The following is a 453624-nucleotide window of genomic DNA, read 5'->3' on the forward strand; positions in this document are numbered from 1 at the left end:
CTTCTGGGCGACGACTTCGTACGTGACGGGGGTGGCCCCCTCCTCGACCTTGCCGGTGGCGCTCTTGCCGGTGCCCAGGACACCGCCTGCGCCCGGCTTCTGCCCGGCGGGCTTCCCCTCGTTCGAATGCTCCTGCGAGTCCGCCGTCGGCGCCTCGCTCGTGGATTTGCCGTTCGACTCCTTCGAACCGTCGTCGTCCCCTCCGCACGCGGTGAGCACGAGGGCGAGGACGGCTGCGGGCACGCCGAAGCGCAGGACGTTCTTTCGGTAGAGCAAAGGTGGCTCCTGGTAAGGAAACCGAGTGAGCGGCAAGAGCAGGAGCAAGCCACACGGGAAGTCCAGGCGCCCCCTGCCGACGAGACCGTGCTCTCACTTGCCTTGCGCAAACACCGACAGAGAAGGCGAGTTCAGGCAGGAGGGCGGGAAGTAACCACCTTTCCCTTTCACCTGACGAACCATTCGCCAGGACCAATCGGCAACGATGCCCAATCCTCCCCGTCCGACGCTCCGAACGTAGGGAGTCATGGCCCGACCCCGGGCCCGCTGGCCTTCCGGGGCTCTCCCGGTCCCCGGAAGCGGTCGGCGCCCCCACCGCCTCCCCGCGAGGGGGGCGCCGACCGGCTCCCCGGAACCTCGGATTCCCACCCCTTGATGCCCCGAGTTGACACTGAAAGCGCCTCATGAACTCACGTTCCCCACAAGCGGGGAAGGGCCGAACTCCGGAAGAGATCCATGTCGCGGTGGCGATGCAGCCTGTCCTGACGACGACGTCGGCGATGACCACCGAGGGGCACGAAGGGCACGAAGGGCACGAAGGGCAGGTCACGAGCGTGCACCGGGTGGCGGAGCGACCGGAGTTGCCGTTCGACCCCCGCGTGCGCCTGCGTTCCCTCATCGAGCTGCGCGAGGACGCCGCCGAGGACGACCCGGACCAGGCCTGCGTTCACCTCGCCGTCGACGGTGGCTTCGGGGTCGGCCACGGCCATGTCACGAATGCCGTCACCGTCGAAGTCCGGCAGCGTGCCAGGCGACGGGCAGGATTCGTCCATTTTCCGTCGGACAGACGGAACAAGCGGGACCTCGTGTCGCGCACCGCAGGCAAGAGATGTCGCCAAGTAGCCGCGGAGGTGAGGGCAGGACGGGCTGTCCCGCCCCCTTCACGCCGTGGCCGTCTGCCTCACCCCGTTGCCGGGTGCCTGACCCTGGGCCGGGCTCGCCTTCTGGTTCTCCTCGTCCACCACCGAAGCCAGGCGCTGCACGTCCCGTGCCGTCCCCGTCACCCCCGACAGGAACCCCTGGGCGCGGGGCGAGGCCGAGTCCGTGAGCCAGGTCGGGTCGATGTCCATGACGGCGACCTTGACCTCGGTGCCCGCGAGGGCGAGGGGGAGGGTGTGGACGACGGTGGAGGGGAAGCTGAGGATGGTGCGGCCGATGGGTCCCCTGCGGGCGATGAGTTCGAGGGGGAGCTCGGGGCGGACGATCTGGAGGCCGGTGTCGACGGCCAGGCGGTGGAGTTTCTCCGCGCTCTCGCGGCGGTGCGCGAAGTAGCGGGCCGCGCCGTGCGTGCGGGCCAGCGCCCGCACCGCCTCGACGTAGCGGTCCAGGTCCACCACGCCCGTCTCCACCAGGGACGTGCCGACCAGGTCCGCCCCCTTCGTGATGCGCGGCGGGCCGAAGCGCGCCCGCGTCCAGGCGAAGGCGTTGGCCGTGACGGTCACCCCGTCCGGCGCCGACTCGATCGGCATCGACGAGAAGACCTCGACCTTGCGGTCGCCGCTCGGCGTGAGTCTGCGGCGCGCCTTGGACGACACCGGCATGAACACCATGTCCCGCGCGCCCGGGCGGCCCCCTCTGCGGTGCCAGCGCACCAGGCGTTCACCGCGCGCCAGTTGGGAGACGAACTCCATCGTCGCCGTGCCGTCGTCCACGACCACCAGGTCGCGTGCGCGCGTGATGGACAGGAGCAGTTGTACGTAGCGCGAGAACGGGTCGCCGATCACTATCCGCCGGGCCCTGCGCAGCGGACCCGCCAGGCCGCCGATCGTGTGGAAGGGCGCCGTCGTACCGCCCCGCGCCTCCTCCCAGCGCACGTGGAAGCCCTCCCCGCGCGCCAGTTCGCACATGCGGCGCAGCTGGCCCCGGGTCATGGGGTCGGTGGGCGAGAGGACGACCAGGGTCAGCTCCTCGGGCGCCTCGGGCGACTCGGGAGCCTCGGGCGGCTCCAGCGGGGGGTTCGTCGGGCGGTTCGTCGAGGGGCTCCCCGAGGGGCTCGCCCACTCGCTCACCGACTCGCTCACCGGCCGGTGCTCCTGCGGGGATTCGGCCCGCATCGCCGTATGCGCCCACTCCAGCACATTCAGCAGCTGCACCGGCGACTCCACGAACGCCAGCGTGCCCCCGTCGGTCGTCGTGGTGGCGGTGCGCCGAGCGCTTCGTACTGACATGGGTCCTCCCGTGCACTGCGGTGCGGCGGTCCCCCGTGGAGCCGCCGAAGCTCCGGCCACCGGGGCCGGAGCCGACGAAGCCGCGGTCTCCGGGAGCGGAGACCGCGGGGCGCGCCGCCCGGGACTGCGGGGCGCGGAAGCCGGCGCCCCGGTGGTCCGGGGGCGCCGGCGTACGGCTGGACGGAATCGGGTGTCCGCGGCCGTGTCCGACGCGGAGGTCAGACCGCGACCGGCTCGCGGTCGCCCGCCTCGGCGACGACGCCCGCGACGCGGCGGAGCTTCTTCATCGGGCCGAGCTCGGACTCGTACACCTTCTTGACGCCGTCGCCGAGCGAGGCCTCGATGGTGCGGATGTCGCGGACGAGGCGGGACAGGCCCTGCGGCTCGACGGACGCGGCCTGGTCGGAGCCCCACATCGCGCGGTCCAGGGTGATGTGGCGCTCGACGAAGGTGGCGCCGAGGGCGACCGCGGCGAGGGTGGTCTGCAGGCCCGTCTCGTGGCCGGAGTAGCCGATCGGGACGTTCGGGTACTCGGCCTGGAGGGTGTTGATGACGCGGAGGTTCAGCTCCTCGGCCTTCGCCGGGTACGTCGACGTGGCGTGGCAGAGCAGGATGTTGTCCGAGCCGAGGACCTCCACGGCGTGGCGGATCTGCTTCGGCGTGGACATGCCCGTGGAGAGGATGACCGTGCGGCCCGTCGCGCGCAGGGCGCGGAGGAGCTCGTCGTCCGTGAGGGAGGCGGAGGCGACCTTGTGGGCCGGGACGTCGAACTTCTCCAGGAAGGCGACGGCCTCGGTGTCCCACGGGGACGCGAACCAGTCGATGCCGCGCTTGGCGCAGTGCTCGCTGATGGCCTGGTACTCGGACTCGCCGAACTCCACGCGGTGGCGGTAGTCGATGTACGTCATCCGGCCCCAGGGGGTGTCGCGCTCGATGTCCCACTGGTCGCGCGGGGTGCAGATCTCCGGGGTGCGCTTCTGGAACTTCACCGCGTCGCAGCCGGCGTCGGCGGCCACGTCGATGAGCGCGAAGGCGTTCTCCAGGTCGCCGTTGTGGTTGATGCCGATCTCACCCGTGATGTAGACGGGGTGGCCGGGCCCTGCGGTCTTCGAACCGAACGTGCGCAGGCGGTCGTTGGAGGCCGTGTTGCTCATGGGGGGACTTTCCTTAACTGTTGAGGGAGGGGCCGAGGATCCAGGCGGCGATCTCTCGGATCGCGCCGTCACCACCGGGGACGGAGGTGACCGCGCGTGCGGCGCCGCGTACGACGTCGTGGGCGCTCGCGACCGCCACGGGCCAGCCGACGAGGCCGAAGCACGGGAGGTCATTGACGTCGTTGCCGACGTAGAGCACGCGCTCGGGAGCGATGCCCTGCTCCTCGCACCACTGCTTCAGTGCGAGGTCTTTGCGGTCGATGCCGTGCAGGACGGGGATCTTGAGCTTGCGTCCGCGGGCGGCGACGACCGGGTTCTGTTCCGTGGACAGGATCAGCATCGTCAGGCCCGACCTGCGCAGGGCGGCGATGCCGAGGCCGTCACCGCGGTGCACGGTGACGAACTCCCGTCCGTCGGAGTCGATCAGCACCCTGTCGTCGGTCTGGGTGCCGTCGAAGTCGAGTACGACCGCGTCGATGTCGTCGCGGGTCGGCAGCGCCCCGTCGCGGTCCGCGTCGAAGAGCGGGGCGAGGGCGCGGGCGCGGGCGAGGTCGTGCGGGTCGTCGATCTCCAGGACCCGCGCGGGGTCGGTGCGGACGAGTTCCGTGTGCCCGAAGAAGCGGTGCTTGTGGGTACGGAAGCCGGTGGCGGCCATGCCGTAGACCGCGCCGGTCTCCAGGAGGTCCTGGGGGCGGTCCTGGCGGCGCGGCCGGAAGGACTTGTCGTGGTTGACGCCGTAGCCGCCGGAGGTGGTGGTGTCGGTGACGACCGTGGTCGTACCGCCCTCGGCCGCGGTGCGCTCGCCCTCGATGGCGGGCGGCTCGTCGCTGGCGTCGCGCCACACGAAGCCGTGGAAGGGCGCGACGGTGTGCGCGGTGTCGGCGCCGCCGCGGACGATCGCGCCGACCACGCCGTCGACGTCCTCGCGGACGATGAAGGGGCTGGTGCACTGCACGAGCAGGACCACGTCGACCGTGACGCCGTGCCGTTCCTCGTAGCCGTCCATGGCGTGCAGGACCGCGGCCTCGCTGGTCGCGGTGTCCCCGGCGATGGCGGCGGGGCGCAGCACGACCTCGGCTCCCGCGGACCGGGCGGTCTCGGCGATCACCGTGTCGTCGGTGGAGACGACGACGTCGGTGACCAGCGGCGAGGCCACGCAGGCGCGGATCGCGCGGGCCACCAGGGGGACGCCGCCGACCGGCGCGAGGTTCTTGGCGGGCACGCCCTTGGAGCCGCCGCGCGCGGGGATGACGGCGAGGACGCGGCGCGCCGGTTCGCCCTCCGGGTGGGACGGGCCCGCTGGGTGGGGCTTGGACATGGAGGCTCCTTCAGGGATGCCTGGTGGGGGGCTGGTCGGGGCGGCGGGCCCGGTGCGGGGGATGGATTCCGGGGTGGTCCTGGCGGGGGCGGTCGGCGCGGCCCTGCCGGGTCCCTGCGGGGGGATCGCGGCGGCCCGCGGCGGGTGCGACGGGAGCACGGCGCCCCCGGTCGGGTCCGACGAAGCCACAGAGCCCTCGGCGCTCACCGCCTCCGGCCCCCTCACAGCTCCCCCATCCGCCGGATCACCGGCGCGACCCGCTGCACGCCGTGCCGGTACGCCCCGCGCGCGGCGCTGCGGACGGCCTGGCGGACCGGGCCGGGGTCGCGGTCGGTGGCGGGGGCGCCGGGCAGCGGGGTGGCGTCCGGGCCCAGGTGGTGGCGGGCCAGGATGCCGGGGAGGTAGCCCGGGGCGGTGACCTGGGTGTAGTACGGCCGGATCGGCGGGAGCGAGCCCTCGCGGGCGCGGCCGGTCAGCTTCGCCACCCGCTCGCGGGCCGCGTCGAACGCCGTCTCGTACGCCCCGTCGGCGGCGACACCCTGGCGCGCGACCCAGTCGGGGTCGGGCTCGGGGCTCCGTCCGGCGTCGAGCTGGTCCCAGGAGGCGAGGCAGCCGGAGCCGATGAAGGCGTGGTTGCCGAGGGCCTCGCGGACGCCGAGGTCGGTGAGGACGGCCGTGGGGATGCGGCGGTGCAGCGCTTCGAGGGCGGCCGTGGAGCTGACGGTGACGAGCAGGTCGGTGCGGTCGAGGACCTCGCCCATGTGCCCGTAGACGAGGCGGAAGTTGGCGGGCTGCTCCGCGCCGCGCACCAGCTTCTGGTAGGGCAGCTCCTCGATGTGCGTGGTGTGCTCGCCGGGCTTGCTGCGCAGCTTGAGCAGGACCTCGCGCTCGGGGTGGCGGCGGGCGTGCTGGATGAGGCGGGACAGCAAGTAGGCCCGGTCGGCCCGCTTCTCCGGCACGGAGGGCTGGGCGGCGAAGACGACGGTGTACGGGTCGCGGGGGGCGTACGGCTCGCCGCCGAGGAACGGCAGCGCGGCCTCCACGACGCCGGACGCGTCGGCGCCCACGCCCTCGTACACGGCGCGGAACCGCTCCGCGTCCTGGCGGGAGTTGGCGAGGACGACGTCCGCGCCGTGCCGCAGGAGCAGTCCGTCGGCCAGCTTCTCGTAGACGACGCCGACGTAGCCGGTGACGACGACGGGGCGCCGGGCCGCGCCGGCGAAGGCGCGGGCGAGGCCGTGCAGGACGGCCTGCACGGCGCCGCCGACGAGGGCGAGGACGATGATGTCGGGGACGTCGGGGACGTCGGGCGCGTCCTCGTCACGGCCGGACCCCACGGCGTTCAGGAACTCGATGGCGGTGACCTCGCGCATGCTGTCCGCGCGCACCCCGACCTCTTCGAGCTGGCGGGGGGTGGGGGTGGCCCGGCCGCGGAGCAGATAACCGTCGAGGCGGAGGCCCGGTGCGGCCCCGTCGCCCTCGGCGGCTCCCGTGAGGCGCTTCGCGGTGAGCGAGCCCCATTTCCACCGGGTGTCGGAGTCGGCGAGCACGGCGACTCGCGTCGTCTTGTTGCTTACTGGCACAGCGAAGACGCTAGGAAGGCATTCCGATTGATGGCCCAACTCAGGTGCAACAAACGGTTAACAGCATGCCGACGAATGGCGAAGGGGCCTGGCAAACGTGTGACGGGGTGCCCGGTTAACCGTTCCGCCACGCTTCGTTCACCTGACATCCCACTGCGGGACAAGACGAATGCCGGGCCGACACCTAACGTCTCGCACGTGGTTAAGCTCTCCGTCATCGTGCCGTTCTACAACGTGCAGCAATACGCGCCCGACACCTTGAAGTCCCTGCACGCGAACGTGCGTGGAGACTTCGAATTCATTTTCGTCGACGACTGTTCGACGGACGAAACCCCGGACGTGCTCGAACGTGCCGCGCGCGAGCTCCCCGGCGCCGTGCACCTCAGACATGAGCAGAACGGGGGCCTGGCCACGGCACGCAACACGGGTCTGGACGCGGCCCGCGGCGAGTACATCACCTTCCTCGACGGCGACGACTGGCTCGCGCCCGGATACTACGAGCAACTGCTCGGCGCGATCGAGGAGTTGGGCTGCGACTTCGTACGCACGGACCATGTGCAGTGCACCGCGCGGGCCCGCAGCGTGCACCGGGTGCCGCACGGTCTGCGCAACGTGGTCATGTCCCCGCGCGACGTGATCCTGCCCGCCGACCGCTCCACATCCGTGGACTACGCCTTCGCCTGGGCCGGGATGTACCACCGCCGCCTGCTCGACCAAGGCCTGCTGCACTTCACCCACGGGCTGCGCACGGCCGAGGACCGGCCGTGGATCTGGCGGCTGCACCGGGAGGCGAAGTCGTTCGCCGCGGTGGGGCTGCTCGGTGTCTTCTACCGGCGCGGGGTCGCGTCGTCGCTCACGCAGATCGGCGACGTCCGCCAGCTCGACTTCATCAAGGCGTTCGACCAGGTGGTGCGGGAGACGGCGGAGGACCGTGACGCGGACGTGCTGCTCCCGAAGGCCGTGCGCACGTATTGCGCGATCATCTCCCACCATCTGGGATCCATCGAAAGGTTCGAGCCGGCCGTGGCCCGGAAACTGAAGTCGCTGAGCGCCGCCGCGCTCAAGCGCATGCCGCAGGGCGTCCTCGACGAGGCCCTGGACTCCATGGACGTCCAGCGCGCGACGCGGCTGCGCCGACTGCGCCGCCGTGCCGTCGGCGCCGGGGAGGTGGCCGCGTGATCCCCGCAGGTCAGGCCGTGCGCGACCCGCACGCCGCCGCCCTCGCCGCCGCGCGCCCCGACGCCCGCCGCCGCACCACGCAGATCTTCTTCGCGTCCACGCTGTACGGCGTCGCCACCCTGGCCGCCGCCCTGGACGCCGACCGCTTCGGCCCGGCCGACCGGCGCGTCCTGCTGATCGCCAACAACGCGGCGACGCCGGAGACCACGCCGTCCGTCGACACGATGCCCGGCTTCGAGCGGCTGCGCGGCCGCTTCGACGACGTCCTGTCCTGGAACGAGGCCATCTCGCCGTTCCACCCGGGCAGTTGGTCCCCCCGCGGCGACGACCTGCCGCTGTGGCAGCGCTATCTGCGGCTCGCCTGGGACCTCGGCGACGACAACGTCGAGCTGGCCGTGGAGTCCATCCAGGTCAACCCGGCGCTCGCGCTCGCGCAGATCTTCACGGGCGCGCCCGTCGACGTCTACGCCGACGGCCTGATGAGCTACGGCCCCACCCGCAACAAGATCGACCCGCTGGTCGGCACCCGGGTGCGGCGGCTGCTCCACCTCGACCTGGTGCCCGGCCTGAAGCCGCTGCTCCTCACCGAGTTCGGCGTCGAGCCCGAGCTCGTGCCGACCGACACCTTCCTGAAGGTCCTCGGTGAACTCGCCGACAGCGAGGCCGATTCGGGCTCCCTGGACGCGCTGTCGCGGATCGCGGAGCCCGCGCTGCTGCTCGGCCAGTACCTCTCCGCCCTCACCATCCTCACCGCCGACGAGGAGGAGGAACTGCACGCGCGGATGCTGCGCGGCGCGGCGGCGCTCGGGCACAAGAAGGTGGTGTTCAAGCCCCACCCGACGGCCCCCGCGCGCTGGTCGCGGCAGTTGGAGCAGGAGGCCGAGCGGCTCGGCGTGGAGCTGACCGTCCTGGACACGCCGGTGCTCGCCGAGGTGCTGTACCAGCGGCTGCGGCCCGCCCTCGTCGTCGGCTGCTTCTCCACGGCGCTGCTGACCGCCTCCGCGTTCTACGACCTGCCGGTGGCGCGCATCGGCACGGAGACGCTCCTGGAGCGCCTGAAGCCGTACGAGAACAGCAACCGCGTCCCGGTCACCCTGGTCGACGCGCTGCTGCCCGACCTCGGCGACCGCGAGGCCGTCTCCGGGCGGCGCGCGGAGCCGGACACGGCGGCGCTGAGCGGTCTGGTGCGCGCCGTGGGCTTCGCCATGCAGCCCAAGATCTACCCGAGCCTGCGCCCCGCCACGGAGCGCTATCTCGCCGCGCACCTGAACGAGCGCACCTGGCGGTACTTCAAGAAGCGCAGGCTGACCGCGCTCGCGCTGCCGGGCGGCATCCCGGTGCAGCTCGCGTTCATCCCGCGCAACGCGGCGGTGCGCAAGGTCGCGCGGCGGGCCCGGTCGATCAAGCGGGCGGCGCTGGGCTGAGCGGGGAGCGCCCCGTGCCGGAGATGTCGAGCCTGCGCACCTTGATGCTTGAGGTGTCGTGCTCCCAGGCTACGTAGAACCGTCCGGGCGCGTACTCGTCAGCCATGGCATAGGTGTCCCAGCCCGCCCCCGTTCCGTCGGTGACCGGGGGCCCGTCGGCGAAGAGCCGTCCGGGCCCCCAGGACCCGCCGGGGCGTTTGACCTTGTAGTGGAGGATCTGCCGGTCTTTGGCGGTGTTGTAGATGGCCAGGTACCGGCCGCCGCTGTCCTTGGTGAAGTAGCCCTTGGTGTCATGGTTCGGCACGTTGGGGTCGAGAGCGAAGGGGGTCCAGGTCCTGCCGCTGTCGGTGCTCGTGGCCGTCGCTGCGTAGGCCTGACTCGACGGCGTGCGGGAACTGCGGGCCTTCATGACCAGGGTCCGCGAGTCGTCCTGCTCGACGGCGATCTGCGGTTCGGCGCCCTGATAGCCACTTGGGTCCGGAACGAAGCCGCCGGCCGTCCAGTTCTTGAGGTTGGTGGAGCGCAGCAGTCCGTTCCGCCTGCCCGACGACCAGAATGGAATGACGTGCGTGCCGTCGGCCAGCCGGAGCGGGCGCCCGGCCATGATGAGGTTGCGGATGTCCGTCGGCATGCTGACGTGATAGTCCTGCCAAGTGTGCCCCTCGTCGGTGCTGCGCTTGACGACGACCGCGTCGATCGGCAGGCCGTTGCTGCTCGTGGCCGACGTCCTGCCGAGGTAGGCGAAGACTTCCCCGCCCGCCTGATAGAGGACGACGTAGTGCCAGGCGTACTGGCTGGTCTCCTGGGCCAGCACCTTGGGGCGGCTCCAACTCGCGCCGCCGTCAGTGGTGTACCCGTACCGGATGTATCCCTGGTCGACCTTGCCGGGAACGGTGCCCTCCCGCCAGGCCACGACGGCTCTGTCCGCGCCCGTGCTGACGATGTCGGGGGTACGGGTGCCGTCGCCCTCGGTCGCCGTGTTGGTGTGGACCGTCGACTCGCCGGAAAACCGCTCGGCCGACGCGGAGCCGGGAGCGAGGAAACCACCCAGCAGGGCGGCGACGAGGGCCAGGATCAAGGCCGACGAGCGCCCGGAGCTGCGAGCGGCCCGCTCTCCCCTCACCAGAGCCACTGCTGATCCGTGTTCCGCGAGCAGGTCCACTGGATGGCCTCGGTGCCGTTCGCCGTGGTGCCTGCGGGGATGGCCAGACACCGGGCGCTGTTCAGGTTCTTCAGCCGGTCGAGGCCGTCCCGTACCCAGACCTGCTCGTCGCCACCGCCGCATGTCCATTAGATGGCCGTGGCACCGTTGGCGGTGCTGCCGCTGCCGATGGCGAGGCACTTGCCGCTCGCGAGGTTGCGTACGCGGTGGCCGCGCGACACGGGTTCGAGCGACCAGTACTGGCTTCCGCTCGTGGTACAGGGCCACTGGATCAACGCGACACCGTTGCTCGTACTGGAGCGAGGGACAGCCAGACACTTCCCGGTCTTCTGGTTGTAGAGCCTGGCGTGGACGGGATCCCTGGCAGCCGTCGGTGCCGCGTCGGCAGGGGAGGAACCCGTGAGTACGGCCGCGCCCGCGAGGGTCACGGCCGCCATCACGGCACTGCGTCTGTGCATGCTGGCGTCCTTGGAAGTCGGCATTTGGCGGCCGTCCAGCCCCGAAACGCCAGGGCAAACGGCCTTGTTGGCCCTTGACGCTTGGCCCTTGTGCCCGCCGGGGCGACCCCGTGATGGGGCGACCCGGCGGGCGGCAGCTGTGTGCGACCGGATCGGCCGCACGGTCTGCGCGCTACCAGAGCCACCTCTGGTCGAGGCTCGTCGCGCACGTCCACTGAATGGCCTTGGTCCCGTTGGCCGCACTGGCGTTGGGGATCGCCAGGCACCTGTCACTGGCCAGGTTCCGCAGCCGGTTCCTGCTGTCGTGGATCCATATCTGCGAGCTGCCGCCGTTGCAGGTCCACTGGATGGCCTGGGTGCCGTTGACCGAGGTGCCTCCGGGGATGGCGAGGCACTTGCTGCTGTTGCGGTTCCGTACGAGGTAGCGGTCGCCGTTGCCGCCCGCGACGTGTTCCAGTTGCCATCTCTGCTCAGCGTCGGCCTCACCCTTGCACTCCCACTGGACCAGGCCGACCCCATTGGCCTCGCTGGCGTGGGGGACGGCGAGGCACTTGCCGGTGCCTTGGTTGAGCAGAGTCAGGTAGGCATTCGCCTGCGCGTGGGCCGGGGTGGAGAAGGCCAGAGCGCAGGCGGCCGTCGCGGCGACGGCGGAAAGCCGCTTGAGTGTCTTCACGGTTCTGGACATGACGAGGCGAGCCCCTTTCGGGTGCGTCGTGTTCATGGATTCCGGGCTGACGGCCCGGCGGCGACCTGATGTTTACAGGGCCCGGCGGCCCACTCAATGGCCGAACCTTCGGGATGAGGCCTCCCGGCCATTCTCTCCGTGAACCTCCAGTGAATGACGCCCCTCACCTCAATGAACTCGCACTGTATGACCGTCCAGCCGCGCGCCGCCTTCTATGAAATGGCAGATGGGTTCATTCGGATCTCGGAACTGAACGGTCCGATTTTCGCGATCCACGCGAGTGAATTTGGCCGCCCGGAGGTGCTTGACACGAACGCCCGGTCATGCGGGCGCGAACGCGCGAACAGTTCCTCCCCCGCACACACTTCTCCCCGCGAACGCTCCGGCGGCCATGCGGCAAGTACGAGATGAGACCGCCGACCGGCGGTCCTGAGACGGAGGCCCCGTGAGCAAGGACCCGGACGACCTGGAACGGCCGATCCGCACGGCGCGGGATCCGGTCGCCTTCGCGCCGCTGGTGGAGCGCCACTCGACCGACCTGCACGGCTACTTCGCCCGCCGGGCGCCCCAGGCGGCCGACGACCTCCTCGCCGAGCTGTGGCTGCGGGCGTACGAGGCGCGCCGCGGCTTCGACCCCGCGCGCGGTTCCGTACGGGCGTGGCTGTTCGGCGTGGCCCGGAACGTGCTGTCCGCCCACTGGCGGCGGCTCGCGGCACACCGGCCCGGCATCCCCCGGCACATCGGCGCTGACGACCCGTGGGAGGCGGTGGACGACCGGCTCGTGGCGGCGGCACTGGCGCCCCGGCTGCGGGGGATGCTGGCGGGACTGCCGCCTGGCGAACGGGAGTTACTGCTCCTCGTCGCCTGGGAGCAGTTGACGCCCACCGAGGCCGCAGCCGTGGTCGGCATACCCGCCGCGACGGCGCGCACCCGGCTGCACCGCGCCCGCACCCGCATGCGCGAGGGCGCCGCGCGCGACATGACTGGAGACCCGACATGAGCGAACGCACCGAGCGTGACGAGATTCTCGACTTTCCCGGCGCCGATGAACTGGTCGCGGCCGGCGCCGTGGCACCGCCATCGGCACGTACGATCGCCGCCGCGCGCGCGAGGCTGAGGCCCTTGGCGGAACGGGAGGACAGGTTACTGGCCGCCCCAGCGGCCGTTCTGTCGGACGAACCGCTGGTCGTCCTCGGACGCGGGGCGCCGTCACGAGCCGTGCGGCCCACCCGCCGTCGGGTGCTGGTGGCCGGTGCGGCGGTGGCGGTGCTCGCAGCGGGCGCGGTTGCCTGTCCCGCGGTGGACGTGGGGAGCGAGTCCACATCCGCGGCCTCGACGGCCACGCGGTTCCTGAATGACATGGCGGAGGTATCGGCCAAGGCACCGGCATCCCGCGGAAAGTACTGGATGTTCCATTACGAAGCGAAGGACGGCCCTCCCGGCAGGGCCCCGGTGTTGCTGACCGTGTACAGCGACCGGTCGGGCAACGCCTGGCTCCGGAAGGCGAAGGGCAAGCTGACCCCGACGGGCCACAACTGGCTTGTGGGCGAACGGTCGCTGTCCTGGAAGGAGTTCGACCGGCTCCCCACCGAACCGGAAGAACTGAAGACCCACTTTCCCAAGAACGCCGCGGATCGGTACTTCCAGATCATGTCGCTGCTGGCGGACTCTCCCGCAAGCCCTGAGCTGCGCTCCGCTATGTTCCGGATCGCCGCAGAGACCCCGGGGGTGACCATGACGCCGAACGTCAAGGACAGCCGGGGTCGTCCGGGCACAGTGATCAACCTCCGCCGCAAGGTGGAGGTTCCGAAGGAGAAGCTCAAACTCAAGCCCTCTGGGGCTTCCCACACCTACGTGGACGGCCCCTACTACTTCATCACCCCGAAGACCAGTCGCGTCCTGGAGAACGCCAGCGATCTCGGGGCCAATCCCCGGGTCCGCACCACCTATCTGAAGGTCGGCTGGACCAACCACGTCCGCTGATCGACAAAGGCCACCCAAGCCTCCGCCGAAACGACTATGACCGCGCCTCCCGGGCGCTTGCTGTCCCGCACGGGCAGCACGCCCGGAAGGCCGTCAGCGACCTCGACACAATCGCCGCCCCTACTTCCGCGCCCGATCCGGAATCGCCTCCCGCTGCACGTGCTCCCACGGCTCGCTCAGATCGCCGTCGGCGCCCAGCAGTCGGTCCAAGGCGTCCGAGACGTCCCTGGGTGGCGTCTCCTTGCCCAGTTCGTACTGGGCCATGCGGCTGTGACCAATGGGCACCCGGTCGCCCAGTTGACGTTGGGTCCACCCGGACCGGTGGCGGAGTTTGCGCAACTTCGTGCCGTAGAGCGCTGCCAAGGACGTCGTCGGGTCAAGTTCCTTCTGTGCGGGAGTCGTTGCCCTCGCTTTCCGCGCCGATCCACGAAAGCCGTAACTCTTGGTGAGGGTAGCCCCACGTTGGGACGCTCGTCAGGTAGACGCCGATACACGGGGTGACGAGGGAACTTCAAGGTGACGACCGACGACGAGGAAGTGATTCTGCGCCGGCCACGGCATCCACGCTCCGCGAGCAGAGCGTGGCAGGCGCTGCGGAAGAGCCTGGCCGGCTGGGGCGCGTCGGGCATCGAGGACGCGGCGCCCGTCGTGCTCTCCGAGCTACTGACCAACGACCTGCGTCACGCCCACGGCACGCGTGGCCGGGACGTCGAGACCCGCTTCGCCCGCCTCGGAAGCGGTGCCGCGCAGATCGGAGTACACGATGCCGCAAGCGAGTTGCCGGTCATGCGGCCGTACGACCCTTGCGCGGAGAGCGGCCGAGGGCTGCCGCTGGTCGCCGCCCTCGCCGAGGAGTGGGGCACGACCGCGCGGAACGGCCCCGGCAAGCGGGGCTGGGCCGAGCTACGCACGCCCTCGCCACCCCCGTGAGCCAGCGACTCACCCGTTCCGCAGCGTCACCCCGACCCCGGCCACCACCGCCGCGAGCCCCGCCTCGAAGCCCTCCTCGTACCGCCGGAACATCTCCTCGCCGGCGGCCGCCGCCAGCGGATAGTCCTTCAGGCGCTCGGCGCGCGCGACCAGGTCGTACCCCTCGCTGCCCTGGCCGCCCTCGCCGCCCGTGCCGCCCGCTCCCTCCGCGCCCGGGCGCGGCCCCGTGGCCTGCTCCTCGATGACGTAACCGATGGTGTAGCTCGTCAGGGTCAGCAGGGCGCGGGCCGCCGCGGCCGGGGTGAAGCCCGCCTCCGTGAGGCGGCGCAGCTGGGCCTCCACGGGGGCCGCGTACGAGGTGTCCGTGAAGTACGTGCCGCTGTAGACCTTCGCGCCGTCGCGGTAGCGCAGCAGCATGCGGCGCAAGGCGCGCATCGCCGTCGTGACAGTGGTCCGCCAGTCGGCGTCCGGCGTGCCCGCGAGGTCGGCCGCGGCGCCGCGCACCATCTCCGTCGCCATCTCGTCGAGCAGCGCCTGCTTGTCCTTGAAGTGCCAGTACAGGGCCGGGGCCTTGACGTCCAGTTCCTTGGCGATGGCGCGCAGGGTCAGGCCGTCGAGGCCGGTCTCGTTCAGGAGGCCGAGCGCGACGCGCGCCACCCGCCGCCGGTCCAGTCGTGTCGTAGCCACCTTGACAATTTAACACCGTTAAGCGCACCCTCGGGGCATGGCACTTAACAGCGTTAAGGCAACGGGTGGAAACCCTCAGGAATCACCTACAGCGGAGTCGCCGGTGACGCCGACGACCGAGGTCCTGGTCGTCGGCGCCGGCCCCACCGGCCTGACCCTCGCCTGCGACCTGGCGCGCCGGGGCGTGCGCGCTCTCGTGGTGGAGCGGGCGGCGGGCCTCTTCCCCGGTTCGCGCGGCAAGGGCGTGCAGCCGCGCACGCTGGAGGTCTTCGACGACCTCGGGGTGGCGGGGGCGATCCTGGCGGCGGGCGGGGCGCCGCCGGTCGGCATGGTGTGGCAGGGCGGCGAACAGCAGGGCGAGTACCGCATGTTCGACGAGCCGGAGCCGACGGACTCGGCGCCGTACGCGGGTCCGGTGCTCGTGCCGCAGTGGCGCACGCAGGAGATCCTGTACGCCCGCCTGACCGAGCTCGGCGGATCGGTCGCCTTCGGCACGGAGGTCACCGGGATCACGCAGGACGCGGACGGGGTCACGGCGCGCCTGGCGGGCGGCGGCACGGTCCGCGCGGCGTACGTGGTCGCCGCCGACGGCGGCCGCTCCGCCGTGCGGCGCGCGCTCGGCATCGGCATGACCGGGGAGACCGTGGACCCGCAGCCCATGCTCGTCGCCGACATCCGCATCGCCGACGGCGCGCTCGACCGGAACAACTGGCACGTGTTCCCGCCGCCCGGCACCCACCCGTCCGAAGGTGCCGCGAGCGGCGGCGACTTCGCGGCGATCTGCCCGTTGCCGGGGATCGCGGACTTCCAGCTGGTCGCCCGGTTCACCGGCGGCGCCGAGCCCGACCTGTCCCCCGACGGCGTGCGCGAGGCGGTGGCCGCGCGCACGCATCTGGCCGCCGCCGACGTCACCGAGGTCCGCTGGGCCTCCGACTTCCGGCCGCGCGCCGCCCTCGCGGACACCTTCCGCGCGGGCCGCGTCCTGCTCGCGGGCGACGCGGCGCACGTGCACTCCCCCGCGGGCGGCCAGGGCCTGAACACCAGCGTGCAGGACGCCTACAACCTGGGCTGGAAGCTGGGCGCGGTGCTGCGGCACGGGGCGGACGCGGGGCTGCTCGACACGTACGAGGAGGAGCGGCGGGCGGTCGCAGCACGGATGCTGGAGCTGTCCACGCGCATCCACCACGGCACCGACCGGCGCGGCGCGGCCACCCGCCAACTCGGCCTGGGCTACCGGGACTCGTCGCTCTCCCTCGACACCTCCCTCGACACGTCGACGGCCACCTCGGACACCGCACCACGGGCGGGTGACCGCGCCCCCGACGCCCCGCTCGGCGCCGGACGCCTCTTCGACGCCCTCCGCGGCCCGCACTTCACGCTGCTCGCGGTGGCCACGGACGCCGAACTCCCGCCGCTGAACGGCGAGATGGCACGCGTACGGCGCACAGCCGACTGCGCCCCCTACGGACCCGGTCTTCACCTGATCCGCCCGGACGGATACATCGCCTGGACCGGACAGGACGAAGAAGGCCTCAGGAAGTATTTGACCTCAACCAAACTTGAGGTCCTAGGTTCAAGGGCATGACGAACACGAATGCGAACACGATCGCCGTCGCCACCGCGACCACCGCCACGACCACCGCCCGGACGAAGCCCCCCTTCGCCCCGTCCCACAGTGACGCCGACCTGGTCCACCAGCCCATCGGCTACTGGAGTTCCGCGGCGGCCAAGGCCGTCGTCCACCACATCCGCACCATGCTCGCCGAGAACGGGCTGACCCAGCCCCAGTGGTGGGTCCTGAACCAGCTCGTCGGCCACGAGAACGGCCGCGACCGCAAGGATGTCGTCCAAGTCCTGCGCGGCTACCTGGAGTTCGGCGAGGGGCCGCTGGAGCACGACATCGACTCCCTGATCCGTCGCGGCCTGCTCACCCAGGCCCCGGACGTCCCGGATGCCCCGCTGCGCCTCACGGACGCGGGCGAGGAGCTGCGGAACCGGGTCGCGGCGCTGCAGGAGCGCACCCGTGCGGAGATCCATGAGGGCATCGACGACGCCGATTACATACAAGCCCTGAAGGTCCTCCAGCGCATGATCCACAACGTGGACGGGCAGGCCTGGCACCACTGACGCAGGCTTCACAAGCATTCGCTGATGGGAAACACTTCGGGGTGTGCTGTCCAGTGGAGCGGTGTGGGGGATGCGATGAGCAGGGACGCGATAGCCAGGGGACGGGCGGCGGCGGGAGCCGTGGCCGTCGTGGCCCTGGCCTGCGGGTGCACGGCACAGGCCGTGGAGACGGCGGGCGAGGGCGAGAAGTCGCCAACCACCCGTGCGGCTTCGGACAACTCCGCCAACTCCTCGCCCACACCGAGCGAATCACCCCTGAAGAAGATGAAGTCCCCGGTGTCACGGGCCGAGTTGCCGCAGTCGAAGGCCCCGGACCTGCCGTCCACACCGCCGCCACGGCCGCGCACGAGCACCCCGCCGCCACCGGCCCCGCCGGAGCCGGGCCCGGTGGTCCTCGCGCGCGGTCAGGACGGCGAGAAGGTGCGCGAACTCCAGGCGCGGCTGCGGCAGATCGGCTGGTTCGGGCAGAACCCGACGGGGACGTACGGGCCGGTCACGGCGACCGCCGTCGAGGGCTTCCAGGGCAAGCGCGGGCTGCTGCGCACCGGCGCGACCGACACCCGCACCTGGGACCGGCTGCTCGCCATGACGCGCGAGCCCACGCGCGACGAGCTCTACCCCGACGGCGGCATGCCGCCCGCCGAGCCGGACCGGCGCTGTCTGACCGGCCGGGTCCTGTGCATCAGCAAGGAGAGCCGCACGCTGACCTGGATGATCGACGGCAGGGCCGTGACGACGGTCGACGTGCGCTTCGGCTCGGAGTACACCCCGACGCGCGAGGGCGCCTTCCAGGTGTTCTGGAAGAACCGCGACCACGTCTCGACGCTGTACGACACCCCGATGCCGTACGCCATGTTCTTCAGCGGCGGCCAGGCCGTGCACTACTCGTCCGACTTCGCGGCCAGGGGCTACAACGGCACGTCCCACGGCTGCGTGAACGTACGCGACAAGAAGGGCATCGCGAAGCTCTTCAAGCAGGTCAGGACGGGCGACAAGGTAGTCGTCTACAAGTAGGCCAGGACGAGCCGCAGCGACCGATCGAGCAACCACAGCGGCGAGCGATTCGGTCCGCGAGAGCGGCGCCGGCTCAGGCGCAAAAACTGCGGCGCGGGCGGGATCGGGGGAACGTATCCCGCCCGCGCCAGTGGCACTGAGCCGTAGGTACGGGGGGAACCCCGGCTCGTGCGCAGCCGATGACCAGTCGGCTCACTTCTTACTGCGCCGCCGATCCGGAAAACGTCACACCTTGGCGGTGAGGTCTGGGTCACACCTTCGTGGCGGATGCACGGACCGGGGTCAGCGGACCGGCAGGGCGCTGTACGAGGCCGAGGGGCGGGGCAGCGGGGCGGGCAGCACGACGGGCGGGGCGTGGCCGCCGGGGCCGCTGTGGCCGTTGCCGGGGCCGTGGTCCCCGCCGCCGCTGTGGCCGTCGTCGCCGTCTCCGTCGCCCCTGCCACCGTCGTCGCCGTGGCCCTTGCCGCCCTTGCCGCCGCCCTTGCCGTCGAGGACGCGCTCGCAGAACCGCTGCACGCGCTCGGCGCCGCGCGCGGCCTCCTCCAGGCGGCGGCGCTTGTCGCCCTGGAGCGCGCCGCTGCGGTAGTCGCGGCAGGCGGAGATCACGCGCTTGCGCCACTTCCTGGCGTCGCCGCGCTGCTCGCCCTCGCCGGTGCCGGGGCCCGGGCCCTTGTCCGGCTTGTCGGCGGCGTCCTTGTCGCCGTCGGCGCCCTCGGAGCCGCCCGGGGCCTTGGTGTCGTCCTCGCCCTCGGGCGGCGTGCTGCCCTGCGAGGGCTTGGACGGGTCGTCCTCGGGGGCGGAGCTGACGTCGTCGGGGACGTCGTCGGGCGGGTCGACGGCATCGTCCGACGGCGTGCTGAGCGGCTGCTCCGGCGTCGCCACCGGGGACGCGCTGGTCGCGGGCCCCTGCTCGTTCCGCGTGAACGGCGAGGGGATCACCCCGGCCCCGGCAGCGACCGCGACCCCGCCGGCCATGCAGGCGGCGAGCGCGGCGGCCACCCCGAGGCGGACGGGGCGCGCCCAGCGGGCGGAGCGGGGGGTGGTGCGGCCGATGCGGACGGTCTGGTCGGCCTGATCGGGACGGTCGGGCCGGTCGGGCCGGTCGGGCCGGTCGGGAGGCGTCGCCAGGGCGGTGGGCGCGCCGGGTACGCCGGGGGCGCGGGTGTCGCCGAACGTGCCGGGGTTGGCGGGGGCCGCGGGGCTGATGTTGGTCGGGGCGCCACCGGGCGCGCCGGAGGCGCCGGAGGCACCAGGTGCGCCTGGTGCGCCGGAAACTCCCGGGGCCCCAGGCCTTCCGGAGACCCCAGGCGCTCCGGAGCCCCCAGGTGCTCCAGACACTCCTGAGACCCCAGGCTCTCCAGGCACCTCAGGTGCTCCGGAAACCCCAGGTGCCCCAGCAACCCCACCAGCCCCCCGCGCCGCGCGAAACGCCGCAAGCGCCCCGGCCTCACCAGGCAGTTCGGTCTGCGCGGCGGGGGCGGGGCCGGCGGGCTTCGCGGGGGTCTGCGCGCGGAGGGCGATCAGGGCCTCGGTGAGGCGTTCGGCCTGTTCGCGCTCGTGATCGCCGATGCCGTCGAGCCGCTCGCCGCGGAGCAACCGCTCCGCCGCATCGCGGTCCAGCCACTTGTACTGCTCGTCGGCCATCACATGTCCTTCTGCGTCCGCGTACGCGAATGCGTCACACACGGGGACGGTGGCACCGCACGTCCGTGCGGGTCAGGCTGCGGGGGTACGGCGCCGAGTCCGCGCCCCTGTGCGGGGTCGTCGGCGCTCATCAGCTCGGCGAGGCGCTTGAGGCCGCGGTGGGCCGCGGTACGGACCGCGCCGGGGCGTTTGCCCAGCGTCTCGGCGGCGCTCTTGGCGTCGAGGCCGACCACGACCCGCAGCACGACGGCCTCCGCCTGGTCCTGCGGGAGCTGGGCTATGAGGGCGAGCGCGGCGTCGGTGGAGAGGGACTCGATCGCCTCGCCCGCGGTGTCGGCCTCGCCGGGCTTGCCGGTCAGCTCCGTCTCGTCGCCGCCGATCGCGGGGCGGCGGCCGCGCATCCGGATGTGGTCGAGGGCGCGGTTGCGGGCGATGCGTGCGGCCCAGCCGCGGAAGCGGTCCGCGTCGCCGTTGAAGCGGTCGAGGTCGCGGGCGATCTGGAGCCACGCCTCGGACGCGACGTCCTCCGCGTCGAGGTCGCCGACGAGCGTACGTACGTAGCCGAGCAGCCGCGGGTGCACGGAGCGGTACACAGTCCGGAACGCGGTCTCGTCCCCGTCCTGTGCCGCATGCACGGCGGCGGTCAGCTCAGCGTCGTCCTCCCCCTGCACTGCGTGCCCCTCTGCGCCTGGTCAGGCGCCGCTCTCACGGGTCTGTCTTCTCGCGGTCGTGCGCCGCTGCACCGCTCGCGGTGGTCCGGCCGGCGGTCGCGTAGGTGGCTCTCAACGCGGCGCGAACCTGCACGCTACGGCGTGAAACCGGTGCGCGTCCATGTTTGTACAACATGCAACTAGCGGGTGACACATCGCGGTGTGACAGAAAACGCACCCGGGACGCAGAAGGGAGTACGGACCGCCACGCGGTTCGTACCGTGTGACGGTCGGGGCCTCTCCTGTGGGGGGTGGCGGCCCCGGCCGTTGCATCAACGCAGCCCGGCTGATCCGCCGCGACATCCGAGGTCCGGGCCCCACGCGAGGGGCAGCAGCCGTTCGGCGCGCGGCGTCGACGAGATGCCCCAGGAGCTGGTCCCGCCCCGGCCGCGTGCTCCTTGACTGCCTAGCCCTTTGGGCCGGTCCGTCCGACGCCCCCGCGGCCCCGGGGCCGGGCGGCCCCTGCGCGCGGCCGACCGGCTCTCGCACCCCCTCAGGGTGAGGCGCGACGCTTGGCGTAGAGCAAGAAGCCAGGCAACGGGCGAAGGAGGACGACATGACCAACATGATCGAGCGGCTGCCCGGCTGGACGCCGCTGCCCGACCTCTTCAGCTGGGTCGAGGGCTTCACGGGGTTGCCCGGCCTGCACGCGGTTCCGGGGCTGCACGGCATCCGCATCGAGGAGAGTCTCACCGAGGGGACATACGTCCTGCGGGCCGAACTCCCCGGCGTGGACCCGGACAAGGACGTCGAGATCAGCGTCACCGACGGCGTTCTCACGCTGCGTGCCGAGCGCGCCGAGGAGGCCGGGAGCAGGCACCACACTGAATTCCGTTATGGCACGTTCGCCCGCTCGGTCCGCCTGCCGGCCGGGGCCCGCGGCGACGACGCGACGGCGGCGTACAAGGACGGGGTGCTGACCATCACCGTTCCGGTCCCCGACACGAAGACGGGGACGAGGACCATCCACGTGCGTCACGGCTGAGGCCCGCGGCGGCGCACCGCTCGTGTCCGCGCCGCCGGGCGCTCACGGCGGCGCGGACACCTCACCCGAGGGCCTCGCCCTCGAAGGAGGCGACATGCGCGTACTGGTCGGCTACGCGAGCGAGCACGGCGCCACCCGTGGCATCGCCGAACGGATCGGCCTGCGGCTCGGCGAGTACGGCCACCAGGTCGACGTCCGTCGGCTGAAGGGGAGGCGGCGGTGCGCCGGGTACGACGCCTTCGTGCTCGGCAGCGCCGTCCACAGCGGTGCCTGGATGCCCGAGGCGGGCGGATTCCTCCGTGCCTGCGGGGCCGAGCTCGGTGAGCATCCGATCTGGTTGTTCAGCGTGAGCATGGCGCCCGCGGTCGGTGGCTGGTTCGAGCGGCACGCGAAGGAGCCGAAGCCGCTCCCCCAGGTGACGCGTGCGCTTCCCGCTCGCGGGCACCGGATGTTCGCCGGGGCCCTCCTGCCCTGGCATCTGCCCGCCTTCGGCAGGCTCGTCTTCCGCCTCATGGGCGGGCGATACGGCGACTTCCGGGACTGGAAGGACATCGATTCCTGGGCGCTGGACATCGCGCTCGACCTCTCAGAATCCCCGGAGGTTCGGGCCAACCGGCCCTGAGTGAGGGACGTTCAGGAGCCTGCGTCCGCGCGGCCGCGGTCCGAGGGTTGAAGCGGAAGCCAGCGACAAGGAGGGGCCGTACCGATTTCCCGCCGCTTCGCCGACCCTGACCAAGGGCCATCGCCGCCGAAGGCGGGGGTACCGGCACTGGTGCCGAAGGCGCCCTCCCGACGACGCGCACCCGCTTCCGTTTCCGTTTCCGTCCGAGAGGAGCGAAACCGTGCTCATCACCACCATCAAGGCCAGCGTCTGGACCGCGGACACCAGCGGTGCCGACACCGACGGCAACATCGCCCTGGGCATCTGCGGCCGGGAGTTCGTCCTGGACACCGGTACGAACGACTTCCAGCGCGGCCAGTCCCAGACGTTCACCTTCGGCGCGGGGTCCAACGTCCTGAACACGCCGGGCAACGACCCGCGCAAGCCGCAACTGGACACCGACGAACTGGCGCACTATCCGGTGTACCTGCACTTCACCCCGCGCGACTCCAAGGACAACTGGTGCGTGGAGGGGGTCACCGTGACCGTCAACCCCGGCGCCAAGGAGATCACGTACGGCAACACCCCGATGCTCGGCGGCGGCGACAAGGAACTGTGGATGGCGGCCGACTGCGGCCGCAGCCTGTACCTCAAGCGCCAGTGAGCGCCAGGACGCGTACGTGCAGCCACCCGACTCCAGGGAGCCGGACGCGCCCCACGGTCTGAGTCGACCGAGGGCAGCCGGGCCCGTTCTTCGCCGGCGGTGCGGCTCAGACCTCGAAGAGGTCGGCCCCCGCCGGTCCCCCGAACTCGCTCGCGTCGACGACCTCGGCCGCGGACGGCGTCCGCACCTCGAACGGCTCGTTGTAGTCGGACAGCCTCAGGACCCGGCGCTCGCCGTCCTCCTCGGCCTCGTAGGACGTGATGCGGTGCTCGCCCTCGGCCGCGACGTACATGACGTTCGTGTCGCCGCGCTCCACGTCGACGACCGGGATGACGTGCCGCCCGTGCCGGTACGTGGGCCGCTCGGCCCGGACGGTGCCCTCGAAGTCCTCGTCCCCGAGCCCGTCGAGCGCCTGGGACAGACGGCTGAGGTCGCACATCCCCTTGGAGAAGGCGACGTTGTCCTGCGGCATCCGCAGGTACTTGCCGCGGACCAGCGCGACCCGCTGCCTGATGGCCGCGGCGGCCGCCGGGTCCTCCGCCTCGGCCTGGGCGAGCAGGCCGTCGAGGGAGGCCTCGGTGAAGCGGATGTGGGTGGCGCCGCCCTCGACCACGAGCAGCTCGCCGCGCTGGCCCTGGCCGCCGTCGAACGTGCCCGTGCAGTTGGCGTGCCGGTCGACGCGCAGGGACACCTCGATGCGCTGGGCCGTCCCGGCGGTCGCCGAGCCCTTGCTGATCGCGGCGTTCAGGCGCAGCGACCGCGCCGACTTCAGCAGCCGCATGCCCTCCGTCGCGAGCTGGGTGCCGCGCGCCTGGTCCGGCGGCAGCTGCTGCTCGAAGGTCCCGCTCAGCCGCACCGGCTCGTCGTCGGCGCCGCAGGCCGTCAGCGTGGCCGCCGTCGCGGCGGCCACGAGGACGGCGGCCACGCCCCGGCTCCGACGCCGGCCGCCCCGCGTCCCGTGCCCCGCTCTGTGCCCCACAGTGCCCACTCGTCCCGCCGACCTTCCCGTTCCCGACCACGCGCTCAGGCGCCCACGGCTCGCGTCCGCGTTCTCAGTTCTCACGCTTTTCTCACGCGACCCGTCCCATGAACCCTGCGTGGCCGTCCACCCCGTTGTCACACCGGTGCGGTGAGGGAAAGCTCACGCGACATTCCGCACCTCCCCGTACAACCCTTCCGTTCTCCGGGTAGTCGTACGAACTCGCTGATTCACCAGGAGCTCACCAGAGGGGTTGAGGCATGTGAGCCTGCGAAAGGCGCACCGCGGGGCGTGGCTGGCCATCGGGGCGGTCGTCCTCGGCGGCACCGGAGTCACGGCGGGCACGACGGCGTACGCGGCCGACGCCGCGCCCGCCGCCCCCACGGCCGACTTCGACCGCGACGGCACCGTCGACCTCGTCGCGGCCACGCCGCGCGCGTCCGGGTCGAGGGGGTCGGTGACCATCGTGCCGGGGGGCGCGGGCGGCCCGGCGGCGGGGAAGAAGAAGACGCTCACGCAGTCGAGCACGGGCGTGCCCGGTGTGAGCGAGCCGGGCGACGAGTGGGGCGCGGCCACCGCCTGGGGCGACATCGACGGGGACGGCAACACGGACCTCGTGATCGGCGCGCCCGGCGAGGACGACACCTCGGGCCACAAGGACCGCGGCGCCGTGACGATGCTGTACGGCCCGAAGTTCACGTCCGGCACGGACATGCAGCTGTCCGAGGACTTCGCCTACAGCGGCGCGCGGTTCGGCTCGGCGGTCGCCGTCGGCGACTTCGACGCCGACGGCAAGGCGGACGTGTTCGCCGCGGCCACGGGCACGGGCGGCAGCTGGTCGGCGCGGTTCGCGGCGGGCCGCGAGACGGCGGGCACCGTGACGTCCGGGGACCGGGCCATCGCGTACGCGGACGCCGCGTCCGGCGACTTCAACGGCGACAAGTACGCCGACGTGGCCCTCACCTACCGCGACGCGGCCGGGAAGGGGAAGGTCGTCTGGTTCAAGGGCACCCGCTCCGGGCTCAGCCGGGTGAGCACGCTGACGGTCAAGGGCGGCCGCTCGGTCGCGGCGGGCGACGTGACCGGCGACGGCCGCGACGACCTCGTCATCGGCCAGCCCTACACCTCGGAGTCGGGCGCCCACGCGGGCGGCCAGGTGACGGTGGTGCCCGGCACGTCCTCGGGTCTCTCCTCCGCCGGCGCGTCCACGGTCCACCAGGCGAGCCCCGGTGTGGTGGGCGCGGCCGAGGCGGGCGACGCGCTCGGCTGGTCGGTGGCGGTGGGCGACGTCGACAAGGACGGGCACGCGGACGTCCTCGCGGGCGCGCCGGGCGAGGACATCACGCGCGCGGGCAAGTCCCGTACGGACGCCGGAACGTCACTGCTCTTCAAGGGCACCGCGTCCGGCCTGACGGGCGCGGGCTCCCTCGCCGTCAGCCAGGACGAGCCGGACGTACCCGGCTCCACCGAGTCCGGCGACCGGCTCGGCTCGGCCGTCACCCTCGCCGACTTCGACGGCGACGGCCGCGCGGACCTGGCGATCGGCGCGGACGGCGAGGACGAGGGCACGGGCACGGTCCTGCAGGTGGACACCGACGCCTCGGGGGCGCCGGTGCTCAAGAGCGGCGTCTACTACGGGCGTACGCAGCTCGGTACGCCCGCGAAGGCGCACTTGGGCGAGGCTCTGACGCCCTGACGCCTGAGGGCCTGGCCTAAAAGGCCTGGCACCTGAGGGCCTGACAGGGCCCAGGAGCGGGCGCGATCACGGAGCGGGCGGTGCCGGTCCCGGCCTGGGAGGGCCGGGGCCCGGCACCGCCCGCTCCAGCGCGTCGAAGGCGCGGTGCGCCAACTCACGGTGCCCGACGGCGGCTTCGTCGGCGCCGTTGCGAGTCCTGGTCCGTCCCTGCCCCCGCCGTCCCCGCCGTCCCCGCCCCCGACCGCCGCGACCGCGACACCACCGCGCGCAGGACCCGCCGTCCCTCGGTCGACACGTCGAGCACCTGGCGCAGACCGCCGCCGGTGCCCGCGCGGCCGCCGAGCAGTTCGAGGACCCGCACCTGGCGCCGGAGTTCGGCGGAGACGAGCGGTGACACGCCGTCGTTCCCGGCGTCGAGGAGCCGGTGGATCTGGAGGGCGGCGGCCGAGCAGCCGTCGGCCCAGGCGCGCAGGGAGTCGGCCGAGCGGGCGGCGGGGGCGGCGTCGAGCATGCGCCGGGCGAGGGCGACGGCGTCGGCGTCCGCACCGGAGGCGCCGAAAGCACTACTGGACGCACCGGAGGCGCCGGAGGCACCAGAAGCACCAGCCGTACCGGAAGCACCGGGCGCACCGGACGCAGCAGACGCAGCAGCCCCGCCGGGTTCACCAGACGCACCAGCCCCGCCGGACTCACCCGCCTCCCCGGCCCCGAGCACCCCCCGCACCTCCCCCAACGCCCCTTCCCACGCCCCTTCCCACGCCGTCCCGTCGGCGAGGCTCACCCACAGCGGGCGCAGGACCTGGTCGTCGTCGCCGAGCAGCGGCAGGCAGCGGTCGAGGCAGCCGAGGCCGCTGGCGGCCAGGGCGGTCTCGTCGGCCAGGGCGATGAGGCCGACCAGGCTCGGCTGGCCGGTATCCGACGTTCCGGTGGCACGGAGCGCGCTATCCGGCCAGACGTCGCCCGCCCACGCCTGCGGGTCGGAACTGGGCAAAGGGCTCGTACTCATGACGTACGCCGTCTCCTGTCGCGGACTGGGCACCTCCGCATGCCCCACTTGCCCTTACTGCGTGCGGAGGCTCAGTAACGTCACAGCGGCTGGAATTCGACGCTGCGCGCGACAGGCTACTGCGGGAACACTCCGAGCCGGTCGAGAAACCTGAAGAACAGTTCCTCCGCGGACGGTTCGGGAGCCGCGGTGAGGACGTCGAGGAGCGCGGCGGGCCGCGCCGTGCGGCCCGACTCCGCCGCCCAGGCGACGGCGCGCTCGGCGGCGTCGCGCGGCTCCAGGAAGTAGTCCTCCACGGTCAGTTCGTCATCGCCGAGGTACCCGGCCATCGCCTCACGGGCCAGACACGTCGTCCACGCGCCGCTCTCCGGCGCCGCCGCCTCGACGACCACGCAGTCGCTGTCCAGGACGTACCCGAAGAGCGCGGGTGCCTCCGTCTCCCGGGCCAGCGCGTTCATGTTGCCGACGTCCACCGAACCGTCGCCCGGGCACTCCCAGACCTGCCAGCCGTCGGCCCGCTCCTCAAGGAGCGTGAGCCGGTCGCGTACGCCCGCCACCGCGTCGAACTCCCCGAGCGGCCGCGCGCTCCTGCCCACGACGTAGTACCCCCAGTAGCCCATCTCCGTGCCCCCGCTGTGCTCGAACCGTTGTTTCCGGCTTCTGGCCGAATACACCACAGGGCGCGTGCCCGCGCCACCAAAAGCACGGATCGGACACAGCACGCGCGGATGATCCACGCGTTCGGCCACGGATGATCCACGTGACCGGCCGCGTCAGAAGGGCCGCCCCGGCCCCGAGCGTGCCAGCGCGTCCTGCATCGCGGTGAGGCGGCGCACGAAGAGCATCGCGACGACGGCGGCGGCGATGTTGATGAGGTCGGAGGCCATCAGGGAGACGACGGCCTGCTGGATCTTCTCGGGCTCCTCGGCGGCCCTGTACTGGCGCGAGGCGATCTGCCCGAAGATGCCGGTCGTCAGCCACAGCGTCCACCAGGCGTTGAGGAGGGTGCGCCGCTCGTTCTCCCGGCCCGTGCCCGGCAGCCGGCGATCGCCGGAGCTGGCGTCCCAGATGTCGACGGCGATCCGGCGCGGGAACCACAGGTTCGCGATCGGCACGAACCAGCCGCCGATCGCCCAGCCCCGCGACTTGCTGTGCGCGTCCGGCGCGAACACCTCGGCGTTCACCCGCACCCGGTGGAACCAGCACAGGAAGAGGACGACGGTGCCGAGCATCACCGCGCCCTGGAGGATCCCGGAGACGCCGTAGAGCGTGTCCGCCCGGTCGAGGCGGTCCTCGGTGACGGCGCCGTAGCCCCCGTCCAGCACATCGCTCACGACGCCGTAGACCCCGCCACCCGCCACCAGCGAGAACAGGTCGACGGCGATGCCCGCCCCGAGCAGCGCCACCGTGGCGTTCGCGAGACCCACGGGCGACTTCAGCCAGGCACCGGGGGCGGGGGCGGGGGCGGGGGCGGACGGCGGCGGCGGTGCCGAGGGCATGAGCGGTGGCGTGTACGACATGACGGAGCGGTCCCCCACGGGTCGAGATCGAATGAGCGCTGCGAGAGCGAGGCCGGCGCCGCCCATGCCCCTCCCCGGGCGTCGGCGCGGCACGACCGGCGCAATGTACGCGTCAACCGCAGAGGTGTCCACCCGTGGACCATTCAGGACACCGTGGATCATTCAGGACCGAAGGAGCACCGGCGGGGCCGAAGGAGCACCGGGAACCTCAGCGCGCGGGCCGTTCCACCTCTCCCGCGAGCCGCACGAACGCCGGCCACGGCCGCGTCGGCCCCCGCTCGTCCCACAGCTTCTGGGCCGTCGCCCGCAGCGGCATCCGGATCCCGCGCGCCACCTGCTCCTGCGTCTGCGCCCCGGCGAGGTCGCACCACACGGCGAAGGTGCCGCCGAGGATCCGGCGGTCGTAGGAGGCGGGGACGGGGCGGGTGCCGCGCAGGACCAGCGGGGTCCACTGTTCGTAGATGCGCTGACCCGTGGGGTAGCGGAAGTCGTTGGGCTGGCCGAGGACGTAGTAGAGGTACTCGTCGTTGTAGTTGAGGACGTCGCGCCCTTCGCGCAGGTACTCGACGGGCTCGCGGGCGCCGATCTCCTTGCCGGTCCAGTACGCGACCTCGATCCGGTCGTCGACCCGGGTGACGCCGCCGCGGAAGAACCCGTCGTTCCAGGCCCGCACGTCCCGCCCCGGGCCCACCGCCTTCGCGCGGTCGTTCAACCACGCCGTCGCCAGGTCCTGGACGCGGGCGTCCGGGCCGATGCGGTCGCGCGCGGCGGCGGCGAGCTGCGGGTAGGAGGCCTCGGGGTCGCTCCGCGTCAGGGCCTGGTACTCGTCGGCGCCCAGGTGCCAGCGGGCGCCGGGGAACAGCTCGTCGTACTCGCGCAGCAGGTCGTCGACGATCTCGGCGGCCTTCGGCTTCGCTATGTCGATCGCGCCGCGCGTGGCCACGCCGCGGCTGTCGCGCAGTTGCAGGTCGGGGTGGGCGGCGATGACCGCGCCGAGGTGTCCGGGCGAGTCGATCTCCGGTACGACCGTGATGTGCCGCTCGGCCGCGAGGTCGACGATGCGGCGGACCTGCGCCTTGGTGAGGTGGTCGGCGGAGACGACCTCGGGGTGCGAGTCGGAGGCGATGCGGAAGGCCTGGTCGTCGGAGAAGTGCAGGCCGAGCTCGTTGTACTTGAGGTCGCCGAGCTCGCGGATCCGGTCCTCGATCCACCCGGCGGAGAAGTGCTTGCGGGCGATGTCGACCATGAAGCCGCGGCGCGGCTTGGCGGGCCGGTCCCGTACGACACCCTCCGGGGCGCTCCGGCCGCCCGCGACCTCCTGCTTGAGGGTGCGGGTGCCGTGGAAGACCCCGGCCTCGGCGGGCGCGGCTATCCGCACGGTGCGGTCCTTGACGGTCAGGGTGTACGACTCCGGGCCACCGCCGCCCCGCCCCCGGTCCCCGGACAGTTCGAGGCGCACGTCGCCCGCGCGCGGCTCCGCCTCGCCCGCGTACCGCAGCCGCAGCTCCCCGGCGAGCAGCCGGGCCTCGTCGGCGAGCACCCGGTCCCCGACGACGACCCGGCCGCCGTCGCCCGGCCGCCAGCCGGGGCCCCGGGCGGGGGTGTGCTCGCGGACGGCCGGGACGGTGGCGGGCGCCTCGGAGAGCGGGTACGACTTCGTGGGCGCGGGCGAGCGTGGAGCGGGCTCGGACGCCGTCCCCGCCGTGCGGCCCCCGTCACCGGAGCCGCCGCCTCCGCCCCCGGACCCGTCCGGCCAGAACCCGACCGCGAGCGCCACCGCCCCCGCCGCGACGATCCCCGTACCCACGGCGAGCCGCCCCCGGATCACGACCCGTCACCCGCCGACACGCCCGCGGCCCGGGAGCCCGCGGGCCCCGTCGCCACGGCGGCCACGGAACTCGCCGCACGAGAGGCGGCCACGGAACTCGCCGCACGGGAGGCCGCCCGGCCCACGGCCCCGGAGATCACCCCCGAGCCCGCCACGGCCGACGCGCCCGCCGCCCCGGAGATCACCCCCGGGCCCGCCACGGCCGACCCGCCCGCCGCCCCCGGAGTCACCGTCGGGCGAGCCGCGCCGACAGCCGCCGCCGGACCGGCAGCCGAGCCCTCCGCACCAGAAGTCAGAGCCTCCATGCCCCCCACGCTAAGCCCGCCCCGGCGCCGCCCGCTCGTCCACCCCGGAAGGGCCCTCGCGTCCACCGAAGAACCCCAAACTCTCCCATTCGGATGAAATCCGGGTGCCTCACGGACACCTCTCTCCCCACCCCGCTAGCGTTGCCACAGACCCCGCGCCGGGATCCCACCCCGCGCCGGGACCACCCGTCGCCCGCCGCTCTGCGCCGAGGAGCTCCCCTGCCGCCGCACCGCGCCATACCGGACGCCCTGAACGCCGCACAGCCGAAGGACGCCGAGCGCACCCTGCTGACCTGCTGCGGAAGCCGTCACTGGGCCCACCGCGTCGCCGCCCACCGGCCCTACCCCGACCTGGACGCGCTGCTCGCCGCCGCCGACGAGGCGGCCTACGACCTGGCGCCCGACGACCTCGCCGAGGCCCTGGCCGCCGAGCCCCTGGAGCCCTCCCTCCCGCCGGGCCCCGGCTACGAGGCCGCGGCCACCGCCCTGCGCGCCGCCACCGCCGCGTACGAGAGCCGCTTCGGCCACACCTTCGTCGTCTGCCTCGACGCCGTCGCCCCCGGCGAGGCCCTCGACCACCTGCTCGCCTCCATCCGCGCCCGCCTCGGCAACGACCCGGAGGAGGAGCGCGCCGTGGCCGCCGAGGAGCTGCGCCGCCTGGCCCGCGGCCGCCTCACCCGGCTGGTCCACACGCAGGCCGCGCTGACCGCCGGGAACCACTCCGTCGCGCCCCCGGCGCGCCGCGGCGAACCCCACCGCGATAGCCCGTACGTACCAGTTTGATTGCCTGTTTGATCACACCCGAGGACCCGGGGCGGGGGAGCCGACAACTCGTCGATACGATGACGAGCGGCCGGTGGACCGTACCCGGCCGGGCTCGTCCGACACCGAAGCCGGCCGGCCCCAATCCCCGCTCCCGGAGGGTTCTTCCGTGCCGGCTGGAACGCTGTACCGCGGCCGGGAAGGCATGTGGTCATGGGTGGCTCATCGAGTCACCGGTGTCCTCATCTTCTTCTTCCTGTTCGTGCATGTCCTCGACACCGCTCTCGTCCGCGTCTCCCCGGAGGCGTACGACGAAGTCGTGGCTACCTACAAGACACCCCTCGTCGCGCTCCTGGAGTACGGCCTCGTCGCCGCGATCCTCTTCCACGCGCTCAACGGTCTGCGTGTCATCGCCGTCGACTTCTGGTCGAAGGGCCCCCGCTACCAGAAGCAGATGCTCTGGACCGTCGTGGGCATCTGGGTCGTGCTGATGGTCGGCGCGCTCTACCCGGTCCTCGGCCACGCCGTCCGTGAAGTATTCGGGAGCTGAGGCCAGACATGTCCACTGACACGACCGCAGAGAAGTCCGGCGGCTCCGGCGTCGGCCCCGTCGAAGACGTCTCGCTGTACGACGTCGACCACCCGGCCCCGCTCATCGAGGCCCCCCGCAAGCGCACCTCGAAGACCCCGCGCGCCACGCGCGGCAACTTCGAGATGGCCGCGTGGCTGTTCATGCGCCTGTCCGGCGTCGTCCTCGTCGTCCTGGTCATCACGCACCTGCTGATCCAGCTGGTCCTCGACGGCGGCGTGAGCAAGATCGGCTTCGCGTTCGTCGCGGGCCGCTGGGCCTCGCCGTTCTGGCAGGTCTGGGACCTGCTGATGCTGTGGCTCGCGATGCTGCACGGCGCGAACGGTCTGCGCACGGTCATCAACGACTACGCCGAGCGCCCGAACACGCGCCTGTGGCTGAAGGGCCTGCTGTACACCGCCACGGTGTTCACCATCCTGCTGGGCACGCTGGTGATCTTCACCTTCGACCCGAACATCCGCTAGGCACGGGGCTGAGGTAACCACCCATGAAGATCCACAAGTACGACACCGTCATCGTCGGCGCGGGCGGCGCCGGCATGCGCGCCGCCATCGAGGCGACGAAGCGCAGCCGCACCGCCGTGCTCACCAAGCTCTACCCCACGCGTTCCCACACGGGCGCGGCGCAGGGCGGCATGGCCGCCGCGCTCGCCAACGTGGAGGAGGACAACTGGGAGTGGCACACCTTCGACACGATCAAGGGCGGCGACTACCTGGTCGACCAGGACGCCGCCGAGATCCTGGCGAAGGAGGCCATCGACGCGGTCCTCGACCTCGAGAAGATGGGCCTGCCGTTCAACCGCACCCCGGACGGCACCATCGACCAGCGCCGCTTCGGCGGCCACTCCCGCAACCACGGCGAGGCCCCGGTGCGCCGGTCCTGCTACGCCGCGGACCGCACGGGCCACATGATCCTCCAGACCCTCTACCAGAACTGCGTCAAGGAGGGTGTGGAGTTCTTCAACGAGTTCTACGTCCTCGACCAGCTCATCGTGGAGGAGGACGGCGTCAAGAAGTCGGCGGGCGTCGTCGCCTACGAGCTGGCCACCGGCGAGATCCACGTCTTCCAGGCGAAGGCCGTCGTGTACGCCTCCGGCGGCACCGGCAAGTTCTTCAAGGTGACGTCGAACGCGCACACCCTGACCGGTGACGGGCAGGCGGCCTGCTACCGCCGGGGGCTGCCGCTGGAGGACATGGAGTTCTTCCAGTTCCACCCGACCGGCATCTGGCGCATGGGCATCCTGCTCACGGAGGGCGCCCGCGGTGAGGGCGGCATCCTGCGCAACAAGGACGGCGAGCGCTTCATGGAGAAGTACGCGCCGGTCATGAAGGACCTCGCGTCCCGTGACGTCGTGTCCCGCTCCATCTACACGGAGATCCGTGAGGGCCGCGGCTGCGGTCCCGAGGGCGACCACGTCTACCTCGACCTCACGCACCTGCCGCCGGAGCAGCTGGACGCCAAGCTCCCGGACATCACGGAGTTCGCGCGCACCTACCTCGGCATCGAGCCCTACACGGACCCGATCCCGATCCAGCCGACCGCGCACTACGCCATGGGCGGCATCCCGACGAACGTCGAGGGCGAGGTCCTCGCGGACAACACCACCGTCGTCCCGGGTCTGTACGCCGCCGGTGAGGTCGCCTGCGTGTCCGTGCACGGCGCCAACCGCCTGGGCACGAACTCGCTCCTGGACATCAACGTCTTCGGCCGCCGCGCGGGCATCGCCGCCGCGGAGTACGCGGAGAAGGCCGACCACGTCGAGCTTCCCGAGAACCCGGCGGAGTTCGTGGTCTCCCTGGTGGAGCAGCTGCGCGACTCCACCGGCACGGAGCGCGTCGCGGACATCCGCAAGGAGCTCCAGGAGACGATGGACGCCAACGTGATGGTGTTCCGTACGGAGCAGACCATCAAGACGGCCGTCGAGAAGATCGCCGAGCTGCGCGAGCGCTACAAGAACGTCTCGGTCCAGGACAAGGGCAAGCGCTTCAACACCGACCTCCTGGAGGCCATCGAGCTGGGCAACCTGCTCGACCTCGCCGAGGTCATGGCGGTCTCGGCCCTCGCCCGCAAGGAGTCCCGCGGCGGCCACTACCGCGAGGACTACCCCAACCGCGACGACGTCAACTTCATGCGCCACACCATGGCGTACCGCGAGGTCACCGGCGAGGGCGATTCGGCAACTGACTCGATCCGCCTCGACTACAAGCCGGTCGTCCAGACCCGCTACCAGCCGATGGAGCGTAAGTACTGATGGCAACTCCGACGATGGACAAGGTCGAGGCGGAAGCCGCGGCCTCGTCCCACCTCATCACCGTCACCTTCCGGATCCGCCGCTTCAACCCGGAGATCTCGGCGGACGCGGTCTGGGAAGACTTCCAGCTGGAGATCGACCCCAAGGAGCGCGTCCTCGACGGCCTCCACAAGATCAAGTGGGACCTGGACGGCACCCTGACGTTCCGCCGCTCCTGCGCGCACGGCATCTGCGGCTCGGACGCCATGCGCATCAACGGCAAGAACCGCCTTGCCTGCAAGACCCTGATCAAGGACATCAACCCGGCCAAGCCGATCACGGTCGAGCCCATCAAGGGCCTGACGGTCCTGAAGGACCTCGTCGTCGACATGGACCCGTTCTTCCAGGCCTACCGCGACGTGATGCCCTTCCTGGTCACCACGGGCAACGAGCCGACCCGGGAGCGCCTGCAGTCCGCCGAGGACCGCGAGCGCTTCGACGACACCACCAAGTGCATCCTGTGCGCCGCGTGCACGTCGTCCTGCCCGGTCTTCTGGAACGACGGCCAGTACTTCGGCCCGGCCGCGATCGTCAACGCGCACCGCTTCATCTTCGACTCGCGTGACGAGGCGGGCGAGCAGCGCCTGGAGATCCTGAACGACAAGGACGGCGTGTGGCGCTGCCGCACGACGTTCAACTGCACCGACGCGTGCCCGCGTGGCATCGAGGTCACCAAGGCGATCCAGGAAGTGAAGCGGGCGCTGATCACGCGCCGCTTCTGAGTCCCCGGCTCGGCTTGCAGGAGGGTCCCGCACCCGGTTTCGCACCGGGAGCGGGACCCTCACTCGTTCTGGTGAACGAATCAGCCCCGGACACCCGAGCCTGGTTCGTCCTACGATGAGGCTCTCGACACCAGCCCACAGGAGGCACGCGATGTCCGCAGCATCCGTCGAGCAGCCGCACGACGACCGACCGCTGATCGCAGAGGCCAACAGGCTCAGGGACCGCAATCCGGGCTACCGCGTCGAGATCATCGGAGGCCAGATCCTCGTGAGTCCGTCCGCAGATGGCCCCCACGGCGACGTCCTGACAGACCTCATGCTGCCATTCCTCGCGGCGGGACTGCACAGCGCAGACACCAGAGTCATCCAGGCATTCGGCCTCTGGCTGCCGACCGGTGCGGAGGACCATGCGATCCCTGACCTGGCCGTCGTGGACGCCGACTATCGGGATCACTACATCGAGAACGGGTGCCACGACCCCGCAGTCTTCCGCCTGGTCCTAGAGGTCACCTCCAGCAACTACCAGACGGATCTGCGCACCAAGGTCTCCGCGTACGCCGAGGCCAAGATCCCCGTATACGTCATCGTCGACCGCAAGCACCAGCGGCTCCACGTCCTCACCGAACCGGCGACCGATGGCTACGCCAACCACCAGGTCCACGCGCCCGGCCAGACGGTCACGCTCCCCGACTCGATCGGCGCGAAGGTGTCGCTGGACGTGGCGGCCATCCTTGACGCGGGCAAGCCCAAGACCGACTGACGCCTACGAGTCCACCTTCTCCCACCCCCGCCGCGTCCGCCTGCGGTAGAGGAGCAGGGCGACCCCGGCGACCGCGAGGAGCCCGGCCGCCGTCCCGCCGAACAGGGACAGCAGGTGGTACGCGTGCTCCTTCAGGCCGACCGCGTCCGTCCAGGACTCCGGGACGAACAGGCCCATGAGGTGGCCGGCGAGGACGAAGAGGATGCCGTAGTGGAAGGCGGGGGACGCGATGTTCAGGAGCTTCGACTCGTACACCTGTGAGGAACGCGTCGTCCAGCCGAACTTGTCGTAGCGGTAGCGCCAGACCGTGCCCGCGATCAGCAGGGTCAGACAGACGTAGGGCAGGACCGCCCAGAGGAGGGTGTGCATCAGTCGACTCCGACCGTCTCGGTGGGCGGGCCCGAGCGGGCCAGGGCGCGGGCCTCGGCGCGGTCCTTGGGCGAGGGCCCCGGCAGGGTGCGGCAGACGGCGTCGAGGACCGAGGCGTAGGGGGTGCCGTTCTCGGTGAGGGCGATGCGGAGGAGTTCGAGGCCCGCTCGGTGGGCCAGGAGCAGGTCCGGGGAGCCGGTCGCCGCCGTGAATTCCAGGACCGTGGGGAGGTGGTCGGGGAGTTCCTCGCCGGTCGGCTCCCAGCCGTGGGCCCGGTAGGTCTCCTTGAAGGCGACGAGGGACGCGCCCCTGCGGCGGGTGTCGCCGTCCAGCCACCAGCTCAGGTAGAGGCTGTGGCGGTTCTTGAAGTCGAAGGTGCGGACGTAGGCCTCGGCGAGGGCGGTCGGGGCCGAGGCCTCGGCGTGGTCCAGGAAGGCGGTCAGCTGCGGGACGGCCGCGCGGATCAGCGGGAAGTGGGAGCGGGTCCGCTCGTCGGGGTAGCAGAGGCAGTGTGCGGCGCCCTGGTACAGCGCGGCGTGCGCGGTCATCGGTCCTCCTCCCCCGGCTCCGGGGTGTCCGCGGTCTGGCGGCCCCGGGACGCGTGGAAGTTCTCGATGGTGACCAGCGGCAAGCCGTTGTGGGTGCCCGAGTCGTCGCCGAAGGGCCCTGGCCCGCCCATCCCCGGTCCGCCCATCCCCGGTCCGCCCGCCGCGTCCAGGGAGCAGCCGTCGGGCACCGCCGACTCCTCCAGGCGCCGCGCGTCCGCCACGGCCGCCGTCGGGATGACGTACCGCTCGTCGTACTTCGCGATCGCCAGGAGCCGGTGCATGTCCTCGATCCCGGCGCCCGTCATGCCGACCGCCTCGGCGGCCGAAGTGTCCGGCGGATCGCCCAGGTTGACGCTCCGCATGTACGACCGCATCGCCGCGAGCCGTTCCAGGGTGGCCCGCACCGGCCCGACGTCCCCGGCGGTGAAGAGTTCCGCGAGGTATTCGAGGGGGATCCGCAGGGTGTCGATGGCGCCGAAGAGGTTGCCCGCGTCCTCCCCGTCGTGCCCGGTCCCGGCCAGGGCCTCCACGACCGGGGACAGCGGCGGGACGTACCAGACCATGGGCAGGGTGCGGTACTCCGGGTGCAGCGGGAGCGCCACGCGGTAGGTGCTGATGAGGGCGTGCACGGGCGAGCGCCGGGCCGCCTCGATCCAGTCGTGCGGGACGCCGTCGCGCTCGGCGGCGCGCCGCACCTCCGGGTCGCCGGGGTCGAGGAAGACGCCCAACTGGGCCTCGTACAGGTCCTGTTCGGAAGGGGTGGAGGCGGCCTCGGTGACCTTGTCCGCGTCGTAGAGGACCACGCCGAGATAGCGCAGGCGGCCCACGCACGTCTCGGAGCAGACCGTCGGCAGGCCCACTTCGAGGCGCGGGTAGCAGAGCGTGCACTTCTCCGCCTTGCCGGTGCGGTGGTTGAAGTAGACCTTCTTGTACGGGCAGCCCGTGACGCACTTGCGCCAGCCCCGGCAGCCGTCCTGGTCGACGAGGACGATGCCGTCCTCCGTCCACTTGTACATCGCGCCGGACGGGCAGGACGCCACGCACGCCGGGTTCAGGCAGTGCTCGCAGACGCGCGGCAGGTAGAACATGAAGGTCTCTTCGAAGGTGGCGCGGATCTGCCGGGAGACCCGCTCCGTGGTCTCCCTGGCCTGGTCGCGGGCCCCCTGGACCAGCGGGTCGGCGTCGAGGCCGGGCGCGCCGCCGCCGAGGTCGTCGTCCCAGTTGTAGCTCCACCTCGCCCCGGCCGCACTGGGGACAGGGCCTGCCCGGCGGGGTGTTCCTGGTGTGCGTGGCGACGCAGGGCCTCGCCGTCCTCGCGGCCACGCTGTGTGTCGCGGGCGAGGGCGACTGGCTGGGCGAGGCGGCCCTCGCGTGCTTCGCCCTGGGGCTGCTCCTGTACGCCTACGCGCTGCTGCGCTTCGACTTCCGGCAGACCGTGACGGGCGCCGGGGACCACTGGGTGGCGGGCGGCGCCCTCGCCATCTCCGCGCTGGCCGCCTCCAAGCTGACGGCGTCGCCGCTGTGGACGGGCACGGGCCACGACGTGCTGCGCACCCTCACCTTCGTGCTGCTCGGCCTCGCGCTCGCCTGGTACGCGGTCCTGCTCGCCGCGGAGGTGGCCCGGCCGCGGTTCCACTACGACGCGCGGCGGTGGGCCACCGTGTTCCCGCTCGGCATGACGGCGGTGGCCGCGCTGACCACCGGCGTGGTGGCGGACGTGCCCTGGCTGCGGACCCTTGGGCGGGTGCTGCTGTGGGTGGGTGTGGCGGTGTGGGGGTTGGTGTGGGTGGGGTTCGCCTGGGCGCGGGCCGGGGGGGCCTGGCGGTGCGCCCCGGTCCCGTCCCTCCTCCGATCCTGGGGCTCCGCCCCGGACCCCGCTCCTCAAACGCCGGAGGGGCTGAGACTCACCGGCCGTGCGGGGCCGAAAGCCACCGGCACCTTCGCCGCCCGCCCGGGACACGCGCCGTGCGCCCGGGACACGCGCCGTGCGGCAGGGACACGCGCCGTGCGGCAGGGACGCGGCCCCCGGGTCGAACCGACCCGTATTCTGACGACATGTCAGACAATAGCCAGCCGTCGACGGCCTCCGACCTGCTCGGATTCGACAACGCGCTGTTCCCCGTGGGCGACCTCGACGAGGCGGTCGGCTTCTACGAGCGGGCCGGGTTCCCGCTCACGTACCGCCTGGACGAGGCCGGGCTCGCCATCCTGAAGGTGGGCGCCGAGACGCCCGGGGTGCTGCTCCGGGTGGAGGAGGGCGTCGACCGCCGCCCACCGCCGTGGCCCGCGCCGCGCCTCTGGCTGGAGGTGCGGGACGCCCGCGCGAAGGCTCGCGAACTCGACGAGGCCGGCGTCACGGCGCTCGCCGAACCGGCCTCGGTGGCGACGGGCTGGACCGTGGAGATCGCCGACCCGTGGGGGAACGTGGTCGGCTTCACGGACTACACGAAGCGGCCGGGGCTCGGCCGCGCCTAGCACAGCACCCCGATGGCGAAGGCCCCACAGGCCACGAGCAGCACCACCACCCCGGTCAACACCACCCGCCGGTCCGAAACTTCCCCCACGAGCCCTTCCCTCTCCTCCTGGCTCAGCTCCACCACCTCCTCCTCACCCGCCTCCCCCACGCCTCCCGAAACTCCGGGAATCTCCACGCCCTTCGCCCCCTCCCCACTCGCCCCGACGGGCCCTCACCCGGCGGGCCCGGCGGTTGTACAACACGGCGTCGCCCCGTCACCACACCATGCCGAAAACGGACATTCCGCGGCGCCTCGCGGACTGTCGATCAGCCGCAAAGGTTGTACGCACAGGGCGAGTTGGGCGTGTGAGAAGGGACACCGGCGGTACCCGTGACGCCTGGGATCCTGGTTGCGCTTGTTAAGCGGAGAGTGCGTTCGGTGCTCTCGCACATACGGGGGCGGAGCCAAAGGGGTGGGAAAGAGTGGCCGGTGAGGGGAAGAGACCGCCGCAGGCGGACGAGATGCGGAGGTACACGCGCAGGTTCGTCGCGCATGTGACGGAGCGCAATCGATTGCCTTTGGACTTCTCCGTACGGAGCCTGCGCGTCGTGGACTTCGTCCTCGACGGACTGCGCAAGGACGGGCGCGAGCGGGCGGAGGTCGCGGGGGCGCTGTTCGGGTTCGGGGCGTACGTGGGCGAGGTCCTCGTGCGCCGGGCCGGGGCCACGTGGATCGACCTCGACGACAGCCAGCGGGAGTTCTTCGGTCAGACCGTGGGCGTACGGATGCCGGACGGGCGGGTGTGGAGCCCGCTGGGGAAGGTCGTCAACCGGTACGAGGCGGGGGCCGCGGAGTCCCTCCAGACCTTCTACCTGACGCTGCCGGGGCGACGGACCACCCCCGTGCCCGAGGCCGAGCCGGAACCCGCTCGGCGGTAGCGCGTGGGCGGGGGCGGGGACCAGCAGCGTGAGAACCAGCGGGGCGGGGGCACAAGGTCCGGCGGGCGTGCGCGGATCGGTGACGCGGAGCTGACGCGTGCCCTCGCCGCCGCCAGGGAGGGGGACGAGACCGCGTTCGCGGCGGTGTACCAATGGGTGCACCCGGGCCTGCTCGGATACGTGCGCGGCATCGTCGGGGACGAGGCGGAGGACGTGGCCTCGGAGGCATGGCTGCAGATCGCCCGTGACCTGGGACGGTTCACCGGCGACGGCGGCGACTTCCGGCGCTGGGCGGCCGTCATCGCCCGCAACCGCGCCCGCGACCACGTCCGCCGCCGCCTCAGCCGCCCGCGCCTGAGCCTCACCGACGGCGACGCGCTCGACGTACCGGCCGCCCGTGACACCGCGGACGAGGTCCTGGAGTCGCTGTCGACCGACGACGCCCTCGGCCTGGTCGCCGGGCTGCCGCCGGACCAGGGCAGGGCCGTCTACCTCGGCGTGCTGATGGGCCTTGACGGGCCGAGCGCGGCCCGGGTCCTCGGCAAGCGTCCCGGCGCCGTCCGGATGGCGCTGCACCGCGGACTGCGGCGGCTGCGCGCGCAGTTGACGGGCGAGGCGCGGCAGGGGCGGCGGGGTGGCTCCGGGCGGGGTTCGTCGGGCGGTGGTCCCGATCCAGGACGGGGCCACCGTCTTCGCGGGGCGCACGACATGAGGAGCGGTGGCCGCCCCCACGGGTGGGCGGCCACCGCCGTGCCGGTCCTCCCGGTCACCGTCCCGTGGGCTCGGGTCGTCGGCGAGCGGGTGTCCCGGCGGTGAGGCCGGTGGGCGGGTGCAGCTCCGCCCACCGGCCGGGTCCAGGTCGGGTCCGGTCCGGGTCGGCCGGGAACCAGGTCAGGTCCGGTCAGGTCCGGTCCGGGTCGGCCGGGGTCAGGTCACGGCGTTCACGCCGCCGCCCACCGCCTCCACCAGTTCGAGGTCGTACGTCAACGGCCCGTCGCCGAGCATGATGTGACGGGTCTTCGAGGCGTATCCCGGGGCCGTCGCCGCGAGCAGGTACACGCCGGGGGCGGGCGCGGCGAGGATGTAGGAGCCGTCGGCCAGGGACGACACCCGGTCCAGTCGGCCGCCGCCCTTGGACAGCAGCGTGAGCGTCACGCTGTGGATGGGGTCGCCGTCCGGCGTGATGATGAACCCGTGCACGACGGGGCCGACGGGCCCGCCACGGCCGACCGGCCCGTACGCGCGTGGGGTGCCGCCTTCCCTGGGTGTCTCGCCTGCCATGGGCGCGTCGTCCTTCCTGGGTGCGCCGTGTCCGCCGGCCGCGCCGCGGCGCCCGGGGCTTCCGGGTGCGCGCGGGCCGGGGACGCCGGGTTTCCGGGCGCCGGGGGCAGTCCGGCGCCCGGGGTGGTAGGGGCCGTACGGGGTCGCCGACCCCTGGCCGTCGAACGGGGGCAGCGACTTGGCGCCGTCCCCCGTGGTGTCGCGGGTGCCGTCCTTCGCCCCGTAGGCGTGCGCGGCCCCGTACGGGTTCACGCCGTGTGATCCACCCGCGCCCGCCGGGCCCCGCGGGCCGGGGGTGGCCGGGGAGACCGGCGGGCGCGGGGTGCCGAGGGCCGCCGCCACCAGGACCTCCAGGTCCTCGGGGGCGGGCGGCTCCGCTTCCTCGGGCTCGACCGCCAGGTGCGGCAGGCGGCGGTCGAGCCGGGCCGGGAGCCACCAGTTGGCGCGGCCGATGAGGTGCATCGCGGCGGGCACGAGGGCCGTCCGCAGGATGAAGGCGTCGAGGGCGACGGTCGCGGCGAGGCCGATGCCCGCCATCGCGCCCACCGTATCGCCGCTGAGCACGAACGCGGCGAACACGCAGATCATGACGAGCGCCGCGCAGGTGATGACGCGGCCGGTCTCGGCGAGGCCGACGCGGACCGCGCGGGCGTTGTCGTGGGTGTGCGTCCACTCCTCGCGCACGCGGCTCACCAGGAGCACCTGGTGAGCCATGGACAGGCCGAAGAGCAACGACAGCATGATGACGGGCAGGAAGGCCGCGATGGGCCCCTCCCCGCCGAGGCCGAGCAACTGCCCGCCCCAGCCCCACTGGAACACCGCCACGAGCACCCCGAACGAGGCGGCCGCCGCGATCAGGTTCATCAGGGCCGCCGTCAGGGGCACCACGAGGGAGCGGAAGGCGAGCAGGAGCAGCAGGAAGCCGAGGGCGACGACGGCGCCCACGAAGTACGGAAGCCGCTCGGACGTGACCGCGGCGAAGTCCTTGAACACGGCGGTCACACCGCCCACATGGGCGTCCGCGCCGGCCTCGGGCAGGACGTCGCCGCGCAGCCGGTCGATGAGCCGGCCGGTCTCCTGGGACTGGGGCGAGCTGGTCGGCACGACCTCGATGACGGTGGTGTCGGCCGCGGTGGCGGGCGGGTCCGCGTGCACGCGGGCGACGCCCTCGGTGTCGCGGATGCGCTCGACGAGCCCGGCGGCGGTGTCGGGTCCCGGCTTGTCCACGACGACTCGGAGGGGCCCGTTGAAGCCGGGGCCGAAGCCCTCCGCGAGCAGGTCGTAGGCCTGCCGGGTCGTCGTGGACTCCTGGTGGTTGCCCTGGTCGGTGGCGCCGAGGCGCAGCGAGAGGAGCGGGACGGCGAGGGCCGCCATGACGGCGACGGCGAGGACGCCGACCAGGCGCGGGCGGCGCTGCACGAAGGCGGACCAGCGCGCGGTGAGGCCGCCGGGCTCCTCGGGCTCGGGCCCGGACGTGGCGAGGACGCGGCGCTGGCGGCGGCTGAGCACCCGGGCGCCGAGGACGCCGAGGAGCGCGGGGAGCAGGGTGATCGCGGCGAGGACGCCGAGGCCCACCGTGAGGGACGCCGCGATCACGACACCGTCCAGGAAGCGCAGGTTCATCACGAGCATCCCGGCGAGCGCGACGCACACCGTGCCGCCCGCGAGGAGAACCGCGCGGCCCGAGGTGTCGAGGGCCCGCACCGCCGACTCCTGCGGTTCCAGGCCGCGCAGGATGCCCCCGCGGTGCCGGGTGACGATGAGGAGGGCGTAGTCGATGCCGACGCCGAGGCCGATCAACGAGCCGAGCAGCGGCGCCGCTTCGGGTATGTCCGTGACGTGGCTGAGCAGCATCGTGGCGAGCACGCCGGTGCCGACGGCGAACACCGCGGTGACGATCGGCAGGAGCATCGCGAAGAGCGAGCCGAGGGCGAGCAGGAGCACGACGGCGGCGGCAGCGACGCCGACGGCCGCCGCGACGCCGACGGCCCCGGAGGTGCCCGCGGGCGGCTCCAGGGTGCGGGCGACGGCCTGGCCGCCCAGCTCGACCTGGAGTCCTTCGCGGGCGGCGGCGTGGGCGGTGTCGACGACCCGCTCGATCAGTTCCTCGGGGATCTCGTCGGCCTGGCGGGCGAACGTGACCTGCGCGTAGGCGATCCGTCCGTCGTCGCTGACCCGCGCGGCGGCGCGCGCCCCTGCGGCGTAGGGCCCGGCGACCTCGCCGACGCCGTCGAGGGCGGCGATCCGGCTCAGCGCGGGCTCGATCCGGTCGCGTACGTCGGCGTCACGGACCGAGGAGCCCGCTTCCGTCTTCCACACCACCGTGTCGGTGTCGCCGCCGCGCTCCGGGAACGCCTTCGCCATCAGGTCGTGGGCGCGCTCGGAGTCCGTGCCGGGCAGGGAGAAGGCGTTGGTGTAGTCGGTGCCCGCGGAGGTGCCCGCGGCGCCGAGGCCGAGGAGGGCGGCGAGCCACAGCACGACGACCACGAGGCGGTGCCGGTGACACCACCGTGCCCATGCCGTCACGACGCACTCACCTCCGTTCCTGGTCGGCCCGCGTGGATCCCGTCGTCGTCCGTGGGCTCCGCGCCCAGCATCAGGGGTCCGGCCGGCCAACGGCGCGTGACGGCCGTGATTCTCAAGGAACTCCAAAGGGCGGGCCCGCCCTTCGTGCGACGGGCGTGCGGATACTGGGGGCATGAGCCACGCCGAAGGTCACCGGGGAACAGATGTCGCAGCGGCGTCGGCCGCCGGGTCCGCCGACGCGCGGGGCCGCGCCACGGTCCTCGTCGTCGAGGACGAGCCGTCCATCGCCGACGTCCTCGCCATCGCCCTGCGCTACCACCGCTTCGACGTGATGACCGCGGGCACGGTCCGCGAGGCCCTGGCCGCCGCCGACCGCACCCGCCCCGACTGCGCGCTGCTCGACGTGATGCTGCCGGACGGCGACGGGCGGGCCCTCGGCCGCGAACTGCGGGCGCGACAGCCGGAGCTGGCGCTGGTCTTCCTCACCGCGCGGGACGCGCCCGCGGAGGTCGTGGGCGCCCTCGGCTTCGGCGACGACTACATCACCAAGCCGTTCAACATCGACGAGGTCGTGGCCCGCATCGGCGCGGTCCTGCGCCGGGTGCGCCCCCACGACGTACTGCCGCAGCGACCACCGCTGCGCTACGGCGACCTGGAGCTGGACGAGACGACGTACGTGGTGCGGCGCGAGGGCGGCTCGGTGCAGCTGACCCCGACGGAGTACGCGCTCCTTCGCTTCCTGGTCCGCAACGGCGGCCGGGTCGTGCCCAAGGAGCAGTTGCTGCGCCATGTGTGGAACATCGAGCACTCGGCGGAGTCGACCGTCGTCGAGACCTACATCAGCTATCTGCGGCGCAAACTCGACCAGGTGGGGCCGCCGCTCATCACGACGCGGCGCGGCGTCGGGTACGGACTGGCATGAGGCTCCGCGCCCCCGGCCCGCGCCCCGCCCCGCGTCCGCGCCCCGCCTTCCGCCCGCGCGCCCTCCTGCGCCCACGCGCCGCCACGCCCGCCCGCACCACGCCGGGCCGCGCCCCGCGCCGGGGCTCGAACCGGCGGTTCGGCATGGGCTCGCTGCGCGCCAAGCTCACGCTCGTGAACGTGGCGCTGCTGGCCCTCGGTATCGTGGCGGCGACCGCCGTGAGCCTGATGGGCATGCGGCACTACCTGCTCGCCAACGTGGACACCGAACTGACCGCGTCGCGCTCGGCGTTGCGCGACAGCGACATCACCCTCGCGCAGATCCGGGACGCCACCGCGTTCAGCGCCCTGGAGCAGCTGTCGAGGGGTTCCGGCAAGTCCGACGGCCTGCCGCTCGCGGAGTCGGCGTTCCTCGCGGTGGACGCCGCGGGCAAGCCGGTCGACATCGGCTCGCTGCCGCCGACCGCGCGCCAGTACGAGCTGGCGCGTGCCGTCGGCGACCCGCACGAGTTCGCGCGGCACAGCACGCCGCAGAACGTGACGCTCGGCGGCGACTCCTACCGCGCGATCGGCGTGCGCCTCACGGACGACTCGGTGCTGCTGATGGCGTCGTCGACGGAGAACGTGCAGTCGGGCGTAGCCAAGGCGCTCAAGCTGGACCTCGCCTTCGGCGCCGTTCTGCTCGGGCTGCTCGCGGTCCTCACGATGGTCTCCGCGCACCAGCGGCTGCGCCCGCTGGAGGACATGGTGGAGACGGCGTCCGCGATCGCCGACGGCGACCTGAAACGGCGCGTGCCCTCCAGCCGCGCCGCGGTGATGGAGACCGAGCAGCTGCGGCTCGCGCTCAACTCCATGCTCCAGCAGGTCGAGACGGCGTTCGCGACCCGCGAGCGCAGCGAGTCCCAGCTCCGCCAGTTCGTCGCGGACGCCTCGCACGAGCTGCGCACCCCGCTGGCCGCGATCCGCGGCTACCTCCAGCTGTACGACCAGGGGATGCTGAGCACCCCCGAGGACCGCAGCCGCGCCTGGGACCGTGTCAACGCCGAGACCGACCGCATGAACCACCTCGTGGAGGAGCTGCTCACCCTGGCCCGCCTGGACCAGCAGCCCGAACTGCGCTTCCGCACGGTCGACCTGAGCCGCCTGGTGCGGGACGCGGCGGACGACCTGCGGGCGCAGGAGCCGGACCGGCCCCTCACGGTGTCCGCCGACGGCGCGATCCTCGTCCAGGCCGACGAGCAGGGCCTGCGGAAGGTCCTCGCGAACCTGCTGGCCAACGTCCGTACGCACACGCCTCCCGACACCCCCGTGCGGCTCGCCCTCGACCGGCGCGGGGGCGTGGTCCGGCTGACGGTGGCCGACCGGGGGCCGGGGCTCTCGGCGGTGGACGCGGCCCGGGTGTTCGACCGCTTCTTCCGGGCGGGCCGGGGCGCGGGCAGCGGCCTCGGCATGGCCATCGTGCAGGGGGTGGTGAGCGCCCACGGCGGCGAGGTGTCGGTGCGCACGGCGCCCGGCGACGGCCTGTCCGTCCTGGTCACCCTGAACCGCACGCCCACCCCGCCCCGTCCGGCGGCACCGCCACGGCCCGTGGGACCGCCGCGGCCCACCGGGGGCTTCGACCCGGGCCCGCTCACGCCCGCGGCGACGCCAGTTCCACGACAGTGATGTCGGACGGGGCGCCCACCCGCACGGGCGGGCCCCAGGCTCCGGCGCCGCGCGTCACGTACAGCTGGGTGTCGCCGTAGCGCCCCAGGCCCGCGAGCGTCGGGTTGACGAGGTCGGCGATGAAGTTGTTGGGCCACAGCTGACCGCCGTGGGTGTGGCCGGACAGCTGGAGGTCCACGCCGTGCTCGACGGCGTCGTGGATGACGACGGGCTGGTGGGCCATGAGGACGGAGGTGCGGGAGCGGTCGCGGTCGCCGAGCGCCTTGCCGAAGTCGGGGCCCTCGCCCTCGCCCTCGCCCTGGATGTCGTTGACGCCCGCGAGGTCGAAGTACGGAAGCTCGGTGCGGGCGTTCTCCAGGGGGCGCAGGCCGAGTTCCCGGACGTGCTCGACCCACTGCTCGGCGCCGGAGAAGTACTCGTGGTTGCCGGTGACGAAGAACGCGCCGTGGCGGGCCCGCAGGTCGGCGAGGGGGCGGGCCGCGCTCGCCAGGTCCGCCACGTCGCCGTCCACCAGGTCGCCGACGACGGCGATCAGGTCCGGCTGCGTGGAGTTGACCGTGTCGACCACCTTGCGCGCGAAGCCCTCGCCGAGGACGGGGCCCAGGTGGATGTCGCTCACCACCGCGATGCGGAAGCCGTGGGCGGCGCGGGGCAGCTTGGCCAGCGGGACGGTCACGCGCTTGATCCGCGGGCCTCGGAGGACGTTGTACGTGCCGTAGCCCACCGTCGCCGCCGCGATGGCCGCTGCGGTTCCTGTGACTGTGCGGGACACGAAGAGGCGCCGGGTCAGGTCCCCGGCGGGCTCGCCCCTTCGGGGGTCCGTCCGTGCCTTCTGCTGTGCCCCTTCGGGCTGATGGGGCTGCGCCCCTGTCCCCGCTTCATCGGCCCTTCGGGCCTCGTCCTCAAGCGCCGGACGGGCTGAATCGGCCTCCGGCTCCGGCACCGAAGGTGACCGTCTCTCCAGCCAGCGGTTCAGAAGCGGACGCACCGCCTCACCGACCACCAGCGCAAGCAGCAGATACAGCGCGAACGCCATCCACAGGAAGCCCGGCCAGGCCAGGAGCTGCTGGAGGAGGAAGGGGGCGCCGCCGCGCTCGGCCGCGAGGGCGGCGAACATCAGGACCGGGCCCGTGAAGAAGAGGACCGTGCCCGCTCGGCGCCAGGCCGTGCGGGGGCGCGTCGTGTCGCGCACGACGCGGCGCCACACGTACCAGAGGAGGCCGCCGAAAGCGGCCATCACTCCTGCCCCGACGAGCACGCCCAGGAGGACGCCCACGGCTATGACGTTCGGCGCAGTGCGCGCACGCCACGGAACCCGATGGCCCCTACCACCGTCCCCAAGGCAAAGGAGACAACGGCGAGCGTCAGGTGCACCCAGAAGTACCCCGTCGGCTTGTCCGCGTCGTCGAAGGCGAGCCCGCTGCCGTCCTTCCACAGGTTCTTGACGAAAGTGATCCAGATGAACCAGCTCCACACGCCGAAGGCGAGCAGGAACCAGGAGACGGGGCGGCTGAGCTTCATACGCTCAGTATCACGATCCGGCCTGACGCGTGGCCTTCGGGGTGGGGCGTCCGGAGCAGGCGGCCCGGCGGCGGGGGCCGGGCCGACCTCGGCGGCGGCGGCCGCAGAGCGGCCCCGTACGCTTCCGTCCGTGCCTGTCTCGAAAAAGACCGCCGTGCTGCTCGCCACGGCGACGCTGCTGTCCCTGTCGACCGCCACCACCGCGTTCGCCGACGACAAGCCGGGCGGTGGAGCCGATGAGACGGGCAAGCCGAAGCCGCCCGCGTCGATGTCGACGGTCGGCGGCGCGCGCCTCGGCAAGCCGGGGACTCAGGTGGACCTGAAGGGCGGCGCCCCGGTGCTGCCGAAGAAGCTGTCGGCCCGGTCCTGGATGGTGTCGGACGCCGAGTCCGGCGAGGTCCTCGCCGCGCACAACGCGCACTGGCGGCTCGCCCCCGCCTCCACCCTGAAGATGCTGTTCGCGGACACGGTCCTGCCGAAGTTCCCGAAGAACCAGAAGCACAAGGTCACGCTGAAGGACCTGGAGGGCATCGGCGCGGGCAGCAGCCTGGTCGGCGTCAAGGAGAACGAGTCGTACTCCGTCCACGACCTGTGGCTCGGGGTGTTCCTGCGCTCCGGCAACGACGCGGTGCACGTCCTCTCGGCGATGAACGGCGGCGTCGCCCAGACCGTCAAGGACATGCAGGCGCACGCCGAGGATCTGCAGGCCCTCGACACGCACGTCGTCACGCCCGACGGCTACGACGAGAAGGGCCAGGTGTCGTCCGCGTACGACCTGACCCTGTTCGCCCGCTCCGGTCTGCAGAAGAAGGACTTCCGCGAGTACTGCTCGACGGCCACCGCGAAGTTCCCCGGCGCGACGGAGAAGATCAAGAAGGGCAAGGACAAGGGCAAGACGAAGCGCGAGCCCTTCGAGATCCAGAACACCAACCGGCTCCTGACCGGTGACCTGGACGTCGAGCCGTACAAGGGCATCGCGGGCGTCAAGAACGGCTCCACGACCAACGCGGGCAACACGTTCACGGGCGTCGCCGAGCGCAACGGCAAGGTGCTGCTCGTCACCGTCATGAACCCCGACTCCGGCGAGAGCCACGCCGTCTACAAGGAGACCGCCCGCCTGCTCGACTGGGGCTTCGCCGCCAGCGGCAAGGTCGCGCCGGTCGGCGAGCTGGTCGCCCCCAAGGGCGCGAGCACCGGCTCGGGCAAGGGCGCCCCGGGTGAGGCGGGCGGCGCCGACGGCGCCGAGAACGCCGCCGCGGAGTCGGACGGCGGGTCCGGCGGCATGGGCGTGGCGCTCGGTGTCACCGCCGGTGTGCTCGCGCTGATCGCGGGCGGTCTGTTCCTGCTCAACCGCCGCTGGCCGCTGCCCGACCTGGTGCGTCGCCGCCGCTCGTGACGGGCTTCCCGGGCTCCGCCGCCGAGGCGGGGCCCGCGTCCTGTCCGCCGTCCCCGGCCTGCCCGGACCGGTCCCCGCCCCTGCGCGTCGCCGTCCACGCGGCGCAGAAGAGCAGCAGCTTCGCGGTGAAGTTGATCCACAGGAGCAGGGCGACGGGCACGCCGAACGCGCCGTACATGCTCTTCGCGGCGACGCCCTTCATATAGCTGCCGAGCAGCACCTTCAAAAGCTCGAACCCGGCCGCGCCGATCAGCGCGGCGACGACGAGCGCGCGCCGGGGCGGCTCCACGCCGGGCAGCAGCGTCAGGACGTACAGCAGGAGCAGGAAGTCCGCGAGGACGGCGATGGCGAACGCGCAGACCTGAAGCAGTACGCCACCGGCGCCGTCCCGGTCGACGCCGAACAGGTCGGCCGTCCGGCCGACCGCCGTCGAGGCGACGGTGGAGGCGAGCAGCGAGGCGAGGCCCGCGCCGCCGAGCCCGGCGAGCACGCCCAGGTCCTTGAGCTTGCGCAACACCGGGTTCTCCTCGATGTCCTCAAGCTCCCAGACCGCGCGCAGGCACTCCCGCATCGAGCCGATCCAGCCCACGCCGGTGAACAGGAGCAGGGTGCCCGCGACGAGTCCGACGGTGCCCGCGTTGGCGATCAGGGCGTCCAGGTCGAGCTGGTCGGAGATGCCGGGGACCTGCTCGGAGATCTTGTCCTCGATGCGCTTCACCTGGCTCTCGCTGAGCGTGGTGGCGGCGATCGCGGCGGCCACGGTGATCAGCGGGAAGAGCGCGATGAAGCTGATGAACGTCATCGCGGCCGCGAGCCTGCTCCAGTGGACGCGGTCGAGGCGTTCGTAGGAGTGCCACGCGTGCGTGCGCATGAGCCGCTCGACGAGCGGTCCGATGCCGGGGAGCTTCTTCAGCCAGTCCATGTCGTCTGCGTCACCTGTCTCGCCTGCCTCACCTGTGCGGTTGTCGCGCCCCGGTAACGGAACACCAAGGTCCGGGTACCCCAGAATCGCAGGACTGTGGCCAGCGCCATCCCGATTCCCGCCCCGGACACCGTGTCGGCGCGCCGCGAGGTGAGGCCGAGGCCGTAGTGGGAGACGGTGAGGCACAGGAGCTGGACGAGGGCGCCCGCGACGTTGACGGCGCAGAAGATCCCGTACTGCCGCAGCCGCGAGCCGCCGTCCCCCGCCCCGCCGTCGGCGGGTCTTCGGCGGTAGGTGCCGAGGGCGTTGCCGGTGTACGCGACCGTGCACCCGGCCACGAAGGAGAGGGCCTTGGCGGTGAGCGGGTCGAGGCCGACGGGGCCGCGCAGCCAGAGGAAGAGCCCGAGGTCGGCGGCGTAGGCGCACAGGCCGACGGCGGCGAAGGCGGCCAGCTCGGGCCCGGCGGCGCGCAGCCGCCGGACCACGGAACGCGGCCTTCCGCCCGGGGCCGCCGTACCCACCGCCCTCACCAGTCCGCGACCGCGAACCCGTACATGGCGAGCCACGCCAGCCCGATCAGGGCGAGCGCGCGGTCGCGCAGGACGACGTCCTCCGGCTCACCGGCCGTGCCCCGGTCGGCGAAGACGGCGTACCGCAGGATCGCGAGGATGAAGGCGACCATCGACAGCTGCCGCCACGGCAGCAGTCCGTTGCCCTCGACGCCGCCGCTCTCCATGGCCCACAGGCAGTACGCGAGGACGGCGACCCCGGCCGCGAGCTGCCACACGAACCGCAGATAGCCGGTCGTGTACGAGGTGAGCAGCGCGCGCGTCGCGCCGACCCGTTGGACGCGCCCGGCGGCCGCGGCCGCCTCGGCGGCCCGCTCCATCTGCACGGCCTCCGAATAGCGCTTGGCGGACACCATGAACAGCGCCCCGAAGCCGGTGGTGATCAGGAACCAGCGCGAGAGCGGGATGCCGAGGGCGACGCCGCCGATCATCGCCCGCATCAGGAATCCGGTGGTGACGACGGCCAGGTCGACGACGAGGACGTGCTTGAGGCTCACGCAGTACGCGAGTTGCATCACGACGTACGCGGCCAGGAGCACCGCCGTGAGCGGGGTGCACAGGACGGCAGCGGCGGCGGGCGCGAGGGCGGCGAGCAGCCCGCCGACGGCGTACGCCACGGGCACCGGGACCTGTCCCGCGGCCACGGGGCGGCGGCACTTGGTGGGGTGGGCGCGGTCGGCGTCGGCGTCGCGGGCGTCGTTGATGAGGTAGACGGCGGCCGCGGCGGCCGTGAACAGGCCGAAGACGAGGGCGACTTGGGTCAGGGCGTGCCGGGAGAACAGCTCGCCCGCGGCCGCGGGGGCGGCGATGACCAGGACGTTCTTGACCCATTGGCGGGGCCGGGCGGTCTTCAGGAGGCCCAGCGGGAGCGCGCCGGGCCCCGGCTCGGGACGGTCGGGGCCGGCAGCGGGCTCGCGGTCGAGGACGGCGGCGTGTTCAGACATCGGTGCGGGCTCCCCTCCGGGTCGTGGCGGCCTTCGCGGCGAACGCGCCGAGGGCCGCGCCCGCCGCGACGTCCGACGGGTAGTGCACGCCGACGACCATGCGGGAGACGCACATCGCGGCGGCGAGCGGTGCGGTGAGGCGGGCTCCGGCCGGGCGCAGCGCGCCGTAGGCGATGGTGGCGGCGACGGCCGACGTGGCGTGCGAGCTGGGGAAGGAGTGGCGTCCGGCGGTGCGCACCAGGGGCTCGACATGGCCGGGGCGCGGCCGTCGCACGAGGCGCTTCACGCCCATGCTGGCCAGGTGCGCCGCCGCGGTGAGCGCGACGGCGCGCAGCCAGTCGGCGCGCCGCTCGCGGTCGACCGCCGCGCCCGCGAGACCCGCGGCGAGCCAGAGCGCGCCGTGCTCGCCGCTCCACGACAGGGCCCGGGCGGCGGCGGCCACGCGTGGGTCGCGTCCGCAGTCGCGCAGTACGGCAAGGAGCCGCAGATCGACGGCGCGCAGCACCCCGCCCCCTTCCTCCTCCACAATCCGCTCACTAATCACATATCAACTCTTCTCTCACAAACCCTCATTAACTACGGCAATCTTTAATGACACTCCCTCAATCACCCATTTCGGTGAGGAGATCAATGGAGGTCAGCAAAGCCGCCTTTATCGGGCGATACGGTCACTGGCATGCCTGCCACCCAGCCCTCAGCCCCCGCGTCCGCCCCGGCGCGCGTCCCCGTCCCCCTCACCGGCTGGGGCAGGACCGCCCCCTCCGCCGCCCACGTGGTGCGGCCCCGCACCCACGAGGAGGCCGTGGCCGCGCTGCGCGCCTGCGCCGAGCGCGGCGGGATCGCGCGCGGGCTCGGGCGCGCGTACGGGGACGCCGCGCAGAACGCGGGCGGCGCGGTCCTCGACATGACGGGCCTCGACCGCGTGCACGTCATCGACGCGGACGCGGGCACGGTCGTGTGCGACGCGGGCGTCTCGCTGCACCGCCTGATGGAAGTGCTGCTGCCGCTCGGCTGGTTCGTGCCGGTGACCCCCGGCACCCGGTACGTCACCGTGGGCGGCGCGATCGGCGCCGACATCCACGGCAAGAACCACCACGTCTCGGGCTCCTTCGCCCGGCACGTCCGCTCCCTCGACCTGCTCACGGCCGACGGCACGGTGCGCACCGTCGAGCCGGGCAGCCCGCTCTTCGAGGCGACGGCCGGCGGCATGGGCCTGACCGGCGTCATCCTCTCCGCGACCCTCCGGCTCCACCCCGTCGAGACGTCCCTGATGGCCGTTGACACCGAACGCGCCGCCGACCTCGACGACTTGATGGCCCGCCTCACCGCCACGGACCACCGCTACCGCTACTCCGTCGCCTGGATCGACCTGCTCGCCCGCGGCGCCGCGACCGGCCGCGCGGTCCTCACCCGCGGCGACCACGCCCCCCTCGACGCGCTGCCCGCCCGCGCCCGCACCGCTCCCCTGGCCTTCCGCCCCCGGCAGCTCCCGGCCGCGCCCCGCTTCGTCCCCGAAGGGCTCCTCGGGCGACGCTCAGTGGGCCTCTTCAACGAGCTCTGGTACCGCAAGGCGCCCCGCGCCCGCACCGGGCAGCTCCAGAAGATCTCCGCCTTCTTCCACCCCCTGGACGGCGTCCCGCACTGGAACCGGGTCTACGGCCCCACCGGCTTCGTCCAATACCAATTCGTGGTCGGCTACGGCGCCGAAGAGACCCTCCGCCGCGTCGTGCGGCGCATCTCCGACCACCGCTGCCCGTCCTTCCTCGCCGTCCTCAAGCGCTTCGGCGACGCCGATCCCGGCTGGCTCTCCTTCCCCGTGCCCGGGTGGACCCTCGCCCTGGACATCCCCGCGAACCTGCCCGGCCTCGCGGCCCTCCTGGACGAGCTCGACACCGAGGTGGCCACGGCGGGCGGCCGCGTCTACCTCGCCAAGGACTCCCGCCTGCGCCCCGACACCCTCACCGCGATGTACCCCCGCATCCCCGACTTCCGCGCCCTCCGCCAGTCCCTCGACCCCACGTCCCTCTTCCGCTCGGACCTCTCCCGCCGCCTGAACTTGTGACCCCCTGGGGGCTCCGCCCCCAGACCCCCGTTTCCCACCCACCCGCCCAAACTGGACCGACAACAGCCAGTCGGCACTCCGGCCCACACCCCGCCCTGCGCAGGCGTCTTCAGCCCGTCCGGCGCTTGAGGACGAGGCGCGAAGCGCCGATCCGAGGGCGGACCGTCCCACCCGAGGGGACCACCCACCCCCGGGGGCCCAGGGGCGGAGCCCCGGTTTCGGGAAGGGGCGGGATTGGGGAACGCCCCGCAGGGCCCACCGACCCGCACCCATCCACCCACCCCTCCCCCCCCAAGGACCCCCCGTGAAAGACGCCTTCGGCACCCCCCAGTCCCTCCTGATCCTCGGCGGCACGTCCGAAATCGCCCTGGCCACGGCCCACCGCCTGGCAGCCCGCAGAACCCGCAGGATCTGGCTGGCAGGCCGCCCCTCCCCCGCCTTGGAGAAGGCGGCACAACAACTCCGTGACCAGGGCGCGGACACCAGCACGATCCCGTTCGACGCCCTGGACGCGGAGTCCCACGCCGACACCCTCGGCACCCTCTTCGCGGAGAACGACATCGACATGGTCCTGCTGGCGTTCGGCATCCTGGGCGACCAGGCGAAGGACGAGGACAACCCCTTGGCTGCGGTGCGGGTGGCCCAGACCAACTACACGGGCGCGGTCTCGGCGGGCCTGGTCTGCGCCCGCGCCCTGCAGGCGCAGGGCCACGGCTCCCTGGTGGTCCTCTCCTCCGTGGCGGGCGAACGAGCCCGCAGGGCCAACTTCATCTACGGCTCCAGCAAGGCGGGCCTCGACGCCTTCGCCCAGGGCCTGGGCGACGCCCTGCACGGCACGGGTGTGCACGTCATGGTCGTACGCCCCGGCTTCGTACGGTCGAAGATGACGGCGGGCCTGGAGGAGGCACCGATGGCGACGACGCCGCAGGCGGTGGCGGAGGCCATCGAGACGGGCCTGCGCCGCCGCTCGGAGACGGTGTGGGTACCGGGAGCACTGCGCGTGGTGATGTCGGCGCTGCGCCACGTCCCACGCCCGGTCTTCCGCCGCCTGCCGGTCTGACCCCGCCGGTCCTCGGGCCGCAAGCCCTGCCGACCCGCCCGCCCCGAGCCGCGAACCCTCCCGACCGGACCACCCCCGGGCCGCAAGCCGCGCCGACCCGGCCACCGCAACGCCCGCCTCAGGGCTCGTACACCGCCACCACAGGCAGCACCAGCGGGTTCCCGCTCTGCGTCACGTACACCTTCCCGCCCCCCACGAACCGCTTCGTCCCGGGCACCCGCCCCACCCCCTCGAACCACAGCTGCTGCCTGCCGCCCGAGGTGACCGCGCCGGTGGCGGGCAGCCGCTGCCAGGGGATCCTGCGGCAGCTGCCGTCGGCGGTGCGGAACCGGTGGCGTTCGAAGAGGAGGCCGCCCGCGCCGTCGTGCGCGACCGGCGGCCGGGACAGGCAGGGGTCGGTGTCGGCGCCGGGCTGCTGCCGCCAGCGCGCGCCGTCCCAGCGGAGCAGGACGCGCTCGGTGGCCGGCCCGGTCGGTGTCTCGCCGTGGTCGAAGGAGTGGACGCCGTAGGCCCACACCTCGTCGCGGGACACGGCGAGCACTCCGTCGAGGGAGGCGCCGGGCTCCGGCGGGACGGGGGCGGGAAAGCGGTAGGCGGGCGTGGGCGTGAGCTTCCAGGCACGGGCGCGGGCGTCCCAGCGCATCGCGGCGGGCTGGGTCTTCTCGCCTCCGGCGCCGCCCACTCCGGGCCCGCTGGCGCGGTACCCGACGGCCCACACGTGGTCCCCGGAGCTCCCGTCGAGCCTGTTGGCGACGGCGGGCAGCGGGGTGGCGGTCCAGCGGGCGCCGTCCCAGTGCGCGGCCCGACCGCCGACGAGCGCCCAGACGTCGTCGGGCGCGAAGGCCCTGAGGTCGCCGACGGCGCCCCGGACGGGCGGCCGCGGGACGGTGTGCCAGCGGGTGCCGTCCCAGCGGGCGATGCGGGAGCCGTGTCCGGCCGCCACGCCGTGGAGCCACACGTTGTCGGGCCCGGACGCGTGCAGCCGGGGCTGGGAGACGCGCCCGCCCAGCGCGGCGGGCAGCGGGGTGCGCCGCCACTTCGTGCCGTCGTAGCGCAGCAGGTAGGAGTCGGGCCGGGCCACGCCCTGGTCGGTGCCCACGGCCCAGATGTCGTCGGCGGCGGCCGCGACGGCCGTCACCGTGCCCCGGGCCCGCTTGTCGATGTGCACGATCTTCCAGGAGCCGGGCTCGGCGGCCACCGCCCCGCCCGGCGCGCGCGACCCGCCCGCGTCGTCCGCGGACCCGCCGCCGTCCCCGCCGCACCCGGCCAGGAACAGCACTCCGGCGATCACGCTCGCCACGGCTCCGGACGCCCTCACTGAAGCCCCCCGTCCGGCATCCCCGGGTCCTCCCCGGGCCCCGCCCGGTCAGCGGGCGGGCAGCGTACCCCGCGCGGCGGGGGCGGACGCCTGCGGGGGCACCGTGGAACCGCCGAAGAAGAACTCGCGCAGCTTGCGCCAGACGCCGTCGGCGCCCTGTTCGTACAGCGCGAAGCCGGTGCAGGGCCACTCGGCCTCGTACTCCGCGAGCTCCTCGTAGGCCCGGTCCATGGCTTCTTCGGGGATGCCGTGGGCGACGGTGACGTGCGGGTGGTAAGGGAACTGCAGTTCTCGTACGAGCGGGCCCGAGGTGTCGCGGATCCGCTCCTGGAGCCAGGAGCAGGCCGAGCCGCCCTCGACGACCTGCACGAACACAACGGGCGACAGGGGCCGGAAAGTGCCCGTCCCGGAGAGCCGCATCGGGAACGGCCGTCCCGCTGCGGCGACCGCCGTGAGGTGTTCCTCGATGGCGGGCAGCGCCCCGGACTCCACCTCGGTGGGCGGCACCAGCGTGACGTGCGTGGGGATGCCGTGGGCGGCGGGGTCCCCGAAGCCGGCGCGCAGCTCCTGGAGCAGGCTGCCGTGTGGCTCCGGGACCGCGATCGACACACCGATCGTTACGGTCCCCACGTCGTACTCCTGTCGTCGTGTTGGTGGGCAGGGGTCGCCGCCGTGCCGGACGGCGGGTGGTGCTCGGTCGGGTCGCTCCGGATGGAGCTCAGTGCTTGGCGGGCAGGAAGCCCACCCTGTCGTACGCCTGGGCCAGGGTCTCCGCCGCGACGGCACGAGCCTTCTCCGCGCCCTTGGCCAGGATCGAGTCGAGCGTCTCGGGGTCGTCCAGGTACGCCTGGGTGCGGTCCCGGAACGGGGTCACGAACTCGACCATGACCTCGGCGAGGTCGGTCTTCAGCGCACCGTAGCCCTTACCGGTGTACTTCTGCTCAAGTTCCGCGATACCGGTGCCCGTGAGCGTGGAGTAAATGGTCAGGAGGTTGCTGACGCCCGGCTTGTCCACGGGGTCGTACTTGATCACCGTGTCGGTGTCGGTGACCGCGCTCTTGACCTTCTTCGCGGTGGCCTTGGGCTCGTCGAGCAGGTTGACGAGGCCCTTCGGCGTGGACGCCGACTTGCTCATCTTGATCGCCGGGTCCTGCAGGTCGTAGATCTTCGCCGTCTCCTTGAGGATGTACGGCGAGGGGACCGTGAACGTCTGCCCGAAGCGGCCGTTGAAGCGCTCGGCGAGGTCCCGGGTCAGCTCGATGTGCTGGCGCTGGTCCTCGCCGACCGGCACCTCGTTGGCCTGGTAGAGCAGGATGTCCGCGACCTGGAGGACCGGGTACGTGAACAGGCCCACCGAGGCGCGGTCGGCGCCCTGCTTGGCCGACTTGTCCTTGAACTGCGTCATGCGGCTGGCCTCGCCGAAGCCGGTGAGGCAGTTCATGACCCAGGCGAGCTGGGCGTGCTCGGGGACGTGGCTCTGGACGAACAGCGTGCAGCGCTCGGGGTCGAGCCCGGCGGCGAGGAGCTGGGCGGCGGCGAGGCGGGTGTTCGCGCGCAGCTCGGCCGGGTCCTGCGGGACCGTGATCGCGTGCAGGTCCACGACCATGTAGAAGGCGTCGTGTGACTCCTGGAGGGCCACCCACTGGCGGACGGCGCCCAGGTAGTTGCCGAGGTGGAACGAGCCTGCGGTGGGCTGGATTCCGGAGAGCACACGGGGACGTTCGCCGGAGGTCGAGCGGGGACGTTCAGAGGCCATGCTCAGCATTCTCTCAGGTGTCGCCCGTTGGTCGGGAACTGGTGCGTGACGGGTGGGAACCGATTCGGTCCGGGCGGTGTACCAAGAGTGTGAGTGCACGGGGGAAGGCTCTTCGGGGGGCTCCGGGGAGCGCGGAGGGGCGGGCGCTGGAGGGGGACGGCATCGGCGTCGACGAGGCGGCGGTCATCGCACGGGTGCGCGCCGGCGAGCCGGAGGCGTACGCCGAGCTGGTGCGCGCCTTCACCGGCGTGGCGTTGAGAGCGGCGGCGGCGCTCGGCGCGGGCTCGGACGCCGAGGACGTGGTGCAGCAGTCCTTCTTCAAGGCGTACTGCGCGCTGGGGCGCTTCCGGGACGGCTCGGCGTTCAAGCCGTGGCTGCTCTCGATCGTCGCCAATGAGACGAGGAACACAGTGCGTTCGGCGGCGCGGCAGCGCTCGGTCGTGGGCCGCGAGGCCGCGCTGACCGAGCCCGAGCCGCTGATAGCGGAGTCGGCGGACCCGGCCGTGGCGACCCTGGAGCGGGAGCGCCGGGCCGCGCTCCTGGCCGCCCTGGACCGCCTGGGCGAGGACCACCGCCTGGTCGTGACGTACCGCTATCTCCTGGAGATGGACGAGACGGAGACCGCCCAGGCCCTGGGCTGGCCGAGGGGCACGGTGAAGTCCCGTTTGAACCGGGCCCTGCGCAAGCTGGAGCGACTGCTTCCGGAAGGGGGTGAGGGGAGGTGAGGGACATGGATGACTCAGGCAGGCCCGACGACCTTGGCGACTCGGACACTTCCGGCAATACGGGCGGCTCGGACGACGCGCGGGGCACCGGGGGCGCGGGGCTTCCCGCGGAGTTGCGGGCGCTCGGGCGTTCGCTGGACCGGCATCCGGGCGAGGAGACGATGGTCGAGCGGGTGCTCGCGCGGATACTGGCCGAGGGCGCCGGGGTCCCCGCGCCCGAGCCGCCCGGCCGGGGCGAGCGGATCCGGGACGGCCTGCGGCGCCTGCGGCAGGGGCTGCGGGTGCGGTGGCGGGCGGTCGTCGCGTCCGTGTGCGGCCTGCTGACCGTCCTCGCGCTGACGCCCCCGGTGCGGGCGGCCGTCTTCGACTGGTTCGACTTCGGCGGCGTCGAGGTGCGGTACGACCCGTCGCCGCCGCCGTCCGGCGCCCGCACGCCGGAGTGCGGGGCGCCGTCGGTGTCGCTTGCGCGGGCCGAGCGGGAGGTCGGGTTCCGGCCGGTCGTGCCGGGGGCGCTCGGGGAGCCGGACGCGGTGGTGGTGACGCGGGAGCCCGCGGGGCGTTCCCTGATCACGCTGTGCTGGCGCGAGGACGGCCGGACGGTCCGGCTCGACGAGTTCCCGGCCCCGCTCGACCCGGGCTTCACGAAGCTGGTGCCCGGCATGCCCGAGTGGATCGACCTCGGCCGGGGCACGGCCCTGTGGTTCGCCCGCCCGCACCGCCTCGAACTGTGGCTCCTCGACCCGGACGGCGGGCGCTGGAAGCGGGCGGTGCGGCCGGCGGGCCCGACGCTGCTGTGGACGGACCAGCGGCGGCTGACGCTGCGCCTTGAGGGCGTGGGGTCGAAGGCACGGGCGACGGAGATCGCGAAGTCGGTGCCGGAGCGGGGTGCGGGGACGGGTTCCGGGGAGAGCGGAGGCTCCGAGGAGGGGGCGGGCTCCGGGAACTAGTGCGGATCGGGTGGCCGCGGAGTGGAACCGGTCGGGCTCGGGCGGTGTACCAGAAGTGGGAGTGAGGCGGCGCGGAGGGACCGTGCCGGGGAGCCGCGGGGGGTCGGACATGCGAACGGCAAGGGGAATGGCGGGGGGAGCGGCAAGGGGACTGACCGTGCTGGCCGTGGCGCTGGCCGTGGTGCTGTCGGGAGCGCCGTGGGCGGCGGCGGGCGGACCGACGAGCGTGCTGCTCACCTCGCCGGAGAGCGCCGAGACGGCGTCCCTCCACAGAGAGGGGAAGAGGTATGCCGAGCTGGAGACCCTGCTCGGCCCCACGGCTGAGGGGAAGCGCGAGCAGCCGCCGGGGCTGAGCCTGGGGGCCACCCGCCAGATCAATGTGACCTGGCTGGTGCACGACGTGCGGCCGTGGCGCGTGGACCGGGTGTATCCGGAGCCGTCGGCGGCGAAGGACGCGGCGATATGGATCCACACGTCGACGGACCCGGAGACGATGACGGGGTACTGGCACCGGTCCCCGGACCCGTCCGCCCTGCGTTCCCTCCTGAAGGACCTGGGCCTGATGGGCAGGCCCTCGGAGCGGAACCACCCGGGGATCCGCCCGAGCGAGGCGGCGACTCCGGTCCCGGAGACCCCGGCACCGGCCCGGGCGGCGGCCCCGGACGCGGACGGCGCGGAGGGCGGGGTCGGTGGGGCCGGTGGAGGAGGCGGCTCCGGCGGCTCCGGCGGCTCCGGCGCCGGGGACGACTCGGCCTGGCTCTGGGCGATACCGAGCGCGGCGGCGGGGGCGGCGGCGGGAGCCGCGCTGATGTACCGCCTCCGCCGCCGTGGCCCCGGGGACGAGCCCCCGCGCCAGGAGCTGCTCGACGCCTGAGCGGCCCCGTGCCGGAAGGGTCAGGCCGTGGGCAGGCCCGGGGCCGGGAAGGCCGCCATCAGCTCGGCGACCTCGCCGCGGATCTTCAGGAGCGCGTCCTCGTCGCCGGACCCGGCGGCGCGGACCCCGCGGTCGATCCAGTCGGCGACGGCGGCCATGTGCTCGGTGCCGAGGCCGCGCGAGGTCAGGGAGGGGGTGCCGATGCGGACGCCGGAGGGGTCGAACGGCTTCCTCGGGTCGTAGGGGACGGTGTTGTAGTTGACGACGATCCCGGCGCGGTCGAGGGCCTTCGCGGCGACCTTGCCGGGGACGTCCTTGGGGGTGAGGTCCATCAGGACGAGGTGGTTGTCGGTGCCGCCGGAGACGAGGTCGAAGCCGCGGGCGAGGAGGGCGTCGGCGAGAGCCTTGGCGTTGGCGACGACGGCGTGGGCGTAGCTGCGGAAGGAGGGTTGGGCGGCTTCGTGCAGGGCGACGGCGATGGCGGCGGTGGTCTGGTTGTGGGGGCCGCCCTGGAGGCCGGGGAAGACGGCCTTGTCGATGGCCTTGGCGTGTTCCTCGCGGGCCAGGAGCATGGCGCCGCGGGGGCCGCGCAGGGTCTTGTGGGTGGTCGTGGAGATCACGTCGGCGTGCGGCACGGGTGAGGGGTGGGCGCCGCCGGCGATGAGTCCGGCGATGTGGGCGATGTCGGCGACGAGGACGGCGCCGGACTCGCGGGCGATCTCGGCGAAGGCGGCGAAGTCGATGGTGCGGGGCAGGGCGGTGCCGCCGCAGAAGATCAGCTTGGGCCGTTCCTTCAGGGCGAGTTCGCGGACGGCGTCGAAGTCGACGAGGCCGGTGTCCTGCCGCACGGCGTACTGCACGCCGCGGAACCACTTGCCCGTGGCGGAGACGCCCCATCCGTGGGTGAGGTGGCCGCCCATCGGCAGGGCCATGCCCATGACGGTGTCGCCGGGCTCGGCGAAGGCGAGGTAGGCGGCGAGGTTGGCCGGGGAGCCGGAGTAGGGCTGGACGTTGGCGTGGTCGGTGCCGAAGAGGGCCTTGGCGCGGGCGACGGCGAGGCGCTCGACCGGGTCGATGTTCTGCTGGCCCTCGTAGTAGCGGCGGCCGGGGTAGCCCTCGCTGTACTTGTTCTGCAGGACGGTGCCGGAGGCTTCGAGGACGGCGGTGGAGACGTAGTTCTCGCTGGGGATCAGGCGGAGGGTGTCGGCCTGGAGACGTTCCTCGGCGGTGACGAGGGCGGCGAGTTCGGGGTCGGTGGCGGCGAGGGCGGGGTGCTGGTGGGCAGCGGTCTCTTGGGCAGGGGGCTGCGTCATGGCGTCCTCCGGGGCGAGCGGTGAGATGTCCGGTCGTGGTCCCGGGGTGCCGATGGGGTCTCCCCTGCTCGAGCGGAGCCGAGAGCTTGGGGAAGGGCGGCACCTCGAAGGGGGTTGCCTCGCACGGCTTCCTCAGGGTCGTTTCCCCGTGCGCCAGTCGCCGTGCTGTGAAAAACCAGCCTATCGGGCACTCCACTGTGTCGTGGTCCTTCGGCCATGCCCTTCGTTGAGGATGCGAGCGACGATAGGACAGGACACGTACCTGTCCTGTCAGGTCCTGTCCGGTCCCGGAAGAACGCGCACCGCGCCGTGAACAGCCGGAAGAAAGCGCACAACGACGTGCGCACGAGAGAAACGGAGCCCCCGTGACCGCTACGGAAGACCTCATCTCCTCGGCCGAAGCGCACAGCGCGCACAACTACCACCCGCTGCCTCTCGTGGTCGCCTCGGCGGAGGGCGCGTGGATGACGGACGTGGAGGGACGCCGCTATCTGGACATGCTCGCCGGGTACTCGGCGCTGAACTTCGGGCACGGCAACCGTCGTCTGATCGAGGCGGCCAAGGAGCAGTTGGAGCGGGTGACGCTGACGTCGCGGGCGTTCCACCACGACCGGTTCGCGGAGTTCTGCACGCGTCTGGCCGAGCTGTGCGGCAAGGACATGGTGCTGCCGATGAACACGGGCGCGGAGGCCGTGGAGACGGCGGTGAAGACGGCCCGGAAGTGGGGGTACCGAATCAAGGGGGTGCCGGACGGCCGGGCCAGGATCGTGGTGGCGAGCGACAACTTCCACGGCCGTACGACGACGATCGTCAGCTTCTCCACGGACCCGGAGGCACGCGCGGACTACGGCCCGTACACGCCGGGTTTCGACATCGTGCCGTACGGCGACCTGGACGCGCTGCGCGCGGCGGTCACCGACGACACGGTGGCGGTGCTCATCGAACCGATCCAGGGCGAGGCGGGGGTCCTGGTGCCGCCGCCCGGCTATCTCCCCGGAGTCAGGGAGCTGACCAGCGACTACAACATCCTGTTCATCGCGGACGAGATCCAGTCGGGGCTCGGCAGGACGGGCCGGACGTTCGCGTGCGACCACGAGGGCGTGGTGCCGGACGTGTACGTGCTCGGCAAGGCGCTCGGCGGCGGCGTGGTGCCGGTGTCGGCGGTGGTGGCGGACGCGGACGTGCTCGGGGTGTTCCGGCCGGGTGAGCACGGGTCGACGTTCGGCGGGAATCCGCTGGCGTGCGCGGTGGCCCTGGAAGTCGTCGCGATGTTGAACACCGGCGAGTTCCAGCAGCGGGCCACGGAGCTCGGCGAGCATCTGCACGCCGAACTGCGGCTCCTGGTGGGCTCCGGCAAGGTCACGCAGGTGCGCGGGCGCGGACTGTGGGCGGGCGTCGACATCGACCCGGCGCACGGCACCGGCCGGGAGATCTCGGAGAAGCTGATGGACCGCGGGGTCCTGGTGAAGGACACCCACGGTTCGACGATCCGGATCGCGCCGCCGCTGGTGATCAGCAAGGAGGACCTGGACTGGGGGCTCGACCAGCTGCGGGCGGTGCTCGGGTAGCGCCGGCGCGGGCAGAGTCCAGGTGATCGGCGGTGCAGGGCCTCGGCTCGGGGGGCGCCGCCGACGAGGAGCCGGCGGAAGCGAGGGGCGGCGGGCAGGGAGGGCCGTCTGCGCGCGTGCGCGCGGTCGGCCCTCCCTGTTGTCGTGCGGGTCCCCGCGCCCGCGGCGGCTACGAAGTCACCAGGATGGAGCGGAGCTTGAGGCGTTCGGACCCGTACCCGGTGTGGGGCCGCAGGGTGAACGAGTCGCCGGTGCAGTCCGGCTCCGTGAAGACCAAGACGTACGCGTCCGTCCTGTTGCGCGGCGAGTGGGCGGGCGAGCTCGAGCCCGGGTCCGCCACCTCCGGCAGGGTGTGGCACCCGGCCTCCGGGTCGTGCAGGACGGCCGTCAGGGGGCTGCCGTCGAGGCCGCTGAACGTGTACGCGAAGGCCCCCTCGGCGGCGGCGGCCGAGGTCGGCAGGGTGACGATCAGGGCGAGGGCGCCGGAGGCAGCGGCCAGGGCGGTGCGCAAACGCATGCGCGCGGTCCTTTCGTACGTGCTGGTGGTGAGGGCAGCGGCCCTCTGCCTCCCCGCTCCCGCATCCGCACATGCCAGGCCTCACCCGCATGAGGGAACGCTGGGGACCACGAAAGATCGTCCCGCGCGCAGAGGGGGCGTGCGAGGCGCGAACCCGGCGGCACACGCCCCCGCACTCCCTGTCGCCACCCGCCCCCGTCAGGAACCGTTGACGTTCATGACGACCCCACGCACCGCGAAAACCGCCCGCGCGACCCTCGCCCTCGGCGCCGCCCTCGCCCTCTTCGCCGCCCTGCCGACCAGCACGGCGCACGCGGCCACCGGCACGTTCCACTACCACTCGGTCCAGGCGGGCGACCTGGAGATGGAGAACCCGGCCAACGGCGAGTGCCGTCTGCTCGTCCAGGGTGGCGCGACCTCGGCCAGGAACGCCACGAACGCCAGGGCCACGGTGTACAACGACCATGGCTGCGAGGAGGTCAGGACCGTCCTGAACCCCGGGCAGGCGACGACCTTCAGCGGGGCGCTCCCGCACAGCGTGCAGTTCGGCTAGAGGGCCGAGCGGGCCGACCCGGCCGAGCAGGCTCCAGGCCCAGGAGGCCCCGGCCCGGAGAGCTCCAGGCCCAGGAGGCCCCCGGCCCGGAGGAGAGGGCTACTGCCCCACCCTCCCGTCCACGCGCTCCCGCAGCAGGTCCGCGTGCCCGCAGTGACGGGCGTACTCCTCGATCCGGTGCACCATCAGCTCCCGGATCGAGGAGCCGTTCTTCAGGCGCTCCCCCAGGTCCGGGCGCGCGGCAAGGGCGGCGTCCGTCGCGGCCTGTTCGCGCTCCAGGTCGGCGTACGCGGCGTCGACCATGGCCTGGTCGGCGACGGCGCCCTCGAAGTCGGCGTCCTTCTTGCCGTACAGCTTCGGAATCGACTCGCCCTCGATCCAGCCGCGCCAGTCGCGCTCGACCTCGGCGAGGTGCCGGATCAGGCCGAGGAGGGACATCGTGGAGGGCGGGACAGAGCGCCGGGCCAGCTGCTCGGGGTCCAGGCCCTCGCACTTCATGCGCAGGGTGATGCGGTAGCCCGACAGGAAGTCGAGGAGCGTCGGCAGCTCCCCGTCCGGGCTGGGGCCGTCGCTTTCACGCGGGTCGTTGTCCGGGTCCGTCCACATGTCGGGGTAGACGGTCGCCTCGGTCCATCGCGCGGGTTGGTCGCTCATGCGGCCCATGGTCGTGCGCGGGGCGCGGGCACGCCACCGCTTTACGGCTGGCGTCTCACGGCTGACGTCTCAGGGCTGGCGGCCGGCGTCCTGCCGGGAACCGCCCCCCGTGGCCGACCAGGCCCTCTTGATCAACTCCGGCCGGAGCGCCCACGCTTGCGAAGCCGCCACCACGGCGGCCCGGCGAGCGACGAGGGGGCAGCGCACATGACGGAAAAGCAGACCGAGAACCCCACCCTGACCAGCAACGAGACCGCCACCCGCACCTACTACGAATCCACCGACGTCGACCGCTTCTACGACATCGTCTGGGGCGGCGAGGACATCCACACCGGCATCTACGACCACGCCACGGAGCCCGTGGCCGACGCGTCCCGCCGTACCGTCGAGCGACTCGCCGACCACCTCGCGGACCACCTCTCCCCCGGCCGGACCGTCCTCGACCTGGGTTCCGGATACGGCGGCACCGCCCGCTACCTGGCCGACCGCTTCGGCTGCGACGTCGTCGCGCTCAACCTCAGCGAGGCGCAGAACGAACGCCACCGCGCGGCCAACGCCGAGCGGGGCCCGGACGGGCTGATCGAGGTGGTGACGGGGTCGTTCCACGAAGTGCCGTACGGAGACGGGCACTTCGACGCCGTGTGCTCCCTGGAGGCGTTCTGCCACAGCGGGGACCGGGCCCGCGTACTCGGCGAAGCCGCGCGCGTACTCAAGCCCGGCGGCGCCCTCGCCTTCACCGACATCATGGCCGCCGAGGAGACCCCCGCCGAGGACCTGCGCCCGGTCGTCGCGCGCCTGGGCGTGGACGCACTCGCCACGCCCGCCTTCTACCTGGACCAGCTCGCCGAGCTCGGCTTCGACCCGGTCGGCTTCGACGACCACACGCCCCAGCTCGCCCGGCACTACGTCCGCCTGACCGCCGACGCCCGCGCCCGCGAGGCCGACCTGCGCGCCGCGATCAGTCCCGCGTACGTCGACGGCCTGCTCGCCAACCTGCCCCTGTGGGTCGACGCCGCCCGCGCCGACCGACTGCGCTGGGGCGTCTTCCACGGCCGCCGGGCCTGAGCAACCCAAGAGACCCGGCGTCACGCCACGGCGGTCCCCTCCAGCTCCACCAGCAGGGTGGGGATCGCCAGTCGCGTCACGCCGAGCATCGTCGTGGTCGGCGCCACCCGGGCCGCGCCGAGGCGTGCCGCAAGAACGCCGTAGTGCTGGAAGAGCAGGTCGACGTCCGTCGTGTGGACGTTGAGCCGGACGAGGTTCGCGAGGGACATGTCCGCCTCGGCGAGGACGGCCTCCAGGTTGTCGAGGCTCAGCGCCAACTGTGCCGCCATGTCCCCGTCGTGCTGGGGCTTGCCGTCGTCGCTCATCGCGGTCTGTCCCGAGATGTACAGGGTGCGGGTGTGCCCGGAGACGACTTCTCCTTGGTTGAACCCCATGTCCACCGACCAGGTCACCGGGTTGACCGGGGTGCGCTCCATAGCCGTAGCCATCGCCTCATCAGCTCCATTCGTTGCGTTCGACGTCCTGCTGATGAGGCTGCCAGCCATTGACGACACCCTTGGTCATGTATTCCCGCACGTGTCCGTTAGGGTCCCCGCATGCGCGCTGACCGGCTGGTTTCCCTGGTCCTGCTGCTCCGCCAGCGCGGTCGCCTCTCCGCCGCGACGCTGGCCCGCGAGCTGGAGGTGTCCACGCGCACCGTCCTGCGCGACGTCGAGGCGCTGTCGGCGGCGGGCGTCCCCGTCTACGCCGAGCGCGGCCGCCACGGCGGCTTCGCCCTCCTGCCGGGCTTCCAGACGGAGCTGACCGGCCTGAACCACGACGAGGCCCTGGCCCTCCTCGTCGCCGGATCCCGGCGCGGAGCGCAGGTCTTCGGCCTCGGCTCGGCCCTCGCCGCCGCCATGCTCAAGGTCGTCGACGCGCTGCCCGCGAGCCATCGGGGCACCGCCGCCGACGTCGCCGAGCGACTGCTCATCGACCCGGAGACCGACCTCCTCTCGCGCCGCGTGACCGCCGACGAGATCCCCGACGCCGTCCTGGCCCCGATCCGCCGCGCGGTGCTCTCCGGGCACAAGCTGCGCATCCGTTACGCGGCCACGGACCAGCCGCCCCGCCTGCGCACCGTGGACCCGATCGGCCTGGTCACCGTCCGCGACCAGGGCTACCTGCTGGCCACGAGGTCCGGCGAGGACCGCACGTACCGGCTGTCGCGGGTGCGGGCCGCCGAGGAGCTTCCCGGCGAACCCGCCGAGCGGGCCGACCACGTGGACCTGGAGCGGGCGTGGCGTGAGCGCGGCGCACGGTTCCGGTCCGGGGGCGACGACCAGGTCACCGTCCTCGTCCGGATGGACCCGGCGCGCCGGGAGGACCTGGTCGGCACCGCGCTCGCCGTTCACTCCGAAGAGGCCGACGCGGACGGCCGACTGCGGCTCGAAGTGACCTTCCAGGACGCCCGGCACGCGGTGTGGGCGCTGTGGCAGCTCGGCATCGCGGCAAAGGCGCTGGCTCCGGCGTGGTTGCGCGCCTCCCTGCGCGAGCGTGCCGCAGCTGTCGCCGCCCGCTACGGGACCGACGACGAGTACGGCATCAGCCCTCCGTGACCCGCGCGTTCACGTGGTGCGACCTTCAGTGACCCCTTTGCTCACCCCACCGTCGGGCCCGCCGAGCCGGACGAGGAGGGCTCCGACGCCACCGCCCCCGCCCCGGCCTGCTGCTCCTCTTGAGCGGCAGCGGACCACCGCTCTGCCACACGCGCGTGGGGTACTTTGACCCTCGATCAGGTGCGGCAGACAACGGGGGACGACGTGAAGGCACTTGGCCATGGCGATCCAGCGCGCATAGGGGCGTATCGACTCCTGGGGCTGCTCGGCGAGGGCGGCATGGGTCGCGTGTACATGGGCCGTTCAGAGGGCGGGCGCACGGTCGCGCTCAAGGTCGTACGGAGCGAGATCGCCCAAGTCCCCGACTTCCGGCGGCGGTTCGCGCGCGAAGTGGATGCCGCGCGGCGCGTGGCCGGGCCGTGGACCGCGGCGGTTCTCGACGCCGACGTGGAAGCGGCCGTCCCTTGGGTTGCCACTCAGTACATTCCGGGCCCGGATCTGCATACCGCGGTCGCCCAGGACTTCGCCCCGCTCCCCGAGCGTTCCGTACGGTTCCTCGCCAACCGCCTCGCCCTCGCGCTCCAAGCCGTACACGGCGGCGGCTTGATCCACCGTGATCTCAAACCGTCGAACATCCTGGTCACGGTCGACGGGCCGCGCGTCATCGACTTCGGGATCGCGCGGGCCCTGGACGGCCTGGACACGATGGCCGCGGAATCGGCGTTGACCCGCACCGGCCTGGTCATCGGCTCACCCGGGTTCATGTCCCCCGAGCAGGCCCGCGGACGCGAACTCACTCCGGCCAGCGATGTGTTCTGCCTCGGCTCCGTCCTCGTGTACGCGGCCACGGGGCGTCAGCCGTTCGGCGCGGGCGGGAACGGCGGGCTCGCCGCCCAGCTGTTCAGTGTGGCGGAGGACGAGCCGGACCTGAGCGGAGTGCCGTCTTCGCTGGTGGATCTGGTGCGGGACTGTCTGACCAAGGACCCCCAGCAGCGCCCCACACCCGGTCAGATCGCCGAGCGCACCGAAGACGGGTCGACCGAACCCTGGCTGCCCGGCGAGGTGCTCGTTCAACTGGCCCGCCGCACTGCCGAATTGCTGGACTACGACCCGGCTCCGGCTCCCTCCTCCGCCGCCTCCGCCTCCGTCTCCGCCTCATCGCAAGACCACCCGGCCACGGTTCGCACCCCCGAGTTGCCGTCGCCCCCATTCCCGACCATGCCCGCACGGCCCCCCGCGGTCCCGCTTCCGTCAGCCCCTGCACGGCGCCGCCGTACGGCCGTCGTGGCAGGGGCAGCAGCCGTGGCGATCGCCGTCGTCGGTGGGCTGGTTGCGCTTGCCCCGTGGGAGGACGACAGCAGCGGCAGTGGCGGAAAAGCCGGAAAGGGGAATTCAGCCGGTGGCACCATGGCCACCGTCCCGCGCAAGTTCACGGGGACATGGGAGGGTCAGCTCGCCAAGAAGGGCTCGATGAAGAGCGATCGCGTCGTACGGGTCGAGATCCTGCCCGGCGGCGACAAGATCTCTGTGCAGACCGTCGACTCCGAGCGGTTCTGCATGGTGGAATCCGCCCCTGTCAAGGTGAAGAAGGATTTCTACGAACGGCTGGTACTCAGCACACCGAAGCTCCGGACTGGCGCACCCGCATCGGAGAAGGCCGCGTGCGCGGGGCAGCGGGTCGGCAGCCTCGTCGCGGTCAGCGCGGACAGCAGCGAGACGACCACACTCAAGTGGGAGTTCGGCGACCATGCGGTCACGCTGTTCAAGAAGCCGAAGATCGCCGTCCAGCAGCAGGTGCCGACAAAATTCACGGGCCACTGGAAAATCAGAAGGGACGACAGCGGCTTCTCGCGAGACCGGCAGCTCCAGCTCCAGACGGTCACCATCGATCCGGGAAACGTGCTCCTCACCAGCAAGGTCGCAGTCTCCGTCAAGGCCGGCAAGCCCGGTGAGGCCACATGGTGCTACTACCAAGGCAGCGTGTTCTCGATCTCAGGCGAGAAAAAGGACTTCCTCTTCACCACGAACCTGGAGTCGGGTTCACCCTCGAACGACTCCGCGGACACCGGCTGTCCCGCTTCCCTGCCTGCCCAGATGTACTCGACGGGGAATGACGAGAAGCACCTGAACGTGACCACCATGGGTTCCGAAGGATTCGCCGCCTCCGGTTCCTTCGGCCTTCAGCGCGCCAACCCCTGACCCCGACCGCGAGACGTCCGCACCAGGACCAGGGGATCTCCGCAGGCGGCCCCGATGGCCGCACGAGTACGGCGCCTCCTCCCACACCTCCCGTCAGCACTCCATTCCGTCCCGGGTGGCGGCCGATCTCAGACGTCCAGCTCCGCCCACACCGTCTTCAGCGGCTCAGGACCGAGCTCCACGCCCCACCGGTCCGCCAGCGCGTCCACGATCAGCAGACCCCGGCCCGACTCGTCGTCCGCGTCCGGCTCCCGTACGACCGGCAGCCGGTCACCGCGCGTGTCCGCCACCTCGATCCGCAGCACGCCCTCGGCCGCCGTCAGCTCGATCCTGAAGTCCCGCGCGGGCACGCGCCCGTACACCGCCGCGTTCGTCGCCAGCTCGGCGAGGATGTGTGCCGCAGCCTCGAACGGGAGTCCCCATGCTTGCAGTTGCTCTGCCCCGAGCAGTCTTGCCCTGCGGGCGCCGCGCCACGTGGCGGGCAGCTGAGCGCGGAAGCGGTGCACTGGCTGTGCGGCGGAACGCACGGTTCGGGTGATTTCTGAGTTCACGTGACTCAGCGTGGCGGCTGACACCTAGCCTGAACAGTGACGATTCCTGTACGTCCGGTGGCTGTACGAGGGTGTCCCCACCCGTACCGAACGTACCCGTGACCCCACCGGGAGGCGGCTTTGGACGGCAACGAGGGCATGGATGAGGTCGGTTGGGAGGTCGACTCCGACGACGAGTCGAGCGCGGTCGCCGAGCTCATCGGGCGCCAGGTGAAGTTCTGGCGGGAGGCGGCAGGGCTGCGGGTGGTGCAGTTCGGGGAGTTGATGGGGTACGGGGAGAACCTGATCCACAAGGTGGAGCGCGGGGCGCGGATTCCCAGGCCGGAGTTCTTGGATCGGGCTGATGAGGTCTTGAACGCGGGCGGTCATCTGAGAGGGCTGAAGCCCGACGCGGAGAAGGTCCGGTACCCGAAGAAGGTGCGGGACCTGGCCAAGCTTGAGGCCCAGGCGCTGGAGCTGTGCACATACAACAACTCGGTGATCCATGGGCTGTTGCAGACGGAGGAGTACGCACAGGCCGAGGTCCGGAATCGGCAACCTCCCTTCCCGGAGGAGGAAGTAGAACGGCGCGTGGCCGGTCGCATGTCGCGGCAGGGCATCGTCGATGATGCGTCAGGACTGCCTGTTTTCAGCTTCGTGCAGTGCGAGTCGACATTGCGCCGCGCCAACGGGGGCAGACTGGTGATGCGCAGGCAGCTCGAACACCTGTTGGAGGTTGGGCAGTTGCGGAACGTGACTATTCAGGTCTTGCCGCTGGACCGCGAGGAGAACGCCGGGCTAGGCGGGTCGCTGTCCCTGTTCAAGCTCAAGAGCGGAACCACCATCGGGCACCTAGCCGTTCAGCTCATCAGCCGAGTGATCACTAACCCACGCGAGCTCCAGATCCTCGACATGCGCTATGGCATGATCCGGGCGCAGGCCCTCACGCCTCAGGAATCGCGGGACTTCATCGAAGAAGTGCGGGGAAAGACATGACACTGGAGTGGGTCAAGAGCAGCTACAGCACCGCCGACGGGCCCGACTGCGTCGAAGTTGCCTGGCGCAAGAGCAGCCACAGCACCGCCGATGAGCCCGAGTGCGTCGAAGTGGCCGCCACCCTGGAAGCCATCCTCATCCGCGACTCCAAGAACCCCGACGGCCCCCGCCTCACCCTCACGCCCGGCGCCTGGGCGGAGTTCATAGACGGCGCCGCGAAGTGAGACCCGAGCTTCTTCACCTGACGGTTCTGGGCAGCGCGACGCCCCATCCGAGCGTGGACAATCCGTGCTCGGGCTATCTGGTGTCGAGCGAGGACACCCGTATCTGGGTGGATGCGGGCAGCGGGACGCTCGGCCCGCTCCAGCGTCATGTGCGGCTGGATGAGCTCGATGCGATCTGGATCTCGCATCTGCACGCCGATCACAGCGCGGACCTGCTCACCGCGTACTACGGCGCGCTGTACGCGGACATCCGCCTCGCAGCGCCGATCCCTCTCTACGGTCCGCCTGGAATCGCCGACCGGCTGGCCGGTTTCCTCACCAACACTCCGGCTCGCAGCCCGATCGAATCTGCCTTCACAGTTACCGAGTTGCACGACGGGCATCGGGCGGCCGTTGGTTCGCTCCAACTGACCAGCCGGGCGGTGTCACACGGGATTCCGGCCTTCGCCGTGCGCATCGAGGCGGCAGGCAAGTCGCTGGTGTACTCCGGAGACACGGCACCGTGCCCGAGTCTCACGGAGCTGGCCGAGGGATGCGACGTGCTGCTGTGCGAAGCCGATAGCACAGAGGCACCAGCCGAGGGCGAACCGGTGCACCACACTCCCGAGGACGCCGGCGACACAGCCGGCTCGGCCGGGGCGGGCCGACTGATCGTCACACACGTCGGCCGCTCTCTCACGCCGCAGCAAGCGGTGGCGCGTGCCTCGGCGCGGTTCGATGGTCCCGTCGACTACGCCGCCCCCAGTGCCACCTTCTCCATCGGCTAGGTCGCCCGGTTGCGGCGGCACAGGAAGTGCACGAAGCGGCCAGCGGCGGTGATCGCTCCGGGGCCGAAGAGGACGGCGCGCCCGGGCTCGAACGCTTCGAGATCACCGTCACCCCCGAGGGACAAGCCGTCGCCTGGCCTGGCGGCCAGGGCCACCAGGACCCGGCCACGGCTCCAAGAACCCTCAGCAGGGTTCGGCCAGAAGCGCGGCGACTGCGGCGGCGAACTGCTGCGGTGCGTCGTCCGGATGCCGGGCGAAGTGACGTTCCGTACACGCAAGTTGATGTACCGTAACCACAACTAAACGGCCCCCGTGCTGGTTGCCGCCAGCGGCGAGGGCCTTCATTTCCAGTGCCTGCATCGGAGCACCGAAAATGCATCGCCATGTTATCGCCCCTGCGCGTTTCTTCTCCCAGGTGCCGAACGAGATCCTCCGCCACCCCCGGCTCAGCTCGGACGCGGTCCGGCTCCTGACCTGGCAGCTCTCCCTCCCCGACGGGGCGTACGAAACCCTCTCCGCCACCGCGCGCAGCGCAGGCATCGGGCGGACCGGGTTCAACCGGGCCAAGGCGCAGCTCAAGGCCGAGGGCTACCTCCACGAATGGCGCGAGCAGCGCGAACGGGGCCGGTGGGCGACCCGCCAGCTCATCTCGAACGTACCGCTCGACGCGGAGCAGGCCGCCGCCTTACGGGGCCCCGCTCCGAGTGCCGAACTTCCGACGGTCGGCCAGCCGACGGGTCGGGCCGTCGGTCGTCATCCAGACGCAACACCCCCGGAGAACACCCCCCAACCTCCCCCGCCCGCGGTCGACTTGCCGCAGGCTGACCAGACCGTCGCGGACCGGATCATCCAGGGCCTGCCGGACCTGGACCCACGCCTGCGCGTGCCGCGCGGCATGCTGGCGCAGCTCGCCGCGCTGGCAGTGCAGTGGCTTGCGCTGGGGCACAGCCCCGACGACGTACGGGACGAGATCCGGCGGGGCCTGCCCGGCAGGCATCAGGTGATCCACAGGCCGGGCGGGCTGGTCCGCTCCCTGCTCAGGGACCCCGCGCCGCCGCGCCGGGAGCAGCAGCCGCAGGTCGCCGCGTTGCGGGAGTGCGCGGGCCCCCACGGGAGCCCGACTCTGTTCCGGCCCGTCGCCGGGGAGGACCGGTGCGGGGAGTGCCGCAGGGAACGGGCCGAGGCGGGTCGGGCGGACGCCGGGGGCGGGTGGGCCGGGGCGGGCGCGGCGGCCCGGGGCGCACCGGGCGTGCGGGCGGCACTGCGGGCGGGACGCTCGGCGGTCACCCCATGACGTAACACCCCCAGCTCACCCAATCAGGGTGTTTGTCGGCCAAAGCCGCAAGCGGGGCCCGGGTGCGGCCGATTCTGATCTCTGGGCGCGGGCCCTCCTGCCCGCGCTCACGGATCCGAACCGCCACGCACACCCTGGGGAAACCATGAAGTCATCGACGTACCGCGCCGTCCCGCTGGCCGCAGGCCTCGCTCTCGCCGCGTTCGCCGTCGCCGCTGTACCGGCCACCGCGCAGACCGAGGCGCGGGCGGCGGCCGGAAGGGCCGTCCTCACGAACGCGGACGACGGCCGGACCGTGACCGTCGCCCTCGGGGACACCGTCGAGGTCAGGCTCGCCTCCATCCGCGAGGGCCATGTCCGGTGGACGTGGAGCATCCCGGAGACCGACAACCCCGACGTGCTCCACAAGACCGGGGGCAGCACCACGCCGGACGGCGGCGCCCGCGCCGACCTGAGCGCGGACGGCGTCGGCACCGCCACGGTCAACGCGGGAGGCAGCTGCGTCCCCGACCCCGGCTACGCCTGCCCGGCCGTGATCCGGTCGTGGAAGGTCACCGTGGAAGTGAAGTGAGGGGCACACACGCGGGTGTGGAAGGAGAGCGGAAGGAGAGCGGCCGCGATCGTTTGACCCTCACATCAGTGTGAACGTTTGAGGATGTCTGTCGTGGGCGGGCCCCCGCCCACGACAGACAGCGGACAGCAGTCCGCAGCGAGCGTTCCGAGGTGAGCGAGATGGACAACAAGCTCTACGACTACAGCCCCATCGTCGAGCGCGAGCCGATCCAGTGGCCGGGCGGCGCCAAGGTCGCCTTCTATGTGGGGCTCAACATCGAGCACTACGAGGTCGACAAGCCGTCGACGTCGACGTTCCCCGGCACCGCGCACCTCACCCCGGACCCGCTGAACTACGGCTGGCGGGACTACGGGCCGCGCGTGGGCTTCTGGCGGACGCTGGAGAGCCTCGACCGGCACCGGGTGCGGGCCAGCGTGCTGCTCAACTCCGACGTGGGCGACCGCTATCCGCAGATCGTCCGGGCGGGGCGCGAGCGCGACTGGGCCTGGCTCGCGCACGGCAAGAACAACTCGATCTTCCAGGCCGACATGACGGAGGACGAGGAGCGGACGTACCTGACGGACGTCGTGGAGACCATCGAGCGGACCACCGGGACGCGGCCGCGCGGCTGGATGGGGCCCGCCCTGACGGAGACCTTCCGGACCCCGCGGCTGATCAAGGAACTCGGCCTCGACTACGTCCTGGACTGGACGAACGACGACCAGCCCTTCGACCTGAACGTCCCCGGCATGTTCGGCGTCCCGTACTCCGTCGAACTCAACGACATCAACCTCTTCGTCGGCCACAGCATGACCGGCCCCGACTTCGTCCAGATCGTGAAGGACCAGCTCGACCAGCTGCACGCCGACGCGGACGCGGCCGACAGCGGGCGCGTGATGGCGCTGGCCCTGCATCCCTTCGTCATCGGCCAGGCATTCCGCGCCAAGTACCTCGACCAGGCCCTGGAGTACGTGGTGAACCACCCGGGGGTGTGGGTGACCACGTCGGACGAGATCGCCGAGCACCATCGGGGCACGCGGGGCGCTCGGGACTAGCCATGCGGGGCGCGGGCGGCCGGGCGGGGGGCGCGCGCTGCGGTGAATCACTCCCACGGACGGGCAGGTGCGGGTCGCGCCTTCTTGTCGGGCCCGCCTCGGTTCGGAACGGTTATGTTCATGATGAAGCGAACCAAGAGGACGGCCGCCCTGGCGATGGCGGGCGCCGCTCTGCTCATGGCCCCGTTCACCACCGGGCACGCCGCCGCAGCCACGCCCACCGCCCCGGCCGCCGTCGACCGGGCCCTCGCCGCCTGTGAGCACGGCGGCCCCCACACCGACTTCAAGGGCACCAGCATCCACATGCGCAACAAGCCCGGCGGCAGCCACGTCGGCTGGGCCAACCAGGGCGACTGCGCGTACTGGTACCAGGCCGACTCGGGCCCGCGCGTCCAGTGCCCCGACGGCAGCCACACCGTCGCCTGGCAGCTCGTCCAGAACAAGCGCACCGGCGTCGTCGGCTACGTGTCGGCCTGCTTCCTGGGCTGACGCCCGGAGCCGACCCTCATCTCGCCCACGTCGGCCGCCATGTGTCCGTGCCGTCGTGGGCGAGCCCGGCGGCGGCGAGATGGTCGCGGAGCACCGCGAGGCCGGGGTGCGGATTGGTGTCGTACCAGAGCAGCGAGTGGGCGTAGACCGGCGTCGGGTCGCGCAGCGGGATCAGGCGCAGGTCGTGCCCGGCGGGCCAGACCAGCGGTGTCCGCTCGCTGAGGAACGTCGCGAGCGTCTTCGAATCCGCGATGGTGTCCAGCAGGAACTCGATGCCGAAGTTCGGGCGGCCCAGCGTCTCGATCACACAGCCGAACGTCGCCGCGAGCGCGTCGTAGTACGCCGCCCACTCCGTGCCCGCCTCGTTGCCCGGCATCCAGATCCGCTGCCCCGCCAGGCGCTCCGGGGCGATCACGCTCTCGGCGGCGAACTCGTGCGCGGGCCCCGTGAACAGGTGCATCGGCTCGTCGAGGACCGGCATCGCCGCGATACCGTCCGGGAGCCGCCGCCCCGGCATGGTCACCGCCCGGAACGTCGCGTCGATCTCACCCGACTCCAGCGCCGCCACCGCCGCGTCCACTCCGTACAACGTCACGATGTCCAGCTCGATCTCCGGGTGCGCCCGGTGGAAGTCCCGCACCAGACCCGCCGTCGCGACCCGGCGCCCCACCACGTCCACGCGCAGCGGCCGCTTCCCGGGCCGCACCGACGCCGCAGCCCGCTCCTCGGCGAGGGCGAGCGCCCGCGCGTGCGGCAGGAACGCCTGCCCGTCGATCGTGAGCCGGGCACCCCTGGGCGTCCGGTCGAAGAGCCGCGCCCCCAGCTCCTTCTCCAGCGCGGCCACCCGCTTGGACACCGCCTGCTGCGTGATCCCGAGATCGACGGCGGCCTCCTGGAACTGCCCGGACTCGGCGGCGGCGAGGAACGTGCGTACGGCGTTGAGATCCACGCCGACACCCTAAGGACACAACCGGGGGTTGTGCGGCGGGGGCGGGCGGTTGTTTGCCCCGGGGTGGGAGGCCTCGTTTTGATGCCGGTCGGCGGAGTGGTCGGGACGGCGGTGAGCAGTCGGGACAGCGGTGAGCGGTCGGGACGGCGGTGAGCGGTCGGGACGGCGGAGTGGTCGGGACGACGGTGAGCGGTCGGGACAGCTGTGAAGGGGGGCTCGGGTGGTGGTCGGGGCGGTGCGCGAGCGGGTCTCGCTGGGGCGCGGGTTCCGCTGGCTGTGGGCCGCGTACGCGATCAGCTCCTTCGGCACCCGGTTCGCCTTCGACGCGTTCGCGCTCATCGCGGTGCTCGTGCTGCACGCCGGGACGGGGCAGGTGGCGCTGCTCTCCGCCGCCGGGCTCGCCGTGGGCGCGGCGGTGGCGGTGCCGCTCGGGCCGTGGGCGGAGCACCGGCGCAAACGGCCCGTGATGATCGCGGCGGACCTCGTCCGGTGCGCGGCCCTGCTGACCGTGCCCGCCGCCCACGCCCTCGGTCGCCTCACCTTCGCCCACCTCCTGGTCGTCGCGGTGGTCGTGGCCGCCGCCGACATCGCCTTCAGCGCCGCCGCCGGCGCCTGCCTGAAGGCGCTCGTGCCCCCGGCCGAGCTGCTCAGGGCCAACGGCCGCCTGGAGTCCACGTCCTGGACCGCGACCGCGCTCGGGCCACCGCTCGGCGGGGCGGCGGTGGGGGCGTTCGGGCCGGTCGTGACGGTGGCGGCGGACGCGGTGAGCTATCTGCTCTCGGCGGCGGGGATCCGGGCGATCGGCGGGGGTGAGGCACGGCCTGCGGCCACGGCAGGGCGTACGGCCACGCCATCGCGGACGGCAGCGGCCTCGCGTACGAGCGCGGACGGGGCCGTAGCCACAGAGAGCGGGCCACCTCGGATCCGCCCCCGCGATCTCGCCGACGGCTGGCGTTTCCTCCTCGCCGACCCGGCCCTGCGCCCCCTGTTCCTCAACACCGTCCTGGTCAGCGGGCTCATCATGGCCACCGCCCCGCCGCTGGCCGTCCTCATGCTCGGCCCGCTCGGCTTCGCGCCCTGGCAATACGGCCTGGCGTTCGCGCTGCCCTGCCTCGGCGGGCTCGTCGGCGCGCGCCTGTCCCCCGCCGTGGTCCGGCGCCACGGCGAGCGGGCCGTCCTGCGCACCGTCGGGACGCTGCGCGCCTGCTGGTCCGTGGGCCTGGCCTTCGTGCACCCGGGGCCGACCGGGCTCGCCCTCGTCATGGCCGTCGAGTTCGGCCTGATCACCTGCATGGGCGTCTTCAACCCGGTGTGCGCCACGTACCGCCTGGAACGGACCCCGCCCGACCGGATCGCCCGCACGCTGTCGGCGTGGTCCGTCACCAGCAAGGCGACGGTCGCCGCGCTGACCGCGCTCTGGGGGCTGCTCGCCACGGTCGCGGGCCCGCGCACGGCCGTCGCCGCGGCGGGCCTGCTCCTGCTCGTGACCCCGCTGCTCCTGCGCGGAGCCACCGCGCGGCCCAGCGCGGCCGCTCAGCCCTGAGCTATCGCACGGCCCACTTGATGGGCTCCTTGTAGAAGCCCTGCGAGTACGTCACGTTCTTGACCTTCGCGGTCACCGGAATCAGGTACGGCTCGCACACGGTGCGCTCCTCGCCCTTCTTCCAGATGTCGTCGCTGCCCAGCTCCTTCGCGCCGTTGAACTGGTTGCAGTCCTTCGGCGCGCTCTCCAGCGAGCCGATGACGATGAACCGGGTCGCGGGCGCGCCCGCGTCGGTCTCGGCGCCGACGTCGCTCATCGGCTTGGCCTCCTTGATGTCGGGGCCGCCGACGTGCTTGGCCTTCACATAGATCCAGGCGATCTTCTTGTCCTTGTACTTCTTCGGGTCGTCCAGCTCCTTGAGGTCCTCGGGCTCGCCCAGCGACACCTTCGTCGGCGTGATCGAGAACTTGCCGGTCTTCTTGTAGCTGGTGATCTCCTGCACCGGGCCCGCCTGGCCGAGCTTCAGGTTCTTCGGCGCCTCGTCGGCGGCCTTCGACGCGCCGGGCTTCCCGCCCTTGTCCGAGTCGTCGGACGGGCCGCAGGCGGTCACCGCGAGGGCGGTGGCCAGGCCGACGGCCGCCAGACCGAAGGACCGGTACTTCCGCAGACCGTTGCCGTTGCCGCTACCGCTACCGCGCAGAGTGCTCATGTGTTTCCCCGTGGTTCCACGCCGTGTCCGCCACGGCGCTCTGATCATTGCGACCGCCCATGGTGCCCTGTGGGCCGGCGCCCCGCCGCCCCGGCCCCCTCGTCGACGTACGCTCACGGTGTCACGCAGGCACGTTCCGGCACGTCCCGGTGGGAGGAGAACCCCGTGAGCTTCCGGCAGATCGAGGGCGGCGCCGACGCGGCGGAGGTGGCGCGCACCGACGCGCTCGCCCGCGAGGTCTTCATCGGCCTCGCCAACAAGTGGGCCATCCTCATCGTCAGCTCCCTCGGCGAGGGCACCCTGCGCTTCACCGAACTGCGCTCCGCCGTCGACGGCATCAGCCACAAGATGCTCACCCAGACCCTGCGCGGCCTCGAACGCGACGGCGTGGTCCACCGCACCGTCCACCCCACCGTGCCGCCCCGCGTCGAGTACCGCCTCACCGAGGCGGGCACCGCGCTGCTCCGCGCCATCGACGGCATGTGCGACTGGACGCACCGGTACATGGCGGAGATCGAGACGGCCCGCAGCCGGTTCGACGCGGGGCAGAGGGAGTCCGCCGGGTAACGGGAAGCCGCTGGGAGCGGGAAGCCGCCGCTTAGCACGGCGGCGGGCTTCTCGCCATCCCTCAACTCGGTGCGCACAGGGGTGAATTCACGTCCTGGGCCTGGGCAGCCCCCACGACCGGTGCCATCCTTCCGTCACGCACTGTGAGGACATTCCGGTGTGAGGGGGAACGATGCGCATACGCCAGAAGAGCGTGGCCGGGGGCGGCGGAGCCGTTTCCGCGGCCGTCATGGTGGTGGTCCTGGGCCTCGGAGCCGCCGCGTGCGGCCGCTCCGACGGCCCCGGAGGGAAGGTGCCGGGGCGGCAGGGCGGGTCTTCGGCCCCCGCCGCGGTCTCCACACAGGCGGGGCCCAGCGGGTCCACCGCCTCCCCTGGCGCACCCGGCGCGCCGCCCGGCGCCCAGGACAGCGGCGGGTCCCAGGGCGGCGACCCCGGGGTGCCGCCGGTCAAGCCGCCGCCGACGGACACGGGTCCGGCCGGGGCGCCCGGGCCGGGAGTCACCGGGTCGACGCCCGCGGCGCCGCCCGGGTGCAGTCCGGGCACGACTCCGGAGCCCGGCACCGACCGGTGCTCGCGCACGCCGGACACGCCCGATCCGGTGCCCCCGCCGCCGGGGACGAGCCCGGCGGGATCGCCCGTCGCGCCGGGCGGCGGCAGCGCCTCGACCGGGGGGACCTGACCGTGGGCGCCGCACCACCGCCGGGCGGCGGCGCGGGCCGACCCGCCGCCCCTGGCGCCGCCGGGGTGCCCGCGCCGCGCGCACCGCGCCTGGTGCGGACGCCCCGCGCACCGCGTCCGCCCGGCGCGCGGCGGGCCACCCGCCCCCGCCCCCCGGCCGCCCCGCCGGAGCCCTCCGCCCCCACCGGCGGCCCCGCCGAACTCGTCAACTCCGTCGTCGGCGCGGCCTCGTTCGCCGGTGCCCTGATGCTGTACGCGGGCTACATCTACACCAACGCCTACTTCGGCCACTTCCACCTCGACACGTTCGCCGTCGGCTTCGACACCTTCGAACTGGTCGTCCGCAGCCTGGGCCTCGCCGCCCTGCCCGCCCTGGAAGTCCTCGTCCTGACCCTCCTCATCCCCTACCTGCCCCGGATCCTCACCGCGCTGCGCGTCCCCGCACACCAGGTGCGCCGGCTGCGCGAGGCCGGGCGGGCGGTGGCGCGGGCCCACGCCGTCCTCATCGCCGCCGGAGCGGCCCTGCTGCTGCTGTGGCGGTGGATCCAGCCGTACGCCTGGGCGGCCCCGCTGCTCGTGGCGGTCGGCCTCCTGCTCGGCCACACCCGGGCCGCCACGACCGCGGGCGCCGCGCCTCCACCGCCCTGGCGGCGCACCGCATCCCTCCTGGCCGCGGGCCTCTTCCTCATCTGGGTCGTGGCCCTGGTCGCCGGGGAGCGCGGCCGCCACGACGCCCGCCACGACGCCGACCACCTCGTACGCCGGGTCGCCGTGGTCGTCCTCAGCACCGACCGCCTGAGCTTCGCCCCACCGGGCCCGGCGGTGGAGGACCTGGGCCGCGGCACCCACTACCGCTACCGCTACAGCGGCCTGCGCCTGCTCATAGAGCGCGACCAGCGCTACTACCTGCTGCCGCTCGACTGGCAGAAGACCACCGACCCGACGTACGTCATCAAGGACGACGACGACATCCGCATCGAGCTCCGCCCCGGCACCCAGCCCCGCCTCGGCTGACGCGCCCGCCGCGCCTCACAGGATCACGTGCGGCAGGAACCGCGCGTACTCGTCCGTGACGAGCCCCGCCGACTCCCGGATCCCGAGCCCCGCGGCCTCGCCCGCGACCACCCACGCGCCGAGGACGACGCGGTTGCCGCCGAAGTCGGGCAGCGGAGCCAACTCCTGTTAGCAGCAGGCCTCTTGGGGATACGGCTTGAAGCAGGAGCGGATGAAGCCGAGGCGCTTGTCGACGAAGCGGCGTGAGAGCCCGCGGCTGACGTCGGCGTCGCAGTACCAGTCGCCGTCGCCCTTGCTGCACTCCCCCGTTGCGCAACTCGTCGCGCATACCGTTGCGTGTACGAAACGTACCGACGACGCAGGGTAGATGACGACGCGGCGCGCCCCGCCGACGAGGCGCGGGAAGCCCCCTGATCTACTGTCCTTTCGTGTCTCTTGGGATGATTTGCGCGCTCGGTTCAGCGGTCTGCTTCGGTACGGCGTCGGTGCTCCAGGCGGTCGCCGCGCGCGCGACCGCGCCCGGTACGGGCTCCGGCGTCGATCCGGCGCTCCTGCTGCGCGCCGTGCGGCAGTGGCGGTACGTCGCCGGGCTCGCCCTCGACGGCCTCGGCTTCCTCCTCCAGATCGTCGCCCTGCGCTCCCTGCCCATCTACGCGGTCGGCGCCGCCCTCGCCGCGTCGCTCGCCGTGACGGCGGTGGTCGCGGCGCGGCTGCTGCGGGTGCGGCTCAGCGGGACGGAGTGGGGTGCGGTGGGGGTGGTCTCGGCGGGCCTGGCCATGCTCGGGCTCGCCTCCGGCGCGGAAGGGGACGAGACCGGCTCCACGGCGCTCCGGTGGGTGATGCTCGCCGTCGCCGTCGCCGTCCTCCTCCTCGGCGCCGCCGCCGGGCGCCTCCCCGACCGGGGCCGGGCGCTGGCACTCGGCCTCGGCGCGGGCTGCGGCTTCGGCGTCGTGGAGGTCACGGTCCGCCTCATCGACGACGTGTCACCGGGGGCGCTCGCCACCAACCCGGCCGCCTACGCCCTCCTGGTCGGCGGCGGCGCCGCCTTCCTCCTCCTCACCTCCGCCCTCCAGCGCGGCTCGGTCACCGCCGCGACGGCGGGCATGGTCATCGGCGAGACGATCGGCCCCGCCCTGGTGGGCGTCGTCTGGCTCGGCGACCGCACCCGCGAGGGTTTGGGGTGGCTGGCGGTCCTCGGGTTCGCGGTGGCCGTGGCGGGGGCGCTGGCGCTGGCACGGTTCGGGGAGGCGCCGGAGGGGGTTCCCGTGGGGGCGGGGCGCTAGCCCCCGCCGAGCGCCGCTGTCGGCCGGTCAGGCGCCCATCGCCCGTGCGTCTCTGCGCACGAAACGGACCCCCGGAAAGGCCGGGTGGTCAGAAGGGACCCCGGCGGGAAGCACAGGCGCCAGAGCCCCGAAAACACCCTCCATCACGGGATCCGTATACCCGGCCATCGTTCCCGACGCCTGCAGCACCGCGCCCCCCGCGGAAAGAGGAATCACGCGATGGAACGCCCCGCTCGATTCAAGGGCCCGCAGCCCGCCCAGACGACCGAGCAATCCCTCCGGGCAGACCGTCACCCACGCGTATCCGCGCAGCACGTCGCGTGCTTCGGTCAGAAACACCCGCTTCTTGCGCCGAAGCGCGATGTCGAGGTTGGACCGGTCGGAGAACTCGCGGTACTCGATACGGCCGAACGTCGGATCGGCTTCGTCCGCCGCCGCCACCACGGTCTCCACGAGGCGCTCGCAGAAGCGGGTGTCGGCCCACGACCGGCCTCCGCAGTCCACAGCTGTGGAAAGCGCGGTGAAATCCCCGGCCGGATAGGCCGCGGAACTGCGCACCCTGCCGTCATCACCCGTGTCGCCGAATTGCAGCTGCGCCCAGTAATGAGGCCGAGCGAGCTCGTCGAGGAACTCGTGCTGCCGCCCCGCTCCTTCGAAGATCTCGGGCGGGTCGTCCTCATGCCGCACCAAGGAGGCGGACCAAGCAGTGTTCGCAGACGAGCAGTCCGGGAACAGTCGGTCCCCGCACGTGACGAACCACTGCTTCGCCCGCGCGGCCCGGACTGCCGCAGGGCCGTCGAGCCACACCTCCATGTGCACGTCCATCCCAACACCTCCCGGGGCCGGCCGACCGCGACCGACACGTCATGTCGGCCGCGACCAGCCGGTGATCACAAGCCGATTCAGCACATACCTACCGCACACTGCGGAGTGTTGGCGATGCCCCACAGGGTCCACAGAGTGATCGCGGTCAGCGTCGCGCCCGCCCCTGTTCCCTCCGGGACTCCGCCGCGTGCGCCCGGCGAGGACGGTCCGTACGTCCCCGTGGCCGAGGGCGCCGGTTCAGGAGTGGGTGTGGCTCTGGGCTTGGAGAGGTTCTTCGGGTCAGGACGCGGGTTGGGAGTGGGACTGGGCGAGCTCCGCTTCTTGTCCGTCCCGTAGTACCTCATCCCTGGATCGTCACTCGCGGACCAGACACGTCCCGTCCCCTGCCGCGAGCTGAACGTCTTCGTGGCGATCACAGGGCCGGGCAGTACCTCTCGGTCGTCGCCGACGGCTTCGAAGTGGCGCTCCAGACTGTCCACGTAGCGGGCCAGGTCCTTCGGTCCCTCCTGCTTTCCGTACGCGTTGCCGGGCTTCACCTCCCAGATGTACACCTCGTCCTTCCCCCAGAAGATCAGGTCCGCGCGTCCGGTGTTGCCCGCCTTGTTTCCACTCGCCCCAGGAAGCAGGTTGCCCATCGCTCCCTTGTTGAGGTCGATGGTCACGTAGCCGGCGACCTTGTTGCTCTTGGCCCACTCGTTCGCGGCCTTCGCGCTCTGGCAGACGGACGCGTCGTGCGCGCTCAGCGACTTCATGGCCGCGGCACTGCAGCGAGAGCCGACGTTGGACTTCCCTCCGTTGTCCGGAGCTTTGTTCTTCTTGGCCGCGGGCGCCAGCACACCCGTCGAAGCGGCTCCGGCGCCCCCCGCACACACTTCTCTGATGCCCTCGCGGCACGGCAGATGGCCGTCGATCTCCACGAAGCTCGTGGGGTTGCCGCCACCGAACGCGTACCGATTCCCCGTCAGCGGGTCGGACCCCAGGTCCATGTCCGCGAGCGCGCCGGTGTACATGTCCCGGGTCGTGAACCGGTTCGACCCGGGGCTGTAGTCCCGGAACCCCATGTCGTAGGTGCCGGAGGCACTGTCCCAGCGCTTGGAGTTGAAGCGGAAGGAGTTGTAGGCCTCCTTCGTCGGATCCGTCGCCGTCGGCTTGTCGATGCCGGTGAAGTCGGCGGGGTCGGCGCTGCCATAGGCCGTGTAGCCGTACGTGGCCTTCGTGTTGCCGTCCTTGTCCGTGAGGGTCTCGACGTCGGTGTGACTGTTGTAGCCGTAGTAGGTGTCCTCGGTCTTGTTGTCCGCCGTGCGCTTGACCTGGGAGAGCCGCTGGCCCCAGGGGCTGTACTGGTAGGACTTGGCGAGCTTGCCCGCGACGTCCTCGCTCAGGACCTCGCCCGACATGCCCAGGTAGTTGTAGTCCGTCTTCTTGCCGTCGGCGTCGGTGCGGCTGGCGGTGCGGTCCAACGGGTCGTACGCGTACTTCGTGGCCTTGAGGGCCCCGGACCCGGTGTCCGCCTTCTCGTGCTGCTTGACGCGGTCGAAGCCGTCGTAAGCGGTGCGCTCCACGACCTTGCCGCCCGCCGTCGTCGACTCCTGGCGGCCGAAGGGGTCGTATTGGTACCAGACCTCGGCCCCGCCCTGCGTGGCTTTCAGGAGGCGGTTCCGGTCGTACCCGTAGGTGGTCGTCTTCCCCTTCACCGTCTGCGAGATGACGTTCGCGTTGTCGTCGTGGACGTAGGTCTCCGTGCCCGCGCCGTCACCGGTGCGGGTCGACTTCGACAGGCGGTCCGCCGGGTCGTAGGCGTACTCCGTGGTGGACGACAGGTACTTCGACGTGTCGTCGGCGTTCATCTTCTTCGCCTCGTCCCGCGCCTTGTTGCCGTTGGGGTCGTAGGCGTAGGTGTGCGAGGAGACGAGGGTGCCGTTCGGCTTCTTCTCCGTCTGGGACTTGAGGGTGCCGTCCAGGTGGTAGGCGTAGTCGACGGTGTTCTTGTTGGCCTTCGTCTCCTGTTTCTTCTCGCCGCGCCAGGTGTAGTCGTACGACGTGACCTTCGGGGAGGTGTCGGACGCGGACTTGCCGACCGAGGCGGTCTTGACGAGTTCGCGCAGGTCGTAGGTGTACTTGGCGAACTGGTCGGGGTGGGTCAGGGTCTCGGGCCGGCCGTTCGCGTCGTACGTGTACGACGTGGTCTTCTTCTCCTGGCCCGCCAGGGCCTCCACGACCTTCTCGACCTGGTTCAGGCCCGTGTAGGAGATCGTGTACGCGTCGACCTTCGTGCCCGTCGACTTGTCGTCGATCGAGGTGAGGTTGCCGTTGACGTCGTAGGCGTACGCGAAGCGCTTGTTCTCCGTGTCCGCTTCCGCCGAGGCGTCACGGACGAGTTTGACCTTGGAGGCGCCCGCGGCGGTGAGCGTCGTGATCTCGTTCTTCTTGTAGGACTTCGTGGACAGCTTCACCCAGCCCTTGCCGTCACCCGTGCGGTCCGCGTACGCCGTGTACGTCCCCGACTTCGGGATCGGCAGCTTCCACCCGGCGCTCCCGCGCTTCTGGGCCGCCTCCCCCAGGACCTCGTTGCGGCCCACCGGAATCCCGTCGTCGTCGAGGGACTTGAGCTTGCCGTCCGGGTAGTGGCCCCAGCGCATGGTGCGGCTGGACGATCCCGCCGCGGAGGTGAGCTGGCGGGCGCTCTGCTGACCGAGCTTGTTGTAGTCGTAGGTCGTGGTGATGTTCCAGGCGTCCTTGGACGACTTCACCCAGCCGTTGTCGTAGTACCGGTAGTCCGTGTCGTTGCGGGTCTGCTCGCCCTCGGACGGCGGCATCGAGACCTTCGCGACCCGGCCCACCGCGTCGTACGTCGTCTCCGTCCAGACCTTCCGGTTGTAGCGCGGGTCCTTCGGGTCGTACGGCTGGATCTGCCGCTTGGGACGGTTGAGTTCGTCGTAGGTGGTCTCGGCGACGAAGGCGTCGGGACGGTCGGCGGCCACGCTGCGCGGCGTGAACACCTTGATCCGGTTGCCGACCTCGTCGTAGCCGAACTTCGTCGTGCGGAGCGTCTTGTCCGTGTGCGGGACCTCGGTCACGGCGAGCTTGCCGCGCTCGTCGTAGTGGTTCTTGGTGGTGTTGTTCTCCTGGTCGGTCGTCGAGACGACCAGGGAGTCCTTGTCGTAGGCCTGCTTGGTCGTGCGCCCGGCCGCGTCCGTGACCGCGACGACCCGGTGGTTCATGTCGTAGTCGGTCTTGGTGGTGTAGTCGTCGGGGTCGGAGGTGGCGTTCTTCTTCGGGTCGATGACGCGGACCGAGTTGCCCACGCCGTCGTAGAGGTAACTGACCTTTTCCTTCTTGGCGTTGACGACCGAGGTGAGCTGGTAGATCTCGTCGTAGGAGTGGGTCGTGACGTAGTCGTCGGGGGTCGACGGGGTCGCCACGCCCTTCGGCTCCGTGGTCGTGCGCAGGTTGCCGACCTTGTCGTACGTGTAGACCGTCTTCCGCTCGCCGGAGGAGTCCGTGTCCTTGGGCGCGGTGGCGGACGTGACCTGGTCGGCCTTGTCGTAGACGGCCGTCGACACCGCGCCGTTCGGGGCGGTGGACTTCTCGACGTTGTCGTTCGGGTCGTACACGGGCGCCGGGGTCGTGATGTACTCGCCCGCCGCCTGGTCCTTCGGGACCTTCGAGACCAGCGGGCGGCCGTAGGTGTCGTAGGTCTGGGTGGTCTTCTTGCCCAGCGCGTCGACAACGGCGGTGACCTGGCCGCGCTCGTCGTACTCGGTCTGCGTGACCTTGCTGAGCGCGTCCGTGGTGGTGCGCGGGTAGCCGGAGGGCGCGAAGTCCGAGTAGAGCGTGGGGTTGCCGTTGGCGTCGGTGGACTTGGTCAGCTGGCCGTACGCGTCGTAGTCGTAGGTCGTCGTGTAGTCGCCGTCCGCGGGGGTCGCCACGCCCTTCGGGTCGGTGACCTTCTTCAGGTTGCCCTTGCCGTCGTAGCCGAACTCCCAGGTCCGGTTCTCCGCCGAGGTCTTCTTCCGCAGGTCGGCGACGTATCCGTCCTCGCGAGTGTCGTACGCGTAGCGCACCGAGTGGGCCGGGTACTTGCCCGGGGCGCAGTCCGCCGCGGGCGGCACGCCGTCCTTGTTCTCCTCCGCCGACCGCTCCCACAGCGGGTAGCCGGTCTTCTCGTCGTAGCAGTAGGCCGTCTTCGCGCCGTTGTTCTCCTCAAGCAGCGTGACGTTGTTGTCGCCGTCCCAGCTCATCTTCGTGTACTCGGACTTGGCGTTGACGACCTTGACCGGCCGGTCGCCGTCGTCGGTCTCATAGGTGGAGGAGTGCCGCTCGGCGTCGGTGACCCTGGTCTCGTCGCCGCCGCCCTGCCGCTTCTTGTACGTGAAGTCCGTCGTGCCGTCGAGGCGGTCGGTGACCGTCTTCGTGGACCAGCGGTAGTCGGTCTCGGCGGTGACCGAGTAGTCGAGGCCGGTGCTGTGGCCGCGCGGGTCGGTGACCTTCGTCAGCTTCGGGTTCTTGGCGCCCTGCGTCGCGTCGTACGTGAACTTGAAGACCTTGGGCTGCGCCGATCCGTCGCCGTCGGTGAGGCGGCCGAGATGGCCCTTCTGCGTGTAGTGGAAGGCGACCTTGCGCCCCGACACGTCCGTGACCGACTTCAGGTGGTCGTAGATCCTCGGGTTCCAGAGGTCCTTGCCGGAGGCCTTCTCGCCCTTGTCGTCGATGTACTCGTACGTGGCGTCGCCCGGCCGGTAGTAGTCGAGCCGCAGCGTGGTGCGCGCCGACGGGTCCTTGATCGCGGTCAGGAACTTCACGCGCCGGTTGCCGGAGTCGCGCAGCTCGTACTCGTACGTCTGTGTGTTGCCGTTCTTGTCGACGACCGAGGTCAGATAGCCGTCACAGCCGATCAGGAAGCGGGTGCCGTCCGGCCGTGTCAGCGTCCAGGCGTCCGGCACCTCGGGGTCGACGCCCGGCAGGCACGAGGTGCGCGCGCCGTCCTTGGCCTTCAGGCGGTAGTGGTACCCGGGCGAGGGCTTCCACTCCCCGCCCCCGTCCTTGCGGAAGATCTGCTGGGTGCCGTCGCCGTCGACGACGTACGCCTCGCCCGGATTCACGTCCGGGTGGAAGTCGAGCACGGCGCCGAGCCGCAGCGGCCCCGACGCCTGCGCCGACCAGCCGTGGCCCAGCTGCCCGTCGGAGGTGTCCTGGGCGTTGTACGTGAAGCGCGCGAAGGTGTTGATGCCGCGGCCCGGGTTGCTGAACGCGTCGTAGGACCAGACGGCGTTGCCCGAACCGACGTTGGACATCAGGGTCGAGCCCGCGCCGGTGTTCTTGCCCGTGTACGCGTGGTACTTCTCCAGGCCGAGCCGGTCCGCCGTCGGGTCCTCGACGGCCGTCGCCTGGGCGAGGCCGCCGATGCCGGGCTTCTGCGACAGCCAGGTGTCGTCGGCCTTGTTGTAGACGTCCCAGGTCAGGGTGAATCCCGCGCGGCGGTTGCCGTCGACGGGCGGGGCCTTGACCTCGGCCCGCACGGTCGCGGACGCGCCCGCCGCGAGGGCCGGGACGTCCGTCCGCAGCTGGTTGTCGCCGGACGTGGCGTCCGAGCCGTCCGGGAACGCCCACCGGTAGCTGAGCTGCCGCTCGCCCGCGGGCCAGGCCGAGGTCGTCGTGTTGGTGACCGTGACCGTCACCGGGTAGGTGTTGCGGGCGGTCATGCGGGTGGGGGTGCCCGGGGCGTAGTAGGTGTCCCAGGGGGTGGGGGTCGCGTAGACGACACTGAGGCGGGCGCGGCCCGGGTCGGCCGCCTCCGCCTTCACCGGCAGGCCCTTGCCGGCCTTCGGGTCCTTGAGCCAGCGGCGGGCGAGGGCCGTGGCGTCCCGGGAGAGGTCCTTGCCGTTCCCGGCCCGCAGGTGGACCCGAGCGTCGAGGACACGGGCCCTCTCCGGGATCCCCGCCATCGAGAACTCCAGCGCGTCCCGGGCCTTCCCCGCGCCCTTGTCCGCCGCCGTGACGCGGAGGGTGTGGCCCGCCTTCGGTACGCCCACGCGCCGCACCGGCGAACCCAGCAGCCGGCCGTCCTTGGTCTTCACCAGGACCCGGTACGCGTAGCGGCGCCCGGTCTCGGTGCGGCTCGACTGCGGGGTCGGTGCGGTGGTGGTGTCCCGGTGGCGCGTGGCCCCCTTGCCGAGGTCGGCCACGAGGGTCGAGGTCGTCGGGCGGAAGTCGGCCTTCGGGGAGCGGTGCAGCTGATAGCCGACGACGTCGTGCCCCTTGGCCTTGGGCCAGGAGAGTTCGGGGCCGGTGGCGTGGACGACCGAGGGGGCCTTGATGGCGGTGGCACCGGCCGCGCCGTAGGTGACCTTCAGGAGCGGCGAGTTGCGGGGATAGGTCCGCTTGGGTGAGTCCTTGGGCGGGTCGGCCCGGGGTTCCGGGGCGTCTTCCTGCCCCTGTCTCTGCGGCTGTTCCGGTACGGCGTCGGGCTCCGACGCGAAGGCGAATTGCGGCAGCGCCGTGGCGACCACCGCCGAGATGACGAGGGCGGCTAACGGCCCGCGATGACCAGTTCTCACTGTGCCGACTACCTCTCTGCGCTTCCGAATGCGGGCAGCACGGAGTGCCGCCCCGTGGAATTCCAGGAGCAGTGAACGGAAAACTGGGAGGAGTTCTAGACAGGTGCGCGAGCTCGGGTCAACTGCCAGCAGAAGTCGGGCAGTTGACCTCTCGTCACGACAAGAGCGGAGATCTCGGCCGCACCGGGACCCGCTCGACTTGAGGCCGAGGCGGGGAATTTCAGCCCGCCCGGCGTTTGAGGGCGAGGCGTGGAGCTCCGATCAGGGGGAAAGGGGCGCAGCCCCGGCCGAGGTCAGGGCAAGGCGCGGCACAACGCGGCGAGCGCCGCCACCCACGCGTGGTCCGGCGGCGTCCCGTACCCCACGACCAGCGCATCCTCCGAAGGAGCAGTGGCCAGGGGATGCCGGAACCGCGACACCCCCTGAAGCGCGAGCCGCTGCCAGTGCGCGGCCTGGACCACAGCCTGCTCCGACCCCGGCGGGAGCCGCACCACCGCGTGGAGCCCCGCCGCGATCCCGGTGACCCGCACCTCCGGCGCCCGGTCGGCGAGCGCGGCCACCAACTGGTCCCGCCGCCGCCGATAGCGCAGCCGGGCGGCCCGGACATGCCGGTCGTACGCTCCGGACGTCAGGAACTCCGCCAGCGTCACCTGGTCCAGGGAGCTGCAGGCGGCCCCCGCCGAGTACTTCAACTCGGCGACCTCCAGGGCGATTTCGGCGGGCAGCACCATCCACGCCAGCCGAAGGCCGGGGGCCAGCGACTTGCTGGCCGTGCCGAGGTAGACCACGCGGTCGGGGTCGAGCCCCTGAAGCGCGCCGACCGGCTGCCGGTCGTAGCGGAACTCCCCGTCGTAGTCGTCCTCCAGGATCAGCCCGTCCGCGCGCCGCGCCCAGTCGACGGCCGCCGCCCGCCGGTCGGGGTGCAGCGGCACGCCCATCGGGAACTGGTGGGCGGGGGTCATCAGGACGGCCCGGTGGTCCGCCAACCCCTCCGTGCGGGTGCCGAGTTCGTCGAAGCCGAGCGGGACGGTGCGAAGGCCGCTGCGCACGAGCCGCTCCCAGTGGAGGTCGAGTCCGTACGACTCCACGGCGACGGTCCGGAGCCCGCGCGCGTGCAACAGCTCGCCGAGCAGGGTCAGGCCGTGGGCGAAGCCGGGCACGACGACGATCCGGTCCGGGTCCGCGTGCACGCCACGGGCGCGGGCGAGGTAGGAGGCGAGGGCGGTGCGCAGTTCGACGCGGCCGCGCGGGTCCTCGTAGCCGAGTACGTCGTCGGGGGCGGCGGCGAGCGCGCGGCGGGCCGCCTTCAGCCACCCCGCGCGCGGGAACGAGGCCAGGTCCGGTGTGCCCGCCATCAGGTTGTACAGCGGGGCGCCGCCCGTCCTCGGCGTGCGCGCGGGCGCCACCGGGCGCGGCACCTCGCGCTCGGCGACCCGGGTGCCCGAGCCCTGCCGGGCCGTGAGCCAGCCCTCGGCGACCAGGTCCGCGTACGCGTCGGCGACCGTGTTGCGGGCGACGCCCAGGTCCACGGCGAGCGTGCGGGAGGAGGGGAGACGGGTCCCGGGGGCGAGGCGGCCGCCCCGCACCGCCTCGCGCAAGGCGTCCGTGAGGCTCTTGCGGACCCCCGAGCGGGCTCCCGTGCCCGCCGTGTCCAGATGGAGGTCGACGCTCCAGCCGCCGTTGCCGGAACCGCTCTCGTCACCCCGATTGGCCCAGGAATCATCCATAGGAATGGACCATACCTGTGGGCTAATCGCGGCGTAGGTTCGACGGCATGACGACGACCAGTGCGACGAACTCGACTCCCCACGCCCACACCGACCGCCTCCCCGAGCACACCCCCCGCCTCAACATGGCCGAGCTGGCCCCCGACGCGTACCGGGCCATGATCCGGCTCGCCGCCGCGGCCAAGAAGGGCGTCGACCCGGTCGTCTTCGAACTCGTCCAGATCCGCGCCTCCCAGATCAACCACTGCGCGTTCTGCGTCGACATGCACACCAAGGACGCGCTCGCCGCGGGCGAGACCGTGGAGCGGATCGTCCAGCTCAGCGCCTGGGAGGAGTCCAAGCACTTCTACACCGCGCGGGAGATCGCGGCGATCGAGCTCACCGAGGCCGTCACCGTCCTCACCGACGGCTTCGTGCCGGACGCGGTGTACGAGCGCGCGGCCCGGCACTTCGACGACACCGAACTCGCCCACCTGATCGCGGCGATCACCCTCATCAACGGCTGGAACCGCTTCGCGGTGACCACCCGCATGGTGCCGGGCCACTACACGCCGGGTTCCACCGCGCACCGGCCCGCCGCCGAGGCCGGTGCGGCCAAGTGACCGCCGGCGCCGAGGCGTTCGGGGCGCTGCACCACGGGCGGGCGCCCGGTGATCCGCTCGTCCTGCCCGGACCGTGGGACGCGGCCAGCGCCCGTGTCTTCGAGGAGGCCGGGTTCCCCGCCCTCGCCACGCCCAGCGCGGGCGTCGCCGCGTCCCTCGGGTACGCCGACGGGGCCGTGCCGCCGCTGGAGATGTTCGAGGCCGTCGCGCGGATCGCCCGCGCCGTGTCCGTGCCGGTCAGCGCGGACGTCGAGGACGGGTACGGGCTGCCCGCCCGCAAGCTCGTCGGGCGGCTGCTCGACGCCGGGGTCGTCGGGTGCAACCTGGAGGACTCCCGGGGCGGCGGGGACGCTGCCGCCGGGGCCCTCAAGGACCCGCACGAGCAGGCCGACTACCTCGCCGCCGTGCGGGACGTCGCCGGGGGCGAGCTGTTCGTCAACGCCCGCGTGGACACGTACATCCGTGGGGTCGCGGATCTGGACGAGACGCTGCGGCGGGCCCGGCTCTACGTCGAGGCCGGGGCCGACTGCGTCTACGTCATCAAGGCACCGGTCGACGTGCTCCCCGCCCTGCGGGACGGGATCGAGGGGCCCCTCAACGTCGTCTTCCTGCCGGGCGGGCCCTCGCCCAAGGAACTGGGTTCGCTCGGGGCCACGCGGGTCACCTTCGGGCCGGGTCTGCTGTTCCGGGCGATGGAGGCGCTGCGGGGGATCGTGGCGGAGCTGGGGTAGGCCCTGCGGGGGCATTCCCCGACCCCGCCCCTTCCCGAACCTGGGGGCTCCGCCCCCAGACCCCCGCTCCTCAAACGCCGGAGGGGCTGAAGATCTCGCCGGTGCGGCACCGTTCCAGCCCGCCCCGGCAAATTTCCAGCCCGTCCGGCGTTTGAGGACGAGGCACGGAGCGCCGACAGCGGGGGTCCGGGGGGCGGCAGCCCCCGGTTTCGGAGAAGGGGTGGGACTGGGGCGCCCCGCGAAGGCTACTTCGGGAGCCACCCCCGCCACTTCGACTCGTTCGCGTCGATCCACTTCTTCGCCGCGTCCTCGGGGGACATCTTCTTGTCGGCGATCAGGAGGGACACCTCGTTCTGATCGGCCTCGGACCACTTGAAGTTCTTCAGGAACTCCGCCGCCTTGCCGCCGTTCTCGGCGAAGTCGGCGTTGAAGAACTTCTGGAGCGGCGTATGCGGATAGGCGCACTTGATCTTGGCGGGGTCGGCGTCGCAGCCCTCCTTGTAGGCGGGGAGCTTCACCTCCGTCATGGGGACCTTCTTGAAGAGCCACTGGGGCTTGTACCAGTAGGTCAGGAAGGGCTTCTGCTGCTTGGCGAACTGCTCGATCTGGGTGATCTGAGCCGCCTCGGAGCCCGCGAAGACGACCTTGTAGTCGAGGTCGAGGTTCTCCACGAGGGCCTTGTCGTTGGTGACGTAGGACGGGGAGCCGTCCATGAGCTGGCCCTTGCCGCCGCTCTCCGGCGTCCGGAAGTCCTTCGCGTACTTGTTGAGGTTCTTCCAGTCCGTGACGTCGGGGTGCTTCTTGGCGAAGTACGTGGGGACGTACCAGCCGATGTGCCCGGTGACGCCGACGCCGCCGCCGGGGACGATCGTCTTCTTGTCCTTGATGTAGCGCTGCTCCTGGTCCGGGTGGCCCCAGTCCTCCATGATCGCGTCGACGCGGCCCTGGCTGAGGGCGTCCCAGGCGGGGATCTCGTCGATCTGGACCTTGTCGACGCGGTAGCCCAGCTCCTCCTTGAGCAGGTACTCGGCCACGGCGACATTGGCCTGCGCGCCCACCCAGGACTGCACGGACAGCGTGACGGTCTTGGCGCCCGCCGCGTTCGCGTACGGCGAGGACTGCTTGGACATGTCGGCCTTGCCGCAGCCGGAGAGAGCGACGAGGGCGCCGACTCCGGCCAGCGCGGCGGTCATGCGCGTACGGACTCGCATGGTCACGCTCCCTTCTTCGCGCGGCGTTCCGTCGGCTGCGTCACGCGGTCCAGCATCAGACCGAGGCACACGATGGCGATGCCGCCCACCAGACCGGTCGCGAGGTCACCGCGGGCGAGACCGGCGAGCACGTCGTAGCCGAGGCCGCCACCGCCGACCAGACCGCCGATGACGACGACGGCGAGGACGAGGACGACGCCCTGGTTGAGGGCGAGCATCAGCGCGGGGCGGGCCAGCGGGAGCTGGACCTGGCGCAGCTGCTGCCAGCTGGTGGCGCCGAGGGACTGCGCGGACTCCATCGCGGCGGGGCTGACCTGCCGCAGGCCCTGCGTGGTGATGCGGATGACGGCGGGCAGGGCGTACACGACGGCGGCGGCGACGGCGGGGGCACGGCCCACGCCGAACAGGGCGACCACCGGGATCAGGTACACGAACTGCGGCATCGTCTGGAAGACGTCGAGGACGGGGCGCAGCAGCGCTTCGAGGCGGCGGCTGCGGGATGCGGCGATGCCGATGGCGAAGCCGAGGACGACGGTGACCGCGACGCCCGCGAGGACCTGGGAGAGCGTGTCGAGGGAGGCGTTCCAGACGTCGAGGACACCGATCGCCGCCATCGCGAGGACAGCCGTCAGGGCGGTCTGCCAGGTGCCGATCACCCAGGCGAGGGCCGCCACGATCAGGAGCACCGACCACCAGGGCAGGCCCTGGAGGCCGTCGCGGAGCGGGTCGAGGACGTACTTCGTGAAGTGCGCGGCCCAGTCCGCCGTGCCGCCGACGACGGGCACGCCCGTGTAGAGGTGGTCGACCATCCAGTCCTTGGCGGTGTTCACGGGCTCGGCGATCTGCACGACCCAGCTCGTCGGCCACTCCAGGCGGTCCGCGAACCTGGCCGCGAGGGCGCAGGCCAGGGTCACGGCGGCGGCGATGGACCAGCCGCGCCAGCCGCGCAGCGGCGAGTTGTCCTCGGTGTGCGCGCCGAGGCGTTCGCCGGCCGCGCCGGTGACGCGGTCCAGGACGACGGCGAGCAGCACGATGGGGATGCCGGCGGCGAGGGCCTGGCCGACGTCGACCGAGGAGAGCGCCTGGTAGACGCGGTCACCGAGGCCGCCCGCGCCGATCACGGACGCGATGACGGCCATGGAGAGCGCCATCATGATCGTCTGGTTGAGGCCGAGGAGAAGCTCCTTGCGGGCCAGCGGCAGGCGCGCGGACAGCAGGCGCTGACGGGCGGTCGCGCCGAGGGACGCCACCGCCTCCATCACGCCGCCGTCGGCGCCGCGCAGACCGAGGGCCGTCAGGCGGGCCATCGGCGGGGCCGAGTAGACGACCGTCGCGAGGACGGCCGCGGGCACGCCGATGCCGAAGACGAGGACGACGGGCAGCAGGTAGGCGAAGGCCGGGAGCACCTGCATGGTGTCGAGGACCGGGCGCATCATGCGGAAGATCCGGTCGTTGAGCCCGGCGGCGAGGCCGAGCAGCATGCCGACGATCACCGAGGCGAGCACGGCGACGACCATCAGCGCGAGCGTCTGCATCGTCGGCACCCACATGCCGAGCAGGCCGCAGACGGCGAACGCGGCGGTGGCCAGGGCGGCGAGCCTGAGCCCCGCCACACGCCAGGCGATGGCGCCCGCGGCGACGGTGACGCCCGCCCAGCCCGCGGCGAGCAGCACCAGGTAGACGCCGCGCACGGACAGCACGATGGCGTTGGAGATGTGCCCGAAGAAGTACGTGAACAGCCAGTGGCTGTCGCGGTTGTCGATGATCCAGTCGCTGGCCTTGGTGAGCGGCTCGGTCAGGTCGACGGTGAGCGCTTCGGGCCAGGCGCCGGAGGCCCACTTGGCGTTGAGGATCGGCACGGCGACGGCCGCGACGACGGCGAGCAGCAGGAGCTTGACGACGGCGCGGCGCCGCAGCAGGGCGCCGATCCCCGTATCTCGTACCGGGGTCGAAGCGGTGGCGGTGGCCATCAGGAAGCCACCTCGCCGGTCTTGCGCATCGAGGTGTCCGCCTGCGCGGGCGGGCCGCCGCGCCCCGCGGCGCCCTTGGGGGTGACGCCCGCGACGACGCCGAGCAGCTGCTCGTGGTCCACGACGCCCAGGCACCGGCCGCCGTCCATCACGCGCGCCGGGAAGCCGGAGCGCGCCACGGCCTCGATGGCCTCGGCCACCGTCGCGTCCGGCGCGATGGCCGGGCCCTTGACGTCCTCGTCCGTGTCGGAGTCGGCGGGCCGCATCGCGCTGCGGCAGGTCATGACCTGCTCGCGCGGCACGTCCCGGACGAAGTCGCGGACGTAGTCGTCGGCGGGCGAGCCGACGATCTCCTCGGGGGTGCCGAGCTGGACGACGCGGCCGTCGCGCATCAGGGCGATGCGGTCGCCGAGCTTGAGGGCCTCGCTGAGGTCGTGGGTGATGAAGACCATCGTGCGGCCCTCCTCACGGTGCAGGCGGACGACCTCTTCCTGCATGTCGCGGCGGATCAGCGGGTCCAGGGCGCTGAACGGCTCGTCGAAGAGCAGGACCTCGGGGTCGGCGGCGAGGGCGCGGGCGAGGCCGACGCGCTGCTGCTGGCCGCCGGAGAGCTGGCCGGGCTTGCGCTGCTCCAGGCCTTCCAGGCCGACCTTCTCGATGACCTTCATGGCCTTCTCGCGGCGCTCGGCGCGCGCCACGCCCTGGATCTCCAGGCCGTAGGCGACGTTGTCGAGGACCGTGCGGTGCGGGAGCAGGCCGAAGTGCTGGAAGACCATGGACGCGCGGTGGCGGCGCAGTTCGCGCAGCCGGTTCTTGTCCATGGCGAGGACGTCCTCGCCGTCTATCTCGACCGATCCCGACGTCGGCTCGATGAGCCGGGTCAGACAGCGCACGAGCGTGGACTTGCCGGAGCCCGACAGGCCCATGACGACGAAGACCTCGCCCTTCTTCACCTCGAAGGACACATCGCGCACGGCGGCGGTGCAGCCGGTGCGCTCGCGCAGCTCCGCGGGGTCCAGGCCGGTCAGCTCGTCGTTGCCCGGGACGGTGTCGGCCTTGGGGCCGAAGACCTTCCAGAGGTTGCGCACGGCGAAGACGGCGTCCGTGGCCGCGTCGGCGGCGGGGGTGACGGTCGCGGTGTCGCTCATCGGCCGTCACCTCCCAGGATCTCGGCACATTTCTCCCCGACCATGAGCACTCCGATCATCGGGTTCACGGCGGGCATCGTCGGGAAGACGGATGCGTCCGCGATACGGATTCCTTCGAGGCCCCGGATCTTCAACTCCGGGTCGACCACGGCGAGTTCATCACCGGAAGCACCCATTCGGCAGGTCCCTGCCGGGTGGTAGACGGTGTGCGCGGCCTTGCGCACCAGCTCGCTGATCTCCGCGTCGTCGGTGACCTCGGGGCCGGGGAACACCTCGCGCTTGAGCCACTTCTTGAACGGCTCGGCCTGCGCGACCTTCCGCGCCAGCTTGATGCCGTCGACCAGGGTCTGCCCGTCGTAGTCCCCCTCGTCCTCGAAGTACTTGAAGTCCAGGGCGGGCTTCACCTCGGGGTCCGCGGACGTCAGGTAAAGCCGGCCGCGGGCACGGGACTTGGGGATGTTCGGCGTCATCGACACGCCGTGCTCGGGGCGTTCGTAGCCGAGCCGCTCCGGGTTGTCCGTGAACGGGATCTGGTAGAAGTGGAACATCAGGTCCGGGCCCTTGTGGTCCGGGTCCCGCTTCACGAACAGACCGGCGTCGGAGTCCATCGCGGAGTTGCCCGGGATCGGCCCGTTGGTCTCCCAGACGATGACCGACTCCGGGTGGTCGATGAGGTTCTCGCCGACGCCCGGCAGGTCGTGCACGACCGGGATGCCGAGGGCCTCGAGGTCCTTCTTCGGCCCGATGCCCGAGAGCATGAGCAGGCGGGGCGTGTCGACGGCACCGGCGCAGACCAGCACCTCGCGACGGGCGGTGAGCAGCTTCTCGGCGCCGTCCTTGGTACGGATGTGGACGCCGCGCGCGGTCTTGCCGTCGAGCTCCAGCTTGGTGGCCCAGGTCTCCAGGAAGAGGTGGAGGTTCGGGCGGTCACCGGCCTCCATGTGGGGGTGGAGGTAGGCGACGGACGCGGAGGAGCGCTTGTTGTTCTCCGGGTGGTACGCCAGGTCGAAGAAGCCGACGCCCTCGTCGAAGGGCTTGTCGTTGAAGCCGACGACCTCGGGCACGCCGAGCGCGGTCCTCGCCGCCTCGACCCAGTCGGTGGCGATCTGGTTCTGGTCCTTCTTGGCGACGCGTACGACGTTGTTGCGCAGCTTGCCGTAGTACGGGTCCATCGCCTCGGCGTTCCAGCCGGTGGCCCCGGCCTCCTCCCACTCGTCCCAGTCGGACGGCAGCGGCTTGAAGGAGATCAGGGTGTTGTGCGAGGAGCAGCCGCCGAGGACCTTGGCGCGGCTGTGCAGGATGTGCGAGTTGCCGCGCGGCTGCTCGGTGGTGGTGTAGCCGTAGTCGAGCTCGCCGCCGAGGAGGCCGAGCCAGCGGCGCAGCGTCAGGACGTCGTCCCGGTCGATGTCGCTGGGGCCGCCCTCGATGACGGCGACGGTGACGTCCGGGTTCTCGGTGAGCCGCGAGGCGATCACGGACCCGGCGGTGCCGCCGCCGACGATGACGTAGTCGTACTCGTTCGTTTCAGCCATGGGGGAACTGCTCCTCTTCCTGCGAGGTCGTGCGAAGGTGCTTGCGCGTGAGGGGGGACGGGCGGCTCAGCCCGCGAACCACCGCACCGGCTTCGGCGCGAGGTTCTCGTAGACGTGCTTGGCCTCGCGGTACTCGGCGAGTCCGGCCGGGCCCAGCTCGCGGCCGACGCCGCTCTTGCCGAATCCGCCCCACTCGGCCTGCGGCAGGTAGGGGTGGAAGTCGTTGATCCAGATGGTGCCGTGGCGCATCCGGCGGGCCATGCGGCGGGCGCGCCCGGAGTCGGTGGTCCACACGGCGCCCGCGAGGCCGTACTCGGTGTCGTTGGCGAGGGCGACGGCCTCGTCCTCGGTACGGAAGGTCTCGACGGTCAGGACCGGGCCGAAGACCTCCTCGCGGACGACCTTCATCTCGCGGTGGCACTGGTCGAGCACCGTCGGCTCGTAGAAGTAGCCGGTCGCGGGCCGGGCGTCGGTGGGCTCGGGCCGCTTGCCGCCGCAGCGCAGGACGGCGCCCTCTTCGAGCGCCGAGGCGACATAGCCCTCGGTCTTCTCGCGCTGCTCCTTGGAGACCAGCGGGCCGCACTCGACGCCGTCCTCGGTGCCCCGGCCCAGCTTGATCTTCTCGGCGCGGCGGGCCAGCTCGGCGACGAAGCGCTCGCGCACCGACTCCTCGATGATGAGGCGGCCGCCGGCGGAGCAGACCTGCCCGCTGTGGATGAAGGCGGCGTTGAGCGCCTGGTCGACGGCCGTGTCGAAGCCCTCGTCGGTCGCGCAGGCGTCGGCGAAGACGACGTTGGGGTTCTTGCCGCCGAGCTCCAGGGCGACCTTCTTCACGCCGAGGGCGGCGGCCTGGGCGACCTTGGTGCCGGAGACGAGGCCGCCGGTGAAGGAGACCAGGTCGACGTCGGGGTGGTCGGCGAGGCGGGCGCCGACGGTGTGGCCGGGGCCTGTGACGATGTTGGCGACGCCCTCGGGGAGACCTGCCTCGACGAGCAGCTCGATGAGCGCGACCGTCGTGAGGGGCGTGATCTCGCTGGGCTTGATGACGAAGGTGTTGCCGGCCGCGAGGGCGGGCGCGATCTTCCAGCTGGCCTGGAGCAGCGGATAGTTCCAGGGCGTGATCATGGAGCAGACGCCGATGGGCTCGTGCACGACGACGCTGTGGATGTCGTCGGACCCGGCGTCGACGACACGGCCCGCGCCCTCGCCGATCACCAGGTCGGCGAAGTAGCGGAAGGCGTCGGCGACGCAGTCGACGTCGACGCGGCCCTCTTCGAGGGTCTTGCCCGCGTCCCGGCTCTCCAGGAGGCCGATCTTCTCGCGGTCGCGCACGAGCAGGTCGGCGACGCGGCGCAGCAGCGCGGCCCGCTCGGCGACCGGCGTGCCCGGCCAGGGGCCCTCGTCGAAGGCCGCGCGCGCGGCGGCGATGGCCGCGTCGGCGTCCTCGGCACCGCCCTCGGCGATGGTCGCGAACGGCTTGGCATCCGCGGGGTCGATGATCTCGCGGGTCGCGCCGGAGGCGGCGCCACGCCACTCTCCCGCGACGTGGATGGTCTGTTGTGCGGACACGTCCCTTTTGCCTTCCGTTCCTGGCAGTTTCTGCCGTTTGCCCCACCTGATCACTCGTGGTAGCCGGGAGCACCTGCCCGGACCCGGGAAAAGCATGCGCATTCGATGGCCGAAAGTGCGCTGTGTCACTGCGCGTGCGGGTACGCGGGGCGAAACGTACGCTCGAAGCACTTTCTGTCACCGGAGGTGACGCTATGAGCAAATTGTCTCGTACGCGACCGCGGGCGGCAGGCGCGGCCTGCACCGCCGCCGTCCTCGCCCTGCTCGTCCCCGCGTGCTCCGACGACGGCGGCAGCGGCGGCGACAAGGGCGACAGCACGGCGGACCTGAGCGCCCAGGAGATCTCCGACAGGGCGAAACAGGAGCTGCTCGACGCCGAGTCCGTCCACCTCACCCTGACGGACAAGGGCCGGGACGTCGACAAGGACGACCCGGCCGAGATGGACCTCAGGCTCGACCGCGACGGCAACTGCACGGGCACCCTGAGCTTCGGCGCGAACGGCGGCACCGCGGAGCTGGTGAAGCAGGGCGACAAGGTGTGGATGAAGCCCGACGAGGCGTTCTGGAAGAGCCAGGTGCCACGCGGGCAGGGCGCGGCGGCCGCCGAGCTGTTCAAGGACCGCTACGTCCACGGCACGACGAAGAACCCCATGCTCAAGGGCTTGTCGGAGGTCTGCGACCTCAAGGAGCTCCAGGACGACGTGAGCGACGACGCGGGGTCCGACGACGACGCGAAGGACCTGCGCAAGGGCGCGGTCACGACGGTCGACGGCACCCGCGTCATCCCGCTGACCGGCAAGGACGACGACGGCAAGGACACCACGCTGTACGTCGCGGCCGAGGGCAAGCCGTATCTGGTCCGCGCCACGGAGAAGGGCGACGGCACGGACCGGACGACGACCCTCACGGACTACGACAAGCCGGTGCCGACGAAGACGCCGTCGGCGAAGGACTCGGTGGACGTGTCGAAGCTGGAGGAGCAGCTGCGGGAGGTGTGAGGGGCGGCCCGCGTGGGGCGGGCGGCCGGGGAGCGGCTGGGCGGACGGCCGGGGTGGCGGCCGGGGCGGGTCCCGGCCGTATCGCTCAGGCGAACTCGTCCGCGTCGAGCTCGTCGAGCCCCGGCTCGTCCCGCGCCGCGAGCCCCGCCACCCACAGCGGAAGCAACCAGTGCAGTACGAGGGCGCAGACCGCCACCTGGAACACCAGCGCCTTCGCGGTCAGGCCGGCGAAACCGGCGACGCCCGTCACCACGACGGCCCCGAGCAGCACCCAGGCCATGATCCGGTGCGCCGTGGCCCGCACCCGGTCCCGCTCGGCCCGCTGCCGCTCGTCCAGGACCCGGGGACGCAGTTCGAGGAGCCCACGGGTGGCGGCGTTGAGGATGCCGGTGGCCACGCACCACGGCAGCAGCAGGGCCAGCATCACCCACCCCGTCCAGGCCAGCTCGCCGACGACCGTGCCGAGCCAGGCCGCGACGAACGCCGCCGTCAGGGCGGCATGGGCGGCGACGACGGCGCGGCGGCGCGCGGCCGTGCGGTGCAGTGCCGCGCCCTCGCTCCGGTTCATCAGGTCGTACATCGACTGGTCGTACGCGCTCAACTGCTGCTTCTGCGCCATGACTTAGCGGTCCCTCCCGTGCCCGTACACCTGATCCGTGAGCGGCTGGAACGGCTCCAGCGAGAACAGCGCCTCGACGGGAAGGCCGAAGTACCGGGCCACCTTCAGCGCCAGGTCGAGGCTCGGGTTGTACTGCCCCCGCTCGATGTAGCCGATGGTCTGGTAGTGCACGCCCACGGCTTCGGCGAGGCTCTGCCGGGACACCTTCCGCTCGGCGCGCACCATCGCCAGCCTGTTGTGCACTTGCTCGCTCATGTATAAGAAGTACTACATTCCAGAGTGGTTCAGCAACAGTCGATCAAGCAGCAGCCGCTCACCCCGACGCCCCTCCCGGCGCCGCGACCAGCTCCCGGACGCACCCCCGCAGCCACGCGTGCGCCGGGTCCGCGTCGTGCCGGGGGTGCCACGCCATGCCGATGTTCAGCGGCGGCAGTTCGAGCGGGACGGGGAAGGTGACCAGGCCGAGGGGGTCCATCAGCGGGCGGGCCCAGGACATGCTCAGGCCGACCAGGTCGGTCCGCAGCAGGATGTAGAGGGCGGAGGGGTACGTGCCCACGTTGCCCACGACCCGGCGGCGCAGGCCGACCTCGGCCAGGGCGGTGTCGACCGGACCGGCCATCCGGCCCTTCCGCGAGACGGTCAGATGGTCGGCGGCGGCGAACCGCCGCGCCGTCAACTCACCCCGCAACAAAGGGTGTCCGGGGCGTACGACCCCGACCATCACATCGTCGAAGAGGGCTTCGACCCGCACCTCGGGCGCGACCGTGTCGATCACGCCGACCTCCAGATCGGCGACGCCCTCGCGCAGCAGCGGCACGTCCAGATGGCTCTCGGACAGGAAGCGCAGCCGTACCCCCGGCGCCTCCCGGGCCGCGCGGGCGAACAGGGCGGGCGCGTACGCGGCGGCGAGCGCGTCGTTGCCGACGAGGGTGAGCGTGCGCGACACGGCCCGCAGGTCCTGGGCGCCGGGCCCGGCGAACACCGCCCGCGCCCGCTCCAGGACCGCGCCGACCTCGGCCTGCACCGACAGGGCGTAGGGCGTCGGCACCATCTGGCGGCCCGCCCGCACCAGGACCGGATCGCCGAGCGCCTTGCGGACCCGGCCGAGCGTGCGGCTCATCGCGGGCTCCGACAGGTGCAGCCGGCGGGCGGCGCCGCCCACGCTGCGCTCGTCGAGCAGCACGTCGAGGGCGAGCAGCAGGTTCAGGTCGAGCCCAGCGGCGTCGGCGGGGCGTTCCACTTGCGTCACACGCAATCATCCCTTGCAGAACTTGCACTGGAAAGCAGGTACTGGGCGAGCCTACGGTGGCCGTACATCCCACGCCACGACGCTCCCGAGGAGGAGCCATGCCCTCCCCTGCCCAGGTGCCGGTCCCGGCACCGCGGCCCGCGACCGAACCGTCCGCAAGCGGCCCGTCCACGCCCGACCAGCCCACGTCGGACCAGCCCACGCCCGCCCCGTCGGCGGCCCCCGCGCCCCCCACCGCCCTCAAGCGGTCGACCCTGCTCGTCCTGTGCGCCTGCGTGACGGTCGCGCAGAGCATGGTCGCCGCCATCAACCTGCTGATCCCGCAGATCGGTTCGTCGGGGCTGCACCCGTCCGCGAGCGAGATCCTGTGGACCGTCGACGCGTACGTCATCGTGTTCGCGGGCCTGCTCATCCCGGCGGGCGCGCTCGGCGACAGGTACGGCCGCAAGGGCGCCCTGCTCGCCGGACTCGGACTGTTCGCGGCGGGCGCCACCGTCAGCGCGCTCTCCGTCTCCCCCGCCGTGCTCGTCGCCGGACGCGGCGTCTCCGGCGCGGGCGCGGCCCTGATCATGCCCGCGACCATGTCGATCCTGATGCGCGTCGCACCGCCCGAGCAGCGGCCCCGCGCGCTGGCCTCCTGGACCCTCGCGATGGGCCTCGGCGGCTTCGCCGGGAACGCGTGCGGCGGCCTCATCGGCGAATACCTGTCCTGGCGCGCCCTGTTCTGGGTGATGGTGCCGCTCGGCGCGCTCCTCGCCCTCGCCGTGGCCCGCACCACCCCCCGCACCGACCACTCCCACGGCACCGCCGCAGCGCCCTCCCTGGATCCCCTCGGCACCCTCGTCCTGACCGCGGGCCTGGTCGCCGTTCTCTTCGGCGTCATCGAAAGCCCCCTGTACGGGTGGGGCGCGCCCCGCATCCTGTGCGCCTTCGCCGTCGGGGCGCTCCTGCTCACGGCGTTCACCGCGCACGCCCTGCGCTCCCGCGCCCCGCTGTTCGACCCGCGTGTCTTCCGCTCCGCCCGGCTGAGCGCGGCGACCCTCGGCTCGGCGCTCGCCTTCTTCGGCCTGTTCGCCCTCTTCTACGTCAACTCCCAGTACCTGCAGTACGTGAAGGGGTACGGGGCCGCGCGCGCCGGTTTCGCCATCGTGCCGCTGACCGTCGGCATGGCCCTGGTGCCCCGGCTCGCGGCACGCTGGGCCGCCTCGCCCCGTCCGGTGGTCGGCACCGGGCTCCTCCTGATCGGCGCGGGCCTGCTCGGCGTCTCCACGGCGAACGCGGGCACGCCCTACGCGGCGTACGCCTGCTGGCTGCTCCTCATCTCGGGCGGCACCGGCCTGTGCATGCCCGCCCTGACCATCGGCGTCGTCACCTCGCTCCCGCCGCACCAGGCGGGCCTCGGCTCCGGACTCGGCACCTCCGCCCGCGAGGTCGGCGCGGCCCTCGGCGTGGCCGTCTCCGGCACGCTCCTCGCCGCCCACACCGGCACCGGACACCCGGGCGGCGCCGCGGACTTCACCTCCGGGATGGCGGCGGCGCTGCGCGTCGTCGGCACCGTGGTGATCGTCGGGGCGGCCGTGGTGGCGGCGGGCCTCGGCCCGCGGCGGGCGTCCGAGCGGTGACGTGGCGCGGCCCGCGCCGGGCCGCGGGCCATGGCGCCGCTCAGTGCGTGTCGGGGTCCGCGCAGTAGGCGAGCGGCGGGCAGAACCACGCCAACGCCGTTGCCAGGAGCTCCCGTTCGTCCTTCCTGCCGTCCGCGTCGGCGCCGTACGCCGTGAGGGCGTACAGCTTGCCGTCGCTCGCCTCGAAGCGGTGGTCGACCACGTGCCAGGTGCCGATGTCCGGCTCGTCGGAGATCCGGTCGATGACGTAGCTGAGGCGGGCGGCGGGGCCGGTGGCGTTCGTCGGGCGGGTCAGGGAGAGCTGTGTGAAGCCGCTGGACTTCGACACCTTCGTGTCGTCGAGGAAGGCCCGCAGCGAGGCGTACGGCGTCGGCTCGCTCACCTCGTACAGCTGGAGCCGCCGGGTGCTGTCGGGGCTGCGGTAGTTGAGGATCGCGACGCCGTTCAGGCCCTCGGTGCGGGCGCGGATCCAGCCGCGCGGTACGGCGAGGCGGTAGCCGTCCTGCGGGTCGACGACCTTCTCGTAGGAGGGCGGCGGGCCGCCCGTCGGGGGCGGTGGCGCGGTGTCCCCCTCGCCCGCGCCCTCGCCCGCGCCCGTCCCCGCCTCGGCGCCGGGGCCCTGCGCGGGCTGCTGGTCCGTCAGGTGCACCGTCGGCTCCGGCTCGTCCTTCCAGCCCAGCGCCCAGGTGCCGAAGGCGAGCCCGCACGCCGCGAGCACCGCGACCACGCCGCGCAGGGCGCCCCGTTGCCGCGCCACGTCCCGCTCGTGGAGCGCCGCGATCTCCCGCTCCCGCTCCCGGCCGACCCACTCCTGCCGGTCCCTGTCGTAGCTCCGCACCACCGGCCGCCGCTCCTTCCCCGCGCGTTCGCGGTCAGCCGAGGACCGGGACGAGGGCCTGGAGGACGGCCGTCACCGCGGCGGCCGTAGCCGTGGCGGGCGCGTAGTCGGCGAGGCAGTCGCGCAGCCGGGCCAGGGGCCCGCTCGCGCCGCGTCCGTTCCTTGCGATCTCGCCCTCGACCTCGGTCAGCGCGGCCACGACCTCCTCGTCCTCGGGCGACTGCGTGCCGTCGCCCAGCTCGCGGCGCAGCTCGCGGACGGTGGTGAGGAGGCGGCTGTGGGCCTGGTCGGCGACCACCGTCGTGTAGTTGGTGGAATCGGCCTTGCCGTGGGAGCCGAAGGCCTGGGAGCCGCCGTTGATCGCGTGGATGGTGACGTGCGCTCCGCCGCCGCTCTGGGACTGTTCGTCGCTCATGGGTGGTCCTTTCATGGGTGGTCCGCGCTCACGCGGTGGTCTTCTCCGTGTGCGTGGCCTGGCCGTGCGTGCCGGTGGCGAGGGCGCCGCCGGACATCTCCTTGATGTAGACCCCGCTGTTGTTGATCTGCGTGATGTGCTGCTCCAGGCGGTCCGTGCGGTAGCCGCCGACGCGCAGTGCGTCGCGCACGCCCTCGCCGATGCGGTCCTGGAGGGTGCGGGTGTAGCGGGCGACGTCCATCTCCTGGAACAGCGAGAGGCTGTCGGTGGCGGCGAGTTGGCGCAGGGAGACGGCGGGGGCGTCGGGGGCGCGGCCGGTGTCCGGCCCGAGGAGGCGGGACGCGGTGGCGCGCAGGAGCCGGGTGAGGCGCAGGACGAACGGGGCGTGCCGCTGCCCCTTGCCGCAGGCGTCCCCCCGCCCCTTGCCGTACGCGCTCCGCGCCCCCTCCGGCTCGTCGCCCGCCCCGTCGCCCGGCTCGTCGCTCACGGGCATGGTCAGCCACAGCCGCACGGCCGTGCCGAGCGACGGGAGCCAGCGCAGGGCCGTGATGCCGAGGCCGACGGACAGCGCGGGCGCGGCCACGCAGGCGCGCAGGGCGTCGCGCACCGGGCCGTCCGGTTCGCTCGCCACCAGCGCGTCGACGCGGCGGAACTCGGGCGCGACGGGACCGAGGACGTGCGGCACGACCTCAAGGACGAGCATGCCGCCCTGGGTGTGCACCCGGACCAGGAGCGAGACGACGACCTGCTCGTTCCAGGCGCCGACGCGGATGCGCAGGAAGTGCCGCCGGGCCTCGCCGCCCTCGCCCGCCGCCTCGGCGATGTGGCGCTCGACCTGCTCGTCGTCGTACACGACGGCCGTCTTCGTACCGTCGCCCGTGTACAGCTCCTCGTCCCGCCCGGGGCCCGCGGGCAGGTACACGAACTCCTCGATCTCCAGCTGCCGCAGCCGGTCCCTGCTGGTGTCGGCGGCCGACCTGCGCAGGGACCGCAACCGGGGCCCGATCATCGCGATGACGTCCTGCGCGGTGAGCGCGCCGGGGGCGCCCTGCCGGGGCACGGCGCCGTTCGGGACCGCGCCGTTCGGGACCGCGCCGTTCGGGCCGGCGGCGGAGTCGGCCGCCCGGGTGTCGTCGGGCTTGAGCTCCAGGACGACCGACCAGGGCTTGCGGGGCGTTCCGGCGCCGACGAAGGGGCGGTTGACGTCGTAGAGGGTGAGGGAGGCGTCCTGCTCGCGGCGGACGCACGCCTCGATGCGGCCGTACCAGGCGGGCAGGCGCGGCTGCGGGGTCTCGGCGAAGGTCTGCCGGGCGAGCTGTCCGCGCAGCGTCCGGGTGCGCAGGAACTGGTGGCGCCAGACCACGGCCGCGATGAGCAGCGGGAAGATCACGGGGTACGGCGATTCGGTGATCCGGGCGCACGCGGCGATGCCGTACGCCAGCCCGCACGACCAGGCCGTGAACGTCACCAGCCACCCGAAGCGGCGGCGCAGCCAGACCAGCGGCGCGGGCAGCGGCACCGGCCGCAGCGGCTCCCCCACCCCCGTGTCGCGGCCCGCGACGACGCGCCCGCACCACAGCAGCAGGACGACGACGGCGTACGCGAGGGCCCAGCCGCCCGGCACCATGCCGCCGAGGGCGGCGCCGCCCGGCTCCGACTCGGCGGCGCCCGCCGCGTCCGTGCCGAACGGCAGCCAGGCGATGTCGCCCGCGGAGAGCCCGGAGTCGCCGCCCGAGCGGTCCGACGCCGCGTCCCAGAGCATGACGGCGTCCGTGGCCAGGAACGCGACCCAGACCCCGAGCAGCAGCAGCGCGGTGCGCAGATCGTCGCGCCTGGCCCGCACGGCGTGCGCGAGCACCGGCAGCACGTCCGCGCCGAGCGGCGGCGCGACCGGGCGCTCGGCGTGCCCGACCAGCTCCTCGACGACGCGTCTGCGGAACGCGGCGTTGACGTGGGCGCCCGCGCAGAGCAGCCGGGTGGCCTCGGTGTGCGCGTAGGAGCGGCGGGGCCTGCGGTGGGAGTGGCGCGGCGGGCGGTGGGCGGGGTCCGGCCGGGGCCCCGGCTCGGGCGTCTGCTCGGGCCCCTGTCGGGGCGGCTCGGCTCGCATGCCGCGCAAAGGTAATGGAGCCGGTGGCAGGCGTCCGGCGAATGGACAGATGTCCCCCGAAAGAAGACACGATGGCCGAAAAGCCCCCGGTGGCCGCGGGTGCGCGGCTGCCGGGGGCTTTCGGTCAGGCGTGGTGTCAGATGACGCCGAGGGGCCGGATGACGCCGTGGTGCCAGTTGAGGCCCGAGGGTCAGATGAGGCCCAGGGGTCAGATGAGGCCGAGGCTGCGGACCGCCTCGCGCTCCTCCTCGAGCTCCTTGACGGAGGCGTCGATGCGGGCGCGGGAGAAGTCGTTGATCTCCAGGCCCTGGACGATCTCGTACTTGCCGTCCTTGGCGGTGACGGGGAAGGAGGAGATGAGCCCCTCCGGCACGCCGTACGAACCGTCGGACGGGATGCCCATGGAGGTCCAGTCACCGGCGGCCGTGCCGTTGACCCACGTGTGCACGTGGTCGATGGCGGCGTTGGCGGCCGAGGCGGCCGAGGACGCGCCGCGGGCCTCGATGATCGCGGCGCCGCGCTTGGCGACGGTCGGGATGAAGGTGTCGGCGAGCCAGGCCTCGTCGTTGACGACCTCGGCGGCGTTCTTGCCCGCGATCTCCGCGTGGAAGACGTCCGGGTACTGGGTCGCCGAGTGGTTGCCCCAGATGGTGAGGCGCTTGATGTCGGAGACCGGGGCGCCGGTCTTCTTCGACAACTGCGACAGGGCGCGGTTGTGGTCGAGGCGCGTCATCGCGGTGAAGCGCTCCGCCGGTACGTCCGGGGCGGCGGCCTGGGCGATGAGGGCGTTGGTGTTGGCCGGGTTGCCGACGACGAGGACCTTGATGTCGTCCGCGGCGTGGTCGTTGATGGCCTTGCCCTGCGGCTTGAAGATGCCGCCGTTGGCCTCCAGGAGGTCACCGCGCTCCATGCCCTTCGTGCGCGGGCGGGCGCCGACGAGGAGGGCGACGTTCGCACCGGCGAAGGCGACGTTCGGGTCGTCGCTGATCTCGATGCCGTTGAGCAGCGGGAAGGCGCAGTCGTCGAGCTCCATCGCGGTGCCCTCGGCGGCCTTCAGCGCCGGCGTGATCTCCAGGAGGCGCAGGTTGACCGGCACGTCCGGGCCGAGCAGGTGACCGGAGGCGATGCGGAACAGCAGCGCGTAGCCGATCTGGCCGGCAGCGCCGGTGACGGTGACATTCACGGGAGTGCGGGTCATGGCGATCTCCGTAAGACAGCTGGCGGTGGGGGTCCCTGCCCCTTGTGCTGGATTCCCTGCCGACGCCCTCGTCGATCGCCTCTCGATGATCGATCTCTTGGCATCAAGAGAGATCCGGCGTCAGGTTATCGCGCCCTTGCCGTCCTGGTACGCCGGGTGGGTGTGGCCCGGCCCACAAGGCCGCGCGGGGCGGCCGCCACCCCGGAGAGGAGACGTGGCGGCCGCCGTGGGGGGTGTGACCACTCCCGTGGGGGTACGGTGCGTCTGCCCTCCGGGGGGCGGGGCATTCCTGGTTCACGCCGGTTGTTTCGACCGCGCCTGGGCCACGGGCGGCCGTTTGGCGTCCGTCCCCCCGCCCACGCGCCCCGGGGGCTACTTCGTGCAGGTCGTCCCGCCTGCCTTCAGCGTCGCGCACGCCTTCGCCGCCGCCGCGTTCTTCACGGCCACCATGGGTGTGTACGCGTCCAGGTCCGCGTTCACGGTCCCGCTCTGGCGCGCCGCCGAGCCGGATCCGGTGATCGTTACCTTGTCCCCGGGCGCCGCCTGGGTGATCCGTGCCCACGCGGCCCCGCACGTCTTGCTGTACCGCACCTCGACGAGCGTCTTCGTCCCGACGGTCACCCGCGACGTGGTCCGGGCGAACTCGCCGCCGCACCCCATGTTCTCGGGGTCCTTGCCCGTGCAGTCGGCCCCGCTGCACTCGACCCCGGCGGGCAGGTCGGCCGTGGACTTCGTCGGCGCCGTGGAAGGCCCTGCCTTGCCGTCACCGTCGTCGTCCTTGCCGACGCCCGTGAGGAACACCGCCGCCGCGATGACGACGAGCGCCCCCACGATTCCCGCGAGGAACATCGCCAGCTTCCGCTTGCGCCGCTGTCCGTCGGGCGACTTCCCGTCGGCGCCGGGCCCGGCCACGGACCCCGGCCCGCCGCCCGCGTACACGGGCGGGACCGAGGACGTGGCGGCCACGGACCCGGGCGGCGCCGACGCCTCGTACGAACGCGACGAAGGCGTGGCCGGCGCCTGGGCGGAGGCCGAAGCCGAAGCGGCCCCCGCGCCGGCCCCGGAGCGGGAACCACCGGACCCGGTGGCGGGCGCGACCGGCGCCTGCGCCCCGTAGCGCACGCCCTCCGGCTCCCGCGCCACGGGCGGCACCGTCGGCGACACCCCGGCGGGCCCGGCCACGCCGGTCACGGCCCCGACGCCCCCGCGCGCCTTGCCCGAGCCCCCGCTCTCCTTCGGCGCCCGGGGCGACTTGGCGCCCTTGGAGCTGACCGGCGGGTTCGACGCCAGTTCGCCGAGCGCGGCGCGCGCCTGCGAGATACGGATGGCCTGCATCGTCATGTCGTGCCGCATCTCGGAGCGGCTCCAGGCGCGCTCCGCGAGCTCCCACATGGTGATGAGGTGCACCGGCGGCGTGCCGGTGACTTCGGCGAGCGCGACGATCGCGCCCTTGGGGGCGAGCAGCCGCCCGTTCAGATAGCGCTCCCACGACGTCTTGCTGTAGCCGGTCCGGTCGGACACCGCTGCGATGCTGAGACCGCTGCGGTCGACCAGCCTGCGCAGCTGGTTCGCGAACTCCCTGACCTGCGGGTCGAGCTCATCCGGTAGCGCCTTCCAACGAGGCATTGCTCCCCCTATTCCCCCCGTACGTGCCTGAACTGCCCCCGCGCGTGCTGCCGCTGTCCCGGACCCCCGGCGCACCGCGCACGGTCCGCTCGCCCCGGTCCTGAACTACCCAGAGGGATGCGCGGAGCCGGGATGTCAGTTCCCTGAATGGGAGCGCACGGGAGCATATGGGACAGAGTGTGCCCCGTCGCACGCCCCCGGTCCACGGCCCAGTGTCCCACCGTCGCCCCACTCCACGATGCGGAACCCCAGCTCCCGGGCCAGGACGTCCCGGAACCATCCTGAATGCGTTGGTTGGCCCTTTTGCGAGGTACTTCGGTGCCGAAGCATCGAGCACGGCAGCGCTGCGCCTCAGCAGCCGGACACCGTGATCGAACCACCTGAACCGCCAGTTCCGCCAGTTCCACCAGAGTGGAACCACCCTGCACCACCGCACCACCGAGCGCATTCACACCACCACACCACCAAGCTCGCCCGCACCACCGACCGCGCCCGCACCCGCGCCCGCACCGGCTCCTCGCCGCCGCCGTCGCCGCACCCCCAGCGCGACCCGGTTCGACCGACTGACGGCGGCGGCGCCCGGTGCGGTTCCTTCCGCGTCCTTCCGCGTCCTTCCGCGCGAGCCCTACTGTCCGTTTCGCCCTTTCCGGCGGGTGCCGTCTCGCATCCGTAGCGGGCCCGGAACAGCGTTGCGGAATGGTCACTTCCGTGCCACAGGGGCAAGGCTTCCCTTGCTGCGGGGATGGCGCGTCCATGACGCTTAAGGCGCACCGCGAGCCCCCGGGCTCGCACCGCGGAACGGCGGCGCCCGTCCTCCCACGGGGGAGAGGACGGGCGCCGTCTCACGTTCGCCACCTGCGCGTTCGGGCGCGCCTCGACAGGAAGGCGCGCCCTGGAGGCCGGTCTCGCCGAAGAGCAGGAGCACCCGGGCCGCCCTCGACCGAAGCCCTCCGAGCGCCGTCAGCGCGTGGCCCGATACCGTCGGGTAGGTTCACGCCCGCGCGCCGGGTGCGCCCCCTCACTTCCGCAACTCGCCCCACGTCTCCGGCCTGACGATCCCGTCGCTCACCAGACCCCGCTCCCACTGGAAGCGCCGCACCGCCGCCTTCGTGCTGTCGCCGTACACGCCGTCCGGCGCCCCCTCGCCGAAGCCGTGCCGCCGCAGCAGACACTGGACCTCGACCACCGCCCAGCCGCCGTCGCCCCGGTCGAGGATCGCGTCCCGGGTCCTGCTGTGCCCGGCGTACCGCACCCCGCCCTCGCGGCCGTCCTCGCACCCGTACCCGCGCCCCTTCTCGTAGGCGTACGCGCTGCTCACCTCGCCGTCGGCGCCCTCCCAGGCCCGGCCCGCGAGCAGGCCGCCCGCGAAGGCCGCGGCCACGGCGGTGTCAGCGGCCGGCGCGTCCCCGCAGGTCGGCGCGGGGGACAACCCAACTCGTCCCACCGGCCTGGAAGTTGACCGGTTCGGATCGGCAGAGTCGGTACCGCACGACAGCCGGTGCGGGCCTCCCGGACCGGCGGCCGGACCACAGCAACGGGGAGTTCAGAATGAGCAAGAGCACCGCGCCCACACCGTCGGAGCGCGAGCAGGACACCGGCTGGCGGGCGCCGTCCCGCCCGGGCGGCCTCGGCAGGTCCGCCACCGTGACCAACCACTGCGGCCGCACCATGCGGGTGAAGGTCGTCATCAAGTACGGCCCCGACTCGCGCTGCTTCACCCTGCCGCCCCGGCACTGGGCACGCTTCAACTGGACCTTCGGGTCGTACGACAAGACCGTGACCTGCTGACGGAGCGGTGGCCCCCCCGACAGGACCACGGCGCGCTGGCGGAGCGGTGGCCGCCGACCGGGCCACGGCCCGCCGACCGGTGCGCGCCGGGTCAGATGCCGGAGCCGCCCGGGGTCACCAGGCCCGTCTCGTAGGCGATCACCACCGCCTGAGCCCTGGTGTCCAGGTCGAGCTTGTTCATGGTGCGGTTCAGATGCGTCTTGACCGTCGCCTCGCTGATGTAGAGGCGGTCGGCTATCTCCGCGTTGGACAGGCCCCGCGCTATCAGCTTCAGGACCTCCAGCTCGCGGCCGGTGAGCGCGGCGAGGTCCGGCGGCGGCTCGCCGGCGGGGGCGGCCCCGGAACGTACCGCGAAGGCCTCCACGAGGCGGCGGGTGACGCTCGGCGCGAACAAAGCGTCCCCGCTGCCGACGGCGGCCACCGCGGCGAGCAGCCGCTCCGGCCCGGAGTCCTTGAGCAGGAACCCGGCGGCGCCCGCGCGCAGCGCCCCGTACACGTACTCGTCGAGGTCGAAGGTGGTGAGGACCAGGATGCGGGGCGGCGGCTCGGCGGCCTCGGCGAGGATGCGCTCGGTGGCCGTGATGCCGTTCATGCCGGGCATGCGGATGTCCATGAGGACCACGTCGGGGCGGGTGGCCGCCGCGAGTTCCACGGCCTCGGCGCCGTCGCCCGCCTCACCGACGACCTCGATGCCGGGGGCGGCCCGGAGCACACCGACGAGCCCGGCGCGGATGAGGAACTGGTCGTCCACGACGAGCACCTTGATTTGTGCCTGGTTCATTCGGTGGTGTCGTCTCCCGGCGGTGCGGCCCGAGCTGACGTCGGCAGGGTCAGCCTCACGGCGAACCCTCCCACGCTGCGCGGTCCGATGCTGATCGTTCCGCCGTAGAGCTTGGCCCGTTCGCGCATACCGATCAACCCATGTCCACCAGGGCTCCTCACTCTGTCCGGAATCACCCCCTCCCCATTGTCGGTGACGGACACCTCGATGTGGTCGCGGTGATAGTGCAGTTCGACGGTCGCGCTGGCCTGCCGGGCGTGCTTCAGGACGTTGGTCAGGGCCTCCTGCACCACGCGGTACGCGCACAGCTCGACGCCGGGCGCGATCGGCCGCGGCGTCCCCGTGACCCGGAACTCGACGGGCACCCCGCCCGCCCTGACCCGGTCCGTCATGTCCTCGATGCGGGCGAGGCCCGGCATCGGGGCGTCCGGGACCTCGCCGTCGTCGTCCTGGGCGCGCAGCACCCGCAGCATGCGCCGCATCTCCTCCAGGGCCTCGGTGCTGGTGCCGGAGATGGTGCCGAGCGCGGCGCGCGCGGTCTTGGCGTCGGAGTCGAAGACGAACTTGGCGAGCCCCGCCTGCACGGAGATCACCGACATGTGGTGGGCGACGACGTCGTGCAGCTCCCGCGCGATCCGCCCGCGCTCCTCCACGACCGCGTGCCGGGCCCGCTCCTGCTGCTCGGCGCGGGTCTTGCGGGCGAGTTCGGCGGAGCGCCGCGCCAGGTATCCCATCCGCCACACCAGGGCGTTGATGCCGAGGGCCTGCGCCGCCACCGACGGCACGGAGGCGTGGTCCTGGCTCACCAGGCTGCCGAGCACCCAGATCGCGGAGAGCAGCGCCGCGCACACACCGGTCGTGCGGGTCTGGCGTTGCAGGGCGACCGTGTAGAGGCACAGCATCGGCCCGAACGACGTCACCACGGGCCAGTAGCCGGCGAGGACGTACACGGTCCAGATCGCGTACGTCACGAGGCAGACGAGGAGCGGGGCCTTGGAGCGGAACGCGGTCGGCGCGATCACGAGCAGCGCGAGGGCGTAGCCCCGCAGGTCCAGGTCGCTCCAGCCGACCGCCGCCGCCTCGGGGCCGATCAACGCCAGCAGAGCCACTTGCCCGAGGGCGAGCAGCACGTCGACGGTGAACGGGCGGAGGCGCATCGCCGCAGCGTAGCCCGCATACCCGCCGGTATACGTCCATCGTCGGCCGTACCGCGGGAGTTGTAGACGGCGATCGCCTACGACCCGGGTCGTACGGCAACGTCAACCCGGCACGGGACGACGGGCGCTCCCGCCACCGCGTAAGTTCTTGCCCAGCACCACCACCCGCGCCGCCTTGAACCGGCGCGCCGGGGGAAGGGGGCGCGGGCCTGCAAACGGGGGTTTGCACGGGGGACCGGGCCTGCGCCCCGAACGCACAACTACAGACCACTGAGGCATGCGGCTTCGTGCAGGGGCGCACGGAGGAACGGGCCCGCAGCCGACCGCACCACCCCCTGCCCCCACGGCCAACGGCCCGTACTCTCCTGGCGAGTACGGGCCGTTGGTGTGTGCCGACGGAAGCAGCCCGTGGGGCCGCCCGCCGGCCACCGGCTAGCTGCTGATCGTGAAGTGCAGCGTGTCGTCCAGGAACGGGATCTCCAGCCACGGCTTCGGCTGCGCCATCATCGCGAGCAGCACGATCGCCAGGCCGAGACTGCCGTACGTCACCATGTCCGTGAACCGCGAGCGCACCGCCAGCATGCCGACGCGCGGCAGCCACCAGCGCATCACGGCCCCCGCGAGCAGCGCGAGCCCGATCAGTATCGTGCCGACGCGGAACGCGTCGAGGGCGGTCAGGAACAGCCCGAGGCCGACCAGGGACACCACGCTGAGCAGCGGCCACTGCCGCGCGGGCGCGGGCGCGTCCCCCGAGGCGGCGCGTCCCCCGCCCTCCGGCCGCGCGGTGTCCCGCGTGAACAGCGGGAACCGCCGCGACACCTTGCGGGGCTCGCCGTCGGGCCCGGGGGCACTGACGGCACCCTTGGCGGTGGGCTCACCGCCGACGTCGGGGTCACCGGACGCTTCGGGCTCGGCGCACGCGGCGGACTTGCCGGATGCAGCCGACTTGCCGGACGCAGCCGACTTGCCGGACGCAGCCGACTCGTCAGACTCAGCGAACCCGTCGGACCCAGCGGACATTTCACCCTCCGCCGCCCCACCGGTCTCCGCCGCCCCACCAGGCTCCGCCGACGCGTCCGCGTCCGAGGCCGCGGGCGCGCCCTTGGACGGATCCGCGGAGCCGTCCTTCGCCTCTACGTTCATGGGGTCACCCTTCCCCCGCTCAGTCCTCGGCGGCGGCACGTTCCGCGGCCTCGACGACGTTGACGAGGAGCTGGGCACGGGTCATCGGGCCGACACCGCCCGGGTTGGGCGAGATCCATCCGGCGACCTCGGCGACGGCGGGCTCGACATCGCCGACGATCTTGCCGTTGCCGTCCCGCGAGACACCGACGTCGAGCACGGCGGCGCCGGGCTTCACGTCCTCGGCCTTGATCAGGTGCGGCACCCCGGCCGCCGCCACGATGATGTCGGCGCGGCGCAGGTGCGCGGAGAGGTCACGGGTGCCCGTGTGGCACTGCGTCACCGTCGCGTTCTCCGACTTCCGCGTGAGCAGCAGCGGCATCGGACGGCCGATGGTGACACCGCGGCCGACGACGACGACCTCGGCGCCCTTGATCTCCACGTTGTGCTGCCGCAGCAGCCGGATGATCCCGTACGGGGTGCAGGGCAGCGGCGCGGGCTCGTTCAGGACGAGGCGGCCCAGGTTGGTGGGGTGCAGTCCGTCGGCGTCCTTGGCCGGGTCCATCAGCTCCAGGATGCGGTTCTCGTCGATGCCCTTGGGCAGCGGCAGTTGCACGATGTAGCCGGTGCACGCCGGGTCGTCGTTCAGCTCGCGCACGACGGCCTCGATCTCCTCCTGCGAGGCGGTCGCGGGCAGTTCGCGCTGGATGGAGGCGATGCCGACCTGCGCGCAGTCGCGGTGCTTGCCCGCCACGTACTTCTGGCTGCCGGGGTCGTCACCGACCAGGACGGTACCGAGGCCGGGCGTCACGCCCTTTTCCTTCAGGGCCGCCACGCGGGCGGTCAGTTCGGACTTGATCGCTGCTGCGGTGGCCTTGCCATCGAGAATCTGGGCGGTCATGCCCCCATCCTCGCGGATGAGCCCGCTCGCATACCAATCCGGGGGCCACCGCCGCCGCGCCCTGACCCCTCACGATTGCACTCGCACAACGTTCGGTGAGCTGGCTGGACAAACACAACGGCGCTGAAGAAGCATGTGGGCCACAGTGCCGCGGCCGGTGTCGGGGGGACCGACGCTCCTGTGAACGTTTCCTCCGCGCGTGCCGCGCCGTCCCCGCACGCAGTCCCCGACGGAGGAATCCCCACCATGAGCAACCCTTACGGGCCGCCGCCCCAGCAGCCCCAGTCCGGCCAGGGGCCCGGTTACGGCTACCCGCAGCAGCCCCCGCAGGGCGTGCCGCCGCAGGGCGGCTACCCGGGCCAGGGGTACCAGGCCTATCCCCAGCAGACCCCCGGCCAGTCTCCGTACGGGGCCTACCCACAGCCGCCCGCCGGTTACGGCTACGGCTACCCGGGCGGTGGCCCGACCGTGGCGTCCATGGGGCGCCGCTTCGGCGCCCGCCTCATCGACGGCGTGGCGTTCATCGTCGTCTTCGTCATCCTGATCGGAGCCGGCGCGGTCAGCGCATTCGACAAGGCACAGGACTGCGACCCGGGCAGTGTCAACTACGACTCCTGCGTCGACAACGCCGCCTCCGACCTGGCGGAGCAGTTCGGCGCCGTGTTCATCGTATTCGCCATCGTCGGCCTGCTCTACGAGTGGCTGATGACCATGCTGGTGGGCGGCACACTCGGCAAGCTCGCCGTCGGCATCCGCGTCGTCGACTCGGAGACCGGCCAGAATCCGGGCGCCGGCGCCTCGTTCGTCCGCTGGATCATCCCGATGGTCGGCGCCTTCGTCTTCATCGGCCAGCTCCTTGTCTACCTGTCCCCGTTCTGGGACAACTCGGGGAAGCAGCAGGGCTGGCACGACAAGGCCGCGAAGACGATGGTCATCCAGCGGTCCAACAACTGACCGGGCACTTCATCAACGCACGGGCGTGGCACCCTCGGACGGTGCCACGCCCGCGTCGTATGCGGCGCCGGGCCGCTCCGTGGCAGAGACCGCTCAGTGGAAGAAGTGCCGCGTCCCCGTGAGGTACATCGTCACGCCCGCCTTCTTCGCCGCTTCCACGACCAGTTCGTCGCGGACCGAGCCGCCGGGCTGGACGACCGCCTTGACGCCCGCGGCGGTGAGGACCTCCAGGCCGTCCGGGAAGGGGAAGAACGCGTCGGAGGCCGCGAAGGAGCCGCGGGCGCGGTCCTCGCCGGCGCGCTCGACGGCGAGCTTCGCGGAGTCGACGCGGTTGACCTGGCCCATGCCGACGCCGACGGAGGCGCCGTCCTTGGCGAGCAGGATCGCGTTGGACTTCACCGCGCGGCAGGCCCGCCAGGCGAAGGCGAGTTCGGCGAGCTCGCCCGGGGAGAGGGCGTCGCCGGTGGCGAGGGTCCAGTTGGCGGGGTTGTCGCCGTCGGCCTGGAGCCGGTCGGTGACCTGGAGCAGCGCGCCGCCGTCGATCGGCTTGACCTCGACGGGCGCGGACGGCGCCTGCGGGGCGCGCAGGACGCGGATGTTCTTCTTCTTGCTGAGGGCTTCGAGCGCGCCGTCCTCGTAGTCGGGCGCGACGATGACCTCGGTGAAGATGTCGGCGACCTGCTCGGCCATCTCCCGCGTCACCGGCCGGTTCACGGCGATGACGCCGCCGAACGCGGACAGCGGGTCGCAGGCGTGCGCCTTGCGGTGCGCCTCGGCGACGTTCCCGCCGATGGCGATGCCGCACGGGTTGGCGTGCTTGATGATCGCCACGCACGGGTCGTCGTGGTCGTACGCGGCGCGGCGGGCGGCGTCCGTGTCCGTGTAGTTGTTGTAGGACATCTCCTTGCCGTGCAGCTGCACGGCCTCGGCCAGGCCGCCGCGGCCGTCCGTGTAGAGGGCGGCGCCCTGGTGCGGGTTCTCGCCGTAGCGCAGCACGTTCTTGCGGGCGTGGGTGGAGCCGATGAACTCGGGGAAGCCGGAGTCGTCGGCGGCCGCGTAGTCGTCGGCGAACCAGGACGCCACGGCCACGTCATACGCGGCGGTGTGCTGGAACGCTTCTCCCGCGAGGCGCTTGCGCGCCGTCAGGTCGAAGCCGCCGTCGCGGACCGCGGCGAGCACCGCGTCGTAGCGCGCGGGGCTGGTGACGACCGTCACGGAGGGGTGGTTCTTGGCGGCGGCGCGGACCATCGAAGGGCCGCCGATGTCGATCTGCTCGACGCACTCGTCGGGCGTCGCGCCGGAGGCGACGGTCTCCTTGAACGGGTAGAGGTTCACGACGACGAGCTGGAAGGGCTCCACGCCGAGGTCGGCGAGCTGCCGCCGGTGGTCCTCCAGGCGCAGGTCGGCGAGGATGCCGGCGTGCACGCGCGGGTGCAGCGTCTTGACCCGGCCGTCCAGGCACTCGGGGAAGCCGGTCAGCTCCTCGACCTTGGTGACCGGCACGCCCGCGGCGGCGATCCGCGCGGCGGTGGAGCCGGTCGAGACGAGCTCGACGCCCGCCTCGTGGAGCCCGCGCGCGAGGTCTTCCAGACCGGTCTTGTCGTAGACGCTGATGAGTGCGCGCCTGATCGGGGCTTTCGTACCTTCGGCGGTGGCCGTACCTTCGGCGGTCACGGGATAACTACCTTTCGTCCCTCAATCGAGAAGCCGTCGCGGGCCAGGCGCCCCACGACGTCGACGAGCAGTCCTCGCTCGACTTCCTTGATGCGCTCGTGCAGCGCGCTCTCGTCGTCCTCGGCCCTGATCTCCACCACGCCCTGCGCGATGATCGGGCCGGTGTCGACGCCGTCGTCGACGAAGTGGACGGTGCAGCCGGTGACCTTCGCGCCGTACGCGAGTGCGTCGCGCACGCCGTGGGCCCCCGGAAAACTGGGCAGCAGGGCCGGGTGCGTGTTCACCGTGCGCCCGCCGAACCGGGCCAGGAATTCCTTCCCGACGATCTTCATGAACCCGGCCGAGATCACCAGGTCCGGCTCGTACGCCGCGGTGGCCTCGGCGAGCGCGCGGTCCCACTCGTCACGGGACGCGTAGTCCTTCACCCGGCACACGAACGTCGGCAGGCCCGCGCGCTCGGCGCGGTCCAGGCCCGCGATGCCGGTCCGGTCGGCGCCGACGGCCACGATCTCGGCGCCGTAGGCGTCGGCCCCGTGCTCCGCGACGGCGTCGAGCAGTGCCTGCAGATTCGTACCTGATCCGGAGACCAGCACGACGAGGCGCTTGGCCTTGGCCACGGCGGGGCCCTTTCTCGGGAGTGCTCTTTGTACGGTCGTACGAAGGCTTCGCACTCCCCGATACGGGGAACCCTACGAAGCGGCCGACCGTCAGCAACGATACCGGCACACCGGGCGGCCCCTCACGGGACGGGGGCGCGGCCGGAAGGTAGCGTCTGTGGGGGCAGCCGCCCGAACAGCCAGTAGCCAAGCTCCATCGCCGAGTTGCCCGGCGCCGCCGGGCCGCCGGGTTCCACACGACGAGTCTCTGCCCAGGGCCGAGCTCCACCAAGGGGAAGACGCACACCTGATGCCGGACCGCAGCCTCCGCCTCCCACCGTCCTTCGCGTACGGCCCGCCCCTCGCGGACGGCCCGTCCTTCGCGGCGGGCGCGTCCGGCTCGACACCTGGGAGGCGGGACGGGTCGACAGTGCTGCGGGACGGTGGCGGGCAGCCCTCGTCGCCGCCTCGGGGGTCCGAGGGCTCCGGTGATTCCGGCAGCTCCGGTGGAGCCAGTGGTTCCGGCAGCTCCGGCGGCTCCGGCGGTTCCGGTGGTGGCTCCTCCGAGGACAATCCGTTCGCGCCGCCGCCCGAGGGCGCGCCCGAGCGGCCGTGGCAGCCGCGGCGGCCCGCGGGCGGGTCGGGCGGCGACGGTTCCGATGGCTCCGGCGGCGACTCGCCTTGGGGCAGCCAGTGGAGCGACCGGCAGCCCGGGCGGTCGTCCGGCGGCGGCTTCGGCGAGCGCCCCGGCAGCCAGGGCCCCGAGGGTTCGGGATCCGGTTCGGGCGGCCAGGGCGGCGGCATGCGCTGGGACCCGACCGACCCGGCCCAGCGCCGTGCCCGCTACGCCCTGCTCTCCGGCATGTGGGCCTTCTTCTTCGCGCTGTTCGGCTGGCAGTACGTGGCGCTGCTGCTCGGCGCCCTCGGTCTGCACTGGGCCATCAGCGCCCTGCGGGCCAAGCCGAAGCTGCCGGACCCGACGGCCCCGGCGCAGGGCGGGACCGGGGAGAACGGCGCGGCCGGCGGGTCGCGGCCCGCGAGGGCCGGCGGTCGGCCGCAGACCACGGCGGCGATCAGCGGTCTGGTGACGGCCGCGCTGGCGCTGACCATGGTGCTCGCCACGTTCGCCGCGCAGCTGATCTACCGGGACTACTACACGTGCCGTGACGACGCCCTGACGAACCAGTCCCGCCAGGACTGCGAGGACATGCTGCCGAAGCAACTGCGTCCGCTCCTGACGGACCGGGACTGAGAGGCCACTGCCTGGTTCGGCACGGACGGCCCTCCCACGACCGCGTGGGAGGGCCGTCACCCGCTCGGGTCGCGGCAACGGCGTGGCAACGGCGAAGGGCCCCTCACTCGTGGAGTGAGGGGCCCTTCGCCGATGGAGCGCCCGGCAGGCCTTGCACCTGCATTTCCCATCGGATGATGGGCGTCTTTCCTTGGACCACAGACGCGCGACTCCCGTGCTGTGCACCGAAGTTACGCCAAGATCGTACACGAATTCCGGGGTACTGATCAACGCCGGTCGGGGGGGCGCGGGTCTGGGGCTCGGGGTCTGGGGCGCGGGGTCTGGGGCGCGGGGTCTGGGGCGCGGGCGCGCGTCGCGGTTGTGTGTCGCGGTTACGTGTCGTGGCTCGGGTCGGGGCCCGGGGCGGGGAGGAAGTCGTAGGGCTCGAAGGTCGGGGGCGGGGGCGGGGGCGGGGCGGGAGGCAGTGGTGGTGAGGGGAGGGCGTCGGGCGCCGAGTCGGCGGTGGGCGCCGCGCCCCCGATGGGAGACCCGTCCACGGCGGGCACCGCGTCGACGGCGGGCACCGCCTCGGCCTCCGGCGCCGCCTCCGTGCGGGCGGCCACCACCCCCGCCCCACCGCCGGACACCGCGCCTGCGGCCACCTCCCCCTCGACCGCCCCCCGTCCGCGCCGACGCCCGCGCCACCACCGCGCCCCCCAGCGCCCGGCACCGCGCTTCCTCCTGCCCCGTTCGTCCCGCTCGCCCAGCTCGACCCGCTCGACCTGCCCGCCCCGCCCGCCCCGTTCGTCCCGCTTCCCCGCCGCCCCGCCCGGCCCGGCCTCCGCCCTGTTCCGCTTCCCCTCCGCCCGCGACCGGGCCCGCAGCCGCAACCACCGCGCTCCCAGCGCCACCGGCACCCCCACCACACCCGTCCACGCCACCGCCGCCAGGCCCGTGAGCCACCACACCGGGCCGAACTCGGCCAGGACCTCGACCCCGAGCGGCCCCCCGGCGAGCCCCGCGAGCGCCGCGCACGCGCCGCCGCACAGCACCGCCGCCGTCCCGGCTCCCGCCGCTGTCCGCCCCGCCGACCAGGCGGAATCCCCGGCCGTCGCCGCCCGTGCCGCGAACCACCCGAGCACGCATCCGGCCACCACGGGCACCGCCACCACCGCCCAGGTCAGGGGCGATCCCGGGCCGGCATCGGGGACGGCCGCGAGCAGCGGGAACGGGGGCAGCATCGGGGCGGCGGCCGCGTCGAGCGGCGTCACGACCGTGCCCGCCCCCAGGACGAACCCGGGCCCGAGCCCGTACGCCGCCCCCCACACCGCGGCGTTCGGCACCAGCGCCAACGCCAGCAGGAGCACCGCGAACCGTCCCGACCAGCCCGTGGTCACCGTCAGGAACGACTCCCGCACCGGGCCGCCGTGCAGCACCACCGCGACCCCGACGAGCAGCGCTCCCCCGCCGACCAGGACCGCCGTCGCCGCGACGGCCGCCCGGCCCGCGCCGAGCACTCGTTCGCGTACGAAGAGACGACGTACCGCGCCGGGCACCGGCAGCGCGTCCGCCGCGCGCCGCACCGCGTCCGGGAGCGGACCGGGCGGGCGCCCGTGCGCCGTCCACACGCCGTAGGCGGCCGCCGCCACGGCGAGCGTCGGCACGTGCGCCGCCGCGCTCGGCCAGGAGGGACGCAGCTCGCCGCCCGCCGCGTACACCGCCGCCGCTGTCGCGACCAGCAGGTAGCCGCCGACCACGCCCGCCCACGCGGTGCGCACGCCGAGCGCGCGCCCCTCCGGGTCCGCCGCGTCCCGCGCCGCGCGGTGCACCAGCCAGGCGGGCAGGGCGAGCAGCAGCAGCGGAGTGAGACCCACCGGCGCGGGCACCCCGGAAAGGGTCTCGGTGCGGACCAGTTCCGTGCCGTGCGCGAGGAGCCACAGCGCGGCCGCCACGTGCAGCGCGCCCCCCGGTCCGCTGTCCGGGTACGGCGAGCTGATCCACAGGCCCATCACCAGGACCGCGAACGCGCCGAGCCCGAGCCCGGCGGCGATCGCCCCGCCGATGACGCAGGTGCCGAGGCCGGGTGCCGCCTGCTTCCGGTAGAGCGTGAGAGAACCAGAGTCGGTCATGTCGGTCACGCGGCCATGCTCCCAACGACACGCGCTTTCATCGGGTAACAGGCGAATGCCGGATGTGTCGCTCAAGATACGTTTATGTACTTTTTCGTGCGACGGATCGGCTAGTCATGTCCCAGAGCCCTGCCGTCCCGCTGCCGAACCCCAAGGAACGCCGCAGACTGCGCGAGGCGAGGTCGCTGACCCAGGCCGAGGTCGCCGCCCGCATCGGCGTCAGCCGGGAGACCGTCCGCGCCTGGGAATCGGGACGCACGCATCCACGGGGGCAGCGGCGGGTGGCTTATGCCCGCTTCCTGGCGGGGTTGGAGGAGGAGCGGGGGGCGGGGGTTCCGGCGGCGGAGGTGTCGGCGGGGGCCTCGGCGCAGGCACGGCCCGAAGCGCGGGTGGTCCGGCCCGAGGCGCAGGCTGCCCGGCCCAAGGATCAGACCCCGCCCGGAGCATGCGTCCGGCCCGAGGCGCGGGAGCGGTCGAGCGCGCCGACGCCGGCGCAGGTGCAGGCGGAGGCCGAGGCGCGGGCGGAGGAACGGGCCCGGGCCCGGGACCTGGCCGAGGCGCGGGCCAAAGCCGGGGCGGAGGCCAAAGCCGGGGCGGAGGCCGAGGCTGGGGCAGCCGCGTCGGCCGCACCCGAGGAGTCCCTGACCGCCGAAGCCGCCTTCGACGCCCTCTGCGCCCGCACCGCCCCCGCCCTCGTACGGCAGGCCTACGCCCTCACCGGCCGCCGGGCGCTCGCCCAGGAGTCCGTGGAGCGCGCCTTCCAACTGGCCTGGCAGCGCTGGCCCGAGGTGGCCGTGGACCGCGACCCGGCGGGCTGGGTGCGGGCGGCGGCGCACGAGTACGCGCTGTCCCCGTGGCACCGGTTCCGCCCGGCCCACCGCGCTCCGGACGTACCGCCCGCCGACAAGACGCAGCGCGCGCTGCTCGCCGCGCTCCTGGACCTGCCCCCTGCGCAGCGCCGCACGCTGCTGCTCTACGACGGCGTGGGGCTCGGCCTGCCCGAGACCGCGGCCGAGACGGAGGCGAGCACACCGGCGGCGGCCGGCCGTCTGCTGCACGCGCGCGAGGCCGTCGCGGACCATCTGCGGGCCGCGGACGAGCCGCCGGAGGTGCTGCACGAGCACCTCGGGGCGCTCGGCGGCACCGAGCGCCTACAGGTGCCGCGCCCGGCCCGCGTCCGGATCGGCAGCGAGCGCCGGGCCCGCCTGTGGACCCGCGTGGCCATCGCCTTCACGGCCCTGATCATCGGCGCCACGGCCCTCACCGTCCGCACGGCCCCCACCCGCTACGAGCCCCCGCAGTCCCCCGGCCGGGCCATCAGCGGCGTCCCCCCGAGAATGGGCCCGGGCCCCTTGTCCTACGAGGACGAAGTACTCCGCGAGAAGCTCCGCAAAGAACCCGCCCGAGGCCCGGCCCGCCTGGTCCCCACAGCCGAGTAGCGCCGCCGGCGCCGACCGCTGCTGCGCCGGGCACCAGCGCATCGAGCCCGACCGCTGGTGCGCCGGGCACAGCGAGGCAAGCCCCGCCCCACCCGGGGCAACGAAAGCGGGCCCGCACCCCGACGTGGGGCGCGGGCCCGCTTGCAGCGAGCGGAGGCGTCAGCCGGCCAGGATGGCCCGCGCCAGCTTCGCCGTCTCGGTGGGCGTCTTGCCGACCTTCACCCCGGCGGCCTCAAGGGCCTCCTTCTTGGCGGCGGCCGTGCCGGAGGACCCGGAGACGATGGCACCGGCGTGGCCCATCGTCTTGCCCTCGGGCGCGGTGAAGCCCGCGACGTACCCGACGACCGGCTTCGTCACGTTGGCCTTGATGAAGTCCGCGGCACGCTCCTCCGCGTCACCACCGATCTCACCGATCATGACGATCAGATCGGTCTCAGGGTCGGCCTCGAACGCGGCGAGCGCGTCGATGTGCGTCGTACCGATGACGGGGTCGCCACCGATGCCGACGGCCGAGGAGAAGCCGATGTCACGCAGCTCGTACATCATCTGGTACGTCAGCGTGCCGGACTTCGAGACCAGGCCGATGCGCCCGGGCTTGGTGATGTCGCCCGGGATGATGCCGGCGTTGGACTGGCCGGGCGTGATGAGCCCCGGGCAGTTCGGGCCGATGATCCGGGTCTTGTCGCCCTTGGACTTCGCGTACGCGTAGAACGCGGCGGAGTCGTGCACGGCGATGCCCTCGGTGATGACGACCGCGAGCGGGATCTCCGCGTCGACGGCCTCGACGACGGCGGCCTTGGAGAAGGCCGGCGGCACGAAGAGGACGGACACGTTGGCGCCCGTCTTCTCCATCGCCTCGGCGACGGTGCCGAAGACCGGGATCTCGGTGCCGTCGATGTCGACCGACTGGCCCGCCTTGCGGGGGTTCACGCCGCCGACGATGTTCGTGCCGTCGGCGAGCATGAGCTTGGTGTGCTTCATGCCCGTGGCACCGGTCATGCCCTGGACGATGACCTTGCTGTCCTTGTTGAGGAAGATAGCCATGGTGGTCTGAGTCCCTCGTCCCTTACTTCGCAGCCGCAGCGAGCTCGGCGGCCTTGTCGGCCGCGCCGTCCATGGTGTCCACGCGCTGGACCAGCGGGTGGTTGGCGTCGCTCAGGATCTTGCGACCCAGCTCCGCGTTGTTGCCGTCGAGGCGCACGACCAGCGGCTTGGTGACGTCCTCGCCCTTGGACTTGAGGAGTTCGAGGGCCTGCACGATGCCGTTGGCGACCTCGTCGCAGGCGGTGATGCCGCCGAAGACGTTGACGAAGACGGACTTGACGTCCGGGTCGCCGAGGATGATCTCCAGGCCGTTGGCCATGACCTCGGCGGAGGCGCCGCCACCGATGTCGAGGAAGTTCGCGGGCTTCACACCGCCGTGGCTCTCACCGGCGTACGCGACGACGTCCAGGGTGCTCATGACGAGACCCGCGCCGTTGCCGATGATGCCGACCTCGCCGTCGAGCTTGACGTAGTTGAGGTTCTTGGCCTTGGCGGCAGCCTCGAGCGGGTTGGCTGCGGCCTTGTCCTCGAGCGCCTCGTGCTCGGGCTGGCGGAAGTCGGCGTTCTCGTCGAGCGAGACCTTGCCGTCGAGGGCCAGGATGCGGCCGTCCTTGGTCTTGACCAGCGGGTTGACCTCGACGAGGAGGGCGTCCTCGGCGACGAAGGTGTTCCACAGGGTCACCATCGCCTCGGCGACACCCTCGGCCACGTCGGCCGGGAACTTCGCCTGGGCCACGATCTCGCGGGCCTTGGCGATGTCCACGCCGTCGACGGCGTTGACCGGGACCTTCGCGAGGGCCTCGGGGGTCTTCTCCGCGACCTCCTCGATGTCCACGCCGCCCTGCACCGACGCCATCGCGAGGAAGGTGCGGTTGGTGCGGTCCAGGAGGTACGAGACGTAGTACTCCGCCTCGATCTCCGGGGACAGCTCGGCGATCATCACCTTGTGGACCGTGTGGCCCTTGATGTCCATCCCGAGGATGTCCGTCGCGCGAGCGACGGCCTCGTCCGGGGTGGCGGCCAGCTTCACGCCGCCGGCCTTGCCGCGGCCACCGACCTTCACCTGCGCCTTGACAACCGACTTGCCGCCAAGCCGCTCGGTGGCCTCGCGCGCCGCCTCAGGCGTGTCGATGACTTCACCGGCCAGCACCGGTACACCGTGCTTGGCGAAGAGGTCCCTCGCCTGGTACTCGAACAGGTCCACGCGCGTCCGTCCCTTTTCAGTGATCTCGCGCCGCCGTGCAGCGGCTTCAGTCTCTGCGTGCTCTGCGTGGGCGTGCCGCGAAGGGCAACGTGACTGCGCTGTCACAAGGGAGGCGTAGCCGAAAGTCCGGTACGCGGCATGTCCGTCTCGCAGGTTATCGCCGTGGGACGTGCGTCCCTAAATCGCAGATCACATTTGCGCGGTGATGACGGTCACAGATCGCGTCCGCCGGGCGTGTCGGGCGGCCCCGGCACGCGCCGTTTCCGCGCGTGCCGGGGCCTGCGGGGCCTTCGCGCGGCTCAGGTCGTGAGGGGTGCGCGACCCCGGGGGTCGGCGTTTGCTGTTGTGATCACCGTCGCAGGTTTCTGCTGCCGTTGTGATCGCTACCGCGCGTGCCGGCTGCCGTTGTGATCACCGCCGGACGTGCGGGCGGTGGCGGCCACCGGACGTGCGGGGTGGTGGCGGCCGCCGGACGTGCGGGGTGATGGCGGCCACCGGCCGTGCGGGGCGGTCGGCGTCAGCCGTTGTACGTGGACTGGTACGCCGCGTCGTACACCGGCAGGCCCGTCGCGCCGCCGCCCGGCAGGTAGTCCGGGGTGACCGAGCCCGGCACGCCCCGCGCGCCGGTCAGGGCGTCTCCCGCGAGCGAGCCCGCGTCGGCGCCGACCGTGCCGGTCAGGTCCTCGGCGAACGGCCGCACGTCGGCGACCACCCCGCCCGCGAACGGGCGCACGTCGCCGACGGCACCCCGCACGAGCCCGTCGGCGCTGCCGCCGACACCGCCCACGACCGGGCTGACCTGGTCGGTCACCGACTCCACGAGCGGCTGCACCGACCCGACCACACCACTGGCGAACGGCTGCACGTCGTCGGCCACGACCGTCTGCGCGAACGGCGGCACGTCCGCGACGACTCCGCCCGCGAACGGCTGCACGTCCCCGACCACGCCCTGGGCCAGGTAGCTCGCGTCCCCGACGGCGCCGAGCGCGACCGGGACCACGCCGTCGACGGCCGTCCCCGCCACCGGCGGCAGCACGGAGTCCGAGACGCCGTCGACGGTCGGGCCCATGGCGGTGAGGGTGGATCCGGCGAGGTCCTGGGCGCCCTCGACGTTCCCGCGGCCCTCGACGCCGTCGAGCTGCGGGGCGAAGGCCGAGAGGGGGCCGAAGAGGTAGTCGATCTCGCCGGTGCCCGGCGCGTCGAGGTCGGCGGCCTTGCCCTTGGCGACCTCGGCCACCTTGCCCTGCGCGGCGTCGGCCACCTTGTCCTGGACGTTCAGCTTGTCCTGGACGTTCAGCTTGTCCCGGACCTGATCCCGGACGCCGGAGACGTCGAGCTGGTCGTCCACGCCGGAGACGGTGCCGCGCGCTTCGGAGACCTTGCCCTGCACCCCGGCGACAGTGCCCTGCACTCCGGAGGCCTTGTTCTGCACCCCGGAGACAGTGCCCTGGACGTCCCGCACCACGGGGGCCTTCTTCTGGACGTCCTTCTGCACGTCCTGCGCGCCCTTCTGGACGTCGCCGACCTCACCCTTGACGTCGGCGACGGCGTCCGACGCCTGGTCGGGCACGGCGACAGAGTGCGCGGGCAGTTCGTCCGCGCTGGCAACGGCGGAGCCGAGCGCCCACGCACCGGTGACACCGGCGGCTATGACAAGGGAACGGCGAATGTTCTCGTTCATGCGTAGTCGGATCCTTCGCATTCGTTCTGGCTGTGGAACCGGTCCTGTGACCGGCGGGCAGACCCGTGCCGCCCCCGCGCGGCAGGTCGAGCGGGGAACGGGCCGCCCTAGCCAGGGAATTCGAGGATGTCCCGGTGTCTGTCGCGCACCGGCGCGGCACCGGCCGCCGCGCCCGGCCCGGCCACGAGCCGGACCTCACCGCGGTCGCGCGAACCGACCGCGCCCACGTCGGCGTGACGCTGCGCACTCCCGTCACCCGCCGACTGCCCGCTCACGCATCCGCCCGGCCGCCCGGGCAGCGGAGCCCTCTCCGACCCACCGGTGCCGTACGCGCCGAACACCGCACGGTCGCCGCTCCGCACCTCGCCACCACGGAGCCCACCGGAGCCGTCGCCGTACGGCGAGGTCCAACTGCCATAGCCGTACGAGGAGTCCAGGCGCGGCCCGTACGCGGCGGCGCCCCGGCCCACGTCAGCGCGCCCCCGTCCACCATGACCGTCCTGGCGGTCACGCCGGGGCCGGTCGGCGTCGCCCGCGCCGTGCTCACCCACGACGTCGGAGGGTCCGGGCCGGGTCGCCCCGGCACCGCCGCCCCCGGCGCCCGGCCGCAAGGGCTCGGGCAGCAGGTGCCGCGGCTCGGGCAACACGCGCTGCGGCCCGGCGAGCAACGCCTTGGCCTTCGGCACGAGGGGGCCCGCGTCGGGCAACAGCTTTCGCGGCTCGACCGGCACCCGCCGGACCCCGGGCAGCACACGCCCGCCACCGGACAGGGCCTGCTTCGGCTCGGACAGGGCCTGCTTCGGCTCGGGCAGCACCCGCCTCGGCTCGGGCAAGGCTTGCTTCGTCGCCTGCTTCGGTTCGCGCGGCACCTCACGCGGCGCGGACTGTGCCTGAGTCGGCGCGGGCAGAGTCCGGGTCGGCTGCGGCGGCGTCCGGGGCGACGCGGCCAACGCCTCTGCGGGCGACGCACCTTGCGCAACCCGAGCCGCCTCGTCGACGGCATCCCGCGCCGGGCGTACCGCGGGCTCCGCCACGGGCCGCACCACCTCCCGCACCGCGTCCGTCACATCCGACGCGTCGCCGCCCTCGGCCGCCCGCGCCCGCTCCCCGCACACGAGGCCGAGGACGACGAGCCCCGCGAGCAGGACGAGCACCCGCAGCGCCCGCCGCCCGACGGCCGCGCGCACGAGGCGCGCCGCCGTACCGGGCTGAACGACCGCGGAAACCAAGGCGACAACGACCTTCCGTAGGAGAGCACCGCATGAGACCCGCCGCACCGGACCCGCACACGCCCCGCGGCACGGGACCCGAACGAGCCCCTCTCAACGCACCGCGCGACGGAGACGGCACGCGGAATCTGTCGCTCCGCGTGGGCGGGGCGTCGATACTCGCACGACAGTCCGGCCGCCGCGCAAGCCCCCTGTTACCGATGCGTATGCATGTCCGGTATGGGCAACGGCCTCTTCTCGATCGCCGCTGCCATCACGTCGGGGAAGAGGTCCGGCGTACACGCGAACGCGGGCGCGTCGAGCGCGGCGAGCGCCGCCGCGTGCTCGCGGTCGTACGCCGGTGTCCCTTCGTCGGACAGCGCGAGCAGCGTCACGAACTGCACCCCGGACGCCTTCATCGCCGCGACCCGCTTCAGCATCTCGTTGCGGATGCCGCCTTCGTAGAGGTCGGAGATGAGGACGACCACGGTCTCCGCGGGCCGGGTGATCTGCGACTGGCAGTACGCGAGCGCCCTGTTGATGTCGGTGCCGCCGCCGAGCTGCGTGCCGAACAGCACGTCCACGGGGTCGTCGAGCTGGTCCGTCAGGTCCACGATGTTCGTGTCGAACACGACGAGCCGGGTCCTGATGGACCGCATCGACGCGAGCACCGCGCCGAACACGGAGGCGTAGACGACGGACGCCGCCATCGAACCGGACTGGTCGATGCAGAGGATGACGTCCTTCTTCACCGACTGCGCGGCCCGCCCGTACCCGATGAGCCGCTCGGGGACCACCGTCCCGTACTCGGGCAGGTAGTTCTTGAGGTTGGCCGCGATGGTGCGGTTCCAGTCGATGTCGTGGTGGCGCGGCCTGCTGACCCGGGCGCTGCGGTCGAGGGCACCGGTGAGGGTGGCCCGGGTGCGGGTCGCGAGCTTCTTCTCCAGGTCGTCGACCACCTTCCGCACGACGGCGCGCGCGGTCTCCTTCGTGGTCTCGGGCATCGCCTTGTTCAGGGAGAGCAGCGTGCCCACGAGGTGCACGTCCGCTTCGACGGCGGCCAGCATCTCGGGCTCCAGGAGCAGCGCGGACAGGCCGAGCCTGTCGATGGCGTCGCGCTGCATGACCTGCACGACGGACGAGGGGAAGTACGTCCTGATGTCCCCGAGCCACCGCGCGACCGACGGCGCCGACGCCCCGAGCCCCGCTGAACGCCCCTCGCCCCGCGCCCTCCTGCCCCCGCCTCCGTAGAGCGCGGCCAACGCCCCGTCCATGGCGGCGTCCCGGCCGGTGAGCTCGCACCCGGTCCCCTCGGCGGCGTCCCCGCCCAGCACGAGCCGCCACCGCCGCAACCGCTCCTCCGCGGCAGGTCCACCCGCTCCGGCCACACCGTCCACGCCCACGTCCCCCATCACGCCACCCCCGTCAACGAGTTCCCACGCACCCCGGCGCCACGATCACCAGCGTCGAGTCCCAACAACAGCCCCACCACCGGGAGCACCGCGTCCGCGCGCCCCTGGTCCAGTTCCGCGGCGAAGCCGGACGCGCCCTCGACGAGCGGCACCGCCGCACCGGCACGCCCGGGCCCGCGCCGCACCAGCTCGCCCAACGTGCGGCGCACACCGGGCTCGTACGCCCCGAACGTGCGCCGCAGCAACGGCAGTACGTCGACGAAGGCGTCCCCCGAGACCCCCGCGAGCCACTGGTCGACGAGCCCGAGCAGCCGCTCGTCGTGCACGAGCAGCAGCCCTCCCCCGGCACCGCCCCCGAGGAACCCCTCGATCCACGCGGCGGCCTCCCCCGGCTCGGTGCCCGGCGACAGGGCAAGCCCCACGAACCGCGCGGCCTCCCCCTCGGCGAGCACCCCGTCATCCATCAACAGCCGAGCACACCGCCCCCGCACGCCCCCAGCAACCCGCTCCCCTCCGACAAGCCCTCGCAGAACCCCCTGCCACCGCCCCCGAACCCCACCAACCTCGTGTGAACCTCCAGCCCCCGACGCCGCTGCTGCCTCTGCGGCTGTGCCCACGGCCGCGGTCCCCGTCTCGTCCCACCGCAGCCCCGGCCCCCCTGGGCCGCCCCCGTCCCCGGACACCCCCGGCCGATCGGGTCCCCCAGGCCCGCCCGGTCCCCCCGGGGCGCCCACGCCGGCGAACTCCCCCAACAGCCCCACCGCCAGGTGGACCGCGTCCACATGCCCCCGCATGACCTCCGCGGCCTCCGCGTCGAGGCCCGCACACGCCGGCGGCAACCCCACGAACACCCGCTCGGCGAGCCCGAGGGCCACCTCCCCCAGCGCCCCGGTCCCCGTACCCCGCACGTCCCCGTACCGCAGCGACCGCACGAGCGCGGGCAGCGCCTGCGCCAGATGCCCCACGTCGGCGTCGAGCGCGGCCCGGTCGGCGAGCACCCGCATCACCACGGGCAACGCCCCGGGAAGGTCGGCCAGCAGGCACCGCTCGGCCAGCGCGGTCACGTCGGCCAGCGTCCCCGCGCCCACCGCGTCCGCCTCCGCCTTGGCGGTGGCGGCGGCCGGCACGGTGGTGCCCCACACCCCGGCCTCGGCGACCCGCACGGACAGCTCCGGCTCCCACCGCAGCCGCCAGCCCTCCCGGAACGTCCCCGTGCTCCCGCGCGACTCGACCGGCTCGCCCCAGCCGACGCCGAGCAGCCGCAGTCGGTGCAGCAGACGGCTGCGCGCCGCGTCGGTGTCCTTGCGGAGGTCAAGCTCCAACTCCCGCTCCAGCGCCTCCGGCTTGAGCCGCAGCCTGCGCTGGAGACGGGTGAGGTCACGCTGGAGCGGCACGGCGGGCGCCGCGTCCGGCACCTCGCCGAGGACGTCGCCGACGACCAGCCGGTCGTGCACCAGCGCGAGCGGCACGTCCGAGCCCTCGCACATCACGGCCCGCACGGCGTCCATCGTCTCGGTGAGCCCGGGCAGCGGCCGCCCCCGCATCACGGCGAGCGTCTCCGCGAGCCGCACCGCCTCGATGACGTGCGCGGACGACACGAGCCTGTCCTCGTCCCTGAGCAGCCCGGCGACCTTGGTCAGCCACCGCTCCACGGGCCGGTCGGGCGCGCCGAACAGATGCCCGTACCAGCCGGGCGAGTCGATGCCCGCCCCGTACCCGCTGTGCCGGGACAGCCGTCGGTGCGTCCACGGCACCCACGTCATGTCGACCTTGACCTTCGGCAGCCCCTTCAGGAGCGCGCGGTCGGCGGCCACGGTGGTCTTCCCGCGGAGCGCGGGCACGTGCCAGGCCCCGCACACCACGGCGACGTGCCGGGCCCCGAACTCCCGCTGCGCCGCCCGGACCTGGAGCCGCATGTACGCCTCGCGCAGCAGGTCCCGGTCGTGCCCGCCGCTGCCGTACGTCTCGCGCAGCGCCCCCATGGCCTCGCCGAGCGCCTCGAACGGCGCGAACACGTCACCGCCGCCCGCGCGGTGCTCGACGACGTCCTCCCACCAGCGCTCCGGGTCGTCGTACCCGGCGGTCTCTGCGAGCACCGCCAGCGGGTCGACGCGCACCGCCTCACCGGCCATGGTGGGCCCGTCGGCCGCCGGGGCCGCGTCGGTCGCCCCGTCCGGCTTCTCCTCCGTGCCCTTCGCTCCGTCCCCCTCCCCGCGCGCCAGCGTGTGCGCGGCCGGCAGGTCCATGAAGCGCACCGGCACCCCGCGCCGTACCGCCCACTGGATCGCCACCCACTCCGGCGAGAACTCGGCGAGGGGCCAGAACGCGGAACGGCCCGGCTCGTCCACGATGTGCGCGAGCAGTGCGACCGGGGGGCGCATGTCGGTCTCGGCGGCCAGCGCCACGAGGCCGTCGGCCTCCGGCGGGCCCTCGATCAGCAGCACATGGGGCTCGGCTGCTTCGAGAGCGCTCCGCACGGCCCGCGCGGAACCCGGCCCGTGGTGGCGTACGCCCAGCAGCAGCGGCCCGTCCGCACCCGCCGCCCGCGCGGTGGCCCCGCGCCCGGCGGCCGCACCCCCCTGGGCGGCCGTCATGCGCTCACCTCGCGGCAGGCGCGGTAGAAGTCCTTCCACCCGTCGCGCTCGCGCACGACCGCTTCCAGGTACTCCTGCCAGATCACGCGGTCCGCGGCCGGGTCCCGGACGACGGCGCCGAGGATGCCCGCGGCGACGTCGCCGGGCCGCAGCACGCCGTCCCCGAAGTGCGCCGCGAGGGCCAGGCCGTTGGTGACCACGGAGATCGCCTCGGCCGTGGACAGCGTGCCGCTGGGCGACTTCAGCTTCGTACGCCCGTCCGCCGTGACGCCGTCGCGCAGCTCGCGGAAGACCGTGACGACGCGGCGGATCTCGTCGATGCCGTCCGGCCCGGCCGGCAGGTCCAGGGAGCGGCCGATCTGGTCGACGCGACGGGAGACGATGTCGACCTCGGCGTCGGCGCTCTCGGGCAGCGGCAGGACCACGGTGTTGAAGCGGCGGCGCAGCGCGCTGGAGAGGTCGTTGACACCGCGGTCGCGGTCGTTGGCGGTGGCGATCAGGTTGAAGCCGCGTACGGCCTGCACCTCCTGGCCCAGTTCCGGGATCGGCAGGGTCTTCTCCGACAGGATCGTGATCAGCGTGTCCTGCACGTCCGCCGGGATGCGGGTCAGCTCCTCGACACGGGCCGTCATGCCTTCGGACATGGCCCGCATCACCGGGCTCGGCACCAGCGCCTCGCGGCTCGGGCCGTGCGCGAGCAGCCGCGCGTAGTTCCATCCGTACCGGATGGCCTCCTCGGGCGTGCCCGCCGTGCCCTGCACGAGCAGCGTCGAGTCGCCGCTGACCGCCGCGGCCAGGTGCTCGGACACCCATGTCTTGGCCGTGCCGGGGACGCCGAGCAGGAGCAGGGCGCGGTCGGTGGCGAGCGTGGTGACGGCGACCTCGACGATGCGGCGCGGTCCCACGTACTTCGGTGTGATCACGGTGCCGTCGGGCAGCGTCCCGCCCAGCAGATACGTCGCCACGGCCCAGGGCGAGAGCAGCCAGCGGGCCGGGCGCGGCCGGTCGTCCTGCGCGGCGAGCGCGGCGAGTTCGCCGGCGAAGGCGTCCTCGGCGTGCGGCCGCAGCGCCTGCCCGGCCGCCTCCTCCGACCCCTCCGCCGGCGCCTCCCCGGCCTCCCCGGCGGACGTGGCGGCCGACCCGGCCGACTCCACGGAAACAGACATGTGATCCCCCTCCAGATCCTGCGTGCGTCAGTGCCGCGGCGAGTGCGTCCGGGCAGCGGCGCCCCGTGACGACGGCGCCGCGCCGACGGCTCGGCCGCGATGTGTTCCACCGTGCACCACGCCACTGACAATCGCCGCCGCAACTCCCCTGACCTGCACGGACGATGAGCTCCAGGTCGAATGTCAGTGCTGGGACCTACCTTCGACTCATGACTCAGCAGGGGGTGCGCTGGACGGCGGACCAGGTGCTGGCACTGGCACCTGACGTCTCGTCACAGAAGGCGGGAAGCAGGCTCGGCATCGCCGGGCCGTGGTCGCGGGCGGGAAGTTCCGGCGAGGGGGCGGTGTGGGGACTGTGCAAGGGCAGCGGCAGCAAGCCGTACCAGACGGTGATAGACACGGCGGACGCGGCGGGCCCGGCGTACAAGTGCAGTTGTCCGAGTCGCAAGTTCCCGTGCAAGCACGCGCTCGGCCTGCTGCTGCTCTGGGCCGGGGACCGCGGCGGCGGGCAGGCCGTGCCGGACGGGGAGCAGCCGCCGGACTGGGCGCGGGAGTGGCTGGACACGCGCCGCGAGAAGGCGGCGGCGAAGCGGAGTTCGCCCGGCACCGCGCCTGCCGCCGGGGCCTCGGCCCCCGCTGATCCGGAGGCCGCGCGCAAGCGCGCGGAGCGCAGGGCGGAGCGGGTCACGGCGGGGGCCACGGAGCTGGGGCGCCGCCTCTTCGACCTGCTGCGCGGCGGCCTGGCCGCGACCGAGCAGGCGGGGTACGGCCTGTGGGAGGAGACCGCGGCCCGCATGGTCGACGCCCAGGCCCCCGGCCTCGCCGCGCGGGTGCGCGAGTTGGGTGCCGTACCGGCGTCGGGGCCCGGCTGGCCCGCGCGCCTCCTGGAGGAGTGCGCCCTGCTGCACCTGCTCACGTCGGGCTGGCTGCGCCGGGACGCGCTGCCCGACACGCTGGCCGCCACGGTCCGCTCCCGCACGGGCCTGCCCGCCCCCGCGCAGGGTGAGCCGCTGCGCGACAGCTGGCAGGTCCTCGCGCAGTACGACACCGCGGACAGCAAGCTGACCACGCGCCGCATATGGCTGCACGGACAGCGGTCCGGGCACACCGCCCTGCTCCTGTCGTACGGGGCCGCGGGCCGCGCGCCCGCCCTGGCGCTGCCGGTCGGCCTGGCCCTGGACGCCGAGTTGGTCCCGCACGCCGCGGACCCGGCGTCCCGGCAGCTCCGCGCCGACCTGGGCGAGCAGTTCGCGGCACCGGCCCCCACCACCGGCCACCCGCCCGGCATCTCGCCCGCCGAGGCCACCGCGCGGTACGGCGACGCGCTGCGCGACGACCCCTGGCTCGACACCTGGCCGGTCACCCTCGGCCGGGTCGTGCCGGTCCCGAACGGCCCGGACTGGCAACTGGCCGACGCCGACAGCGAGACGGCCCTGCCCCTCGCGCCCTCCGCCGCGTCCCGAGCCGGACTGTGGCGCCTGGTGGCCCTCTCCGGAGGCGCCCCGCTCACGGTATTCGGCGAATGCGGCCACCGCGGCTTCGCCCCACTGGCGGCGTGGCCGCACGCGACGGCGGAGACCGTACGGCTGTGAGGCCCGGCCACGAGTACTCGTACGCACAGAGGCCCGAAGGAAGCGAAAGGAGAGCGGAGATGCCCCCGTCCACAGCACCCGCGAGAACAGCGGAAGCAGCCGACCGGCACACCGCACCGCCCACGGCACCGGCGGCAGCAGGGCCACACACCCGCACACCCACCGCGCATGCCGAAGCCGCCGGGCCGTACGCCCGCACCTCCTGGGAGGAGCTGGTCACGGCCGCGCTCCTGGGCACCGACCGGCGCACCCCGCCGCTCCTCGCCCCCGGCAAGGAAGCTCCGGTGGCCCTCCTGGACGCGGCCGCCGTACAGACCGTGCGGCGCCGGGCGGGCCTGCGCCCCGCCCGCGCGGCCGAGCGCCCCGCGCCCGCGCCCGCGGACCCACGCCCGGTCGTCCCCGCGGCGGCCCGGCGCAGGCTCGCGACGCTGCTCGCCGACCACCCGAGCGCGAGCGGCGGCCGCCGGGGCACCGCACCCGACCTGATGGAACTGCTGCCCCAGTGGCTGGCCCTGGCCGGGGAGCGGGGCTTCACGGCACCCCCGGAGCTGCTGCCCGCCCTCCTGAACGCGGCCAGGGGCCGCACCGACCTGCGCCCCCAGGCCCTGGCCTTCGCGGGCCCGCGCGCCCAGTGGCTGGCCCGGTTCAACCCTGACTGGAAGTTCGCGCTGCGCGCGGCCCCGGGGAGCGCGCGGGACGTCGGCCCGCAGGACGAGGCGGACATCCGACGGCGCTGGCAGGAGGGCCTGTTCGCGGAGCGCGTCGCCCTCCTCGCCGACCTGCGCGCGCACGCGCCGGACGACGCCCGCGAGCTGCTGTCCGGCACCTGGTCGACGGAGCGCGCCGAGGACCGGCTGATGTTCCTGGACTCCCTGCGCACAGGCCTGCGCGCGGCCGACGAGCCGTTCCTGGAGCAGGCGCTCGGCGACCGGAGCCGCAACGTCCGTTCCACCGCGGCCGAGTTGCTGTCCGCGCTGCCGGGCTCGGCGCTCGCCGCCCGCATGGCCGACCGTGCCGCCTCCTGCGTGGCCCTGGACCGCACGGCGGGCCGGCCGGAGCTGACCGTCGAGGCCCCGCACGAGTGCGACGCGGGCATGGAGCGGGACGGCGTCGCGCCGAAACCGCCCGCCGGACGGGGCGAACGCTCGTGGTGGCTCGGCCAGTTGGTGGAGGCCGCGCCCCTGGCGACCTGGCAGCGCCGCCTCGGCGACCGCTCCCCTGCCGACATCGTGGCGCTCCCCGTGGCCGACGGCTGGCGCGGCGAGCTGCACGCCGCCTGGTGCCGGGCCGCCGTGCGCCAGCGGGACACCGGCTGGTCGCGGGCGCTGCTCGGCGCCCCGTCGTCACCCGACGCGGCCGGGCCGGGCGCGGTGTCCCTGGCGGAGCGCGCCAAGCTCCTCACCACGCTGCCCGCGGCCGAACGGGCCGAGTGGGTCGCCGGGTTCATCGACGCGCACGGCCTGTCGGAGGCGTTCCAGCTGCTCGGCGGGTGCGCGGTGCCGTGGGCGCCCGCGCTCGGCCGCGCGGTGGTGGACGCGCTGAACATCGCCCGGGACGCGGGCAGCTATCCCTGGAGCTTCAGCGGGGTGATGGGTCTCGCGGAGCGCTGCCTCGACCCGGCGGAGGCGGTCCGCCTGGACGCCCTGACAGCGACACCGGACGAGCCCGAGGACGCGTCGCCCGGGGCGGGCGGCTACTGGTCGGAGGCGTTCCAGCGCCTCGTCAGCACGTTGCGCCTGCGCGCGGCGATGCGCGAGGAACTGGGCGGTTGAGGCGTGGGGCCGGGTCCGGACAGGCCCTGGGGCCGCGTGGCGCGGGGGAGCGCACGGCACAGTCCCCCCGGCCCCACCGCCGCACCAGCCGCACCAGCCGCACCAGCCGCACCAGCCGCACCAGCCGCACCAGCCGCACCAGCCGCACCAGCCGCACCAGCGTCAACGCCCCTGCGGCGCCCGAAGTCCCGTCCCCGGGACAAACAAGGGCGGACCCCGGTGCCCACAGCACCGACGCCCGCCCCGAACGGCGAGAACCGCGAGAACGGCGAAGGCTTACGCTCCGGTCGGCTGCCGCACGTTCTCCCGTACCCACTCCACGATGGCCGTGGTCGTGGCCCCGGGCGTGAAGATCTCCGCGACACCCTTCTCCTTCAGGGGCGGAATGTCCTCCTCGGGGATGATCCCGCCGCCGAAGACCTTGATGTCCTCCGCGTCACGCTCCTTGAGGAGCTCGATGACCCGGGCGAAGAGGGTGTTGTGCGCGCCGGACAGGATGGAGAGGCCGATCGCGTCGGCGTCCTCCTGGATCGCCGTGTCGACGACCTGCTCGGGCGTCTGGTGCAGGCCGGTGTAGATGACCTCCATGCCCGCGTCGCGCAGCGCCCGCGCGATCACCTTGGCGCCCCGATCGTGACCGTCGAGCCCCGGCTTGGCGACCACCACGCGGATCGGACCGGCTGCCACACCCATCACTGCCTCCATGTACAGAAAGCCCTCTGCGGAATCCCGCCCGCACGGAAATCCAGCTGTCCCGGCACGGACACCCCGCGCCGCACCGGCCGGGTAGGTGAACGAACGTTATCTCCAGCATCGCGCAGCCCGCAGTTTCGTGGTGCAGAGCGAGGGGGAAATCACACGGTGGGACACGTTCGCTGCGCGCCGCTCCCGTGTTCACCCGGCACATGGGCCGGATCCGCCCCGGCATCCGGGTCGCATCCCACCCGGCGCCCGGGCCGCGTCGGGGGCCGCGCGAGGGGAGCCGCTGCGAGGCCGCCGCACCCCCGCGCCGTCAGCCGCACGGCGCGGTGGTGTCGGCGCGTCGCCAAGGAGTGCGCCGCGACGGGGAAGGCACGACCACTCCCGGCTTCCCACGATGAGCCACGGGGGACAGAGCCGCCTCCTGTGCGCCGACCGGGAGGTCGTCATGACGATCACGAGGGTCCAGCCCTTTCGCCTCTGCAGCACCCTGCTGCCCGCAAACCTCGCGGGACTGCCGCTCGCACTCCTGAAGGCGACCGCCCTCGAGTTCGTGATCCTCGCCGGACACCTCCTGCTGTACCCATCGGGCATCATCCAGGAGCGCAGGGCGGCGCCCCCGCCGCCACCACCGGACGCCCCCCGGCTGCCCGCGCACGACAAGCCGCCGGTGCTGCTCCTGCACGGCTTCATCGACAACCGCTCCGTCTTCGTGCTGCTGCGCCGCAATCTCGCCCAGCACGGCAGGCAGCACTTGGAGTCGCTCAACTACTCGCCGCTGACCTGCGACATCCGCACCGCCGCCGAGCTGCTCAGCCGCCACATAGAGGAGATATGCGAGCGCACGGGCCATGACCGCGTGGACATCGTCGGCCACAGCCTCGGCGGACTCATCGCCCGCTACTACGCACAGCGCCTGGGCGGCGACGCCCGCGTCCGCACCCTCGTCACGCTGGGCACCCCGCACTCGGGCACCCGGGTGGCGCCGCTCGCTGACGCGCACCCGATCGTGCGCCAGATGCGGCCGGGCTCGGACGTGGTGGCGGAGCTGCGGGAGCCCGCGCCCGGCTGCCGTACGCAGTTCGTGAGCTTCTGGAGCGAGCTGGACCAGATCATGGATCCGGTCGAGACGGCCTGCGTCGACCACCCCGACCTGATCGCGCAGAATGTCCGCGTCTCCGGGATCGGCCATCTCGCCCTGCCGGTGCACCCCGCCGTGGCGACGGCCGTCCGCCAGGCCCTCGACCTCGCGGCACCGGGCGCGCCCCCCGCCGCGTCGGCCGGCGGCCTCACGGTGGCCTGAGTCGCACCGGTCAGCAGCCGGACGACCGGCTCCGGATTCCGGTTCCGCGCGGCCCGATCCGGACCCGAACCCACCCCTCACACTCGAACGAACCTCGAACACAGAGCCAAAGCTGTGCCCACAGACCGCCGAAAGGCGGCCGAATGCCCGTTTCCGGCGAGCAGGAAACCTGGCGAAGATTGTCGCGCCCGCGTACCGCCGGGTACAGTCGCGGCACTGCTCTGCCAGCCCATGCTGTCGAGGCGAAAGAGAAGTTGGTGAACGACCGTCACCCGTCGGAGACCCCCGCTCCGGCCTCGGCACCCGACGCCGACTACGCCCCCTATGGGTCCTACGACCAGCAGGGCGCTCAGCACGTCGGCCTCACCGGGTACGACGGCTACTCCACCGACTCCTTCTCCGCCACCGGTTTCAACGCCCCTGGCGGCTATGACGCAACGGGCGGCTTCGATACTTCCGGTTCCGGTTTCGCCGTCCCCGGCGGGGGCTTCGCGACCGACCCGCTCTTCGGCGACCTGCCCGGCGACCACGACACCGGCCAGTGGTCCACGACCGGCACCCAGCAGACCCTGACGTACGACGCGTACGCCGCCCAGCCGGGATACGACACCGGCAGCCATGACACGGCCGCCTGGGGCGCCGGGTTCCAGCCGTTGTCGGACATTCCCTCGCAGCCGGGCCCCGCCTCCGGCGCCACCTGGGACGCCACCGCCTGGAACGAGTCACCGGCGACCGGCCAGTGGGCCACGCAGGTCTTCGACACCGGCGCGTACGACGCCACCGCCTGGAACTCCAGCGGCCACGACGCGTACGACACCGCGCAGCACGACGCCTATGAACCCGCGCACCAGCACGACGCGTACGGCGTCCCCCAGCAGCACGACGCCTTCGAAGCGCGCGACACTGCCTACGATCCGCAGGATGGTTACGCCGCCCAGGACCCGTACGAGACCGCAGCCCTGAGCGCCGAGGCGTACGCCTCCGGCGACCCGGCGTACGACAGCGACGACGCCACGCACGCGTTCCTGCCCGACGAGGCCCCGGACGACCGGCTCGGCAGCGTCGAAGCGGGCGCCGAGCACGCCGAGTACGGCGACCGGCCCGACAACGAGCGCGCCACCGACGACGACCACGCGCCGGTGGCCCGCACGGAGCGCTCGCGTTCCGCCCGGTCGGCCGTGCCGCGCGGCCGGTCCCGCTCGCGCCGCTCCCCCGCCAAGCGTTCGGCGCTGTTCACCATCGCCGTGCCGTCGGCCTGTGTGATGGGCGTCGCCGGTGTGGCCGCGGCCTCCGTCAGCGGTCTCGGCGGGGGCGACGACGGCAAGGACACCCAGGCGTCCGCCCCGGACCCGGCGACCGTGAAGCCGTCCACCGCCAACAACAAGCTCGACACGCAGTTGGCGAACCTCTCCGCGGACGCGGGCGACTTCGCGGACCGCGCGAGCCGCACGCAGGAACGCATCGACCTCAAGGCCCAGAAGGTGGCCGCGCACAAGGCGGCCGTCGCGGAGGCCGCGCGCAAGGAGCGGCTGCGGCCGAAGTTCTCCCTGCCGGTCGCGCAGCGCGGCCTGAGCGCCTACTACGGCCAGGCGGGCGTCAACTGGATGTCCGCGCACTCCGGGATCGACTTCCCGGTGTCGTACGGCACGGAGGTCAAGGCCGCCACGGACGGCACGGTCTCCACGAAGTACAACAGCGCCTACGGCAACATGGCGATCGTGACCGCGAAGGACGGCACGGAGACGTGGTACTGCCACCTCTCCACGCACAAGATCGCGAGCGGGCCCGTGAAGGCGGGCGAGACCATCGCCTTCTCCGGGAACTCCGGCAACTCCACCGGCCCGCACCTGCACTTCGAGGTCCGTCCGGGCGGCGGCTCGGCGATAGACCCGCTGTCGTGGCTGCGCAGCCACGGACTCGACCCGACGTAACCCCGAGCTCGACCCGACGTGGCCTGAAGGCACGACGCGAGCCCTCCGTGCCGGTGTGCACCCCGAAGGGTGCAACTCCAGCCCCCGTCGCTGGAGTTGCCCCTAGAGTGTCTCTCTTACTCCGGGTGAGGGCTACAGCTTTTCCACCGGCGCGTACCTCAGCAGGAGCCGCTTCGGCTTTTCCGCCCCGAAGTCGACCGTCGCTTCGGCGTTCGCCCCGGTGCCCTTCACGCCGACCACCGTGCCGAGGCCGAACTGGTCGTGCGTGACGCGGTCGCCGATGGCGAGCGACACCACCGGCTTCTCCGACGCGCGGCGGGTGGCGAAGCCCTGGGCGCCGCCCGCGCGGGAGCGCGACGACGACAGCGAGGCGGCGACCCCGGCGGCGGGCCCGGACGACGCGGGCGCGCCGACGGATCCCGTCCGCTTCCAGTCCAGATGGGTCTCCGGGATCTCCTCGAGGAAGCGCGACGGCGGGTTGTACGACGGCTGGCCCCAGGCGCTGCGCAGGGAGGACCGGGTGAGGTACAGCCGCTCCCGCGCGCGCGTGATGCCGACGTACGCGAGGCGCCGCTCCTCCTCCAGCTCCTTGACCTGGCCGAGGGCGCGCATGTGCGGGAACACGCCGTCCTCCATGCCGGTCAGGAAGACGACGGGGAATTCGAGGCCCTTGGCGGTGTGCAGCGTCATCAGCGTGATGACTCCGGAGCCGTCGTCGTCCTCGTCGGGGATCTGGTCGGAGTCGGCGACCAGGGCGACGCGCTCCAGGAAGTCCGAGAGGGACCCGGCGGGCGCGGCGCCCTCCGGGGCCTCGGGAGCATCGGCGGCGGCCTCCGCTCCCGCCCCCTGGGCGGCGTTGTTGTCCTGCTCGAACTCCAGGGCCACGGCGGCCAGTTCCTGGAGGTTCTCGATCCGCGTCTCGTCCTGCGGGTCGGTGGAGGACTGGAGCTCGGCGAGGTAGCCGGTGCGCTCGAGGACCGCCTCCAGGACGACGGCGGGGCCCGCGCCGGACTCGACGACGGTGCGCAGCTCCTCCATGAGCGTGTTGAAGCGGCGCACGGCGTTCGTGGAGCGGGCCGCCATGCCGTACGCCTCGTCGACGCGGCGCAGCGCCTGCGGGAAGGAGATCTTCTCGCGCTGCGCGAGGGCGTCGATCATCGCTTCGGCGCGGTCGCCGATGCCGCGCTTCGGCACGTTCAGAATGCGGCGCAGCGGGACGGCGTCCTCGGGGTTGGCGAGGACCCTCAAGTACGCGAGGACGTCGCGGACTTCCTTGCGCTCGTAGAACCGCACACCGCCGACGACCTTGTAGGGCAGGCCGACGCGGATGAAGATCTCTTCGAAGACACGGGACTGGGCGTTCGTGCGGTAGAAGATCGCCACGTCGCCCGCCTTGGCTTCGCCGGCGTCGGTGAGGCGGTCGATCTCGTCGGCGACGAACTGGGCCTCGTCGTGCTCGGTGTCCGCCACGTACCCGGTGATGCGGGCGCCCGCGCCCGCGTTGGTCCACAGGTTCTTGGGGCGGCGGCTCTCGTTGCGCTCGATGACGGCGTTGGCCGCGGTCAGGATCGTCTGCGTGGAGCGGTAGTTCTGCTCCAGGAGGATCGTGGTCGCGTCCGGGTAGTCCTCCTCGAACTGGAGGATGTTGCGGATCGTGGCGCCGCGGAAGGCGTAGATGGACTGGTCCGCGTCACCGACGACGCACAGCTCGCCAGGGTCACCGCCCTCCCCGGAGGGGCCCACCAGCTCGCGCACGAGGGCGTACTGGGCGTGGTTGGTGTCCTGGTACTCGTCCACCATCACGTGGCGGAAGCGGCGGCGGTAGTGCTCGGCGACGTCCGGGAAGGCGCGCAGCAGGTTCACCGTCGTCATGATCAGGTCGTCGAAGTCGAGGGCGTTGGCCTCGCGGAGGCGCGACTGGTACATCGCGTACGCCTGGGCGAGCGTCTTCTCGAAGCCGTCGGCGGCCTGGGCGGCGAAGTCCTCCTCGTCGATCAGCTCGTTCTTCAGGTTCGAGATCTTGGCGCTGAAGGACTTCGGCGGGAACTTCTTCGGGTCGAGGTCCAGGTCACGGCAGACCAGGGCCATCAGACGCTTGGAGTCCGCGGCGTCGTAGATCGAGAACGAGGACGTGAAGCCCAGCTTCTTGTACTCCCGGCGCAGGATGCGCACGCACGCGCTGTGGAACGTCGACACCCACATCGCGCCCGCGCGCGGGCCGACGAGCTGCTCGACGCGCTCCTTCATCTCGCCCGCGGCCTTGTTCGTGAACGTGATCGCGAGGATCTGGCCGGGGTGCGCGCCGCGCTCCGCGAGGAGGTACGCGATGCGGTGGGTGAGCACCCGCGTCTTGCCGGATCCCGCGCCCGCGACGATGAGCAGCGGGGAGCCCGCGTGCACGACGGCCGCGCGCTGGTTCTCGTTCAGGCCGTCGAGCAGCGCCGCCGGGTCGATCGCGGGGCGGGGGGCACCGTCGCGGTAGTACGCGTCCCGGGGTGCGGGCGCGTCGAACTTCCCGTGGAACAGGTCGTCCGGAATGGGTTCCGGAGCGCTGTCCTCGGGCGGCGGCGGGGGCTCCTCGTCGTGGCCCTGCGAGGGCTTGAGGTCCGCCAGGAAGCTGTCGTCAAAGAGGCTGCTCATCGCCTCCCGAGTCTAGGCGGCCCCACTGACAACCCGCCCCGGGTTCCGCGAGGCCGCCCGGAGCCCGCCCGGTTCTCGGCCACGCCCGCGCTCCGCGCCCGGCCCGTCACGCTGTGCCACGGTCCCGGCTCCGCGCGCCAGGGCGGCGCCAAGGGCCTCGGAAAGTCACGAAAATGTATCGGGCATATCGAACATCATCCTTCCCTCGCGCCACGGGAGTTGGCTAGCGTGCTGCGCGGGCCGCACGTCCCCCCACCGGCGATCCCCGCCGGTCCCGCGCGGCCTCCGCCGAGTCCGACGCGTTCGGAGCCGGGGACCCACCACGTTCTTTGGGGTGAATCCGTTCCGTACGGCGTGCGGAACGGTAGGGCAGCCTTCCGAAGCAACCGCCCGAACCCGACAGCTAACCCGGTAGGCGGTCCACGGAAGGAGTCGCCAGCTTTGGCGTCGCACCGCAAGCCGCGCAGCCGCTCAGCCCTCGTACGCACGACCCCCGCCCTCGGCATCACGACCGCCGCCCTGACGTCGGTGGCCCTGCTGTCGCAGAGCGCGAACGCCGCGCCGTCCGCCCCCGCCGAGCCGGGCAAGCCGAGCCTCGAAGAGGTCCAGAAGAAGGTCGACGACCTCTACCAGCAGGCCGGGGTGGCCACGCAGAAGTACAACTCGGCCAAGGAGCGCACCGACAAGCAGCGCAAGAAGGCCGACCGGCTCCTGGACGACATCGCCAAGCGCACGGACCGGCTGAACGAGGCCCGGCGGGAGCTGGGCTCCTTCGCCGCCGCGCAGTACCGCACCGGTGCCGTCTCCGAGACCGCCGCGATGATGCTCGCCGACGACCCCAAAAGCTTCTTCGACCAGAACCACCTCGCGGACCGACTCACCAGCCGCCAGAAGAAGGCCGTCGACGACTACCAGACCCAGCAGGTCGCGGCGACCAAACAGCGTGCCAAGGCCACGAAGAGCCTGAAGTCGCTGCAGGACTCGCGCGACGACCTCCGGACGAGCAAGCAGACCGTCCAGACCAAGCTGACCGAGGCCCGCTCGCTCCTGTCGAAGCTGACCGCCGAGGAGAAGGCGCGGCTCGCGGCGATCGAGAAGCGCAAGGAGGAGGCCGCCAAGCGCAAGGCGGCCGAGCTGGCGCGCAAGCAGGCCGCCGAGGAGCGCGAGCGGAAGGCCGAGGAGGCAGCCGAGCGACGCGAGCGGGAGCGTGAGCAGGGTTCGGGGTCCGGTTCGGACTCCGGGGCGGACAACGGTTCCGGGTCGGGCTCGGGCTCGGACACGGGGTCCGGCTCGGGTTCGGACGCGGGTACGGGCAGCGGCTACGCGGCCAAGGCCGAGAAGGTGATCGCCTTCGCCGAGAAGCAGATGGGCAAGCCTTACGTGTGGGGTGCCACGGGGCCCGGCTCCTACGACTGCTCCGGGCTCACGCAGGCGGCCTGGAAGACCGCGGGGATCTCGCTGCCCCGCACCACCTGGGACCAGGTGAAGGTCGGCACGACCGTCCCGACCTCCCAGGCCAAGCCGGGTGACCTGGTCTTCTTCTACGACGACATCAGCCACGTCGGGATCTACATCGGCGACGGCAAGATGATCCACGCCCCGAAGCCGGGCGCGAACGTCCGCGTCGAGTCGATCTACTACATGCCGATCCACAGCGTGGTCCGGCCCGCGTGAACCGTTGCCCCTCTGCGCGCAGCGTGCGTAAACCGCTGTCTACGTAGAGGTACGAAAAAGCCCCGCACGCGTGCGTGCGGGGCTTTTTCATGTCACTCCTGCCGCTCCTGTGCCTCCTGTCACCCCTGTCAGCGGACGTTGATCACGTCCAGAGCACCGCGATGAAGATGTTCGCCGTCGTGAGGCCGCCGACCGCCCCGAACATCCCCTTGTCGACCTTCTCCTCGTCCCGCTTCACGTACACGAGCCCGAGAATCACGATCAGCAGCGCGAGCTTGATGCCGATCTTGAGGTTGTTGACCGTGTTGTCGTCGGCCTGGTTCAACCCGACGAGGGCGACACCAGTGATCAACATGGTCAACGCGCCGTGCAGCATCGCGGGGCTGAACCGGGCCGCGCCCTCGCCCATCGCCTTCATCTGGGTCAGGAAGCCGCCCAGGAGCGAGGCGATGCCGATGATGTGCAGGCCGACGAAGAGATGGATGAGTACGTCCATGGGGCGGAGCCTAATTCCCGGCCCCGGGCTCGGTCCGGGCGGGGCCATATCACCCGCCGCGGGGAACGCGGGCCACAAACGCCACCTCGGTCACGCGGGCCGCGAAACCCGCCACCGCGCCCCGGCACGGCCGCTCGTATCCGTTCACTCGGCGCCACTCATCCGTCGTTAGCGCACATCGGGTCACGAACCGGTGACGGTCAGGTTTAGCGTCCTCTGCCAGGTGACCGGCTCCCCACCGCCGCCCCGTCCAGGGCGGCAGTCGGCCACCTCCGCCGAAAGTCCGACGGCGTCCCGCTCCCCTGTGCGAGCGCCGTCGGACCGGCACTCCAGCGGCATCAGGCGCGGCGGCACCGGTGAGGGCCCCGGCCACAAGGAAGGACGTGGAGCCTCCGTGGCAGCGCACCGCAAGCCCAAGCAGCGCTCGCTCAGCGGCCATACGGCCCGTACGGCCGCCACCCTCGCCCTCGCGTCGGCCGCCACCGCGACCGCCTTCGAGGGCACCGGACACGCGGAACCCCGGCTCACTCCCAGCGAGGTGAAGGACAAGGTCGACGAGCTCTACCGCGAGGCCGAGGTCGCCACCGAGAAGTACAACGGCGCCAAGGAGAAGGCCGACAAGGCCGAGCGGTCCCTGACCGACCTGCGCGACGAGGCCGCCCGCAGGACCGAGAAGCTCAACACGGCCCGCCAGGGCCTGGGCGCCCTGGCCGCCGCGCAGTACCGCACCGGGGCCGTCGACCCGTCGGTGCAGTTGGCGCTCTCCTCCGACCCCGACGAGTTCCTCGAACGAGCCTCGCGCGCCGACCGCGCGGGCCACCGCCAGGCCGCCACCGTCACCGACGTCCGCCACCAGATCCGTGAGCTCGACCAGCTGCACACCGAGGCGGACGGCACGCTCGACGACCTCAAGTCCCGCCAGGCGGACCTGCGGAAGCACAAGAAGACCGTGACCGGCAAGCTCGCCGAGGCCAAGCGGCTGCTCGCGCGGCTCACCAGCGAGGAGCGCGCCCGCCTCGCCGCGGACGGGGCGGCCGGGGACAGCGACCGGGCCTCGCGCGAGGCCCCCCGCGGCCCCGCCCCCGGTGCCTCCAAGGCCGTCGGCTCCCGGGCCGCGGCGGCCGTCTCCTACGCCTACAAAGCTCTCGGCAGCCCCTACGTCTGGGGCGCCACCGGCCCGAACGCCTTCGACTGCTCCGGCCTCACCCAGGCCGCGTACCGCGCGGCAGGCGTCTCCCTGCCGCGCACGACGTACGCCCAGATCGACGCCGGCCGACGCGTCTCAAGGGCCGAACTCCAGCCGGGCGACCTGGTGTTCTTCTACTCGGGCATCAGCCACGTCGGCCTCTACGTCGGCGACGGCAAGATGATCCACGCCCCGAACCCGAGCGCGCCGGTGCGGCTCGCGCCCATCGACCAGATGCCGTTCGCGGGGGCCACGCGGGTGGGGTGAGCCATCCTGTCGTGGGGTGAGCCACCCCGTCCGTGGGTGATCCACCCGTCCGTGGGGTGGCCGCGCTGGGCCGTCCGATGCCCCGCCGTCAGACCAGGCGCCGCGCCGTCGCCCACCGCGTCAGCTCGTGCCGGTTGGAGAGCTGGAGCTTGCGCAGCACCGCCGAGACATGGGACTCGACCGTCTTCACGGAGATGTAGAGCTGCTTGGCGATCTCCTTGTACGCGTACCCCCGCGCGATGAGCCGCAGCACCTCGCGCTCGCGCTGCGTGAGGCGGTCCAGGTCCTCGTCGACCGGCGCCGCGTCCGTCGACGCGAACGCGTCCAGGACGAAGCCCGCCAGCCGCGGCGAGAACACCGCGTCGCCCTCCTGGACCCGGAAGATCGAGTCGACCAGGTCCGTGCCGGTGATCGTCTTGGTGACATAGCCGCGGGCACCGCCCCGGATGACCCCGATGACGTCCTCCGCCGCGTCCGACACCGAGAGCGCGAGGAACCGCACCGGGGCCTCCGCGTCCGCCATCAACGGCGCGCACCGGCGCAGGACTTCGACCCCGCCACCGCCCGGCAGGTGCACGTCGAGGAGCACCACCTCGGGGCGCGTCGCCGTGATGACCGTGACCGCCTGGTCGACGTCGGCGGCCTCGCCGACCACCTCGACGCCCGTGCGCTCCGTCTGGCCGATCTCCGCCTGCACGCCGGTGCGGAACATCCGGTGGTCGTCGACCAGGACGACCCGCACACGCCGCCCGGCCTCGGCCCCGGCCCCACCCGCCTCGCCGCCCCGCTGGGCGTCGGCCTCCGCCGGTCCGCCCGCTTCGGTCGCGTCGCTCATGTCGCCGCCGTCCTCTCCATCTCCAGCTCGACTTCCGTGCCGCCGCCCGGCACCGCGCGCAACCGCGCCGTACCGCCGTTCCGCTGCATGCGGCCGATGATCGATTCTCGTACGCCCATGCGGTCGTCCGGCACGGAATCCAGATCGAAGCCCGGACCGCGGTCCCGCACCGACACGAAGACCGTCTCCCCCTCGACTTCGGCGAAGACCTGCACCGCGCCGCCCTCGCCACCGTACTTGGCGGCGTTCACCATCGCTTCCCGCGCGGCCTGCATCTGTGCCGTCAGTCCCTCGTCGAGCGGGCAGTCCCCGACGACGACCACCTCGATCGGGACGCCGTGCTTGTCCTCGACCTCCGCGGCGCTGCGGCGCACGGCCTCGGCGAGGGTGTCGGGCTCCTCCGCCTCGTCCTTGCCGGTGCCCTCCGGCTTGTACAGCCAGGCGCGCAGGTCGCGCTCCTGGGCGCGGGCGAGACGGCGGACCTCGCTCGGGCTTTCCGCGTTGCGCTGGATCAGGGTCAGGGTGTGCAGCACCGAGTCGTGCACGTGCGCGGCGACCTCCGCCCGCTCCTGGGCACGGATGCGCATGAGGCGCTCCTCGGAGAGGTCCTGCGACATCCGCACGAGATAGGGGCCCGCGAGCAGCGCGATGCCCACGAGCACGGCGAGCGCCGCCTGGAGCGCGGCCCCGAGGTCGGACGCGGAGCCCCGCAGGACGAAGATGCCGGACACGCCCACGCCCACGAGGACGACCCCGGCGGCGGTCCGGGCGATCGTCAGCGTGCGCCGTCTGCGGCCGACCTCCATCCAGCGGGCCCTGCGGGCGTTGTCCGCCTGGCGCCAGACCAGCGCGACACCGGCGGCGACGAGCAGGGTCGGCCACAGATAGGCCTGAGTCGGACCTTCCAGGTCGACGCTGCCGACGAAGACCATGACGATGACGACCATCGCGAGCAGCGCGACGATCTGGCCCTTGTCCGGCTTGCGCGCGACCAGCTTGCGGCGGCCGTCCGGGGAGGTCTCGGTGGACACCACGGCCGGTCGCTGGGCGCCGCCGACCCCGCCGACACCCAGGGGCACGAAGAACCAGAACGCCGCGTACAGCAGGGCGCCCAGGCCGTTGTCGAGGAACAGGCCGATGAAGATGATCCGCACCCAGATCACGGGCAGCCCGAGATGGCCCGCGAGGCCGCGCGCGACCCCGCCGAGCAGGCGGCCCTCACCGCTGCGATAGAGCTTCCGCAGCGGCCGCTCGTCTTCGATGGGTACAGCTGCGGCTTCCGGCATGTGTCCGATGTTCACACGCGGGCGCGGGTGGGGGCATCAGGGTCGAGCCCCGAGACTCCCCTGATCTCCCGGCCGACCCGCCGCTGTCCCTCGGCCGACCCGCCGCTGTCCCTCGGCCGGTACGGCGCTGGTCCCTCGGCCGGTACGGCGCTGGTCGCCCGGCCGGTCGGCCGGAGCTCACGCCCGGGTTTCCCGGGCCGTCCCGAGATGAGGTCAGGGCTCTGGGCTCCGGGACGGTCAGGGACGATTTCAGGGTCGGGCCAGGGTTGTCCCGGCTGCCGCGGCGGGCGTCCGGCCGTCACCATGGAGCCATGACAGATCAGCAGCCCGCGTCGGGCCCGTCGGCCCCGCCGCACGAGACCGCCACCGCCACGGCCGCGGAGCCGGGCGGTCCGGAGGCCGTGCGCGAGCCCAAGCTCCGCCGCGACCGCCGGCACCGCAAGCTGGGCGGCGTGTGCGCGGGGCTCGGGCGGCACTGCCAGATGGACCCGGTGATCTTCCGCATCGGCCTGGCCGTGCTCGCGATCACCAGCGGCCTGGGCCTGGTCTTCTACGGCTTCGCGTGGCTGTTCGTCCCCTATGAGGACGAGGAGGAGAACGAGGCCCGCCGTCTCCTGACCGGCCGCGTGGACGGCCCCGCGCTGACGGCCGTGCTGTTCGCCCTGGTGGGCTGCGGCGTGTTCCTGACCCTGTTGAACAACAGCGACGCGCTGACCTTCGCCGCCGTCCTCGCCCTGCTGCTCGCGGGCGCGGGGTATTGGTCGCAGCACCGCGGCGCCCCCGACCCCGACCCGGTGGCGGTCCAGGCCGTGGCGGACGCGCCGCCCGAGACCCTGGCCCCGCCGGTGACGGGCGGCCCGTCCTGGTGGCGCGACCCCCTGACGAAGGGCACGGGACCGGAGGGGATGCCGAAGTACTTCTGGGGCCCGGACCCGGTCGTGGTGGAGTATCAGCCGGACGCCCCCCACTCCCCCGCAGGCCGGCGCCCGCCTGCCCCCGAGCCGACGGGTCCGCGCGGGCCGCGCTGGCTCGGCGGCTGGGTGTTCGTCGCCGCCGTCCTCGCGGCCTGTCTCGGCTCGGCCCTGACCTGGGAGGACCACCCGCTCGGCACCAGCCTGCAGACCGGCCTCGCCTGCGCGCTCGCCGTGCTCGGCCTCGGCATCGCGGCCAGTTCCTTCCTCGGTCGCACGGGCGCGGGCTCGATCGTCCTCGCGGTGATCACCGCGGGCCTGGTCGCCGGTGCCGCGGCCCTGCCGAAGAACATCACCACGGACTGGATACGCACGGACTGGCGTCCGGCCACCACGGCGGACGTCCGTCCGACCTACGAGATGGGCACAGGCGTCGGCACGCTGGACCTGAGCCGGATCGACCTCGGCAAGGACCAGACGCTGCGCACGGGCGCGGAGGTCGGCGCGGGCCGTCTGAGGGTGATCGTGCCGAGCGACGCGGAGGTGCGGCTGCGGGCCGAGGTGGGCGTCGGCGACATCCAGTTGCCGGGCGACAAGAGCAAGGACGTGGACGTGGAACCGGGCAAGGAGAAGTCGGCGACCCTGGCCCCGCCGCGGGGCGCGAAGGACGGCGGCACGATCGAGCTGCGGCTCGAAGTCGGCGTCGGACAGGTGGAGGTGGAACGTGCTGCGTCATGAGTTCCAGCCCGGCAGGCTGGTGGCGGGCTTCTTCCTGACGGCGGCCGGTCTGGTGTACGCGGGCGACGCGGGCGGGCTGTGGGACACCCCGTGGTTCGCGATGATCCCGATCGTGGTGGGAGGCCTGTTCCTCGCGGCGGCGACGGCGGCCGTGGCCCACGGCATACGCAAGGCGCGGCGGCCCCGCGCGAAGGGCTCGGGCCGTCCGGCGGGTGCCCCGGGCCGTCCGGCGACGGGCCCGAGCAGTCCGGCGGCCTGGCCCTCTCCGGACAGCGCGAAGCCCTCGGCGGCCACCGGCACCCCGGCGGGCCCCGAGGCCAAGGCACCGGCCACCGGCTTCGGCGCAGCACCGGACACGGCCTCGGGCACGGGCACGGCCTCGGACACGGGCACGACCTCAGGCACGGGCACGACCCCAGGCAGGACCCCGGACAGGGGCGCTGACAAGGCCGCTGACAGGCCCTAGCCCAGCCCGAGTCCTCTGGAGTTGCGGCGTTCGGCGAGCCAGGCGTCGACGGAGAGGTAGGACGCACCGGCGAGGATCAGGGGCAGCCAGGCCATGAGGTACGGAAGGTCGTTGCCGTAGTAGTAGGGCTCTTCGTGCCAGCTCATGGTCAGCCAGAGGCTGAGGGAGATCAGGGCGCCGCCGAGCGCGGCGATCCGGGCGAAGAAGCCGATCAGGATGCCGATGCCGACGGCGAGTTCACCGAAGGCGATGGCGTAGCCGAAGCCGACGGGGCTCTTCAGGGCCAGGTCGACGAGTTCGGGGAAGGCGGCGAGGTCGCGGACGCCGCGCATGGTCTCGCCGATGGACCCGGTGCCCTTCGCCTTCATGAAGGCGCTGTCGGTGATCTTGTCGAGGCCGGCATAGATGAAGGTGACGCCGAGGAAGACCCGTAGGGGGAGCAGGGCGTACCGGGTGGCGTTGTCGCGCCAGTCGTTCCGCCTGGCATAGCCGCTGTGGCTGTCCGTGCGCATGCCGTGAGCCATCGTGTCCGCCGCCTCTCCCGCGCCTCGGCCGTTGCCCCGTCAACTGACCATACGTACGAGAGGGAGTCGCTGCTCAGTGGCGTGCGGCGGTTTCCTCGAAGGCTTCCGGGAGCCCGCTGAGGGGGCGGGGTTCCGGGGCACTCGGGAGGGGGATGTACATGCGTCCATTCGGAGCGGTCCGGGTGGCCGGGCGAAGTGTGCGGGGAGCGGTCCGGCGTGCGGTGGTGGTGCGGGTCGGTCAGTCGGTGACGTCGATGGTGCAGCGGTTGGTCTCGACGCCCGCGGCGGTGATCACTTGGACGTCGACGCGGCCGGGTTCGACGTCGACGGGCACGGGGACGGTCAGGACGGCGTCCGTGGGGTTGGTGAAGCCGCCGGGGACGGGCACGAGGGGCACGTGGACGTGGACGGATCCGATGCGGACGGCCATCTTGGCCAGTCGGTCGGCGCTGCCCGCGCCGGGCGGGACGAAGCCGGCGCCGCGGATCTCGATGTCGTCGCCGGTGCGGATCGGGGCGTCCAGGTCGCCGGCCTCGCGGGAGCGGACGACGGAGAGGATGACGGGCCTGCCGCCCTCTGCGTACTTGCCGGCCAGGTACGTCGCGGCGGACACGAGGACCAGCAGGGCGAGACCCCACGGCAGGTCGGGCAGTTGCTCGGGGCGGCGCGCGAGCCGGACGGCGACGAAGACCACGGCGACGGCGCTGACGAGGACGTACTGGGCGTCGGCGAAGTGGCCGCGACCGGCGTCGTCGGTGAGCAGGTCGGCGGCGCGCGGCCGGTCGGCGCGGACCTTCTGGAGCCGCTGGGCGAGGACGCGCAGGCCGACGACACGGCGTACGAGCACGGCGACACCGCAGACGACGGCGAGGACGGTCACCAGGCCCGCGGCGCGGGCGAGCTCGAGGCCGTCCACGAGCTCCTCGCGCGCGTCGTGGCCGGAGGCCGCGGCGAGTTCGCCCGCGAGGACGAGCACGGCGAAGACGACGAACAGCACCCAGCAGGCGGCGACCGCGCGCGAGGTGGAGAGCCGGTTGTCCTCGCCGATGACGGGGGCGATGACGCCGCCGCGGGCGCGGTGCAGATACGCGGCGCCGCTCAGGGCCACGGCGACGACGGTCGCGGCGAGCAGCCCGGCCGTGCGGGCCGTGGTCCAGCCCGTGCCGACGGCGGTGAGGGCCTGCACGAGCAGCAGGACCAGCACGCCGACCCAGACCACGGCGAGCGTGCGCGGCCACAGTCGGGTGAGCCAGGCCTGGCCCTCGGCGCGGCCGCGCTCGGCGACGTTCCGCGCGGACTGGGTCAGCTCGTCCGACACCCACTGGCGGGAGGCGCCCGCGGAGTGGACGACGGCCGCGGGCACGCCGTGCCCGGCCGCCAGCTCGTCGCGCTTGGCGAGGAACGCGGCCACGGCGCGCCGGTGTCCCTCGCGCGCCCCGTGCGGGGAGTCGCCGCACACGCAGCCACTCCCGTGCGCCCCCTGCCTGGCTTCCTGCACCGCCACCGCGTACGCCGCCTTCCCCACCCTTGACCCAAGTCACCGCGGGATGCGCGTCCGGATCTTCGTTCGGTCGCGTGTCCGTGAACTTCCTTGCGGTGTCTGGGAATTGTGCCGCACGGACGCCTGTGCGTGTTCCGCGGGTCAGGTCAGCGGGGGTGGTCCGGCGGCGCGCTGGTTGACGCCGCGGGCGGGCGGGCACGCGTGTGCGGGCGGCGGGGCGGGTTCAGGCGAGCAGGTCGGGCTCGGCGCGGGTGATGTCCTGCCACAGGGGCTGGTAGTTGATCCAGGCCACGAGGTCGCCGCCGAGCTGGTCGCGGGTCTCGACGGCCTGCTTGTGCCCGATGAGGACCGGGCGGCCGGCGGCGCGGGCGGTGAGCTGGATCTGGCAGGAGCGTTCCATGGAGATGAACCACCAGGCGGCGGCGTCGACGGAGCCGCCGACGGTGAGCAGCCCGTGGTTGCGCAGGATGAGGGCCTTGTGGTCGCCGAGCGCGGCGGCGATGAGGCGTCCTTCGGCGGCGTCGACGGTGACGCCGGTGTAGCCGTCGTACAGGGCGTGGCTCTCGTAGAAGGCGCAGGACTCCTGGGTGAGGGGGTCGAGGAGTTCGCCGAGTGCGGCCAGGGCGCGGCCGTGCGTGGAGTGGCAGTGCGCGACGGCGACGGCGTCGGGGCGGGCGCGGTGGACCTGCGCGTGCACGGTGAAGGCGGCCTGGTTGACGTGGTGGCGGCCCTCGACGACCTGGCCCTCGGCGTTGGCGAGGACGAGGTCGCCGACGGTGACGTGCCGGAAGGGCATGCCGAAGGGATTCACCCAGAAGCAGTCGTCGTACTCGGGGTCGCACGCGGTGATGTGACCCGACACCCCGTCCTCGTAGCCGAGCCGTCCGAAGATCCTGAGGGCGGCGGCGAGCCGTTCCTTGCGGTGGCGCCGCTCGTCCTCGGGCGTCTCGTGCGCCGGCGGCATCGCGAACTGCAACCGCTCGACGGGTATGGGTGTGGGCGCCTGCATGTGTCCTCCGTCCCTGGCCGTACGGAGCGGAAGTTACCGCCGGTCAGCGCAGGAGAACAGGGGTCTCCTGGGAAGGGAGCGCACAGTCCGGCGCGGGGTGCCGCGCACGACGGGCATCGAGGTGCGCTTCCTGCAACGGCGAGCTGTGGCTCGGGATGATGCCGAACTCGCTGAAGGCGCTGGATCCGCGCCGCGATCCGCGGTTCGCGGCGCAGGCGGATCCGGGGGCGGGCACGGGGATGGCGGGCGGCGACGTACGGATCGCGGGGCGGGCGGTCGAGGTGCGGGACGGGCAGACGGTCGCGCTGTACGTGGACGAGGTGGAGCCGCCGGACCCGACGGAGTTCCCCCTGTTCCGTACGGAGCTGACGGAGGTCGTCCGGACGTCCATCGAGGAGGAGAAGTACCTGGCGGTGCAGGTCTGGAAGCCGGGACGGCCGCTGAAGAAGACCAGGAGGACGTGAGAACGCCGGTGCCGCCGCCCGGCTCGTGGGCGGCGGCACCGGCGTTCAGGCCGAAGGGGCCGACAGGGCCGTGGGGACTACTCCCACTCGATGGTGCCCGGCGGCTTGCTCGTGACGTCGAGGACGACGCGGTTGACGTCGGCGACCTCGTTGGTGATGCGGGTCGAGATCTTCGCGAGCACGTCGTACGGCAGGCGGGACCAGTCGGCCGTCATGGCGTCCTCGGAGGAGACCGGGCGCAGCACGATCGGGTGGCCGTAGGTGCGGCCGTCGCCCTGGACGCCGACGGAGCGGACGTCGGCGAGCAGCACGACCGGGCACTGCCAGATCTCGCGGTCGAGGCCGGCCGCGGTCAGCTCCTCGCGGGCGATGGCGTCGGCCTCGCGCAGCAGGTCGAGGCGGTCCTTGGTGACCTCGCCGACGATGCGGATGCCGAGGCCGGGGCCCGGGAAGGGCTGGCGCTGGACGATCTCGTCGGGCAGGCCGAGCTCCTGGCCGACCATGCGCACCTCGTCCTTGAAGAGCTTGCGCAGCGGCTCGATGAGCTGGAACTCGAGGTCCTCGGGGAGGCCGCCCACGTTGTGGTGGGACTTGATGTTGGCGGTGCCGGTGCCGCCACCGGACTCGACCACGTCGGGGTAGAGCGTGCCCTGGACGAGGAACTCGACGGGCTGGTCCCCGGGGGCCTCCGCGACGATCTCGGCCTGGGCCTGCTCGAAGACGCGGATGAACTCGCGGCCGATGATCTTCCGCTTCTCCTCGGGGTCGGACACCCCGGCGAGCGCGGAGAGGAACCGCTCCTGCGCGTCGACGACCTTCAGCTGGACGCCGGTCGCCGCCACGAAGTCCTTCTCGACCTGCTCCGTCTCCCCCTGGCGCATCAGGCCGTGGTCGACGTACACACAGGTCAGCTGGGAGCCGATGGCCTTCTGGACGAGGGCCGCGGCGACCGCGGAGTCGACGCCGCCGGACAGGCCGCAGATGGCGCGCTTGGAGCCGACCTGCTCGCGGATCGCGGTGACCTGCTCGTCGATGACGTTGCCGGTGGTCCAGGACGGGGTCAGGCCCGCGCCCCGGTACAGGAAGTGCTCCAGGACCTGCTGGCCGTGCGTGGAGTGCATGACCTCGGGGTGGTACTGGACGCCGTACAGCTTCTTCTCGTCGTTCTCGAAGGCCGCGACCGGGACGACGTCCGTGGACGCCGTGACGGCGAAGCCCTCGGGGGCGGCGCTGCACGCGTCGCCGTGCGACATCCACACGGACTGCTCGTCCGGGGTGCCCTCGAAGAGGGTGGAGCCGGACTTGGAGACGTGCAGGGGGGTGCGGCCGTACTCCCGGGCGCCCGTGTTGTCGACCGTGCCGCCGAGGGTCGTCGCCATCAGCTGGAAGCCGTAGCACATGCCGAAGACGGGGACTCCGGCCTCGAAGAGGGCGCGGTCCACCGACGGGGCCTGCTCGGCGTACACCGAGGAGGGACCGCCGGAGAGGATGATCGCCGCGGGGTTCTTGGCGAGCATCTCGGCAACCGGCATGGTGCTCGGCACGATCTCGCTGTAGACCCGGGCCTCGCGGACGCGGCGGGCGATGAGCTGGGCGTACTGCGCTCCGAAGTCGACGACCAGGACGGTGTCGGGGGCGGCGGGGGGCGCTACTGGCACGGTTTGCCTTCCGGCGGTGAGCAAGAGGGTGTGTCCGTCGATTCTAACGGGGGTCGGGGGGTGGGCGTCTGGTGTGGTTGTTCGCCCCCTCTGACCCCTCCGCCCTCTCTGACCCCTCTGTCCCCGCTGTCCCCGCTGTCTCCTCCGCCCCTCTGCCCCCCGCCCCTTCCCGTCCCGTTCCAGGGGCCGCGCGCTCCGGGCCCCCTGTCGCGCTGCGCGCTCGTCCTCGGGCGCCGGACGGGCCGGGACGGCCGGCATGGGCAGAGTTGGGGGGTGCCGGGCGCGCGCACGGGGTGCGTACACTGGGGCCCATGTTCACGCACTCGACCTTCGTCTTTACCTATGGCATCCGGCTCGCCGGCTGCCATGGTCGAGCTGCTTGACGTAACGCCAAGCGACTTCCCAGGCGCCCCGGGCCGACAAGGCCCGGGGCGTTCTGTTGTTCCCGGGCACTGCCGTCCCGGGGCTCCGCCACCCGACCAAGGAGCCCCACCACCATGAACGCCGCCATTCCCGCCACTTCCGCCACTCCCGCCACGACGCCGACCACCGCCGCCGAACAGACCGGCGCCCGCACCCCCGAGGCCGCCGAGCTCATCGGCGGTGCCCGTGAGCGCATCGACGCCCTCGACGACCGGATCATCGGGCTCGTCCAGGAACGGATGGCCGTCTCCGCCGTCATCCAGGAAGCCCGCATCAGCTCGGGCGGGCGGCGCGTGAACCTCTCCCGCGAGATGGAGGTTCTCAGCCACTACAGGGACGCCCTGGGCAAGCCCGGCACCCAGCTCGCCATGACGCTCCTCGAGCTGTGCCGGGGCCGCGTCTGAGCCCTGGCCCCGCCCGGCCAGGGCGTGGGCGGGCCCTGGCCGGCGGGGCCGAGCTCCTTCGGAGCCGTGTCGGAGCCCTCCCGGAGCCCTCCCGGAGCCCTCTCGGAGCCCTCTCAGCGACACACCCGCCCCCGGCGGAAACCGGAACCACTGCGCCACGGACCTGAGTTCGGATCCCTTCTCACCCGTACGGCGCGTGACCGGTTCCCGACGGACTTCGTTGGTCCCGATGTCCGTGCCAGCCAGGGGCGGGCCGCAAGAACCACGCGTGGCTCCGCTGGAGCGATGAGGCGTACGCGCATCGCGTACGCCGTGGGACCTCGCTCCAGAGAAGTGACCGGACGGCAGGGGACAGCAGCCCGGTCACCCAGGGAACGGTCGGCTCCGGGGACGCCCGGAGCCGGTCGGCCTCCGTCCCCTTCCGGTACCGCTCCCGCACCGCTCCCGTCTCATTTCCACCCCGTTTCCGGGCCCGCCCCCGGCCCGTCCCCACCTCACTCTTGCCTCGTTCCCGCCCCGTTCTCGGTCTGCTCCCCCTGTGCTCCCCTTCCGTTCTCGTTCCGTTTGCCGCTCCGCCCGGCCGGGCCGTTCCGGCGGTCCCGTCCCCTCCGTTTCGCCGCTGTCCGCTCCGCACGCTTTTCGGCCAGCCTCACCGCTCCGATCCATTCCGGCCTTGCGCCCCAAGATGTCGTCGAAACAGTTGCGCGGAGAACCGGCCATCCTCCACGATGCGTAGAGGGAGAGGGGCTCAGGACCCCGCTCTCCACAACTCCATCGCCATTGGTCTACTCCAGCCGTGCGCCCCCTGTGCGCCGGGTCGGCCACCGGCTCTCTCGACCAGCGGCGCACTCCCCCGGCGCCGCCCCGAGGCACCGACGCTGCCCTGACGTCGGTGCTGACAGCCAAGGGCCCCGCGGATCCGTCCCGCGGGGCCCTTCGCTCTTCCACCGAACCGGGCGGCGGCCTTCCACTGACCGGCGACCTGCCACCGAACCAACGCCAGGAGGCCCACCGCGCCTCGTCCGGCGCCGACGCCTACCCCACCTTGTCCAGCTGCGCGTCCACCACCGCCGCCGGCACCTCGGGCGCCTCGTCCGCCTTGTCCGGGCCGGGCAGGTCCGAGCCTCCGCCACCCTCCCGGGACTCCTCCTCGCCCGCCACGGCCTCCGGGTCGTAGTAGTTCCGCGCGACGAAGGAGACCAGCGTCGAGCCGTCCCGCACCACGACGACGGCGTGCCGCTTCACGAACTGCTCCTCGCGGCTGCCGATCCTGTACGCGACCGACTCGTCACCCTTGTCCGGCGCGGACTCGGGCGTGACGCCGCTGTACCGCACGCCGCCCGCACGGAACGCGCCGCACTCCTTCGCCTTCGCCGCCGCCCGCACCTCCCGCAGCGCCTTCCGCGCGCTGTTCTGGCTGTCGTACGCGAACAGCTCGACGTCCGTCGCCACCAGGTCGTCGCGCACGCGCTTCGGCGCCACCGTGCGGCCCGCGTGCGCCTGGGCCTTCGGCGGGGTGGCCGCGGCCGTCATGTCCGAGAGCGGGCGGCAGGCGGCCGGGGTCGCCGCGGCGCCGTCCGACGCGGCCTCCAGCTTCGACCGCTCCCGGGGCGTCACCTCGTACCGCTTCAGGGCCGGGCGCTTCAGGTCGTCCGCGGCGAGGACCTTCGCCTTCAGCTTCTTCGCCTCCGGGGAGCGGTCCGCGGAGCCGCCGTCGGCACCCGCCCCGTCCGACCCGCCGCCCGGCCCCTTCGGCTTCGCCTGCGACGTCGACGACTTGCCGCCGTCACGGCCGTCGCCCTTGTCCCCGTCGCCGCCACCGCACGCGGCGGTCAGACCCAGAGCGGCCGCGACCGAGACGGCCGCGACGACACGCGACACAGCTGACTTCACGTTCCGTTCCCCCATGGTTCCTGGCGCACCCCGGGCGCAGCACGCCGCGCGCACGCCTCGCACGTCCATGCGGAGTCACCCGCACCTCTTCTACGACTGAAGATCGACGTGCGCGGTTCCCTCGGACGCCCGGCCAGCCGCGTGACGCGTACACGACTTACGTCACACCCCGGTCGCCCGACCGCCCCCGAGGGCACCCCCTCGGCCCGAGGGCACCCCCTCGGCCCGACGGCGCCGGAACCGGCGTCACTGCCAGGGCCAGAACCGGTACGGGCTCAGGACCAGGATCGCCAGGACCATGCAGCCCCCGACGATCAGCACGCTCCGCACCTGGCGCCACCGCTCGGACCGCTCCGAGCGGCCACCGGCCCGCCCCGTGGGCGCGGCCCGCCACTCGTCGGGGCGCCACGGCTGCGCGGACTCCTCCCTGCGCTTGCGCCGCTTGCGGCCGACGACGCCCTCGGCCTCCTTCCGCGCCGCCTCCTGGTCCAGGCGGCGCAGCCGCTCGGCGACCATGCGCGCCCGCGCGGACGGCTCCTTCGGCGCGGACGCCCGGATCTCCCGCTCACTGTCCTGCTCGAACCGGCGCCACACCTCGTCGGGTATGGACGACTCGTCGTCAGGCTCGCGCGGCGACTGCACGGACACTGTGCCCCCAAAGAATCCATTCCAGAGCGTGCTTCATCAGTGTGCTACGTCAGCGAGCTCCATCTCGCTTGCAAACGGGGGAAGTTCTACGACACGGCCCCGCGGCGGCACAAGCCGGCGCCCAAATCGACCCGCACGCATGTGACTCACGCCACATAAGAATTCTGTGAGTCCCAGGACAACCATTCCCGGCCTGCGCAGGTCATCCATGCGTAACCACGGCCACTTCCGCGCCCCGCCGCGGAGGCCTCCACCTCCGTACCGCGCGGGCGCGGTGCGCCGGACTCTCTGAGGTCTTCATGAAGCTTCGCCGTGCTCTGGCCGCCGCGGCGGCGACGGCCGTCATCGCCCCGCTCGCGCTGCTCTCAGCACCGGCCGCGTTCGCAACTGAGGACGTGAGCACAACGCCGTCAGCCAACGCGACACCCCCGGCCGAGTCCCCCGGCCCGGAGGACCCCGCCGAGCCCGGCGACGGCACGAAGCCCGGCGACGGCGACACCGAGCCCGAGGACCCGACGAAGCCCGATGACCCGGCCGAGCCCGGCGACGGCACCGAGCCCGGCGAGGGCGACGCGAAGCCCGGCGACGACACCGAGCCCGGCGACAGCGACGCGAAGCCCGGCGACGGCGACACCGATCCAGGTGACGACACCGAGCCCGGCGAGGACACCACCGGCCCCGGCGACGAGACCACCCCGACCGACGAGCCCACCGAGTGCCCGGTCGACGACGAGAGCGGCGAGGACGCCGCGAACGCGCTGGAACTCAAGCTCAAGGGCCTGCCCGGCAAGATCGTCGCGGGCAGCGGCTGGCACGAGTTCAAGCTGATCGCGGCCAACCCCAGCGACGAGGACCTCGGCAAGGTCAGGTGGCTGGCCGCCGCGGACAACTTCTCGGAGAGCGAGGACGAGAAGGACTGGCTGAGCAGCTACACGCGCATCCAGTTCTACGACCCCGAGGCCAAGGGCTGGAAGTCGATCGTCGACGAGGTCGAGAGCGGCGTCACCTTCGGCACGACGACGCTCGCCGCCAAGGAGCAGGTCGAGATCAGGCTGCGCCTGAACATCAACAAGAAGGCCCCGGCGGGCGACGGCTACGCGTTCGGCCTCGGCGGCTATGTGGACTCCGAGCTGAACTGCGAGCACAACGCGTTCGCGTTCTTCGACTTCACCGTCCTGAAGCCCGGCAGCGACAACGAACACCCCGGTGAGGCGATCCCGCGGCCGGACGTCACCGAGCCGCCGGCCGCCAAGAAGCCGCAGGGCGGCCGCGCCGACGAGGTGAAGAAGACGGTCGCGGACATCCCGCCCACCGGCAGCCTCGCCCAGACCGGCTCCAGCTCCGCCCTTCCGACCATCGGCATCGTCGGCGGCATCGCCGTCGTCGCGGGCGCCGGCGCGGTGTACGTCGTACGCCGCCGCTCGAACTCGGACGCCGCCGCCTAGGCGACGTACCGCGAGACGCGAAGGACCTGCACTCGGAGGGGGGTGCAGGTCCTTTCGCGCGTCTGGCCGCGGTCTTCGCGTACGTACGCCGTTGCGCGCGGGTAGCCGTCTCCGCACAGGTGCCCCTCTTCGCGCGAATACGCCTCTTCGCGCGGATACGCCTCTTCCCGCAGGTACGCCTCTTCCCGCAGGTACGCCGCTTACTTCTTCTTCGGCACCGCGGGCACCCCGAGGAACGGCAGCCGGAGCGCGCCGAAGGCATGGGCCGGAACCGCCGGGGACTTCGGCTCGACCGGCGCGAGCCGCGTGTAGGCGGCGCCCTGGGCCGGACGCGGGTCCGCCTCGCCCTTGTTGGGCCAGAACGACATGGCGCGCTCGGCCTGCGCGGTGATCGTGAGCGAGGGGTTCACGCCGAGGTTCGCGGAGACGGCGGCACCGTCGACCACGGAGATGCCGGGGTGGCCGTACAGCCGGTGGTAGGGGTCGATGACACCGGTGTCGGGGCCGTCGCCGATCGGGCAGCCGCCGAGGAAGTGCGCGGTCAGCGGGGTGCCCATGAGCTCGCCGACGTTGGAGCCGGGGAAGCCGTTGATCTCCTCGGCGATGAGGGACGCGGCGTGGGTGGCCTCGGGGATCTGGTCCGGGTTGGGCGCGCCGTGGCCCTGCCGCGCGGTCAACAGGCCCTTGCCGATGCCCTTCTCCTTGCGGTACGTGGTCAGCGAGTTGTCGAGGGTCTGCATCACCAGGCCGATGATGGTGCGCTCCGACCAGCGGTGGTTGGACAGGGAGCGCACGGTCAGGAGCGGGTGGCGCACGGTGTTGGCGAGCCAGCCGGCGACGCGCGCCTTGCCGCCCTTCACGGTGTACGGGACCTGGAGCAGCGTCAGGCCGCCCATCGCGTTGGACTTCCTGCCGTAGCGGACGGGCTCGATGTGGGTCGTGGCGTTCGGGTGGATGGACGAGGTGATGGCCACGCCCTTGGTGAAGTCGACCTTGCCGTCCGCGCCCGCGAGGCCGGCGTGGCGCCTGCGGTAGCGGCGGTCCGTCGTCTGGGCGCCCACCAGGGCCTCGGAGTTGGTGCGGGTCAGATCGCCGAGGCGGCGGGACACGCGGGGCAGCAGATGGCTGTCCTTCATGCGGTGCAGGAGCGTCTGGGTGCCGTAGGTGCCTGCGGCGAGGACGACGCGGCGGGCGCGGAAGGTGCGGCCCCTGCCCTTGCGTTTGTTGTCGGTGGGCAGCGTGCCCACCGCGTAGCCGCCGCGCGAGTCCTCGGTGAGCGCCACCACGGACGTCATCGGGTGGATGACCGCTCCGGCCTTCTCGGCGAGGTAGAGGTAGTTCTCGTTGAGGGTGTTCTTCGCGCCGTGGCGGCAGCCCGTCATGCACTCGCCGCACTCGGTGCAGGCGCGCCGTGCCGGTCCGGCGCCGCCGAAGTAGGGGTCGGGAACTTCCCTGCCGGGCTCGGCCGTTGACTCACCGGTGGCGTCCCGTCCGTCACCGAAGAAGACGCCGACCGGCGCCATGTGGAAGCTGTCGCCCACCCCCATGGCCTGCGCGGCGGCCTTGAGGTGGACGTCGGAGGGGGTGGTCGTGGGGTTGAGCCGCACGCCGAGCATCCGCTTGGCCTGCTCGTAGTACGGACGCAGCTCGTCCTGCCAGTCCGTGATGTCCTTCCACTGCGGATCGTCGAAGAACGCCGCGGGCGGTACGTAGAGTGTGTTCGCGTAGTTCAGCGATCCGCCGCCCACGCCCGCGCCCGCCAGGACCATCACGTTGCCGAGCAGATGGATGCGCTGGATGCCGTAGAGGCCGAGCGCCGGGGCCCAGAGGTAGTTCTTTATGTCCCAGGAGTTCTTGGGCAGTTGCGCGCGCGTGAAGCGGCGGCCCGCCTCCAGGACGCCGACGCGGTAGCCCTTCTCCGTGAGCCGCAGGGCGGACACGGAACCGCCGAAGCCGGAGCCTATGACGATGACGTCGTAGTCGTAGCCGTCGACATCGACGTCGTAGTCGTAGTCGTAGCCGTCGTCGTCCGCGCTCCGGACGGAGTTCTCCTGTGGCATGGGGTCTCCTCGGTGCAAGTCGGTCTGCGAGCCGCCTGTGGGTGGGCGCGCCCACGCGGCGGAGCCGCGTGGGGACACAGCCCCTCGCCCCGCGGGGCACGGGACAGCACGGCCGCTCAACGCAAGCGCAAGGCCTTCATGAGCTTCAGGCTCGTCGTCATGAACGCCGCGTGCTTCTCGTCGCTCATGCCGAAGGACGGTGCCAGCGGGATGAGCCGCTGGTGGGCCACGGTCTGCGCCTCGGTGTACTTGAGGATGCCCTCGGAGCCGTGGCGGCGGCCGAGGCCCGAGTCCTTCATGCCGCCCATCGGGGACTGCACGCTGCCGTAGGCGGGCGCGAAGCCCTCGTTGACGTTGACGGTGCCGGTGCGCAGGCGGGCGGCGAGGGCGCGGCCGCGCCTGCCGTCCTTCGTCCAGACCGAGGAGTTCAGACCGTAGGAGGTGGAGTTGGCGAGTTCGACGGCCTCGTTCTCGTCGGTGAAGCGGTAGAGCGAGACGACCGGTCCGAAGGTCTCCTCCGCGCACACCGCCATGGGCGACTCGACGCCGTCCAGGATGGTCGGCTCGTAGAAGTAGGGGCCGATGTCGGGCCGGGCCACGCCGCCCGCGACGAGCGTGGCGCCCTTGGCGACGGCCTCGTCCACGTGCCGCCGGGTGGCCTCCAGCTGGCGCTCGCCGACGAGGGAGCCCATCTCGGCGCCGTACGCGAGCGACCGGCCGAGCCGCATCGCCTTGGTCTTCGCCGCGAACCGCTCGACGAAGGCGTCGGCGACGGCCTCGTGGACGTACAACCGCTCGATGGAGATGCACAGTTGGCCGGCCGAGGAGAAGCAGGCGCGGACGGCGCCCGCGGCGGCCTTCTCCACGTCGGCGTCGTGCAGGACCAGCATGGCGTTCTTGCCGCCGAGTTCGAGGGAGACGCCGACGAGGCGGGCGGCGGCGCCGGTGGCGACCTCGCGGCCGGTGCGGGTCGAGCCGGTGAAGGAGACGTAGTCGGCGTGCTTGACGATCTCGGGGCCGATGACGGGGCCGTCGCCGAGCACGACCTGGAACACCTCGGCGGGGAGGCCCGCCTCGATGATCAGGTCCCGGGCCCAGAGCGCCGTCAGGGCGGTCTCCGTGTCGGGCTTCATCACCAGCGCGTTGCCCGCGACCAGGGCGGGCAGGGCGTCGCCGATGGACAGCTCCAGGGGGTAGTTCCAGGGGGCGATCTGGCCGACGACGCCGCGCGGCTGGCGCAGCTCGGTGACCTTGGTGAGGGCCGGTACGACGCCGGTGTGGCGCTTGGGGTTCAGATACGCCCCGGCGCGGCGGCCGTAGTGCCGGGCCGCGACGACGACGGCCTGGATCTCCTCGTGCGCGTGCAGCCGCGCCTTGCCGGTCTCCAGCTGGATCAGGTCGAGGACCTCGGCCTGGCGCTGGAGCACCAGGTCGTGGAAGCGCAGCAGGACGGCGGCGCGCTGGCGCACCGGCGTGCGCGCCCACGGGACCTGCGCCACGCGCGCCCGCTCGAAGGCGGTCGCCACGTCCTCGGGGGTGGACTCCGGCAGGTCGGCCAGCTTCTCGCCGGTGAACGGCGAGTGGTTGACCGTACGGCCCGAGCCGATCACCTCCCGGGTGAGCTGGGCGACCAGCTCCGGCGTGACCACGTCGGCGGCGGTGCGTGCGCCGCTGGGGGCCGGGGCGACCGGGTTCGTACCGAGGGGCTTGGCAGGGGCCTGCGAGTCCGTCATGACGGTGAGCGTATGCCTGAGCGGACGCTTTGGGTACCCATGGGTAACGAGCTTTCACCACGCACGCACACGCAGCCGCGGGCCGCTTCGTTCGCTGCCAGTGCTTGCTGGCGACAAAGGTGCTGATCAGGGCGTTCCTCGGGCCTCAACCGGCCGCTCCGCAGCGGACGTCAGCCCGTCACCGTGTCCTTGCCGACCTTCAGCCGCGCCCGCACGCCCTTGAAGAGTCCGGTGCCCTCCTTCTCCTCCGCCGTGCCCTTCGGCATGTCCACGCGCAGCTCGCAGAACTCCTGGCCCGCCGTGATGATCATGAGCTGCAGGCAGCGGATCGGGGTGGTCACGGAATCGTCGTCGTACGTGGTGTCACGGCCCCGAGCACGCGTCCCCCGTCAGGACTCCACTCAGACGTCAGCGCTCGTCTCAGGGCTCGTCCCAGCGCTCGTCTCAGGGCTTCGCGATCTCCAGGCCCTCGATCGCCTTCTTCGCGACCTCGCGCCCCCGCTCGGTGAAGTCGCTCTTGGCCGGGTAGTCGATCCACAGCTTGTACATGTCGCCCGCCGAGGTCCGGTAGTAGAAGACCTTGGCCTCGCGCGGGTAGACGACGTCGGATTGCTTGTTGGTGTACGGAATCAGGTTCTCGGCCGACTGCTTGCCCTTGTAGTCGCCCTGCGTCGTCTTCTTGCCGGGACCCACCGTGTCCGGGCTCAGCGAGCCGAGCACCGTACTGCCGCTCTCCAGGTCCTTCATGTCCTCGTACGCCTCGGCCATCGAGGTGCCCGCGATGTACTTGAGGTCGTCCTCGGACTTCTTGCTGAGCTGCAGCGACACGAAGAGGCTGCCGCTCTGGTCCGTGTACGTGACCCAGTGCTCCTTGGGCGTCTCGCCCCCGTCGCTGGTCCTGCGGTAGCCCTCGGGCACGGACAGCGTCGCGCCCAGCGACTTCGCCTCGTGCTGCGTCCACTTCCCCGAATCCGAGTCGCCCCCGAACGGCTTCACGGCGAGGACCACCGCCGCGGCCACCGCGAGGACGACGACACCGCCCACGGCCACGAGCGCCTTGCGGCCGAGGAACACGCCCTTGCCGCGGTCCGGCGCCGGGGTCCCGCCGTCCTGGTGACCCGCCGTCACGAACCGCGTCGCGGGCAGCTGCGGGGGCTGCGGCGGCTTGACGGCCTCTTCGAGGAGGGCCCTGACCCGGGCGGCGCTCGGGCGGTGGGCGGGCTCCTTGTGCAGCAGGCCGCTGATGGCCTCGGCGAGCGGGCCCTGCGCGGACGCGGGCGCCGCGGGCGTGGCGTTGAGGACGGACTGGAGCGTGGCGGGCGTGTTGTTGCGGCGGAACGGCGAGACGCCCTCGGTCGCCGCGTACAGCACGACACCCAGCGACCACAGGTCGGACGCCGGTCCCGGCCGCTGCCCGAGCACCCGCTCCGGAGCGATGAACTCCGGCGAGCCGACGAAGCCGCCGGTGTCCGTCAGGTTCGTCTCGCCCTCGATCTGGGCGATGCCGAAGTCGGTGAGGACGACGCGGTCGTGCCTGCCGATCATCACGTTGTCCGGCTTCACGTCGCGGTGCAGGACGCCCGCCGCGTGCGCCGCCTCCAGGGCACCGAGCACTTCGAGGCCGACCCGGGCCGCGTCGCGGGCCCCGAGCGTGCCCTCGTCGCGCAGCGCCGCGCCGAGCGAGCGGCCCTGCACGAACTCCATCACGATCCACGGCTGGCCGTCCTCGACGACGACGTCGTGCACGTTGACCACGGCCGGGTGGTCGAGGCGGGCCGCCGCACGGGCCTCGCGGCGCATCCGCTCGAAGGCGTTGGCGCGTTCGCGCTCCGGCAGATGGTCCGGTACGCGCGGCTCCTTGACGGCGACCTCGCGGTCCACCGTCTCGTCCTTGGCCCGCCACACCGTGCCCATGCCGCCGTGGCCGAGCTTGGACAGCAGCCGGTAGCGCCCGCCGATCAGCCGACCGGAACCGGGCTCGGCCCGCGTCGCCTCGGCGGCCCGGGTGTCAGGGCCGGGCTGCGCGGGCGCCTCGGGGCGCGGCTGGTCCGGTACGACCTGGGTCGGCTGGGCGTACGGATTGGGGTACGGCTCTCCGCCACCTTGCTGCGGAGGCTGCGGTGGCTGCAGGCCGTAGCTGGTGGTCTCGTTCGGGCCGTTCAAGGCTCCCCCGTCGTTACTCATGCCCCCATGAGTACCGTGCGGGGCACCTCGGATTCCAGCCAGGGTCCCCAGTTGTGACCGGGGTGATGCAGGAACCGGGAACTTCGGCGGCGTACGGGCGGGAAGGCGCGCGGATCGGCGCGCCTGAGCTGTACTTCCGCCTCCCGCACGCCCTCGCCGGACCCCGGGACCAGCACCGCCGCACGCCCTCGCCGAACCCCGCGACCAGCACCGCCGCACGCCCTCGCCGAACCCCGCGACCGTCACCGCCGCACGAACGTGTCCACCGCCGTGTCGAAGTGCCGTCGCCCCTCCCGTGCCTGGCCCGCCGGTGCCGACACCCACACGTCGTACCTCCTGCCGTCCTCCTGCCAGCACAGGTCGTACACGCGCCGGGCCCCCGCCTCGCCGCCGGAGCCGTCCCGGGTGTACTGCCACAGCGCGGCGGGGCGGCCGTTGCGGGTGGTCGCGGTGACGTCGGCGTCGCGGTAGCCGGGGTGGTCACGGGGGCCTTCGGCGTCGGCGCGGCGCTGCGCAGCGAGCGGGCCGCCCGCGACGGGGTCGGCCGCCACGATGCCGATGCGGACGGCGCCGCCCGGCGAGAGGTAGAGGGTGCGCGGCCCTTCGGTGCGACGGGTGTAGCCCTTCGGGACGGCGAGGGCGAAGCCGCGCGGGTCCTTGGCGAGGCGGTAGCCCACGGGGGCGGCGGGCGTGGAGGGGACGGCGGGGGACACGGTGTCCGGGGTCTTGGTGACGGTCGAGGTCGCCGTGGGGCGGGGGCCGCCGGAGTCCGTCGGGGTGTCGGGCGACGCAGAACTGGGCGGCGACGTCCGGCCGCCGTCCCCGTCGCCGTCCTGCCCGAGCAGCAGCGTCGCTGCCGAGACGGCGCCGCCCGCCACGGCCGCGACCAGGGCGGCGGCGATCAGCATGATGCGGTTCTGGCGCCGGCGCGCGGGATCGGACAGGGGCGCGGTGGGTTCGTCCTGGTGTACGGGGCGCGCGGGCGGCTGTGCGCGCGGGGTCCCCGGCGGGTGGCGGCCGGGGAGCAGGGAGAGGAGGGGGCGACGCCGCGCGGGCCCCGAGCGCCCCGAGCCGCCCGAACGTCCTGAGCGCCCCGCGCCCCATGACCGGCCCGACCGGCCCGCCCGGCCCTCCCCGTGCCCCGACGCCCGACCGGGCGCGCGCCCCGTCGCACGACCACGCGCACGCCCCGATAACCGCCCCCGCGCCGAAGCGAGCGCGGGACGCCCGGCCCCGGCCCCGGTCCCCGCACCCGGCAGCCCCGGCATGACGCCGGTGTCGACGTACGCGCGCAGCAGCCGCTCCGCTCCGGCCGCGTCCAGGCGGCGCTCCGGGTCGCGTTCGAGGAGGCCGAGGACGAGGGGCGCGATCGGCTCCGCGGCGGGCGGCGGGCGAATCTCGTCGAAAACGACGGCGTGCAGCACCCCGCCGATCGAGTCCCGCCGGAACGGCGACTCGCCGCTGACCACGGCCACGAGCAGCGCGCCGAGCGACCACAGGTCGGAAGCGGGCCCGGTGCGCTCGCCGGACATGCGCTCCGGCGCGGTGTACTCCGGCGAGCCCACGAACGACCCGCTCTCCGTGAGCGTCGTCGCCCCGCTGACCTGCGCGATGCCGAAGTCCGTGAGCACGACCCTGCCGGTGGCCTCCTCCAGGAGCACGTTGGCGGGCTTCAGGTCGCGGTGCAGGACACCCGCGGCGTGCGCGACGCCGAGCGCGCCGAGCAGGTCGAGGCCGATGCGGGCGGCCGCCTGCGGGCCGACCGGTCCGGACCGGCTGATGCGCAGGGCCAGCGTGGGACCCTCGATCAACTCCATGACCAGGTAAGGGCGTTCGTCGTGGACGACGACGTCGTGCACGACGATGATGTGCGGATGCCGCAACTGCGCCACGGCGCGCGCCTCGCGCAGGGTGCGCTCGCGCTGCCGCGCGGCCTCTTCGGCGGAGAGCGTCTCGTCGAGCGGGATCTCCTTGACGGCGACGCGACGGCCGAGGAGCTGGTCGGTCGCGCGCCACACGACGCCCATGCCGCCCTGGCCCACCCGCACCTCGAGGCGGTAACGGCCGGCGATCACACGGGTGCTGTCACCCAGGCTCCCCATGCGGCCATCATGCCCCACAGGTGTGGTCACGGACCCTCTCAGCCCGGACAAGGGCCAGTTCAGGCCGCATCCCTGGGAGTTCGGACCACGGCCGTCGGCGTACGGCCCGGGGCAGGCACGCGGTCAGGATCCTCGCCCGGTCCGCGTCGTCGCCCGGTCCGGATCCTCGCCCGGTCCGCGTCGTCGGCCGGTCCGGATCCTCGCCCGGTCCGCGTCGTCGGCCGATCCGGGTCGTCGCCCGGTCCGCGTCAGTCCCGCCAGCCGCGCAGCACCGCGTCGAACTGTTGCCGGGTCTTGCCCCAGTTTCCCTCCGGCGCCGACATGTAGATCACGTACTCGGTGCCGGACCGGCTGATGTAGCTCTGCGAGATGGCTTGCCGAGGGCCCTTCGTGGTGTCGCTGGCGCCCGCGGTCCACCTGAACTCCCAGAGTGCGCCGGGCCGGTCGCGGAACGTGTTGGAGTTCAGGTGCAGACGCCGGTAGTCGGGCAGCCTCTTCAGCTGCTTCTCCAGGTCGAGCTGGTGGGCGTACGGGCTGTCGAAGTCGGGGCTGGGGTCGACGCTGATGCGCACGAAGTGGCGGCCGTTGTCCGGGGTGTAGTCGATCTGACTGCCGTCCACCTGCCGCTGCCAGCCCTTGGGCAGCATGAGGCTGAAGCCCTCCGCGTCGTGCACGCGCACCCAGCTCTTGGGGATCGTGCCGACGACCTCACCGGACTTGTCGCCCTTGCCCTTCCCGTCCTTGGCCTCGCTGCCGCCGTCGCCGCCCCCGAAGTACAGGTAGCCGAACACCGAGCCGCCGCCGATCACCGCGGCCGCAAGGACCGGCGCGAGGGCCCGGAGCCAGCGCCGGCGCGCGGGCCCTGTGGGCGTGGGGGTGGTGGTGGCGCCCACGCCGTGCCCCACGTGGCCGGAATGTGACGCTCCCTGGGTCGGCGTGGCCGAGGGCGGAGTGTGCGGGCCCTGGGTGTGCGGGGCCTGGGCGTGCGGGGCCGGTGCGGCGGAGGGCGGGATGTACCCCGCGCGTGTGGGGGCGGCGGACCCCGGGGGCGCGGTGGACGGGTGGTGCGGGGGCCTGTGGTGCGAGGGCGTGGGGTGCGGGGGCGTGGGGTGCGGGGGCGTGGGGTGCGTCGGCTGCTCGTGCACCGTCGTCGGTACGTACGCCTGCGCACCGCCCGGACGCCGTCCCTCCGCGGCCTCCGCGAGGAGCTGCTCCGCCTCGGCCGCGTCCGGCCGCGCGTCCGGATCCTTGGCCAGGAGCGCCGAGATGACGGGTCCGAGCGGCCCCGCGTAGCGCGCCGGTTCGGGCTCCTCGGTCACCACGGCCTGCATCGTGCCGAGCGGGGAGGTGCGCCGGAACGGCGAGTTGCCCTCGACCGCCGTGTACAGGGTGGCGCCGAGCGCCCACAGGTCGGCGGCGGGGCCGGGGTTGGCGCCGCTGACCCGCTCGGGCGCCAGATAGTCGACGGAGCCGACGACCTCGCCGGTGCGCGTGATGGTCGAGTCGCCCTCGATCGAGGCGATCCCGAAGTCGGTGAGCAGCACCCGGCCGTCATCGGAGAGCAGGACGTTGCCCGGCTTGATGTCGCGGTGCAGGACCCCGGCACCGTGCGCGGCGCGCAGGGCCCGCAGCACCCACAGGCCGATGCGGGCGGCCTCGCGGGGCTCGATGCGGCCCCGGTCCCGGACGGCGTCGGCGAGCGAGTGGCCCTCGACCAGCTCCATCACGATCCAGGGCCGGTCGTCGTACTCCAGGACGTCGTGGACCGTGACGACCGCGGAGTGGTTGATCTGGGCCTGGGCGCGCGCCTCCGTCTGCGTCCGGGTGAGCAGCACCTCGCGGTCGGCCTCCTGCACCCACTGGGCCGCCGTCAGTTCCTTGACGGCGACGGCTCGGTGCAGCACCTCGTCCCGCGCGCTCCACACACGGCCCATGCCGCCGCTGCCGATGGACTCGCCGAGTCGGTAGCGGCCGGCGAGGAGCAGGCCCTGCATCTGATTCACGTTCCCCCGCAGTTGGTCTTGGCAGGGCCAGGTTCCTGAGGTTTGCCAGAGCCCAGGGTAAGGAGGGGCGCACGCGCGGGGAACGGGAGGGGGTGATCGGAGACCGCACCGTGACAGGGACAGGGGGCGAGCGCGTGCCCGGTGAGAGCCGGTTGACCTGCCCCTGGCGGCCGTAAGGACGTCAGCCGGAGGGACGGTAGGACGCCGACGCCTGCTCGAACAGACGCGTCACCTCGTCCCGCTCGGCCTCGGGCCCGCGGACCTGGACCACGTGGTACTTCCCGTCGACGGCCATCGCGAGATTGCGTACGAACACCTCGGTGCCGTCGGTGTCCTGCCAGGTGAACTGGCCCTCGGCCCGGGGCTTTCCGCCCACGTCGACGAGGCGCAGACCGCTGGACGTGGCCCACGACGAGTCACGGAACGGCTGGAGTTCGCGCTCGTCCTCCTTCTGGTACTTCATCGGGTCCGTGCCGAAGTCGCCGGTGCTGTCGCGGCCCGGGACGACGACGAGCTCGAACCGGCCGTGGGTGTAGAGGACCTGGCCGCGGCCGTTCTTGGGCTGCCGGTCCCAGCCGTCGGCGACGGCCACCTTGAAGCCCTCGGCGTCCTTGCGCAGCGTGAAGCCCGACGCGACGTCAGGGTCGGCGGTCTGCGGCTCCTGCGAACCGGGGGACTTCTGCGGGTCCGACGCCTTCCCGTCCTCACCGCCGTCCTGGCCGTCGCTCCCGCCGCCTTCCTTGCCGTCTTCCTTGCCCTGGTCCGCGCCCTTCCCGTCGTCGCTCGGCGCCGGGCTGACCTCGCCCGCGTTGCCGGTGCGGCCGGTGTCCTCGCCCTCGCCGGACTCGGGCATGAACAACATCGCGTACGCGACGGCCGCCACCAGACCGGCCAGGATCACGGCGAGCAGGACACGGCCGAGCGAACGCGGGCCCCGGGTGCTCGGTGCCCGCTCGGGGCGCGGCGCCCGCACCGGCCTGGTGTCCCTGCGCTCCTTGACACGCTCCCGTCCGCGCTTGTGGCGGCCGTGGCCCTGGCCGCCGTCGTCCCCGGCCGGGACCGGCGCGGGCGAGCGGCGCTTGCGGACGACCTCGCCGCGGCGGCGTACGACGGGCAGCCTGCCGCCGTCGTACGGCGGCGCGGGCACCACGTGCGTGCCCGCGTCGGGCTCCGGCGCCGACCGCACCAGGGAGCGCAGCCAGCCGCTCAGCTCCTCGAAGTCGATGCGCTCGGTCGGGTCCTGACGCAGCAGCGACTCCACGACCGGTCGCAGCGGCCCGCACTCCTCCGCGAACGCGGGCGGCTCCGCGCACACCAGCTGCACCAGCTCGGCGGTGCTGTCCTCGGGATACGGGGCGTGGCCCTGGACGGCGCGGAACAGCAGCGCGCCGAGCGCCCACAGGTCGGTGGCGGGTCCGATGGGCGCGGCCAGCTGCCAGTTGTCGTGCACCGGCCCCGCCTGCTCCGGCGCCCACCGCTCCGTGACGGCGCCGACGACGGTCATCCGCGCGTGCCTGGCCCGCTCGGCGGCGAGCGCGGTGGTCGGGCCGCGGCGCGCGCGCAGCTCGCCCGCGGGGTCGTCCCACTCGCCCGCACGGGGGCGGGCGTTGCCCTCGGGGGCACCGGCTGTGCCTCTGGGGGCACTCGCCTTGGCGAGGTCGTGCGCGGGGCGCACGGCGGGGGCCGAGTGGGCAGCGGGGGCGGGGAAGTCGGGCTTCGGCTGGTACGGGGCCGGGGCGTACGGAGGCGGCGCGTACGGGGCCGACTCGCGGGGGGCCGAGGGGTGCGGGGCCGACTCGTGCGGGCCTGGTGCGCCGTGCGGGCGGGGCGCGCGGTGGGGTTCGGGTGCGCCGTGGGAGCCCGGCGTGCCGCCCTGCGCGGGTACGGCCCCGGCGCGCGGCACCGCCCCGTGCCACGGCTTCTTCTGCCGCTCCCGGACCCCGTACGGATCCGAGATGTGCCCGACGGCACCGCCCGCGCCGACGGAGCCGCCCTCGCCGTCCGTGCCCTCGGCGCCGTTCTCACCGTACGTACCGTACGAGCCGTTGGTGCCGTACGAGCCGTCAGCGCGCTCAGCGCCGCCGTCCGCCTCGACCGGTCCCGCCGCCCCGCGCTCGCTCACCCGGGCAGCGGCACGCGCGGCGCCCGCCCGGTACGCGGCGATGGCCCCGGCCCGCGCCGCCCTGAGGTCCCGCTCGGCAGTGCCGTACGGCGGCTCGGTCCCGCCGTCGTCCGCGCGCCGCGCGGCCTCGATCGCGGCGTGCCCACGCGATCCGTTGCCACTGCCGGCACGGCCGCGGTCGCCGTACGCGCCGTTCTCTCCATACGCGCCGTGCTCGCCGTACTTGGCGGGCTCACCGCGCCCGGAACCCTCGCCGTGGGCCAGTCCCTCGCCGTACCCGCCGCCCTCGCCGTACGCGGGCCCCCCGCCGTACTCCTCGCCCCGGCCGTACCCGTCGCTCCCGTCGTACCCGGGCTCCTCGGCATACCCCTCGTGCTCGGTGTACCCCTCGTGTCCCTCGTACCCGTCGCGCTCGACGTACTCGGCGTCCCCGTCCGCCCCCGCAGCCTCCACCGCGTACCCCGCGCCGCCCGTCGGCTCGGGCACCGCGCCCTCGGGCTCGGTGAAGCCCGCGAAGTCGTCCTCCTCCGGGCGCGGGTCGTACCCGCACAGGGCCTCCTCCGCCGCGCCCGCGGCGAGGCCCGTCAGCATCACGCGGCCGTCGTCGCAGACCAGCACCGTGCGCGCGGTGATGTTCCGGTGCACCCAGCCGTGCGCGTGCAGGACGCGCAGGGCGGTGACGACGTCCGCGGCGACCTCCGCCGCGCGGAAGGGGTTCAGCGGCCGGTCGGCCAGTAACGCGGCGAGCGGCCTGGCCGCGACCAGTTCGCTCACTATCCACAGCGAGCCGTCTTCCGCGAACACGTCGAAGACCTGGTCGAGCCGCGGGTGGTCGGGGATGCGCGCGGCGGCCTGCGCGGCCTCGATGGCCCGCAGGACCGCGGGGTCGCTGGGCCTGCGCGTGGCGCGCGAGCCCGGGCGCCGGGCGCCGCCCCGGCCCGCGCTCCCGCGCGCGCTCCGGAAGCCCTTAGGGAGGCCGCCGGGCAGGACGTCGCTCAGATCGCCGTCGCCGTACGCCTCGTCGCCGAGCACCTCCGCCTCGACGATCTCGGGCAGCGGCACCTGCCTGACCAGGACTTCCTGGCCGCTGTAGGTGTCGAAGGCGCGGCTCTCCGCGAGTTCGTACTCGTCGGCCGGGGGCAGCGGCAGGCGGTAACGGTCGGCGAGCACCCGTCCCGCATAGTCGTCCACGATGCCTCCCCCATCCGCCCGGTGGTCAATTCCGTTCGACTTACGGCTCGTTGCGGCTGCTTACCCTCCGCAAGCACTCACGATACGTGCCACAACCGAACCGTATTGAGGGGATGCGAGATCTCACCGGTCGTCGCCCGGCCATCTCATCGGTCCCGCCCCACCGTCACTTCTTCGGTTCGAAGGTCCGCGTGAAGGTCCGCCAGGCGTCGCGGCGCTGCTTGCTGCCCCAGTCCTCCGCTTTCGCGGTGTACATCAGTCCGTAGCCCAGGCTGCCGTTGACGACGAAGCCGCGGTCCACGGAGCGGTACTTCGTACCGCCGTCCACGTAGGTGAATTCCCAGTCGGCCGTGTTCCAGCCGCGGAAGTCGACCTTCTCTATCCGGATCCGCTCGTACTGGGCCCGGCGCATGCCGCCTTCCTGGTTCTTCCAGTCGGCCACCGGGTTGTCCTTGGGCGTCGGGGTCCAGCCGATGAGCAGCTTCTGCCCGTTCGGACCGATGAAGCGCGCGCCCGCGCGGTCGGTCGTACGGAACTTCCAGCCCTTCGGCAGGCCTATCGAGAAGCCCTGCGCGTGCTTGTACGTCTCCTCGGCGCCGTCGTCCTTGCCCTTGCCGCCGCCGATGGCCGAGCCCTGCCCCGCGTCGTCGTCCTTGCCTGAGCCCGAACCGGAGTTGTCCTCCTGCTCCTTGCCCGGGTCGCCCTGGCCGTCCTTGCCCGGACCCGAACCGGAGTCGTCGCCCTTCCCCGAGTCCTTGCCGGAGCCCTTCTCCTTGCCCTCGCCGCCCGCGGTCGCCCCGCTGGACGAGGACGTGTCGCCGCCGCTCTTGGCGTCCTTGCCGCCCCCGTCGCCGTTGAGCGCGAAGGCGAGCACCGTGCCGAGCACGGCGAGGGCGACGACCACCGCGATGATCACCAGCGTGCGCCGCGGCACCACGTCCGTGAGGGGCGCCCTTGCGGGCGGCTTCGGCGGGCCGCTGGGCTGCACCGGGGGCCTGGCGGGCTGCGCCGGGACCCTCGCAGCGCCGTGCGAACCGGCTCCCGCACCGACCGAGTTCATCCCCGCGCCCGCGCCGACTCCGGCACCAGCGCTCCCGGAGGCCACGCCCGCCCCCGCGCCCGTGCCACCGGCCCGCCCCGCGACACCAGCACCAGCACCAGCACCACGCTCGGCGCCACCGCTCCCAGCCGCACCGCCGATACGTTCCCCCGCACCGACAGCACCGGTCGGACCGGCCGCACCCGAAGCAGCCGTCCCGCTCGCCGTCCCGGAGGCGGCACCCGCGGCGCCACCACCACCGTGTCCGGCCACCCCGGACCCGGCCGAAACACCCGACGCCGAACCGGCGTTGCCCGCACCGCCACCGGCGCCGACGCCCGGACCGCCACCGACCGCCCCGGCACCAGGGGCAGCACCGGCCGCACCTGCCCCACCTGCCGCGCCCGCACCGCGAGCCGACGTGGCCGCGGCCGCCGCCTTCTTGCGCACCGAGCGGAACGCGCCCTTCAGCCGCTCGGCGGCCTCCTCACCCTTGCGGCCACCGCCGGAACCGGACGGCGGCGCCTGCGGCGGGACCGGGGGCAGCGGCACGACCTTCGTCGCGTCCACCGGCTCCGGCTTGCCCTCGGGGACGTCCGGGGCGTTGACGACCTCCAGGAGCATCGCCCGCGCGCTCGCGTCGTCGAGCCGCTGCTCGGGGTCCTTGGCGAGCAGGCCGTAGATGACCTTCTCCAGCAACGGACCGGCGTTCTGCGGCGGTTCGACGGCCTCGGTCATCACGGCGGTGAGGGTCGCGATGGCCGAGCCCTTGTCGTACGGGGGCACGCCCTCCACGGCCGCGTAGATCAGGCCGCCGAGCGACCACAGGTCGGCCGCGGGGCCGGGCTTGTGGCCGCGGGCCCGCTCCGGCGAGATGTACGAGGGGGCGCCGACGAGCATGCCCGTCGACGTGATGGACGGGTCGCCCTCGACCTGGGCGATGCCGAAGTCGGTGAGAACGACGCGGCCGTCCTCGGCGATCAGCACGTTCGACGGCTTCACGTCGCGGTGCAGGATGCCCTCGCGGTGCGCCGAGCGCAGCACGTCGAGGACGGCGAGCCCGACCTCCGCGGCGCGCCTCGGCGTGAGCAGTCCGTCCTCGCGCACGGCCTCGGCCAGGGACTTGCCCTCGACCAGCTCCATCACGATCCAGGGCCGGTCGTCCTCGTCGACCACGTCGAAGACCGTCACGGCACTGGTGTTGCGGATCCGGGCGATCGCCTTGGCCTCGCGCAGCGTGCGCGTGATGAGCCGGCGCTTCTCGTCCTCGTCGATGCTCGACGGGAAGCGCAGTTCCTTGACCGCGACCGTGCGGCCCAGCGTCTCGTCCTTGGCCCGCCAGACGGTGCCCATGCCGCCGCGGCCGAGCACGTCGCCGAGCCGGTACCGACCCGCGAGGAGACGTGCGCTCTGATCCTGACGAGCCTCGCCCGTCCGCTCAGCCTCCGACATGCGTCCCCTCAACTACCCGCACAACCAGCCCCGACAGAGCCTTCATTGTCCCTCACCCGAGGACCGGCCGACGCCGCGGGTCCGGCGTCCCACATCATGGACATTCCCACCGAGTGAACCCCGGCGCACTACCCCAAACCTCGCTGTCCATACCCCCCTTGGCCGCCCTCCTCGGGTCAAACCACCCAGAAACGCTGACCACTCCTTGACTACTTGCTGACAAGCGGAAGGTCAGCCTCCCCCGCGCTCCGAGCTGCTGGCGGGGAAGGCCGAACTCCGGCGGCACGACGCCCGGCCAGGGCGCCACGCCCTCCAGAGCCCCCTACAGCGGCACGATGTCCGGTGCCCCGAGCCGCGCCGCGTCGGCCGTCAGGTCGTCCGGCTGACGCTGCGACTCGCGCTCGGCCTCCACCCGCTTCTCGTAGTGCTGGACCTCGCGCTCGATCTGGTCCTTGTCCCAGCCGAGCACCGGCGCCATCAGCTCCGCGCACTCGCGGGCGCTGCGGGTGCCGCGGTCGAAGGTCTCGATGGAGATGCGGGTGCGGCGCGTGAGCACGTCGTCCAGGTGGCGGGCGCCCTCGTGGGATGCGGCGTAGACGACTTCGGCGCGCAGGTAGTCCTCGGCCGCGCCCAGCGGTTCACCCAGGGACGGGTCGGCGGTGACCAGTTCGAGCACTTCCTCCGCCAGTGAGCCGTACCGGTTCAACAGGTGCTCCACGCGCACCACATGAAGGCCGGTGCGGGCGGCGATGCCCGCGCGGGCGTTCCACAGCGCGCGATAGCCCTCGGCGCCGACCAGCGGGATGTCCTCCGTGACGCAGTCCGCGACCCGCTGGTCCAGACCGTGCACCGCCTCGTCGACGGCGTCCTTCGCCATGACGCGGTACGTCGTGTACTTGCCGCCCGCGACGACGACGAGGCCCGGCGCGGGGTGGGCGACCGTGTGCTCGCGGGACAGCTTGCTGGTGGCGTCCGACTCCCCGGCGAGCAGCGGCCGCAGGCCGGCGTACACCCCCTGCACGTCGTCGCGCGAGAGCGGCACCGCGAGCACCGAGTTCACATGCTCAAGGAGATAGTCGATGTCCGCGCTGGAGGCGGCCGGGTGGGCCTTGTCCAGGTCCCAGTCGGTGTCCGTGGTCCCGATGATCCAGTGCCGCCCCCAGGGGATCACGAAGAGCACGCTCTTCTCCGTGCGCAGGATGAGCCCGGTCGAGGAGTTGATCCGGTCCTTCGGCACGACCAGGTGGATGCCCTTGGAGGCACGGACGTGGAACTGGCCGCGCTCGCCGACCATCGCCTGGGTGTCGTCGGTCCACACGCCGGTGGCGTTCACGACCTGCTTGGCCCGGATCTCGTACTCCCCGCCGGCCTCGACGTCCTGGACCCGGGCGCCCACGACGCGCTCGCCCTCGCGCAGGAAACCCGTGACCCGGGCGCGGTTGGCCGCCTTCGCGCCGTACGCCGCGGCCGTGCGCACGAGGGTGGCCACATAGCGGGCGTCGTCCATCTGCGCGTCGTAGTACTGCAAGGCGCCGACCAGGGCGTCCTTCTTCAGGCACGGGGCCACGCGGTGGGCGTGACGGCGGGTCAGATGGCGGTGCGTGGGCAGGCCGCGGCCGTGCCCGCGCGCCATCGACATGGCGTCGTACAGCGCGACGCCCGAGCCCGCGTACAGCCGCTCCCAGCCCTGGTGCTGGAGGGGATACAGGAACGGGACGGGCTTCACGAGGTGCGGTGCGAGCCGTTCGAGGAGCAGGCCGCGCTCCTTCAGCGCCTCGCGCACCAGGGCGAAGTCCAGCATCTCCAGATAGCGCAGGCCACCGTGGATCAGCTTGCTCGACCGGCTCGACGTGCCCGAGGCCCAGTCTCTGGCCTCGACCAGACCGGTGCTCAGGCCGCGGGTGACGGCGTCGAGCGCGGTGCCCGCGCCGACCACGCCGGCGCCCACGACGAGAATGTCCAGCTCGTGCTCGGCCATGCCCGCGAGTGCCTCGGCGCGCTCCGCCGGGCCAAGAGTCGCTGTCCTCACCGCTGCCTCCCGTGCTTTTCGGGTGTGGTCGCGCTCACATCATGCCCAGATTCTGGTCGAGCCCGCCGGGTTGGGGCACGGCCTGTGGAAAACGTTGAGCCCGCCGTGACTGCTGTGACTGCAGGGAAAGGCGGGGCCATCGGGAGCATGCGCGGGGTGGAAACCGCCGCCAACACTCCGATGCCGGAAGGGGTCCAATCCCGCAAATCGGTCATATTTACTCCTAGTCTGACATTGCGCTCGCCCATCTTGTCCACAGGGCTTGCGCGATCGTCCCGCTTTGGCTATATCCGCCCCGGCTATTGGGAAGGACGGCTCACCGCCATGCCAGCTGACCTCGCCGTCATCGGTCTCGGCCACCTCGGCCTGCCCCTCGCCCAGGCCGCCGTCGCCGGCGGCATCGCCACCATCGGCTACGACCCCGGCCGCGCACCCGACCTGGCCGGTGGCCGCCTTCCGGGTGACGGCACCGAAGGGACCCTCACCGCCGCCGACGTCCGCCGGATGCTCTCGGGGGGCTTCCGGCCGACCACCGACCCCGCCGAGCTCGGCCGCGTCCGCACGGCCGTCATCTGCGCCCCCACGCCCCCCGCCGCGGACGGCTCGCTCGACCTCGGCCAGGTGGCCGACGCCGCCCGTGCCCTCGCCGCCCGGCTGCGCCCGCACACCACGGTCATCCTGGAGTCACCCGCGTACCCCGGTACCACCGAGGAATTCCTGCGCCCCCTGCTCGAACAGGGCTCGGGCCTGCGCGCCGGCCGGGACTTCCACCTCGCCCACTCCCCCGCCCGCCTCGACCCCGGCAACCGCACCCACGGCTACGCGGGCACCCCCAAGGTCATCGGCGGCCTCACCCCCGCCTGCACCGAGTCCGCCGCCGCCTTCTACGGCCGCCTGACCGACAAGGTCGTCCGCGCGCGCGGACCCCGGGAGGCCGAAACCGTGCATCTCCTGGAGACGAACTACCGCCACGTGAACATGGCGCTGGTCAACGAGATGGCGGTGCTCTGCCACGACCTCGGCATCGACCTGTGGGACGTCATCCGCTGCGCCGAGACCAAGCCCTTCGGCTTCCAGGCCTTCCGCCCCGGTCCCGGCGTCGGCGGCCACGGCGTCCCCCTGGACGTCCCCGGGCCCGCGCGCGGCCTGCGCCCGCTGCGCCTGGTCGAGCTGGCCCAGCAGGTCAACGACCGGATGCCGGGCTATGTGATCCAGCGCGCCGCGACCCTGCTCAACGAGCACGGCAAGTCCGCGCGCGGCGCCCGCGTGCTGCTCCTCGGCGTCACCTACAAGCCGGACGTCGCCGATCAGCAGGGCGCCCCCGCCCAGGAGATCGCGGTCCGCCTCATGGAGCTCGGCGCCGCCGTCAGCTACCACGACCCCTATGTGGGCCACTGGAACGTTCTCGGCCATCCCGTGCCCCGCGCGGACTCCCTCTACGAAGCGGCCGCCGACGCCGACCTGACGATCCTGCTCCAGCACCACCGCACCTACGACCTCCAGGGCCTCGCCGTGAAGGCCCAGCTCCTGCTCGACACCAGGGGCGCGACCCCGGCGGGTGCCGCCCACCGCCTCTGATCCCACACACAACCCCCTGGGGCCCTTCGCGCGCTGCTGCTACCGTGCGGATCCAGTCACTTACCGCACACCAGTGCGCTCACTTCCCAGGGGGACCCAGATGACGCAGCCCACGCCTCCAGGCCAGGGCGGGCAGCCCTACGGCCAGCCGCAGCAGCCCTACGGCGGCCAGCCCGGGTACGGCTATCCGCAGCAGCCGCAACAGCCCTACGGCCAGCAGCCGCAGCAGCCGTACGCCCCCTTCCCGCAGCAGCCGCAGCCCGGTGGCTTCCCGCCGCCGCCCCCGGCCGCGCGGGGCAACGTCGGCCTCGGCGTGGCGGTCGCCCTCGTCGCCGCCCTGGTCGCCGCGGGCGTCTACGGCGGCATCATCGGCGCCACCGAGCACGAGATCGGCTGGGCAGCGGTCGGCGTCGGCTTCGTCGTGGGTCTGGTCGCGGGCAAGGTGGGCGGCCCGAACCCGGCGGTCGGCGCGCTCGCCGCGGTCTTCTCGCTCGGCGCGGTGTACCTGGGCCAGCTCGTCGGCGCCTCCATCGTCATCGCCGACAAGCTGAACCTCGGCTTCTCCGAGGTGTTCTTCGACCACTTCGACTTCGTGCAGGAGGCGTGGAAGCACGACGCCGACGCGATGACGTACGTGTTCTTCGTGATAGCCGCCGTCGCGGCCTTCGGCAGCGCCAAGCGCGCCGCGCAGTAGGACGCCGGGGACGAGCTCCGGAGCACGACCGGGACGCCCCGAGAACGACGAGGAGCCCGGGCCGCCGTGTCGGCGGCCCGGGCTCCTCGCTGTTCGAGCTCCGTGCGACGGGTCAGCGGTGGTGCTGCGAGTCCGCGACCGTGACCTCGACGCGCTGGAACTCCTTGAGCTCGCTGTAGCCCGTGGTCGCCATGGCGCGGCGCAGCGCTCCGAAGAAGTTCATCGAACCGTCCGGGATGTGCGACGGGCCGGCGAGGATCTCCTCAGTGGTACCGACGGTGCCGAGGTCGACCTTCTTGCCGCGCGGCACGTCCTCGTGGACGGCCTCCATGCCCCAGTGGTGGCCCTTGCCGGGCGCGTCCGTGGCGCGCGCCAGCGGGGAGCCCATCATGACGGCGTCCGCGCCGCAGGCCACGGCCTTGGGCAGGTCACCGGACCAGCCGACGCCGCCGTCGGCGATGACGTGGACGTACCGGCCGCCGGACTCGTCCATGTAGTCACGGCGGGCCGCCGCGACGTCGGCCACGGCGGTGGCCATCGGCACCTGGATGCCGAGGACGTTGCGCGTGGTGTGCGCGGCGCCGCCGCCGAAGCCGACAAGGACACCGGCCGCGCCGGTGCGCATCAGGTGCAGGGCGGCGGTGTACGTGGCGCAGCCGCCGACGATCACCGGGACGTCGAGTTCGTAGATGAACTGCTTCAGGTTCAGCGGCTCGGCGGCACCGGAGACGTGCTCGGCCGACACCGTGGTGCCGCGGATCACGAAGATGTCCACGCCCGCGTCCACGACGGCCTTGGAGAACTGCGCGGTGCGCTGCGGCGACAGGGCGGCGGCGGTGACGACTCCGGAGTCGCGCACCTCCTTGATGCGCTGCCCGATCAGCTCCTCCTTGATGGGAGCGGCGTAGATCTCCTGGAGGCGGCGGGTGGCCGCCTCGGCGGGCAGCTCCGCGATCTCGTCGAGCAGCGGCTGCGGGTCCTCGTACCGCGTCCACAGGCCTTCGAGGTTCAGCACGCCGAGGCCGCCGAGCTCACCGATGCGGATGGCGGTCGCCGGCGAGACGACGGAGTCCATGGGGGCCGCGAGGAAGGGCAGCTCGAAGCGGTAGGCGTCGATCTGCCAGGCGATCGAGACCTCCTTGGGGTCCCGGGTGCGCCGACTCGGCACGACGGCGATGTCGTCGAAGGCGTACGCCCGGCGGCCGCGCTTGCCGCGCCCGATCTCGATCTCAGTCACGTGTGTGGCCCTTCAGCTTTCCTATGGCGCTCCGTATGCCGTTCCAGTATCCCCGACACGCGCGTGGGGGCGGCCCGGGGAATCCGGACCGCCCCCACGCGCGCGTGGCCACCGGTCGCGTCGGCTCGTGCCGCGCCGGTGTGTCGGCTACTTGTTACGGCTGTAGTTCGGCGCCTCGACCGTCATCTGGATGTCGTGCGGGTGGCTCTCCTTGAGGCCCGCGGACGTGATCCGTACGAACCGGCCGTTGGCCTGGAGCTCGGGCACCGTGCGCCCGCCCACGTAGAACATCGACTGGCGCAGACCGCCCACCAGCTGGTGCACGACCGCCGACAGCGGGCCCCGGTAGGGCACCTGGCCCTCGATGCCCTCGGGGACCAGCTTCTCGTCGGAGGCGACGCCCTCCTGGAAGTACCGGTCCTTGGAGAACGACCGCTGCTCGCCGCGCGACTGCATGGCGCCCAGCGAACCCATGCCCCGGTAGGACTTGAACTGCTTGCCGTTGATGAACAGCAGCTCGCCCGGGGACTCCTCGCAGCCCGCGAGCAGCGAGCCCAGCATGACCGTGTCCGCACCGGCCACGAGCGCCTTGGCGATGTCTCCGGAGTACTGCAGGCCGCCGTCGCCGATCACCGGGACACCGGCTTCCTTGGCGGCGAGCGACGCTTCGTAGATGGCCGTTACCTGCGGTACGCCGATGCCGGCGACGACGCGGGTCGTACAGATGGAGCCGGGGCCGACGCCGACCTTGATGCCGTCGACACCGGCGTCGATGAGCGCCTTGGCGCCCTCGCGGGTGGCGATGTTGCCGCCGATGACGTCCACGCCGCCGGCGTTCGACTTGATCTTGGCGACCATGTCGCCGACGAGCCGGGAGTGGCCGTGCGCGGTGTCGACGACGATGAAGTCGACGCCCGCCTCGATCAGCGCCTGGGCGCGGTCGAAGGCGTCCCCGGCGACGCCGACGGCGGCACCGACGAGGAGGCGGCCCTCGGAGTCCTTGGCGGCGTTCGGGTACTTCTCGGCCTTCACGAAGTCCTTGACCGTGATGAGGCCCTTGAGCACACCGGCGTCGTCGACCAGCGGCAGCTTCTCGATCTTGTGGCGGCGCAGCAGCTCCATGGCGTCCACGCCGGAGATGCCGACCTTGCCGGTGACGAGCGGCATGGGGGTCATGACCTCGCGCACCTGGCGCGTGCGGTCGGCCTCGAAGGCCATGTCGCGGTTGGTGACGATGCCGAGCAGCTTGCCGCCGCCGTCGGTCACCGGGACACCGCTGATGCGGAACTTGGCGCAGATCGCGTCGGCCTCGGCGAGGGTCGCGTCCGGGTGCACCGTGATCGGGTCGGTGACCATGCCGGACTCGGACCGCTTGACCAGGTCGACCTGGTTGGCCTGGTCGGCGATGGAGAGGTTGCGGTGCAGCACGCCGACGCCGCCCTGGCGGGCCATGGCGATGGCCATCCGGGACTCGGTGACCTTGTCCATCGCCGCGGACAGCAGCGGGACGTTCACCCGGACGTTCTTCGAGATGGACGAGGCGGTGTCGATGTCGCCGGGTGCCATGTCGGACGCGCCCGGCAGCAGCAGCACGTCGTCGTAGGTCAGCCCGAGTGTCGCGAATTTCTCGGGCACTCCGTCGACGTTTGCAGTCATGACACCTTCCCCAATGGCCTTGATCGGTGCGGATGTCCATGCTAACGGGAAGCATGGCCCTCTCATTCCACAGTGCCGGCGGGGGCCCGGGTTCGTAGGTTTCTACAGCCGCACGGTGGTGGTGTGGCCTCTCGGGCCGGGGGCGGCTCGGCGCCGCCGGGGTGCGCCGTGCGGGCCGAGCGCCGCTGCGCCGGAAAGAGGGACCCGGCTCGACCGGGAGGGCGAGGCCCCGCCCTACGGCGTGGCGAAAGTCTCCGGACCTACTGCTCGGCCAGCGCCCGCAGGCGGCTCAGGGCGCGGTGCTGGGCCACCCGGACCGCCCCCGGCGACATCCCCAGCATCTGCCCGGTCTCCTCGGCCGTGAGGCCGACGGCGACCCGCAGGAGCAACAGCTCGCGCTGGTTGTCCGGCAGGTTGGCGAGCAGCTTCTTGGCCCACTCGGCGTCGCTGCTGAGCAGCGCCCGCTCCTCGGGGCCGAGGGAGTCGTCGGGCCGCTCGGGCATCTCGTCCGAGGGCACGGCGGTGGAACCGGGATGGCGCATGGCGGCGCGCTGCAGGTCGGCGACCTTGTGCGCGGCGATGGCGAAGACGAAGGCCTCGAAGGGCCGTCCGGTGTCCCGGTAGCGCGGCAGCGCGAGCAGCACCGCGACACAGACCTCCTGCGCGAGGTCCTCGACGAAGTGCCGCGCGTCGCCGGGCAGTCGGGAGAGTCGGGTGCGGCAGTACCGCAGCGCGAGCGGGTGGACGTGGGCCAGCAGATCGTGCGTGGCCTGCTCGTCCCCCTCGACGGCGCGTAGGACGAGGGCACCGATCACCGTCGTCTTGTCATCGCGCATCGGTCCATGGTGCCTTGGCGCCGACTGATCCGTGGCACCGCGTCCATAGTTGTGCATCGAAGCGTTATGAGCGAGTGCGCCGGAACTCATCTCCCGCACCCTCCCCTCCCGCTCGGCCGACTCGTCCCCAAGGAACTCCACACCTCAAGGATGCGGCATCGGCGGCGAAGCGCCACAAGCCGCTCTCGAAGCGGGTGCTCGCGGGCCTCCATGGCCCCGCCCGCCGCACGGCGGGCGGGAACAACCATGCCCCCGCCCCAGCACACTCAGCGAACCAGGCCCCAGCGGAAACCGAGCGCCACCGCGTGCGCGCGGTCCGAGGCGCCGAGCTTCTTGAAGAGCCGCCTGGCGTGCGTCTTCACCGTGTCCTCGGAGAGGAAGAGCTCGCGGCCGATCTCGGCGTTCGACCGGCCGTGGCTCATCCCTTCGAGAACCTGGATCTCACGCGCGGTGAGCGTGGGCGCCGCGCCCATCTCGGCCGAGCGAAGACGGCGCGGGGCCAGTCGCCAGGTCGGGTCGGCGAGCGCCTGTGTGACGGTCGCGCGCAGTTCGGCGCGCGAGGCGTCCTTGTGCAGATAGCCGCGGGCCCCGGCGGCGACCGCGAGCGCGACCCCGTCCAGGTCCTCGGCGACCGTGAGCATGATGATGCGCGCTCCCGGGTCGGCCGAGAGCAGCCGCCGCACGGTCTCCACGCCGCCCAGTCCGGGCATGCGTACGTCCATCAGAATCAGGTCCGAGCGGTCGGCGCCCCAGCGGCGGAGGACTTCCTCGCCGTTGGCCGCTGTCGTCACGCGCTCGACGCCGGGCACGGTCGCGACCGCGCGGCGCAGCGCCTCTCGGGCGAGCGGGGAGTCGTCGCAGACGAGGACGGATGTCATGGCCGTCCTCCGCAGCTGATGCGCGTCACCTTGAGCCTCCAGGCTGGTACAAGTCGTCACCTGTGCGGTTGACGCACTCGGACATCTGCCCGAGCACTTGTTCTTTCAACCGCCTCCGCACTCTCAACGACGGTCACTCGAAAGAGTTACGGGTCAGTCAGCCGTCTTCGGCACTCTACGTGAGGGCGCGGACACGGCACAGGCGGCGCGGGCGGATGCGACCCCCCAACAGGCCCCGACGAGCACCAACAAGAGCTATGCCCCATTTAGCGGCTTTTCTTCCCTTTTCCTGGTGTCTGTGGCTAGATTCGCAATGAGTCATATTTTCATCTCCTTAGACAGTAGATGTACGGTCATGGGCACCGTATCCGCGCCAGAACGGCTACCAGGAGACACGCAATGGCAGATTTCTCCCGCCTTCCCGGACCGAACGCAGATCTGTGGGACTGGCAGCTCCTCGCGGCCTGCCGCGGGGTGGACAGCTCGCTCTTCTTCCACCCGGAGGGCGAGCGCGGCGCGGCACGGAGCGCACGTGAGAACTCGGCCAAGGAGGTCTGCATGCGCTGCCCGGTGCGCGCGGAGTGCGCGGCGCACGCGCTCGCGGTCCGCGAGCCGTACGGCGTGTGGGGCGGGCTGACCGAGGACGAGCGCGAGGAGCTGATGGGCCGGGCCCGCAACCGCCTGGTCACGGCGGGGGGTAGCGGCGCGACGTCCTGAAGGAACGTTTCTTCACGCGCGCCTCAGCGCGCGGCGGCCCGCGCCAGGTGGTCGAGGGTGGCGGCGACGGCCGGCACCTGCGCCAGGTCGGGCAGCGTGAGCGCCACGATCTCCCGGCGCACGGCGGGCTCCACCGTCACCGTGCGGGCCCCCTTCGGGCGTACCGACTCGATCGCGAGCTCGGGCAGCACCGCGACCCCGAGGCCTGCCCCGACCAGGCCGATCACCGCCGGGTAGTCGTCCGTGGCGAAGTCGATGCGGGGGGCGAAGCCCGCGCTCTCGCAGACCTCCACCAACTGGCGGCGGCAGCGCGGGCAGCCCGCGATCCACGACTCGTCGGCAAGCTCACCGATGGTCACGCTCTCGGTCTTCGCCAAGCGGTGCTCGTCCGGTACGAGGCCGACGAGCCGGTCGTCGAGCAGCGGCCGTACGACGAGGTCGTCCCACTCGTCCGCGGCGGCGGCCCCCGCGTACCTGAAGGCGAGCGCCACGTCGCAGTCGCCCTCGCGCAGCATCTCCACCGAGCGCGGGGGCTCGGCCTCCTCCAGGGAGACGCGGGTGCCGGGGTGCGCGGCGCGCAGCGCGGCGAGCGCGCCCGGCACGAGGGTGGAGGAACCGCTCGGGAAGGAGACGAGACGGACGCGGCCCGCGCGCAGTCCGGCGATGGCGGCGACCTCCTCCTCGGCCGCGGTCAGCCCGGCGAGGATGCCCGCGGCATGCCTGACCAGGGCCTCTCCTGCCTGCGTGAGGCGCATCTCGCGGCCGGTGCGGATCAGCAGCGGCGTGCCCGCCGACGCCTCGAGCGCCTTCATCTGCTGGCTGACGGCGGGCTGGGTGCAGCCGAGCTCGCGGGCCGCCGCCGAGAAGGAGCCGGTGGCGGCCACGGCACGCAGGACACGGAGATGACGGGCCTCGATCATGATCCGAGCATAAGCGACTCTTGGAGCAGTCGCTCAATATCGCGTGGCCGCTTTGAGGAGCGCTCGCTTAGCCTGGCCGTATGAAGCTTCTCTCCGTGAACGTGGGCCGGCCCAAGACCGTCGACTACACCGACTCCCCCGGCGGCCGCACCGGGATCGACAAGCAGCCCGTCGACGGGGCCGTCCGGGTGACCGCGCCCGGCCCCAAGGGCACCGGCGGCAGTGGCCTCACCGGAGACACCATCTGCGACCTGCGCCATCACGGCGGCAACGACCAGGCGGTGTACGCCTTCGCCCGCGAGGACCTCGACGCGTGGGAGCGGCAGCTCGGCCGTGCGCTGCCCAACGGCGGCTTCGGTGAGAACCTCACCACGTCCGGCGTGGACGTGAACGGCGCGCTGATCGGCGAGCGTTGGCGGGTCGGCCCCGACCTGCTCCTGGAGGTGACCTCCTCGCGCATTCCGTGCCGCACCTTCCAGGGGCACGTGGGCGAGGCGGGCTGGGTGCGGCGGTTCACGCAGACCCTGCTGCCGGGCGCCTATCTGCGGGTCATCGAGCCGGGCGACATCCAGGCGGGCGACGCGGTCGAGATCGTGCACCGCCCGGACCACGAGGTCACCGTCGCCCTGCAGTTCCGGGCCGTGACCACCGAGCGCGCGCTGCTGCCCTCGCTGCTCGCGGCCGGCGACGCGCTGCACCCCGAGACGGTGCGCAAGGCGCGCAAGTACATGGAGAAGCAGAGCGCGCGGGAAGCCTGAGCGGCATGGGGGACATCCCTGACAGGGGAAGTCCCTAGGGACGTACGGGAAGTTGAATCGGGGTCGGGTGGGGGCCGTCCCCGATATTCCGGGGCGGGCCGAGCCGCGATTCTCGAATCATGTCCCGACTCACGAGCAAGCCATGGCTCAAACGTGCCCTCCTCATCATCGGCAGCGTCGTCACCGTCGTCGCGCTGGCACTCGGCGGCGGCGTGCTGTGGCTGTGGCAGGACGCGAAGGTCAGCACGGTCGGCAAGGAGTCGTTCGACAACGCCCTCGCGATACCGCCCCTGGCCGAGTCCCGCATGGACAAGGACGGCACCCGCGTCTTCGACCTGCGCATGCAGCCGGGCCGGAAGGAGTTCAAGGCCGGACGCGCCACACCGACCTGGGGCTTCAACGGCGACCATCTGGGCCCGACCCTGCGCGCGAAGCGCGGCGAGAAGGTCCGCGTGCGGATCCGCAACGGCCTCGACGAGGCCTCGACCGTCCACTGGCACGGCATGCACCTGCCCGCGAAGATGGACGGCGGCCCGCACCAGATGATCCGGCCCGGCGGCAGCTGGAGCCCGCACTGGAAGGTGGACCAGCCCGCGGCCACTCTCTGGTACCACCCGCACCCGCACGGGGCGACGGAGAAGCACGTGCAGCGCGGCCTCGCGGGCATGTTTCTCCTCGACGACAAGCGCAGCGCGCGTCTCGCGCTGCCGAAGAAGTACGGCGTCGACGACCTGCCGGTGATCGTGCAGGACGTGAGGTTCGACGGCGCGAAGTTCGACCACGGCCACAAGATGATGCGCAACGTCGGCTTCCTCGGCGACCGGACCATGGTCAACGGAACGCTCGCGCCGTACCAGGAGGTGGGCGACGAACTCATACGCCTGCGGCTCCTGAACGCCTCGACGGCCCGTACGTACGACTTCGGCTTCCCGGACGACCGGCCCTTCTCCCTGGTCGGCACGGACGGCGGCGCCCTGGAGCGGCCGGCGCGGATGGAGCGGATACAGCTGTCGCCGGGTGAGCGGGCCGAGATCGTGGTGCGGATGCGGCCCGGGGAGAAGACCGTGCTGCGCAGCTTCCCGCAGGACAACTACGGGAGCGCCTGGCAGCAGCGGTTCAGTGGGGGCGACGACTCCTTCGACGTGCTCCAGCTGCGGGCGGCGAAGCGGCTGCGTCCCTCGCCCGCGCTGCCCTCGGAGCTGGGCGAGCTGGAGGTGCCGGACGGTGCGGGGGCGAGCCGGGCGCGGTTCTTCGACCTGAAGCAGTCCGGGATCAACGGCCGGGCGATGCGGATGGACCGGATCGACGAGGTGGTCACGCGCGGGGCCACCGAGACCTGGACCGTGCGCAACGACAACGGCATGCCGCACAACTTCCATGTGCACGACGTGCAGTTCCGGGTCCTTGAGGTGAACGGCGAGACGCCACCGCCCGAGCTGCGCGGCCCCAAGGACACGGTGTTCCTGCCGAACGGCACGACGATGAAACTGGCCCTGCGCTTCACGGGCCCGGCCGACCCGAAGACGCCGTACATGTACCACTGCCATCTCCTGAGCCACGAGGACGGAGGAATGATGGGGCAGTTCGTGGTCGTCGAGAAGGGCCAGAAGGCGGTCGAGCCGTCCGGACGGCACAGCGGGCACTGAGGCTCACTAGCCTTGGTCCATGACTACGGCTCTCATCACAGGATCGACCGCCGGTATCGGCGCCGCCTTCGCGCGGCGGCTCGCCAGTGACGGGCACAACCTGGTCCTGGTGGCGCGCGACACGAAGCGGCTGCGCGAACAGGCGACCGAGCTGCACGACCGGCACGGCATCGAGGCGGAGGTCCTGACCGCCGACCTCGCCACGGAGGACGGCATCACGGCCGTCGAGGAGCGGCTCGCCCGGCGCCGCGACGGAGTCGACCTGCTGGTCAACAACGCCGGATTCGGCAACAAGGGCCGCTATTTGGAGGTGCCGCTCGCCGACGAGCTGACGATGCTGAAGGTGCACTGCGAGGCCGTCCTGCGGCTGACGTCGGCGGCGACGGCGGCGATGCGGGAGCGGGGCCGGGGCGGTGTCGTGAACGTCGCGTCGGTGGCGGCGTTCGTGCCGCGCGGGACGTACGGCGCGTCCAAGGCGTGGGTCGTGCAGTTCACGCAGGGCGCGGCCAAGGACCTGGCGGGCTCCGGGGTGCGGCTGATGGCCCTGTGCCCCGGCTTCGTCCGCACGGAGTTCCACGAGCGGGCGGGCATGGGCACGGACAACATCCCCAAGTGGATGTGGCTGGACGCCGACAAGCTGGTGGCCGCGGCCCTGGCCGACCTGGCCCGCGGCAAGTCCCTGTCCATCCCGGACCCGCGCTACAAGACCCTGATGGGCCTGGTGAAGCTGACCCCGAGGGCCCTGCTCGGCGGGGTGACGTCGAGGACGGGCAGAAAGTACGGCCCGAAGTAGCAGCGCGCGCAGGGGCCAGGCCTCGCAGGGACCAGGACTCACGGGGGCCAGGCCTCGCAGGGACCGCGCCCCGCAGGAGCCAGGCTTCGCAAGGACCGCGCCCCGCAGGAGGAGCGCCCCGAAGGGGCGCGGGGAACTGCGCGAGGACGGACCACGGCTCGCACCCGGCGGCACAACAGCACCCGGCAGACACATGACCGAAGACACATGACCGAAGACGCACGCCCCCCGAAAGACGCGTGACCGAAGACGCACGACCCGGCAGACGCGTACGCGTGGCCCGGCAAGCGCACGACCCGACAGACGCGCACGCGTGGCCCGGCAGGCGCAAGGCCGGGAAACGCCGAAGGCCCGGCATCCCGCGACGGGATGCCGGGCCTTCGTCCGAGCTCAAGCAGCTCAGGCGGACCAGGCAGCGCAGGCGACCAGCACCGGCGCAGGCTCAGGTCACCGCTCAGTGAGCGTGACCGTGCCCGTGGCCGTGGCCGCCGTCAGCCTCTTCCTCGGCCGGCTTCTCGACGACCAGGGTCTCGGTCGTGAGCAGCAGGGAGGCGATGGAGGCGGCGTTCTCCAGGGCGGAGCGCGTCACCTTGACCGGGTCGATGACGCCGGCCTTGACCAGGTCGACGTACTCGCCGGTCGCGGCGTTGAAGCCGAAGCCCTTGTCGAGCTCCGCCACCTTGGTGGTGATGACGTAGCCCTCGAGGCCGGCGTTCTCGGCGATCCAGCGCAGCGGCTCGACGACGGCGCTGCGGACGACCGCGACACCGGTGGCCTCGTCGCCGGTCTTGTCGAGGTTGCCCTTGAGGACCTTGGCGGCGTGGACGAGCGCGGAGCCACCACCGGAGACGATGCCCTCCTCGACCGCGGCGCGGGTCGCGGAGATGGCGTCCTCCAGACGGTGCTTCTTCTCCTTCAGCTCCACCTCGGTGGCGGCGCCGACCTTGATGACGCACACGCCGCCGGCCAGCTTCGCGAGGCGCTCCTGGAGCTTCTCGCGGTCCCAGTCGGAGTCCGTGGCCTCGATCTCGGCCTTGATCTGGGCGACGCGGCCCTCGACGTCAGCGGAGTTGCCGCCGCCGTCGACGATGGTCGTGTCGTCCTTGGTGATGGTGACGCGGCGGGCGGTGCCGAGCACGTCAAGGCCGACCTGGTCGAGCTTGAGGCCGACCTCCTCGGCGATGACGGTGCCGCCCGTGAGGGTGGCCATGTCGCCGAGCATCGCCTTGCGGCGGTCGCCGAAGCCGGGGGCCTTCACCGCGACGGCGTTGAACGTGCCGCGGATCTTGTTCACGACGAGGGTCGACAGGGCCTCGCCCTCGACGTCCTCGGCGATGATCAGGAGCGGCTTGGAGGAGCCGGCCTGGATGACCTTCTCCAGGAGCGGCAGCAGGTCCTGGATGGAGGAGATCTTGCCCTGGTGGATGAGGATGTACGGGTCCTCGAGCACCGCCTCCATGCGCTCCTGGTCCGTCACGAAGTACGGCGACAGGTAGCCCTTGTCGAAGGCCATGCCCTCGGTGAAGTCCAGCTCCAGGCCGAAGGTGTTGGACTCCTCGACGGTGATGACACCGTCCTTGCCGACCTTGTCCATCGCCTCGGCGATGAGCTCGCCGACCTGCTGGTCCTGGGCGGAGAGCCCGGCCACGGCGGCGATGTCGGACTTGTCGTCGATCGGACGGGCGGTGGCGAGGAGGTCCTCGGAGACCGCCTTGACCGCGGCGTCGATGCCCTTCTTCAGGGCGGCCGGGGAAGCGCCGGCGGCGACGTTGCGCAGGCCTTCCTTGACCAGGGCCTGGGCCAGCACGGTGGCGGTGGTGGTGCCGTCACCAGCGATGTCGTTGGTCTTGGTCGCCACCTCCTTCACGAGCTGGGCGCCGAGGTTCTCGTACGGGTCCTCGACCTCGACCTCACGGGCGATGGTGACGCCGTCGTTGGTGATGGTGGGAGCGCCGAACTTCTTGTCGATGACGACGTTGCGGCCCTTGGGGCCGATCGTCACCTTGACCGTGTCGGCAAGCTTGTTGACGCCGCGCTCGAGGGCGCGACGGGCGTCCTCGTCGAACTTCAGGATCTTCGCCATGGGAGCGTTTCAGCCCTCTCGAAAACTCGGGTGAACGAGCCGCGCCCCTCGCCGCCCGGCAAATCAGCGGGGTGACCAGGGGCGCAGCGCAAGCAAATCTGCAGGTGAAGCAGGTACAGCAGAGACGAAGGACGCTCGACTACTTCTCGATGATCGCGAGCACGTCGCGGGCCGAGAGGACGAGGTACTCGTCGCCGTTGTACTTCACCTCGGTGCCGCCGTACTTGCTGTAGAGCACGACGTCGCCGACCTTCACGTCGAGCGGCAGGCGCTCGCCGTTCTCGAAGCGACCCGGGCCCACGGCGAGGACAGCCCCCTCCTGGGGCTTCTCCTTCGCGGTGTCCGGGATGACCAGGCCAGAGGCCGTGGTCTGCTCGGCGTCGAGCGGCTGGACCACGATGCGGTCCTCAAGCGGCTTGATGGCAACCTTGGAGCTGGCGGTCGTCACGATCCGACCTCCCCCTTCGGAGATCTCGCGGGGTTAACTGATCTGAGGTGGCGACCAGGTGGATCCGTCGTCGCGGGTGCCGGACCTGCCCGTCGCTGTTGGCACTCTCCAGTGGGGAGTGCCAGGCCCGAGACTAGGACGACGATTAGCACTCGGTCAAGCGGAGTGCCAATGCGGGCGGCGTGACGAGGGGTCGGGGCAGGGCGCCCGGACCGAGACCCGGGCTCACGCCTTCGGACAACGTCCCGCCCGGGCGCAGGGTTCCGAGCACTCCGGGCGGGCACCAGCGCTCCGCCCGCCGCAGCTCGTGCGGGACCTTCCGCGGGATCTTCTCGGCCGCCTTCCGGCCGAGGCGCTCGATCGGGTCGACCGACTGCGCGCAGCCGGTGAGCAGCAGGACGGAGGCGAGCACGCCCGCCGTGGCCCCCGCCGCGACGGCCACCTCCCGGGCCCGCGCGGCGCCGTCCCGTGCGGGGCGGCCCCGCGCGGGCCGGTTCACAGGTAGTCCTCGAGGCGCGCCACGGCGTACCCCTTGGCCGTGACCGTCCTCAGGACCGTGCGGACCATGTCGGGCATGGTGCCCTTCCAGTCCTCACGGCCGCGGAAGTGCGTGAGGATGATGTCGCCGGGGTGCAGGTCCTTGTCCCACTCGCGCCACTCCATGTGCCGGGCGAAGCCCTCGGAGGCCCACAGCGGCACCGCCTTGATGCCGCAGGCCTTGGCGGCGCGCAGGGTGTCGCGGTTGTAGTTCCCGTACGGCGGCCGGAACAGCTCGGGCCGCTTGCCGTACCGCTTCTGGATGGTGTCCTGCATCCCGCAGATCTCCCGCCGCTGCCCCTCGTAGGAGAGCCCCGGCAGATAGCGGTGGTTGAGCGTGTGGTTGTTCAGTACGACGCCGCTCTTCTGCATCCGCTTGAAGTAGCCGTAGTCCTCCTTGACCAGGTAGTCGCTGAGGAAGGCGGTGTACGGGATCTTCAGGTCGCGCATCATCCGCAGGAACGCCGGGTCCTTCTCGGCGCCGTCGTCGATCGTCAGGAAGACGACCTTGTCCTTGGTCGGGACGGTGGTGAACACCGGTGGCAGCTGTGCCTGCCCCTCGACCTCGAAGCCCTTGCGGGTGGTGATGCGGGGCTTGACGGCGGGCGCGGGGGGTGCGGCGAGCGGGGCCTGCGCGAGCCCCCAGCGCTTCGCGGCCGCGGCCCGCGCGGCCTGCTTCGCGCGCAGCGCGTCGGCGTAGTCCCGCAGCGCCTGGGCGGGCGGGCCGAGCCGCGGCTGCTGGCCGTGCGCGCCGGAGCCGCCCCGCTCGTCGCCGTCGGCGGCGCAGCCGGAGGCGATCGCGGTGGCAACGACGGCGGTGCTGACGGCGAGGGCGGCGAGGCGGCCGCGCCTGCGCCGCCCGCGCGCGCCGCCCCGCCCACCGCCCCGTCCGCCCGCCGCACCCGGCCTGCCCGGCCTGCCCTCCCGGCCAATTTGTTCTTTTTGTCGTACTAGTCGCATGGCGCCGGATCCTCGCAGCTCAGGCGCCCTGCAGGGGGCCGACACCGCCGCCGTACGCGCACCTTCCACCGACTGGCCCACAATGGGCGACGTGAACGATCCGCTTGCCTCCTTCGCCGCGCTCCGCACCGCCGAGGGCCAGGGCCTCCTCGACGCCGTACGCGACGTCGAACCGAGCCAGGAGCTGGCGGTGGCCACCCGGCTGCGCCGCGAGCACCCCGCCGACCTGGTCTCCGCCGCGCTCGCGCAGGCGCGGCTGCGGCAGCGGGCGGTTCCGAAGTTCGGCGCGGCGGACGCCGCCCGCATGTACTTCACTCCGAACGGCGTCGAGCAGTCCACGCGGACGTCCGTGGCGACGTACCGCGCGCGGCGGTTTCAGGACCTCGGCGTACGTTCCGTCGCCGACCTCTGCTGCGGCATCGGCGGCGACGCCATCGCCCTCGCGCGCGCCGGGATCGCCGTCCTCGCCGTCGACCGTGACCCGCTGACCTGCGCGGTCGCCCGCGCCAACGCGGAGGCACTGGGTCTCGTCGACCTCATCGAGGTCCGCGAGGCGGACGTCACGGACATCGACACCTCCCCGTACGACGCCGTCTTCGTCGACCCCGCGCGGCGCGGCGGGCGCGGCCGCATCTTCGACCCCGAGGCGTACTCGCCGCCCCTCTCCTGGGCCGTCGAGACCGCCCGCAAGGCGCCCCGCGCCGCCCTCAAGATCGCTCCCGGCATCCCCCACGACGCCGTGCCCGGCGAGGCCGAGGCCGAGTGGATCTCGGACGGGGGTGACGTGAAGGAGGCCGTGCTGTGGTTCGGCACCGGCGCGCCCGGCTCCCACCGGGCCACCCTGCTGCCCGCCGGTGACACCCTCGCCTCCCCGCTCGCCACGATGCTCCCCGACCCGGACGTCCGGCCCGTCGGGCGCTACCTGTACGAGCCCGACGGGGCCGTCATCCGCGCCCACCTCGTCGCCGAGGTCGCCTCCCGGGTCGGCGGGGGGCTCATCGACGAAACCATCGCCTACGTCACGTCCGACGCCGCCGTCGCCACGCCCTACGCCACCGCCTACGAGATCACCGACCAACTCCCCTTCAACGTGAAGAAGTTGAAGGCGCTGCTCCGGGATCGCGGGGTCGGCGTTCTCACCGTCAAGAAGCGTGGCTCCGCCGTCGAGCCCGAGGAACTCCGCCGCAAGGTGAAGCCCCAGGGGCCTGGGTCCGCCACGGTTTTCCTCACCCGGGTCGGGGGCGCTCCCACCATGCTGGTGGGCCACCCGACGGGTTAGCCCTCGCGGGGCGCCCCAGTCCCACCCCTTTCCCGAAACCGGGGGCTGCGCCCCCTGGACCCCGCTCATCGGCGCTCCGCGCCTCGTCCTCAAGCGCCGGACGGGCTGTGACTTGGGTGGGTGCCCCGGGCGGGTGGGACAGGCTCCCGCCGTATCGGCGCTTCGCGCCTCGTCCTCAAACGCCGGACGGGCTGAGATGTGCCGGGGCGGGCTGGGGATGTGCGGGTGGGGCCCCGCCTTGATGTGCGGGGCCCCACCCCTTGATGCGCGGGTGAACCCGCCCCTTGACGTGCCGGTGCATTCCAGCCCGTCCGGCGTTTGAGGACGAGGCCGCAGGCCGATCGGGGGCGGACCGTCCCACCCGCCACGGGACACCCACCCCCGGGGTCCAGGGGCGCAGCCCCCACGCGGCGGAGCGCACATGGACACAGCCGGAGAACCGGAGAAGGGGCGGGACCGGGGCGCCCCGCGAAGGACTACCCCCCGCACCGGCCCGCCCGCCCCGCTCGCCCCGCTCGCCCCAACAACAACTCCCGCTCCCGCACGTTCCGCGTGAGCCCCGCCGCTCGCTCGAACTCCACCCGCGCCTCCGCGAACCGCCCGAGCCGGGCGAGCAGGTCGCCCCGGGCGCTGGGGAGCAAGTGGTAGGAGCGCAGGGCTGGTTCGACGGCGAGGGCGTCGACGAGGGCGAGCGCGGGCCCGGGCCCGTCGGCCATGGACACGGCGACGGCCTCGGTGAACGGCCCGTCCGTGACGGAGAGGCTGCCGTTCTCCCAGCGCACCCGTGCTCCCTGAGAGGTCGGCGCGAGGCCGGCGGTTTCGACCAGCGCGCCCGCCTTGGTGATCTCCTCGAACAACTTGCCCATGCGCTCCTGCAGTTCGGGGCTCGGGCCGCCCTCGGGCACGTCGTTCTCGTCGATGCGGATCATCGTCAGGTAGCGCGGCAAGGCCGTGTCTCCGTTCAGGCTGCGGGCGGGGCCTTCCCCCGCCTCTCACTCATGCGTCGAACGGGAGACGCCCGGATCGACACCCTCGCCGGGATTCTTCGAAGATTTCTCGGATACGTACGTCTGCGCAGGTCGCGAAGGTATCGCCGCCGACGGTGCGGGCGCGCGCCGCCGCCCGTGCAGCACCGCCGTCGCCAGCGCCGCCGCCACCAGCAGCCCCGCCGCCACCCCGAACGCCGCCGCGAACCCGTCCGCGAGCGCCCCCGGGCCACCGCCCGCCCCCGTCGCGCTCGACGCCACCGTCACCAACACCGCGAGCCCGATCGAACCGCCGAGCTGGCGCGAGGTGTTGAGCAGCCCGGACGCCATGCCGGTCTCCCCCGCCGCCACGCCCGATGTCGCCGCCGCGCCGAGCGGCACGAAGCACATGCCGATGCCGACGGCGGCCACGAGCGAGGGGCCGAGGACGGACCCCGCGAACGTGCCACCCGCCTCGACCGCGAGCGCGAACCACGCGAACCCGGCCGCGCCGAGCAGCCCGCCCGTCACGAGGAGCGCCCGCTCCCCGACCCGGCCCACCGTGCGGGTCGCGATCACCGTGCCCGCGACGACGCCCGCGCAGAAGGGCAGGAAGGCGGCTCCGGCGCGCGTGGGGCCGTACGCCATGACGTCCTGGAGGTAGAGCGAGGTGAAGTAGAACGCGGCGAACTGGCCCGAGGACATCAGGAGCGCGAAGACGTTCGCGGAGAGCACGGGGCGGTGTCCGAGCAGGCCGAGGCGGAGCAGGGGGCCGCTGCCGCGCCGCTCGCCCCGGCGCTCGACCGCGCAGAACGCCCCCAGCAGGACGGCCGCGGCGGTCAGCGTGCCCACGGTCGCCACCGAGCCCCAGCCGTGCGCCTCGGTGCGGACCAGACCCAGGACGAGCACGCTCGTACCCGCCGTGACCAGGAGCGCGCCCGACACGTCCAGGCGCGGCGCGGCCCCCGCGCGCCGGTCCGCGGGCACCCCGGAGCGGCTCGCCGCGAGCGCCACGAGCACCACCGGCACGTTGATCAGCATCACCGAGCGCCAGCCCGCCCAGTCGGTGAGCAGTCCGCCCGCCATGACCCCGACGGCGCCGCCGAGCGCGCCCGAGGCGCCCCAGAGGCCGAGGGCCCGCGCCCGCGCCCGGCCCGCCGTGAAGTGGACGGTGATCAGCGCGAGCGCCACCGGCGCGAGGGCTGCGGCGCCCGCCCCCTGCACCGCGCGCGCCGCGATCAGCTGTCCCGGGCCCTGCGCGAGCCCGCCGAGGAGGCTCGCGGCCCCGAACACCAGGAACCCGGCGACCAGCGTGCGCCTGCGCCCCGCGAGGTCGGCCAGTCTGCCGCCGAGCATGAGGAGCCCGCCGAACGCGAGGGCGTACGCGTTCACGACCCAGGTCAGCGACTCGGGCGCGAAGCCGAGGTCGTCGCCCATGTCGGGCAGGGCGATGTTGACGACGGACATGTCGAGGGAGACGAGGAACTGGACGGTCAGGAGGACGGGGAGCAGCAGCGGGCCGCGCGCGGGCGACTGGCCGCTCGGCCCGGTCAGCGGGGTCGGCGTGGTCGTCATGCGCCGCACATTAATATACGCGTACAGAAACTCGCTATACGCGTACAGAAACCAGCCGGGGACGAGGCCCCGGCGGTCGGCACCCGCGCCCACGGACGCGACAATGAGCGCGTGGCAGCGCGAGCGAACGACGAGGAACCCGGCACGGCCGACCAGAAGCCGACCGGCCGGAACACGGCCGGGCAGCACCCGGCCGACCGGAACGCGGCCGGGCCGAAGCGGCGTGTCGGGCGGCCCCGGCGGATCGAGCCGGAGGCGATCGTCGGCGTGGCGCGGCGCATCCTCCAGGAGGAGGGCGTGGGGGCGCTCAGCATGCGGCGGGTCGCCAAGGAGGTCGGCGCCACCCCCATGGCGCTCTACCACCACGTGCGCGACAAGGACGAGCTGCTGATGCTCACCCTGGCCGGGACGGCCGCGACCCTGCCGCGCCCCGAACTGCCCGCCGACCCCCGCGACCGGCTCCTCGCGGTGGCGCTGCACATGCACGGCATCCTGCTGGAGCTGCCCTGGGTGGTGGAGGTCCTGAGCCTCGGCGACCTCAGCGACAAGGGCGCGATGTGGATGGTCGACGAGATCATCGGCGCGGGCGTCGCCTGCGGGCTCTCCCCCGTCGAGGCCGCGCACGCCTACCGCACCGTCTGGCACTGCGTGTACGGCGACCTCGCCTTCCGGAACGCGATGGCGCGCCGGGCCGGGGAGCCCGACCGCAAGCGGTACTTCCCCGACACCCTCACGGACGCCGACACCGCCGAACTGCCCCACGTCGCCCCGCTGGCCTCCCGGTGGACGGAGCTCCGCGAGAGCTACGACTTCGCCGGCCAGCTCGGCGCGGTGGTGGACGGACTGCTCGGCCGGACCCCCCGCCCGGCACCGTCGCTCCCGCGAGCGGACACGCCATAGACAACGCGGTGCCCACCGGCTACACAGGGCTCTTCGCCAACTGAACACAGCCAACGGGGGGCACGCATGGCCGCATGGGGCCAGAGCGGGGCAGGGCAGGGCATACCAGGGCAAGGAATACCCGGGCAGGGCACAGGAACGCGCGTCGCGCCGCGCGACGCGCCGACGCTGCAGCGGGTCGGCGCGGCCGTCCTCCTGTACGCGCTCACGGCGACGATCTGGATCGGGTACGAGGCCAAGGAGGCCGTCGACCACCCGTACGCCCGGTTCTCCTTCAAGGCCCTGTACGACCCGCGGCAGTTCCTGACGCCGATCGCGCAGACCCACCACGACTGGGCGTTCCTCGTGACCGCCGCCGTCGTCGGCGCCCTCGCGCTCGGGCGGCGCCGGGTGGCGCGCGGCGGCCTCGCACTGATCGCCGCGCTCCTGATCTGCCTGGGCCTGCGGGAAGTGGTCGGCCTCATGGCCTCGGACCGGTACGGCGATCTCATCACCGAGATCGGCTACGGCAAGGCCCTGCTCACCTTCCGGTTCACGGGCATCGCCCTGGGGTGCGCGATCCTCGCGGCCGTCGCCCGCACCCGCGGCTCCACGGACGGCACCCCGCCCCTGACGGCCCCGGCCCACCCGCAGGACCCGCCGCGGCCCGTGTACGCGGACGCCCCGCCCCCGCCCGCGTACGCCCCGTACCAGGTCCCCTACGGCCAGGGCCCCGGCGCGGCGGGCCGCGCACGGCCGGCCTTCGTGGCGTCCGGCATCGCCCTGCTCCTGAGCGGCGCGATCGAGGTGGCCTGGCTCATCCACACCCTCACCCGGGACAACGTCCACTTCGTCGGCGGCGGAGCGGGGGCCGACGCGGGCGACTTCCTCCGCGCCGCGGTCGACGCCTCACGCGGCTTCCCGCTCCCCCAGGCCTTCTACGTCCTGGCCCTGGTGGCCGCGCCCCTGCTGGTCGGCGCCCTGCTGCTCGCCGGGCGCCCGGCGGCCCGCGGCGCCGCGCTCGCCCTCGCGCTCGCCTCGACCTACTTCGACATCCGCACCCTGGTCCCGGCCTTCGACGACGGCTTCGACGTGTACTGGGACTCGACGGTCGGCACGCTCACCGTCCTGACGCCGTTCGTCACCCTGACGCTCCAGGCCCTGGTCGTGATCGCACTGCTCAGGGCGCGCGAGGACGGCGTGCGCGCCGGGGCGTACGCGGGTCAGCCCTGACCGAGGGACTCGAACCGCCACCGGTGAGGCGGCCGGGAGACCAACTCCACCGGCGGCTCGGCCAGTTCGGGCAGGTCCGCGTCGTAGGCCGCGTCCCACCACGTGATCACGAGGACGCGGTCCTGCGGGGCCTGGAAGGTCTCCCGGCGCGTGGGCGCGGGCGCCAGGACCTGGGCCCGCGCCCATGCGAGGAGCTCCGGCCCCCGGCCCTCGCGAGCCCGTGCCTCCCACATCAACGCGACGCTCATGAGCGGAGGTTGCCCTTCACGAGTAGAGGTTGTCCTTGCTGACCTCGTGCACGTGGTCGTGGTCGTGGCTGTGCGCGTGCGCGCCCGGCACGTGCGGCTCCGTCACCGGCAGCGAGGAGTCCGCCGAGAGCCCGAGGTCGGAGGCGGCCCGGTTGCGGGCGACCATCTCCGCGCCGAGCGCGGCGACCATCGCCCCGTTGTCCGTGCACAGCTTGGGCCGCGGCACCCGCAGCCGGATCCCGGCCCGCTCGCACCGCTCCTGGGCCATCGCCCGCAGCCGGGTGTTCGCGGCCACGCCACCGCCGATCATGAGGTGGTCCACGCCCTCGTCCTTGCAGGCCCGCACCGCCTTGCGGGTCAGCACGTCGACCACGGCCTCCTGGAACGACGCCGCCACGTCCCGCACCGGGACCTCCTCGCCCGCGGCCCGCTTCGCCTCGATCCAGCGCGCCACCGAGGTCTTCAGACCCGAGAAGGAGAAGTCGTACGCGGGGTCGCGCGGCCCGGTCAGACCGCGCGGGAACGCGATGGCCTCCGGGTCGCCCTCACGGGCGTAGCGGTCGATGACGGGACCGCCCGGGAAGCCCAGGTCCAGCACCCGGGCGATCTTGTCGAAGGCCTCGCCCGCAGCGTCGTCGATCGTCGCTCCCAGCGGCCGCACGTCGGAGGTGATGTCGGTCGACAGGAGCAGCGAGGAGTGCCCGCCGGACACGAGGAGGGCCATCGTGGGCTCCGGCAGCGCCCCGTGCTCCAGCTGGTCCACGCAGATGTGCGACGCCAGGTGGTTCACGCCGTACAGCGGCTTGCCGAGGGCGTACGCGTACGCCTTCGCCGCCGAGACCCCGACGAGCAGCGCGCCCGCGAGGCCGGGGCCCGCGGTGACGGCGATGCCGTCCAGGTCCTTGGCGGTCACGCCCGCGTCCTTCAGGGCGCGCTGGATGGTGGGGACCATCGCCTCCAGGTGCGCGCGGGACGCCACCTCGGGCACGACGCCGCCGAAGCGCGCGTGCTCGTCGACGCTGGACGCGACCGCGTCCGCGAGCAGGGTCGTGCCGCGGACGACACCGACGCCCGTCTCGTCGCAGGAGGTCTCGATGCCGAGGACGAGGGGCTCGTCACGGGAGTCAGCCATGGATCTCGGTTCCTTGTACGCCGTTCAGCGGGCCAGGGGCCTGGCCGTCGGTGGGGCCGTCGGCCGAGCCGTCGGCCGCGGATTCGGGGGCGCCGTGCGCGGAGAGGTCCGGTACGGCGGACGGGTCGGACAGGCGCATCACCAGCGCGTCCACGTTGCCCGGCTGGTAGTAGCCGCGGCGGAAGCCGATCGGCTCGAAGCCGAAGCGCTCGTACAGCTTCTGCGCCCGGATGTTGTCCACCCGCACTTCGAGCATCACCTCGGTCGCCTCGAAGGCCGTGGCGTGCCGCAGCAGTTCGGTGAGCAGGCGCGCGCCGAGGCCGGAGCCCCAGTGGTCGCGGGCGACCGCGATGGTCTGCACGTCGGCGGCGACCGCGGCACCGCCGTCGGAGTCGCTGCCGGCGACGGCGAGGCCGCCGTAGCCGACGAGGCGCTCGCCCTCGTACGCCACCAGGTAGCGGCGCGTCGAGCCGGGCCCGCGCGCGTGCGCGAGCTCGGACCAGAACATGCCGCGCGACCAGGCGTCGTCGGGGAAGAGCTCCTTCTCGAGGGCGAGCACGGCGTCGATGTCCCACCAGCGCATCTCGCGCGGCACGACGGCGGGGGGCGGCGTCTCCGACGGCACGGTGGTCACTTGGGGGTGACCACCTTGTAGTTCTTGGGGACCTGCGCGTCCGGGCGGCGCAGGTACAGCGGGCGGGGTTCGAGGAGTTCCTCGCCCGCGGCGAGCCGCTCCGCCGCGAGGGCGGCGAGCGCCGCGGCCGAGACGTGCTCGGGGCCGCGGACGTCCGTGAACGTGTCCGGGTACAGACCGGCGCCCGCGCCGACGGCCGGGAGCCCCGCGACCCGCTCCGCGATGTCCGCGGGCCGGTCGACGGCGGGACCGTCGGTTCTCGTACGGGCGTCCTCGTACCGGGCCCAGTAGACCTCCTTGCGGCGGGCGTCCGTCGCCACGACGAACGGCCCGCCCTCGATGCCCGAGGCGTACGCGAGGCCGTCGAGGGTGCACACCCCGTGCACCGGGACGCCGAGCGCGAGGCCGAAAGTGTCGGCGGTCATCAGGCCGACGCGCAGACCCGTGTAGGGGCCGGGGCCGACGCCGACGACGACGTCCGTCACCGCGTCGAGGCCCAGGCCCGCCTCGGCGAGGACGCGGTCCACGGCGGGCAGCAGCAGCTCGCCGTGGCGGCGGGCGTCGACCTGGCTCGATTCGGCGACTGTTCCGAAGGAGGCCGTGCCGTCGTGCAGGGCGACGGTGACGGCGGGAGTGGCGGTATCCAGAGCGAGCAAGAGCACGCGAACAGCCTACGGCTCCGAGGCCCGGCGCACGGCCGCCCCGGCACGGGCCGCGCCTGCTGCTACCGTCACCTCATAGCCGTACGTAGGAGAGGTGGGCCAGGTGTCAAGGAGCAGCTCGGGATTCGTGGCCGGGCTCACCGCGGCTGCACTCGCCGTGGTCGGCTTCCTCGCCTACCAGGCCTCCGCGAACGCCCCGGACGACCTCAACGCCCGCCCGGACAAGTCCTCGACGACCCCCTCGCGCTCCCCCAAGGACAAGGCCGACCCGACGAAGCTGCCCGCCGGATCCGGCGCGGGGCGGCGGGTCGTGTACTCCCTCGAAGGTGACCGGGTGTGGCTGGTCGAGGAGTCCGGCAAGGTGAAGCGCACGTACAAGGTCATGCCGAGCACCGTGGACCCCGCGCCCGGGTCGTACACCGTCACCTCGCGGACGGGGCAGGTCATAGGGTCCGACGGCGTGCAGATCGAGCACGTGGTGCGGTTCGCGAACGTCGACGGGATAGCGGTCGGGTTCAGCGCGGCGCTCAGCGGCTCGACCCAGAAGCCGGACCCGGCGAAGAAGACCGGCGGCATCCGCTCCTCGCGTGAGGACGGCAACGTGATGTGGGACTTCGCCCTGCGCGAGACGAAGGTCGTGGTGGTCCGCTAGACCCCGCCCCACCCGACGATCCACCGACGCCGCGGCGCCCGCTCTAAGCGGCGTCGCGGCGTCGCTCGTCCGGGTGTCCGGCCGTCGGGCGCGCGGGTTCCTCCGGAGCCGGGGGCGGCGTGGAGACCGCGCTCGCGGCGGCGCAGGAGGCCAGCAGATCGCTCATCGAGTACGCGTGGGAGGCCGCCGGCCGCGCCGATGGCCCGTGCGGCCGGGGCTGCGCATCACGTTCTGAAGCCGGCATGGACGCCTCCTGGGGGCTCCGGGGGCAGACGCGGTTAGGTAGACCTAACCCGTACCTGGTATCCATGTGACCACGTACGACGCTCGGCGCGCAACATCTTGCCGACGGCTTGTCGGAAAGTTCGGGCGAACCGACGAGAACGCGTCACCACGGGAACGCCCTCGACCCCCCGCGGCCCCGGAGGGACCCCGCGCCGCGCCCTCAGGCAGAGAGAACCGTCAGATCGGCCCCGGCCCACCGCTCGCCGATCCCGCGCAGCGTCACCTCGCGGACCTCGTCGGTGGTGTCCCCGACAGCGCGGTGGATGAGGACGTGCAGCCGGTCCTCCGACAGCTCCTCGACCTTGCCGTCGCCCCACTCGACGACGATCACGGAGTCCGGCAGGGACACGTCCAGGTCCAGGTCCTCCATCTCGTCGAGCCCGCCACCCAGGCGGTACGCGTCCACGTGGACCAGCGGCGGCCCTTCGCCGAGGGACGGGTGGACGCGGGCGATGACGAACGTCGGGGAGGTGACGGCGCCGCGCACGCCCAGGCCCTCCCCGAGCCCGCGGGTCAGCGTCGTCTTGCCCGCGCCCAGCTCACCGGTGAGCATGACGAGGTCTCCGGGGCGCAGGATCTTGGCCAGGCGGCGGCCCAACTCGCCCATCTGCTCCGGCGAGTTCACGGTGAGTTCGAGGGCGGTGGCGGGGGCCGGGATGTGCGGTGCTTCCATGACGGAAACGTTAGCCGCTCGGCGCGCACCGCCCCGCCCGGCCGACACCGCGCCCGGGGCCTCACATGGCCGCGCTGCGCGCCTGTTCCCTGGCCCTGACCAGCAGATCGGCGATGCGGTCGGTGACGGCTTCGGGGTGTTCGAGCATCACCAGGTGCCCGGCGTCGGGGACGAGCACGAGTTCGGCGTCCGGCAGCAGGTCCGCGATGGCCTCGCTGTGCTCGCTCGGGGTGACCAGGTCCTTGTCACCCGCGAGGACGAGCACGGGAAGCCCGGCGAAGTGGACGAGGGCCTCGGCCTTGTCGTGCTCGGCGAACGCCGGATAGAACTCGGCGACCACGTCGATCGGCGTGGACTCGATGAGCCGCTCGGCGAACCGGGCGACAGCGGGATCGACGTCCTTCGAGGCGAACGAGTACCGCTTGATGATGCCCGCGAAGAGGTCGGCGGTGGCGCGGCGCCCCTTCTCCACCAGGTCGGCCTGCGAGCCCAGGGCCTTCAGGACGCCGGGCAGGACGCGCCGGATGGCGTTCATGCCCGCGACGGGCAGCCCGAAGCTGACCTCGCCGAGCTTTCCGGACGAGGTGCCGACGAGGACGACGCCGACGACGCGGTCCCGGACGAGCTCCGGGAACTGGTCGGCGAGGGCCATCGTGGTCATGCCGCCCATGGAGTGGCCGACGAGCACCAGGGGTCCGGTGGGCGCGGCGGCGTCGATGACGGCCTTCAGGTCCCGGCCGAGCTGGTCGATGGAGACGGGCTTGTCGTCGTGGATCTGGGCCATGCCGCGACCGGAGCGGCCGTGGCTGCGCTGGTCCCAGTAGACGCAGCGCACGACACCGCGCAGGGCGGCGCGCTGGAAGTGCCAGGAGTCCTGGCCGAGACAGTAGCCGTGGCTGAAGACGACGGTGACGGGGTCGGGCGCCTTGCGCCCGAAGAGCCGCAGCCGCCGGGGCACCTGGGTGCTGTCACCACCCTCACCGCTGCCGTCCCCCACCTCGTCGACCTCGTACGCGAGCTCCGTGCCGTCGTCGGCGCGGGCCTGGCCCGGCATGCCGCGCAGGGAGCCGAAGGGCCCGGAGGCGTCGAGGGCGAGGCGGGCCTTCTTGCGCATGCCGCGCCCGACCGTCATCCGCTCGATGGCGACGCCGGCCGCGGCGCCCGCTGCGATGACTCCTATGGCGGCGCCGGCGATACCGGCCCGCCGCCAATTGCTGCCCGCCGCACCGGTGGCCCCGGCCGCTTCGGCCACCAGGTCCACGGCGGCCGCCCCCGTGCTGCCCTCGCCCACGTGCCGCTCCTCTTCAGTCGTCGCTGCCGTTGTGCCGCTCGTCGAGATAGACGCGCGGAACACGGGAACCGATGCGAGTCACGATCTCGTACGCGATGGTGCCGGCCGCACGTGCCCAGTCCTCGGCGGTCGGCTCACCCCGGTCACCGGACCCGAAGAGCACCGCCTCCGCTCCGACCTCGGGCTCGTCGCCCCCCAGGTCGACCACGAACTGGTCCATGGCGATGCGCCCCGCGGCGGTACGCCGCTTGCCGCCGACCAGCACGGGTCCGGAGCCGGACGCGTGCCGGGGGATGCCGTCGCCGTATCCGGCCGGAACCAGGCCGAGGGTGGTGGCGACGGGGGTGGTGTAGTGGTGGCCGTAGCTCACGCCGTGGTCGGCGGGGGCGTGCTTGACCGAGGCCAGGGCGGCGGCGACCGTCATGACGGGCCGCAGCCCGAAGTCCTGCGGGGTGCCGATCTCGGGGCTGGGCGAGACGCCGTACATGGCGATCCCAGGCCGAACAAGATCGAAGTGCGCCTCGGGAACAGTCAGAGTGGCCGGTGAATTGGCGATGTGCCGAACCTCGGGCCGTACCCCCTCCCCCTCCGCGTGGGCGAGCATCTCCCGAAACACCTCGAGCTGGCTCTTGATGGACGGGTGCCCCGGCTCATCGGCGCAGGCGAAGTGGGACCACAGCCCGGTCACCTTCACGAGCCCGTCCGCCTCGGCGCGCAGGGCGGCGGCGACCAGTTCGGGCCAGTCCTCCGGCATGCAGCCGTTGCGGCCGAGCCCGGTGTCCGCCTTCAGCTGGACCCGGGCCGTACGCCGGGCGGCGCGGGCGGCAGCGGTGACCTCGCGCAGGGACCACATGCCGCTCACCGTCACGTCCACGTCGGCCTCGACGGCTTCGCGCCAGGGGCCGCCCGGGGTCCAGAGCCAGCACAGCACGCGGCCGCCGACACCGGCCGCGCGCAGGGCGAGCGCCTCCTCCGGGGTGGCGGTGCCGACCCAGGTGGCGCCCGCCTCCAGGGCCGCGCGGGCGCACGGGATCATGCCGTGGCCGTAGCCGTCCGCCTTCACCACCGCCATGAAGGCGGCCTCGGGGGCGTGGGCACGGAGCGTACGCACGTTGGCCCTCAGGGCGGCGAGGTCGATCTCGGCGCGGACGCGCGGCAGTGCAGTCTCAGTCATCGCGCCCAAGTCTCTCAGAGCCCCGCCTGACCGGGGCCCCGCACCCGTCCCACCCCGGCCCCGCAGCCTTACCCCCGCACGTCCCGCCAAGCCAGCGGCACGGCGTCCGCCACGTCCTGGGCCCCCACCGGCGCCCCCTCAGCCGCGAGCCGCGCGGCGAGCCCGTGCAGGAACGCCCCCACGGCCCCCGCGTCCCGAGCCCCGAGCCCCGCCGCGAGCAACGACCCCGAAAGCCCCGAGAGAACGTCCCCGCTCCCGGCCGTGGCCAGCCACGACGTACCGGTCGGATTGACCCGCACGACCCCGCCCCCGCCCCCGCCCCCGCCCCCGCCCGGCGAGGCGACCAACGTGGTCGACCCCTTCAACAGCACCGTGGCCCCGTACCGATCCGAAAGCTCCCGCACGGCATCGAGCCGCGCCGCCTCGACCTCGTCCCGGGACACCCCGAGCAACGCGGCCGCCTCACCGGCGTGCGGCGTGAGCAGGGTGGGCGCGGCCCGCCCCCGCACGGCGTCGCGGTCGACGAGACGCAGCCCGTCGGCGTCGATGAGGACGGGCACGTCGGCGGCCACGACGTCACGCAGCCGCCCCGCGTCGTCCCCGAGCCCCGGCCCGGCCACCCAGGCCTGCACCCGCCCGGCCTTGGCGGGCGGCCCGTCGGACACCAGGGCCTCGGGGAAGCGGGCGATGACGGCGTCGGCGGCGGGCCCGACGTACCGCACGGCTCCGGCCCCGCCGCGCAGGGCACCGGCGACGGCGAGGACGGCGGCGCCCGGGTAGCGGGCAGACCCGGCGACGACCCCGACGACCCCGCGCCGGTACTTGTCGCTCTCGGCGCCGGGCACGGGCAACAGCCGCTCGACGTCGACGTACTGAAGGGCTTCGAGCCCGGCTTCGTACCGGCTGAGCTCGCCGTCGAGCCCGATGCCGACGAGCCGGACGGCCCCGGCGTGCTCCCGCCCGGGGTCGACGAGCAGTCCGGGCTTGTACGTCCCGAAGGTCACGGTCGCGTCGGCGCGCACGGCGTCCCCGGGCACCTGTCCGGTGTCGGCGTCGACGCCGCTGGGCAGGTCGACGGAGACGATCAGGGCACCGGAGTCCGTGGCGGCGCGGACGAGCCGGGCGGCGGCGGGCCGCAGCCCACCCTTGCCGCCGATGCCGACGATGCCGTCGACGACGAACTGGGCCCCCTGGACCGCGTCGAGCGCAGCCTCCGAGACGACATCCCCGCTCCCCCCGGCGCCCCCGGCGCTCCCGCGCCCCCCACCGCCCCCCACAGCCTCGACAACCCGCCCCCCAGTCCTCCGAAACGCAGCGAGCCCACCCCCATGCACCCGCTCCGGAGCAAGCAGCACCGCAGTCACCCCGGCACCACGCCGAGCGAGCCGAGCCCCGGCGTACAGGGCGTCACCCCCGTTGTCCCCACTGCCGACGAGGAGCACGACGCGCGCCCCGTACACCTTGCCGAGCAACTGCGCGCAGGCCACGGCGAGTCCGGCGGCGGCGCGCTGCATCAGGGCGCCGTCGGGGACGCGGGCCATGAGGGCACGCTCGGCGGCTCGGACACTCTCCACGCTGTACGCGGTACGCATGCCCCAAGTCTCCCGCACGGAAGGAAACCCCACGCGTTCACGAGACACCCCCCTCAGCACCCCTGCGCGGCGCCCCGCTCCCCCCACTACCCCTCAGCGATCACCACAGCGGAAGCGACCCCCGCGTCATGGCTCAGCGAGACATGCCACCCCCGAACCCCCAGGGCCTCGGCCCGAGCGGCCACGGTCCCAAAGACGCGCAGCCGAGGCTGCCCACTGTCCTCGACGTACACCTCGGCGTCGGTCCACCGCAGCCCGGCGGGAGCGCCCAGGGCCTTGGCGAGAGCCTCTTTCGCGGCGAAGCGGGCGGCGAGGGAGGCGACGCCGCGCGGCTCCCCGCCGGCCAGGAACAACTCCGGCTCGACGAAGAGCCGTTCCCGCATTCCGGGGGTCCGCTCAAGGGAGGCGGCGAACCGCTCGATCTCGGCAACGTCGATCCCGACCCCGATAATCACAAACTCACTCCACAGTCACCGACTTGGCCAGATTCCGAGGCTGATCCACCTCGTTGCCCCGGGCCACGGCCAGCTCGCAGGCGAAGACCTGCAAGGGCACCGTGGCGACCAGGGGCTGAAGCAGCGTAGGCGTAACGGGCACGCGGATCAGATGGTCGGCGTACGGCACGACGGCGTCGTCGCCGTCCTCGGCGATCACGATGGTGCGGGCGCCCCGGGCCCGGATCTCCTGGATGTTGGAGACGATCTTGTCGTGGAGGACGGAGCGCCCGCGGGGCGAGGGCACGACCACGACGACGGGCAGGCCCGCCTCCACGAGGGCGATGGGCCCGTGCTTGAGCTCCCCGGCGGCGAAGCCCTCCGCGTGCATGTAGGCGAGTTCCTTGAGCTTGAGGGCGCCTTCGAGGGCGACGGGATACCCCACGTGCCGCCCGAGGAAGAGCACGGTCCCGGCCCCGGCGAGGGAGCGGGCGAGCGCGCGGACCGGCTCCATCCCGGCGAGCACCCGCTCGACGGCGTCGCCGATGTCGGCCAGGTCCCGGACGACGCCGAGCACTTCGTCGCCCCACTTGGTGCCGCGGACCTGACCGAGGTAGAGGGCGACCAGGTAGCAGGCGACGAGCTGGGTGAGGAACGCCTTCGTGGAGGCGACGGCGACCTCGGGCCCGGCGTGGGTGTAGAGGACGGCGTCGGACTCGCGCGGAATCGTGGAGCCGTTGGTGTTGCAGATGGCGAGGACGCGGGAGCCCTGCTCACGGGCGTGCCGCAGCGCCATCAAGGTGTCCATGGTCTCGCCGGACTGGGAGACGGCGATGACGAGGGAGCGGGCGTCGAGGATCGGATCGCGGTAGCGGAACTCGCTGGCGAGCTCCACCTCGCAGGGCAGCCGCGTCCAGTGCTCGATGGCGTACTTGGCGATGAGCCCGGCGTGGAAGGCGGTCCCGCAGGCGACGACCACGACCTTGTCGACCTCGCGCAGCTCGGCGGCGGGGATGCGCAGCTCGTCGAGGGTGAGCGCGCCGTCGAGGCCGATGCGGCCGAGCAGGGTGTCGGCGACGGCGCGCGGCTGCTCGGCGATCTCCTTGTGCATGAAGGAGGCGTACCCGCCCTTCTCGGCGGCGGCCGCGTCCCAGTCGACGCGGAAGTGCCGCACCTGGGCGGGGCGCCCTTCGAAGTCGGTGACGACGACCTCGTCCCGGCGCACCTCGACGACCTGGTCCTGGCCGAGCTCGATGGCGGACCGGGTGTGCGCGATGAAGGCGGCGACGTCGGAGGCGAGGAAGGCCTCGCCCTCGCCGACGCCGACCACGAGGGGCGAGTTCCGGCGCGCCCCCACCACCACGTCCGGGGCGTCGGCGTGCACGGCGACCAGCGTGAACGCGCCCTGGAGGCGTCGGCAGACCAGCCGCATGGCCTCGGCGAGGTCGGCGCGGCCGGAGAACTCCTCGGCGAGGAGGTGGGCGACGACCTCGGTGTCGGTCTCGGAGCCGAGGACGTGCCCGCGTTCGGCCAGCTCGGCGCGGAGGGCGGCGAAGTTCTCGATGATGCCGTTGTGGACGACGGCGACGCGCCCGGCGTTGTCGAGGTGAGGGTGGGCGTTGGCGTCGGTGGGGCCGCCGTGGGTGGCCCAGCGGGTGTGTCCGATGCCGGTGGCGCCCGCCGGGAGCGGCCGGTCCACCAGCGCCTTCTCCAGGTTGACGAGCTTGCCGGACTTGCGGGCCGAGGCGATCCGGCCGTCGGCGAGTACGGCCACTCCGGCCGAGTCGTATCCCCGGTACTCCAGCCGTCTCAGCCCGGCGAGCACCACTTCCAGCGCCGACTGCGAGCCGACATATCCGACAATTCCACACATAGCGCAAAGCCTACGACGCATATCGACCAAGGTGACGCACCCCACCCGCCCAGCTGTTCAAACAGCCGTAACAATGGAATGTGATCTCTTCGGTCTCAGCGCCCACGAAGGCGCCACGGGGCGCCCACCGGCACAAGCCGGAGGCGACCCCTTATGTCGACCTCACCCGATCCGAGTGGAGCGCGCTGCGCGAGAAGACGCCGCTGCCGCTCACCGCCGACGAAGTCGAGAAGCTGCGCGGCCTCGGCGACGTCATCGACCTCGACGAAGTCCGTGACATCTATCTGCCGCTGTCACGGCTCCTGAATCTGTACGTGGGCGCCACGGACGGCCTGCGCGGCGCCCTGAACACGTTCCTCGGCGAGACCGGCGAGAAGGCCGCGCAGTCGGGCACGCCGTTCGTGATAGGAGTCGCGGGCTCGGTGGCCGTCGGCAAGTCGACGGTCGCGCGCCTCCTGCAGGCCCTGCTCTCGCGCTGGCCGGAGCACCCGCGCGTGGAGCTGGTCACCACCGACGGCTTCCTGCTGCCCACCAAGGAGCTGCAGGCCCGCGGCCTGATGTCGCGCAAGGGCTTCCCCGAGTCGTACGACCGGCGGGCCCTGACCCGCTTCGTCGCCGACATCAAGGCGGGCAAGGACGAGGTGACGGCCCCCGTCTACTCCCACCTGATCTACGACATCGTGCCCGGCGAGCGCCTCACGGTCCGCCGCCCGGACATCCTCATCGTCGAGGGCCTGAACGTCCTGCAGCCCGCCCTGCCCGGCAAGGACGGCCGCACCCGCGTGGGCCTCGCCGACTACTTCGACTTCAGTGTGTACGTGGACGCGCGCCCCGAGGACATCGAGCGCTGGTACCTGAACCGCTTCCGCAAGCTGCGCGCCACGGCCTTCCAGAACCCGTCCTCGTACTTCCGCAAGTACACCCAGGTATCCGAGGAGGAGGCCCTGGACTACGCCCGCACCACCTGGCGGACCATCAACAAGGTCAACCTCCTGGAGAACGTGGCCCCGACCCGCGGCCGCGCCACCCTCGTCGTCCGCAAGGGCCCCGACCACAAGGTGCAGCGCCTCAGCCTGCGCAAGCTCTGAGGGGTGCGTCAGGGCCGCGTTAAGGTGCGGACATGCTGCATCTGCGCCTGATCACCCCGCCGGACAAGACCGACGGCGTGGTGCGCCTGATCGAGCAGACGCCGGGCGCCACGCATCTGGCCGTCGTGGCGGGCGCGGCGCGCAACCCCTCGGGCGACATCGTCATGTGCGACGTCGCCCGGGAGGCGGGCGACGAGCTGATCGACCGGCTGCGCGGCCTGGAGGTCGACAAGCACGGGTCGATCGCGCTGGAGAACATCGACCTGTCGCTGTCGCTGCGCGCCGACAAGGCGGAGAACGAGGCACCGGGCGAGAGCGCGGACGCGGTCCTGTGGGAGCACCTGGAGGACGCCACCCACGAGGAGTCCACGCTCTCCGTCACCTACGTCGCCTTCATCACGCTCGCCACGATGATCGCCGCGTGCGGCGTGGTCCTCGACAACGCCATCCTGATCGTCGGCGCGATGGCGGTGGGCCCGGAGTTCGGGCCGCTCGCGGGCTTCTGCACGGCGCTCGTGCAGCGCACCCCGCGGCTCGCGCTGCGCTCGCTGATCGCGCTGCTCGTGGGCTTCGCGGTGGCGATGGTGGTGACGGCGGGATTCAGCTTCTTCATGGACGCGGTCGACCTGTTCGACGCACAGGCCCTGGACGCCGCCCGCCCGAACACCAACTTCATCTACCGGCCCGACTGGTTCTCCTTCGTCGTGGCCGTCCTCGCGGGCGCCGCGGGCACGCTCTCGCTGACGTCCGCGAAGTCGGGCGCCCTGGTGGGTGTCGCGATCTCGGTGACGACGGTCCCGGCGGCGGCGAACGCCGCGGTCGCCTTCAGCTACGACAAGTACAACCAGGCCTGGGGCTCCACCGAACAGCTGCTCCTGAACCTGCTCGGCATCGTCCTCGCCGGTACGTGCACGCTGCTCACCCAGAAGCTGCTCTGGGCGCGGCAGCGCGAACGCACCGCGAGGACACGCGAACTGGGCTAGCCCAGCGCCGACTTCACGACGTCGGCGAGGCGCCCGGCGACGGAGCGGGCCTGCTCGATGTCGGCGGCCTCGACCATCACGCGCACCAGCGGCTCGGTGCCGGAGGGGCGGAGCAGCACGCGGCCGGTGGCGCCCAGCTCGCGCTCGGCGTCGGCGACGGCAGCGGACAGCTCGGGCGAGGTCTTCACCCGGGACTTGTCGACGTCGGGGACGTTGATGAGGACCTGCGGCAGGCGCTCCATGACGGCGGCGAGGTCGGCGAGGCTCCGGCCGGTCTCGGCGACGCGGGCCGCGAGGAGCAGGCCGGTGAGGGTGCCGTCGCCGGTGGTGGCGTGGTCGAGGGCGATGACGTGCCCGGACTGCTCGCCGCCGAGGGCGTAGCCGTGCTCCTTCATCGACTCCAGGACGTACCGGTCGCCGACGGCCGTCTGCACGAGGGACAGGCCCGCGCGCTCCATGGCCAGCTTGAAGCCGAGGTTCGACATGACGGTCGCGACAACGGTGTCCTGGCGCAGCACACCGCGCTCGCGCATGGCGAGGGCGAGGACGGCGAGGATCTGGTCGCCGTCGACCTCCGCGCCGGTGTGGTCCACGGCCAGGCAGCGGTCGGCGTCGCCGTCGTGGGCGATGCCGAGGTCGGCGCCGTGCTCGACGACGGCGGCCTTGAGCAGGTCGAGGTGGGTGGAGCCGCAGCCGTCGTTGATGTTGAGGCCGTCCGGCTTGGCGCCGATCGTGATGATCTCGGCACCGGCGCGGGCGAACGCCTCCGGCGAGACCCGCGAGGCCGCGCCGTGCGCCTCGTCAAGGACGACCTTGAGCCCGTCGAGACGGTTCGGCAGGACGGCGACGAGGTGGGCCACGTACTGGTCGAAGCCCTCGTCGTAGGTCTTCACACGCCCGACGCCCGCGCCCGTGGGCCGCTCCCAGGGGGCGCCGGTGCGGTGCTCGTCGTACACGGCCTCGATGCGGTCCTCGAGGTCGTCGGCGAGCTTGTGGCCGCCGCGGGCGAAGAACTTGATGCCGTTGTCGGGCATCGCGTTGTGGCTGGCGGAGAGCATCACGCCGAGGTCGGCGCCCAGCGCACCGGTGAGATGCGCCACCGCGGGGGTGGGCAGCACACCGACGCGCAGGACGTCCACGCCCGCGCTGGCGAGGCCCGCGACCACCGCGGCCTCAAGGAACTCCCCGGAAGCGCGCGGATCACGCCCGACCACCGCCGTCGGGCGATGACCCTCGAAGGTGCCCGCTTCGGCGAGCACATGCGCCGCGGCGACCGAGAGCCCGAGCGCGAGCTCGGCCGTCAGATCCGCGTTGGCGACACCGCGCACACCGTCCGTGCCGAAGAGTCGTCCCACTGCTGTCCTCCGAACATTGAGTGTCGGCTGGTCCTGCGGACGCGGTGACGTCAGCGGCTCCACCGCACGGTCCCGGACGCTCAGCCTGTCGAACTTCTACCCCAGATCATGGGGTGCTGATAAACGAACGCCCCGACAGCACACAGGGTGCCGCCGGGGCGTTCGAGAAGTACTAGCAGGCAGCGGTGATTAGCGCTTGCTGTACTGCGGGGCCTTGCGGGCCTTCTTCAGACCGGCCTTCTTGCGCTCGACCGCACGGTCGTCGCGCTTGAGGAAGCCGGCCTTCTTGAGGGCGCCGCGGTTGTTGTCCACGTCGGCCTCGTTGAGGGCGCGGGCCACGCCGAGGCGCAGGGCGCCGGCCTGGCCGGAGACGCCGCCACCCGCGATGCGGGCGATGACGTCGTAGCGGTCGTCCAGCTCGAGCACCTTGAAGGGCTCGTTGACTTCCTGCTGGTGGACCTTGTTCGGGAAGTAGTCCTCGAGCGTCCGCCCGTTGATCTTCCACTTGCCGGTGCCCGGGACGATCCGGACGCGGGCGATGGCGTTCTTGCGACGGCCCAGGCCGGCGGCCGGCTGCGGGTCGCCGAAGCGCGCGGCGTTGGACTCCGAGGTGTACTCGCCCTCCACGGGCGCGTCCGACTCGGTGGTGTACGACTCGATGTCGATGTTCTCGGCGTTCTCGTCGAGCGGCTGCTCAGCGGTGGTCTCGGCCACGATGCTCCTCAGATTCTTTTTCGTCTTAGGGGGTGGCCGGAACTACTGCGCGACCTGGGTGATCTCGAACGGGACCGGCTGCTGAGCGCCGTGCGGGTGCTGGTCGCCCGCGTAGACCTTCAGCTTCGAGAGCATCTGACGGCCCAGGGTGTTCTTGGGGAGCATGCCCTTGACGGCCTTCTCGACGGCCTTCTCGGGGTTCTTCTCGAGCAGCTCGTCGTAGCGGACCGAACGGAGGCCGCCCGGGTAGCCAGAGTGGCGGTAGGCCATCTTCTGGGTCTTCTTGTTGCCGGACAGGTGCACCTTGTCGGCGTTGATGATGATGACGAAGTCACCGGTGTCAACGTGGGGCGCGTAGATCGGCTTGTGCTTGCCCCGCAGGAGGGTGGCGGCAGTCGTCGCCAGGCGTCCCAGGACGACGTCCTGGGCGTCGATGACGTGCCACTGGCGGGTCACATCGCCGGGCTTGGGGCTGTACGTACGCACGGTTCGTAGCCTTCGCTTCTTCAGAGGTGGGGTTCCCCGGGGTCCAGCTCGGACCCAGGGAAAGGGTCCTGACAAGGCCACCTCGGACGATGGACGACAGCCTTGGCGGACCTCGGTGACGCAACCGAGTCCTGCCGCTGGTCATCGGCCCGGTGGGCCGGTGTAAGAGCCCCTCACGTGAGAATGAGAAAGCCAATACACATAACGAACAGGCAGAATACCCGGGCTGCCCCGTACGGGTCAAAACGGGGTCACGCCGCTCCCTCCCGGGCGAGCCACCACCCCAGCCCCACCCGGCCCCCGCACCTCCGAGCGGGCGCCTCCCCCCGCACCCCCCGCACCCCCCACCGACGGCGCCGGCACGGACGACGGCGGGACAGCCCCACGAAGCCGCCCGGCGACGGCACACCGCCAGAACACCACCCCCGCCAGCACGCACAACGTGAACGCGTCCTTGAAGGCCCGCTGCGGCAACGCCTCCACCCCCACCCACACGAACCCCGGCACCTGCGGCACCAGCGCCACCCAGAACCACGGCACCCGCACCACCGAGGACACCCGCAGCGCCCCCGCCAGCAACAGCGGCAGCACGACCAGCAGATAGTGGTCGTACGAGGGCCGCGACACCAGGAACGCGGCCAGCATCAGCGCCGAGGCCACCTCCACGACCCGCCCCGCGGCAGGCCCCCCGGCCACCCACCGACGCCAGGCGCACCACACCCCCGCACAGGCGCCCACGCCCGAAACAAGCGAGGCCACCACCCCGGGCACCCCCACCCGAGGCAGCACGGCCGCGGGCGACGCCTCGTACAGCCGCACGAACCGATCGTCACCGCGCAACAGGAACGGCAGGGTCCGGGTGAAGAACGCCCCCGGATCCGGCAGGACCAGCGCGGCGAGCACCGACACCACCACCGGCACGGCCACAGCCACACACAGCGCCCGCCACCTCCGCGCGAAGACGAAGAGGAGGAGCACCGGCAACAGCAGCGGCTTCACGGCGACGGCCACCCCGATCACCGCCCCGGCGACCACCCACCGCCCCCGGCACACGCACAGCAGCGCGACCGGCAGCGCGAGGGCGGACGCCACCGTCCAGTTGCCCAGCTCCACGAGGTGCACGAAGGGCGCGAAGCCCAGGACGAGCCCGAGCAGCCCGAGCGCGGCGAACCGGCTGCCCCGGGCCACGCCGTGGATCCGCAGCGCGCAGAACCACCCGGAGGCCAGCGCCCCCACCACCCCCACGGGCACGAGCACCCGCGCCATTCCGGGGAACAGCGCCTGCGGCACCGCCGCGAGCACGGCCCCCGGCAGATAGAGGAAGTGCCGGTCGGCGTAGGGCGAGCGCCCGTCCAGCCAGGCCTCCGCGGCCCGCACGACGATCGCGTTGTCCATGCCGCCGTCCGGCACCCGGTAGGCGATCCGCAGCGCCGCCGCCCCGAGGACGACCCCGAGCACGGCCCACACCTGCCACCCGGCGGGACGCACCAGCCACCCGGCAAGACCAGAAGAGCCACCACTATCCGTTTTGCCCGAATCCATGCGGGTCAGGCTAGGGCGAGATCGCCCCACAACCCCGGCTCAACATCCCCGGTGCCCCGTCTAAGATGCGGCCCATGAGCTTTGGGCAAGGGGGACCCCAGTGGGGCCCGGGGGGCTCGCAGACCCCTGACTGGGCGGCGCTCGCCGAAGCGTCCGAGGCGCGTGCCCGCCGCCGCAAGTGGATGCTGATCGGCGGCGGCGCGCTCGCCACGATCGGCGTCGCCGCGGCCGTCGCCGTCGCGGTCGTCTCCGCGAACAGCGACGACGCCACGGCCTCGAACAAGCCCGCGAGCGAGCTGCCCACCAGCGCCGAGATCCCCGGCGCCAGCGACTCCCCCGAGCCGTCCTTCGAGGCGACCACGCCCCCGCCCCCGCCGGACCCGAAGGACTACATCTCCAGCGCGAAGAAGGACAAGGCCCCGCTCGGCCCGGAGTCCTTCTTCCCGGGCACGAAGCTGACCTCCGGGGAGCGGGTCTACAAGAAGGGCGCGACGGCGAGCACCAAGAAGTGCGCCTCCGTCGCCCAGCCGGTTCTCGCCAACATCCTGACGAAGAACAAGTGCACCGAGGTGCTGCGCGCGACCTACGCCCGCAAGGGCATCGCGGTCACCGTCGGCGTCGCCGTCTTCGACACCGAGGCGCAGGCCAAGAAGGTCAAGCGCCAGGCCGACAAGGGCCTGATCACGTCCTTGCCCGGCAAGGGCGTCTCCGGCTTCTGTCGTACGACGGTCTGCCGCGGCACGTACAACGCCTACGGCCGCTACGCGTACTTCACGACGACCGGCTTCCTGAACGGCAAGGACGTCACGGAGAAGGACCGCTCCGCGTACGAGGTCGGCGACGACCTCGCCCGCTTCACGTTCCACCAGATCAACCGCCGCGGCGAGGCCCAGGCGTCGGCGGCGGCCAACAACCCCCAGTAGGACCGGCCGCCGCGGGGCCCCTCAGCAGCACCCCGCCGGGCCCGCGGCCCCGGGCAGCGTCCGCTTGTTCCGCGCCTCGACGCTGCGCGCCGCAAGGAGCTCGTCGGCCGGGTAGCCGACCTCCTCCAGGGTCAGCCCGTGCGGCCGCACCACGTGCACGGCGGAGTCGCGCACCCCGGCGGCGAGGACCTTGCCCGGCCAGTCCGGGGGCCGGTGCCCGTCCCCCACGAACAGCATCGCGCCGACCAGCGACCGCACCATGTTGTGGCAGAAGGCGTCGGCCTTGACGGTCGCCTCCAGGATCCCGTCCGCGAGCCGCTCCCAGCGCAGCTCTTGGAGCGTGCGGATGGTCGTGGCGCCCTCGCGCCGCTTGCAGTACGCGGCGAAGTCGTGCTCCCCGAGGAGCGCCTGCGCCGCCGTGTTCATGGCGTCGACGTCGAGCGTCCAGTCGTGCCACAGCACGTGCCCGCGCAGCAGCGGGTCGACGCCCCCGGGGTGATCGGTCACCCGGTACGCGTACCGCCGCCAGATCGCCGAGAACCGCGCGTTGAACCCGGCCGGGGCCTCCTCGGCCTTCCACACCCGCACGTCGTGCGGCAGCCGCCCGGCGAGCCGCCGCAGCAGCTTCTCCCGGTGCTCGGCCCACAGCGCCTCCGGCAGGTCGACGTGCGCGACCTGCCCACGCGCGTGCACCCCGCTGTCGGTCCGCCCGGCCACCGTCAGCTCGTACGTCTCCTTGGACCGCGTCACCGTACGCAGGGCGTCCTCGATCTCGCCCTGGACGGTGCGCTGCCCCTCGCGCTGCTTGGCCCAGCCGGAGAAGTCCTTGCCGTCGTAGCTCAGGTCGAGCCGCACCCGGACGAACCCGGGCTCCACTTCCTCACTCACACACAGATCCTCTCAGGAACGCGAAAGCGGGCCCGCCCCGGAGGGCGGACCCGCTTGCGGCAAGGCAGAGCCTCAGGCGTCCTTGGACTCCTCGGCGGCCTCAACCGGAGCGTCCTCGACGGGCGCGTCCTTCTTGAGGGCGTCTTCCTTGACGGCACGCTTCGTGGCCGCCTCGGCCTCACCGGTGGCCTGCTGGGCCACGGTCAGGGCCTCCACCAGCTCGATGACGGCCATGGGCGCGTTGTCGCCACGGCGGTTACCGATCTTGGTGATGCGGGTGTAGCCACCCGGGCGGTTCTCGTAGCGCGGGCCGATCTCCGCGAAGAGCGTGTGCACGACGCTCTTGTCGGTGATGACCTGGAGGACCTGGCGGCGGTTGTGAAGGTCGCCCTTCTTCGCCTTGGTGACCAGACGCTCCGCGTAGGGACGCAGACGACGGGCCTTGGCCTCGGTGGTGGTGATGCGGCCGTGCTCGAAGAGCTGCTTGGCGAGGTTCGCCAGCAGAAGCTTCTCGTGCGCGGCGCTGCCGCCCAGACGGGCACCCTTGGCGGGCTTCGGCATGGTGTTTCTCCTTGTGATCTGCCCCGGCCGTATCAGGTACCGGGGTCAGTGGACCGAGCCCCGTAAGGGGCGCGGGGAACTGCGCGCGCAACCAAGACGCACGCGCAGCCAAAATCAATCCGCCAGTCCCGAGCTCTTAGTACTGCTCGGTCTCGACGAAGCCCGCGTCGGCATCGTCATCCGCGCCGAAGGCGTCAGCCGCGGCGGTCGGGTCGAAGCCGGGAGGCGAGTCCTTCAGCGCAAGACCCATCCCGTTGAGCTTCATCTTGACCTCGTCGATCGACTTCGCACCGAAGTTGCGGATGTCGAGCAGGTCCGCCTCGGAGCGGGCCACGAGCTCGCCCACCGAGTGGATGCCCTCGCGCTTGAGGCAGTTGTACGACCGAACGGTGAGCTCGAGCTCCTCGATCGGCAGCGCCAGATCGGCGGCGAGCGCGGCGTCCGTCGGGGACGGACCCATGTCGATGCCCTCGGCGTCGATGTTCAGCTCGCGGGCGAGACCGAACAGCTCGACCAGGGTCTTGCCGGCGGACGCCATGGCGTCGCGCGGGCGCATGGCCTGCTTGGTCTCGACGTCGACGATCAGCTTGTCGAAGTCGGTGCGCTGCTCGACACGCGTGGCCTCGACCTTGTACGTGACCTTCAGCACCGGCGAGTAGATCGAGTCGACCGGGATCCGGCCGATCTCCTGGCCGACCTGCTTGTTCTGCACGGCGGAGACGTAGCCGCGACCGCGCTCGACGGTCAGCTCCATCTCCAGCTTGCCCTTGCCGTTGAGCGTGGCGAGGACGAGGTCGGGGTTGTGCACCTCGACACCGGCCGGGGGCGCGATGTCGGCGGCGGTGACCAGACCCGGGCCCTGCTTGCGCAGGTACATCACGACGGGCTCGTCGTGCTCGGACGACACGACCAGCTGCTTGATGTTCAGGATGAGGTCGGTGACGTCTTCCTTGACGCCCGGCACGGTGGTGAACTCGTGCAGGACACCGTCGATGCGGATGGACGTGACCGCCGCACCCGGGATCGAGGACAGAAGAGTCCGGCGGAGGGAGTTGCCGAGGGTGTAGCCGAAGCCCGGCTCCAGCGGCTCGATGACGAACCGGGAGCGGAACTCGTCGACGACCTCTTCGGTCAACGAGGGACGCTGAGCAATCAGCATGTTGCGATCCTTCAGTCATGGGCGCCCGCTATTTGACGCCCTACTGCAATGACAAGGGTACGGGCGGTACGGCCCCCGGAGGGTACGTACCGCCCGAATCCTCAAGGCAACCGCACGAGCGGCACCGGGTCAGACGTGAGAGACGTCAGACGCGGCGGCGCTTGGGCGGACGGCAGCCGTTGTGCGGCGTGGGGGTGACGTCCTGGATCGAGCCGACCTCGAGGCCCGTGGCCTGGAGGGAGCGGATCGCGGTCTCACGGCCGGAGCCGGGACCCTTGACGAAGACGTCGACCTTGCGCATGCCGTGCTCCTGCGCGCGACGGGCAGCCGACTCGGCGGCCATCTGCGCGGCGAACGGGGTGGACTTGCGCGAGCCCTTGAAGCCGACGTGGCCGGCGGAGGCCCAGGAGATCACGTTGCCGGTCGGGTCCGTGATGGACACGATCGTGTTGTTGAACGTGCTCTTGATGTGGGCGTGCCCGTGAGCGACGTTCTTCTTTTCCTTGCGGCGCACCTTCTTGGCAGCGCCCTGACGACCCTTGGGGGGCATCTCTTACTCCTACGGGAGGTGGTCGGTCCTGCAGCGTCAGCTGTCGATAGACCGCTGAGCGAGGACTACTTCTTGCCCGGCTTCTTCTTGCCGGCGATGGCGCGACGCGGGCCCTTGCGGGTGCGGGCGTTGGTGCTGGTGCGCTGACCGCGGACGGGCAGGCCACGGCGGTGACGCAGACCCTGGTAGCAGCCGATCTCGACCTTGCGGCGGATGTCGGCCTGAATCTCGCGACGGAGGTCACCCTCGGTCTTGATGTTCTGGTCCACGTACTCGCGGATCTTGACCAGGTCCTCTTCGGACAGGTCGCGAACGCGGGTGTTGCGGTCGATACCCGTGGCGTCCAGCGTCTGCTGGGACAGCGTCCGGCCGATGCCGAACACGTAGGTGAGGGCGACCTCGATGCGCTTGTCGCGCGGGAGGTCGACTCCTTCAACGCGTGCCATTCATGGCTCCTGTTAATACTCGGAGGTCTTCAGCAGAACCGCTCCCAACCGCCGTTCCCCTCCGGGTGGAAATTCACCGGGAGGAGTCGGTACGAACTGGGTCCCCGGCCTCCGAGCCGGGGGTGTCGCCCTCCATTACCGCTGTGGACCTGAAGAGGGACGGGTCCTGCACATGTGCTGTTACGTGCGTCGCGCGAAAATCTGCGAGTGCAGTACGTGCGTCAGCCCTGGCGCTGCTTGTGGCGCGGGTTGTCGCAAATGATCATGACCCGGCCGTGACGGCGGATCACCCTGCACTTGTCGCAGATCTTCTTGACGCTCGGCTTGACCTTCATTGGTGAGGTTCTCCGGGTCAGTGCCATCACCCCGCCGGAGCGGGGCGCGGGCAAGATCTACTTGTACCGGTAGACGATCCGGCCACGCGTCAGGTCGTACGGAGACAGCTCCACCACGACCCGGTCGTCAGGGAGGATGCGGATGTAGTGCATGCGCATCTTGCCGCTGATGTGTGCCAGGACCTGGTGGCCGTTCTGGAGCTCCACCTTGAACATGGCGTTCGGAAGAGACTCGACGACAGTGCCTTCGATCTCGATGGCACCTTGCTTCTTGGCCACGCTTCGCCCTTCGAATCGACTACCTTGATCGACTCCGTGAGCGTTACGCAGACATGCGAATGCACGAGAGCCGACGCGTCAGTCTACGTCAGTGCACTCGGAAAGACGAATCGAGTATGACTGCCCGCCCACGAAGATCCTTAAGCAAGCACACGGTCAGGGGGCCGGGCACGACAGAACGGCGCCCCGGCCGACATCCCCGCCCCGCCGCGGGCGCCTCAGCCCAGCGGGTCCGGCGCCGCCGTGATCCCGTACTCCGCCAACTTCGCCTTGCCGCCATCGGGGGCCGTCAGGACCAGCGGGCCCTGCTCGGTCAGGGCGACGGAGTGCTCCCAGTGCGAGGACCAGGTCCCGTCGGTCGTGATGACCGTCCAGTCGTCCTCGAGGACCTCGGTCTTTGCGGTGCCGAGGGACACCATCGGCTCGATGGCCAGGCAGAGGCCGGGGACCAGCTTGGGGCCGCGGCCGCGGCGGCGCTCCACGTAGTTCAGCAGGTGCGGGTCCATGTGCATCTCGGTGCCGATGCCGTGGCCGCCGTAGTCCTCGACGATGCCGTACTTGCCGCGGGCCGGGCGGGGCTGGCGGCGGATGTAGGTCTCGATGGCGCGGGAGATGTCGACGAGCCGGTTGCCCTGCTTCATGGCCGCGATCCCGGCCCACATCGACTCCTCGGTCACCCGGGAGAGCTCGACCAGTTCCGGAGCGTGACCGCTGCCCACGAAGGCGGTGAAGGCCGCGTCGCCGTGCCAGCCGTCGATGATCGCGCCGGCGTCGATCGAGATGATGTCGCCGTCCTGGAGGACCACGTCCTCACTCGGGATGCCGTGGACGACGACCTCGTTCTTCGAGGTGCAGATGGTCGCGGGGAAGCCGCCGTACCCGAGGAAGTTCGACTTGGCGTCGTGCTCGGCGAGGACCTTGCGGGCCACGTCGTCCAGGTCCTTGGTGGTCGCGCCCGGGACCGCGGCGGCACGCGTCGCCTGGTGGATGGCGGCGACGACAAGCCCCGCCGCCCGCATCTTCGCGATCTGCTCGGGAGTCTTGATCTGCACCATCGGGGTTCCGCTCTCCGTCTTCCTGCAACCGTTGGGTACACCACAACACTACGGCCGCGGCGCCCTGGGGGTCCCCCCGGACGGAGTCTGGGGGAGGGCACCGCGGCCGAAGCGACGTGCTGATGACTAGGCGTCGCCCTGGAGGGCGGCCATCGCTCGCTTCGTGACTTCGTCCACCTTGCCGAGCGCGGAGATCGTCACGACCAGGCCCTGGGCCTTGTAGTGGTCGATGATCGGCTCGGTCTCGCGGTGGTACACGTCGAGCCGCTTGCGCACGGTCTCTTCCTTGTCGTCACCGCGCTGGTACAGCTCGCCGCCGCAGACGTCGCAGACGCCTTCCTTCTTCGGCCGGCTGTACGTCACGTGGAAGACGTGGCTGGAGTCGTTGCGGCAGATACGGCGGCCCGCGATGCGCTTGACGACCTCGTCCTCGGGGACTTCCAGGTCGAGGACCGCGTCCAGCTTCTGGCCGTCGGCCTTGAGGGCCTCGTCCAGCGCCTCGGCCTGCGAGACGTTGCGCGGGAAACCATCGAGCAGGAAGCCGTTCTCGGCGTCCGGCTGAGCCATGCGGTCCTGGGCCATGCCGATGGTCACCTCGTCGGGCACCAGGTTGCCGGCGTCCATGAACGCCTTCGCCTGCTTGCCCAGCGCCGTGCCCTGACTGATGTTGGCCCTGAAGAGGTCGCCCGTGGAGATGTGCGGGATCGACAGGTTCTTGGCAAGGAACGCGGCCTGCGTTCCCTTGCCGGCACCGGGCGGCCCGACTAGGACGATACGCATCAGCGGAGGAACCCTTCGTAGTTGCGCTGCTGGAGCTGGCTCTCGATCTGCTTCACGGTCTCCAGACCCACACCCACGATGATGAGGATGCTCGTCCCGCCGAACGGGAAGTTCTGGTTCGCGCCGAAGCCCACCAACGCCATCGTTGGCACAAGAGCGATCAGACCCAGATACAGCGAGCCCGGCCACGTGATCCGGTTGAGTACGTAACTCAAGTACTCAGCGGTCGGACGGCCAGCCCGGATGCCCGGGATGAAGCCACCATACTTCTTCATGTTGTCCGCGACTTCCTCCGGGTTGAAGGAGATCGCCACGTAGAAGAAGGCGAAGAAGACGATGAGGACGAAGTAGGTGACGATGTAAATCGGGTGGTCACCCTTGGTCAGGTTCTGCTCGATCCAGGTCTTCCAGCCCGACTGACCACCCGCGAACTGGGCCACGAGAGCGGGAATGTAGAGCAGCGACGAGGCGAAGATCACAGGGATGATGCCCGCCTGGTTGACCTTCAGCGGGATGTACGTCGACGTACCGCCGTAGGACCGGCGACCGATCATGCGCTTCGCGTACTGCACCGGGATGCGCCGCTGTGCCTGCTCGACGAAGACGACCAGGCCGACCATGAACAGACCGACCAGGATCACGGTGCCGAACTCGATCCAGCCACCGGCGAGGTCGCCCTGCTTCTTGATGCCCCAGAGGGCGGCGGGGAAGGTCGCGGCGATCGAGATGAACATCAGGATCGACATGCCGTTGCCGATGCCGCGGTCGGTGATGAGCTCGCCGAGCCACATCACGCAGGCGGTGCCCGCGGTCATGGTGAGCACCATCGTGATGGTCACGAAGATCGACTGGTCGGGAACGATCTCCGAGGCGACCGAGCAGCCGCTGAAGAGCGTGCCGGTACGGGCGGTGGCGACGAGGCCGGTGCCCTGCAGGATGGCGAGCGCGATGGTCAGATAGCGCGTGTACTGCGTGATCTTGGCCGTGCCGGCCTGGCCCTCCTTCTTGAGGGCTTCCAGGCGCGGGATCACCACGGTCAAGAGCTGCAAGATGATGCTCGCCGTGATGTACGGCATGATGCCGAGCGCGAAGATCGTGATCTGCAGCAGTGCGCCACCACTGAACATGTTGACCAGACCGAACAGGCCCTGGTTGGCGTTCGCCTGGTCAATGCACTTCTGGACATTCGTGTAGTCGACGCCGGGAATCGGTACATGCGTACCGAGCCGGTAGATCACGATGATGCCGAGCGTAAAGAGCAGCTTCTTGCGCAGGTCGGGCGTCTTGAACGCCCGGGCGAACGCGGTGAGCACGGTGCCTCCTGCGACCCCCGCGCTACTGCGTCAGAGGTGACGGTGGTGAGTCCGACGGATAAGTACGTAACTTGCGACGAGTAAAACAGGCAAGAACCGCACGCCCTGTCGCGAGGACAGACCGCGCGGAAAGTAACAGTGCACGCCACCTTACCGGCGACCGTGCCCCCCTTGGAACGACCAACCGGGGATGCCCCTTTTGTGGGGCATCCCCGGTCGGGATCGCTCAAGTCATCGAGACGCCTGGGAAATTCAGACGAGCTCGGTGACGGTACCGCCGGCGGCGGTGATCTTCTCCTTGGCGGAGCCGGAGACGGCGTCAACCGTCACCTGCAGCGCCACGGTGATCTCGCCCTGGCCGAGGACCTTGACAAGGCTGTTCTTGCGAACGGCGCCCTTGGCGACCAGGTCGGCCACCGTGACCTCGCCACCCTCGGGGTAGAGGGAGGCGAGCTTGTCCAGGTTGACGACCTGGAACTCGGTCTTGAACGGGTTCTTGAAGCCCTTGAGCTTCGGGAGGCGCATGTGGAGGGGCATCTGCCCACCCTCGAAGCGCTCCGGAACCTGGTAACGGGCCTTGGTGCCCTTGGTACCACGACCGGCCGTCTTACCCTTCGACGCCTCACCACGACCGACACGGGTCTTCGCGGTCTTGGCACCGGGGGCGGGACGGAGGTTGTGGATCTTGAGCGGGTTGTTCTCCGCCATGATCAGTCGACCTCCTCGACCGTCACGAGGTGGCGGACGGTGTGCACCATGCCGCGGAACTCGGGACGATCCTCCTTGACGACCTGCGTGTTGATGCCCTTGAGACCAAGGGAGCGCAGGGTGTCGCGGTGGTTCTGCTTGCTGCCGATGTACGACTTCGTCTGCGTGATCTTGAGCTGAGCCATGATTACGCACCCGCTCCCGCACGCGCACGCAGGAGAGCCGCGGGGGCGACGTCCTCGAGCGGCAGACCACGGCGAGCCGCGATCTCCTCGGGACGCTGCAGGCCCTTGAGGGCCGCCACGGTCGCGTGCACGATGTTGATCGCGTTGTCGGAGCCCAGGGACTTCGACAGGATGTCGTGAACGCCGGCGCACTCGAGCACGGCACGCACCGGGCCACCGGCGATAACACCGGTACCGGGGGAAGCAGGCTTCAGCAGGACGACGCCCGCGGCCTTCTCACCCTGGATGGGGTGCGGGATGGTGCCCTGGATACGGGGGACCTTGAAGAAGTGCTTCTTGGCCTCCTCAACACCCTTGGCGATGGCGGCCGGCACCTCCTTGGCCTTGCCGTAACCGACACCCACGGTGCCGTCACCGTCACCCACCACGACGAGCGCGGTGAAGCTGAAGCGACGACCACCCTTCACAACCTTGGCGACGCGGTTGATCGCGACAACGCGCTCAACGTATGCGGTCTTCTCGGCGGCGGCAGCGCCACCGTCACGGCCCTTCCGGTCCCGCCGCTCGCCGCCACCGGCACCGCTTCCACGGCGCTGGGGTCCAGCCATTGGATTACCTCTCTCTTTCCGCTAGCTACGGAAGCGGCTCAGAACTTGAGCCCGGCTTCGCGGGCGGCGTCCGCCAGGGCGGCGATGCGCCCGGCGTACTGGTTACCACCACGGTCGAACACGACAGTCTCGACGCCGGCGGCCTTGGCGCGCTCGGCGACCAGGGCGCCGACCTGCTTGGCCTGCGCGGACTTGTCGCCCTCGCCACCGCGGATCGACGCGTCCAGGGTGGACGCCGACGCCAGGGTGTGACCCTTCACGTCGTCGATCACCTGGGCGACGATGTTGCGGTTGGAGCGCGTCACGACCAGGCGCGGACGCTCGGCCGTACCGGAGATGTGCTTCCGGATACGAATGTGACGGCGCTTGATGGCAGCACGCTTGTAAGCGTCGCCCTTAGCAATCTTGACACCGTATGCCATGGCTTACTTACCCGCCTTTCCGACCTTGCGGCGGATGACTTCGCCCTCGTACTTGACGCCCTTGGCCTTGTACGGGTCAGGCTTGCGCAGCTTGCGGATGTTGGCCGCAACCTCGCCGACCTTCTGCTTGTCGATGCCCTCGACCGAGAACTTGGTCGGCGACTCGACCTTGAACGAGATGCCCTCGGGCGCCTCGATCAGGATCGGGTGGCTGTAGCCGAGCGAGAACTCCAGGTTGGAGCCCTTCGCCAGGACGCGGTAACCGACACCGCTGATCTCGAGCTTCTTCACGTAACCCTGGGTCACACCGGTGATCATGTTCGCCACCAGCGTGCGGGACAGGCCGTGCAGGGCCTTGTTCTGACGCTCGTCGTTGGGACGGGTGACGTTCAGAACGCCGTCCTCGCCCTTAGCGATCTCGATCGGCGCGACAACGGTGTGGTTCAGGGTGCCCTTGGGGCCCTTCACCGAGACCGTCTGCCCGTCGATGGTGACGTCCACGCCGGCGGGAACCGTGATGGGGAGCTTGCCAATACGCGACATAGCTGTTTCCTCCGTTCCCTTCCGCTACCAGACGTAGGCGAGGACTTCCCCACCCACGCCCTTCTTGCCCGCCTGCTGGCCGGTGAGCAGACCGTGCGACGTGGAGATGATGGCCACGCCCAGGCCGCCGAGCACCTTCGGCAGGTTGGTGGACTTCGCGTACACGCGCAGACCCGGCTTCGAGATCCGCTTGATGCCCGCGATGGAGCGCTCACGGTTCGGCCCGAACTTGAGCTCGAGAACGAGGTTCTTGCCGACCTCGGCGTCCTCGACCTTCCAGCCCGTGATGAAGCCCTCCTGCTGGAGGATCTCCGCGATGTGCGACTTGATCTTGCTGTGCGGCATCGACACGGAGTCGTGGTATGCCGAGTTCGCGTTCCGCAGACGCGTAAGCATGTCTGCGATCGGATCAGTCATGGTCATGAATTGGCCTTCGGCCTCTCTCGCCGGGGTTTCCTGTATGCGCCATCCCTCTCCCCACTCAGCGGCGGGACGGGTGCGGCACGGGGACCTACGGCGTAGTAAGTCGTACGAGGGCGGCAGGCGCCCAACCACACAAGCCTAAGGCATGTGCGGTGGGCCACCCACCAACCTCATTGCTTACCGAGAGCGTCCGGTCATCCCAACTAGGGGATTACCAGGAGCTCTTGGTCACGCCCGGCAGCTCGCCACGGTGAGCCATCTCACGAAGGCACACGCGGCAGAGGCCGAACTTGCGGTAGACGGAGTGCGGGCGGCCGCAGCGCTGGCAGCGGGTGTAGGCACGCACACCGAACTTGGGCTTACGAGCAGCCTTGGCAATCAGAGCCTTCTTCGCCATCTCGCTTACGCCTCCTTGAACGGGAAGCCGAGGTGACGGAGAAGGGCACGGCCCTCAGCGTCGTTGGTCGCCGTGGTGACCACGGTGATGTCCATACCCCGGACGCGGTCGATCTTGTCCTGGTCGATCTCGTGGAACATGACCTGCTCCGTGAGACCGAAGGTGTAGTTGCCACGGCCGTCGAACTGCTTGGGGGACAGGCCGCGGAAGTCGCGGATGCGCGGCAGCGCGAGCGACAGGGTGCGGTCCAGGAACTCCCACATGCGGTCGCCACGGAGCGTGACGTGGGCACCGATCGGCTGACCCTCACGCAGCTTGAACTGCGCGATGGACTTGCGAGCCTTGGTGATGGCCGGCTTCTGACCGGTGATCGTGGTCAGGTCACGGACGGCACCGTCCATGAGCTTGGAGTCACGGGCGGCGTCGCCGACACCCATGTTGACCACGATCTTGACGAGGCCGGGGACCTGCATGACGTTCTCGTACTTGAACTCGTCACGCAGCTTGCCCGCGATCTCCTCGCGGTACTTCGTCTTGAGACGCGGAGTCGTGGTGGTAGCCATCAGATGTCCTCACCCGTCCGCTTGGCAACGCGGATCTTGTTGCCCTCGTCGTCGAAGCGGTAACCGACGCGCGTGACGACCTTCTTGCCGTCCTTCTCCACGACCAGCTGGACGTTGGAGACGTGGACGGGCGCTTCGGTGGTCACGATGCCGCCGGCCTGCGAGCCGCTGGCCGTCGGGCCGGCCTTCGTGTGCTTCTTGACCCGGTTGACACCCTCGACCAGGACGCGCTCGTCGCGCGGGTAAGCGGCAATGACCTTGCCCTGCTTGCCCTTGTCCTTACCGGTGATGACCTGGACCAGGTCGCCCTTCTTGATCTTCATGCTTACAGCACCTCCGGCGCGAGCGAGATGATCTTCATGAACTTCTTCTCGCGCAGCTCACGGCCGACCGGGCCGAAGATGCGGGTGCCGCGAGGGTCGCCGTCGTTCTTCAGAATAACGGCGGCGTTCTCGTCGAAGCGGATGTACGAGCCGTCCGGACGACGGCGCTCCTTGACGGTGCGAACGATGACCGCCTTGACGACGTCACCCTTCTTCACGTTGCCACCGGGGATTGCGTCCTTGACGGTGGCGACGATGACGTCACCGATGCCCGCGTAGCGGCGACCCGAGCCACCGAGAACACGGATGGTGAGGATTTCCTTCGCACCCGTGTTGTCGGCGACGCGAAGTCGCGACTCCTGCTGGATCACGTCTATCTCCTGTTTGTCTGCCGGTTCCCGGCAGGGGCTTCCCTCTTACGAAGTCGGCCCCTGCCGAGCCTGGCGGAACTGATCCGAGGGGAAACCCCCTCGGACGGAACTATGGGGAATTCCCTTGCGGGAATTACCTACTTGGCCTTCTCGAGGATCTCGACGACGCGCCAGCGCTTGGTCGCCGACAGCGGACGCGTCTCCATCAGGAGGACGCGGTCGCCGACGCCGGCAGCGTTCTGCTCGTCGTGCGCCTTGAGCTTGTTCGTACGGCGGATGACCTTGCCGTACAGCGCGTGCTTGACGCGGTCCTCGACAGCGACGACGACGGTCTTGTCCATCTTGTCGCTGACGACCAGACCCTCACGGGTCTTGCGGAAGCCGCGGGCGGCCTTCGTCTCTTCAGTCACGTTGCTCTCGCTCATCAGGCGCTCTCCACCGTCTCGATGCCCAGCTCGCGCTCACGCATCAGGGTGTAGATCCGCGCGATGTCCTTGCGGACGGCCTTCAGCCGACCGTGGTTCTCGAGCTGACCCGTCGCCGCCTGGAAGCGGAGGTTGAACAGCTCTTCCTTGGCCTCGCGGAGCTTGTTGAGGAGCTCCTCGTTGCCCAGCTCGCGGAGCTCGGACGCCTTCGTACCGGCCGACATCACGCTTCACCTGCCTCGCGCTTGACGATCCGGCACTTCATCGGCAGCTTGTGAGCCGCACGAGTCAGAGCCTCACGCGCAATCTTCTCGTTCGGGTAGGACAGCTCGAACATGACCCGGCCCGGGTGCACGTTGGCGACCCACCACTCGGGCGAACCCTTACCGGAACCCATGCGGGTCTCGGCGGGCTTCTTGGTCAGCGGGCGGTCCGGGTAGATGTTGATCCAGACCTTGCCGCCACGCTTGATGTGGCGGGTCATCGCGATACGAGCCGCCTCGATCTGGCGGTTGGTCACGTACGCCGGAGTCATGGCCTGGATGCCGTACTCGCCGAACGCAACCGTCGTACCACCCTTGGCCATGCCACGGCGCTTGGGGTGGTGCTGCTTGCGGTGCTTGACCCTACGGGGGATCAGCATGTCGGTCAGGCCTCCGTTCCGGTGCTCTCAGCCGGAGCGGCAGCGGCGGCGGGAGCCTCGGCCTTGGGGGCCTCGGCGGCCGGAGCCGACTGCTGCTGCGGCTTGCGACCGCGACCGCCACGCTCGCCACCGCGGCCACCACGGGCCGGGCGGTCGTTGCCACCACGGGCCGGGCGGTTGCCGGCGCGGGCAGCGGCGTTCTCGGCGCGGACCTCGGCGATGTTCTTGACGTCGCCCTTGTAGATCCAGACCTTCACGCCGATGCGGCCGAAGGTCGTCTTGGCCTCGAAGAAGCCGTAGTCCACGTTCGCGCGGAGCGTGTGCAGGGGCACACGGCCCTCGCGGTAGAACTCCGAGCGGGACATCTCGGCGCCGCCGAGACGGCCACCGCACTGGATCTTGATGCCCTTGGCGCCCGCCTTCATCGCCGACTGCATGCTCTTGCGCATGGCACGACGGAAGGAGACGCGGGAGGACAGCTGCTCCGCCACGGCCTGGGCCACGAGCTGAGCGTCCGTCTCGGGGTTCTTGACCTCGAGGATGTTCAGCTGGACCTGCTTGCCCGTGAGCTTCTCGAGGTCACCGCGGATGCGGTCGGCCTCGGCGCCACGGCGGCCGATGACGATGCCGGGACGAGCGGTGTGGATGTCCACACGCACGCGGTCACGGGTGCGCTCGATCTCCACCTTCGAGATGCCGGCGCGCTCCATGCCGGACGTCATCATCCGACGGATGGCGACGTCTTCCTTGACGTAGTCCTTGTACAGCTTGTCGGCGTACCAACGGGACTTGAAGTCCGTCGTGACACCGAGCCGGAACCCGTGCGGGTTTACCTTCTGGCCCATTACCGGGTTCCTTCCTTGCTGCTGACGACCACGGTGATGTGGCTGGTCCGCTTACGGATCCGGTAGGCACGGCCCTGGGCGCGCGGACGGAACCGCTTCAGGGTCGGGCCCTCATCCACGAACGCCTCGCTGATGTACAGCGAAGAGGCGTCGGTGTGGTCGTAGTTGTGTGCAGCGTTGGCGATGGCGCTGTCCAGCACCTTGCCAACCGGCACGCTCGCGGCCTGCGGGGCGAAACGCAGGACCGCCTGAGCCTCCGTGGCGTCCATGCCACGGATGAGGTCCACCACGCGGCGGGCCTTCATGGGCGTGACGCGGATGTACCGCGCCTGGGCCCTGGCTTCCATGGTTGTCCCTTCGGTGTTAGTCACAGTCGTTCACACCCCGCTTAGCGGCGCTTCGACTTGCGGTCGTCCTTGACGTGGCCGCGGAAGGTGCGGGTCGGCGAGAACTCGCCGAGCTTGTGGCCGACCATCGACTCGGTGACGAACACCGGGATGTGGGTCTTGCCGTTGTGCACCGCGAGCGTGTGGCCAAGCATGGCCGGCACGATCATCGAGCGTCGGGACCAGGTCTTGATGACGTTTTTGGTGCCGGCTTCGTTCTGGGCGTCCACCTTCTTGATCAGGTGGTCGTCGACGAAGGGCCCCTTCTTCAGACTACGAGGCATCTCAACCCGTCCTTAGCGCTTCTTGTTCGTCTTGCGGCGGCGGACGATGTACTTGTTGCTCGCCTTGTTGCGATCACGAGTACGCATTTCCTTCTTGCCCCAGGGCGACACCGGGTGACGACCACCCGAGGTCTTGCCCTCGCCACCACCGTGGGGGTGGTCAACCGGGTTCATCACGACACCACGCACGGTCGGGCGGACGCCCTTCCAGCGCATGCGGCCGGCCTTGCCCCAGTTGATGTTCGACTGCTCGGCGTTGCCGACCTCGCCGACCGTGGCGCGGCAGCGCACGTCGACCAGGCGGATCTCACCGGACGGCATACGAAGGTGGGCCATCGAGCCCTCCTTCGCCAGCAGCTGCACGGAGGCACCCGCGGAGCGGGCGAACTTGGCGCCACCGCCCGGACGGAGCTCGATCGCGTGGATCGTGGTACCGACCGGGATGTTGCGGAGCGCGAGGTTGTTGCCGGGCTTGATGTCGGCGCCAGGGCCGTTCTCAATCCGGTCACCCTGCGACAGGCCGCGCGGAGCGATGATGTAGCGCTTCTCGCCGTCTGCGTAGTGCAGCAGCGCGATGCGCGCGGTGCGGTTCGGGTCGTACTCGATGTGCGCGACCTTCGCCGGCACGCCGTCCTTGTCGTGACGACGGAAGTCGATCACGCGGTAGGCGCGCTTGTGTCCGCCACCCTGGTGGCGAACGGTCACACGACCGGCGTTGTTACGGCCGCCCTTGCTGTGCAGCGGGCGGACCAGCGACTTCTCCGGCGTGGACCGCGTGACCTCGACGAAGTCGGCGACGGAGGAGCCACGGCGGCCCGGCGTCGTCGGCTTGTACTTGCGGATTCCCATTTCTCAGTCCTCGTCCGATATTCGGACCAGGGCGCTCCGTTAGGAGGCCTGGCCGAAGATGTCGATACGGTCGCCCTCAGCGAGGGTCACGATCGCGCGCTTGGAGTCGGCACGCTTGCCGAAACCGGTGCGGGTGCGCTTGCGCTTGCCCTGGCGGTTGAGCGTGTTGACGCCGGTGACCTTGACCGAGAAGACCGCCTCGACGGCCTGCTTGATCTGGGTCTTGTTGGCGCCCGGCGCGACGACGAAGGTGTACTTGCCCTCGTCGAGCAGCGCGTAGCTCTTCTCCGAGACGACCGGCTTGATGAGGACGTCACGGGGGTCCGTGAAGCTCTTGCTCAGCGGCGTCTCAACGGTGTTCTTGCCCTCGGCGGCGTGGCGACGCGCCTTGGCGACGCGCGCGGCCTTGGCGGCCTTGGCCGCCTTCGAGGCGATAGCGGGGTGACGGATAGCCATCAGGCCTCGCTCCCTTCGGTGTCAGCGGCCTTGGGGCCAGACACGAAGGACTCCAGCGCGGCCTGGGTGAAGACCACGTCGTCCGAGACGAGAACGTCGTACGTGTTGAGCTGGCCCGGCTCCAGGATGTGGACCTGGGGCAGGTTGCGGGCGGACAGCAGCGCTGCCTCGTCCGAGCGCTCGATGACCAGGAGCACGTTCTTGCGCTCACTGATCTTGCCGAGCAGGCTCTTCGCGGCCTTGGTGGACGGCGTCTCGCCCTCGATCACGCCGGAGACGACGTGGATGCGAGCGTTGCGGGCCCGGTCGGTGAGGGCGTGGCGCAGGGCCGCGGCCTTCATCTTCTTCGGGGTCCGCTGCGAGTAGTCACGCGGCACGGGGCCGTGGACGACGCCACCGCCGGCGAACTGCGGAGCGCGGGTCGAGCCCTGACGGGCGCGGCCGGTGCCCTTCTGGCGGTACGGCTTCTTGCCACCGCCGCGGACTTCGCCACGGGTCTTGGTCTTGTGCGTGCCCTGGCGGGCAGCGGCCAGCTGGGCGACAACGACCTGGTGGATCAGCGGGATGCTGACCTTCTCGACGTCGAAGATCTCCGCGGGGAGCTCGACGGTCCCGGCCTTGTCGCCTGCCGGCGAAAGGATGTCAATGGTGCTCATCGGTTCCTCAAGCCCCCTTGGCCGCGGTACGGACCAGGACGAGGCCGCCGTTCGGACCGGGAACCGCTCCCTTGATGAGGAGCAGGCCCTTCTCCGCGTCAACGGCGTGAACGGTCAGGTTCTGGGTGGTGACCCGCTCGTTGCCCATGCGGCCCGCCATGCGGAGGCCCTTGAACACACGGCCCGGGGTGGCGCAGCCACCGATGGAACCGGGCGAGCGGTGCTTGCGCTGGGTGCCGTGGCTGGAGCCGAGGCCACCGAAGTTGTGGCGCTTCATGACACCGGCGAAGCCCTTGCCCTTGCTCTTGCCGGTCACGTCGACCTTGACGCCGGACTCGAAGGTCTCAGCGGTCAGCTCCTGGCCGAGGGTGTACTCGCTGGCGTCAGCGGTACGGATCTCGACGAGGTGACGACGGGGGGTCACGTCGGCCTTGGCGAAGTGGCCCTTGAGGGGCTTGTTCACCTTGCGCGGGTCGATCTCGCCGAAGGCGATCTGGACCGACTCGTAGCCGTCGGAGTCATTCGTACGGACCTGGGTAACGACACAGGGCCCGGCCTTGACGACGGTGACGGGAACAACGCGGTTGTTCTCGTCCCACACCTGCGTCATGCCGAGCTTCTCGCCCAGGATGCCCTTGATCTGCTTCGTCATTCTCAGATCACCGGCCTCAGAGCTTGATCTCGATGTCGACACCGGCCGGGAGGTCGAGTCGCATCAGAGAGTCAACGGTCTTGGGGGTCGGGTCGAGGATGTCGATGAGGCGCTTGTGCGTGCGCATCTCGAAGTGCTCGCGAGAGTCCTTGTACTTGTGCGGCGACTTGATGACGCAGTACACGTTCTTCTCAGTGGGCAGCGGCACCGGGCCCGCGACCGACGCACCAGTGCGAGTCACCGTCTCGACGATCTTCTTCGCCGAGGAGTCGATGACCTCGTGGTCGTAGGCCTTGAGCCGGATGCGGATCTTCTGTCCCGCCATGGCTACTTAGTAGTCCTTTGTCTCGAACGCTCTGGCCCCGGAAGGCCCTGTTTTCTACTTCCTTCCGACCCACGCGGTCGGGCGTGTCGCAGTCCCGCTCACACAGATCTCCCGAAGGATTTCCCTGCTAGGGGCTGCGGCCCGGATGACCGCGGGTCCGGGGGAAGAAACCCACCGGGTGCCTGGTCGAGCCACCGCGCCGCACTTCCCGGAAGATTCCCGTACGTCCGCCACAGTGCTGCCTTACGGCAGATATGGCGACGAGTACCGTGGGACTCGCTTCCAGTCCTCCCGGCGGGAGGCGCGCAGCATCGGCACTCAACCGAGCAACCTGAACAGTGTGCCATACGTGGGACGACGAAGGCCAATCGAGCCGCTTGTCAAGCGGCGCGCCCGCCCCTCCCCCACCCGGACACGACAAGAGGCCCCACCCGCCGTAACGGCGAGCGGGGCCTCTTGTTGCGCTCAGTTCAGAGCAGCCGGGTCTCCCCGACCAACAAGCAAGGAGTACTTACTTGGTGATCTTGGTGACCTGGCCGGCGCCGACGGTCCGGCCACCCTCACGGATGGCGAACTTCAGGCCCTCCTCCATGGCGACGGGCTGGATGAGCTCCACCTTCATCTCGGTGTTGTCACCCGGCATGACCATCTCGGTGCCCTCGGGGAGGGTCACGACGCCGGTCACGTCCGTCGTACGGAAGTAGAACTGCGGGCGGTAGTTGTTGAAGAACGGGGTGTGACGGCCACCCTCGTCCTTCGACAGGATGTACGCCTGCGCCTCGAACTCGGTGTGCGGGGTGACCGAGCCCGGCTTGATGATGACCTGGCCGCGCTCGACGTCCTCGCGCTTGATGCCACGGAGGAGCAGACCGACGTTCTCACCGGCCTGGCCCTCGTCGAGCAGCTTGCGGAACATCTCGATGCCGGTGACCGTGGTGGTGGTCTTCTCGGTCTTGATGCCGATGATGTCGACGGTCTCGTTGACCTTGAGGACACCGCGCTCGATACGACCGGTGACGACGGTGCCACGACCGGTGATCGTGAAGACGTCCTCGATCGGCATCAGGAACGGCTTGTCGACGTCACGCTCGGGCTGCGGGATGGCCTCGTCGACGGCCTTCATCAGGTCGAGGACGGACTTGCCCCACTCGGCGTCGCCCTCGAGCGCCTTGAGCGCCGAGACCTTGACGACCGGGACGTCGTCGCCCGGGAACTCGTACTCGGAGAGCAGCTCACGGACCTCGAGCTCGACGAGCTCCAGGATCTCCTCGTCGTCCACCATGTCGGCCTTGTTCAGGGCGACAACGATGTACGGAACGCCGACCTGGCGGGCCAGGAGCACGTGCTCCTTGGTCTGCGGCATCGGGCCGTCGGTGGCCGCGACCACGAGGATGGCGCCGTCCATCTGCGCCGCACCCGTGATCATGTTCTTGATGTAGTCGGCGTGACCGGGGCAGTCGACGTGAGCGTAGTGACGCGCCTCGGTCTGGTACTCGACGTGCGCGATGGAGATCGTGATACCGCGCTGGCGCTCCTCGGGAGCCTTGTCGATCTGGTCGAAGGCCGAGGCCTCGTTCAGGTCGGGGTACGCGTCGTGCAGCACCTTGGTAATGGCGGCCGTGAGGGTCGTCTTACCGTGGTCGATGTGACCGATGGTGCCGATGTTGACGTGCGGCTTAGTCCGCTCGAACTTCGCCTTCGCCACTGGGGTCCTCCTGTGGAGTGGTTCTGTACGCCTTACTTCATCGGCGCCAGGTGATCTTTGCTGGGGTGCCCGGGGCTCGGGCCGTTCCCTCCCGGTAGGGGCTGGAACGACCCGGAAGCTCCGGAGTCAAGCCTAAAGCGTGTACTCGGGTGAGTTACTCGCCCTTGGCCTTCGCGATGATCTCCTCGGCGACGTTCCGCGGAACCTCGGCGTAGGAGTCGAACTGCATCGAGTAGCTTGCGCGACCCGACGTCTTGCTGCGGAGGTCTCCGACGTAGCCGAACATCTCCGAGAGGGGCACGAGGCCCTTCACGACGCGAGCGCCGCTGCGCTCCTCCATGGCCTGGATCTGGCCACGGCGGGAGTTGATGTCGCCGATGACCTCACCCATGTAGTCCTCGGGCGTGGTGACCTCGACGGCCATCATCGGCTCGAGCAGCACGGGCTTGGCCTGCCGCGCGGCCTCCTTGAAGGCCTGCGAACCGGCGATCTTGAAGGCGAGCTCGGAGGAGTCGACCTCGTGGTAGGCACCGTCGATGAGCGTGACGCGGACGCCCGTCATCTCGTAGCCCGCCAGGATGCCGAACTGCATGGCCTCCTGCGCACCCGCGTCCACCGACGGGATGTACTCCCGGGGGATGCGGCCACCGGTGACCTTGTTGACGAACTCGTACGACGCCTCGCCGCCCTCGATGGGCTCGATCGCGATCTGCACCTTGGCGAACTGACCGGTACCACCGGTCTGCTTCTTGTGGGTGTAGTCCACGCGCTCGACGGCCCGACGGATCGTCTCGCGGTACGCGACCTGCGGCTTGCCGACGTTGGCCTCGACGCGGAACTCGCGCTTCATGCGGTCGACGAGCACCTCGAGGTGGAGCTCGCCCATACCACCGATGATGGTCTGGCCGGTCTCCTCGTCCGAGTGAACCTGGAAGGAGGGGTCCTCCTCCGAGAGGCGCTGGATGGCGACACCCAGCTTCTCCTGGTCACCCTTGGACTTCGGCTCGATGGCGACCTGGATGACCGGGGCCGGGAAGTCCATGGACTCCAGGATGACCGGGGCCTTGTCGTCACAGAGCGTCTCGCCCGTGGTGGTCTGCTTCAGACCCATGACGGCGACGATGTCACCGGCGCCCACCGACTCGATCTCCTCACGCTTGTTCGCGTGCATGCGGTAGATCTTGCCGATGCGCTCCTTCTTGCCCTTCACGGAGTTCAGCACCGCGGTGCCGGAGTCCAGGCGACCGGAGTAGATCCGGACGAAGGTGAGCTTGCCGAGGTGCGGGTCGCTCGCGATCTTGAACGCGAGGGCCGACAGCGGCTCGTCGTCGGACGGCTTGCGCTTGACGACCTCCTCCGGGTCCTTGACGTCGTGGCCCTCGATGGCCTCGACGTCCAGGGGGGAGGGCAGGTAGCGCACGACGGCGTCGAGCAGGGGCTGGACGCCCTTGTTCTTGAACGCGGTGCCACAGAAGACCGGGGTCACCGTGGTGTCCCCGCCCTTGCCGGAGGCGATGGTGATGCGACGGATGGCCGCGTACAGCTGCTCCTCGGTGGGCTCCTGGCCCTCCAGGTACAGCTCCATCATCTGCTCGTCGTTCTCGGCGACGGCCTCGAGCAGCTTGCCGCGGTACTCCTCGGCAGCCTCGGTGTGCGTCTCCGGGATGTCGACGATGTCGTAGGCCTCGCCCATCTTGGTCTCGGCGGACCAGACGAAGGCCTTCATCGTGACGAGGTCGACGACGCCCTTGAAGTCAGCCTCTGCGCCGATCGGCAGCTGCATGACGATCGGGGTCGCACCGAGGCGGTCGACGATCATGTCGACGCAGCGGTGGAACTCGGCACCCGTGCGGTCCAGCTTGTTGACGAAGCAGATGCGCGGGACGCCGTAGCGGTCCGCCTGACGCCACACGGTCTCGGACTGGGGCTCAACGCCGGCGACACCGTCGAACACAGTGACCGCACCGTCGAGCACGCGGAGCGAACGCTCCACCTCGACCGTGAAGTCGACGTGCCCGGGGGTGTCAATGATGTTGATCGTGTGGTCGACGTCGTTCAGCGGCCAGTGACAGGTGGTGGCAGCAGAGGTGATCGTGATGCCACGCTCCTGCTCCTGCTCCATCCAGTCCATCGTGGCAGCGCCGTCGTGGACCTCACCGATCTTGTACGAGACACCGGTGTAGAACAGGATCCGCTCGGTGGTCGTCGTCTTGCCCGCGTCGATGTGGGCCATGATGCCGATGTTGCGCACCTTGGCCAGGTCAAGTGAAGTGGTAGCCATGTCGGCTCAGTCTTCTCTCGGTCTCGATGGGGGTAGCGACTACCAGCGGTAGTGCGCGAAGGCCTTGTTGGACTCGGCCATCTTGTGGGTGTCCTCGCGCTTCTTCACAGCGGCACCGAGGCCGTTGGAGGCGTCGAGGAGTTCGTTGAGCAGACGCTCGGTCATGGTCTTCTCGCGACGGGCGCGGGAGTAACCCACCAGCCAGCGCAGGGCCAGCGTGTTGGCGCGACCGGGCTTGACCTCGATCGGCACCTGGTAGGTGGCGCCACCGACGCGGCGGGACTTGACCTCGAGGGTCGGCTTGATGTTCTCGAGCGCGCGCTTCAGCGTGATGACCGGGTCGTTGCCCGTCTTCTCACGCAGACCCTCCATGGCGCCGTAGACGATGCGCTCGGCGGTGGAACGCTTGCCGTTCAGCAGCACCTTGTTGATGAGGGAGGTCACCAGAGGAGAGCCGTAGACCGGGTCGATGATGACCGGGCGCTTCGGGGCGGGGCCCTTACGAGGCATTCTTACTTCTCCTTCTTGGCGCCGTAGCGGCTGCGGGCCTGCTTGCGGTTCTTGACACCCTGGGTGTCGAGGGAACCCCGGATGATCTTGTAGCGAACACCGGGCAGGTCCTTCACACGGCCGCCGCGCACGAGCACGATGGAGTGCTCCTGCAGGTTGTGTCCCTCACCCGGAATGTAAGCAGTGACCTCGATCCCGCTGGTCAGACGCACACGCGCGACCTTACGCAGGGCCGAGTTCGGCTTCTTCGGGGTGGTCGTGAACACACGCGTGCAGACGCCACGACGCTGAGGGGAACCCTCGAGTGCGGGCGTCTTGTTCTTCTCGACCTTGTCCTGCCGGCCCTTACGGACCAGCTGCTGGATCGTAGGCACTACTTCTCCGGTTTCTGTGTGCCGAATAGTAAAGCTAACCTGGAACGTCGCCGACCCACGCGGTCGGGTGTGTCGAATACTGCAGACCCCCGCTCAATGGCGGGAAGGGCGCAGATTACGGTGGCCGGATCGGACCCGCATCGCGGTTGAAGACACGCGCGCGAGCCCAGGCACACCCCAGGCACAAGGTCTGAGCGTACCTACCTCATTGGCTGCGGTCAAAACAAATACCCCACACCCCGGACACGCCGGGCAGCCGCCCCTTCAGCCAGAAGCCGCCGACACGATGAGCAGCAACAGCAGCGCCCACCCCACGATCGCCAGCCAGCCCAGGGCCAGGCCCGCGACCGCCTGGCCGTCGCCCTGCTCGTGGGTGTGGCGGATCTCCGCGCGGGCCATGTGGCCGAGGATGACCGCGGGCACGGCCGAGGCGCCGAACGTGAAGAACGTCGCAATCCCGCACACCATCGCCGCGGTGGCCTTGCCGTTGGTGGGCGGCGCCGCCATGAAGGTGGGCGGCACGGCCATGGGCGCCTGCTGGAAGGTGGCCGGGCCCTGCGGCAGGTCCGCGACCAGGAGGCTCAGCTCCCCCACCGTGCGGGACTGGTACGCGCGCTCGACCCGGCGCTCGTACTCCTCCTTCTGCAGGCGGCCCTCGGCGAAGCCCGCGCGCAGCACGTCTACGGCGCGCTCACGGTCCGAGTGGGCGGCCAGCATCGACGGCTGGCCCGGTGCCGGCCGCATGGCGGGCAGTCCCTGATGAGGCGGCCACGCCCCCGGCTGCCACGACGGATCCGTCATGCATGCCTCCCCCGCACGTTGTGTGCCCTCCATGATGCGCCAACGCGCCGCGGGGCGGCCACCCGACCTTCGTCGGACGACCGCCCCGCGGTGGTGCGCTGTGCGCTCTTACTGGTTGTACGGACCGTAGTCGTAGTCCTCCAGCGGCACGGCCTGGCCCGAACCCGTCCCGAAGGGCGAGTAGTCGATGTCGTCGTAGCCGACGGCCGAGTACATCGCGGCCTTGGCCTCCTCGGTCGGCTCGACCCGGATGTTGCGGTAGCGGGACAGGCCCGTACCGGCCGGGATGAGCTTACCGATGATGACGTTCTCCTTGAGGCCGATGAGGCTGTCGGACTTGGCGTTGATCGCCGCATCCGTCAGGACTCGGGTCGTCTCCTGGAAGGAGGCGGCCGACAGCCAGGACTCCGTCGCGAGCGAGGCCTTGGTGATACCCATCAGCTGCGGACGGCCGGAGGCGGGGTGACCGCCCTCGGTGACCACACGACGGTTCTCGGTCTCGAACTTCGAGCGCTCGACGAGCTCGCCGGGCAGCAGCTCGGCGTCGCCGGACTCGATGATCGTCACGCGGCGCAGCATCTGCCGGATGATGATCTCGATGTGCTTGTCGTGGATCGACACGCCCTGCGAGTTGTAGACCTTCTGGACCTCTCCGACCAGGTGGACCTGGACGGCGCGCTGGCCGAGGATGCGGAGCACGTCGTGCGGGTTGGTGGCACCCACGGTGAGCTTCTGGCCCACCTCGACGTGGTCGCCCTCGCCCACCAGGAGACGGGCGCGCTTCGAGATCGGGAACGCCGTCTCGTCGCTGCCGTCGTCCGGGGTGACGACGATCTTCTTGGTCTTCTCGGTCTCCTCGATGCGGACGCGGCCCGCGGCCTCGGAGATCGGGGCGACACCCTTCGGCGTACGAGCCTCGAAGAGCTCGACGACACGGGGCAGACCCTGGGTGATGTCGTCACCGGCCACACCACCGGTGTGGAAGGTACGCATCGTCAGCTGCGTGCCGGGCTCACCGATGGACTGGGCGGCGATGATGCCGACCGCCTCACCGATGTCGACCAGCTTGCCGGTGGCGAGCGAACGGCCGTAGCAGAAGGCACAGGTGCCGACCGCGGACTCGCAGGTCAGGACCGAGCGGGTCTTGACCTCCTCGACGCCGTTGGCGACCAGGGCGTCGATGAGCACGTCACCGAGGTCGACGTTGGCCGGCGCGATGACCTTGCCGTCGATGACGACGTCCTCGGCCAGCATGCGGGCGTACACGGACGTCTCGACGTTCTCCGTCTTGCGGAGCACGCCGTCCTCGCCACGGACCGCGATCTTCAGCTTCAGACCGCGCTCGGTGCCGCAATCCTCCTCGCGAATGATGACGTCCTGGGAGACGTCGACCAGACGACGGGTGAGGTAACCGGAGTCGGCGGTACGAAGAGCGGTGTCCGCGAGACCCTTACGAGCACCGTGGGTGGAGATGAAGTACTCAAGGACGGACAGGCCCTCACGGAACGAGGCCTTGATCGGACGCGGGATGGTCTCGTTCTTCGCGTTCGACACCAGACCACGCATACCGGCGATCTGCCGCATCTGCATCATGTTTCCTCGGGCACCCGAGTCAACCATCATGAAGATGGGGTTGGTCTTGGGGAAGTTCGCGTTCATCGCCTCGGCGACCTCGTTGGTCGCCTTGGTCCAGATCGCGATGAGCTCCTGCGTGCGCTCTTCCTTGGTGATCAGACCGCGCTCGTACTGCTTCTGGACCTTCTCGTCCTGGGCCTCGTAGCCCGCGACGATCTCCTTCTTGGCCTCGGGGACCACGACGTCGGAGATGGCCACGGTGACGCCGGAACGGGTCGCCCAGTAGAAGCCGGCCGCCTTCAGGTTGTCGAGCGTCGCCGCCACGATGACCTTGGGGTAGCGCTCGGCCAGGTCGTTGACGATCTCGGAGAGCTGCTTCTTGCCCACCGAGTAGTCGACGAACGGGTAGTCCTCGGGCAGCAGCTCGTTGAAGAGCGCGCGGCCCAGGGTCGTACGCAGCCGGAAGCTGTCGCCCTGCTGGTACGTGCCGCCGAGGGCGTCGTCGCCGTCCTCGTCGACCGGCGGGGTCCAGCCGCGGGGCGGGAAGGTGCCCACCGGGAAGCGGATGTCGACCTTCGCCTGGAGCGAGAGCTCCTTGGCGTCGAACGCCATGATCGCCTCAGCCGTGGAACCGAACGAACGGCCCTCGCCCTTGACCTCGCGCTCCTCTTCGTCCGTGGTGAGGAAGAAGAGGCCGAGCACCATGTCCTGGGTGGGCATGGTGACGGGGCGGCCGTCGGCGGGCTTGAGGATGTTGTTCGAGGACAGCATCAGGATGCGGGCCTCGGCCTGCGCCTCCGCGGAGAGCGGCAGGTGCACGGCCATCTGGTCACCGTCGAAGTCCGCGTTGAACGCGGTGCAGACGAGCGGGTGGATCTGGATGGCCTTGCCCTCGACCAGCTGCGGCTCGAAGGCCTGGATGCCGAGGCGGTGCAGCGTGGGCGCACGGTTCAGGAGGACCGGGTGCTCGGCGATGACCTCTTCGAGGACGTCGTATACGACCGTGCGGCCGCGCTCGACCATCCGCTTGGCCGACTTGATGTTCTGCGCGTGGTTCAGGTCGACCAGGCGCTTCATCACGAACGGCTTGAAGAGCTCCAGGGCCATGGCCTTCGGCAGACCGCACTGGTGCAGCTTCAGCTGCGGACCGACGACGATCACGGAACGCGCGGAGTAGTCCACGCGCTTGCCGAGGAGGTTCTGGCGGAAGCGGCCCTGCTTGCCCTTCAGCATGTCGCTGAGGGACTTCAGGGGACGGTTGCCGGGACCGGTCACCGGGCGACCACGACGGCCGTTGTCGAACAGCGCGTCGACGGCCTCCTGGAGCATGCGCTTCTCGTTGTTCACGATGATCTCGGGCGCACCGAGGTCGAGAAGGCGCTTCAGGCGGTTGTTGCGGTTGATCACACGGCGGTACAGGTCGTTCAGGTCGGAGGTCGCGAAGCGGCCACCGTCCAGCTGCACCATCGGACGCAGGTCCGGCGGGATGACCGGCACGCAGTCGAGCACCATGCCCTTGGGGCTGTTGCTGGTCTGCAGGAACGCGGAGACGACCTTGAGGCGCTTGAGCGCACGGGTCTTCTTCTGGCCCTTGCCGGTGCGGATGATCTCGCGGAGGCGCTCGGCCTCCTCGTCGAGGTCGAAGGACTCCAGGCGCTTCTGCAGCGCCGCGGCACCCATCGAGCCGTCGAAGTACGTGCCGAAGCGGTCACGCAGCTCGCGGTAGAGCAGCTCGTCGCCCTCGAGGTCCTGGACCTTGAGGTTCTTGAAGCGGTTCCACACCTCGTCGAGACGGTCGATCTCGCGCTGCGCGCGGTCGCGCAGCTGCTTCATCTCGCGCTCGGCACCTTCGCGCACCTTGCGGCGCACGTCGGCCTTGGCGCCCTCGGCCTCCAGCTCGGCCAGGTCGGTCTCGAGCTTCTTGGCGCGGGCCTCGAGGTCCGCGTCGCGGCGGTTCTCGATCTGCTGGCGCTCCACGGAGACGTGCGCCTCCAGGGAGGGCAGGTCGCGGGTGCGGCGCTCCTCGTCCACGAACGTGATCATGTACGCGGCGAAGTAGATGACCTTCTCGAGGTCCTTCGGCGCGAGGTCGAGGAGGTAGCCGAGGCGCGACGGGACGCCCTTGAAGTACCAGATGTGCGTGACGGGCGCGGCGAGCTCGATGTGGCCCATCCGCTCACGGCGCACCTTGGCGCGAGTGACCTCGACGCCGCAGCGCTCGCAGATGATGCCCTTGAAGCGGACGCGCTTGTACTTGCCGCAGTAGCACTCCCAGTCCCGGGTCGGACCGAAGATCTTCTCGCAGAAGAGTCCGTCCTTCTCGGGCTTGAGGGTGCGGTAGTTGATGGTCTCGGGCTTCTTGACCTCGCCGTGGCTCCACTGACGGATGTCGTCAGCGGTGGCCAGACCGATCCGGAGCTCATCGAAGAAGTTGACGTCGAGCACTATGCGTCAATCCCTCTCAGGGTTGTAAGTCTTAGGGGTCTGAAACGGGGGTCCTGGGGCCGGCGGGCTCACGTGTGAGCCCGCCGGACTCCCGTCAGACCTCTTCGACGCTGCTCGGCTCGCGCCGGGACAGGTCGATACCGAGCTCCTCCGCCGCGCGGAAGACGTCCTCATCCGTGTCGCGCATCTCGATGGACATGCCGTCCGAGGACAGCACCTCCACGTTGAGGCAGAGCGACTGCATTTCCTTGATGAGCACCTTGAAGGACTCGGGAATGCCGGGCTCGGGGATGTTCTCGCCCTTGACGATGGCCTCGTAGACCTTCACGCGGCCGGTCACGTCGTCGGACTTGATCGTCAGCAGCTCCTGGAGGGCGTACGCGGCGCCATAAGCCTCCAGCGCCCACACCTCCATCTCTCCGAAGCGCTGGCCACCGAACTGCGCCTTACCACCCAGCGGCTGCTGGGTGATCATCGAGTACGGACCGGTCGACCGGGCGTGCAGCTTGTCGTCGACCAGGTGGTGCAGCTTGAGGATGTACATGTACCCGACCGAGATCGGGTCCGGGAACGGCTCGCCGGAGCGGCCGTCGAACAGACGCGCCTTGCCGGAGGGGAGCACCATGCGCTCGCCGTCGCGGTTCGGGATCGTGTGCTGGAGCAGACCGGCCAGCTCGTCCTCGCGGGCGCCGTCGAAGACCGGGGTCGCGACGTTGGTGCCCGGGGCGACCGAGTCGGCGCCGATCGCCTGCAGGCGCTGCGCCCACTCGTCCCCGAGCCCGGAGACGTCCCAGCCGCGGCTGGCGAGCCAGCCGAGGTGGATCTCCAGGACCTGTCCCGGGTTCATTCGGGACGGGACACCCAGCGGGTTGAGGATGATGTCGACCGGAGTTCCGTCCTCGAGGAACGGCATGTCCTCGATGGGCAGGATCTTCGAGATGACGCCCTTGTTGCCGTGACGGCCGGCGAGCTTGTCACCGTCGGTGATCTTGCGCTTCTGCGCCACGTACACGCGCACCAGCTGGTTCACACCGGGGGGAAGCTCGTCGCCCTCCTCGCGGTCGAAGACGCGGACGCCGATGACCTTGCCGATCTCGCCGTGCGGGACCTTCAGGGAGGTGTCACGGACCTCACGGGCCTTCTCACCGAAGATCGCGCGGAGCAGGCGCTCCTCCGGCGTCAGCTCGGTCTCACCCTTGGGCGTGACCTTGCCGACGAGGATGTCGCCGGCGACGACCTCGGCACCGATCCGGATGATGCCGCGCTCGTCGAGGTCGGCGAGGACCTCCTCGGAGACGTTCGGGATGTCCCGGGTGATCTCCTCCGGGCCGAGCTTGGTGTCACGGGCGTCGACCTCGTGCTCCTCGATGTGGATCGAGGAGAGGACGTCGTCCTGCACGAGGCGCTGCGACAGGATGATCGCGTCCTCGTAGTTGTGACCCTCCCACGGCATGAACGCCACGAGCAGGTTCTTGCCGAGGGCCATCTCGCCCTCTTCGGTGGCCGGACCGTCGGCGAGGACCTGGCCCTCGATGACGCGGGCACCCTCTTCCACCACAACCTTCTGGTTCACCGAGGTGCCCTGGTTGGAGCGGGAGAACTTGGCGACGCGGTACGTGGTGTACGTGCCGTCGTCGTTGGTGACCGTGACGTAGTCCGCGGAGACCTCCTGGACCACACCGGCCTTCTCGGCCTTGATCACGTCACCGGCGTCGACCGCGCAGCGGTACTCCATGCCGGTGCCGACGAGGGGGGCCTCGGCGGTGATCAGCGGCACGGCCTGACGCATCATGTTCGCGCCCATGAGGGCACGGTTGGCGTCGTCGTGCTCGAGGAAGGGGATCATGGCGGTCGCGACCGACACCATCTGGCGCGGCGAGACGTCCATGTAGTCCACGTCGGAACCGGCGACGTAGTCGACCTCGCCGCCGCGGCGGCGGACCAGGACGCGGTTCTCGGCGAACCGGAGGTCATCGGTCAGCGGCGCGTTGGCCTGGGCGATGACGAACCGGTCCTCCTCGTCGGCGGTCAGGTAGTCCACCTCGTCGGTGACCTGGTCGTCGACGACCTTGCGGTACGGCGTCTCGACGAAGCCGAACGCGTTCACACGGCCGTAGGAGGCCAGCGAACCGATCAGACCGATGTTCGGGCCTTCGGGCGTCTCGATCGGGCACATGCGGCCGTAGTGGGACGGGTGCACGTCTCGGACCTCGAAGCCGGCCCGCTCACGGGAGAGACCACCCGGGCCAAGAGCCGACAGACGGCGCTTGTGGGTGAGACCCGACAGCGGGTTGTTCTGGTCCATGAACTGCGACAGCTGGCTGGTGCCGAAGAACTCCTTGATGGAGGCGACGACCGGCCGGATGTTGATCAGCGTCTGCGGCGTGATCGCCTCGACGTCCTGCGTCGTCATGCGCTCGCGCACGACGCGCTCCATACGAGCCAGACCCGTGCGGACCTGGTTCTGGATGAGCTCGCCGACGTTGCGCAGGCGGCGGTTGCCGAAGTGGTCGATGTCGTCGGTCTCGACGACGATGCCCACACCGCTGTCACCGACGGTCTCGGTCTCACCGGCGTGCAGCTTCACCAGGTACTTGATCGAGGCGATGATGTCCTCGACCGTCAGCACGCCCGCGTCGAGCGGCGCGTCCGCGCCCAGCTTCTTGTTGACCTTGTAGCGGCCGACCTTCGCGAGGTCGTAGCGCTTCGGGTTGAAGTACAGGTTCTCGAGCAGCGTCTGCGCGGCCTCGCGGGTCGGCGGCTCGCCCGGACGGAGCTTGCGGTAGATGTCGAGCAGCGCGTCGTCCTGGCCCTGGGTGTGGTCCTTCTCCAGGGTGGCGCGCATGGACTCGTACTCGCCGAACTCCTCGAGGATCTGCTCGGTGGTCCAGCCGAGAGCCTTCAGGAGCACGGTGACCGACTGCTTGCGCTTGCGGTCGATGCGGACACCGACCATGTCACGCTTGTCGATCTCCATCTCCAGCCAGGCACCCCGGGACGGGATGATCTTGGCGGAGAAGATGTCCTTGTCGGACGTCTTGTCGATGGAGGAGTCGAAGTAGACGCCGGGCGAACGGACCAGCTGCGACACCACGACACGCTCGGTGCCGTTGATGACGAAGGTGCCCTTGTTCGTCATGAGCGGGAAGTCGCCCATGAAGACCGTCTGGGACTTGATCTCACCGGTCTCGTTATTGGTGAACTCGGCGGTGACGAAGAGCGGGGCGGCGAACGTGAAGTCGCGCTCCTTGCACTCGTCGATGGAGTTCTTCGGGGGCTCGAAACGGTGGTCGCGGAAGGTCAGCGACATCGACCCGGAGAAGTCCTCGATCGGGGAGATCTCCTCGAAGATCTCCTCCAGACCGGACTTGGTGGGGACGTCCTGTCCGCTTTCCAGAGCCGCCTCGACACGAGCCTTCCACGCGTCGTTGCCGAGCAGCCAGTCAAAGCTTTCGGTCTGCAGCGCAAGAAGGTTCGGAACCTCGAGGGGCTCCTTGATCTTTGCAAAGGAGATGCGCAGCGGGGCGGTGCTGGCGCCGTTGTTCGTATTCGCGGTCGAGGCAGTGCGCGAGGCGGCCAAGAGGGGGTCCTTCCGAGGGCTCGGACTCACTACGCGCGTACCGGTCCCAAGCTGGCAGAGAGACAGAAATCCCAGGTCAGGGTGGTTTCAGTCCACGGTGCTCAAGCATGGGCATGCCCCTGGTGACGGGCAGGAGGCAGCTAACAGGCAGCGCAAAGGGTCAGTGTAGCCACCTGGCCCACTGATGTCCAGTCCCGGTTTTTGGAGACCCTCGTTGTTCTCAACACCTGCGGCAAGCCACGTCCTCAACGCACATCGATACTGCCCTCTTCGCCGCCGATCCATGCCTCGGATGCGGATCGTTGTGACGACGCGTCCTGAGAATTGCGCGCTGCGTGCGGTTCGTCAAGGCCCCCCATGCCCGGACGAGGCTTGGCGTCGTCGCCGTCACGGCCCGTCGCCAGGCACAACGAAGATCACCATACTCGCCGCGACCGACAGCGCAAGGCAGCCGCCGCACACGTACCGGGAACGCCGAAAGGCGACCACCCACATGGGTGATCGCCGTTCGGTGTGTGTGCGTTACAGCCCTGGGGCCGCGATCACACGGAAGAGTCGGCAGACTCCGTGCCACGCGCCCGTGGGCGCGCGGCGAGGTGTTACTTGACCTCGACGGAGGCGCCGGCGCCCTTGAGGGCCTCGGCGGCCTTCTCCGCGGCGTCCTTGGCGACCTTCTCGAGGACCGGCTTCGGGGTGCCGTCGACGAGGTCCTTGGCCTCCTTCAGACCCAGGGAGGTCAGCTCGCGCACGACCTTGATGACCTGGATCTTCTTGTCGCCGGCGCCGGTGAGGATGACGTCGAACTCGTCCTGCTCCTCGGCGGCGGCGTCAGCGGCGCCACCAGCGGCACCACCGGCGACGACGACCGGCGCGGCAGCGGCGGCGGTGACGTCGAACTTCTCCTCGAAGGCCTTCACGAACTCGGAGAGCTCGATGAGGGTCATCTCCTCGAACTGGGCGAGCAGGTCGTCCTGGCTGAGCTTCGCCATGATGGCGGTCCTTCCACTAATTCGGCGGGTGCCGGATGTACATGAGAGGCGGGCGTACTAGTGGCCCGCTACGACCGTCGCCTCAGGCGGCGGCGGTCACTGCGCGAGCCGAATTACTCGGCACCGCCCTGCTCGGCCTGCTTGGCGCGAAGCGCGTCCACGGTGCGGACGAGCTTCGACGGGAGCGCCTGGAAGACAGAGGCAGCCTGGGACTGCTTGCCCTTCATGGCACCCGCCAGCTTGCTGAGCAGAACCTCGCGGGACTCGAGGTCCGCAAGCTTCTTGATCTCGTCGGCGGTCAGCGCCTTGCCGTCAAGGACACCGCCCTTGATGACGAGAGAGGGGTTGTCCTTGGCGAAGTCACGCAGACCCTTCGCCGCCTCGACCGGGTCACCGGTCACGAAGGCGACAGCCGTCGAGCCCTTGAGGTGCTCGTCCAGCTGGATCCCGGCCTCGTTGGCCGCGATCTTGGTCAGCGTGTTCTTCACCACACGGTACTGAGCGTTCTCGCCGAGAGAACGGCGAAGCTCCTTGAGCTGCGCCACGGACAGTCCGGTGTAAGACGTGACAACAGCAGCGTTGGAGTCGCGCAGCTTCTGCGTGATCTCCTCGACGGCTGCGACCTTGTCGGACGTCGCCATGAGCCTCGGCCTCCTTCCGGGGTGATGATCCTCGACTGACCTTTCGATCAGCCGCGTGTCGCCGGACCGCCTGAATCAGGCACACAGGAAGGGGTTCTGGCACAAAACGAAACGCCCCGGCGCAGGCGCACGGGGCGTGAGCTCGACCTGACGGAGAACCGTCCGGGAGCACTTCCACAGTCACCTACGCGGGTCGTCCGCAGCTTCAGCGGATCCTTCGGCCACCGCGCCCTCTTACGAGCGCACGGCAACGACCAGCGGTCTTTGGCTTCTGTGGAAGAGTACGCGAACGGATCCGCGTCAGGCAAATCGGGCCTGCCCGGAGCGCGAGGCTCAGCCCTTGAGGCCCTTCAGCTCCTTGGCGAGGTCCATGACCTCGCTCTTCGGCGGGGCCTTCACGGTCACCGGCTTGTTGTAGTCGAGGAACGTGACGGTCATGTCGAGGGGGCCCTTGTCGCCCTTGCCGCGGGCGCGGAACTGCTTGGTGTGGTCCTCGCCGTCGATCCACAGGTCCATCGTGAGCTTCTCGATGCCCATGTCCTCGTACTGCTTGAGGCCCCGCTCGCGGCGCTTCTTGGTGGCCGCGTCCTCGTCCTTCATCAGCTCGCGCAGCCGCTTCAGCGTGACCGTGCCGGTGTAGCGCGTGGTCTCGACGCCCTCGACGGTCTCGTCGCCGACCTTCTTCAGGTCGTCGGAGCCGGTCAGGAGGGTGGACTGGTCGGCCGGGTTGTTCTCCGCCTGGGAGGAGACCGAGGTGCCGTTCGGCTTGGCGGCGCCCGCGCCCGTGGACTTGGCCGAGAACTTGATCCAGCGCTTGCCGTCCGCCTCCTTGGCCGCTTCCTTGCCGCCGCCGAGGTAGACGCCGCCGTCGACGACCCGGATCTCCGCCTTCTCCGGACCCTGGTCGGGTGCGCTCATCTTCATGCTCATGGCGAGCGGCTCGGCGTTCATGGACGCCTCGGCCCGGACCTGCCCGTCCCCCGGGACACTGCCCTTCATGCGGAAGGAGAACGACTTCAGGTCCTCCGTCTTGTCCGCGGCCTTCTTCACGGCCGCCGCGGGCGCCATGTCGCCCCCGGCCTTGTCGGCCTTCTCCGACCCGCAGCTGACCGCGCCACCGGCGAGCAGCACGGCGGCGAGCGCGGCCCCCGCGGTTCTCTTGCGTCCCGTACGCACGGAAGTACTCATGACCCCACCCCTAGGAACATTTGGTTCATTTAGTTCCCGGCCGAGATTACCCGAAGGTAGGCGGAGCCTTCCTCCGGGTAATCCGGCGGCCGAGGGCACCTGCGGGTCGGGGCCGCGGCGGTCCTACGTGGTCGGCTGCCTGTTCATCAGGTCCTTGAAGTCCGCCGTGTCGTCGGCCGGGGGCTCCTCCGCGGAGACCTCGGTGCCGTAGTCGCTGTAGTACGCGGTGGCGGAGAGCCGGCCGGTCTTCATCTCGCCGCGCTCGGTCTTCTTCACGAGCAGGTTCTCGTCGTTGACCCAGATGTCGATGGTCTCGGTGGTGATCCCGGCCTGCTCCAACTGCTTCTTCATGTCGGCGAGTTGGGACTCGCTCAGGCCGGAGCTCCGCTCCGCGAGCTCGGCGACGTTCACGGTGCCGGAGTAGTGCGTGGTGTCCACGCCGCGCACCTTCTCCTCGCCGACCTTCTTCACGTCACCGGAGGCGAGCAGCATCTTCACCGACTGGTGCGGCGTGCTGTTCTGCATCGCGTCCTTCATGTACGCGCCCGAGCCGCCGCCTATCCGCTCCAGATCGTCGTAGGCGTACTTCACCCAGTGCTTGCCGTCGGCCTGGGCGGCGAACTGCTCGCCCATCTTCGCGTAGTAGGCCTCGGGCAGGTAGCGGGCCTCCATCGATGTGGTGCCGGCCCGGCGCATCGTCTCCGCCATCTGACCACCGGTGTACGTGATCGTCATGTTGCCGGTGAGGCCGTCGGCCCAGCCGAGGGCGCCCTTGGCCTTCATCGACATCACGGAACCCATGGTGGTCTCGGACTCCACCTTGGCCGAATCGGCCTTGTCGGTGGTGCTCTCGATGGTGCGCAGCGCGGCGATGGGGCTGACGCTCAGGCCGCCCTTATCGGACCCCTTGGCCTTGTCGGAGCCCCCCGAGTCGTCCGAGGAGCCACAGGCCGTGACTCCGCCCGTCAGGGTCGCCGCGACCGCGACCGCCAGCGCCACACGTCGCACAGTCGTGCTGTTCATGTCGTCCCACCCCTTGCGTCCATGGAGAGCCAGCACGCTAGCGCAGCCCGCTCGTCCGCGTGTCTCCCGAGTCCGTCTCCGTACGCGGTCCGTGCGCGGCGCCGCACGACATCTCGCGCACTGGCACCGTCCGTACCGTCCGGCCGTCCCTGAGCGTGTACCCGAAAAACGGGACGGGCCCCGCACCGGAATTGGTTGCGGGGCCCGTCACATTCGCGCCAGGCGCGGCTGCCGTCAGTTTCAGACGGCGGCCGGGTCCTCCTCGACGAGGAGGTTGCGGGTGCGGTTGGAGTCCAGCGGAATGCCGGGGCCCATCGTGGTGGTGATGGCGGCCTTCTTGATGTACCGACCCTTGGCGGCCGACGGCTTCAGACGGAGGACTTCCTCCAGGGCCGCGGCGTAGTTCTCCACCAGCTTGGTGTCGTCGAAGGACACCTTGCCGATGATGAAGTGCAGGTTCGAGTGCTTGTCGACGCGGAACTCGATCTTGCCGCCCTTGATGTCGTTGACAGCCTTCACGACGTCGGGGGTGACGGTGCCGGTCTTCGGGTTCGGCATCAGACCACGCGGACCGAGCACGCGGCCGAGGCGGCCGACCTTGCCCATGAGGTCCGGGGTGGCGACGACGGCGTCGAAGTCCAGGCGGCCCTTCGCGACCTCGTCGATCAGCTCGTCGGCGCCGACGATGTCGGCTCCAGCGGCTTCCGCGGCCGCAGCACGGTCACCGGTCGCGAAGACCAGGACCCGGGCGGTCTTGCCGGTGCCGTGCGGGAGGTTCACGGTGCCACGGACCATCTGGTCGGCCTTGCGCGGGTCGACACCCAGGCGGAAGGCGACCTCGACGGTGCCGTCGAACTTGGTCGCGGAGGTCTCCTTGGCGAGACGGACGGCCTCGAGCGGGGCGTAGAGCTTGTCCCGGTCGACCTTGGCGTCCGCAGCGCGGAGAGTCTTGCTGCGCTTCACTTCTACTCCTGAGGTTCAGGTTTGGAGTTCGTGGTCCGGACCAGCGCCTGGTCCTGCCACTTGAGGTCACGGTGCCGACTGTGCGGCTCCGCGGCGTCCGGCTGGGATCAGCCCTCGACCGTGATGCCCATGGAACGGGCGGTGCCGGCGATGATCTTCGACGCGGCGTCCAGGTCGTTCGCGTTGAGGTCGGGCATCTTGGTGGTGGCGATCTCGCGGACCTGCGCCTGGGTGATCTTGGCGACCTTGGTCTTGTGCGGCTCGCCGGAGCCCTTCTCCACGCCCGCGGCCTTGAGGATCATCTTGGCGGCCGGCGGCGTCTTGGTGATGAAGGTGAAGGAACGGTCCTCGTAGACCGTGATCTCCACCGGGATCACCCAGCCACGCTGCGACTCGGTCGCGGCGTTGTACGCCTTGCAGAACTCCATGATGTTCACGCCGTGCTGGCCCAGCGCGGGGCCGACCGGCGGCGCCGGGTTGGCGGCACCGGCCTGGATCTGGAGCTTGATAAGCCCCGTGACCTTCTTCTTCTTGGGAGGCATTGCTCTCTCCGGGTCCTAGTGAGAGTGTTGAGCCGCATCCGTAGCGATGATCATCGATAGTCGCGATCATCCGGATGGAGGCATACCGCACTACGATAACGGGTATCCCGGCGGGGCCCAAACCCGTATCCGCGCAGACCGCGGGCCCCACCCCTGCGGGAGCGGGGCCCGGAGCCCTCGGCACCCGGCTGTGACCACCGGGCAGCGGGTGCGCTCAGCAGCGCTTGGACGTCATGGCGTGACCCGGGAGCGGGTCGCCGGGGGCGCGCAGCTCGCCGATCGCGGCGGTGCACTCCGCGGCGGTGTCGGCGGGCAGCGACCAGAACTCCTGGACGTTGGTGTCGTTCCACCAGTCCTGGCCCACGACCTCGTCCCGCGCGTAGCTGTACACGCCGGTGCTGACGTCGTAGTCCTTGACCTTGTCGCGGAAGCTCTTCCACACCCAGACGTAGCCGTAGTTCTTCTTGCACCTGGGCGAGTAGAACTGCTTCACCGACGCGGCGTGCGCTCCCTTCCGGTCGATGTACGCGGTGGTGCCGATCTGGTAGGCGTCGGAACAGACTCCGGCCGCCTGGGCCTTGAGGCTCCGCGGGTTGCCGTCCGCCGAGGGCGCGGTCGACTGGGGCGCCGCCTTTCTGGCGTCGGGCGCGGGCGCGGGGCCGGTTCCGGCCAGCGCCGAGCCGGCGCCGAGCAGGACGAAGGCGCAGGCGGAGGCAGCAATCGCAGTCTTGCGGGCACGCATCAGGTGGTCCCCCTTGCTCGTCGGTGCTTGTCCATGACTGGGCCCGGGACGCCATACCGCCGCAAGGCACCACAAATCGCCGCTCGTGGTGACAGAGATCCCCATAAGCGTGCCGAGGTGTCGTGGAGGAAGGGACCGGGCGTTTCCGTCTACAAGTGAGACAGCCCTGGACGCCCGATGGTTGTGGCGTGGAACACATTTACTCGTCGAGATTCACAGCACATGCTCGTCCATACCCACGACAAAGCCCCTGACCAGCGGTTTCCCGCGGATCAGGGGCTCTGCCCGAAGCTCTTCGAGCTAGTTCTTCTGGATCTGGTCGAAGCTCAGCTCGACCGGGGTCTCGCGGCCGAAGATCTCGACGAGGCCCTTGACCTTCTTCGAGTCGGCGTTGATCTCGTTGATCGTGGCCTGCAGCGTGGCGAACGGGCCGTCGGTGACGGTGACCGAGTCGCCGACCTCGAAGTCCAGGACCTGGACCTCGACCTTGCGGGCCGGAGCCGGCTTGCCCTCGGCCTCGGCGGCCTCGCGGGCGGCCTTCTCCTCGGCCTCCGGGGCGAGCATCTTGACGATCTCGTCCAGCGTCAGCGGGTACGGGTCGTAGGCGTTGCCGACGAAGCCGGTGACACCGGGGGTGTTGCGGACGACGCCCCAGGACTCGTTCGTCAGGTCCATGCGCACCAGGACGTAGCCGGGGAGCTTGTTCTGGCGGATGGTCTTGCGCTCGCCGTTCTTGATCTGGGCGACCTCTTCCTGCGGCACCTCGGCCTGGAAGATGAAGTCCTCGACGTTGAGCGAGACGGCGCGCTGCTCGAGGTTGGTCTTCACGCGGTTCTCGTAACCGGCGTAGGTGTGGATGACGTACCACTCGCCGGGCAGGCCGCGGAGTTCGTCGCGCAGGGCGGCGATCGGGTCGACCGGCTCGGCGTCCTCGGCGTCCGCTGCGGAGGCGGCGTCCTCGGACTCCTCGTCGGCGACGGCCTCGGCCGCTGCGGCGTCCTCGTCGGTCTCGGCGACGTCGGCGCCACCGGCCGCCGCTTCCTCGTCGGACTCCACGCGCAGGGCCGCCTCCTCGGCGGGCTCGCCCGCGGCGACGTCGGCAGCCTTGGCCTGGTCCGGGTCCTCGGCGTCCGCCGCCTCGACGATGTCGAGCTGGTCCTCCACGGACTCCGCCTGCTCTGCGCGAGGCTCGACGGCGTCGTTCAGGTTCGGGTCAGACACGGTGGCTGCTTCTTCCTGGATACATGGGGGTGGAACACGCGAAAGGGGCGCCTGGTGCGGCGCCCTTCGCTCTCGGCTCAGCCGAAGATGTACTTGATGAGGTTGCTGAACCCATAGTCAATCACGGTCACGAGACCGATCATGATGACGACGAAGACGATCACGACCGTGGTGTACGTCGTGAGCTGGCTGCGCGTCGGCCAGACGACCTTGCGGAGCTCGGCGACGATCTGGCGGTAGAAGAGCGCCAGCCTGGCCAGCGGACCCTTCTTGCCTCGCTTGCCGCCCTTGCGCGCCTTCTTCTTGGAGTCCGGCGCCTCGTCCTGGGCATCAGGCATGTCGATGGAGCCCACGGCGTCCGTCACTCGTCTCACCTGATTCCGGGTCGTGGCCGTGCCGCGCCCGGTTGAGCCGCACGGCGGTGCATTGCAGTACGTACATGCGCACACATCCTGGCGAAGGTGTGTGTAGCAGGGCCGGAGGGACTTGAACCCCCAACCGCTGGTTTTGGAGACCAGTGCTCTACCAATTGAGCTACGACCCTTTGATTTCCCCCAACCTACAGCATCCGACCATGTGCACCGAGTGCTCTTGGAAGGTGCGGCCGGTGAGGGCCAACGACCAGTGAGTGTACGTGGTCCTGGGCGCCCCGTCGAACACGATGATCCGGCTCCGGATCGCACGGTCCTCCAAACCCGTGTGTCGGGGCCGTTTCGGGTCTGGAACGATGGGCGCATGAGCGCTGTCACTCCTCCCACCGAGCGCCGGGTCTCCGCCCGAGTCGGCGCGATCTCCGAGTCCGCGACCCTCGCCGTCGACGCCAAGGCCAAGGCCCTCAAGGCCGCCGGGCGCCCGGTGATCGGTTTCGGCGCGGGCGAGCCGGACTTCCCGACCCCGGACTACATCGTCGAAGCGGCCGTCGAGGCCTGCAGGAACCCGAAGTACCACCGCTACACGCCCGCGGGCGGCCTGCCCGAGCTGAAGGCCGCGATCGCCGCGAAGACGCTGCGCGACTCCGGGTACGAGCCCGAGGTCTCCGAGATCCTGGTGACCAACGGCGGCAAGCAGGCCATCTACGAGGCGTTCGCCGCGATCCTCGACCCGGGCGACGAGGTCATCGTCCCGGCGCCGTACTGGACGACGTACCCGGAGTCGATCCGCCTCGCGGGCGGCGTCCCGGTCGACGTCGTCGCCGACGAGACCACCGGCTACCGCGTCTCCGTGGAGCAGTTGGAGGCCGCGCGCACGGAGAAGACCAAGGTCGTGCTCTTCGTGTCGCCGTCGAACCCGACCGGCGCCGTCTACAGCCGTGCGGACGCGGAGGCCATCGGCCGCTGGGCCCTGGAGCACGGCCTGTGGGTCATGACGGACGAGATCTACGAACACCTCGTCTACGGAGACGCGCAGTTCACGTCGCTCCCGGCGCTCCTGCCCGAGCTGCGCGACAAGTGCGTGGTCGTCAACGGCGTCGCGAAGACGTACGCGATGACCGGCTGGCGCGTGGGGTGGATCATCGGCCCGAAGGACGTGGTCAAGGCCGCGACGAACCTCCAGTCGCACGCCACGTCCAACGTCTCGAACGTCGCGCAGGCCGCCGCCATCGCCGCTGTCTCGGGCGATCTGACGGCCGTCGACAAGATGCGTGAGGCCTTCGACCGGCGCCGCCGCACGATCGTGCGGATGCTGAACGAGATCGACGGCGTCCTGTGCCCGGAGCCGGAGGGCGCCTTCTACGCGTACCCCTCGGTGAAGGCTCTCCTCGGCAAGGAGATCCGCGGCAAGCGTCCGCAGAACACCGTCGAGCTGGCCGCGCTCATCCTGGAGGAGTCCGAGGTCGCGGTGGTCCCGGGCGAGGCCTTCGGGACGCCGGGCTATCTGCGGCTCTCGTACGCCCTGGGTGACGAGGACCTGGTCGAGGGCGTCTCGCGGATCCAGAAGCTGCTGGCGGAGGCCCGCGACTGAGGCACCGCAGCGCGTGACGGACGGCAGTGCACCACAGGGTGCGCTGCCGTCCGTTTCTTTGTTCAGGCGCGTACCCCATGGGAAGAAGCGGCTACCGGGACGCGGGGTGCGTACGGCAAGATCCTGGAATGGAGCGCGTACGAGACGTAAGAGAGCTGCCGAAGGCCCATCTGCACCTGCACTTCACCGGGTCGATGCGGCCCTCGACGCTGCTTGAGCTCGCCGACAAGTACGGGGTCCATCTGCCGGAGGCCCTGACCGGCGGGACGCCGCCGAAGCTGCGGGCGACCGACGAGCGGGGCTGGTTCCGCTTCCAGCGGTTGTACGACATGGCGCGGTCCTGTCTGCGCGAGCCCGAGGACATCCAGCGCCTGGTGCGGGAAGCGGCCGAGGAGGACATCAGGGACGGGTCGGGGTGGCTGGAGATCCAGGTCGACCCGACGTCGTACGCGCCCCGGCTCGGCGGGCTCATCCCGGCCCTGGAGATCATCCTGGACGCCGTCGACACGGCCTCGCGCGAGACCGGGCTGGGGATGCGCGTCCTGGTCGCCGCGAACCGTATGAAGCACCCCTTGGACGCGCGCACGCTGGCCCGGCTCGCGGTGCGGTTCGCCGACCGCGGTGTCGTCGGCTTCGGGCTCTCCAACGACGAACGGCGCGGCATGGCGCGGGACTTCGACCGCGCCTTCCACATCGCGCGCGAGGGTGGCCTGCTCGCGGCCCCGCACGGCGGCGAGCTGACCGGACCCGCGTCGGTGCGGGACTGCCTCGACGACCTGCACGCACGGCGCATCGGGCACGGCGTGCGGGCGGCCGAGGACCCGCGGCTCCTGAAGCGGCTCGCGGAGCGGGGCGTGACCTGCGAGGTGTGCCCGGCGTCCAACGTGGCCCTCGGGGTGTACGAGAAGCCCGAGGACGTGCCCCTGCGGACGCTGTACGACGCCGGGGTGCCGATGGCGCTCGGCGCCGACGACCCGCTGCTCTTCGGCTCGCGCCTGGCCGCGCAGTACGAGATCGCGCGGCAGCACCACGGCTTCAGCGACGCCGAACTGGCCGATCTCGCGCGGCAGTCGGTGCGGGGGTCCGCGGCGCCCGCGGACGTGCAGGAGAAGCTGCTGGCCGGGATCGAGGAGTGGCTCGCGTCCTGAGGCGGCCCTGGAGGCTCCCTGAAGGGCCCCCTCCCAAGAGGTCTCCGGGGAGGGGCCCAGGGGAAGGGCCTCGGGGAGGGGCTTCGGGGAGGGGCTTCCTAGAGGCTGACGCCCACCGTCACCGGTTCGTTGACCAGCGTGATGCCGAAGGCGTCCCGGACGCCCGCGACGACCTCGCGGGCCAGGGCGAGCAGGTCCTCCGTGGTCGCGTCGCCGCGGTTGGTGAGGGCCAGGGTGTGCTTGGTGGAGATGCGGGCCGGGCCCTGGCCGTAGCCCTTGGTGAAGCCCGCCTTGTCGATGAGCCAGGCCGCGGAGGTCTTCACATGGCCGTCGCCCGCGGGGTACGCGGGCGGTGCGGTGTCCGGGCCGAGCCGCTCCGCCACGCGCGCGTGGAAGACGGCGAACTGCTCGTCCGTGAGGATCGGGTTGGTGAAGAACGACCCGGCCGACCAGCTGTCGTGGTCCTCGGGGTCGAGCACCATGCCTTTGCCCGCGCGCAGCTTCAGGACGGTCTCGCGGGCCACGGCGGCGGGCACCCGGTCCCCGGCCTCGACGCCGAGCGTGCGGGCCGTCTCCGGGTAGGCGATCGGGGCGCTCATCCCGCCGGCGTCCTCCAGCTGGAAGCGCACGCGCAGGACCACGAAGCGGTCGGGATCGGCCTTGAAACGGCTGTGCCGGTACGAGAAGTCGCAGTCCGCGTTCGCGATGGTGACCGTCTCGCGGCTCTTCCGGTCGTACGCGATCACTTCGGTGATCGTCGAGGAGACCTCCTGGCCGTACGCGCCCACATTCTGGATCGGCGTCGCGCCCGCGGAGCCGGGGATGCCGGCCAGGCACTCGATGCCCGCGAGGCCCGCGTCGACGGTGCGCGCCACCGCATCCGTCCAGACCTCACCGGCCGCGAGCTCCAGGCGGGTGCCGTCCAGGTCGAAGCCGGTGGTGGCGATGCGCAGGGCGGTGCCGTCGAAGCCCTTGTCGCCGATGACCAGGTTCGACCCGCCGCCGACGATCAGCAGCGGGGTCCCGGAGTCGTCGGCTTCGCGGACGGCGGAGATCACCTCGGCGTCGGTCGTCGCGGTGATCAGCCGGGCGGCGGGGCCACCGAGCCGGAAGGTGGTCAGCGGGGCGAGGGGGGCGTCGTGGAGTACCTGCACGCCCCCCAGGGTACGGGCGGCGCAGGCGTGCCCTGCGGCGTGCCCCCGGGACGCCCAAGCGCCGGACGGGGCTGCTGAAGCCCGTCCGGCGTTTGAGGAAGACCCGAAGGGCCGACGAGGGGGGCAGGAGCGGAGCCCCGTGAGGCCCCGTCACACGGACACGGGCACCCGCTCCTCGGCCGAGGGCACCTCGGCGACCACGGCGGCGCTCCCCCGCCGGGGAAGCAGGCCCGCGGCCACGGCGGCCAGGGCGACCACGCCGGAGCCCACCCACAGCGCGGGTTCGAGCCCGTCCACGAACGCCACCGGCGACTCGTACCCGCCCTGCGAGGTGAAGACGGAGGCCATCAAGGCGACACCGAGCGCCCCGCCCACCTCACGCAGCGCGTTGTTCGCGCCGGAGGCGATGCCCTGCTCGGACGGCCGGACGCTGGCCATGACCAGGCTGGCGGCCGGGGCGAAGAACAGGGCCATGCCGACGCCGCTGATGATCAGGGCGGGCAGCTGGGCGGCGTACGAGACGTCGGGCGACAGGACGACCGCGAACCAGCCGAGGCCGATGGCCTGGAGGGCGAGCCCGGCGGTGACGACCGGGCGGCCGCCGACGCGGTCGGAGAGGTAGCCCGCGATCGGCGCGACGATCATCGGCATGCCGGTCCAGGGCAGCAGCCGCAGCCCCGCCTCGGTCGGCGAGTACCCGAGCACTCCTTGGAGGAACTGGCTGAGCAGGAAGATCGAGCCGAACATGCCGACGAACATGAACAGGCTGGCCGCGTTGACGGCGGAGAACGCCCGGCTGCGGAAGAGCCGCATCGGCAGCATCGGGTTCGCGGCGCGGATGCCGTGGCGCACGAAGCCGGCGAGCAGCACGGCGCCTGCGATCAGGCCGGTCAGGACGGGGGGCGCTGGTCCAGCCGTCGAGGTTGCCGCGGATCAGGGCGTAGACGATGCCGAAGAGGCCGCCGCTGGCGAGCAGGGTGCCGGTGAAGTCGAGCGGGGCGCCGGTGCCGTACGACTCCGAGAGGCGCATCCGGGCGAGCGGCAGCAGGGCGAGGCCCAGCGGGACGTTCAGCCAGAAGATCCACTGCCAGGAGACGTGCTCGGTGAGCGCGCCCCCGATGAGCGGCCCGCTGGCGACCGCGAGGCCGTTGACGGCGCCCCAGATCCCGAACGCCATACCGCGCTTGGCCGCCGGTACGGCGGCCGTGAGCAGCGTCAGGGTGAGCGGCATCATGATCGCGGAGCCGACTCCCTGTATCGCGCGGGCGGCGATCAGTTCGTTGATGCCGGGCGCGAGGGCCGCCGCGGCGGAGGCTCCGGTGAAGATCGCGAGGCCGACGCCGAAGAGCTTGCGCCGCCCGAACCTGTCCCCCAGGGCCGCGCCGAACATCAGCAGCACGGCGAAGGTGAGGGTGTAGGCGCTCACCGTCCATTCGAGGTCCTCCATCCCGCCGCCCAGGTCCTTGCGGATGGAGGGCAGCGCGGTGGTGACGACGAGGTTGTCGAGGGCCGCCATGAATCCGGCGACGCTGGTGATGACGAGGGCCCAGACGGTTCCCCCGCGGGACCCTGCTTGCTGTGACATGTCTCCCCCGGACGGTGAGTGTCGGATGTAAGGTTAGTTATTGATGACTAACTTTCACGGGCGCAGCGAGGCGCGGACCTCGGACCACATCCACGTGACTGCTGGGGCCACTGCGGCCACTACGACCGCGTGGACTTCTCCTGGGGCTGGGCCGACAGGTAGAAGCCTTCCCAGACCCGGTGGTCGGCGGGGAACTTCAGCGCCGACAGGACGTTGACCAGCATCCCGTAGGCCATGAAAGTCGTCGTCTCGTTCGCGTCCGCCCCGAGCGGCAGATGTGCGGCCTGCCAGATCTCCATCCAGCCGGCGCGCACCATCTCGCCGAACTCGTGGTCCCCTGCGGCCTCGGCGGCCGCCACGGCGACGTACGTCTGGAGCTGCATCTGCAGCTTGTCGGGGTCGTCCGCGATGAGCTGCGAATACGCGACGGCCATGGCATGCAGGGCCTCCTCGCCGTGCAGCCCCTCGCTCGCTTTCTCGAAGACCTTGCGGGTGTCCTCCAGGCAGCGGGACGACGCCGCCAGGAAGATCGCCTTCTTGCTGGGGAAGAGCCGGAAGAGATAGGGCTGCGAGACTCCGACGCGCTTGGCGATCGCCTCGGTCGACGTCCCGTGATAGCCACCGCGGGCGAACTCGCTCATCGCCGCGCGGATGACGCTCTCGCGCCTCTCCTCTGCGCTCATCCTGACCATGCGGCTAAGTTAGTGCCCAATCACTAACCACGTCAAGAGGTGACCTCCGGGGACGAGCGAGGCGCGAGTGGGGGCATGACCAACGCGAATCGCGAGTGAGGCATGGGCAAGCGAATGAGGCAAGCGCAAGAAGCATGAGCAAGAGGCACGAGTAAGGGGCACCCGCCCTGGCGGGTGCCCCTTACTGCTGACCGGTGGCCGCCGCTCAGGCGAGCCGCACGACCGCGCGGGACATGCCGAGCACCTTCTGGTCGCCGCTCTTGGCGAGCAGGTCGACCCGCACCTGCCGGTCCTCGAGGAGCGCGGCGACCTTCGCGCTGACCTCGATCGTGGCGCCCTTGTCGTCGTTCGGGACCACGACGGGCTTGGTGAAGCGCACGCCGTACTCGACGACGGCGGCCGGGTCGCCCACCCAGTCCGTCACGACGCGGATGGCCTCGGCCATCGTGAACATGCCGTGCGCGATGACGTCGGGCAGCCCGACCTCGACCGCGAACTTCTCGTTCCAGTGGATGGGGTTGAAGTCGCCGGAGGCACCCGCGTACCGCACGAGTGTGGCGCGAGTCACCGGGAAGGTCTGGGCCGGGAGTTCGGTGCCGACCTCGACGTCGTCGTACGCGATCTTCGCCGTCATGGTCACGCCTCCTCTGCCGCGCGCGCGACGAGCTTGGTCCAGGCGGTCACGACGTGCTCCCCGGCCGCGTCGTGGACCTCGCCGCGGATGTCCAGGATGTCGTTGCCGGCGAGCGACTTGATGTTCTCGATGGTCGAGGTCACCGTGAGCCGGTCGCCGGCGTACACGGGACGCGTGTACGCGAACTTCTGGTCGCCGTGCACGACGCGGCTGTAGTCCAGCCCCAGCTGCGGGTCCTCGATGACCTGGCCCGCGGCCTTGAACGTGATCGCGAACACGAAGGTCGGCGGGGCCAGCACATCGGGGTGGCCGAGCGCCTTGGCGGCTTCCGGGTCGGCGTACGCGGGATTGGCGTCACCCACCGCGACCGCGAATTCGCGGATCTTCTCGCGTCCGACCTCATAGGGGTCGGTGGGCGGGTAGGACCGCCCCACGAAGGACTGGTCGAGCGCCATGGCTCGGCACCTCCTGGCAGCTGGTTTCTCGATGAGGATCAGGACGGGGTCGCCGCCGAGCGGCGAACCGGTTCGCCCGGAAACGAATCGAGGCCGCCCCCGAGTGATCGGGGGCGGCCTCGAGTACTAGCCTGTTTTTATCGCGTTTCGCGGTGCGCGGTGTGCGAGTTGCAACGCGGGCAGTGCTTCTTCATCTCCAGTCGGTCCGGGTTGTTACGCCGGTTCTTCTTGGTGATGTAGTTCCGCTCCTTGCACTCCACGCAGGCCAGCGTGATCTTCGGGCGGACGTCGGTGGCAGCCACGTGAGTGCTCCTTGACGGACGGATGGACGGATGAACGCATAAAAGAGTAGCCGATCGAAGGACCGACCCCACAATCGGCTACTGAGGGTAGCGGTGACCGGACTTGAACCGGTGACACAGCGATTATGAGCCGCTTGCTCTACCGACTGAGCTACACCGCTGCGATGCGCTTCGGCCCCTCGCCCGGAGGCGAGGAACCTTCACACATCAGAGCCCCAATGCGGAATCGAACCGCAGACCTTCTCCTTACCATGGAGACGCTCTACCGACTGAGCTATTGGGGCGAGCGATGAAGACATTACACGCTCGCCCGCCGATCGCCCAAATCCGTTTCGCCAGGGCCGTCCGGGGGCATGGCACCGGCCCGGAAAAGGCCGTCCCACCCGCCTCACCAGGGATCACCAGGCCCTCGCACCACAGCAGTACGACTATTGCGCTCCTCCGCGAAGCGGGCTCCCCGCCGTCCTAGGCTCGACCCGCGCTGCGTGATCTTGCGAGCCTCGACGCCGCCGTCCACGCGCGCCCTCGGGTCGCGTCCCGGCACGTCTCGAGCCGCCCGCAGCCGCCCCCGAACCCCAGGAGCGCGATGCCCGACAGCCAGCCGCAGCAGCCCTCTTCGTCCGACTCCCCCGGCCCTCGGGAGTCCGCCGCCCCCCTGCCCTCGACCGGGCCCTCCGCGCTACTGCTCTGCGGGGCGCGCCTGACGGACGGCAGGACCGTGGACGTACGTCTCAGCGAAGGCCGCATCGAGGCCGTCGGCACGGCGGGCAGTCTGGCCGCGCACGCGGGGCGAGTGGACCTGAGCGGCTACCTCCTGCTGCCCGCGGCGGCCGAGCCGCACGCGCACAGCGACACGGCCCTGAGCGCGCTCGCGGAGGGCCCGGCCCCCGGGGACGCCCAGGACGTGCAGCGGCGCGCCACGGAGGCGGCCCTGCTGCAGCTCGGGCACGGGGCGACGGCGCTGCGCTCGCATGTGCGGATCGGGGACGTCCAGGGCCTGGACGCGCTGCAGGCGGTGCTCCAGGCACGGCGTTCGCTGCGCGGTCTCGCCGACCTCTCCGTGGTGGCGGTGCCGCGGCTGCTGACCGGGGCGGCGGGCGCCGACGGGTTGGCGATGCTGCGGGACGCGGTGAAGACGGGCGCCTCCGTAGTGGGCGGTTGTCCCGATCTGGACCCCGATCCGACGGGGTACGCGGAAGCGGTCCTCGACCTCGCGGCGGAGCACGGCTGCGCGGTCGACCTGCATACGGACGGCGGGGATCCGGCCCGTCTCGCGCGGCTCGCGGCGGCGGCCGGAGGGCTGCGGCCGGGGGTGGCGATCGGGCCCTGCGGCGGCCTGGGGCGGCTGCCGTCCGACGTGGCGGCGCGGACCGCGGAGCGGCTGGCGGCGGCCGGGGTGACGGTGGTGTGCCTGCCGCAGGGCGACTGCGGCGGGGCGGGGGCCGCGCCCGCCGGGGTGGCGGACGGCGGGGCGGTCCCGGTGCGGCTGTTGCGGGCCGCCGGGGTGCGGGTCGCGGCGGGCAGCGGGGCGCTGCGGGACGTGGCGAACCCGGTGGGCCGCGGGGATCCGCTGGAGGCGGCGTACCTCCTCGCGTCCCGGCAGGGGCTGCGCCCCGAGGAGGCCTACGACGCGGTGAGTTCGGCGGCGCGGGCGGCGATGGGGCTGCCCGAGGTCCGGGTGGAGGCGGGGTTCCCGGCGGAACTGCTCGCGGTACGCGGCGACACACTCGCCGGAGCGCTGTCGCTGGCGTACAGCCGCATCGTGGTGCATCGGGGGCGCGTGGTGGCGCGGACCAGCGCGGTGCGGGAGTACTGCGACTCGGCGGTGGCGGTGGCGCTCGACCTGCCGCGGCAGGGGCGGGGGCAGGGGGGCGGCGTGGTCTCGTGAGGGGGCCGCGCTCGGTGCGCCCCTCCCGTGCGCCTGTGGTCGGCGCGCACGTCTCGGTGCGGCCCGCCTGCGCGCGGCCCGTACGCCGCCGGGGGGCGGGTCGTGCGGCATGTGGCCTGGTGCGGGACGTTCCGGCCGCGATCACGTGCGGGCTGCCGTACGGTCGGAAGCATGCGCATTGTCATCGCTGGAGGTCATGGTCAGATCGCGCTGCGGCTGGAGCGACTGCTCGCCGCGCGCGGTGACGAAGCCGCAGGGCTCATCCGCAACCCCGCGCACGAGGCGGACCTCAGGGACGCCGGCGCCGAACCGGTGCTGTGCGACCTGGAGTCGGCGTCCGTGGAGGAGGTCGCCCGGCACCTGGAGGGCGCGGACGCGGCGGTGTTCGCGGCGGGCGCGGGACCCGGCAGCGGGGCGGACCGCAAGAACACGGTGGACCGGGACGCCGCCGTCCTGTTCGCGGACGCCGCGGAGCGGGCCGGGGTCCGCCGGTACCTCGTGGTGTCGTCGATGGGCGCGGACCCCGACCACCCCGGCGACGAGATCTTCGACGCCTACCTGCGGGCCAAGGGCGAGGCCGACGCGAACGTACGGGGTCGTGCCGCGCTGGACTGGACCGTCCTGCGGCCCGGCATGCTGACGGACGACGCCGGGACGGGCCTCGTCCGCCTGGAGGCGTCGACGGGCCGGGGTCCGATCCCGCGTGACGACGTGGCGGCGGTGCTCGCGGAGCTCCTGGAGACCCCGGCGACGGCGGGGCTCACCCTTGAGGTCATCAGCGGCTCGACGCCGGTCTCGGTGGCGGTGAAGTCGGTCGCGGGCAACTGACACGCGGCGCTCTGCGCGCGGTGCTCTGCGCGCGGTGCTCGGCCCGGACAGCGCGGGCCGAGGCGTCAGAACAGCGGCAGCTGCCCCGGGAACTCCGGCACCACGTACCCGTCGAGCGCGGGCTGCGCGGCGCCGAGCTGCGCGTGCTGCCGGGACCCGGGGCACGAGACGAGGTCCCCGGCGCCGCGTGGCCCGGGCGGATCGTGGCGGGCGAACCTCCCGCCCACGACCGCGATTTCACGACGGCACACGGGGCAGTGTCTGCGACGGGACGAGCTGGGCGACGACATACGTCCCAGTGTGCCCACGTCGGCGCCGGACCTGCGGCAACCGGCCCCGGATCCCTCGTCGGACGGCCCCGGATCCACCGTCGGAACCAGAAAACGAAAAGACCCCCTCCGCTTGCGTTTCCGCAAGCCGGAGAGGGTCTCCTTCGTGTGGCGGCGCCAGGATTCGAACCTGGGAAGGCGAAGCCGGCAGATTTACAGTCTGCTCCCTTTGGCCGCTCGGGCACACCGCCAGGGATTGTCGCCGTGGGCCGCTCTGCGCGGTGCTCCGTGGCAACGACGTAAACGATACCTGATGACAGGGGGTGCTTCGCCACCCGATTGATCGGCACCCGGCGCGGCGGCAGTGGCTAGGCTTTACGGATGCGGTCGGCGCCTAGAAGGCCGTGTACCCGCTGAGTACGCAGACCCCCGATACAAGGAGCCACAGGACATGGCCGACTCCAGTTTCGACATCGTCTCGAAGGTCGAGCGGCAGGAGGTCGACAACGCCCTCAACCAGACGGGCAAGGAGATCTCGCAGCGCTACGACTTCAAGAACGTCGGTGCTTCGATCTCCTGGTCCGGCGAGAAGATCTTGATGGAGGCCAACTCGGAGGACCGGGTCAACGCGATCCTCGACGTCTTCCAGTCCAAGCTGATCAAGCGTGGCATCTCCCTGAAGGCACTGGACGCGGGCGAGCCGCAGCTGTCCGGCAAGGAGTACAAGATCTTCGCCACGATCCAGGAGGGCATCTCCCAGGAGAACGCGAAGAAGGTGGCGAAGATCATTCGCGATGAGGGCCCGAAGGGCGTCAAGGCTCAGGTCCAGGGCGAGGAGCTGCGCGTCAGCTCCAAGAGCCGGGACGACCTGCAGGCCGTGCAGGCGCTGCTGAAGGGCCAGGACTTCGACTTCGCGCTGCAGTTCGTGAACTACCGGTAGTTCGTGAACTCTCGCTAGTTCGTGGGCCGTTCGGCCCGCTGAAGTACGACGGAGGGCGGGCACCCGGATCGGGTGCCCGCCCTTGCTGCTGGCCGCAGTCTGTGCCGCCGTCAGCGGCGTGAGTGGCCGAAGAGGATGCGGTAGGCGATCAGGAGGACGAGGGAGCCGCCGATGGCCGCGACCCAGGTCGCGCCGTCGAAGAAGTGGTCGGCTACCGGGCGGTCCAGGAAGCGCGCGGAGATCCAGCCGCCCACGAAGGCTCCCGCGACGCCGATCAGTGTCGTGCCGATGAAGCCGCCCGGGTCACGGCCCGGGAGCAGGAGTTTGGCGGTGGCACCGGCGAGCAGCCCCAGAACGATCCAGCTGATGATGCCCATGAGTGACCTGCCTTTCCGTGCGGGTGGCTCTTCGTACCTTTTCGTGCGGTGTTGTCCTGGAGGACGCCGTGCGGGGCGCGCGCGGTTCCCGGGCGCCCCTCGGGTGCGGCGCAGGACACAGCGGTACGCAGAAGGGCCCTGGTCAGACGTCCCGCTTCCCGTACGGGTTCGCCGGGCCGGACGGCGGCTGGCCGGGCGGCAGGGGCCCGGGGGACAGAGGGCCGGCCGGGGACGGCCCCGCGGAGGCGGGGGCGCCGATCGGGCCGGCGGTGAACGGCTCGTCCGTGGGCACGATTTCGCGGCCCAGGGGCAGCAGCGAGATGGGGATCATCTTGAAGTTGGCGAGGCCCAGCGGGATGCCGATGATCGTGACGCAGAGCAGCAGGCCGGTGAAGATGTGGCCGAGGGCGAGCCACCAGCCCGCGAGGATCAGCCACAGGATGTTCCCGATCAGCGAGGGCGCGCCCGCGTCCGCGCGCTCGACCGCCTTGCGCCCGAAGGGCCACAGCGCGAACAGGCCGATGCGGAACGACGCCAGGCCGAACGGGATGCCGATGATCGTGATGCACAGCAGTACGCCCGCGAACAGGTAGAACAGGCACATCCACAGGCCGCACAGGATGAGCCAGATGACGTTCAGAACTGTCTTCACTGCTGACGACCTGCCATCTGCTCGAGTCGGGCGATGCGCTCCGCCATCGGCGGGTGGGTGGAGAACAGCTTCGACATGCCCTGGCCGGGCCGGAACGGGTTCGCAATCATCATATGGCTCGCCGTTTCGAGCCGGGGCTCCGGCGGAAGCGGCAACTGCTTCGTACCGGCGTCCAGTTTGCGCAGGGCGCTGGCCAGAGCCAGGGGGTCGCCGGTGAGTTGTGCGCCGGACGCGTCGGCCTCGTACTCCCTGGAACGGCTGATGGCGAGCTGGATGATGGACGCGGCGAGCGGGCCGAGCAGCATGATGAGCAGCATGCCGAAGATGCCGGGGCCGTTGTTGTCGTTGGAGCGCCCGATCGGAATCAGCCAGGCGAAGTTGACGAGAAACATGATGACGGAGGCGAGTGCCCCGGCGACCGAGGAGATCAGGATGTCGCGGTTGTAGACATGGCTCAGCTCGTGGCCGATGACGCCGCGCAGCTCGCGCGGGGTGAGGATGCGCAGGATGCCGTCCGTGCAGCAGACGGCGGCGTTGCGCGGGTTGCGGCCGGTCGCGAAGGCGTTCGGCGCCTCGGTCGGTGAGATGTAGAGCCGGGGCATGGGCTGGCGGGCCTGGGTGGAGAGCTCGCGCACCATGCGGTACAGCTCGGGGGCCTCGAACTCGCTCACCGGTCGTGCCCGCATCGCGCGCAGGGCCAGCTTGTCGCTGTTCCAGTACGCGTACGCGTTCGTGCCGACCGCCACGAAGAGCGCGACGATCAGGCCCATTCGCCCGAAGAAGCTGCCGATGACGAGGATGAGTGCGGACAGTCCCCCGAGGAGTACGGCGGTCTTCAGCCCGTTGGTCCGTCGGTGCACGGTACGCCCTCCTGGTGGTGCGCGGGGGAACCCTCTGCTTGCTGGTGCTTCCACTGTTCAGTGGACCCTCCCTTACTGGTCAACGCCAGGCGGAGGGTGCTAGTTCCCTTGTGCGCTCAGGAGCGGTGTGGGCCGCGCGGGTGACGGGGCGGTCCGGGCCGTGCTCGGCGGTCGGCAGGGGCCTGTCTCCCCCGTCACCTCATGCCGTACGTCCGGCTTCAGCGCACGCCGTGTTCCGCGAACTGGAGGACGAGCTGGGGTGCCCCGGAGAGGGCGACGCCGAGCACGGCGGTGACGGCGATGGCCGCGGTGAGGGGGGCCGGGATGTGGTGCTTGGCGGGCTCGCCCTCGGGGGCGCGGAACAGCAGCGCCGTCCACTGGAGGTAGTAGTAGAGCGCGATCACCACGTTGGCCGCCATGACGACGGCCAGCCAGCCCAGGCCCGCGTCGACCGCCGTGGAGAACACGGTGACCTTCGCGAAGAGGCCGATGATGCCCGGCGGCAGACCGGCCAGGCAGAGCAGGAAGAAGGCGAGGACCAGGGCCGACAGGGGACTCTTGGCGTACAGGCCCCGGTAGTCGCTGACACGGTTCAGCTTCTGGGTGCGGCCGACCAGGGCGGCGACGGCGAAGGCCCCCAGGTTCACGGCGGCGTACATCAGGGCGTACGCGACGGTGGCGCCGGTGGTCTCCAGGACGTCGGTGTGGCGGTCGGCGTACCCGGCTGCCGCGATCGGCACCAGGAGGTAGCCGGCCTGGCCGACCGAGGACCAGGCGAGCAGCCGGACCGCGCTGTACGCGCGCGTGGCCTGCTGCCGCAGGGCGGCGACGTTGCCGATGGTCATGGTGAGGGCCGCGAGCGCGGCGAGCGCGGGGCCCCAGACGTCGGCGTACTCCGGGAAGGCGACGACGGTGACGAGGATCAGGCCGGTGAAGCCGACGGCCTTGCCGACGACCGAGAGGTACGCGGCGACGGGCAACGGCGCGCCTACGTAGGTGTCGGGTACCCAGAAGTGGAAGGGGACGGCGGCCACCTTGAAGGCGAAGCCGACGAGGGTCAGGACGACACCGGCCTGCGCGAGCGTGTCCAGCTGTCCGTCGACGTTCCCGAGCTTCTCGCCGACCTCGGTGAGGTGCATGGTGCCCGTCGCGGCGTACACGAAGCTGACGCCGAGCAGGGTCACGGCGGTCGCGGTCACGGAGGACAGGAAGAACTTCAGGGCCGCCTCGGAGGAGCGCTTGTCGCCGCGCTTGAGGCCGACGAGGGCGAAGGCGGGCAGGGAGGCGACTTCCAGGGCGACGACGAGGGTCGCGAGGTCGCGGGAGGCGGGCAGCAGGGCCGCGCCCGCGGCCGAGGAGAGCAGCAGGAACCAGTACTCCCCTTCGGGGAGTTCCCTGTCGGCGTTCCGCGCGTCCTTGAGGGCGGTCATCGAGAGCAGGGCGGTGAGCAACGCGCCGCCGATGACGAGGAGCTGGATGACGAGGGTGAACTCGTCGACCGTGTAGCTGCAGGCGGTGGCCCGCGGCCCGCTGAGGCAGAAAGTGGAGCGGGCGGCGCGGTGCGAGTCGGTGAGGGGGAGCAGGAACAGGCCCGCCGCGACCAGGCCCGCGAGGGAGACCCAGCCGAGCAGGTGCTTGTTGCGCTCGCTCAGGAACAGGTCGGCGACGAGGACCGCGAGGCCGACGACCGCCACGATCGTGGGCGGCGCGACGGCCACCCAGTCGACGGACTGGATGAGGCTCGCGGTGGATTCGGCGGCGATCACGACTTGCCTCCTGCGAGGAGCTGCTGGACGGCCGGGTCGGTGAGGCCGAGGAGGGCCGCGGGCCAGAGGCCGGCGAGGACGGTGAGGGCGACGAGCGGGGTCCAGGCGGCGAACTCGTAGCCCTGGACGTCGGCGAGCCGCGGTGTCTCCTGGGTCGCCGACGCCGGGCCCATGCAGACGCGGCGTACGACGATGAGCATGTACGCGGCCGTGAGCAGGGTGCCGAACGCGGCGATCGCCATGAACGTGAGGAACGCGGGGCGGCTGAGGTCGTCGGCAGGGTCGAACGCGCCGAACAGGGCGAGCATCTCGCCCCAGAACCCGGCGAGTCCCGGGAGGCCGAGCGAGGCGACGGCGCCGAAGGCGAGCAGTCCGCCGAGGCGCGGCGCCTTGCCGTACAGGGCGGCGCCGGACTCCTTCGCGAGGGTGTCGAGGTCGCTCGTGCCCGTGCGGTCCTTGAGCGCGCCGACCAGGAAGAACAGCAGGCCGGTGATGAGGCCGTGGGCGATGTTGGCGAAGAGCGCGCCGTTCACGCCGGTCGGCGTCATGGTCGAGATGCCGAGGAGCACGAAGCCCATGTGGCCGACGGAGGAGTACGCGATGAGGCGCTTGAGGTCGCCCTTCGCGCCGGGCCGCGCCAGGGCCAGGCAGGCCAGCGATCCGTAGATGATCCCGACGACGGCGAACGCGGCGAGGTAGGGCGCGAACGTCTCCATCCCGTCGGGCGCGATCGGCAACAGGATCCGGACGAACCCGTACGTGCCCATCTTCAGCAGGACACCGGCCAGCAGGACCGAGCCGACGGTGGGCGCGGCGGTGTGGGCGTCGGGGAGCCAGCTGTGCAGCGGCCACATCGGCGTCTTGACCGCGAGCCCGATCCCGATCGCCAGAACGGCGATGACCTGCACGGACGTACTCAGCTGCCGGTCGTTGTCAGTGGCGAGTGCCACCATGTCGAATGTGCCCGCCCTCAGCCCGATGAGGAGGAGGCCGAGCAGCATGACGACGGAGCCGAGCAGCGTGTAGAGGATGAACTTCCAGGCGGCCTGTGTCCGCCCGTCCGTCTCCCGACCACCACCCCTCGACGAGGCGCTGCGCGCCGCCCCGTTGTCTCCGCCCCAGCGCGCGATGAGGAAGTACATCGGGATGAGGACCATCTCGAACGCGAGGAAGAACAGCAGCAGATCGAGGACGGCGAAGGTCGCGAGGGTGCCGGACTCGAGCACGAGGATCAGTGCCACGAATGCCTTGGGGGACGGCCCAGCAGGCATTTTGAAGTAGCTGTACAGCGCGCAGAGGAAGGTCAGGAGCGCGGTCAGGACCAGCAGGGGGAGGGAGATGCCGTCGATGCCGAGGTGGATGCGCACGTCGAGTGCGGGGATCCAGCTGATGTCCGTCGTGGCCTGCATCTTCGACGGGTGGTCGTGGTCGAAGCCGAGCGCGAGGGCGATCGCGGCGAGCAGGATCACGCCGGTCACGGTCACGCCGTGGCGCAGCACGGCCTGGTCGGGGGACTTCCCCTTCAGCCCGGGCGGGGCCGGGAGGAGAGCGGCCACGGCGCCGATGAGCGGGCCGACGACGATCAACGCGAGAAGGAACTGCATCACTGACTCACTGATACCGATCACGGCTGCTCACGCTCCGGCGGTGGCGACGAGGACGGCGGCGACCGCCAGGACGACGGTGCCCGCGAGCAGCGCGCTCAGATAGGTCTGCACGTTGCCGGTCTGCGCGCGGCGGACGGCCGCGCCGAGCCAGCGGGGTGCGGTGCCCGCGCCGCGTACGTACGTGTCGACGACCTCGCGGTCGAGGAAGCGGACGAGGCGGGCGCCGGCCTGGACGGGGCGGACGAACAGGGCCGCGTAGAGGGCGTCGAGGTGGAAGCCGACGGCGGCGTGGCGGTGCAGCGGGCCGAGCAGGAGGCGGCCCGGGTCCGCCGGGTCGGGGGCGGAGGCCACATCCCCGTACGCGGGCGCGTGGCTGGCGATGGCCTCGGCCTCGACCTGGCCCGCGTCGGCGTCGGGGTGGGCGGCGACCGCGCCGATCGGGACGCGGGTGGCGAGCGCGGTGGTGTGCCGCCACGCGCCGTACGTGACCAGGGCGCCGACGAGGGCGACGCCCGTGCCGAGGACGGAGGTGGTGAGCGTCGGGGCGAGCTCGTGGCCGTCGAACCAGTCCGGGAGGACGCCGACGGTCACGCCGAAGGCGAGTGACGGGACGGCGAGGACCCACAGGACGGAGGTCATGGCCACGGGCTGCCTGCCGTGGTCGGGGGCGTCCGCTCCCCTGCCGTGGAAGGCGAGCAGCCACAGTCGGGTCGCGTACGCGGCGGTGAGGAGGGCCGCGGTCAGGCCCGCGACGAGGACGATCCAGCCCGCCGCGGCGGGGGCGGAGTCGGCGTGGCCGGTGGCCGTGTGCTCGGCGGCGCCGAGGACGGCCTCCTTGGAGAAGAAGCCGCTGAAGGGCGGGATCGCGGCGAGCGCGAGGAGCGCCACGGTCATCGTCCAGTAGGCGTCGGGGACGCGGTCGCGCAGGCCCTTCATGCGGGACATCGCGGCGAGGGAGTTGGTGCCCGCGGCGTGGATGATCACGCCGGCGGCGAGGAACAGGAGCGCCTTGAAGGCGCCGTGCGACAGGAGGTGGAAGACGGCGGCACCGCGGTCGCCGACGGCGAGGGCGCCGGTCATGTAGCCGAGCTGACCGATCGTCGAGTACGCGAGGACGCGCTTGATGTCGTCCTGGGCGAGCGCGGCGAGGGCCGAGCCGGCCATGGTCACGGCGGCCATGACGGCGAGGACGACCAGGGCCGCGGCCGAGGCGGCGAAGACCGGGAGGAGCCGGGCGACGAAGTAGACACCGGCGGCGACCATCGTCGCGGCGTGGATGAGCGCGGAGACGGGGGTCGGGCCCGCCATCGCGTCGGGCAGCCAGGTGTGCAGCGGGAACTGCGCGGACTTGCCCGCCACGCCCGCGAGGAGCAGCAGCGCGATGAGGGTGGGGTGGTCGAGGCCGCCCTGCGCGACGGTGGCCAGGATCCGCGTGATCCGGAACGAGCCCGCGTCGACGGCGAGGGCGAACAGGCCGATCAGGAAGGGGACGTCGCCGAGCTTGGTGACCAGGAAGGCCTTCAGGGAGGCGGCGCGCGCCTCGGGGGTCTCCCAGTAGTGGCCGACCAGGAAGTACGAGCAGATGCCCATGATCTCCCAGCCGACCAGGAGCACCATCAGGTCGCCGGAGTAGACGACGAGCAGCATCGCGGAGGTGAAGAGGGAGACGAGGGCGGCGTACGAGGGGTAGCGGGGGTCGTCGCGCAGGTAGGCCGTCGAGTAGATCTGCACGCAGGAGGCGACGACGCCCACGAGGATGGCGACCAGGGCCGCGAAGCCGTCGATGTGCAGGGCGAGGTCGATGGGGACCGAGCCGGTGGGGGTGAGCTGGGTGGCCGCGTCCACGGCCGCGTCGCCGCCCTGGCGCACGGCCACGACCGCGGCGAGCCCGAGCGACGTCAGGGCGGGCAGCACCGCGAGCGGGCGGACGAGGCCGGGGACCGTGCGGCCGAGCAGCAGCCCGGCGGCGGCGCCGAGGAACGGCAGGAGGGGGACGAGGACGGCGAGGGTGGTCGTGGTCACGCGGTGGCCTCAGCCTTCTGCGACGCCCCGGGGGCGGGCTCGTCGGTTTCCTCGGCGGCGGCGCCCTCCGGGTCGGAGCCGCCGTCGTCGCCGGGGCGCTCGGCGGTGTCGCGGAGGTCGTCGACGGCGGAGGTGCCGCGGTTGCGGTAGACCGCGAGGACGATCGCGAGGCCGATGCCGATCTCGGCGGCGGCGATGGCGATGGTGAACAGGGTCAGGGCCTGGCCGGCGTGGAGGGTGTCGCGCAGCCAGACGTCGAAGGCGACCAGGTTGAGGTTGACGGCGTTGAGCATCAGCTCGACGGACATCAGGACCAGGATCGCGTTGCGGCGGGCGAGGACGCCGTACAGGCCGACGCAGAACAGGAGGACGGCGAGGACGGCGGGATAGGCGAGGTGGAGGTGCATCAGCGGTTGTCCCCCTGCTCCTGCTGCTCCTGGGCGTGCTCCTGGGCGTGTTCCTCGCCCTGCTCCTGGGCCGCTTTCTTGCGGGACAGGACGATCGCGCCGACGAGGGCGGCGAGGAGGAGGACGGAGAGGGCCTCGAAGGGCAGTACCCAGTACCGGAAGAGGACGGAGCCGGTCACGTCGGTGGAGCCCTGGGCGGCGCCGTCCAGGTCGATCACCGTCGTGCGGAAGGCGTCCACGACGACCCAGACCAGGGCGCCGGCGGCGACGAGGGCCACGGCGAGGGCGACGGGACGGTTGCCCGAGTCGGCGTCCGGGGAGCGGCCGATGGGCGCCTTGGTGAGCATCAGGCCGAAGAGGAGGAGGACGACGACGGAGCCGACGTAGATGAGGACCTGGACCCAGGCGATGAACTCGGCGGTCAGGAGGAGGTACTCGACGGCGATGCCGCCGAGCGCCACCACCAGCCACAGGGCCGCGTGCACCAGCTGCCTGGTCGTGACGGTGATGACCGCCGCGCCCAGGGTGACGAGGCCGACCAGGAGGAAGGCGATCTCGACGCCGGTCGGGGACAGGAAGCCGTGGGTCTCGGCGGCCTTCGCCGCCGTCGTGGAGGCTGCTGCGAACGTCACGCGTCCCCCTCCGGTCCGGGCTCGGACGTGTTCTGGGCGGCGGCCGGCTTGTCGGCTTGGACGGCCGGCTTGTCGGCCTCGGCGGCCAGCTTCTCGGCGGCCTTGCGGGCGGCGGCGATCTCCTTCGGCTCCTCGGCGGCCGGGTCGAGCGCGGGCGGGGCGGGGACGGTCCACATCCACTCGCGGAGCTTGTCGCGCTCGTGGGTGAGTTCGTGGATGTCGGTCTCGGCGTACTCGAACTCCGGGGACCAGAACAGCGCGTCGAAGGGACACACCTCGATGCAGATGCCGCAGTACATGCAGAGGGAGAAGTCGATGGCGAAGCGGTCGAGGACGTTGCGGCTGCGCTCGCGGCCGCCGGGGGCCGCCGCCGGGACCGTCTCCTTGTGGGAGTCGATGTAGATGCACCAGTCCGGGCACTCACGGGCGCACAGCATGCAGACCGTGCAGTTCTCCTCGAACAGGCCGATGACGCCGCGGGTACGGGGCGGCAGTTCGGGCTGCACTTCGGGGTACTGCTCGGTGACGGTCTTCTTCGTCATGGTGCGAAGGGTGACGGCGAGGCCCTTGGCGAGGCCCGACCCGGGGATCCGGGGCCGGGCGGGCGGGGTCTGTGCAGCCATCAGTTGATCGCCACCTTCACGATTCCGGTGAGCGCGATCTGCGCGAGGGCGAGCGGGACGAGGAGGACCCAGGCGAGCTTCTGGAGCTGGTCCTCACGGAGGCGGGGGTAGGTGACGCGCAGCCAGATCACGACGAACGCGAGGACGGCGGTCTTCAGGAGCGTCCACACCCAGCCGAGCCCGTCGGCGCCCCACGGGCCGTGCCAGCCGCCCAGGAACAGGACGGTGGTCAGGCCGCACAGGACGACGATCCCGGCGTACTCGGCGAGCAGGAAGAGGGCGAAGCGCAGGCCCGTGTACTCGGTGTACGCGCCGAAGATGATCTCGGAGTCGGCGACCGGCATGTCGAAGGGCGGGCGCTGGAGTTCGGCGAGCCCGGCGACGAAGAAGACGATCGCGCCGACGATCTGCCAGGGCAGCCACCACCACTCGAAGGCGTCCACGATGCCGGGCAGCGAGACCGTGCCCGCGGCCATGGCCACGGACGCGGCGGCGAGCAGCATCGGCAGCTCGTACGCGAGGAGCTGGGCCGCGGTGCGCAGGCCGCCGAGGAGGGAGAACTTGTTGGCCGACGCCCAGCCCGCCATCAGGGAGCCGAGGACACCGACGCCCATGACGGCCAGCACGAAGAAGACGCCCGCGTCGATGACCTGCCCGACGGCGCCCTCACCGGGGCCGATCGGGATGGCGAGCAGCACGAGCAGATACGGCAGCAGGGCCACGGCCGGGGCGAGCTGGAAGACCCGGCGGTCGGCGTCGGCCGGGACGACGTCTTCCTTCTGGGCGAACTTGACGCCGTCGGCGACGAGTTGGGCCCAGCCGTGGAAGCCGCCCGCGTACATGGGGCCGAGGCGGCCCTGCATGTGGGCCATGACCTTGTGTTCGGTCTGCCCGATGATCAGGGGGAACGTCAGGAAGACGACGAAGACGACGAGGAGTCGCAGCGTGACGTCGAGGGCGTCGTTCACTGCGGGCCTCCTGGGCGGTTGTCAGGGTCTTCGGGCTCGGCAGGGGTGACGGGCTCGGCAGGGGTGACGGGCTCGGCGGGGGCGTCGGGCTCGGTCGGAGCCGCCGCCGCTTCCGCAGCCTTCGTTTTCGGCGCCCTCGCCGTCTCCGGTTCGGTCTCGTCGAAGGCCGGGCGGGCGTGGTGCCAGGGGGCCTCGTCCTTCGCCTTCGGGGGCTCCGCGGCTTCCGTGGCCGGGGTTGCCGAAGCAGCCGGGGTCACCGGAGCCGCAGCCTCCCCCGTGGGAGCCGCCCCCTCCCCCCGCTGCGAAGCCGACCCCTGCGACACGCTGCGTGACCGCCGTGCCGGAGTCGGAGCCGCCTCCGTCTGGCTGGCGGACCCCTCGCCCGCGGTCCGCGTGCGCCGGGCCGGGCGCTCGCCCGCGGCCCGCCCCGCGCCGCCCGCGGCCCGGCCCGCCCCGCGTGCGGGCCGTGCGGGAGCGGCCGGAAGCTGCCCCTTCAGCGGGCCCCACTCGTTGGGATCGGGCACGCCCGGCGGCAGCATCTGGCGCCGCTTGGGCCCACCGTGGTCGGATTCCCCCGGCTCCTTCGCCCCGGGCCAGGCCTTCGCGACCCGGGCCGCCAGCACGAAGTCCTTGCGCAGCGGGTGGCCCTCGAAGCCCTCGGGCAGCAGCAGCGGTACGAGATGGGGGTGGCCCTCGAAGCCGACGCCGAACATCTCGTGGGTCTCGCGCTCGTGCCAGGCCGCGCCCGCGTAGACGTCGACGGCGGTCGGCAGGGCGGGCGCCGCGTGCGGCACGGTCGTGCGGACGAGCAGCCGCCGCACCGGGGACAGGGCGACGACGTGGGCGGACACGCGGAACCCGGTGCCCGGTTCGTCGACGGCGCTGAGCCAGTCGAAGTAGGTGCAGCCGAGTTCGTCGCGGGCGGTGCGCAGGGCGTCGAGCCAGGAGGCCGCGGGCACGTCCACCGTCAGGACCTCGTACGCCTCCTCGGCGGTCGCCTCCGCGCCGAACAGCTCCTCGACGGGAGCGGGCAGCCAGCCGGTCATTCGGCGTCCACCCCCGAGGCACCCGGCGCACCCTGCGCGCTCTGCGCACCCGGCGCGGGCGGCGCGACCAGGCCGCTCCGCAGCGCGGCCGTCGACGGCCGCGCCCCGTTCGCCCCGTAGCGCTCGCCGAGCGACTCGCGGGCGATCTTCTCCTGGAGCTTGAGGATGCCCTGGAGCAGCGCCTCCGGGCGCGGCGGGCACCCGGGGACGTACACGTCGACGGGGATGATCTGATCGACGCCCTTGGTGACGGAGTACGAGTCCCAGTACGGGCCGCCGCAGTTGGAGCAGGCGCCGAAGGAGATGACGTACTTGGGCTCGGGCATCTGCTCGTACAGACGCTTCACCGCGGGCGCCATCTTGTCGGTGACCGTGCCGGAGACGACCATCAGGTCGGCCTGGCGCGGTCCTGGCGCGAACGGGATCACGCCGAGGCGGATGAAGTCGTGCCGGGCCATGGACGCCGCGATGAACTCGATGGCGCAACAGGCGAGGCCGAAGTTGAAGACCCACAGGCTGTAGCGGCGGCCCCAGTTGAGGACCACCTTCATCGGCTCGGGGGCGAGGCGGGACAGGACGCCAAGCCGCTTGGGCTCCGGGAGGAGCACGGGCTCCGCCGCGGGCTCCTGGTTCACGTCCATGTCAGGACGCCCTTCTTGTATGCGTACAGCAGGCCCACGGCCAGGAAGCCGAGGAAGATGAACATCTCGACGAGGGTCGCGGCGCCGTATCCGGGCGCGGCGAAGACCGTCGCCCATGGGAAGAGGAAGATCGAGTCGACGGCGAAGATGACGTAGAGGAACGCGTAGACGTAGTAGCGGACCTGGGTGTGGGCCCAGCCGTCGCCGACCGGGTCGACGCCGCATTCGTAGGTGAGCAGTTTCTCCGGGGTCGGTACGACCGGCCGCAGGAGGCGGCCCGCCCCGAAGGCCACGGCGACGAACAGCACGCCCACCACGGCGAGCAGCCCGACGACGGAGTACGACTCGAAGTAGCTCGCCGCGACGTCCGTGCGGTGCGTCGTCACTGGCACCTCAGCCCCTCACTCCCGAAACTCACGCGGGTATCGCTCACGTCTCGCCCGTGACTCGCCGATGCGCCGTCACACCGGTGCCACGGAGCGGCTTGCCGTCACGTCCGTTCGACGATCTGTACGCACGGGAGTCTAGGGCCTGCTAAAGAGGAGGTAAGCAGACCGTCACGGCCAAGCATGGGCGGGGTGGGGTTAACCACAGTGCGATCCGGCGGCCCCCCTCATGGCGCGAGCGCGGCGAGCCGGGCACCCTTTGCGGTATGACCGCAAGCACCACGTCCTCGGAAGCTCCACCGCAGGGCCCGCCACCTGCCCGTTTCGCCTATGACGTGCACACCTGGAAGGAGATCGCGCATCTCCTGACGAACCTGCCGATCGGCATCGCCGGCTTCGTGTACGTGGTGGCGGCGCTGGGCATCGGCGGCGCGCTGTCGGTGACGGTGATCGGCCTGCCGCTGCTCGCGTTCGCGCTGTTCGGCGCGCGGCTGCTCGGCAAGGCGGAGCGCTGGCGGGCGCGGCTGCTTCTCGGTGTCCGGATCGAGGAGCCGAGCCCGATGCCGTCGCCGTCGCGGCGTGGCGGCAGCTTCCTCACCTGGCTCTGGTCCACCTTCAAGGACCCGGTGGGCTGGCGGACGATGCTGTACTGCTTCATCCGGCTGCCGTGGGCCCTGGTGACGTTCACCGTGATGTCCGTCGGGGTGTTCGTGCTGTGGCCGGTGCTTCCGTTCATCGCGCGGCTGCTCGCCAACGCCGACCGGGCGATGGTGCGGGGCCTGCTGTCGCGCTCCGACGAGCTGGAGCGGCGCATCGCCGAACTGGAGTCGGACCGGGGGGTCGTGGTGGACACCGCCGCGGCCGACCTGCGGCGCATCGAGCGCGATCTGCACGACGGCGCGCAGGCGCGGCTCGTGGCGCTCGCGATGGGGCTCGGCCTCGCCAAGGAGAAGCTCCTGGAGGACCCGGAAGCGGCGGCGGCGATGGTCGGCGAGGCGCACGGCGAGGTGAAGCTGGCTCTCCAGGAGCTGCGGGACCTGGCGCGCGGCATCCACCCGGCCGTCCTCACCGACCGCGGCCTGGACGCCGCACTCTCGTCGGTCGCCTCCCGGTGCACGGTGCCGGTGAAGGTGACGGCCGACCTGCCGACGCGCCCGGCGGCCGCGATCGAGGGCATCGCGTACTTCACCGTCTCCGAACTCCTGCAGAACGTGAGCAAGCACAGCGGGGCGCGGTCGGCGAGCGTGGAGGTCTGGCGCTCCGACCAGCGCCTGCTGATACAGGTGTGGGACGACGGCCGAGGCGGCGCAAGCCTGGACGGCGGCAGCGGCATGGCGGGCCTCGCGGACCGGCTCGGCGCGGTGGACGGCCTGTTCGTCATCGACTCGCCCACGGGCGGGCCGACGACGATCACGGCGGAGCTGCCGTGGCGGGACCGGAGCGAGGACTGAGGGCCCGCACGGGGCTCTCACTGGTGCTGCGTGCCCCCTCGGGGTAGGGAAAACCCCCCGTCCAAGACGCCGACCGACTCCATGGTCGCGACCGGGCTCCGGCGCGCACTCTGGTGGTACGACAAGGGGAAGCCCTCGCGGAGCAGGCAAGAACCCGCGCGGGGCCGAGCAGAACGGATGACACCGATGGCCACGGATTACGGACAGGGGTACGGACACGTCATGGAAGCCGACGTCGAGGACCACCGCGGCCACGGCAGCCACCGGGGCGGCGGGCGCGGCGAGGGCCGGCTGGGCCGGCTCCCGGTCGCCCTGCGCGCGCCGCTCGAAGGACGCACCTGGCGTGAGCTCCTGTACGTGCTCCTCTCGTTCCCCATCAGCATCGTCGGTTTCGTCTTCGCGGTGACGATGCTGTCGGTCGGCGTGGGACTCCTGATCACCTTCGTCGGCATCCCGATCCTCGCCCTGGGGCTCACGGCCTGCCGCGGCTTCGGCTTCCTGGAGCGGGTCCGGGCCCGGACGCTGCTCGGCGTGGACGTGAAGGACCCGCATCCGCTCCAGCCCCGGGACAAGGGCGTCATGGCGTGGATGGGAGCCGTGCTCAAGAGCGGCGTCTCCTGGCGGCACGTGCTGTACGCGCTGGTCCACATGCCGTGGGCGATCTTCTCGTTCGTCGTGACGGCGGTCTTCTGGACGTACGGCTGGGCGATGCTCACGTATCCGCTGTGGTTCTGGCTGTTCCCGGTCTACGGGGGGCAGGACGGGATCCAGCTCTACGGCGACGACGGTCACCGGATATACCTGGACAACCCCTTTGAAATCGGCCTCACCGCCGGTACGGGTCTCCTCGTCACGCTGGCCACGCCCTGGATCGTGCGCGCCCTGACCACCGTCGACCGACTGCTCGTCCTCGGCCTCCTCGGCCCCTCGCGCCTGGTGTCACGTGTCGTCGAGCTGGAGTCGGACCGTGGGGTCGTCGTGGACACCGCCGCGGCGGACCTGCGGCGCATCGAGCGGGACCTGCACGACGGGGCGCAGGCGCGGCTCGTCGCCCTCGCCATGGACCTGGGCCTCGCCAAGGAGAAGCTGGCCGAGGACCCCGAGGCGGCGGCGCGGATGGTGGACGAGGCGCACGGCGAGGTGAAGGTCGCCCTCCAGGAGCTGCGGGACCTAGCCCGGGGGATCCACCCGGCCGTCCTCACCGACCGGGGCCTCGACGCCGCGCTCTCCGCGCTGGCCGCGCGGTGCACCGTGCCGGTGGAGGTCGAGGTGGACCTGGCCGCGCGGCCCGCCGCCGCGATCGAGGGGATCGCCTACTTCACCGTGTCCGAGCTGCTGCAGAACATCAGCAAGCACAGTGGGGCGGGGCGGGCCTCTGTGGACGTGTGGAAGGTCGAGGACCGGCTGATGCTGCAGGTCAGTGACGACGGGCGGGGCGGGGCCGATGTGTCGGCCGGGTCCGGGCTCGCGGGGCTTGCCGAGCGGCTGGACGCGGTGGACGGGATTCTGGTGGTCGAGTCGCCCGTGGGCGGGCCGACGGTGGTCACGGCTGAGCTGCCCTGGCGGGGCTGAGGCGGGCCGGCGGGGCCGAGGCCTCGCGGGGGCGCCCCAGTCCCACCCCTTCTCCGATCCCGGGGCTCTGCCCCTGGACCCCGGGGGCGGGTCGTCCCCTTCGGGTGGGACGGCCCGCCCCCGAACGACGCTCCGCGCCTCGTTCTCGAACGCCGGACGGGCCGGACGGGCCGGACGCCGGACGGGCTGAAATCGCCTCGGCCCGGCACAGGCTCGTCCGAATGCCGGGATGCTGGGATGCTGGAGCCTGTCAATGGGGCGGGGACAGGCTGTGGGGGTCCAGAACATCGTGGAGGACAAGGTGCGGGTGGTCATCGCCGAGGATTCAGTGCTGCTCAGGGAGGGCCTGACCCGGTTGCTGACCGACCGCGGGCACGACGTCGTCGCGGGAGTCGGTGACGCGGAGGCGCTGATCAAGACGATCACCGAGTTCGCGGCGCAGGGCGCGCTGCCGGACGTCGTGGTCGCGGACGTGCGGATGCCACCGACGCACACCGACGAGGGGGTGCGCGCGGCCGTGCTCCTTCGCCAGCGCCACCCCGGGCTCGGCGTGCTGGTGCTCTCGCAGTACGTGGAGGAGCAGTACGCGACGGAGCTACTCGCCGGGTCGAGCCGGGGCGTGGGCTATCTGCTCAAGGACCGCGTCGCCGAGGTCAGGGAGTTCGTGGACGCCGTCGTGCGCGTCGCCGAGGGCGGCACCGCGCTCGACCCCGAGGTCGTGGCGCAGCTGCTCGGGCGCAGCCGCAAGCAGGACGTCCTCGCGGGCCTCACCCCGCGCGAGCGGGAGGTCCTCGGCCTGATGGCGGAGGGACGGACCAACTCCGCCATCGCGCGCCAGCTGGTCGTGAGCGACGGGGCGGTCGAGAAGCACGTCAGCAACATCTTCCTGAAGCTCGGGCTCTCGCCAAGTGACGGGGACCACCGGCGGGTACTCGCGGTTCTGACCTACCTGAATTCCTGAACCGGGCTCCCGCACGGGGCTCCCGTACGACGGGCCCTCGTCCCGCCACCGGGACAAGGTCACGCACAGCGACACCGCACCACCGCACCACCGCACCACCGCAAGCCGGTCCTGGAACACGGTCCTGGAACCAGGTCCTAGAACCAAAGGATGAGCGGAGAGCGTCTTCATGAAAGGCCGGGGGGCGAGTCACAGCATGACAAATCAGGGCATCCAGCTGTCTCAAAGGTGCGTCCACCATGCGAGCGGCCCTAAGAAGGTGACCCTTACAGACGTAGGGTGGGCGATGGGAGGGCAGGGCGGCCTGCCGCTCCCGCACAGCCGCCTCGAGGGAGGTCCAGTTCAGTGACCAGCCAGGTCAGTAGCCCGGCCGAGCAGGCCGACGAAGCCGTCGTGGGAGAGCAGCGCAGGGCCGCTGCGGGCGAGAAGGACGTGCGCCGTCTCGACCGGGTGATCATCCGGTTCGCGGGTGACTCCGGTGACGGCATGCAGCTCACGGGGGACCGGTTCACCTCCGAGACGGCGTCCTTCGGCAACGACCTGTCGACGCTGCCGAACTTCCCCGCCGAGATCCGCGCCCCCGCCGGGACGCTGCCCGGTGTGTCGTCGTTCCAGCTGCACTTCGCGGACCACGACATCCTCACCCCGGGCGACGCGCCGAACGTGCTGGTCGCGATGAACCCGGCGGCGCTGAAGGCGAACATCGGCGACGTGCCGCGCGGCGCCGAGGTGATCGTGAACACGGACGAGTTCACCAAGCGGGCCATGCAGAAGGTGGGGTACGAGACCTCGCCGCTGGAGGACGGCTCGCTGGACGGCTTCCAGGTGCACCCGGTGCCGCTGACCACGCTGACGGTCGAGGCGCTGAAGGACTTCGACCTGTCCCGGAAGGACGCCGGGCGCAGCAAGAACATGTTCGCGCTCGGCCTGCTCTCGTGGATGTACCACCGGCCGACCGAGGGCACCGAGAGGTTCCTCAAGTCCAAGTTCGCCAAGAAGCCCGAGATCGCCGCGGCGAACATCGCCGCGTTCCGGGCGGGCTGGAACTTCGGCGAGACGACCGAGGACTTCGCGGTCAGCTACGAGGTGGCACCCGCGGCCAAGGCGTTCCCCACGGGCACGTACCGCAACATCTCCGGCAACCTCGCCCTGTCGTACGGCCTGATCGCGGCCGCGCGCCAGGCGGACCTGCCGCTGTACCTGGGCTCGTACCCGATCACGCCGGCCTCGGACATCCTGCACGAGCTGAGCAAGCACAAGAACTTCGGCGTGCGCACCTTCCAGGCCGAGGACGAGATCGCGGGCATCGGCGCGGCGCTCGGCGCGGCCTTCGGCGGCTCGCTCGCCGTGACCACGACCTCCGGCCCCGGTGTGGCGCTCAAGAGCGAGACCATCGGGCTCGCGGTCTCCCTGGAGCTGCCGCTGCTCGTCGTCGACATCCAGCGCGGCGGCCCCTCCACCGGTCTGCCGACCAAGACCGAGCAGGCGGACCTGCTCCAGGCGATGTACGGCCGCAACGGCGAGGCCCCGGTGCCCGTCGTCGCGCCCCGCACGCCCGCGGACTGCTTCGACGCGACCATCGAGGCGGCCCGGATCGCCGTCACGTACCGCACGCCCGTCCTCCTGCTCTCCGACGGCTATCTGGCCAACGGCTCCGAGCCGTGGCGGGTGCCGGACACCGACGAACTGCCCGACCTGCGCACGCAGTTCGCCTCCGGCCCCAACCACACGCTGGCGGACGGCACCGACGTCTTCTGGCCGTACAAGAGGGACCCGCAGACCCTCGCCCGGCCGTGGGCGATCCCGGGCACGCCGGGCCTCGAACACCGCATCGGCGGCATCGAGAAGCAGGACGGCACGGGCAACATCTCCTACGACCCGGCCAACCACGACTTCATGGTCCGCACCAGGCAGGCCAAGGTCGACGGCATCGAGGTGCCCGACCTGGAGGTCGACGACGTGAGCGGCGACGCCCGCCTCCTCGTCCTCGGCTGGGGCTCCACATACGGGCCGATCACCGCCGCGGTGCGCCGTCTGCGCGCGGCCGGGCAGAGCGTCGCGCAGGCCCATCTGCGCCACCTCAACCCGTTCCCGCGGAACCTCGGCGAGGTCCTGAAGCGTTACGACAAGGTGGTGATCCCCGAGATGAACCTCGGTCAGCTCGCCACGCTGATCCGCGCCAAGTACCTCGTGGACGCGGTCTCGTACAACCAGGTCAACGGCATGCCGTTCAAGGCCGAGCAGCTCGCCACGGCTCTCAAGGAGGCCATCGATGGCTGACACCACGATCGAGGGGCCCACCGGCTCCGAGACGCTTCTGAAGCTCGTGCCCAAGGCCGAGGGCAAGCAGTCCATGAAGGACTTCAAGTCCGACCAGGAAGTGCGCTGGTGCCCCGGCTGCGGTGACTACGCGGTCCTGGCCGCCGTGCAGGGCTTCATGCCCGAGCTCGGCCTGGCCAAGGAGAACATCGTCTTCGTCTCCGGCATCGGCTGCTCCTCCCGCTTCCCGTACTACATGAACACGTACGGGATGCACTCCATCCACGGCCGCGCCCCGGCCATCGCGACGGGCCTCGCCTCCAGCAGGCGCGACCTGTCCGTCTGGGTCGTCACCGGCGACGGCGACGCGCTGTCCATCGGCGGCAACCACCTCATCCACGCCCTTCGCCGCAACGTGAACCTGAAGATCCTGCTGTTCAACAACCGGATCTACGGCCTCACCAAGGGCCAGTACTCCCCGACCTCCGAGGTCGGCAAGATCACCAAGTCGACGCCGATGGGCTCCCTCGACGCGCCCTTCAACCCGGTGTCCCTCGCGATCGGCGCGGAGGCGTCCTTCGTGGCGCGGACGGTGGACTCCGACCGCAAGCACCTCACCGAGGTCCTGCGCCAGGCCGCCGACCACCCGGGCACGGCACTGGTGGAGATCTACCAGAACTGCAACATCTTCAACGACGGCGCCTTCGAGGTCCTGAAGGACAAGCAGCAGGCCGAGGAGGCCGTGATCCGCCTGGAGCACGGCGCGCCGATCCGCTTCGGCGCCGACAACTCCAAGGGCGTCGTCCGCGACCCGGCCACCGGCGACCTGAAGGTCGTCGCGGTGACGGCGGAGAACGAGTCGCAGATCCTGGTCCACGACGCGCACTCCGCGTCCCCGACCACGGCCTTCGCGCTGTCCCGCCTCGCCGACCCCGACACGCTGCACCACACGCCCATCGGCGTCTTCCGCAGCGTGGACCGGCCGGTGTACGACACGCTGATGGCCGACCAGCTCGACGCGGCCATCGAGCAGCGCGGCAAGGGCGACCTGGCGGCGCTGCTCGCGGGTGGCGACACCTGGACGGTCGTGGGCTAGTCCCGCCCGTCCGGCGCGCGGAGCGCCCGGTTCGAACGCCGAAGGCCCGGTCCTGATCCCAGGACCGGGCCTTCGGCGTTCAGGGCCGCGCCGCGTCGTACTTCTCGCGCGCCACGAGCACGTCGTCCATGCGCCGGTCCGCCCACCCGCCGAGCGCGCGCACCAGCGCGGCCGCCTCGTGGCCCATCTCGGTGAGGGAGTAGTCGACGCGGGGCGGGATGACCGGCTTGGCGTCGCGGTGCACCATGCCGTCGCGCTCCAGCGTCTGCAGGGTCTGGGTCAGCATCTTCTCGCTGACGCGGCCGATCTCGCGGCGCAGCTCACTGAAGCGGTACGACCGCTCCGCGAGGGCGATCAGGACGAGGACGCCCCAACGGCTGGTGACGTGCTCCAGGACGAGGCGGTGCGGGCACATCTGCTCGCCCTGGGCATTCCGGATGCTGGTACTTACGGCCATGCCAGTACCTTACTTCAAAGTGGGTACTTACGGATAGTTAGTGCCGGAGCTAGGGTGAGTGGCATACCGATCACAACGGGCCCGAGCAGGGCTTATCGCCCATACAGGAGATTCCACTCATGAGCATCGTCGTCACCGGAGCCACCGGCCACCTCGGCCGCCTCGTCGTCGCGGGCCTGCTGGACGCGGGCGTGCCCGCCGAGCGGATCGCGGCCGTCGTACGGAACAAGGACAAGGCCGCGGACCTGGCCGCGCGCGGCGTGGAGCTGCGTGTCGCCGACTACAGCGCGCCCGAGACGCTCGCCGGGGCCTTCCACGCGGGCGACAAGGTGCTGCTGATCTCCGGCAGCGAGGTCGGGCAGCGGGTGCCGCAGCACCGGGCCGTGATCGACGCGGCGCGGGCCGCGGGCGTCGCGCACCTGGTCTACACGGGCGTCCTCGGCGGACCGGACGCCGACTTCGAGCTGGCCGCCGAGCACAAGATCACCGAGCAGGCGATCCTCGACTCGGGCCTGCCGTACACGTTCCTGCGCAACGGCTGGTACCACGAGAACTACACGGAGCACCTGGCTCCGGTCCTCGCCCACAACGCCGTCGTCGGCAGCGCGGGCACCGGCCGGGTGGCCTCCGCCGCCCGCGCCGACTACGCCGCGGCGGCCGTCGCGGTGCTGACCGGCGAGGGCCACGAGGGCGCCGCGTACGAGCTGAGCGGCGACACGGCGTGGAGCTTCCCCGAGTACGCCGCCGAGGTCGCCGCGCACTCCGGCAAGCCCGTCACGTACAAGGAGGTCTCCCCCGCCGAGCACCGCGCCGTCCTGACCGGCGCCGGGATGCCGGAGCCGCTCGCCGCGATCCTCGTGGACGTCGACGCGGCGATCGGGCGCGGTCTGCTGGCCGGGGGCAGCGGCGATCTGGCCCGGCTCATCGGGCGGCCGACGACGCCGATGAGCGAGGCGATCGTGGCGGCGCTCAAGGGCTGAACCGCCCCGGAATCACACCGGCAGCGCCCCCGGGACCGACCTGTCATGACCGTATGGCGATACGGGCATGACAGCCGCACCCCGGGGGCGCTACCTTCGTGCTCGGCAGCGAGCGACTGCCCCGCACGAAGGAGGAGCCGTGACCCCAGCGCAGGCGAAGGCCGAGGCACGGACAGGCTTGCTCAACGGCTTCGCCGCCTACGGCATGTGGGGCCTGGTGCCGCTGTTCTGGCCGCTGCTGAAGCCCGCGGGCGCGGGCGAGATCCTGGCGCACCGGATGGCCTGGTCCCTGATCGTGGTCGGTGGCGCGCTGCTCGTCGTCCGCCGCTGGGCCTGGGCCGGTGAACTGCTGCGCCAGCCGCGCAAGCTGGGCCTGGTGACGATCGCCGCGGCCGTCATCACCCTCAACTGGGGCGTCTACATCTGGGCCGTGAACTCCGGCCACGTCGTCGAGGCCTCCCTCGGCTACTTCATCAACCCCCTGGTCACCATCGCGATCGGCGTCCTGCTGCTCGGCGAGCGGCTGCGCCCCGTGCAGTGGACGGCCGTCGGCGTCGGACTCGCCGCCGTCCTCGTGCTCGGTTTCGGCTACGGCCGCCCGCCGTGGATCTCCCTCGTGCTCGCCTTCTCCTTCGCCGGCTACGGCCTGGTCAAGAAGAAGGTCAACCTCGGCGGTCTGGAGTCGCTCGCCGCCGAGACCGCCGTGCAGTTCCTGCCCGCGCTCGCCTTCGTGCTGTGGCTCGGCTCGCGGGGCGAGGCCACGTTCGCCACCGAGGGCTTCGGGCACGCCGCGCTGCTCGCCGCCACGGGTGTGGTGACGGCCGCGCCGCTGGTCTGCTTCGGCGCCGCCGCGATCCGGGTGCCGCTGTCCACGCTCGGGCTGCTCCAGTACCTGGCGCCCGTCTTCCAGTTCCTGCTCGGCATCCTGTACTTCCACGAGGCGATGCCGGCCGAGCGCTGGGCCGGGTTCGCGCTGGTGTGGCTGGCCCTCGTCCTGCTGACCTTCGACGGGCTGCGCACCGCGCGGCGCAACGCGGTGCGGGCGGCCGCGCTGGCCGCCCGGGCGGGCTCGGCCACCGTGACCGGGCCGACGGCCGACGCGAGCACCCCGGCCGGCCCGGCCGACGCCCCCGGCCCGACCGCCCCGGCCGCCTCCCGCTAGTTCCAGGCCCCCGCCGCGGCAGCCGACTTCACGTACGCGCTGAAGTCCTTGGGCTCACGGCCGAGCACGTCCCGCACACCCGTCGCCGGCGACGAGAGATGGCCTTCGGTGACGAACGTGAAGAGGTCGGTGAGCTCCTGGGCGACGGCCTCGGGCACGCCGTCCGTGGTCAGCTCCGTCCGGAACTGCTCCGGCGTCACGGCCTCGAAGCGCACCGGGCGGCCCGACGCCTCCGCGATCTCCGCGACGGCCGCGCCGTAGGTGAGCGCGCGCGGGCCCGAGAGCTCGTACACGCGGCCGCTGTGGCCGTCCTCGGTGAGCAGCGCGACCACGACGTCCGCGATGTCCTCCACGTCGACGAACGGCTCCACCGTCTCGCCGACCGGCAGGGCGAGGCGGCCCGAGAGGACCGCCGCGTGGAAGAAGTCCTCGGAGAAGTTCTGCGCGAAGTTGTTGGCCCGGACCACCGTCCAGTCGACGCCCGCGTCCGCGACGGCCCGCTCGGCCCGCCACATGCCCGGCAGGAAGGCCTCTTGGGACACGTCGGCGCCACGCCCGGACAGGACCACGAAGCGGCGCACGCCCGCCGCCGCGGCCTGGGCCACGAAGTCGACGACGGGCTCCGGGTCCTCCGGCGCGATCAGGTAGAGCCCGGTCACGCCGGACAGGACGGGGGCCCAGGTGGTCCGGTCGTGCCAGTCGAAGCGGGTCTCGCCGGAGCGGGACGCCGCCCGCACGGTGTGGCCCGCGGCGCGCAGCCGGGGCACCACGCGGCGGCCGGTCTTGCCGGTGGCGCCGAGGACGAGGAGCAGGGGCTCGGTGCGGTCGGAGGGGGCGTGGTCGGAGTGGGTCGATGTCGTCATGCGGCAAGCCAACCCCCTTGCCGTTCCTGGTGACATGGGCGCGCGTCTTGACCCCATAGGCGTCCGTCTCACCCCCGCAGGAGCCCGTCCCGCAGGCCCGGCGGCGCGGCCCGCCGCCACGGGACTCCGTTTACGGTGGAGCGCATGGACGCTCTGGGGGATCTGCTGCGTGGCATCCGCGCCGACGGCGCACGGTTCAGTCGTACGGTCCTGAGCGGGCCGTGGGAGTCGGAGCCGCCGGAGTCGGCCGCGCTGACGCTGGTGATGGTGTTGCGGGGCGCGGCCAGGGTGACCACGGGAGCCGGAGCGCCGGACGGCGGCGCGGGCGGCCCGCGCACGCTCACGGCCGGGTCCGCCGCCGTGAGCACGTCCGCGCCGTACCGCGTCGCCGCCGCCGAGAGCACAGCCGAGACCGAAGTGGTCACCGGCGCCTACCAGTGGGCGGGGGCCGGCGGGCGGCGGCTGCTCTCGGCGCTGCCGCCGCTGCTCGTCGTGCCGGGCGGCGAGGAGTGCCTGACGATCATCGAGCTGATCGCCGAGGAGGTGGCCGCCGACCGGCCGGGCCGCCAGTACGTGATGGACCGGATGCTCGACTGGCTGCTCGCCTGCACCCTGCGGGAGTGGTTCGACCTGCCCGAGGCGAGCCCGCCCGCCTGGTACCGGGCGCTCGGCGACGACGTGGTGGGCCCGGCCCTGCGCGCCCTGCACGACGATCCCGGCCGGGCCTGGACGGTGGCGTCGCTCGCCGGGTGCGCCGGGGTGTCCCGCGCGGCGTTCGCCAGGAACTTCGCCGACCTGGTGGGGCGGCCCCCGATGGCGTACCTCACCGAGTGGCGCATGGCGCTCGCCGCCGACCTCCTCACGGAGCCGGGCGCGACGGTCGCGGCGGTGGCCGCACGGGTGGGGTACGCCGACGGGTTCGGCTTCAGCGACGCCTTCAAGCGGATCCGCGGGATCACGCCGAGCGGCTACCGCGCTTCCCTGACGGCGCGTCGCGCGGACTCCGGGGCGCTCCGGGCGGCGGGCTGAGCGCTGCCGCTCAGGACGGTGCGCCGAGCGCCGCCGCTCAAGGCGGTGCGCCGAGCGCCGCCGCTCAAGGCGGTGCGCCGAGTGCTGCCCGCGACCGCGCGGGCGTCGCCTCCGCCCTCGCCCCGCCCGGCGCTTGCCCCGCTCCCGGGTGCGGCAGCCCGCCCGCCGCCCCGGGTCGTCCGCACCCCGGCCAGCGCCACGACCGTCCCCAGCGCCGCCATCACCACCGGCACCACCAGCGCCCAGCGGAACGCCGCCAGGTCCGCCCCGGCGTCCGCTCCCCCGCCGCCGTGCCCGCCCGTGTGCGCGCCTGCGGAGACCAGGCCGTGGACGGCCGTCACGGCCGAGATGCCGATCGCCGCGCCGAACTGCGTGGAGGTCTGCAGGAGTCCGCTCGCGAGCCCCTGCTCCCGCTCGGCGACCCCGTCCGTCGCCGCGATCATCTGCGGACCGAGGGTGAGCGCGAAACCGGTGCCCGCGAGCAGCAGCGTGGGGAACATCGCGAGATACGGCCAGTCCGCGCCGACCGGCAGGAAGAGGCCGTAGCCCACGGTGGCCATCAGGAAGCCGCCGAGGATCACGCGCGCGTTGCCGAACCGCCGGACCAGGCGCGGGGTCAGCGTCGGCGAGAGGACCACGTCGCAGCCGAGGACGATCATCGCGACGGCGGTCTGCCAGGACGACCAGCCGCGCAGGTCCTGGAGGTAGAGCGTCAGGACGAACTGGAAGCCCATGAAGGCCCCGAGGTAGAGCAGCGCGCCGAGCCCGGCCCGCACCACGGACCCCGTACGGAAGATCCCGAGCCGCACCAGCGGGTCCGCCGTGCGCCGCTCGATCCGTACGAAGACCCCGACGAGCAGCAGCCCCGCGACCGCCGCGGCGACCGTCAACGGCCAGCCCGCGACGCCGTGTTCGAGCCGCACGACGCCGTAGGCGAGCAGCAGCATCGCCCCGGCCGCCGCGGCGGCGCCCGGCAGGTCGAACCGGCGCGCGGGGCCGCCGCCGGTGCGGGGCGGCTCCGCCGGGATGAGCCGCAGCGCCGCCACGAGGATCGCGGCCGCGAAGAACACCGGCGTGAAGAACACCCACTGCCAGCCGAGTTCGGTGAGCAGCCCGCCGACGACGAGGCCGAGCGAGAAGCCGCCCGCCGAGGTCCCGGCGAAGACGAGCAGCGCCTTGGTGCGGTCGGGGCCCTCCCCGTACGAGGTGGTGATGATCGACATCGCGGCGGGCGTCATGAAGGCCGCGGCCACGCCGGTGACGAAGCGCGCGACGACCAGCATCCAGCCCTCGGTCGCGAAGCCGCCGAGCCCCGAGAAGACCAGGAAGACCCCGAGCCAGACGAGGAACATCCGCCGCCTGCCGAGCAGGTCGGCCGCCCTGCCGCCGAGCAGCGTGAAGCCCGCGTACCCGAGCACGTAGGCGCTGACGACCCAGGCCGCCGTGCCGGTGGAGAGGTCCAGGTCGGACCGGATCGAGGGGATCGCGATCGCGACCATCGCGATGTCGATGCCCTCCAGGAAGATCGTTCCGCAGAGCACGAGCAGCAGTGCCCAGGCGCGGGCGCCCATGAGGACTCCTTGGTCTCGGGGTGGTCTCGGCATGGCGGTTACTCGACCGACGGCCGGTTCCTTCTTGTAACCAAGGGAATCGTGGGGCAGCATCGACAGGCATGGAAGAAGGCACTTTGAAGTCACCGAGTAACTCCAAAGGCACCGTGGACGCCACCGTGGGCTACGGGGACGCCGATCCCTTCCAGTGGGACACCCGCGAGGACTGCCAGGTGCGGCAGATCCTCGACCGGGTCGCCGACAAGTGGTCGCTCCTCGTCATCGCGCTCCTGGACCGCCGCCGACTGCGCTTCACCGAGCTGCGGCGCGAGATCGACGGGATCAGCCAGCGCATGCTGACGGTCACGCTGCGACAGCTGGAGCGGGACGGCCTGGTGCTCCGCACGGTGCATCCGGTGGTCCCGCCGCGCGTCGAGTACGAACTCACGCCCCTCGGCGGCACGTTGCACCACACGATCCAGTCGCTCGTGACGTGGACGGAGGAGCACCAGGGGGAGATCGCGGCGGCGCGGACGGCGTACGACGAGCGGGCGGCGGCGGAGGACGCGGCGGGGCTCCCCTAGGGGTCGTCCGGATCGGCCACGGCGGCCTGCGGGTCCGGCGGCGGCCTACCGGTTCGGCGCGGCGCCCCCGCTTCCCAGCGCTCGTCCGGCGCGGCCACCCGGCCTCCTAGCGCTCGCCCGGCGCGGCCGCGCGCGTCGCCCGGTGCGTGCGCGCCTTCGCCCTGTTCCCGCAGCGCTCCATCGCGCACCAGCGCCGTCGCCCCGGGCGTGAGGTGTCCACGAAGAGCAGGGAGCAGTCGTGGGCGGCGCATTCGCGTACGCGCGGTGCGTACGGGCCGGTGAAGAGGTCGACGGCGTCGCGGGCGACCGTCGCGAGGAGCTGGGTACCGGTGGCGCCCGGGGCCCAGGCGCGGGTGCCGTCCGGCTCGATGCGGGCCGTGAGCGGGGGCGCGGCCGCGGCGGCGTTGAGCGCCGCGAGGTGGCGGGGGTCCCAGGGGCGGCCGTGGGCGTGGTCGGCCGTGAACAGGAACAGCGCGTCGCGCAGGTCCCTGACCGCCGCCAACTCCGCTTCCGTGACGGTCAGTCCGGGGCACCCGCCGATGCGGCTCGCGGCCGCCCACGCGGCCAGGTCCGACGGCTCGCGCAGCGTCTCGAAGCGGGCGAACGCGCCGGGGCCGCCGGTCGCGAGCAGTTCCAGGCAGAGCGCCCCGGGGTCGAAGCGGTAGACCTGCCCGTCCGGCGGTCGCATGATCACGCCCGGCGACCGCCCCGGCCCACCCGCCGCCGCGCCTTCCCGGCTTTCCCGGGATTCTCGGGTTTCCCGACTTTCTCGCTTCTCGTCCACCACGTAACCACTATAAGCGGTTACGATGACGGCATGACCCTGCACTGGAAACTCGTGATCGATGCGCAGGACCCGCACGCCCAGGCCGCCTTCTGGGGCGAGACGCTGGGGTACGAGGTCGAGGACAACAGCGCCCTGATCGAGCGGCTGCTCGGTTTCGGCGCCGTGACGGAGGCCGAGACCGTCGACTTCCGGGGACGCCGCAGCTTCCGGGACCTCATCGCCGTACGGCACCCGGACGATCCGGTGGACGAGGAGACCGGCACGGGCCTCGGGCGGAGGCTGCTCTTCCAGCGCGTCCCGGAGGCGAAGTCCGGCAAGAACCGGCTGCACGTGGACGTGCACGCCGCGCCCGGCACCCGCGAGAAGGAACAGGCCCGCCTGGAGGCGCTGGGCGCGACCGCGCTGCGGCACGTCCAGGAGCAGGGGGGCGAGTGGGTGGTGATGGCCGACCCGGAGGGCAATGAGTTCTGCCTGACCTAGGCCGGGCGGGAGCTCGGCCGCGTCGGGACGGCGTGGCGCGCGTCAGGACGGCGTGGCGCGCGTCGGGACGGCGTGGCGCGCGTCGGGACGGCGTGGCGCGCGTCGGGACGGCGTGGCGCGCGTCAGGCCAGCGCGTGGCCCGTCGTCGCGTCCACGTAATCCGGGACCTCCTCGTGGCGGTCCCCCACCGTCAGCGTGCCCGTGGGCTCGAACAGCAGGATCGAGGCCCGGCTCCGGGCGATCGGCTTGTGCTCCGTGCCGCGCGGGACGGTGAAGACGGACCCCTGGGGCAGCGTGACGGTGCGCTCGCCGTCGGCGTCACGCAGGGCGATGTCCAGCTCGCCCTCCACCACGAGGAAGAACTCGTCGGTGTCGTCGTGAACGTGCCAGAGGTACTCGCCTTCGACCTTGGTGACGCGGACGTCGTAGTCGTTGACGCGGGTGACGATGCGGGGGCTCCACAGCGCGTCGAAGGAGGCCAGGGCGTCGGACAGGGCGATCGGCTCGCGGCTGCGGGCGGCGGTTTCGTTGGTCATGGCTTCATCGTCGACCTTGGCCGGACCCGCCACGAGTGCTAGAAATCGCATATGGCGCAAGAAAACTCTCAGGCCTCCGCACCGGGCGCCCCGCACCGCTCCGACGCACGCACCGACGCACGCACCGACGCCCCCTCCGGCACCCGCCTCCACCGCGTCGTCGTCATCGTCGACGAGAACTCCAACCCCTTCGAGCTCGGCTGCGCCTCCGAGATCTTCGGCCTGCGCAGGCCCGAACTCGGCCGGGAGCTGTACGAGTTCACGCTCTGCTCGCCCGAGCCGCGCACCCTGATGCGGGACGGCTTCTTCACCCTCACCGGGGTCGCCTCCCTCGACGCCGCCGACACCGCCGACACCCTGATCGTGCCGAACCGCCCCGACACCGAGGTCCCCCGCCGCCCCGCCGTCCTCGCCGCCGTCCGCAGGGCGCACGCGCGCGGCGCCCGTCTCCTCGGCTTCTGCAGCGGCGCCTTCACGCTGGCCGAGGCCGGGGTCCTCGACGGGCGCCGGGCCACCGCGCACTGGCAGTGGGCGGACGACTTCCGGCGCCGCTTCCCCGCCGTCCACCTCGAACCGGACGTGCTCTTCGTCGACGACGGCGACATCCTCACCGCCGCGGGCAGCGCCGCCGCGCTCGACCTCGGACTGCACGTCGTGCGCCGCGACTTCGGCGCGGAGGTCGCCAACTCCGTGTCGCGGCGCCTGGTCTTCGCCGCCCACCGCGACGGCGGCCAGCGGCAGTTCGTGGAGCGCCCCGTCCCCGACGTGCCCGACGAGTCGCTCGCGCCGCTGCTCGCCTGGGCCCAGGAGCGGCTCGGCGAACCCCTCACGGTCGCCGACCTCGCCGCGCGCGCCGCCGTCAGCCCGGCGACGCTGCACCGGCGCTTCCGCGCCCAACTCGGCACCACCCCGCTGGCCTGGCTGAACGGCGAGCGCACCGCGTTCGCGTGCCGCCTCATCGAGCGCGGCGAGGAGCGGCTCGACGTGGTCGCGCACCGCAGCGGCCTCGGCACGGCCGCCAACCTGCGGGCCCGGCTGCGCCGCGAGACGGGCCTGAGCCCCTCGGCGTACCGCCGCCGCTTCGGCCCCTGAACCCGCCCCGGCCCCACCTGCGCAACGGGTCGTTCACCGGCACCCGTACCGCGCCCGCGGCCGCCCATGCCCCGCGGCCGCGACGGGATACCCCTGGCCCGAGCACCCAAGATCACCGAGTGCACAATGAGCCGCATGTCGATGACCAATACAACGAATGCGTCGAGTGCGGCCAACTCCCCGCGGCCCGCGACGCTCGACGACGCCGCGGCGATCAGCCGCACCCTGACGCGCGCGTTCGACGACGACCCGATGATGCGCTGGTTCTTCCCCGACGAGGCCACCCGCGAGGCGGGCCTCGGGCGTTACTTCGCCACCATCTTCACCCGGCAGTACGGCCGCCACGGCGTCTGCGAGCGCACCGAGTCGGCCGCCTCGTTCTGGGTGCCGCCGGGCGCGCAGGACAAGGCCGTTCCGGACGCGGAGACCGTCCAGGAGCTGACGGAGATACTGGGCGACCGCGCGCCGCTGTTCCGCGAGGCCGTCGAACTCGCCGCCGAGCACGGCCCCAAGGAGCCGCACTGGTACCTGGCCGTCGTCGGCGCCGACCCGGCGGCCCAGGGCCAGGGCCACGGCTCCGCCCTGCTCCGCTCGGGCCTCGCCAAGGCCGACGCGGACGGCCTGCCGGTCTACCTGGAGTCGTCCAAGCCGGACAACCTGCCGGTCTACGAGCACTTCGGCTTCACGGTGCTCGGCGAGGTCGCACTGCCGGGCGGCGGCCCGACCCTGTGGGCGATGCGGCGCCCCGCGGCGGCCTGAGCCTCCCTCGTACCGGCCCGCGCGCAGGGCCGGTACGGATCCACGCCACGGAACCGGGCCGGTACAGGTCCACGCCACGGAACCGGGCTGCCGGTACGGGTCCACGCCACGGAACCGGGCTGCCGGTACGGGTCCACGCCACACAAGGACGTGGACCCGTACGCGTACGGGCCCCTAAGCCCGCCGCACCCGCTCCAGCACCGCACTCCCCAGCTCCAGCGCCTCCGCAGGCTCCCGCACGCACTGCTGGAGGTCCACGAAGCAGCTCTCCGCCCCGGTGTCCCGCACCCCGCGCAGCACGGCGGCGATCTCCTCGTCCGTCGCACCCGGCTTCGGGTTGTGCCGGATCTGGCGGCGCAGCGCGTCCGGGTCCCGGCCCGCGTCCTCGGCGGCGCGCCGCGCGATCCCCCACAGCCCCGCCTGCGCCTCGGCGGGCAGCGAGACGCCGACCCACCCGGCGGCCCTGCGGCCGACGCGGGCCATCGCGGCCGGGCTGAACCCGCCCAGGTAGAGCGGCGGTCCCGAGGGCTGCGCGGGGCGGAGCCCGACGTAGGAGCGCGGGATCTCCCAGTGCTCGCCCTTGTGGCCGAAGACCTCCTGCGCCCAGATCCCCTCCAGGACGTCGAGGATCTCCTCCAGACGGGCGCCGCGCCTGCCGAAGTCGGCGTTCACGGCCGTGTACTCGTCCCGCAGCCAGCCGATGCCGAGCCCGGCGTCCAGACGTCCGCCGCTGACCTGGTCCAGGGAGGTGAGCGAGCGGGCGAGGAGCAGGGGCGGGTACCAGGGGGCGTTGAGGGTGCTCGTGCCGAGCCGGACCCGGGTGGTCGCGGTGGCGGCGACGGTGAGCACGACGAGCGGGTCGAGGAAGGTCTTGTATTCGGCCGGATAGGGATGCTCCGGGGTGTGCCCGGGGTAGAGGTCGCTGGGCTCGACCGGGGCCAGCGAGCGGTCGCCGACCCAGAGCGAGTCGAACCCGGCGGCCTCCGCGTCCCGCGCGAAGGGGGCGATGACCTCGGCGCGGGCGTGGGTGCCGTACTGCGGCAGCGCGATACCTATGTGCATGGGCTCATCCTGGCGGCGCGAGAGCCCTTCGCCCGAACAGCCCACGCCGTGAGCCGCGCCACGCCCGCCCGCGCCCGCCGCACCGGCGACTTCGCGCCGCGCGGGCACCGCCCCGCGCCACGCCCGGCGGCACGCGTACTGCCGCCACCGCGCCCCCGTTTCCTACCGTGGTCCCGTGTCCGTCGTCGAGCAGTGGAAACCGCAGCGCGACCGCCCCGTCCGTCGCGACCGCGAACAGTTGGCCCATCGGCTCCTCGTCGCCGTGTGCGCCCTCTTCGCGCTCGCCTCGCTGACCCTGGTCCCCCTCGACCTGCGGCTCGGCTGGGACGAGCTGGTCTACGCGAGCCGCTTCGGCCCCTACGCCCCCGACCAGGCGCCCGGCGTGCCCTTCAGCGCGCCCCGCACCCGGGGCGTGCCCGTGCTGCTGGCGCCCGTCGCCTCCTGGAGCGACTCGGTCGTGCTGCTCCGGATGTGGCTGACGGCGCTCGCGACCGCCGCCCTGTACCTGGGCTTCCGGCCGTGGCTGCGGTCCGTGCCACGGCTGCCGTACGTGGCGGGGGTCGCGGCCGCGCTGTACGGCAGCCTGTGGTCGGCCGTGTTCTACGCCGACGCCGCGATGCCGAACCACTACACGGCCATGGGCACGGCGGCCGCCGTCGGCCTCTTCCTGCGCCGCCGCCCCGGCCCGCGCACCTACGCGGGCATCGCCGCCGGCGTCTTCCTCGCCACCCTGATGCGGCCCAACGACGGCGTCTCCGTGGCCGCCCCGCTCCTCGCCGCCGCCCTCCTGGTGCCGCTGTGGCGCTCGCGCGGCCGCGCCCTCGCCGTGCTCGGCGGCCTCGGGGCGGGTCTGCTGCCGTGGGTGATCGAGGCGTACGTTCGCTTCGGTGGCGTAAGCGAACGGCTCAGCGACGCGAGCGAAGTGCAGGGCGGGCTGCGGTTCACGGACTCGCTCCTGCACCAGTTCACGGCGATCGACGGGCCGCTGCTGTGCCGTCCGTGCGAGGGCGACGGAGTGCGGGTGCCCTCCCTGACCTGGTGGGTGCTGCTCGCCGTGTTCGTGCCCCTCGGCCTGTGGTCGGCGCGGCGGTTTCGGCAGACGGCCACGGCAGGGTGGCTCGCCCTGGTCGTGGGGGTGTGCGCCGCGCTGCCCTACGTCCTCGTGGTGCCGTACACCGCGCCCCGGTTCCTGCTGCCCACGCACGCGCTGCTCGCGGTGCCCGCGGGGCTCGGGGTGCTCGCGGCGGTGCGGTGGGCCCGGGCGGCGCGGCGGCCCGCACTGGCCGGGGGCGTGCTCGCGGGGCTGCTCGCCGGGCATCTGGCCATGCAGGGCTCCCTCGTCAGCTCCCACTCCCGGATCCAGTCCGAGGCGCGGGAGGACTGGGTGCGGGTGGCCGCGGTCGTGCACGAGCGGGGGGTGCGGCCGCCCTGTCTGCTCGGCGGCAACACGTCGGTGATTCCGCTGGCGTACGTGGCCGGCTGCGAACCCGCCCCGCGCGCGCACGAGCGGCGGCCCGGGGACCGGCGGCGGCCCGACGTGCTGGTCCTGCGCCGGCATTCGGCGCCGACCTGGGCCAGGGACTGGGTACCGGTGGCGGTGCCGGACACCTACGCCCGCGGCTGGCGCGTTCTCGTACCGCCTGACCGGTGAGTTCCTGGCGTACGAGCGGAAGTTGAGGGCCTGGCGCGGCGATCCCGCGAACCGCTATGCGGAACACTCCGTCCGGATCCCGCTCTTGACGTGAACTCAACACCGCTCCACCATCGGGCACTCCAGGCTCATTCGGAATTCAACTCACGGAAAGCCGGAGCCCCCCACATGAGACTCTCCGTCACCGGACGCAGCGCGGCCGCGGCCGTCATAGCCGCCGCCGCACTTCTGACGACCAGCGCGATATCCACCGCCGCCACCGGATCCACCGGCACGTCCGCGCCCCCGCGCGCGGCCGCCCCGGACATCCCCGTGGCCAACGTCAAGGCCCACCTCTCGCAGTTCCAGTCGATCGCCTCCGCCAACGGCGGCAACCGGTCCCACGGCAGCGCCGGCTACAAGGCCTCGATCGACTACATCAAGGGCAAGCTGGACGCCGCCGGATTCACCACCACCGTGCAGCAGTTCACCGCCGGCGGCCGCGTCGGCTACAACCTGATCGCCGACTGGCCCGGCGGCGACGCCAACCAGGTCGTCATGGCCGGTTCGCACCTCGACAGCGTCAGCCGGGGCGCGGGCATCAACGACAACGCGTCCGGCTCGGCCGCCGTCCTGGAGACCGCCCTCGCGGTGTCCCGTGAGCAGTACAAGCCCACCAAGCACCTGCGGTTCGCCTGGTGGGGCGCCGAGGAGCTGGGCCTGATCGGCTCCTCGAACTACGTCCGCGGCCTGCCCGCGTCCGAGCGCACGAAGATCAAGAGCTATCTGAACTTCGACATGATCGGCTCGCCGAACCCGGGCTACTTCGTGTACGACGACGACCCCACCATCGAGCGCACCTTCAAGGCGTACTACTCGGGCCTGAACGTCAGCACCGAGCCGGACCGCGAGGGCGACGGCCGCTCCGACCACGCGCCGTTCAAGAACGCGGGCGTCCCGGTCGGCGGCATCTTCTCCGGCGCCAGCACCGCCAAGTCCTCGGCCCAGGCCCAGAAGTGGGGCGGCACGGCGGGCCGGGCGTTCGACCGCTGCTACCACGCGTCGTGCGACACCACGTCGAACATCAACAACACGGCGATCGACCGCAACAGCGACGCGGTCGCGTACGCGGTGTGGGGGCTCTCCTCCTAGGCCCCGGACGCAGGGCCTCGGGCGCAGCGCCCCGGACGCCTCGACGCAGCGCCCCGCACCTGGCGCCCTGCACGTAGCGCCCCACGCGTAGCGCCCGCACAGAGCACCCTGGACGGGAATGCTTGCGCGTGCATATAGTGCACGCGCAGGCATTCGCTGTGCGCAAGCAGAGCGCACGTCATCCCAGGGAGACCCATGGCCACCCGCACGTTCCTCTTCGTCCACGGCAGCGCGCGCCCCGACGGCAACACCGCCCTGCTGGCGCGCAAGGCCGCCGAGCAGCTGCCCGCGGACGTCGAGCAGCGCTGGATCGACCTCGCCGACCACCCGCTCCCGGACTTCAAGGACCTGCGGCACGACGACTCCGTGCCGCGCGCCCGGCCCCGCCCGCAGGGCGACACGGAGGCGCTGCTCCTGGACGCGACCCTCGCCGCCACGGACATCGTCATCGCGTCGCCGCTCTACTGGTACTCGCTCTCGGCCACCACCAAGCGCTACCTGGACTACTGGGACGCCTGGCTGGAGGTCCCCGAGCTGGACTTCAAGAACACCATGGCGGGCCGCACCCTGTGGGGCGTGACCGCGCTCGCCGACCGCAACGAGGCCGCCGCGGACCCGCTCGTCGGCACGCTGCGCAACACCGCCGCGTTCTTCCCGATGCGCTTCGGCGGCGTCCTGCTCGGCAACGGCACCCGGCCCGGACACGTCCTGAACGACACCGAGGCCCTGGCGCGCGCCAAGACGTTCTTCGCCCAGGAGGACATCCCGCTGGCGCAGTTCCCGTTCGCCTCCTCGGACTACAGCGAGTAGGCCCTGGACGGCGGGTCGGCCGCTAGGAGGCGATGTCCTTCGCCCCGAACCGGGCCCACGCCGCCGACCCGAACACCCCGGCGTACAGCGCCTGGAGGCCGAGGTTCTTCACCAGGTCGTCCCAGTACACGGGGTCGCGCATCAGGTCGGCGAAGGACAGCCAGTAGTGCGAGAACAGATACGGGTGGATCGCGTGCAGCTGCGGGATCTGGTCGACGATCTGGACGGTGATGAGCAGGCCCACGGTCGTCGCCATGGCCGCGATGCCGCTGCTCGTCATCGTCGACACGAACAGGCCGAGCGCCGAGACCCCGATCAGTGAGGCGGCCACGACCAGCGCGATCAGCAGGGCGCGCAGCAGCCCGTCCGAGAAGCTGATCCGGGTCCCGGAGATCGTCGTGACCTCCCCGAGCGGGAACAGCAACGCCCCCACCGCCAGCGCGGACGCCGCCACCACCAGCGTCGCGACGAGGCAGAACGTCAGCGCGGTGGCGTACTTGGCGAGCAGCAGGCGGGTGCGGCCCGCGGGCGCCACCAGGAGGTAGCGCAGCGTCCCCGCGCTCGCCTCGCCCGCGATGGAGTCGCCCGCGACGACGCCGATCGCCATCGGCAGGAAGAACGGCAGGGTCGCCGCGAGCGCCGTGAACACCAGGAACAGGCCGTTGTTGGTGACCTGAGCGATGAACGCGGGTCCGCCGCCCCCGTCGGGTCCGCCGCCGCCCACGGTGCCGCCGTCACTCGTCTCGATCTTCACGGCGATGCCCACGAGCACCGGTACGGCGGCGAGCACCGCGAGCAGCGCGAGGGTGCGCCAGCGGCGGAAGGTGAGGGACAGCTCGCTGCGGAACAGGCCGAGCGTCCAGGCGAGGCGTACGGGGCGGGGGGCCGCGGCTCGCCCCGCGGGGTGCGGGTCGGCGGGGCGCGCCTCGGCGGAGCGCGCCTTGGTGGGGTGCGCTGCGGTGGGGCGCGCCTTGTGCGCCCCGTCCGCCCCGTCCGCCCCGGCTGTCACGTCAGCCCGCGACATCGAATCCCTCCCCCGTCAGCGCGACGAACGCGTCCTCCAAGGAGGCCCGTTCGACGCCGAAGCCGCGGACGCGGACGCCCGCCTCGACCAGTGCGGCGTTCACGTCGGCGAGATCCGTGCCCGGCGGCTCGCCGGTGACGCGGTCCTCGGTGACGACCAGGTCGGCCACGCCGAGCTCCTTCAGGACGCGGGCCGCGTCGCCGGTGTCCGGGGTCGTCACCGTGAGCCGTCCGCGCGCGCCCGCCGCGAGTTCGGCGACCGGGCCCTGGGTGATCAGACGCCCCTGGGCCATCACCGCCGCGTGCGTACAGACCTGCTCGATCTCGTCCAGGAGGTGCGAGGAGAGGAAGACGGTGGTGCCGTCGGACGCCAGCTCCCGCACCAGCGAGCGGATCTCCCGCATGCCCTGCGGGTCGAGCCCGTTCGTCGGCTCGTCGAGGACGAGCAGCTCGCGCGGTTGCAGCAGGGCGGCGGCCAGGCCGAGGCGCTGCTTCATGCCGAGCGAGTACGCCTTGGCCTTCTTGCCCGCGGCGGCGGTCAGGCCGACCCGCTCCAGGGCCGCTCCGGCGCGCGCCCTGCGGGTGCGGGGGTCGGCGGTCGGGTCGGCGGAGTCGTACCGCAGGAGGTTGTCGCGGCCGGACAGGAAGCCGTAAAGGGCGGGGCCCTCGATGAGCGCGCCCACGTGCGGAAGGACCCTGCGGGCCTCGAACGGCATGGGGCGGCCGAGGACCTTGGCGCGGCCGGAAGTCGGCTCGATCAGACCCATCAGCATGCGGATCGTCGTGGTCTTGCCGGAGCCGTTGGGGCCGAGGAAGCCGAAGACGCTGCCGCCGGGGACGCTGAGGTCGAGGCCGTCCACGGCGAGGTGCTTGCCGTACCGCTTGGTCAGCCCGGCCGTCTCGATCACGCTGGCCCTGGTCCCGCCCTTGGTGCTCGGCACCGGCTTCCTCCCGTTGAACGATGGGGCGGCGGTGGGTGCGTACCGGTCCGGTACGCACCCACCGCCGCCCGCGTGGCGCGTTGAGCCCCTACTGGGCCGCGTTGGCCGCCTTGACCAGCGCGTCCTTCGTGACGGCACCGGCGTACACCGTGCCGTCGTCGGTGACGAGCGCGTTGACCAGGCGGGTCTTGAAGACCGTGCCCGAGCCGAAGTCGCCGCTCACCTTGTCGCCGAGGGAGTCCAGGAACTTCGCCGCCTCCTGCGGAACCTCGTCGGAACCGGCGCCCGACGTCGGCAGGCCCTGGCCGCCAGGAATCCTCAGCTCGGCGATGGACGTCCAGCCCTCGCCGATGACGTTCAGGCCCTCGGGCCCCTCGCCCTTGAAGTCCTCGCCGCGGTGGCCGGGCTTGTCGGCCGCGTCGCCCTTCTCGGTGACCTTCGTGCCCTTCGGCGGCTCGAAGTCGAAGGTGGCCGCGGACGGCTTGCCGAAGTCGACCTTCGTGAAGCCCGCGTCGACCACCGCCGAGCCGCCGCCGGCCGGGGACAGCGTGAACTTCAGCGGCGTGCCCGTCTTCTCGTCCACCGCGATGGTGATCTGGCCGACCGTCGAACCGGAGTCCTTCGGCTTCAGCACCAGGCGATAGGCGTCCCGGCCCGCGACCTGCGCGCTGCCGTCGACCTTCACGGACGTCGAGGACTTCTCGGCCGCCTTCAGGGCCTGCTCGGCGAACTCCTTGGGCGTGGCGGGAAGTTCCTTCGGCAGGTCCTTCCGGTCGCCCTTGCCGTTCTTGTCGGCGTGGGCGCCGCCGTCCTTGGAGTGGTACGCCTCGTTCGACGCGCTGTCGTACGCCCAGACGTCGTCGCCGTTGTGGATCAGGCTGTACTCGGCGGCGTCGTCGAGCACCGACAGCTTCTGCTTGTCGGGGCCGTCGACCGCGATCCGCAGGGTGTGCGTGCCGGAGGCCAGCTCCATCAGCTTGGCGCTCGGGTCGGCCGCGCTCTTGCCGTCCTTGCCGCCCTCACCGTCCCCGCCGCCCGGCGCGAAACCGCCGGTCATGCCGGAGCCGAACGACGGCAGGCCCAGGTCGGTGCTGATCTTCACCGTGCCGGAGAGCTGCTCGGTGTCCGACGCGGCGATCTTCTCGATGAGTTCCTGCGCGGTGATGTCCGGCAGGTCCGGGTCACCCGAGGTGGCGAGCGCCGGGACGAGCCCGATGGTCGCCGCGGCCACCCCCGCCACCGCGAGCGGGACGACATAGCGCACGGCCTTGCGGCGGCCCGCGCTGAGCTCGTCTGCCTCGGTGGTGTCCTGCTCCGGTTCGTACGGTGCCATTGTGTGCCTTACCTCCGTCGTCGGCGGCGGCGATTCGTTCCTCGCGTGCACTCGTCCACCCCGCGCCGCCATTCTCACCCGAATTGGTCAGGATGTGGTTGTCGGTACCGGTCTTCGTCTGTCTCCATCCGACCAAATCGGCCACGCGGAAGCGTCAGACCCCGGGAGCAACTCCGCGTACTGCTCTGGGATGACAAAAAGGGGCGGCACCTCCCCCGTCCCGTAAGGGGAGGCGCCGCCCGGGAGGGTGACGGTCGGTACGTCACGGGGGAGTTCCGCACACGCACGTCACTTGGTCCCGACACTGGTCCGGACACCGGCCCCGATCTCACTCCGAGGCCGTATCCGCAGCTCTCAGCGCTGTACGAAGACGTAGTCGGCGCCGTACGGCACCGCCACGACCTTGCCCTTGGCGCAGCTGCCGGACGGCTGGACGCCGCCCACCGTGTTCAGGCGCAGGATCTCGGTCGTACCGGCGAGCAGCCCGCGCTTCTTGCCGACCTGCTTGGCCTTCAGGTCGAGTTCGGCGATGTTCTTCGCGCCGTTGGGCGTCTTGGAGATGAGCTTGCCGGTGAAGCCGCTGCGGTCGGGGGCGACCCAGCGCGGGGTGCCGGAGTTCGGCGCGACGAAGTCGTGGGCGATGCGGCCGCCGAGGGTCGCGCGGACGTCGCGCTGCTGGAAGGTGAAGCCGCCCGAGCCGTCCTCGGCCTTCTTGCACTGGTAGATCTGCTTGCCCTTGACCACGGACGCCTGGAAGCTGCGGGCCGCCGCGTCGAGGGAGACGTTCGCGGTGACCTTGTGGAGCTGGCCGCGGACGGCTCCGCCGGGGAACTCGGCGGTGTGCAGGTTGGCGTAGAAGCCGTTCGGATTCGCCTTGAGCCGCTTGAGCAGGGCGGCGTCCGTGACCTTGACCGTACCGGTCACGCGCTGGTGCTCGGCCTTCGCCAGCAGCTTGGTGAAGTCGACCTTGATGCCGCCGTTGGTGCCCTTGACGCCCTGGTGGATGTGGAGCGCGGTCGGCTTGGCGGTGCCGCGCCACTTGACGGTGACGCTGACCTTGTCGCCCTTGACCTTCACGAACTGCAGGGCCGCGCCGTCCTTGTCCCCGACGGCGGGGCCGCCCTGCACGGGCACCTCGTTGGCCCCGTTCATGCTGGCCACGAAGAGGGAGCCGCCGCGGGCCGCGGTGCTGCTCCGCACCTCGACGGCGTCCCCACCGTGTGCGCCGCCGTGCGCGGCGCCCTGGGAGCCCTGTGACTCGCGCCCGCTGTCCGCCGTCGCGGGCAGGACGGCGGCGGCCACCCCGGCGGCCGCGGCGACCGCGACGCCGGTGACGATCAGGGTGCGACGACGGTTCTTCGCGGAAGTGCGGTTCCTCGCCGAAGTGCTGTTCTCCGTAGAAGTGCTGATAGCGCCCATGAGATGAAATCTCCCCGTTCCTCAGCCGACGCCCCCTGCGTCAGCTTCTGGGCATGAGTACGGAACGGGTCCTAGCCTGGACTCAATCCAGGCCGAGAATCATCAAGTGACGTACGTCACACACCGGCGCGGCACGCCTACGTCACACACTGGCGTCACGCACTGGCGTCACGCATCGGGCGAGCGAGCGGTGTGAAGCCCCGAGCCGTCATCCCGCCCGGTGGACCACCAGGTCACAGAGCTCGACCAGTGACGCCTTGGCGTCGCACTCGGGCAGCGGGGCCAGCGCGGCCCGAGCCTCCTCGGCGTACCGCACCGTGTCCCGCCGAGCCAGCTCAAGAGCCGGATGCACCCGCAGCCGGGCCAGCGCCTCGGCGTGCCGTGCGTCATCCGTGAGGTCGGAGTCGAGCAGCTCGCACAGCGCGACGTCCTCCGCGAGCCCGAGCCGTTCGACCCGCTCCCGCAGCCGCAGCACCGGCAGGGTGGGAATGCCCTCCCGCAGGTCGGTGCCGGGCGTCTTCCCGGACTCGGTGGACTCGGACGCGATGTCGAGGACGTCGTCGGCGAGCTGGAAGGCGACCCCGAGCCGCTCCCCGTACTGCGTGAGCACGTCCACGACCGTCTCGTCGGCCCCCGACATCATCGCCCCGAACCGGCAGGCGACCGCGACCAGCGAACCGGTCTTGCCCGCGAGCACTTCGAGGTAGTGGTCGACGGGGTCACGCCCGTCGGACGGGCCCGCCGTCTCCAGGATCTGCCCGGTGACGAGCCGCTCGAACGCCTCGGCCTGGACCCGGACGGCCTCGGGGCCGAGGTCGGCCAGCGTGTGGGACGCGCGCGCGAACAGGAAGTCACCGGTGAGGACCGCGACGGAGTTGCCCCAGCGCTGGTTGGCGCTGGCCACGCCCCGGCGCACATCGGCCTCGTCCATCACGTCGTCGTGGTACAGCGTCGCGAGGTGCGTCAGCTCCACGACCACGGCGGACGGCACCACACCGGGGGCGTAGGGATCGCCGAACTGCGCCGTGAGCATCACCAGGAGTGGCCGAAAACGTTTGCCGCCCGCGCGCACGAGGTGCTGCGCGGCCTCCGTGATGAAGGGGACCTCGCTCTTGGTGGCCTCGAGCAGGCCTTCCTCGACAGCCGCCAACCCGGCCTGGACATCGGCTTCGAGAGCCTGGTCCCGCACGCTCAGCCCGAAGGGCCCGACGACGGTCACGAGGGGTTCTCCTGTCTGCTGACGATCACAAGTCGATCACTCGGTCGATCATTCGTCGATGACACGGTTTGTCGATGTGTCGCTGCCATCACTCAAGTCAGCGTATCCGGTCGCCTTTCGATCACAGCGAGCGCCTGCCCGAGCAGAGGAGACCAGCGTGCCCGATAGACATGGAATGACCGAAATACTCCACAGAGGACGATGTGCCCCGCATGGAGGGAGTAATACCTCCCCCATCGGCCCCCGCCCGCCACCCGCTCCGCCCCTCTCCCCCTCCCGGCACACCGCCGCCCCGCGAGCCGAGCCCCTCCGACCCTCCGCACCGCCTCCGCCGCACCCCGCCCACCCGACTCCGGACCCCACCGGCGGCCGGTGACGTCATCCGGCCAGAGATCCGGCGTGTGTACGTTTCCGGCCATGGTCCAGGACCAGGGCCCCGGCCCCGGCCCCGGCCCCGGCCCCGGCCCCGGCCCCGGCCCCGGCCCCGAGAGGCTGACGGGTTGGGGTTGTCGTTGCGGTTGGGGTTGTCGTTGCGGTTGGGGCTGGTGCTGGGGCTGGGGCTGGAGACCAGGCACCTGGTGGGTCGGGAACCGAGGCGACTGGGGGCCTGGGGCCAAGGCACTGGGTGGGCCTGGGGCCAAGAGGTCAGGCGGGCCGGGGGCGGGGCGGGGGCGAGGGGCCACGCGTGCCAGGCGGGCCAGATGGGACAGGCGGGCCGAGGCCAAGAGGCCAGGTGGGCCGGGGCCCAGCGGCCAGCGGTGGTCCGGGGGCCACTCGCCCTCCCCCTCACCCCAGCAACCGCTCCAGCACCACCGCGATCCCGTCCTCCTCGTTGGACGCGGTCAACTCGTCTGCCACCGCCTTCAGTTCATGGTGGGCGTTGGCCATGGCCACCCCGTGCGCGGCCCACACGAACATGGGGATGTCGTTCGGCATGTCCCCGAACGCGATCGTGTCGGCGGCGCTCAACCCCAGCCGCTCCGCCGCGAGGGCGAGCCCCGTCGCCTTGGTGACTCCGCACGGCTGGAGCTCCACGGTGCCGGGCCCCGACATCGTCACGGTCGCGAGCGACCCCACGGCGTCCCTGGCCACCGCAGCCAACTCGTCGTCCGCGAGCGCGGGGTGCCGCAGCAGCACCTTGCTGATCGACTCCTCCCACAGCACCTCCCGCCGGGGCACCCGCACAGCCGGCAGCGTCGGATGCGGCATCTCGTACCCCGGCTCGATCAGCGTCAGGCCGTCGACGCCGTCCTGGTCGACCGCCGCGAAGACCTGCCCGACCTCGGCTTCGATCTTCCCGAGCGCGGCCTCGGCCAGCTCCCGGTCCAGCGTCACCGACCACACCATGCGGCCGCTCCCGGCGTCGTACAACTGGGCGCCCTGCCCGCACACCGCGAGCCCGTCGCAGCCGAGCTCCTCCAGGAGCGGGCGCACGCGGGGCGCGGGGCGTCCGGTGACGACGAGGTGCCGTGCGCCGCCCTCGCTCGCGGCGGCCAGCGCCCTGCGCGACCGGTCGGAAACCGTGTCGTCACAGCGCAGCAGGGTTCCGTCGAGGTCAGTGGCGATGAGGGCATATGCGAGGGGAACGGCCATGATCCGAAGAATACGGATCTGACGCCGGTCGGTAAGCCGTGTGGCAGGAGCTGTGACGGTTCAGGTGCGCCGGGCGCACTCCCGGCAGACACCGGGGTGTGGGCCCGGATACGCCCGGTGACGCGCGCCCGGGACACACCTGTGCGCTGGTCCCGCCGACCCGCTCCCGGTTCACCGGAACGAGGCGGCCCCGGATCGCCCCCGCCCGGACGGGCTCCCGGACCGTCCCCGCATCACCAGATTCACGCGGAATCTCCCCACGGCCGCGCGCACCCCTTCACGCCGGTCCCGAACTCCCGCACGCGGGCGGCCAGTCCATGCCCTCCCCTCCCCTCTCCTCCCCTCTCCCCTCCTCTCCCCTCCTCTCTCCTCCTCTCTCCCCTCCTCGACTCACCTCCCGCCCGGCCCGCCGCCTCCCCCCTTCGGCGCACCTCCGATCAGTCCGCAACCCCAGCCGACACTCCCGCCACGCCCCCGCCCGCGTCGAGGCGCGGTATGCGGCGCTGTGCCGCGTGCGCCGCCGCCGGATAGCGGGGGTCCGGCCGCAGGGCGTACTCCCGCAGGCACGCCTCCGTGAACTTGATGACGTGCTCGTCGCCGTGCTCGACGGCCCGGGCGCCGAGCTCGGCGAGCGGGGGCAGGTCGTCCGCCTCGGCCCGCCAGGCCGCCGACTCCTCGTCCCGCCGGTCGGTGGTGAAGGCCAGGAGGAAGGTCGACTGCACCTGCCACAGGCGCGCGAGCGTCGGCTCGTACAACTCCCTTGGCAGGTGCGGCAGTACGAGGCGGGCGGCGGCGGGCGCGGTGAGGCCGTGGACGAGGGGCACCGGGAAGACCTCGGGGTGGCCCAGATACACGTCGGCGAACTGCAGCGTCATATCGCTGAGCAGGCGGGACGCCGGGTGGGGCGCCAACCACTCCAACGACTCCGTGTACCCGGGGAGTCGGTCGAGGGATTCGATGCGGCCGAGGGCCACGGACGGTCCGCGCGGGCCGTCGAGCGGCACCCGGGGCAGCGCGGCGACCGCCGCCGGGACAGTGTGGGGGCCGCGCAGGGCGGGGCTGCCCGGCAGCACCCGGTGGCGGGCGGCCCAGTACGCCAGGCCCCTGGCCAGCTCGTCGAGCTGGAGGCGCGTCGGCTTCTCCCCGGCGGCGGAGAGGCCGCGCACCGCGTGCGCCGTCCGGATGAGGCCGTGGGTCAGACCGGCGAAGAGGCCGGGGAGCAGCCGCGGCCACCAGCGGGCGAGGACGTCGCGCCAGGGCGCGGTGGCGAGTTCGCGCGCGAACAGCCGTTCCCAGTCCCCCGCACGGCCGAAATCGCCCAACGCCGGCCGCCACGACGCCTCGTCGGCGGGATCCAGAGCGAAGCGCGCGGCTGGAGGCTCATGGTGGTCCAGGGCGCGGCGATAGCGCCCGATCCAGCGGGCCACCTCGTCGCCGTGGCCCAGCACCGCGACGGCCTCCGCGCCCATGGGCCCGTGGTTGGCGAGGTCGACGCCGACGCCGCGCTCGTACCCGAGGTCCTCGAGTCGTTCCAACGCGTCATTGACGGCTTCGTAGTAACTGATCGACGTCATGCCTCACACACCTTCAGAAAGCTCGCGTCCCCCACAGGGCTCGTAACACTTTGGATACCCGAACAGTTCGGCAATCCAAACCAACTACACTCGCGGAATGCAGAGCACGCAAGAACCGGAGAGCCACGGACCGGAGGGGCGCGATCCGGAGGGGTGCAATCCGGAGGGGCGCGAACCGGAGAGCCTCGGACCGGAGAGCCTCGGACCGGAGAGCCGGAAACCACACAGGTATCCGCTCACCCCCGTCGAGATCCGGATCGTGGGGCTCGTGCCCCTGCTCGAGCCGTACTTCCGGGGTGCCGCGGTGAGCGCGCTGATGCCGGAGCCGCTGCGCGAGGCCATGGACAGCCATGGCCTGACCCCGCGTCACGGCGCGGTGCTGCCCCAGCTCCTGGCGGCCGACGGGCCGTTGACCGTCAGCGGCATCGCCGACCGGCTCCAGGTGTCCCTGCCGACGGCGAGCGAGCTGGTCGGGGGCCTCGCGCGCGCGGGCATCGTCACCCGCGCCCCGGACGAGACCAACCGCCGCCGGGTCCTCGTGTCCCTCGCCGAGGAGTACCGCCCGCTCCTGGAGTCCTTCGTCGCCCGCCGGGGCGAGCCGCTGCTCCGCGCCCTCGCGGGGCTTCCGGCCGAGCAGCGGGAGGGGTTCATGGCGGGGCTGCGGGCCTGGGTGCGGGAGGTGCAGCGGTAGCGAGGGGGAACCGTTCACGCCGCGCGCACGTCGCACTGGGGCAAGCCGGCCTTCCGTACGCGGGAAGGCCTCCGTACGTCACCTGGCACGAAGGAACGACATGACTCTCCGTCCGGCCCGCAAGCTCGCCCTCACCACCGCTGCCTCCGCCGCGCTGCTCACGGCGCTGCTCACCTGGCAGGCATCGGCCGCGGACTCGGACGGCACCGGCCGGGAGTCGCGCCCGGGCGCGGGGGCCTCGGTGTCGGACACGAAGTCCGGCGAGGAGTCCCGCGCGACGCCTGGCAAGGGCTCGGACGCCGCGCCCGGCAAGAGGGCCGATGCCACCCCCGGCAAGGGCTCGGACGCGGCAAGCGGCAAGAGCTCGGACTCCACCAGGAGCGAGGCCGAGCACAGCGGGAACGCCAAGGCTGATTACTGGACTCCGGAGCGCATGCGCGAGGCCCGGCCCGCGCCGATGCCGGTGCTCGATCGCTGAGGCCGACCGGGCCGGGCGCTCCGGGCCCGGCTCTCACACCCCTCGGTGTCCCACTCTCACACCCCTCGGTGTCCCGCTCTCACACCCCCCGGTGAGCCGCCGCCAAATGCCCGGCAAGCCGCGGCGAGGCGAACTCCGTGCCGCACACGAACCGCATCACCGGCCCGTACGACGACCCGGCGAGCATGCCCGTGAAGTACAGACCGGGGACTGAGGAGACGTACCCCGCGCCCAGCTTGGGCGTGCCCCGGCTGGTGGCGAGGCGGGCGCGCAGGCCGTGGCCGAGGAAGCTGAGGGCGGCGAGGTCCACGCGGTAGCCCGTGGCGGCGATGACGTGGTCGGCCGCCAGCTCCCGGGCACGGCCGCCGAGGGTCTCGACGCCGATGACGGGGCGGCCGTCGCGGGTGCCCGCGGTCACGATGCGCCGCACCTCGCGCGCCTCGACCTTCCGCTCGAACCGCTCCCGCAGCCACCAGGCGCCGAGTGGACCGAGGACACGACGGGTCAGGAAGTGCCGGGCGGAGGCGGGAAGGTGGCGGTACCCCCCGGCGTGGTAGCTGAACGCGTACAGCGACCAGGCACGGCCGAAGGGGGACTCCGGTCGCAGCTTCGGCTGGTCCCACGGCGGCTGGCCGAAAGCGACCGAGCGCCGCCCGCGCGCTACCACCCGCACCCGCGCGCCGGCCTCCGCCGCGAGCACCGCCGTCTCCAGGGCGGACTGCCCGGCGCCGACGACCAGCAGGTCCTTCTCCGCGTACCGCGTGAGGTCGTGGTGCTGTGCGCTGTGCGAGACGGGGCCCGCGGGCGAGGGGCCGTCCGGCGCGGCCGCGGCCAGCTCGGACGGGAGCCACGACAGGCCGGACAGGCCGGTGGCGACGACGACCGCGCGGGCCGTGAACTGCTCCCCGGAGTCCAGCTTCAGCTCGAAGCCCCCGGCCGGGCGGGGGTCGACGGAGACCACCCGCACCCGCTCCAGGTCGGGCACGATCTTCTGCTGGAACCACTGGCCGTATCCGACGAACGTCTCGACGGGGATGATGTCCTCGTCCGTGACGAGGCGGGGCAGGCCCGCCGCGTCGCAGTAGTCGACGAGGGTGTGGCCGGGCTGCGGGGCGTCGATGTTCGACGCGGCGGGTGTCGACTTGAGGAGCATCCCCGCGGGCATGTGCGACTGCCAGCTCACCATCGGCTCGCCGAACACGCGCACCGGGATGCCCCGGGCCCTCAGATGTGCCGCTGTGGACAGGCCGTATGGGCCCGCTCCGATGACGGCGACCGGTTGCGTTGTTTGATTCACGAAGTCCCTCCCCGGAACGTGCTGTGCGCCGTGCCGGCGCACGGCGCACCGTCACTTCGTGGTCGTGCCGCCGCGGCGGTTGGTCCGCCACAGCTGGAACAGATGCTTCGCTCCTGGCCGTACGAAGCGCGCGAGCATGGTGAAGGCCGGCAGCATGTCGTCCGCCGCGAGCCACGCCAGCTCCGTGCCGCTGGCACGGGACGGCGCGTGGGGTGTCACATAGCCGCTGCGGCGGTAGGCGAGATAGGCGGGCAGGTCGATGTTCTCCACGACATAGCGGTGTCCCGCGCGCTGCTCCCCCTCGGGGACGGGACGGCCGGTCAGATGCAGATGCATCGCCCGGACGACATCGATCCCCGACTCGCTCTCGAAGAGGCGGAACTGGGCGCCCATGCGTGGGTTGAAGTCGAGCAGTTTGTACCGACCGTCGCGGCGGTCGAAGCGGAGGTCGAGGTCGATGACTCCGGTGAAGCCGATCTCTTTGATGAAACGCGCGGCGAGGTCCGCGAGTTCCGGGTTGTCGACGACGTACGCCGTCGCCGTCATCCCCGCGTGCGGCGGCCAGGAGCGTACCTTCACGCCGGTGAACAGGGTGAGAGGGGTCGAGTCGGCGTCGAAGTAGGCGTGCACGACCCAGTCCTCGGCCTGCTCGCGCGGCAGGTACTCCTGGAGGATCACGCTGGGCCGCTCTCCCCAGCCGCGGGCCAGCTTGAGCAGGCCCGCGGGCGTGTTGATGCGGGTGGTGCCGTTCACGGCCGGCTGTTCGCGGCGCTGGAACGCCTCCCTGTTCTTGGCCACGACCGGGAACCGGGCCGTCGCGGCGAACTTCTCCACATCCTCCTGGTTCTGCGGGCACACCGAGGCGGGCGAGGCGATGCCGTGCTCCACGCACAGCTCGTGCAGCCCCTGCTTGCTGGCGAGGCGCCGCGGCAGCGCGGGCGCCACCGGCGGGAACAGGAACCCTCCGAAGTCCGCGTCCCTCAACTCCCGCTGGTTCTCGGCGATCAGCACCGCCGCTTCCTCGTCCGTGGGGATCAGCACCGTCGGCCTGCCGATCCGCCGCCCGATCCGCAGCAGCCCCTCCACCAGATACGCGGGACCCTCGACGCCGGTGGTGGGCCACGGGAAGGCACGGGTCAGATAGCGGGACACGGCCGCGGGCGTGTACCGGTCCTCGGTGATCGCGTACATGGGGATGCCGAGGCGTCCCAGGCTGCGGATCGCCCCCACACCGCCGTGATGCAGCGGATAGTCACCGAACTTCACGATCAGTCCGGGCACTTCACGGTCGGGCCTTGACGCCAGTCCGCCGCTGGAAATGGTCACGGGTCCCCCCACGTGTCCGTCTGCGCCTGACCGGACCACCCCTGTCCGTGTCCCCCAAAGGAAGCTATGCAGGAATTGCCTGTTCCACTCCTGGTTTATCCGGACATTGCTAACTCTTTAGACACTGCCCCCGGCGAGGCTTCCCACGTAACGTGTGGGGCACTCAGATTGGAAAGCGAGGCAGGCACGCATGTCCGAGCAGAACCCGCTCGACCTCCCCGAGGGCGACCCCTTCGGCCCGCACAATCTTCCGTACGGAGTCTTCTCCCCGGCCGGGTCCGCCACGTCCGCGTCCGGGACGACGCCCGGCTCGGGGCCTGATTCGGGGCCCGGAGCAGCGGCCGGTTCCGCCTCGGACGGCCGTCGGGTCGGCGTCCGCATCGGTTCGTACGTCCTGGACGCGGGCGCAGCCGCCGCCGCCCTCGGCTCCCCCTATGTCTCGCTGCTCGCCCAGCCCACCCTGGGCCCGCTGCTCGCCGCGGGACGCCGCACCTGGAGCGACGTCCGCCGCGCCCTCACCGCCTGGGTGACGGTCCCCGCCCACCGCGACGCCGTCCGCCCGCTGCTCCACCCCCTCTCCGACGTCACCCTGCACCTGCCCTTCGAGGTCGCGGACTACGTCGACTTCTACGCCTCCGAGCACCACGCCTCGAACCTGGGCCGGATGTTCCGCCCCGACGCGCCCACGCCGCTCACCCCCAACTGGAAGCACCTGCCCATCGGTTACCACGGCCGGTCCGGCACCGTCGTGGTCTCCGGCACGGACGTGGTGCGCCCCACCGGTCAGCGCAAGACGCCCGCCGACACCGCGCCCGTCTTCGGTCCGTCCACGAAGCTCGACATCGAAGCCGAGGTCGGCTTCGTCGTCGGCACGCCGTCCACGCTGGGGACCCCCGTGCCCCTCACGGACTTCCGCGAGCACGTCTTCGGCCTCTGCCTCCTCAACGACTGGTCCGCCCGCGACCTCCAGGCCTGGGAGTACGTCCCCCTCGGCCCCTTCCTCGGCAAGTCCTTCGCCACCTCCGTGTCGGCCTGGATCACGCCCCTGGAGGCCCTGGACTCCGCCCGCGTCGCCCCGCCCGCGCGCACCGAGCCCCTGCTCCCCTACCTCGACGACTCCGCCGAGTCCGTCGCCGACGAGCCCGGGGGCTACGACCTCCGCATCACCGTCTCCCTCAACGGCCAGGTCATCTCCGAACCCCCCTTCTCCACCGTCTACTGGACCGCCGCCCAGCAGCTCACCCACATGACCGTCAACGGCGCTTCCCTGCGCACCGGGGACCTCTACGGCTCCGGCACCGTCAGCGGGCCCTCCCCCGAGCAGTTCGGCTCCCTCATCGAGCTGACCTGGAACGGGCGGGATCCGCTCGAACTTCCCGACGGCAAGCGGACGTTCCTCGAGGACGGCGACGTCGTCACGATGACCGCGTGGGCCCCCGGGCCCGGTGGGACCCGGGTGGGCCTGGGCGAGGTCACGGGGCGGATCGCGGCGGCGCGAGGCTGAGGTGGAGGGGCTGGGGGCCTTGCCGGGGGCTCCCCAGTCCCGCCCCTTCCCGAAACCGGGGGCTGCGCCCCCGGGGCCCCGCTGATCGGCGCTCAGCGCCTCGTCCTCAAGCGCCGGACGGGCCGCAATCAGCCCCTCATGGGCCCCTGCTCCTCAAGAGCTTGGGGGAGTTCGAGGAGCGGGGTCCGGGGCGGAGCCCCCAGGATCGGAAGGGGCGGGACTGGGGGCCCCTCGAGGCCCTACTCCCCCGCCTCCGCCACCACCTCCAGCACGCCCTCCCCATACGTGGCCAACTTCTTCTCGCCGACCCCGCCGATACCTCCCAGCTCCCCGACGGACGTCGGCCGCACCGTGGCGATCTCCCGCAGCGTCGCGTCGTGGAAGATCACATAGGCGGGCACCCCCTGCTCCCGGGCCTGCGCGGCCCGCCAGGCCCGCAGCGCCTCGAAGACGGGCACGGCCTCGGGGGCGAGCTCGGCCACCGCCGCCGCGGCCCGCGCCTTGCGCTCGCCCTTGCCCCCCGAACGCGCGGCGGTGGCGGGCTTCTTGGGCTCCTTGCGCAGGAGCACCTCCCGCTGCCGCCCGAGCACGGAGCCACTGGCCTCGGTCAGCACGAGCGTGCCGTACTCCCCCTCGACCGCGAGCAGCCCCTGGGCGAGCAACTGCCGGACCACACCCCGCCATTCGCCCTCGGTGAGGTCCTCGCCGATGCCGAAGACGGACAGCTGGTCGTGGTCGAACTGGATGATCTTGGCGGTTCTGCGGCCCAGGAGGATGTCGATGATCTGGCCGGCGCCGAACTTCTGGCCGCGCTCCCGCTGCAGTCGCACGACGGTCGACAGGAGCTTCTGCGCGGCCACCGTCCCGTCCCAGGTCTCCGGCGGGGTGAGGCAGGTGTCGCAGTTCCCGCAGGACTCGGCGGTGGGGTCCTGGCCGAAGTAGGTCAGGAGCTGGGCGCGGCGGCACTGGGCCGTCTCGCACAGCGCCAGCATGGCGTCCAGGTGGGCGGCGGCCCGGCGCCGGAACGCCTCGTCGCCCTCGCCGCCCTGGATGAGCTTGCGCTGCTGGACGACGTCCTGCAGGCCGTACGCCATCCAGGCCGTGGAGGGCAGGCCGTCGCGGCCCGCGCGGCCCGTCTCCTGGTAGTACCCCTCGACCGACTTGGGCAGGTCGAGGTGGGCGACGAAGCGGACGTCGGGCTTGTCGATGCCCATGCCGAAGGCGATCGTGGCGACCACCACCAGGCCGTCCTCGCGCAGGAACCGCGACTGGTGGAGCGCGCGCGTCCCGCCGTCCAGGCCCGCGTGGTACGGCACCGCTTCCACGCCGTGGGCGCGGAGGAAATCCGCGGTGCGCTCCACGCCGTTGCGCGAGAGGCAGTAGACGATGCCCGCGTCGCCCTCGTGCTCCTCCTTGAGGAAGGTCAGGAGCTGCTTCTTCGGGTCCGCCTTCGGCACGATCCGGTACTGGATGTTCGGCCGGTCGAAGCTCGCCACGAAGTGCTTGGCGTCGGGCATGGCCAGGCGCTGGGTGATCTCCCGGTGCGTGGCGTCCGTGGCCGTCGCCGTCAGGGCGATGCGCGGCACGTCCGGCCAGCGCTCGCCGAGGACGGACAGCGCAAGGTAGTCGGGGCGGAAGTCGTGGCCCCACTGGGCGACGCAGTGCGCCTCGTCGATGGCGAAGACGGAGATCCGGGCCCGGGAGAGCAGGCCGAGCGTGGCGTCCAGGCGCAGCCGCTCCGGAGCCAGATAGAGCACGTCGAGCTCGCCCGCGAGCAGTTGGGCCTCCACCACCCGGCGCTCGTCGAAGTCCTGGGTCGAGTTCATGAACCCGGCCCGCACGCCGAGCGCCCTGAGCGCGTCCACCTGGTCCTGCATCAGTGCGATGAGCGGGGAGACCACGACGCCGGTGCCGGGGCGGACCAGGGCCGGGATCTGGTAGCACAGGGACTTGCCGCCGCCGGTCGGCATGAGGACGACGGCGTCGCCCCCCGCGACCACATGGTCGATGATCGCTTCCTGCTCGCCGCGGAAGGAGTCGTACCCGAAGACGCGGTGCAAGGTCTCCAGCGCGTTGCCCGCGGCGATCGGGCCGGAGGCCGCGCCGGGTCCCGCGCCCGGTCCGGCGCCCGGGTGCGCGTCCGCGAACGGGTCCTCGCCGGGGTCGCCGAACGGGTCCTCCTCGGGGCCCCCGAAGGGGTCGTCGAACGGGTCCGGGTCCGCGAACCGGCTCGCGCCCTCGTCCATCTCAGTCATGCCACCGATCCCATACATCGCCCAGCCCCCGTACGTCACGCCTCGACCACCGCGTGCTTCCACCACTGCGTCCACGATAGGGGTCCGGGGCGACAGGCCACGAAGTTATCCACAGGCCGGCCCCCGCGGTGTGAAGAACGCGCCGCTCCGCCGCCCCACCGTCCCGGGCATCCCCGGCACCACCGGACCCCGCACACGCCACCGCCCGGCCTCCCGCGAACTGCGGGACGCCGGGCGGCACCGTACGAGGCGGGCGGGGCCGAAGCCCCCCCGCCTACCGGACGAAGACTCCCGCCTGGTTGGCCAGATCGAGGAAGTACTGCGGAGCCACACCGAGCACGAGCGTCACCGCGACGCCGAGCCCGATCGCCGTCATGGTCAGCGGCGACGGCACGGCGACCGTCGGGCCGTCCGTCTTCGGCTCGCTGAAGAACATCAGGACGATCACGCGGATGTAGAAGAACGCGGCGATCGCGGACGAGATCACACCGACCACGACCAGCGCGCCCGCGCCGCCCTCGGCCGCCGCCTTGAACACCGCGAACTTCCCGGAGAACCCTGAGGTCAGCGGGATGCCCGCGAAGGCGAGCAGGAAGACGGCGAACACCGCGGCGACCAGCGGTGAGCGGCGCCCGAGCCCCGCCCACTTCGACAGGTGTGTCGCCTCGCCGCCCGCGTCCCGCACCAGCGTGACCACCGCGAACGCGCCGATCGTCACGAAGGAGTACGCGCCCAGGTAGAACAGCACCGACGAGACGCCGTCCTTTGTGGTCGCGATGACACCCGCGAGGATGAAGCCCGCGTGCGCGATCGAGGAGTACGCGAGGAGCCGCTTGATGTCGGTCTGGGTGATCGCGACGATCGCGCCGCCCAGCATCGTGATCACGGCGACGCCGTACATCACCGGCCGCCAGTCCCAGCGCAGCCCCGGGAGCACGACGTACAGCAGCCGCAGGAGCGCGCCGAACGCGGCCACCTTCGTCGCCGCCGCCATGAAGCCCGTCACCGGCGTCGGCGCGCCCTGGTAGACGTCGGGCGTCCACATGTGGAACGGCACCGCGCCGACCTTGAAGAGCAGGCCCATGACGATCATCGCGGAGCCGATGAGGAGCAGCGCGTCGTTGCCCATGGTGCCCGCGAGGGCGGGGTCGACCGTGGTGATCGTGCCGTCGACGACCTTGGCGATGGTGCCGTACGACACCGAGCCCGCGTAGCCGTAGATCAGCGCGATGCCGAACAGCGTGAACGCGGAGGCGAAGGCGCCGAGGAGGAAGTACTTCACGGCCGCTTCCTGCGACATGAGCCGCTTGCGGCGCGCCAGGGCGCACAGCAGGTAGAGCGGCAGCGAGAAGACTTCCAGGGCGATGAAGAACGTCAGCAGGTCGTTCGCCGACGGGAAGACCAGCATGCCGCCGATGGCGAACAGCGCCAGCGGGAACACCTCGGTGGTGGCGAACCCGGCTTTGGTGGCGGCCTGTTCGCCCGCGCTGCCGGGCACGGCTCCGGCCTGCGCCACGAAGGAGTCGACGCGGTTGCCGTGTGCCGCCGGGTCGAGCCTGCGCTCCGCGAAGGTGAAGATCGCGACCAGACCGGCGAGGAGAATGGTGCCCTGGAGGAAGAGCGCGGGACCGTCGACGGCGATGGCGCCCATCGCCGCGATGCGCGCCTTCGTGGTGCCGTAGCCCCCGGCCGCGAGGGCGACGACCGCGGCGAAGGCGGCGGCGAGGGCGACGACGGAGACGAACAGCTGGGCGTAGTAACGGGACTTGCGCGGCACGAAGGCTTCGATGAGCACTCCGATGACGCCGGCACCGATGACGATCAGGGTCGGTGCCAGCTGGCCGTACTCGATCTTCGGCGCGTCGATCTTGTCGAGCGGCTCGGCCGCCGTTGTCCACAGGCTGTGGACGGCTGTCGCACTCACTTGGCGGCCTCCACCTCGGGCTCGGGGTCCTTCTTCTGGACGTCGGACATGGTGTGCTTGACCGCCGGGTTCACCAGCTCGGTGACCGGCTTCGGGTAGACGCCGAGGACGATCAGGAGGGCGATCAGCGGGGCCACCACGGCCAGTTCGCGCACCTTCAGGTCGGGCATCGACGCGACCTCCGGCTTCACCGGGCCCGTCATCGTCCGCTGGTAGAGCACGAGCGTGTAGAGCGCGGCGAGGACGATGCCGAAGGTGGCGATGATCCCGACCGCCGGATAGCGCGCGAACGTGCCCACCAGGACCAGGAACTCACTCACGAACGGCGCGAGCCCCGGCAGCGACAGCGTGGCCAGACCGCCGATCAGGAAGGTGCCCGCGAGCACCGGCGCGACCTTCTGCACTCCTCCGTAGTCCGCGATCAGACGCGAGCCGCGGCGCGAGATCAGGAACCCGGCGACCAGCATCAGGGCGGCCGTGGAGAGGCCGTGGTTGACCATGTAGAGCGTCGCGCCGGACTGTCCCTGGGACGTCATCGCGAAGATGCCGAGGATGATGAACCCGAAGTGCGAGATCGACGCGTACGCCACCAGGCGCTTGATGTCGCGCTGGCCGACGGCGAGCAGTGCTCCGTAGATGATGCTGATCAGTGCGAGCACCAGGATCGCCGGGGTCGCCCACTTGCTCGCCTCCGGGAACAGCTGGAGGCAGAAGCGCAGCATCGCGAACGTGCCGACCTTGTCGACCACCGCCGTGATCAGCACGGCGACCGGGGCCGTGGCCTCGCCCATCGCGTTCGGCAGCCAGGTGTGCAGCGGCCACAGCGGGGCCTTCACCGCGAAGGCGAAGAAGAAGCCGAGGAACAGCAGCCGCTCGGTGTTGGTCGCCATGTCCAGCGAACCGTTGGCCCGCGCTTCGGCGATCTCCTGGAGCGAGAAGTTCCCGGCGACCACGTAGAGCCCGATCACGGCGGCCAGCATGATGAGGCCGCCGACCAGGTTGTAGAGCAGGAACTTCACGGCCGCGTACGAGCGCTGCGCCGAGGCGTTCTCGTCGCTGCCCGCGTGGGCGCGGTCTCCGAAGCCGCCGATGAGGAAGTACATCGGGATGAGCATGGCTTCGAAGAAGATGTAGAAGAGGAAGACGTCGGTGGCCTCGAAGGAGATGATCACCATCGCCTCGACGGCCAGGATCAGGGCGAAGAAGCCCTGAGTCGGCCGCCAGCGCGACGACTTCGTCTCCAGAGGATCGGCGTCGTGCCAGCCCGCCAGGATGATGAAGGGGATCAACAGGGCGGTGAGCGCGATCAGGGCGACGCCGATGCCGTCGACGCCCAGTTCGTAGCGCACCCCGAAGTCACTGATCCAGGCGCGCGACTCGGTCAGTTGGTAGCGGTCGCCGTCCGGGTCGAACCGGACGGCGACGACGACGGCCAGGGCGAGTGTGGCCAGCGAGAAGAGCAGCGCGAGCCACTTGGCGGCGGTCCGCCGGGCGGCCGGGACGGCCGCCGTGGCGATCGCCCCGACCGCGGGGAGCGCGGCCGTCGCTGTCAGCAGAGGAAACGACATCGGTATCAGACCGCCCTCATCAGCAGGGTCGCGGCGATGAGGACCGCCGCGCCGCCGAACATCGAGACCGCGTAGCTGCGGGCGTAGCCGTTCTGCAGCTTGCGCAGCCGTCCGGAGAGCCCGCCGACCGAAGCCGCCGTGCCATTGACCACGCCGTCCACCAGGGTGTGGTCGACGTACACCAGGGAGCGCGTGAGGTGCTCGCCGCCGCGTACCAGGACCACGTGGTTGAAGTCGTCCTGGAGCAGGTCGCGGCGGGCCGCGCGGGTGAGCAGGGAGCCGCGCGGGGCGACCGCCGGGACCGGCCTGCGGCCGTACTGGAACCAGGCCAGGGTGACGCCGATGACCAGGACCACCATCGTGGCGCCCGTGACCGTGGCGGCGCTCAGCGGGGAGTCGCCGTGGTCGTGGTGGGTGACCGGCTCCAGCCAGTGCATGAAGCGGTCGCCGATGCTGAAGAAGCCACCCGCGAACACCGAACCGAAGGCGAGCAGGATCATCGGGATCGTCATGGACTTCGGCGACTCGTGCGGATGCGGCTCGTTGCCGTGGGCATCGGGCTGCCAGCGCTTGTCTCCGAAGAAGGTCAGGAGCATCACGCGGGTCATGTAGTACGCCGTGATGGCCGCGCCGAGCAGCGCCACGGAGCCGAGGATCCAGCCCTCCGTGCCGCCCTTGGCGAACGCCGCCTCGATGATCTTGTCCTTGGAGAAGAAGCCGGACAGGCCGGGGAAGCCGATGATGGCGAGATAGCCGAGACCGAAGGTCACGAAGGTCACCGGCATGTACTTCCTGAGGCCCCCGTACTTCCGCATGTCCACCTCGTCGTTCATGCCGTGCATGACCGAACCGGCGCCGAGGAAGAGCCCGGCCTTGAAGAAGCCGTGCGTCACCAGGTGCATGATCGCGAAGACGTAGCCGATGGGGCCGAGGCCCGCGGCCAGGATCATGTAGCCGATCTGGGACATCGTCGAACCGGCGAGGGCCTTCTTGATGTCGTCCTTCGCGCAACCGACGATCGCACCGAAGAGGAGCGTCACGGCACCCACGACGGTGACCGCCAACTGCGCGTCCGGCGCGCCGTTGAAGATCTCCCCGGAGCGCACGATCAGGTACACACCGGCGGTCACCATCGTCGCCGCGTGGATCAGGGCCGAGACCGGGGTCGGGCCCTCCATCGCGTCACCGAGCCAGGACTGCAGCGGCACCTGCGCGGACTTGCCGCACGCCGCGAGCAGCAGCATCAGGCCGATCGCCGTCAGCTTGCCCTCGCTGGTCTCCTCGGCGGCCCCCAGGACGGGCTCGAAGGCGAACGTCCCGAAGGTGGTGAACATCAGCATGATGGCGATCGACAGGCCCATGTCGCCGACCCGGTTGACCAGGAAGGCCTTCTTGGCCGCCGTGGCCGCGCTGGGCTTGTGCTGCCAGAAGCCGATCAGGAGGTACGAGGCGAGGCCCACGCCCTCCCAGCCGACGTACAGGAGCAGGTAGTTGTCGGCGAGGACGAGCAGGAGCATCGCCGCGAGGAACAGGTTCAGGTAGCCGAAGAAGCGGCGGCGCCGCTCGTCGTGCTCCATGTACCCGATGGAGTACAGGTGGATCAGCGTGCCCACGCCGGAGATCAGCAGGACGAACGTCACCGACAGCTGGTCCAGCTGGAAGGCGACGTCCGCCTGGAAGCCCTCGACGGGGATCCAGCTGAACAGGTGCTGGCGCAGGGTCCGGTCCTCGGCGCCCTTGCCCAGCATGTCGGTGAAGAGCACGAGCCCGATCACGAAGGAGACGGCCGCGAGCGCCGTGCCGAGCCAGTGACCCACCCGGTCCAACCGGCGCCCGCCGCACAGCAGTACGGCCGCTCCGAGCAGAGGCGCCGCCACCAGCAGCGCAATCAAGTTCTCTGTGTTCACGGTTCTAGCGACCCCTTACAGCTTCATCAGGCTGGCGTCGTCGACCGAGGCCGAGTGACGGGAGCGGAACAGCGACACGATGATCGCGAGCCCGACCACGACTTCCGCCGCCGCGACGACCATCGTGAAGAAGGCGATGATCTGGCCGTCCAAGTTGCCGTGCAGCCGGGCGAAGGCGACGAACGCGAGATTGCAGGCGTTCAGCATCAGCTCGACGCACATGAAGACGACGATCATGTTCCGCCGGATCAGCACGCCGGTGGCGCCGATGGCGAACAGCAGGGCCGCCAGATACAGGTAGTTGACCGGATTCACTTCGACGCCTCCTCGGTCTGCTCGCCCGCCGGGGCGGTGACGGGGTCGGACCCGGAATCGCCCTCACCGCTCCGGCCGGTGTCCGGCCGGACCGATCCTGGCCGCTCCAGACGGTCGGCGGCACGCTGCTCCAGGGCCCGCAGGTCGCTCAGCGCCTCGCTGGAGACGTCGCGGATCTGGCCGCGCTCGCGCAGCGTCTGGTTGACCGTGAGCTCCGAGGGGGTGCCGTCCGGGAGCAGACCCGCGATGTCCACGGCGTTGTGCCGGGCGTACACGCCCGGGGCCGGCAGCGGCGGCAGGTGCTTGCCCTCGCGCACGCGCTCCTCGGCGCGCTCGCGCTGCGTCTTGGCGCGCTCCGTGCGCTCGCGGTGGGTGAGGACCATCGCGCCGACCGTCGCCGTGATCAGCAGGGCGCCGGTGATCTCGAAGGCGAAGACGTACTTCGTGAAGATGAGGGAGGCGAGGCCCTCCACGTTGCCGCTCCCGTTGGCCTTGGCCAGGCCGTTGAAGCTCTTCAGGGAGGCGTTGCCGATGCCCGCGAACAGCAGGACGGCGAAGCCGAGTCCGCACAGGGCGGCCAGCCAGCGCTGGCCCTTGATGGTCTCCTTCAGGGAGTCGGCGGCGGTGACGCCGACGAGCATGACCACGAAGAGGAACAGCATCATGATCGCGCCTGTGTAGACCACGATCTGCACGATGCCCAGGAAGTACGCGCCGTTGGCCAGGTAGAACACCGCAAGGATGATCATGGTCCCGGCGAGGCAGAGCGCGCTGTGGACCGCCTTGCGCATCAGGATCGTGCACAGCGCGCCGATCACGGCGACCGTGGCGAGCACCCAGAACTGGACGGCCTCGCCGGTGGAGGTGGTGTAGGCCGCGAGGGCGGTCATGCGCCCACCCCCTGCCCGCGCGAGGCCCCGGACCCTTCACCGGAGCCTGACCCCTCGAAGGCGTCGTCCCCGGGGGCGGGCTTCTCGCCCTTGGAGACGGCCACTTGGGTCACCGTGCCCGGCGCGGCCTGCGTGACCAGGCCGCGGTAGTAGTCGCCCTCGTCCATGCCGGGGTAGATCGCGTGCGGCGTGTCGACCATGTCCTCTTCGAGGCCTGCGAGCAGCTGCTCCTTGGTGTAGATCAGGTTCTCGCGGCTGCTGTCGGCGAGCTCGAACTCGTTCGTCATCGTCAGCGCGCGCGTGGGGCACGCCTCGATGCACAGGCCGCAGAGGATGCAGCGGGCGTAGTTGATCTGGTAGACGCGGCCGTACCGCTCGCCCGGGGAGTAGCGCTCCTCTTCGGTGTTGTCCGCGCCCTCCACATAGATGGCGTCCGCGGGACAGGCCCAGGCGCACAGCTCGCAGCCGACGCATTTCTCCAGGCCGTCCGGATGGCGGTTGAGCTGGTGCCGGCCGTGGAACCGGGGTGCGGTGGTCTTCTGCTGCTCCGGATACTGCTCGGTCAGCCGCTTCTTGAACATGGCCTTGAAGGTCACGCCGAAGCCCGCGACGGGGTTCTGGAACCCCTGGTTGGACTGGTTCGACTGCTGCGGGTCGGCCGTCTGCTGCTGCTCGGGCAGCTGCGAGCGCTTCGGCCGGTCCGGCATGTTCGACTGCTCAGCCATCGGACGCCTCCTTTCCGTCACTTTGAGTATCGGGCCCACCACTGACAATCAACTCCCGCTCCTGGCGCGGGCGTCGGCGCGGCACCGGCGGCAGGGTCTGTCCGGGCAGCGGCGGCACCGGGAATCCCCCGGCCATCGGGTCGAAAGCAGTGGATTCCTCGGGCGGGGAAGCCGCGATCTGCTGCCTCTCCCGCTTGTCGCGGAACATGTCCACGAGTACGGAGAGCAACAACAGGGCGAGCACTCCGCCGCCTACGTAGAGCGCGATCTCGCTGAAGTCGTAGTCCTCGTTGCGCAGCGCCCGCACCGTGGCGACGAGCATCAGCCACACCACCGACACCGGGATGAGGACCTTCCAGCCGAGCTTCATCAGCTGGTCGTAGCGGACGCGGGGCAGCGTGCCGCGCAGCCAGATGAAGAAGAACAGCAGCAGTTGGACCTTGAGCACGAACCAGGCCATCGGCCACCAGCCGTGGTTCGCGCCCTCCCAGAAGGTGCTGATGGGCCAGGGAGCCCGCCAGCCGCCCAGGAAGAGCGTCACGGACACGGCCGAGACGGTGATCATGTTGATGTACTCGGCGAGCATGAAGATCGCGAACTTGATCGACGAGTACTCGGTGTTGAAGCCGCCGACCAGGTCGCCCTCGGACTCCGGCATGTCGAACGGAGCGCGGTTGGTCTCGCCGACCATCGTCACGATGTAGATCAGGAACGAGACCGGAAGCAGCAGGACGTACCAGCGCCCCTCCTGTGCCTCGACGATCCGGGATGTCGACATCGACCCGGAGTACAGGAAGACGGAGGCGAACGCGGCGCCCATCGCGATCTCGTAGGAGATCATCTGCGCGCACGAGCGGAGACCGCCGAGCAGCGGGTACGTCGAACCGGAGCTCCAGCCCGCGAGCACGATGCCGTAGATGCCGACCGAGGCCACCGCGAGGATGTAGAGCATCGCGATCGGCAGGTCGGTGAGCTGCATCGTGGTGCGGTGTCCGAAGATCGACACCTCGTTGCCCGCGGGCCCGAAGGGGATCACCGCGATCGCCATGAACGCCGGGATGGCGGCGACGATCGGCGCGAGGATGTAGACCACCTTGTCCGCGCGCTTGACGACCACGTCTTCCTTGAGCATCAGCTTGATGCCGTCCGCGAGGGACTGCAGCATGCCCCAGGGGCCGTGCCGGTTCGGGCCGATGCGCAACTGCATCCAGGCCACGACCTTGCGCTCCCACACGATGGAGAACAGCACCATCACCATCAGGAACGCGAAACAGAAGACGGCCTTGAGGCCGATCAGCCACCAGGGGTCCCTGCCGAACATCGACAGGTCCTCGGCCGCGAGCGGCACCGATGCCTGCGCGCTGTGCACTGCCTGAAGCATCACGACGTCACCTCCGTGGCCTCGGCGGGCTCCGGCAGGGTGGCCGGGCCGATGCGGACGAGTTCACCGGGCCGGGCGCCGGTGTCCGAAGCGACGCCTCCCCCGGTCGAGTTCAGCGGGAGCCAGACGACCCGGTCGGGCATCTGGGTGACGAGCAGCGGCAGCGTGGTCGCACCCGCCGGTCCGGTGACGGTGAGCGTGTCGCCGGCCTTGACGCCGATCTCGGCCGCGGTGGCCGCCGAGAGCCGGGCCACCGCCGCGTGCCGCGTCCCGGCCAGCGCGTCGTCGCCCTCCTGGAGGCGGCCCTGGTCGAGCAGCAGCCGGTGTCCGGCGAGGACGGCCTCACCGGCGGCGGGCCGCGGCGGCTGGGCGCCGGTCTCCAACGGCTCGGTGGCGTGCGGCCCGTCCCAGCCGCCGATCCGGTCCAGCTCGCGCCGGATCGTCAGCAGGTCGGGCAGGCCCAGGTGGATGTCGCCCGCGTCGGCCAGCATGTGCAGGACGCGTGCGTCGCTCGGGCACGACTTGCGGGTCATCTGGTCCGGCTTCAGCGCGGCCTCGAAAAGCCGGGCCCTGCCCTCCCAGTTGAGGAACGTGCCCGGCTTCTCGGCGACGGCCGCCACCGGAAGGACCACGTCGGCACGTTCCGTCACCTCGCTCGGCCGCAGCTCCAGGGAGACCAGGAAGCCGACCTCGTCGAGTGCGGCACGCGCGCGTGCCGGATCGGGCAGGTCGGCGACCTCGACGCCCGCGACGAGCAGCGCGCCCAGCTCGCCGGTCGCGGCGGCCTCGATGATCTGGCCGGTGTCCCGGCCGTAGCGGTGCGGGAGTTCGGCGACGCCCCAGGCGCCCGCGACCTCGTCCCGCGCGCGCGGGTCGGTGGCCGGGCGGCCGCCCGGGAGCAGCGACGGCACGGCGCCCGCCTCGATCGCCCCGCGCTCGCCCGCGCGGCGCGGAATCCACACCAGTTGGGCGCCCGTCGCGGACGCGGCCCGCACGGCGGCGGTGAGCCCGCCCCGTACCGCCGCGAGCCGCTCCCCGACCACGATCACGGCGCCTTCGGAGCGCAGCGCCTCGGCGGCCTTCGCGCCGTCGTCGGCCAGGCCCACGTTCGCGGCGAGCGCGTCCAGCCACTCGGTCTCGGTGCCGGGCGCGGCCGGAAGGAGCGTGCCACCGGCCTTCTCCAGGCCGCGGGTGGCGTGGGTGGCGAGCGAGAAGGTGCGCTGGCCGTGCTTGCGCCAGGCCTTGCGCAGCCGCAGGAAGACGCCGGGCGCCTCCTCCTCGGACTCCATCCCGACGAGCAGCACGGCCGGGGCCTTCTCCAGCGCGCCGTACGTGACGCCGGTGCCGTCGAGGTCCCGGCCGCGCCCGGCGACACGCGCCGCGAGGAAGTCGGCCTCCTCGCTGCTGTGCACCCGCGCGCGGAAGTCGATGTCGTTCGTACCGAGCGCCACGCGCGCGTACTTGCTGTACGCGTAGGCGTCCTCCACGGTGAGCCGACCGCCGGTCAGCACCCCGGCCCGCCCGCGCGCGGCGGCGAGGCCCTTGGCCGCCGCCTCCAGCGCCTCGGGCCACGAAGCCGCCACCAGCTGCCCGGAGTCGGCGTCCCGCACCAGCGGCGTGGTCAGCCGGTCCGGCTTCTGCGCGTACCGGAAGCCGAAGCGCCCCTTGTCGCAGATCCACTCCTCGTTGACCTCGGGGTCGTCCTGCGCGAGCCGCCGCATGACCTTGCCGCGCCGGTGGTCCGTGCGCGTCGCGCAGCCGCCCGCGCAGTGCTCGCACACCGACGGCGACGACACCAGGTCGAAGGGGCGCGACCGGAAGCGGTACGCGTGCGAGGTGAGCGCGCCCACCGGGCAGATCTGGATGGTGTTCCCGGAGAAGTACGACTCGAAGGGGTCACCTTCGCCCGTGCCGACCTGCTGGAGCGCGCCGCGCTCGATCAGCTCGATCATCGGGTCGCCCGCGATCTGGTTGGAGAAGCGGGTGCAGCGCGCGCACAGCACGCACCGCTCGCGGTCGAGCAGCACCTGCGTGGAGATCGGCACGGGCTTCTCGTACGTGCGCTTCTTGCCCTCGAACCGGGAGTCCGGGTCGCCGACCTGCATCGCCTGGTTCTGCAGCGGGCACTCGCCGCCCTTGTCGCAGACCGGGCAGTCCAGCGGGTGGTTGATGAGCAGGAGCTCCATCACCCCGCGCTGCGCCTTCTCGGCGACCGGCGACGTCAGCTGCGACTTCACCACCATGCCGTCGGTGCAGGTGATGGTGCAGGAGGCCATCGGCTTGCGCTGGCCCTCGACCTCGACGATGCACTGCCGGCAGGCACCGGCGGGGTCGAGCAGCGGGTGGTCGCAGAAGCGCGGGATCTCGATGCCGAGGAGTTCGGCGGCCCGGATCACCAGGGTGCCCTTGGGGACGCTGATCCCGATGCCGTCGATCGTCAGCGAGACCAGGTCCTCCGGCGGAACGGCCGCTTCCCCGCCCCCGGAGGGAGCGCTATTGGTGGTCACTGTCATGCGTTCACCTCCGTGTGGGTGTCGGACCGGCCGCCCCGGTCGGCCCAGAGCGTGGACTTGGCGGGGTCGAAGGGGCAGCCCCGGCCGGTGATGTGCTGCTCGTACTCCTCGCGGAAGTACTTGAGCGAGGAGAAGATCGGCGAGGCGGCGCCGTCGCCGAGGGCGCAGAAGGACTTGCCGTTGATGTTGTCGGCGATGTCGTTCAGCTTGTCGAGGTCGGACATGACGCCCTTGCCGGCCTCGATGTCGCGCAGCAACTGCACCAGCCAGTACGTCCCTTCGCGGCAGGGCGTGCACTTGCCGCAGGACTCGTGGGCGTAGAACTCGGTCCAGCGCGTCACGGCCCGCACCACGCAGGTCGTCTCGTCGAAGCACTGCAGGGCCTTGGTGCCGAGCATGGACCCGGCGGCGCCCACGCCCTCGTAGTCGAGCGGCACGTCGAGGTGCTCGTCGGTGAACATCGGCGTCGAGGAGCCGCCGGGCGTCCAGAACTTGAGGCGGTGGCCGGCGCGCATGCCGCCGCTCATGTCGAGGAGCTGGCGCAGCGTGATGCCGAGCGGCGCCTCGTACTGGCCGGGCGAGGTGACGTGGCCGCTGAGCGAATAGAGCGTGAAGCCGGGCGACTTCTCGCTGCCCATCGACTTGAACCAGTCTTTTCCGCGATTCAGGATCGCGGGAACCGACGCGATGGACTCGACGTTATTGACAACAGTGGGGCATGCGTAGAGGCCCGCGACCGCGGGGAAAGGGGGACGGAGTCGCGGCTGGCCACGGCGGCCTTCCAGCGAGTCGAGCAGCGCGGTCTCCTCACCACAGATGTACGCGCCCGCGCCCGCGTGCACGGTGAGTTCGAGATCGAGTCCGCTGCCGAGGACGTTCTTGCCGAGGTAGCCCGCCGCGTAGGCCTCACGGACGGCTTCGTGCAGCCGTCGTAGGACGGGGACGACTTCACCCCGCAGATAGATGAACGCATGCGACGAACGGATCGCGTAGCAGGCGATCACGATGCCCTCGATGAGGCTGTGCGGGTTCGCGAAGAGGAGCGGGATGTCCTTGCAGGTCCCCGGCTCCGACTCGTCGGCGTTGACAACTAGATAGTGCGGTTTGCCGTCGCCCTGCGGGATGAACTGCCACTTCATCCCGGTGGGGAAGCCCGCGCCGCCCCGGCCGCGCAGGCCCGAGTCCTTCACGTAGGCGATCAGGTCGTCCGGCGACATGGCGAGGGCCTTGCGCAGCCCCTCGTAGCCGTCGTGGCGGCGGTAGGTGTCCAGCGTCCAGGACTTGTCCTCGTCCCAGAAGGCGGAGAGCACCGGCGCGAGCAGCTTCTCCGGGCTGGTCTCGTTGTCGATCTCGGCGGCCAACGTCATCACTCCCCCTCCTCGGCTGACGGACCGGCCGGGTGGGCCGGGTCGGAGGCCGAGGTCTGCTGCGGCGCGTCGTGCGAGCTGAGGTGCTCGCTGGGCGACGGGTCGTGTGGCTGGGTGTCCTCCGGGCCGCCGGTGCGCGGGTGGACCACGCGCGCGGGCACCTCGCCCTTGGCCAGGCGCAGCCCGATCAGCGAGGCGGGGCCCGCGCCGCCGGTCGCCTCGACGGCGCCGGGGCGCTCGTCGGGGAAGCCCGCGAGGATCCGTGCCGTCTCCTTGAAGGTGCACAGCGGGGCGCCGCGGGTCGGCTCGACCTGTGTGCCGGAGCGCAGGTCGTCGACGAGGCGCTTGGCGCTGCCCGGGGTCTGGTTGTCGAAGAACTCCCAGTTGACCATCACCACGGGGGCGAAGTCACAGGCGGCGTTGCACTCGATGTGCTCCAGCGTCACCTTGCCGTCGTCGGTGGTCTCGCCGTTGCCGACGCCCAGGTGCTCCTGGAGGGCTTCGAAGATGGCGTCGCCGCCCATGACCGCGCACAGCGTGTTGGTGCAGACGCCGACCTGGTAGTCACCGGAGGGCTTGCGGCGGTACATGGAGTAGAAGGTCGCGACCGCCGTCACCTCGGCGGTGGTCAGCTCCAGCATGTCCGCGCAGAAGCGCATGCCGGTGCGGGTCACGTGGCCTTCCTCCGACTGCACCAGGTGCAGCAGCGGAAGGAGCGCCGAGCGGGAGTCCGGGTAGCGGGCGATGACCTCGCGCGCGTCCGCTTCGAGGCGGGCGCGGACGTCGTCCGGGTAGTCCGGCGGGGGCAGTTGGGGCATGCCCAGGCCGACGCCCTCGGGGGAACTGGTGGTCACCGGTCGACGCCTCCCATCACGGGGTCGATGGACGCGACGGCGACGATGACGTCGGCCACCTGGCCGCCCTCGCACATCGCCGCCATGGCCTGCAGATTGGTGAAGGACGGGTCACGGAAGTGGACCCGGTAGGGGCGGGTGCCGCCGTCGGAGACGACGTGCACGCCCAGTTCGCCCTTGGGCGATTCCACGGCGGCGTAGGCCTGTCCGGGTGGCACCCGGAAGCCCTCCGTCACCAGCTTGAAGTGGTGGATCAGGGCCTCCATGGAGGTGCCCATGATCTTCTTGATGTGGTCGAGCGAGTTCCCGAGGCCGTCGGGGCCGAGGGCCAGCTGGGCGGGCCAGGCGATCTTCTTGTCGGCGACCATGACCGGGCCGGGCTCCAGGCGGTCCAGGCACTGCTCGATGATGCGCAGCGACTGGCGCATCTCCTCCAGGCGGATCAGGAAGCGCCCGTAGGAGTCGCAGGTGTCGGCGGTGGGGACGTCGAAGTCGTACGTCTCGTAGCCGCAGTAGGGCTCGGCCTTGCGCAGGTCGTGCGGGAGACCGGCCGAGCGCAGGACCGGTCCGGTGGCGCCGAGGGCCATGCAGCCGGCCAGGTCGAGGTAGCCGACGTCCTGCATGCGGGCCTTGAAGATGGGGTTTCCGGTGGCGAGCTTGTCGTACTCCGGAAGGTTCTTGTGCATCTTCTTCACGAACTCGCGAATCTGGTCCACCGCGCCCGGGGGCAGGTCCTGGGCGAGTCCGCCGGGCCGGACGTACGCGTGGTTCATGCGCAGGCCGGTGATCAGCTCGTAGATGTCGAGAATGAGTTCACGATCGCGGAAGCCGTAGATCATGATGGTCGTCGCGCCGAGTTCCATGCCGCCGGTGGCGATGCAGACCAGGTGCGAGGACATGCGGTTCAGCTCCATCAGGAGCACCCGCAGGATCGTGGCGCGGTCGGGGATCTGGTCCTCGATGCCGAGCAGCTTCTCCACGCCCAGGCAGTACGCCGTCTCGTTGAAGAACGGCGTCAGATAGTCCATGCGCGTGACGAACGTGGTGCCCTGGGTCCAGGTCCGGTACTCCAGGTTCTTCTCGATGCCCGTGTGCAGATAGCCGATGCCGCAGCGGGCCTCGGAGACCGTCTCGCCCTCGATCTCCAGGATGAGCCGGAGCACTCCGTGCGTGGAGGGGTGCTGGGGACCCATGTTGACGACGATGCGCTCGTCGTCGGCCCGCACCGCGGACTGGACGACCTCGTCCCAGTCGCCGCCGGTGACGGTGTAGACGGTGCCTTCCGTCGTGGCGCGGGGGGTTGCGTGGGGAGCGGTGTGAGGAGAAGTCACGAGTACGACCTCCGCTGGTCCGGAGCCGGGATCTGGGCGCCCTTGTATTCGACGGGGATGCCGCCGAGGGGGTAGTCCTTGCGCTGGGGGAAGCCCTGCCAGTCGTCCGGCATCATGATCCGCGTGAGGGCCGGGTGGCCGTCGAAGACCAGCCCGAAGAAGTCGTACGTCTCGCGCTCGTGCCAGTCGTTCGTCGGATAGACGGCGACCAGCGAGGGGACGTGCGGATCGGCGTCCGGGGCGCTGACCTCGATGCGGATCACGCGGTTGTGGGTGATCGAGCGCAGGTGGTAGACGGCGTGCAGCTCGCGGCCCTTGTCCTCCAGGAAGTGCACGCCGCTGACGCCGGTGCACAGCTCGAAGCGGAGCGCCGGGTCGTCGCGCAGGGTGCGGGCGACCCGCACGAGGTGCTCGCGCGCGATGTGGAAGGTCAGCTCACCGCGGTCGACGACCGTCTTCTCGATGGCGTTCTCGGGGACGAGGCCCTGTTCCTCCAGGGCGCCTTCGAGTTCGTCGGCCACCTCGTCGAACCAGCCGCCGTAGGGGCGCGAGGAGGCGCCGGGCAGCGTGATGGTGCGGACGAGGCCGCCGTACCCGGAGGTGTCGCCGCCGTCGTCGGCGCCGAACATGCCCCTGCGGACGCCGATGACGTCGCCGGAGGTGTCGCGGGGGGCGGGCACCGTTCCCTCGGGGTGCTCGCCGGTGCCGTTCACGTGCGCGTCGCTCACCGCAGCAGACCCTTCATCTCAATGGTGGGGAGGGCCTTGAGAGCGGCCTCCTCCGCCTCGCGGGCCGCTTCCTCGGCGTTCACGCCGAGCTTGGAGGTCTGGATCTTCTGGTGCAGTTTGAGGATCGCGTCCATCAGCATCTCGGGCCGTGGCGGACAGCCGGGCAGATAGATGTCGACCGGGACGACGTGGTCCACGCCCTGCACGATCGCGTAGTTGTTGAACATCCCGCCCGACGAGGCGCAGACCCCCATGGAGATGACCCATTTGGGGTTCGGCATCTGGTCGTAGACCTGGCGCAGGACAGGCGCCATCTTCTGGCTCACCCGCCCGGCCACGATCATCAGATCCGCCTGCCGCGGCGAGCCGCGGAAGACCTCCATGCCGAAGCGCGCCAGGTCGTAGCGCCCGGCGCCGGTCGTCATCATCTCGATGGCGCAGCACGCGAGGCCGAACGTGGCGGGGAAGACGGATGACTTGCGCACCCACCCTGCGGCCTGCTCGACGGTGGTCAGCAGGAATCCGCTCGGGAGTTTCTCTTCGAGTCCCATGCTCAGTGGCTCCTCAGTCCCATTCCAGACCGCCGCGCCGCCATACGTACGCGTAGGCGACGAAGACGGTGAGCACGAAGAGCAGCATCTCCACGAGCCCGAAGATCCCCAGGGCGTCGAAGGTGACGGCCCAGGGATAGAGAAAGACGATCTCGATGTCGAAGACGATGAAGAGCATCGCCGTCAGGTAGTACTTGATGGGGAAGCGCCCGCCGCCGGCCGGCGTGGGGGTCGGCTCGATCCCGCATTCGTAGGCCTCGAGCTTCGCGCGGTTGTACCGCTTTGGACCGATAAGCGTGGCCATGACCACGGAGAAGATCGCAAAGCCTGCCCCGAGGGCTCCCAGTACGAGGATGGGCGCATAGGCGTTCACCGCTCCTCGCTCCTCTCAGTCGGCACTGACTGCTGGCGGTTGCATCGGACTCGCGAAGATCACTCGCACGCGAAGATCGCTTACATGTGAAGCAGGTCACAAGCCCAACTGCCCCGCATCCTATGCCTGCCGGTCTGTGATCTGCGACACGGGGTACGACAACGGCTTTGTGATCTCCACCACCTGACGAAGGATCATGAAGTCGGATGAGCGGTGATCTTCGTACGCGAAGCGCCTGAGTGATCACCAGAGGTGACATCCTGACGCGTAAGGCCTGGTCGAGGCGGGGTTGCACTATCAAGCGATGGCCGCTACAGGCAAATTGGCGTTGGACGCGAGCGCTTGATAGAGGAGCGCGTTCACACTTTGGCGGCAGAGATGTGGACGAGTGTGGACGTGTGCATCGATTCACGAGTCGGGCGCCGCGTCCCACGAGTCGGACGCCGAACCACCCGCGCGGGCGAGGGCGCCGATATCAGCTTCACCCCGCGCGTACGCGTACGCGCGTGCACGCGCGCGAAAGCGAGGCGTTCCCCACGCGCGCGCGAGGGGCCTGCGGCACTGATGCGCGACGCGCACGCGAGGGCTGGCGGCACTGATGCGGGAGCGGAAGATCTCGGCCCGGTCTCGACGAGGTCTCGGGGAGGTCCATCGCCCCCCGCGAAGTGACCTGCGCCACACATGAACTACCGGCCAAACAACCGGGCTTGGCCAACCGGCATAGGGGGTGGTAGACCGTGGGCAATTCGGACGTAACGCGGAAAACCCATGATCACAGGCGTGATCACGACTGTCCGCATTGCCCGTTACGGCGTCAATAAGGTGCGACACGCCCGGGATTCAGTCGCGCGCGGGACAACTGTGGCGCAGCACACGTTTCTTGAAGGGAACCGGGTGTCCCTGATAGCGGTTGTTCTCATGTCCCACACCGCTCACATACCCAGCCACCGGAAGCCCCGCCGCAGCGCGTCGAAGATGGCTCTGCGCGCCGGAGTTGCCGGTGGCGTCCTCAGCACCCTGGCAGTGGCCGCCGCCGCTGGTACGGCGAACGCCGCCGAGCCGGTGACCGAGACCATCGAGCTGCCCACCCTGACCGCCGATCTGTCCGCGCAGATCGCCCAGTCCGCTGACGCGACGGCCCAGACCGCCGACAGCTACGAGGCCCGCGCGCAGCAGGACGCCGCCGCCGTGAAGGCCGCCAAGCAGGCCGCCAAGGACCAGGCTGAGGCCGAGAAGAAGGCGGAGGCCAAGAAGAAGGCCGAAGCCAAGGCCAAGGCCGAGCGTGAGGCCGCCCGCGAGCGCGCCGCGCGGGACTCCGAGCGCACCCAGCTCAGCACGTCCTCCGCGCCCTCCGGCGGCGGTTCCTCCGCCTCCTCCGCCTCCTCGTCCTCCAGCAAGTCCGCGCCCGCCAGCGGCAGCGTCGGGACGGTCATCAGCTTCCTGAAGGCGCAGCTCGGCGACGCGTACGTCATGGGTGCCTCGGGCCCCAACGCGTGGGACTGCTCCAGCCTCGTCCAGGCCGCCTTCAAGCAGGTCGGCGTCGACCTGCCGCGCGTCTCGCAGGCCCAGTCGACGGCCGGCACCCCCGTCTCGCTCTCCAACCTCCAGGTGGGCGACATCCTTTACTGGGGCGGCGCGGGCTCGGCGTACCACGTCGGCGTCTACATCGGCAACGGCCAGTACCTGGACGCCGCGAACCCCAGCAAGGGCGTCGTCATCCAGGACCTGTCGGGCTACCCCGCCTCCGGCGCGGTGCGGGTGCTCTGACACGCAGAACCAGGAAAGGGCTGTTGCTCCAGCGGGAGCAACAGCCCTTTCGTGTGTCCGCCGACGCGCCGTCGCGGCGGGGAGGACATCCCCGCCGCGGCGGCGCCTAAGGGGCCTTGGGGCCGCCTTTAAGCCGTGAGAGCCAAGCCGTGGGAGCCAAGCCGTGGGGCTAAGCCTTGGGGGCTACCTTGCTGAGGCCGTTGATGATGCGGTCCATCGCGTCGCCGCCCCGCGGGTCCGTGAGGTTCGCCAGCATCTTGAGGGTGAACTTCATCAGCATCGGGTGGGTGAGGCCCCGCTGGGTGGCGATCTTCATGACCTTCGGGTTGCCGATGAGCTTCACGAAGGCGCGGCCGAGCGTGTAGTAGCCGCCGTAGACCTCCTTGAGCGTCTTCGGGTAGTCCTGGAGCGCCAGTTCGCGCTGGGCGGGCGTGGCGCGGGCCTGGGCCTGCACGATGACGTCGGCCGCGATCTGGCCGGACTCCATGGCGTACGCGATGCCCTCGCCGTTGAACGGGTTGACGAGGCCGCCCGCGTCGCCGACGAGCAGCAGGCCCTTGGTGTAGTGCGGCTGGCGGTTGAAGGCCATCGGCAGGGCGGCGCCGCGGATGGGCATCGTCATGTTCTCGGGGGTGTAGCCCCAGTCCTCGGGCATCGAGGCGCACCAGGCCTTGAGGATCTCGCGCCAGTCGAGTTCCTTGAAGGCGGACGAGGTGTTCAGGACGCCGAGGCCGACATTCGACGTACCGTCGCCCATGCCGAAGATCCAGCCGTAGCCGGGCAGGAGCCGGTCCTGGGCACCGCGGCGGTCCCACAGCTCCAGCCAGGACTCCAGATAGTCGTCGTCGTGGCGCGGCGAGGTGAAGTACGTCCGCACCGCGACACCCATCGGGCGGTCCTCGCGGCGGTGCAGGCCCATCGCGAGGGAGAGCCGGGTGGAGTTGCCGTCCGCGGCCACGACCAGCGGCGCGTGGAAGGTCACCGGCGTCTTGTCCTCGCCGAGCTTGGCGTGCACGCCGGTGATGCGGCCGGTGCGGTCGTCGATGATCGGGGCGCCCACGTTGCAGCGCTCGTGCAGCCGCGCGCCCGCCTTCTGCGCCTGCCGGGCCAGCTGCTCGTCGAAGTCGTCGCGCTTGCGGACCAGGCCGTAGTCCGGGTAAGAGGCGAGATCCGGCCAATCCAGTTGGAGGCGTACGCCACCGCCGATGATGCGGAGGCCCTTGTTCCGCAGCCAGCCCGCCTCTTCGGAGATGTCGATGCCCATCGACACGAGCTGCTTGGTGGCGCGGGGCGTGAGCCCGTCGCCACAGACCTTCTCCCGCGGGAACGCGGTCTTTTCGAGGAGGAGTACGTCGAGGCCGGCCTTCGCCAGGTAGTACGCCGTGGTCGAACCGGCTGGCCCGGCCCCGACGACGATGACGTCAGCGGTGTGTTCGGAGAGGGGCTCGGTCACGGCGGGTTCTCCCCAAGGCTCGAAATCTGTGTGCCGACCGGCACGGGATATGGGCAGTCTATGAGGCGGTACCGATCAACCAGGCGAAGGGCCACTTGTGAGCGATGTGAGCGACGTGAGCGAAGCGGGCCCCATGGCCGACGCGCGCCCCGGGAACGACGCGAGCCCCAGGAACGGAATGCCCGCCCCGGGCCCGGCCGTCCGGCTGCGCGTCCCGACCGACGAGGACGCCTTCGTCTGGCACCGCCTCTTCGACGACCCGGAGGTCATGCAGTTCGTCGGCGGCTGGAGCTCGGAGCGCTCCACGTACGAGGAGCTGACCGCGCGCCAGCGCAGACACGACGCGGAACTGGGCTTCTGCCTGTGGACGTTGCTGGACCCCGAGGGCGAGCCGGTGGGCTTCGCCGGTGCCATGCCGTGGCCCCGCACCTGGGGGCCGACGGGTGAGATCGAGATCGGCTGGCGGCTCACGCGCGCGGCGTGGGGACACGGCTACGCCACGGCGGCGGCCCGCGCGACCCTGGAGCGGGTGCGGGCGGCGGGCGTGCGGTCGGTGGTCGCGATGATCGACATACGCAACGAGCGGTCCATGGCGGTCGCGCACCGCCTCGGCATGGAGCGCGCGGAGACGTTCACGTCGCCCAGCACGGGCGTGACGGCCTACTGCTACCGACTCTCGCTGTAGCGCGCCCGGGCCCCGGCCGGGAGGAGCCGCGAGGACGGCGGTCCCGGCCGGGCGGGTTGCCCTCGGGCGTGCCGGAGTTACCCTGCCCATACCGCTGGGGGGTGACGCCTGTGCCGAATACACCCGGGTCCGCCGGGCCGCCGGAAGTGCGCGTACCGCACCTCGTGGGGCTGATGGCGATGGACGCGCGCGAGCGGGCCACCGCGCACGGTGTGCTGCTCGCGGCCCCTGACCGGCCCGGCTTCCACGACCTGGTACTCGACTACGTCGTACGCCAGTACCCACCGCCCGGCGCCGAGGTCCCGCGCGGAGCCGTCGTGACGGTGTGGTTCGACGTGGGGCCGCACGAGGGCGGGGGCGGCGCGGGCGTGCGCGAACCGCGCCACCCCGGACCGCCGGGCGGCGGACTGCGGCGGGAGCTGGAGGAGCCGGGACCGCCGGACGTGCCGGGGCAGCCTGAGGTGGGGGTCGGCAGCGTGGGGAGCGGCTGAGGCACCGGGACGGGTCCGGGGCACCGGAAGCGCCTGAGGCACCCGGACGGGTCCGGGGCACCGGAAGCACCTGAGGCACCCGGACAGGCCCGGGGCACCGGAAGCGCCTGAGGCGGCGCGCGCCCAGGGCGTGCGCCGCCTCGATCCCCGTGCACCGGGGGCTTCTCCGGGGGCCGCTCCCCCGCGCACCGGGGCCTATCCCGTGAGGTGCCAGGTGTCCAGCGCCGTCTGGTGCGTCTTCGCGCCGTGCCCGGCGGGCCAGAAGTCCTCGCGCCAGGAGAGCTGGAGGGCGTACTCGGTGCCGTTGGCCGCGATGTAGCTGTGGTTGAGCGCGTGGATCGTGCGGTCCGCCCGGTCCTTGTACGTGTACTCCCAGACCGCGGCCGGGCGCCCCCGGAAGGTGGTGTCCTCCAGGCGGAGGCGCCGGTAGTCCGACTTGTCCGGGTCCTTCTTGGCGTGCGCCTCCATGTTCTTCATGTTCCCGTACGAGGTGTAGTCGGCGTTGTCGATGACGCCGATCTGGAAGTTCTCCGGGCCCGTCAGGCCGGCGTACGTGACCTGGGTCGGGTTGTCGCCACGCTCGCGGGACCAGCCGTCGGGCACGGCGAACGAGAAGCCCTTCACGTCGGTCACCCGCTGCGAACCCGCGGGCACGGGGGCGTCGTCGGCGCTGTCGTCCGACCCGCCGCCCGTGCTCCCGGCCGAACTCCCCGCCGTGGTCCCTGCGGTGCCACCGGTGTCCGTCGTCGGATCGGGCGTCGAGGGACCGACGGGGTCGCCGGTCGGCTCCTGCGAACCGGGCGGCGTGACGGGCTCGTCGGTGCGGCTGACGCCCGGGCTGTCGTCCTTGCCCTTGGCGTCGGCTTTGCCGCCGTCGTCGTCCTGCCAGATCAGCAGCCCGGCCGCGGTGCCGCCGCCGATGACGAGGGCGCCGACGAGCGTGGCCACCCAGACGCCCGTCCGCCCGCGCGGCCCGCCCGGGCCGTTCCCGGGTGCGCCCGGGTGGCCGATCCGGAAGGCGTGGGGGTCGTACGGGGTGGGGGCGGCGCCGTGGGGCGGGGTGCCGTGGGGCGGGGTGCCCGGGGCCGGTGGCGCCGGGGTCGGGATGCCGCTCTGGGTCGGCGCGGCGTGCGGATCGGGAACGGGCCCCGCACCGGCGCCCGGACCGCCACCCGGAACACCGGCCGCACCACCGGCCGCACCGCCACCCGGACCCCCGATCCCGCCGGAGCCGAACTGCCCACCGGAGCCAGGCACTCCGCCGGAACCGGACGGCGGCCCTGGCGGGTTCGGCGGCCCGCCCACCCCGCCGCCCTGCCCGGCCATCGCCGCGAGCAGCGGCCCGAGGACCAGCCCGCCGGCCACCCACAGCAGCCCGAAGAGCAGCACGTCCGGCATGCTCACGCCGCCTTCGATTCCGGCCGTGGCGGAGTCACCGCCGTACCCGACCTCCTTCGCCGACGTCTCCACGCCGAAGCCGCCGATCGCGGCGAGCAGCAGGTACAGGCCGAAGAAGAGGCCCCCGGCGAGGATCTGCTCGCCCCGGCCCGCGCACCGGCGGGCGGCGAGCACACCGATCGTCAGCGCGCATGCCAGACCGAGGGCCAACGCACCCACGACCGCACCGGAGTTGAACAGGTCACCGAGCTCGGAGAGTGCGAACGAATGACTCTCGGAGTTGTCGCCGTACGCCGAGCGCCGCCCGTCCGCCTCCGCCTCAAGGGGCGCGCCCCAGCCGACACCGAGCGCCGCGATGCCGAGGTTCGGCAGCACGAGCAGCGCGACGAGGTACGGCGAGACGCCGGAGTCGCGCGCGTCGGACGCCTCGGTCAGATCGGGGATCTGGGTGAAGGCGAAGTAGCCGACGGCGGAGGCGAGGACGAGGACGATCGCGAGTGCGCGCACGGTCACACCGGCGGCGCGCACGAACGACTGCGCGCCGGGGCGCACGGCCAGCCAGTGGGCGAGGTCGTCGCGGTGCAGGACCGCGGCGGACACGACCAGGGCGAGCCCGAGCGCGCCGAGCATCGCGAGGAACGGAGCCGACGACACCTCCACGTCCCGGATCTCCGGCTGCGCGAACAGTCCGAGCACCAGGACGCCCAGAGCCGTCAACACGCCCACACGAACGGCCGCTTCGAGCCCGGCCGTCGTACCGGGACCGCCCGTCCCGTACGCGGCGGCGCGCCGCCGCAGCCGGTTGTGGAGGACGCGTACGCCGATGAGCAGCGCGACGACGAACAGCGCCGTGACCGTCAGCGGGACCAGGTGCACCGACACGGTGCCGTCGATCGCGGACTCCGACGACCGGTACGAGGACGAGCCGTCGAAGCCCCGCTCCTCGCGGCCGCTCAGCGTCACGTCGCCGCCCACGGCCTGGAGCGCCGTCGCGAGCGAGATCCGCAGCCGGTCAGTGAAACCGACGACGTCATCGCCGTCCTGGCCGTACGTGGGGATCGCGCACCCCGCGGCGGTGAGCAGCAGCAGCGCGAGCGGCCACAGCGCGGCCTGCGCGGCCCCGGCCCAGTCGCCGCGCGCGGCCCGCCCGATGAAGGCACCCACGGGCGAGGGCACGACGGGCCCCACGGGCGGGGCGGGCGGAGGCGGGGTGTGCGGAGGGGCCGCGGGAGCGGGAGTGGCGGCCGGGGGCGGAGGTGCGGCCGGGGGCGCCGGGGCGGCCGGAGCGGGGGTGGCCGCGGGAGCGGGCGACTCCGGGGCTGGGGGAACCACCAGGGTCGCGGGGTGAGTCGGGGCTTCGGGTGCTGCGGGTCGCTCGTCGTCCGCGGGCACCTTGTCGGTGCTGACGGGCCCCTCGGCCTTGCCGACCTTGCCGACCTTATCGACCTTGCCAGCCTTATCGGCCTTGCTGGCCTTATCGGTGTTGACGGGCTTGCCCGTGTCGACGGGCTTGCCCGTGTCGACGGGCTTGCCCGTGTCGACGGGCTTGCCCGTGTCGACGGGCTTGTTGGCCTCTTCGGTGCTGACGGCTTCGTCGGAGGGGGCCTCGGAGGGGGCCTCGGACGGCACCGCGTCCTCGGGCTCCTGCTCCTGAACCGGTGGGCGTTCGCGCCCGCATCTCATGCAGAAGCGGGCCTCGTCGGGAGCTGGAGCCCCGCAGTCGGGGCAGTTCGACGCCATCGGAATGCTCCGTTATGGGGAGATGCATCAGGGGACGTGATCGGCGTGTGCCGACCGTCACGTCCCGGCCACGGCAAGTGGCCAGGACATATCAACTGACACATCTTCTCCGGCGAACGGTTCCCGTCAACTCTCCGGCGGAGAGGCTAGTTCGGCTTGAACCCCCGGTGCAGCGCGACCACTCCGCCCGTGAGGTTGCGGTAGGCCACCTTCGACCAGCCCGCGCCCTGCAAAAGGGCGGCGAGTTCGGGCTGGTTGGGCCAGGTGCGGATGGACTCGGCGAGGTAGACGTACGCGTCCGGGTTGGAGCAGACGGTGCGCGCGACGGGCGGCAGCGCGCGCATCAAGTACTCGATGTAGACCGTGCGGAACGGGCCCCACGTCGGCTCGGAGAACTCACAGATGACGACGCGGCCGCCGGGCCGCGTCACCCGGTACATCTCGCGCAGCGCGGCGTCGGTGTCCTGGACGTTGCGCAGGCCGAAGGAGATCGTGACGGCGTCGAAGGTGTCGTCCTTGAACGGCAGCTTCATCGCGTCGCCCGCGGTGAACGGCATCCACGGGTGCCGCTGCTTGCCGACGCTCAGCATGCCGAGCGAGAAGTCGCAGGGCACGACGTACGCGCCCGCCTGCGCGAAGGGCTGCGAGGAGGTGGCGGTACCCGCGGCGAGGTCGAGGATCTTCTGCGCGGGCCGCGCGTCGACCGCCTGTGCGACCGCCTTGCGCCAGAGGCGGGCCTGGCCGAGCGAGATCACGTCGTTGGTCAGGTCGTACCGTTCCGCCACGTCGTCGAACATCGAGGCGACTTCGTGCGGCTGCTTGTCCAAGGAGGCTCGGGTCACGGGGACCATTGTGTCAGGGTGGGCCTGGTCCCTGGCCGGGGGCTTCGTCCGCGGGTTGTCTGTGGTCGCTCGCGCAGTTCCCCGCGCCCCCTTGGCAGGCCTGCGCTCAGCGGCGCCTGAAGACCAGGCGGCCTTCGATGGACGTGGCCAGGCATGTCTCGTCGTCCGCGAGGATCGCGAAGCCGGCTTGAGCTCCCGGGGCCAGGCGGGGCTGTGGAGGCGGGCCCGTGATGACCATGATCCCGGAGCGGGTCACCGCCGTGCGGACCGCGGGGTGGGTGAACGGGCCCGCCAGGGCCGTGGTGCCGGTCGCGAGCAGGCGTTGCAGGCCCCGCCTCGCGCTCGCGCCCCAGCGGGTGTCCGTCATGTCCAGGGCGGCGAGGGCGGGGCCGGTCAGGGGGTCGGTGCCGAGGGTGTCGGCCTCGCGGGGGTCGGGCCAGTACGCGGACTCCAGGAGGGCGACGGCGTCGGGCTCGAAGCGGCCGGGGGTGAGGATCCCGTCGCCCCAGTCGCGGACGCGGGCCCGCTGGCCGTACTCCGCGAGGAGTTCCTCGTACGGACCGATCGCCGCGAAGCGGGAGCCGTCGACGACGACGGCGTGCCCGGGGGCGACCGTGCCGTCGTCGGCCGCGACCCCGCGCACCCGGTGAACTGTCAGCAAAGCGGGGCCGGTCGGCTAGTTCGCGGCCAGGAGCTTGAGCTCCGGGTGGGCCGTGCCGCCCTCGATGGCCGTGGAGGAGATGTGCGAGGCGACGCGGTCGTCGACGGGGTCGTCCGCCGGGTCGTCGTGGACGACGAGGTGCTCGTACGTCGTGGCGCGCTGGGCGGGGACGCGGTCCGCCGTCCGGATCATGTCGATCATCTCGCGCAGGTTGGAGCGGTGCTTGGCACCGGCGGAGGAGACCACGTTCTCCTCCAGCATGACCGAGCCGAGGTCGTCCGCTCCGTAGTGCAGGGTGAGCTGGCCCGCCTCCTTGCCGGTGGTGAGCCAGGAGCCCTGGATGTGCGCGACGTTGTCGAGGAAGATCCGGGCGATCGCGATCATGCGCAGGTACTCGAAGATCGAGGCCTGGGTGCGACCCTTGAGGTGGTTGTTCTCGGGCTGGTACGTGTACGGGATGAAGGCGCGGAAGCCGCCGGTCCGGTCCTGTACGTCGCGGATCATGCGCAGGTGCTCGATGCGCTCGGCGTTGGTCTCGCCGGTGCCCATCAGCATCGTGGACGTCGACTCGACGCCGAGGCCGTGCGCCGTCTCCATGATCTCCAGCCAGCGCTCGCCGGACTCCTTGAGCGGGGCGATGGCCTTGCGGGGGCGCTCGGGCAGCAGCTCGGCGCCGGCGCCCGCGAAGGAGTCGAGCCCGGCGGCGTTGATCCGCTGGATCGCCTCCTCGACGGAGACCTTGGAGATCCGGGCCATGTGCTCGACCTCGGACGCGCCGAGGGAGTGGATGACCAGCTGCGGGAAGTCCTTCTTGATGGCGCTGAAGTGGTGCTCGTAGTACTCGACGCCGAAGTCCGGGTGGTGGCCGCCCTGGAACATGATCTGGGTGCCGCCCAGCTCGACGGTCTCCGCGCAGCGGCGCAGGATGTCGTCGAGGTCGCGGGTCCAGCCCTTCTTGGTGTCCTTCGGGGCGGCGTAGAACGCGCAGAACTTGCACGCCGTCACACAGACGTTCGTGTAGTTGATGTTCCGCTCGATGATGTACGTCGCGATGTGCTCGGTGCCCGCGTAGCGACGGCGGCGTACGGCGTCGGCGGCGGCGCCGAGCGCGTGCAGCGGGGCGTCGCGGTACAGGTCGAGCGCCTCTTCGGCGCTGATCCGTCCACCGGCGGCGGCGCGGTCGAGAACGGACTGAAGGTCGGCCTTCTCGGTCACCGGGCGTCCCTTTCGTAAGGTCCAGATGGGCGGACAGATCCTCTTCAGCGTACGCCAGGCCCCTGGGTCTCTTGCGGTGCGGGGGCTAGGCCGTGTACGCCCCGAGCAGCAGCCCCGCGAAGGTGCCGCCGAGCAGGAACGGACCGAACGCGATCGCCGTCCTGCGGCCCGCCCTGCGCACGGCGACGAGCCAGCCGCCGTACACGCCCGCGAGGACGAAGCCCGCGAACGTGCCCAGGAGCAGGACGCCCCAGCCGTACCAGCCGAGGACGGCGCCCAGCGCCACCGCGAGCTTCACGTCGCCGAACGCCATGCCGTTCGGATTGATCAGGAACAGCACGAAGTAACCGCCGCTCAGGACGAGCGCGCCGAGCGCCGCGGTCGTCCAGGAGCCGCCCTGCTCCGGCAGGACGGCGGCCACGCCGAGCAGGGCGAGGGCGGCCGCGCCCATCGGCAGGGTCAGGACGTCCGGCAGCCGCATCACGGCGAAGTCGACGGCCGCGAGGACGACGGCGGGGGGTGTGAGGAGCAGCCACACGACGAGTTCCGGGCGGGGGCCGGTGGCCGTGGCGAGGGCGGCGCAGGCCGCTGCGGTGACGAGGGCGAGCAGCAGGGCGCGGACCTTGCGGTAGCCCTCGTTCCCGCAGCCGTCCGGCCAGGGGCCGAGCCAGCCCTTGACCTCGTGCTCGCCGCTCGGGCAGCGGGTCTGCCACGGCTCCCCCGGCGGGACGGAGAACCGGTACGCGGCGCGCGGCAGCAGCACGCCCGCGGCGGCGCCCCAGAGGACGGCCCCCACGACGATCAGGGTCTGCTGCACGGTGCGCTCCGCTTCGGGTCGGGGGACGTGAGGGGTACGGGCCGGTGGGTGGTACCGCCGCTACCGCGGCGGATCCTGCCACCCGCCCACCCGTTCACCCTGCGCCACCCGGTGATCCGGGGGGGGGCAGCCGGGGTCGGTCTCGGATGACAGTTTCGCTTGGGGAGGCGGGGCGCCTGGGGCGGGGTGGGGGGCGGGTTCGCCCTGGGGGGGGCGAGGGCTCCCGGGGAACCCGGGTCCCACAGCAAGGGGCGGGCGGGAGAGGCCGCCGCGACGCGACGGCGGGGGGCGGGGGTTGCCGCGAAGCGGCGGCGGGGGCTGCCGCCGGGGGCGCGCCGAGTCCGACGGGGCCGGGCCACCTGGTCGACGCGCCCACGCGAGCAGCCTCATACGGCGGAAGCAATCCCCGCCCGCCACCCCGGCAGCAGCTCGTCGAGGAGCGCCTCCGTCCGGGGAGGAACCCCGCGGGCCCCGCTCCGGGCGACCAGGTCCGCGGCGAGGGCCTGGAGCCGCGCGGGCTCCCCCACGGCATGGGTGGCACGCAGCAGCTCGTTCCAGAGCCGCTCGTCGCCCGGCGCGGAGCCGAGCGCCGCGTTCAGCGCCTCGATGGCCTTCTCGGCCCGGTCCTTCTCCAGGTGGAACTCGGACAGGGCGAGCCCGATGTCGGCGACGAGCAACGGCAGCTGGGCGTCGATGATCTCGTGGGTGAGCCACCCGTACCGCCCTTCGGCCCGGTCGGCGAGCAGCGGACCCCGGACGAGGACGAGCGCGTCGGTGAGCATCCGCCCGCGCACGGCACGGTTGCCGGCCCCCCGGCCCTGCGTCGCCTCGTGGTAGAGCGACCGCAGGACGTCCAGGTCGGACACGACCGACTTGGCGAGGGTGAGGCGCCCGCTCGCGTCGACGCGCAGCCGGGGCGAACCGTCGGGCTCGCTGCCGAGCCAGTCCCGCAACCGGTCGACGAGGGCGTCCCGCACGTCTTCGGTGACGCCGCGCGGCCACAGCGCGGAGGCGAGCACGCGCGGGTGCACGCCCTCCCGGTGGAGCAGGAGCAGCGCGAGCGCCTCGTGCAGGAGCGGGCTGCGCTCGCCGTCGGGCGTCTCCAGGCCGATGATCTCGTAACTGCCGACGAGCCGCGCGTACACCGCGGGCCGCCCCTGCTCGCTGACGTCGACGAGGAACGGCGGCGGGGCCGCGGCCCCGCCGTCGGAGCCGTCGCCGCCGCCCTCGGGGCGCGGGTCGGCCGCGACGAACAGCTCGACGACGGCGCGCCGCAGCGCGTCCGGCAGGAGCTGGGCGTCGAGTTCGAGGCCGAGCAGCGGGGCGAGCAGCTTGCCCTCGCCGGTGACCTTCATCTCCCAGGCGGCGCCGGGCAGTTCACCGGTCTCGGAGCCGACCAAGTAGCCGATGCCGAGACGGCTCGCGTCGGCGGCCAGCTCGGCGAGCTTGACGGCGTCCTCGGGGTTCGGCCCGTCCGCGAGCAGGACCAGGTGCGGGGCCCAACGGGTGTGCTGGGCGGGGCCCGTGCGCCCGGTGAGCACGGAGTCGTGCCCGGCGGCGCCGAGCGCGCCGCGCCGCTGCCGGGTCTCGGCGTCCATCGTCTCGATGAGCGCCTCGACGTCCTCCAGGTACCGCAGCCGGTTCGGCGCGAGCGCCGTGAGGTCGTCGCCGAAGCCGACGAGGGTGATGGTCATGCGGTCCGACCAGCCGTTGGTGGCCAGTTCGGCGGCGACGGACGCGAACACGGCCGCCCGGTCGGCCCGGCTGCCGCCGAGCGACACGATGCCGGGCACGGCCTCCAGGTTGAGCAGCAGACGCGAGCCGTCCATGGTGCCGAGGCAGACCAGGCCCGGGTAGGGCGCGGCGGCGTCCACGTCCCCGTACCGCTCGGCGTCCGCGCGGGCGAGCGTCCAGAACGTCTCGTCCTGGCCGGGCTGCCAGGGCGCGGGCGGCCGTCCGGCGGCCTGGGCGAGCTGGAGGTGCAGATCGCCGTTGCTGAGCCAGGCCGCGTACACCGTCGGCAGCGGGCGGGACTCCTGCGTCAGCGCGGCGGCGAGCCCGCGCAGCGAGCGGTCGAGCAGCCGTACGCCCTCGGGGTCGGCGCCGACGAGCAGCGCGTCCTGGGCGTCGGCGGCGCTGCCGGTCGGCGTCGGCGGCTCCATGCCGCGGCGCAGGCCGACGGCGCCCATCGCGGACTGCCACAGCGTCTGCCGTCGGCGGCGGCCGAGGGCACCGAGCAGTCCGGCGGCGAGCAGCGGCGCCCCGATGAGCGCTTCGGGCAGCCCGAAGCCGGAGTCGTCGGCCCCGTCCGCGGCGGGCGTACCGCTCTCCCGGCCGGTGTCCTTGCCGCCCTCGCCGCCCTGCCTGTCCTGTCCGTCCTGTCCGCCCTGTCCGTCCTGCCGCGCACCGCCGTCCGGCCGCTGCTCGGGGATCGTGATGTGCGCCGTGTCCTGGTCGACGGAACCCCCGCCGCCCTGCCGGTCAGCGCCACCCTGCCGGTCGGCGCCGCCCTCCTGCGCGCCGCCGCCCTGCCGCTGGTCCCCGGTCTTCGCGTAGTCCGAGATCTGTTCGCGGACCTCCTCGGACACCTTGGGGGCCTCGTCGGGCATCTGCACCAGCTCGCCGCCGTGCGCGTCGGCGGGCATCTCCATGATCCAGCCGGGCCGGATCAGACTGGCCTCGGACAGCCGCGAACCGTCGGGCTGCTCGCGGTCCTTGTTGAGCTGGTAGATCTCCTTGTACCGCCGCCCGTCTCCCAGGTGGCGCTCGGCTATCTCCCAGAGCGAGTCGTGGTGGCGCCCCTCCGGCGGCTGGATCCGGTAGAACTTCGTGTCCCCGTCCTGGCCCGTGCCCGCCTGGGCCGCGGCTTGGCCCGCCTGTTCGGCGAGGGCGCCCGCGGCACTGGCCGCGGCGGACTGCTGGTCCTGGCCGAGGACGCCCGGCGTCTGCTGCGCGGTGGCCGCGGCCGGCTTCTGGTTGCCTTCCAGGGACTGCCCGAACTGCGAGAGCCCCGGCGCGAAGCTGGCCGCCGTCGCGCCCACGAGCAGCAGCGCGGCGACGAGTTGGCGCGCGAGCAGCTGGCTCGCCCCGGCCCCCGGCACCCGCCCCGGCATCCCGACGCCCGACAGCGCCGCCTTCACCTCCACGAGCACGCACGCGGTGAACTGGGCCCACGCCAGCCAGACCACCACGGTCAGCACGTTGATGAACGTGCCGACGGTGATCTCCTGCTGGAGCCAGTCCATGGACGGCGCCCCACCGGGCAGCGGCCACCCCACGAAGTAGGCGAGCGCGCCGGGCACGCCGACGACCAGCGCGGCGAGGGCCACGAAGGCGAGGAACGCCTTGACGAAGTCCCCTGCCGAGCGCCGACGCCCCGGCAGGGGCTGAGGCGTCCGGTTCCGCGGACCCGTCGAGCTTGGGGTGGTTCGTCGCGCCATGGCGGGTGTCCTGGTCCTGATCCTTGTGTGGGCTGGATGGCTGGGTGGGCTGTACGGGCTCTGTACGGGCTGTGTGGGTTCGTACTTGGCGATGTTACGGAAGGTGCCGAGGCCCTGGCAGGGCCTGTGGATAACTCTCGGCGGCCGCCTGCCGCCGCGGCCGACGGCTCCGCGGCCACCGGCTCGGCAGCCGCCTAACCGACCTCGTTCTCCGCCGCCGCCCGCCCGTGCACCGTCACGTCGCCGCCGAAGAACATCCCGGTGAACACCGGGCTGTAGGTCATCTCGACCTCGACCTCGACCTGTTCGGCGGTGGCGGTGACGCAGTGGGTGGCGGCCACGTCGGGGCCCGTCAGGCCCATCTCCCGGGCGAACTTCTTGACCCGGGCGTCGCAGTTCTCGTAGTTGATGGGGGCGCCCTCCGCACCCTCGTACAAGCCCTCGGTGTCGAGGTCCTGCGCGGCGTACCGGGCGGCCTGTTCGGCGATGTCGGCGGCGCGTTCGCGCTTGGAGATGGACAGGCCGCCGTCGATCACGAACGCGGACAGGGTGAGGAAGACCAGGGCGAAGACGATGACGGCGCCCGCGCCCGAGCCCCGGTCGTCCAGGCGCGCCCGGCGGGCGTCGACCACGGCGCGCACCCGCGCGCGTGCCGCGTTCACGCCGACCTCCGGTACGGGTCCAGCGGCGAGCTGAAGCTCGCCTCCAGCGTGGTCGGGATGTCGAGGCCGAGCATCTCCAGGCCCCGCACCTCGCAGCTCACCTCGACCGTGAAGAGCGTGTCCGGCTCGAAGCCCGCGCTCTTCTGGACGACGTGCACGGGCCCCGAGCAGACGTCCTCCAGGTCCGCCTTGGCCGCCTTGCGCGCCTCGGCCATCGCCGTGCCCTGGTCCTTCTGGATGGAGCCCGCGCGGGCGGCGTCACGGGCCGCCCCGTCGATGGCCCCCCGGCCGTCGACGAGCTGCCCGAAGGCCACGAGGACCAGGATGAAGAGGATCATCACCGGCGCCAGGATGACGACTTCGACGGTCGAAAGCCCCCGGTCGTCCAAGCGCCCCTGCTCGTCCGAACACCCCCGGCCGTCCGAGCGCCCCCGCTCGTCCAAGCACCGCCGGTCGTCCGCGCGCCCCCGGCCCGCCGCAAGGACCCGTCTCCCGAGCCCCACACACCGCACCCGCACCCGCACCCCCCGCATCACCCCTCCTCCTCGACGAACCGTTCCACCGGCCCCGACGACTGCGCGTGCACCTTCAGGTCGAGCCCGGGGAACACCGACGGCACGTCGGCCGTGATCTCCACGCCGACCGTGTTCTGCTCCGGCTGGAGCGTCTGCACGTCGGGGCCGAGGACGAGCTTCGGGCCGAGCTGGCGGATGTAGGCGTCGACGACGTCGGTCGCCTCGCCCCGCCAGCCGCCCGGGTTCTCGTCGGCCGTGGCGCGGGCCTTGCGCGCGCCCGCCTGGGCCGCGGCCTGGGCCACGTGGTCCGCGAAGAAGTACAGCGCGAACTGCACCGTCGCGAAGATCAGGAAGAAGAGGACCGGGGTGAGCAGCACGAACTCGATCGCTGTCATGCCGGATTCGCCCCGGGTGGAGGCGGCCTCCACTCTTCGGCGCACGAAATCCCGGCATCCGGTCACGGTTCACCCCTCGGCCGCTCCCGCCCCCGTCGTCCTTCATGTCCGCTGCAGCCGTCCGCTCAGCAGGTCTTGCTGGCGTCGGCGCCCTCGATGCAGTCGCTGACCTTGTCGGCGCCGCCCTTGAGCGCGTTGTTGATGATCGCGGCGACCACGCCGACGATCGCCACGACGACCGCCGAGATGATCACCCACTCGACCGCGGACGCGCCGCGGTCGAGCTCGCCGGAGCGGGCGCGCTGCACGCGGCCCTGCAGGAAGGTCACGAGGAAGTCGACCGCCGGGATGCCGGTGCTGAAGTTCCGTCCGTTCATGGTGAGTTGTCCTCTCGAAAAACAGTGTGTGTGGGGGGATGTACGGGTCTGTGGAGTGTCGTTCGACGTATTTCCCCGTCGCCCGCGACGTCTTGCCCGTCGCTGGGCTCCGGGGTTCAGGCCTGGAACACGCGCATCGCCGCCGGAAAGATGAGGAACACCAGGAATCCCGCACACAGCAACAGCTGTGCCACCAACATCGACTGTGACTTCTCGCCCGCGCTGCCCTCGATCTCGGCCAGCTCGCGGTGGCGCATCGTCTCGGCGCGGGAGGCGAGCGATTCGCGCACCTTCGCGCCGTCGTCCGCGACCAGGGCGAGCGACGCGGAGAGGTCCTTGAGCTCTTCGACGCCCAGCTGCTCGCCGAGCGAGCCGAGCGCCTGCCACTGGCTGATGCCGGTGATCCGGGCGTCCGCCAGGGCGTTGCGGATGCGTTGCGTCGCCCAGCCGTCGGACACCTCGGCCGCCGCCATCAGCGCCTCGGGCAGACCGCGGCCGCCCGCGAGGCTCATGGAGACCAGGTCCAGATAGGCACCGATGACGCGTCGCAGGTCACGCCGCTTCTCCTGCGCGTCCCTGCGCACTTCCAGGTCCGGCAGGAAGAAGAACAGCACCCCGAACATCAGCGCGAGCCACACCGGGATGATGGGGCTGCGGCCGAAGCCGAGGGTCCAGATGACCGCGAACAGGAACGGGCCGAAGAAGATGCCGGTGGCCGCGAGCAGCACCTTCGTCGCCAGGAACTTCTCCCAGCTCCGGTCGAGCACCGCCAGGTCGGCCCGCAGCGACCTGAGCTCCCAGCCCTGCTGTACGTAGAACTCGGCGGCCCGCGCGCCCACCCGGGCGCGCAGGGAGCCGAGCCGCCCGGTGTCCTCGGCGTCCGCGGTGCGGCGCGAGGACTCGTACGCCGCGCCGCGCGCCCGCATCGCGTCGATCCGGGCGACGGTGGCGACCGCGCTCCGCTTGGTCGGCATCAGCGCGCGGACGAGGGCGAAGATGCCGAGGCCCAGCGTCGCGCCGATGACGATCGGCATGGTCAGGTTCACCGGCGTACCCCCTCGGTGGAGTGGGCGTGCGGCGGCAGCGGCTGCTGACCGGGCGCGCCCTCGGGGCCCACGGCGCCGGGCAGCGGCGTACCGCCAGGGCCCCGGGGACGTACGAACTGCACGCCCGGCTCGTCACGGACGAGGAAACGGTCCGGCGTCTCGACCGTCGACAGCTTGCGCAGCCACCAGAAGCCGAGCGCGAACAGACCGCACACGCAGGCGAGCACGAGCTGCCCGACGGGCGTGCTGTACGGGGACACGAACTCGCGGTTGAAGATCGAGAGTCCGAGTACGAAGGCGATGGAGACGGCGACGACGATCTGCACCGAGCGCCGGGTCGAGGCACGCTGCGCCATCACGCGCTGGCGCATGTCGACCTCCTCGCGCGCCGACTTGGCGAGCGCGCCGAGGACCTGGCGCAGGCCGGGGCCGCGCAGCTTGGCGTTGAGGATGAGCGCCGCGACGATGATGTCGGCCGAGGCGTCGTCGATCTCGTCGGCGAGGACCTGCAGGGCCTCGGGCAGCGGGGTGCGCGCCCGCAGCCGGTCGACGAGGGCGTCCAGGTGCGGCCGCAGGACGGGCGCCGCGGCCCGCGCGGACGCCGGGATGGCCTGCTCCAGGCCGACCGCGCCCGCGATGGTGTCGCGCAGCGACTCGGTCCAGGCGGCCAGCGCCTCGACCCGCTTCATCTGCAGCCGCTCCTCGGCGGCGCCGCCGAACAGCTTGTCCCAGAAGAAGACGAGGACGCCGGATGCGATGCCGGCCACCGCCCAGCGCGTGAGCAGCAGCACGACGAGGCCGACGCCGATGGCGAGGGAGCCGCGCCGCCCGACGAAGCGGACGAGCTCGCTCATCCGCTGGCTGGCGCGCTGCTTCTCGTGGGCCGGCTTGGCGGGCAGGCCGCGGATCGCGACGAGCAGCAGCGCGAGGCCGCCGCCGACGGCGACACCGCAGGCGAGGCCGTAGAGGACGGGCAGCGAGAAGACGCCGCCCATGGAGCCGAGTGCGTTCATGTCGTGCTCACCCCCATTGCCCGGCGGGCCGGTAGCCGAATGCGGCGAGGTCGTCCATGCAGGCGATCGGCGCGTGCGGCACGATCCGGCCGTCCGGCGCCTCCGCGAAGACCTCGCTGGAGAGCACGCGCCCGTCGACGCCGTTGACCTCGCGGACGGAGGTCACCATGCGCTGGAGCTTGCCGCCGGTCTGGTAGTTGTTGCGCCGCTGGATGAAGACGACGAAGTTCACGGCGCCCGCGACGAGCATCTGGCTGGCCTCGATGGGCAGCCGCTCGGCGGCCTGGAGCGCGTACGTCGAGATCCTGTTGAAGACCTCGCTGGAGCTGTTGGCGTGGATCGTGGACAGCGAGCCGTCGTTGCCCTGGGACATCGCGTTCAGCATGGTCACGATCTCGTCGCCGAGGACCTCACCGACGATGACGCGGGAGGGGTTCATGCGCAGCGACCGGCGGACCAGCTCCGCCATCGATATCTGGCCCTGCCCCTCGGAGTTGGGCAGCCGCTCCTCGAACGCCACCACGTTGGGGTGCAGGTCGGTGAAGGTGTCGAGGCCGAGCTCCAGGGCGCGCTCGACGGTGATGAGGCGCTCGTGCGGCGGGATCTCGTTGGCGAGGGCGCGAAGCAGCGTGGTCTTCCCGGCGTTCGTGGCCCCGGCGATCATGATGTTCTTGCGGGCCCGCACGGCGCAGGCCAGGAAGTGCGCGACGTCCGGGGTGAGCGTGCCGTTCCCGACCAGGTCGGACATGAACACCTTGCCCATGCGCGCGCGTCGGATCGACAGGGCGGGCCGCCGGGCCACGTCCATCACGGCCGAGAGCCGGGAGCCGTCGGGCAGGCGCAGGTCGAGCTGGGGGTTCGCGGAGTCGAAGGGCCGCGACGACAGACCCGAGTAGGCGCCGAGGATCTGGATGAGCTCGATCAGCTCCTCGTCGGTCTCGGCGACCGGCTCGGCCTTGGCCTCGCGCCCGTCGGCGTACCCGACGAAGACCTGGTCGCAGCCGTTGATGTCGATGTTCTCGACCTCGGGGTCGTCCAGGAGCGGCTGGAGGCGGCCGACGCCGAAGAGCGCGGCGTGCACGGCGGCCGCGTACTGCTCCTCGGTCTCGGCGTCCAGCGGGGTGCGCCCGGCGTTGATCTCCCCGCGGGCGTACTCCTCCAGGATCTGCGCGATCACGGCGCGGGCGTACTGCCGCTCGTCCTCGCTGGTCATCGGCGTGACGCCGGAGACCTGGTCGAGGCGGCGCTGCTCGGCGATGCGGTCACCGGCGTCCTGCCGGAACCGCTTCACCAGCTGGTGGTCGACGGCGCTCATCGCCCGGCACCCGCCGTCGGGCCCGCGGCCGGGCCTGCGGCCGGATTCGCCCAGGCCGCGCCGTACTGCTGGTACAGGTCGACGGTCACCTTGCGGGCCGACCGGATCAGCATCGACTTGTCGAGGCGGCCGCGCTTGCGTCCGGCCAGCTGGTCGGCGCCCGCCGGGTCGTCGGCGAGGGTGCCGACGACGCGGGCGCCGGTCTGCGCGGCCATCAGCATCTCGTTGACCTGGTGCACCAGTTTGCCGGAGTTGCCCGGGTCGGCGATCAGGACGACGCCGATGAGCGGGGTGGCGAGGGTGGCGGCGCCGCGCGGTCCGCCGTGCAGCTTCGCGGACAGGGCGGCGGCCCGGTCCCGTACGCGGGCGATGGCCTCCGGCTCCGTACGCGAGATCAGCAGGACCAGGTTGGCGTGCGGGAACAGCTCGATCGCGGGGCTGTCACCGGCGATGCGTCCGCAGTCGGCTATGACGTCGGCCGGGGCGTTCGGTGAGTCGGCGAGCTGCGCGAAGGCGCGCCCGAGCGTCGGCCAGATCCCGACGAGCCCGGCGGCCTGCTCGGACGTGCCGAGCCCGACGAGCACTTCGAGTCCGCCGGACAACGGCTGGGCGTGATCCCACAGTTGGTCCGGTACGAGACCTCGGCGCGCGGTCGCCGCGATGGACAGCATGCCGGTGTTCGGGTTGAGCGGGCCGCCGTGCGCGGCGGCGCTGCGGTAGACGAGGTCGCCGCCCGCGGGGTCGGTCTCCGCGACCAGGACCCGCCGGGGCCACACCGCGGCGAGTGCGACGGCCGCGGTGGTGACGCCGGGGGAGCCTTTGTCGGCGGCGAGGGCGATGAGGGCCATGGTGTCGTGTGCCCGCCCTCTAGTTGGCGTCGGCGGGGACGATCACGACGGCGGCCTCGCCCAGCGTCGCGGCGTTGGTGACGGCTGCGGCGTCGTCCCTGTCCACGAGGAGCGTGATGCTCAGGTTGCCGGTGCTGATCGTGGAGTCGCTCTTCTCGATCTTGGTGCTGACGAGGGCGTCGGGGACGATCGGGGTCCGGCCGGCGGTGCTGCCTCCGCTGGAGCCCTTGTCGTCGCGGGAGTTCGAGGAGCCGTTGCCGGCCACGCGGTAGACGGCGACGGTGTCGCCCATCCTGATGTTGGCCGGGTACTGGCCTTCCTTGAGGGAGAGGCCGACGGTGGCCTTGCCGCTGGGCAGGCCCTCCTTCGCGGCGAACATCTGGCCCACGGCGACCGATCCCGCGGGAATCGTGCTCTTGGCCTTGTACTTCTCCAGCGTGGCCCGAGCGCTCCACTTCACGTACTTGATGCCGGAGTCCTCGGCGACCATGACGGGCTTGATGTTCACGTTCGCCTTGGGGGACTCCCCCGCGGGGATCTCCTTGACCACCTTGACGACCTCGATGCGGTCGCCCGCGCGCAGCACGAGCACCGTCGCGCCGAGCGCGCCGGCCAGGATGAGCAGGACGGCCAGAGCGGCCAACGCCGGTTTGCGCTCGCGAGGCGCAGTGGGAAGGCGCTCACCGACCCCTGCCGGAGCCGACACGGCGGAACGGTTGTTGCCCGCCCCCGTACGCTCTTGGATCTTCACGCAACCGCTCCCCGTACGACCCAGAAAAATCCGTCATTTGAGACACCCGCATGCGACTCGCATACGCCTCGGCCGGGGTTCCATCGGCCCGTCAGCCCCAGGCGCGGTGTCAAGCCATCGCACCGTATCAGCAGCACATAAGGCCCTCAAGGCGCGTTATGGATCGCGAAGCTCACACGGTTCATCGTTATTCACACGCGATACGGGACCCTTGGTTCCGACGTCAGACCGAGGGCGCACCGATACGTTGACGTATGCAACCGCGAACCAACTCGCTTTGCAGGCAGCCCCTTCGAGTGACGACATCCCGCCAACGGAATCCCTCGCCCCACTCGCCCCGCCGCACCCCGCACGCCCATCCGTCAGGCATCAGAACGACGCGAGGAGGGGCGGGAGCGGTTCCCGGGGCGGCGAGCGGAACTCGGGGCGGAGGGGGCAGGTCACCGGGGCACGCGGGCGGGCGCACCGGACGATCGCCACACCTCCCCAGAACCTCCGCACAAATTTGCGGGCGGGCCTGCCGATCGGGGCGACATGCCCGAACTATCCGACTTGAGCGGACCGTTGACTGAAAGATCCGCACGCGGGGGTGAACCCGCCCCCGCACCACGCCCTCTCACTCATCGGCGCCCGAATCTCCGCGTATGCCGGCCCCGTACCGGCCCGCACGCCGATCTCGTACCGGCCCGCACGCCGATCCGGCACCGGCTCGACAAGGCGATCCAGAAGGCGCCGCACAACTCAACACATCCACCGAAAGAGAAATTCAACCCCCATGAGACTTTCCTTTCCTTCTCGCACCGCCCGCCCGGCCGACGACACGACCAGCACGAGCCGCACGAGCCGCGCACCCCGCACGTCCCGCGCCGCCCTCGCCTCCGCGACGGCCGCGACCGCACTCGCGCTGGTGGCGACCAGCGCGCCCGCCGCCAACGCGATCATCGGCGGCACCGAAGTCCCCAACGACGCCTACCCGTTCATGGTGGCCGTCCTGGAGAAGGGCTCCGGCAGCGCCTTCGACCGCCAGTTCTGCGGCGGCAGCCTCATCGCGCCGGACGTCGTCATGACCGCCGCGCACTGCCTCGTCGACGACGCGGGCAAGCCGGTCAAGGCGAAGACCGTGCAGGTCGCCGTCGGCCGCACGGTCCTCTCCAAGAGCGGGCAGGGCCAGATACGCAACGCCAGGACGAAGGGCACCGGCAGCCGGGGCAGCATCGTCGTCCACCCCCGCTACCTCAAGGGCCAGGAGGCGTACGACGTCGCCTTCATCCAGCTCGACAAGCCGGTCCGCGGCATCAGCCCGGTCAAGCTGCCCACCCAGGGCACCGACTCGCTGCTCCGCCCCGGCCAGAAGGCGACCGTCGCGGGCTGGGGCAACACGGACACCGCGATGACCCACACCCCGGACCGCCTCCGCCAGGTGAAGGTGCCGATCCTCTCCCACAACGAGTGCAGGGTCAGCTACAACAGCTACCACTCCAAGGTCAACTTCTGCGCCGGAGTGGAGGGCAAGGACTCCTGCCAGGGCGACAGCGGCGGCCCCATCTTCCGCACCGTGCCCGGCCGCCAGGACCCGATCCAGATCGGCGTCGTCTCCTACGGCGACGGCTGCGGCGACCAGGGCGCTCCCGGCGTCTACACGTCCACCAGCTCGGCGAAGCTGTGGAAGACGATGGACGAGTCGCCGTCCGGCAAGCGGCTGAAGCGGGCGCTGGGCCGCCGGTAGTCCGGAGGGCCCGGGGGTGGATCGCCCCGCCCCCGGGCTCTGCCTCTCCCCTTGCTCCCCGCCCGACCCGCCGCCTCGGTCACCTCGGTCACCTCGGTCACCTCAGTCGAACCGCATGTGCTTGACCCCGGTCCAAGCCCGCCGGAGCCGCCCCCGCACGGCACTGTCCGTGTTCGGTGCGAGGGTGAGCCCCGCGGACGCCGCGATCCGGTCGGCGCTCCGGGCGACGGAGACGTGATCCGTCCACATCTGCTCGGCGAACTCCGGCTCCCGCAGCCGCTCCAGGCACAGGTCGAGCTTCGAGACGGCGAAGCTCTCGCGCCGCAGCGGGGCGTCCCGCCCGCCGACGACCCGCACGACATGCCCGAGCCCGCGCTCGCGCAGCCGCTTCAACACGGTGCGCCGGTCGGCGAGCAGCGCGAAGTGCCGTACGTCGTGACCCCGTTCACGCAGCCGGCCGACGGTCTCCTGGAAGTACGCGGGCTCGACGACCGTCATCGGAACGATCACCGTCCCCTCGTGCTTGGCCAGCGCCAGGTCGAGCACGTCGTACACCGCCTGCCGCCACACGGGCAGATCCTGGAAGTCACCGCGCAACGCGGGCGGCAGCATCCGGTGCAGCCCGAACCCGACGTACTCCGGGTCGCACACCACGCTCCCGGGCAGCCGCCGCTGGATCTCGAACGCGGTCTGCGTCTTGCCGCCACCGAAGGGGCCGTTGAGCCAGAGAAGCATGGGGCGACGGTACGCCTGCGTCGGCGTCCGGGTCGGCGTCGGGCCGACCGCCTCCTCGCGCTCAAGCCGTTCGCGGCGTTCGCGGCGTTCGCTCTGGCGAAACATCGAACCGTTTGAGTAGCGTCGGATCGCCCCCAGCGCCTCTTTACCGGGTCGGACCCGACAAGGAATGGAACATGACGTACGTCGAGAAATCACCCAAGATCTGGTCCGGTGTGTGCATCGGTATCTATCTGGCCGGAATTGGCTATATGGGGGTCGAAACCCTTCCCGAGGACTTCGGGGTCTGGCTCGGCGTTTCCGGACTCTTTCTCCTGTTGCTGCTGCCGTGCCTCGCCGTACCGATATCGAAGCGGATCTATCACCGCATCGAGATCGACGCGACCACACTGCGCGTCGGCCGCGAGCGGCTGCCGCTGACGGACATCGACCCCGCGTCGGTCCGCGCCGCCGCCCAGGGCCGGCTCCCCAGCGCACCGCAGCGCTACGCCACCTCCCTGAACACGCCCGACGTCCTCTCCCCCGACGCCCGGGGCAGCCACGCCAACCCCCGGCTCGTGGGCGGTGCCTGGGGGGTACCGATGGGCATGGACACCGTGGTCATCGCCACCCGGCGCGGGGAATTCCTGACCGTCGCCACCCGCGACCGCGCGGCATTCCTGCATGCCTTGTCCGCACCCCTGCACCCGGTCGCTCCGCCCCAGCAGTACTAGTCCGCGACTGCTCGGCCGACTGCTGCCCGGCTGATGGGCCGAGCGATCGCCCGGGTCGGTCGCGGGGGGCGTCAGGGACGATGAAATCCAGTCAGTAGAGTCTGGCTGGCCAAGTCCGGCGCGCTGCCGTGGACGGCCCTTCCCCGGAAGGGGCGGGCGGCGGGCGGGACCCGTCCACCGATGGGAGACATCGAGTTGCGCACGCTTTCGCTCGCAAAGCGGTCCATAGCCGTCGGGGCCACGAGCCTCGCCGTGCTCGCCATGACCGGCACGGCCCACGCCGCCCCGGCCCAGGCCCGCGCCGCCGCCCCCTCGTGCGTCAAGGTCAAGGTCGACAAGGGGATCATCTCGCAGACCGCGTACGTCACGAACAAGTGCTCGTCGACGAAGCGGGTCAAGGTCCGCTGGTCCTTCGCCCCCGACTCCGGCTGCAACACCCTCAAGCCGGGCCAGAAGTTCAAGACGAAGCGGGGGCTGGCGGCGCAGTTCGACGGGGTGCCGTTGTGCTGAGGCCGCCGGGGTGACGCCCGCGGGTCCAACTGCCGGCCGGAGCCCTGACCAGGGCACCGGCTAGTAGCTGGACTCCCCGGGGATCGGGTCGAGAACCCTGCCGATCAGCCCCGACACCCGCTCCGACGCCGTGAGTTCACGCGTCTCGATGTGCTCGAAGACGATCGCCAGGGCCAGGTCCAGCGTGTCCGCCTCGCCCGTCACCGCGCCGAAGCTGACGTGTCCCTTGCCCCGCGGGTTCTTGCCGCGGGTCATGGTGATCTCCACGCCGGGACGGCTCAGCGTCGCCCCGCGCTCGAAGCCCGCCACCACGTACTCGTACGGCCGCCCCTGGCACGTCATCCGCAGCGCCCGCGCCTTGTTCCGGAGCGCCTTCGCGTTGAAGTCGAGCGGTACGCGCTCACCCGCCACGTCGAACCGCGCGTTCCGCAGGCACGGCTTGGCGGGGCCCACTGTCCGGAACACCACGTCGGGCATCCGCTCCCCGTACAGCCGCGTCTCGTACTGCCGGTGGCCGCCCTTGAGGCCGGGCTTGCGCCACTCGACCTCCACGGTGACGTCCCCGAAGGAACCCACCGTCCCGGTCAGCCCGTGCACCTTCGCGGCGTGGCCGGGCAGCTTCTTGCCCCGGTACCACTCCAACTCGAACTGGAAATCCGCCACTCTCACGCCCGTCCGGTTCAGCACAGGAACACCTTGATGTCTCCCGTCGGCCTGAGTGCTCCAGCACCGCCCCCACCCCTTGCGAGACGTCACGCTGAGGCGGCCTGCTCCTGTCGTCCGCCGACCCTACTGAATAGACCCACCTCGCATACACCTACCCAACTTGCCCCATTTGCCCGGACAATCGACTCGCTTTGCCTGAGAGCTCACAGAGATCGCTCTGGCGAAACCGCTGACCCCTTGAGTACCGTCTTATGGCTCGCAGCACCCTCATCCCCACCGCGACAGTGCTCGCGACCGGGCAGAGGGAAGAATGAACAAATGCAACGGATTACGGGGGTATCCATGCACAGGTCACTCACTCGGCCAGGCCATGGAGCGCTCGTACGTGCCTGACATCCATACGCACACGGAGAAGACGCACAAACAGCACCATCCGCACTGACGCAGGGCACACGAGCGCACACCAGAGAGCCATCGAGGAGTAACACAGTGGGCTTCAAGGGAATGGACGACGTCCAGGCTCCCAAACTCGCCGCGGCCGTCGACGTCCTGAACGGAACGCTCACCATCCAGGGCGGCCTCATCAGCGGCATTCTCGCGAAGTGGGAAGCCAAGGCCGAGGGAGTCTCCGACTTCCCCAAGAAGGCGAAGTGGGCGGAGGACGAGGCCAAGGACATCCGGCGCCGTCTCGGCATCTCCAAGGACGATCCCGAGGCGGTCCTGACCTTCGCCAGCCTCGCCGGCGCGCTGGAGACCTGGCGGGAATTCAAAGAAGGCACCCTCAAGGACATCAAGACGCCGCTCAAGGTCCTCACGATCCCCACGGCCATCGAGGCGTCGATCCACCTCTATCAGCGATGGGCCCAGGGCCAGAACGTGGCCGGCGCCCGAGCCGTCTACGAGCTGAACAAGTACTTCGGCGTGGCCGCGGACCGCCTCAAGAGCAAGCGGGGCGAACTCCTCAAGGAGCTCCTGAAGGACCAGAAGATCCGCAACTGGTACAAGGAGCCCTGGAAGTGGCAGCAGGCCGTGCGGCGCACGGCCATGCGACTGAAGATCCCCTTCGCCTCCAAGCTCTTCGGCAACGCGCCCGGCATGGGGTTCCTCGCGAAGCGTGTCCTGCTGCCGCTGAACATCGTCAGCGGTGTCAAGGAGATGTTCCTGCCGACTCACAAGGGCGCCCAGGGGTGGGTCGACCGCGGCATGGGCTTTGTCCAGGCGGGTGGTGCCGTCGCCGTGCTGGGCGGCGCTTCCGCGGCGACGGCCCTGGGAGCGTCCGCGGCCGTCGCCGCGGCCGTTCCCGTGGTGGGCTGGGTCGCGCTGGGAGTCGCCGGCGCCTACTTCCTGGGCAGCTGGGCCTGGGACAAGTGGGGCGACGACATCAGATCCGGCGCGAAACAAGCCTGGAACGCCACGAAGGAATGGGGCGGAAAAATCAAGGACAAGGGCGCCGAGATCGTCAACGGGGCCAAGAGCGCAGTCACCAATCTAGTACCCAACGCCGTCAAAAAGTATAAGTTCTGGTAAGCGAGCATCGGACGCAAATCATGCAAAGCCGTGAAATGGACATGGACCTCCAGGAATTCCGGGCGATCCTGGGCGAAGCGCTCGCGGAGGGCGGCTCACAGCCGCTCCTCAGGCTCACCGACGAAGAGATCGCCGTCCTCGATCCCGACTCGCTGGCCGACTGCGTCGCTCCGACCCCCCGGCTCACCGAACTCTCCGGCCAGGAGCGGGAGTGGGTGTACGCCACCGCCCTGCGTTCCCTCGTCTCGCGCGAGGTCGTGGAGGTCGCCAACATCGACGAGCTCGATGCCCTCCTCCGCTCCGGCACGGGTGAGGACGGCGACGACAGCACGTCCGAGCCTTCTGGCGTCGACATCGACATGCGCATCACCCCCGAGGTGAGCCTGGCTCTGGCTCTCCGGCGAACCGCCTCCCGGGCGCTTGCCGTCGAGCAGCACACCTCCAGCGGCGTCGCCCATGCGCTGGTGTACGTGCACGCCGAGGATCTGTACATGGTGGAGCGCGTCACCTCCGGCGGCCTCCACATGTTCACGCTCGCCGCCTCCGCCGGCGACGCGGCCGAGATGGTGCAGCTCTTCGTCGACCCCTTCGACGTCGCCGACAAGGACGGCCGCAGCGAGCAGCTCACGCCGGAGCAGATCAGCACCGAGAACGTGGGCCGCCCGCTCAGCGAAGCCATCAACTCGGCCATGGTCGTGGGTCAGACCGTCGTCCTGGCCGACGCGCCCGGCCCGCTCCTGACGACGTACGCGACCGACAAGGCGGTGTGGACGGTCTACGTCGAGAAGCCGCAGGCGGCATCCGGCATCACGGCCCGCGCCGTCGGCAAGAACACCTTGAAGAAGATGATCACTCAGCTGATCAGCCCGAGCTGACAGGGAGGCGACATGTCACGAGAGAGCGACTGCCGCGAAGACGTCCGCAAGCTCAAGCAGTACGCGGACGAGCTGGAGCGTTCGGTGGACAACGTCCAGACCCTCAGCGGCACGGACACCTGGAAGGGTCCGAACAGCGAACGCTTCCGGGGCGAATGGGGCACGCACAAGAAGCAGATCAAGGATGCTGTGGCCAATGCCCGGGCCGCGATCGACAGGGCGCTGAAGCGCGTGGAGAAGGAAGAAGCGGACAAGAAGAAGGAGAAGACAGGGAGCGGTGGCTGACGTCATGGTGACTCAGCGGTCAGGCGCCTCGCGCGGCAGGGCGCCTTCCCTTCCGGCCCCTCCTTCTTCGGCTCGCAGAATCACCGCCGCCGTGCTCGACGCGCTGCTCGCCCTGGTGTGCGGGCTCACCGCCGGCGCCGCGGCGGGAGTCAAGGTGGTCGATGGTGTGGTCGAGCTGCGCCCGTCTTCTCCGAGCGTGTGGGGGGCGGCGGTCGGCGCGCTCTTGGCGGTGTCCTTCGTCAACCACGTCCTGCTCACGCTGGCCGCCCGGGCGAGCGTGGGCAAACTACTGACGGGCTTGCGCGTGGTCCGCGTTCCGGACAGCGACGCTCCCGCCTCCCTCCGCCGTCCCCCCTTCCTCCGCCTCATCGGCCGCTGGCTCTTCGGCTTCTACTGGACGGTGGTGTTCGTCCCCATCCACCTCGCCGCCGACAGTGATGTGGAGCAGCAGGACGCCGTGGGGCTTCGGGTGGTGCGGCGCCACGCCTCATAGCGCTGGCAAACATGCGTGCAGAGCACCATGACCCCGGAAGCCCCCAGGAAGCCGGGGTTTCCCAGAGCGCTGTTCTTCGCGTCACGACACGGTGACAGTCCTCCAGGATGCAGCAGCTTGTCCCGCTAACAACCCTGGCGGAAGCAACTCCCGCACAGATAACGTCAGCCCGTTCGAGACAGCCTCGCCCCACCGGGAGCCGACCGTGAACCGCCGCACGATGCCCGTCACCGCCGCGCTCGCCGCGACCGCAGCCCTGCTTCTGACGGGGTGCGGCGGCGGGGACGACGGTGACTCCAAGGACGACAAGATCGCCGGTGCCGATCAGGGAGCGGAGAAGCCGAAGAAGTCGGCCGAGCCGTCAGGCGCGCCCGCAGGGGACAAGCCTGACGGCGTAGACGTATCCCTGCCCAAGGACATGAACTTGGTCTTCGACTGGGACAAGCCGGGCGACAAGAACGAGGCGGCCGCGATGGCCGACGCCGCGAACTTTTTCCGCGCGATCTACCGGGGCGTCGACAAGCGGACGGCCAAGGACGCAGCGGTACCCGCCTACGCCACGGGCGACGGACTCCACTACGCGGAGACACAGATCAAAGAGTGGATCGACGGCGGCTGGACCGCCACCGGCACCCTGCGGCACTACGAAGCCACCACACGGTCCACCACGAACGGCAACGCCGTAGAGGTCGCCTTCTGCGCGGACTCCAGCAAGTTCTACGGCAAGGAGATCAAGACCGGGAAGGTCCTGAAGACCAAGAACAGCATCAAGGACTTCGACTATTACAAGATCGCGATGGTCAAGGTCCCCACCGGCAAGGACCTGTGGCAGGCATCCAAGGTGTTCGTGGAGACGAAGGCGGCGAAGTGCCAATGAGCAGAACACGGTGGAGTGTCCTCTGCACCACGGGCCTGACACTCGCCCTCAGCGCACTCGTCCTCACAGAATCCGCTCACGCGGGCAAGCCAGTCGGTTCGGACAAGGGCGCCGCCCAGGAGCAAGAAGGCGGCGGCGACGAAACCGGCATCTTCGCCGCCGCGAAAGTCCACTACTCCGGCGCCGTAGCCAAGGGCGGCGGCAGCGGAAACGTCACCTCCGCCGACGTCAACTGGGACCCCCCACCCTGCTGGTACGCCCCCGCGTACGGCGCCAAGGAATTCAAGAAGAAGATGACCGCGAGCCTCAAGGAGCAGATGGGCGCGCCGGGCATGGGCGGCCACGCCGGAGCCGCATTGGCCGAGACGCAGCGGCACTACGAGGACGGCTACGGGTGGGCCGACACCCCCGGCTACAAGGACTACAACGTCAAGAAGGACGGCGAGGGCATGTTCTGGGCCGGCGTCGAGAACCCGGACGAGCCGGACTACCTCAAGCGGACCTCGTGCAGCGACCTCCCGTTCTGGGTCGACAACGGCGAGGCCCCGCCACCCCAGTACGAAGAGGCCATCACTCCGGAGATCCTCGCGGCGCTCGCCTACCAGCACATGAAACTCCCCGACACCAAGGTCACGCTCGCCCCCGACGGCACGACCAAGGTGAACCTGCCGACGTGGGCCTGGCTCGACCGCGCCACGTTCGACGAGGTCAAGGCGACCGCCGCCATCGACGTCCCCGGCTTCCACCTCCAGGCGACGACGACCGCCACGCCCAAGTCCCTCACCCTCGACCCGGGCACCAAGGACGCCACCACCATCCCCGCAGGCGGCGAATGCCCCATCGTCGACGGCAAGATCGGCGAGCCCTACGCCAAGGGCAAGTCGAAGCAGACCCCGCCCTGCGGCATCCTCTACCGCCGCTCGTCCAACGGCGACACATTCCCCCTGAAAGCCTCCCTCACCTGGGAGATCAGCTGGACGGGCACCGGACACTCGGGGCCGACCGCGATGCCCGACGGCACGATCGAGGCCGTCCAGGACGTCACGGTCGAGGAAGTCCAGTCCGTCAACCGCTGACCGGCCACTGAGCTGGACCGAGGTCGCCGCGATCTCTGGACGCTCGTGTCACTTCGCAGACTGGAAAGCATCCTCTCCTGCGAACTTCCACTCCTGCAGTACGGCTACGCGCTCACACGCGAACTCGTCCGCAGCAGACATGCTGGCAGGAAGGCCCAGAGTGCGCCCTGGCACTCGCGACCCCGCGGCTGTTGGATACCCCACCCAGCCACCATTGAGGATCCCAAGGAAGACCACATGCCAAACGCCGGGACCCCTTCAGATGAAACGCCCTACGTAGGCGAGCCAGCAGGACCCAATGCGCGGCAACTGGACCAGCCCATCGACTGGGCAGCCACCAGGGAGCGGGCAGCCTGGCTTCGCAGACGCCGCAAGATGATCGGTGGAGCCACTGCCGTTGTCCTGGTGGCCGGAGCCTCGATCGGGGTCTGGCTCTCAACGAGGAATGAAGAGAAAGCACCCGTCAAGCACACAGCCGAGATGCCGACCGGCTTCGGTGACTATCGGCTCGCAGGCAAGGGCGACAAATCTCTGTGGTCGGCGACGCACGGTGGCGACAACCTCGACCCGGCCAAAGAAACCGCACACGCAACTTACGTACGCCCGGGCAGCAGCAAATCCTATATGGTCACACTGGAACTCGACCCGCCCGTCGACGTCTCCGATCCAGGCGAAGACGACGACGTTGTGTCCGCACTCCTCAATACATCTGTCGATTCGGGCAAGGTGCGAAGCTACAGCCCTGGCTCCATCGGCGGCACGCTTCGATGCGTGGAGTACGGCGTCGCAAACACGACCAGTTCACGCTGTGTTTGGGGCAACGACGCGGCCACTGTGACTGCGCAGCCTGTGATCACCTCTGGCCCGCGCCCGAAACCTGATGAAACGGCCAAGGACGTCCGGGCCTTCCTTGCGAAGCTGCGTATCCGTCCAGTGAAGTGACGCGCGGCGAAGTGATCGTGCACTCAAGTCACTTGACCGTCTCCGCCAACTTCTGACGCTGTGCGTCGACAATCTTCTGCGGCACAGGGACGAGCCTGCGCCAAGAAGCGTGCTGAGCCACGATGGTGGTCAGAGACGCCCCCTTCTGCGTCACTGCATAGCGGCGCTTCAGACTCGACTGATACTCGACCGAGAATTCGACTCCCTCGTCGCCGAGACTTACCTCTCCAGCAGTCACACTGCTGACCTTCGATGCCAATCCCGAAGACCCAGTCTTAAAACCAGAATTACAGGCAGAAATCGCCTTCTTCAGATCCTTCACGGTCCGCTTGGCCACTGAAGCCGACTCAACGCTAGAAATTGTGAGAATATACTCAGCCGTAGGAGCCCGGGAACCTTCGGTATTCTTGATGATGTGGCTCGCAGCAAACCTATTCTCATAGGCCAATGCTTCGGGATCCATCGCATTGACAATCGGCTGACATGACTTCTTGTCAGCACGCACCAAATCCCTGTTGCCAGAACCAGATTTTTTGCTGATCTTGTAACCCGGCATGTCCCCCTGCGTCAATACAGCGCGTGAGAGCTGGGCTCGACTCAGCGGCTTCGACGATGCGGATCCCTTTTCGTCACCACATGCCACCGCAGCCAGCAGCAGCACAGAAATCAACATGGCTGCGACGGCCTTATCCCGGCCATTTCTCATTGCTCCCCATCCCGGCGCTTTAGTCGAATATTAACTCTCGGGACAACGGCCCACGTCAATGTCCTACTGATCCTGTCCGGGGTAGTCCCGAGCGTTCCGCCCCTTCGAGAATTCTGGCCATGCCGCAGCCACAACGGCGGGGTCCCGTAGCCACTTGTCGTAGGCCGTGCGCTCAGCGCGCGTCATGTCACCGGTCTTCTTGATGCTGCCGTCCTCGCCAAGGAAATTACCGTCACCCTTTGCATATTCTTTCGGGTCACCCGTATACCGCTTCGTCTCCGTCACCCCATCCTTGACACGATAAGTGGAGACGGTAACTTCTTTCACATTGCGATATTCCCAGGCGTTGTTGGCGTTCAGCTGATAGTCGCTTTGCCAAGAAAAGTCAGCCGTGTTCGCCTTAACTCCCTTGAATGCGTTTTTGAGACCTTCAGGGGCATCATTCTCATCGACTTTCACCATTTCATTGAGCCAGCGCGTCGCGGTTCCTGAGCCGAGGCCCCATGCGACTCCGACAGCCGCCCCCTTGGCGCCGGCGACACCCGCTCCTCCTGTTGCGCCCAGAGCCACCTCACTGGCGGTATCAATAATTTTCCCGCGAAATCCATTGGTTTCCGATACCCACTTGTCAATATCTCCTTCAAGCTCTGTGGTTGTCTCCTTGAATGATGCCGAATAGAACTGCTGCATCATGCCTCGCTCCATGGCTTCATACGAGCCTGCGTCTTCGTTGCTCTCGCGCGTCGCATGCTCGTGCGCGCTCATCCTGCCGTTCTCGACCTGGAACAGCGCACTGATCGTGCCAGCAGCCTCGGGGTCTCGTGCCGCTTCCACCACGAGAGCACGCCAGAACTTCTCGGTCGCTTCAAGCCCAGGGCGGTTCCTGTCCTGACCACTCAGATATTCGTTGAGGTTCCATTTAGTGGTTCCCTCGAATTTCTCCTCACCCTTCGCCTTGACATCGCCTCCCCAGAGCGCATTGCCCACGGGCGACGTGACCCCGTGCTTCATGTCGTCCCAGTAAGCTGCAATGATGCTCGCATAGAGAGCCTGGGTGCCAGCGATCGGATGCATTCCCTTGGTGTCTTTACCATTCCTGTGATGGTAATTGTCGAAGAGAATACGAGCCGTGTTCTTTTGGGCGAGGGTCGGGTTTTCCTTCTTCAGTGACACTGTCCCGGCGTTGACCATATCGAAGAAGGCTTTTCCGCGCTCCTTCGGTTCATCCACCTGCCAAGGGCCGGTTTGATAGAAGGATTTCTGCACGAAGTCGTAATTATGGTCGACGACTTCACCGGATGCCTCATTGTTGCGCGAGATGGCCGCAAAGAGCTGCTGGTAGCCGTCCTTCCCCCATTCGCCTTCCCCCAGTCCACCTCCTTTCCCAAAGAAGCGAAGCTCGTCCCCCTCTCCCTGCTTGTCCTTCTGGAACACACGGTCCCCAAATGCGACCAGGAAGTCCTTGTCGTGCGAGCCGCCCTTGAGGAGGGGAGTCAGGAAGTCCGGCCGGAATCCGAAGTCGTCCGCCGGCGCCGAGTCGTCGAACCACTTGTTCCACGCTGCCTGCTTCGCCTTCGGCGACTTCCCCTCGAAGGCGACCTTCGTGAAGGTGCCGAAGGTTTCCGCGATGATCTGGCGGTCCTTCTCCCGTTGCTCGGGGTGCTCCTTGTACTGATCGTTGAAGCGGTCACCCATTTCGTTGGACATCAGCAGCAGGTTCTTCGAACCGACTTCGCCGTAGAACGACTTGATATAGTCCGCGTCTGCCTTGTTGGCGCGCAAATCCGCGAACATCTCCGGCGTGATCTCGTCCCCGTTCTCCAGCTTCTCCTTGAACTTCTCGCCCAGCTTCTTGCCGTCGGCCTGCGACTTCTTCGTCGCGCCGACCATGCTCTCCTTGATCTGTACCATTCCCTTGTAGCCGTGTCCGTACTTCTCATCCTCGGCGATGGAAAGGTGGTGTCGGCGCCTGAGCATGGGGATTTCCTTTTCGACCCAACCGGCGATGGCCATCAGCTCGGTCAACGGCGCGGTGCCGACGCCGTACTGTTCGAAGCTCGATTTGATCTGCGATACGCTGGACTTGATCTTCTCCTGGTCCTTGTTGAGCGAGCTGATCGTCTTGGACAGTTTCTCCGGATCGATCCCAGAGAACCCATCGCCGCCGTTTCCCATCAAACTCTCCCCGTTTGGGCCTGAGTGTTGCTCGGCTCACTGAAATGCACTACATGTACTGCATTTCCTTGTTCATCATCCGCGCCCTCGAAGCAGAGACCTTCGCCGGAAGCTCGTCGATCCGGCTCTGCACCGCCGGGATGAGCTTGTCGATCTCCCGGATCATGCGGCTGCGGTTGCCCTGGATCTCGTCATGCCATTTGTTGGCCGTCTTGCCGACCCAGGACTTACCTGTCTTACCGTCCCCGCCTACGTCCTGAGTCGCCGCCTTCAGGCACTTTTTGAGCTCTTTGACCTCATCTACGAGATTGGTCTTCAATGTCTCCAGGCGGGTCCTGTAGGGGTTAACAACCTGCGGCTCTTCATCCGCACCCTTGCCTTTGCCCTTACCGTCGGCCCCCACTGCCCCTCCAGCGCCTTGTCAAGTCGCGGCCATCCGTCAGATTTCCCACACTTCTTTGCTTGAGAATACGGAACCGCGAACGCCTGCAGCAAGGAGTCAACTCGCCCATGACGCGGCCACCGCATTGCGATAGCATCGGCCCCGCGTACAGGCGGACGAACGGTTCGCTCTGTTTTCCACACACGGGGAGGCAAGCCATGTCGCTCAAAGGCGCCGATACAACTCGGCTGCGGACTCTTTCCACCACCTTCAAGACTCAGCACGGCAACCTCGACGATCTGATTCGTGCCATTTCGACGGGTACGGCGAACAGCGAGGAGTTCTGGAAGGGCCCGCGCGCCAACCGATTCCGGGATGAATGGGACAAGCTGAAGCCGCAGCTGACGAACTTCCTGACGTCGCTGGAGAACGCGCGCAAGGAAACGAACGACGCCGCCGACGCGAACGACCGGATCAACGACTAGTCGAAGGCCGGGCGGACCGGGTCGGGCCAGGGTTCCGACCCAGGTCGTCATTTCGCTTCGCACATACGCGGAGGGGCCGGGCAGCACACACGCTGCCCGGCCCCTCCGCGTATGTCTGCCTGCCCTGCATGTACGCACGGGGCAGGCACACTCATCAGTCCGGCAACACCGCCTGCGCCGGCACGGCCTCCCCGCCCTGGACGAACAGCCCGCGGCCGGTCGGCCCGCCCGCGGCGCTGTTCGACGACAGGCGGATGTTGAACATCTCGCCGTCCGCCGACCCCTGCGGCGACAGCAGCAGCCCGTTGCGTGACCTGCGCGCCTGCACGACGAACCCCCGGTACTGCGAGGACAGCGTGTCCACGGCACCCGCCGCGATGAGCCCGAGACCGCCGTCCATGCCGCGCCGGAGTGCCTCCTCGAGGGCCTCGTCCAGCGGGGTGTCGTAGATCAACTCCGCGTCGTCGACGACGATCGCGTACGGACCTCGCGCGCTGCTCGTCAGCGCCTCCAGGTCGTCCGACGAGCTCTCCCCGTCCAGCGCGCCGAGGACCCCGGGCATCGCGGCGAGGTCCCGCAGCGGCGAGCGCCGCGGCGTGATCAGGACGACCTCCGTGCCTCGCCGCAGCAGGGACGTGGCAGCCGTGATCAGGGTGCTGGAGCGGCCCGACTTCGGCGGCCCCGAGATGACGAAGCCGGGTCCTGCCTCCTCCAAGTCCATGCCGAGCGGCTGCAGTTCGTCCCCGCCGACGGCGAAGAGCGTCCACAGCGCCGACGGCGCGGTGAAGTCGGGCTGCAGCGCCATCGCTTCGGACGCCTTGATCCTCGCGGGCAGCACGTCGACACGGATCGGCCGCTGGGACGGGTTCGGCCTGGCGGAACGCTCCGCCGCCGCGCGCGCGATCTCCTGCAGGGCGGCCACCTGCGCCTGGCCGTTCGGGTTCTCGGCGAGGAGAGCGATCTGGCTCTCCTGCACCCCGTCGTCCGTGGCCTTGAGCGCGCGGCCCGGAGGTACGTCCTTGGGGATGTCCTTCGCCGAGATGCCGGCGTACGAGTAGTCCGCCGAGTCGGCGAGCCGCAGCACGAGCCGCTCGGCGAAGGAGCTGGAGATCTCCCCCATGAGTCCGCTGCGGTCCGTGCCGAGGACGACCTTGACGCCGACGGCGGCGCCCTCGCGGAACAGCCTCTTCGCGGATTCGACGAGACGGCCGTAGTCGTAGTTCTCGAAGGCCACCCGGAACGCGTCCCAGCCGTCGATCAGGACGACCATCCACGGCAGCCGTTCCCCGGGTTCGGCGTCGGCCCGCTGTTCCGCGGCGCTCGACTGCCCCTTCTCCGCGAGCAGCAGCTGCCGCCGCGCGATCTCGTTGAGCAACCGGCCGAGCAGGCGATCCACGCGGGACGTCTGGTCACGCGTCACCACCGCCCCGCAATGCGGCAGGTTCGCCAGTGGAAGCAGGGCGTTGGCGCCGCAGTCGATGCCGTAGATGTGGACGTCGCTCGGGTCGCAGTGCTGCGCGAGCGTCCCCGCGATGGTCCGCAGCGTCGTCGACCGGCCGGACCGTGGACCCCCCGCGATCATCAAGTGCTCGCCGTCCGCAAGATCGAGGGCGAGCGCCGCGCGGGCCTGCTCGGCGGGCAGGTCCGTGAGGCCGAACGCCACGGGCGCCACCGGGTCGCCACCCGCGGGCCGAGGCGGGGCGGGTACCTCGTGGGCCAGGATCTGGGTGGGGATCGGCGGCAGCCACGGGCTCCGCGGCGTGGCGCAGCCGAGCTGCCGTGCCCCCGCGCCGATCGCGTCCACGAGCACGGCCAGGTCGGTGACCATCGTGCCGTCGTCGCCGTCGTCCTGGGCCATGCGCGGCGGCGGATGCCCGTACGCCACCCAGCTCAGGGGGTTCACCGAGACCTGGGGGGCCATGTCGAGGCCGGGCCTGCGGCCACCGATGCGTGCGGACTGGACGCCGACGAGGGACTGCGCGCCGGACCGGACGTAGCAACGGCCCGGCGTCGCCTTGGAGATGCTGCCCGAGTCGGGGGCGTCGATGACGTCCCGTGACTCCTCGCCGTTGGTGACCCGGAGTGCGATCCGAAGGTTCGTGTTGGCCCGGATGTCGGCACTGACGACGCCCGCCGGACGCTGGGTGGCGAGCATGAGGTGCACCCCGAGGGAGCGGCCTCGCCGGGCGATGTCGACCAGGCCCGCGATGAAGTCGGGCAACTCCGCGACCAGCGAGGCGAACTCGTCGATGATGATGACGAGGCGCGGCATGGGCTCCAGCTGGGGCCGCAGCCTGCGGGCGTCGTTGTAGTCCTCGATGTCCTTGGTCTCGGCTTCGAACAGAATCTCCTCGCGGCGCCTCAGCTCCGCGGCGAGCGAAGCGAGCGCGCGCTCCGTGAGGTGCGCGTCGAGGTCGCTCACCATGCCGACGGTGTGGGGCAGTCGCGCGCAGTCCTGAAAGGCGCTGCCGCCCTTGTAGTCGATGAGGACGTAGTTGAGAGCGTCCGGAGTATTGCCGACGGCGAGCGCGGCGATGATCGTCTGCAGCAGCTCCGACTTACCGGCACCCGTGGTGCCCGCGATCAGGGCATGGGGGCCGTCCCGCCGGATGTCCAGGACGAACGGGCCGTCCGCGGCGAGGCCGATCGGAACCGCCGTCGTCGCCCCGCCCCGCTGCCAGATGGCGGCGATGTCCGCGCCGGTCGGGTTCGGCATCTCCAGGAGGCTCAACAGCCGTGCGGCCGTGGGCAACGCGCTGTCGGCATCGTCCCGGCTCACGTCACGCACCGGCGCCATCGCGCGGGCGGCCCGTTCGCACCACTCCACCGAGACCTGGTCCGCCAGGACCTCCCCCGCCGCCTCGTAGCCGTACCCGCGCAAGTGGACGCGGGTCGGGGACTCCGGTGTCCAGCACACGGCGGTGCGGCACTCCTCCGGAAGCAGCCGCTCGTCCTCGTCCACGCACAGCGCGAAGATGCCGACGGCCGGGCCCTCCTGCAGGAGCTGGGGCACGCCGGGCACCCGGCGCAGCAGCCGGGCACCGTCGAGGACGAGCAACACCTGGGCATCGGGGCGGAGCACGTTCAGGCCGCCGTGCTCCTTCGCGGCTTCCTGACGACGGGTGAGCTCGGTGAGCAGTTCGGTGACCCGGCGCGAGATGGTTTCGGCGTCGGTGCCCACCAGGGCGATGCAGTTCTGCCCCAACTGGGGGCTGGTGTGCGGAAGCCACTGCGCCCAGCTCCACTGCTCCGCCGCGTCCTGCGCCGAGGACAGCACCACCAGGGAGAGGTCACGGGGGCTGTGCAGGACCGCTGCCTGCGCGGCCATCCACCGTGTGGTGGACACCGCGCGCGGGCGGTCGCCGGCTATGCCGACCACGCCGAGTTCGGCGAAGGGCAGGGTGAGGGGCACGTTCGTCACCACGGGAGGCTGCGGCTCTTCCGCGTCGGCGGAGGCCGTGCGGTGGTTGACCAGTTCGATCTCTGCGGGGAGGTCGCTGAACCCCACCCTGAGGTGCATCGCGTCGGGGTCGGTGATGCGCCGTTCCCACAGGCGGCGCCGCGGCCCGGTGGCGAACAGGAGCAGCTGGCCGGGGTCCGGATAGGCCTCCCGCCGACGGCGCTGGTCGAGTTCGCCGAGCCGCTCGACCTCCTCCTCGTGCTTGGCCTTCGCCTCCTTGTACTCCTTCATGGCGGCCCGGTACTTCTTCTTCCCGTGGCGCCGGTCGCTGAGCCACTGGCCGAACATCATGAGGGGCGACAGGAGGCAGAAGAGCAGCATGTAGATCGTCTTCGTGACGAAGTACATGCCGACGCCGAAGAACAGCGGCAGGATGGCCGCGATGAGCTGGAACCGCTGCGCTTCGTCCTTGACCGGCGGCGCGGGGACGATCAGCCGCGGGTTCGGCCGAGGGGAGGTCAGCCGGGGCGGACGGTTGTAGGCGAGGCCGCCCTCGCCCGCGGGTGAGAGGTGCGCGTCGGGCGGCCCTACCTCGGAGAGGCTGAACAGCGACTCGCCGGACTTCAGGAGCATGCCCGGCTGCCACGCCTGCGGGCCGGACACCGGCTGATCGTCCATGGTCAGCAGGGCGCCGTCGCCCGGGACGACCGTCACCCGGCCCTGGACGTCGACGGTCACCTTCGCGGCCACGGGCGCCAGATACGGGTCCTGCACCGGGAGAGTGGCGGTGGGAAGCGACCCGATGGTGCCGACGCCCGCGGCGAGCCGGGCCACACGGCCGGCGCCCGCGCCGCCGCTGACGGTGACCTCGTAGCGGCCGACGGGCTCGCCCCTGACCATGAAGGGACCGATGGCCTCGTCGGTGGTGAGGCGCGCGCCGTCCCGCAGCTCGCCGATGACCGGCGCTTCGGGGGCGCAGTACCTGCCGTCCACCCAGAGCCCGGTGCCGGCCGCGGCGGCCGCCGGAGGCGCGGGGGTGCGGCCCGTGATCGGTACGACTTCGGGGACGGTGAAGACCGGGAAGCCCTCCCGGCGCCCCCGGAGCCGGTCGAGGGCCGCGGCCACTTCGGCGGCGGTGGTGCCGTCGTCGACGCTGAGCATCACTTCCTGTGGCGCCGCTCCTTCCTGGACTACGGTCGCCCGCACTCGCATCGGTACGTGCCCCTCCCGTTCAGCGCTTACTGAGTTGACCTGCATCGACCCGCTGCGGGCAGCGGGGTTTCCCTGTTCCTACGGGATGTCCGGCAGCGTCTCCACGGGGACGCCGGGGGCGAACGCGCCCACCGCCTCCGCGAGTCGATGCGGGTCCAGCGTCCACACCGCGATGGCCCTGCTCGCCAGGAACAGCTCATGGGAAACGTGTGGCGCCAGCTTCGTGGTCTGCTCGCGGCTCAACCGCGCGTTGGGTCCAGGAAGAACCGATGTGCCCGGCTTGCAGCGAACACCCACATATCGCATGGGATCAGCGCCTACGACCTTGTGGCTCCACAGAACGACCGACTCGATTTCCGACCAGGGCACGAACGCCTTGTGACGCTCGTACTTCGCAGGAGCACCGCCCAGGGTCACTCCTCGCTCATCGACGCGGAGCGCGACAAGTCGCCTTTTCCACGCACCGCTCAGGATTTGGATCGGCGTCCAGACATAGAGGGCTTCGTACACCGCGGAGTGGTCTGAAGACATGCGCGGATCGTATTCCGTCCCTCGATTCGCCATAACCCACCCCCTACCGGTTCGCAGTCATGAACACACTAACGTCCGGCCGCGCGGGCAGAAGAGCGTCCGGGAGCCGCCGCGGGCCCTCACCCGACCTTCTTCAGCCGCGCCGCCGGATCCCCCGCCTTCGGGTCCTCGGAGGTGTACTGCAGCTCGGAGGACCCGACCGGTCGCAGCCGCACCGTGTGGGTGGCCTGGGAGCACTGGCTCGGGTTGGACTTGTCGCCGACGCCGGTGGCGACGAGTTCCTTGGCCGAGGCCGACTTCAGGGTCAGGTTGTCCACGCACGTGTCGCCGATGAGGTCCGTCTGCGTCACCGCGCCGATGCGGTCCCCCGCCTTCGGCACCTGGCGCACGGTCACGTCGAACGTGCCGAGCGGTACGAGGCCGTCGCGCGCCGATGCCTTCCCGCGCCACTTGCCGAGGTAGCGCGCGGGCACAGCGCCTTCGAGCGCCGAGTCCCCCGCGCCGCCCGTCGCGCTCGGCTGCTTCCCCGCCGAGTCCTTGGCGCCGCCGTCGCCCCCCGGCAGCAGGTTGAACACGAACACCGACCCCACCGTGACCGCCGCGAGCGCCCCGGCCACCGCGAGCGCGACCGTGCAACTCACCCTGCGCCCCCGGCCGTCGGGCCGTGCGGGCGCCGAGGTCGCCGCCACGGAGAGCGAGAGCCCGCCGGAGGGCGGTGCGTCGGCCGGCCCCGCCTCGGACGCCGCGGGCGTCCCTCCGCCGTGCGGCGCGGGCGCGCTCCTCTCGTCGTGCGCGGCCGACGGCGCCGGGAAGCCCTGCGGGGCCGACTGGGCCGCCCGTGCTGACGGCATCGGTGGTGCCTGCGACGTCAGCGGTGCCGACTGCGCCGAGAGGCCCCCTTGCCCGTACGAAGCATCCGGCGGCCCGAACACCCCGGCCACAGCCCCGGTCCCGACGCCAGCCCCAGCCCCGGCCCCGGCCCCCGAGCCCGCGCTCTCCGCCGTGAACGGCACCGGCCCCGACAGCGGCACCGGCGCGGCGCCCGGCCCGGTCCCGGTGCCCGCGTCGCCTCGGTGATCCACCTCCAGGTCGAGCAGGCGCACCGCGCTCCGGCTCACCCGTTCCACCACGGCTCCGGGCAGCCAGCCCGCCGCCACCAGCGGTGCCGCGCCCTCGGGGGCGAGGCGGCGGGCCAGGTCGGCGGGGGCGGGGCGGGCGGCGGGGTCCTTGGCGAGGCAGGCCGCCACCAGGTCGTGGAAGTCGCCGGTGAGGGCGCCGAGTTCGGGCTCCTCGTGGACGACCTTGTAGAGCAGCGCGGCGGAGGAGTCGCCGGGGAAAGGGGTGCCCGCGGTCGCCGCGTACACGAGGACCGCGCCCAGGGAGAAGACGTCGGCAGCGCCGCTGACGCCCTTGCCGAGGATCTGCTCCGGGGACATGTAGCCGGGCGAGCCGAGGGAGACGCCCGTGGACGTGAGGGACGCGGTGCCGTCGGTGGCGCGGGCGATGCCGAAATCGATGAGGCGGGGCCCGTCCATGGTGAGCAGGACGTTCGAGGGCTTCACGTCGCGGTGGACCAGGTCGAGGCCGTGGACGTGTGCGAGGGCCTCGGCCAGGCCCGCGCCGAGGACCCGGACGGAGTGCTCGGGCAGCGCGCCGCCGTCCCGCACGGCCTCGGTCAGGGAAGGACCGGCCGCGTACGCCGTCGCCACCCAGGGCACCGGCGCCTCCGGGTCGGCGTCGAGGACGGGGGCGGTCCAGTCGCCGCCGACCCGCCGCGCCGCGTCGACCTCGCGCCGGAAGCGGGCGCGGAACTCCTCGTCGAGGGCGAAGTGCGGGTGCACGACCTTCACGGCGACGGTGCGGCCACCGGCGCTGCGGCCCAGGTAGACACGTCCCATGCCGCCGGCGCCGAGGCGTCCGAGCAGCCGGTAGGGGCCGATGACGGCGGGTTCGTCCGCTTCGAGCGGGTGCACGGCGAAGGCCTCCCCCAGACGCGCTGATCGCATGCCCACATGGCGCCCGCCGGTCCGTGCCCCCGGCCGTCCGCCGGTGTCCGCCGCGTGCCCGTGTCGACGGCCAGCGTAATGCGGTGGGGCACACGGGCGCGCGGACGGGAACGCTCCGCACCCCGGCGCCATCTATCCATCCGTAAATGACCGTATTGCCCGTGTACGCCCACCTGGATTGCCCCGCTTCTCGACCTCTCCGACCTCCCCGTCCGCCTGACTCCTCGATCCCCTGGAGCGCCATGAACCGCCGCCCGGTCCGCCCCGCCATCCGTCCAGCCTCCCGTCCCGCCACCCGCCTCGCCGCCCTCACGGCCGCCGCCGCGATGGCAGCCGTGCCCCTCACCGGTTGCTCGTCCGACAAGCCCGAGCCGGTGAGGTTCGACGACCCGAAGGCGTCCGCGTCCGGGAGCACGGGAGCCGCCCAGCGGGCGAAGGCCGACGGCAGCCGCATGCCGACGGGGCCGCGGGCGGACTTCACCACGGAAAGCACGCTTGAGGACGGCACCAAGATCGGCGTGACGACCCTGCGCGGCAAGAAGTCGGGGTTCACCGGAAAGGTATGGGTCTGGGCGCCCAAGCAGTATTTCGACCCGAAGTACGCGCGCAGCGGCTTCCCGGTCCTCATCGCGCTGCCCGGCGGCCCCGGCTATCCCAATAACTATTGGATGGGCACGGACCTGAAGCTGGAGAGCTCCATCGCCAAGTGGTCACGGCAGGGAAAAAGCCTGCCGTTCGTCGTCGTGATGCCCGTTCTCAATCCCGATGACAAGTTCTATTACGACGGAAGTGACATACCGGGGCAGCCGCGAATGGGCACCTGGATGACGGAGGACGTACCGGATTTCGTGAAGGCGAATTTCCGCACCTTCGACTCGCGCGACGGCTGGGCCTTCATGGGTTCCTCCTCGGGCGGATTCGTGGGCCTCAAGTCGGTCCTCAAGCGCCCGGACCGGTTCCGGACGGTCATCGCGAGCGGGCCCGACACGGTGCCCGACTCACCCCTGTGGCGGGGCCACGAGGCCGAGCGGCTCGCCAACGACCCGGGGCGGCTCGCCCGGCGCCTGACCGCGCGCGGCGGCCCCGAGGTCGACATCGCCTTCCAGGTGGGGACGGCGGAATCCGGCCAGGCGAACCTGCGGGCGTTCATGAAGGAGTACGGAAAGGGCCCGGTCAAGACGCGTCTGAACGTCATCCAGGGCGGCGGCCACAACGCCCGCTCGTACGTGCCCGCGATGGCGGACGGGCCGATCCAGTGGATCAGCGAGCACATGAAAGGGCCCGTGCCGAGCGCGTGAGCCCCGTTCGGATCCCGGCGGGCGCACGCCGCAGGGCACGGGCCCGGCCACGGGTGAGGGCTGGGCACGGGCCGGCCACGGGTGGGGCTCTACGGCCTCAGCAGCTCCACCTTCACGTCCGCCGGGAACCCCGTCGAAGGGCCGACACGCCGGGCGAACTCCGCCACCCCCGCGAGCTGTGGCGCGCCGAAGCGGAAGTCCAGCGTCGTGAAGTACCGCTCGAGCACGCCCGCGTCGAAGGCCTCCCAGCGCGCCGCCTGCTCCGAGACCTTCGCGACCTCGTCCAGGGACAGGTCCCGGGACGAGAGGAACGCCTGGTGCACCTCCCGTACGACCTCCGGCTCGCGCGCCAGGTAGTCGCGCCGCGCCGCCCACACCGCGAAGACGAACGGCAGGCCCGTCCAGTCCTTCCACATCCGGCCCAGGTCATGGACCTCCAGGCCGAGCCGCGGGCCGTCGATGAGGTTCGCGCGCAGCGCCGCGTCGCCGATGAGGACGGCGGCGTCCGCCTCCTGCATCATCAGACCGAGGTCGGGCGGGCACGAGTAGTAGTCGGGCCGTACGCCGACCTTCTCCGCGAGCAGCAGCTGGGCGAGGCGCACGGACGTGCGCGAGGTCGAGCCGAGGGCGACCCGCGCCCCGTCCAGGCGGTCCAGGGGCACCTGCGACACGATCACGCAGGACATCACCGGGCCGTCGCATCCCACGGCCAGATCGGGGAAGGCGACGAGGTCGTCGGCGTTCTTCAGGAACTCGACGAGGGTCACCGGGGCGACGTCGAGATCCCCGCGCACCAGCTGCTCGCTGAGCTTCTCCGGGGTGTCCTTGGTGAGCTCGAAGTCGAGCAGAGTGCCGGTCCTGGCCAGGCCCCAGTACAGGGGCATGCAGTTCAGGAACTGGATGTGGCCGACGCGCGGCCTCGCGGTGCGGGCTGGGGCGGCCCCGTCCGAGGCCCCCCCGTCCGAGGTGTCAGCGGGAGAATTGTCCACATCGGTGAGGCTAGCCCCGTCGTGGCGCGGCGCTGTCGCCGGGGGCCCGGGCCGCCCCTCGTCAACCCTCCTTGAGATCACATCAAACCTCCGGGTGACGTGATCTTGATCCCTATTGCTTCCCGGTGCCTGCGTGCTAAGCTCACCGCAAGTTGCAGTTTGGTTTCCCTTGCAGTACAGAGCCTGCGGAGCATGTGACCCGCGGGCTCTCGTCGTTTTCAGACTTTTGCAGTTGTTTCAACAATCGCAGGTTCTGGAGCAGGGCAACCCTTTGGCCCAAGGAGGGCTTATGGCTACCGGAACCGTGAAGTGGTTCAACGCCGAAAAGGGCTTTGGTTTCATCGCCCAGGAAGGCGGAGGCCCCGACGTCTTCGTTCACTACTCCGCGATCAACGCCAGCGGTTTCCGCTCCCTCGAGGAGAACCAGGCCGTGACCTTCGACGTCACGCAGGGTCCGAAGGGCCCGCAGGCGGAGAACGTCACCCCCGCCTGATCGCGGTGGGTTGATCCGGAACGGAAGCAGTACCCAAGGAGCCCTGCGCCCCCACGTTCGTGGGGGCAGCGGGGCTCCTGCCTTTTTCTGGCGGGGGCGCCTTCTTCTGGCGGGGGCGCCTTGGTGGGCGTGGATCAGCGCTGCGCGCCTCGTCCTCAAACGCCGGACGGGCTCTCTCCCACCCACCTGCACATGCCCCCCGCCGGCCAGCTGCCCAGCACCTCAGCCCCGAAAGCGTTGCCCTCGTGCCAGCGCTGCGCGCCTCGCCCTCAAGCGCCGGACAGGCTCTCTCCCACCCACCTGCACATGCCCCCCCGCCGGCCAGCTGCCCAGCACCTCAGCCCCGAAAGCGTTGCCCTCGTGCCAGCGCTCCGCGCCTCGTTCTCAAGCGCCGGGCGGGCTTTCTCCCACCCACCTGCACTTGCCCCCGCCGGCCAGCTGCCCGGCACCTCAGCCCCGAAAGCGTTGCCCTCGTGTCGGCGCTGCGCGCCTCGTTCTCAAGCGCCGGGCGGGCTTTCTCCCACCCGCTCGCCCGAACCCTCACCCGGGCCCGCCCAGTAGCCCGGCACCTTCAGGTCCGAAGCGCCGCGCCCTGCCGACGCTCCACGGGCCCGCGCCACGGCCCCTTTCAGCCCGCACCCCGGGGCCCCGCGCGGCGGAGCCGCACAGTGACACAGCCGGAGAAGGGCGGGACCGGGGAGCCCCGCGAGGGCTACGTCGGGTACAGGGACTCGCGGGCGCGGGCCGCGGCCGTCGGGTCCCAGCCCTCGGTGGGTACGGAGGCCAGGAGGAGGCGGGTGTACGGGTCCTCGGGGGACGAGAGGACCCGGGGCGTCGGGCCCCGCTCGACCACCGTGCCCCCGCGCATCACCAGGACCTCCTCCGTCACGTGCCGCACCACCGCCAGGTCGTGGCTCACGAACACCAGCGCCACCCCCGTCTCCGCCCTGATCTCCGCCAGGAGCTGGAGGATCTGGGCCTGGATCGACACGTCCAGCGCCGCCACCGCCTCGTCCAGGACGAGGATCCTGGGGTCCACGGCCAGGGCCCGCGCGATGGCCAGGCGCTGACGCTGACCGCCCGACAGATCCCTCGGGCGGGCGTCCGCCTCCCTCGCGCCGAGGCCCACCCGGTCCAGGAGCTCCGGCGCCTTCGCCTCGCTCCTGCCGTGCAGGCGCAGGGCCGTGCGGAGGCACTGCGTCGCCGTCAGGCGGGGGTCCAGGGAGACGTAGGGGTCCTGGAAGACCATCTGGATCTCCCTCGCCCTGGCCAGGCGGGCCGCTCTGCCCCTCGGAGGGCGCGGAGGCCTCGCCCTGCCCGCCACCGTGATCGTGCCGTGGTCCGGGCGGACCAGGCCCACGAGCATTCTTGCCACGGTTGTCTTGCCCGAGCCGGACTCGCCCACGATGCCGAGGGCTCCGCCCGGCGGGACGGTGAAGGTCACGTCGGACGCGGCCCGGTGGGAGCCGCCGCCTGACAGGGGGTAGGTCTTGCTCAGGCCGTCCGCCTGGAGGAGGTCCGACTTCATGCGTGGCTCACCTTGTCCGTGTCGGCGCCGTGGGACGGGGCTGGGCCCACAGGGGGATCGAGCAGCAGGGCGCAGGCCGCCGTGCCGCCGTCCGGGAGGGGGGCCGGGGCCGGGAGCCAGGTCTCGCAGCCTTCCTCGGCGTCGGGGCAGCGCTGGGCGAACGGGCAGCCCGGGAAGGTGTCCGAGAGGGACGGGGGGCGGCCCGGGATGGGGTGGAGGGGGGCGGGGGTGTCGCTCAGGGTCGGGGAGCAGGTGAGGAGGGACCGGGTGTAGGGGTGGGCGGGAGCGGTGAAGAGAGCCGAGGCCGTGCGGGACTCGACGACGCGGCCCGCGTACATGACGTACACGCGATCGCTGTACGCGGCCGCCAGGTGCAGGTCGTGGGTGATGAAGAGGAGAGCGAGGCCGTGCTCGGCGCGCAGGGCGCGCAGGAGGGCGAGGATGTCGGCCTGGGTGGTGACGTCGAGCGCGCTGGTCGCCTCGTCGGCGAGGAGCAGCCGCGGCCGGGCCGCGAGCGCGCCCGCGATGACGACGCGCTGCAGCATCCCGCCGGACATCTCGTGCGGCCGCTGCCGCACCCGGCGGGCCGGGTCGGCGAGCCCCACGGAGGCGAGCAGTTCGACCGCCTCCGACCTGCTCGCGCCGCGCTCGACCAGGAAGTCGCCGACGCGCCGCACCGGGTTGAGGGCGGCTCGCGGGTCCTGGTGGACCAGGGCGACGCCGTCCGCGCGGTGGGCGCGCAGGCGTTCGCCGGTGAGGCCGAGGACTTCCGTGCCGTCGAAACGTACGGAACCGGAGGCCACCGCCCCGGCCGGGAAGAGCCCGAGGGCGGCCTTCGCCGTCGTCGACTTGCCCGACCCCGACTCCCCCACCAGGGCCACGACTTCGCCGGGCGCGACGGTCAGGGACACCGAGTCGAGGACCGGGCGGGCGGCGCCGGGAAGCCGCAGGGTCAGGTCCGCGATCTCCAGCAGGGCGGGGCCCGGCCCCCGTTCCCGCCCCGCTCTCCGCAGGGAGCCAGGAGCCGCCGAGGCGTCGGGCACCCCCGCGGCGTCGGGCACCGCCACGGCCTCGGCCACCGGAGCAGCCTCGGCCGTCGCCGCGACCCCGGCCTCGGGCACCGAAGCCGACGTACCTCCGGAACAGTTCTCGCTCATCACTGCCTCCCCAGGCGGTCGGCGGCCCAGACGCCGACGACGTTGAAGCACACGACCACCAGGGCGATGGCCGTGCCGGGCACGAGTGCGGGCAGCAGCGCGCCCTGGACGATCGCGGTCTGTCCCTCCTGGACCATCAGGCCCCAGTCCGAGGACGGAGGTTGGGCGCCGAAGCCCAGGTAGGAGAGGGTCGCCAGGGACATCAGGGCCTCGCCGAAGAGGACGACCAGGTAGCCGAGGACGGCGCGGGCCAGGTTCGGGACGACGTGGGCGGCGCAGATGCGCGGGCCGCCCATGCCCTGGACGCGGTAGGCGTCGACGTACGGCTTGCGGGCCTCCGAAAGGGCCAGGGAGCGCGTGTACTTGGCGACGGTCGGCGTGAAGGCGAGGCCGAGGGCGAGGACGGAGGTCGTCATGCCGGCGCCGAAGACCGCGATGATCAGGACGGTGAACAGCAGGCCGGGGAAGGCGTACATCACGTCCGTGAGGCGGGAGACGAGGACGTCGACCCAGCCGCCGCGCCACGCGGCGAGCACGCCGAGGCTGACGCCGAGGACGCCGGCGACGGCGAGCAGGGCAAGGGGGGCGACGAGGCTGCTGCGGGCTCCGTACAGCGCCCGGGAGAGCAGGTCCTGGCCGGAGGAGTCGGTGCCGAGGAGGTGGTCGCGGCCGGTGCCGACGAGGGAGGAGGAGAGGTCGATGGTGTCGGGGGCGTACGGCGCGAGCAGGGGGGCGCACACGGCCGCGATGACGACCAGGGCGAGGAGGGTGCCCGCGACGAGGACACCGACGGGGCGGCGGCCGCGGACGGCCGCGAGGGCCGGGGCCGGGGCGGGGTCCGAGGCTGGGGCTGGGGCTTCGGTGGGGATCGCGGTCATCGGGCCGCTCCTTGGACGCGGGGGTCGAGCAGCGGATGGACGGCGTCCACGAGCGTCGTGACCACGATGTATCCGGTGACCATGAGCAGCAGGACGGCCTGGGCGACGGGGAAGTCATGGGTGTTGATGGCGCCGACGAGCAGCGAGCCGATGCCGCTGAGGCCGAACGCGGTCTCCACGACGACGGTCCCGGCGAGCATGCCCGCCATGACGAGGCCGCACATGGTCACGATGGGGCCGAGCGCGTTGCGCAGGACGTGCCTGCGGACGATGTCCCGCTCGGGGACTCCGGAGGCGCGGGCCGCCTCCACGTGGTCGGAGGCCGCCGCGTCCACCATCGCCTGCCGGGTGACCCGGCTGACGAGGGCGAGCGCGCCGAGCGCCAACGACAGGGCGGGCAGCGTGAGATGGCGGACCGTGTCCAGGAATCCCGACCCGCTCCCCGTCACCGGGAACCAGCCGAGCCGCACCCCGAAGAACGACACCAGGGCGATGGCCGCGACGAACGACGGCACGGAGGCGGCGAGCGTCGTCGCGCCCACCACCGCCGAGTCCACCCACGTGGACCGCTTCACGGCGGCGAGGACGCCCGCGCCCACGCCGAGGACGACGAACAGGACGGTGGCGTACAGGACGAGTTGGAGAGTGGTGGGGAAGCGGGCGGCCACCAGGTCGGCGACCTGGTCGCTGTACTTGAAGGAGCGGCCGAGGTCCAGGTGGACGCAGTCCCACAGCCAGCGGCCGTACTGGACGAACAGGGGCTCGTCCAGGTGGTACTCGGCGCGCACCTGCGCGAGCCGTTCCGGCGTCAGCTTGTCGCGGCCGCCCGCGAGGAACACCGCGGGGTCGCCCGGCGCCGCGTACACGGCGGCGAAGATGACGAAGGAGGCGGCGAGGAGCGTCGCGAGCACACCGCTGATCCGGCGGCCGACGCGGAGGACGAGGCGCAGTGCCATGGGGCTCACCCGGCCTTTCGCGGGCCGAGCTCGGCGGCCCACGGGTAGTAGAGGTACCCCTGGGACGCGGGCGGTCCGGTCAGCCTGTCGCTGAGGACGAGCGCGGTCGGCACCTGCGCCACCGGGATCCACACGGCCGCGGCCACGAACCGCCGCTGGATGTCGGTGGTGATCCTGGCCCGGCGCTCGTCGTCGAGCGTGGCGAGGGCGCGGCGCGTCAGACGGTCGTACGTGGCGTCCTTGAAGCCGACCCAGTTGTTGGAGGAGTCGGACAGGCCGTTGTCGTAGAAGCCCATGGGGTCGGACTTGGAGATGTACCAGTCGCCGACGAGGGCGTCGATGTCGGCGCGGGCGCCGGGGTCGCTGTAGAACTCCTCGAACTGGGCCGGCGGCACCGTCTTGATCTGTGCCTTCAGGCCGATGCGCTGGAGGGCGGCGCGGGTGGCGTTGGCGACGACCGTGCGGCCCTGGCTGCTGTCGGTGCCGATGACGATCGGGTCGTCGGGCGCGCCCGCCTCCTTCACCAGCCGCTTGGCCTCGGCGAGGTCGTCGGCGGTGGGCGAGACGGGCGCCAGGGCCGTCAACTTCCGCTGGGCGGCGGCGAAGTGCTCCTTCTCGTACCCCCAGGAGCCCGCCCCGACCGGTGACGCCCACGGCTGTACGAGCCCGCCGTAACCGGAGTTCGCGATGCCCTCGCGGTCCAGGGCGAGGGAGAGGGCGCGCCGGACCGCCGGGGCCTTGAGGCCGCCGCGGGCGGTCGGGATCAGGGCGAGGGAGGCGGTGGAGGGGCCGTAGTACTGCTTGAGGCCCTTGGTGGTGCGCAGGGCGGCGGCGGTGTTGGGCGACTCGGCGTAGGCACCGTCGGCGGCGCCCGTCTTCAGGGCGTTCACGAAGGCGCTGTCGGAGGCCCAGCGGAAGTCGACGCGGCGGGTCAGCGGCCGCTTGCCCCAATACCCGTCGTACGCCTCGATGCTGAGCGAGTCGCCGGACTTCCAGCTCTTCAGGCGGTACGGACCCGAGCAGGCGTCGCCGTGCCCCGGGGTGCCGAACTCCTGCCCGGCCGCCCTTACTCGACGCGGGTTCCAGACGATGCCCGCGTCCCCGGCCAGCGCCTTGGTGAACAGCGCGTCGGGCTCCTTGAAACGAACGGTGATCTCGCGCGGGCCGGTCCGCTCCATGCTCTTCACATTGCCGAACTCGTCGGCCTGCTCCATGTCCGGATCGGCGTGCCGCTTCAGGCTCCACAGCACGTCGGCGGCGGTGAGCTTCGAGCCGTCGTGGAAGGTGACGCCGTCGCGGACGGTCAGGACGAGGGTGCGGTCGTCGGGCGTGCGGGCCTTCTCGGCGAGGAACGGCTTGACGCTCATGTCGGGCTGGAGCTGGTAGAGCCGCTCACAGACGTTCGTGAGGACGACGCGGCCCGCGCTGGTGCCCTGGGTGTCGAGGTCGAGCGAGTCCGGCTCGTCCTCCAGGAGCCAGTCGGCGCGGTCGAGTTGGCCGCGCGCGGGCGGGGTGGTCGGGGACAGCTTGAGCTTCGCGGCGTCGGCGGGCTTGCCACCGAGGGCGGAGGTGTCGGCTCCGGCGCAGCCCGCGGTGGCGAGGAGGGCGAGCGCGGCACATCCGGCGCCGACGGCGCGGGGGCCGGGGCGCGGGGGCCGCTTCGGGCGCTTCGTGGTCATCTGGCTTCTCCGTACGGGCCGTCGTAGAGGTTCCACGGGAGGTGCTGGTAGTCGCGGTCGCAGGGGGTGCCCGCGGTGACGCGGTAGTCGCCGGTGGTCAGGTCCACGCAGGAGGAGACGAGGGTGGCCCAGTGCTTGAGGGGCGGGCGGCGCGGGTCGGGGTGGGTGCACAGCGACTCGGGGTGGCCCAGGTGGTCGGACATGGCCTGTTTGATGATCTTCAGGGACTCGTCGGGCCCGGTGGCGGCGCGCAGGGCGCGCAGGCCCTGCTCGGCGCGCGGGACGCGGATCAGCGAGTCCGGGGACATCGGGCGGTACTCGGCGGCCAGGGCGGCGGGGACTCCGGCCTGGTAGTGGTTGCCGTGCACGAGGAGTCCGTCGGTCGGATACATCCAGCCGTGTCCGGCGGGCGTCGTCTCCAGGTCGATGGCGAAGCCCTCGCGGCAGGTCAGCAGGGCGTTCGAGGCGATGTGGGCGCGGGTGCGGCAGAGCACGTCGACGGCGTCGGTGATGACGTGCCGGTCCAGGACGTCGCGCCGTACGACGGTCTGCGGCAGGCCGACCGCGTCGCTGAAGCGGCCGCCGAGGCCGTTGGCGTTGAGCGCGATCCCGGCGGAGTTGGCGCCCTGGCGGCCGATCTGGCCGGCCTCCACCTGCATGATCAGGGTGGGCTTCGGGGGCTGGACGACGCGCAGCATCACGACGGTGTCGGCGACTGAGGCCCGCCAGTCCCAGTTCTGGCCGGCGTAGACGTGGCCGTCGCCGCTGGCCTCGCCGTAGGCGGCGAAGGAGGTGCAGCCGTCGGGGGGCTCTTCCGCCGTACCGGAGGACGCCCCTCCCACCCCCGGGGTGGCCATGTCCTTGAACGACCGGTCGTAGATCACCTCACCGCGGGCGTTCAGGGCGAGGACGTCCAGGAGTCCGACGCCCGCGCCCTCGGCGATGCCGCGCATCTCCTCGACGAGGTGCGGCGCGTGGCCCTCGACCGGCTTGAGCCAGCGGGCGGCCCGGTCCGTCACCTGGTCCCAGGTCAGCCCGGCCGACTGGCCGAACGCGGCCTCGTAGTAGGCGAGCGCCGTGTGCAGCTGGGGGCGGACCGCCTCGCCGTACTGGCGGCCGCGGGCGGTGGGGGTGCCGGAGATCTCGACGACCGGGAGCGTTCTGGACGGGTCGGCCCCGAGCGGGTCGGTCGGGCGTGCGGGGGTGGTGCGCGGTGCCATGCTTCTCCTCGCGACGGAGAGGTCCCCGGGGCCGCCGTCCTGTAACGTCGGTTACGGAACTCTCTCTCCTTGGAATGCGTAGTCCAGGAGAGTAACGGGCATCACAGGGGAGTCAAGAGCTGTAATGAAGATTTCAGGGTCGCGCGAGGGCGAGGAGGGTGCCGCGGGCGGCGGGGGCTGTGCGCCGGGGCTTGCCGGTGACGGCGGCAGCGGCGCCCCGGGGCCCGCCGGGGACGGTGCCGCCGGGGGGCTCGCGCGGCTGCGGGCCGCCGTGCGGGACCAGTGGGAGACGCTGTCCGCGTCCGAGCGCGCGGTGGCGCAGTATCTGGCGGGGGCGCCCGCCGAGTCGCTGCTCTTCGCGTCCGCGCAGGAGCTGGGGTCGGCGAGCGGGACGAGCAACGCCACGGTCGTCCGGGCCCTCCAGCGCCTGGGGTACGCGGGCCTGCCCGCGCTCAAGCGCGACCTCACGGCCGACTTCACCTCCAGCGTCGCGCCCGAGGTGCGGCTCGCCCAGCGCATCGCGCACGTGGGGCGGGACCTCGGCGGCATCTGGGACGAGGTGTTCGACGAGGCCCAGGACCGCATCGGGCACGCCCGCCGTCTCACCTCGGACGAGGCGCTGCGCACGGCGGTGGGCGCGCTCGCCGAAGCGGGCGAGATCCACTGCTTCGGCGTCGCCGCGTCCGAACTGGCCGCGCGACACCTGGCGCTGGCGCTCGGCCGCATCGGGCGGCGGGCGCGGCACGTGGGGGCGACCGGGTTCACGCTCGCCGACGACCTACTGGCGCTGCGGCGGGGCGACGCCGTCGTCATCTTCCAGCCCGGACGGGCCCTGCCGGAGCTGGCGGTGCTCATCGACCGGGCGCGGGCCGTGGGAGCGCGGGTCGTCCTCGTGACGGACGAGCTGGCGGAGACCTACGGCGCCACGGTGGACGCCGTGCTCACGGCACCGCACACGCCGACGGGGATCACCACCGAGGCGCTCACCGCTCTCGTCGTCGCGGACGTGCTGCTCCTCGCGCTGACCACGCTGGACGAGGCGCGGGCCGTCGACACGTCACACCAACTCACCGCGCTGCGGGAGCAGTTGCTGGAGCCGAGGCGACGGAGGGGCTGAACGCACGCGGGACGCACGCGCCGGACGCCTCACACGTGCTGCATCACCAGGACGAACGTCGTGCCCGGCGCCAACGCCTCGTACGCGTGCGGGACATCCCCCCGGTACGACATGTAGTCACCGGGGCGCAGCTCCACCCTCTCGCCGTCCGGGCCCGCGGACAGCAGGCCCGTACTGACGATCAGGTGCTCCACCGAGCCCGGGATGTGCGGCTCGGACTCGCGCACGGAGCCCGGCTCCATCGCGCCGTGGTAGATGTCGCGCCGCACGCCGGACGGGCCCGCCGAAAGGAGCGTGCCCGCGTACGAGGCCTGCTCGGCGCGCATCGTCGGGCCCTCGCCCGCGCGGATCACCGTCACGGCGGGGCCCGGTGACTCGACGAGCACGCTGAACGGCACGCCGAGGGCCACCGCGAGCGCCCAGAGCGTCTCGATGCCCGGGTTGCCCGTGGCCGCCTCCAGCTGGGAGAGCGTGGACTTGGCGATTCCGGCGCGTTTGGCCAGCTCGGAGAGGGAGAGGCCGGCCCGGGTGCGCTCCCGGCGCAGGGCGGCGGCGATCCACTCCCTCGGCAGCCGCGCAGGCGTGGCGGCGGCCTTGTCGTCTTCGGTCATGCGGTGCGCTCCGCTCCCCTGCGCTCTTCGGCTTCCGGATCAGCCATGACCAGGGCAGCCCCTGCCCTGGACCCGCCGCATCCCGAACCCTTCACGTCCTGGACTCCTCACGCCCCGGACCCCTTCCGGCGCCCGCTCGCGCGCGGGCCATTCCGTTCGGCACAGGGTACCAATCGTTCGGCTTGACGAACGCTTCCCGATCTGGCCATGCTACGCGGCATGCGTTCGCCACACCGAACGGATGGCCCCGCAGACCGAACGACGGGGTTCGTCCGGCTCTCCGACCTGCCCCCGGGCGTCCTGCGGGACATCGCCCTCGTCTGGGCCGCCGACCTCGTCGTCGGCGTCTCCTTCGGCGCGATCGCCGTCGCGGACGGCCTGCCGCTCTGGGTCCCGGTCGCCATGTCCCTGCTCGTGTACGCGGGCTCCGCCCAGTTCAGCGCCGTCGCCGTACTGGCGGGTGGCGGCGGCGCCGCGGCCGCCGCGGCCACCGGGCTGCTGCTCAACTCCCGTACGGCGGCCTTCAGCCTGGCCGTCGCCGACAGCCTGGGCCGGTCCTGGGCGGCACGCCTCGTGGGCGCGCACCTGATCACCGACGAGACGGCGGCGTTCGTCCTCGCCCAGCCGGACCGGAGGAGCCGGAAAGCCGCGTTCTGGATATCGGGGCTCGGCCTCTTCGCCGCGTGGAACGTGAGCGTGCTCGCGGGCGCGCTCGCCGGGTCGGCGCTCGGCGACACCGGACGGTTCGGGCTGGACGCCGCGTTCCCCGCGGTGCTGCTCGCCCTGGTCATGCCCGCCCTGCGGGACAGCGGCAACGCGCGCCGCGCCGGGGCCCTCGGCGCGGTGATCGCCGTCGCGGCCACGCCGGTCCTGCCCGCAGGGGCGCCGGTGCTGCTCGCGCTGCTGGGGCTCGTGGCGATGCGGAGGGGGTCGGGCCGGAGGACGGCCTCCACGGCCGCGGTGACGGGCGCGGCCCCGACCTCGGCCCAGGCAGCCCCGGCCCAGGCCGCCCGGGCCCAAGCCGCCCAGGCCCAGGCCGCCCCGCCCCAGGCCGCCCAGGCCCCGACTCACGTCGAGACCGAGGCCCTCGAAGGTCCCGCTGCCGAGCCCGCCCCCGCCTCCCCGGGAACCCCCTCATGAACGCCTACCTCCTCTGCGTCCTCGTCCTCGCCGCCGGCACCTACGCCTTCCGCCTGGCCGGACCCCTCCTCCACGGCCGCCTCGAACTGCCCGTCCGCGTACAGGAGTTGCTGACCGTCGGCGCGACCGTGCTGCTCGTCGCGCTGCTCGCCACCGGTGCGCTCACCGAGGGGCAGGGGTTCGCGGGCTGGGCGCGCCCGCTGGGGGTGCTGGTCGGGGGCGTACTCGCGTGGCGGCGCGCCCCGTTCGCGTTCGTCGTGGTGGGCGCGGCGGGGGCGACGGCGCTGCTGCGCCTCGTGGGCGTCCCCTAGCCGGCTTCCCCCGCGTACAGCCTCTCCACCACCCCCGCGTACCGCTCCACCACCGCACGCCGCCGCACCTTCAGGCTCGGCGTCAGGAGCCCGTCCGCCACCGAGAAGTCCTCATCCAGGACAGCGAATGTCCGGATCATCGCCGGACGCGACACCTGTGCGTTCGCCGCGTCGACCGCTTCCTGGACGAGGGCGCGGACCCTCGGGTCGGCCGACACCGGCTCGGTGAGGGTCAGGCCCGACCGGGACGCCCAGCCCGCGACCTCCTCCGCGTCGAGGGTGATCAGGGCGACGGGGTGGGGCCGCCGGTCGCCCACCATGACCGCGCGGGAGACGAACCGGGAGGCCTGGATGGCGAGTTCGGTCAGGGACGGGGTGAGGTTCTTGCCCGCCGAGGTGATGATGAGGTCCTTCTTGCGGCCGGTGATGCGCAGATAGCCGTCCTCGTCGAGGGCGCCCAGGTCACCGGTGTGCAGCCAGCCCTCGTCGTCGAGGGCGGCGCGGGTGGCGGGCTCGTCGGCGTGGTAGCCGGGGAAGACGTTGGCGCCGCGGGCGAGCACTTCGCCGTCGTCCGCGATGCGCACCTCGCAGCCCGCGACGGGCCGCCCCACGGATCCGTACCGCACGGCACCCGGGTGGTTGAGGCTGATGACGCCGCCGGACTCGGTCATCCCGTACCCCTCGAAGACCCGGATGCCGCAGGCCCGCAGGAAGTCCAGGACGTGCGGGGCGATCGGCGCGCCGCCGGTCAGCGCCCACCGCACGCGCCCGCCGAATGCCTGCCGGACCGGCCCGTACAGGGTCTTGTCGGCGGCCTCGTACGCGTCGCGGAGCTCGTCGGGCAGGGCCCCGTCGGCCGCGAGCACCCCGATCCGTACCGCCTCCTCGAACCGCTCGCGCCCGCCCTCCTGCGACTCGGCGAGCGAGAGCACCACCGAGTGGACCTTCTCGAACAGGCGCGGCACGGACGGCAGGTGCGTGGGCCGCACCTCGGCCAGCTCGGCGACGACGTCCTCGATCCGGCCGCCGAAGTACACGAGCGTGCCGCCCTCGATGAGGGTGGTGAACTCGATGAGCTGCGCGAGGAGATGGGCGAGCGGCAGGTAGAGGTACGTGGCGTCGCCCGGTCCGCCCTCGATCAGCGGCAGCGAGGCGTCCTGGACGGCGCCGATGTTGCCGTGGGTGAGGACGCAGCCCTTGGGGGGTCCGGTGGTGCCGGAGGTGTAGATGATGGTGGCGGGGTCGCCGGGGGTGCGGGCGTGGGCGCGGGCGAGCAGGTCGTCGGCCGGGGCGTCGGTTCGGTCCGGCGGCGCATCGGCCTGGTCCGGCGGCGCATCGGCCTGGTCCGGCAGCACGTCGGTGGCGCCGGGTGCGGCTCCCGCGTACGCCTCCGCCCCCGTCATCACCACCACCCGGCGCACCCCCGGCAGCTTTCCCCGCAGCCGCTCCACCTTCGCCGCCTGGGCCGCGTCCTCGCAGAGCACCACGGAGGCCCCGGAGTCGCCGAGCACCCAGGTCACCTCGTCGTCGCCCGCCGTCGGGTACACCGGCACCACGACCGCGCCCGCGGCGAAGGCCCCGAAGTGGGCGTACGTCCACTCCACGCGGGTCTCGGCGAGGATGGCCACGCGGTCGCCGGGGACGACGCCAAGGCCGAGGAGGGCACGGCCCACGTCGCGCACGGCGGCGCGCAGCCCCTCGTACGACACCTCCCGCCAGCCGCCGCCCCGCTTGAACCGCAGCGCGGGCAGCCCGCCGTGGCGGTCGGCCGCCCACTCCGCGAGGACGGACAGGGTCCGGGGGCGTTCGGCCTGCGGCGGCGCGGGAGGGGGAGTCATGGTTCGACGCTAGGGAGGGGCGGGGGCCCGGTGGGATGACGGGAAACGTCAGCGGTGTTGGCCGGGGTGCTCAGGGGGTGTCGGGGCGGCCGGGCTCAGGCCCTTTCGCCCATGGCTGCGCGAAGCCAGTCGAGCGGCGTCTGGGCCAGCAGTTCATCAGCGAGCCGTTGCCCGGACTCCGTGACGATGCGGGCGCGGCTGTTGTCGATCCACCGCTGCGCGCTGGCGTATCCCTGGCCTCTGTACTCCAGGCCCTGGAGCATGCACTCCAGCTTGTCGGCGTCACGCGCGCAGATGGCCTCGGGCGACTCCTTCGCCTCGTACTCGGCGACCAGGGCGCGCACAGCGGTGCGCAGGACCTCGGGCATCCCGGCCGTCTGGTCGGCGGTCACCGCCTCGGCGTCTCCTGGGGCCGCGTACTTCTTGCCCAGGTGGTTCACATCGCCCGTGCGTGTCTCCTGGGAGTCGTGCCACACCGCCATGTGAGCCGCTCGGGCCGCGTCGGCGCCCTCCAGCGTCGCGATGACGGAGGCGATGACGGATGTTCGCCACGCGTGCTCGGCCACGCTCTCGGGGTCCCGAACGCCCGCCATCCACCAGCCCGTCCGGCGCGCGGACTTCAGCGTGCCCGCCTCCCACAGGAAGTGGGCGACCTCTTTCAGGTCCTGGTCAGCCACGGTGTCCCCTTTCACGCCTCGGCGAGGCGGATTGCGTACCGAATGCCCTCCAGCTCACGCCGAGCCTGCGGGGCGAGCTGCAAGTCATCCAACATCACGGGGAGTCGCTCGCGCAGGGCGGCGCTCGCGGCCGACGGCGTGCGCAGCAACTTCGGGCGCACGGCCACGAGTGTCCACAGCGTGTGGACGTTGAGGTCGAAGAACCCGTGTCGGGGAGTGAGCCCGCGGACCAGGTGGGCCAGAAGACGGTCGCCCTGCCAGGGACCAGGCGTCGGCGAGGCGATGAAGTCGTCCGACAACTGGATGTGAGTCGCCTCCCCGATCCAGTACGCCCAGTAGTTCAGGTTCGCCGCCTCGGCCGTGTCGTCGTCCCCGAGGGTGCGGGTGATGAAATGCGTCATCCGGCCTCGGTCGCCTTGGCGGGCCTCGAAGGCGGCGACGGAACGGGAGTTGAGCCAGCGGCTCAGCCAGTCATCCGGCCGTTCGAGTCGCTGCTGGTGGGCCAGCCACTCGGAGGTGTCGGCGGCCCGGTCGAACCCGGCGAGGTACAAGGCCTGCCGCCGGAGCAGGAAGTCGCTGCCGCCCCGGGCCTGTTCGGCTGTCTGGCGCATGCGGGTGAAGAATCGGGCACGGTCATCCGGGGCCAGTTCCGGCGCCGTCGGTACGGGGCCGCGGCGGGGACGCGACGGCGTGGGGAGGTTCCGTACGGATGCGGGCGCGACGCCGTTGAGCGGCCACGTCAGTACCTCGACGAGGTCTCGCTGCATGACCCAGGCGCCCAGGGGGCTGGCGTCGGTGGCCGCCTCGTCATCGAGGGCGTCGGCCAGCAGGACGTCGGCCTCCATGGCCCGGTCGAGGGCAGTCAGCAGCTTGGCTGCCGCGCCCATGCGCATCATCCGGTGCCGGTGGACAAACATCTGCCCGACCGGTACCGACGTGAGCGGGCGCCGCCCCGACTCCCAGCCGGCGATGGTGTCGGGCGAAACTCCGAAGGCTTCGGCGAAGCCGTCCTGCGTGTGCCCCAACTGCTCACGGATCACGCGGAAGACGTACCCCGAGACGATGCCCGCGCGGGCGCGTTCGGGCATTCCCCGACCACCGGTCAGGGTTGGCCGCGCGCGGTGCTCCATGATGCCCCCTTGCCCGCCTCGAACGGGCCCTTACCCGTACCTACGGTCACTTCTGGCGGCGATCACCACTGCCTACTGTCAAGGAGTAATGAACAGCAACTCAGCGTAGTGGGAGTGGTGTCGCCATGAATGCCGTAGAACGCATCTCGTCCGATCGTGGAGAGGGTTCGATCGCCGCCTGGCTCGCAGGAGCCGACCCCCACCCGGACACCGTCCACCTCGCATGGGCCCGCCAAGGCCTCGCCCTGCTCCCCCTCGGCCGCCGCTTCGACGCGATCCGCGTCCCCGCCGAGCGAGTCCACGCCGCCGTGGGCAGCGACGAGCCGGGGGCGGTCGCGGTGTTCCTGGCCGACTGGCTCGACGGCCCCGTCATCCGTGACGTCCGCAGCGCCTGCGGCCCGTACTACGTCCTCGTCGCCACGGACGCCGCGTGGCACGGAGCCGAGGAACGACTCAGCACGCACACTCTCCTCGGCGTGCCCCGCCTCGGCCACCCCCTCACGACGCTGACCCGGTGGGTGGTCCCGCCGTCGGCGCCCGGCGACCTGTGCGCCCCCGTCCACCTGGCCGCACTCCTGCTGACGGCCGACCCACTGCGGACGGTGGCCCCGTGAACGCCACGACGCCCGACCTCGACGAACAGGCGACGAAGCTCTACCGGAACTACCTTGGCCACCTGTGGGGTTGCCCCTCCTGCCGGACGGCGCACTACTGCGCCGTCGGCAACCACATGCGCCGGGCGTGGAAGGCGGCTCAGAGTGCTTCCGTGCACGCCCATCGGGCGGCACGCGCCGGAGGGGCGCGGTGAGGCGTGAAAGGACCGAGCGATCATGACAGTTGGAGGAGCCCCGCGATGCCCCGGAACACACTCAGCTTTGACGAACTCTTCGAGGCCGCGCAGCGCTCGGCGGTGCACCTGGAGATGCGGGACCAGTACGCCGTCGGTGACGAGGCCGAGGACTTCCATTCCTGGCTACGAACCGGCCGTCGGGACGTCGACCCCGGCTCGGCGTACTGGGCGCCCTGGGTCGACATGATCTCCGGGGCGGTCGCCCGCGGCGTGGTCGTGCGCCGCGCGCGGATCGTCTCCGAACCGGTCACCGACTACATCCGCTACGAGCACGCCGGGGCCGTCGTCAATGCCGCAGCCGGGGAACAGGTCAGGTGGCTGCCCCGGCCCCGTGCGGTCGACTTGATGCTGCCGGGCGCCGACCTGTGGATCTTCGACGGGACGCGCGTGCTGTTCAACCACTTCACCGGTGACGGGAACTGGGCCGACCCGGCCATGGAGCTGCGTTCCGAGCCGGTCATCGTCAAGCAATGCGCGGACGCGTTCGAAGCCGTCTGGGACCGCGCCATTCCGCACGAGCGGTACGAGATCCACTGAGTCCGCCGCGCACCCCCGCCCCCCCTTCTTGTCCGCGCCCCCGCCAGCTACCGTCGACGCCATGGCGAGGCGGACGATCACCGTGCACCATGTGCGGGCCGTGCTGCGCGGGGCCGAGCGCGCGGGCGTCGACACCGTGCCGCTGCTGCAGGCCGCGCAGATACCGCCGCTGCTGCTCGGGGACGACCGGGCGAGGGTGACGGCCCCTCAGTTCGCCCGCCTCTTCCGGGAGTTGTACCGAGCGACGGACGACGAGTTCCTGGGGCTCGGCTCGTCGCCGAGCAGGCCGGGGACGTTCGCGATGATGTGCTACGCCGCGCTCGGCTGCCGCGATCTGGGGGCGGCGATGGAGCGCGGGGTGACGTTCTACGGGCTGTTCCCCGGCGGCCCCGACCTCGCCCTGACCCGCACGGACGACGGCGTCGTCTTCACCGTGCGCAACGACCTCGACCAGGACTTCTTCCTCGCCGAGTGCCTGGTCATCATCTGGCACCGGCTGTGCAGCTGGCTGATCGGCCGCCGCATCGAGCTGCGCTGGGCCGACTTCGGGCATCCGCCGCCCCCGCACAAGGACGAGTACGAGGAGCTGTTCGGCTGCCCCGTCCGGTTCGGCGCGGAACGCACGGGTGCCGGGCTCGCCCCGCACTGGCTGGCCGCGCCGCTGGTGCGGGACGAGGACGCGCTGACGGCGATGTTGAGCCGGGCCCCGTTCGACCTGCTCTCGCGGCGGGAGTACGGGACGACGGTCGCCGAGCAGGTACGGCGGGCGCTCGCCGTGGCGCTGCGGGACTCGCCACGCCTTCCGTCCCTCGGCGAGATCGCGGCGCGGCTCGCGGTCAGCCCGGCGACGCTGCGCCGCAGGCTCGCGCAGGAGTCGACGTCGTACCAGCGGCTGAAGGACGCGGTGCGCAGGGACGCGGCGATCGCGGGGCTCGTGGAGGGGCGCGAGCCGATCGCGCGGCTCGCGGCGCGGCTCGGCTTCTCCGAGGACACGGCGTTCCACCGGGCGTTCCGCAGGTGGACGGGGACCACGCCGGGGGCGTACCGGGCGCAGGCGCCGGGCGGGCAGGAGCGCGCGGGGTGAACAGGGCGGGGTGAACAGGGCGGGGTGAACAGGGCGGGGTGAACAGGGCGGGGTGAACAGGACTGCGGGAGCCGAGGGGGCCGACGCGCCGGACGCCGCCGGGGCCGGTTCACCGCCGCGTGCGGCCGGGGCTGATACACCAGGTCAACGAAGCTGAGCGTTCCCGTCAGGCCGGAACTTACTCAGGAGTCACTACGGTCGACGCCTGTACCCGAGCTCTTCTTCCTCGACCCGCTCTTCTCCCTCGACCCGCTCTTCTCCCTCGACCCGCTGTCTCCCTCGACCCGCTCGACCTTTCTTTCCCCCACGAACAGTTGGGAGAGCCGCATGCACCTACCCACCAGCTTCAGAGCCGTTGCCCTCGTGGCCGCCGCGGGCCTGGCGGCCGCGACCCTCACGACCACCGCGCACGCGCAGGACACGAAGGGCGCCGCCGAGGACCGGGCCCCTGCCGCCGCCCCCGGCGACATCGTCAGCTCCGAGCCGAGCGCCTTCCACCCGCTGCCCGGCCAGCCCACGAACACCAAGGCCTGGAAGATCCACTACCGCTCGACCACGGCGAAGGGCGCGCCGAACACCGTCTCCGGCACGGTCATCGTGCCGCAGGACGGCCGCACGGGCCCGCGCCCGCTCATCACGTACGCCGTCGGCACGGTCGGCGTCGGCGACCACTGCGCGCCGAGCGCCGGGTTCCCCCGCGGCACCACGATGGAGGCGAACCTCATCCAGCAGCTGACCCTGCGCGGCTGGGCGGTCGCCGTGACCGACTACGAGGGCCTCGGGACGCCCGGCGACCACACGTACACGGTGGGCAGGGCGGAGGGCCAGGCGGTCCTCGACGCCGCGCGCGCCGCGATCCGGCTGCCCGGGGCGGGCCTGTCGAAGGACTCGCCGGTCGGCATCATGGGCTACTCGCAGGGCGGTCAGGCCTCCTCGTGGGCGGCCGAGCTCCACGGCTCGTACGCCCCCGAACTCAAGGTCAAGGGCACGGCGACCGGCGGTGTGCCCGGGGACCTGGAGAAGGTCGCCGCGTTCAACGACGGCTCGTACGGCTCGGGCCTGATCTTCATGGCGGCGATCGGCCAGAACGCGGCGTTCCCCGAGCTGAAGCTGGACTCGTACCTGAACCCGGCGGGCAAGGCGCTCATCGGCGCGCTGCGCAACAGCTGCGTGGCGGACGGGGCGGTCCTCGGCTCGTTCAAGCGGATCAAGGACCTGACGGTCAAGAACCCCCTCGACCAGCCGGACTGGCAGCAGCGCCTGCGCGAGTCCCGGGTCGGCACCCGCGCCCCCGACGCACCGGTGTACCTCTACCACGCCCTCGCCGACGAGCTGATCCCGTACGGCGTCGGCACCCAGGTCCGCAAGGACTGGTGCGCGCGGAAGGCGAACGTGGAGTGGCACACCGTCCCGCTCGGTGAGCACGTCACCGGCGTCATCACGCAGTCGCCGCTGGCGGCGCAGTGGCTGGCGGAGCGGTTCGCGGGGAAGCCGGCGAAGGGCAACTGCTAGCGGGGACCGGTCCGGCCTCCGGGCGAAGCCGTCCGCCTGCGGGTGGGCGGCTTCGCCGTTTCCGTACGCGGCAGCAACCGCCCCGAGAGCCCCGCCGTCACCAGGAGCGTCACGCCGACCACCACGAGCCCCTGCCGCATCCCCGCCACCGCGAAGCCGGACCCGCCGTCACCGCCACCGATGAGGGCGCCGAACAGGGCCACCGACAGGGCTCCGCCGGTCTGGCGCAGGGAGTTGAGGAGGCCGGACGCCGTGCCCGCGCGGTGGCCGGGGACCGTGTCGAGGAGCAGGGCCGTGAGCGCGGGGACGGCGAGCGCGCCGCCGACGCCGGTCGGGGCGAGGAGCAGCAGGACCAGCCACAGGGGTGTGTCCGCGGCGAGCGGAAGAAGCGCGAACATGGCGGCCGCGAGGATGAGTTGGCCGGTCACGATGACCGGGCGGCGGCCGACGCGCTCGGCGAGGCGCGGCGAGACGAGGTTCGTCGAGGTGATGAGGACGGCGAGCGGCACGAACATCAGGCCCGTCGTGATGCCCGACATGCCGAGCAGCTCCTGGCAGTACAGGCCGAGCAGGAACACCACTCCGTAGAAGCCCGCGTTCACGGCGAAGCCGACCGCGAGGGAGACGCCGACCTCGCGCCGCCGCAGCAGGGGCAGCGGCACCATGGGGGCGCGGTGGCGCTTCTCGGCGGCGTGGAAGGCGAGCCCGGCGGCGGCCGTGACCGCCAGCGCCACCAGGACGGCCGGGTCTGTCCAGCCCGCGTGGCCGCCCTCGATGACGGCGTACGCGAGTCCGGCGAGGGCCAGGACGGCGGTGAGCTGGCCCGGCACGTCCAGCGGTGCCGGGCGGCGCGGGGACGGCGCGACCCGGGCGAGCAGCGCCAGGATCAGCGCGCCCACCGGCAGGTTCAGGAGGAACACCGCGCGCCAGCCCACCGTCTCGGACAGCACCCCGCCGAGCACGGGCCCCGCGGCCATCGCGACCGAGCCGCCGACCGTCCACAGCGCGATGGCGCGGGCCCTGCGCCGCGGGTCGTCGTACGCCTGCCGGATCAGCGCGAGCGAGGCGGGCATGACGACCGCCGCCGCCGCGCCCTGCGCCACCCTCGCCGCGATCAGCCACCCGATGCCGGGCGCGAGCGCGCAGGCCAGTGAGGCCAGGGCGAACAGGGCCGTCCCCCAGGCGTACGCGCGCCGCGCCCCCGTCCGGTCCGAGAGCGCACCCGCGGAGATCATCAGCGCCGCGAACATCAGCGTGTACGCGTCCACGACCCACTGCAGTCCCGTCATGCCGCCGCGCAGGTCGGCCCGGATGCCGGGCAGCGCGATGTTCACCGCGGACACGTCGACCGTGATGACGGTGAAGCCGAGCAGGGCGGCGACGAGGGCGAGGGCGGGGCGCTCGGGCCGGGCGGGCGCCGCGGGCCGCGCGAGGGGTGCGGGCCGCGCGAGGGGTGCGGGCGCGTTCGACGCGAGGGCCGGTGCTGTCGGGGGCCGGGCCTCCTCGGCCTTGCGGACGCGCTGGTCCGGGCGGAGGACGGAGGTCATGGCGGGCCTTTCGGTACGAGGGGCACGGGGGGACGGTGAGGGCGTGAGGGCGTGGGGGCGCGGCGACGTAGCGACGTCGGGGCTCGGGGATGCGGAATCCAGGACAGGAACTGACCTGGACTCACGATCCCCCCGCTCGCACACGTCCGGCAGACCGCACCGTTCCTGGCCCTGACACGGCCCCCCACATCGGCGCCGTCTCACGGACACTGGACCCATGACCCATGGCACGCCCCCGGCGAGAAACGGCACCGAGCTCGGCCGCTACCTGCGCGCACGCCGCGCCCAGGTCAGCCCCGCGGAAGCGGGCCTCCCCGCCGGTACGGGGCTGCGCCGCACCCCAGGCCTGCGCCGCGAGGAGCTGGCGACGCTCGCCGGGGTGAGCGTCGACTACTACACGCGCCTGGAGCGCGGCCGCGAGACCAACCCCTCACCTGCCGTGATCGACGCCCTGGCCAGGGCGCTGCGGCTGAGCGGCGACGCCCACGAGCGGATGCACGAGCTCGCCGAGCTCGCCTCGGGCCGCCTGACCGAGCCGCCGCCCACCACCGACTTCGCGGTGCGCGACTCCGTCGTCCGGATGCTGGAGGCCCTGCGCCCCCTGCCCGCGTACGTGGTCAGCCCGCACAACTACCTGCTCGCCGCGAACACCCCGGGCCGCCGTCTGATGCCGGGCGTGTGGGACTGGCCGGCCGCGCAGCGCAACGTGACCCGCTATCTCTTCCTGCACCCCGTGGGCCGGGAGCTCTACGTGCCCTGGGAGGAGACCGTCGCGCAGTCGGTGGCGCACCTGCGGGCGGTCGGCGGCCGCGACCCGGACTCGCCGCAACTGGCCGCCCTGGTGGGTGAGTTGTGCCTGAAGTCGCCGGAGTTCGCCCGCATGTGGGACCGGTACGAGGTGCGGGAGCGCGGCGGCGGCATCAAGCGCTTCGCCCACCCCAAGGCGGGACCCATGACGCTGACGTACGAGGTGATGAGGCTGGCCCGGACGGGCGGGCAGCGCCTGGTCACGTACCAGGCGGAGCCGGGCAGCGCGGACGAGGCGGCGATGCTGAGCCTGGACACGGCGGCCCGCACGGCACCGCCGCACCCGTAGCCCTCCCCGTCACTCCGCCGCGCACGAACTCCCGTTCTTCGGCATCTGCTTGTACAGCAGGAACGCGTCCACCTTGTCCTTCACGCACTTCGAGCCGAAGTAGCCGGTGTGCCCGTCGCCCCTGTTGTCGAGGACGACGGCGGAGGAGCCGAGCCGTTCGGCGGTCTCCACCGTCCAGCGGTAGGGGGTGGCGGGGTCGCCGCGGGTGCCGACGAGCAGGAACTTCGGGGTGTCGACGTCGCGTACGTCCTCGCGGATGTAGTCCGTGCCCGCGGGCCGCCCGAAGCAGAGCAGCACGGGCAGCAGCATCGACTTGCCGAAGACGGGCGACGCCTGCTCGAACTCCTCCTGGAGACGGCCGACTTCCCGCTCGACGCGCTTGGCGTCCGGCCGGTCGGGGTCGTCCGCGCAGTTCACGGCCATGAGCGCGGCGGACGAGTTGTCCGCGGGGACCTCCGTACGCCCGCCGGAGGCCCGCTGCTCCCCCATCGAGCCGCCCATCCGGATGAGCGCCCGCGGGTCGCCGTCGGCGAGCAGCGAGCCGAGCGCCTGGGACAGGGCGGGCCAGGCCTGCCTGCTGTAGAGCGCGCTGCCGAGCACGCTCACCACGTCCTGCCCGGTGAACTCCTGGCCGTCCATGGACCGCAGCGGATACGCGTCGAGGTCGTCGATGAGCTTGGTCATGGCGTGCCGGGCGTTGCGCGAGTCCTCGCCGAACACGCAGCCCGCGTTCTTCGTGCACCACAGCAGGAAGTTGTCCAGGGCGGTCTGCCGCCCCTCCGCGCCGACCAGGGCCTGCTCGGCCACGTCCTCCGTCAGCGTGTCCACGCCGTCGAGGACCATCCGGCCGACCTTCTTCGGGAACTGCGCCGTGTACACCGCGCCGAGCCGGGTGCCGTACGAGAAGCCCAGGTAGTTGAGCTTCTTGTCGCCGAGGGCCGCGCGCATGACGTCGAGGTCGCGGGAGACGTTCACGGTGCCGATGTACGGCAGGACGGGGCCGGACTCCTTCGCGCACTTCGCGGCCGTCGCGCGCAGCTCCTCAAGGACCGCGGCGGCGTCGCCGGGGTCCTCCACGTCCGCGCCGGGCTCCGGGTCCTTGCCGCAGGTCACGGGCTCGCTGAGGCCCACGCCCCGCGGGTCGAAGCCCACGACGTCATAGCCCTTGCCGACGTAGCCGAAGTCCTTCTTGGCACCCGCGAGGCCCGCGACGCCCGCCCCGCCGGGGCCGCCGAAGTTCACCAGGAGCGAGCCGCGCTTGTCGCCGCTGGACTTGATCTTCAGGAGGGCGAGCCGGACGGTGCCCCGGCCGGGGTCGGCGTAGTCCAGCGGGACCGTGACCTTGCCGCAGTTGACGTCCTTGTCCTTGGTCACGTCCTCCGACAGGTTCTGCACGTCGGGCTTGCAGGCCGCCCACTTGATCTTCTGCGTGTAGAAGCGCTTGAGATCGGGCTTCGCGGGCCCGGACGGGTCGGCCGCCGCGGGCAGGCCGGCCACGGCCAGAGCGAGGGCTGCGACGGCGGTGAGCGCGGGTGTGCTGCGCACAGCGACCTCCATGAGGTGCGGTTCCCCTCCGGTCACCCTAGGCGTCCACGGCCCGCCCCGCCCGTTCAGCCCAGTCACGCTCCGTGTTCACCAAGGACCCGTCCGGCCCCGGCGCCCGCCCCCGGAACGCGCCGGTACGAGGCTCCTCACCACCTCGATCGTTCACCGGCCGCCCCCTCGACCAGCCCCTGACCCCCAAGTAACCTTACTGGGAAGTAAATTCAGCACCGAGCCAGGAGCTTGCCCCATGGCCGACCGCTACGCGACCTTCACCCACACCGCCCCCGGCCGCTTCCTGGCCCGCAGACTCGGCCTGCCCCAGCCGGTTCCGCTGCGCCGCTGGACGCCCCGGCACCCGGCGCTCGAAGGCCCGGTCCTGCTCCTGACGGCGGGCGACATCCCGCTCCCCGGCCTGCACGAGAGCCTCACGCGCACCGGCCTGCCCCCGCACAGCGGCCCGCTCGGCAACCGCCGCCCGGCCGCCGTCGTACTGGACGCGACCGGCGTCAGCACGGTTGCGGCGCTCATGGACGTGCACGCCACGCTGCACCCCGTCGTCCGCTCCATAGCCCCCTGCGGGCGCGTACTGGTCCTGGGCGCGCCCCTGTCCCCCGCCGACCACCACCAGGCGGCGGCGCAGCAGGCCCTGGAGGGCTTCGTCCGCTCCCTCGGCAAGGAGCTGGGCGGAGGCAGGACGGCCCAGCTCGTCCGCACGCCGTCGGCACCCGCCGCCGAGGCGACGCTGCGCTTCCTGCTCTCGCCGAAGTCGGCGTACGTGAGCGGGCAGGTGGTGGAGGTCGAGGAGATGTCGGATTACGTGGACGAGGCGGTGGAGGCGGTGGAGGCGGCAGGGGGTGCCGGGGCTGCGGGCGCTGCCGGGGCTGCTGAGGCAAGTGGGTCCGCCGAGGTTTCCGGGGCTGCCGGGGCTGCCGACACCGCAGACGCCGCCGTAGACGCAGGTGCCGCCGTAGACGCAGGTGCCGCAGATGCCGCAGATGCCGCAGGTGCCGAGTCCGCCGGGGGCGCGAAGCGCACGACGCCCGCCGAGGACGCGCGGGTCACCGCCGCTCCCTCCGACACCACTGCCCCCTCCGGCACCACCACCCCCTCCGGCACCGTCGTCCATCTCCCCCACCCCGCCCGCCCGTTGGCGGGCCGCACCGCCCTCGTGACCGGCGCCGCACGCGGCATAGGAGCGGCCGTCGCGGAGGTCCTGGCGCGCGACGGCGCCCACGTCGTCGTCCTCGACGTACCGGCCGCCGAACCGGACCTGTGCCGCGTGGCCGAGCGGGTCGGCGGTACGGCGCTCCCCCTCGACATCACCGCGGACGACGCCGGTGAGCGGATCGCCGCCGCGCTGCCGGACGGCCTCGGCGTCCTCGTGCACAACGCGGGCATCACGCGGGACCGCAGGCTCGCCAACATGGCCGTGGACCGCTGGAGTTCGGTCCTCGACGTGAACCTCGCGAGCGTGCTGCGCACGACGGACTTCCTGCTGAAGTCCGGCACGGTGCGGCGCGGCGGCCGGATCGTGGCCACGGCGTCCATAGCGGGCCTCGCGGGCAACGCCGGGCAGACCAACTACGCGGCGAGCAAGGCGGGCATCGTCGGCTTCGTCCGCTCCCTCGCGCCCCGGGCCCTCGCGGAGTACGGCGTGACGGTGAACGCGGTCGCGCCCGGCTTCATCGAGTCCCGGATGACCGCGGCCGTCCCGCTGCTCATCCGCCAGGCGGGCCGCCGCATGAACTCCCTGGGCCAGGGCGGACTTCCCGTCGACGTCGCGGAGACGGTGGCGTGGCTGGCGACCGGCGCGGTGAACGGCCAGGTGATCCGGGTCTGCGGCCAGAGCCTGCTCGGCGCGTAGGCCTCGGGCCGGCCGGCCCCGCCCACCTCCCCGGCGGCTCCCCAGCGACTCCCAGCGACTCCCAGCGACTCCCAGCGACTCCCAGCGACTCCAGCGACTCCAGCGACCAGAAGGGTCCCGTCATGGCCTCGCTCGCGCTCACCCTGCTTCGGGGGGCGGCCCGCTCCCCCTTCAAGCGGCCACGCCCGGACGCCCCGCTGCCGGGCCCCACGACGGCCCGCGTCCGGACCGGCATCGACCACCTGGTGGCGTACGAACGGCTCTGCGGCTTCGCGGCCGGGCAGGGCGGGGGCAGGAGCGCGGACGGCGGCGGCCCGGCCGGTGGCGACCCCTTGCCGCCCACGTATCCGCACGTCCTGGCGTTCCCCCAGACCATGCGTCTGATGGCGGCCCGCGACTTCCCGCTCCCGCTGCTCGGCCTCGTCCACACGTCCGTGGAGATCGTCCAGCACCGCGCCCCGCTGCCCGACGACGAGCTCGAACTCACCACGTACGCACGGAGTCTGGCACCCCACCGGCGGGGCACCGAGGCGATGATCACCACCAGCGCGCGGGTGCACGGCGAGACGGTGTGGGAGTCCCACAGCACGTACCTGTCCCGCCACCGCACGACAGCCGACCACCAGGAAGCCGACCGCACGACAGCCGACCACCCGGAGACCGACCACCCGGCCCCCGCCCCCGCAAAAGCCCCCGGCGCGCCGCTCCCCGCCCGCGCCGACTGGCGCCTGCCCGCCGACCTGGGCCGCCGCTACGCCGCCGTCTCCGGCGACCGCAACCCCATCCACCTGCACGCGGCGACGGCCCGGCTCTTCGGCTTCCCGCGCGCCATCGCGCACGGCATGTGGACGGTGGCGCGCTGTGTGGCGGAGCACAGCGGCCTCGGGGCCGTCGACGAACCCCTTTACGTCTCCGCCGAGTTCAAGGCCCCGGTGCTGCTGCCGGGGGCGGTGACGTACGCGGCCGAGGGGGCGGCGTTCGAGCTGCGCGGGGCAACGGGGGCAACGGAGGCAACGGAGGCAACGGAGGCAACGGGCAGGGTCCACGTCACGGGTTCGGTGACCAGAACCGCCCCTCCATCAGATCGCCGAGACCCGCCCAGGCGAAGTTCATCAGGGTCGCCGCGGCCTGGTTCGCGGACACGGACGGCTCGGTGATGGCCCAGCCCGCGAGGGACTCGGCGGCGCCGACGAGGGCCTGGGCGAGGCCCGCGACCTCCCGGTCGGGCAGGGAGGGGTTCCGGTGGGCGGCGCGGGCGGCCTCCGCGATGAGCAGCGTCACGAAGGCGACGATCTCCTCGCGCATCACGTTGACCTCGGCGGCGAACGGCTCGCCGACCGTGCGGGCCTGGCTGTGCAGGACGGCCCAGGCGTCGGGGTGTTCGGCGGTGTGCGTGAAGAACGCGCGCAGCCCGTCCCAGAGTTGGCGGTCGGCGGGCTCGCCCGGGGTGACGCCGTGCCGGACGGCCTCGATGAGGGCGCGGGCCTCCCGCCGGATGCAGGCGGTGAACAGCTCTTCCTTGGAGTTCAGGTACAGGTACACCAGCGGCTTGGAGACCCCGGCGAGTTCGGCGATCTCGTCCATGGAGGCGGCGCGGTAGCCCCGCTGCCCGAACGTGTGCACGGCCGCGTCGAGCATCTGCCGCTCCCGCACGGCCCGCGGCATCCGCTTCTGCCGCACCGGCTTGCCCCCGTTCTTCGCAGCCTGCACGGCCTTCACAGCCCTCACGACCTTCACATCCGACACCCCGGCCCCCGCCTCCCGCACCGTCCGTCCACGGATCAGCGTACGGCGGTCCTCCTGGACGCACGGAGGTCACCCGGGGGCCACCGCGGCGCACCGCCTCCAGCCCTACCCGCAACGACCGTGCCCCGCACCGGATTTCCGGTGCGGGGCACGGTTTCGGCCTGTGGGTGCCGTGGGGTCGCGGTCAGGCGGCGGCGGGCAGCGCCTTGTCCCGCGCGTCAGCGTAGGCCTCGGAGCCCTCGGAGTCCTCGGAGTCCAGCGGGGAGGCCGACGCGTTGTCGTACGCCTCCTTGTCGAGGATGTTCTCGCGGGCGGCGACGACGACCGGGACGAGGGCCTGGCCGGCGACGTTCGTGGCCGTGCGCATCATGTCCAGGACCGGGTCGATGGCGAGGAGCAGACCGACGCCCTCCATGGGCAGGCCGAGGGTGGACAGGGTCAGGGTCAGCATGACCGTGGCGCCCGTCAGACCGGCCGTGGCGGCGGAGCCGACCACCGACACGAAGGCGATGAGCAGGTACTCCTTGATGCCCATCTGGACGTCGAAGATCTGCGCGACGAAGATCGCGGCGATCGCCGGGTAGATCGCGGCGCAGCCGTCCATCTTGGTGGTGGCGCCGAAGGGCACCGCGAAGGACGTGTACTCCTTCGGTACGCCGAGCCGCTCGGTGACCTTCTGGGTGACCGGCATGGTGCCGACCGAGGAGCGCGAGACGAAGGCCAGCTGGATGGCGGGCCAGGCGCCCTTGAAGAACTTCAGCGGGTTGACCTTGGCGACCGTGGAGAGCAGCAGCGGGTAGACGCCGAACATCACCAGGGCGCAGCCGATGTAGATGTCGGCGGTGAACGTCGCGTACTTGCTGATCAGGTTCCAGCCGTAGTCGGCGATGGCGAAGCCGATGAGGCCGATGGTGCCGATCGGGGACAGCTTGATGACCCACCACAGGGCCTTCTGCAGCAGTTCGAGCACGGACTCGCTGAGGTCGAGGATCGGCTTGGCCTTCGCGTCACCGATCTTCAGGATGGCGATGCCGGCGACGGCGGCCATGAAGACGATCTGCAGGACGTTCAGCTCGGTGAACGGCGTGATGACGTCGGTCGGGATGATCCCGGTGAGGAAGTCGATCCAGGAGCCCGTGTGCTCCGGCTTGGCGCCGTCCTTCGGCGTCAGGCCCGTACCGGCGCCCGGGTTGGTGACCAGGCCGATGACGAGGCCGATGGCGACCGCGATCAGCGACGTGATCATGAACCAGAGGAGCGTACGGCTGGCGAGCCGGGCGGCGTTGTTGACCTTGCGCAGGTTGGTGATCGAGATCAGGATGGCGAAGAACACCAGCGGGGCGACGGCCAGCTTCAGCAGGCCGATGAAGGTGTCGCCGACCTTCGAGAGGGTGGTGACCAGCCAGTCGATGTCCTGGCTGCGGGCCAGCCAGCCGAGCAGGACACCGAGGACCAGACCGCCGAGGATCTGCGCCCAGAAGGGCAGCTTCAGGAACTTCGGTATCCGGAAGCCGGGCTTCGGCTCGGCGGGGGACGCGGGGTTCGCGGACACGGACACACTCCGGGTAATGACGGGGGACGTGAGGGAGCGGCGACCGCGAAGGGTCACGGGCGCCGCTGCGGTGCAGGTGTCGAAGTCGTTCAGATGACGCGACAGGCCGCGGATACGCAGCGGCAGAGATCGACGTGCAGCCGCGCCACGAGCGGGACGCTCGCGGTGATGCGGGTGGCGGCTGCTGTCTTCATGTCGAACACGTTAACACTTGAACTTTGAGTTCATCAAAGGACTTGTTTGAGGTAAGGGTGACCCCAAGGGTCCCAGAAACAGCGGAACCCCGGTACCGGAGCGGCATGCTCCGGTACCGGGGTTCCCCGTTCGTACGTGACGTGTGTGACGAACCTTACGACTGCGCGGTGCGCGCCGCGTCGTCCGCGGTGTCCTCCTGCGTGCGGTTCCGCTCCAGTCCCGCCTTGACGTTCTCGACCTTGGCCACGACCTTCTCCGAGGCGCGGTCGCGCTCCTTGCGCAGCAGGACGAAGCTGATCGGCGCGGAGACCACCAGGGCGAGCAGGGCCACCCAGAGGAGGTTGGAGCCACCGAGGCCGCGCGGCACGACGCCGGTGTAGACGAGGCCCCAGACGACCAAGAAGCAGCCCGCGAAGACCCCGAGGCGCATCAGCGTGTAGCGGAGCATGTCAATCCACTCTTCCGTTCCGAAATAGCCCGAGAGTGCTCGAGCGGGACGAGCCCTTCCAGTGAAGCACGGAGCCCTGCCCGGGCCGGAGGGGGGTGCGCCCACCGTCCCACCGCTGCCGCGGCTGTCCCACCGCCACCGCGGCCGGACGGTCGCGACCCCGGCCCGGTCAGAGGCGCATCGGCTGGGGGGACTCGCGCAGCGCCGGGTCGGGACCGGCGTACTCGCGGATCGTCTCGTAGCGGGTGTTGCGCTCGACCGGCCGGAACCCCGCCTCGCGGATGAGGTCGAGCAGGTCGTCGCGGGTCAGCTTGTTCGGCGTGCCGAAGTTGTCCGCGTCGTGCGTGATCTTGTACTCGACGACGGACCCGTCCATGTCGTCCGCGCCGTGCTGGAGGGCGAGCTGGGCGGTCGCGACGCCGTGCATGACCCAGAAGACCTTGACGTGCGGCACGTTGTCGAAGAGCAGCCGGGAGACGGCGAAGGTCTTGAGGGCCTCGGCCCCGGAGGCCATCTTCGTCCGGGCCTGCAGCTTGTTGCGGACCTTGCCGTCCTTCATGTCGACGAAGTCGTGCTGGTAGCGCAGCGGGATGAAGACCTGGAAGCCGCCGGTCTCGTCCTGCAGCTCGCGCAGCCGAAGGACGTGGTCGACGCGGTGGCGGGGCTCCTCGATGTGCCCGTACAGCATGGTGGAGGGGGTCTTGAGCCCCTTCTCGTGGGCGAGCCGGTGGATCCGGGACCAGTCCTCCCAGTGGGTGCGGTGGTCCACGATGTGCTGCCGGACCTCCCAGTCGAAGATCTCGGCGCCACCGCCGGTCAGCGACTCCAGGCCGGCGTCGATGAGCTCGTCGAGGATCTCCGAGGCGCTGAGCCCGGAGATGGTCTCGAAGTGGTGGATCTCGGTGGCCGTGAAGGCCTTGAGGGAGACGTCCGGCAGCGCGGCCTTCAGCTCGCGCAGGGAGCGCGGGTAGTAGCGCCACGGCAGGTTCGGGTGCAGCCCGTTGACGATGTGCAGCTCGGTGAGGTTCTCGCCCTCCATCGCCTTGGCGAGCCGGACGGCCTCCTCGATGCGCATCGTGTACGCGTCCTTCTCGCCCGGCTTGCGCTGGAAGGAGCAGTAGGCGCAGGAGGCGGTGCACACGTTCGTCATGTTGAGGTGACGGTTGACGTTGAAGTGCACGACGTCGCCGTTCTTGCGGGTGCGCACCTCGTGGGCGAGACCGCCGAGCCAGGCCAGGTCGTCGGACTCGTACAGGGCGATCCCGTCCTCACGGGACAGCCGCTCGCCGGAGCGGACCTTGTCCTCAAGATCGCGCTTGAGCCCTGCGTCCATTGCCGTACCTCTTGTTTTCTCCGACGACCTGCGACAGACCCGACCAACCGTACTCGCCCCGCCCGGCGGGCCTCAGCTGCCCCCACCGCGGCGCGCGGTCACCCCCTAGACCTCCTCGGGCAGCTCCCCGACCCGGTTCTCCCACTTCGTGGAGAGCACGATCGTGGTCCGCGTCCGCGAGACGCCCTTGGTGCCGCTGAGGCGGCGGATGGTCTTCTCCAGGCCGTCCACGTCGGAGGCCCGCACCTTGAGCATGTACGAGTCGTCGCCCGCGATGAACCAGCAGTCCTCGATCTCGTGCAGGTCCCGCAGGCGCCGCGCCACGTCCTCGTGGTCGGCGGCGTCGGACAGCGAGATGCCGATCAGCGCGGTGACGCCGAGGCCGAGGGACGCGGAGTCGACCGTCGCGCGGTAGCCGGTGATGACGCCGGCCGCCTCCAGGCGGTTGATGCGGTCGGTGACGCTGGGGCCGGAGAGGCCGACGAGGCGCCCGAGCTCGGCGTAGGAGGCGCGGCCGTTCTCGCGCAGAGCCTGGATGAGCTGCCTGTCCACGGCGTCCATAGGTCGAAGCCTTTCATTATTTAGCGTTTTTCCGAGTCTACGTGTAGAATCTAAGGCGTAACAGGGTCCAGCCCCTGTGAATCTTTCGGAAACTCAGCCGATCAACGATGATCCTTCGAACTTCAGGAGAGTGTTTCCCCGTGTACACGATCGAGATGGCCTACGCCCGTATGCGCGAGCTGCAGGACCTGGCCAACCGCTCGCGTGCCCACCAGGCCCCGACCGCCGCGCGCAAGGCGAGCAAGAAGCCGCGCGCCGCGAAGAAGCGCTAAGCGCCACCGGAGCCGCCCTCGGCCGGCCGGGAGCCACCCGCTCCCGACGCCCCGCCGAGTTCGCCCTCCCACCGGCGGTACAGCCCGTGCGGCACCCCCGCCGCGTCGAGCACCCGCCCGGCGACGAAGTCCACCAGATCCTGGATGTGCGTCGCCCCCGCGTAGAACGCCGGAGAGGCGGGCAGCACGATCGCGCCCGCCTCGTCCAGGCCCACCAGGTGCTTCAACGTCTGCCCGTTCAGCGGGGTCTCCCGCACGCAGACGACCAGCCGCCGCCGCTCCTTGAGCGTCACGCTCGCCGAGCGCTGCAGCAGGTCCTTCGAGAGCCCGAGCGCCACCCCGGCCACGCACGCCGTGGACGCCGGGACGATCAGCATCCCCTTCGTCGCGTACGACCCCGACGAGGGACCCGCCGCGAGATCACCCGCGGCCCAGTACCGCACGTCGTCCGTGTTCACCCGGAACGTCCCGGGCTTGCCGTCGGCGCCGCGCGCCAGCCACTCGCCGAGGTCGCCTTGCCAGTGCGCGTCCCGGAACGAGATGCCCGTCTCGTCGAGCAGCGTAAGCCGCGAGGCCCGCGACACCACGAGGTCCACGCTCTCCCCCGCGGCGAGCAGCCCCCGCAGGACCGAAGCGGCGTACGGCGTACCGGACGCGCCGGACACCCCCACGATCCAAGGCCTACGCTGCGTATCTCCTGCATTCACACTGTGAAGCCTATCCATGGGCGCCCGCGCCCGCCCACGGCCCGTCAGACAGTCAGGCCGCGGACGAGCAGGTCGAGCAGGGCGCAGGCGAAGAGTGCGATCCCGATGAAGCCGTTGACCTGGAAGAAGGCGCGGTTGAGGCGGGAGAGGTCGTGCGGCCGCACGATGCTGTGTTCGTAGAGGAAGGCACCCGCGACGACGACGAGGCCGAGCCAGAAGAACGCGCCCGCGCCGGTCTCCACGCCGTACCAGACGAACAGCGCCGTGGTGACGAAGTGGCAGCCGCGCGCGCCCCGGATGGCGGCGGGGATGCCGAAGCGCGCGGGCACGGACATGACGCCGACCTCGCGGTCGGTGTCCACGTCCTGGCAGGCGTAGATCAGGTCGAAGCCGCCGATCCACACCCCCACCGCGAGCCCCAGGATGACGGCCGTCCACGACCACTCGCCGGTGATCGCGAGCCAGGCGCCGATCGGGCCCATGGCCTGCGCGATGCCGAGGATGGCCTGCGGGAAGTTCGTGAACCGCTTGCCGTACGGGTAGACGACCATCGGGATCACGGCGATCGGCGCGAGCGCCAGGCACAGCGGGTTCAGGAGCGCGGCGGAGCCCAGGAACACCACGACCGCGATCAGCGCGCCGGTCCAGGCCGACTTCACGGTGACGGCGCCGGTGACCAGTTCGCGGTGCGCGGTGCGCGGATTGCGGGCGTCGATCTCCCGGTCGATGATCCGGTTCGCGGCCATGGCGAACGTCCGCAGGCCGACCATGCAGATCGTCACGAGCAGCAGCCGGCCCCAGTGGATGTTCTTGTCCCACTGGAACATCGCGGTCAGGGCGGCGATGTAGGCGAAGGGCAGCGCGAAGACCGAGTGTTCGATCATGACGAGGCGCAGGAACGCCCTCGTACGGCCCGGCTGCGGCAGCGCGGCGGAAGCGGAACTCACAGGCCGTACTCCCTCCAGCGGCGGTCGACTTTCGCCGCCGTCTCGGGATCGGACTCGACCATGTCGGGCCAGCCTCCGTCCCGCGTGTAGCCCTCCTCGGGCCACTTCTTCGTCGCGTCGATGCCCGCCTTGCCGCCCCAGAACTGCTGGTACGAGGCGTGGTCGAGGTGGTCGACGGGGCCTTCGACGACGCTCAGGTCACGGGCGTAGTCCGTGTTGCCCAGCGCCCGCCACGCCACCTCGTGCAGATCGTGCACGTCGCAGTCGGAGTCCACGACCACGATCAGCTTGGTCAAGGACATCATGTGCGCGCCCCAGATCGCGTGCATGACCTTCTGGGCGTGCTTCGGGTACTTCTTGTCGATCGCGACGATCGCGCAGTTGTGGAAACCGCCCGCCTCGGGCAGGTGGTAGTCCACGATGTCCGGCACGATGATCTTGAGGAGGGGGAGGAAGAACCGCTCCGTCGCCCGGCCGAGGGGGCCGTCCTCCGTCGGCGGACGGCCGACGACGATCGACTGGAGCAGCGGCCGCTTGCGCATCGTCACGCAGTCGATGGTCAGCGCCGGGAACGGCTCCTGCGGCGTGTAGAAGCCGGTGTGGTCGCCGAAAGGACCCTCCGGCAGCATCTCGCCCGGCTCCAGCCAGCCCTCGATGACGACCTCCGCCTGCGCGGGCACCTGCAACGGCACCGTCTTGCAGTCGACCATCTCGACGCGCTTGCCCTGGAGGAAGCCCGCGAACAGGTACTCGTCGATGTCGCCGGGCAGCGGGGCGGTGGACGCGTACGTCACGGCGGGCGGGCACCCGAAGGCGATCGCGACCGGCAGCCGCTCCCCCCGCCGGGCCGCCACCTGGTAGTGGTTCCGGCTGTCCTTGTGGATCTGCCAGTGCATGCCGATGGTGCGCTTGTCGTGGCGCTGGAGGCGGTAGAGCCCGAGGTTGCGGACGCCGCTCTCGGGGTCCTTGGTGTGGGTGAGGCCCAGGTTGAAGAAGGACCCGCCGTCCTTCGGCCAGGTGAAGAGGGCCGGGAGCCGGTCCAGGTCCACGTCGTCGCCGGTGAGGACGACCTCGTGCACCGGCGCGTCCTTCACCTTCTTCGGCGGTACGTGCGCCATCGCGCCGAGCTTGCCGAAGGCCTCGCGGACGCCCACGAAGCCGTGCGGCAGCTCCGGCTTGAGCAGACCGCCGATCTTCTCGCTGATCTCGCCGTACGACTTCAGGCCGAGGGCCTTGAGCAGTCGGCGGTCCGTGCCGAACACGTTCATCGCAAGGGGCATCGCACTGCCCTTGACGTTCTCGAACAGCAGCGCCGGGCCGCCCGCCTTCTGCACCCGGTCGACGATCTCGCCGACCTCCAGATACGGGTCGACCTCGGCCTTGATGCGCTTGAGATCGCCCTCGCGCTCCAGGGCCCGGAGCAGAGAGCGGAGATCGTCATAAGCCATGCGGTCAAGTATCGGTCACCGGCTACCCTGGCCAGGTCACCGGGTGCGCCCGGCGCCCGCACTCCACTTCCCGGGGGATCTTCGACACATGCTCAGGTATCTGCCGTTCCTGCTGGTCCTGGCCGTGTGGATCTACGCCTTCATCGACGTCCTGAACACACCCGAGAAGGAAGTCCGACACCTCCCGAAGGTGGTGTGGGTCATCATCGTGCTCCTCTTCGGGGAGGTGCTGCTCGGGCCGATCGCGTGGTTCGTCACCGGCAAGAAGCGGGCTGCGGCCGGGCGGGGGGACGTTCGGGGTGGGCGGCGCGGGGGCTGGGTCGCCCCCGACGACAACCCCGACTTCCTCAAGGGCCTGGAGAAGGACCGCGACCCCCGCGACGAAGCCTGACCGGCGTTCCCCATGGGGGCTCCGCCCCCGCTCCCCCCCTTTCGCCGCTCCGCGCCTCGTCCTCAATCGCCGGACGGGCTCTCCCCCACCCGCCCGCCCGAACTTGCACCAACAGACCAAAGCCCGGCCCCGCAGCACCTCTCCGGCCCGCCCCAGCGCCTTCAGGCCGACCTCAGCTGCATCTCAGCCCGTCCGGCGTTTGAGGACGAGCGCGCAGCGCGATCGGCGGCGGACCGTCCCACCCCGCACGGGACACCCACCCCCTGGGGTCCAGGGGCAGAGCCCCGGTTTCGGAGAAGGGGCGGGACTGGGGCGTCCCACGCGGGCAGCATGAGGGCATGACGATCCCCACGATCGACCTGCGGCCCTGGCTCTCCGACGACCCGGACACGCGTGCGCGGATGGCCGCCGAGGTCAGGGAGACGATCGACGAAGCGCTCCGCACGGCGGGCTTCCTGCTGGTGAAGGGCCACGGCGTGGACCCGGGCCTACGGTCCGCCATCCGCCAGGAGGCCCGCGCCTTCTTCCACCTCCCACCCCCCACCAAAGAGCGCTACGCCGTGAAGGTGGGCAGCCGCGGCTGGCTCGGCCCCGGCGCGGAGGCCAACAGCTACGCGGAGGGCGCCGCCTCCCCGCCCGACCTGAAGGAGTCCCTCTCCTTCGCCGCGGACACCCCCACCGGCGACCCGAAGGTCGACGCGGAGTGGTTCGCCCCCAACACCTGGCCCCGGGAGACCCCCGGCCTGCGCGCCGACGTGGAGACGTACCTCGCCCGCATGCGGGCCCTCTCCGACGCGATCCTGGAACTCCTCGCCGTCGTCCTCGGCGAACCGGAGGACTTCTTCACCCGGCACACGAACAACCCCACCTGGGGCTTCAACATCAACTGGTACCCCGGCAGGGACGTACTCGGCGATCCGGAGCCGGGCCAGTTCCGCATCGGCCCGCACACGGACTTCGGCACGGTCACGGTCCTCGACCGGCAGGCGGGCCGCGGCGGCCTGCAGGTGTTCACGGACGCCGAGGGCTGGCAGGACGCGCCGCACGACCCGGAGGCGTTCACCATCAACGTCGGTGACCTGATGGCGCGTTGGACGTCGGGCCGCTGGCGCTCGGGCCGCCACCGCGTGCTCCCACCTCCGGCGGACGCCCCGGCGGAGGAGCTGATGTCGCTGGTGTACTTCTACGAGTGCGACCCGGGCACGGACGTGCGCGGCACGGACTCGCACGTGTATCTGCGGGCGCAGTTGGACGCGATCACGGTGGACTAGCGGGGACGGGCCGAGCGTCCCCCTCGGCCCGGCAGTCCACCACCGGTCAGTCCCCGCGCAGCACCAGTTCGAGCAACCCCGGAAAACGCGCGTCGAACTCCTCCCGCCCCAGCCGGTTGACCCGCCGCGCCCCCTCGTCCCGCTGCTCGAGGTCGGCCGGGTACGCGCGGGCGAGACGGTCCTGGTGCAGGGCGCGGCCGGCGGGGTCGGCACCGTGGCCGGGCAGTTGGGGAAGGCGGCGGGGGCCAGGGTGTTCGGGGTGGTGTCGAGTGCGGCGAAGGCCGCGTACGCGCGCGAGTACGGCTACGACGAGGTGTTCGTCGGCGACGGCTTCGCCGAGGCGGCCCGCGCGGCCACCGGCGGCCGGGGCGTGGACCTCGTCCTCGACCCGGTCGGCGGCGACACGTTCCGCGCGGGCCTGGCGGCGCTCGCGGTCTTCGGCCGCCTCGTCTCCTTCGGCAACGCGAGCTCCGCCGAGCCGTAGCGGCTGGGGCAGACCGAGCTGTACCCGGGGGCGCGGTCGGTGTCCGGGTTCTCGATCCTGACGCTGGCCCAGACGGCGCCCGAGGTGCTGCGGGAGCTCGCCGGGCGCGCCTTCCGCACGGTCGCCGACGGCACCGTGAAGCTGCCGGTCACCGCCGAGTTCCCGCTGGCTGAGGCCGCGCGGGCGCACGAGCTGATGGGCGGCCGCACGACGACGGGCAAGCTGCTGCTGCGCGTCGACGAGGCGGTCGGGGCCGACCGGGTCCACGGCGGTCAGGTCCACGGCGACCAGCAGCAGCCGACGACGACCGGCGGCAACTAGTCGTAGCTGCGCCGCAGTTCCCGGAACCGCTCCGGACTCCACGTCGACCAGTCCACCGGCCGCCCGGCCAGCGCCCGCGCCAAGTACTCGAAGTGCTGGTGCCACCCGGCCAGGCTGTCCCGCCGCAGCGAGTCGTCGCCGACCACCTCGTTGGTGAACCGCAGCGTCGTCCGCCCGGTGCCCGCGGGCTCCAGGTGGAAGCGGCACCGCCCGTGCAGGTCGACCGTGTACTCGGCGACGACGTCCGGGTCCCACGCGGTGATGTGCCCCGCGTGCGTGACCGACGCCGGGTCGGCGGCGTTCAGCCAGCGCAGGGTCACCGCCCCGCCGAGCCTCGGCTCGAACACGTCGGCGGCGGCGAGCCACCCCGGCAGTCCCTCCGGGGTGGCCACCGCCGCCCACACCTCCTCGGCCGGGTGGGGCAGGGTCAGCGTCCAGTGCAGCGTGTGCGTGTCCCCCCGTGTCCGGCTCGTCCCGTGTGCGATGGCTTCGCCGCTTCCGGCAGCTTCGTTGCTTTCGGTCATGGGCCCAGACTCACGCACACGCCCGCCGGGGTCACGTACCCGGCGGCTCCCGCTACGGGCGTTCGCCCGCCTTGTCGACGATCTTGCGCTCCAGGACGGCGGTGTCGGCCAACAGGTCGCCCTTCTTGCCGAACGGCTTGTCCTCCGTCAGGACGCTGCGCTCGCCCAGGTACGCCTTGGTCTTCTTGTCGAAGATCAGCTCCGTGCGCTCCCCGTCGTCCTCGTGGGCGATGGCGACCCCGTGCCGCCCCGCCGCGTCCACCGCGTCGTCGACCAGCTCCACGCCGGGGATCTTCGCCGCAGCAAGGTAGAGGGCGGCGGCCTGCTCCGGCGGCATCAGGGCCTCGCGGGTGATGTCGCCGACAGTCACGAAGGGCTTGCCGTTGTTCTCCTCGTCGGCCACCTTGTTCAGCCAGTCGAGCATGTTGACCGGGTCGGTCGGCAGCTTCTCCAGGTTGCGGTAGTTGCTGTCGGACGAGGCCAGGGGCAGCTCCGGCTCAAGGCGCACGTTCTTGTGGCCGTTCACGGGCTCGTGCAGAAGCCCCGTGTGCTTGCCGTCGACGGACATCCAGTGCTCGCGCTGGTGCAGGGGGGCGAGCCCCTCGTCGGAGCTGTAGGCGACCTTGCTCTTGATGTAGACGAACTGGTCGTCCCGGACGTTCTTCGGGGCGGGCGAGCGCCGCGCGGCGTCCGCGATGTCCTCCAGCATCTTCACGGTCTCCTTCGACGGCGGCCCGGCCTGGGCCGGACCGCCGCCGAACGGCGAGGCGACGAGGACGCCCGCCGCGACGGCGGCGGCCACCGCGCCCGCGACGAGCGCGGGCCGCAGCCACGCCCTGCGCCGCCGGGGGGCGGGCTCGGGGGCCCCGGAGGTCTCGGTCTCGGTCTCGGTCTCGGTCTGCCGGATCTCGGTCATCAGATGCTCCTTGAGCAGAAGGTGACGGCCCGGCGGGAGATCCCGCTCGCTCGGAGACGGGAAGGTCGGGAAGTCGGGTTCGGCTTCGGACTTCATCGGTTTCCCTCCTGGATGGGCCTGACCGCGTTCGCGCGGTCACCTCTCACCTGTCCGCGCCCCTCGGGCGGTTCCACCGCTTTCGCGAGTTTTGTACGAGCCCGCGAGAGCCGCGAACGCACCGTCCCCACCGGGATGCCGAGCGCCGCGGCCGCGGCCTCGTACCCGAGCCCCGACCACACGCACAGCGCGAGGACCTCGCGCTCGGCCCGGCGCAGCTTCGCGAGGGCCGTGCGTACGAGGGCGAGTTGCTCCTCGTCGTCGATGCGCCCCGCGACCTCGTCGGCGAAGTCGGCGACGGACCCGTCGCGCGGGAGCCGGGCCATCGCGGCCGTGTGGCGGCGGGCGGCGCGGCGCTGGTTGCGGGTCACGTTCGTGGCGATGCCGAGCAGCCACGGACGCAGTGAGCCGCCGTCGACGTCCACTTTCTCCCGCAGCCGCCACGCCTCCAGGAACGTCAGCGACACGATGTCCTCGGCCGCCGACCAGTCACCCGTCAGGCGATAGGCATGGTTGTAGACGGAGCGGGCGTAGGTGTCGAAGAGCTCACCGAAGGCGTCGGGGTCCGAGCCCCGGATCCGTACGCGCGCCTGACGCCGTTGTGCCGCGAGTTCCCCCTGATTCGTCTCCACGCCCCTTGCCTGTCCATACGGCAGGGGCCGGTTCCCGTGGCCCACGCCACAGAAACCGGCCCCTGTCGGCCGCCGGATCAGACCCCGGCGTACGAGTGCTTGCCGCTCACGAAGATGTTGACGCCGTAGTAGTTGAACAGCCAGCAGCCGAAGGCGATCAGGGCCAGGTAGGCGGCCTTGCGGCCCTTCCAGCCCGCCGTGGCGCGGGCGTGCAGGTAGCAGGCGTACGCGACCCACGTGATGAACGACCAGACCTCCTTGGGGTCCCAGCCCCAGTAGCGGCCCCAGGCGTCGCCCGCCCAGATGGCGCCCGCGATGATCGTGAACGTCCACAGCGGGAAGATCGCCGCGTTCATGCGGTACGTGAACTTGTCGAGCGAGGCCGCCGCGGGCAGCCGCTCCATCACGGAGGTGGCGAAGCGGCCGGGCTTCCCGCCGGCCTGCAGCTTGGCCTCGTAGCTGTCCTTGAAAAGGTACGCGCCGGTGGAGACCGCGCCGACGTAGAACGCGGCGCCGCAGAAGATCGCCGTGGACACGTGGATCCACAGCCAGTACGAGTGCAGCGCCGGGACCAGCTGGTCGGACTCGGTGTACAGGACGGTGACCGCGAGGCCGAGGTCGAGGAGGACCGAGGTGATCAGCGGCAGGCCGATCCAGCGGACGTTCTTCTTCAGCGCGAGCAGCGTCAGGAAGACACCGACGGCCACCGAGGAGAAGGTGATGTTGAACTCGTACATGTTGCCCCACGGGGCACGCTGCACCGACAGGGCGCGGGTGAGGACACCGCCCACCTCGATGAGGAAGCCGAGGGCGATGAACGAGACCGCGATCCGGCCGTAGAGGTCGCCCTGCGCGTCACCGGCGGCGGCACCGGGGCCGTCCGGCACGTCGCGGCTGCCCGCGGCGGCACGGGTGACGACCTTCGGGGCCTCCTTGGCGGCGGCCTTCGGGCGCTCCAGGGTGGCGGTGCCGCCCTTGGCCCGGACGGTCACAGCAGGAGCCGACGCCTTGGCGGCGGACGCGTCGGCCTGTTCCGACTGCGCGGTGAGCGCGGCGGCCGTACGGGCGACCTTGCTGCGGCTGCCGAACAGCCACTCCGCCATGAGCGCGAAGAAGGCCAGCAGATAGACGGCCATCGCGGAGTAGATCAGCACGTTGCTGATGTGCGCGAGGTTCTCGTTCGGCTCGGCGGCGAGGGTGGTGGCGAGAGTCACTTCTCAGCCCCTTCGGCAGGAACAACATCGGGGGTGGGGTCGGGGTCGGACGGAGTGTCGGCCTCGGGGTCGGTCTTGGCTTCGGCCTGGGCTTCGGCGGGCTCGATGGCCGCGTCGGCGTCGGTGTCGGCTTCAGTGGCGGACTCGGCGGACTCGGGGGCCGCGTCGGCGTCAGCGGTGGTCTCGGCGGGCGCGTCCGCGTCAGCGGTCGGCTCGGGGTCCGCGTCGGGCGCGCTCGGCGCCTGTTCGTGCAGCTGCGCGGCCAGCGCGCCCAGCTCCTCGGGCACCTTGGCGGACTCGCTGCGGCCGAGGCCCGCCATCTCCACGACGGTGACGCCGTCGGCGCCCGTCGTGGCCCGCACCCACACGCGGCGGCGCTGGATGAACAGGGATCCGGCGAGGCCCGCGATCGCGGCGATCGCGCCGCCGAGCGCCCAGCCGCTGCCCGGCTCCTGGGAGATCTGGAAGGTCGCCCACTGCTTGAGCTCCTTCTCGAAGGTGATCGACCCGGCGCCGTCCGGCAGCTTCAAGGTCTCGCCGATCTTGAGCCGCTTCTTCAGCAGCTGGCCCTTCGCGTCCTTGAACTTCGTCATCTTCCGCGTGTCCAGCTGGTACACGTTCTGCGGAACACCGGAGTCCACACCGAGGCTGCCGTGGTACGCCGACAGCGCGAGCCGGGGATCGAAGGGCGCGGGGAACTGGGAGAACATCTGGCCCTTGCCCTCACCGGCGAAGGTCGGCACGAAGAAGGCGTTGAAGCCGAGCTGTTCCTTCTTGCCGTCCTTGTTGCGGTAGCCGTCGAGGATCTTGATGGCGCCGGTGGCCGTGCCCATCGAGTCGATGGGGAGCAGCGGCACGGAGATCCGCTGGACGACCTTGCCCTTGCCGTCGCGGACGGTGACGGTGGGCGCGTAGCCGTGGCCGATGAGGTAGACCTTCGAGCCGTCGACCTCAAGGGGCTTGTTGACCTCGATGGCCTTCTTCTTCTCCGGCCCGTGGGCGCCCTCGCTGTAGGTGACGTGCGCCTTGTAGGTGCGGGCCGTGCCGAGCTCGGGGCCCGACGTCTCGTACGAGCCCTCGAAGCGGTCCAGCTTGAAGCTGAACGGCGCGAGGTCGTCGGTGTCGAAGAGGCTGCCCGACTTGAAGTCGTCGTACTGCGTGAGGGTGTTGGAGAAGCCGTCGCCCTCCATGATCAGCTTGCCGCCCTCGGACTTGAAGAGCTGACCGGCGGCGAAAGCGAGCAGGAGCACGATGAGCGCGATGTGGAAGGACAGGTTCCCGGCCTCGCGGAGGTAGCCCTTCTCGGCGGCGACGGAGCCGCCGACCTGGTGCGAGCGGAAGCGCCGCTGCTTCAGGATCCGCTGCGCCGCCTCGTGCACCTCGTCGGGCGTGGCCTCGGTGCGCCACGTCGTGTACGCGGGCAGCCGGGTGAGCCGCTTGGGCGCGGCCGGCGGGCGGCCGCGGAGCTGGCCGACGAACTGCCAGGTGCGCGGCACGATGCAGCCGATCAGCGAGACGAACAGCAGGATGTAGATCGCGGAGAACCACACCGAGCTGTAGACGTGGAACAGGCCGAGCTTCTCGTAGAGCGGCCCGAGCGTGGTGTGGGTGTCCTTGAAGTCCTGGACCTTCAGCTCGTCCGTGCCCTGCTGCGGGATCAGCGAGCCGGGGATCGCGCCGAGGGACAGCAGCAGGAGCAGAAGCAGCGCGACCCGCATCGAGGTCAGCTGCCGCCAGAACCAGCGGATCCAGCCGATGACGCCGAGCGCGGGCATGCCGGGACCGGGGGCGGAGCCCGCGGTGTCGTCGAGAGGGGCGGTGGAGAGCTGGGCGCTCGCGGCGCCGAGTTCGTCCGGGGCGCCGGTGGTGTCACGGTCGCCCTGGGCGCCGGTGGTCTCGCGGTCGGCGCTGGTCGTCGTCTTGCTCATGGATCAGATCCCCACCGAGTAACCGTTGCTCCAGACCTGCATCTGCTGAAGCACGCTGTCCCAGACGCCGGTCAGCATCAGCAGCCCGGTCACGATCATCATGCCGCCGCCGACGCGCATCACCCATACGTAGTGCCGCTTGACCCAGCCGAAGGCGCCGAGCGCCTTGCGGAAGGCGACCGCCGCGATGATGAACGGCAGCCCGAGTCCCAGACAGTACGCCACGTTCAGCAGGGCCCCGCGTCCGGCGCTCGCCTGGTCCATCGCGAGGATGTTCACCGACGCGAGCGTCGGCCCGACGCACGGCGCCCAGCCGACGGCGAAGAGCGCGCCGAGCAGCGGCGCGCCCGCGAGCCCGACGGCGGGCTTCTTGTGGAAGCGGAACTCGCGCTGCGAGAGCCAGGGCATGAGCCCCATGAAGAAGAACCCGAGCACGAGCATCAGGACGCCGAGGACTCGCGTTATGACGCTCTGGTAGTCCTGGAGGTTCTGGCCGAAGTACCCGAAGAGCGCGCCGCCGGAGACGAACACGGCGGTGAAGCCGAGCACGAAGAGCCCGGCGCCCGCGGCCATCCGCCCGCGCCTGGCGTCGGCGAGGTCGGTGCCGCTGACGCCGGTGACGTACGACAGATATCCGGGCACGAGCGGCAGGACGCACGGCGAGAAGAACGACACAAGCCCGCCGAGGACGGCGATCGGCAGGGCGAGCAGCAGCGCCCCGCTCATGACGGTGTCGTTCTGGCCGGTCACGGCGAGCGTGGTGGTGGCGAGGGGGACGGAGGCGGACAAGGCGCTCACTTCTCCGCGAGCAGCGGGTCGATCATCTTGCGAAGTTTCGCTTCGCTAAGTGCCTGCTGCGACCGTGCCGCGAGCTTGCCGTTCTTGTCCAGGACAACCGTGGCCGGGATGAGCACCGGGTTCAGCGTGCCCTTGGGGAAGCGCAGCATCAGCTTGCCCATCGGGTCGTGCAGGCTCGGGTAAGGGACGTTGTAGTCCTTCTCAAAGGCAATCGCTGGCCCCTTCTGGGGATCCCGGGCGTTGATGCCGATGAACTGGATGTCCTTCCCCTTGGTGTCATTTGCCACCTTCACGAAGTTCGGCGTCTCCACGCGGCATGGAGCGCACCAAGAACCCCAGACGTTCAAGACGACGACCTTGCCCTTGTAGTCGTCGACATCGAGCTTCTCGCCTTCGAGGGTGTTGCCATCGATCTTCGGCGCATCATGCCGGTCACCCCGTTTAACTGTGGAGATGCCCTCCTTGCCGGTGACGAAGTTCGTCTGACCGGAACCACCGGAGGTGCCCCCCGAGCCGCACGCGGACAGGGCCAACGCGGCCACGGCGGCGCCCGCCGCCAAGAGTGGCGCGCGGCGACGGCTGCGGAGGCTGCGGTTCGGGCTGCGGGGGGCGCAGAAGGCGGCACTCATGTGAAAAGTTTCGCATGCCCGTTCCGGGGATCTTCGACGCCCCCCGCATTGACTTGCTCTCCACTCTGATGAGTGGGATTCAGGCCGTCCCTGCCGGTTGCTATGCCGCTACGCGGCACGAGCACCGGCAGGGATTCCCCGACTTCCTGCTTCTTCGCGCTGCGCCGGAACGAGTTCTGGTCCTGCCGACACACCACAGACCGTTACTACCAGTCCGGGGGGTCGTCATGAACGTTACGAGCGACAGTCACGTCCCGGTCGCGGCCAGTGCCGCAGGCAGACACGTCCCCTCCCGCACGAGAAGCTTGAGCACACCATGGTGGCCACAGGCCGAGCAAACCTGACTGTCGGCTCGAACCGGTCGGCCGTGTCATGCGGGCCATGGCCCGGTTCTTGGTTCCTTCTCCCTGCGGGGCAGCTCTCGCTGAGCCTTCTTGAGCGCCTTCTCGACGCGTCGGAGGAACCTGTGGCGATCGATCTTCATGCCGCCGGACAGGACCGCGAAGCGCGTCAGGCCTATGTCGGTACCGGGCTGTGTACCCGGCGGCGCGCATGCGGTGCGCGTCAACGACGGCGACGGTTCAATGCCGAAGGATGCGAAAATCCGAACCGCGCCATCCCTGACAACCGTGGCCTCGGACGGCACTGAGGCAAACCTGCGAGACCAGGCGAAGAAATTGCGGTACGCAGACTCGGCGCCACGCAAGGATTTCCGGAGCAGGACGGAGGAGTCTTCCGCGATCCAGACGCGTTCCAGCTGTCCTTTCGCCTCGGCAGTCAAAGCAGGGAAGAGCAGATCGAGCGAAGCATAGGGAAAATTCTCCGTGTGGGCGTCGCAGCAGGCATGCGCTGCGTCGTCAAAAACAAAACGGGCACGCCCGAACGCCCGCACTAGCGCACGGGACCGGACAGACTCCGAGTGCAGATGAAACGCATGCCGGAGCTGCATGTGGCTGATCTTATGAGTGAGACACGCGCTCGAGCGCGGGGAACCCGCACCCCCTCTTATTCTGACTTAAGGAAATCTCGAGCATTGCATTTCTTGCGCGTTCCAGCTCCATCGGGAGTACGATTCGGGCGCTACGCCCCCTAATTCCGCTCCGCTTCGCGTCACGGCTACGATACTCACCTTCCCCTGCGACCTAAAGGCCGGAGCCGAGAATAAATCCCGGCAGAAAGCAGAAATGGCTAACCAAGGCTATGAGCATGCTGCGTCCTGAATGCAACCATCCTGACGATCACACAAGTGACAGACGGCTAGTGTTACGACCGCGCTGGTTCGCGGTGACGTCAACGTGTTCGGCGCGCTACCGGCAGGCGATGATGATGGCCTCGGCCAGCGGGAACGACGAGGACACGGTCCGGACGTGATCCACCGGTTCAACGAGATCAGCCTGGTCCGCCTGACCCCTCGGAGGACTTCGTCATCCAGACGAGCGCAGTCAGCCTGCACCGTGAACAACGCAGTCACCTACAGCGCCCACCCCGGACCACAGGAGCAGCATCAAGCGCTCCGATTCAAATACCCACGACCAACAGGTCCAGCCACCACTAAGCTGCCATCGATCTTTACACAGAGAAACGGCCCACCCGTGATAATGGTGTGGACCGTCTCGCTGATCCTTCTATTACGACTTGACCTTCTTCACGTCAGAGCACTGATAGAAAGACGTCCCCTTACCTACGCATATCCAGAATGTGTAGGTCTTATTCTCAGGAAGGTTTCCGCCGACCCTCTTGATGTATGGCGCTTTATGGCCACTGGTGCTCGCTTTCCGGACCGGGCTAGTGCCAAGAAAGGCATCGATCCGGTATCCATCCGAACGAACATCCGTCGCTTTCAGGGTATCTCCGTTAGCTACCCAATTCCCTTGACCAGCCACGCGTCCGTCGATGTATGCCGATATCGCGTTCGACCCATACCAAAATTTGACGTCGGGCGCGGCGGCGGCACTATTTGCCCCCACAGTCATCGCACTCCCAGCCAAGATGGCAGTCGCCGCGAGTACAGATCCGGCACGCTTGCACAGAGAAGTCTTCACGTTCCCCCCTCTACACGAGAATCAATGGTCGCCAAGATCATACGTGAAGTCGACCCGAAAAGCGAGCACAACACCAGAAATGGGGGAAGTGCCAGATTCAAGCGACTACGCCTTGCGACACTGCCCAGCCGGGAATCGAACCCATACGGCAAATGCGACATTACTGACAAACAGCATTATTTCGGTATCTTCAGAATGCCCATCCTGTTAAGCCGCGTTGCCGGTGTCCTTCTCGGCGTCGCCCTGGCTGGCCGACGAGCCACCCGACAGGTAGCTCTTCCAGCCACCGGCCGGCTTCTGGCCGACCTCGAGGCCGCGCAGCTTGGCGAGGACCTCGGGCTTCTGCACGTCCAGCCAGTCCACGAACTGCTTGAAGGACACCAGGCGTACGTCCTTCTTCCCGGCCATGCCCTTGAGGGCCTCCTCGACGGCGTCCATGTAGATGCCGCCGTTCCACTCCTCGAAGTGGTTGCCGATGAAGAAGGGCGCCCGGTTGGACTCGTAGGCGCGCTCGAAGCCCTTGAGGTAGGCCTGGGTGGCCTGCTTGCGCCAGCCCGGGTAGTTGGACGGCGGGGCCTTCGTGGAGTTCTTCGACTGGTTGGCGAGGATGTTGTAGTCCATCGAGAGGACCTCGAAGGTGTGGCCGGGGAACGGCACGGCCTGCAGCGGCAGGTCCCAGATGCCCATCTTCTTGTCCGGCCACTTCTGGCGGCCGCCCGGCGAGGAGGCGTCGTAGCGCCAGCCGAGCTTCTTGGCGGTCGGCAGCAGGTTGTCCTGGCCGAGCAGGCAGGGGGTGCGGCCGCCGACGAGTTCCTTCTCGTAGTCGAAGGGCAGCGGCTCCAGGTCCTTCCAGCCGGTGTTGGTGCGCCACTTCGTCACGAACGACTTCGCCTGGTCGATCTCGGACTGCCACTGGGCGGGCGTCCAGTTGGCCACGGAGCCGGTGCCCGCGCAGAAGTGGCCGTTGAAGTGCGTGCCTATCTCATGGCCCTCCAGCCAGGCCTGGCGCACGTACTTCAGCGTGTCCTTGATGTGGCCGTCGGTGAGGTAGCCGATGTCGGAGGCGCCGACGGCGTTGTTCGGCGGCCGGTAGAGCCGCTTCTTGGACTCGGGGAGCAGATACAGACCGGAGAGGAAGAACGTCATCCCCGCGTCGTGTTCCTTCGCCAGCTTCAAAAAGCGCGGGAACAGACCGTTGCCGACCTCACCGGCGCCGTCCCAGGAGAAGACGACGAACTGCGGCGGGGTCTCGCCGGGCTCCAGCGGGCGCGGCTTCTCGGGCTGGTTCGGCTGCTTGCCGGTGAAGGCCGTGGAACCGTCGCCGATCGGCTTGGCCGGGCGGCTCGGCGTACCCGGCTTGCCGGCGTCCTTGCCGTTGTCCGCCGCCGGTCCCGAGTCGCCGGAACCGGAACCGCAGGCCGAAAGGCCGATGGCCGCCGCCGCGCCGGCACCCAGGCCGAGCGCGCCCCGGCGACTCAGGGAGGTCCGGCGCATCGCCGGTACTCCACGTCCCCGGTCCGTGCGGCTGTCGTCGCGCATTCCAACCCCAATCCTCGCGCTTTTGGTCCTCCTGGCTGAAGGACAACCCCTTAGAGGGTGCGACGAAGACACGGGTTCCGAACAGGAGCAGCAATATGGGGTCTATTACAGAGAAGAGACATTCGGCGCCATAGGGTGTCCGCGCAATTACCCGGCGCACACAGCGAACGCACAGGCAACGGATAGCGAACACCCGGCGTGACGGGGACACCCCGAAAGGAGCGCGGGCAGGGGGCGCGCCCCGAAAGGGGCGCGGGGAACTGCGCGACCAGCCACAACGATCCCGCAGATCCCCACGAATACAAGCCCCCTCGAACCCCGCCCTACCGGCACAGCGCAAGCGTCACGCGCCGAATGCCTTGCTCTTCCCCTTCACCGGCTTGGCGCCCGCGAGAAGGTGCTTGGGGACAAGATCTCGGGCAGGTTCCGAGTAACCAACGGAAACGATCTTGTCGCCGCGATAGGTGAACGTCGTCAAAGAGGCGAGCGTGCACTGCCGCTTGCGCGGGTCGTGCCAAAGGCGCCGCTTCTCCACGAAGCTGCGCACGATCCAGATCGGCAGCTGGTGGCTCACGCACACGGCCTCGTGCCCGCGCGCGGCGTCCTTGGCCGCGTCGAGGGCGCCCATCATCCGCACGACCTGCTCGACGTACGGCTCGCCCCAGGACGGCTTGAACGGGTTGACCAGGTGCTTCCAGTTCTCCGGGTTCTTCAGGGCGCCGTCGCCGACCCCGAAGGTCTTGCCCTCGAAGACGTTCTCGGCCTCGATGAGCCGCGCGTCGGTCGCCAGGTCGAGGCCGTGTGCCTTGGCGATGGGGGTCGCGGTCTCCTGCGCCCGGTCCAGGGGGGAGGCCACGACGTGCGTGACGTCCCTGGTGGACAGGTGCTCGGCGACGCGGTCGGCCATCTGCCGGCCGAGTTCGGAGAGGTGGTAGCCGGGAAGGCGGCCGTAGAGGATGCCGTCGGGGTTGTGCACCTCGCCGTGGCGCATCAGGTGGACGACGGTGATCTCATTGCCCGCACTGGTGCTGCCCGCGGTCATGCGGTGGCCTCCGGGGAGTTCGTGGCTTCGGCCGCCGCGCGCGCGGCGGCCGGCAGGGCGGCGGCGACGCGCTCGACGGCACGCTCGTCGTGGGTGGTGGAAAGGAACCAGGACTCGAAGGCCGACGGCGGCAGATAGACGCCCTGCGACAGCATCGAGTGGAAGAACGCGGTGAAGCGGAACGACTCCTGGGACTTGGCGTCCTCGTAATTCCGCACCTCACGGTCGGTGAAGAACACGGAGAACATATTCGAGGCGTTCTGTACGCGGTGCGCGACGCCTTCCTTGTTCAGCGCCTCGCTCACCAGGCCGCGCAGTTCCGCGGAGACGGCGTCCACCTTCTCGTACGCCGCGTCGTCAAGGAGGCGCAACTGCGCGAGACCGGCGGCCGTGGCGACGGGATTCCCGGACAGCGTGCCCGCCTGATAAACGGGGCCGACCGGCGCGAGATGACCCATGACATCGGCGCGCCCACCGAAAGCGGCCGCCGGGAATCCACCACCCATGACCTTTCCGAACGTCATGAGATCGGGCGCCACCCCGTCAACTCCGAACCATCCGGCTTTACTTGTCCGGAATCCGGTCATGACCTCGTCGGAGATGTACAGCGCGCCGTTCTTCGCGCACGCGGACTTGAGGCCCTCGTTGAAGCCGGGGCGCGGCGGCACGACGCCCATGTTCCCGGGCGAGGCCTCCGTGATCACGCAGGCGATCTCGCCCGGGTGGTTGTGGAAGGCCTCGTGCACGGCCTCCAGGTCGTTGTACGGAAGGACGATGGTGTCGCCCGCCTGGGCGCCCGTGACGCCCGGCGTGTCCGGCAGGCCGAGGGTCGCGACGCCCGACCCGGCCGAGGCCAGGAGCGCGTCCACGTGCCCGTGGTAGCACCCGGCGAACTTGATCACCTTGGCGCGCCCGGTGAAGCCGCGGGCCAGCCGGATGGCGGACATGGTCGCCTCGGTGCCGCTGGAGACGAGGCGGACCTGCTCGACCGGGGCGACCCGGTCGACGATCTCCTCGGCGAGGGCGACCTCGCCCTCGCCCGGCGTGCCGAAGGAGGTGCCGCGCGCGACGGCCTCCTGGACGGCGGCGGTGACCTCGGGATGGGAGTGCCCGAGGATCATGGGTCCCCATGAACACACGAGGTCCACGTACTCGCGGCCATCGGCATCCGTCAGGTACGGACCGGTACCGGACACCATGAAACGGGGCGTACCGCCCACGGCGCGGAAGGCGCGTACGGGCGAGTTCACACCGCCGGGCGTCACGGCCGCCGCACGGTCGAAAAGAGTCTGCGAAACTGGGGCGCTATACGGGAAGCTCACATGAACCATGGTGTCAGAGGGTCCGGACGTCGTGGCCGGGCCTCCTGTGCGGCGGTTTTCCACGCTGTCGGCCTCGCCGTGGGGCTGTTGTGCGGAAATCCTGTGGACTGGTGTTTCACCCCACGTTTCGGCGGGTGACCGTGGGGGAGGTCACTGACACGATGATCGGGTTGCGCGGCGGGGTCCGCGCGCTCTAGAAAAGCAGTCGGGTGGAGATATGCAGCGCGGTGGCGGACTGGGCGAGGGGACCGACGGCCTGGGTCCCCGGCGTGCCCGGCGGGGCAAGCACCGGCGAGAGGCAGAGGCGGCCTTGGCCCCCGAGCAGCGGACGCCGGACAGGGTGCAGCGTGAGCAGGCGGGAAACAGGAGCGGCGGGGTGGGGGTGACCTACAAATACTTCGGCGCCCCTGACGGTGCCACGGCGGCCAGGGTCCCCATCTCGATGCGCCCCGAGGAGCTCGGCGGCGACGAGCTGGGCATGGGCGGCATGTTCACCAAGATCAAGCCGGAGACGATGGCCGCGATGGTCCTGACCGGCATCGAGGGCATACCCCTGCACAAGGTCCCCCCGCTGGAGCTGGTCGTCCTCCACCCCGACTACGCCGTCGTCAAGCTCCCCATGACGGTCGTCGACCCGCTGCGCGGCATCGGCGAGGAGTCCGTCGGCGCGGCGGCCTTCATCTGGTCCACGGTCCCCGACCGCGGCGGCCCCCGGGACGCCTTCAACGTCTACCAACTCCTGCACGAGTGGCAGGACTTCAGCCACCGCCTGCACGACGCGGGGCATCAGGCGTACTGCCTGGTGTGGCCCTGAGCTGATCGCTCGGCATGGCCCTGGCCTGATCGCTCGGCATGGCTCTGGCCTGCCCCTCTGCGGGCTACCGTCGGGGCTCTCCCCCGGCGCGGTAGTGCTCGGCGAACAGCCGCGCGACGAGTTCGCCCCGGCTGGAGACCTCCGCCTTGCCGAAGACGGCCTTGAGGTGGTCGCGCACGGTGTGCGGGGAGATGAACAGCGTCGCCGCGATCTCGGCGGTGGGCAGCCCCCGCGTGACGAGCTGAGTGATCTGCAGCTCACGCGGCGTCAGACCGTACGCCTCGGCGACGAGGACCGCCCGGTCGGCGGCCGCCGCCGGTTCGATGACGACCGCCACCGGACCGGACTGCCCGGCCGGGCCACTGAGGCAGGACGCGTGGCAGGTCAGCCAGCACCCGTCGACGGTCCGGATGCGTGTCCGCGCGCCGCCCGTCCGCTCCCGGCCCCGGGCGATCGCGCGGGCCTGCAGCGCGGTGGCGACCAGCCAGATCGGCACCCTCAGCCCCAACTGCGAGGGGACGGAGGGGCCTTCGGGGAGCCGTGAGAGGTGCTGCCGAGCCTCCTCGTTGATCGAGGCCGGTTCACCGGAGGGGTCGAAGAGCACCAGCCCGGGCGCGGGCGCGTCGGTGGGGCCGTCGGACGCGGACGGGCGGGCGAACCGGCGCAGCCGCGAGGCCAGCGGAGCGGACAGGCCGGCGAGCAGAGTGATCTCGTCCTCGCGGAACGGGGCGCCATCGCCCATGCGGAACAGGCTGATCACGGCCCATGGCCGGTCGCCGACCCGCAGGACGGCCCGCAGTTCGTCGCCCACGCCCTGGCTGCCGAGCAGTCGGCGAAAGCGCGCGCTCCGTGCGGGCAGGTCCCCGGTGGCCGCGCGCAGGCCGGCCGTCGGCACGGCGGCACGGGCGAGGTCCCGGAACGGCAGGACGTCCTCCTCCAGGAGTTCGCTCTCCCAGTACGCGGCGCAGCCCTCACCGGAGCCGAGGTTCTCCACCAGCATCGGCGCGGTGATGAGGCCGGTCTCCGGGTCGGTGGCCGCCCACACCGCCGAGTCGAACGGCACGAGCCGTCGCAACTCGGCTGACGTCCGGCTGAAGAGGTCGTGCGTGCCGGTGGCCCGGTCCGCGCCTGAAAGCACCTTGGTGTGCGCGGACAGCACCTTGGTGCGAGCGGACAGCACCTTGGTGCGAGCGGTCAGCACCTCGTCGTGGCGACGCGCAGCGGACATGGAGACACCCCCGTGTTCTGGACGCGGACCAGCGTGCCCGTCCTCCCGTCCCGCACCAACCCCCTGTTCGAGGGGGTCGTTCCCGGGCCGGTCACCGCTCGCGGGGGATGGGGCCCCGCACCGGGAGCGGCAAGGCTCGAAGAGGCCGCGGCTTCCATTCGACCGCGGCTCACGACGTGAAGGGGAAGAGCGTGGACATCGCCGTCGTCGGAGCGGGTGCCGCCGCGGTCGGCCTGCTGGACACACTGGCGGCCACCGCCGACAGACCGGGGACCATCACGGTGTTCGAGCCGTCCCCGCAGCTCTGGCGGGGCCGCCCGTACGGGCCGGACCTGGACACGGTGCTGGTCAACTCGCCACCGGCCCTCATGTCGATCCGTCACTCGGACTTCGGGCACTACGCGGCCTGGCTGGGCCCGCGCGGCACCGCCCACCTCGATGAACGGCTCGGCCAACCACTGGTCCCGCGCGCGCTCTACGGCTCGTACCTCGCCCACACCGCGGAGACGGCGTCGGCGGCCCTGAGCGCGAACGGCTGGCAGGTCCGCGTCGTCGTCGGCCGCGTCACCGGCGCCACCCGGCGCGGAGCCCGCTGGTCGCTGCGCACCCAGGACGGACGCGCGCACGAGGCCGACCACGTGGCCCTGTGCGTGGGCGGGGGAACGCCGCGGGACCACTACGGCCTCGACGGCGCCCCGGGGTACGTGAACGATCCGTATCCGCTGGCCCGCGCACTCGAACGGGTTCCGCTCAGCAGCAGCGTCACGGTCATCGGGACCGGCCTCACCGCGGTCGACGTCGTCGTGTCGCTCGCCGCACGCGGACACACCGGGCCGATCACGCTGCTGTCCCGCAGTGGCGTGCTGCCCCACGTGTGGCAGCGCCCGCTCGGCCACCGGCCGCGACAGCTGACCGTCGAGCGGGTGGCGGCGCTGCACCGGGACCGCGGTGCCGTCACCCTCGATGACCTCGTCGGGCTGCTGAGCTCGGAACTGGCCGAGGCAGGAGAGGACTTCGGCGAACTCGTGGCCGATCTCCTCGCGACCGGGACCGAAGATCCGGTACGGCGCCTGCGGAAGCACCTGGCCGCCGTCGAGGATCCTGGGCGCGGCCGCCGACTCCTCCAGGAAACGGCGCACAGCGTGGGCCCGTACGCGTGGCGACTGCTCTCCGAGCCCGACCGCGCCCGGCTGCTGCGTCACTTCCGCACGGCGACGAGCGTGGCCTCGCCGATGGTGCCGGTGAACGCCGCCACCCTGATGCGGCTGGCGGACGCCGGGCAGCTCACCGTCGTCGCGGGCGTCCGCGGGATCGAGGCGTCGGACGGCGGGTTCCGGGTGCACGGCAACCACGGGGACAGCGCATCTGACGTCGTCGTCAACGCCGTGAACCCGCCCCCGCACGCGATCCCGCGGGCAGCCGGACCGCTGGTCACCGCCCTGCTGGCCGACGGCTCCGCGGAACCGCACCCGGCCGGCGGTCTGGTTCCGGCCGACCCGCGCCTGCACGTGGTGGGAGACCTCGCCGGGGGCGGTTCGTTCCTCACGTCCAGCATCCCGGGCACGGCGGCCCGGGCCGCGCACGCGATCGTCGCCCCGGGACCCGGTCAGTAGTCGCCCCGGGACCCGGTCAGTAACGGTCCTGGTCCCGGTCAGGACGACTTCAGGGCGCCAGGACTTCAGGGCTTCAGGGCTTCAGGACTTCTTCAGGACCGCCTTCATCACCGCCTTGGCGATCGGCGCGCCCAGCTTGCCGCCCGCGATCTCGGAGCGGGTGATGTCCATGTCCTCGGGGTCGACGAGCACCGCGACCGCCACCGGTGACGTGCCGTCGGACTGCTTGGCGTAGGACACGAACCACGCGTACGGCCGCTGGTCGCGCACGTTCGAGCCGTGCTGCGCGGTGCCGGGCTTGCCGCCGACGGTGACGCCGTCGATGGCCACCTTGTCGCCGGTGCCGTCGGTGACCGTGTACTCCATCATCTCCTGCACCTTGCGCGCCGTCTCCGGCGAGACGGCCTGCTCCATCTCCTCCGGCTCCGTCTTCTCGACCGTCGAGAGGTCGGCGCCGCGCAACTCCTCGACCAGGTACGGCTTCATGAGCTTGCCGTCGTTGGCGAGGCCCGCGGTGACCATGGCCATCTGGAACGGCGTGGTGGTGACGCTGCCCTGGCCCATGCCGGTGAGCGCCGTCCCCGGCTTGTCCGGCTTCTCCGGGTAGCCGCTCGCGGCCGTCCGTACGGGCATGAACTGCTCTTCGTTGAAGCCGAACCGCTCCGCCGTCTCCCGCATCTTGTCCTTGCCGGTCCTGAGCGCCGCGTCCAGGAAGACGTTGTTGCACGACCACTGCATCGCGGTCTTCATCGACACCTTGTCGCACATGTCGTTCGGCACGACGTTGCCGATCTCCGTCGAACTCTGCGGCAGCCGGTAGGGGGCCCGCGCACGGGACCGCGTGTCGATGTCGTCGACCGTGCCGTGCTCCAGGGCTGCCGCCGCGGTGAGGATCTTGAAGGTCGAGCCCGGCGGGTACGCCTCACGGAACGCCCGGCTGTTGAGCGGCTTGGCCTTGTCCTTGCTGAGCTTCTCGAACGCCCGGCCGTCCTTGCCGGAGATCCCCGAGAACACCGACGGGTCGTACGAGGGCGTGCTCGCGAGCGCCAGGATCTTCCCGGTGCGCGGGTCGATGGCGACCACCGCGCCCTTGGCGTCCAGGTCGGTCAGGCCCTTGTAGGCGGCCTTCTGCGCCTTCGGGTCGATGGTCGTGACCACGTCGCCGCCCTTGGGCCGCTCACCGGTCAGGGTGTCGAGGGGCGAGCCCAGCAGCCTGCTGTCCCTGCCCGTGAGCAGGTCGTTGTGCACGCCCTCCAGGAACGTCTGGCCCTGGGACTGCGAGAAGAAGCCGGTGACCGGCGCGTACATCGGGCCGTCCTTGTAGACCCGCTTGTACTTGAAGTCCGATCCCGGCGTGGTCACGGAACCCGTGACGGCCTCGCCGCCCACGATGATGTCACCGCGCGGCTGGCCGAAGTCGGCTATCTTCACGCGCCGGTTCTGCTCGTGCTCGGCGAGGGTCTGGGCGCTGACGAACTGCACCCAGGTCGCGCGCACGAGGAGGGCGAGGACGAGCAGCCCGCAGAAGACGGCTGCGCGGCGGACGGTCTTGTTCATCGGTCGCTCTCGTTTTCGCTCTCGTTCATCGGTCGCTCTCGTAGTCGCTCTCGTTCATCGGTCGCCCTCGTAGTCGCTCTCGTTCATCGTCTGCTGCGCTCCTGGTTCTTGGCCGCCCCGTGCGGGGGCCGCGGGCTCTGGTCGGTGAGGAAGCCGAGGACGGTGCCGGTGGTGTCCAGCGCCTTGCTGGCCGGGCCGAAGCCCTTGGGCGGGGTGACGCGCGTTCCGGGCCAGGTGTGACCGGCGTCGCGCACGACGAGGAGTTCGACGGGGACCGTGCCGGGGCCGGGACGCCACACGGTGCGGTCGTAGCCCTTGCGGGACTGCTCGGCCGGGGGCTTCGTACGACCGGCCGTGGCAAAGGCCTTGACGCTCGAGCGGGCCGACTTGGTTGCCATGATGGGCTCCTGGCCCTTGGGGGCGGGCCCGGGCCGGGCCAGGCCCGTGACCGGACGCACCGGGTCCTTGGCGCCGTAGACCACCATCACCGGCACCGGCCCCTTCGGCCGCACCTCGTCCCGCCCGGTGGGCAGCTGCCCCGCGACCGACACCGCCCCCGCCACCAGCTTCGGCCGGTCCGCCGCCACCCGCAGCGCCATCGAGCCGCCGTTGGAGAACCCCACGACGTACACCCGCCGGGGGTCGGCCCGCTCCGTGCGGACCAGCTTGTCGACCAGGGCCTGCGTGAAGCGCACGTCGGCGTCGGGGTCCGGGCGCAGCCGGGACGGCGCGGTGCCCGCGCCCCACGTCTTGCGCAGGGCCTCCGGGTAGGCGACCAGCATCCCGCGCGCCTTGGCGGCCTCGTTCAGGCCGGTCAGCTCGCGCATCTCGGCGGGGTCGGCGCCGCGGCCGTGGAAGGCGACGACGAGCGGGCGCGGGCCCGAGCCGGGCGCGGTGGGCTTGTGCAGCAGGTAGTCGCGGGTGGTGCCGTCCACGCGCAGCCGCTCGCGGGTGTCGGCGGCGGCCGACGGCTTCGCGGAGTGCGAGGACTGCGGGGACTTCGAGGACTTCGAGGACGTGGCGGAGTCGGACCCGGAGTCGGATGCGTCGGCGCAGCCCGCCGTGAGGGCGAGGCCCACGACGAGGACACCGGACCAGCGGCGCACGGCACTCCGACGACGTACACGAGCGGAGGCGGGCCGTACCGAAGAGAGCGTCATACCGGGAGCAGATCAGCGCCGGGCCCCCTATGTCCAAGTTCGATATCACTCACGTATTCATTAATCTGCGATATCGTCGCTGCTCGTGGACCTGATGCGGCACCTGGAGTGCTTTGTGGCTGTTGCGGAAGAGTCACATTTCGGTCGGGCCGCCGAACGCCTCGGCATGGCCCAGCCGCCCCTGTCGCAACGCGTCCAGCGTCTGGAGCGCCACCTCGGCGTGCGTCTCTTCGAGCGCACCAGCAGGCAGGTCACCATCACCAAGGCCGGGACACTCCTCCTCGACGAGGCCCGCGAACTGCTCGCCCGTTCCGAGGCGCTGCTCGCCACCGCCCGCCGCATCCGCGACGGCGAGAGCGGCCTGCTGCGCGCCGCGCTCCCGCCGGACATCGCGGGCGAGACCGTCGCCGCCCTCCTCGCCGACTTCCGCCGCCACCACGCGGGCGTCGAGCTGGAGCTGCGCGAGCTGACCACCACCCAGCAGCTCGCCCAGCTCACCGCGCACGACCTGGACGTCGGCCTCATCCACCACCCGTGCGACGTCACCGGCCTCGAACTCGGCCCGGTGCTGCGCCGCGAGGTCGGCGTGCTGCTGCCGCGCGGCGCCCCCGCCGCCGCGCTCGCCGAGGTCCCGCTGACCGCCCTCAGCGGCTACGACCTGGTCCTCTTCCACCGCAGCGCCGCCCCCGCCCTGCACGACGACCTGCTCACCACCTGTGCCCGCGACGGCTACACCCCCACCGCCGTCCGGCACGGCCAGGGCGCCAGCTTCGTGCGCGGCCTGATCCTGTCCTCGCACGCCGTCGCCTTCAGCCCCAAGGACGCCCACCCCGCCCCGCCCCCGGGCACCGAGCCCGACATCGTGTGGCGGCCGCTCGCCGGCGCCCCGCTGGCCTGGCGGCACTCGGTGGCCTGGCCGAAGGGGCGCGGCGACACCGCGGTGGTGGCGTTCGCCGAAGCGGTCACGCGCGCCCTGCACGACACCGCCGCCCTGACCGCCGACGCGCCCCCGCGTCCGCTCCATCTGCGTCCGACCGCGGAGTACTGGCTGTGACCACGACCCCCATCCGTCTCCAGGACGCGTTCGCCGAAGCCGGCGTCACGGGCCGGCTGCACGCCGTCGACATCGACTCCGGCGCGGAGGTCGGCGTCGGCGCCGACCAGCCCGTCGTCACCGCGAGCGTCCACAAGCTGTGCGTCCTCGTCACGCTGCACGAGCAGGCCGCGGCGGGCCGCCTCGACCTCACCGAGCAGATCGAGTGCCCGCCCGCCGACCGCACGTCCGGCCCGACCGGGCTCGCCGCGATGCTCGACCCCGTACGGATGTCCCTGCGCGACGCCGCGTACCTGATGATGGCCGTCAGCGACAACACCGCCGCCGAACTCCTCCTCGGCCGCGTCGGCCTGGACGCCGTCAACGCCACCACGGCCCGCCTCGGACTCGCCCGCACCCGCGCCGTGCACAGCTTCCGCGAGATGTTCGCGTCCATGCGCGAGGACGCGGGCCCCGGCGGCGCCCAGGCCCTGACCGACCCCTACGTCATCGCACGGCTGCGCGCCCTCGACCCCGCCCGCACCAACCACAGCACCCCGCGCGACATGACGCGCCTGCTCGGCGCGGTCTGGCGGGACGAGGCCTGCACCCCCGAACACGGCGCCGCCATGCGTCGCGTCCTCGGCCTCCAGGTCTGGCCGCACCGCCTCGCCGCGGGATTCCCCTTCGACGACGTCCACGTCGCGGGCAAGACCGGCAGCCTGCCGACCGTCCGCAACGAGGTCGGCGTCGTCGAGTACCCCGACGGCGGCCGCTACGCCGTCGCCGTCTTCACCCGCGCCGCCCGCACCGCGGCCACGCTGCCGTCGGCGGACGCGGTCATCGGGACGGCGGCGCGGATCGCGGTGGAGGCGCTGCGGGCGCCGTCGTGAGGGCGGGCTCGGCCCGGTTCATGAGGACGGGCTCGGCCCGGTTCATGAGGACGGGCTCGGCCCGGTTCATGAGGGCGGGCTCGGCCCGGTTCATGAGGGCGGGCTCAGGTCCAGGCGGACGCCGTTCATGAGGGCGGGCGCGGCCCGGTCGTGGGGGGCGGGCTCAGGTCCAGTGGGGGTCCCGCCCCGTCGCCGCGAGCAGCCGGTCGAAGTCCGACGCGTCCTCACGCACCGGCACCGGCTCCCCGAGGACACCCATCGCACGGGCCGTGGGGGCCAGCTCGTCGACGGCCGCGCGCAGGGCGGCCACGACATCCGGTACGCCGACATCCGGTACACCGACATCGGGTACGCCGACATCCCGTGCTCCGGCATCCGGTGCGCCGCTCGCGGGCGCCTCGTCCGTCCCGTACGCCTGGCCGGTCGCGCGGGCCAGGTCCCAGGCGTGCACCGTCAGATCGAGCAGGACCATCGAACCGACCGTCCGCGCGGGCATGTTCATCGCGCCGGTCGTACCCTCGTCGGCCCCGGGCTCGGACCAGGCGGCCACCACTTTCTCCGTCTCCGCCGCGAACCGCTCGCGCCAGTCGTCGCCCTCGGCCACGTAGTCGGGTGTGTCCCCGCCGAAGTCGGCGTTCCGTTTGGCGGCAAGCTCCTGGAACTGCACCACCACGTGGAAGAGGTGGTTCACCAGGGCGCGTACGTCGTACTCGGCGCAGGGCGTGCGGGCGCCGAGGCGGTCGTCGGGGAGGTTCCGCACCACGGGCAGGGCGTGGGCGGCGGCGACGGCCAGGAGGTCTCCGGTCCTGTGGGTGGTGTTCATGGGACGACGGTAGGCAGCCGGGGCCGGGCCCGTCTTGAACAAACGCGACAGCCCCGAGGGGGCGCGTCCCGGCCCACTGTCAGCGCCCCGCCCTACGATCACGCCATGCCCGGCCCCTCCGCCTCCCCCTCCCCCGCTCCGTCCCCCGGCACCCCCCGCCGCGACACCCGGGGCATCGTCGACCCCTCCGGCCTGCTGACCCGCGTACGTTTCCGACGCCACGCCCCCGCCGAACCGCTCCGCCCCTACCTGGAGCACTACTGGCTGATCGACTGGGACCTCACCGAGCCCTACGTGACGCACGTGGTGCCGCACCCGTCGGTGAACGTCGTCTTCCAAGACCTGCCGGGGCGCGAGCCCTTCGGGGAGATCGCGGGCGTCGGCCTCGGTCTGTTCACCAAGGAGCTGGCCGGGCACGGGCGGGTGTGCGGGGTGCAGTTCCGTCCTGGCGGCTTCCGGCCGTTCGCACCGGGGCGGGCGGTGGCGGAGCTGACGGGGCGGGAGGTGCCCCTGGCCGAGGTGTTCGGGGGCGAGGGGACGAAGAGCGGTGGGACGGGCGCGGCGGACGGCTCGGCCACGGTCGACGCGGTCCTCGGCCCCGACGACGAGCACGCGCGCGTGGCCGCCCTCGACGCCTTCCTGCTGCGCCACGGCCCCGCCCCCGACCCGCAGGCCGACCTCGCCATGGCCCTGGCCGACCGCGTCCGCGCCGACCGCACGATCCGGCGTGTGGGCGACCTGGCGCGCGAGGCGGGCCTTTCGGTGCGGGCGCTGCAACGGCTCTTCTCGGCGTACGTCGGCGTCGGCCCGAAGTGGGTGGTCCTGCGCTACCGCATCCACGAGGCCCTGGAGCGCGCGGAGTCCGCGGCGGCGGTGGACTGGGCGGACCTCGCGGCGGGGCTCGGGTACGCGGACCAGGCGCATCTCGTACGGGACTTCAAGGCGACCGTGGGGGTGCCGCCGACGGCGTACGCGCCGGGCTGAGGCGGGGCGCACCCGGTCGGGCGGCGGGGGCGGCGGCCGTCGGCGCGCCGGGCATTGTCAGACCCCCCGCCTACCGTGAGGTCATGGAGAGAACACAGCCTCAGAATGTCCGGCTCACGCCCTGGTCGGAGGGCGACTTCGAGCTGCTCGTCCGGCACAACTCACCCGAGATGACGGCGCACTTGGGCGGCCCCGAGACGCACGAGAAGCTCCTCGACCGGCACCGCAGGTATCTGGGCCTCGACGACGGCCGCGGGGGCCGGATGTTCCGGATCGCGGCGGGCCCCGAAGGGGCGTCGGCGGGCATCGTCGGCTTCTGGGAGACCCACCACAAGGGCGAGGACGTGTGGGAGGCCGGCTGGGGCGTGGTCCCCGAGTTCCAGGGCCACGGCATCGCGGGCACGGCGGTCCGCCTGGCGGTGGCCGAGGCCCGCCGCGAGGCCCGCCACCGCCACCTGCACGCGTTCCCCTCCGTGACCAACCCGGCGTCCAACGGCGTGTGCCGCAAGGCGGGCTTCACACTGCTCGGCGAGGAGGACATGGAGTACCCGAAGGGGCACTGGATGCGGTGCAACGACTGGCGCCTCGACCTGACGGACACGACGGGGCCGGGACAGGGTCAGGCGTAGCGCGAGTCAGAAGCAGTCGGAAGGGGTCAGAAGTAGTACGAGTCCCCCGTGTCGAGGACGAGCACCGCGTGCTCGTTGTTGTGCGGATTGTGGTCGACGGCGCCGCCGTTCCAGACGGTGCCCACCGTCACCGTCACCTCGCGGGGCGCCCCGCGGAGCCGGACCGCGAGGTGCAGCCGCTCGCCGCGCGCGCCCGCGGGCAGGGCACCCGTGCGGCACAGCACCCCGCGCTCACCGGCCCGCACACAGGTGTCCGGCAGCCGCATGCCGTCCTCCAGGGGCACCGACCAGACGAGGCGGACCGTGGCGCCCGGGACGTCGTCCGGGCCGTGGTTCTCCGGCGTCAGGGAGACCGCCGCGAGCCCCCGCGTCATGGCCACCTGCCCGTGGTACGCGACATCCGCCTCCGGCACCGCGTCCACATCGGCCACGGCGCCCCCGCTCCCCCACAGCACCGCCCCCGCGACCACGGCCCCCACACAGAGCACCCGCACGACTACCTCCACGACACCGCGACCGACACCGGCCCCGACGTCCATCCCGATTCCACGGCGCCACCGACGTCCACGCCACCGGCGCCCACACCAGGGCCATACATGCCACCCACCGCGGCTCCGGACCCGCCGACCCCCCACATGCCACCCTGTTGACCACGCTCACCGCCCGCTCCGTCGCCCCTGCGAGGTCGGCGCCGCCCGTCCGGGCCGGGCGGGGCGCGCCTATGCTGACCGAGGCAGTACGGAACGCACGTACGAAACGAACCCGGCCCACCCCGGGCCGCTCGGCACCACCCGAACCGGCCCGCCCGGCCCGACCCCCAGGGAGCCCGCATGTCCGCCGCCGCAACGCCCCGCAAGCCCGGCATCGCCATCGTCACGGGTGCCAGCGGCGGCATCGGCGCGGCCACGGCCCGCGGCCTCGCGGCGGCCGGGTACCGGGTCGTCCTGACGGCCCGCCGCAAGGACCGCATCGAGGCGCTCGCGGCGGAGCTGACGGAGGCCGGGCACAGCGCCACGGCGTACGAGCTCGACGTCACCGACCGCGCGGCCGTCGACACCTTCGCGACGGCGTTCCGCGAGATCGCGGTCCTGGTGAACAACGCGGGCGGCGCGCTCGGCGCCGACCCCGTCTCGACCGGCGACCCGGCGGACTGGCGCCAGATGTACGAGACGAACGTCATCGGCACCCTGAACGTCACCCAGGCCCTGCTCCCCGCCCTCACCGCGAGCGGCGACGGCACCGTGGTCGTCGTCTCGTCCACGGCGGGCCACGGCACGTACGAGGGCGGCGGGGGCTACGTCGCCGCCAAGCACGCCGAGCACGTCCTCGCCGAGACCCTCCGCCTGGAGATCGTCGGCACCCCGGTCCGCGTGATCGAGGTCGCCCCCGGCATGGTCAAGACCGAGGGCTTCGCGCTGACCCGCTTCGGCGGCGACGAGGAGAAGGCCGCGAAGGTCTACGCGGGCGTGGCCGAGCCCCTCACCGCGGACGACGTGGCGGACACGATCACCTGGGCGGTGACCCGCCCGCCGCACGTCAACATCGACCTCCTCGTGGTCCGCCCCCGCGCCCAGGCGTCCAACACGAAGGTCCACCGGGAGCAGCGATGACCTACGCCGCCGACGACCCCGGCACCCCCGGCGGCTCGCCCGACTCCCCGGACCCCCTGGACCGCCTCGTCCACGAGCAGGAGTCCCGCCGCCTCGCCCAGGAGAAGAAGAACGAACGCCTGGTGTGGTGGTACCTCGCGTACTTCCTGTTCGGCATCCACATCGTGGCGTTCGTCATGATCTACGCGGTCATGCACGCGGAGTAGGCGTCCCGCCTTCAGCGGCACCCCGCCCCGGCCCGGACGCGAGCCACCCCCACCGGTGAACGCGTCCTGTCGCCATGCGAGTTGATGTCCGGCCTGCCCAGGCTCAGGCCGACCAACGACCCCGCTGGACACCCGAAAGGGACGGGAGGCTGCTGGCCGCGCCAACGATCAAGCACGCCGCATCAGAGTCGGGTTATTCCCTGAGCGCGTGCCAAGTGCGCCGCTGGAAGCTTCGCAGCGGACTGGTTCAGCAACCCGACTGACATGGGTGGGTGAGGGCACCGGTTTCGGCTGCCCTCACCCAGGCGGTCAGCCCTTGACGCAGATGACCTGCTTCAGCTTGGCCACGGCCTCGACGAGGTCGCGCTGGCTCTCCATCACCCGCTCGATCGACTTGTACGCAGCCGGAATCTCATCCAGGACGCCCGAGTCCTTGCGGCACTCCACGCCTTGGGTCTGCTGTTCCAGATCCTGCACCGTGAAGCGGCGCTTCGCGGCATTGCGGCTCATCCGCCGCCCCGCACCATGCGACGCGGAGTTGAAGGCCGCCTCATTGCCGAGCCCCTTCACGATGTACGAGCTGGTGCCCATCGAGCCGGGGATGATGCCGTATTCACCGGAGCCCGCGCGGATCGCCCCCTTACGGGTGACCAGCAGGTCCATGCCGTCGTACCGCTCCTCCGCCACGTAGTTGTGGTGGCAGGAGATCTCTTGCTCGAAGCTCGGCGCGGCCTTCTTGAACTCCTTGCGCACCACGTCCTTGAAGAGCGCCATCATGAGCGTGCGGTTGTGCTTCGCGTACTCCTGCGCCCAGTACAAGTCGCTCCGGTAGGCCGCCATCTGCGGGGTGTCCGCGACGAACACCGCCAGGTCACGGTCCACCAGGCCCTGGTTGTGCGGCAGGTCGCGGGCCACACCGATGTGATGCTCCGCCAGCTCCTTACCGATGTTCCGCGATCCGGAGTGCAGCATCAGCCAGACCGAACCAGACTCATCGAGACAGAACTCGATCATATGATTCCCGGACCCAAGCGTCCCCATCTGCTTAACGGCTCGCTCCTGACGGAATTTGACCGCATCCGCGACCCCGTCGAACCGCCCCCAGAAGTCGTCCCAGCCTGCCGTCGGCACCCCGTGAAACCGCCCAGGGTCGACGGGGTCCTCATGCATCCCCCGCCCCACCGGAATAGCCTGCTCGATCTTCGACCGCAGTCGCGACAGGTCGTCCGGCAGGTCGGCGGCCGTCAGCGACGTCTTGACCGCCGACATCCCGCAGCCGATGTCGACGCCGACCGCCGCCGGGCACACCGCGCCCTGCAGGGCGATGACGGAGCCGACCGTCGCACCCTTGCCGTAGTGGACGTCCGGCATGACGGCAAGGCCCTTGATCCACGGCAGCGTGGCGACGTTCCGCAGCTGCTGCATCGCGGCGCCCTCGACCGTCTTGGGGTCCGCCCACATCCGGATGGGGACGTTCGCCCCGGGCATCTCTACGTACGACATAGCTTCCTCTTCCCCCCGTACAACTACAAAAGACTTGAAGCGCAAATACCGGTGCCAAGGTCGACGTATGGGATAACGGACCGGCATCCACAGCGGCGCGTGCGATACACATTGTGTCCACCGGCCGTCCGTCGGCGGCAACCGAATAACCAGGCCGGACAGGCTCGGTGGCCCGGCCCGCACGGGCCGGCCGGACCCGTCCACGTCGAGAGGAGCCAGCACGGTGCAGCGGAGGGTCTACGTACCGGGCGCAGCCGCGCTTCTCGTGGCGCTGCTCGCCGGCTGCACCGGCAGCTCGGGGTCCGGTGCGGGCGACGACGGCAAGTCCGGCGACTCCGGCAGCTCCACGGCGGCCGCCGAGCCCGGCAAGTACCGCACGCTGCCCGAGCCCTGCGGCGCGGTCGACGGCTCGACGCTCGACTCGATGCTGCCGGGCATCAAGGACATCGAGGACGCCAAGCAGCGCGAGAAGGCGTACGCGGGCTCCGCCACGGTGACGTACGACACGGACCGGCGCGTGGGCTGCCGCTGGAAGGTCGAGTCTGCGGACGCCACCCACCACCTGCTCGTGAACTTCGAGCGCGTGGTGTCGTACGACGGGACGGTCAGCGACGACACCCGGGCGCAGGAGCTGTACCGGTCGAAGCTGCGGGAGGCGGGCATCCAGGAGCCGCCGCCCTCGGGGTCGGACGAGGACGACGACACGGAGGAGCCCGAGGGCTCGGGAGGCTCCGGGGTCTCCGACGCCCCCAAGGGTTCCGGCAAGCCGGGCAGCTCGGACAAATCAGACGACTCCGGTGAATCCAGCGACTCCGGTGACTCAGAGGGCTCGCCGCGCGCGCAGGGCGCCCCCGCCGCCGCCCATGCCTCCGCCAAGAAGGGCGACGGCGCCGCGACCGACGCTGAGCCCGACGGCGGCGCCGCAGCGGACGAGAGCACCCCCGCCGGATACGAGCCGCGCACCCTGGACGACCTCGGCGACGAGGCGTTCCTGGACGATGTGCTGACCACCGCCGCGTCGGCGACCCGGCAGCGGACCGTGACTGTGGTGTTCCGCACGTCGAACGTGATCGTCACGGTGGCGTACGACGAGCAGCCGGCCCGCAGGACCGAGGTGCCCGACTCCAAGGAAATGCAGGACAACGCGCGCGAGCTGGCGGAAAACCTGGTCGACAGGTTCGACGGCTGAGGGCCGTTCCGAGCGCGTACGGGCTCCCCGGAAGCCGCGTCACCCGCGTCGCACACCGCGTACCGTGGCCCAACGACCCCATCGAACGGCACGGCCGCCCAGAGCGAACACGAGTGAAGGAACCATGCACCGACCCGCACAGCGACAGCGTCAGCGACTCACCCGCGTCCTGGTGGGCGCGGCAGCCGTACCGGTGATCCTCTTCGCCTCCGCCTGCAGCAGCGACTCCGGGTCGGACGGGGACAAGAAGGACAGCGGCGACCAGTCCTCCGCGTCCGCCTCCGGCGGGTCCGAGGGCTCCGGCGGCTCCGGCGACAAGGCGGCGACCGTGGAGAAGGCCGCGTTCGCCAAGCTGCCCGAGCCCTGCGACACGCTCTCGAAGAAGACCCTCGGCGATCTCGTCCCGGCGACGAAGAACAAGTCGGGCAAGACGGGCACGTCGGACGATGTGTCCACGCGCGGCAACTGCACCTGGGACAGCCTCGACAACAACGGCGTCGACGGCTCCCAGTTCCGCTGGCTGCGCGTCTCGCTGAACCGCTTCGAGTCCGACCAGTCCCTCGGCAGCGGCGCCAAGCGCGCCCAGGGCAACTTCACCAAGCAGGTCACGGACGCCCAGGCGGCCAAGGACGCCAAGGGCGTCAAGACCACTCCGGTGCCGGGCGTGGGCGACCAGGCGACGCTGGTCAGCTACGACGTCAAGAAGGAGAAGGACACCTTCAAGCAGCAGACGCTCGTGGCCCGCGTGGAGAACGCGGTCGTGACGGTCGACTACAACGGCGCGGGTCTCGCGGGCGACAAGTCCCCCGACGGGGCGGCCCTCGCCAAGGACACCCAGAAGGCCGCAAAGGAGGCCGTCGCGGCGGTCACGGCGGCGAACAAGGCGGGCGGCGCCCCGGACAAGTCCTCCGACGCCCCCAAGGACGACAAGGACGACAAGGACGACAAGGCCTCCGACGGCTCCGGCGCGAAGCCGGAGAACGACGCGAAGGACGACGCGAAGCCCAAGGGCGAGTAGCCGAAGGGCGAGTAGCCGAACCTTCCTCGCGTACGCGCGCGAGACCGCCACAACTCGCCCCGCGCACCCAGGAGTCACAGGAGCCCGACCGCTCACGCGGCCGGGCTCCTGCCGTGTCCGCGTCCGCGCTGCCTGCCTGCCACACATGCCGCGACTCCTGCTTGCCCTTCGTGGCCTGTTCCAGGACAAGGGCTGACCGCGTTTCTGGCCGGGAGGCCTGCGCGCTTACGTCGGCTCGGGCCCCCGGTTTCCGCACAGAGGGAAGTCACCGTACGAAGTTCGCCCCCCGTCGCAGTGACGGGAAGCCGGCCGTCGTCGTGGCCGTCGTCGACATCGTGATCGTGCTCTTCGCGGGCTACGGCTTCGTCCTGGCCGGGCTGTCCTTCGGGGCTCCGAGCCCGCGGGAGGTGCGGGACGCGGAGGCCGGGCGCGAGGGCGTTCTGTGGTTCCTGGCCTGGTCGGCGGGCGGTGGATTCGGTCTCGCCGCGGTGTTCCGGTGCCGACGGACGGCCGTGACTCACCTGGTCGTCGTCGGGCTGCCGTTGCTTGTGGGCCTGGGGTTCGTCGGGGCGAACGCGCGCCAGGCGAGGGGCGTCGGGCGGGGCTTCCTGCCCGGGGACGGCCTACCGGGACACACGTTCCCGTACGCGTGTGCCAGGCTATCGGTCGCAACACACCGAACAGGGAGGGGTTCGCGGGTGGCCGCGATGCAGCTGACACGTACGCACCGGATACTCATCGGGGTCGTCGTCTTCGGTGCGGTGGTCATCGCCGGGATCGGTTTCGCGGGGTCGTACGCGGCCGTGCGGGAGCTGGCCGAGAAGAAGGGCTTCGGCACCTTCTCGATGGTCTTCCCCATCGGCATCGACGCGGGCATCTGCGTCCTGCTGGCGCTCGACCTCCTGCTGACCTGGATCAGGATCCCCTTCCCGCTCCTTCGCCAGACGGCGTGGCTGCTCACGGCGGCCACCATCGCCTTCAACGGGGCCCGACCCGCTGGGCGTCGGCATGCACGCCGTCATCCCGGTGCTCTTCGTGGTCGCGGTCGAGGCGGCCCGGCACGCGATCGGGCGGATCGCCGACATCACGGCCGACAAGCACATGGAGGGCGTGCGCATGACGCGCTGGCTGCTCTCCCCCGTGCCGACGTTCCTGCTGTGGCGCCGCATGAAGCTGTGGGAGCTGCGCTCCTACGACCAGGTCATCAAGCTGGAGCAGGAGCGCCTGGTCTACCAGGCCCGCCTGCGCTCCCGCTTCGGCCGCGGCTGGCGCCGTAAGGCCCCGGTGGAGTCCCTGATGCCGCTGCGCCTGGCCCGCTACGGCGTCCCCCTCGCGGAGACGGCCCCCGCGGGCCTCGCCGCCGCCGGCATCGAACCGCCCGTCCTTCCGCCCGTCCAGGCCACGGCCCAGCAGCCCGAGCTGACGAAGGCCGAGCCGGTCACGCCCGGGCTGCCCCAGGCGGACTCAGCGCAGCGGGAGTTGCCCCAGGCCCAGCCCGCGAACCAGCCCGCGCCCACGGCCGACGCCACCCCCGTCGCCCTCGTCAAGGACCCGGCACCCGAGCCCACCCCCCAAGCCGCCGCCCCGGAAACCGTCGCAGCCGTCGAAGCCACCCCCGAGCCCGCCCCGCAGCCCCCGGCCAACCACGCGAGCCCCTGGTTCGCCGCCCAGCACCCACCGCAGCCCCACACCAGCGAGGGCCCGGTGTCGTACGACCCGGAGGCCCCGTACGACGAGTGGTACGAGGAACAGGCCCAGCAGCAGGGCTACGACCAGCAGGGCTACGACGAGCAACTGGCGTACGAGCAGCAGCAGTACGCCGACCAGCAGGCGTACGAGCAGCAGCGTTACGCGCAGGCCCAGCAGTTCGCGCGGGCCCAGCAGTACGACCAAGGCGGGCCGTACCCCGAGCAGGCCCACGAGGCTCCCGAAGTCGCCGACGACGGCTCCGGCTTCCGTGTCCCGGCCGGCCCGGGCCGCACCCGCCCCCTCGCGAACGGCCACCTCATCCCGGGCCCGCGCGAGGAACAGGCCCCCGCCCCCGTCGGCGAAGAGGCCCGGGAGCCGGAATCGGAGCCGCTGCCCGAGCCCGCGGCCGCCGACGGCTCCGGACTGCCGGGCGACATGACCCGCGACGAGGCGTACTTCAACGCCTTCCGCAAATACGTGAGCGAGCGGGGCGACTACCCCAACGCCCGCCAGTTCAGCCTCTACTTGATGGACCTCTACGGCGTGACCGGCCAGTCCGGCGGCCCGCTCACGGAAAGCACCCTGCGCCCCTACCTCCGCGACTTCCGCGACCGCTACCAGCGCGCGATGGACGAGGACGCCGAGCACATCGCATAGCGGCTGACGCGCTCGGCAGGAAAGGCTGCAACACCGACGGCGTCGAAGAACTCACCCTCATCCTGACCCGGGGTGACGAAGAACAGGCCTACGGAATCGGATGCGGAGACCCCGAAGCCGACCAATTCAACATCCCACCGGGCGAGCCGTTCAAAATGAGCGCTGAACCGATGAAGAACGGCACCGGCCTGTTCCTTTGGCGTCTGAACACCATCGCCCCCGGCGATGTCGAAGGATGCGAAGACGACATCAAGGCCTGCTAGCAGGCTTCGGACAGTGCGGGGAAAGTCACTCCCCAACGGCATCCGCGGGTGACACTCCATGACCATCGGCCCCGTCCACCGCCGGAAGCCGCCGGGATGCCGCCGCCTTGACGCTCCCGCACCCGCCGCGTGGACGTGGAGGTTCGGTCGACCAGCCCGAGGTCAGCGTAGCGCCGGTACCGGTTGATCCACTTTGATGCGGTCGCGCGGGAGATCCCCATCTCTGCCGCGCCATGGGCGATCGGCCGGGTCCGGCAACGAGCGATAAGTCGGCGTCGGCCCTCCGGCGTCAGTGGCGCGTTCTTATGCATCGGGCGTCCTGTCTTCCGCTGATGCGTATGTCTTGATTCGGGATGTGTGGCCGGGGATGTGGGTGGTGGCGCGGAGTGCGATCAGGTCCCGCCATGGCATGCGCTGTTCGGGAAGGGGTTCGCCGGCGCGGTCGAAGAGACGCAGGAGCACGGGGCTATCAGCCGCTTGGTCGGGGACCGCGCTGAGTGCCTCGCGAAGCACGTGGGCATGGTCGCGGACTATCGCAACGCGCTGCCGATGAGTGGTGGAGGCGATGAGCTCGGCGATCACGACCTGGTCCATCGCGTCCTGATTGTCGACGACGGCATGGCGTCCGTGGTGGATGTCGCGGGCCGCTTCGGTGAGGAGTGGGTCGCTGAGCGCGATGTGGCTCAACGTCCAGTCGATGTCGTCTCGTGCTGGTGCTGCGTAACTTGCTGTGTCCGGAATTGACGAGGCAAGCCTCAGGAGGTCGCGGTAGGCGGCCTCGAATTCAGTGGTGTCCATAGGGCCTTCCAAGGCGCGGGGCGGTCCGGGCTATTTGCTGAGCACTGCGGCGGTATCGCGGTTGGTACGGGAGAGTGCGGCGAGCACGAGCAGGCACAAGACGGCGACGGTTCCGGCGAACCAGGTCATGGCCGTGGTGAGGTCGAAGATGGTGGCAAGGACGCCGACACCGAGCACGGGCAGCCCGACGCCGGTGTAGACGATGACGTAGAAGCTGGAGAGCACCTCGGCGTGCCTGGCGGATGGGGTGTTGTTGTTCACCGTGGTGAGGCCGCCGAGGAACACCAGCCCGTGGCCGACCCCGGCGAGGACGGTGGCGGCCAGAAGCAGTTCGAGTGAGGGCGTGTTCCCGACCAGCACGAGGAGCCCCAGCCCCGCCGCCAGGATTGGCAGTCCGGCGAGCTGAAGGTGGCGCGGTCGTCGTCCGTAGGTAATGAGTTGGACGGCGACGGAGCTGGCCAGCATGAGCGCTGCTGTACCTCCGCCAAGGAGCAGGTTCGTGCTGCCCGTCAGCGTCGCCACGTAGGTCGGAATGAGAGAGAGGAAGAGCCCGATGACCGCGAAGGCGAGGAAGTTGGCGCTCCCGCTGGTCATGAACACTGTTCGCATTGCGGCCGGAATCTGAGGTCGGCGAAGACGCCACTGTGTCACCTGGCGGGTCGAGGGCATCCGCGTGACCGTGACGGCTGCAGGGACGAGGAGCACGATCTCAACGACGAACGGCGTCACATCGGGAGCCGGCGCGTGCTCGGCGATCAGTCCGGCCAGGACCGGCCCCAGGCCCAGGCCGCCGACCGAGGCCACCGTTGTGACCAACGCGCCCTTGCGGCGGCTACCGGTGGGTTCGAGTTCGCTGAGCGCAGCCGTCAGAGCTCCGGATGCCGCCCCAACCGAGAGGCCCTGCAAGATCCGGGCGGCGAACAGCCACCCAGTGCTGCTGGCCAGCGCGAACACGAGTGATCCCACGGCCGCCAGCACGAAGGCTGGGAGCAGGACCCGGCGTCGCCCGATCGCATCGGAGAGCGGGCCGGCGACGAGCAGGGATGGGATGAGGGTCGCGACGTAGACGGCGAAGATGAGTGTGACGACGAACGGGGAGAAGCCGAACGCCGTTTCGTAGCTGCGATACAGCGGTGTGGGCAGGTTGGTTCCGGCGAGCAAGATCAGCAGCGCATAAGCCGTCGCCCAGAACCTCCACCGGCTTGCCCCGCCGACCAGCGGTGTACGGGCGCCCGATGCTGCTGAACTGGGAGGCTGAGCCAAGTCCTGAGCGCCGCCGTCGTCCGTCCTGCCACCCCGCCTCATGTTCATGGGCGCCGAACATAGCAGATGTTCGTGCACGCCGAACATGTTCGGTACAGTGGGAGCCATGGCCAGTAGGACTGCAACCAAGCTCGTGCACCCCGCCCCCGGCGAGCTGGAGTTCACGACCGTGCTGGCAGCGCTCAGCGACCCGGTCCGATTGGCCATCGTTGCGCGGCTAGCCCAGGTCGAACCCGAAGGTGAACTGGCCTGTACGACATTCGCCTTGCCCGTCAGCAAGTCAACCCAAAGCGGCCACTTCAAGACCCTCCGCGAAGCGGGGGTGATCTACCAGCGAGACGAAGGGACCAGGCGGCTGAATCGGCTCCGGCGTACCGACCTCGACAATCGCTTCCCCGGGCTCCTCGACCTCGTCATCCCGCAAGGGCGCAACATCATCACCGGCTGGACATAACCACTACTCAGGCGTCAGCAACCTCATGTCCAGCAACAACTAGGCGCGGCGCCCCCCGCGTCGTACGGCGAGGAAGGCGCCCGCGACGACGACCGTGGCGCCCGCCCCCGTGGCGAGGCCCAGCGCCACCCTGTTCACGCCGCCGTCGTCTCCGTCGTCTCCGTCGGCGCCGCGCTCGCCCCCGCCCCTCGCCGCGCACCCGGAGTTCTTGGCCGGGCCTCCGGTCTCGACCCGTACCTTCGCGCCGTATGCGTCGTCGGGCGGGATCGACTCGGTGAAGCGGACTTCGTACGTGCCGGGTTCGGCGTCGCAGCGGACCTTCGCGCGGCCCTTCCATCTGACTTTGCCGGGATTGGTGAGTCTCACCGACCGCGTGAACACCTCGGATTCCACGACCGCGTTGTCCTCGTCGAGTTCGGTGTTCACGGCAGAAAGCCCGACCCACTGGCCGGGGCGTACCGCGTCCGGCGACACCACCAGTTCGCCATTGTCTCCCGGGCCCGCCGGTGCGCCCGGAATGGCCGCCTGCGCACTCGGAATGGCCGTCAGCGCCGCGGCGCAGGTCATCACTCCGGCCGCGGCGGCGGCGCGAATGCGTGTCATAAGGTGCAGTCCTGGGGTTCGGACAGCCGGGGTCGATTCCGGCGGTGGGGATGTTTTCCCCGCGATCGTACCCAGGGGGTTTGGTCGACCGTTTGCTTCAGAAGGGCAGTTGTGCGCAGTTCTCGTGGGGCCAGGGCAGTGGCGGTGGGGGTGAGCGGCATATTTCTCGCCGTCTCGGTGAATTCCGTCTCGGCGTACGCTGTCCCCGAAGTCGCGGTGGAACGCGTGAGCACGGTCATTCCCGCTGCGGACAAGGGGAATTGGACGGTTGCGGACGCGGAGAAGTTCTGGACCGCGCGGCGCATGGAGTCGGCGGCCCCGCCCCCGGCCGCGAAAACCACGGATGCCCCGAATACCAGGGGTGCTGTGCGTGCCACGGATGGCGTGCGTGCAGGGGATGGCTCGGACGGCGCCGAAGTCGCGACCGCTTATCCCGGCGCGCGGGCCGTTCCCGCGGAACAGCGCGCCACGGCCACAGTCCCGGTGAAGGCCCAATCCAAGGCCGGAGCCAAGCCCAAAGCCAAGGCCGGAGCTAAGCCC

General features: G+C 71.5%; 417 protein-coding genes, 4 tRNA genes, 16 pseudogenes and 1 riboswitch (2 of these 438 only partly in view). Of the genes and pseudogenes, 146 read left to right on the forward strand and 291 right to left on the reverse strand.

Annotated elements, in window-relative coordinates; all coding sequences use genetic code 11:
* The 6 genes from QUY26_RS14315 to QUY26_RS14340 all read right to left on the reverse strand — a co-directional run.
* On the reverse strand, nt 1-276 hold the 5' portion of the coding sequence (locus QUY26_RS14315) for a hypothetical protein (RefSeq protein ID WP_289946611.1). The gene continues 246 nt to the left of window position 1, outside the view; the window shows 276 of its 522 coding nt (coding positions 1-276); the start codon lies at nt 274-276; the stop codon falls past the left edge of the window.
* Between the two features lie 410 nt (nt 277-686).
* Complete coding sequence (locus QUY26_RS14320) at nt 687-986, reverse strand: hypothetical protein (protein WP_289946613.1); 300 nt, start codon at nt 984-986, stop codon at nt 687-689.
* 171 nt (nt 987-1157) lie between these two features.
* A complete protein-coding gene (locus QUY26_RS14325) occupies nt 1158-2444 on the reverse strand; it encodes a hypothetical protein (RefSeq protein ID WP_289946614.1) in 1287 nt (428 codons plus the stop codon).
* 218 nt (nt 2445-2662) lie between these two features.
* The gene (locus tag QUY26_RS14330; protein WP_289946615.1) at nt 2663-3598 is read right to left on the reverse strand and encodes an N-acetylneuraminate synthase family protein; all 936 of its coding nucleotides are present in this window, start codon (nt 3596-3598) and stop codon (nt 2663-2665) included.
* 13 nt (nt 3599-3611) lie between these two features.
* Nucleotides 3612-4916 (reverse strand): N-acylneuraminate cytidylyltransferase, encoded by a 1305-nt coding sequence (locus QUY26_RS14335; RefSeq protein ID WP_289946618.1) that lies wholly within the window; start codon nt 4914-4916, stop codon nt 3612-3614.
* A gap of 221 nt (nt 4917-5137) precedes the next feature.
* Nucleotides 5138-6499 carry a DUF6716 putative glycosyltransferase gene (locus tag QUY26_RS14340; protein ID WP_289946619.1) on the reverse strand — a complete coding sequence of 454 codons (1362 nt, stop codon included), beginning with the start codon at nt 6497-6499 and terminating at the stop codon, nt 5138-5140.
* 198 nt (nt 6500-6697) lie between these two features.
* Between QUY26_RS14340 and QUY26_RS14345 the strand changes: the two genes are divergently transcribed.
* Together QUY26_RS14345 and QUY26_RS14350 are read left to right on the forward strand one after the other, a co-directional pair.
* Entirely contained in the window at nt 6698-7678 is a 981-nt protein-coding gene (locus QUY26_RS14345) for a glycosyltransferase family 2 protein (RefSeq protein ID WP_289946621.1), read from the forward strand.
* 17 nt (nt 7679-7695) lie between these two features.
* Complete coding sequence (locus tag QUY26_RS14350) at nt 7696-9102, forward strand: polysialyltransferase family glycosyltransferase (RefSeq protein ID WP_289955709.1); 1407 nt, start codon at nt 7696-7698, stop codon at nt 9100-9102.
* On the opposite strand, the gene QUY26_RS14355 is transcribed toward QUY26_RS14350, so the two are convergent.
* From QUY26_RS14355 to QUY26_RS14365, 3 genes and pseudogenes are all read right to left on the reverse strand, one after another.
* Nucleotides 9080-10234 (reverse strand): sialidase family protein, encoded by a 1155-nt coding sequence (locus QUY26_RS14355; RefSeq protein WP_289946623.1) that lies wholly within the window; start codon nt 10232-10234, stop codon nt 9080-9082. The genes QUY26_RS14350 and QUY26_RS14355 overlap by 23 nt on opposite strands.
* Nucleotides 10222-10746: pseudogene (locus tag QUY26_RS14360) on the reverse strand (RICIN domain-containing protein). Before QUY26_RS14360 ends, QUY26_RS14355 begins: the two are co-directional and overlap by 13 nt.
* 148 nt (nt 10747-10894) lie before the next feature.
* On the reverse strand, nt 10895-11407 hold the full coding sequence (locus QUY26_RS14365; RefSeq protein ID WP_289946626.1) for an RICIN domain-containing protein: 513 nt from the start codon (nt 11405-11407) through the stop codon (nt 10895-10897).
* Nucleotides 11408-11852: 445 nt separating this feature from the next.
* Here QUY26_RS14365 and QUY26_RS14370 point away from each other — a divergent pair, with 445 nt between their 5' ends.
* The gene (locus tag QUY26_RS14370; protein ID WP_289946628.1) at nt 11853-12407 is read left to right on the forward strand and encodes an RNA polymerase sigma factor; all 555 of its coding nucleotides are present in this window, start codon (nt 11853-11855) and stop codon (nt 12405-12407) included.
* Nucleotides 12404-13390 (forward strand): hypothetical protein, encoded by a 987-nt coding sequence (locus tag QUY26_RS14375; RefSeq protein ID WP_289946630.1) that lies wholly within the window; start codon nt 12404-12406, stop codon nt 13388-13390. Before QUY26_RS14370 ends, QUY26_RS14375 begins: the two co-directional genes overlap by 4 nt.
* Here QUY26_RS14375 and QUY26_RS14380 read toward each other — a convergent pair.
* Nucleotides 13354-13470, reverse strand: a complete 117-nt coding sequence (locus QUY26_RS14380; RefSeq protein WP_436840328.1) for a DUF397 domain-containing protein — start codon at nt 13468-13470, stop codon at nt 13354-13356. The genes QUY26_RS14375 and QUY26_RS14380 overlap by 37 nt on opposite strands.
* A 40-nt stretch (nt 13471-13510) precedes the next feature.
* Nucleotides 13511-13753: a helix-turn-helix domain-containing protein gene (locus QUY26_RS14385; RefSeq protein WP_354670686.1), complete on the reverse strand. Its 243-nt coding sequence runs from the start codon at nt 13751-13753 to the stop codon at nt 13511-13513.
* 153 nt (nt 13754-13906) lie between these two features.
* Here QUY26_RS14385 and QUY26_RS14390 point away from each other — a divergent pair, with 153 nt between their 5' ends.
* Nucleotides 13907-14320, forward strand: a complete 414-nt coding sequence (locus tag QUY26_RS14390; RefSeq protein WP_289946633.1) for an ATP-binding protein — start codon at nt 13907-13909, stop codon at nt 14318-14320.
* Nucleotides 14321-14329: 9 nt separating this feature from the next.
* Here QUY26_RS14390 and QUY26_RS14395 read toward each other — a convergent pair whose 3' ends face one another.
* The gene (locus QUY26_RS14395) at nt 14330-15016 is read right to left on the reverse strand and encodes a TetR/AcrR family transcriptional regulator C-terminal domain-containing protein (RefSeq protein ID WP_436840506.1); all 687 of its coding nucleotides are present in this window, start codon (nt 15014-15016) and stop codon (nt 14330-14332) included.
* Nucleotides 15017-15044: 28 nt separating this feature from the next.
* On the opposite strand from QUY26_RS14395, the gene QUY26_RS14400 reads away from it, so the two are divergent.
* The 3 genes from QUY26_RS14400 (at nt 15045) to QUY26_RS14410 (ending at nt 18148) form a co-directional block, all read left to right on the forward strand.
* Nucleotides 15045-16592: an FAD-dependent monooxygenase gene (locus QUY26_RS14400; RefSeq protein WP_436840329.1), complete on the forward strand. Its 1548-nt coding sequence runs from the start codon at nt 15045-15047 to the stop codon at nt 16590-16592.
* Nucleotides 16589-17134, forward strand: a complete 546-nt coding sequence (locus tag QUY26_RS14405; RefSeq protein WP_289946638.1) for a MarR family winged helix-turn-helix transcriptional regulator — start codon at nt 16589-16591, stop codon at nt 17132-17134. The genes QUY26_RS14400 and QUY26_RS14405 overlap by 4 nt, the downstream gene beginning before the upstream one ends.
* A gap of 75 nt (nt 17135-17209) precedes the next feature.
* Nucleotides 17210-18148 carry a L,D-transpeptidase family protein gene (locus tag QUY26_RS14410; RefSeq protein ID WP_289946640.1) on the forward strand — a complete coding sequence of 313 codons (939 nt, stop codon included), beginning with the start codon at nt 17210-17212 and terminating at the stop codon, nt 18146-18148.
* A gap of 282 nt (nt 18149-18430) precedes the next feature.
* Here the strand turns inward: QUY26_RS14410 and QUY26_RS14415 are convergent, their stop codons facing one another.
* Together QUY26_RS14415 and QUY26_RS14420 are read right to left on the reverse strand one after the other, a co-directional pair.
* On the reverse strand, nt 18431-19792 hold the full coding sequence (locus QUY26_RS14415) for a hypothetical protein (RefSeq protein ID WP_289946643.1): 1362 nt from the start codon (nt 19790-19792) through the stop codon (nt 18431-18433).
* Nucleotides 19792-20463: an RNA polymerase sigma factor gene (locus tag QUY26_RS14420; RefSeq protein ID WP_289946644.1), complete on the reverse strand. Its 672-nt coding sequence runs from the start codon at nt 20461-20463 to the stop codon at nt 19792-19794. Before QUY26_RS14420 ends, QUY26_RS14415 begins: the two co-directional genes overlap by 1 nt.
* 595 nt (nt 20464-21058) lie before the next feature.
* Between QUY26_RS14420 and QUY26_RS14425 the strand changes: the two genes are divergently transcribed.
* From QUY26_RS14425 to QUY26_RS14435, 3 genes are all read left to right on the forward strand, one after another.
* Entirely contained in the window at nt 21059-21487 is a 429-nt protein-coding gene (locus QUY26_RS14425; RefSeq protein ID WP_289946646.1) for an Hsp20/alpha crystallin family protein, read from the forward strand.
* Nucleotides 21488-21581: 94 nt separating this feature from the next.
* Nucleotides 21582-22109 carry a flavodoxin domain-containing protein gene (locus QUY26_RS14430; protein ID WP_289946647.1) on the forward strand — a complete coding sequence of 176 codons (528 nt, stop codon included), beginning with the start codon at nt 21582-21584 and terminating at the stop codon, nt 22107-22109.
* Between the two features lie 220 nt (nt 22110-22329).
* Nucleotides 22330-22752, forward strand: coding sequence for a hypothetical protein (locus tag QUY26_RS14435; RefSeq protein WP_289946648.1), 423 nt, complete (start codon nt 22330-22332; stop codon nt 22750-22752).
* Nucleotides 22753-22858: 106 nt separating this feature from the next.
* On the opposite strand, the gene QUY26_RS14440 is transcribed toward QUY26_RS14435, so the two are convergent.
* Nucleotides 22859-23677, reverse strand: coding sequence for a hypothetical protein (locus QUY26_RS14440; RefSeq protein WP_289946649.1), 819 nt, complete (start codon nt 23675-23677; stop codon nt 22859-22861).
* Between the two features lie 316 nt (nt 23678-23993).
* Here QUY26_RS14440 and QUY26_RS14445 point away from each other — a divergent pair, with 316 nt between their 5' ends.
* Entirely contained in the window at nt 23994-25427 is a 1434-nt protein-coding gene (locus tag QUY26_RS14445) for an FG-GAP and VCBS repeat-containing protein (RefSeq protein WP_289946650.1), read from the forward strand.
* A gap of 154 nt (nt 25428-25581) precedes the next feature.
* Here the strand turns inward: QUY26_RS14445 and QUY26_RS14450 are convergent, their stop codons facing one another.
* The 5 genes from QUY26_RS14450 to QUY26_RS14470 form a co-directional block, all read right to left on the reverse strand.
* Nucleotides 25582-26433 (reverse strand): hypothetical protein, encoded by an 852-nt coding sequence (locus tag QUY26_RS14450; RefSeq protein ID WP_289946651.1) that lies wholly within the window; start codon nt 26431-26433, stop codon nt 25582-25584.
* 116 nt (nt 26434-26549) lie between these two features.
* Nucleotides 26550-27053 (reverse strand): hypothetical protein, encoded by a 504-nt coding sequence (locus QUY26_RS14455; protein WP_289946652.1) that lies wholly within the window; start codon nt 27051-27053, stop codon nt 26550-26552.
* A 153-nt stretch (nt 27054-27206) separates the two neighbouring features.
* The gene (locus QUY26_RS14460) at nt 27207-27953 is read right to left on the reverse strand and encodes a DUF4328 domain-containing protein (RefSeq protein WP_289946653.1); all 747 of its coding nucleotides are present in this window, start codon (nt 27951-27953) and stop codon (nt 27207-27209) included.
* Nucleotides 27954-28161: 208 nt separating this feature from the next.
* Nucleotides 28162-29781 (reverse strand): beta-N-acetylhexosaminidase, encoded by a 1620-nt coding sequence (locus QUY26_RS14465; RefSeq protein WP_436840330.1) that lies wholly within the window; start codon nt 29779-29781, stop codon nt 28162-28164.
* Complete coding sequence (locus QUY26_RS14470) at nt 29778-30086, reverse strand: hypothetical protein (RefSeq protein ID WP_289946654.1); 309 nt, start codon at nt 30084-30086, stop codon at nt 29778-29780. The genes QUY26_RS14465 and QUY26_RS14470 overlap by 4 nt, the downstream gene beginning before the upstream one ends.
* Nucleotides 30087-30287: 201 nt before the next feature.
* Here QUY26_RS14470 and QUY26_RS14475 point away from each other — a divergent pair, with 201 nt between their 5' ends.
* From QUY26_RS14475 to QUY26_RS14500, 6 genes are all read left to right on the forward strand, one after another.
* Nucleotides 30288-30869, forward strand: a complete 582-nt coding sequence (locus tag QUY26_RS14475) for a 2-oxo-4-hydroxy-4-carboxy-5-ureidoimidazoline decarboxylase (RefSeq protein WP_436840507.1) — start codon at nt 30288-30290, stop codon at nt 30867-30869.
* Nucleotides 30870-31017: 148 nt separating this feature from the next.
* Complete coding sequence (gene sdhC, locus QUY26_RS14480) at nt 31018-31398, forward strand: succinate dehydrogenase, cytochrome b556 subunit (RefSeq protein ID WP_078619514.1); 381 nt, start codon at nt 31018-31020, stop codon at nt 31396-31398.
* Nucleotides 31399-31406: 8 nt separating this feature from the next.
* Nucleotides 31407-31901: a succinate dehydrogenase hydrophobic membrane anchor subunit gene (locus QUY26_RS14485; RefSeq protein ID WP_289946656.1), complete on the forward strand. Its 495-nt coding sequence runs from the start codon at nt 31407-31409 to the stop codon at nt 31899-31901.
* A gap of 23 nt (nt 31902-31924) precedes the next feature.
* Complete coding sequence (sdhA, locus tag QUY26_RS14490; protein ID WP_289946657.1) at nt 31925-33688, forward strand: succinate dehydrogenase flavoprotein subunit; 1764 nt, start codon at nt 31925-31927, stop codon at nt 33686-33688.
* Nucleotides 33688-34449 (forward strand): succinate dehydrogenase iron-sulfur subunit, encoded by a 762-nt coding sequence (locus tag QUY26_RS14495; protein WP_289946659.1) that lies wholly within the window; start codon nt 33688-33690, stop codon nt 34447-34449. The genes sdhA and QUY26_RS14495 overlap by 1 nt, the downstream gene beginning before the upstream one ends.
* 151 nt (nt 34450-34600) lie before the next feature.
* Nucleotides 34601-35209 (forward strand): Uma2 family endonuclease, encoded by a 609-nt coding sequence (locus QUY26_RS14500; protein ID WP_289946662.1) that lies wholly within the window; start codon nt 34601-34603, stop codon nt 35207-35209.
* A 30-nt stretch (nt 35210-35239) separates the two neighbouring features.
* Here the strand turns inward: QUY26_RS14500 and narI are convergent.
* The 3 genes and pseudogenes from narI to QUY26_RS14515 all read right to left on the reverse strand — a co-directional run.
* Nucleotides 35240-35578: pseudogene (gene narI, locus QUY26_RS14505) on the reverse strand (respiratory nitrate reductase subunit gamma); the annotation flags it as partial.
* On the reverse strand, nt 35578-36126 hold the full coding sequence (gene narJ / locus QUY26_RS14510; RefSeq protein WP_289946664.1) for a nitrate reductase molybdenum cofactor assembly chaperone: 549 nt from the start codon (nt 36124-36126) through the stop codon (nt 35578-35580). The pseudogene narI and the gene narJ, both read right to left, overlap by 1 nt.
* A pseudogene (locus QUY26_RS14515) lies at nt 36123-37358 on the reverse strand (4Fe-4S dicluster domain-containing protein); the annotation flags it as partial. The gene narJ and the pseudogene QUY26_RS14515, both read right to left, overlap by 4 nt.
* 56 nt (nt 37359-37414) lie before the next feature.
* Between QUY26_RS14515 and QUY26_RS14520 the strand changes: the two are divergent.
* Both QUY26_RS14520 and QUY26_RS14525 read left to right on the forward strand, forming a co-directional pair.
* Nucleotides 37415-38338, forward strand: a complete 924-nt coding sequence (locus QUY26_RS14520; protein WP_289946666.1) for a hypothetical protein — start codon at nt 37415-37417, stop codon at nt 38336-38338.
* Entirely contained in the window at nt 38248-38601 is a 354-nt protein-coding gene (locus QUY26_RS14525) for a VOC family protein (protein ID WP_289946667.1), read from the forward strand. Before QUY26_RS14520 ends, QUY26_RS14525 begins: the two co-directional genes overlap by 91 nt.
* On the opposite strand, the gene QUY26_RS14530 is transcribed toward QUY26_RS14525, so the two are convergent.
* Nucleotides 38598-38750, reverse strand: coding sequence for a hypothetical protein (locus QUY26_RS14530; RefSeq protein ID WP_289946668.1), 153 nt, complete (start codon nt 38748-38750; stop codon nt 38598-38600). The genes QUY26_RS14525 and QUY26_RS14530 overlap by 4 nt on opposite strands.
* Before the next feature lie 353 nt (nt 38751-39103).
* On the opposite strand from QUY26_RS14530, the gene QUY26_RS14535 reads away from it, so the two are divergent.
* The gene (locus tag QUY26_RS14535; protein ID WP_289946669.1) at nt 39104-39520 is read left to right on the forward strand and encodes a hypothetical protein; all 417 of its coding nucleotides are present in this window, start codon (nt 39104-39106) and stop codon (nt 39518-39520) included.
* A 75-nt stretch (nt 39521-39595) separates the two neighbouring features.
* Nucleotides 39596-40135 (forward strand): annotated as a pseudogene (locus tag QUY26_RS14540) (RNA polymerase sigma factor); the annotation flags it as partial.
* 312 nt (nt 40136-40447) lie between these two features.
* On the opposite strand, the gene QUY26_RS41170 reads toward QUY26_RS14540, so the two are convergent.
* The gene (locus tag QUY26_RS41170; RefSeq protein ID WP_436840508.1) at nt 40448-40801 is read right to left on the reverse strand and encodes a carboxypeptidase-like regulatory domain-containing protein; all 354 of its coding nucleotides are present in this window, start codon (nt 40799-40801) and stop codon (nt 40448-40450) included.
* 357 nt (nt 40802-41158) lie between these two features.
* A pseudogene (locus QUY26_RS14545) lies at nt 41159-43327 on the reverse strand (MMPL family transporter); the annotation flags it as partial.
* 172 nt (nt 43328-43499) lie between these two features.
* On the opposite strand from QUY26_RS14545, the gene QUY26_RS14550 reads away from it, so the two are divergent.
* Entirely contained in the window at nt 43500-44249 is a 750-nt protein-coding gene (locus QUY26_RS14550) for a response regulator transcription factor (RefSeq protein WP_289946672.1), read from the forward strand.
* A 143-nt stretch (nt 44250-44392) separates the two neighbouring features.
* Nucleotides 44393-45913, forward strand: a complete 1521-nt coding sequence (locus QUY26_RS14555) for a sensor histidine kinase (protein ID WP_289955717.1) — start codon at nt 44393-44395, stop codon at nt 45911-45913.
* Here QUY26_RS14555 and QUY26_RS14560 read toward each other — a convergent pair.
* Both QUY26_RS14560 and QUY26_RS14565 read right to left on the reverse strand, forming a co-directional pair.
* Nucleotides 45879-47189 (reverse strand): metallophosphoesterase, encoded by a 1311-nt coding sequence (locus QUY26_RS14560; protein ID WP_289946673.1) that lies wholly within the window; start codon nt 47187-47189, stop codon nt 45879-45881. The two genes, QUY26_RS14555 and QUY26_RS14560, sit on opposite strands and share 35 nt — an antisense overlap.
* Nucleotides 47190-47191: 2 nt before the next feature.
* The gene (locus QUY26_RS14565; protein ID WP_087885596.1) at nt 47192-47434 is read right to left on the reverse strand and encodes an SCO4848 family membrane protein; all 243 of its coding nucleotides are present in this window, start codon (nt 47432-47434) and stop codon (nt 47192-47194) included.
* A gap of 130 nt (nt 47435-47564) precedes the next feature.
* Between QUY26_RS14565 and QUY26_RS14570 the strand changes: the two genes are divergently transcribed.
* Nucleotides 47565-48830, forward strand: a complete 1266-nt coding sequence (locus tag QUY26_RS14570) for a D-alanyl-D-alanine carboxypeptidase family protein (protein WP_354670688.1) — start codon at nt 47565-47567, stop codon at nt 48828-48830.
* On the opposite strand, the gene QUY26_RS14575 is transcribed toward QUY26_RS14570, so the two are convergent.
* The 4 genes from QUY26_RS14575 to QUY26_RS14590 are packed head-to-tail and all read right to left on the reverse strand — an operon-like array spanning nt 48781 to nt 51791.
* Entirely contained in the window at nt 48781-49752 is a 972-nt protein-coding gene (locus tag QUY26_RS14575; RefSeq protein ID WP_289946680.1) for a YihY/virulence factor BrkB family protein, read from the reverse strand. The genes QUY26_RS14570 and QUY26_RS14575 overlap by 50 nt on opposite strands.
* Entirely contained in the window at nt 49740-50237 is a 498-nt protein-coding gene (locus tag QUY26_RS14580; RefSeq protein ID WP_289946682.1) for a GtrA family protein, read from the reverse strand. Before QUY26_RS14580 ends, QUY26_RS14575 begins: the two co-directional genes overlap by 13 nt.
* A gap of 41 nt (nt 50238-50278) precedes the next feature.
* On the reverse strand, nt 50279-51265 hold the full coding sequence (locus tag QUY26_RS14585) for a decaprenyl-phosphate phosphoribosyltransferase (RefSeq protein ID WP_289946684.1): 987 nt from the start codon (nt 51263-51265) through the stop codon (nt 50279-50281).
* Nucleotides 51258-51791: a phosphatase PAP2 family protein gene (locus tag QUY26_RS14590; protein ID WP_289946686.1), complete on the reverse strand. Its 534-nt coding sequence runs from the start codon at nt 51789-51791 to the stop codon at nt 51258-51260. The genes QUY26_RS14585 and QUY26_RS14590 overlap by 8 nt, the downstream gene beginning before the upstream one ends.
* A gap of 150 nt (nt 51792-51941) precedes the next feature.
* On the opposite strand from QUY26_RS14590, the gene QUY26_RS14595 reads away from it, so the two are divergent.
* Both QUY26_RS14595 and QUY26_RS14600 read left to right on the forward strand, forming a co-directional pair.
* Nucleotides 51942-53327: an FAD-binding oxidoreductase gene (locus QUY26_RS14595; RefSeq protein ID WP_289946688.1), complete on the forward strand. Its 1386-nt coding sequence runs from the start codon at nt 51942-51944 to the stop codon at nt 53325-53327.
* Nucleotides 53328-53631: 304 nt separating this feature from the next.
* The gene (locus tag QUY26_RS14600; RefSeq protein WP_289946689.1) at nt 53632-54387 is read left to right on the forward strand and encodes a decaprenylphospho-beta-D-erythro-pentofuranosid-2-ulose 2-reductase; all 756 of its coding nucleotides are present in this window, start codon (nt 53632-53634) and stop codon (nt 54385-54387) included.
* Between the two features lie 118 nt (nt 54388-54505).
* Here the strand turns inward: QUY26_RS14600 and QUY26_RS14605 are convergent, their stop codons facing one another.
* From QUY26_RS14605 to trpS, 3 genes are all read right to left on the reverse strand, one after another.
* On the reverse strand, nt 54506-55687 hold the full coding sequence (locus tag QUY26_RS14605) for a WD40/YVTN/BNR-like repeat-containing protein (protein WP_289946692.1): 1182 nt from the start codon (nt 55685-55687) through the stop codon (nt 54506-54508).
* A 66-nt stretch (nt 55688-55753) separates the two neighbouring features.
* On the reverse strand, nt 55754-56335 hold the full coding sequence (locus tag QUY26_RS14610) for a 2'-5' RNA ligase family protein (protein ID WP_289946695.1): 582 nt from the start codon (nt 56333-56335) through the stop codon (nt 55754-55756).
* 88 nt (nt 56336-56423) lie between these two features.
* Nucleotides 56424-57461: a tryptophan--tRNA ligase gene (gene trpS / locus QUY26_RS14615; protein ID WP_436840331.1), complete on the reverse strand. Its 1038-nt coding sequence runs from the start codon at nt 57459-57461 to the stop codon at nt 56424-56426.
* 146 nt (nt 57462-57607) lie between these two features.
* On the opposite strand from trpS, the gene QUY26_RS14620 reads away from it, so the two are divergent.
* The 3 genes from QUY26_RS14620 (at nt 57608) to QUY26_RS14630 (ending at nt 60007) form a co-directional block, all read left to right on the forward strand.
* Nucleotides 57608-58186, forward strand: a complete 579-nt coding sequence (locus QUY26_RS14620; protein ID WP_289955722.1) for an RNA polymerase sigma factor — start codon at nt 57608-57610, stop codon at nt 58184-58186.
* Between the two features lie 5 nt (nt 58187-58191).
* Nucleotides 58192-59133, forward strand: a complete 942-nt coding sequence (locus QUY26_RS14625; RefSeq protein ID WP_289946698.1) for a hypothetical protein — start codon at nt 58192-58194, stop codon at nt 59131-59133.
* A 157-nt stretch (nt 59134-59290) separates the two neighbouring features.
* Entirely contained in the window at nt 59291-60007 is a 717-nt protein-coding gene (locus QUY26_RS14630; protein ID WP_289946700.1) for a hypothetical protein, read from the forward strand.
* 20 nt (nt 60008-60027) lie between these two features.
* Here QUY26_RS14630 and glyA read toward each other — a convergent pair whose 3' ends face one another.
* On the reverse strand, nt 60028-61320 hold the full coding sequence (glyA, locus tag QUY26_RS14635) for a serine hydroxymethyltransferase (protein ID WP_289946701.1): 1293 nt from the start codon (nt 61318-61320) through the stop codon (nt 60028-60030).
* Nucleotides 61321-61685: 365 nt separating this feature from the next.
* Here glyA and rocD point away from each other — a divergent pair, with 365 nt between their 5' ends.
* Nucleotides 61686-62888, forward strand: coding sequence for an ornithine--oxo-acid transaminase (gene rocD, locus QUY26_RS14640; RefSeq protein ID WP_289946702.1), 1203 nt, complete (start codon nt 61686-61688; stop codon nt 62886-62888).
* Nucleotides 62889-63057: 169 nt separating this feature from the next.
* Here the strand turns inward: rocD and QUY26_RS14645 are convergent, their stop codons facing one another.
* Nucleotides 63058-63405, reverse strand: coding sequence for a hypothetical protein (locus tag QUY26_RS14645; protein ID WP_289946705.1), 348 nt, complete (start codon nt 63403-63405; stop codon nt 63058-63060).
* A 217-nt stretch (nt 63406-63622) separates the two neighbouring features.
* On the opposite strand from QUY26_RS14645, the gene QUY26_RS14650 reads away from it, so the two are divergent.
* Nucleotides 63623-63958 (forward strand): hypothetical protein, encoded by a 336-nt coding sequence (locus tag QUY26_RS14650; protein WP_289946707.1) that lies wholly within the window; start codon nt 63623-63625, stop codon nt 63956-63958.
* A gap of 99 nt (nt 63959-64057) precedes the next feature.
* Here the strand turns inward: QUY26_RS14650 and QUY26_RS14655 are convergent, their stop codons facing one another.
* Nucleotides 64058-64621 (reverse strand): DinB family protein, encoded by a 564-nt coding sequence (locus tag QUY26_RS14655; protein ID WP_289946709.1) that lies wholly within the window; start codon nt 64619-64621, stop codon nt 64058-64060.
* Nucleotides 64622-64819: 198 nt separating this feature from the next.
* Between QUY26_RS14655 and QUY26_RS14660 the strand changes: the two genes are divergently transcribed.
* Nucleotides 64820-65677, forward strand: coding sequence for an SAM-dependent methyltransferase (locus QUY26_RS14660; RefSeq protein ID WP_289946711.1), 858 nt, complete (start codon nt 64820-64822; stop codon nt 65675-65677).
* Between the two features lie 20 nt (nt 65678-65697).
* Here QUY26_RS14660 and QUY26_RS14665 read toward each other — a convergent pair whose 3' ends face one another.
* Nucleotides 65698-66093 (reverse strand): RidA family protein, encoded by a 396-nt coding sequence (locus QUY26_RS14665; RefSeq protein WP_289955724.1) that lies wholly within the window; start codon nt 66091-66093, stop codon nt 65698-65700.
* Between the two features lie 120 nt (nt 66094-66213).
* Here QUY26_RS14665 and QUY26_RS14670 point away from each other — a divergent pair, with 120 nt between their 5' ends.
* On the forward strand, nt 66214-67215 hold the full coding sequence (locus tag QUY26_RS14670; RefSeq protein WP_289946713.1) for a helix-turn-helix transcriptional regulator: 1002 nt from the start codon (nt 66214-66216) through the stop codon (nt 67213-67215).
* Between the two features lie 180 nt (nt 67216-67395).
* A complete protein-coding gene (locus QUY26_RS14675; RefSeq protein ID WP_289946714.1) occupies nt 67396-69414 on the forward strand; it encodes a serine/threonine-protein kinase in 2019 nt (672 codons plus the stop codon).
* Nucleotides 69415-69542: 128 nt separating this feature from the next.
* Here QUY26_RS14675 and QUY26_RS14680 read toward each other — a convergent pair whose 3' ends face one another.
* Nucleotides 69543-69965, reverse strand: a complete 423-nt coding sequence (locus QUY26_RS14680; RefSeq protein ID WP_436840332.1) for an ATP-binding protein — start codon at nt 69963-69965, stop codon at nt 69543-69545.
* A gap of 138 nt (nt 69966-70103) precedes the next feature.
* On the opposite strand from QUY26_RS14680, the gene QUY26_RS14685 reads away from it, so the two are divergent.
* Genes QUY26_RS14685 through QUY26_RS14695 form a run of 3 tightly spaced genes read left to right on the forward strand, consistent with a single transcriptional unit; the run spans nt 70104 to nt 71931 of the window.
* A complete protein-coding gene (locus tag QUY26_RS14685) occupies nt 70104-70940 on the forward strand; it encodes a helix-turn-helix domain-containing protein (RefSeq protein WP_289955726.1) in 837 nt (278 codons plus the stop codon).
* Complete coding sequence (locus QUY26_RS14690; RefSeq protein ID WP_289946716.1) at nt 70937-71164, forward strand: DUF397 domain-containing protein; 228 nt, start codon at nt 70937-70939, stop codon at nt 71162-71164. Before QUY26_RS14685 ends, QUY26_RS14690 begins: the two co-directional genes overlap by 4 nt.
* 53 nt (nt 71165-71217) lie before the next feature.
* The gene (locus QUY26_RS14695; RefSeq protein WP_436840333.1) at nt 71218-71931 is read left to right on the forward strand and encodes an MBL fold metallo-hydrolase; all 714 of its coding nucleotides are present in this window, start codon (nt 71218-71220) and stop codon (nt 71929-71931) included.
* A gap of 183 nt (nt 71932-72114) precedes the next feature.
* On the opposite strand, the gene QUY26_RS14700 is transcribed toward QUY26_RS14695, so the two are convergent.
* On the reverse strand, nt 72115-72291 hold the full coding sequence (locus tag QUY26_RS14700; RefSeq protein ID WP_289946719.1) for a hypothetical protein: 177 nt from the start codon (nt 72289-72291) through the stop codon (nt 72115-72117).
* 55 nt (nt 72292-72346) lie between these two features.
* On the opposite strand from QUY26_RS14700, the gene QUY26_RS14705 reads away from it, so the two are divergent.
* From QUY26_RS14705 to QUY26_RS14720, 4 genes are all read left to right on the forward strand, one after another.
* Nucleotides 72347-73225 carry a hypothetical protein gene (locus tag QUY26_RS14705; protein ID WP_289946722.1) on the forward strand — a complete coding sequence of 293 codons (879 nt, stop codon included), beginning with the start codon at nt 72347-72349 and terminating at the stop codon, nt 73223-73225.
* A 145-nt stretch (nt 73226-73370) separates the two neighbouring features.
* Nucleotides 73371-73796 carry a hypothetical protein gene (locus QUY26_RS14710; protein WP_289946724.1) on the forward strand — a complete coding sequence of 142 codons (426 nt, stop codon included), beginning with the start codon at nt 73371-73373 and terminating at the stop codon, nt 73794-73796.
* A gap of 161 nt (nt 73797-73957) precedes the next feature.
* On the forward strand, nt 73958-74833 hold the full coding sequence (locus QUY26_RS14715) for a polysaccharide deacetylase family protein (protein WP_289955727.1): 876 nt from the start codon (nt 73958-73960) through the stop codon (nt 74831-74833).
* A 120-nt stretch (nt 74834-74953) separates the two neighbouring features.
* Complete coding sequence (locus QUY26_RS14720; RefSeq protein WP_289946728.1) at nt 74954-75322, forward strand: hypothetical protein; 369 nt, start codon at nt 74954-74956, stop codon at nt 75320-75322.
* A gap of 16 nt (nt 75323-75338) precedes the next feature.
* On the opposite strand, the gene QUY26_RS14725 is transcribed toward QUY26_RS14720, so the two are convergent.
* Nucleotides 75339-76271 carry a LysR family transcriptional regulator gene (locus QUY26_RS14725; RefSeq protein ID WP_289946730.1) on the reverse strand — a complete coding sequence of 311 codons (933 nt, stop codon included), beginning with the start codon at nt 76269-76271 and terminating at the stop codon, nt 75339-75341.
* A 220-nt stretch (nt 76272-76491) separates the two neighbouring features.
* Between QUY26_RS14725 and QUY26_RS14730 the strand changes: the two genes are divergently transcribed.
* Nucleotides 76492-77814, forward strand: coding sequence for an MFS transporter (locus QUY26_RS14730; protein ID WP_289946731.1), 1323 nt, complete (start codon nt 76492-76494; stop codon nt 77812-77814).
* A 1-nt stretch (nt 77815) separates the two neighbouring features.
* Here the strand turns inward: QUY26_RS14730 and QUY26_RS14735 are convergent, their stop codons facing one another.
* A complete protein-coding gene (locus QUY26_RS14735) occupies nt 77816-78463 on the reverse strand; it encodes a hypothetical protein (RefSeq protein WP_289946732.1) in 648 nt (215 codons plus the stop codon).
* Between the two features lie 165 nt (nt 78464-78628).
* On the opposite strand from QUY26_RS14735, the gene QUY26_RS14740 reads away from it, so the two are divergent.
* The 3 genes from QUY26_RS14740 to QUY26_RS14750 all read left to right on the forward strand — a co-directional run bounded on the left by QUY26_RS14740 (nt 78629) and on the right by QUY26_RS14750 (nt 80722).
* Nucleotides 78629-79030, forward strand: coding sequence for a winged helix-turn-helix transcriptional regulator (locus tag QUY26_RS14740; protein ID WP_289946734.1), 402 nt, complete (start codon nt 78629-78631; stop codon nt 79028-79030).
* Nucleotides 79031-79202: 172 nt separating this feature from the next.
* Nucleotides 79203-79709, forward strand: a complete 507-nt coding sequence (locus QUY26_RS14745; RefSeq protein ID WP_289946736.1) for a hypothetical protein — start codon at nt 79203-79205, stop codon at nt 79707-79709.
* Between the two features lie 2 nt (nt 79710-79711).
* The gene (locus QUY26_RS14750) at nt 79712-80722 is read left to right on the forward strand and encodes a hypothetical protein (RefSeq protein ID WP_289946738.1); all 1011 of its coding nucleotides are present in this window, start codon (nt 79712-79714) and stop codon (nt 80720-80722) included.
* A gap of 15 nt (nt 80723-80737) precedes the next feature.
* Here QUY26_RS14750 and QUY26_RS14755 read toward each other — a convergent pair.
* Nucleotides 80738-80890, reverse strand: a pseudogene (locus QUY26_RS14755) (glutathionylspermidine synthase family protein); the annotation flags it as partial.
* Between the two features lie 272 nt (nt 80891-81162).
* Here QUY26_RS14755 and QUY26_RS14760 point away from each other — a divergent pair.
* Complete coding sequence (locus QUY26_RS14760; RefSeq protein WP_289955728.1) at nt 81163-82005, forward strand: hypothetical protein; 843 nt, start codon at nt 81163-81165, stop codon at nt 82003-82005.
* Between the two features lie 27 nt (nt 82006-82032).
* On the opposite strand, the gene QUY26_RS14765 is transcribed toward QUY26_RS14760, so the two are convergent.
* The 3 genes from QUY26_RS14765 to QUY26_RS14775 form a co-directional block, all read right to left on the reverse strand.
* Nucleotides 82033-82830 (reverse strand): hypothetical protein, encoded by a 798-nt coding sequence (locus QUY26_RS14765; RefSeq protein ID WP_289946743.1) that lies wholly within the window; start codon nt 82828-82830, stop codon nt 82033-82035.
* A gap of 77 nt (nt 82831-82907) precedes the next feature.
* Nucleotides 82908-89339 (reverse strand): RHS repeat-associated core domain-containing protein, encoded by a 6432-nt coding sequence (locus tag QUY26_RS14770; RefSeq protein WP_289946744.1) that lies wholly within the window; start codon nt 89337-89339, stop codon nt 82908-82910.
* A 341-nt stretch (nt 89340-89680) separates the two neighbouring features.
* A complete protein-coding gene (locus QUY26_RS14775; RefSeq protein ID WP_289946746.1) occupies nt 89681-91114 on the reverse strand; it encodes a PLP-dependent aminotransferase family protein in 1434 nt (477 codons plus the stop codon).
* Between the two features lie 47 nt (nt 91115-91161).
* Here QUY26_RS14775 and QUY26_RS14780 point away from each other — a divergent pair, with 47 nt between their 5' ends.
* Together QUY26_RS14780 and QUY26_RS14785 are read left to right on the forward strand one after the other, a co-directional pair.
* Nucleotides 91162-91716, forward strand: a complete 555-nt coding sequence (locus QUY26_RS14780; RefSeq protein WP_289946747.1) for a carboxymuconolactone decarboxylase family protein — start codon at nt 91162-91164, stop codon at nt 91714-91716.
* Nucleotides 91713-92447, forward strand: a complete 735-nt coding sequence (locus QUY26_RS14785) for an isocitrate lyase/PEP mutase family protein (RefSeq protein ID WP_289946749.1) — start codon at nt 91713-91715, stop codon at nt 92445-92447. The genes QUY26_RS14780 and QUY26_RS14785 overlap by 4 nt, the downstream gene beginning before the upstream one ends.
* Before the next feature lie 245 nt (nt 92448-92692).
* Here QUY26_RS14785 and QUY26_RS14790 read toward each other — a convergent pair whose 3' ends face one another.
* From QUY26_RS14790 to QUY26_RS14810, 5 genes are all read right to left on the reverse strand, one after another.
* Nucleotides 92693-93658: an ABC transporter substrate-binding protein gene (locus QUY26_RS14790; protein WP_289946751.1), complete on the reverse strand. Its 966-nt coding sequence runs from the start codon at nt 93656-93658 to the stop codon at nt 92693-92695.
* 2 nt (nt 93659-93660) lie between these two features.
* Nucleotides 93661-95628, reverse strand: coding sequence for an ABC transporter permease (locus tag QUY26_RS14795; RefSeq protein ID WP_289946752.1), 1968 nt, complete (start codon nt 95626-95628; stop codon nt 93661-93663).
* On the reverse strand, nt 95628-96776 hold the full coding sequence (locus QUY26_RS14800; protein ID WP_289946754.1) for a quaternary amine ABC transporter ATP-binding protein: 1149 nt from the start codon (nt 96774-96776) through the stop codon (nt 95628-95630). Before QUY26_RS14800 ends, QUY26_RS14795 begins: the two co-directional genes overlap by 1 nt.
* Nucleotides 96773-98308, reverse strand: coding sequence for a GMC family oxidoreductase (locus tag QUY26_RS14805; RefSeq protein WP_289946755.1), 1536 nt, complete (start codon nt 98306-98308; stop codon nt 96773-96775). Before QUY26_RS14805 ends, QUY26_RS14800 begins: the two co-directional genes overlap by 4 nt.
* Before the next feature lie 66 nt (nt 98309-98374).
* The gene (locus QUY26_RS14810) at nt 98375-99877 is read right to left on the reverse strand and encodes an aldehyde dehydrogenase family protein (protein ID WP_289946756.1); all 1503 of its coding nucleotides are present in this window, start codon (nt 99875-99877) and stop codon (nt 98375-98377) included.
* Nucleotides 99878-100071: 194 nt separating this feature from the next.
* Here QUY26_RS14810 and QUY26_RS14815 point away from each other — a divergent pair, with 194 nt between their 5' ends.
* Complete coding sequence (locus QUY26_RS14815; protein WP_289946758.1) at nt 100072-100875, forward strand: hypothetical protein; 804 nt, start codon at nt 100072-100074, stop codon at nt 100873-100875.
* Between the two features lie 85 nt (nt 100876-100960).
* Here QUY26_RS14815 and QUY26_RS14820 read toward each other — a convergent pair whose 3' ends face one another.
* Genes QUY26_RS14820 through QUY26_RS14830 form a run of 3 tightly spaced genes read right to left on the reverse strand, consistent with a single transcriptional unit; the run spans nt 100961 to nt 102749 of the window.
* The gene (locus QUY26_RS14820) at nt 100961-101494 is read right to left on the reverse strand and encodes a hypothetical protein (protein ID WP_289946759.1); all 534 of its coding nucleotides are present in this window, start codon (nt 101492-101494) and stop codon (nt 100961-100963) included.
* 3 nt (nt 101495-101497) lie between these two features.
* On the reverse strand, nt 101498-101749 hold the full coding sequence (locus QUY26_RS14825) for a helix-turn-helix transcriptional regulator (RefSeq protein ID WP_289946760.1): 252 nt from the start codon (nt 101747-101749) through the stop codon (nt 101498-101500).
* Between the two features lie 58 nt (nt 101750-101807).
* Complete coding sequence (locus QUY26_RS14830; RefSeq protein ID WP_289946761.1) at nt 101808-102749, reverse strand: LysR family transcriptional regulator; 942 nt, start codon at nt 102747-102749, stop codon at nt 101808-101810.
* A gap of 92 nt (nt 102750-102841) precedes the next feature.
* On the opposite strand from QUY26_RS14830, the gene QUY26_RS14835 reads away from it, so the two are divergent.
* Nucleotides 102842-104365, forward strand: coding sequence for an MFS transporter (locus QUY26_RS14835; protein ID WP_289946762.1), 1524 nt, complete (start codon nt 102842-102844; stop codon nt 104363-104365).
* A 40-nt stretch (nt 104366-104405) separates the two neighbouring features.
* Here QUY26_RS14835 and QUY26_RS14840 read toward each other — a convergent pair whose 3' ends face one another.
* From QUY26_RS14840 to QUY26_RS14865, 6 genes are all read right to left on the reverse strand, one after another.
* Nucleotides 104406-105206: a hypothetical protein gene (locus tag QUY26_RS14840; RefSeq protein ID WP_289946763.1), complete on the reverse strand. Its 801-nt coding sequence runs from the start codon at nt 105204-105206 to the stop codon at nt 104406-104408.
* 31 nt (nt 105207-105237) lie between these two features.
* Nucleotides 105238-105618 (reverse strand): hypothetical protein, encoded by a 381-nt coding sequence (locus QUY26_RS14845; RefSeq protein ID WP_289946766.1) that lies wholly within the window; start codon nt 105616-105618, stop codon nt 105238-105240.
* Nucleotides 105619-105646: 28 nt separating this feature from the next.
* On the reverse strand, nt 105647-107725 hold the full coding sequence (locus QUY26_RS14850; RefSeq protein ID WP_289946768.1) for a hypothetical protein: 2079 nt from the start codon (nt 107723-107725) through the stop codon (nt 105647-105649).
* A gap of 208 nt (nt 107726-107933) precedes the next feature.
* On the reverse strand, nt 107934-108923 hold the full coding sequence (locus QUY26_RS14855) for a malate dehydrogenase (protein ID WP_289946770.1): 990 nt from the start codon (nt 108921-108923) through the stop codon (nt 107934-107936).
* 372 nt (nt 108924-109295) lie between these two features.
* Nucleotides 109296-110549 carry a helix-turn-helix domain-containing protein gene (locus tag QUY26_RS14860; RefSeq protein ID WP_289946772.1) on the reverse strand — a complete coding sequence of 418 codons (1254 nt, stop codon included), beginning with the start codon at nt 110547-110549 and terminating at the stop codon, nt 109296-109298.
* A gap of 1018 nt (nt 110550-111567) precedes the next feature.
* On the reverse strand, nt 111568-111978 hold the full coding sequence (locus tag QUY26_RS14865) for a peptidoglycan-binding domain-containing protein (protein ID WP_289946774.1): 411 nt from the start codon (nt 111976-111978) through the stop codon (nt 111568-111570).
* A gap of 119 nt (nt 111979-112097) precedes the next feature.
* On the opposite strand from QUY26_RS14865, the gene QUY26_RS14870 reads away from it, so the two are divergent.
* Nucleotides 112098-112337 carry a hypothetical protein gene (locus QUY26_RS14870; protein ID WP_289946776.1) on the forward strand — a complete coding sequence of 80 codons (240 nt, stop codon included), beginning with the start codon at nt 112098-112100 and terminating at the stop codon, nt 112335-112337.
* A 91-nt stretch (nt 112338-112428) separates the two neighbouring features.
* Here QUY26_RS14870 and QUY26_RS14875 read toward each other — a convergent pair whose 3' ends face one another.
* The 4 genes from QUY26_RS14875 to QUY26_RS14890 all read right to left on the reverse strand — a co-directional run bounded on the left by QUY26_RS14875 (nt 112429) and on the right by QUY26_RS14890 (nt 116298).
* Nucleotides 112429-113118, reverse strand: coding sequence for a response regulator (locus tag QUY26_RS14875; RefSeq protein ID WP_289946778.1), 690 nt, complete (start codon nt 113116-113118; stop codon nt 112429-112431).
* Nucleotides 113115-114275 carry a sensor histidine kinase gene (locus QUY26_RS14880; protein ID WP_289946779.1) on the reverse strand — a complete coding sequence of 387 codons (1161 nt, stop codon included), beginning with the start codon at nt 114273-114275 and terminating at the stop codon, nt 113115-113117. The genes QUY26_RS14875 and QUY26_RS14880 overlap by 4 nt, the downstream gene beginning before the upstream one ends.
* 432 nt (nt 114276-114707) lie before the next feature.
* A complete protein-coding gene (locus QUY26_RS14885; RefSeq protein ID WP_289946781.1) occupies nt 114708-115418 on the reverse strand; it encodes a DUF3017 domain-containing protein in 711 nt (236 codons plus the stop codon).
* A 19-nt stretch (nt 115419-115437) separates the two neighbouring features.
* Entirely contained in the window at nt 115438-116298 is an 861-nt protein-coding gene (locus QUY26_RS14890; RefSeq protein ID WP_030360718.1) for a bifunctional methylenetetrahydrofolate dehydrogenase/methenyltetrahydrofolate cyclohydrolase, read from the reverse strand.
* Between the two features lie 246 nt (nt 116299-116544).
* Here QUY26_RS14890 and QUY26_RS14895 point away from each other — a divergent pair, with 246 nt between their 5' ends.
* Nucleotides 116545-117252, forward strand: coding sequence for an RDD family protein (locus QUY26_RS14895; RefSeq protein WP_289946784.1), 708 nt, complete (start codon nt 116545-116547; stop codon nt 117250-117252).
* A 93-nt stretch (nt 117253-117345) separates the two neighbouring features.
* Here QUY26_RS14895 and purH read toward each other — a convergent pair whose 3' ends face one another.
* Entirely contained in the window at nt 117346-118926 is a 1581-nt protein-coding gene (gene purH / locus QUY26_RS14900) for a bifunctional phosphoribosylaminoimidazolecarboxamide formyltransferase/IMP cyclohydrolase (protein ID WP_289946786.1), read from the reverse strand.
* Entirely contained in the window at nt 118923-119543 is a 621-nt protein-coding gene (gene purN, locus QUY26_RS14905; protein WP_289946787.1) for a phosphoribosylglycinamide formyltransferase, read from the reverse strand. Before purN ends, purH begins: the two co-directional genes overlap by 4 nt.
* A 289-nt stretch (nt 119544-119832) precedes the next feature.
* Here purN and QUY26_RS14910 point away from each other — a divergent pair, with 289 nt between their 5' ends.
* On the forward strand, nt 119833-120774 hold the full coding sequence (locus QUY26_RS14910; protein WP_289946788.1) for a hypothetical protein: 942 nt from the start codon (nt 119833-119835) through the stop codon (nt 120772-120774).
* 371 nt (nt 120775-121145) lie between these two features.
* Here the strand turns inward: QUY26_RS14910 and QUY26_RS14915 are convergent, their stop codons facing one another.
* Nucleotides 121146-122882, reverse strand: coding sequence for a cell division protein PerM (locus QUY26_RS14915; protein WP_289955730.1), 1737 nt, complete (start codon nt 122880-122882; stop codon nt 121146-121148).
* 116 nt (nt 122883-122998) lie between these two features.
* Between QUY26_RS14915 and QUY26_RS14920 the strand changes: the two genes are divergently transcribed.
* Entirely contained in the window at nt 122999-124321 is a 1323-nt protein-coding gene (locus tag QUY26_RS14920) for a helix-turn-helix domain-containing protein (protein ID WP_289946789.1), read from the forward strand.
* 159 nt (nt 124322-124480) lie between these two features.
* Here QUY26_RS14920 and sucD read toward each other — a convergent pair whose 3' ends face one another.
* The 7 genes from sucD to QUY26_RS14955 all read right to left on the reverse strand — a co-directional run bounded on the left by sucD (nt 124481) and on the right by QUY26_RS14955 (nt 134630).
* Nucleotides 124481-125365, reverse strand: a complete 885-nt coding sequence (sucD, locus tag QUY26_RS14925; RefSeq protein ID WP_289946790.1) for a succinate--CoA ligase subunit alpha — start codon at nt 125363-125365, stop codon at nt 124481-124483.
* Nucleotides 125366-125387: 22 nt separating this feature from the next.
* Nucleotides 125388-126569 (reverse strand): ADP-forming succinate--CoA ligase subunit beta, encoded by a 1182-nt coding sequence (gene sucC / locus QUY26_RS14930; protein ID WP_289946791.1) that lies wholly within the window; start codon nt 126567-126569, stop codon nt 125388-125390.
* Between the two features lie 517 nt (nt 126570-127086).
* A complete protein-coding gene (locus tag QUY26_RS14935) occupies nt 127087-128250 on the reverse strand; it encodes a hypothetical protein (protein ID WP_289946792.1) in 1164 nt (387 codons plus the stop codon).
* A gap of 107 nt (nt 128251-128357) precedes the next feature.
* Complete coding sequence (locus QUY26_RS14940) at nt 128358-129479, reverse strand: hypothetical protein (RefSeq protein ID WP_289946795.1); 1122 nt, start codon at nt 129477-129479, stop codon at nt 128358-128360.
* Between the two features lie 194 nt (nt 129480-129673).
* Nucleotides 129674-130870 carry a VWA domain-containing protein gene (locus QUY26_RS14945; protein WP_289946796.1) on the reverse strand — a complete coding sequence of 399 codons (1197 nt, stop codon included), beginning with the start codon at nt 130868-130870 and terminating at the stop codon, nt 129674-129676.
* A complete protein-coding gene (locus tag QUY26_RS14950; RefSeq protein WP_289946797.1) occupies nt 130870-133464 on the reverse strand; it encodes a DUF5682 family protein in 2595 nt (864 codons plus the stop codon). The genes QUY26_RS14945 and QUY26_RS14950 overlap by 1 nt, the downstream gene beginning before the upstream one ends.
* Nucleotides 133461-134630 (reverse strand): ATP-binding protein, encoded by a 1170-nt coding sequence (locus tag QUY26_RS14955; RefSeq protein WP_289946798.1) that lies wholly within the window; start codon nt 134628-134630, stop codon nt 133461-133463. The genes QUY26_RS14950 and QUY26_RS14955 overlap by 4 nt, the downstream gene beginning before the upstream one ends.
* 209 nt (nt 134631-134839) lie before the next feature.
* Here QUY26_RS14955 and QUY26_RS14960 point away from each other — a divergent pair, with 209 nt between their 5' ends.
* Both QUY26_RS14960 and QUY26_RS14965 read left to right on the forward strand, forming a co-directional pair.
* On the forward strand, nt 134840-136222 hold the full coding sequence (locus tag QUY26_RS14960) for an SWIM zinc finger family protein (RefSeq protein ID WP_289946799.1): 1383 nt from the start codon (nt 134840-134842) through the stop codon (nt 136220-136222).
* A gap of 59 nt (nt 136223-136281) precedes the next feature.
* Nucleotides 136282-137994, forward strand: coding sequence for a DUF5691 domain-containing protein (locus tag QUY26_RS14965; protein ID WP_289946800.1), 1713 nt, complete (start codon nt 136282-136284; stop codon nt 137992-137994).
* Nucleotides 137995-138270: 276 nt separating this feature from the next.
* On the opposite strand, the gene QUY26_RS14970 is transcribed toward QUY26_RS14965, so the two are convergent.
* Nucleotides 138271-138687, reverse strand: coding sequence for a cobalamin B12-binding domain-containing protein (locus QUY26_RS14970; protein WP_289946803.1), 417 nt, complete (start codon nt 138685-138687; stop codon nt 138271-138273).
* Nucleotides 138688-139141: 454 nt separating this feature from the next.
* Between QUY26_RS14970 and QUY26_RS14975 the strand changes: the two genes are divergently transcribed.
* Both QUY26_RS14975 and QUY26_RS14980 read left to right on the forward strand, forming a co-directional pair.
* Complete coding sequence (locus QUY26_RS14975) at nt 139142-139996, forward strand: esterase/lipase family protein (protein WP_289946805.1); 855 nt, start codon at nt 139142-139144, stop codon at nt 139994-139996.
* A 257-nt stretch (nt 139997-140253) separates the two neighbouring features.
* A complete protein-coding gene (locus QUY26_RS14980; RefSeq protein ID WP_289946806.1) occupies nt 140254-141927 on the forward strand; it encodes a M23 family metallopeptidase in 1674 nt (557 codons plus the stop codon).
* Nucleotides 141928-142059: 132 nt separating this feature from the next.
* Here QUY26_RS14980 and pcrA read toward each other — a convergent pair whose 3' ends face one another.
* On the reverse strand, nt 142060-144567 hold the full coding sequence (pcrA, locus tag QUY26_RS14985; protein WP_289946807.1) for a DNA helicase PcrA: 2508 nt from the start codon (nt 144565-144567) through the stop codon (nt 142060-142062).
* 276 nt (nt 144568-144843) lie between these two features.
* A riboswitch (cyclic di-AMP (ydaO/yuaA leader) is annotated at nt 144844-145000 on the forward strand.
* An 8-nt stretch (nt 145001-145008) separates the two neighbouring features.
* Between pcrA and QUY26_RS14990 the strand changes: the two genes are divergently transcribed.
* A complete protein-coding gene (locus QUY26_RS14990; protein WP_289946809.1) occupies nt 145009-146241 on the forward strand; it encodes a C40 family peptidase in 1233 nt (410 codons plus the stop codon).
* Between the two features lie 142 nt (nt 146242-146383).
* Here the strand turns inward: QUY26_RS14990 and QUY26_RS14995 are convergent, their stop codons facing one another.
* On the reverse strand, nt 146384-146737 hold the full coding sequence (locus QUY26_RS14995) for a hypothetical protein (RefSeq protein ID WP_289946810.1): 354 nt from the start codon (nt 146735-146737) through the stop codon (nt 146384-146386).
* A gap of 394 nt (nt 146738-147131) precedes the next feature.
* Here QUY26_RS14995 and QUY26_RS15000 point away from each other — a divergent pair, with 394 nt between their 5' ends.
* Nucleotides 147132-148190, forward strand: a complete 1059-nt coding sequence (locus tag QUY26_RS15000) for a C40 family peptidase (protein ID WP_289946811.1) — start codon at nt 147132-147134, stop codon at nt 148188-148190.
* Nucleotides 148191-148278: 88 nt separating this feature from the next.
* Here QUY26_RS15000 and QUY26_RS15005 read toward each other — a convergent pair whose 3' ends face one another.
* Nucleotides 148279-149025 carry a LuxR C-terminal-related transcriptional regulator gene (locus QUY26_RS15005; protein WP_289946813.1) on the reverse strand — a complete coding sequence of 249 codons (747 nt, stop codon included), beginning with the start codon at nt 149023-149025 and terminating at the stop codon, nt 148279-148281.
* Nucleotides 149022-150311 (reverse strand): ATP-binding protein, encoded by a 1290-nt coding sequence (locus tag QUY26_RS15010; RefSeq protein WP_289946815.1) that lies wholly within the window; start codon nt 150309-150311, stop codon nt 149022-149024. The genes QUY26_RS15005 and QUY26_RS15010 overlap by 4 nt, the downstream gene beginning before the upstream one ends.
* A gap of 311 nt (nt 150312-150622) precedes the next feature.
* On the opposite strand from QUY26_RS15010, the gene QUY26_RS15015 reads away from it, so the two are divergent.
* Together QUY26_RS15015 and QUY26_RS15020 are read left to right on the forward strand one after the other, a co-directional pair.
* Complete coding sequence (locus QUY26_RS15015) at nt 150623-151960, forward strand: PspC domain-containing protein (protein ID WP_289946817.1); 1338 nt, start codon at nt 150623-150625, stop codon at nt 151958-151960.
* Nucleotides 151947-152426 carry a hypothetical protein gene (locus QUY26_RS15020; protein ID WP_289956418.1) on the forward strand — a complete coding sequence of 160 codons (480 nt, stop codon included), beginning with the start codon at nt 151947-151949 and terminating at the stop codon, nt 152424-152426. Before QUY26_RS15015 ends, QUY26_RS15020 begins: the two co-directional genes overlap by 14 nt.
* Here QUY26_RS15020 and QUY26_RS15025 read toward each other — a convergent pair.
* From QUY26_RS15025 to QUY26_RS15035, 3 genes are all read right to left on the reverse strand, one after another.
* On the reverse strand, nt 152423-152950 hold the full coding sequence (locus QUY26_RS15025) for a DoxX family protein (protein WP_436840334.1): 528 nt from the start codon (nt 152948-152950) through the stop codon (nt 152423-152425). The genes QUY26_RS15020 and QUY26_RS15025 overlap by 4 nt on opposite strands.
* A 238-nt stretch (nt 152951-153188) precedes the next feature.
* Nucleotides 153189-154454: a hypothetical protein gene (locus QUY26_RS15030; protein ID WP_289946822.1), complete on the reverse strand. Its 1266-nt coding sequence runs from the start codon at nt 154452-154454 to the stop codon at nt 153189-153191.
* 220 nt (nt 154455-154674) lie between these two features.
* Nucleotides 154675-155460: a class II aldolase/adducin family protein gene (locus QUY26_RS15035; RefSeq protein WP_289946824.1), complete on the reverse strand. Its 786-nt coding sequence runs from the start codon at nt 155458-155460 to the stop codon at nt 154675-154677.
* 82 nt (nt 155461-155542) lie between these two features.
* Here QUY26_RS15035 and QUY26_RS15040 point away from each other — a divergent pair.
* Nucleotides 155543-155924 (forward strand): annotated as a pseudogene (locus QUY26_RS15040) (pyridoxamine 5'-phosphate oxidase family protein); the annotation flags it as partial.
* A 77-nt stretch (nt 155925-156001) separates the two neighbouring features.
* Here the strand turns inward: QUY26_RS15040 and guaA are convergent.
* Complete coding sequence (guaA, locus tag QUY26_RS15045) at nt 156002-157582, reverse strand: glutamine-hydrolyzing GMP synthase (protein WP_289946826.1); 1581 nt, start codon at nt 157580-157582, stop codon at nt 156002-156004.
* Nucleotides 157583-158079: 497 nt separating this feature from the next.
* Between guaA and QUY26_RS15050 the strand changes: the two genes are divergently transcribed.
* A complete protein-coding gene (locus QUY26_RS15050) occupies nt 158080-158409 on the forward strand; it encodes a chorismate mutase (protein WP_289946828.1) in 330 nt (109 codons plus the stop codon).
* A gap of 1035 nt (nt 158410-159444) precedes the next feature.
* Here the strand turns inward: QUY26_RS15050 and QUY26_RS15055 are convergent.
* On the reverse strand, nt 159445-160302 hold the full coding sequence (locus QUY26_RS15055; RefSeq protein ID WP_289946831.1) for a hypothetical protein: 858 nt from the start codon (nt 160300-160302) through the stop codon (nt 159445-159447).
* 246 nt (nt 160303-160548) lie between these two features.
* Entirely contained in the window at nt 160549-160944 is a 396-nt protein-coding gene (locus QUY26_RS15060; protein WP_289946834.1) for a hypothetical protein, read from the reverse strand.
* 305 nt (nt 160945-161249) lie between these two features.
* Here QUY26_RS15060 and QUY26_RS15065 point away from each other — a divergent pair, with 305 nt between their 5' ends.
* A complete protein-coding gene (locus QUY26_RS15065; RefSeq protein WP_289946836.1) occupies nt 161250-162395 on the forward strand; it encodes an LPXTG cell wall anchor domain-containing protein in 1146 nt (381 codons plus the stop codon).
* Nucleotides 162396-162595: 200 nt separating this feature from the next.
* On the opposite strand, the gene QUY26_RS15070 is transcribed toward QUY26_RS15065, so the two are convergent.
* From QUY26_RS15070 to QUY26_RS15110, 9 genes are all read right to left on the reverse strand, one after another.
* Nucleotides 162596-164455 carry a GMC family oxidoreductase N-terminal domain-containing protein gene (locus QUY26_RS15070; protein ID WP_289946838.1) on the reverse strand — a complete coding sequence of 620 codons (1860 nt, stop codon included), beginning with the start codon at nt 164453-164455 and terminating at the stop codon, nt 162596-162598.
* A 116-nt stretch (nt 164456-164571) separates the two neighbouring features.
* Nucleotides 164572-166188 carry a succinic semialdehyde dehydrogenase gene (locus QUY26_RS15075; RefSeq protein WP_289946840.1) on the reverse strand — a complete coding sequence of 539 codons (1617 nt, stop codon included), beginning with the start codon at nt 166186-166188 and terminating at the stop codon, nt 164572-164574.
* Nucleotides 166189-166358: 170 nt separating this feature from the next.
* Entirely contained in the window at nt 166359-166529 is a 171-nt protein-coding gene (locus QUY26_RS15080) for a hypothetical protein (protein ID WP_289946842.1), read from the reverse strand.
* Between the two features lie 103 nt (nt 166530-166632).
* Nucleotides 166633-168372 carry a serine/threonine-protein kinase gene (locus QUY26_RS15085; RefSeq protein ID WP_289946844.1) on the reverse strand — a complete coding sequence of 580 codons (1740 nt, stop codon included), beginning with the start codon at nt 168370-168372 and terminating at the stop codon, nt 166633-166635.
* A gap of 242 nt (nt 168373-168614) precedes the next feature.
* Nucleotides 168615-170474 (reverse strand): serine/threonine-protein kinase, encoded by a 1860-nt coding sequence (locus QUY26_RS15090; RefSeq protein ID WP_289946846.1) that lies wholly within the window; start codon nt 170472-170474, stop codon nt 168615-168617.
* 248 nt (nt 170475-170722) lie between these two features.
* The gene (locus QUY26_RS15095) at nt 170723-172468 is read right to left on the reverse strand and encodes a serine/threonine-protein kinase (protein ID WP_289955732.1); all 1746 of its coding nucleotides are present in this window, start codon (nt 172466-172468) and stop codon (nt 170723-170725) included.
* A 190-nt stretch (nt 172469-172658) separates the two neighbouring features.
* Complete coding sequence (locus QUY26_RS15100; RefSeq protein ID WP_289946847.1) at nt 172659-175790, reverse strand: protein kinase; 3132 nt, start codon at nt 175788-175790, stop codon at nt 172659-172661.
* Nucleotides 175791-175956: 166 nt separating this feature from the next.
* Nucleotides 175957-178281, reverse strand: coding sequence for a serine/threonine-protein kinase (locus QUY26_RS15105; protein WP_289946849.1), 2325 nt, complete (start codon nt 178279-178281; stop codon nt 175957-175959).
* A 322-nt stretch (nt 178282-178603) separates the two neighbouring features.
* Nucleotides 178604-180310, reverse strand: coding sequence for a glycerol-3-phosphate dehydrogenase/oxidase (locus tag QUY26_RS15110; protein ID WP_289946852.1), 1707 nt, complete (start codon nt 180308-180310; stop codon nt 178604-178606).
* Between the two features lie 324 nt (nt 180311-180634).
* On the opposite strand from QUY26_RS15110, the gene QUY26_RS15115 reads away from it, so the two are divergent.
* Both QUY26_RS15115 and QUY26_RS15120 read left to right on the forward strand, forming a co-directional pair.
* A complete protein-coding gene (locus QUY26_RS15115) occupies nt 180635-181888 on the forward strand; it encodes a nucleotide sugar dehydrogenase (protein ID WP_289946853.1) in 1254 nt (417 codons plus the stop codon).
* Nucleotides 181889-181988: 100 nt separating this feature from the next.
* On the forward strand, nt 181989-182582 hold the full coding sequence (locus tag QUY26_RS15120) for a hypothetical protein (RefSeq protein WP_289946855.1): 594 nt from the start codon (nt 181989-181991) through the stop codon (nt 182580-182582).
* Between the two features lie 112 nt (nt 182583-182694).
* Here the strand turns inward: QUY26_RS15120 and QUY26_RS15125 are convergent, their stop codons facing one another.
* The 4 genes from QUY26_RS15125 to QUY26_RS15140 all read right to left on the reverse strand — a co-directional run bounded on the left by QUY26_RS15125 (nt 182695) and on the right by QUY26_RS15140 (nt 187189).
* Entirely contained in the window at nt 182695-183819 is a 1125-nt protein-coding gene (locus QUY26_RS15125; RefSeq protein WP_289946856.1) for a GuaB3 family IMP dehydrogenase-related protein, read from the reverse strand.
* Nucleotides 183820-183966: 147 nt separating this feature from the next.
* A complete protein-coding gene (guaB, locus tag QUY26_RS15130) occupies nt 183967-185475 on the reverse strand; it encodes an IMP dehydrogenase (protein ID WP_289946858.1) in 1509 nt (502 codons plus the stop codon).
* A gap of 260 nt (nt 185476-185735) precedes the next feature.
* On the reverse strand, nt 185736-186311 hold the full coding sequence (locus QUY26_RS15135; protein ID WP_030361423.1) for a sigma-70 family RNA polymerase sigma factor: 576 nt from the start codon (nt 186309-186311) through the stop codon (nt 185736-185738).
* A 266-nt stretch (nt 186312-186577) separates the two neighbouring features.
* On the reverse strand, nt 186578-187189 hold the full coding sequence (locus QUY26_RS15140; protein ID WP_003948568.1) for a response regulator transcription factor: 612 nt from the start codon (nt 187187-187189) through the stop codon (nt 186578-186580).
* A 399-nt stretch (nt 187190-187588) separates the two neighbouring features.
* Here QUY26_RS15140 and QUY26_RS15145 point away from each other — a divergent pair, with 399 nt between their 5' ends.
* Nucleotides 187589-187906, forward strand: a complete 318-nt coding sequence (locus tag QUY26_RS15145; RefSeq protein ID WP_289946862.1) for a WhiB family transcriptional regulator — start codon at nt 187589-187591, stop codon at nt 187904-187906.
* A 23-nt stretch (nt 187907-187929) separates the two neighbouring features.
* Here QUY26_RS15145 and QUY26_RS15150 read toward each other — a convergent pair whose 3' ends face one another.
* Entirely contained in the window at nt 187930-188826 is an 897-nt protein-coding gene (locus QUY26_RS15150) for a LysR family transcriptional regulator (protein ID WP_289946863.1), read from the reverse strand.
* 80 nt (nt 188827-188906) lie between these two features.
* Here QUY26_RS15150 and QUY26_RS15155 point away from each other — a divergent pair, with 80 nt between their 5' ends.
* The 3 genes from QUY26_RS15155 to QUY26_RS15165 all read left to right on the forward strand — a co-directional run bounded on the left by QUY26_RS15155 (nt 188907) and on the right by QUY26_RS15165 (nt 192023).
* Nucleotides 188907-189584, forward strand: a complete 678-nt coding sequence (locus QUY26_RS15155) for an MOSC domain-containing protein (protein ID WP_289946864.1) — start codon at nt 188907-188909, stop codon at nt 189582-189584.
* 119 nt (nt 189585-189703) lie between these two features.
* Complete coding sequence (locus QUY26_RS15160) at nt 189704-191230, forward strand: multicopper oxidase family protein (RefSeq protein ID WP_289946866.1); 1527 nt, start codon at nt 189704-189706, stop codon at nt 191228-191230.
* Between the two features lie 19 nt (nt 191231-191249).
* Nucleotides 191250-192023: an SDR family NAD(P)-dependent oxidoreductase gene (locus QUY26_RS15165; RefSeq protein WP_289946868.1), complete on the forward strand. Its 774-nt coding sequence runs from the start codon at nt 191250-191252 to the stop codon at nt 192021-192023.
* A gap of 454 nt (nt 192024-192477) precedes the next feature.
* On the opposite strand, the gene groL is transcribed toward QUY26_RS15165, so the two are convergent.
* The 4 genes from groL to QUY26_RS15185 form a co-directional block, all read right to left on the reverse strand.
* A complete protein-coding gene (groL, locus tag QUY26_RS15170) occupies nt 192478-194106 on the reverse strand; it encodes a chaperonin GroEL (RefSeq protein WP_289946869.1) in 1629 nt (542 codons plus the stop codon).
* Between the two features lie 139 nt (nt 194107-194245).
* Nucleotides 194246-194554, reverse strand: a complete 309-nt coding sequence (groES, locus tag QUY26_RS15175; RefSeq protein ID WP_004955293.1) for a co-chaperone GroES — start codon at nt 194552-194554, stop codon at nt 194246-194248.
* Nucleotides 194555-194699: 145 nt separating this feature from the next.
* Nucleotides 194700-195053 (reverse strand): hypothetical protein, encoded by a 354-nt coding sequence (locus QUY26_RS15180; protein WP_289956420.1) that lies wholly within the window; start codon nt 195051-195053, stop codon nt 194700-194702.
* On the reverse strand, nt 195050-196051 hold the full coding sequence (locus QUY26_RS15185) for a polysaccharide deacetylase family protein (RefSeq protein ID WP_289946873.1): 1002 nt from the start codon (nt 196049-196051) through the stop codon (nt 195050-195052). The genes QUY26_RS15180 and QUY26_RS15185 overlap by 4 nt, the downstream gene beginning before the upstream one ends.
* An 82-nt stretch (nt 196052-196133) precedes the next feature.
* On the opposite strand from QUY26_RS15185, the gene QUY26_RS15190 reads away from it, so the two are divergent.
* Entirely contained in the window at nt 196134-197330 is a 1197-nt protein-coding gene (locus tag QUY26_RS15190) for a class I SAM-dependent methyltransferase (protein ID WP_289946875.1), read from the forward strand.
* 476 nt (nt 197331-197806) lie between these two features.
* On the opposite strand, the pseudogene QUY26_RS15195 reads toward QUY26_RS15190, so the two are convergent.
* From QUY26_RS15195 to QUY26_RS15205, 3 genes and pseudogenes are all read right to left on the reverse strand, one after another.
* Nucleotides 197807-198061 (reverse strand): annotated as a pseudogene (locus QUY26_RS15195) (RNA polymerase subunit sigma-24); the annotation flags it as partial.
* Nucleotides 198050-198277: pseudogene (locus tag QUY26_RS15200) on the reverse strand (YciI family protein); the annotation flags it as partial. The pseudogenes QUY26_RS15195 and QUY26_RS15200, both read right to left, overlap by 12 nt.
* A 45-nt stretch (nt 198278-198322) precedes the next feature.
* On the reverse strand, nt 198323-199870 hold the full coding sequence (locus QUY26_RS15205; protein WP_289946876.1) for an MFS transporter: 1548 nt from the start codon (nt 199868-199870) through the stop codon (nt 198323-198325).
* Between the two features lie 111 nt (nt 199871-199981).
* Here QUY26_RS15205 and QUY26_RS15210 point away from each other — a divergent pair, with 111 nt between their 5' ends.
* Nucleotides 199982-200770, forward strand: coding sequence for a TetR/AcrR family transcriptional regulator (locus QUY26_RS15210; protein ID WP_289946877.1), 789 nt, complete (start codon nt 199982-199984; stop codon nt 200768-200770).
* A gap of 66 nt (nt 200771-200836) precedes the next feature.
* The gene (locus tag QUY26_RS15215) at nt 200837-201982 is read left to right on the forward strand and encodes a hypothetical protein (protein WP_289946878.1); all 1146 of its coding nucleotides are present in this window, start codon (nt 200837-200839) and stop codon (nt 201980-201982) included.
* Here the strand turns inward: QUY26_RS15215 and QUY26_RS15220 are convergent.
* From QUY26_RS15220 to tsaB, 4 genes are read right to left on the reverse strand one after another with little or no spacing between them, the layout of a single operon-like run.
* On the reverse strand, nt 201973-202230 hold the full coding sequence (locus QUY26_RS15220) for a hypothetical protein (RefSeq protein ID WP_289946879.1): 258 nt from the start codon (nt 202228-202230) through the stop codon (nt 201973-201975). The genes QUY26_RS15215 and QUY26_RS15220 overlap by 10 nt on opposite strands.
* Before the next feature lie 16 nt (nt 202231-202246).
* Nucleotides 202247-203362, reverse strand: coding sequence for a tRNA (adenosine(37)-N6)-threonylcarbamoyltransferase complex transferase subunit TsaD (gene tsaD / locus QUY26_RS15225; protein WP_289946880.1), 1116 nt, complete (start codon nt 203360-203362; stop codon nt 202247-202249).
* Complete coding sequence (gene rimI / locus QUY26_RS15230; RefSeq protein ID WP_289955734.1) at nt 203355-203945, reverse strand: ribosomal protein S18-alanine N-acetyltransferase; 591 nt, start codon at nt 203943-203945, stop codon at nt 203355-203357. Before rimI ends, tsaD begins: the two co-directional genes overlap by 8 nt.
* A 47-nt stretch (nt 203946-203992) precedes the next feature.
* Complete coding sequence (gene tsaB, locus QUY26_RS15235; RefSeq protein ID WP_289946881.1) at nt 203993-204658, reverse strand: tRNA (adenosine(37)-N6)-threonylcarbamoyltransferase complex dimerization subunit type 1 TsaB; 666 nt, start codon at nt 204656-204658, stop codon at nt 203993-203995.
* A 103-nt stretch (nt 204659-204761) separates the two neighbouring features.
* On the opposite strand from tsaB, the gene QUY26_RS15240 reads away from it, so the two are divergent.
* Nucleotides 204762-205310, forward strand: a complete 549-nt coding sequence (locus QUY26_RS15240) for a hypothetical protein (RefSeq protein WP_289946882.1) — start codon at nt 204762-204764, stop codon at nt 205308-205310.
* A gap of 43 nt (nt 205311-205353) precedes the next feature.
* Here QUY26_RS15240 and QUY26_RS41175 read toward each other — a convergent pair whose 3' ends face one another.
* From QUY26_RS41175 to glmS, 7 genes are all read right to left on the reverse strand, one after another.
* The gene (locus tag QUY26_RS41175) at nt 205354-205476 is read right to left on the reverse strand and encodes a hypothetical protein (protein WP_436840335.1); all 123 of its coding nucleotides are present in this window, start codon (nt 205474-205476) and stop codon (nt 205354-205356) included.
* 279 nt (nt 205477-205755) lie between these two features.
* Nucleotides 205756-206268, reverse strand: a complete 513-nt coding sequence (gene tsaE, locus QUY26_RS15250) for a tRNA (adenosine(37)-N6)-threonylcarbamoyltransferase complex ATPase subunit type 1 TsaE (protein WP_289946885.1) — start codon at nt 206266-206268, stop codon at nt 205756-205758.
* Nucleotides 206269-206329: 61 nt separating this feature from the next.
* The gene (locus tag QUY26_RS15255; RefSeq protein ID WP_436840336.1) at nt 206330-207559 is read right to left on the reverse strand and encodes an alpha/beta fold hydrolase; all 1230 of its coding nucleotides are present in this window, start codon (nt 207557-207559) and stop codon (nt 206330-206332) included.
* 13 nt (nt 207560-207572) lie between these two features.
* Entirely contained in the window at nt 207573-208733 is a 1161-nt protein-coding gene (gene alr / locus QUY26_RS15260; protein ID WP_289946887.1) for an alanine racemase, read from the reverse strand.
* A gap of 68 nt (nt 208734-208801) precedes the next feature.
* On the reverse strand, nt 208802-210325 hold the full coding sequence (locus tag QUY26_RS15265) for an NAD(P)H-hydrate dehydratase (RefSeq protein WP_289946889.1): 1524 nt from the start codon (nt 210323-210325) through the stop codon (nt 208802-208804).
* Between the two features lie 86 nt (nt 210326-210411).
* A complete protein-coding gene (locus QUY26_RS15270; protein WP_289946891.1) occupies nt 210412-210780 on the reverse strand; it encodes a holo-ACP synthase in 369 nt (122 codons plus the stop codon).
* A 4-nt stretch (nt 210781-210784) separates the two neighbouring features.
* Nucleotides 210785-212632, reverse strand: a complete 1848-nt coding sequence (glmS, locus tag QUY26_RS15275) for a glutamine--fructose-6-phosphate transaminase (isomerizing) (protein ID WP_289946894.1) — start codon at nt 212630-212632, stop codon at nt 210785-210787.
* Nucleotides 212633-212712: 80 nt separating this feature from the next.
* Here glmS and coaA point away from each other — a divergent pair, with 80 nt between their 5' ends.
* Nucleotides 212713-213720, forward strand: coding sequence for a type I pantothenate kinase (coaA, locus tag QUY26_RS15280; RefSeq protein ID WP_234311341.1), 1008 nt, complete (start codon nt 212713-212715; stop codon nt 213718-213720).
* 32 nt (nt 213721-213752) lie between these two features.
* Nucleotides 213753-214703, forward strand: a complete 951-nt coding sequence (locus QUY26_RS15285; protein WP_289946897.1) for a DUF389 domain-containing protein — start codon at nt 213753-213755, stop codon at nt 214701-214703.
* Here QUY26_RS15285 and glmM read toward each other — a convergent pair.
* The 4 genes from glmM to QUY26_RS15305 all read right to left on the reverse strand — a co-directional run bounded on the left by glmM (nt 214700) and on the right by QUY26_RS15305 (nt 218800).
* Complete coding sequence (gene glmM / locus QUY26_RS15290) at nt 214700-216058, reverse strand: phosphoglucosamine mutase (RefSeq protein ID WP_289946898.1); 1359 nt, start codon at nt 216056-216058, stop codon at nt 214700-214702. The genes QUY26_RS15285 and glmM overlap by 4 nt on opposite strands.
* Nucleotides 216059-216247: 189 nt before the next feature.
* A complete protein-coding gene (gene rpsI / locus QUY26_RS15295) occupies nt 216248-216772 on the reverse strand; it encodes a 30S ribosomal protein S9 (protein WP_190117617.1) in 525 nt (174 codons plus the stop codon).
* Nucleotides 216773-216814: 42 nt separating this feature from the next.
* Entirely contained in the window at nt 216815-217258 is a 444-nt protein-coding gene (gene rplM, locus QUY26_RS15300; RefSeq protein WP_190117618.1) for a 50S ribosomal protein L13, read from the reverse strand.
* Between the two features lie 240 nt (nt 217259-217498).
* A complete protein-coding gene (locus QUY26_RS15305) occupies nt 217499-218800 on the reverse strand; it encodes a glycosyltransferase family 87 protein (protein ID WP_289946906.1) in 1302 nt (433 codons plus the stop codon).
* Nucleotides 218801-218874: 74 nt separating this feature from the next.
* Between QUY26_RS15305 and QUY26_RS15310 the strand changes: the two genes are divergently transcribed.
* Entirely contained in the window at nt 218875-219723 is an 849-nt protein-coding gene (locus QUY26_RS15310; protein WP_289946908.1) for a hypothetical protein, read from the forward strand.
* A 21-nt stretch (nt 219724-219744) separates the two neighbouring features.
* On the opposite strand, the gene truA is transcribed toward QUY26_RS15310, so the two are convergent.
* From truA to QUY26_RS15550, 48 genes are all read right to left on the reverse strand, one after another.
* A complete protein-coding gene (gene truA / locus QUY26_RS15315) occupies nt 219745-220611 on the reverse strand; it encodes a tRNA pseudouridine(38-40) synthase TruA (RefSeq protein ID WP_289946910.1) in 867 nt (288 codons plus the stop codon).
* A 72-nt stretch (nt 220612-220683) separates the two neighbouring features.
* Complete coding sequence (rplQ, locus tag QUY26_RS15320; protein WP_289946913.1) at nt 220684-221172, reverse strand: 50S ribosomal protein L17; 489 nt, start codon at nt 221170-221172, stop codon at nt 220684-220686.
* A gap of 136 nt (nt 221173-221308) precedes the next feature.
* Nucleotides 221309-222331, reverse strand: coding sequence for a DNA-directed RNA polymerase subunit alpha (locus QUY26_RS15325; protein ID WP_016645160.1), 1023 nt, complete (start codon nt 222329-222331; stop codon nt 221309-221311).
* Between the two features lie 145 nt (nt 222332-222476).
* On the reverse strand, nt 222477-222881 hold the full coding sequence (gene rpsK / locus QUY26_RS15330; RefSeq protein ID WP_003948617.1) for a 30S ribosomal protein S11: 405 nt from the start codon (nt 222879-222881) through the stop codon (nt 222477-222479).
* 65 nt (nt 222882-222946) lie between these two features.
* Nucleotides 222947-223327 (reverse strand): 30S ribosomal protein S13, encoded by a 381-nt coding sequence (gene rpsM, locus QUY26_RS15335; RefSeq protein WP_030359010.1) that lies wholly within the window; start codon nt 223325-223327, stop codon nt 222947-222949.
* 221 nt (nt 223328-223548) lie between these two features.
* Nucleotides 223549-223662, reverse strand: coding sequence for a 50S ribosomal protein L36 (gene rpmJ / locus QUY26_RS15340; protein ID WP_003948619.1), 114 nt, complete (start codon nt 223660-223662; stop codon nt 223549-223551).
* Between the two features lie 57 nt (nt 223663-223719).
* The gene (gene infA / locus QUY26_RS15345; protein ID WP_003948620.1) at nt 223720-223941 is read right to left on the reverse strand and encodes a translation initiation factor IF-1; all 222 of its coding nucleotides are present in this window, start codon (nt 223939-223941) and stop codon (nt 223720-223722) included.
* A 218-nt stretch (nt 223942-224159) separates the two neighbouring features.
* Complete coding sequence (map, locus tag QUY26_RS15350) at nt 224160-224996, reverse strand: type I methionyl aminopeptidase (protein WP_289946935.1); 837 nt, start codon at nt 224994-224996, stop codon at nt 224160-224162.
* 126 nt (nt 224997-225122) lie between these two features.
* Nucleotides 225123-225776: an adenylate kinase gene (locus QUY26_RS15355; RefSeq protein ID WP_289946937.1), complete on the reverse strand. Its 654-nt coding sequence runs from the start codon at nt 225774-225776 to the stop codon at nt 225123-225125.
* Nucleotides 225776-227089 (reverse strand): preprotein translocase subunit SecY, encoded by a 1314-nt coding sequence (gene secY / locus QUY26_RS15360; protein WP_289946939.1) that lies wholly within the window; start codon nt 227087-227089, stop codon nt 225776-225778. The genes QUY26_RS15355 and secY overlap by 1 nt, the downstream gene beginning before the upstream one ends.
* 252 nt (nt 227090-227341) lie before the next feature.
* A complete protein-coding gene (gene rplO, locus QUY26_RS15365; protein ID WP_289946941.1) occupies nt 227342-227797 on the reverse strand; it encodes a 50S ribosomal protein L15 in 456 nt (151 codons plus the stop codon).
* Nucleotides 227798-227799: 2 nt separating this feature from the next.
* Nucleotides 227800-227982, reverse strand: coding sequence for a 50S ribosomal protein L30 (gene rpmD, locus QUY26_RS15370; protein ID WP_005481207.1), 183 nt, complete (start codon nt 227980-227982; stop codon nt 227800-227802).
* Nucleotides 227983-227984: 2 nt separating this feature from the next.
* Nucleotides 227985-228590: a 30S ribosomal protein S5 gene (rpsE, locus tag QUY26_RS15375; protein WP_005313527.1), complete on the reverse strand. Its 606-nt coding sequence runs from the start codon at nt 228588-228590 to the stop codon at nt 227985-227987.
* 38 nt (nt 228591-228628) lie between these two features.
* Complete coding sequence (rplR, locus tag QUY26_RS15380) at nt 228629-229012, reverse strand: 50S ribosomal protein L18 (RefSeq protein ID WP_030359015.1); 384 nt, start codon at nt 229010-229012, stop codon at nt 228629-228631.
* A gap of 3 nt (nt 229013-229015) precedes the next feature.
* Complete coding sequence (gene rplF, locus QUY26_RS15385) at nt 229016-229555, reverse strand: 50S ribosomal protein L6 (protein ID WP_030359016.1); 540 nt, start codon at nt 229553-229555, stop codon at nt 229016-229018.
* A gap of 24 nt (nt 229556-229579) precedes the next feature.
* On the reverse strand, nt 229580-229978 hold the full coding sequence (gene rpsH / locus QUY26_RS15390) for a 30S ribosomal protein S8 (RefSeq protein WP_158989430.1): 399 nt from the start codon (nt 229976-229978) through the stop codon (nt 229580-229582).
* Between the two features lie 211 nt (nt 229979-230189).
* Nucleotides 230190-230375, reverse strand: coding sequence for a type Z 30S ribosomal protein S14 (locus tag QUY26_RS15395; protein ID WP_003956452.1), 186 nt, complete (start codon nt 230373-230375; stop codon nt 230190-230192).
* A gap of 5 nt (nt 230376-230380) precedes the next feature.
* Nucleotides 230381-230938, reverse strand: coding sequence for a 50S ribosomal protein L5 (gene rplE, locus QUY26_RS15400; RefSeq protein WP_030359018.1), 558 nt, complete (start codon nt 230936-230938; stop codon nt 230381-230383).
* Nucleotides 230938-231261 carry a 50S ribosomal protein L24 gene (rplX, locus tag QUY26_RS15405; RefSeq protein WP_189728852.1) on the reverse strand — a complete coding sequence of 108 codons (324 nt, stop codon included), beginning with the start codon at nt 231259-231261 and terminating at the stop codon, nt 230938-230940. The genes rplE and rplX overlap by 1 nt, the downstream gene beginning before the upstream one ends.
* Nucleotides 231262-231263: 2 nt before the next feature.
* Complete coding sequence (gene rplN, locus QUY26_RS15410; protein WP_003974257.1) at nt 231264-231632, reverse strand: 50S ribosomal protein L14; 369 nt, start codon at nt 231630-231632, stop codon at nt 231264-231266.
* A gap of 137 nt (nt 231633-231769) precedes the next feature.
* Nucleotides 231770-232057: a 30S ribosomal protein S17 gene (gene rpsQ, locus QUY26_RS15415; protein ID WP_030039759.1), complete on the reverse strand. Its 288-nt coding sequence runs from the start codon at nt 232055-232057 to the stop codon at nt 231770-231772.
* Nucleotides 232057-232281, reverse strand: a complete 225-nt coding sequence (rpmC, locus tag QUY26_RS15420; protein ID WP_010036720.1) for a 50S ribosomal protein L29 — start codon at nt 232279-232281, stop codon at nt 232057-232059. Before rpmC ends, rpsQ begins: the two co-directional genes overlap by 1 nt.
* On the reverse strand, nt 232281-232700 hold the full coding sequence (gene rplP / locus QUY26_RS15425) for a 50S ribosomal protein L16 (RefSeq protein ID WP_005313579.1): 420 nt from the start codon (nt 232698-232700) through the stop codon (nt 232281-232283). The genes rpmC and rplP overlap by 1 nt, the downstream gene beginning before the upstream one ends.
* A 5-nt stretch (nt 232701-232705) precedes the next feature.
* Nucleotides 232706-233545 carry a 30S ribosomal protein S3 gene (rpsC, locus tag QUY26_RS15430; RefSeq protein ID WP_087885483.1) on the reverse strand — a complete coding sequence of 280 codons (840 nt, stop codon included), beginning with the start codon at nt 233543-233545 and terminating at the stop codon, nt 232706-232708.
* Nucleotides 233545-233892 (reverse strand): 50S ribosomal protein L22, encoded by a 348-nt coding sequence (gene rplV / locus QUY26_RS15435; RefSeq protein WP_031012097.1) that lies wholly within the window; start codon nt 233890-233892, stop codon nt 233545-233547. The genes rpsC and rplV overlap by 1 nt, the downstream gene beginning before the upstream one ends.
* Nucleotides 233893-233933: 41 nt before the next feature.
* On the reverse strand, nt 233934-234215 hold the full coding sequence (gene rpsS, locus QUY26_RS15440) for a 30S ribosomal protein S19 (protein ID WP_003992359.1): 282 nt from the start codon (nt 234213-234215) through the stop codon (nt 233934-233936).
* A 12-nt stretch (nt 234216-234227) separates the two neighbouring features.
* A complete protein-coding gene (rplB, locus tag QUY26_RS15445) occupies nt 234228-235064 on the reverse strand; it encodes a 50S ribosomal protein L2 (RefSeq protein WP_016645178.1) in 837 nt (278 codons plus the stop codon).
* A 39-nt stretch (nt 235065-235103) separates the two neighbouring features.
* Nucleotides 235104-235520, reverse strand: a complete 417-nt coding sequence (gene rplW / locus QUY26_RS15450; protein ID WP_030359021.1) for a 50S ribosomal protein L23 — start codon at nt 235518-235520, stop codon at nt 235104-235106.
* On the reverse strand, nt 235520-236176 hold the full coding sequence (gene rplD, locus QUY26_RS15455) for a 50S ribosomal protein L4 (RefSeq protein WP_030359022.1): 657 nt from the start codon (nt 236174-236176) through the stop codon (nt 235520-235522). The genes rplW and rplD overlap by 1 nt, the downstream gene beginning before the upstream one ends.
* A 7-nt stretch (nt 236177-236183) precedes the next feature.
* Nucleotides 236184-236828, reverse strand: a complete 645-nt coding sequence (gene rplC / locus QUY26_RS15460; RefSeq protein ID WP_030359023.1) for a 50S ribosomal protein L3 — start codon at nt 236826-236828, stop codon at nt 236184-236186.
* A 16-nt stretch (nt 236829-236844) separates the two neighbouring features.
* A complete protein-coding gene (gene rpsJ, locus QUY26_RS15465) occupies nt 236845-237153 on the reverse strand; it encodes a 30S ribosomal protein S10 (RefSeq protein WP_003948644.1) in 309 nt (102 codons plus the stop codon).
* 511 nt (nt 237154-237664) lie between these two features.
* Entirely contained in the window at nt 237665-238858 is a 1194-nt protein-coding gene (gene tuf, locus QUY26_RS15470) for an elongation factor Tu (protein WP_289946984.1), read from the reverse strand.
* Nucleotides 238859-239012: 154 nt separating this feature from the next.
* Entirely contained in the window at nt 239013-241139 is a 2127-nt protein-coding gene (gene fusA / locus QUY26_RS15475) for an elongation factor G (protein ID WP_289946986.1), read from the reverse strand.
* A 39-nt stretch (nt 241140-241178) separates the two neighbouring features.
* On the reverse strand, nt 241179-241649 hold the full coding sequence (rpsG, locus tag QUY26_RS15480) for a 30S ribosomal protein S7 (protein WP_003974303.1): 471 nt from the start codon (nt 241647-241649) through the stop codon (nt 241179-241181).
* Between the two features lie 2 nt (nt 241650-241651).
* The gene (gene rpsL / locus QUY26_RS15485) at nt 241652-242023 is read right to left on the reverse strand and encodes a 30S ribosomal protein S12 (RefSeq protein WP_003948652.1); all 372 of its coding nucleotides are present in this window, start codon (nt 242021-242023) and stop codon (nt 241652-241654) included.
* Nucleotides 242024-242287: 264 nt separating this feature from the next.
* Nucleotides 242288-242824 carry a DUF1707 and DUF4190 domain-containing protein gene (locus QUY26_RS15490; RefSeq protein ID WP_289946989.1) on the reverse strand — a complete coding sequence of 179 codons (537 nt, stop codon included), beginning with the start codon at nt 242822-242824 and terminating at the stop codon, nt 242288-242290.
* Between the two features lie 108 nt (nt 242825-242932).
* Complete coding sequence (locus QUY26_RS15495) at nt 242933-246844, reverse strand: DNA-directed RNA polymerase subunit beta' (RefSeq protein WP_289946990.1); 3912 nt, start codon at nt 246842-246844, stop codon at nt 242933-242935.
* Nucleotides 246845-246938: 94 nt separating this feature from the next.
* Nucleotides 246939-250424 (reverse strand): DNA-directed RNA polymerase subunit beta, encoded by a 3486-nt coding sequence (gene rpoB / locus QUY26_RS15500; protein ID WP_030359028.1) that lies wholly within the window; start codon nt 250422-250424, stop codon nt 246939-246941.
* A gap of 599 nt (nt 250425-251023) precedes the next feature.
* Nucleotides 251024-251413 carry a 50S ribosomal protein L7/L12 gene (gene rplL, locus QUY26_RS15505; RefSeq protein ID WP_289946994.1) on the reverse strand — a complete coding sequence of 130 codons (390 nt, stop codon included), beginning with the start codon at nt 251411-251413 and terminating at the stop codon, nt 251024-251026.
* A gap of 113 nt (nt 251414-251526) precedes the next feature.
* Nucleotides 251527-252054, reverse strand: coding sequence for a 50S ribosomal protein L10 (gene rplJ, locus QUY26_RS15510; protein WP_030359029.1), 528 nt, complete (start codon nt 252052-252054; stop codon nt 251527-251529).
* A gap of 333 nt (nt 252055-252387) precedes the next feature.
* Nucleotides 252388-253242: a DUF6612 family protein gene (locus QUY26_RS15515; RefSeq protein WP_289946997.1), complete on the reverse strand. Its 855-nt coding sequence runs from the start codon at nt 253240-253242 to the stop codon at nt 252388-252390.
* 123 nt (nt 253243-253365) lie between these two features.
* Complete coding sequence (locus tag QUY26_RS15520) at nt 253366-254265, reverse strand: hypothetical protein (RefSeq protein WP_289946998.1); 900 nt, start codon at nt 254263-254265, stop codon at nt 253366-253368.
* Nucleotides 254266-254505: 240 nt separating this feature from the next.
* Nucleotides 254506-255228: a 50S ribosomal protein L1 gene (rplA, locus tag QUY26_RS15525; RefSeq protein WP_289946999.1), complete on the reverse strand. Its 723-nt coding sequence runs from the start codon at nt 255226-255228 to the stop codon at nt 254506-254508.
* A 107-nt stretch (nt 255229-255335) separates the two neighbouring features.
* Entirely contained in the window at nt 255336-255770 is a 435-nt protein-coding gene (gene rplK, locus QUY26_RS15530; protein WP_030359033.1) for a 50S ribosomal protein L11, read from the reverse strand.
* 214 nt (nt 255771-255984) lie between these two features.
* Nucleotides 255985-256512 carry a hypothetical protein gene (locus QUY26_RS15535; protein WP_030359034.1) on the reverse strand — a complete coding sequence of 176 codons (528 nt, stop codon included), beginning with the start codon at nt 256510-256512 and terminating at the stop codon, nt 255985-255987.
* 300 nt (nt 256513-256812) lie between these two features.
* A complete protein-coding gene (gene nusG, locus QUY26_RS15540; RefSeq protein ID WP_289947007.1) occupies nt 256813-257733 on the reverse strand; it encodes a transcription termination/antitermination protein NusG in 921 nt (306 codons plus the stop codon).
* 77 nt (nt 257734-257810) lie between these two features.
* A complete protein-coding gene (gene secE / locus QUY26_RS15545; protein WP_030359036.1) occupies nt 257811-258098 on the reverse strand; it encodes a preprotein translocase subunit SecE in 288 nt (95 codons plus the stop codon).
* Between the two features lie 106 nt (nt 258099-258204).
* A tRNA-Trp gene (locus QUY26_RS15550) sits at nt 258205-258277 on the reverse strand.
* 191 nt (nt 258278-258468) lie between these two features.
* Between QUY26_RS15550 and QUY26_RS15555 the strand changes: the two genes are divergently transcribed.
* Together QUY26_RS15555 and QUY26_RS15560 are read left to right on the forward strand one after the other, a co-directional pair.
* The gene (locus QUY26_RS15555) at nt 258469-259695 is read left to right on the forward strand and encodes a pyridoxal phosphate-dependent aminotransferase (protein WP_289947013.1); all 1227 of its coding nucleotides are present in this window, start codon (nt 258469-258471) and stop codon (nt 259693-259695) included.
* A gap of 128 nt (nt 259696-259823) precedes the next feature.
* Complete coding sequence (locus tag QUY26_RS15560) at nt 259824-260843, forward strand: adenosine deaminase (protein WP_289947014.1); 1020 nt, start codon at nt 259824-259826, stop codon at nt 260841-260843.
* A gap of 98 nt (nt 260844-260941) precedes the next feature.
* On the opposite strand, the gene QUY26_RS15565 is transcribed toward QUY26_RS15560, so the two are convergent.
* The 8 genes and pseudogenes from QUY26_RS15565 to QUY26_RS15600 all read right to left on the reverse strand — a co-directional run bounded on the left by QUY26_RS15565 (nt 260942) and on the right by QUY26_RS15600 (nt 265949).
* Nucleotides 260942-261997 (reverse strand): UDP-N-acetylmuramate dehydrogenase, encoded by a 1056-nt coding sequence (locus QUY26_RS15565; protein WP_436840337.1) that lies wholly within the window; start codon nt 261995-261997, stop codon nt 260942-260944.
* A 150-nt stretch (nt 261998-262147) separates the two neighbouring features.
* A pseudogene (locus QUY26_RS15570) lies at nt 262148-263582 on the reverse strand (DHA2 family efflux MFS transporter permease subunit).
* A gap of 119 nt (nt 263583-263701) precedes the next feature.
* A complete protein-coding gene (locus QUY26_RS15575) occupies nt 263702-264274 on the reverse strand; it encodes a TetR/AcrR family transcriptional regulator (protein ID WP_289947016.1) in 573 nt (190 codons plus the stop codon).
* A 205-nt stretch (nt 264275-264479) separates the two neighbouring features.
* On the reverse strand, nt 264480-264908 hold the full coding sequence (locus QUY26_RS15580) for a MaoC family dehydratase (RefSeq protein ID WP_289947017.1): 429 nt from the start codon (nt 264906-264908) through the stop codon (nt 264480-264482).
* Nucleotides 264909-264910: 2 nt separating this feature from the next.
* Nucleotides 264911-265363, reverse strand: coding sequence for a MaoC family dehydratase N-terminal domain-containing protein (locus QUY26_RS15585; RefSeq protein ID WP_289947018.1), 453 nt, complete (start codon nt 265361-265363; stop codon nt 264911-264913).
* Between the two features lie 137 nt (nt 265364-265500).
* Nucleotides 265501-265665, reverse strand: a complete 165-nt coding sequence (gene rpmG, locus QUY26_RS15590; protein WP_003956487.1) for a 50S ribosomal protein L33 — start codon at nt 265663-265665, stop codon at nt 265501-265503.
* 88 nt (nt 265666-265753) lie between these two features.
* Nucleotides 265754-265826 (reverse strand) — tRNA-Met (locus tag QUY26_RS15595).
* 50 nt (nt 265827-265876) lie between these two features.
* Nucleotides 265877-265949 (reverse strand) — tRNA-Thr (locus QUY26_RS15600).
* A gap of 302 nt (nt 265950-266251) precedes the next feature.
* Here QUY26_RS15600 and QUY26_RS15605 point away from each other — a divergent pair.
* Nucleotides 266252-267553: an amidohydrolase family protein gene (locus tag QUY26_RS15605; protein WP_289947048.1), complete on the forward strand. Its 1302-nt coding sequence runs from the start codon at nt 266252-266254 to the stop codon at nt 267551-267553.
* A gap of 171 nt (nt 267554-267724) precedes the next feature.
* Entirely contained in the window at nt 267725-268381 is a 657-nt protein-coding gene (locus QUY26_RS15610; RefSeq protein ID WP_289947050.1) for an SDR family oxidoreductase, read from the forward strand.
* Between the two features lie 65 nt (nt 268382-268446).
* Here the strand turns inward: QUY26_RS15610 and QUY26_RS15615 are convergent, their stop codons facing one another.
* Both QUY26_RS15615 and QUY26_RS15620 read right to left on the reverse strand, forming a co-directional pair.
* Nucleotides 268447-268671 carry a hypothetical protein gene (locus tag QUY26_RS15615; RefSeq protein ID WP_289947052.1) on the reverse strand — a complete coding sequence of 75 codons (225 nt, stop codon included), beginning with the start codon at nt 268669-268671 and terminating at the stop codon, nt 268447-268449.
* Between the two features lie 148 nt (nt 268672-268819).
* Nucleotides 268820-268901 (reverse strand) — tRNA-Tyr (locus QUY26_RS15620).
* A 200-nt stretch (nt 268902-269101) separates the two neighbouring features.
* On the opposite strand from QUY26_RS15620, the gene QUY26_RS15625 reads away from it, so the two are divergent.
* Entirely contained in the window at nt 269102-269590 is a 489-nt protein-coding gene (locus tag QUY26_RS15625; protein WP_030359047.1) for a YajQ family cyclic di-GMP-binding protein, read from the forward strand.
* 110 nt (nt 269591-269700) lie between these two features.
* On the opposite strand, the gene QUY26_RS15630 is transcribed toward QUY26_RS15625, so the two are convergent.
* From QUY26_RS15630 to QUY26_RS15690, 13 genes and pseudogenes are all read right to left on the reverse strand, one after another.
* A complete protein-coding gene (locus QUY26_RS15630) occupies nt 269701-269967 on the reverse strand; it encodes a GlsB/YeaQ/YmgE family stress response membrane protein (protein ID WP_289947057.1) in 267 nt (88 codons plus the stop codon).
* Nucleotides 269968-270238: 271 nt separating this feature from the next.
* Nucleotides 270239-270619: pseudogene (locus tag QUY26_RS15635) on the reverse strand (YccF domain-containing protein); the annotation flags it as partial.
* Nucleotides 270616-271479, reverse strand: coding sequence for a zinc metalloprotease HtpX (gene htpX / locus QUY26_RS15640; RefSeq protein WP_289947060.1), 864 nt, complete (start codon nt 271477-271479; stop codon nt 270616-270618). The pseudogene QUY26_RS15635 and the gene htpX, both read right to left, overlap by 4 nt.
* 218 nt (nt 271480-271697) lie before the next feature.
* Nucleotides 271698-273245: an NADH-quinone oxidoreductase subunit N gene (locus tag QUY26_RS15645; RefSeq protein ID WP_289947063.1), complete on the reverse strand. Its 1548-nt coding sequence runs from the start codon at nt 273243-273245 to the stop codon at nt 271698-271700.
* A complete protein-coding gene (locus tag QUY26_RS15650; RefSeq protein ID WP_289947065.1) occupies nt 273242-274873 on the reverse strand; it encodes an NADH-quinone oxidoreductase subunit M in 1632 nt (543 codons plus the stop codon). The genes QUY26_RS15645 and QUY26_RS15650 overlap by 4 nt, the downstream gene beginning before the upstream one ends.
* Nucleotides 274874-274879: 6 nt before the next feature.
* Entirely contained in the window at nt 274880-276874 is a 1995-nt protein-coding gene (locus tag QUY26_RS15655) for an NADH-quinone oxidoreductase subunit 5 family protein (RefSeq protein WP_289947066.1), read from the reverse strand.
* A complete protein-coding gene (nuoK, locus tag QUY26_RS15660; RefSeq protein WP_289947067.1) occupies nt 276871-277281 on the reverse strand; it encodes an NADH-quinone oxidoreductase subunit NuoK in 411 nt (136 codons plus the stop codon). Before nuoK (QUY26_RS15660) ends, QUY26_RS15655 begins: the two co-directional genes overlap by 4 nt.
* On the reverse strand, nt 277281-277913 hold the full coding sequence (locus QUY26_RS15665; RefSeq protein ID WP_289947069.1) for an NADH-quinone oxidoreductase subunit J family protein: 633 nt from the start codon (nt 277911-277913) through the stop codon (nt 277281-277283). The genes nuoK (QUY26_RS15660) and QUY26_RS15665 overlap by 1 nt, the downstream gene beginning before the upstream one ends.
* Entirely contained in the window at nt 277910-278536 is a 627-nt protein-coding gene (locus QUY26_RS15670; protein WP_289947071.1) for a NuoI/complex I 23 kDa subunit family protein, read from the reverse strand. Before QUY26_RS15670 ends, QUY26_RS15665 begins: the two co-directional genes overlap by 4 nt.
* Nucleotides 278536-279504: a complex I subunit 1/NuoH family protein gene (locus tag QUY26_RS15675; RefSeq protein ID WP_289947073.1), complete on the reverse strand. Its 969-nt coding sequence runs from the start codon at nt 279502-279504 to the stop codon at nt 278536-278538. The genes QUY26_RS15670 and QUY26_RS15675 overlap by 1 nt, the downstream gene beginning before the upstream one ends.
* The gene (locus tag QUY26_RS15680; RefSeq protein WP_289947075.1) at nt 279501-280550 is read right to left on the reverse strand and encodes an NADH-quinone oxidoreductase subunit C; all 1050 of its coding nucleotides are present in this window, start codon (nt 280548-280550) and stop codon (nt 279501-279503) included. Before QUY26_RS15680 ends, QUY26_RS15675 begins: the two co-directional genes overlap by 4 nt.
* On the reverse strand, nt 280547-281191 hold the full coding sequence (locus tag QUY26_RS15685; protein ID WP_289947076.1) for an NADH-quinone oxidoreductase subunit B: 645 nt from the start codon (nt 281189-281191) through the stop codon (nt 280547-280549). Before QUY26_RS15685 ends, QUY26_RS15680 begins: the two co-directional genes overlap by 4 nt.
* On the reverse strand, nt 281182-281583 hold the full coding sequence (locus QUY26_RS15690; RefSeq protein ID WP_030359076.1) for an NADH-quinone oxidoreductase subunit A: 402 nt from the start codon (nt 281581-281583) through the stop codon (nt 281182-281184). The genes QUY26_RS15685 and QUY26_RS15690 overlap by 10 nt, the downstream gene beginning before the upstream one ends.
* Nucleotides 281584-281843: 260 nt before the next feature.
* Here QUY26_RS15690 and QUY26_RS15695 point away from each other — a divergent pair, with 260 nt between their 5' ends.
* The 5 genes from QUY26_RS15695 to QUY26_RS15715 all read left to right on the forward strand — a co-directional run bounded on the left by QUY26_RS15695 (nt 281844) and on the right by QUY26_RS15715 (nt 288916).
* On the forward strand, nt 281844-283028 hold the full coding sequence (locus QUY26_RS15695) for a sensor histidine kinase (protein WP_289947078.1): 1185 nt from the start codon (nt 281844-281846) through the stop codon (nt 283026-283028).
* A gap of 186 nt (nt 283029-283214) precedes the next feature.
* Nucleotides 283215-284600: a sensor histidine kinase gene (locus QUY26_RS15700; protein WP_289947080.1), complete on the forward strand. Its 1386-nt coding sequence runs from the start codon at nt 283215-283217 to the stop codon at nt 284598-284600.
* Nucleotides 284601-284901: 301 nt separating this feature from the next.
* A complete protein-coding gene (locus QUY26_RS15705) occupies nt 284902-285561 on the forward strand; it encodes a response regulator transcription factor (protein ID WP_289955739.1) in 660 nt (219 codons plus the stop codon).
* A gap of 345 nt (nt 285562-285906) precedes the next feature.
* A complete protein-coding gene (locus QUY26_RS15710; protein ID WP_289947081.1) occupies nt 285907-287841 on the forward strand; it encodes a 2-oxoacid:acceptor oxidoreductase subunit alpha in 1935 nt (644 codons plus the stop codon).
* The gene (locus QUY26_RS15715) at nt 287834-288916 is read left to right on the forward strand and encodes a 2-oxoacid:ferredoxin oxidoreductase subunit beta (RefSeq protein ID WP_289947083.1); all 1083 of its coding nucleotides are present in this window, start codon (nt 287834-287836) and stop codon (nt 288914-288916) included. Before QUY26_RS15710 ends, QUY26_RS15715 begins: the two co-directional genes overlap by 8 nt.
* 79 nt (nt 288917-288995) lie before the next feature.
* Here QUY26_RS15715 and QUY26_RS15720 read toward each other — a convergent pair whose 3' ends face one another.
* Nucleotides 288996-289373 (reverse strand): winged helix-turn-helix transcriptional regulator, encoded by a 378-nt coding sequence (locus tag QUY26_RS15720; RefSeq protein WP_289947085.1) that lies wholly within the window; start codon nt 289371-289373, stop codon nt 288996-288998.
* Between the two features lie 119 nt (nt 289374-289492).
* Here QUY26_RS15720 and QUY26_RS15725 point away from each other — a divergent pair, with 119 nt between their 5' ends.
* Entirely contained in the window at nt 289493-290353 is an 861-nt protein-coding gene (locus tag QUY26_RS15725; RefSeq protein WP_289947086.1) for an SDR family oxidoreductase, read from the forward strand.
* A gap of 67 nt (nt 290354-290420) precedes the next feature.
* Entirely contained in the window at nt 290421-291515 is a 1095-nt protein-coding gene (gene rarD / locus QUY26_RS15730; RefSeq protein WP_436840338.1) for an EamA family transporter RarD, read from the forward strand.
* Here rarD and QUY26_RS15735 read toward each other — a convergent pair.
* Complete coding sequence (locus tag QUY26_RS15735; RefSeq protein ID WP_289947090.1) at nt 291512-292378, reverse strand: NmrA family NAD(P)-binding protein; 867 nt, start codon at nt 292376-292378, stop codon at nt 291512-291514. The genes rarD and QUY26_RS15735 overlap by 4 nt on opposite strands.
* A 144-nt stretch (nt 292379-292522) precedes the next feature.
* On the opposite strand from QUY26_RS15735, the gene QUY26_RS15740 reads away from it, so the two are divergent.
* Nucleotides 292523-293407, forward strand: coding sequence for an AraC family transcriptional regulator (locus tag QUY26_RS15740; RefSeq protein ID WP_289947092.1), 885 nt, complete (start codon nt 292523-292525; stop codon nt 293405-293407).
* On the opposite strand, the gene QUY26_RS15745 is transcribed toward QUY26_RS15740, so the two are convergent.
* Nucleotides 293347-294978 carry an MFS transporter gene (locus QUY26_RS15745; protein ID WP_289947094.1) on the reverse strand — a complete coding sequence of 544 codons (1632 nt, stop codon included), beginning with the start codon at nt 294976-294978 and terminating at the stop codon, nt 293347-293349. The two genes, QUY26_RS15740 and QUY26_RS15745, sit on opposite strands and share 61 nt — an antisense overlap.
* 101 nt (nt 294979-295079) lie before the next feature.
* Between QUY26_RS15745 and QUY26_RS15750 the strand changes: the two genes are divergently transcribed.
* A complete protein-coding gene (locus tag QUY26_RS15750; RefSeq protein WP_289947096.1) occupies nt 295080-295541 on the forward strand; it encodes a winged helix-turn-helix transcriptional regulator in 462 nt (153 codons plus the stop codon).
* A 106-nt stretch (nt 295542-295647) separates the two neighbouring features.
* Here the strand turns inward: QUY26_RS15750 and QUY26_RS15755 are convergent, their stop codons facing one another.
* Entirely contained in the window at nt 295648-296229 is a 582-nt protein-coding gene (locus tag QUY26_RS15755) for a CGNR zinc finger domain-containing protein (protein WP_289955741.1), read from the reverse strand.
* Nucleotides 296230-296358: 129 nt separating this feature from the next.
* On the opposite strand from QUY26_RS15755, the gene QUY26_RS15760 reads away from it, so the two are divergent.
* The gene (locus QUY26_RS15760) at nt 296359-296808 is read left to right on the forward strand and encodes a VOC family protein (RefSeq protein WP_289947098.1); all 450 of its coding nucleotides are present in this window, start codon (nt 296359-296361) and stop codon (nt 296806-296808) included.
* 122 nt (nt 296809-296930) lie between these two features.
* On the opposite strand, the gene QUY26_RS15765 is transcribed toward QUY26_RS15760, so the two are convergent.
* Entirely contained in the window at nt 296931-297344 is a 414-nt protein-coding gene (locus QUY26_RS15765; protein ID WP_289947099.1) for a cupin domain-containing protein, read from the reverse strand.
* Nucleotides 297345-297395: 51 nt separating this feature from the next.
* Between QUY26_RS15765 and QUY26_RS15770 the strand changes: the two genes are divergently transcribed.
* Nucleotides 297396-298436 carry a helix-turn-helix domain-containing protein gene (locus QUY26_RS15770; RefSeq protein ID WP_289947100.1) on the forward strand — a complete coding sequence of 347 codons (1041 nt, stop codon included), beginning with the start codon at nt 297396-297398 and terminating at the stop codon, nt 298434-298436.
* 126 nt (nt 298437-298562) lie between these two features.
* On the forward strand, nt 298563-299195 hold the full coding sequence (locus tag QUY26_RS15775; RefSeq protein WP_289947102.1) for a GNAT family N-acetyltransferase: 633 nt from the start codon (nt 298563-298565) through the stop codon (nt 299193-299195).
* 174 nt (nt 299196-299369) lie between these two features.
* Here the strand turns inward: QUY26_RS15775 and QUY26_RS15780 are convergent, their stop codons facing one another.
* Nucleotides 299370-300257 (reverse strand): TIGR03619 family F420-dependent LLM class oxidoreductase, encoded by an 888-nt coding sequence (locus tag QUY26_RS15780; protein WP_289947105.1) that lies wholly within the window; start codon nt 300255-300257, stop codon nt 299370-299372.
* A 175-nt stretch (nt 300258-300432) separates the two neighbouring features.
* Here QUY26_RS15780 and QUY26_RS15785 point away from each other — a divergent pair, with 175 nt between their 5' ends.
* The 3 genes from QUY26_RS15785 (at nt 300433) to QUY26_RS15795 (ending at nt 303849) form a co-directional block, all read left to right on the forward strand.
* Nucleotides 300433-301908, forward strand: a complete 1476-nt coding sequence (locus QUY26_RS15785; protein ID WP_289947107.1) for a hypothetical protein — start codon at nt 300433-300435, stop codon at nt 301906-301908.
* 168 nt (nt 301909-302076) lie between these two features.
* Nucleotides 302077-303039: a M28 family metallopeptidase gene (locus QUY26_RS15790; RefSeq protein ID WP_289947109.1), complete on the forward strand. Its 963-nt coding sequence runs from the start codon at nt 302077-302079 to the stop codon at nt 303037-303039.
* 195 nt (nt 303040-303234) lie between these two features.
* Nucleotides 303235-303849, forward strand: coding sequence for a flavodoxin family protein (locus tag QUY26_RS15795; RefSeq protein WP_289947112.1), 615 nt, complete (start codon nt 303235-303237; stop codon nt 303847-303849).
* 22 nt (nt 303850-303871) lie between these two features.
* Here the strand turns inward: QUY26_RS15795 and QUY26_RS15800 are convergent, their stop codons facing one another.
* The 7 genes from QUY26_RS15800 to QUY26_RS15830 form a co-directional block, all read right to left on the reverse strand.
* Entirely contained in the window at nt 303872-304873 is a 1002-nt protein-coding gene (locus tag QUY26_RS15800) for an ABC transporter permease (RefSeq protein WP_289947114.1), read from the reverse strand.
* Complete coding sequence (locus tag QUY26_RS15805; RefSeq protein WP_289947116.1) at nt 304860-305813, reverse strand: ABC transporter ATP-binding protein; 954 nt, start codon at nt 305811-305813, stop codon at nt 304860-304862. The genes QUY26_RS15800 and QUY26_RS15805 overlap by 14 nt, the downstream gene beginning before the upstream one ends.
* Before the next feature lie 88 nt (nt 305814-305901).
* Nucleotides 305902-307146, reverse strand: a complete 1245-nt coding sequence (locus QUY26_RS15810) for a LolA family protein (protein ID WP_289947117.1) — start codon at nt 307144-307146, stop codon at nt 305902-305904.
* Between the two features lie 354 nt (nt 307147-307500).
* The gene (locus QUY26_RS15815; RefSeq protein ID WP_289947118.1) at nt 307501-308565 is read right to left on the reverse strand and encodes a CHRD domain-containing protein; all 1065 of its coding nucleotides are present in this window, start codon (nt 308563-308565) and stop codon (nt 307501-307503) included.
* Between the two features lie 208 nt (nt 308566-308773).
* Nucleotides 308774-309784, reverse strand: coding sequence for a polyprenyl synthetase family protein (locus tag QUY26_RS15820; protein ID WP_289947119.1), 1011 nt, complete (start codon nt 309782-309784; stop codon nt 308774-308776).
* Between the two features lie 786 nt (nt 309785-310570).
* Nucleotides 310571-311377: an HAD family hydrolase gene (locus QUY26_RS15825; RefSeq protein WP_289947120.1), complete on the reverse strand. Its 807-nt coding sequence runs from the start codon at nt 311375-311377 to the stop codon at nt 310571-310573.
* A gap of 437 nt (nt 311378-311814) precedes the next feature.
* Nucleotides 311815-312951, reverse strand: a complete 1137-nt coding sequence (locus tag QUY26_RS15830; protein ID WP_289947122.1) for a hypothetical protein — start codon at nt 312949-312951, stop codon at nt 311815-311817.
* A gap of 97 nt (nt 312952-313048) precedes the next feature.
* Here QUY26_RS15830 and QUY26_RS15835 point away from each other — a divergent pair, with 97 nt between their 5' ends.
* Together QUY26_RS15835 and QUY26_RS15840 are read left to right on the forward strand one after the other, a co-directional pair.
* Nucleotides 313049-313642 (forward strand): MarR family winged helix-turn-helix transcriptional regulator, encoded by a 594-nt coding sequence (locus tag QUY26_RS15835; protein ID WP_289947124.1) that lies wholly within the window; start codon nt 313049-313051, stop codon nt 313640-313642.
* A 100-nt stretch (nt 313643-313742) separates the two neighbouring features.
* Nucleotides 313743-314120 (forward strand): hypothetical protein, encoded by a 378-nt coding sequence (locus tag QUY26_RS15840; protein ID WP_289947125.1) that lies wholly within the window; start codon nt 313743-313745, stop codon nt 314118-314120.
* 79 nt (nt 314121-314199) lie between these two features.
* On the opposite strand, the gene QUY26_RS15845 is transcribed toward QUY26_RS15840, so the two are convergent.
* Both QUY26_RS15845 and QUY26_RS15850 read right to left on the reverse strand, forming a co-directional pair.
* Nucleotides 314200-315417: an FAD-dependent oxidoreductase gene (locus QUY26_RS15845; protein WP_289947128.1), complete on the reverse strand. Its 1218-nt coding sequence runs from the start codon at nt 315415-315417 to the stop codon at nt 314200-314202.
* A 51-nt stretch (nt 315418-315468) separates the two neighbouring features.
* Nucleotides 315469-316743 (reverse strand): ATP-grasp domain-containing protein, encoded by a 1275-nt coding sequence (locus QUY26_RS15850; RefSeq protein WP_436840339.1) that lies wholly within the window; start codon nt 316741-316743, stop codon nt 315469-315471.
* A gap of 190 nt (nt 316744-316933) precedes the next feature.
* On the opposite strand from QUY26_RS15850, the gene fahA reads away from it, so the two are divergent.
* Nucleotides 316934-318247 carry a fumarylacetoacetase gene (gene fahA / locus QUY26_RS15855; protein WP_289947130.1) on the forward strand — a complete coding sequence of 438 codons (1314 nt, stop codon included), beginning with the start codon at nt 316934-316936 and terminating at the stop codon, nt 318245-318247.
* 239 nt (nt 318248-318486) lie between these two features.
* On the opposite strand, the gene recQ is transcribed toward fahA, so the two are convergent.
* The 15 genes from recQ to QUY26_RS15930 form a co-directional block, all read right to left on the reverse strand.
* Nucleotides 318487-320502 (reverse strand): DNA helicase RecQ, encoded by a 2016-nt coding sequence (gene recQ, locus QUY26_RS15860; protein WP_289947132.1) that lies wholly within the window; start codon nt 320500-320502, stop codon nt 318487-318489.
* Nucleotides 320503-320776: 274 nt separating this feature from the next.
* Nucleotides 320777-322426, reverse strand: coding sequence for an NADH-quinone oxidoreductase subunit NuoN (nuoN, locus tag QUY26_RS15865; RefSeq protein ID WP_289947133.1), 1650 nt, complete (start codon nt 322424-322426; stop codon nt 320777-320779).
* The gene (locus QUY26_RS15870) at nt 322423-323994 is read right to left on the reverse strand and encodes an NADH-quinone oxidoreductase subunit M (protein WP_289947134.1); all 1572 of its coding nucleotides are present in this window, start codon (nt 323992-323994) and stop codon (nt 322423-322425) included. The genes nuoN and QUY26_RS15870 overlap by 4 nt, the downstream gene beginning before the upstream one ends.
* A gap of 5 nt (nt 323995-323999) precedes the next feature.
* Nucleotides 324000-325901, reverse strand: coding sequence for an NADH-quinone oxidoreductase subunit L (nuoL, locus tag QUY26_RS15875; RefSeq protein WP_289947135.1), 1902 nt, complete (start codon nt 325899-325901; stop codon nt 324000-324002).
* 15 nt (nt 325902-325916) lie between these two features.
* Entirely contained in the window at nt 325917-326216 is a 300-nt protein-coding gene (gene nuoK / locus QUY26_RS15880) for an NADH-quinone oxidoreductase subunit NuoK (RefSeq protein ID WP_289947136.1), read from the reverse strand.
* Nucleotides 326213-327106, reverse strand: coding sequence for an NADH-quinone oxidoreductase subunit J (locus QUY26_RS15885; protein ID WP_289947137.1), 894 nt, complete (start codon nt 327104-327106; stop codon nt 326213-326215). The genes nuoK (QUY26_RS15880) and QUY26_RS15885 overlap by 4 nt, the downstream gene beginning before the upstream one ends.
* The gene (gene nuoI, locus QUY26_RS15890; RefSeq protein WP_436840340.1) at nt 327103-327831 is read right to left on the reverse strand and encodes an NADH-quinone oxidoreductase subunit NuoI; all 729 of its coding nucleotides are present in this window, start codon (nt 327829-327831) and stop codon (nt 327103-327105) included. Before nuoI ends, QUY26_RS15885 begins: the two co-directional genes overlap by 4 nt.
* Nucleotides 327824-329212 carry an NADH-quinone oxidoreductase subunit NuoH gene (nuoH, locus tag QUY26_RS15895; protein ID WP_289955746.1) on the reverse strand — a complete coding sequence of 463 codons (1389 nt, stop codon included), beginning with the start codon at nt 329210-329212 and terminating at the stop codon, nt 327824-327826. Before nuoH ends, nuoI begins: the two co-directional genes overlap by 8 nt.
* Nucleotides 329212-331725, reverse strand: a complete 2514-nt coding sequence (locus tag QUY26_RS15900; protein WP_289947139.1) for an NADH-quinone oxidoreductase subunit G — start codon at nt 331723-331725, stop codon at nt 329212-329214. Before QUY26_RS15900 ends, nuoH begins: the two co-directional genes overlap by 1 nt.
* Nucleotides 331722-333092: an NADH-quinone oxidoreductase subunit NuoF gene (nuoF, locus tag QUY26_RS15905; RefSeq protein ID WP_289947140.1), complete on the reverse strand. Its 1371-nt coding sequence runs from the start codon at nt 333090-333092 to the stop codon at nt 331722-331724. The genes QUY26_RS15900 and nuoF overlap by 4 nt, the downstream gene beginning before the upstream one ends.
* On the reverse strand, nt 333092-333946 hold the full coding sequence (nuoE, locus tag QUY26_RS15910; RefSeq protein WP_289947141.1) for an NADH-quinone oxidoreductase subunit NuoE: 855 nt from the start codon (nt 333944-333946) through the stop codon (nt 333092-333094). Before nuoE ends, nuoF begins: the two co-directional genes overlap by 1 nt.
* Nucleotides 333943-335277: an NADH-quinone oxidoreductase subunit D gene (locus QUY26_RS15915; protein ID WP_289947142.1), complete on the reverse strand. Its 1335-nt coding sequence runs from the start codon at nt 335275-335277 to the stop codon at nt 333943-333945. The genes nuoE and QUY26_RS15915 overlap by 4 nt, the downstream gene beginning before the upstream one ends.
* On the reverse strand, nt 335274-336005 hold the full coding sequence (locus QUY26_RS15920) for an NADH-quinone oxidoreductase subunit C (RefSeq protein ID WP_289947143.1): 732 nt from the start codon (nt 336003-336005) through the stop codon (nt 335274-335276). Before QUY26_RS15920 ends, QUY26_RS15915 begins: the two co-directional genes overlap by 4 nt.
* Nucleotides 336002-336556, reverse strand: a complete 555-nt coding sequence (locus QUY26_RS15925; RefSeq protein ID WP_016640165.1) for a NuoB/complex I 20 kDa subunit family protein — start codon at nt 336554-336556, stop codon at nt 336002-336004. Before QUY26_RS15925 ends, QUY26_RS15920 begins: the two co-directional genes overlap by 4 nt.
* Nucleotides 336557-336569: 13 nt before the next feature.
* Nucleotides 336570-336929, reverse strand: a complete 360-nt coding sequence (locus tag QUY26_RS15930; protein ID WP_003992243.1) for an NADH-quinone oxidoreductase subunit A — start codon at nt 336927-336929, stop codon at nt 336570-336572.
* 918 nt (nt 336930-337847) lie between these two features.
* Between QUY26_RS15930 and QUY26_RS15935 the strand changes: the two genes are divergently transcribed.
* Nucleotides 337848-338696: a C40 family peptidase gene (locus QUY26_RS15935; protein ID WP_289947151.1), complete on the forward strand. Its 849-nt coding sequence runs from the start codon at nt 337848-337850 to the stop codon at nt 338694-338696.
* Between the two features lie 169 nt (nt 338697-338865).
* On the opposite strand, the gene QUY26_RS15940 is transcribed toward QUY26_RS15935, so the two are convergent.
* A complete protein-coding gene (locus QUY26_RS15940) occupies nt 338866-340149 on the reverse strand; it encodes a geranylgeranyl reductase family protein (RefSeq protein ID WP_289947153.1) in 1284 nt (427 codons plus the stop codon).
* Between the two features lie 133 nt (nt 340150-340282).
* Between QUY26_RS15940 and QUY26_RS15945 the strand changes: the two genes are divergently transcribed.
* Together QUY26_RS15945 and QUY26_RS15950 are read left to right on the forward strand one after the other, a co-directional pair.
* On the forward strand, nt 340283-340834 hold the full coding sequence (locus QUY26_RS15945; RefSeq protein WP_436840509.1) for a GNAT family N-acetyltransferase: 552 nt from the start codon (nt 340283-340285) through the stop codon (nt 340832-340834).
* Nucleotides 340835-341007: 173 nt separating this feature from the next.
* The gene (locus QUY26_RS15950) at nt 341008-341325 is read left to right on the forward strand and encodes a PASTA domain-containing protein (protein ID WP_289955751.1); all 318 of its coding nucleotides are present in this window, start codon (nt 341008-341010) and stop codon (nt 341323-341325) included.
* Between the two features lie 195 nt (nt 341326-341520).
* Here the strand turns inward: QUY26_RS15950 and QUY26_RS15955 are convergent, their stop codons facing one another.
* The 15 genes from QUY26_RS15955 to QUY26_RS16025 all read right to left on the reverse strand — a co-directional run bounded on the left by QUY26_RS15955 (nt 341521) and on the right by QUY26_RS16025 (nt 358360).
* Nucleotides 341521-344463: a zinc-ribbon domain-containing protein gene (locus QUY26_RS15955; RefSeq protein WP_289947155.1), complete on the reverse strand. Its 2943-nt coding sequence runs from the start codon at nt 344461-344463 to the stop codon at nt 341521-341523.
* 146 nt (nt 344464-344609) lie between these two features.
* Nucleotides 344610-345305 (reverse strand): demethylmenaquinone methyltransferase, encoded by a 696-nt coding sequence (locus QUY26_RS15960; protein ID WP_289947157.1) that lies wholly within the window; start codon nt 345303-345305, stop codon nt 344610-344612.
* A gap of 106 nt (nt 345306-345411) precedes the next feature.
* Complete coding sequence (locus tag QUY26_RS15965; protein WP_436840341.1) at nt 345412-345966, reverse strand: imidazolonepropionase-like domain-containing protein; 555 nt, start codon at nt 345964-345966, stop codon at nt 345412-345414.
* A 15-nt stretch (nt 345967-345981) separates the two neighbouring features.
* Nucleotides 345982-347181, reverse strand: coding sequence for a cyclic dehypoxanthinyl futalosine synthase (gene mqnC, locus QUY26_RS15970; protein WP_289947161.1), 1200 nt, complete (start codon nt 347179-347181; stop codon nt 345982-345984).
* Between the two features lie 85 nt (nt 347182-347266).
* On the reverse strand, nt 347267-347998 hold the full coding sequence (locus QUY26_RS15975; RefSeq protein WP_289947162.1) for a prepilin peptidase: 732 nt from the start codon (nt 347996-347998) through the stop codon (nt 347267-347269).
* 386 nt (nt 347999-348384) lie between these two features.
* The gene (locus tag QUY26_RS15980; protein WP_289947163.1) at nt 348385-351438 is read right to left on the reverse strand and encodes a BTAD domain-containing putative transcriptional regulator; all 3054 of its coding nucleotides are present in this window, start codon (nt 351436-351438) and stop codon (nt 348385-348387) included.
* A 194-nt stretch (nt 351439-351632) separates the two neighbouring features.
* Nucleotides 351633-352100: a pilus assembly protein TadG-related protein gene (locus QUY26_RS15985; RefSeq protein WP_289947165.1), complete on the reverse strand. Its 468-nt coding sequence runs from the start codon at nt 352098-352100 to the stop codon at nt 351633-351635.
* Nucleotides 352097-352489: a TadE/TadG family type IV pilus assembly protein gene (locus QUY26_RS15990; protein WP_289947167.1), complete on the reverse strand. Its 393-nt coding sequence runs from the start codon at nt 352487-352489 to the stop codon at nt 352097-352099. The genes QUY26_RS15985 and QUY26_RS15990 overlap by 4 nt, the downstream gene beginning before the upstream one ends.
* 143 nt (nt 352490-352632) lie before the next feature.
* Nucleotides 352633-353010, reverse strand: a complete 378-nt coding sequence (locus QUY26_RS15995) for a TadE family protein (RefSeq protein WP_289947169.1) — start codon at nt 353008-353010, stop codon at nt 352633-352635.
* Between the two features lie 125 nt (nt 353011-353135).
* The gene (locus tag QUY26_RS16000) at nt 353136-353387 is read right to left on the reverse strand and encodes a hypothetical protein (protein WP_030363318.1); all 252 of its coding nucleotides are present in this window, start codon (nt 353385-353387) and stop codon (nt 353136-353138) included.
* A gap of 116 nt (nt 353388-353503) precedes the next feature.
* The gene (locus QUY26_RS16005; RefSeq protein ID WP_289947172.1) at nt 353504-354433 is read right to left on the reverse strand and encodes a type II secretion system F family protein; all 930 of its coding nucleotides are present in this window, start codon (nt 354431-354433) and stop codon (nt 353504-353506) included.
* Nucleotides 354430-355446, reverse strand: coding sequence for a type II secretion system F family protein (locus QUY26_RS16010; protein WP_289947174.1), 1017 nt, complete (start codon nt 355444-355446; stop codon nt 354430-354432). Before QUY26_RS16010 ends, QUY26_RS16005 begins: the two co-directional genes overlap by 4 nt.
* Before the next feature lie 7 nt (nt 355447-355453).
* Nucleotides 355454-356761 carry a CpaF family protein gene (locus QUY26_RS16015; RefSeq protein ID WP_289947176.1) on the reverse strand — a complete coding sequence of 436 codons (1308 nt, stop codon included), beginning with the start codon at nt 356759-356761 and terminating at the stop codon, nt 355454-355456.
* Nucleotides 356758-357609 carry a hypothetical protein gene (locus QUY26_RS16020; protein WP_289947177.1) on the reverse strand — a complete coding sequence of 284 codons (852 nt, stop codon included), beginning with the start codon at nt 357607-357609 and terminating at the stop codon, nt 356758-356760. The genes QUY26_RS16015 and QUY26_RS16020 overlap by 4 nt, the downstream gene beginning before the upstream one ends.
* 19 nt (nt 357610-357628) lie before the next feature.
* Complete coding sequence (locus QUY26_RS16025; protein ID WP_289947178.1) at nt 357629-358360, reverse strand: hypothetical protein; 732 nt, start codon at nt 358358-358360, stop codon at nt 357629-357631.
* A 775-nt stretch (nt 358361-359135) separates the two neighbouring features.
* Between QUY26_RS16025 and QUY26_RS16030 the strand changes: the two genes are divergently transcribed.
* Nucleotides 359136-360086, forward strand: a complete 951-nt coding sequence (locus QUY26_RS16030; protein WP_289947180.1) for a S1 family peptidase — start codon at nt 359136-359138, stop codon at nt 360084-360086.
* Between the two features lie 102 nt (nt 360087-360188).
* Here the strand turns inward: QUY26_RS16030 and QUY26_RS16035 are convergent, their stop codons facing one another.
* Complete coding sequence (locus QUY26_RS16035) at nt 360189-360821, reverse strand: AAA family ATPase (RefSeq protein WP_289947182.1); 633 nt, start codon at nt 360819-360821, stop codon at nt 360189-360191.
* Between the two features lie 176 nt (nt 360822-360997).
* Here QUY26_RS16035 and QUY26_RS16040 point away from each other — a divergent pair, with 176 nt between their 5' ends.
* Together QUY26_RS16040 and QUY26_RS16045 are read left to right on the forward strand one after the other, a co-directional pair.
* Entirely contained in the window at nt 360998-361534 is a 537-nt protein-coding gene (locus QUY26_RS16040; RefSeq protein ID WP_289947183.1) for a hypothetical protein, read from the forward strand.
* A gap of 180 nt (nt 361535-361714) precedes the next feature.
* Entirely contained in the window at nt 361715-362044 is a 330-nt protein-coding gene (locus QUY26_RS16045; protein ID WP_289947185.1) for a hypothetical protein, read from the forward strand.
* A 60-nt stretch (nt 362045-362104) separates the two neighbouring features.
* On the opposite strand, the gene QUY26_RS16050 is transcribed toward QUY26_RS16045, so the two are convergent.
* Nucleotides 362105-362713, reverse strand: a complete 609-nt coding sequence (locus QUY26_RS16050) for a hypothetical protein (RefSeq protein WP_289947190.1) — start codon at nt 362711-362713, stop codon at nt 362105-362107.
* A gap of 486 nt (nt 362714-363199) precedes the next feature.
* On the opposite strand from QUY26_RS16050, the gene QUY26_RS16055 reads away from it, so the two are divergent.
* The 7 genes from QUY26_RS16055 to QUY26_RS16085 all read left to right on the forward strand — a co-directional run bounded on the left by QUY26_RS16055 (nt 363200) and on the right by QUY26_RS16085 (nt 368785).
* Nucleotides 363200-364237: a hypothetical protein gene (locus QUY26_RS16055; protein WP_289947192.1), complete on the forward strand. Its 1038-nt coding sequence runs from the start codon at nt 363200-363202 to the stop codon at nt 364235-364237.
* Between the two features lie 20 nt (nt 364238-364257).
* The gene (locus tag QUY26_RS16060; RefSeq protein WP_289947193.1) at nt 364258-365112 is read left to right on the forward strand and encodes a hypothetical protein; all 855 of its coding nucleotides are present in this window, start codon (nt 364258-364260) and stop codon (nt 365110-365112) included.
* Nucleotides 365113-365124: 12 nt separating this feature from the next.
* The gene (locus QUY26_RS16065) at nt 365125-365397 is read left to right on the forward strand and encodes a hypothetical protein (protein ID WP_289947194.1); all 273 of its coding nucleotides are present in this window, start codon (nt 365125-365127) and stop codon (nt 365395-365397) included.
* 4 nt (nt 365398-365401) lie between these two features.
* The gene (locus tag QUY26_RS16070; RefSeq protein WP_289947195.1) at nt 365402-365890 is read left to right on the forward strand and encodes an RDD family protein; all 489 of its coding nucleotides are present in this window, start codon (nt 365402-365404) and stop codon (nt 365888-365890) included.
* A 205-nt stretch (nt 365891-366095) separates the two neighbouring features.
* Complete coding sequence (locus tag QUY26_RS16075; protein WP_289947197.1) at nt 366096-366767, forward strand: hypothetical protein; 672 nt, start codon at nt 366096-366098, stop codon at nt 366765-366767.
* Nucleotides 366764-367843 (forward strand): hypothetical protein, encoded by a 1080-nt coding sequence (locus tag QUY26_RS16080; RefSeq protein ID WP_289947199.1) that lies wholly within the window; start codon nt 366764-366766, stop codon nt 367841-367843. Before QUY26_RS16075 ends, QUY26_RS16080 begins: the two co-directional genes overlap by 4 nt.
* A gap of 237 nt (nt 367844-368080) precedes the next feature.
* A complete protein-coding gene (locus tag QUY26_RS16085; RefSeq protein ID WP_289947200.1) occupies nt 368081-368785 on the forward strand; it encodes a hypothetical protein in 705 nt (234 codons plus the stop codon).
* Between the two features lie 28 nt (nt 368786-368813).
* Here QUY26_RS16085 and QUY26_RS16090 read toward each other — a convergent pair whose 3' ends face one another.
* The 3 genes from QUY26_RS16090 to QUY26_RS16100 all read right to left on the reverse strand — a co-directional run bounded on the left by QUY26_RS16090 (nt 368814) and on the right by QUY26_RS16100 (nt 372069).
* Nucleotides 368814-369446, reverse strand: coding sequence for a hypothetical protein (locus tag QUY26_RS16090; RefSeq protein ID WP_289947202.1), 633 nt, complete (start codon nt 369444-369446; stop codon nt 368814-368816).
* Nucleotides 369447-369554: 108 nt separating this feature from the next.
* A complete protein-coding gene (locus tag QUY26_RS16095; protein ID WP_289947204.1) occupies nt 369555-371666 on the reverse strand; it encodes a hypothetical protein in 2112 nt (703 codons plus the stop codon).
* A gap of 49 nt (nt 371667-371715) precedes the next feature.
* Nucleotides 371716-372069 carry a hypothetical protein gene (locus tag QUY26_RS16100; protein WP_289947205.1) on the reverse strand — a complete coding sequence of 118 codons (354 nt, stop codon included), beginning with the start codon at nt 372067-372069 and terminating at the stop codon, nt 371716-371718.
* Nucleotides 372070-372266: 197 nt separating this feature from the next.
* Between QUY26_RS16100 and QUY26_RS16105 the strand changes: the two genes are divergently transcribed.
* Nucleotides 372267-372533, forward strand: a complete 267-nt coding sequence (locus tag QUY26_RS16105; RefSeq protein ID WP_087885380.1) for a WXG100 family type VII secretion target — start codon at nt 372267-372269, stop codon at nt 372531-372533.
* 154 nt (nt 372534-372687) lie between these two features.
* On the opposite strand, the gene QUY26_RS16110 is transcribed toward QUY26_RS16105, so the two are convergent.
* The 3 genes from QUY26_RS16110 to QUY26_RS16120 all read right to left on the reverse strand — a co-directional run bounded on the left by QUY26_RS16110 (nt 372688) and on the right by QUY26_RS16120 (nt 379649).
* Nucleotides 372688-377145 (reverse strand): FtsK/SpoIIIE domain-containing protein, encoded by a 4458-nt coding sequence (locus tag QUY26_RS16110; RefSeq protein WP_289947206.1) that lies wholly within the window; start codon nt 377143-377145, stop codon nt 372688-372690.
* Nucleotides 377146-377223: 78 nt separating this feature from the next.
* Nucleotides 377224-377676: a hypothetical protein gene (locus QUY26_RS16115; RefSeq protein ID WP_289947207.1), complete on the reverse strand. Its 453-nt coding sequence runs from the start codon at nt 377674-377676 to the stop codon at nt 377224-377226.
* A gap of 119 nt (nt 377677-377795) precedes the next feature.
* Nucleotides 377796-379649: a protein kinase domain-containing protein gene (locus QUY26_RS16120; protein ID WP_436840510.1), complete on the reverse strand. Its 1854-nt coding sequence runs from the start codon at nt 379647-379649 to the stop codon at nt 377796-377798.
* Between the two features lie 275 nt (nt 379650-379924).
* Between QUY26_RS16120 and QUY26_RS16125 the strand changes: the two genes are divergently transcribed.
* Entirely contained in the window at nt 379925-380980 is a 1056-nt protein-coding gene (locus QUY26_RS16125; protein ID WP_289947210.1) for an alpha/beta hydrolase, read from the forward strand.
* Nucleotides 380981-381069: 89 nt separating this feature from the next.
* Here QUY26_RS16125 and QUY26_RS16130 read toward each other — a convergent pair whose 3' ends face one another.
* Nucleotides 381070-381882: a menaquinone biosynthetic enzyme MqnA/MqnD family protein gene (locus tag QUY26_RS16130; protein ID WP_289955752.1), complete on the reverse strand. Its 813-nt coding sequence runs from the start codon at nt 381880-381882 to the stop codon at nt 381070-381072.
* A 376-nt stretch (nt 381883-382258) separates the two neighbouring features.
* Here QUY26_RS16130 and QUY26_RS16135 point away from each other — a divergent pair, with 376 nt between their 5' ends.
* Nucleotides 382259-382462, forward strand: coding sequence for a cold-shock protein (locus tag QUY26_RS16135; RefSeq protein ID WP_016645643.1), 204 nt, complete (start codon nt 382259-382261; stop codon nt 382460-382462).
* Nucleotides 382463-383174: 712 nt separating this feature from the next.
* Here QUY26_RS16135 and QUY26_RS16140 read toward each other — a convergent pair.
* The 6 genes from QUY26_RS16140 to QUY26_RS16165 form a co-directional block, all read right to left on the reverse strand.
* Nucleotides 383175-383990, reverse strand: a complete 816-nt coding sequence (locus tag QUY26_RS16140; RefSeq protein ID WP_289947215.1) for an ABC transporter ATP-binding protein — start codon at nt 383988-383990, stop codon at nt 383175-383177.
* Nucleotides 383987-385051, reverse strand: a complete 1065-nt coding sequence (locus QUY26_RS16145; protein ID WP_436840511.1) for an ABC transporter ATP-binding protein — start codon at nt 385049-385051, stop codon at nt 383987-383989. Before QUY26_RS16145 ends, QUY26_RS16140 begins: the two co-directional genes overlap by 4 nt.
* Before the next feature lie 95 nt (nt 385052-385146).
* Complete coding sequence (locus QUY26_RS16150) at nt 385147-386025, reverse strand: ABC transporter permease (RefSeq protein WP_289947218.1); 879 nt, start codon at nt 386023-386025, stop codon at nt 385147-385149.
* Entirely contained in the window at nt 386022-386981 is a 960-nt protein-coding gene (locus QUY26_RS16155) for an ABC transporter permease (RefSeq protein ID WP_289947219.1), read from the reverse strand. The genes QUY26_RS16150 and QUY26_RS16155 overlap by 4 nt, the downstream gene beginning before the upstream one ends.
* Before the next feature lie 5 nt (nt 386982-386986).
* Complete coding sequence (locus tag QUY26_RS16160) at nt 386987-388660, reverse strand: ABC transporter substrate-binding protein (RefSeq protein WP_289947221.1); 1674 nt, start codon at nt 388658-388660, stop codon at nt 386987-386989.
* The gene (locus QUY26_RS16165; protein WP_289947224.1) at nt 388657-389880 is read right to left on the reverse strand and encodes a C45 family autoproteolytic acyltransferase/hydolase; all 1224 of its coding nucleotides are present in this window, start codon (nt 389878-389880) and stop codon (nt 388657-388659) included. Before QUY26_RS16165 ends, QUY26_RS16160 begins: the two co-directional genes overlap by 4 nt.
* 124 nt (nt 389881-390004) lie before the next feature.
* On the opposite strand from QUY26_RS16165, the gene QUY26_RS16170 reads away from it, so the two are divergent.
* Nucleotides 390005-390997 (forward strand): MurR/RpiR family transcriptional regulator, encoded by a 993-nt coding sequence (locus QUY26_RS16170; protein ID WP_289947226.1) that lies wholly within the window; start codon nt 390005-390007, stop codon nt 390995-390997.
* A 29-nt stretch (nt 390998-391026) separates the two neighbouring features.
* Here QUY26_RS16170 and QUY26_RS16175 read toward each other — a convergent pair whose 3' ends face one another.
* Nucleotides 391027-391608: a helix-turn-helix domain-containing protein gene (locus QUY26_RS16175; protein WP_289947227.1), complete on the reverse strand. Its 582-nt coding sequence runs from the start codon at nt 391606-391608 to the stop codon at nt 391027-391029.
* A gap of 219 nt (nt 391609-391827) precedes the next feature.
* Here QUY26_RS16175 and QUY26_RS16180 point away from each other — a divergent pair.
* Together QUY26_RS16180 and QUY26_RS16185 are read left to right on the forward strand one after the other, a co-directional pair.
* A pseudogene (locus tag QUY26_RS16180) lies at nt 391828-392556 on the forward strand (AzlC family ABC transporter permease); the annotation flags it as partial.
* A gap of 188 nt (nt 392557-392744) precedes the next feature.
* Nucleotides 392745-393059: an AzlD domain-containing protein gene (locus QUY26_RS16185; RefSeq protein WP_289947228.1), complete on the forward strand. Its 315-nt coding sequence runs from the start codon at nt 392745-392747 to the stop codon at nt 393057-393059.
* Here QUY26_RS16185 and QUY26_RS16190 read toward each other — a convergent pair.
* From QUY26_RS16190 to QUY26_RS16200, 3 genes are all read right to left on the reverse strand, one after another.
* Complete coding sequence (locus QUY26_RS16190; protein WP_289947229.1) at nt 393056-394897, reverse strand: AMP-dependent synthetase/ligase; 1842 nt, start codon at nt 394895-394897, stop codon at nt 393056-393058. The genes QUY26_RS16185 and QUY26_RS16190 overlap by 4 nt on opposite strands.
* A 95-nt stretch (nt 394898-394992) precedes the next feature.
* Nucleotides 394993-395574 carry an HD domain-containing protein gene (locus QUY26_RS16195; RefSeq protein WP_289947232.1) on the reverse strand — a complete coding sequence of 194 codons (582 nt, stop codon included), beginning with the start codon at nt 395572-395574 and terminating at the stop codon, nt 394993-394995.
* Nucleotides 395575-395585: 11 nt separating this feature from the next.
* Complete coding sequence (locus tag QUY26_RS16200; protein ID WP_289947234.1) at nt 395586-396662, reverse strand: helix-turn-helix domain-containing protein; 1077 nt, start codon at nt 396660-396662, stop codon at nt 395586-395588.
* 167 nt (nt 396663-396829) lie between these two features.
* Here QUY26_RS16200 and QUY26_RS16205 point away from each other — a divergent pair, with 167 nt between their 5' ends.
* From QUY26_RS16205 to QUY26_RS16225, 5 genes are all read left to right on the forward strand, one after another.
* Complete coding sequence (locus QUY26_RS16205; RefSeq protein WP_289947236.1) at nt 396830-397318, forward strand: hypothetical protein; 489 nt, start codon at nt 396830-396832, stop codon at nt 397316-397318.
* Complete coding sequence (locus QUY26_RS16210) at nt 397315-397512, forward strand: hypothetical protein (RefSeq protein WP_289947237.1); 198 nt, start codon at nt 397315-397317, stop codon at nt 397510-397512. The genes QUY26_RS16205 and QUY26_RS16210 overlap by 4 nt, the downstream gene beginning before the upstream one ends.
* A 45-nt stretch (nt 397513-397557) precedes the next feature.
* The gene (locus tag QUY26_RS16215; protein WP_289947239.1) at nt 397558-398091 is read left to right on the forward strand and encodes a DUF6879 family protein; all 534 of its coding nucleotides are present in this window, start codon (nt 397558-397560) and stop codon (nt 398089-398091) included.
* Between the two features lie 61 nt (nt 398092-398152).
* On the forward strand, nt 398153-399175 hold the full coding sequence (locus QUY26_RS16220; RefSeq protein WP_289947240.1) for an AraC family transcriptional regulator: 1023 nt from the start codon (nt 398153-398155) through the stop codon (nt 399173-399175).
* A 327-nt stretch (nt 399176-399502) separates the two neighbouring features.
* Nucleotides 399503-400687, forward strand: a complete 1185-nt coding sequence (locus QUY26_RS16225) for a lipase family protein (protein WP_289947241.1) — start codon at nt 399503-399505, stop codon at nt 400685-400687.
* On the opposite strand, the gene QUY26_RS16230 is transcribed toward QUY26_RS16225, so the two are convergent.
* On the reverse strand, nt 400684-402234 hold the full coding sequence (locus QUY26_RS16230; RefSeq protein WP_289947243.1) for an MFS transporter: 1551 nt from the start codon (nt 402232-402234) through the stop codon (nt 400684-400686). The two genes, QUY26_RS16225 and QUY26_RS16230, sit on opposite strands and share 4 nt — an antisense overlap.
* A 217-nt stretch (nt 402235-402451) precedes the next feature.
* Between QUY26_RS16230 and QUY26_RS16235 the strand changes: the two genes are divergently transcribed.
* Nucleotides 402452-403330 carry a helix-turn-helix domain-containing protein gene (locus tag QUY26_RS16235; RefSeq protein WP_289947245.1) on the forward strand — a complete coding sequence of 293 codons (879 nt, stop codon included), beginning with the start codon at nt 402452-402454 and terminating at the stop codon, nt 403328-403330.
* Nucleotides 403331-403339: 9 nt separating this feature from the next.
* Here QUY26_RS16235 and QUY26_RS16240 read toward each other — a convergent pair whose 3' ends face one another.
* Complete coding sequence (locus tag QUY26_RS16240) at nt 403340-404887, reverse strand: alpha/beta hydrolase (RefSeq protein WP_289947247.1); 1548 nt, start codon at nt 404885-404887, stop codon at nt 403340-403342.
* A gap of 235 nt (nt 404888-405122) precedes the next feature.
* Here QUY26_RS16240 and QUY26_RS16245 point away from each other — a divergent pair, with 235 nt between their 5' ends.
* Nucleotides 405123-406739, forward strand: coding sequence for a 3-oxoacyl-ACP reductase (locus tag QUY26_RS16245; RefSeq protein WP_289947250.1), 1617 nt, complete (start codon nt 405123-405125; stop codon nt 406737-406739).
* Between the two features lie 122 nt (nt 406740-406861).
* Nucleotides 406862-407896: a MaoC/PaaZ C-terminal domain-containing protein gene (locus QUY26_RS16250; protein ID WP_289947252.1), complete on the forward strand. Its 1035-nt coding sequence runs from the start codon at nt 406862-406864 to the stop codon at nt 407894-407896.
* On the opposite strand, the gene QUY26_RS16255 is transcribed toward QUY26_RS16250, so the two are convergent.
* The 5 genes from QUY26_RS16255 to QUY26_RS16275 form a co-directional block, all read right to left on the reverse strand.
* The gene (locus QUY26_RS16255; protein WP_289955754.1) at nt 407787-408404 is read right to left on the reverse strand and encodes a TetR/AcrR family transcriptional regulator; all 618 of its coding nucleotides are present in this window, start codon (nt 408402-408404) and stop codon (nt 407787-407789) included. The genes QUY26_RS16250 and QUY26_RS16255 overlap by 110 nt on opposite strands.
* Before the next feature lie 265 nt (nt 408405-408669).
* The gene (locus QUY26_RS16260) at nt 408670-410037 is read right to left on the reverse strand and encodes a dicarboxylate/amino acid:cation symporter (protein ID WP_289947254.1); all 1368 of its coding nucleotides are present in this window, start codon (nt 410035-410037) and stop codon (nt 408670-408672) included.
* 349 nt (nt 410038-410386) lie between these two features.
* Complete coding sequence (locus QUY26_RS16265; protein ID WP_289947256.1) at nt 410387-410680, reverse strand: DUF4229 domain-containing protein; 294 nt, start codon at nt 410678-410680, stop codon at nt 410387-410389.
* Nucleotides 410681-410849: 169 nt separating this feature from the next.
* Nucleotides 410850-412013, reverse strand: a complete 1164-nt coding sequence (gene mqnE, locus QUY26_RS16270; RefSeq protein ID WP_289947258.1) for an aminofutalosine synthase MqnE — start codon at nt 412011-412013, stop codon at nt 410850-410852.
* 105 nt (nt 412014-412118) lie between these two features.
* Nucleotides 412119-412574: an Lrp/AsnC family transcriptional regulator gene (locus QUY26_RS16275; protein ID WP_030685400.1), complete on the reverse strand. Its 456-nt coding sequence runs from the start codon at nt 412572-412574 to the stop codon at nt 412119-412121.
* 140 nt (nt 412575-412714) lie between these two features.
* On the opposite strand from QUY26_RS16275, the gene QUY26_RS16280 reads away from it, so the two are divergent.
* Entirely contained in the window at nt 412715-412846 is a 132-nt protein-coding gene (locus tag QUY26_RS16280) for a hypothetical protein (protein ID WP_289956423.1), read from the forward strand.
* On the opposite strand, the gene QUY26_RS16285 is transcribed toward QUY26_RS16280, so the two are convergent.
* From QUY26_RS16285 to QUY26_RS16295, 3 genes are read right to left on the reverse strand one after another with little or no spacing between them, the layout of a single operon-like run.
* On the reverse strand, nt 412843-413571 hold the full coding sequence (locus QUY26_RS16285) for a UbiX family flavin prenyltransferase (RefSeq protein ID WP_289947262.1): 729 nt from the start codon (nt 413569-413571) through the stop codon (nt 412843-412845). The two genes, QUY26_RS16280 and QUY26_RS16285, sit on opposite strands and share 4 nt — an antisense overlap.
* Before the next feature lie 26 nt (nt 413572-413597).
* Nucleotides 413598-414500, reverse strand: a complete 903-nt coding sequence (gene mqnP / locus QUY26_RS16290) for a menaquinone biosynthesis prenyltransferase MqnP (RefSeq protein WP_289947263.1) — start codon at nt 414498-414500, stop codon at nt 413598-413600.
* Nucleotides 414497-415948: a menaquinone biosynthesis decarboxylase gene (locus QUY26_RS16295; RefSeq protein WP_289947265.1), complete on the reverse strand. Its 1452-nt coding sequence runs from the start codon at nt 415946-415948 to the stop codon at nt 414497-414499. The genes mqnP and QUY26_RS16295 overlap by 4 nt, the downstream gene beginning before the upstream one ends.
* 88 nt (nt 415949-416036) lie before the next feature.
* Between QUY26_RS16295 and QUY26_RS16300 the strand changes: the two genes are divergently transcribed.
* Together QUY26_RS16300 and QUY26_RS16305 are read left to right on the forward strand one after the other, a co-directional pair.
* Entirely contained in the window at nt 416037-416339 is a 303-nt protein-coding gene (locus QUY26_RS16300; RefSeq protein ID WP_289947267.1) for a PLDc N-terminal domain-containing protein, read from the forward strand.
* A gap of 338 nt (nt 416340-416677) precedes the next feature.
* A complete protein-coding gene (locus tag QUY26_RS16305) occupies nt 416678-417610 on the forward strand; it encodes an isopenicillin N synthase family dioxygenase (RefSeq protein ID WP_289947269.1) in 933 nt (310 codons plus the stop codon).
* A gap of 46 nt (nt 417611-417656) precedes the next feature.
* Here the strand turns inward: QUY26_RS16305 and QUY26_RS16310 are convergent.
* Nucleotides 417657-417767: pseudogene (locus QUY26_RS16310) on the reverse strand (transcriptional regulator); the annotation flags it as partial.
* Between QUY26_RS16310 and QUY26_RS16315 the strand changes: the two are divergent.
* Nucleotides 417753-418331: pseudogene (locus QUY26_RS16315) on the forward strand (zinc-binding dehydrogenase); the annotation flags it as partial. The pseudogenes QUY26_RS16310 and QUY26_RS16315 overlap by 15 nt on opposite strands.
* 80 nt (nt 418332-418411) lie before the next feature.
* Here QUY26_RS16315 and QUY26_RS16320 read toward each other — a convergent pair.
* From QUY26_RS16320 to hemL, 11 genes are all read right to left on the reverse strand, one after another.
* Nucleotides 418412-418939 carry an SRPBCC domain-containing protein gene (locus QUY26_RS16320; protein WP_289947272.1) on the reverse strand — a complete coding sequence of 176 codons (528 nt, stop codon included), beginning with the start codon at nt 418937-418939 and terminating at the stop codon, nt 418412-418414.
* Between the two features lie 52 nt (nt 418940-418991).
* The gene (locus QUY26_RS16325; RefSeq protein WP_289947275.1) at nt 418992-419951 is read right to left on the reverse strand and encodes a CU044_5270 family protein; all 960 of its coding nucleotides are present in this window, start codon (nt 419949-419951) and stop codon (nt 418992-418994) included.
* Nucleotides 419948-420583, reverse strand: a complete 636-nt coding sequence (locus QUY26_RS16330; RefSeq protein ID WP_289947279.1) for an RNA polymerase sigma factor — start codon at nt 420581-420583, stop codon at nt 419948-419950. Before QUY26_RS16330 ends, QUY26_RS16325 begins: the two co-directional genes overlap by 4 nt.
* 77 nt (nt 420584-420660) lie before the next feature.
* On the reverse strand, nt 420661-421797 hold the full coding sequence (gene ccsB, locus QUY26_RS16335; RefSeq protein WP_289947281.1) for a c-type cytochrome biogenesis protein CcsB: 1137 nt from the start codon (nt 421795-421797) through the stop codon (nt 420661-420663).
* Complete coding sequence (locus tag QUY26_RS16340) at nt 421794-423725, reverse strand: cytochrome c biogenesis protein ResB (RefSeq protein ID WP_289947282.1); 1932 nt, start codon at nt 423723-423725, stop codon at nt 421794-421796. Before QUY26_RS16340 ends, ccsB begins: the two co-directional genes overlap by 4 nt.
* A 3-nt stretch (nt 423726-423728) precedes the next feature.
* Nucleotides 423729-424451 carry a cytochrome c biogenesis CcdA family protein gene (locus QUY26_RS16345; RefSeq protein ID WP_289955756.1) on the reverse strand — a complete coding sequence of 241 codons (723 nt, stop codon included), beginning with the start codon at nt 424449-424451 and terminating at the stop codon, nt 423729-423731.
* Nucleotides 424452-424519: 68 nt separating this feature from the next.
* On the reverse strand, nt 424520-425152 hold the full coding sequence (locus tag QUY26_RS16350; RefSeq protein ID WP_289947284.1) for a TlpA family protein disulfide reductase: 633 nt from the start codon (nt 425150-425152) through the stop codon (nt 424520-424522).
* 370 nt (nt 425153-425522) lie between these two features.
* Nucleotides 425523-426101, reverse strand: a complete 579-nt coding sequence (locus QUY26_RS16355; protein WP_289947286.1) for a hypothetical protein — start codon at nt 426099-426101, stop codon at nt 425523-425525.
* Between the two features lie 1300 nt (nt 426102-427401).
* Nucleotides 427402-428688: a hypothetical protein gene (locus QUY26_RS16360; RefSeq protein WP_289947287.1), complete on the reverse strand. Its 1287-nt coding sequence runs from the start codon at nt 428686-428688 to the stop codon at nt 427402-427404.
* A 388-nt stretch (nt 428689-429076) separates the two neighbouring features.
* The gene (locus QUY26_RS16365) at nt 429077-429775 is read right to left on the reverse strand and encodes a histidine phosphatase family protein (RefSeq protein WP_289947288.1); all 699 of its coding nucleotides are present in this window, start codon (nt 429773-429775) and stop codon (nt 429077-429079) included.
* The gene (hemL, locus tag QUY26_RS16370; protein ID WP_289947290.1) at nt 429772-431106 is read right to left on the reverse strand and encodes a glutamate-1-semialdehyde 2,1-aminomutase; all 1335 of its coding nucleotides are present in this window, start codon (nt 431104-431106) and stop codon (nt 429772-429774) included. The genes QUY26_RS16365 and hemL overlap by 4 nt, the downstream gene beginning before the upstream one ends.
* A 208-nt stretch (nt 431107-431314) precedes the next feature.
* Between hemL and QUY26_RS16375 the strand changes: the two genes are divergently transcribed.
* A complete protein-coding gene (locus QUY26_RS16375) occupies nt 431315-431911 on the forward strand; it encodes a hypothetical protein (protein ID WP_289947292.1) in 597 nt (198 codons plus the stop codon).
* 64 nt (nt 431912-431975) lie between these two features.
* On the opposite strand, the gene QUY26_RS16380 is transcribed toward QUY26_RS16375, so the two are convergent.
* Nucleotides 431976-433139 carry a LuxR C-terminal-related transcriptional regulator gene (locus QUY26_RS16380; RefSeq protein WP_289947294.1) on the reverse strand — a complete coding sequence of 388 codons (1164 nt, stop codon included), beginning with the start codon at nt 433137-433139 and terminating at the stop codon, nt 431976-431978.
* Between the two features lie 191 nt (nt 433140-433330).
* Between QUY26_RS16380 and QUY26_RS16385 the strand changes: the two genes are divergently transcribed.
* Complete coding sequence (locus tag QUY26_RS16385) at nt 433331-434752, forward strand: FAD/NAD(P)-binding protein (protein WP_289947297.1); 1422 nt, start codon at nt 433331-433333, stop codon at nt 434750-434752.
* A gap of 81 nt (nt 434753-434833) precedes the next feature.
* Here the strand turns inward: QUY26_RS16385 and QUY26_RS16390 are convergent, their stop codons facing one another.
* Entirely contained in the window at nt 434834-436309 is a 1476-nt protein-coding gene (locus QUY26_RS16390; protein WP_289947299.1) for a peptidoglycan D,D-transpeptidase FtsI family protein, read from the reverse strand.
* Between the two features lie 83 nt (nt 436310-436392).
* Nucleotides 436393-437469: an alpha/beta hydrolase family esterase gene (locus tag QUY26_RS16395; RefSeq protein WP_289947301.1), complete on the reverse strand. Its 1077-nt coding sequence runs from the start codon at nt 437467-437469 to the stop codon at nt 436393-436395.
* Between the two features lie 85 nt (nt 437470-437554).
* Between QUY26_RS16395 and QUY26_RS16400 the strand changes: the two genes are divergently transcribed.
* Both QUY26_RS16400 and QUY26_RS16405 read left to right on the forward strand, forming a co-directional pair.
* On the forward strand, nt 437555-438523 hold the full coding sequence (locus tag QUY26_RS16400; RefSeq protein ID WP_289947303.1) for a LysR family transcriptional regulator: 969 nt from the start codon (nt 437555-437557) through the stop codon (nt 438521-438523).
* Nucleotides 438520-439395, forward strand: coding sequence for a serine hydrolase (locus QUY26_RS16405; protein ID WP_436840342.1), 876 nt, complete (start codon nt 438520-438522; stop codon nt 439393-439395). The genes QUY26_RS16400 and QUY26_RS16405 overlap by 4 nt, the downstream gene beginning before the upstream one ends.
* A gap of 163 nt (nt 439396-439558) precedes the next feature.
* On the opposite strand, the gene QUY26_RS16410 is transcribed toward QUY26_RS16405, so the two are convergent.
* Complete coding sequence (locus QUY26_RS16410; RefSeq protein WP_289947305.1) at nt 439559-440218, reverse strand: TIGR03086 family metal-binding protein; 660 nt, start codon at nt 440216-440218, stop codon at nt 439559-439561.
* Between the two features lie 105 nt (nt 440219-440323).
* Here QUY26_RS16410 and QUY26_RS16415 point away from each other — a divergent pair, with 105 nt between their 5' ends.
* Together QUY26_RS16415 and QUY26_RS16420 are read left to right on the forward strand one after the other, a co-directional pair.
* Nucleotides 440324-441202, forward strand: coding sequence for a helix-turn-helix domain-containing protein (locus tag QUY26_RS16415; protein WP_289947307.1), 879 nt, complete (start codon nt 440324-440326; stop codon nt 441200-441202).
* A gap of 83 nt (nt 441203-441285) precedes the next feature.
* Nucleotides 441286-441831: a GNAT family N-acetyltransferase gene (locus QUY26_RS16420; RefSeq protein ID WP_289947309.1), complete on the forward strand. Its 546-nt coding sequence runs from the start codon at nt 441286-441288 to the stop codon at nt 441829-441831.
* Between the two features lie 26 nt (nt 441832-441857).
* Here the strand turns inward: QUY26_RS16420 and QUY26_RS16425 are convergent, their stop codons facing one another.
* A complete protein-coding gene (locus QUY26_RS16425; protein ID WP_289947314.1) occupies nt 441858-442325 on the reverse strand; it encodes a hypothetical protein in 468 nt (155 codons plus the stop codon).
* Nucleotides 442326-442661: 336 nt separating this feature from the next.
* Between QUY26_RS16425 and QUY26_RS16430 the strand changes: the two genes are divergently transcribed.
* Both QUY26_RS16430 and QUY26_RS16435 read left to right on the forward strand, forming a co-directional pair.
* Nucleotides 442662-443441 carry an SDR family NAD(P)-dependent oxidoreductase gene (locus QUY26_RS16430; RefSeq protein WP_289947316.1) on the forward strand — a complete coding sequence of 260 codons (780 nt, stop codon included), beginning with the start codon at nt 442662-442664 and terminating at the stop codon, nt 443439-443441.
* The gene (locus QUY26_RS16435) at nt 443438-443647 is read left to right on the forward strand and encodes a hypothetical protein (protein WP_289947318.1); all 210 of its coding nucleotides are present in this window, start codon (nt 443438-443440) and stop codon (nt 443645-443647) included. The genes QUY26_RS16430 and QUY26_RS16435 overlap by 4 nt, the downstream gene beginning before the upstream one ends.
* A 309-nt stretch (nt 443648-443956) precedes the next feature.
* On the opposite strand, the gene QUY26_RS16440 is transcribed toward QUY26_RS16435, so the two are convergent.
* Nucleotides 443957-445150, reverse strand: coding sequence for an RtcB family protein (locus QUY26_RS16440; protein ID WP_289947321.1), 1194 nt, complete (start codon nt 445148-445150; stop codon nt 443957-443959).
* Between the two features lie 223 nt (nt 445151-445373).
* Between QUY26_RS16440 and QUY26_RS16445 the strand changes: the two genes are divergently transcribed.
* The 3 genes and pseudogenes from QUY26_RS16445 to QUY26_RS16455 all read left to right on the forward strand — a co-directional run bounded on the left by QUY26_RS16445 (nt 445374) and on the right by QUY26_RS16455 (nt 449703).
* Complete coding sequence (locus QUY26_RS16445; protein WP_289947322.1) at nt 445374-446339, forward strand: DUF3558 domain-containing protein; 966 nt, start codon at nt 445374-445376, stop codon at nt 446337-446339.
* Nucleotides 446340-446463: 124 nt separating this feature from the next.
* Complete coding sequence (locus QUY26_RS16450) at nt 446464-447357, forward strand: DUF3558 domain-containing protein (RefSeq protein WP_289947325.1); 894 nt, start codon at nt 446464-446466, stop codon at nt 447355-447357.
* Nucleotides 447358-448055: 698 nt separating this feature from the next.
* Nucleotides 448056-449703: pseudogene (locus QUY26_RS16455) on the forward strand (DUF2637 domain-containing protein).
* Here QUY26_RS16455 and QUY26_RS16460 read toward each other — a convergent pair.
* From QUY26_RS16460 to QUY26_RS16475, 4 genes and pseudogenes are all read right to left on the reverse strand, one after another.
* Nucleotides 449661-450032, reverse strand: a complete 372-nt coding sequence (locus QUY26_RS16460; protein ID WP_289956425.1) for a hypothetical protein — start codon at nt 450030-450032, stop codon at nt 449661-449663. The pseudogene QUY26_RS16455 and the gene QUY26_RS16460 overlap by 43 nt on opposite strands.
* A gap of 71 nt (nt 450033-450103) precedes the next feature.
* A pseudogene (locus tag QUY26_RS16465) lies at nt 450104-450277 on the reverse strand (helix-turn-helix domain-containing protein); the annotation flags it as partial.
* On the reverse strand, nt 450270-450764 hold the full coding sequence (locus QUY26_RS16470) for a hypothetical protein (protein ID WP_289947328.1): 495 nt from the start codon (nt 450762-450764) through the stop codon (nt 450270-450272). The gene QUY26_RS16470 and the pseudogene QUY26_RS16465, both read right to left, overlap by 8 nt.
* Before the next feature lie 30 nt (nt 450765-450794).
* A complete protein-coding gene (locus tag QUY26_RS16475) occupies nt 450795-452114 on the reverse strand; it encodes an MFS transporter (RefSeq protein ID WP_289947329.1) in 1320 nt (439 codons plus the stop codon).
* Between the two features lie 19 nt (nt 452115-452133).
* Between QUY26_RS16475 and QUY26_RS16480 the strand changes: the two genes are divergently transcribed.
* Nucleotides 452134-452481 (forward strand): ArsR/SmtB family transcription factor, encoded by a 348-nt coding sequence (locus QUY26_RS16480; RefSeq protein WP_289947330.1) that lies wholly within the window; start codon nt 452134-452136, stop codon nt 452479-452481.
* A 39-nt stretch (nt 452482-452520) separates the two neighbouring features.
* Here the strand turns inward: QUY26_RS16480 and QUY26_RS16485 are convergent, their stop codons facing one another.
* Complete coding sequence (locus tag QUY26_RS16485) at nt 452521-453084, reverse strand: hypothetical protein (RefSeq protein ID WP_289947331.1); 564 nt, start codon at nt 453082-453084, stop codon at nt 452521-452523.
* Between the two features lie 483 nt (nt 453085-453567).
* Here QUY26_RS16485 and QUY26_RS16490 point away from each other — a divergent pair, with 483 nt between their 5' ends.
* Nucleotides 453568-453624: the 5' portion of a trypsin-like serine peptidase gene (locus tag QUY26_RS16490; protein WP_289947333.1), read on the forward strand. It continues 1536 nt past the right edge of the window; only the first 57 of its 1593 coding nucleotides appear in the window; its start codon is at nt 453568-453570; the stop codon falls past the right edge of the window.

The organism is Streptomyces flavofungini, from assembly GCF_030388665.1.
Taxonomy (GTDB): domain Bacteria; phylum Actinomycetota; class Actinomycetes; order Streptomycetales; family Streptomycetaceae; genus Streptomyces; species Streptomyces flavofungini_A.

Excerpts from the sequence above, each read along its gene's own strand:
- QUY26_RS14320 (WP_289946613.1), bottom strand. The coding sequence starts at position 986 with ATGGCCGTGGCCGACCCCGAAGCCACCGTCGACGGCGAGGTGAACGCA.
- QUY26_RS14325 (WP_289946614.1), bottom strand. The coding sequence starts at position 2,444 with ATGTCAGTACGAAGCGCTCGGCGCACCGCCACCACGACGACCGACGGG.
- QUY26_RS14330 (WP_289946615.1), bottom strand. The coding sequence starts at position 3,598 with ATGAGCAACACGGCCTCCAACGACCGCCTGCGCACGTTCGGTTCGAAG.
- QUY26_RS14335 (WP_289946618.1), bottom strand. The coding sequence starts at position 4,916 with ATGTCCAAGCCCCACCCAGCGGGCCCGTCCCACCCGGAGGGCGAACCG.
- QUY26_RS14365 (WP_289946626.1), bottom strand. The coding sequence starts at position 11,407 with ATGTCCAGAACCGTGAAGACACTCAAGCGGCTTTCCGCCGTCGCCGCG.
- QUY26_RS14375 (WP_289946630.1), top strand. The coding sequence starts at position 12,404 with ATGAGCGAACGCACCGAGCGTGACGAGATTCTCGACTTTCCCGGCGCC.
- QUY26_RS14400 (WP_436840329.1), top strand. The coding sequence starts at position 15,045 with ATGGCACTTAACAGCGTTAAGGCAACGGGTGGAAACCCTCAGGAATCA.
- QUY26_RS14405 (WP_289946638.1), top strand. The coding sequence starts at position 16,589 with ATGACGAACACGAATGCGAACACGATCGCCGTCGCCACCGCGACCACC.
- QUY26_RS14410 (WP_289946640.1), top strand. The coding sequence starts at position 17,210 with ATGAGCAGGGACGCGATAGCCAGGGGACGGGCGGCGGCGGGAGCCGTG.
- QUY26_RS14415 (WP_289946643.1), bottom strand. The coding sequence starts at position 19,792 with ATGGCCGACGAGCAGTACAAGTGGCTGGACCGCGATGCGGCGGAGCGG.
- QUY26_RS14425 (WP_289946646.1), top strand. The coding sequence starts at position 21,059 with ATGACCAACATGATCGAGCGGCTGCCCGGCTGGACGCCGCTGCCCGAC.
- QUY26_RS14430 (WP_289946647.1), top strand. The coding sequence starts at position 21,582 with ATGCGCGTACTGGTCGGCTACGCGAGCGAGCACGGCGCCACCCGTGGC.
- QUY26_RS14450 (WP_289946651.1), bottom strand. The coding sequence starts at position 26,433 with ATGAGTACGAGCCCTTTGCCCAGTTCCGACCCGCAGGCGTGGGCGGGC.
- QUY26_RS14455 (WP_289946652.1), bottom strand. The coding sequence starts at position 27,053 with ATGGGCTACTGGGGGTACTACGTCGTGGGCAGGAGCGCGCGGCCGCTC.
- QUY26_RS14460 (WP_289946653.1), bottom strand. The coding sequence starts at position 27,953 with ATGTCGTACACGCCACCGCTCATGCCCTCGGCACCGCCGCCGCCGTCC.
- QUY26_RS14470 (WP_289946654.1), bottom strand. The coding sequence starts at position 30,086 with ATGGAGGCTCTGACTTCTGGTGCGGAGGGCTCGGCTGCCGGTCCGGCG.
- QUY26_RS14485 (WP_289946656.1), top strand. The coding sequence starts at position 31,407 with ATGTCCACTGACACGACCGCAGAGAAGTCCGGCGGCTCCGGCGTCGGC.
- sdhA (WP_289946657.1), top strand. The coding sequence starts at position 31,925 with ATGAAGATCCACAAGTACGACACCGTCATCGTCGGCGCGGGCGGCGCC.
- QUY26_RS14495 (WP_289946659.1), top strand. The coding sequence starts at position 33,688 with ATGGCAACTCCGACGATGGACAAGGTCGAGGCGGAAGCCGCGGCCTCG.
- QUY26_RS14500 (WP_289946662.1), top strand. The coding sequence starts at position 34,601 with ATGTCCGCAGCATCCGTCGAGCAGCCGCACGACGACCGACCGCTGATC.
- narJ (WP_289946664.1), bottom strand. The coding sequence starts at position 36,126 with ATGACCGCGCACGCCGCGCTGTACCAGGGCGCCGCACACTGCCTCTGC.
- QUY26_RS14535 (WP_289946669.1), top strand. The coding sequence starts at position 39,104 with ATGCGGAGGTACACGCGCAGGTTCGTCGCGCATGTGACGGAGCGCAAT.
- QUY26_RS41170 (WP_436840508.1), bottom strand. The coding sequence starts at position 40,801 with ATGGCAGGCGAGACACCCAGGGAAGGCGGCACCCCACGCGCGTACGGG.
- QUY26_RS14550 (WP_289946672.1), top strand. The coding sequence starts at position 43,500 with ATGAGCCACGCCGAAGGTCACCGGGGAACAGATGTCGCAGCGGCGTCG.
- QUY26_RS14555 (WP_289955717.1), top strand. The coding sequence starts at position 44,393 with ATGGGCTCGCTGCGCGCCAAGCTCACGCTCGTGAACGTGGCGCTGCTG.
- QUY26_RS14565 (WP_087885596.1), bottom strand. The coding sequence starts at position 47,434 with ATGAAGCTCAGCCGCCCCGTCTCCTGGTTCCTGCTCGCCTTCGGCGTG.
- QUY26_RS14575 (WP_289946680.1), bottom strand. The coding sequence starts at position 49,752 with ATGGACTGGCTGAAGAAGCTCCCCGGCATCGGACCGCTCGTCGAGCGG.
- QUY26_RS14585 (WP_289946684.1), bottom strand. The coding sequence starts at position 51,265 with ATGTCTGAACACGCCGCCGTCCTCGACCGCGAGCCCGCTGCCGGCCCC.
- QUY26_RS14595 (WP_289946688.1), top strand. The coding sequence starts at position 51,942 with ATGCCTGCCACCCAGCCCTCAGCCCCCGCGTCCGCCCCGGCGCGCGTC.
- trpS (WP_436840331.1), bottom strand. The coding sequence starts at position 57,461 with ATGGCCTCTGAACGTCCCCGCTCGACCTCCGGCGAACGTCCCCGTGTG.
- QUY26_RS14625 (WP_289946698.1), top strand. The coding sequence starts at position 58,192 with ATGGATGACTCAGGCAGGCCCGACGACCTTGGCGACTCGGACACTTCC.
- glyA (WP_289946701.1), bottom strand. The coding sequence starts at position 61,320 with ATGACGCAGCCCCCTGCCCAAGAGACCGCTGCCCACCAGCACCCCGCC.
- QUY26_RS14645 (WP_289946705.1), bottom strand. The coding sequence starts at position 63,405 with ATGCGTTTGCGCACCGCCCTGGCCGCTGCCTCCGGCGCCCTCGCCCTG.
- QUY26_RS14650 (WP_289946707.1), top strand. The coding sequence starts at position 63,623 with ATGACGACCCCACGCACCGCGAAAACCGCCCGCGCGACCCTCGCCCTC.
- QUY26_RS14655 (WP_289946709.1), bottom strand. The coding sequence starts at position 64,621 with ATGGGCCGCATGAGCGACCAACCCGCGCGATGGACCGAGGCGACCGTC.
- QUY26_RS14660 (WP_289946711.1), top strand. The coding sequence starts at position 64,820 with ATGACGGAAAAGCAGACCGAGAACCCCACCCTGACCAGCAACGAGACC.
- QUY26_RS14665 (WP_289955724.1), bottom strand. The coding sequence starts at position 66,093 with ATGGAGCGCACCCCGGTCAACCCGGTGACCTGGTCGGTGGACATGGGG.
- QUY26_RS14670 (WP_289946713.1), top strand. The coding sequence starts at position 66,214 with ATGCGCGCTGACCGGCTGGTTTCCCTGGTCCTGCTGCTCCGCCAGCGC.
- QUY26_RS14685 (WP_289955726.1), top strand. The coding sequence starts at position 70,104 with ATGGATGAGGTCGGTTGGGAGGTCGACTCCGACGACGAGTCGAGCGCG.
- QUY26_RS14690 (WP_289946716.1), top strand. The coding sequence starts at position 70,937 with ATGACACTGGAGTGGGTCAAGAGCAGCTACAGCACCGCCGACGGGCCC.
- QUY26_RS14700 (WP_289946719.1), bottom strand. The coding sequence starts at position 72,291 with ATGCAGGCACTGGAAATGAAGGCCCTCGCCGCTGGCGGCAACCAGCAC.
- QUY26_RS14710 (WP_289946724.1), top strand. The coding sequence starts at position 73,371 with ATGAAGTCATCGACGTACCGCGCCGTCCCGCTGGCCGCAGGCCTCGCT.
- QUY26_RS14715 (WP_289955727.1), top strand. The coding sequence starts at position 73,958 with ATGGACAACAAGCTCTACGACTACAGCCCCATCGTCGAGCGCGAGCCG.
- QUY26_RS14720 (WP_289946728.1), top strand. The coding sequence starts at position 74,954 with ATGATGAAGCGAACCAAGAGGACGGCCGCCCTGGCGATGGCGGGCGCC.
- QUY26_RS14735 (WP_289946732.1), bottom strand. The coding sequence starts at position 78,463 with ATGAGCACTCTGCGCGGTAGCGGTAGCGGCAACGGCAACGGTCTGCGG.
- QUY26_RS14745 (WP_289946736.1), top strand. The coding sequence starts at position 79,203 with ATGCGCATACGCCAGAAGAGCGTGGCCGGGGGCGGCGGAGCCGTTTCC.
- QUY26_RS14760 (WP_289955728.1), top strand. The coding sequence starts at position 81,163 with ATGATTTGCGCGCTCGGTTCAGCGGTCTGCTTCGGTACGGCGTCGGTG.
- QUY26_RS14765 (WP_289946743.1), bottom strand. The coding sequence starts at position 82,830 with ATGGACGTGCACATGGAGGTGTGGCTCGACGGCCCTGCGGCAGTCCGG.
- QUY26_RS14775 (WP_289946746.1), bottom strand. The coding sequence starts at position 91,114 with ATGGATGATTCCTGGGCCAATCGGGGTGACGAGAGCGGTTCCGGCAAC.
- QUY26_RS14780 (WP_289946747.1), top strand. The coding sequence starts at position 91,162 with ATGACGACGACCAGTGCGACGAACTCGACTCCCCACGCCCACACCGAC.
- QUY26_RS14790 (WP_289946751.1), bottom strand. The coding sequence starts at position 93,658 with ATGCGAGTCCGTACGCGCATGACCGCCGCGCTGGCCGGAGTCGGCGCC.
- QUY26_RS14795 (WP_289946752.1), bottom strand. The coding sequence starts at position 95,628 with ATGGCCACCGCCACCGCTTCGACCCCGGTACGAGATACGGGGATCGGC.
- QUY26_RS14800 (WP_289946754.1), bottom strand. The coding sequence starts at position 96,776 with ATGAGCGACACCGCGACCGTCACCCCCGCCGCCGACGCGGCCACGGAC.
- QUY26_RS14805 (WP_289946755.1), bottom strand. The coding sequence starts at position 98,308 with ATGGCTGAAACGAACGAGTACGACTACGTCATCGTCGGCGGCGGCACC.
- QUY26_RS14815 (WP_289946758.1), top strand. The coding sequence starts at position 100,072 with ATGAGCAAATTGTCTCGTACGCGACCGCGGGCGGCAGGCGCGGCCTGC.
- QUY26_RS14820 (WP_289946759.1), bottom strand. The coding sequence starts at position 101,494 with ATGGCGCAGAAGCAGCAGTTGAGCGCGTACGACCAGTCGATGTACGAC.
- QUY26_RS14825 (WP_289946760.1), bottom strand. The coding sequence starts at position 101,749 with ATGAGCGAGCAAGTGCACAACAGGCTGGCGATGGTGCGCGCCGAGCGG.
- QUY26_RS14835 (WP_289946762.1), top strand. The coding sequence starts at position 102,842 with ATGCCCTCCCCTGCCCAGGTGCCGGTCCCGGCACCGCGGCCCGCGACC.
- QUY26_RS14845 (WP_289946766.1), bottom strand. The coding sequence starts at position 105,618 with ATGAGCGACGAACAGTCCCAGAGCGGCGGCGGAGCGCACGTCACCATC.
- QUY26_RS14850 (WP_289946768.1), bottom strand. The coding sequence starts at position 107,725 with ATGCGAGCCGAGCCGCCCCGACAGGGGCCCGAGCAGACGCCCGAGCCG.
- QUY26_RS14855 (WP_289946770.1), bottom strand. The coding sequence starts at position 108,923 with ATGACCCGCACTCCCGTGAATGTCACCGTCACCGGCGCTGCCGGCCAG.
- QUY26_RS14860 (WP_289946772.1), bottom strand. The coding sequence starts at position 110,549 with ATGCCTCGTTGGAAGGCGCTACCGGATGAGCTCGACCCGCAGGTCAGG.
- QUY26_RS14870 (WP_289946776.1), top strand. The coding sequence starts at position 112,098 with ATGAGCAAGAGCACCGCGCCCACACCGTCGGAGCGCGAGCAGGACACC.
- QUY26_RS14875 (WP_289946778.1), bottom strand. The coding sequence starts at position 113,118 with ATGAACCAGGCACAAATCAAGGTGCTCGTCGTGGACGACCAGTTCCTC.
- QUY26_RS14880 (WP_289946779.1), bottom strand. The coding sequence starts at position 114,275 with ATGCGCCTCCGCCCGTTCACCGTCGACGTGCTGCTCGCCCTCGGGCAA.
- QUY26_RS14885 (WP_289946781.1), bottom strand. The coding sequence starts at position 115,418 with ATGAACGTAGAGGCGAAGGACGGCTCCGCGGATCCGTCCAAGGGCGCG.
- QUY26_RS14890 (WP_030360718.1), bottom strand. The coding sequence starts at position 116,298 with ATGACCGCCCAGATTCTCGATGGCAAGGCCACCGCAGCAGCGATCAAG.
- QUY26_RS14895 (WP_289946784.1), top strand. The coding sequence starts at position 116,545 with ATGAGCAACCCTTACGGGCCGCCGCCCCAGCAGCCCCAGTCCGGCCAG.
- QUY26_RS14910 (WP_289946788.1), top strand. The coding sequence starts at position 119,833 with ATGCCGGACCGCAGCCTCCGCCTCCCACCGTCCTTCGCGTACGGCCCG.
- QUY26_RS14915 (WP_289955730.1), bottom strand. The coding sequence starts at position 122,882 with ATGACCGACTCTGGTTCTCTCACGCTCTACCGGAAGCAGGCGGCACCC.
- QUY26_RS14920 (WP_289946789.1), top strand. The coding sequence starts at position 122,999 with ATGTCCCAGAGCCCTGCCGTCCCGCTGCCGAACCCCAAGGAACGCCGC.
- sucD (WP_289946790.1), bottom strand. The coding sequence starts at position 125,365 with ATGGCTATCTTCCTCAACAAGGACAGCAAGGTCATCGTCCAGGGCATG.
- QUY26_RS14935 (WP_289946792.1), bottom strand. The coding sequence starts at position 128,250 with ATGAACGAGAACATTCGCCGTTCCCTTGTCATAGCCGCCGGTGTCACC.
- QUY26_RS14945 (WP_289946796.1), bottom strand. The coding sequence starts at position 130,870 with ATGGGGGACGTGGGCGTGGACGGTGTGGCCGGAGCGGGTGGACCTGCC.
- QUY26_RS14950 (WP_289946797.1), bottom strand. The coding sequence starts at position 133,464 with ATGACGGCCGCCCAGGGGGGTGCGGCCGCCGGGCGCGGGGCCACCGCG.
- QUY26_RS14955 (WP_289946798.1), bottom strand. The coding sequence starts at position 134,630 with ATGTCTGTTTCCGTGGAGTCGGCCGGGTCGGCCGCCACGTCCGCCGGG.
- QUY26_RS14960 (WP_289946799.1), top strand. The coding sequence starts at position 134,840 with ATGACTCAGCAGGGGGTGCGCTGGACGGCGGACCAGGTGCTGGCACTG.
- QUY26_RS14965 (WP_289946800.1), top strand. The coding sequence starts at position 136,282 with ATGCCCCCGTCCACAGCACCCGCGAGAACAGCGGAAGCAGCCGACCGG.
- QUY26_RS14970 (WP_289946803.1), bottom strand. The coding sequence starts at position 138,687 with ATGGGTGTGGCAGCCGGTCCGATCCGCGTGGTGGTCGCCAAGCCGGGG.
- QUY26_RS14975 (WP_289946805.1), top strand. The coding sequence starts at position 139,142 with ATGACGATCACGAGGGTCCAGCCCTTTCGCCTCTGCAGCACCCTGCTG.
- pcrA (WP_289946807.1), bottom strand. The coding sequence starts at position 144,567 with ATGAGCAGCCTCTTTGACGACAGCTTCCTGGCGGACCTCAAGCCCTCG.
- QUY26_RS14995 (WP_289946810.1), bottom strand. The coding sequence starts at position 146,737 with ATGGACGTACTCATCCATCTCTTCGTCGGCCTGCACATCATCGGCATC.
- QUY26_RS15005 (WP_289946813.1), bottom strand. The coding sequence starts at position 149,025 with ATGAGCGACGCGACCGAAGCGGGCGGACCGGCGGAGGCCGACGCCCAG.
- QUY26_RS15010 (WP_289946815.1), bottom strand. The coding sequence starts at position 150,311 with ATGCCGGAAGCCGCAGCTGTACCCATCGAAGACGAGCGGCCGCTGCGG.
- QUY26_RS15015 (WP_289946817.1), top strand. The coding sequence starts at position 150,623 with ATGACAGATCAGCAGCCCGCGTCGGGCCCGTCGGCCCCGCCGCACGAG.
- QUY26_RS15025 (WP_436840334.1), bottom strand. The coding sequence starts at position 152,950 with ATGGCTCACGGCATGCGCACGGACAGCCACAGCGGCTATGCCAGGCGG.
- QUY26_RS15035 (WP_289946824.1), bottom strand. The coding sequence starts at position 155,460 with ATGCAGGCGCCCACACCCATACCCGTCGAGCGGTTGCAGTTCGCGATG.
- QUY26_RS15050 (WP_289946828.1), top strand. The coding sequence starts at position 158,080 with ATGAACGCCGCCATTCCCGCCACTTCCGCCACTCCCGCCACGACGCCG.
- QUY26_RS15065 (WP_289946836.1), top strand. The coding sequence starts at position 161,250 with ATGAAGCTTCGCCGTGCTCTGGCCGCCGCGGCGGCGACGGCCGTCATC.
- QUY26_RS15070 (WP_289946838.1), bottom strand. The coding sequence starts at position 164,455 with ATGCCACAGGAGAACTCCGTCCGGAGCGCGGACGACGACGGCTACGAC.
- QUY26_RS15075 (WP_289946840.1), bottom strand. The coding sequence starts at position 166,188 with ATGACGGACTCGCAGGCCCCTGCCAAGCCCCTCGGTACGAACCCGGTC.
- QUY26_RS15085 (WP_289946844.1), bottom strand. The coding sequence starts at position 168,372 with ATGAGTAACGACGGGGGAGCCTTGAACGGCCCGAACGAGACCACCAGC.
- QUY26_RS15090 (WP_289946846.1), bottom strand. The coding sequence starts at position 170,474 with ATGGGGAGCCTGGGTGACAGCACCCGTGTGATCGCCGGCCGTTACCGC.
- QUY26_RS15095 (WP_289955732.1), bottom strand. The coding sequence starts at position 172,468 with ATGCAGGGCCTGCTCCTCGCCGGCCGCTACCGACTCGGCGAGTCCATC.
- QUY26_RS15105 (WP_289946849.1), bottom strand. The coding sequence starts at position 178,281 with ATGTCGGAGGCTGAGCGGACGGGCGAGGCTCGTCAGGATCAGAGCGCA.
- QUY26_RS15115 (WP_289946853.1), top strand. The coding sequence starts at position 180,635 with ATGCCAGCTGACCTCGCCGTCATCGGTCTCGGCCACCTCGGCCTGCCC.
- QUY26_RS15120 (WP_289946855.1), top strand. The coding sequence starts at position 181,989 with ATGACGCAGCCCACGCCTCCAGGCCAGGGCGGGCAGCCCTACGGCCAG.
- guaB (WP_289946858.1), bottom strand. The coding sequence starts at position 185,475 with ATGACTGCAAACGTCGACGGAGTGCCCGAGAAATTCGCGACACTCGGG.
- QUY26_RS15135 (WP_030361423.1), bottom strand. The coding sequence starts at position 186,311 with ATGCGCGATGACAAGACGACGGTGATCGGTGCCCTCGTCCTACGCGCC.
- QUY26_RS15140 (WP_003948568.1), bottom strand. The coding sequence starts at position 187,189 with ATGACATCCGTCCTCGTCTGCGACGACTCCCCGCTCGCCCGAGAGGCG.
- QUY26_RS15145 (WP_289946862.1), top strand. The coding sequence starts at position 187,589 with ATGGCAGATTTCTCCCGCCTTCCCGGACCGAACGCAGATCTGTGGGAC.
- QUY26_RS15150 (WP_289946863.1), bottom strand. The coding sequence starts at position 188,826 with ATGATCGAGGCCCGTCATCTCCGTGTCCTGCGTGCCGTGGCCGCCACC.
- QUY26_RS15155 (WP_289946864.1), top strand. The coding sequence starts at position 188,907 with ATGAAGCTTCTCTCCGTGAACGTGGGCCGGCCCAAGACCGTCGACTAC.
- QUY26_RS15160 (WP_289946866.1), top strand. The coding sequence starts at position 189,704 with ATGTCCCGACTCACGAGCAAGCCATGGCTCAAACGTGCCCTCCTCATC.
- QUY26_RS15165 (WP_289946868.1), top strand. The coding sequence starts at position 191,250 with ATGACTACGGCTCTCATCACAGGATCGACCGCCGGTATCGGCGCCGCC.
- groL (WP_289946869.1), bottom strand. The coding sequence starts at position 194,106 with ATGGCGAAGATCCTGAAGTTCGACGAGGACGCCCGTCGCGCCCTCGAG.
- QUY26_RS15185 (WP_289946873.1), bottom strand. The coding sequence starts at position 196,051 with ATGCGACTAGTACGACAAAAAGAACAAATTGGCCGGGAGGGCAGGCCG.
- QUY26_RS15190 (WP_289946875.1), top strand. The coding sequence starts at position 196,134 with ATGGGCGACGTGAACGATCCGCTTGCCTCCTTCGCCGCGCTCCGCACC.
- QUY26_RS15205 (WP_289946876.1), bottom strand. The coding sequence starts at position 199,870 with ATGACGACCACGCCGACCCCGCTGACCGGGCCGAGCGGCCAGTCGCCC.
- QUY26_RS15215 (WP_289946878.1), top strand. The coding sequence starts at position 200,837 with ATGGCCGCATGGGGCCAGAGCGGGGCAGGGCAGGGCATACCAGGGCAA.
- QUY26_RS15220 (WP_289946879.1), bottom strand. The coding sequence starts at position 202,230 with ATGAGCGTCGCGTTGATGTGGGAGGCACGGGCTCGCGAGGGCCGGGGG.
- tsaD (WP_289946880.1), bottom strand. The coding sequence starts at position 203,362 with ATGGCTGACTCCCGTGACGAGCCCCTCGTCCTCGGCATCGAGACCTCC.
- rimI (WP_289955734.1), bottom strand. The coding sequence starts at position 203,945 with ATGCGCTGGTGGGACATCGACGCCGTGCTCGCCCTCGAGAAGGAGCTC.
- QUY26_RS41175 (WP_436840335.1), bottom strand. The coding sequence starts at position 205,476 with ATGAGCGATCTGCTGGCCTCCTGCGCCGCCGCGAGCGCGGTCTCCACG.
- tsaE (WP_289946885.1), bottom strand. The coding sequence starts at position 206,268 with ATGGAAGCACCGCACATCCCGGCCCCCGCCACCGCCCTCGAACTCACC.
- alr (WP_289946887.1), bottom strand. The coding sequence starts at position 208,733 with ATGACTGAGACTGCACTGCCGCGCGTCCGCGCCGAGATCGACCTCGCC.
- QUY26_RS15265 (WP_289946889.1), bottom strand. The coding sequence starts at position 210,325 with ATGCGTACCGCGTACAGCGTGGAGAGTGTCCGAGCCGCCGAGCGTGCC.
- glmS (WP_289946894.1), bottom strand. The coding sequence starts at position 212,632 with ATGTGTGGAATTGTCGGATATGTCGGCTCGCAGTCGGCGCTGGAAGTG.
- QUY26_RS15285 (WP_289946897.1), top strand. The coding sequence starts at position 213,753 with ATGCTGCATCTGCGCCTGATCACCCCGCCGGACAAGACCGACGGCGTG.
- QUY26_RS15305 (WP_289946906.1), bottom strand. The coding sequence starts at position 218,800 with ATGGATTCGGGCAAAACGGATAGTGGTGGCTCTTCTGGTCTTGCCGGG.
- QUY26_RS15310 (WP_289946908.1), top strand. The coding sequence starts at position 218,875 with ATGAGCTTTGGGCAAGGGGGACCCCAGTGGGGCCCGGGGGGCTCGCAG.
- rplQ (WP_289946913.1), bottom strand. The coding sequence starts at position 221,172 with ATGCCGAAGCCCGCCAAGGGTGCCCGTCTGGGCGGCAGCGCCGCGCAC.
- QUY26_RS15325 (WP_016645160.1), bottom strand. The coding sequence starts at position 222,331 with ATGCTGATTGCTCAGCGTCCCTCGTTGACCGAAGAGGTCGTCGACGAG.
- rpsK (WP_003948617.1), bottom strand. The coding sequence starts at position 222,881 with ATGCCCCCCAAGGGTCGTCAGGGCGCTGCCAAGAAGGTGCGCCGCAAG.
- rpsM (WP_030359010.1), bottom strand. The coding sequence starts at position 223,327 with ATGGCACGCGTTGAAGGAGTCGACCTCCCGCGCGACAAGCGCATCGAG.
- rpmJ (WP_003948619.1), bottom strand. The coding sequence starts at position 223,662 with ATGAAGGTCAAGCCGAGCGTCAAGAAGATCTGCGACAAGTGCAGGGTG.
- map (WP_289946935.1), bottom strand. The coding sequence starts at position 224,996 with ATGGTGCAGATCAAGACTCCCGAGCAGATCGCGAAGATGCGGGCGGCG.
- QUY26_RS15355 (WP_289946937.1), bottom strand. The coding sequence starts at position 225,776 with ATGCGTATCGTCCTAGTCGGGCCGCCCGGTGCCGGCAAGGGAACGCAG.
- rplO (WP_289946941.1), bottom strand. The coding sequence starts at position 227,797 with ATGGCGGAGAACAACCCGCTCAAGATCCACAACCTCCGTCCCGCCCCC.
- rpmD (WP_005481207.1), bottom strand. The coding sequence starts at position 227,982 with ATGGCTCAGCTCAAGATCACGCAGACGAAGTCGTACATCGGCAGCAAG.
- rpsE (WP_005313527.1), bottom strand. The coding sequence starts at position 228,590 with ATGGCTGGACCCCAGCGCCGTGGAAGCGGTGCCGGTGGCGGCGAGCGG.
- rplR (WP_030359015.1), bottom strand. The coding sequence starts at position 229,012 with ATGGCATACGGTGTCAAGATTGCTAAGGGCGACGCTTACAAGCGTGCT.
- rplF (WP_030359016.1), bottom strand. The coding sequence starts at position 229,555 with ATGTCGCGTATTGGCAAGCTCCCCATCACGGTTCCCGCCGGCGTGGAC.
- rpsH (WP_158989430.1), bottom strand. The coding sequence starts at position 229,978 with ATGACCATGACTGATCCGATCGCAGACATGCTTACGCGTCTGCGGAAC.
- QUY26_RS15395 (WP_003956452.1), bottom strand. The coding sequence starts at position 230,375 with ATGGCGAAGAAGGCTCTGATTGCCAAGGCTGCTCGTAAGCCCAAGTTC.
- rplE (WP_030359018.1), bottom strand. The coding sequence starts at position 230,938 with ATGGCTACCACCACGACTCCGCGTCTCAAGACGAAGTACCGCGAGGAG.
- rplX (WP_189728852.1), bottom strand. The coding sequence starts at position 231,261 with ATGAAGATCAAGAAGGGCGACCTGGTCCAGGTCATCACCGGTAAGGAC.
- rpsQ (WP_030039759.1), bottom strand. The coding sequence starts at position 232,057 with ATGAGCGAGAGCAACGTGACTGAAGAGACGAAGGCCGCCCGCGGCTTC.
- rpmC (WP_010036720.1), bottom strand. The coding sequence starts at position 232,281 with ATGTCGGCCGGTACGAAGGCGTCCGAGCTCCGCGAGCTGGGCAACGAG.
- rplP (WP_005313579.1), bottom strand. The coding sequence starts at position 232,700 with ATGCTGATCCCCCGTAGGGTCAAGCACCGCAAGCAGCACCACCCCAAG.
- rpsC (WP_087885483.1), bottom strand. The coding sequence starts at position 233,545 with ATGGGCCAGAAGGTAAACCCGCACGGGTTCCGGCTCGGTGTCACGACG.
- rplV (WP_031012097.1), bottom strand. The coding sequence starts at position 233,892 with ATGGAAGCCAGGGCCCAGGCGCGGTACATCCGCGTCACGCCCATGAAG.
- rpsS (WP_003992359.1), bottom strand. The coding sequence starts at position 234,215 with ATGCCTCGTAGTCTGAAGAAGGGGCCCTTCGTCGACGACCACCTGATC.
- rplB (WP_016645178.1), bottom strand. The coding sequence starts at position 235,064 with ATGGGAATCCGCAAGTACAAGCCGACGACGCCGGGCCGCCGTGGCTCC.
- rplW (WP_030359021.1), bottom strand. The coding sequence starts at position 235,520 with ATGGCTATCCGTCACCCCGCTATCGCCTCGAAGGCGGCCAAGGCCGCC.
- rplD (WP_030359022.1), bottom strand. The coding sequence starts at position 236,176 with ATGAGCACCATTGACATCCTTTCGCCGGCAGGCGACAAGGCCGGGACC.
- rplC (WP_030359023.1), bottom strand. The coding sequence starts at position 236,828 with ATGACGAAGCAGATCAAGGGCATCCTGGGCGAGAAGCTCGGCATGACG.
- rpsJ (WP_003948644.1), bottom strand. The coding sequence starts at position 237,153 with ATGGCGGGACAGAAGATCCGCATCCGGCTCAAGGCCTACGACCACGAG.
- fusA (WP_289946986.1), bottom strand. The coding sequence starts at position 241,139 with ATGGCTACCACTTCACTTGACCTGGCCAAGGTGCGCAACATCGGCATC.
- rpsG (WP_003974303.1), bottom strand. The coding sequence starts at position 241,649 with ATGCCTCGTAAGGGCCCCGCCCCGAAGCGCCCGGTCATCATCGACCCG.
- QUY26_RS15490 (WP_289946989.1), bottom strand. The coding sequence starts at position 242,824 with ATGACGGATCCGTCGTGGCAGCCGGGGGCGTGGCCGCCTCATCAGGGA.
- rplL (WP_289946994.1), bottom strand. The coding sequence starts at position 251,413 with ATGGCGAAGCTCAGCCAGGACGACCTGCTCGCCCAGTTCGAGGAGATG.
- rplJ (WP_030359029.1), bottom strand. The coding sequence starts at position 252,054 with ATGGCGACGTCCGACAAGGTCGCAGCCGTCGAGGAGATCACGCAGAAG.
- QUY26_RS15515 (WP_289946997.1), bottom strand. The coding sequence starts at position 253,242 with ATGAGTACTTCCGTGCGTACGGGACGCAAGAGAACCGCGGGGGCCGCG.
- QUY26_RS15520 (WP_289946998.1), bottom strand. The coding sequence starts at position 254,265 with ATGAACAGCACGACTGTGCGACGTGTGGCGCTGGCGGTCGCGGTCGCG.
- rplK (WP_030359033.1), bottom strand. The coding sequence starts at position 255,770 with ATGCCTCCCAAGAAGAAGAAGGTCACGGGGCTTATCAAGCTCCAGATC.
- QUY26_RS15535 (WP_030359034.1), bottom strand. The coding sequence starts at position 256,512 with ATGCGTGCCCGCAAGACTGCGATTGCTGCCTCCGCCTGCGCCTTCGTC.
- QUY26_RS15555 (WP_289947013.1), top strand. The coding sequence starts at position 258,469 with ATGAGCGCTGTCACTCCTCCCACCGAGCGCCGGGTCTCCGCCCGAGTC.
- QUY26_RS15560 (WP_289947014.1), top strand. The coding sequence starts at position 259,824 with ATGGAGCGCGTACGAGACGTAAGAGAGCTGCCGAAGGCCCATCTGCAC.
- QUY26_RS15575 (WP_289947016.1), bottom strand. The coding sequence starts at position 264,274 with ATGGTCAGGATGAGCGCAGAGGAGAGGCGCGAGAGCGTCATCCGCGCG.
- QUY26_RS15580 (WP_289947017.1), bottom strand. The coding sequence starts at position 264,908 with ATGACGGCGAAGATCGCGTACGACGACGTCGAGGTCGGCACCGAACTC.
- QUY26_RS15585 (WP_289947018.1), bottom strand. The coding sequence starts at position 265,363 with ATGGCGCTCGACCAGTCCTTCGTGGGGCGGTCCTACCCGCCCACCGAC.
- QUY26_RS15605 (WP_289947048.1), top strand. The coding sequence starts at position 266,252 with ATGCCCGACAGCCAGCCGCAGCAGCCCTCTTCGTCCGACTCCCCCGGC.
- QUY26_RS15610 (WP_289947050.1), top strand. The coding sequence starts at position 267,725 with ATGCGCATTGTCATCGCTGGAGGTCATGGTCAGATCGCGCTGCGGCTG.
- QUY26_RS15615 (WP_289947052.1), bottom strand. The coding sequence starts at position 268,671 with ATGTCGTCGCCCAGCTCGTCCCGTCGCAGACACTGCCCCGTGTGCCGT.
- QUY26_RS15625 (WP_030359047.1), top strand. The coding sequence starts at position 269,102 with ATGGCCGACTCCAGTTTCGACATCGTCTCGAAGGTCGAGCGGCAGGAG.
- QUY26_RS15630 (WP_289947057.1), bottom strand. The coding sequence starts at position 269,967 with ATGGGCATCATCAGCTGGATCGTTCTGGGGCTGCTCGCCGGTGCCACC.
- nuoK (WP_289947067.1), bottom strand. The coding sequence starts at position 277,281 with ATGCACCTCCACCTCGCCTATCCCGCCGTCCTCGCCGTCCTCCTGTTC.
- QUY26_RS15670 (WP_289947071.1), bottom strand. The coding sequence starts at position 278,536 with ATGGCTGCACAGACCCCGCCCGCCCGGCCCCGGATCCCCGGGTCGGGC.
- QUY26_RS15680 (WP_289947075.1), bottom strand. The coding sequence starts at position 280,550 with ATGACCGGCTGGCTGCCCGCTCCCGTCGAGGAGCTGTTCGGCGCGGAG.
- QUY26_RS15685 (WP_289947076.1), bottom strand. The coding sequence starts at position 281,191 with ATGGACGTGAACCAGGAGCCCGCGGCGGAGCCCGTGCTCCTCCCGGAG.
- QUY26_RS15695 (WP_289947078.1), top strand. The coding sequence starts at position 281,844 with ATGACCGCAAGCACCACGTCCTCGGAAGCTCCACCGCAGGGCCCGCCA.
- QUY26_RS15700 (WP_289947080.1), top strand. The coding sequence starts at position 283,215 with ATGGCCACGGATTACGGACAGGGGTACGGACACGTCATGGAAGCCGAC.
- QUY26_RS15715 (WP_289947083.1), top strand. The coding sequence starts at position 287,834 with ATGGCTGACACCACGATCGAGGGGCCCACCGGCTCCGAGACGCTTCTG.
- QUY26_RS15720 (WP_289947085.1), bottom strand. The coding sequence starts at position 289,373 with ATGGCCGTAAGTACCAGCATCCGGAATGCCCAGGGCGAGCAGATGTGC.
- QUY26_RS15725 (WP_289947086.1), top strand. The coding sequence starts at position 289,493 with ATGAGCATCGTCGTCACCGGAGCCACCGGCCACCTCGGCCGCCTCGTC.
- rarD (WP_436840338.1), top strand. The coding sequence starts at position 290,421 with ATGACAGCCGCACCCCGGGGGCGCTACCTTCGTGCTCGGCAGCGAGCG.
- QUY26_RS15735 (WP_289947090.1), bottom strand. The coding sequence starts at position 292,378 with ATGACGACATCGACCCACTCCGACCACGCCCCCTCCGACCGCACCGAG.
- QUY26_RS15740 (WP_289947092.1), top strand. The coding sequence starts at position 292,523 with ATGGACGCTCTGGGGGATCTGCTGCGTGGCATCCGCGCCGACGGCGCA.
- QUY26_RS15745 (WP_289947094.1), bottom strand. The coding sequence starts at position 294,978 with ATGGGCGCCCGCGCCTGGGCACTGCTGCTCGTGCTCTGCGGAACGATC.
- QUY26_RS15750 (WP_289947096.1), top strand. The coding sequence starts at position 295,080 with ATGGAAGAAGGCACTTTGAAGTCACCGAGTAACTCCAAAGGCACCGTG.
- QUY26_RS15755 (WP_289955741.1), bottom strand. The coding sequence starts at position 296,229 with ATGCGACCGCCGGACGGGCAGGTCTACCGCTTCGACCCCGGGGCGCTC.
- QUY26_RS15760 (WP_289947098.1), top strand. The coding sequence starts at position 296,359 with ATGACCCTGCACTGGAAACTCGTGATCGATGCGCAGGACCCGCACGCC.
- QUY26_RS15765 (WP_289947099.1), bottom strand. The coding sequence starts at position 297,344 with ATGACCAACGAAACCGCCGCCCGCAGCCGCGAGCCGATCGCCCTGTCC.
- QUY26_RS15770 (WP_289947100.1), top strand. The coding sequence starts at position 297,396 with ATGGCGCAAGAAAACTCTCAGGCCTCCGCACCGGGCGCCCCGCACCGC.
- QUY26_RS15775 (WP_289947102.1), top strand. The coding sequence starts at position 298,563 with ATGAGCCGCATGTCGATGACCAATACAACGAATGCGTCGAGTGCGGCC.
- QUY26_RS15780 (WP_289947105.1), bottom strand. The coding sequence starts at position 300,257 with ATGCACATAGGTATCGCGCTGCCGCAGTACGGCACCCACGCCCGCGCC.
- QUY26_RS15790 (WP_289947109.1), top strand. The coding sequence starts at position 302,077 with ATGAGACTCTCCGTCACCGGACGCAGCGCGGCCGCGGCCGTCATAGCC.
- QUY26_RS15795 (WP_289947112.1), top strand. The coding sequence starts at position 303,235 with ATGGCCACCCGCACGTTCCTCTTCGTCCACGGCAGCGCGCGCCCCGAC.
- QUY26_RS15800 (WP_289947114.1), bottom strand. The coding sequence starts at position 304,873 with ATGTCGCGGGCTGACGTGACAGCCGGGGCGGACGGGGCGGACGGGGCG.
- QUY26_RS15810 (WP_289947117.1), bottom strand. The coding sequence starts at position 307,146 with ATGGCACCGTACGAACCGGAGCAGGACACCACCGAGGCAGACGAGCTC.
- QUY26_RS15815 (WP_289947118.1), bottom strand. The coding sequence starts at position 308,565 with ATGGGCGCTATCAGCACTTCTACGGAGAACAGCACTTCGGCGAGGAAC.
- QUY26_RS15825 (WP_289947120.1), bottom strand. The coding sequence starts at position 311,377 with ATGGCCGTTCCCCTCGCATATGCCCTCATCGCCACTGACCTCGACGGA.
- QUY26_RS15830 (WP_289947122.1), bottom strand. The coding sequence starts at position 312,951 with ATGACGTCGATCAGTTACTACGAAGCCGTCAATGACGCGTTGGAACGA.
- QUY26_RS15835 (WP_289947124.1), top strand. The coding sequence starts at position 313,049 with ATGCAGAGCACGCAAGAACCGGAGAGCCACGGACCGGAGGGGCGCGAT.
- QUY26_RS15840 (WP_289947125.1), top strand. The coding sequence starts at position 313,743 with ATGACTCTCCGTCCGGCCCGCAAGCTCGCCCTCACCACCGCTGCCTCC.
- fahA (WP_289947130.1), top strand. The coding sequence starts at position 316,934 with ATGTCCGAGCAGAACCCGCTCGACCTCCCCGAGGGCGACCCCTTCGGC.
- recQ (WP_289947132.1), bottom strand. The coding sequence starts at position 320,502 with ATGACTGAGATGGACGAGGGCGCGAGCCGGTTCGCGGACCCGGACCCG.
- QUY26_RS15870 (WP_289947134.1), bottom strand. The coding sequence starts at position 323,994 with ATGTCGTTTCCTCTGCTGACAGCGACGGCCGCGCTCCCCGCGGTCGGG.
- QUY26_RS15885 (WP_289947137.1), bottom strand. The coding sequence starts at position 327,106 with ATGACCGCCCTCGCGGCCTACACCACCTCCACCGGCGAGGCCGTCCAG.
- nuoI (WP_436840340.1), bottom strand. The coding sequence starts at position 327,831 with ATGGCTGAGCAGTCGAACATGCCGGACCGGCCGAAGCGCTCGCAGCTG.
- nuoH (WP_289955746.1), bottom strand. The coding sequence starts at position 329,212 with ATGCTTCAGGCAGTGCACAGCGCGCAGGCATCGGTGCCGCTCGCGGCC.
- QUY26_RS15900 (WP_289947139.1), bottom strand. The coding sequence starts at position 331,725 with ATGACAGTGACCACCAATAGCGCTCCCTCCGGGGGCGGGGAAGCGGCC.
- nuoF (WP_289947140.1), bottom strand. The coding sequence starts at position 333,092 with ATGACGTTGGCCGCCGAGATCGACAACGAGACCAGCCCGGAGAAGCTG.
- QUY26_RS15925 (WP_016640165.1), bottom strand. The coding sequence starts at position 336,556 with ATGGGACTCGAAGAGAAACTCCCGAGCGGATTCCTGCTGACCACCGTC.
- QUY26_RS15935 (WP_289947151.1), top strand. The coding sequence starts at position 337,848 with ATGTCCCACACCGCTCACATACCCAGCCACCGGAAGCCCCGCCGCAGC.
- QUY26_RS15945 (WP_436840509.1), top strand. The coding sequence starts at position 340,283 with ATGGCCGACGCGCGCCCCGGGAACGACGCGAGCCCCAGGAACGGAATG.
- QUY26_RS15950 (WP_289955751.1), top strand. The coding sequence starts at position 341,008 with ATGGCGATGGACGCGCGCGAGCGGGCCACCGCGCACGGTGTGCTGCTC.
- QUY26_RS15955 (WP_289947155.1), bottom strand. The coding sequence starts at position 344,463 with ATGGCGTCGAACTGCCCCGACTGCGGGGCTCCAGCTCCCGACGAGGCC.
- QUY26_RS15980 (WP_289947163.1), bottom strand. The coding sequence starts at position 351,438 with ATGGCGCGACGAACCACCCCAAGCTCGACGGGTCCGCGGAACCGGACG.
- QUY26_RS15995 (WP_289947169.1), bottom strand. The coding sequence starts at position 353,010 with ATGACAGCGATCGAGTTCGTGCTGCTCACCCCGGTCCTCTTCTTCCTG.
- QUY26_RS16000 (WP_030363318.1), bottom strand. The coding sequence starts at position 353,387 with ATGAACGGACGGAACTTCAGCACCGGCATCCCGGCGGTCGACTTCCTC.
- QUY26_RS16010 (WP_289947174.1), bottom strand. The coding sequence starts at position 355,446 with ATGAACGCACTCGGCTCCATGGGCGGCGTCTTCTCGCTGCCCGTCCTC.
- QUY26_RS16015 (WP_289947176.1), bottom strand. The coding sequence starts at position 356,761 with ATGAGCGCCGTCGACCACCAGCTGGTGAAGCGGTTCCGGCAGGACGCC.
- QUY26_RS16020 (WP_289947177.1), bottom strand. The coding sequence starts at position 357,609 with ATGGCCCTCATCGCCCTCGCCGCCGACAAAGGCTCCCCCGGCGTCACC.
- QUY26_RS16030 (WP_289947180.1), top strand. The coding sequence starts at position 359,136 with ATGAGACTTTCCTTTCCTTCTCGCACCGCCCGCCCGGCCGACGACACG.
- QUY26_RS16035 (WP_289947182.1), bottom strand. The coding sequence starts at position 360,821 with ATGCTTCTCTGGCTCAACGGCCCCTTCGGTGGCGGCAAGACGCAGACC.
- QUY26_RS16040 (WP_289947183.1), top strand. The coding sequence starts at position 360,998 with ATGACGTACGTCGAGAAATCACCCAAGATCTGGTCCGGTGTGTGCATC.
- QUY26_RS16045 (WP_289947185.1), top strand. The coding sequence starts at position 361,715 with ATGGGAGACATCGAGTTGCGCACGCTTTCGCTCGCAAAGCGGTCCATA.
- QUY26_RS16060 (WP_289947193.1), top strand. The coding sequence starts at position 364,258 with ATGCAAAGCCGTGAAATGGACATGGACCTCCAGGAATTCCGGGCGATC.
- QUY26_RS16065 (WP_289947194.1), top strand. The coding sequence starts at position 365,125 with ATGTCACGAGAGAGCGACTGCCGCGAAGACGTCCGCAAGCTCAAGCAG.
- QUY26_RS16070 (WP_289947195.1), top strand. The coding sequence starts at position 365,402 with ATGGTGACTCAGCGGTCAGGCGCCTCGCGCGGCAGGGCGCCTTCCCTT.
- QUY26_RS16080 (WP_289947199.1), top strand. The coding sequence starts at position 366,764 with ATGAGCAGAACACGGTGGAGTGTCCTCTGCACCACGGGCCTGACACTC.
- QUY26_RS16085 (WP_289947200.1), top strand. The coding sequence starts at position 368,081 with ATGCCAAACGCCGGGACCCCTTCAGATGAAACGCCCTACGTAGGCGAG.
- QUY26_RS16095 (WP_289947204.1), bottom strand. The coding sequence starts at position 371,666 with ATGGGAAACGGCGGCGATGGGTTCTCTGGGATCGATCCGGAGAAACTG.
- QUY26_RS16105 (WP_087885380.1), top strand. The coding sequence starts at position 372,267 with ATGTCGCTCAAAGGCGCCGATACAACTCGGCTGCGGACTCTTTCCACC.
- QUY26_RS16110 (WP_289947206.1), bottom strand. The coding sequence starts at position 377,145 with ATGCGAGTGCGGGCGACCGTAGTCCAGGAAGGAGCGGCGCCACAGGAA.
- QUY26_RS16115 (WP_289947207.1), bottom strand. The coding sequence starts at position 377,676 with ATGTCTTCAGACCACTCCGCGGTGTACGAAGCCCTCTATGTCTGGACG.
- QUY26_RS16125 (WP_289947210.1), top strand. The coding sequence starts at position 379,925 with ATGAACCGCCGCCCGGTCCGCCCCGCCATCCGTCCAGCCTCCCGTCCC.
- QUY26_RS16135 (WP_016645643.1), top strand. The coding sequence starts at position 382,259 with ATGGCTACCGGAACCGTGAAGTGGTTCAACGCCGAAAAGGGCTTTGGT.
- QUY26_RS16140 (WP_289947215.1), bottom strand. The coding sequence starts at position 383,990 with ATGAAGTCGGACCTCCTCCAGGCGGACGGCCTGAGCAAGACCTACCCC.
- QUY26_RS16150 (WP_289947218.1), bottom strand. The coding sequence starts at position 386,025 with ATGACCGCGATCCCCACCGAAGCCCCAGCCCCAGCCTCGGACCCCGCC.
- QUY26_RS16155 (WP_289947219.1), bottom strand. The coding sequence starts at position 386,981 with ATGGCACTGCGCCTCGTCCTCCGCGTCGGCCGCCGGATCAGCGGTGTG.
- QUY26_RS16160 (WP_289947221.1), bottom strand. The coding sequence starts at position 388,660 with ATGACCACGAAGCGCCCGAAGCGGCCCCCGCGCCCCGGCCCCCGCGCC.
- QUY26_RS16165 (WP_289947224.1), bottom strand. The coding sequence starts at position 389,880 with ATGGCACCGCGCACCACCCCCGCACGCCCGACCGACCCGCTCGGGGCC.
- QUY26_RS16170 (WP_289947226.1), top strand. The coding sequence starts at position 390,005 with ATGAAGATTTCAGGGTCGCGCGAGGGCGAGGAGGGTGCCGCGGGCGGC.
- QUY26_RS16175 (WP_289947227.1), bottom strand. The coding sequence starts at position 391,608 with ATGACCGAAGACGACAAGGCCGCCGCCACGCCTGCGCGGCTGCCGAGG.
- QUY26_RS16185 (WP_289947228.1), top strand. The coding sequence starts at position 392,745 with ATGAACGCCTACCTCCTCTGCGTCCTCGTCCTCGCCGCCGGCACCTAC.
- QUY26_RS16190 (WP_289947229.1), bottom strand. The coding sequence starts at position 394,897 with ATGACTCCCCCTCCCGCGCCGCCGCAGGCCGAACGCCCCCGGACCCTG.
- QUY26_RS16200 (WP_289947234.1), bottom strand. The coding sequence starts at position 396,662 with ATGCCCGAACGCGCCCGCGCGGGCATCGTCTCGGGGTACGTCTTCCGC.
- QUY26_RS16205 (WP_289947236.1), top strand. The coding sequence starts at position 396,830 with ATGAATGCCGTAGAACGCATCTCGTCCGATCGTGGAGAGGGTTCGATC.
- QUY26_RS16215 (WP_289947239.1), top strand. The coding sequence starts at position 397,558 with ATGCCCCGGAACACACTCAGCTTTGACGAACTCTTCGAGGCCGCGCAG.
- QUY26_RS16220 (WP_289947240.1), top strand. The coding sequence starts at position 398,153 with ATGGCGAGGCGGACGATCACCGTGCACCATGTGCGGGCCGTGCTGCGC.
- QUY26_RS16225 (WP_289947241.1), top strand. The coding sequence starts at position 399,503 with ATGCACCTACCCACCAGCTTCAGAGCCGTTGCCCTCGTGGCCGCCGCG.
- QUY26_RS16230 (WP_289947243.1), bottom strand. The coding sequence starts at position 402,234 with ATGACCTCCGTCCTCCGCCCGGACCAGCGCGTCCGCAAGGCCGAGGAG.
- QUY26_RS16235 (WP_289947245.1), top strand. The coding sequence starts at position 402,452 with ATGACCCATGGCACGCCCCCGGCGAGAAACGGCACCGAGCTCGGCCGC.
- QUY26_RS16240 (WP_289947247.1), bottom strand. The coding sequence starts at position 404,887 with ATGGAGGTCGCTGTGCGCAGCACACCCGCGCTCACCGCCGTCGCAGCC.
- QUY26_RS16245 (WP_289947250.1), top strand. The coding sequence starts at position 405,123 with ATGGCCGACCGCTACGCGACCTTCACCCACACCGCCCCCGGCCGCTTC.
- QUY26_RS16250 (WP_289947252.1), top strand. The coding sequence starts at position 406,862 with ATGGCCTCGCTCGCGCTCACCCTGCTTCGGGGGGCGGCCCGCTCCCCC.
- QUY26_RS16255 (WP_289955754.1), bottom strand. The coding sequence starts at position 408,404 with ATGCCGCGGGCCGTGCGGGAGCGGCAGATGCTCGACGCGGCCGTGCAC.
- QUY26_RS16265 (WP_289947256.1), bottom strand. The coding sequence starts at position 410,680 with ATGCTCCGCTACACGCTGATGCGCCTCGGGGTCTTCGCGGGCTGCTTC.
- mqnE (WP_289947258.1), bottom strand. The coding sequence starts at position 412,013 with ATGGACGCAGGGCTCAAGCGCGATCTTGAGGACAAGGTCCGCTCCGGC.
- QUY26_RS16275 (WP_030685400.1), bottom strand. The coding sequence starts at position 412,574 with ATGGACGCCGTGGACAGGCAGCTCATCCAGGCTCTGCGCGAGAACGGC.
- QUY26_RS16285 (WP_289947262.1), bottom strand. The coding sequence starts at position 413,571 with ATGGATAGGCTTCACAGTGTGAATGCAGGAGATACGCAGCGTAGGCCT.
- QUY26_RS16295 (WP_289947265.1), bottom strand. The coding sequence starts at position 415,948 with ATGGCTTATGACGATCTCCGCTCTCTGCTCCGGGCCCTGGAGCGCGAG.
- QUY26_RS16300 (WP_289947267.1), top strand. The coding sequence starts at position 416,037 with ATGCTCAGGTATCTGCCGTTCCTGCTGGTCCTGGCCGTGTGGATCTAC.
- QUY26_RS16305 (WP_289947269.1), top strand. The coding sequence starts at position 416,678 with ATGACGATCCCCACGATCGACCTGCGGCCCTGGCTCTCCGACGACCCG.
- QUY26_RS16320 (WP_289947272.1), bottom strand. The coding sequence starts at position 418,939 with ATGACCGAAAGCAACGAAGCTGCCGGAAGCGGCGAAGCCATCGCACAC.
- QUY26_RS16325 (WP_289947275.1), bottom strand. The coding sequence starts at position 419,951 with ATGAAGTCCGAAGCCGAACCCGACTTCCCGACCTTCCCGTCTCCGAGC.
- QUY26_RS16340 (WP_289947282.1), bottom strand. The coding sequence starts at position 423,725 with ATGAGCAAGACGACGACCAGCGCCGACCGCGAGACCACCGGCGCCCAG.
- QUY26_RS16345 (WP_289955756.1), bottom strand. The coding sequence starts at position 424,451 with ATGAGCGGGGCGCTGCTGCTCGCCCTGCCGATCGCCGTCCTCGGCGGG.
- QUY26_RS16350 (WP_289947284.1), bottom strand. The coding sequence starts at position 425,152 with ATGAGTGCCGCCTTCTGCGCCCCCCGCAGCCCGAACCGCAGCCTCCGC.
- QUY26_RS16355 (WP_289947286.1), bottom strand. The coding sequence starts at position 426,101 with ATGCAGCTCCGGCATGCGTTTCATCTGCACTCGGAGTCTGTCCGGTCC.
- QUY26_RS16360 (WP_289947287.1), bottom strand. The coding sequence starts at position 428,688 with ATGCGCCGGACCTCCCTGAGTCGCCGGGGCGCGCTCGGCCTGGGTGCC.
- QUY26_RS16365 (WP_289947288.1), bottom strand. The coding sequence starts at position 429,775 with ATGACCGCGGGCAGCACCAGTGCGGGCAATGAGATCACCGTCGTCCAC.
- hemL (WP_289947290.1), bottom strand. The coding sequence starts at position 431,106 with ATGGTTCATGTGAGCTTCCCGTATAGCGCCCCAGTTTCGCAGACTCTT.
- QUY26_RS16375 (WP_289947292.1), top strand. The coding sequence starts at position 431,315 with ATGCAGCGCGGTGGCGGACTGGGCGAGGGGACCGACGGCCTGGGTCCC.
- QUY26_RS16380 (WP_289947294.1), bottom strand. The coding sequence starts at position 433,139 with ATGTCCGCTGCGCGTCGCCACGACGAGGTGCTGACCGCTCGCACCAAG.
- QUY26_RS16390 (WP_289947299.1), bottom strand. The coding sequence starts at position 436,309 with ATGAACAAGACCGTCCGCCGCGCAGCCGTCTTCTGCGGGCTGCTCGTC.
- QUY26_RS16395 (WP_289947301.1), bottom strand. The coding sequence starts at position 437,469 with ATGACGCTCTCTTCGGTACGGCCCGCCTCCGCTCGTGTACGTCGTCGG.
- QUY26_RS16410 (WP_289947305.1), bottom strand. The coding sequence starts at position 440,218 with ATGAACACCACCCACAGGACCGGAGACCTCCTGGCCGTCGCCGCCGCC.
- QUY26_RS16415 (WP_289947307.1), top strand. The coding sequence starts at position 440,324 with ATGCCCGGCCCCTCCGCCTCCCCCTCCCCCGCTCCGTCCCCCGGCACC.
- QUY26_RS16420 (WP_289947309.1), top strand. The coding sequence starts at position 441,286 with ATGGAGAGAACACAGCCTCAGAATGTCCGGCTCACGCCCTGGTCGGAG.
- QUY26_RS16430 (WP_289947316.1), top strand. The coding sequence starts at position 442,662 with ATGTCCGCCGCCGCAACGCCCCGCAAGCCCGGCATCGCCATCGTCACG.
- QUY26_RS16435 (WP_289947318.1), top strand. The coding sequence starts at position 443,438 with ATGACCTACGCCGCCGACGACCCCGGCACCCCCGGCGGCTCGCCCGAC.
- QUY26_RS16440 (WP_289947321.1), bottom strand. The coding sequence starts at position 445,150 with ATGTCGTACGTAGAGATGCCCGGGGCGAACGTCCCCATCCGGATGTGG.
- QUY26_RS16450 (WP_289947325.1), top strand. The coding sequence starts at position 446,464 with ATGCACCGACCCGCACAGCGACAGCGTCAGCGACTCACCCGCGTCCTG.
- QUY26_RS16460 (WP_289956425.1), bottom strand. The coding sequence starts at position 450,032 with ATGGTCATGGAGTGTCACCCGCGGATGCCGTTGGGGAGTGACTTTCCC.
- QUY26_RS16470 (WP_289947328.1), bottom strand. The coding sequence starts at position 450,764 with ATGGACACCACTGAATTCGAGGCCGCCTACCGCGACCTCCTGAGGCTT.
- QUY26_RS16475 (WP_289947329.1), bottom strand. The coding sequence starts at position 452,114 with ATGTTCGGCGTGCACGAACATCTGCTATGTTCGGCGCCCATGAACATG.
- QUY26_RS16480 (WP_289947330.1), top strand. The coding sequence starts at position 452,134 with ATGGCCAGTAGGACTGCAACCAAGCTCGTGCACCCCGCCCCCGGCGAG.
- QUY26_RS16485 (WP_289947331.1), bottom strand. The coding sequence starts at position 453,084 with ATGACACGCATTCGCGCCGCCGCCGCGGCCGGAGTGATGACCTGCGCC.